The sequence below is a fragment of the Curtobacterium sp. MCSS17_007 genome, from assembly GCF_003234175.2.
In the GTDB taxonomy this organism is placed as follows: Bacteria; Actinomycetota; Actinomycetes; order Actinomycetales; family Microbacteriaceae; genus Curtobacterium.
In genome coordinates this window covers 2,501,532-2,957,846 of record NZ_CP126257.1, presented here as the reverse complement: position 1 = coordinate 2,957,846, position 456,315 = coordinate 2,501,532, and the positions used below count along the sequence as shown (strand labels likewise).

Here is a 456,315-nt window from a genome sequence, read left to right as displayed (position 1 = left end):
CTGGTACATCGGGTCCGAGGGCACGAAGGTGTCGCCGGCCGGCCTGGTCGACGGTGCGCGGAACGGTGTGCACACGGCGGTCCTCGAGGGCGATCTGACCCCGGGCGACTCCATCGGCATGACGGTCGAGCCCGAGGGCGGGTCCGACCAGCCGACCTCGACGCCGCTCATGGCCGTCCCCACGACCCAGGCGTAGCACCGGCCTCCCCGGCCATGGAGCAGGAAACGTCGAGTCACACATGGTGACTCGACGTTTCCTGCTCCATCGCTGTGGGGGAACGCAAGCACGGAGGCCCGGTGCCGTCCGTGGCGGACGTGCACCGGGCCTCCAGGCCGACCGTCAGGAGACGGACCGGGCGTCGATCAACCGAAGCGACCCGAGACGTAGTCCTCGGTCGCCTGCACGGACGGGTTCGAGAAGATCGTCGCGGTGTCGTCGAACTCGATGAGCTTGCCCGGCGCACCGGTGCCCGCGATGTTGAAGAACGCGGTCTTGTCGCTGACGCGCGACGCCTGCTGCATGTTGTGCGTCACGATGACGATCGTGAAGTCCTTCTTGAGCTCCTCGATGAGGTCCTCGATGGCGAGGGTCGAGATCGGGTCGAGCGCCGAGCAGGGCTCGTCCATGAGCAGCACGTCCGGCTGCACCGCGATCGCACGGGCGATGCAGAGTCGCTGCTGCTGACCACCGGACAGTCCCATGCCGGGCTTCTCGAGGCGGTCCTTGACCTCGTTCCACAGGTTCGCGCCCTGCAGCGACCGCTCGACGATGTCGTCGGCCTCGGACTTCGAGACGCGCTTGTTGTTGAGCTTCACGCCGGCGAGCACGTTGTCGCGGATGGACATCGTGGGGAACGGGTTCGGACGCTGGAACACCATGCCGACCTGGCGCCGGACGAGCACGGGGTCGACGCCCTGGCCGTAGAGGTCGTCACCGTCGATCTTGACGGAGCCCTCGACGTACGCGCCGGGGATGACCTCGTGCATGCGGTTGAGCGTGCGGAGGAAGGTGGACTTGCCGCAGCCCGACGGGCCGATGAAGGCGGTGACGGTGCGGGGCTCGATCGTCATGTCGACGCCCTCGACGGCCTTGAACTTCGAGTAGTAGACGTTGAGGCCGTCGACCTCGATGCGCTTGGACACGTGGTTTCCTTCGGGGTGGGTGGTCGTTGCCGCTTCGCTGGCGCGTTGCGCTGACGGGCTGGTCGGGTGATCGACGGGTTGCCGCTCCGCTGGCGCTCGACGCTAGCGGGGGAGCTTGGGGGCGAAGAGTCGGGTGATGAAGCGGGCGAGCAGGTTGAGCACCATCACGATGAGGATGAGGACGAGCGCCGCGGTCCAGGCCCGGTCGACGAACGGCACCGGGTTGGCGCCCTGCTGCGAGTACTGCGTGTACGCGAACACCGGCAGCGTCATCATCGGGTCCTTGAACAGGTCGTAGTTCATGCTCGCGGTGAAGCCGGCCGTGACGAGCAGCGGGGCGGTCTCACCGATGACGCGGGCGATCGAGAGCATGACGCCCGTCGTGATGCCCGCGAGGCTCGTCGGCAGGACGACCTTGAGGATCGTCAGGTACTTCGGCACACCGAGCGCGTACGAGGCCTCGCGGAGCTCCATCGGGACGATCTTCAGGACCTCCTCGGTGGAGCGGACGACCACGGGGATCATCAGCACGCTCAGGGCGATCGAACCGACCAGACCGAAGCGGGCGCCCGGGCCGAGGAACAGCGCGAACAGCGAGTAGGCGAAGAGACCGGCGACGATGGACGGGATGCCCGTCATGACGTCGACGAAGAACGTGATGCCCTTCGCGAGCGCGCCCTTGCCGTACTCCACCAGGTAGATCGAGGTGAGCAGACCGATCGGCACCGAGATGAGCGCCGCGAACAGCGTGATCTCGAGCGTGCCGACCAGGGCGTGCAGCGCGCCACCGCCCTCGGAGATGACACCGCGCATCGAGGAGTTGAAGTACTGGGCGTCGAAGCGGGCGAGACCGTCGGCGAGCACCGTCCAGAGGAGCGACACGAGCGGCAGGACCGCGATCACGAACGCCGTGACGACGAGCGAGGTGACCAGGCGATCGACCGCCTTGCGGCCGCCCTCGACGATGCGCGAGATGACGACGATGAGCACGTCGAACAGGACCGTGCCGAGGAACAGGGCGGCGACGACGTTGAAGTCCTTGACCGAGCCGCCGGCGTTGAGCAGGGCGAAGACGGCGATCAGGGCCACCCAGGAGCCGATGAGCAGCAGCCACGGGACGGACTTGTGCAGCTTGCCGTTGGCGTAGACGTTGCCGGTGACGCCGGTCTGTCGGAGCGCGAGGGACATCGGGTGTGACCTCTCAGGAGACCCGCTTGCGCACGATGTAGCGCGCCAGCATGTTGATGACCAGGGTGATGACGAAGAGGATCAGACCCGACGCGACCAGCGCGTTGAGGGCTGTACCCGAGGCCTCGGCGAACTGCAGGGCGATGTTCGCCGCGATCGTCGAGGGGTTCAGCGACGTCAGCATCTGGAAGGTGACGTTCGTCGAGACCGACAGCACGAGGGCGATCGCCATCGTCTCGCCGAGCGCACGACCGAGGCCGAGCATGATCGCCGAGACGATGCCCGACTTCGCGAACGGCAGGACCGACAGTCGGATCATCTCCCAGCGCGTCGCACCGAGGGCGAGCGCCGCCTCCTCGTTGAGGGTGGGGGCCTGCAGGAAGATCTCGCGCATGACCGCGGTCATGATCGGGATCGCCATCACCGCGAGCACGATCGACGCCGTCAGGATCGTGCGGCCGGTGCCGGAGACCTGACCGGAGAACAGCGGGAACCAGCCGAGGTACTCGTTGAGGAAGCCGTAGAAGGGCTTGAGGAACGGCGCCAGGACGACGATGCCCCAGAGGCCGTAGACGACCGACGGCACCGCGGCGAGCAGGTCGATGACGTACCCGAGCACCGGCGCGATGCGGCGCGGTGCGTAGTGCGAGATGAAGAGCGCGATGCCGAGCGAGAGCGGCACGGCGATGACCAGCGCGATGAGGGCCGAGTAGACGGTGCCGAAGACGAGCGGACCGACGTAGTCCCAGAAGCTCGTGGCGCTGTTCGGCAGCTCGCCGACCTTGGCCGAGAAGGCGGGGAGGCTCTGCCACACCAGGAAGGCGGCGACGAGCACGAGCACGAAGAGGATCAGGCTGCCCGCGACCACCGAAGCGGTGGAGAAGACCCGGTCGCCGACGCGGACGACGGCCTTCGGCTTGGTGGGGGAGACGGTGGCCCCTGGCTGGGCCGGTGCGGTCGTCATGGGACTCCTGTCGGAGGGGAGGCCGGGCTCCGTCGAGGAGCGGCCGGGGGAGGCGACGGGGGTGGTGCTGCGAGCTCGTCGTGGACGGTCCCGCGGATGCGGTGGGCTCGTCGTGGACGGGCCGTACGGGTGCTGTGGTGCGCGTGTCCGGGGTGCTGCGTGCCGGACGGGCGAGAACCCGGACGCCGGTCAGGGTGGGTGGGACCGGCGTCCGGGTGCTCAGTGGGCCTTACTTGATGGAGGCGACGGCCTTCGCGGCCTTCTCCGACAGGTCGGAGGAGAGGGCGGCCGACTTGGCCTCCTTCGCGGCGGCCTCCTGCGCGTCCTGCGAGACGACGTAGTCGAGGTAGCCCTTCACGAGCTCACCCTTGTCGGCGTCCTTGTACTCCTGGCAGGCGATCGCGTAGGAGACGAGGACCAGCGGCCACGCACCCTCGGCGGTGTCCTTGCGGTTGATGTCGATCGCGAGGTCGTTCTCCTCGCGACCCGAGACCGTCTCGGAGTCCGCGACGACCTTGGCAGCGCCCTCGGCCGAGATCTCGGTGGCCTTGTCGCCGACCATGAGCTTGGCCTTGTCGAGGTCACCGGCGCCCGAGTCGTCGATGTAGGTGATGGCGTTCGAGGCGCTGGCCATCGCCGAGGCGACGCCCGAGGTGCCCTTGGCCGAGTCGCCGACCTGGTACGGGAAGGTCTGGCTCGGCTCCTCGGTCCAGACGTCCGACGCGTTCGCCGAGACGTACTCGGAGAAGTTCTGCGTGGTGCCCGAGTCGTCGGAGCGGTGGATCACGGTGATGTTCGCGTCCGGCAGGTCGACACCCTTGTTCAGGTCGGCGATCTCGGAGGCGTTCCACTTGGTGATCTTGCCCGAGAAGATGCCCGCGATGGTCTTCGCGTCGAGCGTCAGGTCGGAGACGCCCTCGACCTTGTAGGCGATGGCGATCGGGGAGATGTAGACCGGGATGTCGATGGCCTTGTCCTGGCACAGGTCGAACGAGCCCGAGAGCTCCTCGTCCTTGAGCGCCGCGTCGGAGCCGGCGAAGTCCGCGGCACCCGAGATGAAGTTCTTGCGGCCGGCGCCGGAGCCGTCCGGCGAGTAGTTGACCGTCACGCCGGAGGCGACGTTCTGGAAGTTCGCAGCCCAGGTGGCCTCAGCGGTCTGCTGCGCCGACGAGCCGGAGCCGGTCAGCGTGCCCGAGAGCTTCGAGTAGTCGGTGCCCGAGCTCGAGGTCGGCGCTGCGGACTCGCCGCTGCCGCCCTCGTTCGCCGCGCAGGAGGACAGCACGACGGCGCCGGCGATCGCGATCGCTGCGATCGAACCGATTCGCTTGATGTTCACAGGGGTCCCTTCGGGAATGTCATTGCAGGCGGGACCGCTGCTGGTCCCTCGGGCCGGTGCTGACCCGGGAGCGACTGTAGGGACGCGAGGTGACGGGGATGACGCTCGCCGGTGAACGGAAGGTGAACGAGGGGTTGTCCCGGTTCCGGTGCCGGACGGTTGCACGGTGGAGGGTGCAGGATCGGGTCACCGTGCGTGGGCGGGGACGATGCGGATGCATCGGTTCGCCGGTGCCCTGCGCAGGTCCGGCTGATCAGGTCCGCCGGGCTGCCCCAGGCCCTGCTGGGTCGGGCGGGACGGCTTCGACCCTCGGTCTCCGGTCTCCCGTCTCCGGTCTCCGGTCTCCGGTCTTCCGCTTTCGACCTGGAGGCGCGCCCCACCCCCGCCGCGTCGCTCGCGGTCCGGTGGTCGGCAACGGACGAGCGCGGTGCGGCGCGGGCGGATCGGCGGAGGAGCACGGGGCACGGCGCACCCCGCTGCGGCCCGGTGGTGCCGGGCGCTCGGCTCAGGCTGGGATCGTGTTGCGGTGCGTCTCGACGGCGACGAGCTTCTCGCCCGCGATGTGGAGCACGGCGAAGTCGCCCACCGACAGCATCGCGGCCCGGCGCAGGTCGAAGCGGCGACGGTCGTCTGCGGTGGCCGAGGCGATGCGGGCGATGATGTCCGGCAGGACCGGGCCGTGGGAGCAGAGCACCGCGGACTTCGCCTTGGCGATGCGTTTCTGCACGACGCCCTTGACGTCCGCGGCACCGCGGTCGTGGGCGTCCTGGCTGATGTCCGCCGTGCTCGAGACACCGACCTTGGTGCGTGCGGAGAGCGGCTCGACGGTCGCGAGGCACCGCGCCGCCGTGCTGCTCACGATCTTCTTCGGACCGAAGGCCGCGACCGGTGCCGCGACAGCCTTGGCCTGCGACCGCCCGACGGGCAGGAGGGGCCGGGTGGCGTCGGGGCCGTCCCAGTCGGAGCCGGGCACGGTCTTCGCGTGCCGGAGGGCGATGAGGGCGAAGGTCCGGTGCTCTCCCGCTGCGACGCGGTCGGCGAACCGGTCGAGGATCGCGACGTCGCGCTCGTAGGTGAGTCGCGCGCGTGCCTGGTCGATGGTCACCCACTCGATCGCCGCGACCTCGTCGTTCGGGCGGAACTTGCCCGCTCGTTCGTACTCCTTCGAACCGACCCGCGCGGACCAGTAGTGGACCACCTTGTCGCGGCCGCTCGGCAGGACGTACTCCGCCGTTCCGAGCGGCGCACCGAGGTGGACGCGGTACCCGGTCTCCTCGGCGATCTCGCGCACGGCGGTGGTGGGCACGCTCTCACCAGGGTCGACCTTGCCCTTCGGCAGCGAGACGTCCTGGTGGTGGTCCCGGTGGACGAGCAGCACCAGCGGGACGCCGTCCCGTTCGCGCCAGACGACCGCGCCCGCCGCGACGACGGGCCCCGTGGGGCCGCCGCTCACCGAGCCGAGCGCTTCCGGGCCGAGATCTTCCGCATGAGCACATTCTGCACGTCGTCGAGCGGGCGGCCGTCCGGGTCCGTGGAGTGGCGCGTCCACTCGCCGTCGGACTCCAGGTGCCACGAGCTCGTCGACTCCGCCATCGCGAGGTCGAACATCTCCTCGACCTCGGCCACGTGGGCCGGATCGGCGAGCCGGACCAGCGCCTCGACCCGGCGGTCGAGGTTGCGGTGCATCATGTCCGCCGAGCCGATGAACACGACCGGGTCGCCGTCGTTGTGGAACGTGAAGGCCCGCGAGTGCTCGAGGTACCGGCCGACGACGCTCCGCACTCGGATCGTCTCGCTGACCCCTTCGATGCCGGGCTTCAGGGAGCAGATGCCACGGACCCAGACGTCGATCGGTACACCGGCCTGGCTCGCGAGGTAGAGCGCGTCGATGACCTGCTCGTCCACCATCGAGTTGACCTTGATCCGGATGCCGGACGGCTTGCCCGCCCGGGCGTTCGCAGCCTCGGCCTGGATCCGCTTCACGAGCCCCTTGCGGAGGTGCAGCGGTGCGACGAGCAGACGCTTGAACTTCTTCTCGATCGCGTAGCCCGACAGCTCGTTGAACAGACGGGTGAGGTCCTTGCCCACGGTGTCGTCCGCGGTGAACAGTCCCATGTCCTCGTAGATGCGCGAGGTCTTCGGGTTGTAGTTGCCCGTGCCGATGTGGCTGTAGTGCTTGAGCGTGCCGCCCTCCTGCCGGATGACCAGGACGAGCTTCGAGTGCGTCTTCAACCCGACCAGGCCGTAGACCACGTGCACGCCGGCCTTCTCGAGCTTGCGCGCCCAGGTGATGTTGTTCTGCTCGTCGAAGCGCGCCTTGATCTCGACGAGGGCCAGGACCTGCTTGCCCGCAGCGGCGGCGTCGATGAGGGCCTCGACGATCGGGCTGTCACCGGAAGTGCGGTACAGGGTCTGCTTGATCGCCAGGACGTTCGGGTCGGCGGCGGCCTGTTCCAGGAACGCCTGCACGCTCGTCGCGAAGGACTCGTACGGGTGGTGGACCAGCACGTCGCGCGAGGCGATGGCGCGGAACAGGTCGGGCTTGGTGTTCGGCTCGCCCGGCTGGAACTGCACCGGCGTCGTCGGGACGTGGCGCGGGTAGTGGAGGTCCGGGCGGGCGATCTTCGCGATCTCGAACAGTCCGCCCAGGTCGAGCGGCGACGGCAGTCGGTAGACCTCCTGCTCGGTGACGTCGAGCTCGCGCACGAGCAGGTCGAGGGTCACCGGGTCCATGTCCTCGGTGATCTCGAGGCGGATCGGCGGACCGAAGCGGCGACGCAGCAGTTCGCGCTCGAGGGCCTGGATGAGGTTCTCGGCCTCGTCCTCCTCGATCTCGACGTCCTCGTTGCGGGTCACGCGGAAGACGTGGTGCTCGAGGACCTCCATCCCCGGGAACAGGTCGTCGAGGTGGTTCGCGATGAGGTCCTCGAGCGGGATGAAGCGCATGCGACCCGACCCGTCGTCGGGCAACGCGATGAAGCGCGAGAAGTTCTGCGGCACCTTGAGGCGCGCGAACTCCTGCCGCTGCGACTTCGGGTTGCGGACCCGGACCGCCAGGTTCAACGACAGGCCCGAGATGTACGGGAACGGGTGCGCCGGGTCGACCGCGAGTGGCATGAGCACCGGGAAGATCTGGTCGTTGAAGTACTCGCGCATGCGGAGCCGGTCAGCCTCGTCGAGGTCGGACCAGTGCTCGATGTGGATCCCCGCGGCGTCGAGGTCCGGCTTCAGCGACTCGATGAAGGCAGCCGCGTGCCGGTCCTGCAGCTCGTGCGCCTTCCGCGCGATGTCCCGGAGGACGTCGCTCGGGGCCCGGCCGACGTTGGTCGGGACCGCGATGCCGGTGTCGATGCGACGCTTGAGGCCGGCGACCCGCACCATGAAGAACTCGTCGAGGTTGGACGCGAAGATCGCGAGGAAGTTTGCCCGCTCGAGCAGGGGCTGCGTTCGGTCCTCACCGAGCTCGAGCACGCGCTGGTTGAAGCGCAGCCAGCTCAGTTCGCGATCGAAGTAGCGGTCCGACGGGAGCGACTCGTGCTCGATCTCGACGACCTCGTCGAAGTCGTCGAGGTCGGGAGCGACGGAGTCGCCGTCGAGCTGCGGTTCGGTGTCCATGCCGACATCCTGCCACCCGCCCCTTCTCCCCGGAGGAGCACAGGTTGCCGCTGGGGAAACCGGGCGTGAACGACCGGCCTGTGCAGGAGCGTCAGCCTCGAGCGCCGGCGTGTCCCTCGGACTGGGGGAGGAAACGTCACGATATACGGACGGTGACATTGCCGGGCTTCGCGGGTATGGTGGGCGGCGTTCAGGCCTCCGGGGGGATTCCACTGCGCGGGGGTGCAGGTACCAAGAGAATGAGGTTGACCATGTCGCGTGTCCTTTCCACCGAGCAGGCGAAGACCGCCATCCGCCAGATCCAGTCCATCGTGAACGGCGGCTTCACGGACCAGATCTCGCAGCTCGACGCCCAGGGGCGCATCCTGTCCGACTCGAACGTGTGGGACGGCCCGCTCGCCTCGACCTTCCGTGGGTCGACCTGGCCCGAGACCAAGGCTGCGCTCGACAAGGCGAAGACCGAGCTCGAGCAGCTCCGCACCCAGCTCGACAAGATCTCGCAGGACATCTTCACCGCGGGTGGCGGCGCGTAAGCACCCACTCCACGCCCGGTCCACCGTCCCGGTGGGCCGGGCGTTCGCGGTCGGGGGCCGATCGCACCACAGCACGGCGACCGCGACCAGCACGACACAGGCGCCGAGCCGAGCCGGCAAGACCGGCTCGACCAGTACGACCTGCGCCACCAGTACGACCAGTACGTCCAGCACCAGCTCCGGGGGGAACGACCATGGCCCAGATCCACGCGAACATGGATCCGATCGAGTTCGACGACGCGACGGCCGATGCGTTGCAGAGCGCGATGAAGTCCGCGGCGGGGGCGATCAACGGCCAGCGCGGTTCCCGTCGCTCCTACGTGTCCACGGCGTCGCAGGAGTTCCGCGGCCGCTTCGCCCAGTTGTTCTCGTCGAACGCCGACGTGGCCGACTCCGACGCCGACCGCATCGCGGATGCGCTCGAGAAGGTCGCCGGATGGGTCGGCCAGATGAAGGAGGCTGCGGCGAAGGAGCGGGACAACCGCAGGCGTGCTCGCGAGTGGCAGGCGCGTGAGGACGAGCGGAACGGGTTCCAGGACTTCTGGAACGACACCTTCCACTACGACCCGATGCCGGACATCAAGAACGAGGCGCCGCCGTCCTACGAGCAGCCGGACGTGCGCGCGCGGCCCCGTGAGACGCCGAGCCCGGGTTCGGGTGGAGGCGGAGGCGGTGGGACGTCGTCGGCGCGACCGAGCGACCTCCGCTCCTTCGCGACCGGGTCGGTGTCGCTGAACAGCGCCCTCGAAGGACGACCCGCCGCGTTGCGGGGCAAGCTCTCGGACTTCGCCGCCAAGTGCTCGTGGGGTCACATCGACGCCGACGGGGTCGTCACCGCCTTCGAGCAGTGGCTCGACGCGAACGACCAGGACGCGAAGTGGGCCACCACGATCGCGGACGCCTTCACCGCGGCAGGCGGCGAGGGCAACGTCTCGACCGTCGCGGACTCTGCGCTCGCCGCGGCCCTCGCCGCCGCCGGTGTCTCCGAGACCCGCCAGGACCTGCAGTTCGAGCCGCCGACGGCGTACGGCGCGCAGCCCACGACGGGGTTCTCCATGGACCCGGTCAACACCACGACCGGCAACTTCCTCGAACCGGAGCTCGACCTCGGGTTCACCGGCGCCTCGGCCTCGCTCGAGGTCACCCGCATGTACAACTCCCTCGACGAGCACGTCGGGATCTTCGGCCCGGGGTGGTCGTCGATCCTCGAGACGCGCCTGCTCCTCGACGACGACGGGGCGACGTTCGTCGGTGCCGACGGCCGTCAGGTCCGCTTCCCGCGTTCCGGTGAGGGCTGGGACCGCGGTGTCGGCGAGAACCGCTGGCTCGCCGCCGAAGGCGACCTGCTCGTCGTGCGCGACAACGCCGGCGTCCGGATCGACTTCACCCGGTCCGGCCTCTGGACCGGGCAGCGCGGCGGCACCGGTACCGGGATCCGGGTGGTCCGCGGTGCCGACGACCTCGTCACCCGTCTCGAGCACGAACGCGGCCGCTGGGTCGAGATCGATCACGTGAACGGGCGCGTCGCGGTCCTCCGGGCGTCCGACGGCCGGCGGATCGAGTACGGCTACGACGACCGCGGACGCCTCGTCAGCGTGACCGACCCCGTCGGTACCCGCCGTTACGGGTGGAACGACGACGACCTCATCGCCACGGTGACGTCGGCCGCAGGCGTCGTCGAGGTCGACAACACGTACGACGACCAGCGTCGCGTGGTCGAACAGGTCAGTCCGCACGGCCGAGCGGTGCGCTTCGCCTACCTGCCCGGTCGTGTCACGGTCGTCTCCGACCACGACGGGTCGCGGGCGAACTCCTACATCGCCGACGCGAAGGGGCGGCTCGTCGGCGTCATCGACTCCGACGACCGACGGCAGTCGATGAGCTACGACCGGCACGGCAACCTGGTGTCGGCCATCGAACGCGACGGGTCCGTCACGGTCCACGCGTACGACGAGCGTGGTCGGAGGACCCGTACGGTGACCCCCTCGGGCGGTGACATCACCTACGGGTACGACGATCAGGACCGGGTGACCACCGTCGTCACCGAGGCCGGCGCGGTCGTGTCCTACGAGTACCGCGACGACGACCGCGACCCGTCCGTCATCGTCGACCCGGTCGGCGGACGCACCGAGCTCACGTGGACGAACGGGGTCCTCACCCACGTCGTCGACCCGACCGAGGTCGTCCTCGACCTCGAGCACGACGACTTCGGTGAGCTGGTCGCGACCACGAACGCAGTCGGTGACACCGCCCGCATCGAGCGTGACGCAGCTGGTCGTCCGGTCGCTGCGGTCAGCCCGTCCGGCGCCCGGACCGAGTACCGATGGGACGCAGCGGGGCTCCTCGTCGAGCGCCGCGACGCCGACGGTGCCGTCTGGCGGTACGAGCACACGGCCGGTGGTCGGGTGGCAGCGGTCACCGATCCGCTCGGTGCCCGCACCACCTTCGAGTACGCGGCGAGCGGCGAGCTCGCGACGACCGTCGACCCCCTGGGTCGGCGGGTCACGCGGACGCTCGACGACCAGGGGAACGTCGCCGCGCTCGCCCTGCCGGGTGACGCGGTCTGGACGTTCGCGCACGATGGGTTGTCGCGCCTCCAGGCCGTCACCGACCCGACGGGCGCGACGTGGCGGCACGAGTACGACGCGAACGGAGGCCTCGCGGCCACCGTCGACCCGACCGGCGTGCGACAGGAGGTCGCACACGACGTCGCGACCGGCGTCGCGACCCTGCGCGATGCGTTCTCCGCGACCACCGTCCGCTTCGACGAGTTCGGGCGGCCCGTCGAGCGGACGAGTGACGAGACTGGTTCCGAGCTCGTGACGTACGACGCAGCCGGCAGGCCCGTCGAACTCGTCGACGGCGAGGGCGGCCTGACGCACATCGAGCGCGACCTGGGTGGGCGGGTGACCGCGATCGTCAGCCCGTTCGGCGCCCGCGCCACCTACGAGTACGACGCCTGCGGGCGCCCGTCCGCAGCGGTCGACGCGACGGGAGCGCGGACGACGCTCACGTACGATGCGGACTCCCGCGTCGTCGCCCGCACGTTGCCCACCGGCGAGGTCGAGGAGACCACCTACGACGCGGTCGGCCGCGTAGTCGCGCAGACGACCGTGGGGTCCGGTACGAGCCGGTACCGCTACGACCGGGCCGGGAGGCTCGTCTCCGTCCACGACACACGCTTCGGTCAGCGGCGGTTCCGCTACGACGCCGCGGGGCAGCTGGTCGAGGCCGTCGACGGGCTCGGGGGCACCACCCGCTTCGCCTACGACGAGCGGGGTCGGCTCATCGAGGTCACGGACCCCTCCGGCGGTGTCACGCGGCGTCGGTACGACGCAGCAGACCGCCTCGTCGCGGCCGTCGACCCGCTCGGGCGTGAGACGACGGCACGGTACGACGCGGCCGGCCGCCAGGTGGAGCAGACCGACCCCGAAGGGCGGACCACCAGCTGGACCTTCGACGCCGCCGGCCGCGCGACCGAGGTCCTGGTCGACGGACAGCTGGTGAGCGAGACTCGACGCGACGCCGTCGACCGCACCATCGTCGTCACCGATCACACGCGTGGCGCGGGACGGACGGTTGACCACGAGCTCGAGTACGACCGCCGCGGGCTCCTCGTCCGACGGAGCCGCGGCGGACGTTCCGTGCGGTGGGAGTACGACGCCGACGGCAACCGGACCGCGCGGATCGACCCGACGGGCATGCGGACCGAGTGGCGCCGGGACGCAGCGGGTCGTGCTGTCGCTGTCGAGCGGCAAGGGCTCGCCGCGGTGACCTTCGCCTACGACGCAGCAGGCCGGATCGTCCAAGCGTCGACCGGTGACGTCGTCCAGTCGTGGTCGTACGAGCGCGGCGCACTGGTCGCGCACACGACGACGACGCCCGAGGGTGCGACGGTCACGCGCATCGAGCGCGACGACGAGGGCCGGATCACCGCGATCGACGGTCCGGACGGACGCGTGGAGTACGCGTACGACGAGGCCGGACAGCTCGTCCGTGCGAGTGACTCCGAGTGGGAGTACGGCGACGGCGGGCGGCTGCTCCGCGAAGTCGTTGACGGTTCGGAGACGATCTTCGAGTACGACGCTGCCGGGCAGCTCAACGCGTCCGTCCGTGATGGGGAGCGGACGGAGTACCTGTACGACGGACTCGGCCGACGGGTCCGGCGTAGCCGTGCCGATGGGTCGACCGAGGAGTACGCGTGGTCCGACCTCGGGTCCCTGACCGCCGTCGTCTCGCGGGACCGCTCGTACGACGAGAGCGGTCGGGTGGAGGTGTGGACCGATGTGCTCGGAGAAATCGCCGACGTGAGCGGTGCCGAGGTGTGGTGGGACTCCGCCGCGCCCCTGCCGGCGATGGTGTCGATCGGCGCGGAGAGCGTGCTCGACCTGCCGGGCGGTGCGGTCGCACTCGGGGAAGCATGGTCGACCGCTGGCTGGCGGAGCGCGCGTTCGACGGATCCATCGGACCCGTGGGCGGTGCTCGCATCCGTCGAGGGTTCGGCTCTGCCCACCGGTGTCTCGCTCACCGCTGACGGCGGGCTGTCGATCGCGGGGCTGGAGTGGCTCGGGGCGCGCGTGTACGACCCTGCGGCGCGCGGCTTCCTGTCGACGGACCCACTGGCGCCCGTGCTCGGTGCCGCGTGGTCGGGGAACCCGTACTCGTACGCCGGGAACGACCCGATGCACGCGATCGACCCTCTGGGGCTCCGACCGGCGACGGACGAGGACCTGGCGGCGTACCGGGATGCGAACCAGGGAATCTTCGGAGCAGTCAGGGACTGGGCCGATGAGAACTCCGAGCTGATCTCGAACATCGCCATCGGTGTCGGCGTCGTCCTGGCGGTCGGGGCTATGTTCACCCCTCTGGGACCCGTTGTTGCGCTCGCTGTCGCGGCGGGTTCTGGAGCAGCGTTGGCCGGAGGTTTCTCCATCAAGAAGAACCGAGGAGCAGACGGGCGCGTCGACTGGGGCAAGGTTGGTGAGGACACTCTCGTCGGTGCAGCGGCCGGTGCCGCCGGCGGCGGCGCGGCGATAGGGCTTGCGAAGGCCGCGCCGGCCGCTTCGCTCGCGCTCGGGTCAGGTGCCAGGGGTGTGGCCTCTCAAGCGTTCTCGTCCGCAGGCCGTGGCGCGATCGCGTCTGGAACCTCAGGCGCTGTCAACAATGTCGGGGACTACTACTTCAACGACGACATCAAGGATAAGGACCCGCTCGGTTACGCAACGGCAGCCGCGACGGGGTTCGGCACCGGAGCAGCCTCCAGCATCGCTACGGGGCGTCTCTCAGGATCGTTCGTCAACAGCTTCGGGATCACGTCCACGGTCGGAAGGGAGCTAGCAGGCAACGCCGTCTCGAGCGGGGTCGGCGTGGTGTCGTCCGAGGTCAACGAAGCGATTCGACCTGGCGGGGACCCCTCGCTTGGAAACATCATCCAGACCTTCACAACCGGCGCAGCGCAGGGCGGTGACGGCCCGACGGTCGGAGTCCGTCGGAGATGGTGAGAGGCGGGAGGTACCGTGTTCGCATGACTGGGAAGTCGTCTACTGCGAGAAAGAAGCGTCCTGTCGTCGGGATCGCCATCGTGTTGCTGCTGTTCGTCGTCCCCGGACTGCTCTTCTTCGTGATACCCGTCGGGATCACAGCCTACGACGACTCCCATCGGATACCGATTACGTGCACCATCCGTAGTGCCGTCACCGGAACGGAATCGAGCGGATCATTCAAGGGCGGCGGTGCGTCGGGGCCGCAGGTCGTTGTCGTGACCGAGCAGTGCGGCAAGATCCTGCTTCAGGACGGCATCAATTCCTCGAACGCTGGTGCCGTCGCGAAGGAAATAACGGACGCGGAACGCGTCCGCTTCAGTGTTGGTGAGGCGGCGTACCGACTTCGCGCTCAAATTGCGTTCTTTGGCGTGTCCCCGACTGCTTACGGCTTCACGGTCGTGGATGGCAGCTGATCGGCATGGGAAACTTGGCGGGCCATGACGAGCAAACGGAGCCGACCCAGACTTGACGAAGGAGTCGGAATTGGGGCGGAAAGAGCGCTCGATGCGGTCGAAGAGGATCATCTTCTTCTCATGGCTGCTCGGAATGCTGCTGATATTCACCACAATTTTCGTAGCGCCGGTGGCCCTGAAAGCATACGATGCCACTCATCCGCTCGTGGTGAAGTGCCGTATCGCTGAGGCGTCCGCCGGTGACGGGTCATCGCGATCTGTGCGTGGCATCGGTGCATCGTTCAATCAAGTGCGTCTCGATTCTCCCGATTGTGGAACTGTCTACATACGCAGAGGAGTGTCGGCCGACAATGCCGCGGATATCGCAGCTGAGTTCCAGAGTGGTCGTAGTCATGCTCTGAAGTTCGGAGCTGCGTCCTACCGGCTTCGGGAATTGCTCCGGTCTTTGCATCAAGCCGTTGAGGTTCAGCGGCTGAGTCAATGAAGCACCTCGGCTGTTTCTTGAGCGAATGTGGATGACTCATGTAAACAAAAATTCACTGAAGTGTGCTTGAGGTCAAAGGATGCTCAGTGACCCGGTCGAATCGAGGCTTTTGCAGGTCGTTCCATAGGGGGTGCTCAGAACCTTGCTGACTGGGCCGAAGACGTTACAGGACTCAAGGATCTACTGGGAGCAGAATGACGAGGAATAGAATGAGTTCCGAGCCTGAGAATTCGTCGCTCGATCGATCACTGCTCCTTGCCTACTTGGGATTTCTGATTCTTGCGCTCTTGGCGGGCGCAGTCTGGGCAACAATCGGTCTAGGGGGCGCCAGTGTGACTATCGCGGTTGGCGTGGGTGCTGTGGCCATCCTGATCGGGACTGCCACGGGCAGAGCCCGACACAAATGGGTGCGACGGGCTGGTCTGTTGTTGATTCTGGTGTTTCTCCTGGTGTTGTCAGCGGTGGCCGGGAGAGGGCACTCTTACCAGTTCGCTTGGCTTTTCCCGGCCATCAGTGGGCTGCTCCTTGCTCGAAGTGAATGGCCATGGTGGCGGGCGGTCGCCAGTCGGGATGGAGCGAGCGAGAGCCGCGCCGGGTAGAGGCGAGCCAGGACCAGTTGCATGTCGGCCGAAAGGCATCGCCGGAAACATCGCCCACTAGAGCGATGTGGGGGGGTGTAGGACGTGACGTGACGTGACGTGACGTGACGTGACGTGACTGTCCTGCATTGTATGGCCGTACGCAATGAGCTCGTATGACGAGGGCCACAAGCGCGCTCTGCAATGCCAGGTGGAAAGTGCGGAAAGATGCTCTGGTAGCACCGTGAGTAGGACGGGCCAAGGGGTGTCGTTCTCATACATCCGAGTCGATACGAAGAGTTGTGGAACGCTCGTCCTGCAGGGAGTGCCGACCGGTAGATAGCAGGCTGTTGCCGCGGAGCTGGAAGAAGGGGGAAGGTTTGAGTTCAGTGTGGGTCATCTTCTCATTGGTTCCGTAGCGCGCTCAAACCAATCAACGGATTCCCCACCGCTTTCGACTACACGAGCCCCGGGAAGTGAGAACTGACGGCTGATGTTCGCGCTGTCCGCGGGCTGCAATCAGAGCCGGCGCTCCGCGTTCGACGAGAGCGCCTCCCACTTGGCGAGAGAGCAAACTGCAAGATGCAGCGTGATCGTTAGCGTGGGCGGCTAGCTCGTGAACGTTCCTCGGACCTCAGGCACTGACGCGGGTTGAGAAGGGTGCGCGAGAGTGATCGACATGAGGAGTCGAGGCTCGGTACGTGAAGAAAGGTCAACGTGATCGACGAGGATCATCTTCCTCTCGTTGCTGCTCGGCATGGCGCTGATATTCACCACGATCTTTGTTGCGCCGGTGACGCTGAAGGCATATGACGCTGCTCACCCGCTCGTGGTGAGTTGTCGTATTACTCAGGCGACCGCGGGGGACGGTTCGTCACGATCGACGCGTGGCATCGGTGCGTCGTTCAACCAGGTGCGTCTCGACTCATCAAACTGCGGCGTCGTTTCCATGCGTAAGGTCAAAATGCGGCGAAGATCGCCGAGGAATTTCGGGAAGGACGTGATCACGAGTTGAGATTCGGTGCTGCGTCCTACCGGTTCCGAGACGTGCTTCGATCCCTGCGTCAGTCCGTCGAGGTTCAGCGGTTGAGTGATTGAATATTCTGAGGAGCGAAGGCTGGTCGCTACCGTGTCCGCATGATGGTGGCGCCCATCGCGCAGTGTCGCTCCCGACGCGGGAGGCGGAGGTTTGATGGGACCGACGGTGGCGTCAACGTAGGGAGCGGAGTGAGATTGGCTGCTGCGGCGAGGAAGAAGGTTCGGGTCTACGGTCCTCTGACGAGGGGTGCAGTGATCGGCAACATCCTGCTCGTTGCAATCGCGATCGGCGTCGCGATGGTGCTCGGTTCATCGCAGGTGACGCTCTCGAACGTCCTGCTCAACCTGGCGATCGCGATCGCGATGGCGGGAGTGCTTGCCTTCATCGGGTCGGGCTGGACCGTGGCGGGGGCCGTCTTGCTCTTCTTCCTCGGTCCGATCCTGACCCGCTTCGTCCTCGTCGGAGCGGTGCTCTCTGTTCGGGTCTGGTTCCTCGGGATCATGGCTGGTTGGGTACTTGGGGCATTGCTTCGTCGGCTCCACGATCGCGATCTGCCTCACAGCGGTGTCGGCCGATGACAGATCGGGGAATCGCTGAGGCGATGGCTGCCCCTGGGCCGCGGCTCGAGGAAGGCTGAGAACGATGGACATGCGCGTGCTGCGCGGGCGCGTCGTCGCCGCGCTGCTGCTCGTGGTGTTCCTGGTCGTCCCGGCCCTGTTCCTCTACGTCGGGCCGATCACGCTCAAGATGTACGACGCTGGGCATCAGATCAAGATCGTCTGCTCTGTCTCGTCGGCGGAGTCGAGCACCGACTCCTCGTACTCGTCGCGAGGCGTCGGAGCCTCGACGCTGGGGATCGCCATCAAGACGGAGGACTGCGGGCCGCTCGCGCTCCGCTGGGGCCTGACGGGCGCCAACGTCGAGGAGAAGACTCGACGTCTCGACGCTGGTGGAAAGTGGTGCTTCACGGTCGGTCGCGGTTCCTACGAGCTGCGCGACCTGCTCCATCGCGTGCGACAGGCGGTCTTCGTGCGCGATGCGACTCGATGCGGTTGTGCTGCAGCGCTCAACCGTGACGGAGCGGGAGCAGGGTCCGAGGAGCCCCGGCCTGATACGTTGGATGCAGGCGCTGGCACTGCCGGCACCTGACATCGAGTACCGCGCACAGGGGGCGCCGGCGCTCGAGGGGGCGTGTACGACCGGCCGCGGGGCGGGAGGAGCACGGAACTTCGGGGACGTCCGGCGCGCGAGTGCTGACCGCGAAGGACCATCATGACGACGCCGAACAATCGGCAGCCCGGCGACTGGCAGCCGAACAACGGGCAGCCGGACCAGCAGACGCCCGGCTTCGGGCAGCCGAACGAGCAGCAGATGCCCGGCTTCCAGCAGCCGGGCCAGCAAGCTCCCGGGTATCAGCAGCAGCCCTACACGGGCGCGGGCGTCCCCTCCTGGCAGCCGCCGGCCCCGGAGAAGAAGGGGAAGAACGTCGCACTCCGGATCCTCATCCCGGTCGTGTCCGTCCTCGCCGCGGTGGGTGCGTCCCTGGGCGTCCGCGCGTTCTTCAATGCCACCGCCGAGCCCTCGCCGTCAGCCCTCGCGACCGAGGCGGCGAAGCAGGTCAACGAGAACTACACCTTCCCGCTCGAGCTCGACGAGGTGACCCGGTGGGACGGCGTGACGGCTGACGGTGCGCAACTTGACTACGCCTACACGATCGACTCCTCGGTCGACCCGGCGAGCCTGACCGCGGCGGACCTCAAGTCGTCGGTCGTGTCGAACGTCTGCCAGAAGAAGGAGTCGCGTGACCTGCTGTCGAAAGCGATCGTGATGCGGTACTCGTACGTCTTCGAGGGCACCGACCGCACGATCGACTTCGCGGTCACCACCGCCGACTGCTGACACCCGAGCGGCAGGCCTGAGGAACGGTGACCCCAGCACGGCGGGTCTTCCACGCGCTGCTTGCGGCCGTTGCGGTGACCACCAGCGGACTGGTCGAGCTCGGGCACTTCGGCGTCCCGGGGTGGGGATTCGCCGTCGTCGCCGTCCTCGGCCTCAGCTACGGCGCTGCACTCGTGCGCGTCGGACCGGCGGGGTGCCTCATGCCCACGGTGCTGTTCCTCGGGAGCTTCGTGGTCCTGGGCATCCTCATCAGTCGTGCGTCGGATTGGGGGCCGCTGCAGTACGGGTGGCTGCCCGCGGTGCTCGCCGGTGCCTTCCTCGCTCGGATGCTGTTCCCGAACGTCGGGCCGCGGAGGCGCAAAGAGGCGGCGGGCCGCGGGTTGCGCACGGCAGGCGGGGAGTGGCTGCGTGAAGCCGGACCGGTCATGCTGTGCGTCGGTGCGTTCTGCGTCGCCGCGATGGGGGCGCTCCTGCACGGCGAGGGCGATGAAGCGCTGCGCTACGACGATGCGCTCCGGAGGACCGGTGTGGTCGTCACGGGTGAGGTGGTGCACGTCGAGCGTGTGCACTTCACGGGCTACAAGGGGCGCGGGCACACCGAGTACACGCCGGTGACGCGGCAACGGTTCGACGGCGTGGAGTACGAGACGACGCTCGACGAGTACACGGTGTCGAGTGATCCGGACTACTACCGCGTCGGGCAGCGTCTGCAGATCATGGTCGACCCGGATGATCCGACGATCGCCGGGGTCCGATCCGAGGAACTGCACGGGATGTTCGTGCGCAACGTCGACGACGGTCGCAACTACGCATTCACCGCGCTGCCGCTGCTGGCGGTGGGAGCGCCGCTCCTCGCGGTGCAGACGGTCGAGGGCATCACCCGGAAGATCCGCACCAGGCACACTCGGCGGTGGGCGAAGGCCCGGCGGCAGGTGCTCGCGGCCAGACGTCGCGCGCGCCGGCTGGCTGCCGGAGTCGCGTCAGCTCACCGCGTCGGATCTCCCCCGCCGAGCGTCGCGCGTCTGCCCCGGAAGCCGCGCTCGCCGGCCGAGTGATCACACGAGCGTCACCGGAGCAGCAGGCGACAGGGCGAGGCGACCGACCTGACAGAGCGGGCCGTCCGCAGGACCAGCACCGCGCCTCCAGTCCGGGTCGTGTGGATCAGCCGCGACGGTCAGCGCGGCAGGCCGCTGACCCACGCGCGGAACGTGACAGCATCGCTGTCACGGAGGACGACTGCCGGTGCGTCCTGCGCGTCGTACAGGAGCGCGAGGCTCTCCGGAGGCAGGCCGGCCAACTGCCGAGCCCCGAGCGACGTCGGGTCGACGAGCGCCGGACTGGCCAGGAACGCGAGTGGCTGCGACTCGGACTCGACGACTGCCGTCCGGCCGTCGATGAGGGCACGGACCTCGGCGGGGTGCAGCACGACGACGTCGCCACCGACGAACAGGCGGATCACCGGACGCACGCGACCGCCGGGGCCGAGCGGGACGCTGGTCCAGTCGGCGCTGCACGCGACACCGCGCCAGGGCGGCACCGAGACGCCGTTCGGTCCGAGCGCTGCGGGAGCCGTTGCGCGGGGACGGACGACGCGCTCCTGCAGGTACGCCTCGAGCTCCGCGTACCCGCGGGCAAGGCCCATCACGGAGAAGAGTCGCTTCCCGGTCGCGTCACGTGCCTGCAGGCCGCCGTACTGGTTCGTGATCGGCGCGATCGCCGCGATCTCCACCAGGTCGACGCGGCGCTCCTGGTGGAGGCCCTGACGGACCAGCAGGTGGTCCTCCATCGCGAGCACCCGTGTCCGGCGCATCGAGCGGGACAGCACGATGCCCCCGATGCCAGCCAGCAGGAGGACGATCGCCACGATGACCAGGCTGGGCTCCACACCGGTCGAGATCGTCGTGGCGGCGCCCAGTGCCAGCAGGGCTCCGCCCACGACGAAGACGACGCCGACGACCCGGATGAGGACCCACTGGAAGGTCCGCAGGCGCACGGCGACGAGCGCGCCGCCCTCGTTGGGCAGTGACTCTCCGCGCTCCCGACGGCGGCGATCGCTGTGCTTGGTCGCCGCCGTCACGGATGTCGTGATGACGAACGCCGCGACCATCGCGATGCCCACGGACGTGATCGTGATCCACATGTGTTGTCCCCCTCGTGCCGTGCGGTGAACCGAGCGGCCGACCGACACGTTCGGAACGGTCGGCCACTCGATCATGCATCCCCGATCGCCGACGGCGTTCGCGGACCCCCCACTTGCGTTGTGCAGAGTATCAATTCCAGCGGGGTCTGCAAGTTCGTGTGGCGCCCTGGTGTGGCTCGAACGGGGGTGGTCTCCTCCTGTGGAGGACGGAACCTCACGGTATTTCAGCGGTTAGGATCGATCACGCAGTCGATTCTTGAGGGGGACGATCGTGATGTTGACGCGCGCCGGGGGAACCGGGATCCAGCGGGGGAGCCGCATCGCGGGGGTGGTGGCGGTGACGGGTGCCGTCGCGCTCGTCCTCGCTGGTTGCACCGCCGACCAGGACCAGGTCACCGATCCGTCACGCGTGCTGCAGACCGTCGACACGACGCTCACCTCGAACGGCGCGGTGAACGCGATCTCGGACACCACGATCTCCGTCGCCGGCAAGCAGTCGTCCTCGAAGACCGTCGACCACGACGTGACGAAGGCAGCGAGGGACCTCCCGCTCCGGATCACCACGCAGTACACGACGGACAAGCGCTCCGGGACCGACCTCGCCGACCTCGACGGGTACTCCGGTCGCGTGGAGATCGACGTGACCGTCGAGAACCTCACGGTCCGGTCCCAGGACCTGTCCTACGACGTCGCGGGAGCAGCCCGGTCGACACCGGCGCTCGTCGGTGCGCCGTTCAGCATCGCCGCGTCGACCGTGCTCGACGGCGTCGCTCCCGACCGCATCGTCACCGAGTCCGTCGACGGCGGCGCCGCCACCGACGGCGTCGTGAGCTCGAACGCCTCCGGGGACGCCGTCGTCCAGTGGGGTCGTCTGCTCGCCCCGCCGACCTCCGGCGCCAGCAGCACGCTCCACCTCGTCGCCGACGTGCGCGACTTCGCGACGCCCGCCATCGACGTCGCCGCGCAGCCCGGCCTGACGACGGACCTGTCGACCAGCGGCGTGATGAACGGGGCGTTCGGGTCCGAGACGGACTCCGAGCTCGCCCTGCAGCGCCGGACGATCGACCTCATCGCGCAGGTGAACGAGGTGCTCGCCCGCGCGGGCGGCACCATCACCGAGGTCCGCACGAACCTCGAGTCGACGTCCGAGACCCTCGGTGTGCGGACGGCGGAGCGGCTGCAGGAGAGCAGTGCGTCGCTCGCGAGCACGATGCAGTCGCTGTCGGGGGAACTCGGTTCGCTCAACGGGGACCTCGGCTCGACCGTGCAGGCGACCCAGTCGACGGTGCTGCAGCAGCTGCAGCAGACGACGGGCAGCCTCGATGCGCTGCTCGGTGACACCTCGGCGACGGCTCCCGCGCCGGTCCTGGACGGCGAAGGGTGTGCCGCGGTCCCGCAGACCGGTGCAGCAGGCTCCAGCGTCTACGGGAACCTGCTGCGCGTGTCCGCGCAGCTCGAGGGCTACGCCGAGGCGAGCGAGGAGTGCAAGCAGCAGGTCAGCGCGCAGCTCGCGTCGTCCGTCGGACCGGCTTCGCCGTCCGCCGAGGCGTGCGCCGCCCTGGAGGCCCGTGGTTCGTTGACCTGCGCGCTCTGGGAGTCGTCGGCTGCGGTCAACACCTCGCTGATCGGCCTGGTCAGCAAGGGGCAGCAGCTCGCCGACGGGTTGAACCCGGACCTCGCGGACACCGCGATCGAGCAGTCCGACGCACTGAACGCGCAACTGCAGGAGATCGCCGGCAAGCTCGACGCCCTCGGCAGCGACCAGGACGGCTTCGTCGAGCAGGCCCTGACTGCGCTGGATGCCCTGGTCACGACCAGCGAGCAGTCGGTGCGCCCGGTGCAGGAAGCCGTCGCGAACGTCCGGGGCCGTGCCCAGGCTGCGCGCGGACAGCTCGGCGCCCTGGACTCCCGCTTCGACGGCTCGATGCAGGCGCAGAACCGAGCGCTCGCCGACCGCCTGTGCCAGCTCGCGCAGCCGGGTCTGCTCAGCGATCCCGAACTCGACCAGGACGAGGTGGACGCGCTCCGTGGGTACCTCACCGCGACGCCGTGCCCCGGGACCGACCAGCCGGAGGGGACGACCCTCCGCCCGGGATTCGGCTTCAACACCCCGATGGACCAGCGCCTCGACGCGCAGGTCACCGCGTGGGACGCGCTCATCGCCGAGACCGACCCGCAGGCGACGACCGGTGTCGGCGCTGCCGTGAACCAACTCGCCACCGCCGTGGCCGCGCTGCGACAGGGCGTCCGGGACGTGCGCACCGCGGTGCAGCGGGACGGCGGCTCCGTCGAGGGATCGGTGCAGCAGCTGAAGGGCCTCCTCGGGGAAGCCACGAAGTCCGGCGCGGTCGTCACCGGCCAGTTGCAGCAGGTGCGCGATCAGCAGACGACGCTGCAGGACGCTGTTCGCGAGGCCTTCCAGCAGGCGTCGGACGACTCGGGCAAGCAGGTCCAGGCCCTCATCGACGACCAGGTGCGCAAGGTCAGCGACACCGCCGGCACCAGCCGGAAGGCCGTCGTCGACGCGTTCGACAAGTCGATCGCCGGCCTCCGCACCACCTCGGGCGAGGTCACGAGCGATTCGAAGGGCACCATCGACGAGCAGAAGGGTGCGCTCCGGCAGCAGGGCAGCAGCCTCGCCTCCGCCGTGGACGAGCAGACCGCGGCGAGCCTGCAGCGCATCGACGCGAGCACCAGCGCCTCGGTCCGCGACGTCGAGGGCGCGAGCACGCTGCTCACCGGCGACCTCAACCGCGTGATGCTCGACCTCGGAGACCGCAAGGTCAACGGCTCCGGCATCCTCGGTGCGATGGCCACGAGCGCGGCGAAGTCCGACTCCGCCGACTACCAGCTCGCCCTCGCGTCGCAGAACGCCTCGGGCTACGCCAACGTCCGGGCCGAGGACGTCGCCGGCATCCTCCTGCAGCAGGAGCAGTTCCGCGCCTCGCTCGACCGGGCGGCGAAGCTCCCCGCCTTCCGTCTCGACGTGCCGTCCAGCGCGACGTCGACGACGCTCTACGCCTTCCGGATCGGAGCCGAGCGATGAGCCACGTGCAGGACCAGTCGACCGATTCGACTCCCGACGAGCAGGGCACTGACGAGACGACCGCGGCCGGAGCGGCCGACGCGACCCGGACCCGGAAGCGCCGCCGGACCGCGGTGATCGTCGCGATCGCCGTCCTCGTGGTCGCCGCCGTCGTCACCGCGGTGCTCGCGGTGCGCGTCTCGGCCTCGACCCCGGCCGAGGCGGTCTCCGCAACGGCCCCGGTGCCGATCAGCGTCGCCCACGTCCCCGACGGCACGAAGATCGGCGTCGTGGTCACGCTCGGCGACGGTGAGGGTGCGCAGTGGGACGACGCCGCACAGGGTGCCGTCGTCGCGCAGCGTCGCCTGGAACTCGGTGGTGCCGACGTGCAGCTCGTGACGAAGAACGACGGCGGGTCGACGGACGGCGCCCGGAAGGCCGTCGAGGCCCTCGCGGCCGACGGCGTCTCGGGCATCGTCGTGGCGTCGTCCGGCGACCACGTCGGCGGTGCCTTCACCGCAGCGGCGGATGTCGGCATCCCGGTCGTCGCGCCGTACGCGGCCGGTGCCGACGACGCCTGGTCGACCGCGCCGTCGACGGAGTCCGTCGCTGCGGCGCTGCAGGACGCGCTCGGCGACGCCGCCTCACCGCTGCTCGTCGACCTGGGCGGCGGAGCGCCGTCCGGTGTGCGGTTCGCCCACGTCCTCGACGCGACGAGCACGCCCGACCTCGGCGCACTCGCGACGACCATCGCGCAGCGCACCGGAGCGGCAGCGGGCTCCACCGACGCCACGACGACCGACGCCCCGACGGCCGACGACCAGAGCAGCGCCGGCACCGAGCAGGCGTCGCCCGACTCCGACGCCGTCGTCGTCAGCGGCCCGGCCGGTCGACAGGGTGCCCTCGTCGCCGCGCTCCAGGAGGCGAACGTCACCGCGCCCGTCGTCCTGACCCCCGAGGCCACCAGCCCCGCCTTCGCAGCGGCCCTCGCCCAGGCCGGCGGCAGCCTCAGCGGCACGTTCCGCACCGTCGGCGTCGAGACCGACGACGCCCGCGCCCTCTCGTCCGACGCCGAGGGCCGCGCGATGTCGGCGTTCCTCGGCGGCGTCCGGGTCCTCGCGGACGACGCCGACGCGAAGAACCTGTCCGGCGACCGGTCGTTCGCCTCGGTGGCCTCCGTCGCCGACGCGCGCAGTCACGACGCCGTCGTCGCCCTGGTCACGGCCGTCGGGTCGGCACGGAGCACGGACGCGTCCGAGGTGTCGGACGCGCTCGCCCGGCTCGACCTCGGTGCGGACGACGGCCTCGCCGGCCCCGGGCTCGACTTCAGCTCGCACCAGGCGCTCGCCGAGCCGGCCACGGTGCTGGCAGCGTCCGCGCAAGACCTCGGGCTGCGTCCCGCCGCTCCGTCCGGCGACGACGGTGCGACGCCCGCGCTCGTCTGGTTCTCCGACTCGGCGAACTAGGCCCGTCCCCGCCCGCACCACCGCGCCACCGCCGAGGGAGAACCGCCCATGCGCCTGCTGATCGAGCTCGACGACCGCCGGGAGACGATCGAGGCCGACGGGTGGGCGGAGTCCTCCACGCTGGGGGACCTCGTCGCGGTGTCGCTCGGCACCCCGCTCGACCCCGGGACGCCGCTGGCGGTCGACGGGCACCGCACGAGCTCGGACACCCCGCTGCGCGACCTGGTGCTCCTCGAGGGTTCTCGGGTGGCACGCACCACCGAGGAACCGCCGCGCACGGTGGACGGCTGGAGCGTGACCCTCGCGGGCGGCCTCGAGGCAGGGCTCGTCGTGCCGGTGCCGCGCAGTCGCCGGCTCGTCGTCGGGCGGGCTCCGCAGGCCGACGTCGTGCTCCCCACCGAGAGCGCGTCGTGGGAGCACTGCACCGTCGAACGCGAGGACGACGGAGTCCGGGTGCGTGACTCGGGGTCGACGAACGGCACCGTGATCGCGGGGGAGCGCATCGACGACGAGGGCGTCCTGCTCACCGGCACCACGAGCGTCATCGTCGGGGGCGCGGTCCTGCTGCTCCGGCCGGAGATCCCGGAGACGACGGTCCCGGCGGCGGGGACGCTCCCGAACCTCACCCCGGCCGCCACCGCACCCTTCAACCGCCCGCCCCGTCCGGGTCGGATCACCGACACCGAGCCGGTGTCCCCGCCGACGCGCAAGGACGTCGCCCCGGCGTCGAAGTTCAGCTGGATCACGGTCGCGGCACCGCTCGTGCTCGCCGGAGCGATGGTGCTCCTGCTCGGCGACGCCCGCTTCGCCCTGTTCGCGCTGCTCAGCCCCGTGACCGCGATCGGCATGTGGTTCGAACAGAAGCACCGCCGCGCGAAGAACCTCAAGGAGGAGGAGACGCGCTTCTCCGAGGCGGTCGAGGGCTTCCGCGGCGAGATCGCGGCTGCCGCGGCCATCGAGGCGGCCCGCCGACAGGACCTCGTACCCGACCCCGCGACGGTCGTGCGCCGTGCGCTCCTGCCGACCACCGACCTGTGGCAGCGCCGCTCGGCCGACGAGGACTTCCTCAGCCTGCACGCCGGCACCGGCGACGCGCCCTGGCGACCCGAGGTCGACCAGCGCGCGGCGTCGTCGAAGCTCGAGGACGAGGCGAAGGCAGCGATCGCGGACAGTCGCCTGACCGCCGCACCGGTGGTCGCCGACCTGTCCGACGCCGGTGTCGTCGGCATCGTCGGTGACCGCGACGGTGCGCTCGCGCTGGCCCGCAGCCTGCTGGCGCAGGCGACCGTGCACTGCGGGCCGGCCGACCTGACGGTCGGGGTGTTCTGCGACGCGGGCCGGCAGGACGACTGGTCCTGGGCCTCCTGGCTGCCGCACACGCGGGTGGCGGGCAGCAGCACGGGTGCCCGGTGGATGTCGGCGCAGCGCGACCAGAGCGCCGCGGTCCTGCGCGGGCTGCAGGAGTCGCTCGACGAGCTCCCCACGCCGAACCTGCTCGTCGTCGTGGACTCCGACGTGCTCACCGAGGGGCGCGACGCCCCGGCGCGGAGCCTGCTCGGCCAGGGCCGGACGGCCCCCGGGGTCTCGCTGCGCCCGGGGGAGCGGCGCCAGCGGGTGAGCGGCATCGTCATCGCCACGAACGAGCAGCAGCTGCCCGCCGCCTGCACGTCCATCGTCACCGTCGGGGTGGACGCGGCCGCGACGGTCTACCGCCCGGAGGACCGCACGCGGGTCGAGGACGTCGTGCTCGCCGGCCTCACCGCGGACACCGCGGAGCGGGCCGCCCGCGCCGTCGCGCACTTCGACGACCCGGAGCTCACGGTCCCCGGCGCTTCGCTGCCGTCGCTCGTCCGCCTGCCTGACCTGCTCACGCGGAGCGCCGCGGCCCACGGCGGCACCGCTCGGAGCGCCGCAGCGCACGGCAGCACCGCTCCGGTCGACACCACCACCGCCGACGGCATCCGCGCCCTGTGGCAGAGCAGCACCGGGACATCGACGCCGGTCGGTTCCTCGGAGTCCGGCGTCCTCGAGATCGACCTGGTCCGCGACGGCCCCCACGGCCTGGTCGGCGGGACCACGGGGTCCGGCAAGAGCGAGTTCCTCCGTTCGTTCGTCGCCGGCCTCGCGGCTCGGAACGACCCGACCCGGCTCAACTTCCTGCTCGTCGACTTCAAGGGCGGAGCCGCGTTCGCCGCCTGTGAACGGCTGCCGCACACGATCGGCACGATCAGCAACCTCGACGAGCAGCTCGCCGACCGGGCGATCCGTGCGCTCGAGGCCGAGCTCGAGCGTCGCCAGCGGGTCTTCGCGACCGCCGGCGCCGACATCGACAACCTCGACGCCTACCTCGCGACGCGGCCGACCGAGCCGATGCCGCGCCTGCTCTTCGTCGTCGACGAGTTCGCGATGCTCGCGAAGGAGTTCCCGGACGTCCTGACCTCGCTCGTCGCGATCGCCGCGGTGGGCCGCACCCTCGGGGTGCACATGGTGCTCGCGACGCAGCGCCCAGCCGGCGTCGTGAGCGAGGACATCCTGGCGAACACGAACCTCCGGGTGGCGCTCCGCGTGCAGAGCCGCGAGGACTCGACGAACGTCATCGGCGTCCCCGCCGCCGCCGGCATCGGCCGACAGCAGACCGGCCGCGCCTACGTGAAGCTCGGGCAGGACGACATCACCCCGGTGCAGACCGCGCTGGTCACCGGTCGTGCGCGCGACGAACGGGTCGAGCAGTCGGTCTCGGTCCGTCCGACGGACGTGTTCGGCGTCCCGGCACCGGCACCGGCACCCGGGCCGAGCGCGTCGGACGACACCGACCTCGACGTGCTCATCGAGGCGATCCGCGCCGCGAACGCCGCCGCCGGGTACGCCGCTCCCCGTCCGATCTGGCCCGAGGCGTTGGGGGACCGCGTCGACCTCGCGGACGTCCCCGAGCCGAGCGGCGACGGGGGCCGCCGCTTCGTGCCCGTCGCGCTCGCCGACGACCCGGACCACCAGCGCCAGGTCGCCGGCGGCTGGGACCTCGACGAGGGCAACCTCGTGCTCATGGGCATCCCGGGCAGCGGCACGAGCACCGCCCTGTCCGCGCTCGCCCTCCGCCTGGCGGGGACGACGAGCCCCGACGACCTCGACCTCCTCGTCCTCGACATGGGTCCGGGGGACCTGGCGCCACTCGCGCAGCTGCCGCACACCACGGCGTACGTCGGCTCGGGCGCCGGCGCGGGGGAACTGCAGGCGCGGTTCCTCCGACACCTGCGTGCGGACCTCGAGCGTCGGCGCGCGAGCCCCGGCGGACGTCGGGCCGTCGTGCTGATCGACGGCCTCGCTGCGCTCCGGGACGAGTACCAGGACTTCGAGGGCCAGCAGCTGCTCGACGCCCTGTACCGCGTGTACGCGGAGGGGCCCGCGCTCGGCATCTCGTTCGCCGTCTCCACGACCCGCGCGAAGGCCGTGCCGTCGGCGATGGACGAAGTCACGACGCAGAAGTGGATGTTCCGCCTGGCCGACCCGTACGACTACGCGTCGATCGGTGTGCGTCCCAAGGACGTTCCGCCGCCCGTGCCGGGACGGTACATCGACTCGATGACGAAGCTGCAGAGCCACGTCGCGACGCCGTCGGTGCCGCTCGCCGAGGCGGTCGGCGAGGTCGCCGCCGCGTGGCCGGACGCCGCTCCGAAGACGAGCGCCGTGGGCCGCCTGCCCGATGCGGTCCGGGTGCAGGACCTCGGTGCTCCGGCCCGCTTCGACACCGAGCCGTGGCGCCTGCCGGTCGGCATCGCGGAGGACGACCTGGGCACCGCTGCGCTCGAGGTCTTCGACGGTGAGCACGTGCTCGTCGCCGGCCCTGCCCGCTCCGGCAAGTCGACGGTGCTCCTCGCCATGGCGGACCTGGCGCGCTCCGCCGAGGGCGTCCGACCGTCGGTCTGGGCGATCTGCGACCGGCGGTCCCCGCTCGCCGACGCTGCGTTCGACCGCGTCGCCGTCGGCGCCGAGGAGGTCCCCGCGTTGCTCGCCGGGCTCCGCCTGGAGCGCGGGCCCGTCCTGCTGCTCGTCGACGACGCCGAGCGCTTCGACGACGCCGACCAGTCGATCGCCGCGCTGCTGTCGTCGGAGCGACCGGGGCTGTGCGTGGTCGCCGCCGGCCGGTCCGCCGACCTCCGCTCGCTCTACAGTCACTGGACGCGTGCCGTACGGAAGTCACGGTGCGGGGTGCTGCTCCAGCCGGACGTCGACTACGACGGCGAGCTGGTCGGGGTGACCCTGCCCCGCCGCGCGCCCGTCGCGCTGACGGTCGGTCGCGGCTACGCCGCATCGGGCGGGTCGGTCCGGCTCGTGCAGACGGCAGCGCCCAGCGCCTGAACCAGGACCCACCGGACGGGAGGCGCAGCACCCCGCCGCCACGCGCCTCCCGTCCGGTGGGTCCGCGGCCCGCATGCGCCTCCGACGGAGCAGGAGGCGTCGCCTCGCGCGCCGCGACCCGACGGTTCCTGCTCCACGAGGGGGGACGAGGGACGGACGTCGACGACGGAGCACGGGCGAGACCGTGGCTCCGAGAAGCCGCGGGTTCAGTCGCGCGTGGTGATGCCGAACGGTGAGCTCTCGAGGTTCGTGAAGTTCCCCACCGTCGCCCGGACCGTGCACGACGGTGCGACGGACAGGGCGGTCACCACGAGTCCGTCCGACGAGACCGCCAAGGCTCCCGAGCAGCCGTCGGCGAAGCGGACCCCGGACTCACCTCCGGCGACGTCGGTGAGCATCTCCGACGGCCTGCCGGTCGAGGGGCTGCGGTAGAGCGGATTCAGCTCGTCGGCCCCGCTCGGCCACACCGGCACGAGCGTCACGGGGAGCGTGGTCTGGCTGACGGTGCGGTCGGGGGTGCGGACCTCGACGCCCTGCAGTCGCTGGACCGGGTACGAGGTCCCGGTCACGGACGGGTCGGTGACGGCCGTCGTGGTCGCGGTGCCCGCGGCGTCGAGCCACTCCTGCAGCCCGGCCTGGTCGGGGAGGTCGCCGAGGCGCACGGTCGCCTGGACGGTCAGGTCCTCGCCCGCGGGCACCACGACGTCCGAGAGCGTCCACCCGCACCGGACGTCGACACCGGTCAGCGAGGGCTGGTTCCGCGCCCCGGTCACCTCGTCACCGGTCCACGTCACCGCGGGGCAGTCGTCACGCTCGCCGAGCCCGGGGACCACCTCGAGCAACGGCCCGCGGAGCGTCGCGGACTGCGCCGCGTAGGTGATCGACAGCTCGACGGTCCCGCCGTCCGGGTCGACGGTCGCCTTGCGCGTGGTCGACAACCCCGTCGGGAGCGGACGGTCCTGCTGGTACGCGCTCGCGGCCTGGGCGGTCCGGGCAGCGCTCGGGGCCCCGCGTCCGCCGAGCGCGTCCGGCAGCCACACCACGCCGCCGACGACGAGCGCGGCCACGAGGACGACGCCGAGCGCGCCGAGTCCGAGCATGCGGTTCGCGAGCCACTCGGGGCGCTGCCAGCGGCTGCGCGGCGGCGTCTCCGGTTCGCGGGCGGTCGGCAGCGGCTGGCGGGCGAGCGGACGGATGACGGTCTGCGACCCTGCGGGGCCGAGCTCGGGCGCCGGACCGACGTCGACGACGGGTGTGCTGTCCGGTTCGGCGGTCTCCTGCCGGACTCCGCGGACGACCGTCGCGGGGCGCTCGACCTCGGTGAACGAGTCCGGGTCGGACGACGGGCTCAGGGCCGGGGCGTCGGCGACCTGCCGCGCGAGGCGGCGGAGGGCCGCGGCGGCGTCGGCGGCGGCCGGGCGAGCCGACGGGTCCTTCGCGAGCATCGTCGCGAGCGCCGACCACAGCGACTCCGGGACGTCCAGGCGCGGCGGGTCCGACGTCACGTGCCGGTAGGCGACGGCGAAGTCGGTCCCGGGTCCGGCGAAGGGGGTGCGCCCGGCGAGCAGCTCGTAGAGCATCACCCCGGCGCCGTACACGTCGGCCGCGGGGCCGGAGCGCCCCTGGCTGATCGACTCGGGCGCCATGTACTGCGGCGTGCCGAGCAGCCCGGTCGTGGTGCGCTGCCGGTCGGCCATCACCGATGCGATGCCGAAGTCCGACACCCGCACCTCACCGGTCGCCGCGGGGGTCCACGGCGCCGCGAGCAGCACGTTGTCGGGCTTCACGTCGCGGTGGGTGACGTCCTGCGCGTGGGCGGCGGCCAGGGCGTCGAGCGTCTCGGCGGTGATCGTCAGGGCATCGCGCGGCGGCAGCGTTCCGGAGCCGGCGAGCAGGTCGCGCGCGGAGCCACCGCCGACCAGGTCCATGACGATCGCGAGCCGGTCGCCCTCGACGACCAGGTCGCGGACCCGGACGATCGAGGGGTGCTGCAGGCCGAGGAGCACCGTGCGCTCACGGACGAACCGTTCGACGATCGCGGGGTCCGCCGCGAGCTCGGCGCGGAGGAGCTTCGCGGCGACGTGCTCGCCGGTCGCGGTGTGCTCAGCACGCCAGACCTCGCCAGTGGCACCCGTGCCGAGCAGGTCGACGAGCCGGTACGACGCACCGAGCGGTTCGCCGCGGCCGTACTGCGCCCGACCCTGGTCCGTCACGTTGCCCCCGAGTGCCCCTGGCCGACCCCTCGTCGACCTCGCGTCATGTTACCGGCCGGGACCTGCGGCGTACTGCACGTCGATGGCGTGCTGGGTGAAGCCCGAGCGCCGGTAGAGCGCGAGCGCCGGCTCGTTGTCGCCCTCGACGTAGAGCGCCGCCGTGTCGAGACCGCGACCGGCGAGCCGCGCCGACCCCGCGCGCATGAGCACGCCGCCGAGCCCCTGCCCCTGCAGGTCCGGGCGCACGGCGACCGCGTAGAACTCGCCGACGCCGTCCTCGACCTTGAGCCAGCACGAGCCCGCGAGCGCGCCCTCGGCGTCCCGGAGGAGCAGGAGGTCGTCGCCGTCGAACCAGGGCTCGGCCTCGCGGGCCCGGAGGTCGTCGAGGGTCATCCGCCCCTGTTCCGGGTGGTGGGCGAAGGCGGCGGCGTTCAGGGCGAGCCAGGCGTCCTCGTCGTCGGTTTCGCCGGCGCGGAACGTCGACAGCGACATCCCGGCCGGCACGCGGGGGTCCTCGGCTGCACCGGCGACGGGTACCCGGAGCTGCAGGAGGGTGCGGACGGCAGTCCAGCCGTGCCGGTCCGCCAGTGCGCGGGCAGCGGGGTGGTCGCCGTGCGCCCAGGCGAGCCGGGGCCGCGCTGCTCCCGCATCGGCGGCCCCGCCGCCCGGGGCGAGCGCCTGCTCGACGAGGGCCGACCCGATGCCCTGCCCACGGGCCTCCCGGGCGACGACGAGCTCGAGCTCACCCTCGCGCACCACGGCGACACCGCGCTCGTCGCCGAGCACGGTCGCCCGCCCCGCGCGGACGTCGACCAGCGTCTGGTCGGAGAACGGCGGTGCCTCTCCGGCCGCGACGGACGCGGCGGCGAGCATCTCGACGACGGCGAGCACTACTGGCCCGCCAGGCGGTCGGCCTCGTCGTCGTGCACGTTGAAGCGGTAGCCGACGTTGCGGACCGTGCCGATGAGCGACTCGAGGTCGCCGAGCTTGGCGCGGAGGCGCCGCACGTGCACGTCGACCGTGCGGGTGCCGCCGAAGTAGTCGTAGCCCCAGACCTCGCTGAGGAGCTGCTCGCGGGTGAACACGCGCGAGGGGTGCGAGGCGAAGAAGCGCAGGAGTTCGAACTCCTTGAAGGTGAGGTCGAGCGGCCGGCCCCGCACCTTCGCCGAGTAGCTCGCCTCGTCGATGACGACGCCGGACGCCTGGATCTTCGAGCCCGTCGGGTTCTTCGCGGCGCGGCCGGTCGTCAGGCGGATGCGGGCGTCGACCTCGGCCGGGCCCGCGCTCTCGAGCACGACGTCGTCGACGTTCCACTCGCTGTTCACCGCGGTGAGGCCGCCCTCGGTGACGACCAGGATGACCGGCGTCGTCGACCCACTGGTCGCGAGGATCTTGCACAGGGCCTTGGCGCTCACCAGGTCGAGGCGGGCGTCGACGAACATCAGGTCGCTCTGCGGCGCGTTGACCAGCTGCGCGGCCTCGGCGGGGACGTGGCGGATCCGGTGGCTCAGCAGACCGAGACTCGGCAGGACGTCGCCGGGCGCGGCTGAGGTGAGTACCAGGAGCTGGGCCACAGGACCTCCAGAACGAGGGGACGTCGTGGAGCCATCCTAGTGATGCCCGCTCACGCTCCCGCCGACCGGCCGGTCGGTCGGGACGCCGACGGCGGTCGCGCGGCCCTGTCATGATGGACGGCGTGACCGAGCCCGTCCCGCCCCTCGACCAGCGCCGACTGCGGCTGACCTCCGTCCTGCCGGTCTGGGCGCTCGCCGTCGTCGGGGCCGTCCTCGTGCTCGTGCTCACGCAGAAGGACTCGTTCGCGTGGCTCCTGCTGGTGTTCGTGCTCTGCGTGCTCGTGAGCTTCGTGCTGCAGCTCATCACCGCGACGAAGGACGGGCTGGTCGAGCGCATCAGCATCGCGTCCTCCGGGGCGTTCGTGGTCGTGCTCGTCACGGCCGTGGTGCTGCTCGCGCGCTGAGCACGGCAGCGACCCGCGGCCTCCGGCCCTGGCGCCGTCAGGCGTGCCGCGTAGACTCGCCGCATGGATTCGCTGCTTGCGCTCGAGCTGTTCTACGTGGGCCTCCTCGGCCTGGCGTCGCTCGCGATCGCGTTCATCTCGGTCGTCGTCGTCGTGAAGCTGTTCAAGGGTCAGCGTTGATCGAACTGCCGGAGGGCCTGGCGCCCGAGCTCGTCCCGCTGTCCTGGCTCGTCGGTGTCTGGGAGGGCACGGGCGTGGTCGAGTACCCTGTGGGCGACGAGGACGAGCCCCGGAAGTACGAGTTCGGCCAGCGCGTGAGCTTCAGCCACGACGGACTGCCCTACCTCAACTACTCCTCGACGACGTGGCTGCTCGACGACGAGCGCACCCCCCTCGCCGCCGAGATGGGCTACTGGCGCATCGACCGGCCGAACGAGCCCGGCGACCGCGGTCCGGCGATGCTCCTGGGAGACGGACCGACCCCGTTCAGCACGGTGGAGAGCGTCGAGACGCTCCGCAACAACACCGACGGCTTCGACGTCGAGGCCGCGATCATCCACCCGACGGGCGTCAACGAGCTCTACGTGGGCCGCGTCAAGAAGGGTCGCATCGACCTCGCCACCGACGCGGTGATGCGCTCGCCGAACGCCAAGGACTACTCGGCGGCGACCCGCCTGTACGGCCTGGTCGAGGGCAAGCTGTTCTGGGCGTGGGACATCGCCGCGCTCGGGCAGCAGCTCACCTCGCACGCCTCGGGGCAGCTCGCGAAGGTCGACTGATGTCCGTCTTCGCCGGCCGCGACGGGTTCGTCGCGACCGAGGCCGGTCCCGCCGCCCACTTCGGCAACCCCGTCGGTGAGCAGCGGGCGCTCGCCTCCGGCCGCGCGGTCGTCGAGCTCGGCCTCGGTGTCGTCACGGTCAGCGGGCCCGACCGCCTGTCCTGGCTCAACTCGATCACGTCGCAGCTGCTCACCGGGCTCGAGCCCGGCGTCAGCACCGAGACGCTGGTCCTCGACCAGTCCGGCCGCGTCGAGCACGCCGCACGCGTGGTCGACGACGGCGACGTCACGTGGCTCCTCACCGAGGCCGTCGACGCGGTTCCGCTCGCGGCCTGGCTCGACTCGATGCGCTTCATGCTCCGGGTCGAGGTCGCCGATCGCTCGGCCGACCTCGTCACGCTCGGCCGGTTCGACGGTCCGGCAGCGCCCGACGACGCGGCCGCCGAGTGGGTCGACCCGTGGTCGTCGGTGACGCCCGGCGGGTGGGGCTACGCCGCCCTGGAGGCCCACCCCGCCTCCGACTGGACCCTCCGCATCGACGTGGTCACCCCGGACACCGCTGCCGCGATCGCCGCGTCGGACACGCCGGTCGCGGGGCTGCTCGCGTTCGAGGCGCTGCGGATCGCCGCATGGCGCCCCGCGCTGTCCGACGTCGACGAGCGCACCATCCCGCACGAGCTCGACTGGCTCCGCTCCGCCGTGCACCTGTCGAAGGGCTGCTACCGCGGGCAGGAGACCGTCGCCAAGGTGCACAACCTCGGCCACCCGCCCCGCCGCGTCGTGATGCTCCACCTGGACGGGTCGGACGGCGTGCTGCCCGCGCCCGGCACCCCGGTCGAGCTGGACGGCAAGGACGTCGGGCGTCTCACCGCGTCGGCGCTCCACCACGAGCTCGGGCCGATCGGGCTCGCGGTCGTGAAGCGGTCGCTCGACCCCGCTGCGACCCTGACCCTGAGCGTCGACCACGTCGTGGTCACCGCCGCGCAGGAGACGATCGTCCCGCCGGAGGCCGGAGCCACGGCGAACGTCCCGCGGCTGCCGCGGCTCGGGGCGGTCCGCCGCTCGTAGCCGTGCTCACGCGGGGGCGACGGCCGACCAGGGGACGCTGAGCTCGCCGAGGCGCCAGCGCGTCACCCCGTGCAGCACCGGCCACCCCCGGTCGCGCATGCCCTGCACCGTCGCGATCCACCGCTGACGAGGACCGTACGTGCCGAGGGGTGCGGCGACCGCCCACGCGCGGTCGAGGTCGAGCAGGAACGCGTGCACCCGTTCCCCGGGGACGTTCCGGTGGATCAACGCCTTCGGCAGCCGTTCCGCCACGATGCTCGGCAGCTCGAGGTCGGCGACGCGCAGGGAGACCGTGAACGTGTGCGGCTCGTGGTCGTCGAGGGTCACCCAGGACGCCACGCGGCCGACCTCGTTGCAGGTGCCCTCCACGAGTGCCCCGCCCGGCTGCAGGCGGTCCTGCATGATCCGCCACGAGTCGACCACGGCCGACTCGTCGTACTGCCGCAGGACGTTGAACGCGCGGATGACGACGGGCCGCCGGCCGCCCGGGGTCGGCGTCTCGAACCCGCCGAGGCGGAAGGTCACACCGTCGCGGGTGCCCGCGTTCGCCAGCGCCACGCGCGACGGCTCGATCTCGATGCCGGTGACCTCGACGTCGGGACGGACCCGGGCCAGACGGTCGCGGAGCTCCAGGGTCGTCGTCGGCCGGGCGCCGTACCCGACGTCGGCGACGAGCGGGTCGTCGGTGCGGCGGAGGGCGGGGAGCGCGGCGATCCACCGGTCGACGCGGCGGAGCCGGTTGTACCCGGTGGTCCCGCGCGTGACGTTCCCGATGGGCATGGCTCCCAGGGTACGGGTACCCGGAACGGTGGCGCGGCGCTCGGTAGACTCGGCCGCATGACCTCCACGCTCGTCCTGCTCCGTCACGGCAACAGTGACTGGAACCAGAAGAACCTGTTCACCGGTTGGGTCGACGTCCGGCTCAGCGAGCTGGGCGAGAAGGAGGCGAAGCGCGCCGGCGAGCTCATCGCCGAGTCGGGCATCGTGCCGGACGTCCTCTACACGTCGCTCCTGACCCGCGCGATCCAGACCGCCGACATCGCCCTGCTCGAGGCCGACCTGGCCTGGCTGCCGGTCAAGCGCGACTGGCGCCTCAACGAGCGCCACTACGGCGACCTGCAGGGCAAGGACAAGGCCCAGACGCTCGAGCAGTACGGCGAGCAGCAGTTCATGGAGTGGCGTCGCTCGTTCGACGTGCCGCCGCCCCCCATCGCCGACGACGCCGAGTGGTCGCAGGCCGGGGACCGCCGCTACGCCGACCTCGGCGACCAGCTGCCCCGTACCGAGTCGCTGAAGCTCGTCATCGACCGCCTCCTGCCGTACTGGGAGTCGGACATCACGAAGGACCTGGGCGCTGGCAAGACCGTCCTCGTCACGGCGCACGGCAACTCGCTCCGCGCGCTCGTGAAGCACCTCGACGGCATCTCGGACGACGACATCGCGGGCCTGAACATCCCGACGGGCATCCCGCTCGTGTACGAGCTCGACGACGACTTCCGTCCGACGAAGCCCTCGTACTACCTCGACCCCGAGGCCGCCGCCGCCGGTGCCGCGGCCGTGGCCGCCCAGGGCGCCAAGAAGTAGCACCAGCACGACGACGAACGCCCCGCCGGTCACCGGCGGGGCGTTCGTGTGCCGGGGGTGTCCGGACCGCGGGCTCCGGGCAGGGGGCAGCGGGGGCCGCGGTCCACGCCGCCGCGCCCCACGACCACTCTGCGAAAGCGACAGTCGTCCGGCGTCCGATCCGCGAGGACTGTCGCTTTCGCAGACCACTCGCGCTCTCGCGCCCCGGCGCCCCGGCTCCGGACGAGCTCAGACGAAGTGGTCGGCGATCTCCTGCACGAGCGCCCCGACGTCGTAGGGCCGTGCGGTGTCGACCCGCACGACGGGGACGCCGGGCAGCCCGACCGGTGCTGCAGCGTCCCCGTGCTCGTCCCAGAACGCCAGCACGTCCGCCAGGTCCCCGTGCACCTCGTGCCGGACGGGCAGCGTACCGGGCTCGTACCGGTCGCGCAGCCGGTCCGCGGCGGTGACCCGGTCGACCTGGCAGAACACCTCGACGGCGCGGGGCGACCCGGCGGAGGTGAGTCCGGCCTCCAGGCGGTCGCGGTCACGGGACGGCAGCCAGACGGCGTCGAGGACGACCCCGTTCTCGACGGCCCGCGCCATCGACCACATCGTGTCCATCGCGATGCCACCGAGCTCGCGCGAGCCGATCATCGGGCCGACCACGTCGGCCAGCGGTTCCTTGATGCGGTCCTTCGACAGGAAGGGGCAGCCGAGCACCTCGGCCAGGGCGGCGCCCACCGTGCTCTTGCCCGAACCGGGCATCCCGTTGACGACGATCGCGACCTGAGCCATGCCACGATCCTCCCGTCCCCGGCACCCCTTCGCAAAACGTGACGAGGGCGGTTGCCCGCAGCGGTACAGCGCTGCGAGCAACCGCCCAGGTCGCGTCCCGCGGAGGTCAGGCGGGGGAGGTCGTCACCGAGGACGCACCGGCCCAGTCACCCGTCGCCAGGTACTCGACCTTCTTGGCGATCGACACCGCGTGGTCGGCGAAGCGCTCGTGGTAGCGGGAAGCCAGGGTCGCGTCGACGGTGTCGATCGGGTTGCCCTTCCAGGTCTCACCGAGCACGAAGTCGAACACGCTCGCGTGGAGCTCGTCGACGGCGTCGTCCTCGTCGCGGATCTCGGCGGCCAGGGCGATGTCCTCGGAGGCGAGCAGGCGCGTGAGCTTCTGGGCCATCTGCACGTCGTGCGCGCCCATCTGCTTGAACGTGCCGCGCAGGCCCTTCGGCACGACCTTCTCGGGGAAGCGCTGCCGGGCGAGCTGGGCGATGTGCTCGGCCATGTCGCCCATGCGCTCGAGCGAGGAGCTGACGCGCAGGGCGGTCACGACGACGCGGAGGTCACGGGCGACCGGCGCCTGGCGGGCGAGGATGTCGATCGCGATCTCGTCGAGGCTGTTCGCGGCGGCGTCGATCTTGGCGTCGTCGGCGATCACCTCCTCGGCGAGGGCGACGTCGGACTCGCTGAACGCCTGGGTCGCACGGGTGATCGCGGACTCGACGAGCCCGGCGATCTCGGTCAGACGCTCCTGGACGTCCTGGAGCTCCTGCTGGAAGACTTCGCGCATGGGGGATGTGCCTCTCTGATGCGTACCGGACGAGTGTCGTCAGCCCAGGTGAACGAACGGTGACCTGGGGCTGAACACCTCGCGATCCGGACCCGGAAACCCGCCTCGGTGGGGTGAACGGCGTCGGAACCCCGCGTGACGATCCCTACACTGGCGGCATGGACAACGCGTGGCTCGTGCCACTGTCGATGCTCCTCGGCGGGGTCTTCGGCGCGGGGGTCGTGGTGCTGGTCATCACGGCGGAGCGCACGGCCCGGGCGGCCGACGTCGCGGAACGGACGCTGCCCGACGGTGTCGCCGCGGTCATCGCGACGATGCACAACCCGGCCGTGGTGGTCGACCCGTCGAACACGGTCGTCGCCGCCTCGCCGCAGGCGCTCACCGTCGGACTGGTCGTGCGCCGGAAGCTCGTGCACGACGAGCTCGTCGAGCTGGTCGACCGGGTGCGGAAGAGCGGCGAGATGGCATCGGACGACCTCGAACTGCCCCGGGGACGCAGCGGCGAGCTGGTGGGCTACCTGAGCTTCCGCGCGGCACAGCTCGGCAACCGGTACGTGCTCGTCACGGCCGACGACCTCACCGAGAGCCGACGCATCGACGAGGTCCGGCGCGACTTCGTGGCGAACATCTCGCACGAGCTGAAGACCCCCATCGGGGCGATCGGCCTGCTCGCCGAGACCCTCGTGCTCGCGGCGGACGACCCCGAGCACGTGAAGCGGTTCGCGACGCAGCTCATCACCGAGTCCGAACGGCTCGGCGCCCTGACGAAGGACATCATCGAGCTGTCCCGGCTGCAGTCGGTCGACACCCTCGAGAACAGCGAGGAGACCTCGGTCGACAAGATCGTGCAGGCGGCCGTCGACGCGAACGAGGTCGTCGCCCGCGCCCGCGAGATCGAGATCGTCCGGGCGAAGCGGTCCAAGCTGCGGGTCATGGGCGACCCGGGGCTGCTGCAGGTCGCGGTGTCGAACCTCATCGCGAACGCCGTCAAGTACTCCCCGGACCACACCCGCGTCGGCGTCGGCGTCCGGTCCACCAAGGGCTTCGTCGAGATCGCGGTGACCGACCAGGGCGTCGGCATCCCCGAGGCCGATCTCGACCGCGTGTTCGAGCGGTTCTACCGCGTCGACCCCGCACGCTCGCGTGCGACCGGCGGCACCGGCCTCGGGCTCGCGATCGTCAAGCACGTCGTCGGCAACCACGGCGGCGACGTGCGCGTCTGGTCCCAGCCCGGCAAGGGCTCGACCTTCACGATCCGTCTCCCGGAGGCGGATCCCGAACTCACCACCGCACTCGAAGAGCAACTGGAAGAGCAGCCATCGTGACCAAGATCCTCATCGTCGACGACGAGCCGGCCCTGAGCGAGCCCCTGGAGTTCCTCCTGCAGCGCGAGGGGTACGAGACCTCCGTCGCCGCGGACGGCGTGACCGCGCTGTCGAAGTTCGACGCCGAGAACCCCGACCTGATCCTGCTCGACCTCATGCTGCCGGGCCTCAGCGGCACCGAGGTGTGCCGGCAGGTCCGCACCCGGTCCAACGTGCCGATCATCATGCTCACCGCGAAGGACTCCGAGGTGGACATCGTCGTCGGGCTCGAGCTCGGGGCGGACGACTACGTCACGAAGCCGTACTCGACCAGGGAGCTCCTGGCCCGGCTGCGTGCCGTGCTGCGCCGCCGCACCGAGGAGGACCCCGGCGACAGCGGCATCCTGCAGGTCGGCGGGATCCGGATGGACGTCGAGCGCCACACGGTGTCGGTGGACGGCTCCGAGACGCCGATGCCGCTCAAGGAGTTCGAGCTGCTCGAGCTGCTCCTCCGCAACGCCGGCCGCGTGCTGACGCGCGGGCAGCTCATCGACCGGGTCTGGGGCTCCGACTACTTCGGCGACACCAAGACGCTCGACGTGCACATCAAGCGCATCCGGTCGAAGATCGAGCGCGTCCCGAGCACACCGGAGATCTTGGTCACGGTGCGCGGTCTGGGCTACCGGATCGAGGGCTGATCCCGCCAGCCGTCGTCGTCGGCGCCGACCGTCGGCGCCGACCGGCGGCGCCGACCGGTGGCGCTGGCCGGCGATGCTGGTCGGCAACGCACCGGAGGCCCGGTGCCGGTTCCGAGAACCGGCACCGGGCCTCCGGTGCGTTGCGTCCGTCCGTCGCGCCGGTCCGGCGCGCGGGATCAGTTCGTGCCGCTGTCGCCCTCGGACGAGTCGGTCTGCGAGTCGCCCGACTGCGTGCCCGGGGCGGTCGCGTCGCCGGTGGGCTGCGAGCCGCTCTCCGACGGCGAGGTCGCGGTGCTCGACGGGGTCGGCGTCGGCGCGAGCGTCTGGTACTCCTCCAGCGCGCTGGTCAGCACCGGGACGCTGGCCGAGACGCCCTCGGCGCCGGAGTACGAGAAGTAGACCTTGACCAGCGAGCCGGGGGTGGCGTCGGCCTGGTCGAAGAGGACCTCGCGCCCGGTGGCGACCTCGGAGCCCTGCTGCGACGTGCCCTGCTGGCTGCTGTCGTCGCTGGTCGGGTCGGTGGGGTTCGCCAGGTCGAGGCGGCTGTTGGCCGGCACCTCGACGGTCTGCGTGTCGCCGCCGACCTCGATGGACAGCGTGACGTCCTGGTCGGACGAGGTGTTCACGAGGGTCCCGAGGAAGCGGGCCGCGTCGCCGTCGTCCGAGATGAGCAGCGCGTTCCGGATGTCCACCGAGCCGGTCGTCACGTTCACGCCGTCGGTGATCTGCTTGATCTCCTTGGTGTGGGCGGGCGACATGAACTCGCAGCCGGTGGCGCCGAGCGCGATGGATGCCGCAACGGCGACGGACACGAGTACCCGAGCTCGCAAGAGATTCCTCCGGAAGATCACGATGTGGACCGGACGGTCCGACCCCATCCTAGCGAGCACCGCGGTGGTGGCGTGCCCAGGCCCCCTTACCCGAACAGCCCTTGTGGTAAACTGGGGGTCCTGGGAACGGAGCCTGATACATGCAATTCGAGGTCGGCGAGACCGTCGTCTACCCCCACCACGGGGCGGCAACCATCTCTGAAGTCAAGACGCGCGTCATCAAGGGCGAGGAAAAGGTCTACCTGAAGCTGCGTGTCACGCAGGGTGACCTGACGATCGAGGTGCCGGCGGACAACGTCGACCTGGTCGGCGTCCGTGACGTCATCGGCAAGGAAGGCCTCGACAAGGTCTTCGAGGTCCTGCGGGCACCCTTCACCGAGGAACCCACCAACTGGTCGCGCCGGTACAAGGCGAACCTGGAGAAGCTGGCGTCGGGCGACGTCATCAAGGTGTCCGAGGTCGTCCGCGACCTCTGGCGTCGCGACCAGGACCGCGGGCTCTCCGCGGGTGAGAAGCGGATGCTGGCCAAGGCCCGGCAGATCCTGATCTCCGAACTCGCGCTGGCCGAGAAGACCGACGAGGACAAGGCGTCGACCGTCCTCGACGAGGTCCTCGCCTCCTAGCGCGAACCGCAGCTGGACCACACGACGACGACCGCCCTGCTCCCCGATCGGGTGAGCAGGGCGGTCGTCGTCGTCGCGGCGGGTTCCGGCACCCGGCTCGGCATCGGGGACGCCAAGGCGTTCGTCCCGGTCGCCGGCGAGCTGATGCTCACCCGCGCGGTCCGGACGGTGTTCACCCTCGCGGAGCCGACCGCCGTCGTGGTCGTCGCACCCGCCGCCCGGCTGGACGAGTGTCGCGCGCTCGTGACCGCGGTCGCCGGCCCGGCGGCAAACCTCACCGTCGTCGTCGCGGGTGGCGCGGACCGGCACGCCTCGGTGCAGGCGGGCCTCGCCGCGCTCCCGGACGGTGTCGAGTGGGTGGGCGTGCACGACGCGGCCCGCTGCCTGACGCCGGCAGCGCAGTTCGACGCGGTGTTCGCCCGTGCGCGGGCGACCGGCGACGGCGTCGTGCCGGCACTGCCCGTCACCGACACGGTCAAGCGGGTCGAGGGGGACGTCGTGGTCGAGACCGTGGACCGCTCCGCGCTCGTCGGGGTGCAGACCCCGCAGGTCTTCCCGCTGGACGCCCTGCGGCGGGCGTACGCGGTCGCCGAGCGCTCGGAGACCGACGACGCCGGCGTCTTCCACGCCGCGGGCGGCATGGTCCGGACGGTGCCGGGCGACGCGGACGCGTTCAAGATCACCACGAGGTGGGACCTCGCGCGTGCCGAGGCGCTCGTGGCCTCCCGTGCCGGATCAGCGGCGCCGACCCCGGTGGTGCGCGTGGGCCTCGGCGTCGACGTGCACGCCTTCGACGCGGCGTCGCCGTGCCGGGTGGGCCTGCTCGACTTCCCGGGCGAGCCCGGTCTGTCCGGGCACAGCGACGGTGACGCCGTGGCCCACGCGGTCTGCGACGCCCTGCTGTCCGCGGGCGGCCTCGGTGACATCGGCGGGCGCTTCGGGACGTCCGACCCGCGGTACGCCGGAGCCGCCGGCGACGTCTTCGTCCGCGGGGCCGTCGAACTCCTGCGGCAGGCCGGACTCGTCCCGACCTCGGTCACGGTGCAGGTGATCGGGAACCGCCCGCGCATCGGCGCCCGGCGCGACGAGATGCAGGCGGCCCTGGGCGCGGTCGTCGGCGCTCCCGTCGCGGTGTCCGGCACCACCACGGACGGCCTCGGCATGACCGGGCGCGGTGAGGGGCTCGCCGCGATCGCGACGGCCGTCGTCCGACCGGCCTGACGTCCTAGGCTTGGGGCGTGACCGTTCGCCTGTACGACTCCCGCGCCGCAGCCGTCGTCGACCTCGTCCCCCTGGTCGACGGACAGGTGAGCATGTACGTGTGCGGGCCGACGGTGCAGTCGTCGCCGCACATCGGGCACCTGCGCTCCGCCCTGGTCTACGACATCTGGCGGCGCTGGCTGACGTACCGCGGGTACCGGGTGACCCTCGTGCGGAACGTCACCGACATCGACGACAAGGTGCTCGACCTCGCGGCGGGCACCGACGAGCAGTGGTTCGCCCGGGCGTACCGCGTCGAGCGCGAGTTCACCGCCGCGTACGACGCGCTCGGCATCCTCGCGCCGACGTACGAGCCCCGCGCGACGGCGAGCGTGCCGCAGATGCACGAGATCATCGAGCGGCTGATCGAGCGCGGCCACGCCTACGCGGCGGCCGACGGCTCGGGCGACGTCTACTTCGACACCGGCAGCTGGGAGCCGTACGGCGCCCTGACCCGGCAGCGCCGCGAGGACATGGTCGAGGCGGCCGACGCCGACCCACGGGGCAAGCGCGACCCCCGGGACTTCGCGCTCTGGAAGGGCGCGAAGCCGGGCGAGCCGACGACGGCCACGTGGGACTCCCCGTGGGGTCCCGGGCGCCCGGGGTGGCACATCGAGTGCTCGGCGATGTCGCGGCGGTACCTCGGCCCGGCCTTCGACATCCACGGCGGCGGACTCGACCTGCGCTTCCCGCACCACGAGAACGAGCTCGCGCAGTCGACCGCGGCCGGTGACGCGTTCGCGTCGTACTGGCTGCACAACGGGCTCGTCACGGTCGAGGGGCAGAAGATGTCGAAGTCGCTCGGCAACTCGATCTTCGCCGCCGACTTCCTCGGCTCGGCCCGTCCGGCGGTCGTCCGGTACTTCCTCGGTGCCGCACACTACCGGTCGTCGATCGACCACCACGACGGTTCGTTGACCGAGGCCGAGGCGGCGTACGACCGCATCGAGGGCTTCCTCGCACGGGCCGGAGGGCGACTCGAGGGCGTCGTCCTGCGCGACGCCCCGTCCGTGCCCGAGGCCTTCGCGGCGGCGATGGACGACGACCTCGCGGTGCCCCAGGCCCTCGCCGTGCTGCACGAGACGGTGCGCGCCGGGAACGCCGCGCTCGACGCCGACGATGCGGAAGCGCTCGGGACCGCGTACCATCAGGTGGCCGCGATGGTCGAGGTCCTCGGCATCGACCCGCGAGCGGCCCACTGGTCCGGTGGTGCGCAGGACGTCTCGGCCGCACCGCTCGCCGCGCTCGTCGACCGCCTCGTGCAGGAGCGCGCCGACGCCCGTGCGGCACGCGACTTCGCCACGGCGGACCGGGTGCGGGACGACCTCGCATCCGCGGGGATCACCATCGAGGACACCGCAGCAGGAACACGCTGGAGCATCGCCTGACAACGGCCGTGCCGGACAGGAGAGAGCAATGAAGAACGTCTCGGGGAGCAAGAAGGGTCGGCCCGGCGCCGTCCGCTCCGGCCGCAAGGGCAACAAGCAGGTCGGCTCCGGCGGTCAGGGCGCGCAGGCGCTCGAGGGTCGCAAGCCCACGCCGAAGGCCGAGGACCGCCCGTACCACCCCGCCGGCAAGCGCAAGGCGGCGAAGGAGCGGCTCGACGCCGCCCGCGGTCGCCACGGTGCCTCGAGCTCGCCGCAGCAGCGGTCGAGCCGACCGCCCCAGCGGAAGACCGACGACTCGGAGCTCGTGACCGGGCGCAACTCGGTGCTCGAGGCGCTCCGCACGAAGACCCCGTCGACGACGCTCTACGTCGCCGCACGCATCGAGGTCGACGACCGCGTCAAGGAGATCCTGGCGCTGGCGAACCACCGCGGCGTGCCGATCATGGAGATCATGCGGCCGGAGCTCGACCGCATCACGGGGCACGACAGCGTGCACCAGGGCGTCGCGCTCAAGGTGCCGGCGTACGAGTACGCCGTCGCCGAGGACATCGCCGAGCGGGCGTTCTCCCGCGACCAGGTGCCGCTCATGGTGGCACTCGACGGCATCACCGACCCGCGGAACCTCGGAGCGATCATCCGCTCGACCGCGGCCTTCGGTGGGCACGGCGTCATCGTGCCGCAGCGCCGCTCGGTGGGTGTGACCGCGTCGGCGTGGAAGACGAGCGCCGGTGCCGCTGCCCGGACGCCCGTCGCGATGGCACCGAACCTGACGCAGACCCTCAAGTCGCTGAAGTCCATGGGGCTGTTCGTGCTCGGCCTCGACGGGGACGGGGACGTCGAGCTCGACGCCCTCGAGCTCGCCGACCGTCCGATCGTGATCGTCGTCGGTTCCGAGGGGAAGGGCCTGTCGCGCCTGGTGACCGAGACCTGCGACGCGATCGTCTCGATCCCGATCTCGAGCGCGACCGAGTCCCTCAACGCCGGCATCGCCGCGAGCGTCACCCTGTGGGAGGTCGCCCGGCGCCGTCGCGCCGAGTAGCGGGGGCGCTGCGCGCGCCCGCTCGACCACCTGGAGGCCCGGTGCCGGTCCGTGAGACCGGCACCGGGCCTCCAGTCCGTCCGGCGGCCGCCCCGTGAGCGGGCAGGGCGCGCCGCGTGACCGACGCCGAGCGGGCGGAACCCGTCGTCCAGCGAGGCCGAGCGTGACGGATCTCGCCCGCTCGCCCAGGCACGGGCGCGGGCGACGGGACGGTCAGACCGAGGCGCGCCAGTCCTCGACGTCGTCCTCGTCCGCCTCATCGCCGTCGACCACCGGGATCGGCAGCGTCATCGACGACGTCGGCGGGTCGATGAGGAGGCGCTCGTCACGGCGGTGGCGGAGCACGTCGTTGATGTAGGCGGTCGTGGCCTCGGGCAGCGAGACGGAGCGCTCCTCCTCCTGGGACATGTACCAGCGGTGCTCGAGCAGCTCGTGGAAGACCTCTGCCGGCTCGAGGCGCCCACGCAGGTCGCGGGGGATCGAGCGGACGACGGGCTCGAAGACCCGCGACACCCACTCGTGCGCCACCATCTCCTCGTCGAGCTGGTCCCGCCCGTTGCGCGCCCGGTACGCGTCGAGGTCGTTGAGGAGCCGCCGGGCCTGGTTCTCGCCGGCGTCGAGCCCGGTCAGGCGCAGCAGCCGACGCTGGTGGTGACCGGCGTCGACGACCTTCGGTTGGATCCGCACCTGCGAACCGCCCTCGGTCGTGTGGATCGAGAGCTCCTCGATGTCGAACCCGAGCGCGTTGAGCCGCTCGACGCGGTCGTTGATGCGCCAGCGCTCCTTCACGTCGAACTGCTCGGTGCCGGTGAGTTCCTTCCAGAGCGTCCGGTACTGCGCGACGATCCGGTTCGACACGTCGACGGGGTCGGCGTTCTCGTCGAGGCGACCGCCCGCCTCGAGGTCCAGCAGCTCGCCCGCGATGTTCACCCGGGCGACCTCGAGGTCGTTCTCACGCTGCCCGTTCGACAGGCCGCCCGGGTAGAGCTTGCCGGTCTCGGCGTCGACGAGGTACGCAGCGAAGGCGCCCGCGTCGCGACGGAACAGCGTGTTCGACAGCGACACGTCTCCCCAGTAGAAGCCGATGACGTGCAGACGGACGAGCAGCAGCGCCAGGGCGTCGACGAGACGCGTGGCGGTGTCCGGGCGGAGCGTCTGCGAGTAGAGCGCGCGGTACGGCAGCGAGAACCGCAGGTGCCGGGTCACGAGCACCGGGTGGAGCGGCTCGCCGTCCGCGTCGACGCGGTTCGTGATGACGGCGACCGGGTCGACGCAGGGCACGTCCATGCGCTGCAGCGTGCGGAGCATCTCGTACTCGCTCCGCGCGACCTCCTCGCCGGTCTCCTTCACCGCGGCGACGTACCCGCTCAGGTGCACGAAGCGCACCAGGTGTCGCGAGATGCCCTTCGGCAGCGCGACGATGACGTCGTCCGGCCAGTCCTCGAGCGGCAGGTCCCATGGGAGGTCGAGCAGCCCCGGGTCGACGGTCGCGGCGGTGATGGAGAGGGAGTCGGGCACGGTTGGTTCCTGTCGGTGCGGTGGCCGGTGTCGGTGCGGCGGTCTGACAGACGGGAGGCGCGGTGCCAGCTGGCACCGCGCCTCCTGTCCGACTGTTCCGTCGTTACGCGCTGACGACGGCCTTGTCGTCGAGGCGCTCGCCCGACTCGGTGTCGAACGCGTGCACGTGGCCCTGCTTCGGTGCGATGACGATCGTGTCACCGATCGACGGGTGCGAACGGCCGTCGACACGGGCGACGATGTCGGCGCGCTGGCCGTTCACGTCGGCGTGACCGTACAGGTAGCCGTCGGCGCCGAGCTCCTCGACGACGTCGACCGTGACCGGCAGGCCCTCGCCCGAGGTCGAGACGATGACGTCCTCAGGGCGGATGCCGACCGTGATCGAGCCGGAGCGGGCGTTCGACAGGGTGTCGCGGTCGAGCGGGTGGTTCAGCGTGCCGAACTTGATCCCGCCCTCGACGACGTCCGCCGGCAGGAGGTTCATGGCAGGCGAGCCGATGAAGCCGGCGACGAACACGTTGTTCGGCTTCTCGTACAGGTCGCGCGGGGTGCCGACCTGCTGCAGGATGCCGTCCTTGAGCACCGCGATGCGGTCGCCCATGGTGAGCGCCTCGGTCTGGTCGTGCGTGACGTAGACCGTGGTGACGCCGAGGCGGCGCTGCAGCGAGGCGATCTGGGTGCGGGTCTGGACGCGGAGCTTGGCGTCGAGGTTCGACAGCGGCTCGTCCATGAGGAACACCTGCGGCTGACGGACGATCGCACGGCCCATCGCGACGCGCTGACGCTGACCACCGGAGAGCGCCTTCGGCTTTCGGCCGAGGTACTGCTCGAGGTCGAGGAGCTTCGCGGCCTCCTGCACGCGGGTGGCGCGCTCCTCCTTGCCGACACCGGCGATCTTGAGCGCGAAGCCCATGTTCTCGGCGACGGTCATGTGCGGGTAGAGCGCGTAGTTCTGGAACACCATCGCGATGTCGCGGTCCTTCGGCGGGACGTCGGTGACGTCACGCTCGCCGATGCGGATCGCACCCGAGTTGACCTCTTCGAGGCCGGCGAGCATGCGCAGGGAGGTGGACTTGCCGCAGCCCGAGGGGCCGACGAGGACGAGGAACTCGCCGTCGGCGATGTCCAGGTCGAGGGAGTCGACCGCGGGGCGGGTGCCTCCGGGGTAGAGACGGGTTGCCTTGTCGTAGGTGACGGACGCCATGAGCGTTCGGTCCTTCCTTCACCGGCAGGTACGTGCCGGACGATCCGTAGTGAAGCGGTTGCCCGTGGGGGCCCCGGATGGTCGCCGTCGACCATCGCTGCTCATACAACACGACTTCGCCGTCCGGCGCCAGTGCCCGGGGGACCTGGTTGGCTGGTCCCAGGAAGGACCACTACGATCGGCGGGTCCGTCCGGCGTCCGGGGGAGCCCGAGCGGACGGCAGGCAACTACGTGAGGACCATCGACGCATGACCAACCTCCCCGAGGGTGACGCCCGCGCCGCGCGGAACGAACGACGAGAGGCCGCACGCCAGCGGGCCCAACGTGCACGGGCCCAGCAGAAGCGTCGGCAGCGCGGGACGCGCCTGGGCCTGCAGATCGGTCTCGGTGTCGTGCTCCTGGCGGCCGTCGCGGTCGTGACGCTCGTGCTCGTCGACTCGGTGAAGCCCGCCGGTCCCGGCCCCGCCACGATGTCGCAGGGCGGCATCACCATCGGGCAGGACCTGAAGGCCGTCGACCCCTCGGGAACCCCGTCGCCGAGTGCGACCGACGGTTCCGGCGCGGTGCGCATCACGATGTACGTGGACTACCTCTGCGACACCTGCGCGCAGTTCGAGGAGGCCAACGGTGACTACATCGCCAGCCTGGTCGACTCCGGTGCCGCGACCGTCGACGTGCACCCGGTCGCCGTCCTGACGAACCGCTCGCAGGGCACCAAGTACTCGCTGCGCGCCGCGAACGCCGCCGCGTGCGTCGCCGACCGCTCGCCGGACCGGTTCTGGGCCGTGAACCAGGCGCTCTTCGCCCGGCAGCCGGAGCAGGGCACGTCCGGGCTCACCGACGCGCAGCTCCAGCAGCTCGTGACGGGCGTCGACGGCGTGCAGGACCGGTCGGCGATCCGCGACTGCATCGAGGACCAGACCTACGCCAAGTGGGTGGACGAGCAGACCACCGCGGTGACGGACGGGGACATCCCCGGATCGTCGCTGAGCGAGTTCCCCGGGCCGCCCCTCGTCCTGGTGAACGGCAAGCAGTACGAGCTGACCTCGCCGATCACGAACGACGACTTCCGCACGTTCGTGCTCTCGGCCGCCGGCACGACGGGCGCGACGCCGACGCCGACCCCGTCGTCGACGCGCTCGCCGAGCAGCACGCCGTCCGCGAGCGCGACGGACGACTGACCCGCGCGGTCACTCGGCCGCCGATGCACGGGAGGCTCCCCACCAGACCGGTGGGGAGCCTCCCGTGCATCGGGCCGTCGGTCAGAGCGACGAACCGGGCACGCTGAACGTGTCGCACGCGGTCGCGCCGCGCTCGTAGCCGCGGGTGAACCAGGCCTGCCGCTGCGCGCTCGACCCGTGCGTGAACGAGTCCGGGTCCACGCGCCCCGTCGCCCGCTCCTGGATGCTGTCGTCGCCGACGGCGCTCGCGGCGGACAGGGCGTCGGCGATCTGCGACCGGGTGACGGGCTCGAAGAACGTCTCGCCGTTCGCGTCCTCGGTCGTGGCGGCCGACCCGACCCAGGCGCCCGCGTAGCAGTCGGCCTGCAGCTCGACGCGGACACTGCCCGACGACGCGCCCGTCCCCGAGCGGTCGGTGTCCGCGAAGGTGCCCTGGAGCTGCTGCACGTGGTGGCCCCACTCGTGCGCGACGACGTACATCTGCGCGAGCGGACCGCCCGACGAGCCGTACTGCGACTGCAGGTCGTCGTAGAACGCGGTGTCGAGGAAGATCGAGCGGTCCGGCGGGCAGTAGAACGGGCCGGTCGCCGCCGAGGCCTGGCCGCAGCCGGTCCCGGTCGACCCGTCGAAGAGCACGAAGCCGGGTGTCGTGTACGAGATGCCGAGCGTGCGGGCCTCGTCGGTCCAGTAGTCGTCGAGCGACTCGGCGGCCCCCTCCATGCGGCACTCGACCCGCTGGTTCGCGTCGCGGCCGGTCCGGCACTCCTGGGCCGGCTGCACCGTCTCGTCCTGCTGCTGGATCTGGGTGGTGCCGCTGCCGTCACCGACGACACCGCTCAGGTCGAACCCGGTGAACTGCGCGATGAGGAACACCACGATCGCCGCGACGCCGACACCGCCGCCCCCGATCGCCGCGGTCCGCCCGCGGCGCTGCACCTTCCCGCCGCTGAGCTGCGAGTCCTCGTTGAACGTCATGCCGCAGACCGTACCCGGAGGCGCCCCGGGTAGCGTCGAGCCCATCGGCGAACGCCGACACCTGTCGTCCAACCGGAAGGAAGCAGCACATGGTCACTCCGATCAGCACCGTGATGAGCCCCGCTCGCTACGTGCAGGGCAAGGACGCGATCACCCGCGTCGGCGAGTTCGTCGCACCGATCGGGAAGCGCCCGCTGCTCGTCGCCGACGACGTGGTGTGGGGGATCGTCGAGGACGCCGTCCGCACGAGCTTCGACGCCGCCGGGCTCCCCGTCGAGCGGGTCGGCTTCGGACGCTTCGCGACCCCGCAGGCGATCGACGACCTCACCGCGACGATCCGCGAGACGGAGTCCGACGTGGTCGTCGGCCTCGGCGGCGGTTCGGCGATCGACGCCGCGAAGGCCGCCGGACACCTCGCCGGCGTGCGCTGGGCGAGCGTGCCGACCGCGGCGTCGACGGATGCGCCGACCTCGGCGCTCGCCGTCGTGTACTCCGAGGAGGGCGAGTTCATCGAGTACCGCTTCTTCCCGCACAACCCCGACCTCGTGCTCATCGACACGAAGCTCGTCGCGAACGCCCCCGTGCAGTTCCTCGTCGCGGGCATCGGCGACGCGCTCGCCACCTGGGTCGAGGCCCGTGCCGCGAAGCGCGCGAACGCCGACACCATGGCCGGCGGGCTCCAGACCGAGACCGGTGTCGCGCTCGCCGAGTTGTCGTGGCGCCTGCTGCACGACAACGCGCTGCAGGCGATCGAGTCCGTCAAGGCGAAGGTGGTCACGCCCGCGCTCGAGAAGGTCGTCGAGGCGAACACCCTGCTCTCCGGGCTCGGCTTCGAGTCCGGTGGCCTCGCCGCAGCGCACGCGATCCACAACGGACTGACCGCGGCACCGCAGGCGCACGGTCTCGCCCACGGGCAGAAGGTCAACGTCGGGACGATCGCACAGCTCGTGCTCGAGGGGGCGCCCGCCGAGGAGATCGAGGACTTCGTCGTCTTCACCACGAAGGTCGGGCTGCCGAACACCCTGACCGAGATCGGCCTCACCGTCGACGACCGCGACGTGCTGCAGGCCGTCGCCGAGGCCGCCACCGTGGAGAGCGAGACCATCCACAACATGCCGTTCCCCGTGACCGCCGAGGCCGTGGTCGACGCGCTCGTCGCGATCGAGGGCGTCTCGCGCAGCATCCGGGCCGCGCACGGCCTGCCGGAGCCGGAACCGTACCGCGCCCACTGAGCCCGCGCCGACTGAGTGCGGCCGGAGGGGGTGCGAGCAGCATGGCGGCATGGCCGACCTCGACGAACAGCACCCCCTCTTCCTCCTCGCGATGGACCAGCGGTCCTCGCTCCTGGAGCACACCTACGGCGACGCCTCCGGCGAGCCCGCGGACGAGGCCGACGCCGAGCGCGTCCGGGCCGGCAAGCATCTCGTGTACCGCGGGCTCCTGACGGCGCTCGCCGCAGGGGCGTCCCGTGAGCGCACCGGCGTCCTCGTCGACGAGCGCTACGGCGCCGACGTCGCCCGGCTCGTCCGCGAGGCCGGGCTGCAGCTCGCGATGCCGATCGAGCGCTCAGGTCGCGAGTGGTTCGAGCTCGAGTACGGCGACGACTGGCTCACGCACGTCGACGCGTTCGACCCCGACTTCGTGAAGGTCCTGGTCCGCGACAACCCCGCGTTCGACGCCGGTGACCGGCAGTCGCAGGCCGAGCGGCTGGCCGCGGTCTCCCGCGCCCTGCACGACGCGGACCGGGCGTTCCTCGTCGAGCTCCTGGTGCCGGGGACCGACGAGCAGCAGGCGCAGGCCGACGACTACGACCGCGACGTCCGGCCCGGCCTCGTCGTCGAGACGATCGGGTACCTGCAGGAGCACGGTGTCGAGCCGGACGTGTGGAAGCTCGAGGGCCTCGACCGCACCGAGGACGCCGAGCGCGTCGTCGCCGCGGCGCGGGCCGGAGGTCGTGACCGCGTGCAGTGCATCGTGCTCGGCCGCGACGCCCCCGAGGAGCAGCTCGACCACTGGCTGCGCGTGGCCGCACCCGTCGACGGCTTCGTCGGGTTCGCCATCGGACGGAGCAACTGGGAGGACGCCCTCGACGACGTGGTGCAGCGGGGGCTCGACCACGAGGCGGCCGAGCAGGTGATCGCCGCGAACTACCGGCACTTCGTGGACACCTGGCTCGAGGCGCGCCCCGACGTCGTGCACGGGGTGGACGCCGGGGCGGCCTGACACCAGCGGTCAGGTGCGGATCAGCGGCTCCATGGTCGCGAGGTCCGCGCCGATCCCCACGTCGACGAGCTCGATCCGTCCCGCGAGCGTCGCCCCGGGGCCGGTGAGCAGACCCGCTTTCACACCGCCGAACGTCACCGTGACGTCGGCGTGCAGCACGTGGTCGTCCGCCACCGCGCCGGTGTCGACGTCGATGCCGCTCGGCACGTCGACGGCGACGACGAACGGGGCGCGCTGGTCGCGGGCGAGCTCGCGGATCGCGTCGACGACCTGCCGAGCGGGGGAACGCAGGGGAGTGCCGCTGCCCGCCCCGATGCCGAGGATGCCGTCGAGCACGAGGTCGGCCTCCGCGGCGGCCTCGGCGGCGACCGCCGCCAGGTGCTCGGCGTCCGGGGTCGCGGCAGCCTGCAGGATGTCGGCCGCGCCGGTGGTGCCGGCGCCTGCGTCGGATGGGCCGTCCGGGGCCCACGCCGCCGGATCCGGAGCGACGCGCCAGCGGCGGTCCGGCCGTGCCGGTGGGGCGAGGCGTGCCCCGGCGTCCAGCGCCGCTGCCAGGCCCGCCTCGTGGACGCGTGAGCCGACGCGCAGCACCGCCACGTGCCTCCCGTCCGCCGCCAGCCGCGCTCCCGCGAACAGGGCGTCGCCGCCGTTGTCGCCGCTGCCCACGAGCAGCAGGACCGATCCCGGCCCGTCCTGCGGGCGGACCGCGGGGTCGTCGAGCAGCTCGCCGACGATCCGTGCCAACCCGTCCGCAGCTCGCTGCATGAGGGGTTCCCCCGCCTCGAGGTGCGGCCGCTCCGCCGCCCGGACCTGATCGCCGCCGTAGCCGTCCATGACGACCACCATGCCCCGGTAGCCTGGTCGCGCCATGTCACTCGTCCCCGAAGCGCCCCGTCCCCGTGCCGTGATGTCCCCGGACGGCCTGAAGCTCGCGACGTACGACTTCGGCGAGCCGGACGCCCCCGTCGTGGTGGCCGTGCACGGCTTCGCCTCCGGTGCCGTCCTCAACTGGCACGCCTCCGGGTGGACGCGGGACCTCGTCCGCGCCGGGTACCGCGTCGTCGCGCTCGACCAGCGCGGACACGGGGCCTCGTCGAAGCCGCACGACCCGTCCGCGTACTCGATGGACCTGCTCGTCGCCGACGTCACCACCGTCATCGACACCTACCTGCTCGACGACGTCGCGTTCCTCGGGTACTCGCTCGGCGCCCGCGTCGGCTGGCACACCGCCGAGCGGATCCCGGACCGCATCTCGCGGGCCGTGCTCGGCGGGATCCCCGACGCCGACCCCATGCGTCGCGTCGCGGTCGACCAGGCGAAGGCGTACATCGCCGACGGCACCCCGGTCGAGGACCGCGTGACGAACGGCTACCTGCAGATGGCGGCGAACGTCGAGGGGAACGACCTGCGGGCGCTCGTGGCGATGGTCGAGGGGATGCGGAACAGCGTCGAGCCGACGCCGGAGAACGCACCGGCGCAGCCGATCCTGATGGCCGCCGGCAGCGAGGACGGGATCCGGGACAGCGCCGTGCGGCTGGCCGAGGCGGCACCGGACGCGTCGTTCTTCGAGATCCCGCGGCGGAACCACTTCAATGCGCCGACCTCGCGCGACTTCCGGGACGCGGCGATCGCGCTCCTGAGCGGCGGAACCACGCAGTGACACCGTTCGGTGCGCCGACCTCGCGCGACTTCCGGGACGCGGCGATCGCGTTCCTGAGCGGCGGAACCACGCAGTGACACCGTTCGTTGCGCCGACCTCGCGCGACTTCCGAGAGCGCGCAATCACGTTCTTGACCAGCACTGCCCTGTCCGAGAGGCGCTGAGGGGGCAGGGCTGACCCCCTGACGGGTACTGGCGGGACCCCTCGGATCCGGGAGACCGGGCGTAGCGTCCGGACATGGACTACAGACTCCTCGGCAACAGCGGGACATCGGTGTCGACGCTGACCCTCGGCACCATGACGTTCGGCAGCGAGGCCGACGAACCCACCTCCCACCAGATCCTCGACACGTTCGTCGCCGCGGGCGGCACCCTCGTCGACACGGCGGACGTCTACTCCGGCAACGAGTCCGAGCGGATCATCGGCCGATGGCTCGCCGCACACCCCACCGAGGCGCAGCAGGTCGTCATCGCGACGAAGGGCCGGTTCCCGCAGGGCGACGGCCCGAACGACCTCGGTCTGTCCCGCCGCCACCTGCGCGTCGCCCTCGACGCCTCGCTCGAACGGCTCGGCGTCGAGCACATCGACCTCTACCAGATGCACGCGTGGGACGCCCTGACGCCGGTCGAGGAGACCCTCCGCTTCCTCGACGACGCCGTGTCGGCGGGGAAGATCGGCTCGTACGGGTTCTCGAACTACCTCGGCTACCAGGTCACCAAGGCCGTGTACGAGGCGAAGGCGCACCACTGGGCCCCGCCCGTGACGCTGCAGCCGCAGTACAACCTGCTCGTCCGCGACATCGAGCACGAGGTCGTGCCCGCCTGTCTCGACGCCGGCATCGGCCTGCTGCCGTGGTCGCCCCTGGCGGGCGGCTGGCTCTCCGGCAAGTACCAGCGGGACGAGGCCCCGACCGGCTCGACCCGGCTCGGTGAGGACCCGCAGCGGGGCATGGAAGCGTGGGAGGCCCGCAATGCGGACGAGCGCACGTGGAAGGTGCTCGACGCGGTGTCCGCCGTCGCCGACGCCCACGGCGCCTCGCGGTCGCAGGTCGCCCTCGCCTGGCTCCTCGCCCGGCCCGCGGTCACCAGCGTCATCCTCGGCGCGCGCACCGTCGCACAGCTCGAGGACAACCTGGGCGCGGCCGACCTCGTGCTCACCGACGACGAGCTGCAGACCCTGACCGAGGCGAGCGCGCCGCGCGTCGACGACTACCCCTACGGCACGGCGGGCGTCGCACAGCGCGAACGCCGGATCACGGGCGGGCGCTGACCGGGCGCCTCCCGGCGACCACCCGGCGGACGACCAGCGCGGACGCAGACGAGGCGGCCGGATCCTGCACATCCGTGCGGGTTCGCGCGGAAGCGGACAGAAGCATGGACACGTCACCCGGGCCGATGACACCATCGACGTACGACCGGCTGGTTACCGCGTCGAGCGCCCGGAACGCCCCCTGATCCGCGTTCCACGCGCCGAAGGGCCCGGACGGCCATCCGTCCGGGCCCTTCGTCTCCCGATGTCTGGGGCCGGCAGCGGGACTCGAACCCGCAACCCCCGTATTACAAGTACGGTGCGCTACCAATTGCGCCATGCCGGCTGACGCGCCCATCCTAGCGGCGGACGCGTCGGGGGCTCACTCGCTCTGCTCGGAGAAGTTCAGCGACAGCGAGTTCATGCAGTAGCGGTCACCCGTCGGGGTGCCGAAGCCGTCGGGGAACACGTGCCCGAGGTGCGAGCCGCAGTTCGCACAGCGGACCTCGGTGCGCACCATGCCGAGCGACTTGTCCTCGATGAGCTGCACCGCCTCGGGCCGGACGGACTCGTAGAACGAGGGCCACCCGCAACCGGAGTCGAACTTCGTGCCGCTCTGGAACAGCTCCGCGCCGCACGCCGCACACGTGTAGATGCCGGCGCGCTCCTCGTCGAGCAGCTCGCCCGTCCACGGCCGCTCGGTCCCGGCCTGCCGGAGCACGGCGTACTGGTCCGGGGAGAGCTCCTCGCGCCACTGGGCGTCCGACTTGTCGACGTTGTACGCCATTGCTTCCTCCTGCTTCCGGTCGGGGCTCGATGGTGATGCCCGACCCCTTCAGTAAACTCGCGACGATGTCCGAGCATTCCGTCCGCCACGCCCGCTGGACCCGCCTGACGACGGACGAACTGTACGGCATCGTGCGGCTGCGGAACCGCGTGTTCGCGCTCGAGCAGCGGGTCACCGCTGACGACTTCGACGGTCGCGACCGCGAGCCCGACACCGAGCACTGGTGGTTCGGAGCGGACGACGATCCGGTCGGGTACCTCCGCCTGGTCCGGCCCGCGCCCGACGAGGCGCACCCCGCCGGGTCCGTCGCCCCGGCCTGGGTCGTCGGCCGGGTCGCCACGCACCCCGAGCACCGCGGCCGCGGGATCGCCAGCAGCCTGGTCGCCGCCGTGCTCGGTGCGCACGGGCACGAGCCGTTCGTCCTGCACGCCCAGGAGTACGTCGCGGGCCTGTACGAACGCCACGGCTTCGTCCGGTTCGGCGAGCCGTACGACGAGGCCGGCATCCGCCACGTCGGCATGCACCGCCCGTGACCGGGACGCACGAGCGGTACGCCGCCTACGCCGAGCGCATCGCCCCGGTGTCGCCGTCGTACGCGGCCTGGGCGCGGTCCGTCGACGGCGATCTGGTCGCGCTCCTGGACGCGGTCCCCGAGCAGCAGCGGCAGCCGGAGCTCGTCTTCGCGGTCGCACGGCGACTCGGCGCGGACCCGTCGGACCCGGGGTCCCTGCGTGCGCTCGGCCGGGAGGCCCGTCCCGCCTTCACAGCGGCACTCGCCACCGCCACGGTGCAGGCCAACGACCCGCGGCGGCTCGGTCCCGTCGTCCCGGTGTTCGCGGCGCTCGCCGCGGCCGACGAGCGGCCGCTCGGGCTCGTCGACGCCGGGGCGGCGGCCGGACTCTGCTCGATCCCGGACCGCGTGACCCTCGACCACCGCACCCCGGACGGCGTCGTCCGGGTGCACGCCGCCGTCGCCGAGCCCTCGGTGCACCTGACGGTCGAGACCAGCGGGACGGCCCCCGCGCCGACGACGACCCCGATCCGCATCGGCGCGCGGGTCGCGCTCGACCCGAACCCGATCGACCTCGCCGAGCCCGGGGCGTTCGACCGCCTGGTCGAGGCCGTCCCGCCCGAGGCGACGGACCGCACCGCCCTGATGCGCGAGGCAGCGCGCGCGACGCTCGCCGTGCCTCCCGTCCGGATCCGGGGCACGTTGCCGGGTGACCTCGACCGCGCCCTGGACGCGCTGCCGGACGGCGTCCGACCGGTGGTGCTCACCACCGGGACCCTGGTCTACGTGCCCGGGGCGGACCGGCAGCGCGTGGTGGACCGGCTCCGCGAGCGCGGCGTCCACTGGGTCGCCCTCGAGCGGACCGGCATCCTCCGCGGGGTCGCCGAGACCCTGCCCGCCGACGTGGACCCGGCGGACCCGGACGCCTTCGCCACGGTCTCGCTCGACGGCGTCGCCCTCGCGGTCTGCGACCCGTTCGGCGTCCGCGTGCGCTGGTTCCGGCGGCCCGGAGCCTGAACCGGGCTTCGCGACAGTCCAGGTGCGTGCCAGGGTGCAGCTGCCTGCCACCCCTACGATGTGCGAGACCCGTGACCGAACCGTGACCGGAAGTGCCGTGACCGCCCTCCCCACCGACGAGCTCAGTGAGCTCGACAAGCGCGTGCTCGCGTTCGAGCACGACCGGGCGCAGCACGACCGCACGAAGGAAGCGGACATCCGGGTCGAGTTCGACATGTCGCCGGCGCGGTACTACCAGGTGCTCAACCGCGTGATCGACCAGCCCGCCGCGCTCGCGTTCGACCCGCAGCTGGTCGGTCGACTGCAGCGGCTCCGGCACGCACGCACCCGAGCACGAGCGGCGCGCTCCTTCGTCGCGCCCCCTGCCACGCCCGATCCCCGTGAAGAGGAACGATGACCGAGAGATTCCCGCGAGACCGGTTCGACGACGTCACCGACGGTCCGCGCGTCGGCGCGCACCGTGGTGCCCGGCGCCGTGGGCGCGGCTGGGCGGCGTTCGCCTGGGCCGCGCTCGCGACCGGGGTCCTCGTGCTCGTCGGCGTGCTCGTGCTCGCGCTCCTCAACGGCAGCTACTCGTTCCCGGGCGCGACGTCCTCGCCGTCGCGCTCCTCGAGCCCGTCCGCGACCGCGTCGGCCGGGCCCTCGGAGCCGTCGGAGACGGCGTCCCCGACCGAGGAGGCACCGGGGGCGGCATCACCAGCTGACCAGGGTGCGACGAGCGTCGTGGTGCTCAACGGCACCACCACGACCGGTCTCGCCGCCCGCGCGAGTGCGTCGCTCACCTCCGCGGGGTGGAAGGTGACCTCGACGGGGGACGCCGGCACGACGGGCGCGACGACCTCGACCGTCTACTACCAGCAGGCGGAGCAGCAGGCCGTGGCGCAGGGCGTCGCGGACGCCCTCGGCATCACGGCCGTCCAGCAGTCGGCGGCCTTCCCGAACGCCGACGTCAGCGTCGTCCTCGGCGCCGACTACGGCGGCTGACGCGCTCGGCGGACGACGTTTGTGACAGGCGTGTTTCCGGCACGTTGATTTCTGACGGAATCGTCGTGAAAGAACGTCACACCCCTTGCCCTGTCGCTCCCCGTGGGCAAGAGTCATCGCCAGACGACGACCGTGTCGTTCGCAACAGCAGCACCAGGGAGCAAGAGATCATGGCCAACGGAACCGTGAAGTGGTTCAACGCCGAGAAGGGCTTCGGCTTCATCACCGTGGATGGAGGGGGCCAGGACGTGTTCGTGCACTACTCGGCAATCGACATGTCGGGGTACAAGGTCCTCGAGGAGGGCCAGGCGGTGACGTTCGACGTCGGGACCGGGGCGAAGGGGCCGCAGGCCGAGTCCGTCCGACCCGCCTGAACCCGGGCAACACCACGCGACGCGCCGTCCCGTCTGGGGCGGCGCGTCCGTCGTGTCCGGGGTCGGGGCGGCCCGGACCGGTCAGGCGCGAGGCCCCCGGGCTCGCACCGCGACCAGGTCGACGCGCTCGTGCCGCAGCATGTCCTGGGAAGACGACCCGGGCCTCCCGGCTGTGTTGCACTCGCACCCGGCGAGTGCCAGAATCGGCGTTGGCACTCGCTCACGCTGAGTGCCAGCACGACCCCCATGACGACGTCCGGGAGGGACGAGAAACTCACATGGCTAAGATCATTGCTTTCGACGAGGAGGCCCGCCGTGGCCTCGAGCGCGGCCTGAACACCCTGGCCGACGCCGTGAAGGTGACGCTCGGCCCGCGCGGCCGCAACGTCGTCCTCGAGAAGAAGTGGGGCGCCCCCACGATCACGAACGACGGTGTCTCCATCGCCAAGGAGATCGAGCTCGACGACCCGTACGAGAAGATCGGTGCGGAGCTCGTCAAGGAGGTCGCCAAGAAGACCGACGACGTCGCCGGTGACGGTACGACCACCGCGACCGTGCTCGCCCAGGCGCTCGTCCGCGAGGGCCTCCGCAACGTCGCCGCCGGTGCCGACCCCGTGTCGCTCAAGCGCGGCATCGAGAAGGCCGTCGCCGCCGTCTCCGACCAGCTCCTCGCCAACGCGAAGGACATCGAGACGAAGGACCAGATCGCCGCGACCGCGTCGATCTCGGCCGCTGACTCCACCATCGGCGAGCTCATCGCCGAGGCGATCGACAAGGTCGGCAAGGAGGGCGTCGTCACCGTCGAGGAGTCGAACACCTTCGGCACCGAGCTCGAGCTCACCGAGGGCATGCGCTTCGACAAGGGCTACCTGTCGCAGTACTTCGTCACGGACCCGGAGCGCCAGGAGGCGGTCTTCGAGGACCCGTACATCCTGATCGTCAACTCGAAGATCTCGAACATCAAGGACCTGCTGCCGGTCGTCGACAAGGTGATCCAGGCGGGCAAGCAGCTCCTCATCATCGCCGAGGACGTCGACGGCGAAGCCCTCGCGACGCTCGTCGTGAACAAGATCCGCGGCATCTTCAAGTCCGTCGCCGTCAAGGCCCCGGGCTTCGGTGACCGTCGCAAGGCCATGCTGCAGGACATCGCGATCCTGACCGGCGGCCAGGTCATCTCGGAGGAGGTCGGCCTCAAGCTCGAGAACGCGACCCTCGACCTGCTGGGCAAGGCCCGCAAGGTGATCATCACCAAGGACGAGACCACGATCATCGAGGGTGCCGGCGACGACGAGCAGATCGCGGGCCGCGTCCGTCAGATCCGCTCCGAGATCGAGGCGACCGACTCCGACTACGACCGCGAGAAGCTCCAGGAGCGTCTCGCCAAGCTCGCCGGCGGCGTCGCCGTCATCAAGGCGGGTGCGGCGACCGAGGTCGAGCTCAAGGAGCGCAAGCACCGCATCGAGGACGCTGTCCGCAACGCGAAGGCCGCCGTCGAGGAGGGCATCGTCGCCGGTGGTGGCGTCGCGCTCATCCAGGCGTCCGTCGCGCTCGACTCGCTCACCCTCGAGGGTGACGAGGCGACCGGTGCGAACATCGTCCGCGTCGCGATCGACGCGCCGCTCAAGCAGATCGCGCTGAACGCCGGTCTCGAGCCGGGCGTCGTCGCCGCCAAGGTCCGCGAGCTCGAGTCGGGTCACGGCCTCAACGCCGCGACCGGCGAGTACGTCGACCTGGTGGCCGCGGGCATCATCGACCCGGCCAAGGTCACGCGCTCGGCGCTGCAGAACGCCGCGTCGATCGCCGGTCTGTTCCTGACCACCGAGGCCGTCGTCGCCGACAAGCCGGAGAAGACCCCGGCCATGCCGGCCGGCGACCCCACGGGTGGCATGGACTTCTAGTCCCGGTAGCCGGAAGGGCCCCGCACGCAGCGCGCGTGCGGGGCCCTTCCGCGTGCGGGGCGGGGCGGGGCTGGTGCGGGGGCTGGCGCCGGGGGAGTCCCGGTCGCACGACTTGCCGCTCAAGTTCCTCCGCGACGGCAAGTCGTGCGCCGGCAACGACCACGCGCGGCACGTCGTGCGACGGGAACGCAGGTGCTTTTCCCGCACAGGAGGCTCGGCGGGTGGCAGTCTCCACAGCTGCGCCCGCCTCGACCGGCGGTGACCCTCCGTGGGTCCAGCATGCACTCATGTCCACCCCGCGCGCATTACCTGAGGGCCTGGCGGATCGGGTCTTCACCGTCGCTGAAGCTCGTCGGTCCGGCGAGGGTACGAGCCGCATGCGCCGTGCTGATCTCCGGCGTCCCGTCCACGGCGTCCGCGTACCTCGTGATCGCGAGGCCAGCCTGGTCGAGTGCATCGCCCTGGTGCTCCGGCCCGACCAGCGCTTCAGCCATGCGACCGCCGCCAGCCTGTGGGGAGCGCCGGTGCCGAGGGAACACCCTGGAGGATCGCAGGTCCACGTGGCGACCGTCGGAGCAGCAGGCCTCATGCGTCGCCCGGGCGTCACTGCTCACCGTGTGCACGACGATGACACCGTCGAGCAGGACGGCGTCCCGGTCAGCGCGCCCGCCCGCGCCTGGGCGGAGTGTGCCACCCTCTTCGACCTCCGGGCGCTCGTCGTCCTCGGCGACCACCTCGTGGGACGCGCGGGGCTCGCCACGGTCGAGGACCTCGCGCGGGCCCTCCGTCCACGCGGGCGCGGAGTCGTCCTCGCACGGGCTGCGCTCGAAGCCGTGCGACCGGGGAGCGAGTCACCCATGGAGACGCTGGTCCGACTCGACGTCGTCGATGCTGGCTTCCCGGAGCCCGTGCTCAACCACGAGGTGTTCGACGAACGCGGGACCTTCCTCGGACGGGTGGACATGTGCTGGCCCGGGCTCCGTATCGCACTCGAGTACGACGGCGACCACCACCGCGAGCGCGACGTCTTCCGGCACGATCAACGCCGTGGGAACGGGTTCGCCGTCAACGGGTGGATCGTGGTGCACGCGACGGCTGCAGACGCGGCTCGACCCGCGGTGCTGTTCGAACGACTCCGCCAGGCCTTCGCCGCCCGGACGTGAACCGATCCGGTAGCTCGCAGGTCCCTCCGGGGGACTGGGCCCGTTCAGCCGAGTCGCACGACTTGCCGTCTGCGGCCGTTCGAGTCGCACGACTTGCCGCCTCGGGCGGAGATGAGCGGCAAGTCCTGCGACCGGAACGGCGGCCGGCGGCCGGCGGCCGGCTCGCCGGGCGGCCGGGCGGCCGGCTGCCGGGCGCCCGTCAGGCGGCGGGGGACTTCGGGGCCGGGGTGTAGTCGCGGGGGAGCAGGGGGAGCCAGACGCGGAAGGTGGCGCCACCGCCCTCGGTGTCGAACACCTCGACCGACCCGTTGTGTGCGTGCACGATGCCGGACACGATCGCGAGACCGAGGCCCGAGCCGCCGGTGTCACGCGCGCGCGAGGTGTCCGCACGCCAGAAGCGCTGGAAGATCTTCTCGCGGAGCTGCGGCGGGATGCCCTCGCCGTGGTCGATGACGTCGATGTGCGCCATGCCCCGCTCGTCGTCCACGCCGATGCCGATCTCGATCGGGTCGTCGTGCTCGGTGAACCGCATCGCGTTGCCCATCAGGTTCGTCACGACCTGACGGATCTTGTTCTCCTCCGCCAGCACGATCGGCGGCCGTGCGGGGAGCACGACGGTCGGCAGCGGGCTGGTCTCGTCGGTCGGGGCGACGCCCTCGACGCCCATCGCCCGGTTGCGACGTGCTCGGAGCCGCGCGATCGTCTGCCGTGAGAACGCGATCGGTCCGGTCGTGTTCGCCGAGGGCGGGGAGACCGGGGCCTCGCCGGTGTCGGTCTGCCCGGAGGCACCCGGGCGCACCGCCTGCGGCACGCTCACACCCGTGACGGAGTCCTCGACGAGCACCTGGATCTCGCGGTCGGGGTTGGACGCCATGGTGTCCAGCGCGGAGTCGCGGGCGATCGCGACGAGGTCGACCGGTCCGAGTTCGAGCGGCTTGGACTCGTCGATGCGTGCGAGCTGGAGCAGGTCCTGCACGAGCAGGCCCATGCGCTGGGCCTCCTTCTCGATGCGCTCCATCGCCTGGGCGACGTCCTCTTCCTTGCGCAGGGCACCCATCCGGTAGAGCTCGGCGTACCCGCGCAGCGACACCAGCGGGGTGCGGAGCTCGTGCGACGCGTCGCCGACGAAGCGCCGCATCTGGTCGATCGTCCGCTCGCGGTCCTCGAATGCCGAGTCGATGCGCTCGAGCATCGCGTTGAGCGAGCGGTTGAGCCGGCCCACCTCGGTGTTCGGGGTGTCCGCCTCGAGTCGTTGGTTGAAGTCGCCGGCGGCGAACCGGGCGGCCGTGTCCTCGACGTCGCGCAGCGGGTCGAACGTGGCGGTGACGAGGAGTCGGGTGAGCATCGCGCCGAGCAGGATCACCGAGATGCCGAAGCCCAGGAAGATGACCGTGAACCGCGCGATGGTCTGGTCGGTGTCGGCGCTCGAGACGGCCACGAGCACGAAGCCCGTCTCGGTGGTGCCGCTCGACTGGTTCTGCAGCGAGGCGGGGATCACCTGCGCCCGCCACTCGTGGGCGTGCTGGCTGTCGTACAGCGAGAAGCGCTGCGAGCTCTGCGCCGCACCGGCGAAGTCGAGGGAGCGGATGTCCGGTCGGCTCGATGCCCGTGTCTGGCAGATCTTGTCGCCACGGGCGTCGTAGGCAGCGACGTACGCGCTCTGCGAGAGGACGACCGACAGCGTGCAGTACTGCTGACCGTCGCTGATGTTCTGGCCCTCGAGCTGCTCGGTCGTCTGCTTGACCGTGTTGTCGAGCTGCTGCATGAGGTAGGTCGACAGCACCGTCATGGTGCCGAGGCCGGCGACGAGCAGACCGAGCGCGACGAGCAGCACCGTGATCCCGGTGATCTTGGTGCGGAGGGAGATCCCGTCCCACCAGCGGCTCATTCGCGTGTGCATGCTGCCCCAACGATAAGCGGCGACCGCCCGGTGAAACCGGACGGTCGCCGAGTGCTCGGCGTCAGGACGCCTTGGTCGCCTTCAGCATGTAGCCGAAGCCGCGCTTCGTCTGGATGATCGGCTCGGTCGAGTACTGGTCGAGCTTGCGGCGCAGGTAGGAGATGTACGACTCGACGATGCCCGCGTCGCCGTTGAAGTCGTACTCCCAGACGTGGTCGAGGATCTGCGCCTTCGACAGCACGCGGTTCGGGTTGAGCATGAGGTAGCGGAGGAGCTTGAACTCGGTGGGCGACAGCTCGATCTGTGCGTCGCCGATGGTGACCTCGTGCGTGTCCTGGTCCATCGTCAGTTCGCCGGCGCGGATGATGGCGTCCTCTTCGTCGTTCATCGTGCGACGCAGGATCGCCTTGATGCGCGCGACGATCTCGTCGAGGGAGAACGGCTTCGTGACGTAGTCGTCGCCGCCGACGGTGAGACCGGTGATCTTGTCCTCGGTGTCGTCCTTCGCGGTGAGGAACAGGATCGGCGAGGTGTAGCCCGACGAGCGGAGGCGCTTGGTGACGCCGAAGCCGTTCATGTCGGGGAGCATGACGTCGAGGATGATCAGGTCGGGCTCCTCCTCGAGCACCGCGGAGATCGCCTGGGCACCGTTGCCGACCGCGCGGACGGCGAACCCGGCGAAGCGCAACGAGGTCGTGAGGAGGTCGCGGATGTTCGGCTCGTCGTCGACGATCAGGATCTTGGGGCCATCGGTCATGCGCCCATCCTCTGACCGTTCCCTAGAGGTTTCCTGGGAGCGGGTCGTGTACTGGCTACGCGGCGGCCAGGACCTGGTCGGCGTCGAGGATCGTGTACGCGTACCCCTGCTCTGCGAGGAACCGCTGGCGGTTCTGTGCGAAGTCCTGGTCGACGGTGTCCCTCGTGACGAGCGTGTAGAACGACGCCGGCAGGCCGTCCTTGTTCGGGCGGAGCAGACGACCGAGGCGCTGCGCTTCCTCCTGCCGCGACCCGAACGAGCCGGACACCTGGATCGCGACGGTCGCGTCGGGCAGGTCGACCGAGAAGTTCGCGACCTTCGACACCACGAGCACGTCGATGGAGCCCTGTCGGAACGCCTGGAACAGCCGCTCACGCTCGTCGACGGGCGTCGAACCGGTGATCTCCGCCGCGTCGAGCGAGGCGGCCAGGTCGTCGAGCTGGTCGATGTACTGCCCGATGACGAGGATCTGCTCGCCGTGGTGCTTCCCGATGAGCTCCCGCACGACCGGGGTCTTCGCCGGTGACGTCGCGGCGAGCCGGTAGCGCTCGTCGTCGCCGGACGCCGCGTACTCCAGGCGGTCCTGGTGGGGCAGGTCGATCCGGACCTCGTAGCAGGCCGCGGGCGAGATGTAGCCCTGCGCTTCGATCTCCTTCCACGGGGCGTCGTACCGTTTCGGCCCGATGAGCGAGAAGACGTCGCTCTCGCGGCCGTCCTCGCGCACCAGGGTCGCCGTCAGTCCGAGCCGCCGGCGCGCCTGGAGGTCAGCGGTCAGCTTGAACACGGGCGCGGGCAGCAGGTGTACCTCGTCGTAGACGATGAGGCCCCAGTCGAGGGCGTCGAGGAGTGACAGGTGCGTGTACTCGCCCTTCCGTCGCGCGGTGAGGATCTGGTAGGTCGCGATCGTGACCGGGCGGATCTCCTTCGACGTGCCGGAGTACTCGCCGATGTCCTCCGGCGTGAGCGTGGTCCGGCGGAGCAGCTCGTCACGCCACTGGCGGGCGGACACGGTGTTCGTCACGAGGATGAGCGTCGTCGCCTTCACCGTGGCCATCGCACCGGCGCCGACGAGCGTCTTGCCGGCGCCGCAGGGGAGCACGACGACGCCGGAGCCCTGCGCGAAGAACGTGTCGACGGCCTGCTCCTGGTAGGGGCGCATGTGCCACGACGCCGTGTCGAGGTCGATCGGGTGCGGCTGCCCCGGCGTGTAGCCGGCCAGGTCCTCCGCCGGCCAGCCGAGCTTCACGAGCTCCTGCTTGACCTGCCCGCGTGCCCAGGGCTGCAGTTCGATCTCCGAGGACGAGCGCTGGTCGCCGAGCAGGGGCTTGATGCGCTTCGACCGGGTGACCTCGGCCAGGACGGACGGGTCCTCGGCGGTGAGCAGGAGGACCGGTTGCCGCTCGAGCTCCTCGGTCGGGGAGTTCGCGATCGCCGGAGCGTCCTCGCGCTCCTCTCGACGGATCACGAGCCGCCCGTAGCGCGAGACGGTGTCGCGGATGTCGACCGTCACGCTCTGCGGGACCGGGAACTTCGCGAAGCGCTCGAGCGTGCTGATCATCGATTCGGCGTCGTGCCCTGCGGCACGGGCGTTCCACAGTCCGAGCCGCGTGATGCGGTACGTGTGGACGTGCTCGGGCGCGCGCTCGAGCTCGGCGAAGGCCGCGAGTTCGTGCCGGGCGTCCTCTGCCTGGGGGTGCGCGACCTCGAGGAGCACGGTGCGGTCACTCTGCACGATCAGCGGTCCGTTCATGACGGATCAGCCTAGGCGGCGCGGCTGCGAGCCGCCGTCGGGACTGCGCTGCGGTGGGGAATCGGCCTGCCGGTCACGCCTGTGCAGGAACGGGATCCGTCAGGCGTCGCTCTCGACCGCGACGACGAGGGACAGCGGCAGCGTGCGTTCGACGTCGACGGACGTGTCCCGACCGCGCACCCGACCGGCGGCGACCGACGTCGGCACGATCGAGAACGGCCGCTCCGACCCGTCGGGCATCCGCACCGTGAGCCGGATCGGCGTCTTCCCGCGGACCGCCAGGTCGATCTGCCGCCCGAGCCACTCCTGCTCCGGCTCCGCCTCGCCCCGCTCGGTGGTCAGTCGCAGTCGCGCCACGAGCGCGTGGGCCGCCTGCTCCGGGGATCGTCCGCCGGCACGTCGACGGACGGGAGGCCCGTCCTGCGTCGCGGGGTGGGCCGCGGCCGTCAGCGCGGCCGGGTACCGCTGCTCCTCGAGCGCCGCGTGGACCACGTGCGGTGGGTGGGTGGTCGTCAGCGTGCCGAGGTCGGGCCGCTCCCACGACAGCTGCTGCAGCTCCGCGTCCACACCCACCAGGTCGAGCTGCTCGGGGGTGCCGTGCAGGACCGTGCCCCGACCGTCCGCGGCGAGGTCGACGACGATGCCGCCGTCCCGCGTCGCGACCTGGTCGACCAGGTACGTCAGGGGCTGCGGCACGTCGGTGGCCGACAACCGGTCGAGCAGTGCGAGCAGGTCGTCGCGGGTGCTGCCCGCACGGAGGGCCCGTCGGACGGACTCCTCGGAGACGCGGTACCGGGCGGCCAGACCGGGTGCCTCGAGGTCGGCCACGGTGCGGAGCGCCTCGTCGTCGGCCGGCGACAGCGGGCCCGGCGCGATGACGGTCAGGTCGTGCTGCAGGTAGACGTTCGCCACGGTCGGCGGCAGGTCCTCGACGGCCGCGGTGGCGTCCCCGCCTAGGACGGCACGGCCGGTCGGGGTCACGGTGCCGTCGACGGCCAGGCCGAGCACCTCGGCGGTGCCGGCGACGTCGAGCAGGACCGCGTCGAGCCAGCGTGCGCCCGCCGGGAACGCCCAGCGCCCGACGGCCACCAGGTCGTGCAGGTCGTCGTCGGCCGTCCGGAGCACCTCGTGCACGGCCGGGTCGAGGGACCGCCACCACCGTCCGGCCAGGTCGACCCACCGGTCCGGCCACGCGGCCACGAGCCAGGAGCGACCCTCGTCGGTGACGGCCCAGCGGCCCTCGCCGGGATCGGCGAGCCCGGTGTCGTCGAGCAGAGCGAGGCGGTCCGGCACGGAGTCCGGGTCGGCGCCGACGCGCTCACCGAGGGTGCGGGCGAGCGGGGTGCCGATGCCGCCCTTCACGAGCTCGCGGACCTCGCCCGCGTCGACCGCCCGCAGCAGCTCGGCGAGCACCGTCATCGTCGTGAACGCGTGCTCCGCGCCGGTCGCGCGGACGCGGTCCTGGTCGGCCACCTGGTCCTCGGGCGCAGCGGGGCGCACCGGGGCCGTGCCTCCCGGCCGGAGGTCGGCGAGCTCGGGGTGGGCGGCCAGTCGTGCGGCGACCGCGTCGTCGACGGCACCGTCGGCGTCGGCCAGGCCCAGCGCGACCGCCGGAGCGAGTGCCCCGACGTCCGTCGAGCCGTCTCGGAGCGCGAGCAGCGTCGCACGCGGCAGGTGCTCCAGGGCGGCGTCGACGGCATCGTCGGTGCGGAGCGCCTCGGCGAGGTCGAAGAAGTCCGCCGCGTGCTGCGGCCCGGAGTCCGCGAGGACTGCCGCGGGCAGCCGGCGGGCGACGACGAGCCGTTCCAGCTCGTCGTCGGGCATCGCCCGCAGTCGGGCGGCGAGGTCGGCGGTGGTCGTCATCGTCCGCCGCTCCCGGTCGGCGCCGGTCCTCAGCGTGCCGACCGGTTCTCGCGGGCGCGCTTCGACCAGGTGAGGCCGAGCAGGACAAAGACGAGCAGCATCCCGATCGGCAGGCCGACCAGCGGGACCGCCATGATCACGGGCCACGGCATCGAGCCCTGCGCGCTCGGCGCGGTGAGCCACATCACGATCATCGCGGCGATGCAGAGGAAGGCGGCGATGAAGATGCCGCCGATCATGAACCCGAGGACGCGTTCGGTACGATTGAACGTCACCGGGGGCTCCGCGGAATCGCGCGTGTTCCCGGTGGATCGGGTCGGCTTGGCCATCGGCCCAGGATATCCGACGCACCACGGCCGTTCCACGACCACGAGGAGTCCACGCATGCCCACCGGCAAGGTCAAGTTCTACGACGACCAGAAGGGGTTCGGGTTCATCACCGGCGACGACGGTGAGCCGGTCTTCCTGCACGCGTCCTCGCTGCCGGACGGCGTCACCTCGGTCAAGGCCGGCACGCGCCTCGAGTACGGCGTCGTCCAGGGCAAGAAGGGCTCGCAGGCGCTGTCCGTCCGGCTGCTCGAGCCCGCGCCCTCGCTCGCCAAGATGTCCCGCCGCTCCGCCGACGACATGGCCGTCATCGTCGAGGACCTCGTGAAGGAGCTCGACCGGATCAGCGGCGACCTCCGTCACGGTCGCTACCCGAAGAACGGCGAGCGCATCGCCGCGATCCTGCGCCACGTCGCAGACCAGCTGGACGCCTGATGGTCGACCACACCGAGCTCGCGCGGAAGGCGCTGCTCGAGGTCACGCCGGCGTCGACGGTCGGTCAGCCGGTCGGCACCGTGGACGAGGGCGACGGCGTCGTGTCGGTCCTGTTCTCGAACCGGATGCCCGGGTACCCCGGGTGGCGCTGGACGGTCTCGATCGCGCAGGTCGAGGGCGACGAGCCCACCGTGCTCGAGGTCGAGCTCATGCCGGGCGACGGCTCGCTGCTCGCACCGGACTGGGTGCCGTGGGCCGACCGGATGGCGGAGTACCGCGCCGGGCAGGACGCCGACGACGAGGACGCCGACGAGGACGACGAGGACGCCGACGCGGACGAGGACCTCGACGACGACGCCGAAGAAGCCGACTACGAGGACCCGGACGACGACGAGGCCGACGACGATGCCTCGGACGACGACGACGACGAGTTCGAGGACGACGAGGACGACCTCGAGGAGTCGGACGACGACGAGCTGGACGGTGTCGACGTCGACGCGGCCGGCGACGACACGGACGACGCCGACACCGACGACGAGGACGCAGGCGACGAGGACACTCCGGTCGAGGAACCCGCTCCGACGCGCTCCCGCGGCTCGCGTCGACGAGCGTCGCGCGTCCGTCCGACCGACCCCGACGAGGACCTCGAACTCGACCGGCTCGACCCGTCCGAGACGGACCCGGAGCGCCACGGCGCCTGACGCGCCCCGCAGACGCGACGGGAGGCGCGGTGCCAGCCGGCACCGCGCCTCCCGTCGCGTTCGTGGTCCGGTCAGCCGCGCAGTTCGCCCACCACGAAGTCGATCGCCCGCACGAGCGTGGCGACGTCGTCCGGGTCGATCGCGGTGAAGGTCGCGACGCGGAGCTGGTTGCGGCCGAGCTTCCGGTACGGCTCGGTGTCGACGATGCCGTTGGCGCGGAGCGTCGCGGCCACGGCCTTCGCGTCGACCGACTCGTCGAGGTCGATCGTCGCCACGACCTGCGACCGGTGCGCGGGGTCGGTGACGAACGGAGTGGCGTAGTCCGAGGCCTCGGCCCACTCGTAGAGCGTCGAGGACGAGGTCCGCGTGCGGGTGTCCGCCCAGGCCAGGCCACCCGACCCGTTGATCCAGCTGACCTGGTCGTCGAGCAGGAGCAGGGTCGCGAGCGCCGGGGTGTTCAACGTCTGGTCGAGGCGCGAGTTGTCCACGGCGTTCTTCAGGGAGAGGAACTCCGGGATGTACCGGTCCGAGGCGGCGATGCGCTCGACCCGCTCGATCGCGGCGGGGGAGAACAGCGCGAGCCAGAGCCCGCCGTCCGACGCGAAGTTCTTCTGCGGGGCGAAGTAGTAGACGTCCGTGGCCGACACGTCGAAGGCGGCACCGCCGGCGGCGCTCGTGGCGTCGACGACGGTCAGCGCGCCGTGGTCTCCCGCGGCGCGGACGACCGGGGCCATGACGCCCGTCGACGTCTCGTTGTGCGGGTAGGCGTAGACGTCGACGCCCTCGACCGGCTCGAGCGCCGCGAGGGACCCGCCCGGGGCCTCGACGACGTGCGGGGCCTCGAGCCACGGCGTCCTCGTGGCCTTCGCGAACTTCGAGCCGAACTCGCCGAAGGACAGGTTCTCGGCCCGTCGCTCGACCAGGCCGAAGGCGGCGGCGTCCCAGAACGCGGTCGAGCCGCCGTTGCCGAGGACGACCTCGTAGCCGTCGGGGAGCTGGAAGAGGTCGGCGAGACCACGGCGGACGCTGCCGACCAGGTCCTTGACGGGCTTCTGGCGGTGGGACGTGCCGAGGATCGTCGCCCCGCGGGTCACGAGGGACTCGAGCTGCGCGCCGCGGATCTTGGACGGTCCGCAGCCGAAGCGACCGTCGGTGGGGAGGAGTTCGGCGGGGATGACGATGTCTGCCATGCGCCGATCCTAGCGATCGGTATCCCAGCGCTCCCGACCCTGCACCGGCCGGACGGGGCGGACTCGAGCCGCTCCTCCAGGCCGTCGAGCGCGCCCGTCGTGCGGTGTTGTCGCACTGCTCAAGTAGGGTGGAGCGCGCTCGGCCCAGACATGAGAGGCGGACCGTGACCGATCTCGTCGACACCACGGAGATGTACCTGCGGACGATCCTCGACCTCGAGGAAGAGGGGATCGTGCCGCTGCGCGCGCGCATCTCGGAGCGGCTCGGCCACTCCGGCCCCACGGTCTCGCAGACCATCGCCCGCATGGAGCGCGACGGACTCGTCGTCGTGTCCGGGGACCGGCACCTCGAGCTCACGGGCGAGGGACGTTCGCGTGCCACCCACGTGATGCGGAAGCACCGGCTCGCCGAGCGGCTGCTCGCGGACGTCATCGGGCTCGACTGGGCCTTCGTGCACGACGAGGCCTGCCGCTGGGAGCACGTGATGAGCGAGCAGGTCGAGGTCCGGCTGCTCGAGATGCTCGGCAACCCGACGGAGTCGCCGTACGGCAACCCGATCCCCGGACTCGCCGAGATCGGTGGGCCGACCGCGGGGCAGTTCCTCGACGGTGTGCAGAACATCGTCGCCGCGACCGACGGCACCGACGCGGTGGCCACCGGCGTGGTGCGCCGCCTGGGCGAGCCCGTGCAGTTCGAGCCCGAGCTGCTGCACCAACTCCGGACCGCCGGTGTCATGCCCGGCCGGGTCGCGAGCGTGCAGCGTGCCGGCGCCTACGTCGCCGTCCGTGTCGAGGGCGAGGACGCCGGGATCGAGCTCCCGACCGAGGTCGCGCAGCACGTCTACATCGAGCGCTCCTGAGGCCCGGAGTGCCCTGTCGAGCCTGAGAATCGGCACATGATCACGGGCGGGAACCGCTGCTGATCAGGGGTTCGTGATCGTTCCGTTACTGAACGGCCGTTTCATCTCGACAAGGTAACGGCCCCCACGTACACTCGACGAGTCCCCGGGCCGCCCACGAGGCCCAGGACCCGTGGCAGGACGTCTCGAACCCGTCTCCTGCCTCGATCGGAAACGATGACGAACGGATGGGGTCCGCCCCTCCGCCCCACCCAGGCGGAGACGGTGACGAGACGCCGGAGACACCACCCTTGACGCAGACCGGTTCCGCCGCGGACGACCAGACGACCGCGAACCCGACGAACACCGCGAACGCCACACCGCTCACCCGGCGGGCCGCGCGCCAGAACGAAGCCCCCGCCCGTCGCATCACCCCCGTCCGCGACGCCCCGCTCCCCGGCGGCCGTCGTGCCGCGCAGGCCGCCCGTGCCGCCGAGAGCGCCAAGGCGAGCAGCTCGGCCCGCAAGCGCCGCTTCCTCGCCCCGGTCGTGCTCACGGTCGCCGCGGGCATGTTCGGCACGGTCGCCGTCGCACCCGCGTTCGCGGCGACGCAGCAGACCGGCTCCACCGCCGCCGAGGCCCAGCGTCAGGTCCGCGCGACCGAGGCCCAGCAGTTCTCGGTCTCCGACGCGGTCGCCCTCGCCGGCACCGCGCGCGACGGCTACGGCGCCACCGCGCAGTCGACGCTCGACGCCGAGGCCGCGCAGAAGGCCGCTGCCGAGCAGGCCGCCGCCCAGGCAGCAGCGACCCAGGCGGCTCGGGCGCAGACCGCGAAGCAGTACTCGTCCTACAGCGGCCCGAGCGCCGACCAGATCGCCACCACGGCGGCTGCCGCGAACACGCCGTTCTCACTGCCGGCCGTCGTCGCGACCGCGAAGCAGTACATCGGCACTCCGTACGTCTTCGGTGGCGCGGACCCGTCCGGCTTCGACTGCTCGGGCTACATCATGTACGTCTACGCGCAGTACGGCATCAGTCTCGCGCACTCCGTGCCGCTGCAGGACGCCGCGGGCACCACGATCCCCGAGTCCCAGGCGCAGCCGGGCGACGTCGTGATCTTCAACGACGGCTCGCACGACGGCTTCTACATGGGCAACGGGATGATCATGGACGCCCCGAAGCCCGGCGGCTCGGTCTCGATCCGCCCGATCTGGACGAGCAACTACCACATCGTGCGCTTCGGGATCTGACCCGAGCACCCGCGCAGCGGTGACGACCCGAGTGTCGTTCCCGTGAACACTCCCGGAAACCGGCCCGCACACCCTCGTGCCGGGCCGGTTCCTGACGTAGCCTGATGTCGCACCGGTGTCGAAGCCGGCCCGAACACGGGAGACCTCATGTCAGCGTTCCGCACGACCCGCACCACGGGTCGGCGCGCGCTCGTGGACATACGGTCGACCGCGCCCTGCGTGCACCATCACGCCCCTGTCTGACGAGAGCACCGCCCATCCGGGTGGTGCTCTTCGTGGTTCAGGGCGTGGTCGCAGACCGCGGCCCCCTGTCGGCGCCGTTCGGCCCGACGCACCCGCAGCGCCTGGAAGCCGTCCAGGCACCGTCGGAAGGGAACCCATGCGCACTCTCGTCCTCAACGCCGGATACGAGCCCCTCGCGGTGATCTCGGACCGGCGGGCCCTCGTGCTGGTCATGAACCAGAAGGCCGCCATCGTCGCCGCCGACGCCGACCACCCGGTCACCGGGTCGACGACGAGCTTCGACCGTCCGTCCGTCATCATCCTCACCCGGTACGTGCGCATCCCGCACGCGAGACTCGTCCCCGTCTCGCGTCGCGGTGTCCTGCGGCGCGACGCGAACCGCTGCGCCTACTGCGACCGGCACGCCACCACGATCGACCACGTGCAGCCGCGGTCGCGCGGTGGCCAGGACTCGTGGGAGAACCTCGTCGCCTGCTGCCTCGCCTGCAACAACACGAAGGGTGACCGCACCCCGCAGGAGATGGGGTGGCGGCTCCGCTTCCGGCCGAAGGCGCCGCACGGGGCGTCCTGGGTGGTGCGGGGGATCGAGCGCCCGCAGTCGGAGTGGGACGAGTACCTGGTGGCCGCGTAGCGCGGTCCCGCACCACGTCGGACGGGAGGCACGGGGCGGCGCCGCCACGCGCCTCCCGTCCGTCCCCGGTCGCGCCGGCCGCCGCGCGGCTGCTCGCGTGGACCGTCCCGCGCGTGGGAGACCGATCCGCTCGTAAGATGACGTTCCTCCGGGCCTCCGATGCGCGGAACGTCCTTCCATCGCGCGCGTGATGGGAAGGAACGGGCAGGCGTAGCGTGCGGGCCATGAGCGAGACGCCAGTGATCGACGACGCCACGATCGAGGACCTCCGTGCCCGGCTGCGTGCCACGCGTTGGCCGGACGCACCCGCCAGCACCGGATGGTCGCTCGGCGTCGACGTCGACGAGCTCCGCTCCCTGGCCGAGTACTGGGCCGACGGGTTCGACTTCGACGCACACCGGGAGCAGCTCGCCGCGCTGCCGTCCGAGCGACACGTCGTCGACGGCATCCGGGTGCACGTCCTGCGCGCACGAGCCGAGCAGCCGGATGCGCTCCCACTGCTGCTCGCCCACGGTTGGCCGGACTCCGGGTGGCGGTACCGCAAGGTCCTGCCGATGCTCGTCGACGCCGGCTTCGACGTCGTCGTGCCGGACATGCCCGGCTACGGGTTCTCGGACGCGCCACCGCGGGTGCTCGATGCTCGCGAGGTCGCCGGCATGTGGGCGACGCTGATGACCGACCTCGGGTACGAGCGGTTCGCGGCCTCCGGCGGGGACATCGGCACGCACGTCGTCCGCTACCTCGCGCTCGACCACCCCGACCGGGTCGTCGCGGCGCACCGGATCGACGGCGGGCTGGCCTGGCCGGGGATCGACACCACCGAGCTCTCGCCGGCCGAACGCTCCTTCGTGCAGGAGACCGAGCGCTGGCGGACCGCCGAGGGTGCCTACGCGATGATGCACCGCACGAAGCCACAGACCGCCGCGGTCGGGCTCACCGACTCGCCCGCGGGCCTCGCCGCGTGGATCGTCGAGAAGCTGCGGTCGTGGAGCGACTGCGGTGGGGACCTGTGGTCGGTGTACACGCGGGACGAGGTGCTGGCGCTGCTGACGGAGTACTGGGCGACGGCGACGATCGGGTCCTCGATGCGGATGTACCACGCGAACGCCGCGATCCCCGCCGCGCAGCTGAGCCGGCGGGTGGAGGTGCCGTCGGGGTTCTCGGTGTTCCCCGGCGACATCGTGCGTGCGCCGCGGGAGTGGCTCGAGCGGACGACGAACCTCGTGTACCACCACGAGCTCGACCGGGGCGGGCACTTCGCGCCGTTCGAGCAGCCGGAGCTGTTCGTGGACGAGGTCTGCGCGTTCCTGGAGCCGTACCGCCGCTAGAGTGGACGGGCCAGCCTCTGTAGCTCAACGGAAGAGCAGTTCCGTCCTAAGGAAACGGTTGGGGGTTCGAGTCCCTCCAGGGGCACCAGCCGGGCGTGGCCCGACGTCGTGCGGCGACCGCAGGGCACCCGGGACGGTCACCGGTTCTCCACAACCGTCGCCCTGGACGGTAGTGCGGCCCGCTCGCCCCGTACGATTGACCCCGTGTCCAAGGTCCTGAGCAGTCTCCCCGTCGGCGAACGAGTCGGCATCGCGTTCTCCGGAGGTCTCGACACCTCCTGCGCGGTCGCCTGGATGCGCGAGAAGGGAGCGGTGCCCTGCACGTACACGGCCGACATCGGCCAGTACGACGAGCCGGACATCGACGCCGTCCCCGGTCGCGCGAAGGAGTACGGAGCGGAGATCGCCCGCATCGTCGACGCGAAGAGCGCCCTGGTCGAAGAGGGCCTCGTCGCCCTGCAGACCGGCGCCTTCCACATCCGCTCCGGCGGCAAGACCTACTTCAACACGACGCCGCTCGGTCGCGCGGTCACGGGCACGATGCTCGTCCGTGCGATGCGCGAGGACGGCGTCGACATCTGGGGCGACGGCTCGACCTACAAGGGCAACGACATCGAGCGGTTCTACCGCTACGGCCTGATGGCCAACCCGCGCCTGCGCGTCTACAAGCCGTGGCTCGACACCGAGTTCGTCGAGGAGCTCGGCGGCCGCAAGGAGATGAGCGAGTGGCTCGTCGCCCGGGGCTTCCCGTACCGAGACTCCACCGAGAAGGCCTACTCGACCGACGCGAACATCTGGGGCGCGACGCACGAGGCGAAGAGCCTCGAGGAGCTCTCGAGCGGCCTGGACATCGTCGAGCCGATCATGGGGGTCGCCGCCTGGCGTGACGACGTCGAGGTCGCGACCGAAGAGGTCTCCGTGCGCTTCGAGGCGGGCCGGCCGGTCGCGATCAACGGCGTCGAGTACGCCGACGCCGTCGCGCTCGTCTACGAGGCGAACGCCATCGGTGGTCGCCACGGCCTCGGTGCGTCCGACCAGATCGAGAACCGCATCATCGAGGCGAAGAGCCGCGGCATCTACGAGGCGCCGGGCATGGCGCTGCTGCACATCGCCTACGAGCGCCTGCTCAACGCGATCCACAACGAGGACACCGTCGCGGCGTACCACAACGAGGGCCGTCGCCTCGGCCGTCTGATGTACGAGGGCCGCTGGCTCGACCCGCAGTCGCTCATGCTCCGCGAGTCGCTGCAGCGTTGGGTCGCCTCGGCGGTCACCGGCGAGGTCACGCTCCGCCTGCGTCGCGGTGACGACTACACGATCCTCGACACGACGGGTCCGGCGCTGTCGTACCACCCGGACAAGCTGTCGATGGAGCGAGTCGGCGACGCGGCCTTCGGTCCGGACGACCGGATCGGCCAGCTCACGATGCGGAACCTCGACATCGCCGACTCGCGCTCGCGCCTCGAGCAGTACGCGGCCGCCGGCCTCATCGGTGGCGCGACCGGCGAACTCGTCGGACAGCTGCAGTCGGGCGAGGCCGAGGAGATCCTCGGCGGCGCGCTCGTCTCCGACGCCGACGACGCACTCGGTCGGGCCACGGACGCCGCGTCCGAGGGTGCCGCGTTCGACTCCGGCACCGACTGACCGACACCCGACACCACGCAACGGGAGTCCCTGCCGACCGCAGGGGCTCCCGTTCGTGCGTTCGTGGGCGACGACGGCGACCGAGCGCACGGACGACGGACGGGAGGCGCGGTGCCAGCCGGCACCGCGCCTCCCGTCCGGTGGCGTGCCGGCGACTACCGCCGCTCGGCGGTCTCCGGACGCTTCTGCCGCCAGGGTTTGGCGGGAACGTCCGGCCCGTCCCAGACCTGCACCGCACCCCATGCGGCGGCGAGGAGCGGCACCGAGATGATGGCGCCGGTGATGCCGGCGAGCACGGTGCCCGCGGTCAGCCCGATGAGGATCACCAGGCCGTGCAGCTTGAGCGTCTTGCCCATGAGCACCGGCTGGAGCAGGTTGCCCTCGAGCTGGTTCACGAGGACCACGATGCCGACGACGATGAGCGCAGCGACCGGGCCGTTGGCGACCAGTGCGACCAGGGCTGCGAGGATGCCAGCAGCGGTGGCGCCGACGATCGGGATGAAGGCCGTGATGAACACGACGACGGCGAGGGGGAGTGCGAGCGGCACCCCGACGATCGCCAGGCCGACGCCGATGCCGACGGCGTCGACCGCGGCGACGCTGGCCGTGCCGCGGACGTACCCGCCGAGGGTGTGCACGACGCGGTCGCCGACCCGGCGGGCGCGCTCGTACCGGGCGCCCGTGAACGGGCGCAGGAGGAACTCCCAGATGGCGGGGCCGTCCTTGAGGAAGAAGAACAGCACCACGATCATCAGCACCAGGCCGGTGAGGAAGTTCGCGGTGGCCGAGGCGCCCGCGAGCGCTCCGGAGCCGAACTGCGAGCTCGTCAGGAAGTCCTGGACGCCCTTCACCGCCTGGTCGACCTGCCCGTCGGAGATCGAGATCGGCAGGTGCGCGGCGAAGTCCTGCAGCTGGTCGAACCCGCGCAGGGCCGACTTCTGCAGGTCGGGCCACTGGGCGATGACGGCGACCACGATGAGCCAGCCGACCAGCCCGAGGACGACGAGCACGCCGAGGAGCACGGCGAGGGTCGCGAGCACCGAGGGCACCTTGTGCCGCCGGAGCCAGGAGACGACAGGGTGCATCGCCGACGCGATGATGAGCGCGAGGAGCACCGGGATCGTGACGACGCTGAGGGTGGCGGCCGCGTAGACGACGCCGATGGCGATCACGAGCACGATGATCACCTGCAGGCACCGGGTCGCGAGGCTCCCGAATCCGTCGGTCCACTTGCGGACGAACGGCCCCGGCGTCGCGTCGGACGGGGTGGTGGTGTTGCCGAACAGGGGCATGAGGCTCCTCGTTGGTGGTGCGGGACCACCACGCTACCGACGCGGTCGTCCCGCGGACCGGTGCCGGCCACGCCCCACGGTGCCCACGGTGGGGGTCGGGTGCGCGCCGTGCATCGTGGGCGGTCGCCGGTAAGCGCATCGGCGTGGACGCAGTACTCCGCCACTCCTACGCTGGATCCGCCGGGTTCTTCCTCAGGGTCCCGTCGTCACGATGCCCTCGCGGTCTGCGAGGTCTGGCACAGCGGGACGGCCCGGTCGGATCCGGAGTGCGCACCACTCCGACGAAGGGCAGGTTGCCGTGACCGCCACGTACTACCCCTGCACCGCGCACCTCGACTTCTCGGCGGGCCAGACCCGCACCCCCGCCTCCTCGTTCGCGCAGACGATCCTGGCGGAGCTCTCGTGACGCCCCGGCCCACGGAGGACTGGCACCGGCACGGCATGCGCTCACCCGACGAGATCGCGGACATCATCGCCGATCGCGTCGGTGGCGCCTCCGACACCACGGCCCCGGCCGGAGCGGAGCACGACGAGCCGTCGTACGCGGACTTCCTCGGCGACCAGGTCTGACGCGTCGGGCCGACGGGCCTCCCGCCCCCTGAACAGGGGACTCGCGGCCCGTCCGGCTCGAATGAACAATGCTCGGACAGGGCTGCGAGCCCCCTCCGCCTCACCAGCGGAGTCCGGATCAGGGAGGACCCGACGTGCACGACCACGACACCCACCCGTTCGACCGCCACATCGGCCCGCCCCATGTCGAACGGTTCCGGCTCACCCGGACCGACGAGACACTGCAGGTCGTCTGCACGTGCGCGATCGGGGCGGACCACGACAACACGATCCGGCACCCGACCGCTCCCGCGATCGGCTGAGTCGCCGGGGTGAACGGCAGCCGGGTGCTGCCGGTGAATCCGGGCGTCGGCGCGGACGGAGCGCGATACTGGTCGCGTGCGTGAACTCCAAGCCGCCATCGCCGCGGACCTCGACGTCCAGCCGACCATCGACCCGGAGCAGGAGGTCGCCCGCCGCGTCGGGTTCCTCCGCGACTACCTGACCACGACCGGCGCGAAGGGCTACGTCCTCGCCGTCAGCGGCGGCCAGGACTCGACGCTCGCCGGGCGCCTGACCCAGCTGGCGGTGGAGTCACTGCGAGCCGAGGGGCGCGAGGTCGAGTTCGTCACCGTCCGCATGCCCTACCGGGTGCAGGCGGACGAGGACGACGCGCAGCTCGCGCTCCGCTTCATCGCGGCGGACCCGGGCATCGTCGTCAACATCGAGCACGGCGTCGACGGGGTCGTGCAGGACACGGCCGCCTCGGGGGTCGAGCTGAGCGACTTCGTGAAGGGCAACGTCAAGGCCCGCATGCGGATGGTCGCCCAGTACGCCGTCGCGGGTCAGCGCGGGCTGCTGGTCATCGGCACGGACCACGCGGCCGAGGCCGTGACCGGCTTCTTCACGAAGTACGGTGACGGTGGCGTCGACCTCACGCCCCTGACCGGCCTGACGAAGAGCCAGGGGCGCCAGCTGCTCGAGCACCTGGGCGCTCCGGCCCGGCTCTACGAGAAGGCCCCCACCGCCGACCTGCTCGACGACCTGCCCGGGCAGACGGACGAGGCGAACCTCGGTCTGACGTACGTCGAGATCGACGCCTACCTGCAGGGTCACGACGTGCCGGCCGAGGTCGCCGAGGCGATCGAGACCCGGTACCGCGCGACCGAGCACAAGCGTCGCGTGCCCGCAACGCCCTTCGACAGCTGGTGGCAGCAGGGCGCGTAGCCCCGACCACCGCAGGTCCGGACGGGAGGCGCGGTGCAGGTCCGACCTGCACCGCGCCTCCCGTCCGTCGACCCGGCGGTCCTCCACAGCCACGGACACGGGACTGCCGCAGCCGTGCCCGCGCTCCTGGGATGATCCCGACGGAACGACGGATGCGGAACCCCGGTCGCGACGGACGCGACGGGGGGGGGGGGGGGGGGGGGGGGGGGATCATGGAAGTCCTGCTCGCGCTCGGCGCGGTCCCGCTGATCATCGTGGGGCCGCCGCGGCGGGCCCGCTGGCGCAGGCCCGCGCATCGCAGGGCGTCGTCGAGCAGGAACAGATCACGGCCCAGAAGCGCGCCGAGCTCCGCCGCGCCGAGCTCGAGTCCGAGGTCACCGCCGTCGCCGAGGCGAACGCGCGGAAGACCCGGGTCGAGGCCGAGGCGGCCGCGGCTGCCCAGGTCGAGACCGCCCGCGCCCATGCCGAGGCCCGGCGCATCTCCGCAGAGGCCGTCGCCGCCGAAGCCCAGGCCGAGGCAGACGCCCGCAAGCTCGCGGCAGACGCGTCCCGTGCCGAGGGTGCGGCCGCGGCCGACGCCATCCGTGCGAAGGGTCACGCCGAGGCGGACGCGACCAAGGCGCAGGCAGACGCGCTGGCGCAGCACTCCGAGGCCGTGCTCCGGGTGAAGGCGATCGAGACTCGACGCGCTGCTCGGTACGACGGCCGGCTTCACGTTGAGCGACATCGTGAAGAGCACGACGACCGGTCAGGCAGCGGCTCGCGCGGTGGCGCGCGAGCAGGAAGCGTCCGCCGCGGACTGATCCGGCGCGAGAGCACGCCGCCGGGCGCGACGAGGTCAGGCCTCGTCGCGCCCGTCGCCGTCCCGGCGGCGCTGCTGGCCGCCCGCGTCCTCACGCTCGCCGTGGTCGGAGCGCTCGCTGCCGACCCCGTGCCCGCCCTCCGGCTGCACTGCGGCACGCTCGGCCGCGAGCCGCTGCTGCCACACGACGCTGCGGGCGGCACCCGCGAGCACGTCCTCGACCTTGCCGCCGGTCTTCGACGCCAGTGCGCCGCTCAGGCCGGCGGTGAGCGTGCCGCCCGCCGCAGCGAGCTGCTCCACCACTTCCTCCTGCCGAGGGGTGAGCGGTTCGTCGACCATGCTGTCGATGGTCTCGCGGATGTTCTCCTCGCTCGCGTCGAGCGCGCCGTCGTCCCCTGCGTGCAGGGCGGCGGCCTCGCCGACGACGACGAGTCCGAGCCGTGCGGCGTCGTCCTCCGGGGTGGGGCGTTCGTTCTCGTCGGTCATGACGCGGACGGTACGCCTCCGGTCATGTGCGGCCCGGGCGCCCTGTACCCCCGGACGCAGGTCACCCCGGGCCACGAGCGTGGTCCGGGGTGACGGGTGCCGACGCCCCCGACGTCGGTCGGCGGCGGTGTCCGCGCTGGGTCAGCGGCGAGCGCCGCGGCCCGCGAAACGGGTGTACAGGAACAGCACGATGACGGCACCGATGATCGAGCCGATGATGCCGGCCGGCTGGAAGAAGCCGTCCATCGGGTCGTGCTGGAAGATGAGGAAGCCCAGGAACCCGCCGACGAACGATCCGACGATGCCGAGCACGATCGTCATGAGGATCGACATGTGCTGCTTGCCGGGGATGATCAGCCGGGCGAGGGCGCCGGCGATGAGGCCGATGATGATGAGGCTGATGATGAGACCGAGCACGGTGTCCTCCTTGGTTCGGACCGTGCCGCGGTCAGGGGTGCCCGCGGTCGTGGTCGGGTCCCGATTGAACTCCGGGGTCCCTCAGCGTCCACCCAGCTTGTATGGAGGTACAGGAGCGGGTGGCGCAGCGCCGGTGCTCAGACCGCGCCGGTCGCCTCGAGCTCGGCCTGCAGCTCCGCGTCCGACGGCTCGACGAAGTGCCTGCCGTTCGGCAGCACCACGACGGGGATGTTCTTGCGGCCGCTGATCGCCTCGGCGCGGTCCGCGGCGGACAGGTCGGCCTCGACGTCCACGTAGTCGTAGTCGACCCCGAGGCGGTCGAGCAGCGCCTTCGAGCGTCGGCAGTCGCGGCACCAGTCCGCGCCGAACATCGTCACCTTGTCGAACGTCGCATCAGTCATGTCCGTACAGTACGTCCGGCACCGATCGGACATTCCCGCGACCCTCCGCCGGGCGGGGGAGCACGATGGCGCCATGACCGCGATGACGGACGGCTCCGTCCACCCGCACCACCGCCACGGCTGGTGGTGGAAGACCCTGCTCGCCGGGTTCGTGCTCTGGGTGGTGACGATCGTCGTCACGGTCGTGACGAGCAACACGAACCTCGTGCCGACGATCATCCTGCTGGGGAGCTTCCTCGTGCCCTTCACGGTCGTGCTGTTCGTGATCGAGCGGGTCACGGGCACGGTCAGCACGATGCAGCTCGTGACGGCGTTCTTCGTCGGCGGCGTCCTCGGCGTGCTCGGCGCGTCGCTGCTCGAGGCGGACCTCCGCCAGGGCGCGTTCGTCTTCGTCGTCGTCGGCTTCGTGGAGGAGTTCGTCAAGGCCGTCCTGCTCGTCGTCGTCGGGTGGCGGGTCCGTCCGAAGACCGCGCGGCAGGGGGCGTTGCTCGGGGCCACGATCGGTGCCGGGTTCGCCGCGTTCGAGTCCGCCGGGTACGCCTTCAACGCCGCGATCACCCAGCGCGGCATCGACCTGTACTCGCTGCTGCAGACCGAGGTGGTGCGGGCCGTGCTCGCACCCGTCGGCCACGTGCTGTGGACGGCGGTCGTCGGGGCGGTGCTGTTCGGTGCGGCCCGAGGGGGCGCGCGGTTCCGGTGGTCGTGGTCGATTCCGGCCGCCTACGTCGTCTCCTCGGTGCTGCACGGGCTCTGGGACAGCAACGCGACCCTGTCCACGGTCCTCGCGTTCGTGCTGACGGGCACCCCGTTCTCCGCGGCGGCTTCGGGGGCGGTGCCTCCGGGGCTCGTGGGCTTCGCGACGACGCTGTACGTGGTCGGGTTGCTCGTCGTGACGCTCGTCGGGGTCGTCGTCCTGGTCGGGGTGTTGCTGCACCACCGGCGCGTGGACCGCGCCCGCGCCGCTGCCCGGGACGCCGCGGCACCCGTGTGGCAGACCACGCCTCCGCCGCACGCGCCCTGACGCCGGGCGCGACGCGGACTCCCGCGCACCCTACGATTGCCCCATGCCGCAGCGACCCGACCCCGACCGGGCCGCGTGGGCCTCGGCGGCCGTCCGCCGCTTCGCAGCGGCGACCAACCTGCTCGTCGCCGCCCGTGGCTTCCGGGTCCTCGGCGGTGACCCCGGCGACGCCACGGTCCTGACCGCGTTGCTCGTCGGCCTCGGCGCGCGTGCCGCCGAGGAGCACGAGCCCGTCGACCAGCTCTGGTGCCTCGGCGAACCCGAGGAGTCCACCGCGGCCGTGGAACGCGAGGCCGACCGGCCCCGTGGGGCCACCCTCGTCGTCGTCGACGCCGGACGGTACGCTCCCGCGGTCGACGAGGACGCCTTCGGTCCGGTCGCGCCGGTCCGGCCCGGCGTGCTCACCGTCCCCGCGCTGTCGGACGACGTGTTCCTCGTCTCCACCGGCCGGGAGCCCGAGCAGGACCCCGCCGCCGCAGCCCGGATCCGCTGGGCCCGCCGTGCCATGCCGGTCTCCCGTGCCGTCGCGGCGGAACTCCGGGACGGCGGGCTGCTCCGTGGCACCCGCGTCGGGGTCTCGATGGTCCTCGAGCCGAAGACGGCGGTGCTCAGCCTGCTCCTCCGCGACGCCGGAGCCGACGTCGTCGTGTACGCGCACGCCGACGAGACGGACGACGCCGTCGCCGACGAGCTGCGCGCGGCCGGCCTGCCCGTCCACGCCAGCAGCACCGCCTCGCTCGCCGAGCAGCGGCGGCTCGCCCTGACGATGCTCGACTCCCGCCCGCACGTGCTGCTCGATGACGGTTCGCACCTGATCCGACTCGCGCACCAGGAACGTCCCGACCTGCTGCCGACGATGCTCGGCGCGGCGGAGGAGACGACGAGCGGCCTCCGTCCCCTGCGGCGCATGGCCGAGCGGGGCACGCTCGGCATCCCGGTGGTCGCGGTGAACGACGCCAGGACGAAGACGTTCCCCGACAACCGGCACGGCACGGGCCAGTCCACGGTGTTCGCGACGGTCGACCTGGTGGACGGCATCCCGTCCGTCGCGCACCGGGTCCGGGCGGGAGGCACTGCCGTCGTCGCCGGGTTCGGCCCCGTCGGCGAGGGGGTCGCCCAGGTGCTCGTCGCACTCGGCCTGCACGTGACGGTCGCCGAGGTCGACCCGGTCCGGGCGCTGCAGGCGCGCTTCGCCGGGCACGCCGTCGCGCCGCTCGTCGACGCCGTGCGCGAGGCCGACCTCGTGGTGAGCGCCACCGGGGTGGCGGGCACGATCGACCACGCCGTCCTGCGGGCCTGTGCTGCCGGCGCCGTCGTGTCGGTGGCGGGAGGCGTCGACCACGAGGTCGCGCTCGACGACGCGGCGGCGGCCGGTGCCGTCCGGACGACCGAGGCACCGCACGTGGAACGCGTCACCTGGCCGGACGACCACCACGTGGTGGTCCTCGCCGGCGGCGGCGGCGTGAACACGAGCGCGGCGGAGGGCAACCCGGTCGAGGTCATGGACCTGTCCTTCGCCGTGCAGCTCGGCGCCCTGCGCATGCTGCTCGAGCGCGGGGACGAGCTCGAGCGGGACGTCGTGCCGGTCGACGCCGCGGTGGACGAGGTGACCGCGCGTGCGGCGCTCGCCGCCTGGGGGAGCCGGGTCGCGCCTCCCGGCCCGCGCGCCGAGCAGCCCGTCGACCGCGAGCCGGACGTCCGCACGCACCGCTTCGGAGACCCGTCGTGAGCGCGGGGTCCGTCGTCGTGCACGCCGCACGCGTCGTCGTGCCGATGACCGCACCGCCGATCGCCGACGGCGCGGTCGCGGTCCGGGACGGTCGGATCCTGCACGTCGGCGACCGGTCGTGGGTGGTCGACCAGCTCGACGCGGCCGGACACGCCTGGACGGAGCGGCGGTGGCGCGGCGCGCTCCTGCCCGGTCTCGTCAACGCGCACTCCCACCTGCAGTACACCGGCATGTGCGGTGTCGGACAACGGCAGTACGCAGGGTTCGAGGACTGGGCAGCCGCCTTCAACGAGGACTACGCGCTGCCGCACGACTGGCGGGCCGAGGCCGCCGCCGGGGCCGTCGCCTCGATCGAGGCGGGGGTGACGAGCATCGCCGACATCGTGACGGACATCGAGGCGGCGGACGTCCTCGAGCAGCACGGCCTCGGTGGCATCGCCTACTGGGAGGTCATGGACTGGGAGAACGCGGCGTGGGAGTCCCACGGTCGCGACCAGGTCCTCGACGAGCTCGCGCGGATCCCGACCACGCCGGGCGCGGGCCTCTCGCCGCACGCGCCCTACTCGCTCGACGTCGCACCGTTGCTCGAGCTCCCCGACATCGTGCGCCAGCGCGGACTCCGGCTCCACCTGCACCTGGGCGAAGCGGCGTTCGAGGGTGAGCGGATCGCGCTCGGGCCGGTGCCCGGGCTCGACGGGGTCGACGGGGTCGGGCACACCGCCGACTGGCACCTGGCGAACGTGCCGTCCTTCCGGGCGATGCGCGCGCTCGGGTTCGGGGCGAGTGCGACGGCCTTCGTCGACCGCCTCGGCGTGCTCGGGCCGGACTGCCACATCGCCCACGGCGTCTACATGACCGCGTCCGACCGTGCGCTCCTCCGCGCCCGCGGCACGACGGTCGCCCTCTGCCCCCGGTCCAACGCGGTCATCGGGCTCGACCCGCCGCCGGTCGCCGACTACCTGCGCGAGGGCAGCCCGATCGCGATCGGCACCGACTCGCTGTCGTCGTCACCGTCCCTCGACCCGATGGCCGACGTCACCGCGCTGCACCGCATCGCCCGCTCGCAGGGCTACGCGCACCGTGACCTGCACGAGCGGCTGCTCGCCGCCGCGACGCTCGGCGGCGCCCACGCCATGGGGCTCGCCGTCGGACCGGACCGCACCGGCCACCTCGCCGTCGGGGCCCGGGCCGACCTGGCCGTGTTCGACGTCGACGCCCGGACCGTGCCCGACGCGCTCGCCGAACTCGTCGAGGACGGTGCCGGCCGGGCCGTCGCGACGATCGTCCGCGGCGACGTCCGGGCCAGCGACGGCACCGTCCACCCGTGGTCCCCCGCCCACGACCCCGCCCCCGCTCGTCCCCAGGAGGAACGATGACCGACACCGCACCCCGTCCCGGCATGGTCGCCCGCCGCACCGTCGGCGGCGACCTGATCGAGTGGCTCGACGTCCCGCAGCGCGCCGCGGCGCTCGGCATGGAACCGCACCCGGAGGGCGGTTGGTACGTCCGCACGTGGACCTCGCCGGCGACCGTCGAGACCGCGGCGGGGGATCGGCCCGCCGCGACCCTCATCCACTTCCTGCTGCCGCCGGGGGAGTCCTCGGCGTGGCACCGGGTGACGAGCGACGAGATCTGGATGTGGCACGGACCGGACACCGTCGTGCTCGAGCTCGGTGGGTCCGGGGACGCGCCGGAGCCCGGGGACCGCATCACCCTCGGCCCCGACGCCGGACGGCACCGGGTGCACGACGCGCAGGCGTTCGTGCGCGGGGGCGTCTGGCAGCGGACCCTGCCCGGCGACGGCGAGGTGCTCCTCAGCTGCCTGGTGTCCCCGGGCTTCTCGTTCGACGACTTCACGATGGCGTAGCGACCAGCGTCGCGGGCGGTCATCCGCTTCGCGCTGGTATCCCAGTCACCGGTACACTGCGACCTGCCCCCGCTCCCTGACGAAGGCCCGCCCGTGACCCGCACCCGCCGTCTCTCCCTCGCCGCTGCGACCGCCGCGGTCGCCGTCCTCGCCCTCTCCGCCTGCTCGGGCGGTGGCGACAGCAGTGGCGACGGCACCGTCACCGACGGCAAGCTCACCATCGCGACCGGTCAGCCCGCCTACTCCCCGTGGGTGGAGGACGACGACCCGCAGTCCGGCAAGGGCTTCGAGTCCGCCGTCGCGTACGCCGTGGCGAAGGAGATGGGCTACGACGAGGCGGACGTGGTCTGGAAGCGCAGCACCTTCGACAGCGCGATCGCCCCCGGGCCGAAGGACTGGGACCTCAACGTCCAGCAGTTCTCGATCGACGCGAAGCGCAAGAAGGCCGTCGACATGTCGACGCCGTACTACACGACCACGCAGGCGGTGGTGACGACGAAGGGGTCGAAGGCCGCCGACGACACCACGGTCGCAGCACTGGCGCAGGACACGATCGGGGTCGCCTCCGGCTCGACGAGCATCAGCTCCGTGAAGGACGTCCTCGGTGTCACCCCGCAGGTCTTCAACTCGAACGACGACGCCGTGCTGGCCCTGAAGTCGGGTCAGATCGACGCGATCGTGACCGACCTGCCGACCGCGTTCTACATGTCGGCCGCGCAGCTCGACGACGGCACCGTGTCGGCCCAGTTCCCCCAGGACGGCAAGGGCGACCAGTTCGGGTTCGTCCTGCCGAAGGACTCTGCACTGACGAGCAAGGTCGACGACGCGCTCACGTCGCTGCAGGAGGACGGCACGCTCGCCGACCTGCAGACGAAGTGGCTCTCCTCGGAGACGAACACCCCCGTCCTGCAGTAGACGCATGACCGCTCCCGCAGGCTCCGGTGCACCGGTGGCCGCCCCCGCACCGAGCCAGGTCGAACTGGAGCGACGGCTCTACCGCCGCCAGCGCGGCCGCCGCTCGGTCGTCGTGTCGGTCGTCTCGACGCTCGTCGTGATCGCGGTGGTCTGGCTCGGCGTCGTGAACACCCCCGGTTGGGCCGCGGTCCAGCAGTCGTTCTTCGACCCGCAGACCGCGATCGACACGTTCCCGGACGTGCTGCTCGGCCTGTGGTTGAACATCCGGATCCTGATCTTCAGTGTGATCGGCGTCGCGGTGCTCGGCACCCTGCTCGCCGTCGTGCGCGGGCTGCGGAACCCGGTGTTCTTCCCGCTGCGGATGCTCGCGACGGCGTACACCGACCTGTTCCGCGGGCTCCCGCTCATCATCGTGCTGTACCTGGTCGGCTTCGGCATCCCGGGGCTCGGGATCTTCCCGCGGCAGCCACCGGAGGTCTGGGGCACGATCGCGATCGTGCTGACGTACTCGTCCTACGTCGCCGAGGTGCTCCGCGCCGGCATGGAGGCCGTGCACCCGTCCCAGCGCCTGGCCGCCCGCTCGCTGGGCCTGTCCCACGCGAAGACGCTGCGGCTGGTCGTGCTGCCGCAGGCGGTCCGCAAGGTGACGCCGGCGCTCATGAACGACTTCGTGTCCATGCAGAAGGACGTCGGTCTGGTGTCGATCCTCGGCGCGGTCGACGCGGTGCGGAGCGCGCAGATCGCGCAGGCCGAGACCTACAACTTCACGCCGTACTTCGTCGCGGGCCTGCTGTTCGTCGTGATCAGCCTCCCGCTCATCCGCGTGACGGACGCGGTCGCACGCCGACAGCAGCGACGCGAGCAGATCGGGGGGACGGTGTGACCGGGACGTCGGAGCAGACGGTGCACGTGCTCGAGCTGCGCGGGCTGCGCAAGTCGTTCGGCGACCACGAGGTGCTGCGCGGGATCGACCTGACCGTGCACCGGCACGAGGTCATCTGCGTCATCGGGGCGTCCGGGTCCGGCAAGTCCACGCTCCTCAAGACCGTGAACCTGCTCGAGGGCATCGACGACGGTGAGATCCTGCTCCAGGGGACGGACATCGCGGACCCGCGGACGGACGTCGACGCGACGCGCGCACGGATCGGTGTCGTCTTCCAGCAGTTCAACCTCTTCCCGCACATGACCGTGCTCGACAACGTGACGCTCGCCTCGCGGCAGGTGCACGGGGTCGGCAGGGCCGAGGCGGAGGCCACCGCCCGCCGGCTGCTCGACCGCATCGGCCTGGCGGACTTCGCGGGCGCCTACCCGGACCGGCTCTCCGGCGGCCAGCAGCAGCGCGTCGCCATCGTCCGGGCGATCGCGACCACGCCAGAGCTGCTGCTGCTCGACGAGGTGACGAGCGCGCTCGACCCGCAACTCGTCGGCGAGGTGCTCGACCTGGTGCGCGAGCTCAAGGAGCAGGGCGCGACGATCCTCATGACCACGCACGAGATGTCGTTCGCCCGGAACGTCGCCGACCGGATCGTGTTCCTGCACCGCGGCGAGGTCGTCGAACAGGGCGCCCCGGCCGACGTGCTCGACCGCCCGCAGCACCCGGCGCTCGTCGAGTTCCTCTCGCGCGTCCACGCCTGACCCCGCCGACGTTGCGTCTCGCGGAAGGGGCGGAAGCAGCGCGGGACTACACCGCGAGCAGCACCTTGCCGATGACCTCGCCGTCCCGCACGCGCCGGTGCGCCTCGGCCGCCTCGGCCAGCGGCAGGACCGAGTCGACGACGGGGCGGATCCTGCCGTCCGCGACCATCGGCCAGACGTGCTCGCGCACCGCCGCGACGATGGCCGCCTTCTCGTCGGCTGGACGGGCACGCAGCGTGGTGGCGCTGATGGTCGCGCGCTTGCGCATCATCGCGCCGAAGTCGAGTTCGCCCTTCGCACCGCTCCCGGCAGCGATCACGGCGATGTGCCCGTTCGGTGCGAGCACCTCGAGGTGCTTCGCCAGGTAGTCCGCGCCGACGACGTCGAGGACCACGTCGACCCCGCGGCCGTCCGTGAACGCCAGTGCACGTTCCACGAAGTCCTCGGTGCGGTGGTCCACCACGAGGTCCGCGCCGAGCTCGCGGGACGCCCGGACCTTCCGCTCGCCGCCGCTCGTCGCGATCACCCGGGCTCCGAGGGCCTTCGCCCACACGACGGCGTGCGACCCCATGCCACCGGTGCCGCCGTGCACCAGGAGGGTCTGCCCGGGTCGGAGCCCCGCGATCATCCCGAGGTTCGAGTACACAGTGCACGCGGCCTCCGGCAGCCCGGCGGCCTCGACCAGGTCCACCCCGTCGGGCACCGGCAGCACCTGCGTCGCGGGCACCACCACGAGCGTGGCGTAGCCGCCGCCCGAGAGCAGCGCGCACACCCGGTCACCCACGGCGAACCCGTCCACGCCCTCGCCGAGCGCGCGGACGGTCCCCGAGACCTCGAGCCCGAGCACCTCGGAGGCGCCGGGCGGCGGCGGGTAGTTGCCGGCGACCTGCTGCAGGTCGGCGTTGTTCACGCCCGCGGCGATGACCTCGACCAGGACCTCGCCGGGGCCCGCGACCGGGTCCGGGTGCTCGTCGAGTCGGAGTCCGCCGTCGTGCGCTGTGATCGCCTGCATGCCTCGACGCTACGCCGGACCCGGCGACACCCTGGACGGTCGGCCTGTAGCGTCGGAGCGGATCCGCGCCCGTCCGGGAGCGCGGACGTGGACAGGGGGACACACATGCCCAGGAAGACCATCGCCGTCGCGACCGCCGCGCTCGCCGTCGCACTGCTCGCCGGCTGCTCGTCCGGAGGCTCGGGGGCCTCGGACGACGACGGCGCCGCGGCCGGTTCGTCGGCGAGCTCGGCGAGCGCCGCGCCGGAGTCTGCGACGCCGAAGGCCGCGTCGCAGAGCAAGGCCGAGGCGTGCAGCGCCTTCCAGTCGAAGGTCGAGGACGCCGCGAAGGACCTGCAGGAGCAGTCGAGCCAGTTGCAGGCCGACCCGGCCGCCGCCCTGGCGAAGCTGGACGAGCTCGACCAGTCGGTGTCCGAGGGGGTCTCGTCGGTGCAGAACGCCGAGGTCAAGCCCAAGGCGGAGGCCTTCCAGGCCGCGTACCGCGACCTGCTCACCCAGGTGAAGGCGATCTCCCAGGATCCGGCCTCTGCGGACATGACGGCGTTCGGAGCGTCCACGCAAGGGCTCGAGGCCGCGAGCAACGACTTCCGCACGGTCTGCCCGCTGTCCTAGCCGTACCTGCACCACGACACCCCGCCCACCGATCGGTGGGCGGGGCGTCGTCGTGCGGTGGTCGCGCGCGGATCAGACGGCCGGACGGGCCGCGTCCAGCCGCGCGACGTCCTCGTCGCGGAGCTTCACCGTCGCCGCGACGACCGAGTCGAGGATCGACTGCGGGCGCGACGCCCCGGGGATCGGGATGACGACGTCGCTCTTCTGCAGCTCCCACGCCAGCGCCACGACCTGCGGGGAGACGTCGCGCTCCCGGGCGATCACGGCGAAGTCCTCGTAGGCGGTCCCCAGGTCCGCGGCCTTGGCGATGCCGCCGAGCGGGCTCCACGGCAGGAACGCGATGCCGAGCTCGTCGCACAGCTCGAGTTCCGGTTCGCTCGACCGGAACGCGGGCGAGAACTGGTTCTGCACCGAGGCGAGGCGCCCGCCGAGGACCTCGTTCGCCAGGCGGATCTGGTCCGGGTCGGCGTTCGAGATGCCCGCCATCCGGATGACGCCCTCGTCGAGGAGCTCCGCGAGCGCACCGATCGAGTCGGCGTACGGGACGGCAGGGTCGGGTCGGTGGAACTGGTACAGGCCCACGGCGTCGACGCCGAGCCGCTTCGCCGAGGCCTTCGCGGCCTCCTTGAGGTACTCCGGCCGACCGTCCTTGGCCCACGGACCCGGTTCCGGTCGCAGGTGACCGCCCTTCGTGGCGACGAGCACGGCGTCCGTGTCGCCGTGGAACTCCCGGACCGCCTTCGCGATGAGCTCCTCGTTGTGCCCGACCTCGTCCTTCGCCGCCTGGTGGTACGCGTCGGCGGTGTCGATGAGCGTCACGCCCGCCTCGAGTGCCGCGTGGATGGTCGCGATCGCCTGCCGCTCGTCGGGGCGCCCCTCGATGGACATGGGCATGCCGCCCAGTCCGATCGCGCTGACCGACACGTCTCCGATGACTCGTTGCTTCATGCGCCCAGCATGCGCCGACGGGTCGGCGCGATGCCCAGCGTGTCCCCTCCGGACAGGACGGACGGGAGGCACGTGGCGACGCTGCCACGTGCCTCCCGTCCGACGGACGTGCGGCTAGGGGCGCTGCAGTGCGGTCACCTGGCCGGCACCCGTCGCCGAGTCGGTCGCCTCCGCGAACACGACCCCGCCCCAGGTGACGACCACGATCGCGAGGACGAAGCCGAGCGCCGCGATCCACCACGACGAGCGACGACGCACCCAGGCCCCGACGGCGAGCACGACGGTGGCGACCCCGATCACGAACGATCCGCCCGCCGCGATGGCCGCGCCGCCGAGGAACCGGCCCGGCGAGCAGCCCCTCGCGGCATCGCACCCTGCGGTGGCCGACGCCACCGCGATGATCCCGATGACCACGGCGAGGATCGTCAGCAGGGCTCCGGCCGCGAGCAGCAGCACCGTCGACACCCGGTCCGCGATCCGCCCGGCGGGGAACAGCGTGGTGCCGCCACGCACCCACTCGGCGCGTTCGGTGCTCCCCTGGCCGGACTGTGACGGACCGGACTGCGGACCGGACGGCGGGGACGGGTTCGACCAGGTCATGCGTCCGGTCTACCGCGCCTCGACGCCGAAGGCCCGGGCGAGCCGCTGGATCTTCTGCGCGCGGCCGAGTCGCGGCAGGTCCGAGCCGTCGCGGATGACCTGCCCGCGGGCCTCGAAGTCGTCGAGAAAGTCCTGCGCCCACGCGACGTCGGTCGGGGTGGGGGAGATGACTTCGTTGATGACGGGCAGCTGCTCGGTGTCCAGGCAGAGCTTGCCGGTCAGACCGAGCGACACCGCGACCTGGGACTGCTCGCGGAGGATCGCGTGCGCCGATCCGACCGTGGGGCCGTCGATCGGACCGGGCAGGTCGCCGACGCGGGAAGCGACGACGAGTCGTGAGCGCGGGTAGGCCATCGCGAGCGTGTCGGCCGAGGTCCCGGTGTCGCGGCGGTAGTCGCCCGAGCCGAACGCCAGGCGGAACGCGCCCTGGGCCTTCGCGATCGAGGTCGCTTCCTCGATCCCGAGCGCCGACTCGACCAGGGCGATCACCGGGGTGTGGCCGCCGAGCCGGTGCCAGGTGTCGGTGACCTGCGCGGGCGACTCCGTCTTCGCGAGCATCACGCCCTGCAGCCCGGGGAGCCCCCGGAGCTCCTCGACGTCGTCCGCCCAGAAGTCCGTCGTCACGTCGTTGATCCGCACCCATGCCTCGCCGCCGCCGGCCAGCCACGAAGCGACCGTGGCGCGGGCGCCGGGCTTGGCGGCGGGGTCGACCGCGTCCTCGACGTCGAGGATGATCTGGTCGGCGCGCGACCGCTGCGCCCGTTCGAAGCGGTCCGCCGCGGTGCCGGGCACGAGGAGCCAGGACCGGGAGATCTCGGCGGGGACCGAGCGCCGCCGGTCCGGCCGGGCCGACGAGGGAGCAGGGGCGGACGGGGCGGGACGGTCGTCGATGGCCATGCCCACGTTGCTACCACATCGCCCGCTCGGGGAGGGTGCCGGGCCCGCACGGAAACCCCGAAACCTCGGGTCATTGCCAGAGAGGCCGCCCGCTTCCGCCTACAGTGTCGGATGTGTGGCGAGACAGGGTGACCGACGGCGCGGACGACGGAAACGACGACGTCCCCGTCGAGGGCGCCGCTGCGCCCGTGGACGGACGGGAGCAGCAGGACGCCGTGACCGACGAACCGGACCGCACGCTGCGTCCCGAGCTGCAGCTCACGAGCCCGCAGGCGATCAGCCTGGGTGACCCGCGCCTCCAGGCCGGCAACGCCGCCGAGCCGACGTGGGACGCCTGGCGGAGCCAGCTGACCGGCGTCGGCGGCACGAGCCCGCTCACGCACTTCAGCGACCACCCGCGCGCACGGATCGAGCTGTCGACCACGCATCCCGGCGGTCTCGCGCAGTTCATCACCGGCAAGACCACCCTGCTCTCCAGCCTGATCCGCGACGAGGTCGCGCTGCGTGCCGCGCGTGTCGCCGCCGCCCAGGTCGAGGCGAAGGGCACCGAGCTCGCGACGGTGCGCGGCATCGACGCGGTCAAGCTCGGCATCGGCATGGCCGACTGGCAGCACGGCGACGAGCACTTCCGCGGCCCGGTCCTGCTCCGGCCGCTCGCGATCCGTCGGCACGGCCGCGACTTCGAGGTCCGGTTGCTCGGCGAGCCCGTGCTCAACCCGGGCCTGGCCGACGCACTGCACGAGCAGTACGGGGTCATCCTCGACGCGCAGTCCTTCGTGGCGCTCGCGCAGCAGGACGGCTCCTTCACGCCGAACCCCGTCATCGACCGACTGCGCGGGCTGACGGCGCACATCCCGGGGTTCTCGGTGCACGCACGCCTCGTCGTGTCGACCTTCGCCGAGGTCTCGAGCGGCATGGTCGAGGACACCGGCGACCTGTCGCACCCGGTGCTCGACGCCCTGGCCGGCAACCCGAGTGCGAAGTGGCAGGTCGAGCAGTCCTACCACCCGGTCGAGCAGACGCCGTCGGACGAGCGCAGCCCCGAGACCGACACGCTCCTGCTCGACGCCGACGACGAGCAGGAGAACGTGATCGCGCAGATCACGGCAGGCAACTCGATCGTCGTGAAGACGCTGCCCGGCACCGGCGGCACGCAGACGATCGTCAACGCGCTCGGCGGCCTGGTCGCCGCGAACAAGCGCGTCCTCGTCGTGAGCCCCCGCCGCGCGACCCTGCGCGGCATCGCGGCGCGCTTCACCGAGGTCCAGCTGCCCGGTGTCGCCGTCACCCCCGCGACGCTCCGCCGCGACGTCGTCCGCGCGATCGCCCGCAACGAGAAGGCGTCGCGACCGAACCTGCGCGAGGTCGACGACGCACTCGTCCGGCTCCGCAAGGTGCTCACCGACTACCGGGGCTCGCTCACCCGCGTCGACCCCGACTTCGGCGTCTCGGTCCTCGACTGCCTGGTCGAGCTGTCCCGCCTGTCGCTCCTGCCCGTGCCGCCGTCGACGACCGCGCGCCTGTCGAAGCGCTCGGTGACGAGCATGGTCGAGGGACGGTCCCGCGTCGCCGAGACGATGGTCAGCGCCGCGAACCTCGGCGAGTTCCGCTACGGCCCCGACGACTCGCCCTGGTACGGCGCGAAGTTCGGCTCGAGCGACGGCGCGCAGCGGGCGCACAAGACCGCGAAGGACCTCGACGCCGACGGATTGCCGACGCTGCTCCGTCGCGCGCACGATCTCGTGGCGACGACGCACATGCGGCAGTTCACCACGATCAACGAGCTCGGCATCTACCTCCGCCTGCTCACCGAGATCCGGGACACCCTCGACCGCTTCCTGCCGGTCGTGTTCGACCGATCGGTCTCCGAGCTCGTCGCCGCCACCGCCCCGCGCGGCGAGGGCGCGCCGATGTCCTCGACGAACCGACGCCGCCTGAAGAAGCTCGCCCGCGAGTACGTCCGCCCCGGCGTGCACGTCTCCGACCTGCACGAGGCGCTCACCCGCGTGCAGCAGCAGCGCGTGCTCTGGCAGCGGTACGTCGCCGCCGGCGTGAACCCCGAGGTGCCCACGGGCATCGGGGACGTCCAGGTGCTCTTCTCGAACGTGGTGCAGGACCTCGCCCGGCTCGACGAGCCCCTCGGTCGCACCGAGCGGGACCGTCAGCTCGCGAACCTGCCGATCGACGAGCTCGTGCCGACGATCGCCGAGCTCGCCGCGGAGTCCGACGTGCTGCACAACCTGCAGGAGCGCACCGAGCTCATGCAGACGCTCCGCGACCTGCAGCTCGAGCCGCTCATCACCGACCTGGCGAACCGCCACGTACCGGACACCCAGGTGCCGGCCGAGCTCGAGCTCGCCTGGTGGCAGTCGGCGCTCGAGACCATGCTCGAGTCCGACCGTGCGCTGCTCGGCGGCAACACCGACATGCTCGACCGGGTCGAGGCCGACTTCCGGCTCGTCGACGACGCCCACGCGGCCGGGGTCTCCCAGGGCCTCGCGTGGCAGCTCGCCGAGAACTGGAAGGTCGGGCTCGTCGACTGGCCGGACGAGGCCACCGCGCTGAAGACGCAGCTCAAGGAGGGCGCGATCACCTCGCGCCTGCTGCAGGACTCGGCCCCGCACCTGTCGCGATCGATCGCCCCGGTCTGGTTGGCGTCGCCGTACGAGGTCCCCGAGATCGCCGACACGATGCCCTTCGACACGGTGATCCTCGTCGACGCCGGAGCCGTCACGATCGCCGAGACCGTCGGCGCCGTCCGACGTGCCCGGCAGACCGTCGTGTTCGGCGACCCGGTGACGCAGACACCGTCGCCGTTCCGGATCGCGGTCGACCCCGACCACCGCGCACTGCAGGTGGACGAGGGCACGCTCGACGCCCTGCACGCCGACTCGGCGCTCGCGAAGCTGTCAACGCTCCTGCCGACCCTGTCGCTGACGCGCTCGTACCGCGCCGGCGGCGAGGACCTCGCCGAGCTCGTGAACCGTCGCTTCTACGGCGGTCGGATCGAGTCGCTGCCGTGGGCCGGGTCCTTCCTCGGCCACGGTTCGATCGCGATCGACTACGTCAGCGACGGCAAGGCCGTGCCGGACCCCGAGTCCGGTGCCGTCGAGAGCGTCGACGCCGAGGTGGACCGCGTCGTCCGGCTCGTGATGGAGCACGCCCGCACACGCCCGACCGAGTCGCTCATGGTCATCACGGCCTCGGCGAAGCACGCGGTGCGCGTCGAGCAGGCCGTGCTCACCGCGGCGCAGGGGCACAAGGACCTGACGGAGTTCGTGATCGGCGACCGCGCCGAGCCGTTCATCGTCGCCACGCTCGAGCAGTCGGTGGCGCAGAGCCGCGACCGCGTCGTGTTCTCGATCGGGTACGGCCGGACCCCCCACGGGCGGGTGCTGCGCGACTTCGGTCCGCTCGGCAAGCCCGGTGGTGAGCGTCTGCTCGCCGTCGCGATGACGCGTGCTCGTCGCTCGATGGTGATCGTCACGTGCTTCCAGCCCTCCGACATCGAGGCGGAGCGCATGGGACACGGCACGGTGGCCCTGGCGGAGATCCTCGCCGAGGTCCGCGCCCGCACCACCGCCGAGTACGTGCCGGACGACTCCGACCCGCTGCTCGTCGACCTCGCCCGGCGCCTCGAGATGCGCGGCATCCCGGTCGCGCTCGGACACCGCGGCAAGCTCGGCCTGGTGGCGGCGCACGGCGGCGTCTGCGTGACGATCGAGACCGACGCGTCGCTCGTCCGGGGTTCGCTGCGCGAGACCCTGCGGCTCCGCCCCGAGGTGCTCCGTCGACTCGGCTGGCACTACGTGCGCGTGCACGCCTTCCAGCTGTTCTCCGACCCGGACCGGGTGGCGGACACGGTGGCGTCGGTGCTCGGCGTCGACCGCGGTGCCACCCAGGAGATCTCCATCCCCCCGATCCCAGCCCGCCGGTGAGCCGGTCCCGGCGCGCATCCCGGGCGGCCGGCCCGGTGACGCCGGAGACGGACCAGCTGGTGGGCACGTGGACGCGGGCTGACGACGCAGCGCAGGTCGTGCCTCCCGTCCGTCCCACGACGCCGGCGGACGCGACGACCGACCGGACGGGAGGCGCGCCTCGCCGCAGCAGGCGCGTCACCACCCAGCCGGTGCCGGGCAGCGACCCGACCCCGGCCCCGGAACCGGCGCGCCACCGCGACGGGGAGAACGACGCCCAGCTCCTGCGCGACGTGCCCCCACACTGGTGACGGGTAGCCTGAGTGCGATGACTGACACCGCGCGGCAGCGACCCGACTGGCAGACGTGGCCGAACCTGATCACGGTGGTGCGCTTCCTGCTCATCCCGGTCTTCATCGGCTTCGTCGTCGCCGGGCACCCCGGCTGGGCACTCGTCACGCTCGTGGTCCTCGGCGTCAGCGACTGGGCGGACGGGTTCATCGCCCGGCGGTTCGACCAGGGCTCCAAGCTCGGCAAGGCCCTCGACCCCGTCGCCGACCGCCTCGCGATCATCGCGATCGTGCTGTCCCTGGTGCTCGTCGGGCTGCTGCCGTGGCCGAGCGTCGCGATCATCGTCCTCGTCGACGCCGTCCTCGCCCTGCTGTCCACGCTGTGGTTCCGCGGCGACCCCGACCTCGACGTCACGTGGACCGGCAAGATCCGCTCGGCACTGCTCTTCGTCGGGCTCCCGCTGCTGCTGTTCTCGTCGACCTCGTGGGCGTCGCAGCACGACTGGATCCGGGTGCTCGCGCTCGTCTTCGTGTGGGCGGGCACGATCGGCCACGTGATCGCGGGCGTGCAGTACGCCCGCGCCCTCGCCGCGAAGCACCGCGCCGTCGCGCGCACTGCCTGACGCAGACGCCCCGGCCGCTGCGGCGGCGCGCGGCTCGGCCCTTCCACGGAACGCAACGACGGCGGCTCCTCGCAGCGGGACACCACTGCGAGGAGCCGCCGTCACTGCGGGGTGCGGTGCGACCCCCGGCTAGAGCTTCGCCGAGCCGCCGATCCCCGGGCCCTCGGGTGCGGTCGACGGGGCGACGTGTGCGCCGCCGCCCGTGCTCGGCGCCGCACCGTCCTGGGCGCGGAGCAGGTCGCGGATCTCGAGCAGCACCTCGACGTCCGTCGGCGGGACGTCCTGCGGCGTCTGCTCCTGGTTCTTCTTCACCCGGTCGAACGCGACCTTCTTGAGGTGGTTCACCGGGAGCACCAGCGCGAAGTACACGACCGCCGCGACGATGAGGAAGTTGATCACGGCACCGATGACGGCACCGAAGTACATGGTCGCGTGCCCGTTCGACACGGTCGGGATCACGACCGGGAGCGCCTTGTCGAGGCTCTTCGCGTTGAAGACCGCACCGATCGCCGGGTTGATCACCGCGGTGACGATGGCGGTCACGATCGCGGTGAACGCCGCACCGATGACGACCGCGACGGCCAGGTCGATGACGTTCCCGCGCAGCAGGAACTCCTTGAAGCCCTTCACGCGGGCCTCCTTCCGTGTCGAGGAGACCCCACCGTACCGACGGGGACGAGCCCTCGTCAGGAGGCGCTGGGGGCGGCCGGCTTCGACTCGGTCTTCCCCGGCTCCGACTTCGCCGGCGCGCTCGACGACGACGACGACCCCTCGGCCTTCGGCGTGGACCGCGAGTCCGTGCGGTAGAAGCCGCCGCCGTTGAAGGTGACGCCGACCGGGGAGAAGACCTTGCGCAACGCTCCGCCGCAGACGGGGCACTCGGTGAGGGTGGCGTCGGAGAACGACTGCTTGATGTCGAAGGCGTTGTCGCACTCGGTGCAGCGGTACGAGTAGGTGGGCACCCTAGCTCCGGAAGGTGATGATGCGCGACGGCGTGATGATGCCGTCGACGGGTTCGTCGTGGGCCTCGCGCGGGACCTCGTCGAGGTACTCCGCGTCGAAGATCACAGCATAGACGGGCGGCCGGTTCGCCATGGACCCGAGCGTCTTGTCGTAGTAGCCGCGGCCCCACCCCATGCGGCAGCCGTCGTGCCCGACCGCGGCGGCCGGGGTGAGGATCGCGTCGACGTCGCCGAGCGCGAGCGGGGAGAGCACCTCGCCGACGACCTCGGGCATCCCGTGCAGGCCCTGCTGCTCGGTGGCCCCGTCGCCGACCGCCCAGTCGAGCAGGCCGTCCTCGCGGGTGATCGGCAGGAGGACCCGGACACCCTGTTCGTGCGCCCACCGCAGGAAGGGGCGGACGTCGGGCTCGTCCGGGGCGGACAGGTAGAGCGCGAGCGAGCGGACCTGCCGCTCCTGCACGAAGCGCTGCAGCGTGGCGGTCAGCGACGCGGTGTCGGTGTCGCGCTCCGTCGTGGTCCGGGTGCGCCGCCGCTGCCGGAGCTCGGCTCGCAGGGCGCGCTTCTCGTTCCCGAGATCGGCGGTCATGGCGGGGAGTCTACCGAGCGCGGGTTTGCGGCTTCCCGCTCCGGCACGCGGGATGCCGTGTCCCCCGAAAGGCCCATGGCCCGGCCCAGTGGTCGTCCGGTACGTTCGTCGGCATGGGCTTCCAGATTTCCAAGGCGGTGATCCCGGCTGCAGGGCTGGGCACGCGCTTCCTCCCCGCGACCAAGGCGATGCCGAAGGAGATGCTCCCGGTCGTCGACAAGCCGGCGATCCAGTACGTGGTCGAAGAGGCCGTCGGTGCCGGGCTCACTGACGTCCTGATGATCACCGGGCGCAACAAGAACGCGCTCGAGAACCACTTCGACCACGTGGCCGAGCTCGAGGAGACCCTCAAGAAGAAGGGCGACCACGAGAAGCTCCAGAAGGTCAACCAGTCGACCGACCTCGCCGACATGCACTACGTGCGCCAGGGTGACCCGCTCGGCCTCGGCCACGCGGTGCTCCGCGCGAAGATGCACGTCGGCCGCGAGCCGTTCGCCGTCCTGCTCGGCGACGACATCATCGACGCCCGGGACCCGCTGCTCCAGCGCATGATCGAGGTGCAGGGCCAGAAGAACGCGACGGTCGTCGCCCTGCTCGAGGTCCCCGAGTCGCAGACCCACATGTACGGCATCGCCACGGTCGAGGAGACCGACACCGACGACGTCGTGAAGATCACCGGCCTGGTCGAGAAGCCCCCGCAGGGCGAAGCCCCCTCGAACCTCGCCATCATCGGCCGCTACGTCATCCGCCCCGAGGTCTTCGACGTCCTCGAGAAGCAGGAGCCGGGCAAGGGCGGCGAGATCCAGCTCACCGACGCGCTCATGAAGATGGCCGGCGCCGAGGAGTGGACCGGCGGCGTGTACGGCGTCGTGTTCCGTGGACGCCGGTACGACACCGGTGACAAGCTGGACTACATCAAGGCGATCGTGCAGCTCGCCTCGGACCGCGACGACCTCGGCCCGGACCTCAAGGCCTGGCTGAAGGACTTCAACGCGGGAGAGTAGCCACCCCGTCACGAACGGGTCCGGGGGACACCCCCGGACCCGTTCGTGCATCCACCCGGTCGACCACCGGGCACCGGAGGAACCACAGCGATGACGACGATCCCGACCCTGTCCCACGGGCGGGTCACCATCCGGCCCCTCCGGCTCCGCGACACCCGTGACCTCGACGTCGCGCTCGCGACGAACCGCTCGTGGCTGCGCACGTGGGAGGCCACGAACCCCTCCGGGCACGTCTCCACCGACGTCCGCGGGAGCATCCGCGCGCTGCAGGCGAACGCCCGCGCCGGACTCGGCCTGCCGTTCGCCATGGAGCTGGACGGTCGCTTCGTCGGCCAGCTCAACGTGTCCGGCATCACGTACGGCTCGCTGGCGAGCGCGTCCATCGGCTACTGGGTCGTCGAGGGGGCCGCCGGCCACAACGTCACCCCGATCGCGGTCGCGCTGGCCGTCGACCACTGCTTCCGCGTCGTCGGCATCCACCGCATCGAGATCTGCATCCGCCCGGAGAACGCACCCTCGCTCCGGGTCGTCGAGAAGCTCGGCTTCCGCTACGAGGGGCTCCGGCGCCGCTACATCCACATCAACGGCGACTGGCGCGACCACTTCTGCTTCGCCCTCGTGGCCGAGGAGGTCCGTGAGGGCGTCCTCGACCGCTGGGTCGCCGGACGGGTCCCGCCCGGAGCCGGCAGCGTTCCGGCCGCCGCGCGGGACGAGGCGGCCATGCCACTCGACACGCGACCGCGCATCTGACGGTCCGCCCCGTCACGGCGGGCAGGCCGTACCGGTGGGGAGAGGCGCGACCCGCCCCGACGGATTCCGTCGCGACTCGCGCAACACGCGTCCGGCAATGGGCGGTCCGGGGAACGCGCACCCCTACCGTGTCCCCATGGCAGGTATCGGCTCCTGGGGCGGCGGCATCGTCCTGCTCATCGCGGCCGTGCTCTGGGTCGTCTACCTGATGCCGTCCTGGGCGGCCAGACGGCAGTACCTCGCCACCGAACGGAACGCCATCCGGCTGCAGCAGACCCTGCGCATCCTGGCCCAGACCGCCGAGCTCCCCGACGAGGTCCGGGTCGAGATGAACGCGAAGTCCCTGGCCGAGGCGCAGCGCGTCGCCCGGTCGGAAGAGGCCAAGCGCGCCGCGATCGTCCGCGCCCACGAGGCCGCACGGCAGCGCGAGATCACCAGGCGTCTGGCGGAGCAGCAGCCGAAGCTCGAGCGGGCGTCCTCGGTGCCCGCACTCACGGCCATGCGCATGCGACGGTCCCGGCTCGGCGCGACGCTGTTCGGCACGCTCGGTGTCGTCGTCGCGGCGGTGGTCTTCGTCGCCGCCCCCGGAGCCTGGCTCGTCGGTGTCGCCGGGCTCGTCGCGGCGGGTGGGTCCGCTGCGGTCCTCGCGCAGCTGCACCAGGTCGCGCAGGCGCGGAAGGCGCGTGCGGCGACGGGCGCTGCGGAGGCGACCCGTGCCTCCCGGCCGGCGACGACGTGGACGGACCCGGCACCGCCGCTGTCCACGGAGCAGCCCGCCGAGCCCGCGCGCGACCGGAGCTGGACGCCCGCCCGCGTGCCGAAGCCGCTGTACGTCGAACGTCCCCCCGCACCCGCGCCGACCCCGGAGTCGTCGGCAGCGCTGGCCGCGCGCCTGCGGGAGCGCGTCGCCGAGGCCAAGGCCGAGGCCGACGCAGAGGCCGCAGCGATCCGGGCGGGGGAGACCGACCCGTCGCTCGCGCGGGTGTCGCGCATGCGGTCCGATGTCGAGGACGCTGCGGCGTCGCTGTCCGCGCATGACCAGGGCCGTCTGGCAGAGCGTCTGGGCCTGCGTGCCCCCGCTGCTGCGTCGCACCCCGCGGCTCCGGCTCCGGCGCCTGCTGCTGCGACGGCCGACGCGTCGTCCGCGCCCGAGCCCGAGCAGCCGTCGGTGCCGAGCCGCTGGGCCGGCATGGGCGTCATCGACGACGAGGCCTACCAGCAGACCGACCTCGACGCGATCATGCGTCGGCGCCGCGCGGTCTGACGCGACCGTCCGGGTCCCCGGGGCGCGGCGCGCCCGGACGTGGCGAGCCGATTTCGGATCGCGCTCCCGGTGGTGCTAGTGTGGTCGAGCACTTGGGGCTATGGCGCAGTTGGTAGCGCGTCTCGTTCGCAATGAGAAGGTCAGGGGTTCGAATCCCCTTAGCTCCACCGAGAAGCACCGCTCCACCAAGAGCACGAAGGCCACCCGATCGGGTGGCCTTCGCTCGTTCCCAGCTGTGTCAGCGAGGGTCGGTCAGCGCGGGTCGGTCAGCGCGGGTCGATCAGCGCGGGTCGGTCAGCTCGGGACGCTGTCCGTCAGGACGCCGGCCTGCGCGAGGGCGGCATGGATCGCGTTCGCGGCCTGCTCGAACGCGCGGTTCCCGCGGGCCACGCCGAGCGCACCGCCCTTGAGTGCCGACTGCCCGGACCCGCGGAGCAGTCGCGCGACCGTCCGGCCGTCGGGCGCGACCATGAGCTGCACGTCGAGCCGGGTGTGGAACGTCCGGTCGTTGAGCAGCCCACCGGCGAGCAGGGTCAGGCCCAGGCTGCCGCGGGTGGCCAGCACCGTTCCCTGGTCGCCGTCGGTGACGGTGTAGCCCTCGCGGGCGAGGGCGCCGCGGACGGTGGCGCGGGTGGACTCGGGGTCGGCGGCGACGAAGAAGTCGTGGCTCTCGGGCATGTGCGGTCTGTTCCTCTCGATGAGTGGTGTGCTGCCAGCGATCCTGCCGTACCGTCGCCTACCCTGGTCGGGTCATGACTGCTTCGTTCACACGCCGTTCCCTGCTGTCGCTCGCCGGCGTCGCCGGCATCGGGGTCGCCGTGGCGGCCTGCTCGCGCGGTGACGACTCGTCGCCCGGTGCCTCGGGCAGCGCGGGGTCCGGCTCTGCAGGGTCCGGCTCCGCGGGTGCCGACCCGTCGACGGGTGCCCGTCCGGCGGCATCGTCGGTCGAGCCTGCGCGGGTACCGCTGGCCGGTGGCGTGACGGTGACGGTGACGGGAACCGGCCTCGCCGCGGTCCGGGGCGTCACGGTCGGTGGGGTCGTCGCGCGTGACGTGCGTGCGACCGCGACGACGGTGACCTTCACGGCGCCGCACCAGGCGATGTACACGCCCGGGTCGGCGGACGTCGCGCTCTTCACGACGGCGTCGGAGCCGAGCCCGTCCGCCAACCAGTCGTCGGACGGCAACGGCAGCGCCGCCAACGACGGGCAGGCCGGCGCCACGCAGGACCGTGCGACCGCCGCGCCGACCCCGACGGCAGCGCCCGTGCCGGACGCCTCGACCGCGGTCGCCACCACCTCGGTCGCGTACGCCGCGCTCACCGACGTCGACCGGCAGCTCGAGTACGCGATGCGGTACTGGAAGGACTACAACCTCGCCGAGTACGGCACGATGAACCCGATCGGCGGCGACTGCGCGAACTACGTCAGCCAGACGCTGATCGCCCGCGGGTGGGATCAGCGCGACGACTGGTACAGCCGGTCCGCCGGCGCGCAGCACAGCGCCACGTGGACGTACTGCCCGGCGATGGACCCGTGGATGACCGCGCACGCGAACGAGTTCGGGCTGACGCGGCGCTCGCTCGACGAGCGGAGCAAGGTCAAGGTCGGCGACATCGTGTTCTACGACTGGAACGACAACCAGTCGCCCGACCACGTGACGATCGTCTCCGAGGTCTTCACCGAACCGGACGGCACGATCCGCATCAAGTCCGCGAGCCACAACCAGGACGGGCCGTACCGCGACCTCGACGAGATGATCACCGTGCAGCACCCGGGCGGCACGGCCTGGTTCCACACCTTCGACGCGTAGCGCGCGCCGGCTCCGCCGGTCCTGCGCACGATGGTGTCGAACCACGGATCCGACATCGAACCAGCGCGACGCCCTGGTTCCGTGTCGGTTCCGTGGTTCCACGCGGTGGAGCCGCTCGGGCATGCGCCCGCGCCCGGCGCTCAGGGGTACCCGAGGAACCAGAGCAGCACGATCGCGACCGGCTGCAAGCACACGCCGACGACCAGCCACGCGATCGTCCGCCGCCAGGTCCCCGCGAAGACGTCCGCCCCGAGCAGCGGCGCCGTCGGCATGAGCAACCGCGGCAGGCTCTGCTGCGGCAGGAACACCGCGACCAGGTACAGCGCGTACGCGGCGGTGAACGACACGACGTCGACGCCGAGCGCCCGCACACCCCGGCGCGTCCAGAACCACAGACCGCCGGCGAGCACGACGACCACGAGCACGACCCCGAGCGCCCCGAGCCACGTCGACGCCATCGTGAACCACGGTGTCAGCGGCGCGAAGTGCTGCCGACCGACGAACCCGACCCACCACGACAGCTCGGTTGCGAGGTACGCGTCCGGCCGCCCGGTCACCGCCGAGGCCACGACCGGCCACGCCAGCCCCGCCGCCGCGATCCCGAGCCCCGCGACGACGATCGCCACGGCGTCCCGGACCGGCAGCGCCCGGCGCTCCTGCACGAACCGCACGACCAGGTGCACCGCGAGGGCCACCGCGAGCGCGAGCACCCCCGGCTTCGCGAACGCCGCGACGAGCCCGAGCGGCAGCACGACCCAGTACCGGTGACGCACCAGGGCCAGCAGTGCGCCGAAGAGCAGGAGCAGGAAGGTGCTCTCGGCGTAGGCGACCTGCAGCAGGAACCCGGTCGGTGCGAACGCGAACAACGCCGTCGCCCGCGTCGCCCGGCGGTCGTCGGACACCGCGCGCACCAGCCGCCAGAGCAGGACGCACGCACCCGCCCCGGCGAGCGTGGCGACGAGCACGCCGGCCGCCCAGAAGGACCCGCCCACGAGCGGCTGCACCACCCGGGCGAGCGCCGGGAACACCGGAAGGAACGCCCACGGGTTCGGCAGCACGTGCCCGTCGGCGTCCGTCGGCAGCGTGGTCGGGTAGCCGTGCTCGGCGATGGTCCGGTAGAACGAGGCATCCCACGACCCGAGGAAGGACCAGAACGTCCCCTCCTGTCGGTACGACGCGAACGGCCAGCCGTTCGCCCGGGCGAGCAGCCAGACCGTGAGCAGCACGACCGTGCTCACCACGCGGGATGCCAGCCACAGCACCAGGGGCGCGGTCCACCCGCTGTACCGTCCCTCCGGACCGTCCGTCAGCAGGTGACGGACGCGGGACGGCAGGGACGCCCGGGAGGCACGGCTCGGCTCCGCCACGTCGGTCACCGACCGATCCTCCCACCTCCGCCGCGCACGGCAGCTGTCCGGTCGCCGCACCCGTCAGGAGACGTCCGGGTGCCGGGCGTTGCATCGGGCACGTTCCCTGGAAACCAGCGACAGGAGGAATCATGCCCTTCATCACCGTCGGCGCCGAGAACGGCCACGACATCGACCTGCACTACGACGACCTCGGCACGGGCGACCCGGTCGTCCTGATCCACGGCTGGCCGCTCTCCGGCCGCTCGTGGGAGGGCCAGGTCCCCGCGCTCGTCGAGGCCGGCCACCGCGTCATCGCCTACGACCGCCGCGGGTTCGGCCAGTCGTCGCAGCCGTGGGGCGGCTACGACTACGACACCTTCGCCGCGGACCTCGACAAGCTCATCACCGAGCTCGACCTGACGAACGTCACCCTGATCGGGTTCTCGATGGGCGGCGGCGAGCTCGCGCGCTACGTCTCGACCTACGGCACGGCGAAGATCAAGAAGCTGGTGTTCGCCAGCGCGGTCCCGCCGTACCTGTGGAAGTCGGACGACAACCCCGACGGCGCGGTCGACCAGGACCTCGCCGACTGGTTCGCGAACGGCATCACGGGTGACCGCCCGGCGTTCCTGCACCGGTTCGTCGACATGTTCTACACGCCGGGCGGGGAGCCGGGCCTGCTCAAGAAGCCGCTCGTCAGCGAGGACCAGCGCGCCTACGACCTGGCGATCGCGGAGCTCGCGTCGCCGAAGGGCACGCTCGACTGCACTGCGGCGTTCGCGACGACCGACTTCCGCGACGACCTGACGAAGATCGACGTGCCGACGCTCGTCATCCACGGTGACGCGGACGGCATCGTGCCCTTCGAGGCGTCGGGCAAGCGCACCGCCGAGGCGATCCCGAACGCGCAGACGCACGTCATCGAGGGCGGCCCGCACGGCGTGCTGGCCTCGCACAAGGACGAGTGGAACGAGGCGGTCCTCCGCTTCCTGGCCTCCTGACCTCGGAGCGTCCCACCCGTCCCGTCGGTGGAGCAGAGGACGTCGGGCCCCGATCGGCTACCCGACGTCCCCTGCTCCACGGTGGTCGCGATCGGCTCGCCGCTCAGCGCCCGGTGACCGCGGCGCGGATGCGTTCGATCGGCACCTTCGGGGTGCGGTCGGCGTGCAGCAGCCCGTTCGTCTCCTGCATCGTGTCCGTCAGCTGCGTCCAGCACGACCCTGCCAGGAACGCACTCGCCCGGACCCCGTCGTAGAGCGCCGTGATCCGTGCCACCCAGTCGTCGCCGTCGACGGCCGAGGTGTAGCCCCACCCGTCCTCGCGCTTCGCACCCGGCTGGAAGTCGACACCGCCGAACTCGGTGAGCATGACCGGCTGGCCCTCGTCCACCGCACCGCCGACCAGGATCCGACGGTCGGCCGGCCCCCGCCCGCCGAGCAGCCGCGTGCGGGCGTCGTCGTCCGCGTAGGTGGCCGCCAGCCGCGCCCCGTCGCCCTCGTAGTCGTGCACCGTGACGATGTCCGAGTTCGTGTGCTCCCACCCGTCGTTCGAGATGACCGGACGGGTCGGGTCGAGCGCCCGGGTGACGTCCGCGAGCGCTCGAGCGTAGGCCTGCTGCGCCGGGTCGGTCGCGATGTGCTGCACGCCCCAGCTCTCGTTCGCGGGCACCCAGGTGACGATCGACGGGTGCGAGGCGTCGCGCTCGACGGCGTCCATCCACTCGCGCACGAGTCGCTGCACGGCCGTGGGGGAGAACGCGTAGGCGCCGGGCGCTTCGCCCCAGACGAGCAGGCCGAGCCGGTCCGCCCAGTACAGGAAGCGCGGGTCCTCGATCTTCTGGTGGTTCCGCGCCGCGGTGAAGCCGAGCTCCTTGATGAGCTCGACCTCGCGGCGGAGCGCCGCCCGCGACGGCGCCGCGAGGTGCGACTCGGGCCAGTAGCCCTGGTTGAGCACGCTGCGCACGTCGTACGCGCGACCGTTCAGCAGGAACGCCCCACCGTCGACGCCGACGGTGCGGAGCCCGAAGTACGTCGAGACGGCGTCCAGCGGCGCGCCGCCCTCCGCGGGGAGCAGCGTGACGACGGCGTCCACGAGCCGCGGGGTCTCCGGGCTCCAGGTGAGCTCGTCCTCGGCCTGGCCGTTCTGCTGCCGGGCGATCGGCACGACGACCTCGACCTCGTGTGCGTGCTCGGGGACGACGGTCTCGACGGACGCCAGGTCCTCGTCGCCCTCGTGCCACCGGGCCACGACCCGGAGTCGTGCGCCGGCGGGGCGCTCGCCGGAGAGCCGGACGGTCAGGCGCACGGTGGCGTGGTCGACGTTCGTCCAGCGCAGGCACGCGAACGACGCCGACGGCACGGCCTCGAGCCACACGGTCTGCCAGATGCCGGTCGTCCGGCGGTACCAGATGGCGTGCGGTTCCTCGTGCCAGTCCTGCTTGCCGCGCGGCTGCGTCACGTCGTGCGGGTCGTCCTCGGCACGCACGACCAGGGTGTGCGCGGCGTCGGGGTCGGTGCCGAGCGCCTCGGTCACGTCGAACGTGAACGGCGTGTGTCCGCCCTCGTGCTCGCCGATGAACCGCCCGTCGATCCAGACGCGTGCTCGGTGGTCGACCGCGCCGAAGTGCAGCAGGAGTCGGGATGCCTCGTCGCCGTGGCCGGCGGCGTCGAGGTCGGCCCGGGTGAGCGTGCGCGCGTACCAGACGACGGGGTGGAACCCCGGTTCGTCGATGCCCGATGCCGGGGACTCGGGCGGGAAGGGCACGGTGATGTCCCGAGCGCCGGGGAAGCCGTCCCGCCAGGCCGGGTCGTCCCCGGTGTTCCGGAACGACCACGTCCCGTCGAGGTCGGCCCAGGCACGTCGCAGCATCTGCGGTCGCGGGTGGGAACCGTCCTGGACGGACGCCACGGGGAGTGCATCGGGCAGTGGGGCGGCGACGGTGCCGTCGAGCGAGCTCATGCCCCCCATGCTGACCGTCCGGTACATCGTTGTAAAGCCCCTGAGCCGACCACGGTCCACATCATCGGCGCGCACCCCGGTGGCGACGCGTACCGTTCGCTGCATGAGCGCCGAGGCACCGGGACAGGTCAGTGACCGCACGTTGGAGGGCTGGATCGCAGCACAGCGGTGGTACGCGGCGAAGGGCGGGACACCGGCGCTCCGCACGATCGCCGAGACCGCGGGCACCCGACTGGTCCTCGACGACGCCGCGACGGGGCCGGTGCTGTACCAGGTGCCCGTGGTCACGGGTGCCGACGCGGGGGCCGACCCGGTGGACGGCACCACGGACCCCGACTGGGTGCAGGGTCTCGTCTCCCGCATCGACGCCGACCCGTCGAGCCTCCGCCCCATCGGCGAGCTCACCGCGTCGCGCGTGCTCTCGGGCGAGCAGTCGAACACCTCCGTGATCTGCGACACCGCGAGCGGGGCGCAGGTCATCGTCAAGGTGTTCCGCGTGCTCCACCACGGCGACAACCCCGACGTCACGACGCAGCTCGCGCTCTCCGCCGCCGGCAGCGACCGGGTGCCCGCCGTGTACGGGGCCCTCCACGCCACCTGGCCCGACACCGGGCGACCCGACGGCACCGCGTCCGGGCACCTCGCCTTCGCGCAGGAGTTCCTCCCCGGTCTCGAGGACGCCTGGCGCGTGGCCCTCCGTGACGCGAGGGCGGGGGCGTCGTGGGACGCGCAGGCCGCAGCACTGGGCGAAGCGCTCGCCGAGGTCCACCGGACGCTCGCCACCGCGCTGCCGACGCAGCCGGCGGACCAGGACCGCCGCGACGCCGCGATCGAGACCATGCACGCCCGCCTCGACGCCGCAGCCCGCGAGGCCCCCACCGTCGAGCCCCACGTCGATGCCGTCCGTGCCGTGTACGAACGCGCGGCCGTGTCGCAGTGGCCGGTCCTGCAGCGCATCCACGGCGACCTGCACCTCGGACAGGTCCTCGCCGCCCCCGCCCCGCGCGGCTGGGTGTTCCTCGACTTCGAGGGCGAACCCCTCCGGCCCCTCGCCGAGCGCACGCTGCCCGACGTCACCCTGCGCGACGTCGCGGGCATGCTGCGGTCCTTCGACTACGTCGCCGGTGCCCTCGCGCACGACGCGGAGTTCGTCGACGCGGGCGCCTGGGCGCAGGCCGCACGTGCCACGTTCCTCGACGGCTACCGGCGCGGGACCGGGGGCGACCTCGAGGAGCACCGTGCGTTGCTCGACGCCTTCGAACTCGACAAGGCCGTCTACGAGGTCGTCTACGAGACGCGGAACCGGCCGGACTGGACCGAGATCCCCCTGGCCGCGGTCGCGCGGCTCGCCGCCGCAAGCGCGGACGCCGACTGACACCGTGACGGACGGGAGGCGCGGGACCACCCGGTCCCGCGCCTCCCGTCCGTCATCCGGTGCCGTCCGTCAGTTGACGGGACCGGTGTACTTCTCGCCGGGGCCCTTGCCCGGCGCGTCCGGGATGGTCGACGCCTCGCGGAACGCGAGCTGCACCGATCGCAGCCCGTCGCGCAGCGGGCGGGCGTGGTGGTCCCCGATCTCGGTGGCGGCGGCCGTGACCAGACCGGCCAGTGCGGTGATGAGCTTGCGAGCCTCGTCGAGGTCCGTCTGCTCCTGCGGGTCGTCGGCGAGCCCGACCTTCACGGCCGCCGCGCTGAGCAGGTGGACGGCCACGGTGTTGATGAGCTCGACCGCGGGGACCTCGGCGATGTCGCGGGCTTCCTCGCTGGCAGCGTTCTGCGGGGTGTCGGTCACGGTGCTCCTCTGCTAGACTCGTCGGCGGCAGATGCTGCCCGTGCGCCCAGATCGTCTCCGACGGAGTCGAACCGAGCACCGGACGGCGTCGTAGAAGAGGAGTCTCTCCCACCCGCGGCCGTGCACCACAGGCTACCGGGTCCCAACCGCTCCGCCGGGGCAGCAGCGCGATCACCGATCGCGGTGCGACCGGCAGGCCGGCCCCGCGGGGCAGGCGTCGGGCGGCTGCCGAACGGGTTCCGATCCGTGCGTCAGATCTCCTCTCTCGTGCCGTCGTCCAGCGCAGCAGCGCCGGACGGCCACCACTTGATTGAAGGAGCTCCGCATCACCGATCCCCGCACCAACGACCGAATCCGCGTTCCCGAGGTCCGACTCGTCGGCCCCCAGGGTGAGCAGGTCGGCGTTGTCCCGATCGCCATGGCCCTGCGTCTCGCGCAGGAAGCCGAACTGGATCTGGTCGAGGTCGCCCCGAACTCGAAGCCGCCCGTGGCCAAGATCATGGACTACGGCAAGTTCAAGTACGAGGCAGCGCAGAAGGCCAAGGAAGCGCGTCGCAACCAGGTGAACACCGACCTCAAGGAGGTCCGGTTCCGTCTGAAGATCGACGTGCACGACTACGAGACCAAGCGCAAGCGCGCCGAGGGCTTCCTCCTCGGCGGCGACAAGGTGAAGGCGATGATCCTCTTCCGCGGCCGCGAGCAGTCGCGTCCGGAGCAGGGCGTCCGTCTCCTCCAGAAGTTCGCCGAGGAGATCGCCGAGTTCGGCGTCGTCGAGTCGCGTCCGACCCAGGACGGCCGCAACATGACGATGATCATCGCCCCCCTCAAGAACAAGTCCGACGTCAAGGGCGAGCAGAACGCGAAGCGTGCTGCGCAGAAGGCCGAGCGTCGTGCGTCGGAGCACGCGGCGAAGGGCAAGGAGGCCGACGAGGCCACCGGGTCCGCGCCGGCCGAGGCTCCCGCCGAATAGGTCCTCCCCGGACCACCCCGCGACGACGCGGCTCCCCACCCACCCCACGGAAAGGCACCACGATGCCCAAGCAGAAGACCCACTCCGGGTCGAAGAAGCGCTTCAAGGTCACCGGTAGCGGCAAGATCATGAAGCAGCAGGCCGGTATGCGTCACAACCTCGAGGTCAAGAGCGCCAAGCGCAAGGCCCGCCTCAACGAGGACCAGGTCCTCGCGAAGGCCGACGCGAAGAACGTCAAGAAGCTTCTCGGCCACTGAGCCGGCGGAACGTAAAGGAACAGATCAATGGCACGTGTCAAGAGAGCGGTCAACGCCGCCAAGAAGCGTCGCGTCATCCTCGAGCGCGCCGAGGGCTACCGCGGCCAGCGTTCGCGCCTGTACCGCAAGGCGAAGGAGCAGGTCACCCACTCCCTCGTCTACGCGTACCGTGACCGTCACGCGAAGAAGGGCGAGTTCCGTCGCCTGTGGATCCAGCGCATCAACGCCGCGTCGCGCGCGAACGGCCTGACCTATAACCGCCTCATCCAGGGTCTGAACCTGGCCGGCGTCGAGGTCGACCGTCGCATCCTCGCGGACCTCGCGGTGAACAACCCCGAGACGTTCGCGGCGCTCGTCGAGACCGCCAAGAAGGCCCTGCCGGCCGACACCTCGGCCCCGAAGGCCGCGTAGTCACGCCAGCTGCACACGAGACCCCCGTCGTCCGCGACGGGGGTCTCGTCGTTCCCGGGCCGTTGGCGGTGGTTCCTAGACTGGTCGCGTGAGCGATCTCCTCGAGAACCCGAAGTCCGGACGTGTCAGGGCCGTCGCGGCCCTCGCGAAGAAGGACGTCCGCGCCGACACCGGGCTGTTCCTGCTCGAGGGACCGCAGGCAGTGCGTGAGGCGATCGAGTACGGCCCGGAGCTCCTCCGCGAGCTGTACGTGACACCGACGGCGGCCGCTCGCTACGGGCTCGACGACGCACCGGTCGACACCTGGTTCGTCACCGAGCAGGTGCTCGAGACCATGGCGGACACCGTGACGCCGCAGGGCGTCGTCGCGGTGTGCCAGCAGTTCCCGACCTCGGTGCGCGAGGTCTTCCCCGACCCCGGGTCGGTCGGTGCGGAGGCCCGGGGTGCTTCGGCGACGGAGGGCTCGCTGCCCGGGTTGGTCGCGATCCTCGAACAGGTGCGTGACCCCGGCAACGCCGGCACGATCATCCGTGCCGCCGACGCGGCCGGTGCCGACGCCGTGGTGCTGACCGGGCGCTCGGTGGACCCGTACAACCCGAAGGTGGTCCGGTCCACCACGGGGTCGCTCTTCCACGTGCCGGTCTCGGTCGGCGTGACGCTCGCCGACGCCGTCGCCCGGGCGAAGGCCCTCGGGTACACGGTCCTGGCGGCCGACGTGTCCGGCGACGACCTGCCGGAGGTCCGGGCGGACGGCATGCTCGACGGGCCGACCGCCTGGGTCTTCGGGAACGAGGCCCGCGGGCTCACCTCCGAGGACCTCGAGCTGGTCGACCGTGCCGTCAAGGTCCCGATCTACGGCAGGGCCGAGTCGATGAACCTCGCGACCGCAGCATCGGTGTGCCTGTACGAGTCGGCCTTCGCGCAGCGGGTCGCCCGGTCCTCCACAGACCGCTGACGCTCGCGTCCCTGCACCGTCCGAGCGGTGCAGGGATGCGGTATCCCGGCGGCCGGTAGGCTTGGGCCTCGTGTCAGAACACCTCGAGATCAGCGAACCGGCCGTCGCCGCCGCCGTGGACGGGGCCCTCGCCGCCGTCCGTGCCGCGACGACCGTTGCCGAGCTGAAGCAGGCCAGGGCCGAGCACACCGGGGAGCAGTCTCCGCTCGCACGGATGAACGCCGCCATGCGCAGCGTGCCGAAGGACCAGAAAGCCGCGGCGGGCAAGCTGGTCGGGCAGGCCCGCGCCCAGGTCAACCAGGCGGTCGCCGCGCAGGAGTCCGTCCTGGCCGAGGCCGAGGAGCGCGCGCGTCTCGAGTCCGAGCGCGTCGACGTCACCGCGCTGCCCGTCCGCCGGACGCCCGGATCCCGCCACCCGCTCTCGGTCCTCAACGAGACCGTCGCCGACATCTTCGTCGGCATGGGGTGGGAAGTGGCAGAGGGCCCGGAGCTCGAGCACGAGTGGTTCAACTTCGACGCCCTCAACTTCGACCCCGACCACCCCGCGCGGGCGATGGCGGACACGATCTTCGTCGAGCCGGTCGACCGGCACCTGGTGATGCGCACCCACACCTCCCCGGTGCAGGTGCGTTCGCTCCTGTCACGCGAGCTGCCGCTCTACGTGATCGCGCCGGGGCGCGTCTACCGTGCCGACGAGCTCGACGCCACGCACCTGCCGGTCTTCACCCAGGTCGAGGGCATCGCGATCGACAAGGGCCTGACGATGGCGCACCTGCGCGGCACGCTCGAGCACTTCGCCCGTCAGGTGTTCGGCGCCGAGGCCCAGATCCGGCTCCGCCCGAACTACTTCCCGTTCACCGAGCCCAGCGCCGAGATGGACGTCTGGCAGCCGAACGCCAAGGGCGGCGCGCGGTGGGTCGAGTGGGGCGGCTGCGGCATGGTGAACCCCAACGTCCTGCGCTCCGCCGGCATCGACCCGGACGAGTACCAGGGCTTCGCGTTCGGCATGGGCATCGAGCGGACGCTGCAGTTCCGCAACGGGCTCAACGACATGCGTGACTTCCTCGAGGGCGACATCCGCTTCTCGCAGCAGTTCGGAACGGTGGTCTGATGCGCGTCCCACTCCGTTGGCTCGGCGAGTCCGTCGACCTGCCCGACGACGTCACGCTCGAGCACGTCCACGCGGCACTCGTGTCGGTGGGCTTCGAGGAAGAAGACGTCCACACCTACGACCTCACCGGCCCGATCGTCGTCGGCCGCGTGCTCGAGCGTGTGCCCGAGCCGCAGAAGAACGGCAAGACGATCAACTGGTGCCAGGTCGACGTCGGCGAGCCCGAGCCGCGTGGCATCGTCTGCGGCGCCCACAACTTCGACGTCGGTGACCTCGTCGTCGTGACGCTCCCCGGGGCCGTGCTGCCCGGGCCGTTCCCGATCGCGGCGCGCAAGACCTACGGGCACGTGTCCGACGGCATGATCGCCTCGGCCCGCGAGCTCGGCCTCGGCGACGAGCACGACGGCATCCTCCGGTTCGCCGACCTCGGCATGGAGCCCGAGGTCGGTGCCGACGCCATCGCCCTGCTCGGGCTCGACGACGCCGCCGTCGAGATCAACGTCACCCCGGACCGCGGGTACGTGATGAGCATGCGCGGGGTCGCCCGCGAGTACGCCCACGCCACGGGTGCGAGCTTCCACGACCCGGCGGAGCGCGTGGCGCCCCGGTCGGGCGAGGGCTTCCGCGTCACCGTGGACGACCGGGCCCCGATCCGCGGCCGTGTCGGTGCGCACACCTTCGTGACGCGTGTCGTCCGCGGCATCGACCCGACGGCGAAGACCCCGGCGTGGATGGTGTCCCGCCTGTCGCTGGCGGGCGTCCGCTCGATCTCGCTGCCGGTCGACATCACGAACTACGTCATGTTCGAGCTCGGCCAGCCCCTGCACGGCTACGACCTCGCCGAGGTGGTCGGTGGGCTCGGCGTGCGCCGAGCGGCGGCGGGGGAGACCCTCGTCACCCTCGACGACACCACCCGCACGCTCGACCCCGAGGACCTCGTCATCACCGACGACGACGGCCCCGTGGGCCTCGCCGGCGTGATGGGCGGCGCCCGGACGGAGATCTCCGACACCACGACCGACGTCCTCATCGAGGCAGCCGGCTTCGACCAGGTCTCGATCGCGCGGACCGCCCGTCGGCACAAGCTGCCGAGCGAGGCGTCGAAGCGCTTCGAGCGCGGGGTCGACCCGCTCGTGGCCGAGGCCGCTGCGAACCGCGCGGTCGAGCTCCTCGTCGAGCTCGCCGGCGGGACGGCCGACGCGCTCGGGTCGACGCTCGTCGACGCCGCGCCCCGCCCGACCATCGCGATGCGCGCCGCCCGTCCTGCGGAGCTCGTCGGCGTCGAGTACACCGACGCCGAGGTCATCGACACGCTGCGCGCGATCGGCGCGACGGTCGACGTCGACGGCGAGCTGCTCGTCGTCACGCCGCCGTCCTGGCGCCCGGACCTGACCGACGACACCACCCTCGTCGAGGAAGTGGCCCGCATCGTCGGGTACGACCGGATCCCCAGCGTCCTGCCGATCGCCCCGCCCGGGCGCGGTCTGACCCGACACCAGCAGGCCCGCCGACGCGTGTCCGCGGCCCTCGCAGCGCAGGGCCTCGTCGAGGTCGTCACCGCGCCGTTCGTCTCGCAGGCGACCCAGGACGCCTACCCGGGCATCGAGGGGGACGGCGGACCGAGCGTCCGGCTCGCGAACGCCCTCGACAGCGAGCAGTCCCTGCTCCGCCGCAGTGGTCTGCCCGCGCTCGTCGATGCCGCTCGGCGCAACGTCTCCCGCGGGCTCGTCGACGTCGCCCTCTACGAGACCTCGCGGGTCTTCCTGCCGGCCACGGGCGTGCAGCTCGGCACCGAGACGGTGCCGGCCGGCGCCGCGCTGCCGGACCGCGAGACCCTCGCCGCCCTCGACGCGTCGCTCCCGCCCCAGCCGTTCCACGTCTCGGCGCTCCTCACCGGGAACCGCGTGGTGAAGCAGCCGGGCGTGCAGCCGGAGCCCTCCGGCATCGCGGACGCGGTCGACGTCGCCCGCGAGGTCGCCTGGGCGGTCGGCGTCGAGCTCCGGGTCGTGCAGACGACGCACCCGTCGCTGCACCCGGGTCGCGCGGCCTCGCTGCTCGTCGGCGACACCGTGGTCGGGGTGGCGGGCGAACTGCTGCCCGCACTGACCGAGGCCGCGGTGCTGCCCCGGGTCGTCGCCGTCGTCGAGCTCGACCTCGACGCGCTGGTCGCGGCGGCTCCGGACCTCGTGTCGGTCGCACCGATCGTGTCCTACCCGGCAGCGACGCAGGACCTCTCCCTCGTGGTGGGCGTCGACGTCCCGGCGGGCGACGTCCTCGAGACGGTGCGCCTCGGCGCCGGCGAGCTGCTGGAGTATGCTCGGCTCGTGGACGACTACCGGGGCACGGGCGTGGACGAGGGACAGAAGTCCCTGACGTTCGCCCTGCGCTTCCGTGCCACGGACCGCACGCTGACCGCTGCCGAGGCCTCCGAGGCCCGTGACGGCGCCGTCCGACGTGCCGGCGAGCGATTCGGGGCGACCCTGCGCGACTGATCCACCGGATCAGCACCGCCCGGGGCCGCCGCCTCCGACTCTCTCGACGACCAGTCCGACCAAAGGTGGAACCCATGTCCGTATCCGTCGCCGTGGCGGGAGCCTCCGGCTACGCGGGCGGTGAGCTCCTGCGCGTGCTCTCCGCCCACCCCGAGTTCGACGTCAGGACGGTGACGGCGTTCTCGAACGCCGGACAGCCGCTCATCGCCACGCAGCCGCACCTGCGTTCGCTGGCCCACCTGACCCTGGTCGAGACGACGGCGGAGAACCTCCGTGGGCACGACGTGGTCTTCCTCGCACTGCCGCACGGGCAGTCCGGGGCGATCACGGCGGAACTCGACGACGACACCCTCGTCGTGGACTGCGGCGCGGACCACCGGCTGACCGACCCGGCCGCGTGGGACGCCTTCTACGGCGGCGAGTACCACGGTGCATGGACGTACGGTCTGCCGGAGCTGCTGCACGCGGCGCCCGCACCGGGCACGGCCGAGGAATGGCGCGACGTGGACGACATCACGGGCCTCGGCCGTCAGCGGACCGAACTCGCGTCGACGAAGCGGATCGCGGTCCCGGGGTGCAACGTCACGGCCGTGACGCTCGGCATCCAGCCCGGCGTGCAGGCAGGCCTCGTCGAGACGGACGACATCGTCGCCGTGCTGAGCGTCGGCCCGAGCGGCGCGGGCAAGAAGCTCGCCACCACCTACCTGGCCTCCGAGATCATGGGCTCCGCGAGCGCGTACGCCGTGGGCGGGACGCACCGGCACATCCCCGAGATCCAGCAGAACCTGGTCGCCGCGGGCGCGGGCGACGTCCGGATCTCCTTCACCCCCGTGCTGGTCCCGATGTCGCGGGGCATCCTCGCGACGACCACCGCGAAGCTCTCGCCCGGTGTGAGCGCCCGCGACGTGCGGCTCGCCTGGGAGCAGGCCTACACGGACGAGCCCTTCGTGCACCTGCTGCCCGAGGGCGAGTTCCCCCGGACCGCGGACACCGTCGGCGCGAACACCGCGCTCGTCGGCATCACCGTCGACGAGGCCGCCGGACGTGTCGTCGCCGTGAGCGCCCTCGACAACCTCGCCAAGGGCACCGCCGGCGCCGCGGTGCAGTCGGCCAACATCGCCCTGGGCTTCCCGGAGACCCTCGGCCTCAACGTGGACGGAGTCGCACCGTGACCGACGTGAGCTCGACCACCCCGGCCGCAGCGGAGCTCCAGGGCGTGACCGCAGCCGCGGGGTTCCGTGCAGCAGGCGTCACCGCCGGACTCAAGGCGAGCGGGAAGCCCGACGTCGCCCTCGTCGTGAACGACGGACCCGACGCCGCCGCCGCGGCGGTCTTCACGAGCAACCGCGCGCAGGCGCACCCGGTGATCTGGTCGCGCCAGGTCGTCGGCGACGGCGTCGCCCGGGCCGTGGTGCTCAACTCCGGTGGCGCGAACTGCTTCACCGGACCGTTCGGCTTCCAGACCACGCACATGACGGCCGAAGCGGTCGGTGACGCGCTCGGCATCGGAGCCGGCGACGTCGTCGTCTGCTCGACGGGGCTGATCGGCCGCGGGGACCAGGCCTTCCGCGACGGCGTGCTGCGCGGCGTCGACCTCGCAGCTGCGGCGCTCGACAGCGACGGCGGCCCGGACGCCGCGACCGCGATCATGACGACCGACACGAAGCCGAAGCAGTCCGTGGTCACGCAGGACGGCTGGACGGTCGGCGGCATGGCGAAGGGTGCCGGCATGCTGGCGCCCGGCCTCGCGACCATGCTCGTCGTCATCACGACCGACGCCGTGCAGACGCCGGAGCAGCTCGACCAGGCGCTCCGCGCGGCCACCCGCGTCACCTTCGACCGCGTCGACTCGGACGGCTGCATGTCGACGAACGACACCGTCGTGCTGCTGTCGTCCGGCGCGAGCGGCACCACGCCAGGGGTCGGTGACTTCCAGGAGGCCCTGACCGCTGTCTGCGCCGACCTGGCCCGCCAGCTCCAGCAGGACGCCGAGGGCGCGAGCCACGACATCACGATCGAGGTCACCGGCGCGGTGTCCGAGGACGACGCCGTCACGGTCGGGCGCAGCGTCGCCCGGAACAACTTGTTCAAGGCCGCCGTGTTCGGCAACGACCCGAACTGGGGCCGGGTGCTCGCGGCGATCGGCACGACCGACGCCGAGTTCGACCCCTACGCGGTCGACGTGAGCATGAACGGTGTGCGCGTCTGCCACGCCGGCGCTCCGGACCGTCCGATCGACGAGGTCGACCTGACCCCCCGCGACACCCACGTCCTGATCGAGCTCGGGGTCGGTGCGCACGCGGCGACGATCCTGACCAACGACCTGACGCACGACTACGTCCACGAGAACAGCGCGTACTCCAGCTGATGACGAACGACCTGACCAAGGAAGAAGAGCACGAGCTCGCCGCCGTCAAGGCCGCGACGCTCATCGAGTCCCTGCCGTGGTTGAAGCGGTTCTCGGGCAAGACCGTCGTCGTGAAGTTCGGCGGCAACGCGATGGTGAACGACGACCTCAAGCGCGCGTTCGCCGAGGACATGGTCTACCTGCGCTACGCCGGCCTGCATCCCGTGGTCGTCCACGGCGGCGGCCCGCAGATCTCCGCCGCCCTCAAGGAGCAGGGCATCGAGTCGGAGTTCCGCGGCGGCTACCGGGTGACGACGACCGAGGCGATCACGGTGGTCCGTGACGTCCTCGCCGGCGAGGTCAACCGCGAGATCGTCGACCTCGTGAACGAGCACGGCGACGGCCTGGCCGTCGGGGTCTTCGGTGACGGCGGGTCCCTGTTCACCGGCGAGAAGAAGGGCGTCGTCGTCGACGGCGAGCACTTCGACCTCGGCCATGTCGGCGACATCACCCACGTCGATCCGTCCGGGGTCCTCGCCGCGATCGAGGCCGGCCGGATCCCGGTCGTCTCCAGCATCGCGATCGACGACGCGCATCCCGACCAGGCGCTCAACGTCAACGCCGACGCCGCGGCCGGCGCACTGGCGATCGCCCTCGGCGCCGCGAAGCTCATGATGCTGACGGACGTGCCCGGGCTGTACCGCAACTGGCCCGACCGTGACTCGATCATCGACCTCATCGCTGTCGACGAGCTGCGGGAGCTCCTGCCGACGCTGGAGTCGGGGATGATCCCCAAGATGACGGCGTGCCTCGACGCCGTGGTGGGCGGGGTCGGCGGCGCGACCATCATCGACGGCCGCATCCCGCACTCCATCCTGCTCGAGGTGTTCACCCTGCGTGGCGCGGGCACCGAGGTGATCCCGGACCCGAGCCGACGCACCGAGAACCAGAACACCCACGCCGAGGTGGGCCGACGCGTGCCCGAGTCCGCAGCGGACCCGGGCCGGCACGAAGCGGTCCACACCACGAGCACCACGCAGAAGGGGAACGAGCAGTGAGCACCGAGACGCAGACCCAGACCTGGAACGACCGGTTCGGGGCGTCGCTCATGCGATCCCTGACCCCGCCGAAGATCATGCTCGAGCGCGGCCAGGGCTGCCGTGTGTGGGACGTCGACGGCAACGAGTACCTCGACTTCCTCGCCGGCATCGCCGTCAACTCCCTCGGCCACGCCCACCCGGCCCTGGTCGAGGCCGTGGCCGACCAGGCCGCGAAGCTCGTGCACGTCTCGAACTACTTCGCGACGCCGCCGCAGCTCGAGCTCGCCGAGCGCCTCAAGCGCATCACCGGCGCGGGGGACGCCGGTCGCGTGTACTTCGGCAACTCCGGTGCCGAGGCGAACGAGGCCGCGTTCAAGCTCGCACGGCTGAACAAGGGCGCGGACGGCCGCAAGACTCGCATCCTCGCGCTGAAGCAGGGCTTCCACGGCCGGACCATGGGGGCCCTGGCGCTCACCGGCAAGCCGGCACTGCAGGAGGACTTCCTGCCGATGGTCCCCGGCGTCGAGCACATCGACTCGACGGTCGAGGCGCTCGAGGCCGCGATCGACGACACCGTCGCCGCGCTCATCCTCGAGCCGATCAAGGGCGAGGCCGGCGTCGTCGACCTGCCCGAGGGCTTCCTGCAGGCCGCGCGGCGTCTGACCGAGGAGCACGGCGCCCTGTTCATCCTCGACGAGATCCAGACGGGTGTCGGCCGGACGGGCAACTGGTTCACCTTCCAGGGCCACGGCTTCACCCCGGACGCCGTCACGATCGCCAAGGGCATCGCGGGCGGTTTCCCGATCGGCGCACTCGTGACATTCGGGTGGGCGTCCGAGCTGTTCTCGGCCGGTCAGCACGGTTCCACCTTCGGCGGCAACCCGCTCGGCACGCGGGTCGCCAACGCGGTGCTGGCGGAGATCGAGCGCGCCGACCTCGTCGCCGGAGCGGTGACGAAGGGGGAGCGCATCCGTGCCGGCATCGCCGGCCTCGGTTCCCCGCTGGTGCAGGAGGTCCGCGGGACGGGCCTGCTCGTCGGTGTCGGTCTGACCGGCCCCGTCGGCCCGGCCGTCAACGCCGCTGCGCTCCAGCGCGGCCTCATCATCAACGCCCCGAACGAGTCGAGCCTGCGCATCGCACCGCCGCTCGTCGTGTCCGACGCCGAGATCGACGAGTTCGTGTCGATCCTCGGTGAGAGCCTCGCCGCCGTCGCCGCCGAGCACGCCGGCACCGACCAGGGCACCGCGACCCAGGAGACCTCCGCATGACCCGCCACTTCCTCCGGGACGACGACCTGACCCAGGCCGAGCAGTCCGCCATCCTCGACCTCGCGGCCCAGATGAAGGGTGACCGCTGGGGCGAGAAGCCCCTCGCCGGTCCGCAGACCGTCGCGGTCATCTTCGACAAGTCGTCGACCCGCACCCGGGTGTCGTTCCACGTCGGCATCTCGGACCTCGGCGGCAGCCCGCTCGTCATCACGACGGCGAACAGCCAGCTCGGTGGCAAGGAGACCCCCTCGGACACCGCCCGCGTGCTCGAGCGCATGGTCTCCGCCATCGTGTGGCGCACCTACGCGCAGTCCGGGCTCGAGGAGATGGCCGAGGGCACCCGCGTGCCCGTGGTGAACGCCCTGTCGGACGACTTCCACCCGTGCCAGCTCCTCGCCGACCTGCTGACGATCCGGGAGCACCGCGGCACCCTCGCCGGGCAGACCGTCGCCTTCATCGGGGACGGCGCCAGCAACATGGCGCAGTCGTACCTGCTCGCCGGCGCGACCGCGGGCATGCACGTCCGCGTGGCAGCGCCCTCGGCGTTCAGCCCGGAGCCGCAGGTCGTCACCGACGCCGAGCACCGCGCTGCCGAGACCGGCGGGTCCGTGCTCGTGGTCACCGATCCGGTCGCCGCGGTCGCCGGCGCGGACGTCGTGGTCACCGACACCTGGGTCTCGATGGGCAAGGAGGACGAGAAGCAGTCGCGCCTCGACACCTTCGCGGGCTACCGCGTCGACGACGAGCTGATGGCGCACGCCGCGGACGACGCCGTCTTCCTGCACTGCCTGCCGGCCGACCGCGGGTTCGAGGTCACGGCCGAGGTCATCGACGGGCCGCGCAGCATCATCTGGGACGAGGCGGAGAACCGGCTGCACGCGCAGAAGGCCCTGCTCGCCTGGCTGCTCGCCGCCAACGCCACGGGCGCCCCGGCGGCCGTCGCGTCGACGTCGGCCTGACGCGACGGGAGCCCCGGGTGACCGACCGCATCGTCGTGGCCTGCTCCGCCGGGGTCGACCCGGCGGCGGCGGTCGAGCAGTTCGGGGTCGACCACGAGGTCCTGGTGCTCGTCGTCGACGTCGGCGGCCGATCGCGCGAGGTCGACGCCGTCCGTGACCGTGCGCGGGCGGCAGGAGCGGTCGACGCGATCGTGGTGGACGCCCGGACCGAGTACGCCGAGCAGTTCGTCGTCGCGGCCGTCCGCGCGAACGCCGGCGGCCCCGGTCGTCCCCTCGTCCCGGCGCTCCGACGGCCGCTCGTGGCCGACCACCTCGTCCGGACCGCGCGGCAGCTCGGCGCCGTGGCGGTCGCACACCTGACCCTCGCACCGGACGACGTCGCGCTCGCGGCGGCGGTGGCCGGGGCCGACCCCGACCTGCCGGTCCTCGCGGTGCCGGCCGCCGTGGTGCCCGGCACGGGGACGGAGCACGACCTGTGGGGGCGGCTCGTCACCGAACCGGACCTCGACGACCCCTGGACGGCGGCGGACCCGGCGGACTGGGCCCGGACCCAGGACCCGGGCGACGCTCCTGCTGCGGACGAGGTCACCGTCACGTTCGAGCACGGCGTCCCGGTCGCCCTGGACGGCCAGCGCTTCACGGTGCTCCGCCTGCTCCAGGAGATCGACGCCCTCGCCGGCCGGCACGGCATCGGTCGGCACGACCTCGTCGAGGACCTGCTCGACGGTCGCAAGGTCCGCCGGGTCGTCGAGACCCCCGGCGCGACCGTGCTCGTCGCCGCGCACGAGGACCTCGAACGCCTGACCCTCGAGCGGGACGTCCTGCGCGTGAAGCAGGGTGTGGACCGCGAGTGGGCCGACCTCGTCGACGGCGGGCGGTGGGCGAGTGGCCTCCGCCGGGCAGTCGACGCCTTCGTCGAGGAGACGCAGCGGCACGTCTCCGGTGACGTCCGACTCCTGCTCCACGGGGGCGCCGCGACCGTGACCGGACGGCGGTCGGGGCAGAGCCTCTACGACTTCGAGCTCGCCGCGGCCGTGACGGACGCGCCGGTCGCGCTCGCCACCGCCTGGGCCCGCCCCGGGCGCACGGCCGCGCGCCGAGACCGGGCGAACTGACCGGGCTGGACCGGACCGGACCGGACTGACCGGGCGAGCCCACCGAGCACCAGCACCGCACGAGCACCAGCACGAGCACCAGCACCAGCACCAGCACCACGACCAGCACCTCGACCAGCACCGACGACCTCCCAGGCAGGACGACATGACCGACGCGACCCAGCCCGCCAAGACCGACGCCACGAACACCGGTGCACTCTGGGGCGGCCGCTTCGCCGACGGCCCGAGCGCCGAGCTCGCCGCGCTGTCCCGCTCGACGCAGTTCGACTGGCAGCTCGCGCCCTACGACATCGCGGGGTCGCGCGCCCACGCCCGGGCCCTCCACACGGCCGGCTACCTGACGGCGGACGAGCTCGAGCGGATGCTCGCCGGCCTCGACCGGCTCGAGGCCGCGCACGCCGACGGCTCCCTGCAGCCGGACGACGGCGACGAGGACGTCCACGGTGCCCTCGAGCGGCTGCTCATCGCCGATCTCGGCCCCGAGCTCGGCGGCAAGCTCCGCGCGGGCCGGAGCCGCAACGACCAGATCGCCACCCTCGGCCGCATGCACATGCTCGACCACGGGCGTCGGATCGGTCGGCTCGTGATCGACCTGGTGGACGCGATCTCGCAGCAGGCGAGCGAGCACCCGGGCGCGATCATGCCGGGCCGCACGCACCTGCAGCACGCGCAGCCGGTCCTCCTCGCGCACCACCTCCTCGCGCACGCGTGGCCGCTCGTCCGCGACCTCGAGCGCCTGCGCGACTGGGCGGACCGCGCGAGCGTGAGCCCCTACGGCGCCGGCGCCCTCGCGGGCAGCTCACTCGGGCTCGACCCTGCGGCGATCGCGCGCGAGCTCGGCTTCGCCCGGCCGGCCGACAACTCGATCGACGCCACCGCCGCCCGCGACGTGGTGGCCGAGTTCGCCTTCGTGCTGGCACAGATCGGCATCGACGTGTCCCGCCTGGCGGAGGAGGTGATCCTCTGGAACACGAAGGAGTTCGGTTTCGTCCGCCTCCACGACGCCTTCTCGACCGGGTCGAGCATCATGCCGCAGAAGAAGAACCCGGACATCGCCGAGCTGGCGCGCGGCAAGTCCGGACGCCTGGTCGGCAACCTCACGGGGCTCCTCACCACGCTGAAGGGCCTCCCGCTCGCGTACAACCGCGACCTGCAGGAGGACAAGGAGCCCGTGTTCGACTCGGTCGCCCAGCTCGAGGTCCTGCTGCCGGCCTTCACGGGGATGATCGCCACGCTGACGTTCGACACGGACCGCATGGCAGCGCTGGCGCCCCAGGGCTTCTCGCTCGCCACCGACGTCGCCGAGTGGCTCGTGCGGCAGGGCGTGCCCTTCCGCGACGCCCACGAGATCTCGGGTGCGCTGGTCCGCCACTGCGAGGAACGCGGCATCGAGCTCGACGATCCGACCGATGACGAGTACCGCGCGGTCTCCGAGCACCTCACCCCGGAGGTGCGCCAGGTCCTCACGATCGAGGGGAGCGTCGCCTCGCGTGCCGGTGCGGGTGGGACCGCTCCCGCGCGGGTCACCGAACAGCTCGCATCCCTGACCCGTCGCGTCCACGACCTGGCCGAGGGCGCCCCCTTCACCCGATGACGGCCGCGTCGCTCGCCCTGCTGTCGGAGCCTGCGCCGGTCTGCGCTCCGGCGCTGCTCGGGGCGACGATCTCCGGTCGCGGGGTCTCGCTGCGGATCACCGAGGTCGAGGCGTACTGGGGACCGACCGACCCCGGCTCGCACGGTCACCGCGGGCAGACTCCACGGAACCGCCACCTGTTCGGACCGCCGGGCACCCTCTACGCGTACCGCTCGTACGGCATCCACACGTGCGTCAACGTGGTGAGCGGGCCGGCCGGCACGTCGTCCGGCTCGCTCCTCCGGGGTGCGGCCGTGGTCGACGGACTCGAGCTGGCCCGCGAGCGGCGCGGGCCGTCGATCGCGGACGCCGCACTGGCCCGCGGCCCCGGGAACCTCGGGAGCGCGCTCGGCGCGGTCCTCGGCGAGGACGACGGCACGTCCCTGCTCGACGGGACGGGCCCGTTCACCCTGACGCTGGCACCCGGTCTGGAGGCACGGCTCGCCGCCGCCGACCCGGCCGACGTGGTCGGGGCCCTCCTCCGCGACACCGTCCCCGGCCCCGGCGGTCCGGTCCCGCGCATCTCGCGCGGTCCGCGCACCGGCGTCGCCGGTGTCGCGGGTGGCGCGTCGTTCCCGTGGCGCTTCTGGATCACCGGTGACCCGACGGTGTCGACGTACCGACGGCACCGACGCGCGGTCGACTGACGGAGCTGCGCCGCGCCTCCCGGCCGTCGCCCGGTGGCTACGATGGTCGGGTGTCCAGCGCAACCGATCCCGATGTCCTGACACGCCAGCAGAACGATCCCACCTTCGCCTCGGTGTGGGACGAACTGCGCTGGCGCGGTCTGGTGCACGTCTCCACCGACGAGACGGCACTCCAGGAGGCCCTCGACGGCGAGCCGGTCACGTACTACTGCGGCTTCGACCCGACCGCGCCCTCCCTGCACTGCGGCAACCTGCTGCAGCTGTTGACGATGCGCCGGCTGCAGCTCGCCGGGCACAAGCCGCTGGCGCTCGTCGGTGGGTCGACGGGGCTCATCGGCGACCCGCGCCCGACGGCGGAGCGGACCCTGAACACGCCGGAGACCGTCGCCGAGTGGGTGAGCCGACTGCAGGCGCAGGTGTCCCGGTTCCTCAGCCCGGACGGCGACAACGGGGTGCGACTCGTCAACAACCTCGACTGGACGGCGCCGCTGTCCGCCATCGACTTCCTGCGCGACATCGGCAAGTACTTCCGCGTGAACACCATGCTGAAGAAGGACGCCGTCGCCGCACGCCTGAACTCCGACGCCGGGATCAGCTACACCGAGTTCAGCTACCAGATCCTGCAGGGGCTGGACTACCGCGAGCTCTACCGTCAGTACGGCTGCACGCTGCAGACCGGTGGTTCCGACCAGTGGGGCAACCTGACCTCGGGGACCGAGCTGATCCGCCGGACCGAGGGGGTGTCGGTGCACGCTATGGGCACGCCGCTCATCACGAACTCGGACGGCACGAAGTTCGGCAAGAGCGAGGGCAACGCGATCTGGCTCGACGCCGAGATGACGTCGCCCTACGCCTTCTACCAGTTCTGGCTCAACACGGCGGACGCCGACGTGGTGGCGCGGTTGCGCGAGTTCACGTTCCTCGACCGCGCCGAGATCGAACGGCTCGAGCGGGCGGTGGCGGACGAGCCCTTCCGGCGGGAGGCACAGCGGACCCTCGCGTTCGAGGTGACGTCGCTGGTGCACGGAGTCGCCGCGACCGAGGCGGCGATCGACGCTTCGGCGGCGCTGTTCGGCAACGGCGACCTGGCCGCGCTCGATGCGGCGACCCTGGGTGCAGCCGTCGCGGAGCTGCCGGGGACGGTGGCGCTGTCCGGTGACGCGGACGTGGCGCGGGCCCTGGTCGAGACCGGGCTCGTGAAGTCCCTCGGCGAGGCGCGCCGCGCGGTCGACCAGGGCGGCGTGTACGTGAACAACACCCGCGCCGAGGACGCCGGCGTCCGGCTGTCGGGTCTCGCACTGCCCGGGGGAGTGGTCGTGCTCCGCCGTGGCAAGAAGACCCTGGCGGGCGTGACGCTCGCGTAGCTGGCACACTGCGGTGCACCCGGTGCCCGGTCTCCCGACGGAGGCCGGGCACCGCTGCGTCCGGGGAAGTTGCACAACGCGACACGCCCGGGAGTGGGGGCGGTTGGCGCTCTCGCCCGGTGCTGCGTAGAGTTCTTACTCGTCACCCCAAAGGTGCGGCGGAGCGGCTGGAGCGAGAGCCCAGAGCCTGCCGGCCTCAAGCGGGACCATCCTCCACCGAAGTTCAGATCGGGTCTTGCACTCGATCGCTTCGACGCTTAGGATGACTACTCCACCGGCCCTCTCCTACGGGATGAGCCACAGGACCTCGGTCCGACGAGTTGCCGGTGACAACCAAGAACACAAAGCCCCTCTGGCGGAGCTCCTTCTGGAGTCGAGTGGGGGGTGCGTCTGGTCCTTGAGAACTCAACAGCGTGCACATTGTCAATGCCAATTATTTTGACCCCGTGCCTGGCCTGCTTCGGTGGGTTGGGTCGGAGACAATTCCTTTTGGATTGAAGATTGTCCAGTGGACAGTCAACGGTCAGTATCAACTCGGCCTGCTGCTTCGGTGGTGGGTTGGTAATTTTTTTTACGGAGAGTTTGATCCTGGCTCAGGACGAACGCTGGCGGCGTGCTTAACACATGCAAGTCGAACGATGATCAGGAGCTTGCTCCTGTGATTAGTGGCGAACGGGTGAGTAACACGTGAGTAACCTGCCCCTGACTCTGGGATAAGCGTTGGAAACGACGTCTAATACTGGATATGATCACTGGCCGCATGGTCTGGTGGTGGAAAGATTTTTTGGTTGGGGATGGACTCGCGGCCTATCAGCTTGTTGGTGAGGTAATGGCTCACCAAGGCGACGACGGGTAGCCGGCCTGAGAGGGTGACCGGCCACACTGGGACTGAGACACGGCCCAGACTCCTACGGGAGGCAGCAGTGGGGAATATTGCACAATGGGCGAAAGCCTGATGCAGCAACGCCGCGTGAGGGATGACGGCCTTCGGGTTGTAAACCTCTTTTAGTAGGGAAGAAGCGAAAGTGACGGTACCTGCAGAAAAAGCACCGGCTAACTACGTGCCAGCAGCCGCGGTAATACGTAGGGTGCAAGCGTTGTCCGGAATTATTGGGCGTAAAGAGCTCGTAGGCGGTTTGTCGCGTCTGCTGTGAAATCCCGAGGCTCAACCTCGGGCTTGCAGTGGGTACGGGCAGACTAGAGTGCGGTAGGGGAGATTGGAATTCCTGGTGTAGCGGTGGAATGCGCAGATATCAGGAGGAACACCGATGGCGAAGGCAGATCTCTGGGCCGTAACTGACGCTGAGGAGCGAAAGCGTGGGGAGCGAACAGGATTAGATACCCTGGTAGTCCACGCCGTAAACGTTGGGCGCTAGATGTAGGGACCTTTCCACGGTTTCTGTGTCGTAGCTAACGCATTAAGCGCCCCGCCTGGGGAGTACGGCCGCAAGGCTAAAACTCAAAGGAATTGACGGGGGCCCGCACAAGCGGCGGAGCATGCGGATTAATTCGATGCAACGCGAAGAACCTTACCAAGGCTTGACATACACCGGAAACGGCCAGAGATGGTCGCCCCCTTGTGGTCGGTGTACAGGTGGTGCATGGTTGTCGTCAGCTCGTGTCGTGAGATGTTGGGTTAAGTCCCGCAACGAGCGCAACCCTCGTTCTATGTTGCCAGCGCGTTATGGCGGGGACTCATAGGAGACTGCCGGGGTCAACTCGGAGGAAGGTGGGGATGACGTCAAATCATCATGCCCCTTATGTCTTGGGCTTCACGCATGCTACAATGGCCGGTACAAAGGGCTGCGATACCGTAAGGTGGAGCGAATCCCAAAAAGCCGGTCTCAGTTCGGATTGAGGTCTGCAACTCGACCTCATGAAGTCGGAGTCGCTAGTAATCGCAGATCAGCAACGCTGCGGTGAATACGTTCCCGGGCCTTGTACACACCGCCCGTCAAGTCATGAAAGTCGGTAACACCCGAAGCCGGTGGCCTAACCCTTGTGGAAGGAGCCGTCGAAGGTGGGATCGGTGATTAGGACTAAGTCGTAACAAGGTAGCCGTACCGGAAGGTGCGGCTGGATCACCTCCTTTCTAAGGAGCATCTGGTTCCAGTTCGCTGGGATCCAGGCGCCGTTTCGGACCGAACGTGTCCGACGGTTAGCTCATGGGTGGAACATTGACAGTGCAGTCGGGAGCGCGTCTTCCGGTCTTAGTACGCCAGTTCGCTGGTTGGAAGGGGTCGGGGGTGAGCGGGTCGGCTGGTGCACGTTGTTGGGTCCTGAGGGACCAGGCTTCCTGCCGGTTGGTGTCTTCGGATGCTGGCGTTGGTAGGGGTTGGGCCGGAACGGTCCTTCGGTGGGCCACGTGAAGCGGACTGGTTTGGTTCGGGGAGTGTGGTGCCGATCGTATGTTGAGAACTACACAGTGGACGCGAGCATCTTAGATCGCTCGTGACGATGACGAAGCTTTCGGGCTTGGTTGTTGTTCGAGTCGATCGCAATTTTAATCTTTGTGGTCAAGTTTCTAAGAGCAAACGGTGGATGCCTTGGCATCTGGAGCCGAAGAAGGACGTAGAAATCTGCGATAAGCCTCGGGGAGCTGATAATCGAGCTGTGAGCCGAGGATTTCCGAATGGGGAAACCCCGCCAGGCGACTTGTCGACCTGGTGACTCCCGCCTGAATATATAGGGCGGGTAGAGGGAACGTGGGGAAGTGAAACATCTCAGTACCCACAGGAAGAGAAAACAACATGTGATTCCGTGAGTAGTGGCGAGCGAAAGCGGATGAGGCTAAACCGATCATGTGTGATAGCCGGCGGGCGTTGCATGGTCGGGGTTGTGGGACACGTCGCTCAGTTCTGCCGGACTGGGGCGGTTACAGCGCATCATAGTCGAACCGGTTTGAAAGCCGGGCCGTAGTGGGTGCCAGCCCCGTAGACGAAATGGTGTTATGGCCGGATGTGTATCCCAAGTAGCACGGGGCCCGAGAAATCCCGTGTGAATCTGTCAGGACCACCTGATAAGCCTAAATACTCCCAGATGACCGATAGCGGACAAGTACCGTGAGGGAAAGGTGAAAAGTACCCCGGGAGGGGAGTGAAATAGTACCTGAAACCGTTTGCTTACAAACCGTCGGAGCCTCCTTGTAGGGGTGACGGCGTGCCTTTTGAAGAATGAGCCTGCGAGTTAGCGATATGTGGCGAGGTTAACCCGTGTGGGGTAGCCGTAGCGAAAGCGAGTCTGAATAGGGCGGTTCAGTCGCATGTCCTAGACCCGAAGCGAAGTGATCTATCCATGGCCAGGTTGAAGCGACGGTAAGACGTCGTGGAGGACCGAACCCACTTCAGTTGAAAATGGAGGGGATGAGCTGTGGATAGGGGTGAAAGGCCAATCAAACTTCGTGATAGCTGGTTCTCTCCGAAATGCATTTAGGTGCAGCGTTGCGTGTTTCTCGCCGGAGGTAGAGCTACTGGATGGCCGATGGGCCTCAACAGGTTACTGACGTCAGCCAAACTCCGAATGCCGGTGAGTGAGAGCGCAGCAGTGAGACGGTGGGGGATAAGCTTCATCGTCGAGAGGGAAACAACCCAGACTACCAACTAAGGCCCCTAAGCGTGTGCTAAGTGGGAAAGGATGTGGAGTTGCACAGACAACCAGGAGGTTGGCTTAGAAGCAGCCACCCTTGAAAGAGTGCGTAATAGCTCACTGGTCAAGTGATTCCGCGCCGACAATGTAACGGGGCTCAAGCACACCGCCGAAGTTGTAGATTTCGCACACAGACAAGCCTTCGTGGTTCAGTCGTGCGGAGTGGTAGGAGAGCGTCGTGTGGCGAGTGAAGCGGCGGAGTAATCCAGCCGTGGACGCTACACGAGTGAGAATGCAGGCATGAGTAGCGAAAGACGGGTGAGAAACCCGTCCTCCGAAAGACCAAGGGTTCCAGGGCCAGGTTAATCCGCCCTGGGTAAGTCGGGACCTAAGGCGAGGCCGACAGGCGTAGTCGATGGACAACGGGTTGATATTCCCGTACCGGCGAACAACCGCCCAAGCTAATCCAGTGGTGCTAAGAGTCCTAACCCGGCTCACCGGATCCCTTCGGGGTGATGGTGTCCGGTCTAACGCTCGACCCCATGCTGGTGCGGCTAGCGTATGAACAGGTGTGACGCAGGAAGGTAGCTGAGCCAGGCGATGGTATCCGTAAGGTGAACCTGGTGTAAGGATGTAGGGCTGACGATAGGCAAATCCGTCGTCTGTGTGCCTGAGATCCGACGCGTACCCGTTAGGGGAAATCAGTGATCCTATGCTGCCGAGAAAAGCATCGACGCGAGGTTGCAGCCGCCCGTACCCGAAACCGACTCAGGTGGTCAGGTAGAGAATACCAAGGAGATCGAGAGAATCGTGGTTAAGGAACTCGGCAAAATGCCCCCGTAACTTCGGGAGAAGGGGGGCCGGACACGTGATACGACTTCTCGTTGTTGAGCGTTGAAGGCCGCAGAGACCAGTGGGAAGCGACTGTTTACTAAAAACACAGGTCCGTGCGAAGTCGCAAGACGATGTATACGGACTGACGCCTGCCCGGTGCTGGAAGGTTAAGAGGAAGGGTTAGCCCTCGGGCGAAGCTCTGAATTTAAGCCCCAGTAAACGGCGGTGGTAACTATAACCATCCTAAGGTAGCGAAATTCCTTGTCGGGTAAGTTCCGACCTGCACGAATGGCGTAACGACTTCCCAGCTGTCTCAACCGCGAACTCGGCGAAATTGCACTACGAGTAAAGATGCTCGTTACGCGCAGCAGGACGGAAAGACCCCGTGACCTTTACTACAGTTTGGTATTGGTGTTCGGAGTGGCTTGTGTAGGATAGGTGGGAGACTGTGAAGCGGGCACGCTAGTGTTCGTGGAGTCATTGTTGAAATACCACTCTGGTCACTTTGGATGTCTAACGTAGGACCCTGATCGGGTTCATGGACAGTGCCTGATGGGTAGTTTAACTGGGGCGGTTGCCTCCCAAAGAGTAACGGAGGCGCCCAAAGGTTCCCTCAACCTGGTTGGCAATCAGGTGGCGAGTGTAAGTGCACAAGGGAGCTTGACTGTGAGACTGACAGGTCGAGCAGGGACGAAAGTCGGGACTAGTGATCCGGCAGTGGCTTGTGGAAGCGCTGTCGCTCAACGGATAAAAGGTACCTCGGGGATAACAGGCTGATCTTGCCCAAGAGTCCATATCGACGGCATGGTTTGGCACCTCGATGTCGGCTCGTCGCATCCTGGGGCTGGAGTAGGTCCCAAGGGTTGGGCTGTTCGCCCATTAAAGCGGTACGCGAGCTGGGTTTAGAACGTCGTGAGACAGTTCGGTCCCTATCCGCTGCGCGCGTTGGAAATTTGAGAAGATCTATCCCTAGTACGAGAGGACCGGGATGGACGAACCTCTGGTGTGTCAGTTGTTCTGCCAAGGGCACCGCTGATTAGCTACGTTCGGACCGGATAACCGCTGAAAGCATCTAAGCGGGAAGCCGTCTTCGAGATGAGATTTCCATGCACCTTGAGTGTGAGAGGCTCCCAGCAGACTACTGGGTTGATAGGCCGGATGTGGAAGCGGGGACTAACGACCCGTGGAGCTGACCGGTACTAATAAGCCGAAGACTTGACAACACAACTTTTACCGTGGCGGTTCACCGCTGCGGGCTCGCGTCCACTTTGTGGTTCCCGACAGACGATCGGGAATCAAACTGAATACTTCAGCAATGAGCTTGAAGGAACGGTTTTGATCCAAAGATTGGGTCGAAGGTGTTCCGGTGGTCATAGCGAGAGGGAAACGCCCGGTCACATTCCGAACCCGGAAGCTAAGCCTCTCAGCGCCGATGGTACTGCAAGGGGGACCTTGTGGGAGAGTAGGACGCCGCCGGACTCAACGTTGCAACACCAGGAAACCCCTGACCAGCACTGGTCAGGGGTTTCCTGCGTTCACGGGCCGGGCGGTCTCGTGGCGTGCGGCGGGGGCGGCGAGGATCCGAGGGGCGTCGCCTGACCGCGGTACGGAGCGAAAGGATCGACACGTGGCGGGGATGATCGTCGATCCGTTCCGAGGCGAGCCGGAACAGCGGGTGGTCACTCGGCCGGGCGGAGCTCCGGCCTCACTTCGCCGAAGCTCCGAGCCCTCGCATGCAAGGCGAGCTCGAGGCGACGGTCTGCCCGAACCTCAGCTGGGTACTCGAACGGTCGCTCTGCTGAGCCGGCGCTCCGAAGGTCCTTGAACGCGCCGGTCTTCTTGGGCTGCAGTCTTCCGTCGCAGCAGACACCAGTCCGATCAGACGTCCGAGCTGGTCATCAAGCTGGTGAGGGCCCTTCATGATCCAGCGTCCTACCGCGCGGACCTGGTCACAGCGGAGTCGATGATCGAGGACGCCTGGTGCCTCCACGTGCCGATTTGCCGGCGTCGAGACGACGAGCGCGGTCGGGGTTGGCAAGGGAGACGGCTACCCCGGCACGATGTCGGCAGAGGCGGGTTCCGGTGGCAGCTCGCGAGCGGCTGTGACCGACCTTGTCGTCGTACTGGGGGCGCAAGGACGAGAGCACAGCGTCAGTGACCGGCTCTGGGAGGAGAAGTGCTCGCTCGGGTTGGCTCTCCCGCGTCGAACAGGCGGTGGGGGTGGACCAGGGGAGGGCGCTGGGTAGCGTGACGTTTCTCCGCGCCGCACGGGTTCCCATCCGCCGGAGCCGCGACCCCGGGCGGTAGGTCTCCGCGAGGACGACATCTTCACGGTGGTCAGAGCCGTCCGTTGGCAGAGCAGTGCGATGCCGGCGTCTCGCCGATCGAGCGCCGACGGAGGTCCGCTGGGCCCGTGCGCTCCTGGGTACCGGGTACCGGGTACCGGGTACCGGGTACCGGGTACTCGGTACTGGGTACTCGGGACCTCGGCCCTGCGTGCTGGCAGCACCTGCTGCTCGACTGCTGTGTGCCCGGCCTCGGTCACTGCGCGGGGCACCGGTGAACCATCGGCTGCGGCCGACGCCCGCGCCGACGTCAGGTGCGCACGGTCACGGTCACGGTCAGCACAACGCTGGCGCTGAGGCCTGGATGACTGCAGCTCGTGAACCGCCCTCGAGCTGACGCCGAGCGCGACACGCCCGGGATGCGGCTCCGCTTGGCAGGGCGTTCACCTGCGCGTAGGGTTGTACCTCGTTGCCGCTGAGGCGGAGAACGGAACGGCCGAGACGGTCACCGGGTTCACCTGGGGATCTTGTCCGCCACGGTTCTTCCCCGGCAACGAACTTCCAGCCCCTCTGGCGGAACTCCTTCTGGAGTCGAGTGGGGGGTGCGTCTGGTCCTTGAGAACTCAACAGCGTGCACATTGTCAATGCCAATTATTTTGACCCCGTGCCTGGCCTGCTTCGGCGGGTTGGGTCGGAGACAATTCCTTTTGGATTGAAGATTGTCCAGTGGACAGTCGACAGTCAGTATCAACTCGGCCTGCTGCTTCGGTGGTGGGTTGGTAATTTTTTTACGGAGAGTTTGATCCTGGCTCAGGACGAACGCTGGCGGCGTGCTTAACACATGCAAGTCGAACGATGATCAGGAGCTTGCTCCTGTGATTAGTGGCGAACGGGTGAGTAACACGTGAGTAACCTGCCCCTGACTCTGGGATAAGCGTTGGAAACGACGTCTAATACTGGATATGATCACTGGCCGCATGGTCTGGTGGTGGAAAGATTTTTTGGTTGGGGATGGACTCGCGGCCTATCAGCTTGTTGGTGAGGTAATGGCTCACCAAGGCGACGACGGGTAGCCGGCCTGAGAGGGTGACCGGCCACACTGGGACTGAGACACGGCCCAGACTCCTACGGGAGGCAGCAGTGGGGAATATTGCACAATGGGCGAAAGCCTGATGCAGCAACGCCGCGTGAGGGATGACGGCCTTCGGGTTGTAAACCTCTTTTAGTAGGGAAGAAGCGAAAGTGACGGTACCTGCAGAAAAAGCACCGGCTAACTACGTGCCAGCAGCCGCGGTAATACGTAGGGTGCAAGCGTTGTCCGGAATTATTGGGCGTAAAGAGCTCGTAGGCGGTTTGTCGCGTCTGCTGTGAAATCCCGAGGCTCAACCTCGGGCTTGCAGTGGGTACGGGCAGACTAGAGTGCGGTAGGGGAGATTGGAATTCCTGGTGTAGCGGTGGAATGCGCAGATATCAGGAGGAACACCGATGGCGAAGGCAGATCTCTGGGCCGTAACTGACGCTGAGGAGCGAAAGCGTGGGGAGCGAACAGGATTAGATACCCTGGTAGTCCACGCCGTAAACGTTGGGCGCTAGATGTAGGGACCTTTCCACGGTTTCTGTGTCGTAGCTAACGCATTAAGCGCCCCGCCTGGGGAGTACGGCCGCAAGGCTAAAACTCAAAGGAATTGACGGGGGCCCGCACAAGCGGCGGAGCATGCGGATTAATTCGATGCAACGCGAAGAACCTTACCAAGGCTTGACATACACCGGAAACGGCCAGAGATGGTCGCCCCCTTGTGGTCGGTGTACAGGTGGTGCATGGTTGTCGTCAGCTCGTGTCGTGAGATGTTGGGTTAAGTCCCGCAACGAGCGCAACCCTCGTTCTATGTTGCCAGCGCGTTATGGCGGGGACTCATAGGAGACTGCCGGGGTCAACTCGGAGGAAGGTGGGGATGACGTCAAATCATCATGCCCCTTATGTCTTGGGCTTCACGCATGCTACAATGGCCGGTACAAAGGGCTGCGATACCGTAAGGTGGAGCGAATCCCAAAAAGCCGGTCTCAGTTCGGATTGAGGTCTGCAACTCGACCTCATGAAGTCGGAGTCGCTAGTAATCGCAGATCAGCAACGCTGCGGTGAATACGTTCCCGGGCCTTGTACACACCGCCCGTCAAGTCATGAAAGTCGGTAACACCCGAAGCCGGTGGCCTAACCCTTGTGGAAGGAGCCGTCGAAGGTGGGATCGGTGATTAGGACTAAGTCGTAACAAGGTAGCCGTACCGGAAGGTGCGGCTGGATCACCTCCTTTCTAAGGAGCATCTGGTTCCAGTTCGCTGGGATCCAGGCGCCGTTTCGGACCGAACGTGTCCGACGGTTAGCTCATGGGTGGAACATTGACAGTGCAGTCGGGAGCGCGTCTTCCGGTCTTAGTACGCCAGTTCGCTGGTTGGAAGGGGTCGGGGGTGAGCGGGTCGGCTGGTGCACGTTGTTGGGTCCTGAGGGACCAGGCTTCCTGCCGGTTGGTGTCTTCGGATGCTGGCGTTGGTAGGGGTTGGGCCGGAACGGTCCTTCGGTGGGCCACGTGAAGCGGACTGGTTTGGTTCGGGGAGTGTGGTGCCGATCGTATGTTGAGAACTACACAGTGGACGCGAGCATCTTAGATCGCTCGTGACGATGACGAAGCTTTCGGGCTTGGTTGTTGTTCGAGTCGATCGCAATTTTAATCTTTGTGGTCAAGTTTCTAAGAGCAAACGGTGGATGCCTTGGCATCTGGAGCCGAAGAAGGACGTAGAAATCTGCGATAAGCCTCGGGGAGCTGATAATCGAGCTGTGAGCCGAGGATTTCCGAATGGGGAAACCCCGCCAGGCGACTTGTCGACCTGGTGACTCCCGCCTGAATATATAGGGCGGGTAGAGGGAACGTGGGGAAGTGAAACATCTCAGTACCCACAGGAAGAGAAAACAACATGTGATTCCGTGAGTAGTGGCGAGCGAAAGCGGATGAGGCTAAACCGATCATGTGTGATAGCCGGCGGGCGTTGCATGGTCGGGGTTGTGGGACACGTCGCTCAGTTCTGCCGGACTGGGGCGGTTACAGCGCATCATAGTCGAACCGGTTTGAAAGCCGGGCCGTAGTGGGTGCCAGCCCCGTAGACGAAATGGTGTTATGGCCGGATGTGTATCCCAAGTAGCACGGGGCCCGAGAAATCCCGTGTGAATCTGTCAGGACCACCTGATAAGCCTAAATACTCCCAGATGACCGATAGCGGACAAGTACCGTGAGGGAAAGGTGAAAAGTACCCCGGGAGGGGAGTGAAATAGTACCTGAAACCGTTTGCTTACAAACCGTCGGAGCCTCCTTGTAGGGGTGACGGCGTGCCTTTTGAAGAATGAGCCTGCGAGTTAGCGATATGTGGCGAGGTTAACCCGTGTGGGGTAGCCGTAGCGAAAGCGAGTCTGAATAGGGCGGTTCAGTCGCATGTCCTAGACCCGAAGCGAAGTGATCTATCCATGGCCAGGTTGAAGCGACGGTAAGACGTCGTGGAGGACCGAACCCACTTCAGTTGAAAATGGAGGGGATGAGCTGTGGATAGGGGTGAAAGGCCAATCAAACTTCGTGATAGCTGGTTCTCTCCGAAATGCATTTAGGTGCAGCGTTGCGTGTTTCTCGCCGGAGGTAGAGCTACTGGATGGCCGATGGGCCTCAACAGGTTACTGACGTCAGCCAAACTCCGAATGCCGGTGAGTGAGAGCGCAGCAGTGAGACGGTGGGGGATAAGCTTCATCGTCGAGAGGGAAACAACCCAGACTACCAACTAAGGCCCCTAAGCGTGTGCTAAGTGGGAAAGGATGTGGAGTTGCACAGACAACCAGGAGGTTGGCTTAGAAGCAGCCACCCTTGAAAGAGTGCGTAATAGCTCACTGGTCAAGTGATTCCGCGCCGACAATGTAACGGGGCTCAAGCACACCGCCGAAGTTGTAGATTTCGCACACAGACAAGCCTTCGTGGTTCAGTCGTGCGGAGTGGTAGGAGAGCGTCGTGTGGCGAGTGAAGCGGCGGAGTAATCCAGCCGTGGACGCTACACGAGTGAGAATGCAGGCATGAGTAGCGAAAGACGGGTGAGAAACCCGTCCTCCGAAAGACCAAGGGTTCCAGGGCCAGGTTAATCCGCCCTGGGTAAGTCGGGACCTAAGGCGAGGCCGACAGGCGTAGTCGATGGACAACGGGTTGATATTCCCGTACCGGCGAACAACCGCCCAAGCTAATCCAGTGGTGCTAAGAGTCCTAACCCGGCTCACCGGATCCCTTCGGGGTGATGGTGTCCGGTCTAACGCTCGACCCCATGCTGGTGCGGCTAGCGTATGAACAGGTGTGACGCAGGAAGGTAGCTGAGCCAGGCGATGGTATCCGTAAGGTGAACCTGGTGTAAGGATGTAGGGCTGACGATAGGCAAATCCGTCGTCTGTGTGCCTGAGATCCGACGCGTACCCGTTAGGGGAAATCAGTGATCCTATGCTGCCGAGAAAAGCATCGACGCGAGGTTGCAGCCGCCCGTACCCGAAACCGACTCAGGTGGTCAGGTAGAGAATACCAAGGAGATCGAGAGAATCGTGGTTAAGGAACTCGGCAAAATGCCCCCGTAACTTCGGGAGAAGGGGGGCCGGACACGTGATACGACTTCTCGTTGTTGAGCGTTGAAGGCCGCAGAGACCAGTGGGAAGCGACTGTTTACTAAAAACACAGGTCCGTGCGAAGTCGCAAGACGATGTATACGGACTGACGCCTGCCCGGTGCTGGAAGGTTAAGAGGAAGGGTTAGCCCTCGGGCGAAGCTCTGAATTTAAGCCCCAGTAAACGGCGGTGGTAACTATAACCATCCTAAGGTAGCGAAATTCCTTGTCGGGTAAGTTCCGACCTGCACGAATGGCGTAACGACTTCCCAGCTGTCTCAACCGCGAACTCGGCGAAATTGCACTACGAGTAAAGATGCTCGTTACGCGCAGCAGGACGGAAAGACCCCGTGACCTTTACTACAGTTTGGTATTGGTGTTCGGAGTGGCTTGTGTAGGATAGGTGGGAGACTGTGAAGCGGGCACGCTAGTGTTCGTGGAGTCATTGTTGAAATACCACTCTGGTCACTTTGGATGTCTAACGTAGGACCCTGATCGGGTTCATGGACAGTGCCTGATGGGTAGTTTAACTGGGGCGGTTGCCTCCCAAAGAGTAACGGAGGCGCCCAAAGGTTCCCTCAACCTGGTTGGCAATCAGGTGGCGAGTGTAAGTGCACAAGGGAGCTTGACTGTGAGACTGACAGGTCGAGCAGGGACGAAAGTCGGGACTAGTGATCCGGCAGTGGCTTGTGGAAGCGCTGTCGCTCAACGGATAAAAGGTACCTCGGGGATAACAGGCTGATCTTGCCCAAGAGTCCATATCGACGGCATGGTTTGGCACCTCGATGTCGGCTCGTCGCATCCTGGGGCTGGAGTAGGTCCCAAGGGTTGGGCTGTTCGCCCATTAAAGCGGTACGCGAGCTGGGTTTAGAACGTCGTGAGACAGTTCGGTCCCTATCCGCTGCGCGCGTTGGAAATTTGAGAAGATCTATCCCTAGTACGAGAGGACCGGGATGGACGAACCTCTGGTGTGTCAGTTGTTCTGCCAAGGGCACCGCTGATTAGCTACGTTCGGACCGGATAACCGCTGAAAGCATCTAAGCGGGAAGCCGTCTTCGAGATGAGATTTCCATGCACCTTGAGTGTGAGAGGCTCCCAGCAGACTACTGGGTTGATAGGCCGGATGTGGAAGCGGGGACTAACGACCCGTGGAGCTGACCGGTACTAATAAGCCGAAGACTTGACAACACAACTTTTACCGTGGCGGTTCACCGCTGCGGGCTCGCGTCCACTTTGTGGTTCCCGACAGACGATCGGGAATCAAACTGAATACTTCAGCAATGAGCTTGAAGGAACGGTTTTGATCCAAAGATTGGGTCGAAGGTGTTCCGGTGGTCATAGCGAGAGGGAAACGCCCGGTCACATTCCGAACCCGGAAGCTAAGCCTCTCAGCGCCGATGGTACTGCAAGGGGGACCTTGTGGGAGAGTAGGACGCCGCCGGACTCAACGTAAGTGATGTGGCCATCGGCCCTCCATCGAGAACTCGTAGGGGAGACCCTCGTTCTCGTGGTGGCCGGTGGCCACATCTGTTTTCGCTGCAGGTCGCTCGACTCGTTGTCTGGTTCGTGATGGACTGGACGGCGAGCACGGTGGATCGTGCAGCACCCCACAACGACACAGCGGACGACCGCCCGGCCTCTCGGCACGGGCACGCGATGAGGAGCAACGGTGGCGAACGACGACGAACAGCAGCGCAACGACCGAGATCGCGCAGGTCGTCCGGGGCGAGACGGAGATCGCGGCCCTCGCCGTGAAGGCAGCCGGTGGTCCTCCGGCCCGCGTGACTTCGAGCGTCGCGAGGGAGATCGGGGTCGTCGTGACGGCGATCGTCCGGCGCGTGACGGTGGTCGTTCCGGGCAGGGCGAGCGCCGTTCGTTCCGCGACGGTGACCGTTCGTTCGGTGACGGGAGCCGTCGGCCCGCGCGCCAAGGCGACCGGGACGCCGCCGGCCGGCCGCCGCGGGGCGACGGCCCGCGTGGCGCGGACCGTCCACGTCGGGACGGAGACCGCCCGTTCCGCAGTGGTGACGACCGGCGTCCCTTCCGCGGTGGGGAGGACCGTCGTCCACAGCGCGAGGGCGACCGTCGGCCCTTCCGTGGTGATCGCGACGAGCGATCCTTCCGTGGTCGTGACGACCGCGACGACCGACGGCCGTTCCGTGGTGGCGATGACCGTCGTCCGCCCCGTGACGGTGAGCGTCGTCCGTTCCGTGGTGGCGATGACCGTCGTCCGCAGCGTGACGGTGGCCGTCCGTTCCGTGGTGGCGATGACCGTCGTCCGCAGCGTGACGGTGGCCGTCCGTTCCGTGGTGGCGATGACCGTCGTCCGCAGCGTGACGGTGGCCGTCCGTTCAGTGGTGGCGACGACCGTCGTCCGCAGCGTGACGGTGACCGTCCGTTCCGTGGTGACGGCGACCGCCCCCGTCGCGACGACGACCGCGGCGACCGCCGTCGCTTCGGTGACGGCTCCCGGTCCGCCGGTTCCCGCTTCGGCGAGGGCGCCCGTGACGACTGGGAGGACCGCGACCCGTACGGCACGAAGTCGATCCGTCCGCGTCACGACGACCCTGAGATCGACGAGTCGGTCTCGGCCCGTGACCTCGACCCGGCCGCCCGCGCGGAGCTCAAGACGCTCAGCAAGGACAACGCGGACTGGGTCGCGAAGCACCTCGTCATGGCGGCGCTGCTCGTCGACGAGGACCCCGAGGCCGCGAACCAGCACGCGCTGAGTGCTGCCCGCCGTGCCGGGCGCGTGGCCGTGGTCCGCGAGACCGCTGCGATCACCGCGTACCGGACCGGTGACTTCGCCACCGCCCTGCGCGAGCTGCGGACCTACCGGCGGATCTCCGGCAAGAACGACCAGCTGCCGATGATGGTGGACTGCGAGCGCGGCCTCGGGCGTCCGGAGCGGGCGCTCGAGCTCGGCCGTTCGGTCGACCGTGCGGCGCTCGACACCGCCGTGCAGGTGGAGCTCGCGATCGCGATGTCGGGCGCGCGTCTCGACCTCGGCAACCCCAACGCAGCCCTCGGGGAACTCGAGATCCCACAGCTCGACCCGAGCACGGCGTACAGCTGGTCCCCGGCCCTCTACAGTGCTTACGCGGCCACGCTCGAGGAGCTCGGCCGCCAGGACGAAGCCGACGAGTGGTGGGCCCGGGTCGACCGTGCCGCCGCCGCGCTGGCCGAGATCGCTGACGAGAACGCATGGGAGACTGTTGATGTGGTCGAGGAAGAAGTCGAAGGACACGACGAGCACGACGTCGCAGGGGCCGACGCGGGCGGAGCGGAGCACGGAGCCGGCGCCCTCGACGACACCGACCAGCTCGGTGACGTCGACCCCGACGACGACCTCGGCGAGATCGACGACGACAACCCCCGCGACGTCGACGGCTCCGCAGCAGACTGACGTCCCGAGGGCGCCGACGGACGGTGTGGACGTGGTCCTCACCGACCTCGACGGCGTCGTCTACCGCGGCCGCAACGCGATCCCGCACGCGGTCGAGGCCCTGACGCGCGCGTCCTCGACGGCCCGCGTCGGGTACATCACCAACAACGCATCGCGGCGGCCGTCCGACGTCGCGGCACACCTCGAGGGCTACGGCCTCGAGGTGTCCGCCGACGACGTCGTGACCTCGTCGCAGGCGGGCGTCCGGTTGCTCGCGACCCTCGTCCCGGCGGGTTCGACGGTCCTCGTGACCGGCGGTCTCGGCCTCACGAGCATCGTCGAGGAGGCCGGGTTCACCGTGACCACGAGTGCGGAGGACGCGCCGGCAGCGGTGATCCAGGGCTTCTCGCCGGACCTCGGGTGGACGCACCTCGCCGAGGCGTCGTTCGCCCTGGCCGACCCGGACGTGCCGTGGGTCGCCACGAACATGGACTGGTCGATCCCCGTCGAGCGCGGGATCGCCCCGGGCAACGGCACCCTCGTGTCCGCCGTGCACCAGGCCGTCGGTCGGATGCCGGTCGTCGCGGGCAAGCCCGAACGGCCGATCTTCGACGCCGCGATCGCCCGGTTCGGCGGCGAGCACCCGCTGTTCATCGGTGACCGGCTCGACACCGACATCAAGGGCGCGAACGATGCCGGCATCCCGAGCGTGCTCGTGCTGACCGGCATCGACCAGGCGAAGCAGGTCCTCGCCGCGGACCAGCGTTCCCGGCCGACCTTCGTGCTCGAGGACCTGCGGGGCCTGTCCGAGCCGTACCCGGTGACGGTCCGACGCCAGGACGCGGACGGCACGCGGTACGTGACGGTGGGCGACGCCACGGTCGCGATGCACGGTCACGTCGTGCGCGTGCTCGACCAGGGGGCCTCGATCGACCTGCTCCGTGCAGGTGCGGCGCTCATCTGGGAGTCCGGGCTCGCGATCTACGGTCTCGACGTGGACCCGAAGCTGTACGGCGGCGAGTAGCCTGACCGACGTGCCAGAGGAGCAGCAGGGGACCGTCGACGCCGAGGTGACGGACGACGACTTCGCCGCCCGCACCGCGGCCGCCGAGGCACTCCCGCTGCCGGAGCGTGCGGACGCCTTCGCCGCGCTGCACGACGACCTGCGCGCGCGGCTCGAGAGCGGTCAGGGGCCCGTCACGGGGCACAGCTCCGGTCGCGCGGCCGGGGCCGGTCAGGTGTGGGGCAGCGGACGCGGGGACGGCGGTGCGCGTGCCTGACGCCGAGCGCACGAGCGACGACTCGTCGCCGGTCCGGCTCGACGCCCTGCTCGCCGCGCGGGGGCTCGTGAAGTCACGGACCGCCGCGGCCAAGCTCGTCCAGGCGGGCCGGGTCACGGTGGCCGGTGCCGCGGTCGTGAAGCCGTCGGCGCCGGTCGCACCCGACGCGGAGATCGTCGTCGACACCGAGGACGAGTGGGTCTCCCGGGCGGCGCGGAAGCTCGTCCGGGCGCTCGAGGTGTTCGACGTCGACCCGAGCGGGCGCGTGGTGCTCGACGTGGGTGCGAGCACGGGGGGATTCACCCAGGTGCTGCTGCACCGCGGCGCCGCGCGCGTGGTCGCGCTCGACGTCGGTCACGGGCAGCTCGACCCGGTGCTCGCCGTCGACGACCGCGTCCGCGTGGTCGAGGGCTGCAACGCGCGGAACCTCACCACCGAGGAGTACGCGTCGCTCGACCCGCGAGCGGCCGAGACGTCGTTGGTGGTCGGGGACCTCTCCTTCATCTCGCTGCGCATCGTCCTGCCCGTGCTCGCCGAGGCGGTGCCCGCCGACGAGTTCGTCCTGCTCGTCAAGCCACAGTTCGAGGTCGGCCGGAGCGGGGTACGCGAGGGCATCGTGCGGAACGCGGCCCTGCGGAACGACGCGCTCATGAACGTGCTCTGGGCAGCGTGGGACGCCGGTCTCGGGACGGTCGGGCTCGCGGCGTCGCCGATCGTCGGGACGCACGGCAACCACGAGTACCTCGCGCACTTCCAGCGTCGTGTCGGTGGCGATCCGACAGAATGGGGGAACCCGACAGCGTGGATCGGTCGGGCCACCGAACTCACCGAAGGGGCTGCATGAGCGCCGACGACCGGCACATCCTGCTCGTCTCCCACACGGGGCGACAGGACTCCATTGACGCCGCCGTCGAGGTCTGCGACCTCCTGCACGCCGCCGGGCTCACCCCGGTCATGCCGTTCGACGAGTACGCCGACGTCCGGCGGGCCGAGGCCTCGGTCGGCCAGGTCGACATCCTCGGTGTCGACGTGCAGGCCGACCAGCTCGAGATCGTGATCGTGCTCGGCGGGGACGGCACGATCCTCCGCGCCGCGGAACTCGTCCGCGGGACGGGCGCTCCGATCGTCGGGGTCAACCTCGGACACGTCGGCTTCCTGGCCGAGAGCGAGCGGGACGGTCTGCGCGCCACCGTCGAGCGTGCCCTGACCGGCGACTACAAGGTCGAGGAGCGCGTGACGCTCCAGGTCGACGTGGTCGTCGGGCACGAGGTCGTCTACACCTCGTGGGCGCTCAACGAGGCGACGATCGAGAAGGCGTCGCGTGAGCGCATGCTCGAGGTCGTCACCGAGGTCGACGGTCGTCCGCTGTCGTCCTTCGGCTGTGACGGGGTCGTCGTGTCCACCCCGACGGGGTCCACCGCGTACTCGTTCTCCGGCGGCGGTCCGATCGTCTGGCCGGACGTCGACGCCCTGCTCATGGTGCCGCTCAGCGCGCACGCACTGTTCTCACGTCCGATCGTCGTCGGGCCGGACTGCACGCTCGCGATCGAGGTCCTCCGCCGGACCAGCGGCGTCGGGGTCCTGTGGTGCGACGGACGGCGCACCCACGACCTGCCGCCCGGCGCCCGTGTCGAGGTGCGGCGTTCTCCGGACCCCGTCCGGGTCGCGCGCCTGAAGGACGCGCCGTTCGCCGATCGCCTGGTCGCCAAGTTCCAGCTGCCGGTGGCGGGGTGGCGAGGCCCGGCGAGCGAGGACGACGCATGATCGAGGAGATCGTCATCTCCGACCTGGGCGTCATCGGCGAGACCACCCTCGAGCTCGGCCCGGGGTTCACGGTGGTCACCGGCGAGACCGGTGCGGGCAAGACCATGATCGTCACGGCGCTCGGGTTGTTGCTCGGCGCCCGTGCGGACGCCGGATCCGTGCGCCGTGGTGCCTCGAGCGCCGTGGTCGAGGGCCGCTGGCACGTGCCGGAGCACGCCGCCGTCGCCGAGCGCGTGGAGGATGCGGGCGGCACGGTCGAGGACGGCGAACTCATCCTCACGCGCACCGTCTCTGCCGAGGGGCGCAGCCGCGCGACGGTCGGCGGCCGCAGCGCCCCGGTCGCGGTGCTCGGTGAACTGGCCGACCAACTGGTGACCGTGCACGGACAGTCGGACCAGATCCGCCTGACGTCGGCGTCGGCCCAGCGTGCGGCGCTCGACGGCTTCGGCGGCAAGGCCGTGCGGCGGGCGCTGGACGCCTACGTCGCCGCGTACGACACGTGGCAGGCGCACGCGGGGGAGCTCGAGACCCTCGTGCGCGACCGTGACGACCGCCTCGCCGAGGCGGAGCGCATCCGCGCCGCGTCCGACGAGATCGAGGCCGCCGACCCGCAGCCGGGCGAGGACGTCGAGCTCGCCGAGCGTGCCGAACGCCTCGGGAACCTCGAGGAGCTGCGCCTGGCCGCGGGCACGGCACACGAGGCACTGTCGAGCGAGTCGCTCGACGGCGTCGCGGACGTGATCGGTCTGGTCGAGGCGGCCCGTCGCGCCGTCGAACGTGTCGCCGGCTCGGATCCGGCCCTCCAGCCCGTGCTCGAGCAGCTCACCGAGCTCGGGATCCAGGCCTCGGACGCGTCGGCCGGTCTGTCCAGCTACCTCGGCTCGCTCGAGCCCGACGCCGGGCACGACCTCGAGCTCATCAACGAGCGCCGGGCGCTCCTCGCGAACCTGACCCGGAAGTACGGCGAGACCGTCGACGACGTCATCGCCTACGGACAGCGGGCGAGCGACCGCCTGCTGGAGCTCGACGGCGACGACGACCGCATCGCAGCACTGCAGCAGGCGGTGGAGCAGGACGAGCGGACGCTCGAGCAGGCCTCGGCCGCCCTGACCGCCGCCCGCACGAAGGCCGCCGGTGACCTCGCGAAGCGTGTCACCGCGGAGTTGCGGACGCTGGCGATGGCCGGTGCGACCCTGGTGGTCGAGGTCACCGACGGCGGCGAGTACCGCCGCCACGGACGCGACCAGGTCGCGATCCTGCTGCAGCCGCACTCCGGCACCGACCCGCGTCCGATCGGCAAGGGCGCGTCCGGCGGCGAGCTCTCGCGCGTGATGCTCGCGATCGAGGTCGTCATGGCCGGCAGCACGACCGTCCCGACCTTCGTCTTCGACGAGGTGGACGCGGGCGTCGGCGGCGCGGCGGCGATCGAGATCGGGCGACGGCTCGCGAAGCTCGCCGAGCGCACCCAGGTCATCGTCGTCACGCACCTCGCGCAGGTCGCGGCGTTCGCGAACAACCACCTCAACGTCGTCAAGGACGCGAGCGGCGCCGTGACCTCGTCGAGCGTGCGCCGGCTCGAGGGCGAGGACCGCCTGCAGGAGATGGCCCGCCTGTTGTCCGGTCTGGGTGACAGCGCGAGCGGCATGGAGCACGCCCGCGAACTCCTCGACGTCGCCGGCCAGCGCGCTTAGGCCACGAGGCCGGACGGGAAGCCCGAGCCACCCCCGGCCCTCCGCTCGCGCCCGCCTCGGGGTCGGCGCCAGACGCCGGCGTCACCGCGAGACTCCGCCTCCGACCCGTGCGGGAGCCACCGGCGAGACGCCGGCGTCTGCGCGAGACGCCGCCCGCGCTGTGAGACGCCGTCGGAACCGGCGGCGTCTCGCGCCGGCCGGCGCGCCTCGCGCGGGCCGAGGCGTCCGGGGCAGGCGCGGGCGTACGGTTGGGAGCGCCCGCCCGCCGGACGCAACGCCCACGGCGAACGGTGGTCGCGCCTCCCGGCAGTTCTGACGTACGATGGAACCCCGTGGCGGACACTCTCAGCGGCGGAACCAATTCTTCGACCTCGACCCCGAAGGTCACGAAGCAGATCTTCGTGACCGGCGGGGTCGTCTCGTCCCTCGGCAAGGGCCTGACGGCGGCCAGCCTCGGCAACCTGCTCACGGCGCGCGGCCTCAAGGTCGTCATGCAGAAGCTCGACCCGTACCTCAACGTGGACCCGGGCACCATGAACCCGTTCCAGCACGGCGAGGTCTTCGTGACCGACGACGGTGCCGAGACGGACCTCGACATCGGTCACTACGAGCGCTTCCTCGACATCAACCTGTCGCAGGCCGCGAACGTCACGACCGGCCAGGTGTACTCGAGCGTCATCGCCAAGGAGCGTCGTGGCGAGTACCTCGGCGACACCGTCCAGGTCATCCCGCACATCACCGACGAGATCAAGCGTCGGATGCGCGAGCAGGCCGAGAACGACCCGCAGCCCGACGTCATCATCACCGAGGTCGGCGGCACGGTCGGTGACATCGAGTCCCAGCCGTTCATCGAGTCGGCCCGCCAGGTGCGCCACGAGCTCGGTCGCAACAACGTGTTCTTCGTGCACGTGTCGCTCGTGCCGTTCATGAGCGCCTCCGGTGAGCAGAAGACCAAGCCGACACAGCACTCGGTCGCTGCGCTCCGCTCGATCGGCATCCAGCCGGACGCCCTCGTGCTCCGGTCGGACCGCCCCGTGTCGGAGTCGAACAAGCGCAAGATCGCCCTCATGTGCGACGTGGACGAGGACGCCGTCGTGAACGCGGTGGACGTGCCGTCGATCTACGACCTCCCGACGCTGCTGCACGACCAGGGCCTCGACCAGGTCATCATCGACGCGCTCCGGCTCGACGCGCACGACGTCGACTGGTCGGCGTGGAACCCGGTCCTGGACGCGGTGCACGAGCCGAAGAAGCACGTCACGATCGCGCTGGTCGGCAAGTACATCGACCTGCCGGACGCCTACCTGTCCGTCACCGAGGCCCTGCGCGCCGGCGGGTTCGCCCACAACGCCAAGGTCACGCTGAAGTGGGTCGTGTCCGACGACTGCACGACGCCCGAGGGTGCCGCGAAGCAGCTCGGCGACGTCGACGGCATCTGCGTGCCCGGCGGGTTCGGCGTGCGCGGCATCGAGGGGAAGCTCGGCGCGCTCCGTTTCGCCCGCGAGCAGGGCATCCCGACGCTCGGCCTGTGCCTCGGCCTGCAGTGCATGGTCATCGAGTACGCCCGCCACGAGGCCGGCCTGACCGACGCGTCGAGCACCGAGTTCGACCCGGAGACCTCGACGCCGGTCATCGCGACCATGGCGGAGCAGGTGGACATCATCGCCGGCGGCGACATGGGCGGCACGATGCGCCTCGGTCTGTACCCGGCGCACTTCACGGACGGGTCGCTCGCCGCGGAGCTCTACGGTGCATCCGAGGCGTCGGAGCGGCACCGTCACCGCTACGAGGTGAACAACGCCTACCGCCAGCAGATCGCGGACGCCGGCCTGGTGTTCTCGGGCACCTCGCCCGACGGCACCCTCGTCGAGTACGTCGAGCTGCCGCGCGACGTGCACCCGTTCTACATCGCCACGCAGGCGCACCCGGAGCTGCGGTCGCGTCCGACGAACGCGCACCCGCTGTTCGCCGGGCTGGTGGACGCGGCGATCGCGCGCCACGAGGCGTCCAGCCTGTTCGACCCGGCCGAGGAGTCGGCGGAGGTCGTCGCGTAACACGCGCTGACCAGCCGGTCTGGTCCGCCAAAGCGACAGTGTGCGCTGAACCGTCGGCGGAACACTGTCGCTTTCGCGGAACGGACCTGGTCGGGCTGGCCGTCACGTGACGCGCGCTGTCGCTGTCGCGGACGGGAGGCTCTCACCGGGCACGGCCCGGCAGCGCTGGCGCGTGTGCCGGGAACCGGCCGGCGTGGGCCCAGGTGCCACCCGGCACCGCGCCTCCCGTCCGTCCCGGGGAGGGCTGACGGGCCTGCGTGCCAGGATGGGCTGGTGACTGACGCTGCCGCACCCATCGCCGACGAACACGCCTCGTACGAGGTCACCGAGTCCACCGTCGTGTACGAGGGAGCGGTGTGGGACGTCCGCCGTGACCACGTCGACTACGACGGGCACGACATGGTCCGCGAGTACATCGACCACACCGGCGCCGTCGCCGTCTTCGCCGAGGACGACGAGGGCCGCGTGCTCGTCATCCAGCAGTACCGTCACCCGGTGCAGCTGCGCGACTGGGAGCTGCCGGCGGGGCTCCTCGACCACGAGGGTGAGGACCACCTGACCGCCGCGCAGCGGGAGCTCGGGGAAGAGGCCGACCTCGAGGCGGACCACTGGGAGCCCCTCGTCCGGTACAACACCTCGTCCGGCGGCAGCGACGAGTTCATCCAGGTCTACCGCGCCCGAGGCGTCCGTGCGACCGCGTCGGCGTTCGAGCGCGAGGCCGAGGAAGCCGACATCGTGACGCGTTGGGTGCCGCGCGCCGACCTCGTCGAGGGCATCCTCGCGGGTCGTCTGCACAACTCGGCGCTCATCGTGGCGACGCTCGCGGTCGACGCGATCGAGCGAGGCGTGACCGAGCGAGACGTGACCGAGCGGAGCGCGACCGAGCGGAGCGGTATCGAGCGGGACGCGAGGGCGTGACGGCCGACAGCGGGCTCGGCGCCCTGCTGCGGGACGGGACCTGGACGCACGAGCCGGTCGCCGTCGAACCCGTCGTCGACCGAGCCGCCCTGCTCGTGACCGCGGAGGAGGGCAGCGACGCTTGGCGGACGACCTCGTACGGGTTCGTGCACGACTCGGAGCACGCGCTCCTCCGCCCCACCGACAGGGCGTTCTCGGTCGAGGTCTCCTTCGTGCTCGACTTCACCGAGCAGTTCGACCAGGCCGGGGTGTTCCTCCGGGTGGACGAGCAGGAGTGGATCAAGGCCGGGGTCGAGTACGCGGACGGAACACCCCAGGTCGGCGCCGTCGTGACGCACGGGACGTCGGACTGGTCGGTCGCGCCGGTGGCCTCGTGGACGGGACGCGAGGTGACGGTCCGGGCCAGCCGCAGCGGTGCTGCCGTGACCGTCCGAGCGTGGGCACAGGGCGAGGACGCTCGGCTCGTACGGGTCGCCCACCTCGATGCCGATGCCGTCGTGTCGGCCGGGCTGTTCTGTGCGGCACCGACACGGGCCGGGCTGACCGTGACCTTCACGGGGTGCCGGTTCGGCGAGCCGGACGCCGCGCTGCACTGACCCCGCCTGCGGGGCGGTGCCGCACTAGTTTTGTGGCGTGATCCCGCTCGACCGCGCCACCGACACCTACCTGCGGCACGTCGCCGTGGAGCGGGGGCTGTCCCAGCACACGGTGGCTGCCTACCGACGGGACCTGGCCGTCTTCGCGGAGTGGCTCGCGTCGGCGCCGACGGTCGACTCGGACGGTGCCGGCCGAGCCGGGGGAGCGGCGGCGGTCGCCGACGTCGCACGGCTCGCGCGCGGGGACGTCGCCGGCTTCGTGATGCACCTGACCACCCGACCGGAGCAGCCGCTCGCACCCCGGTCCGTCGCCCGGATGCTCAGCTCGGTGCGTTCCTTCACCGCCTTCGCCGCGGCGGAGGGGTGGGTACCGCTCGACCCGGCGACGGCCGTCCGCCCGCCGAAGGCACCGGCCCGACTGCCGAAGGCGATCTCGGTCGACGACATGGAGCGGCTGCTCGGCGCGGCGGGCGCGGCGGACGACGACCCCGTGCAGCTGCGGGACCGGGCGCTCCTGGAGCTGCTCTACGCCACCGGTGCGCGCATCTCCGAGGCGGTCGGGCTGTCCGTGGACGACGTCACGACCCTGTCCGACCCCGAGGACGACGAGGGCGACGGGCTCGCGGTCGTGAAGGTCACCGGCAAGGGCAACAAGCAGCGCGTCGTGCCGCTCGGCAGCTTCGCACGCGCCGCGGTGGACGCCTACCTCGTGCGCGCGCGGCCGGTCTTCGCGGCGCGGGGAGCGTCGACCCCGGCGCTGTTCCTCGGGGCCCGCGGCGCCCGGTTGTCGCGGCAGAGCGCGTGGCTCGTGATCCAGGCGGCGGCGGAGCGGGCCGGACTCGCCGCGCACGTGTCGCCGCACACGTTCCGGCACTCGTTCGCGACGCACCTGCTCGAGGGCGGCGCGGACGTGCGCGTCGTGCAGGAGCTGCTCGGCCACGCGAGCGTCGCGACGACGCAGATCTACACGCTGGTGACGGCGGACATGCTGCGCGACGTGTACCAGACGGCGCACCCGCGGGCGCGGCGGTAGCTCCGGGCGCTGCACCCGTGGGCGTGGCGGTAGCGCCGGGCGCTGCGCTAGAAGAGGTGGAACTGCGCCGACGCGGCGACCACACCCGTGGCGACCGCGAGCACGAGGGCGCTCGCCGCAGCGCTGCGCCACAGCACCCGCCACCTGCCGGTCACTCCGGGGCGGACGATCGCGACGACGCCTGCGACGACGGCCAGCGTGCTCGCGATGGCGACCGGGTTCCAGACGACGGACACGACCGCGAGCAGGACCGCCACGAGCGCCGCCGCCCCGACCCGCTGCACCGAACCGTCGGAGGCCCAGGAGCCGACGCGGACCGCTCCTCCCTCGACGGAGAACGACGGCCCGGCCGGTGCGACGACGACCGGCGCGACGGGCTCCTGCCGTGCCGGCAGCACCCGCGTCGCCCCGCCCCACGCATGGCCGTCCCACCACCGCAGGCGGTGGGCGTCCTGGGGGTCCGGGAACCAGCCGGCGGCCGGCAGCGTCACGGGGTGCTCCTCGAGGGTGCGGTGGATGGTGCGCTCCGACGCTACGCAGCCTGGAGGCACGGCCACAGTCCCACAGCGGGTGTCGGCAACAAGGGGGACCGGCCGCACCTGCGCTACGGTCGGCAGGTGATCACCGCCGACGCAGAGACCCTGTCCGCCTTCTGGGCCGCCCGCCGCGACGAGGCGCCGGAGCTGCCGGAGGCCGTGCCGGAGGCGTGGGCGTTCGGCGCGACGCCCGGCCACGCGGACGGGCTGCTCGACCTGGTGCTCCGGGGCATCAAGGACGGCACGGCGTCGTCGATGTGGGACTACGAGGCCACCGGCGACCCGCTCCCCGAGGTCGGCGAGCTCTCAGTGATCCTCGACGGTCGGGGCGAGCCCCGCGCGGTGATCGAGACGACCGACCTGCAGGTCGTGCCGTTCGACCAGGTCGGCGCGGAGCACGCCCGCGCCGAGGGTGAGGGCGACCGCACGCTCGCGCACTGGCGCGCGGTGCACGAGCGGTACTGGCGCGAGCACTCGGAGAACCCCCGCGGGTACGAGCCGGACATGCCGGTGCTGTGCGAGCGCTTCCGGCTGCTCTGGCCGGAGGCGCCCACCGAGGCCTGAGCGGGGAGCCCTACGCGGGGACGGCCGCCGCGTCGACCTCGTCCATCACGGCCCTCGTCGCGGCGAGCAGTCGGGCGTTGAAGTCGACCCCGAGCTGGTTCGGCACCGTGACGAGCACGGTGTCGGCTGCCCGGACGGCGGCGTCGGCCGCGAGCTCGGCGACGAGCTGCTCCGGTTCCCCGATGTACGAGCGGCCGAAGCGGGCGAGCCCGCCGTCGAGGTGCCCGACCTGGTCCTGCCCCTCGACCTGCGCGCGGACACCGAAGTAGTGCCGCGACTCGTCGTCGGTGATGGGGATGATGCTGCGCGACACCGAGACCCGCGGCGTCCGCTCCCAGCCCATCTCGCGCCAGGTCGTGCGGAACCGTTCGATCTGCTCGGCCTGCAGCTGGTCGAAGGGCACGCCGGTGTCCTCGGTGAGCAGGGTCGACGACATGAGGTTCATGCCCTGCTCGGCCGTCCACTCGGCGGTGGCGCGGGTGCCGGCACCCCACCAGATGCGGTCGGGCAGCGTGTCCGACAGGGGGAACACCGGCAGCGACCCGGCCGACCCGGTCATCTGCGGGTTCGCGTGCGCCATCGGCTCGCCCGCGATCGCGCGCCGGAACACGTCCGTGTGCGCCCGGGCCATGTCGCCGCCGTTGGCGTCGTGCGCCTCGGGTACGTAGCCGAACTGCTGGTAGCCGGCGAGGGCGGTCTCGGGTGACCCCCGCGAGACGCCGAGCTGCAGTCGGCCGCCGGAGATGAGGTCGGTGGCCGCGGCTTCCTCGGCCATGTACAGCGGGTTCTCGTAGCGCATGTCGATCACACCGGTGCCGATCTCGATGCGGTTGGTCCGGGCGGCGATCGCGGAGAGCAGGGGGAACGGTGCGGCCTGCTGCGGGGCGAAGTGGTGCACGCGGAAGTAGGCGCCGTCGACGCCTGCTTCCTCGGCGGCGACGGCGAGGTCGATCGCCTGCACGAGAGCCTCGCGGCCGCTGCGGACGCGCGAGCCCGGTACGTCGCGCCAGTGCCCGAAGGACAGGAACCCGATCTTCGTCATGCCGATGCGAACGCATGCTGCTCCGACCGCATTCCGACACGACTACGGTCGTCGGCATGGACGACGCCCGTGCAGCCCTGACCGACGAACGGCGGCGCAACGAGCGGCTGCTCGCCGACGTCGAGCGCAGCATGCGGGACGTCAGCGACGCCCGGCAGGACGCCAACTCCGACGACGAGCACGACCCCGAGGGTGCGACGCTGGCCTGGGAGCGCGGCTCGCTCGGCGCGGTTCGCAACGCGGCCCGCGACCGGATCCGGATGGTCGACGCCGCGCTCGCGCGGCTCGACGCCGGGACGTACGGCCGGTGCGCGGTCGGCGGCGAGCCGATCCCGGAGGCCCGTCTGGCCGCGGTCCCGTGGGCCGCGACGTGCGTCGCGCACGCGTGACGCGCCTCCCGGCCCGGAGCCGACGGTGCGGCGGACGGGAGGCGGCGCTCGCCACCGTCGGAGCGCCCACGTCGCGTGGACCGGTTCCGCCGCCGTTTCCCAGCCGCGCGTCCTAGGTTGCCGCCATGGACGACACCCACGAGCGACCCGACGCGGTCGTGCGTGCCGACACCACGGCTCCCGAGACCGATGCCGACGACCGGCACCGCCGCTTCCGGTGGTTCCGTCGCCTGCGCGCGTGGATCCACGCACGGCCGGGGTGGCACCTCTTCTACAAGGTGCTGGTCGGGATCGTCGGCGGACTCGTCGTGGTGATCGGGCTCGTCCTCGTGCCGCTGCCCGGGCCGGGGTGGCTCGTGGTGTTCATCGGTCTGACGATCCTGGCGAGCGAGTTCCACTTCTTCCACCGGATCATCACGTGGCTGCGCGCGCAGCTGCACCGCTTCTGGGACTGGGCGAAGGCGCACGGCCCCCAGTGGCTGCGACGCGTCGCCGACCGGGGCAAGGCCGACGTCGACGCCGCGCACGCCGACGCGCACCGGAGCACCGGGGTCCGTGCCCGTCCCCGCCCGAAGCAGGCGCGTCCGGGGCACTGACCCGACGATGCGCGCCGCGTGCGGGGGCGTGCGGTCCTCGGGTGACTAGTCCGCGGGCGTCGCGCTGACGCGGACCGAGCCCGTCGCCGTGCGCTCGACCACCTCGGCGGCACGCTCCTCGCTCGACGCGGCCTCGCGCGAGGTCAGCTGCAGCACGAGGGCGACCGCGGCGGCGAGGACGATGAAGCCGCCGTACCCGGCGATCACCGGGACGAGGCCCACCCTCGGTTCGAGCAGTCCGCCCACGACCGCGGGGACGCCGAAGGCCAGGTAGCTCACGACGTACACCGTCGAGAGCAGTCCGGCGCGGTGCGTCGGAGCCGCCGTGGCGAGGAGCATGCGCAGGGGCGCCTGGAACCCGGCACCGAAGCCGACCCCGGCGACCGCGCTCCCGACGACGACGCCGGGCAGGGCGTGCGCGACGAGGAAACCGACCGTGACGACGGGGCCGAGCACGAGGGCGACGAGCCCGAGCAGCACCGCGCGGCGGGTGTCCATGCGCTGGATCGACAGGCCGGTCAGCGCGCCGACGCCCGTGACGACGGCGATGAGCGCGCCGGCGGCGAAGTGGTTGGTGATGCCGAAGACCTGGCCGAGGGCCGAGGGGACCAGCGACAGGAAGAGCCCGCCGAGCGCCCAGCTCGCGACGAGGGAGCCCGCGACGCTGCGGAAGAGCCGTCGCGAGGACCGCGGCACGCTCACCGTCGGGCGGAGGGAGCGGAGCGCACCGGGGCGCTTCGGTGCACGCTCGGGGACGACGACCAGCGCGAGGACGAGCAGCAGGAGCAGGGCGCCGAAGACGACGTACACGAGCTGCTCCGGTGCCGGGCCCCACTCGACGAGCGCGCCGCTCGCGACCGCTCCGGTGGCGAGGGCGATCGGCGGGACGGCGCCGTTGAGGACCCCGGCGAGCGAGGGGTGGCGGTCGAGCGAGTGGTCGAGCAGTGCTGCGCCGAGGGCACCCATGAGCAGGCCGACCGAGGCGCCCTGGACGATGCGGTCCACGATGAGCGCTCCGACGCCGTCGGCGATGGCGAACAGGCCGAGCGACAGGGTCACGCCGAGGCCGCCGACGACGAGCACGGGCTTCCGGCCGACGTGGTCCGACAGGCGGCCGGCGACGAGCAGGCTCGTCAGGAGGCCGGCGACGTACACGGCGAACACGCCCGTGAGGACGAGCGGGCTGAGGTGCCACTCGGCGGCGTACACGGGGTAGATCGGGGACGGGACCGCCGAGGACGCCACGGCGGCGAGCAGCATCGCTGCGAGGATCCAGAAGCCGGCGACGGAGCGGGCGGACTGCTGCACGGGGCACCCCTTCCTGGCGGACGGCATGCCCACCTGTTCGACTGCATTCGTACTGCACTTCGACTGTACGACGCAAGTCGTACTGCGAGTGCGACGGTGCTACCGTCGGTGCCATGCCCACTGCGCCCGTGGACCCCGTCGGTCCGGCCGAACGCCTGCCGCAGCCGACCGCCGCCGAGATGGAGCTGCCCGTCGTGCTCGACGCGCTGAGCGACCCGATCCGGTTGGCGATCCTGCACCGCTACCTGGTCGATGCCGCGGGCGGGGTGCGCAGCTGCGGGTGGGTCGGGGTCGACCGGCCGAAGTCCACGCTCACCCACCACTTCCGGGTCCTGCGCGAGGCGGGACTGCTCGAGCAGCACCAGGAGGGCCTGACCCGGTCGAGCCGCGTCCGCGTCGAGGACGTGCAGCAGCGGTTCCCCGGGCTGCTCGACCTGGTGGCCGGATGGCAGGTGCCGTCGGCGATCATGCGCGAGGAGGTCCCCGCGTGACCACGGCACCCCGCACGCCCGCGGCGCACGAGCTGCCGACGATCACGACCGATCCCGCGGTGACCACGGCGCTCGCCGCGGACCTCGACGCGGCCGGCTTCACCGTCGAGCGCATCGACGCGCTCTGGGGGGCCGAGGCCGCCGCGTCGCTGCACCGCGGCTCGCGGGTCGCCGCGCTGCGGGCGCTCGCCGCGCGGGAGACCACGCCGCTGACGACCCTCGCGACGCTCTTCGTGCTCGGGCTCCCGGTCGATCGCGCCGACGCCGAGCGGGCCCTCCCCGCCGCGGGACTCGACGGGGTGCTCGCCGCGGGGTTGCTGCGGATCGACGACGACACCGATGACGCCGGTGCTCCCGACGTCGACCACGTGCGGGTGCACCCCGCGGTCGACCTGCGCCCGTACGCCTTCGTCGACGACCTCGGTGCCGGCAGCTGGTGGATCGTCTCGGACCTCGGCGAGCTCGCGCTCGGGACCGCCCTCGGCGAGGAGCACGTGCTGGGCATCGGCGGTGCGACCACGACGCTGTCGGGTCTGCAGATCCCCGTGCCCGTCCGGCGGGTGCTCGACCTCGGCACGGGCTGCGGGATCCAGGCCATGCACGCCCGGCGCTTCGCCGAGCAGGTCGTCGCCACCGACATCTCGCGCCGCGCACTCGACATCGCCCGGTTCAACGCCCACCTGAACGGCATCGACGGCATCGAGTTCCGGCTCGGATCGCTGTACGAGCCGGTGGCGGGGGAGCGGTTCGACCGGATCGTCTCCAACCCGCCGTTCGTGATCACCCCGCGGCGCGACGACGTGCCCTCGTACGAGTACCGCGACGGCGGGATGGTCGGCGACGCGCTCGTCGAGACCGTGCTGCGCGGGTTGGCCGACCACCTCGAGCCCGGCGGGACCGCGCAGCTGCTCGGCAACTGGGAGTACCACTGGGGCGTCGACGGGCTGGACCGGGTCCGCTCGTGGTTCGCGGACGGCGCGCTGGACGCCTGGGTCGTCGAACGGGAGCGCGAGGACCCGCCGGCCTACGCCGAGACGTGGATCCGCGACGGCGGGACGAAGCCCGGCACGGCAGCGTTCGACACCCTGGTCGGCGCCTGGCTCGACGACTTCACCGCGCGTCGCGTGACCGGGGTCGGCTTCGGGTACGTCGTGGTGCGGCGGCCCGGTCGTGCCGGCCAGGGGCAGCCGGGAGGCGCGGCGCACCTCCGGCGCTTCGAACGCGTCCCCGAAGCGCTCGGCTCCAACCCCGCGGGGCTCGGTGCGACGGTCGCGCGGGTGCTCGACGCCGCCGAGTGGCTCGCGGCCCAGGACGACGCCGCCCTCGCGGCCGCGCACCTCCGGGTCGCGGGCGACGTCACCGAGGAGCGGCACTACTGGCCCGGGAACGACGACCCGACGGTGATCACCCTCGTGCAGGGCGGCGGCTTCGGTCGGCGCGTGGACGCGGACACGGCGCTCGCCGCGTTCGTGGGCGCGTGCGACGGGGAGCTCTCGGTCGCGGCGATCACGGGTGCCATCGCGCAGATCACCGGCGTCGACGAGGCCGCACTGTCAGCCGACCTGCTGCCCCGGGTGCGGGACCTGGTGCTGGACGGCCTGCTGCTCGCACCGACGTCCTGAGGCCGCCCCGCACCTCCCCTCCGGTCAGCTCGAGCGGTGGTTGCGCCACGTGTGCTCGGGGGCGTAGCCGAGGAGCTCGCGGGCCTTCTCGCTCGACAGGAGCGAGCTCGTGCCGTCGATGTCCGTGCGGCGCTCGATGTCCGGCACGAAGCGCTCGACGAGCTCGATGGTCGGGGTGTCCATCACGGTGTCGGGGCTCGCGATGACGAACGCCTCGAACCCGGTGAGCTCGGCCTCGAGTGACTTGCGCACCGCCTGCGCGCCGTCGCGGGAGTCGATGTAGGACCAGAGGTTGAACGTCTTGGCCTCGGGCGAGGCATCCCACGGGAACGACGGGTAGTCGGTCTCGTCCATCACGTTGGAGAAGCGCAGCCCGATCATCTTCAGCTCCGGGTCCCAGTGCGTGAAGTGGCGGGCCATCTCCTCCTCGACGGCCTTGCCCAGCGAGTACGACGACTGCGGGCGGACGGCGAACTCCTCGTCGACGGGCAGGTAGGGCGGGTGGTGCTCGCCCATCGGGATGCCGAGCAGGGTCTCGCTCGACGCCCACACGACGTTCTTGATCCGTGCGACGCGGGCGGCGTGGAACACGTTGATCGACGCGGTGACGTTGTTCGTGATGAGGGCGACGTCGGGCACCTGGCCGGGGGCGGGCACGGCGGCGAGGTGCACCACGGCGTCGACGCGGTCGTAGCGGTCGTCGATGCCGGTCAGCGCACCGAGCACCTGGCCGTAGTCGCTGAGGTCGATGCGGACGAAGGGCACCCGTTCCGGCTTGTCGGGGGAGGGCACCCGGTCGAGCAGGACCACGTCGTACCCGTGCTCGTCGAGGTCGCGGACGACCGCCCGTCCGAGCTTGCCGCTGCCTCCGGTCACCACAACACGCGTCATCGCGTCACTCCACATCGTCGTCGGACGGCCTGGTCGGCCCGGGTCCATCCTGCCGCGCGGCAGCGACGCGGGACCAGGCACTGGCGGTACCTGTCCGGGCGGCGCAGCCCGCCGTGGCGGGGATCAGGCCGAGGTGGGTGCGACGGACTGCGCGACCGCCAGGCGTGCCACGAGCTCGACGTGGTCGGCCATGTCGCGCGACGGGTCGTACAGCCACTGGATCTGCATGCCGTCCGAGATCGCGAGCAGGACGCTCGCGAGCTGCTCGGCGTCGACGTCCGACCGCAGTCGGCCGTCTTCCTGCATGGCGCGGAAGTCGCGGGCGAAGTCGCCGCGGCTGCGCTCGTAGCGCTCGCGGAAGTACTCGTGCGCCGGGTGCTCGGGGTCCGTCGCGGCGGCGGCGGACAGGTTGACGAACATCTGCACGAGCCCGGGGACCTCGGTGTTGTGCCGGACGATGGCCGCGAGGAACGCGCCGGGGTCGCCCGCTGCGATGCCCCAGTCCTGGGCGAGGTCGACCTCGTCGCGGCGACGGAGGACCTCGACCCAGAGGTCGTCCTTCGAGTCGAAGTAGTGCAGGAGCCCGGCCTGGGTGAGCCCGACCGCGTCCGCGATGTCCTTGATGCTCGTCCGGCGGAAGCCCTGCTGGGCGACGAGGTCGAGCGCGACCGTGAGGATCTCCTCGCGCTTCGCGATGCCCTTCGCGTACGAACCCCGTCGTGCCATGGCGCGAGCGTACCGCCCCTGCCGAGCCGCAAAAAACCTACTCCTGATAGGTTTTGGTGCTACGCTGGGCGCAGCCGCCGACGAAGGCGCGCGGAGGTCATGCCCCGGCGCCCGTCGCACAACGAAGGGACCGACCATCGTGACCACCGTGGACGAGACGACCCGCGCCTCCAGTCCGTCGCCGCTGACCGAGCGCATCGACGCGCTCCTCGGACAGCTGACGACCGAGGAGAAGGTCCAGCTGCTGACCGGGCGTGACTTCTGGACGACCTGGCCGATCGAGAAGATCGGGCTGCGCCGCATCCTGATGTCCGACGGGCCGTCCGGCGTCCGCGGCGAGGTGTGGGACGAGCGCGACCCGTCACTCAACCTGCCGTCCGCCACCGCCCTCTCGGCGAGCTGGGACCGGGCGATCGCGAAGCGCTACGGTGCCGCGGCTGCGGTCGAGGCCCGTCGCAAGGGAGTCGACGTCGTCCTCGGCCCGACCATCAACCTGCACCGTTCGCCCCTCGGCGGCCGCCACTTCGAGGCCTTCAGCGAGGACCCGCTGCTGACCGGCGACCTCGCCGCGTCGTACGTCGACGGCGTGCAGGAGAACGGTGTCGCCGCGACGCCGAAGCACTACATCGCGAACGACTACGAGACCGACCGCTTCACCGCGTCGACCGAGGTGTCGGACCGCGCCCTCCGCGAGCTGTACCTGCTCGCGTTCGAGAAGGCCGTCACCGAGGCGCACGCCTGGGCGGTCATGTCCTCCTACAACGCGATCAACGGCGTCACGGCGTCGGAGAACGATCTGCTCGAGACGCCCCTCAACTCGGAGTGGGGGTTCGACGGCATCGTCGTCTCCGACTGGACCGGTGTCCGCTCGGTGGACTCGGCGAAGGCGTCGCAGGACGTCGCGATGCCCGGACCGAACCCCTGGTGGAGTGAGGGACCGCTGCTGGCGGCCGTGCAGTCCGGCGACGTGCCGATGGACGCGATCGACCGCAAGGTCCGCCGCATCCTCACCCTGGCGGCGCGCGTCGGGGCGCTCGAGGGCTTCGAGCCCGTCGCCGCGCAGCCGGTGCACGTCGAGGACGGCGTCGCGTTCGTCCGCGAGGCCGAGGCAGAGGGCACCGTCCTCGTCCGCAACACCGGCGTGCTGCCGCTCGACGCCGCTGCGGTGTCGCGGATCGCGCTCGTCGGGCACAACGCCGACCAGGCCCGCACGCAGGGTGGCGGCTCGGCGACGGTGGTGCCCGAGCACGTCGTCACGCCGATCGAGGGCATCCGCGCCGCGTTCCCGGGTGCGACCGTGGAGTACGCCATCGGTGCTGTCGTGCAGGAGGGCATCGCCGAGTTCCCGCTGTCGACCATCACCAATCCGTCGACCGGGGAGCCCGGTGCCCGCGTCGCGTTCGTGAAGGACGGCGAGGAGCTGTACGTCGAGGACCGCCGTGCGACCGCGCTGTTCTGGTTCGGCGGTGACGCCCCGACGCGCGAGGCCGATCGGCTCGACATCACGACGACCTACACGGCGCAGGAGACGGGCACCGTCCGCATCGGCGTCGGTGCCGCCGGACACTCCCGCCTGTGGGTCGACGGCGAGCTCGTGCTCGACGAGACCGTGCGGGTCGAGGGCGACCAGCTCGGTGCCGCGTTCCTCAACCCGCCGGCTCGCTCGGTACCCGTCGAGGTGACCGAGGGCCAGCAGGTCGCGATCCGCATCGAGTACGACGTCGTGCAGGACGACGCGCTCGGCGGTGTGCTCGCCTACCAGTTCGGCACCGAGCCGAGCGACGCCGACCCGGCAGCGCTGATCGACGCCGCGGTCGCGACCGCACGCGACGCCGACGTGGCGATCGTCGTCGTCGGGACGAACAGCAAGGTGGAGTCCGAGGGGTACGACCGCTCGACGCTCGCGCTGCCGGGGCACCAGGACGACCTGGTCCGTGCCGTCGCCGCGGCGAACCCGAACACGGTCGTGGTGGTCAACTCCGGCTCGCCGGTCGAGATGCCGTGGCGGGAGGACGTCGCAGCGGTGCTGCTGACCTGGTTCGGCGGCCAGGAGTACGGCAACGCCCTGGCCGACGTGCTCACCGGTGCGGCGGAGCCGGGCGGGCGCCTGCCCACCACCTGGCCGGCCGCGCTCGAGGACGTGCCCGTCGCGAACGTCACCCCGGTCGACGGGCAGGTCGCGTACGACGAGGGCGTGCACGTCGGCTACCGGGCCTGGCTCCGCGCCGGCACCGAGCCCGCCTACCCGTTCGGGCACGGCCTGGGCTACACGACCTGGACGATCGACGGTGTCTCGGCATCGCCGACCGTCACCGAGGGGGACGCGGTGATCGTCACCGCGACCGTCGCGAACACCGGCGACCGCGCCGGCAAGCACGTCGTGCAGGTCTACGCCTCGCGCGCCGAGTCGGCCGTCGACCGTCCGGTGCGCTGGCTCGTGGGGTTCGCTCCCGTGCGCCTCGGGGCGGGGGAGTCGACCGAGGTCTCGATCGAGGTGCCGGCCCGTGCCTTCGCGCACTGGGACGGTGCCTGGCGCTACGAGCCCGGGACGTTCGAGCTGCACGTCGGTGCGTCGGTCGCCGACATCGCCGGTGCGGCGTCCCTCGAACTGGAGTGATCCGATTTCCGCGCTGGCGCAGGTCCATTCAGTAGCATGAACCCTGCGTCCGGCGGCTGGTTACCGTCGACGCGCGCACCGTCGAGGGATCGTCGTGCGAGTGAAGCGGCCTCCTGATCCGGTCGTGGATCCCCTTCGGTCCTGGTGCGTCCAGAATGCGTCCCCGCGTCCGCGCGGGGGCGCATTCGTCGTTCCGGGCCGTCGCCGCTCCCGGTCCTGAGCCGGATCGTTCCGCTGGCACGAGCGCCCCGGTACGTCGCTCATCCGGAACACGCACCTCAGTGAACATCGGTCACGTTCGGTGACGTGCCGGTGATGACAAACCGTTCAGGAAGTGAAAGAGTGAGCCGCGCCATCCCGTGCGGATCAGGGACGGGATGGTCATCCGGCCGGGGGCTCCGGGTCCTCACCACCCCTGCGGCCCCCGGCCGGGTGCCTGCTCCCCGGCGCCTGTTCCCGGGCGCCTGTTCCCAGGCGCCGGTTCCCGGGTGGCGGGAGCATCAGCGCAGGCGCGGCGCGATCTCCTCGGCCACGATCCGCAGGAGCCGCTCGTGCGCCGCGGCGTCCCCGTTCGCCGGCAGGGTGATCACCAGCTCGTCGGTCGCCTGCACCGCAGGGTCGGCCGCCAGCGCGTCGACGATCTCGTCGATGCCGCCCGACAGCACCTTGCTGAACCGGAAGGGCGGACCGCTCAGGGGACGCCCCTCGTCGTCCATCCCGCTCGCGTACCCCGTGAGGAACTCGTCGTGGACCTGCCGGTCGTGGTCGTCGAGCAGCGGGACGACGATCCGGCCGACCGCGACCCGGGCCACGCGGTGCGGGTGCAGCTCGGCGAACCGCTCCCGGTACGCCGCGATCTGGTCGGCCTGCGCCTCGGCGAACGGTGCGCCGGTGTCCTCGGTGTTCAACGTCGAGCAGTGGAGCAGCAGGCCCTTCTCGGCGGTGCGGACCGCCGTGCCCAGGCTGCCGCCGCCCCACCACACGCGGTCCCGCAGCCCCTGCGAGAGCGGTTGCAGCGCCAGGTCCGCGCCGGCCGGGATGCTCTCGTAGCCCTTCCCGGCGGTGCCGAGCGGTTCGCCCTGCAGGACCTCGAGCAGACGCGCCGCGCGGGCTTCGGCCTCGTCGCGGAAGCTGCGCTCGGAGGTGCCGAAGACCGGGTCGAGGATCGGGCCGTACCCGGCGATCCCGGTGCTGATCCCGAGCTGGACCCGTCCGCCGCTGAGCAGGTCGACCGTGCTGGCGTCCTCGGCGAGCCGCACCGGGTCCTCGTAGCGCATGCCGAGGACGGCGGTGCCGAAGCCGATGGTGCTCGTGCGCTGGGCGGCCGCCGCGAAGAACGTCATGGGGCTCGTGAGGAACGGTTCGAAGTGCCGGCCACGCACCCAGCCCGTCCCGTAGCCGAGCGACTCGGCCGTCTCGAAGAGCCGCAGCCCGTCCTCCAGGGCAGCCGCCGCACCTGCGGTGCCGCCGTGGTTGGGGACGAAGGAGAGGAAGCCGAGTTCGCGCACGGTGCAATTCTATGCGCGCGCATTGATTTCCGACAGGTGCCGGACGGGAGGCGCGGCTCGTCCCCGTCCTGTGACCTGCGGTCGGTGCGCGCGGACGCCGGGTGTGTGGCGGAGCGGCCCCGTGCCTCCCGTCCGTCGCTGGTCCGTCTGCCGGTCACCGGCCACCTGGGAGGATGGACCCATGACCGACGTCACCACCACCCCGCCGCTCCTCGCCGCCCTGCCCGCGGCGGTCGACGGCGTCGTCGACCCCGACGCGGTCTACCAGGCGTTCGCCGACTGGGCCGGAGCGGGCGGGCGGCCGCTCTACCCGGCGCAGGACGAAGCGCTCATCGAACTCGTCTCCGGCGCCAACGTCGTCCTCAGCACGCCGACGGGCACCGGCAAGTCGCTCGTCGCCGCCGGGGCGCACTTCGCGGCGCTCGCCGAGGGCAAGCGCAGCTACTACACGGCACCGATCAAGGCGCTCGTCTCCGAGAAGTTCTTCCAGCTCGTCGACCTGTTCGGCGCGCACAACGTCGGCATGGTGACCGGTGACTCGAGCGTCAACGCCGACGCCCCGATCATCTGCTGCACGGCGGAGATCCTCGCGAACACCGCGCTCCGCCAGGGTCCCGACGCCGAGGTCGACGTCGTCGTGATGGACGAGTTCCACTTCTACGGTGACCCCGACCGCGGGTGGGCGTGGCAGGTGCCGCTCCTCGTGCTCGAGCGTGCGCAGTTCCTGCTCATGTCGGCGACGCTCGGAGACGTCACCACCATCGCCGACGACCTGTCGCGCCGGACCGGTCGCCCGACCGCCCGCGTCACCGGCGTCTCGCGGCCCGTGCCGCTGTCGTACGAGTACGTGCTGACGCCCGTGCAGGAGACCGTCGAACGGCTGCTCGAGGAGGGCAAGGCACCGATCTACATCGTGCACTTCGCCCAGGCCGCGGCGCTCGAGCGGGCGCAGGCGCTCATGTCCGTGAAGGTGGCGTCGCGCGAACGCCGGGACGAGATCGCCGAGGCGATCGCCGGGTTCCGGTTCAGTGCCGGGTTCGGGCAGACCCTCTCGCGCCTGATCCGGGCCGGCATCGGCGTGCACCACGCCGGCATGCTCCCGAAGTACCGACGGCTCGTCGAACAGCTCGCGCAGCGCGGACTCCTGCCGGTGATCTGCGGTACCGACACCCTCGGCGTGGGCATCAACGTCCCCATCCGGTCCGTGCTGCTCACCGGCCTGACGAAGTTCGACGGCTCGCGCATGCGGCAGCTGTCCGCCCGCGAGTTCCACCAGATCGCCGGCCGCGCCGGCCGCGCCGGGTACGACACCGAGGGTGACGTCGTCGCCGAGGCGCCCGAGCACGAGATCGAGAACGCGCGCGCCGTCGCCAAGGCCGGAGACGACCCGAAGAAGAAGAACAAGGTCAAGAAGAAGAAGGCGCCCGAGGGCTTCGTGTCCTGGGGGCCGGCGTCGTTCGACCGGCTCATCGCCGCGGAGCCCGAACCGATGGTGTCGCGGATGCGGATCACGCACGCGATGGTGCTCGCGGTCGTCGCCCGCGGGGGAGACGCCTTCGCCGACGTCCGGTCGCTCGTGTTCGAGAACCACGAGCCGCGCTCCCGGCAGCTCGCGATGGCCCGGCGCGCACTGTCGATCGCCCGCACGCTGATCAACGCCCGGGTGATCGAGAAGGTCGACGGGCAGTACCGGATGACCGTCGACCTGCCCGTGAACTTCGCGCTCAACCAGCCGCTGTCGCCGTTCGCGCTCGCCGCGTTCGAGCTGCTCGACCCGGAGTCGTCGACGTACGCGCTCGACATGGTGTCGATCGTCGAGGCGACCCTGGACGACCCGCGCGCGATCCTCGCGCAGCAGCAGTTCAAGGAGCGCGGCGAAGAGGTCGCCCGCATGAAGCGTGAGGGCATCGAGTACGAGGAGCGGATGGAGCTCCTCGAAGCGGTGACCTGGCCCAAGCCGCTCGATGAACTGCTGACGGCCGCCTACGAGGCCTACGCGGCCGAGCAGCCGTGGGTGCTCGACTTCACGCTCTCGCCCAAGTCCGTGGTGCGCGACATGTACGAGCGGGCGATGACCTTCGGTGACTTCGTGCGGTTCTACCAGCTGACCCGGTCCGAGGGACTCGTGCTCCGCTACCTGTCCGACGCCTACCGGACCATGCGGCAGACCATCTCCGAGGAGCAGCGGACGCCCGAGCTCGACGACCTGATCGAGTGGCTCGGCGAGGTCGTACGGCAGACCGACTCGTCGCTCGTCGACGAGTGGGAGGCGCTGGTCAACGGTGACGTGGCGCTCGCCGAGGCCGAGCACCAGGAGATCGCACCGCCGCAGCCCGCGCGGCTCACCGGCAACCCGCGCGCGTTCCGGGTGCTCGTGCGGAACGCGCTGTTCCAGCGGGTGCTGCTCGCTGCGGCCGACGATCCCGAGGGCCTCGGGATGCTCGACGCGACGAGCGGGTTCGACCGGTCGGCCTGGGACAACGTGCTCGAGGAGTACTACGAGGAGCACGACGCGATCGGGACCGACGGCGACGCCCGGTCCATGGAGTACCTGGTGCTCGACGAGAACGGTGCCGGGCGGACCTGGCGGGCACGGCAGATCTTCGCCGACCCCGAGGGCGACAAGGACTTCGGCTTCTCGGCCACCGTCGACCTCGACGCGTCGGACGAGGCCGGCGAGGCCGTCGTGCGGGTCACGGAGATCGGCCGGTTCGACGGGTGGTCCGAGGTGGACGTGGACTAGACGGCCCGCGGTACGCGGTCACGCGGAACGCGTCCGCCGCGGTCCGGGTACGTTCGACGCCAGCCCCGGACACCCGGGCCGGGGCACCCACGGAAGGACCCGTCATGCGCATCGGATCGAGCATCGCCCTGATCGTCATCGGTGCGATCGTCGCGTTCGCGGTCGACTTCCAGGTCGCGGGCATCGACCTGCGCCTGATCGGCTACATCCTGATGGCGGCCGGCGTCGTCCTGCTCATCATCAGCCTGGCGGTCGGGTTCGGCGGCCGTCGGACCACGACCACCACCCGGTCGGGCGTCGACCCGGCATCGGGGGAGCAGATCACGCGGCAAGACCGCCGCGACGGCACGTACTGAGCGGACGACGACGGGCCCGGGCGGTGTCACCGCCCGGGCCCGTCGTCGTCCAGCCCCGTCGTCGTCCAGCCCCGTCGTCGTCCAGCCCGTCAGAACAGGGTCGCGGGCGGTTCGAACTGCACCGGCTCCGGAGCGGGCGGGACGTCCGTGTCCGGCCAGCCCGGGCCGGACGGCACCTCGGTGCGGTTCTGGTAGGCGGTCGCGGCCCCGCGGGCGCGCACGTCGGCGGCTTCGTTCATCTCGTGACCGACGTGCCCGCGGACCCACTCGAACGTGACCTTCCGGCCCTGCAGCTCGGCGTCGAGCTCCTTGATGATCTCGACGTTCAGGACCGGCTTGCCGTCGGCCTTCCGCCAGCCCTTCCGCTTCCACCCGGCGAGCCACTCGGTGCACGCCTTGATCGCGTACTGGCTGTCGCACAGGATGTGCAGCGGCTCACCGGTGTGCTTCGTCGCGCGGAGCAGCTGCAGCACGGCCGTCAGTTCACCGATGTTGTTCGTCGCCCGCGGCCACCCGCCGGCGGCCCAGCGGTCGTCGTCGACGTACCAGGCCCAGCCGGCCGGTCCGGGGTTGCCGAGGGCGGAGCCGTCTGCGGCGGCGACGATGGTCACGATGTGGCCTCCTGGGTGGTGCGGGGTGCTGGTCGAGCGTAACGGACGCGCAGTACCACCGGACCTCAGCGGGAGGCCGGGTCCAGGTTGATCCAGGAGCCGGCGAGCACCCACCCCTTGCCGTCCGTCTGCATGCTGGGGTTGAGCCACCGCAGTTGGGACACGGTGATGCCGAAGCGCTCGGCGATCGTCGTCTGGTCGTCACCCTCGTTGACCCGGTAGGCGACCGGGGTGCCGGTCGTCCCGCGGAGCGTCTCGTCGTCGGCGTCGAACGCGTACCCGTACGCGCCCGGGCGAGCCGTGCCGAGCGTCACGTGCAGGTCGGGTTCGGGGTTCGGGATCGACCACGACAACTCGCCGATGGCCAGCGCCTTGTGGACCCACGGTCGGTTGCTGTCGTCGCCGTCGGACTGGTCCGGCACCAGCACGACCGTGTGGAGCCAGTCCGGGTACGGTCCGGCGTCCGCCAGGCTGACGGTCGCGGGCGGCTGCCCGTCGGCCGCCCAGCGGGTGTCGGCCACCGCTCGGGCGTCCCCGCCGTCGCCGTACTGCGCCGTGCGGCGGAACTGCACCCCCATCGGCTGCGGGTTCGTCGTCCGGTAGCCGGAGAGCTGCGCGTCGAACGTCCCGTGGTCGTTCGCGACGACGCGGACGTGGATCGACGTGTCACCGGACTTCGACACGGCGTCGGTCTCCGCGACCACCGTGCCCGGCGGGACCGCCTGCGGAGCCGTGACGGGCTGCGCGGTGGCGTCCGCGGCACCCGAACCGTCGACGGGCCCCGGCGTCGCGGTGGCGCTCGGCGCAGCGTGCCCGGTCGGCTTCGGCAGCGGGGCGTCGTCCCCGAACAGCGAGCAGCCCGTCAGCAGCAGCGTGCTCATCCCCACCAGCGCGACGACCGTCGCTCCCCGTGCCCTCGTCCGACCCATCGACGGCCCCCTTCGTCGGGACGACGGTACCCGAGCGGGAACCGGCTCACGGCCGTCGTGACCGAACCGGTACCAGGGGCCGCGGCCTACTGTGCGGGACATGAGCGACAGCATCCCCGACGTGCCCGGCCCCGACGAGTCCGACGACCGTGCCCGCAACGACGAACTCCGCGACGCCGCGCACAGTGACGACGTCGCCGGCGTGAGCGACCGCGAGCAGCGCGCCGCCGACACGTCCTACAGCCCGTCGAGCGAGCGGGAGACGGTCGCGTCCCAGACGCAGCAGCGTGACGACGCGGACCTGGAGGCAGACGGCATCGACCCGTCCCGGGTGGTCGCGGCTCCCGGCACCGGCGGTGCGGACGACGCCGGCGACGTCGAGCCGGAGCCCGGTGATCTGCACCTGCCGTGGCAGTCCGAGGAGGACCGGCGGGGCTGACCCCGTCGGTCGGATCAGGACACCGCGTCCGGGTGCGACCCCGTGCGCTGCCCGTTCTCGAGCCCGTCGATCGCCGTCAGGTCCTCGTCGGTCAGCACGAAGCCGTCGACGTCGATGTTCGACCGGATGCGTGCCGGCGTCACCGACTTCGGCAGGACGACGACCCCCTGCTGCACGTTCCACCGCACGAGCACCTGCGCGACGCTCACCCGGTGCGCATCCGCTATCCGCGTGAGCACCGGTTCGTCGACGAGCCGCCCGCGTCCGAGCGGCGACCACGCCTCGGTGACGATGCCGTGCTCCTCGTGGAACGCCAGCAGCTCGCGCTGCGGCAACCACGGGTGCCGTTCCACCTGGTTGACAGCGGGGACCTCGCCCGCCTCGTCGATCACCCGCTGCAGGTGCGGCACCTGGAAGTTCGAGACGCCGACGCTCCGTGCCCGCCCCTGCTCCCGCAGCTCGACGAGGGTCCGCCAGGTCTCGACGTACCGGTCGTTCGCCGCGGCCGGCCAGTGGATCAGGTACAGGTCGACGGCGTCGAGACCGAGCCGCTCGAGGCTCGCATCGAACGCCCGCAGGGTCGCGTCGCGCCCCTGGTGGTCGTTCCACACCTTCGTCGTCACGAACACGTCGTCGCGGTCCAGACGGGAGGCGCGGATCGCCTTCCCGACGCCGCGTTCGTTGCCGTACATCTCGGCGGTGTCGACGTGGCGGTACCCCGCATCGAGCGCTGTGCCGACGGCGGTCTCCGCCTCGGCGTCGTCGACCTTGTAGACGCCGAAGCCGACGGCGGGGATCGTCCGGCCGTCACGGAGGGGGAAGGAGGTGACCATGCACCCATCCTGCCCATCGAGGCAGGGGTGCGCCGCGCCTCCCGGCCGTCAGCTCGGGATCGTCACCGGCTCGGTGTCCGGCAGAGGGCTCGCATCACGGCCGCGCAGGTCGGGCAGCCACCGTCGCGTGAAGAGGGGGAGCAGCACGCCTGCGGCGGCCATCACCGCGCCGACGGTCATGCCGCCGGTCGGCCCGTTGGCGTCGATGAGGAAGCCCGCGACGGCGGACCCGCCCGCGGCGCCGATGAGCTGCCCGGTGCCCATCCAGCCGTACGCCTCGGCGGTGTCCGAGAACTTCACGGTCGCGGACACGGAGCCGAACATGACCGCGAGGGCCGGGGCGATGCCCGCGCCCGCGATCACGAGGGCGAGGCAGAGCCACCAGAAGTCGGTGCCACCGACCGCCAGCGCGAGACCGACGAAGACGATCGACATGCGGGCCCAGAGCGTGTTCTTCGAGATCGGTCGGTGGCCGAGTGCGAGACCGCCGGCGAGCGACCCGATGGCGAACACCGCGAGGACGATGCCGGCGTTCGGGCTGCCCTCGCCGAAGACGCTGGTGACGCTCGCTTCGACCGCCGAGCACGCGCCGATGAGCAGCAGGCCGGTCAGGGTCGCGACGATCACCGACGGACGCTTCAGCACGACGCCGAACGCACGCTTCGACCGGGGGATGCGCACGCGGCCGAGCTCGGGGGAGGCGATGAACCACACGCCGCCCACGACCAGGAAGACCATCGCGACGACGATCGCCTGGACCGTGCCGACCTGCGTCGCGACGAACGTGGTGATGACCGGGCCGGCGACCCAGATCAGTTCCTGTGCGCTGGCGTCGAGCGAGAACAGCGGGGTGAGCTGCGACGAGGTCACCATCTTCGGGTAGATCGTGCGCACCGCCGGCTGCACGGGCGGCACCGCCAGGCCGCCGAGGAACCCGACGACGACGTACCCCCACAGCGGCATCGTGGTGAACGCGATCACGACCATGCTCGCCAGGGCGACCGCGGTCGTGAGGATCAGGACGGGCCGCATGCCCCAGCTGCCCATCCACCGGCTCGTCAGCGGGCCGGCGATCGCCTGGCCGATGCTCGTCGTCGCGAGGACGAGCCCCGCGGCGCCGTAGGAGTGGAACACGTGCTCGACGTGCAGCAGGTAAGCGAGCGACAGCATGCCGAACGGGAAGCGTGCGGTGAGCTGCGCTGCGATGACGCGACCGACTCCGGGGGTCTTCAGCAGGGGTCCGTAGGCGCTCACGTGACGAGCGTACCGACCGGACGGATCGTGCCGTCACCCGTCCGGGGGTGCTGGGGACAGACCTGGTCGGACCGGTGCTCGGGCGCGACCTCTGCGACACGCCGACGCGCCGATTCCACACATGTGGATCGAGGCTGTCCACGGGTGTGGGGAAGTGTCGGTGGTCGGCCGCAGACTGGCGGAATCACGGGCCTCCCCGAGGTGTTCACATTGTGGAGGGGCTTGTGGAGAACTACACGGCTGTAACACTTCCTCTTGTGGTCGGTGCCGCAGCCAGCCACTAGATGTAGTGTGGAGCCATCGCAGCGGCCCCTCCCGGACTCGTCTGCGCACAGGCATCAGCACCACCCTCCACAGCACGAAACACCCAGCAAGAACCAGGGGAGATCATGGCCGTCACCGTCTACACCAAGCCGTCCTGCGTCCAGTGCACCGCGACGTACCGCGCCCTCGACAACAAGGGCATCCAGTACGAGGTGCTCGACGTCTCCGCGGACGAAGCCGCGCTCGAGCACGTCAAGAGCCTCGGCTACATGCAGGCCCCCGTCGTCGTGACCGACGACGACCACTGGTCGGGCTTCCGTCCCGACAAGATCGCGACGCTCAGCGCCGAACTCGCGTGAGCCGTGCGGGTCCCGTCATCGGGACCCGCACCTCCGCCGGCCGGGAGGCGCGCAGCACCTCCGTCAGGCCACCCCCGATCTGCTGTCCGCACCTCTCACAAGGAGCGCGCACATGAGTCGCCTCGTCTACTTCTCGAGCGTGTCCGGCTACACGGCCCGCTTCATCGAGAAGCTCGGCCGTGACGCGGACCGCATCCCGCTCTTCCCGAACGACCCGTTCCTCCATGCGGACGAGCCGTACGTGCTGGTCCTGCCCACATACGGCGGCGGCAACGGGCAGGGCGCGGTGCCCAAGCAGGTCATCAAGTTCCTCAACGACGAACGCAACCGCTCGCTCATCCGCGGCGTGATCGTCGGGGGCAACACGAACTTCGGCGAGGCCTACGGCCTCGCCGGGGACGTCATCGCGCAGAAGTGCGGCGTCCCGCTCCTGTACCGCTTCGAACTCTTCGGCACGCCGGACGACGTGCTGGCTGTCAACACTGGATTGGATGCATTTTGGACGCAGCAGTTGCAGACGTCGATCTGACGTCGCCGCAGACGGGGATGGACTACCACTCCCTCAACGCGATGCTCAACCTCTACGACGCGAACGGGAACATCCAGTTCGACAAGGATCGTGAGGCTGCCAAGCAGTTCTTCCTGCAGCACGTCAACCAGAACACCGTCTTCTTCCACAACCTGAAGGAGCGGCTCGACTACCTGGTCGAGAACGAGTACTACGAGCGCGAGACGATCGACCAGTACTCGCTCGAGTTCATCCAGCAGCTCAACGACCTGGCGTACTCGAAGAAGTTCCGGTTCCAGACGTTCCTCGGTGCGTTCAAGTACTACACGAGCTACACGCTCAAGACGTTCGACGGCAAGCGCTACCTCGAGCGCTTCGAGGACCGCGTCGTGATGACCGCCCTCGGCCTGGCGCAGGGCAACGAGCAGCTCGCGATCGACCTCGTCGAGGAGATCATCGCCGGCCGCTTCCAGCCCGCGACCCCGACGTTCCTCAACACCGCGAAGGCCCAGCGCGGCGAGCTCGTCTCCTGCTTCCTCCTCCGCATCGAGGACAACATGGAGTCGATCTCGCGCGGCATCAACTCCTCGCTGCAGCTCTCGAAGCGCGGCGGCGGCGTGGCCCTGCTGCTCTCCAACATCCGCGAGGCCGGCGCCCCGATCAAGCAGATCGAGAACCAGTCCTCGGGCATCATCCCCGTCATGAAGCTGCTGGAAGACTCCTTCTCGTACGCGAACCAGCTCGGCGCGCGCCAGGGTGCCGGTGCCGTCTACCTGTCGGCGCACCACCCCGACATCATGAAGTTCCTCGACACCAAGCGCGAGAACGCGGACGAGAAGATCCGCATCAAGACGCTGTCGCTCGGTGTCGTCGTGCCGGACATCACGTTCGAGCTCGCGAAGAACAACGAGGACATGTACCTGTTCTCGCCGTACGACGTCGAGAAGGTCTACGGCGTCCCGTTCGGCGACGTCCCGATCTCCGAGAACTACCGCGCGATGGTCGACGACTCGCGCATCAAGAAGACGAAGATCAAGGCGCGTGACTTCTTCACGACCATCGCCGAGATCCAGTTCGAGTCGGGCTACCCGTACATCGTGTTCGAGGACACGGTGAACAAGGCCAACCCGATCAAGGGTCGGATCAACATGTCCAACCTGTGCTCGGAGATCCTGCAGGTCAACACCCCGACGACCTTCAACGAGGACCTGTCCTACAAGGAGATCGGCAAGGACATCTCCTGCAACCTCGGCTCGCTGAACATCGCGCTGACGATGGACTCGCCGGACTTCGGCAAGACCATCGAGACGGCGATCCGCGGTCTGACCTCGGTCTCGCAGATGTCGCACATCTCGTCGGTCCGCTCGGTCGAGGACGGCAACGACAAGTCGCACGCCATCGGCCTCGGCCAGATGAACCTGCACGGCTACCTCGCTCGTGAGCGCGTGTACTACGGCTCCGAAGAGGGCATCGACTTCACGAACATCTACTTCTACACGGTGCTGTTCCACGCCCTGCGCGCCTCGAACAACATCGCCATCGAGACGGGGGAGACCTTCGACGGCTTCCGTGACTCGAAGTACGCGTCGGGCGAGTTCTTCGACAAGTACACCGACCAGGCCTGGGTGCCGGCGACCGCCCGCGTCGCGCAGCTGTTCGCCGACGCGAACATCGCGATCCCGACGCAGGACGACTGGAAGGCGCTGAAGGCGTCCATCCAGGAGCACGGCATCTACAACCAGAACCTGCAGGCCGTCCCGCCGACCGGTTCGATCTCGTACATCAACCACTCGACGTCGTCGATCCACCCGATCGCGTCGAAGATCGAGATCCGCAAGGAAGGCAAGCTCGGTCGCGTCTACTACCCGGCGCCGTTCATGACGAACGACAACCTGGACTACTACCAGGACGCGTACGAGATCGGCCCCGAGAAGATCATCGACACCTACGCCGCTGCCACGCAGCACGTCGACCAGGGTCTGTCGCTCACGCTGTTCTTCAAGGACACGGCCACCACGCGCGACATCAACAAGGCCCAGATCTACGCATGGCGCAAGGGCATCAAGACGATCTACTACATCCGTCTCCGCCAGCTCGCCCTCGAGGGCACCGAGGTCGAGGGCTGCGTCAGCTGCATGCTCTGATCGCCCACGCGATCACCCTTCGGACTGGAGGCACGGTGCCAGACCGCACCGCGCCTCCAGTCCGTCACCAGATCACCATCTCGAATCCGGAAGACAATCCATGACCCTCACCGACCCGGTCCACGCCACGGGCAAGTCCATCCCGCTGATCAGCGCGGTCAGTGCCATCAACTGGAACCGCATCCAGGACGACAAGGACGTCGAGGTCTGGAACCGTCTGGTCAACAACTTCTGGCTGCCCGAGAAGGTGCCGCTGTCGAACGACGTGCAGTCGTGGAACACGCTCACGCCGGAGGAGCAGCAGCTCACCATGCGGGTCTTCACCGGCCTGACGCTGCTCGACACCATCCAGGGCACCGTCGGCGCGATCAGCCTGATCCCCGACGCGATCACCCCGCACGAAGAAGCCGTCTACACGAACATCGCGTTCATGGAGTCGGTGCACGCGAAGAGCTACTCGTCGATCTTCTCGACGCTCGCCTCGACGCCCGAGATCGACGACGCCTTCCGCTGGTCCACCGAGAACGTGAACCTGCAGAAGAAGGCCCAGATCGTCCTCGACTACTACACCGGTGACGACCCCCTGAAGCGCAAGGTCGCCTCGACGCTGCTCGAGTCGTTCCTGTTCTACTCCGGCTTCTACCTGCCGATGTACTGGTCCTCGCGCGCGAAGCTCACCAACACGGCCGACCTGATCCGTCTCATCATCCGCGACGAAGCCGTCCACGGGTACTACATCGGCTACAAGTTCCAGAAGGGCCTCGAGGGCGCTTCCGAGGAGCGCAAGCAGGAGATCAAGGACTACACGTTCTCGCTCCTCTTCGAGCTCTACGAGAACGAGGTGCAGTACACGCAGGACCTCTACGACGGCGTCGGGCTGACCGAGGACGTCAAGAAGTTCCTGCACTACAACGCCAACAAGGCGCTGATGAACCTGGGCTACGAGCCGATGTTCCCCAAGGAGACGACGGACGTGAACCCGGCCATCCTGTCGGCGCTGTCGCCGAACGCGGACGAGAACCACGACTTCTTCTCGGGGTCGGGTTCGTCGTACGTCATCGGCAAGGCCGTCGTGACGGAGGACGAGGACTGGGACTTCTGATCCTGGTCTGACTCGTGAGGGCGCCTCGCTGGCTTCGTGATGCGCGAGCCGGTACTTGGCCAAGCAGGAATGAGATGTGGTCAGCAGCGCGCGGTGGTTGGCCGAAAACGCATAGATCTGGCCAGTTTCGCCTGGTGTCCGGTCTTGTGTAGCGCCAGCCAGTTCTCGTATACGTGCACTGTTTGGCCGTAGGAGGTTGATGTGCCGCGCGTGAGCCGTCCGCGGCCTGTGGACCTATGTCCTAGTCCATGGCCTGAAGCGTCGAGCGAAAACTCGCTGGGCGAGTTCGGCCGGCAGTTTGTATTGCGGCTCAGGAGCGCGATCGGGTCCCGGTCCCTGCGGTCAGTTGCTCTGGCGGCGGAAGTCAATCCGCAGACGTTAGCGAACGTGTTGGCTGGACTGGCGTGGCCGGATCTCGCGACGGTGGCGCGATTGCAAATGTCTCTGCGGGTGACTCTGGTTCCGGAGTCGGCGACTGATCGTGGGGCTGCCAGTAGCAAGTAGCCGGTAGTTCATGAGCCACTAACCTTTTGGTTCGAGGTGCCCGAGCCGGACCAATGTGATGTGGCCGCACCACCAGGTGCCGATCTCTCCAGGCTCTGCCCACTTCACGGCTGCCATACCTTCCCCGACGTGGGATGTGTCGACGATCGGTTTGACGACACTGACGCCGAGCCGAGCCGAGCCGAGCCGAGCCGAGCCGAGCCGAGCCGAGCCGAGCGGAGCCGGCCTCAGGCGCCTGCGCCGATCGCGCATCAGACGGTCCGCGAGTTCCTTGGGATGAACGAGGCCATGACCAGCGCTAGGACCGCGGCTGCCAATCAGGATCGAGGCACCATGGACCGGGGGAGCCTCACCGAATAGTTTGACGTCATGGATAACGTGCTCCGAGCCAACGACGTCCGAACAGGCTTACTCAGCGACGGTAAGCACCCTGATCTCATCGCCGCATCGCTGACTTGGACGGAACTGGGTCCGGAAATCGCCGTGCCGGCATCACCTCGGCAACCGCAGTACGCGGTCATCGAGGAGTGGCTCAAGCCCGGGCGCGGCGGCGTCGACCTCCTATTCGTCGATGACCGCGGGCCGGTGACTCTTTCGGACGTTCGCTACACAGGCCGACATGGCAGCACGATTCTCGTTACGAGAGGGAGAGCGCGAAACGCGATCTGTCAGTACCCGGAAGCGCTTCCAACGGGAACGGCCGAAGAACGCATTACTCGCGCGCTCGAAACCCCCCTGGCTCCGTCCGTGCTCTCCGTGGAGGAGATGTACTCAACGATCGACGGGCTTGCCCGCTTCAGCGGTTTCGGTCGCATCGAAGTCGCAGACACCGACCAGGAGCACCCCGAGCAGATCGTGCTCACCCGGAGCGTCAAGGAGCATGTCTCGTGGACGGTCGACGCGGAAGACTTCGCTTCCGCCCTGCAGTACGACGTGCTGCGAACCACACCTTGGCGGGAGAACGACGAGGGAGTCACAGTCCACAACGAGGTCGTGATCGAAACCAAGTGGCTCGGCGGTGACGTGCAGCCAGAGATCCTGTTGTGGCAGCAGTACCCGATGCGAAGCCTCCTCGTTCTCGCATACGGCAAGCGCGTGGAGTGGCGAAGCCACCACGTGCGTGGCCTATCGTTCCCGACGAAATACATGCGAGGAGAACCGGACACGATCGACTGGGCGCCGGCCTTCATCGCTGACACCGCGTACAGCACCTTCCAGGATCCGGTAAAGCTCCCCGTCCCCCTGTTCGGTATGCCGGCGCTCGGTCCGGACGGCATGCAGGCCTGGTTTGAGCGGTGGCTCGACGACGACGCCTTCCGGAACCCGATGCAGTCAGCAATTGAAGCGCTTGCAGGATTCACCCGGTTCCTCGAGCCCCGGGCAATGCTGCTGATCAACACCCTGGAAGCACTCGGCGGCTGGGTCGTCGGTGCGCCTCACGAACAGATCAAGCTGGTGGACGCGATTGCCAACTGCGTACGCGCTAGCGGAGGAGACTGGTCGAATCTCGCACGGCCCCCGTTCGATGTCGAGATGCTCGTCGCGCAGTTCCTTGCGACACTGCAAAACGACTTGAAACACGGCCAGCGCGGGCAGCGCCGGACGGCTCGCGATCTCCGATTCGGTGAGAAGCTTGCCTCCGCCCTGATCCGGATGACCGCCCTGCATGACATCCCCATCGACCCAGATGCAATCCGATACATCCGTGCAAGCCTGATCGAAGAAGTCGAGAACGAACTCGGACAAGACGAGCTCACCACCGTCACGCGCCCTAACGGCACGGACAAACAAGGGAACCCAAAGACCCGGGTTGAAGGTGAACTTCTTCGGTTTTCCCGCTGACGCTGCAAGTCGTGTCGGTGCCGGCTAAGCGGACACTGCTTACGATCGCCGATCTACGGCACGTCGGCGTCCGTTCATCGATTGGCTACTGAGATCCGCTGTCTCGCCGCGCTCGCAGTTACGGCCTGAGGGTGAGAGGACGCCCCGAGCGGGTCACCTTGCAAAGGTCAATCCGAGGTGCTCCGGGGCATCGGACCGAGAACAGTGTAGGTCTGTGGTCCCTGCTCAGTTTCGAACAGGGCAGCAGTGACGTCCTCTGGGGTGGTATGAAGGAGTTCGGGCTGGGCGAAGACACCGACCGAGTCAAGAACCTCACTGACTTTCGAGTTGCGTCGCTCCACGTAGATTCTCGCAACTTCGCGATGCGCTGGGTTTGGCAGGTCAGAGTCGCTCGGCATTTTGAAATCGCGCGCTACCAGCATTTGCACAATGCGCATGCCTTCGAAGAAGGTCTGCATGAAACTGAAGTCGTGAGGCACAGGACACACCACGAGGTTCTTCTGTTCATCCATGCGAACGGCATCGGAGGCTCCCGCCGAAGATGGAACAATCGCTATCCGCAGTCCCGCGGCAGCTTCCAGCCTTGACGGGTTGATTTTCACTGTGGTGCCCACCCAGTGGTCACGCCCCGTTGACCCTAAGAAAAGGTCTGCCTTCCAGAGGCCCTGAATACTGCGGGGCAATTGTGGACGAGATGCAGGGCGATGGAATGCCGCCGCAAGCTGGTTCATGTACCCCTGCAGCTTCACCGGCTGGCCTCGTCCTCCTGAAAGCACTCGGGAATCAGGGGTGATTAGTTCGCGTTTGGTGTCTACGAGCTGCTTCGAACCCGACTTTTCGATCGCGAAGAGTATCGACTTCGGCTCTGTCTCGGTGATACGAAACCTGCCCCAGTGCAGTTGCGACGCGATCACTGATGATTGGCTCTTGCCTCATCACTGCGTCGTGCACTGCATACTCGAATGCGACGCCCAAATCACCATCGCTCGCCTTACGCACTCGACCAAGGTTTTTCAGGCGCAGGCCCTCTCGGCCACCGTGGGGCTCCAGATACTCCTCACCGATTGAGTGCAGCAGCCCCACAAGAATCGGGCGCGTGACAGCGACAAGGGCGCTAACGGGCTCCGAAACAGGGTTGAGCTGATGTTCCTGCCGGATCTGAATCATGGCTCGATCCTTGCAGAGCGAGGAAGATTCAACAACTGAAGCCTGGCTCGCGACTCAGCGCAGCTTCCCTGTCCCTCGACGCAGTTTGAACCGCGGGTCAGGATCTCGACCGGGGATCCATCACCGGGCAGAGTCAGTGCCAGACGCTCACTGCGACGTCGAGGACTTTGAGGACCGCTAGTACGAGCGGTCGAATCAGCTAGGCCCATAACCATCGCAAGGGCCGCGGTAGCCACATCGGCTGCTCGTACTGCCTTCGCTTTGCGGTGCGTTCGGCACGCGTGAGCGGCCGTGCACGCCGACGTTGGTTGCGCTCACCGTTCATCATTGTTCGGGCGTAGCGCCGGAGTAACGGCTGTCTCGCTGACCGATTAGCGGTTGAGACCTGCACGGCGGGCACTCCCTTTCGCTGCCCTCACCCGGAGGCGGCCCGTTCGTGGGAGCGCGGCACCTGCGCTGCTAACGATTCCAACGCCAGTCATCGAGGCGGGCGTGCACGTGAATTGCGTTGAGATAGGACCCACTCCACCCCTTTCCTTCGAAGGGCTCGAGGTGCGTTCTCGCTGACCCTCGGTCCGCGAAAACGTCTAGCCGTCCGGTAGATGGCGCTTAGGATCGTCTTTCTCGACGGCTACTGCTTCACACGGCGTGCGGTCACCGCGGTGACGATGAGGCCCTGTCCGATGATCCATCTGGCGTCGATGTGCGTACCCGGTGGCCCCGGTGTCGTAGAGTCGTGATCTTCAGGACTACGCAGATACGACCGAACCGGCAGACGGAGGCAGTCCGTTTGCCGATCGGCTAACGGACTAGTAGGACCCCTGTGATGGACGGGAGTGTGAGGCGGTGCTGGGAGTCGCCGTGGACCACGGCGTGTAGCGTCCCGTGAGCTACGCCGTGGCCCTAGCTGCGGCAACCCGATCTCCCTGTTTTCGGGCTGGCTTCGTTGTGACTTTCAGCGTCGAACCCGACGGCGTCGTAGCGCGGGGGCGGCTGCTCCGGACCCGAACTCCAGGCAGACGCCCCCGCATCCCACTTCTATCGGTCGGCGTCTGCAAGGGCGAGCACACAGCCATGCGAGGCCTGCGACGAAAGAGTTGTGCGCTGATTTCATCGTCGAATGGGCAGACTTCACGGCTCCGGTACGGGGGTGTTCGCACCGGCCAGAGAGCCACGATCCGCACGACTCGCGGCCTGTCCCGCGTATTCGACGTAGCGTGAGCACTCGGGTCACCACCAAGGTCACCGTCACGATGCTCCCGTTCTCCGCGGCCGCTTGACGCGTTGGCACGTCCCGACATCACGGGGCTCGCTGCCCCAGAGATGCAGGTCGTTATGACCGCCGAAACCCCCCGCCACCAGAGCACGAGGAACGAACGCCCACCCCGGTCAGGGCCGCCATCTCTTCCCGATCGCGTCCAACTCGACCGACGTCGCCTGCCACTCCCACGCACACGATCCGACTGCAGGCGTGCGAACACGGGGTCGGACGCGTGAGCACGGAACTTCCGGTAGCCGCAGAGGGGGCTCCGTCCGCTGCTACGGCCGCCGGTTCCCCGACGCTCCGGCCGATCGTGGCGGTCACCGGTGACGACACCGACGCCGCGATCCGGTCCCTCGCCGGCATGTACGCCGGGAAACGGTGGTACTCGCGGCCGACCGACCACGAGTACTGGTTCAAGTACGTCGGGATCGGTGACTCCGAGCTGAGCGTGCGCCGCTCGCAGATGCACGGCTACCTCCGCGGTGAGATCGCCACCGAGCAGGAGGTCGTGGTGCAGTGGCTCGATCAGGGCACCGCGCGCCTCGACGTCGGTCGGAACGAGATCCGCATGCGTCGCGGGACTCCGACCATGTTCCCGGTGGACCGGCGCTTCGAGGTGGAGTGTCAGGACTGGGACCAACGCCTCGTGCACGTCAGCAAGGCCCTGGTCCTCGACGTCGCCGCGGAGCGGTACCTCGTTGATCGCGCGGTCGTGTTCGATCACATGGCCGGCCCTGACATCGCGGCCGTCGGCCCCTGGCAGGCTTCCCTCTCCACGGCGGTCCAGGTGCTGCGCGAGACGGGCGCATCGTCGCTGGCGTGGCACGAAGCTCAGCGAGAGCTGACGCGCACGCTGCTTCGACTGTTCCCGCCGCAGGCGGAACGCCTGCCACCCCGCTACGGAGCGCGGCAGAACCGTCCGGTGCGTGCTGCCGTCGAGTTCATCCACGCGCACGCGCACACCCGATTGACCATTTCCGACGTCGCGGCCGCAGCCGAGATGAGCGTCCGCGGGCTGCAGGAATCGTTCCAACGAGTCCTCGGTCGGACCCCGATGGAGTACGTCCGGGATGTCCGGCTCGGCCGAGCGTACGAGGAACTTCGCACTGCGGACCCGGCAGAAACATCGGTCCGGGAAGCGGCGCAGAAGTGGGGCTTCACCCACATGGGGCGGTTCTCCGCCACGTTCCGCGCCCGGTACGGCGAGTACCCCAAGCAGACGCTCCGTCGATGACGGGACCGTGCGGGACCGGCTGTGGGCACGGCGGCCCGTGCCCACAGCCGGTCCCGGTTTCAGGTGCTGCGGACGTACTGGTAGCCGTTCCGGGCCATCGGACGGTGCAGCCGGACGTGGGTCGCCGTCCACATCTCTCCGCGGTATCGCAATGACTCAGGTGCAGAGCCTCTGACGGTGAGGTTGACGTCGTCGTGTTCGGGGTCCTGCAGCACGAGGGTGCGCAGCACCCCTGCGGGATCCAGCGTGACGTGGGTGGAGGGCTCGTCGGGGATGTTCTCCTCAGGCCGCAGCGGTTGGTCGTGCAGGCTGGACGCGTCCGAGGTGGTGTGCGGGTTCACAGCGCGCGGAGTTGCTCGTCGGGTACGAACCGGATGCGCTCGGCCGCGCGGGTGACATCCTGCGCCCGGGCCAGCTGCTCATCCCTCGCCAGCTGCGCATTGTCGCGGGACTGCCTCGCCTTCGCGAGGGCGTCGCCGCTGATCTGGTGCACCAGGTTCGCAAGCGCAGTCGCGAGCCCCCGCTCCAGCTGGTCGAGGTTGGTGTGTCCGATGACGAGGCGACGGTCGTGGACGGCGAGGGTGACCTCGGGGTACCCAGAGCGCTCGAGTGTCTTGTGGCTGGTCGAAGCTTCGAGAGCGGCGACCTCAGGTGGGCTGGGTCGCCGGTTGAACACGGCCGGGACGTCGTAGAAGTGCTCGGCGTGCTGGGTGCCGAGGGTGGTCGGGAGGCCCGATGTCACGACGCTCGTGAGGGCGAGGTGCTGGTCAGCGGAGATTGGTTGGCCGGTCATGATGACTGCTTCCGTCGGCGGTGGTGACCGCCGTGCCGCCTGCAGCACTGCCGACGTCACGGTCGGGACCGCCTCCCCACAGCATGACCCCCTCGGCCGTGAAACGGGTGTTCCCGGGCGAGATCCGCGCAACCCGCGCGATGGCGCTGCGATGCGCCACGAGCGTACGCATCGCCGCTCACCGGGCAGCAGGTGATCCTGTCGCGGAACGACTCGGGATGAGGATGCATGATGCATGACGCACGGAAGAAGCTTCAAGACTCGCGTATGAAGCCGCTGCCGCCCCGCGGCGATAGCTGATCGGCAAACAAAACACCCGAGGCCGCTCGCTCCCGCCATCCATTCCGGTTTACGGTGCGCGTGCAGATGGTCGGCTAGCGACCGGGACAGTTTTGACAGGAACGATCGCGCTCCGGCCGGAGCAGCAGAGAAGCACTCGACGGCCGGAGTGTCGATGCTCGACAAGCCTGCGGCGTAACGCCGATCGGGTGTGGCCTGCTACCGGCAACTCTACGTCTGTCCGCAGAAATGGGGACACGGACACTGTGACCCCAGAACAAGGGTGGGGGCTTGATGGGGCTTGGCGTTCAGGGCAGCGGGTGCCCGTACTTCGCAGCGATCTCAGCTCGCGCCTGGTCTCGGGAGAGCGTGCCCTGCAGCATCCGCTCCACCCGCTGCAGAGCGTCCGCGTCAACGTGCAGCCCCCGCGCCTGCAACACGCTTTCTATGAACGCGAAATCACTAGAGACGTTGATGTGTTCATCGTTTGCCCTCATCGGTTCATCGTGCCTGGCTTGTATGGGCGCCGACGCTGCGCAGCTGCATCGTCTCGGTAGGCGACGAGTGCCAGGGGAGGTGATGCGCCGGGTTCGTCGCGGCTGATGTTCAAAATCCTGCGCGGACCGCTGCTGTGCGCGCGTCGATGTCGTTCAGGTAGCTACGCGTGGCGGGAGGGATGGTGGTGAGGTTGTCGCCGAGCTCGTCGTCCTCGGCCGCGAGCGCCAGGAGGTAGAGCGCCGGGGCCAGAACGACGATCACGGTCTCAGCGATCCCGGACCGGTCGAAGGTTGGGATGCTGACGCGGTCGGCGAGCCCGCTCTGCGCGAGGGCGGCCGCGTAGTCGATGGTCGTGTAGGCCACTGCGTCGCAGACAAGCAGGGGTGTGTGTCCGTAGACGAGGCTCTTCAAGGGCGTGCTTCCTGATCGCGCGGTGCGACGCGATGAGGCGCTGCCGCAAGAGAGATCGTGGCTCATGCCCGCACCGCGGACGCTACGCCGGAAGGCTGCTCGGCCGCGGATGAGCAGTCCACGATGCGCGGCATGGTGCCGGCCATGACACCTCGGGGCCATACACGGACGACGCGATGACCCGCTCCGAGGAGCACTTCAACGTCGGCACGCAGAACGTGCACACCAGCCGCGCCCGGCTCCGGAAGCACATCGTCACGGAAGCGATTGCCGCTCCCGGAGGCGAGTACCTACCCCAGCCCTTTCCTGCTCCATCGTTTACGAGAAACCGGAAGCTAAGCCCCTCGTCGATACGTAACGGCACGCCCGGCGACGCGGCGATCCGCCAGACAATCTCCCGCTCTGCTCACCGAATCCGGGCCGCTGTCGGTCGGTCACCGCGACACGCAAGACGTCCGGTTAACGATCGTCTAGCGGACGCTGGCGCGCGCTCGGTCAGTGCGGGGATGTGCCCTACCTGGCTCCAGTTCGCAACGACCTGCCCCGCGGATCAACCCCTGGAGGGACGCGTCGGACAGACGAGATGGGCAGGATCGCTCACGTGTCTGACAACCCGTTCGGTGAAGTCCCCGCCCTGCCCGTTGCCCTCGTGGTCGGCGTCACCGCCTTCCTCACCCAACTGCTACTCCTGCTCCGCGGAGGACGATTCACCTGGCCTCGCGCAATCGTTGCGGGCGCACTCGCTGTCTACGCTGCCGGAATCTTCGCGAACACCGTGCTCCCGATCTACCTCAACCGGCACCCGCAGCTGCAGCCGTGGACGCCGAAGCTGGCAATGATCCCGTTCCACGACTACGAGGTGATGGATGCAATCACGAATGTGATCGTGTTCGCCCCGTTGGGCATCTTGATCCCGCTGCTGATGCGCCAACCGTCCTGGGTGAAGGTGGTCCTCGCCGCCGCGGCGGTCAGTCTTGCGATCGAACTCCTGCAGATCGTCACGGACGGGCTCTTCGGCGGTGGTCATGTCGCGGACGTCAACGACTTCCTTTGGAACACCGTCGGCGGGGCCGTCGGCTACGCGATCTTCCTCGTGGTGTCGCGCACTCCAGTCTTCTCGCGGCTCGTCGAGCTCTTCCGCTGGCACCCTGCCACGAGGACCACGCGCACCGCCTGAACCAGGCAAGAATCAATCGCAAGCGACCACGGAGAGTGAGTCTCCGCGGCCGCCCATGCTCTTGGTGAACGATCGGCTCTCGGACGCGTGCGTCCGAGAGCGGATCGGGCTGGTCAGCGGTCAGGGTGCACTTGGCGGTCGATGCAGCGGTAGACGGTCGCTCGTCCAACACTGAAGAGTTCCGCAAGCTCGGCGACCGAATGTGTGCCGGCCTCGTGCACTTCGAGGAGGTGCCGCTGCTGCGCGACGTTGAGCTTGGGCTGTCGCCCACGGAGGTGACCCTTCGCCTTCGCGATCTGCATTCCCTCGCGTGTCCTGGCTCGGATCAGGTCTGATTCGAACTCGGCCACCATCGCGAGGACGTTGAACAGCAGCCGACCCACGGGGTCGTTCGGATCGTGGACAGAGCCACCGATGTTGAGCTTCACGTTCTTCGCCGTGAGTTCGTCGACGATGTCCTTCGCATCGCGGAGGCGCCTGGCCAACCGGTCCAGCTTCGCGATCACCAGCGTGTCTCCGTCACGGCAGGAAGCGAGCGCTTCGCGGAGACCGGGTCGTGAACGATTCGTGCCGGTCAAGCCGTGGTCAGTGTGGATGTTGATCGGAAGGACTCCGAGCCGTTCAAGCGCGACGCGCTGCGCGGTGAGGTCTTGTTCGTGGGTTGAGACGCGGGCGTACCCGATGAGGAGAGCGTTCATGCTGCGAGGATCGGCTTGCTGCATCTGGCTCGCGTCGTTCCACATCCGGTCGGTCCTGCGCTACGGCAGCGCCCGAAGCCCATGACGTCGTCGGTACGTCAGACGATGCTGTTGCCCCCGTCGACGAGGAGCTCGCTCCCCGTCATCCCCGAGCTCTGGTCGGACACGAGGAAGAGCGCCGAGGCGGCGACCTCCTCCGGAAGCAGGAGCCGGCCGAACGGGAGCCCGCTCGCCATCTGCTCGAGCATCGCGTCCGGGTTGCGCGGAGCGAGACCTGCGAGCCCCGGCGTCTCCGTCGGACCAGGAACGATGGTGTTGATCCGGACCCCGAGCGGTGCGAGCTCGGCCGCCCATGTCCGGGTGAGGGCAGCGACCGCAGCCTTCGACGCCCCGTACAGCCCGAACGACGGCTCGGTGCCGGACGCCGCCGTCGATCCGGTCACGACGACGGCCGACTCCTCGCGCAGGAACGGCACCGCGCCCTGCAGGGTGAGCGTGGTGCCACGGACGTTGGTGCCGAACGTCGCCTCGAAGTCCTCCGCGGTGACCGCGTCGAGGGCCTCGAACTCCCCGCCGTCGGCGTTCGCGTGGACGGCGTCCAGGCCGCGACCCCTTTCGGCGACCGCGGCGAAGACCGTCGCGATGTCGGCCTGCTGAGCGGCGTCCGCGCGGATCGGCGTCACCGCGTCACCGAACTCGTCGCGCAGGGCGTCGTGACGCCGAGGCGGCCGCCACAGTGACCGAGGCGGCCGCCACAGTGACCGAGGCGTTCGACACCATCCGCGCTGGCTACACGGCCTGCATCGTGGATGCGCAGGCAGCCGGCGAGGTCGAGGCAGACGCCGACGCCGAGGCGCTCGGCACCTACTTCTGCGCGGTCATCGAGGGAATGGGGGCGATCGGACGCGGCGGGACCTCGCGAGCGGCACTCCTGCAGGTGGGGATCGCGAGCCTCGCGGCGCTGCCGATCACACCGCTGGGCGCAGAGCACCTCGGGACCGCGGACGGTCCCTGGGACTGAGCGTCGCCCTGTCCCAGGGTGATCCCGCGCTGACGCGAGCGGCGGGGCGGGCCGCCGCCACGCCTCCAGTCCGGGTCTGGAGGCGCGCATTCCGCGGGCGCGTCCGCGCCCGCCCGTCACGTGGGTGCGTGCTCGGCCGCCGATGCGAGCGACCCGTAGACCAGGAGTGCGGTCACGGCGCCGGGGACCATCGCGATGATCGCGACGGGGATGGCCCACAGCTGGTGCACCCAGGGGTGTCCGCCGGGCTTCGTGGCTGCCATCGCGGCGAACGAGGACGCGGACGCCAGCACCGCCCATGCCGCCGTCATGCTGACGATCGCCACGGCGTGGGCGCCGGCGCCGACCAGCGGGAGGACGAGTGGGAGGAGGAACATCGCCGCCGCGACGACGAACCCGGTCCGGGCAGTGACCCGGAACGCCTTCCGTGGGCTGTTCATCTCGGCGATGGTGCGCTGGTCGTCCACGGGGCGCCTTCGATCAGGACACTTGGCTGAGGAGGGCGACCAGGGAGCCGAAGCCGACGAGTTCCGCGGCGCTCAGGGCTGCCCCGACGACGCCGATCACAGCGCCGCGGGTGGCATCCCCTCCGCTGCCGCTGCCGCTGCCGCTGCCGCTTCCGGTCACGGACGCCGGTGACGACGGCGCAGATGCCGAAGACGACGGCGGCGAGGACCCAGAGCTGCAGCAACACCGCGAGGTAGCCCATGAAGACAGCGTGCAGCAGGACGTACAGGGCCACGCTGACGACGATCACGGCCGGTCCGGACACCGCGAGCCACCCCAGCTGCCATGCCGTCGATCGTTCCCGGACGTCGTCGCTCATCTGTTTCCCCCCTCGTGTTCCCCTGCAGGTCAGGGTACTGCCGTCGACCGGTTGAACCGTTGTCGGGTCCGGGCTGACCGACCCACGCGCCGCTTCAGCGGATGTGCTCCCACGGCGACAGTGCCGTCCAGTCGAGTGGGTCGAAGGTGAAGGAACTCCCCATCGCGGGCTGATCGAGTGCGCGGCTGATGCGCTCGCGTCGAAGGCTCGCCAGCAGGAGCGCGCCGACCCCGCCGTGGGCGATGAACGCGATGCCCCGCTCGGGCGTCTGTGCCGCGATGCGTCGGACCGCGCGCTCGACACGGCTCTGGGCGTCGATCGCGCGTTCCCAGCCGCGGACGGACCGCTGCGGTTCGGCGAAGAACGCGTCGACGGTCGGTTCGAACGCGCTCGGGTCGAGGTAGCCGGTTGCGCTCCGGTCCATCTCGCCGAGGTCCTCGTCGACCTCGAACCCCGTGCCCCACTGTCCGGCGATGATCTCCGCGGCGTCGAGGGCCTTCCGCTCGCTGCTGCTGACGATGCGGAGGGGCTGGGGGAACAGCGCCGCGACGCGTGCTGCACGGGCGCTTCCGGCCGGCGACAGGCCCCAGTCCTGGATCCGGACGGCTGGGTCGACGATCACCTCGGGATGGGACACCCACGTGCACAGCATCGTTCGACCGTACCGGCGTCGTCAGTGTCCCTCCCGTTCGAGACGGGCGACGGCCTCCGCAGCCTGCATGAGGGTGGTCCCCGGGTGGTCTTCGCGGTACCGGCGGACAGCTCGCGGGTCCAGGTCGGTGGCGCTCGATGACGACGGGGTCGCGGGGGAGCCATCGGAGTGAGAACCGTCGCCTCCAGCCTCGGGCAACGTTCGGCGTACGGCGCGGTGGGCGGCCGGGACGGACAGGAGTGCTCCACCGACGAGGAGACCAGCGGCGACGAGGACGGCGGCAGGTGTGTGGAGTGCTGGAACTCCGATGCTGATCGCGCACCACGCCGTCACGAGGAGGCCGGAGATGATCGTCGGGCGCAGCGCTGCACGATGGCCGATCCGCCAGGCCGCCTCGCTGGACATCGTGACCGACGTCCGGACGCCGGCGAGGCTGTTCCGTGGCAGGGAGCCGTTGGCGGCCCGCCACGTCAGCCACGTGACCAGAGCAGCGGCCCCGACCTCGAGGGCCATCGGGAACACCACCGCACCGTCCATGCCGACGACGCTAGCGCCCCCGGCGGAGAACGGCGAAGTATCAGTGCCACCTGCGCGCCGTCGAACCCGGCAACGGTCTCAGCCGGCCCCTGTCCGGATGTGGACCTGCGGGGCACCGTCGGTGTTCCAGCGGAACAACACGAGGTGCCAGAGGCCCGGGCGCTTCCTCGACGGGTCGATCAGTCCGTCGGCGCCGAGTGCGACGAGGCGATCCCGGACGAGCCACGAGGCCGGGGCGCCACCGTCAGCCACGACCTGCTGCCACGGGGCGGTCGCGTCCTCGAGGTCGACCCCGGCTGCGGAGCGAGCAACCGGTTCGCGGAGGTCGACGATCCGGGGCGCCGTCACGTCGACCTCGACGATCACCGGCGCCGTGGCACGCGTTCCCGGGTGGGCCATCAGCGCTGCTTCCACTCCCTCGACGGACGAGCTGAGGTACAGCGTGGGCTCGTCGGCACGGGAGTACCGGCCTGCGGACCGTGACCCCGCGAGGGCGGATGCGCGGAAGCGCGGGTCCACCGCGCGGAAGAAGGTGCCTCGCACCTCCGGTGCGAAGACGTCTCGGTCGTCGCTCATCCTGGTGCGGCTCACGCCGGCGGCGTCGCTCCCGCGCCCTCGGTGTCGTCAGCGCCCGCCGGACCGGTACCGGCCTGGTCGAGGTTCTCGCGCGGGTCGCCCATGTCGCCGGTCGCCTTGCCTGCCGGGGACAGCCCGAAGTGCTTGCGGACGGCATTCGCCTGGGTCTCGGTCAAGGTGTTCCCGGCTCCCGGGGAGGGTGCGTCCTTGATCGCGCTCTTCGAGTAGCCGACGTGCAGGTCGGTGCCGTCGAACGTGGCGTCCTCGACCGGGACGAGCACGGTGTGCCCGCCGAGGAGCCCCGTCGCGACGCTGACGAACGCGGCGCTGCCGTCCTCGGTGGAGGGGAACACCTGCGCGACCTTGCCGACGGATGCGCCGTCGCGGTCCTTGACGGGCGCGTTCTCGATCTCGTGGATCGTGCTCTTGGTGATCATGTGCGTAGTCAACGCCCTGTGCCTGACGCTCCGCGGGTCTGTCATTCGCCGTTGCGCTGGAGCTCCTCTGCATCGCCAGCGGTGCAGACGGAGACGGCGTCGAGGCTGTACCCGCGTTCGTCGGCGAGGAAGTCGATGCTCGTCGTCGGGCCGCCCGTTCCCCGGACGCCCAGCGTCGGGTCAGCGCCTCCGCTCTCGTAGCGTTCGGTCGTGAGGCCCTTGTCCTTCCACAGCCGTTCGACGATGGCGACGTCGTCCGATGGGTCTCCGGCGCGCGGCTCGCGCATCTTCGTGTAGAAGTATGCAGCGCCGTGTCCGCCGCCGTCGCGCTTGCAAGCCTGGACCGCTGGTCCACTCGCAACTGACCACGTGCCGTCGACCGCACTGGCTGTATCGTCGACCATCACGACGACTGCGTCCTTCGCCTTGTCGGGGGTCTGCTCGTTCTCCAGGGAGCTCCCTCCGGAGCAGCCCATCAGCGCGAGCGCCGCGGCAGCGACGGACATCACGGAGCCGGTGATCCTGTCGAGCGGCAGTCGGCATGCCGCCGTCATGTCTGATCTCATCCCCACGCCTCGACCCTAGTGAGACCGGATCCGAGCGCGAAGACCGTTGCTCCGGGCGTGCCACGACGCCAGTGCCGTGAGGGATGAAGGGCAGGGTTCTGGTTGGCCAGTGGCGCGAGCCTTCGAGTAGACGGTGTCGACGAGCGATCCGTGAGCCGGTCGGACCGCACGCTGAGGCACCGCTGCTGGAGTGGAGGAGCGTCACGAAGGGACTCCTCGGGGCGACACCTGCGGTCACTCTCGAGCTCGAACGGCCCGTCGTGTCGTACCACCCGGACGCTCGCGACTCCGAGACGACGGTCCCACGATCTCGTCCGTCCCACATCCGGCTTCCTGCGGGATGCGGCGGTGATCCGCGATGCCCTCCCAGGGCTCGGTCGAACAAGGGCGTCGGTCCTTCAGTAGTGTCGAGGACCAGATTGCGATCCACACGGGGGTGTGCGTGACGATCGTGTTCGATGACGGGGCGGCCGATGCCCTCATCGCTGCTGCCGACGGGGCTTCCGGGGACCTGCGATCACAGGCGATGGCAGACCGTGTGCGGGTCGAGGCAGCGGTTGAGGAGTTCCGCGGCCGCTACGCGACGCTCTTCACGACCGGCAGCACGGTCAGGTCGGAGGACGCGCAGCGCCTCGCCGGTCTCTTCGCTGACCTCCGGACATCGATCGATCGAGCGAAGAAGGAGGCCGACACCGAGCGGCGGCGGGTCCAGGACTCGCGTGCATGGGCGGCGAGGGAGGCGGAGCGTGAGGAGCGTCGCGCTTCCGGAGACCCGCTCGCAGCGGCGTCGGCCTACATCGACGGCGTGGTTGATCCGCGCCCGGACGACACCGCGGTGCTACCGACTCCGGTCACGGCGGCCTTTGCGCCGAGGGCGCGCCCGCGCACTGGTGGCGGAAGCTCAGGGAGCACTTCCTCCGCTGATCCCGACGCGCTGTTGACGTTCGCCGGGGCCAGCAGAGCAGCTGACGACAGTACTGCGCAGCACCTGATCCAGGTGAAGAACGCATGGGCCCGCTTCTGCTCGGCCTGCTCGTGGGTGCCGATCCAGGGTTCGACGATCGTGGCGGGGTTTGACCAGCTACTGGCTGAGAACGCGTTGGAGGCGAGCTGGATCGAAGGCATTGCGAACGCCTTCGACCGCGCTGGTGGCGGCGCACTTCCGGACTTGACGCTCGACGCTGTGGCAACGGTGAGCGGATCGCCAGCGCTGTCCACGCTGCTCCGGCCGGGCCTGACCCCTGCTGAGGTCGCCGCGGCCTACGCGCGGCTCCCGCAGACGGACGGACGCCTACATCGAGTCCTTGCCGCTGGCGACGCAGTACCTGTTCGCAAACCTCGACGGCATCCCTGCTGCGAAGCGGGACATCGCGTCTCGAGCCGTGCTGGCGGTGGCGGTGCGGGATCCGGAGCGGGTGTACATGCTCATGGGCTTCGGTGGGCAGCGCGTCGGTCGGTCGGACTTCGAGGAACAGGTCGATGCGCTGCAGAAGGCCGTCGACGCGGCCGACATCAGTGTGGAAACCCTCCCCGGGCCTGAGACGTCCAAGACGGCGCAGCTCGTGGGATTCGGGGTGCACGACGGTGCGCTGGTCGCCGCCCTGTCGCTGGGGGACCTCGACACGGCGAACAACGTGACGGTGAACGTGCCAGGGATGGAATCGGACGTGGCTGGAATGGGCGAACGTGTCCAGGCCGCCGAAGGACTGTTGCGCGAAGCGCACGCTGTTGATCGGAAACAGACCTACGCCGTCGTTTCCGGGGTCGGCTACCACGCGCCGAGCCCGCTGGAGGTGGGCGCACCCAACCGATCGGAGTCCGGCGCCGCGGAGCTGGCCTCCTTCGTGGACGGTGTCTTCGACAGCAGGCCAGGAGATGCCCCTGACACCTTCACAGTTGCTGCGCACTCGTACGGCTCTACCACTGCGGTGCAGGGGCTCCAGTTGACGGAGCATCAGGTCGACTCGTTCGTGTCTTACGGGTCGGTCGGCTTCCCGCACGGGACCGAGATCGGGGACGTGCATGCTGGCCACGTCTACGCGACGGCCGCGAAGGACGATCCGCTTGCGCCGGTCGGTCAGTGGGTGGGCTTCGCCAACCGAGCTGATCCGCTCGGCTTCGACGGCGTGCAGGAGTTCTCGTCGGAAGCAGTCGAGGGTGCGAGAGGAGTAACGGGTCACGACATGTGGCACGACTCCGATTCGGACGACGTCGGGTACCTGTCTCAGGACTCGACCACGCTCAGGACGCTGGCGCAGATCGTCGCAGGCGGGAAGATGGGGCCATGATCGTCGAGATTCGACCCCGACTGCGCCACGCGATCGTGACCATGCTCGCAGCCGTGGTGCTCGCGACGACCGGATGCGCCTCGGGCGGCGCAAGCAGAGGAGACGACGTGGCCGGACAGGACGCACGAGACGCAGCAGGCAAGACGCAGGCGCAGGTAGCCGATCTCTCGTTGCAGGAGGAGTTCGAGTTGGCCGGTGAGCGCTACGAGCACGGGCAGGAGGTCCTCGCCGCCGCGCAGGAGCAGATCTCGGGTGGCACGTGGTTCTGGAACGGTGGAGACGTCCGCCCGCTGCCTGCTGGCGACGCCGCGTTCGGCGAGGCGCCGAAGGGCGCGACCAAGGAGAACTCCTACTCCTTCCGCGCGGTCCGGATCATCGAGCCAGACGGAGCGACCGGCGCTGAGCAGGACCTCGAACCGATGCAGCGCTACTTCGACGAGAAGGGATGGCGCTCCAGCAGCGCGAAGGTCGGGACTGATCACGAGGTCAGGGCCGACACCGGCGACGGATGGTGGGTGACCTGGAGTGTGCGGCCGAACGGGCAGTACTCGCTCGGTGTGTACAGCGAGGCGTTCTGGGCGCGCGATGCGCCGGAGCTCATCGAGGCGATCGCACTGCGCGACCCCGCGGACTTCCCCGACGAGTCACAGCCCGGTGTTCACGAGCCGTTCCCGGAGTACGGCGACGCTGTCCGGCAACGCTGACCACTCGAGCAGGGTCGCCCATCGAGAGGTCGGGCCGACGCCGCGGGTGCAAGCTGCTCTGGAAGGAGTTCCCGCATGGATCTGAATCGGCGGAAGGTCGTCACCGTCTTGCGGTCGGCAGGAGCTGCGTTGTTCGCCGCCGCCGTTCTCGCTGGCTGCAGCGCCGGCATCGGGAAGAGCCCGGAGCAGGCGAAGCAGTCGATCGTCGGCTTCGTCGAGGGATCGACCGATGTGGTGGGGGACGGCTGGGAGATCGGTGAGGGCCCTCGGCTCGGGAAATGCGGCGTCGGCCTGGGGCAGGGGGGGCGTGCAGTACGTCTACGCCGAGGTCCGCTCAGCGAGCGCGGATCCGAGGGCCGACGTCGAGGCGGTGGAGCGGCACTGGAAGGAGCTCGGGGTCACGACCGAGCGGTACCAGACCGGCGGTGAGGACCCCATCCTCGGCGTCCGGGGTAGGGGTGGCCCGGTGGAGTCGTCCGACTTCCGCGCGGATCCTCGCGGGTACACGATCGACGGCAGCTCGCTGTGCGTCGCAGGCGACTTCGACAAGATGAGCCTCGACGGCCAGGACTGACGGACGTGACCTGCCTACCGGAATCGAGCCGTGCCTCCAGGCCGGTCCCGCACCGCTACAGCGCTGCCGGCACCGCGACGTTCGCGAGCTCGGCCCGCACGATGTCCGCGCCGGCGGAGAGCGCGCCGAGCTTCTGCAGGGCCGCCCCACGCGCCAGCGGCGCCATGCCGCAGTTCGTGCTCGGGATGAGCTTGTCGGCGTCGACGTGGTCGAGTGCACGGCGGAGGACCGCGGCGACCTCCTCCGGCGTCTCGACCTGCTCGGTGGCGACGTCGATCGCGCCGAGCATGACCTTCTTCCCGCGGATGAGCTCGACGAGTTCGAGGGGGACGTGGGAGTGGATGCACTCGAGGGAGACGATGTCGATCGACGACTGCTGCAGGAGCGGGAAGGACTGCTCGTACTGCCGCCACTCGGCGCCGAGGGTCTCCTTCCACTTGTTGTTCGCCTCGATGCCGTAGCCGTAGCAGATGTGCACGACGGTTTCGGCGCGCAGGCCCTCGGCAGCGCGCTCGAGCGCGGCGACGCCCCAGTCCTGCACCTCGTCGTGGAAGACGGTGAAGGCGGGCTCGTCGAACTGGATGACGTCGACGCCGGCCTCCTGCAGCTCGAGCGCCTCTTGGTTGAGGATCGTGGCGAACTCCCACGCCAGCTTCTCGCGGCTCTTGTAGTGCTGGTCGGACAGGGTGTCGATCATGGTCATCGGGCCGGGGAGCGCCCACTTGATCGGGCGGTCGGTCTGTGCGCGCAGGAACTTCGCGTCGTCCACGAAGACCGGCTTCGGGCGGCTGACGGCGCCGACGACGGTCGGCACCGCGGCGTCGTAGCGGTCGCGGATGCGGACGGTCTCCTTGCGCTCCTGGTCGATGCCGTCGAGGTGCTCGATGAACGTCGTGACGAAGTGCTGGCGGGTCTGCTCGCCGTCGCTGACGATGTCGATGCCGTTGCGCTCCTGCTCGTGGACGGCGGATCGCAGGGCGTCCTGCTTGCCCTCGACGAGGGTGTCTCCCTCGAGCAGCCAGGGGGACCAGAGGCGCTCGGGCTCGGCGAGCCAAGAGGGCTTCGGCAGGCTGCCGACGATCGAGGTGGGGAGGAGCGTGCTCATGCGCGTGGAGGTCCAGTCGGTCAGTGGGTGAGGGCAGCGCGGGTGGCCGGCTGCTCGGCGAGGGTGTTGTGGCCAGCCGGGGTGGTCTGGTCGGCGAGCCAGCGGTCCAGGAAGTCGCGGTGCGGCGTCACGAGGTGCTCCTCGGTCCATCGGCCCTGCGTGACGCCGAGGCGGCTGCGTTCCTCGCGGTCGTAGGCGATGCCGGTCGACGTCCAGTCGTCGTGCTCGAGCGTCGGGCGGAACACACTCGGCGCGACCTCGTTCGCGTTGTAGATCTCCGGGCGGTAGATCTTCTGGAACGTCTCCATGGTGGCGATCGTGCCGATGAGCTGGAGGTCCGAGTAGTCGCTGACGACGTCGCCCCTCGAGTAGAAGGCGAGCGGCGCCTTTGCCCCAGGCGGCATGAAGTACCGGACCTGCATCCCCATCCGACCGAAGTAGTCGTCGGTGAGCGACGAGTGCTCGTGCGCGTACTCCGCGCCGAGGACCGGGTGGACGAACCCGGTCTGCCGGTAGGTCTGGCTCGTCGAGACGCTGATGCAGACGACGGGCTCCGCGTCGAACTGCGACCGGAACGCGTCGGACCGCAGGAAGTGCTGGAAGAGCTGCCCGTGCAGCAGCCCGAAGTCCGCGGGGAGCGAGGATGCGGACGGCAGACGGACGGCGAAGTCGTGGTCGCGGAGGTACGACGAGAAGTTGTTGCCGACGATGCCGTGGTGGCGCTCGCCGGAGTGCTGGTCGACGATCGTGACGTCGAGGACCTCGATCAGCGGGAAGCGCTCGACCTGTCCGCCGTCCTCGAACTGCATCGTGACCGACACGATGTCGAGCTCGACCCGGTAGCGGTCACCGTCCGGGTCCCCGGCCAGGTCGTTGCAGCGCTCGTCGATCAGCGCGAGCGCGTTGCGGAGGTTCTGCTGGCGGTGCTCCCCGCGGGCCAGGTTGGCGAAGTTGGTGGTCAGACGGGAGTTCTCGGCGGGCGAGTAGTCCTCGTCGAAGCGTGTCCTGCTGATGCTGAAGGTGATGTCGTTCGCCATGGTCCGCAGTCCGGTCGTCGAGCGCCCGCGGGCACTGTGGGAAGAGTCCTGTCGATCATGACGGGAGGCGCGGGTCATCAGGTAATACCGAGACGCTATGCAGTCGCATAGCCTGTGCCTATGGCTCGCGTTGCGAACGACATCACCCTGCAGCAGCTGCGGTACTTCATCGAGGTTGCCTCCGAGGGCTCGATCAGCGCTGCGGCCGACCTGCTCTACGTCTCGCAGCCGACCATGTCGGCCGCGATGAAGGACCTGGAGGCACGCATCGGCCGGCCGCTCTTCACCCGCTCTGCGCGTGGGGTCGTGCTCACCGTCGACGGGGTCGAGTTCCTCGGGTACGCGCGGCAGGTCGTCGAGCAGGTCTCGTTGCTCGAGCAGCGGTACGTCGGCCGCCAGGCCTCGCGGCGGCTGCTCGGGGTGTCCGCGCAGCACTACTCGTTCGCGGTCGAGGCCTTCGTCCGGATGGTCGAGGGCGCCGACGCCGACCAGTACGAGTTCTCGCTGCGCGAGACCCGCACGTGGGACATCATCGAGGACGTCCGGACACTGCGCAGTGAGCTCGGGATCCTCTACCGCAACGACTTCAACCGGCAGGTCCTCGGCAAGCTGATGCGGGACGCCGGGGTCGTGTTCACACCGCTGTTCGTCGCGCAGCCGCACATCTTCGTCGCCCGGCGGAACCCGTTGGCGGCGCAGGAGCGGGCGACGCTCGACGACCTCGCCGAGCTGCCGCGGCTGACGTTCGACCAGGGCGCGAACAACTCCTTCTACCTGGCGGAGGAGATCCTGTCGACGATGTCGAGCAAGCGGGAGATCCGGGTGTCGGACCGGGCGACGATCTTCAACCTCATGATCGGGCTCGGTGGGTACACGATCTCGACGGGGTTGATCAGCGACGACCTCGACCCGGAGATCGTCGCGATCCCGCTCGACGTCGACGAGCGCATCGAGATCGGGTGGATCGCGCACTCCTCGGTGCCCCTGACGGAGCAGGCGCAGGCGTACCTGGAGGAGTTGCGGGCGGTCGTCGTCAGCTACGGGGTCGAGCTGCTCGGGCCGCATTGATCCGTCGAGGATCTCCGACGCTCGTCACTCCCCGTTGCTCTGCATCTCGACAGCGTCCCCATCAGCACATTCGGACGTTGCTGAGACCGTGTACCGACGGGTGTCCGCCAGGAAGCTGATGGACGTGGTCGGGCCACCTGCGCCGCGCAGACCGAGGATCGGGTCGTCGCCCCCACTCTTGTACGGTTGCGTGGTGATCCCGGCCTCCTCCCACAGCTTCTTGATCACGGCGATGTCCGCTTCGGGTTCACCGGTCGGCTTCGCGAGAGCCTTGATGTACCTGTAGGCAGCGCCGTCGCTGCCGTCGCTCTTGCTGCACTGTTCGACCGAGGGCCCGCTGTAGACCTCCCAGTCGCCCTCGAGTGAGGAGGCAGTCCGGTCGACGATGTCCTGCACGGACTGCCGGGCCTCGGCAGTGCTCACGGGCTTGTTGCTCTCCGAGTCCACGGGGCCTCCTCACCCCGCGGCTGCCGCGGCGGCCACGTGACGAGGAGCAGCAGGGCGAGCGGTCCCGCGATCAGCGTCAGGACGAACCAGGTCCATGCCGATCGGTTCCGCGTCCTGGCGTACCCGCCCGAGAGGAGCGCGACACTGATCCAGAGGGCACCCACGTACATCGCGGCGACGTTCTCGTCCATGTCGCTCATCCTGGCGGCTCGGCAGCGTTGGCCCGCTGCAGGCTCGCGCCACCCGTGAACCTGAACGACCCGTCATGTGCGGATGGTCCCGGACCGCTCGGCGTTGCTCTACCGTCGGTCGACCTCCGGGTACTTCCTGCTGCAGGGCTCCGGTGTGCTCCTGTACGCAGCCCAGGTCGTGCTCGTGGCCACTGTGGGTCGGCCTCGCGGTCCTGGTCGTCGGGCTCGTCGTCGGCACCGGTCGGACCGTGCTGACGTTCCAGCAGGTGCTCCCGTCGGCATCCCGACGGACGGGAGGAGCGGCACCAGCCGGCACCGCGCCTCCCGTCCGTCGCTAGCGGACGCTGCCCTCGCGGGCCGGCTGCGGCTCCGGCGCCTGGTCCGCCTGCACCGCGAACTGCGTCCGGTGCAGCTCCTCGTAGCGGCCCCCGGCCGCCAGGAGTTCGTCGTGCGTCCCGCGCTCGACGACGGAGCCGTCCTCGATGACCAGGATGAGGTCCGCGCTGCGGATGGTCGACAGTCGGTGCGCGATGACCATCGCCGTCCGCCCGTCGAGCGCCTCGCTCAGGGCGGCCTGCACGGCGGCCTCGGACGTCGAGTCGAGCGCGGCGGTCGCCTCGTCCAGGATCACGACGCGGGGCTGTGCGAGCAGGAGCCGGGCGATCGTCATGCGCTGGCGCTCGCCGCCGGACAGGCGGTAGCCGCGCTCGCCGACCATCGTGTCGAGCTGGTCGGGCAGCGACCGGATCAGTGGTTCGAGGCGCGCACGTCGCACGGCGTCCCAGACCTCGTCGTCGGTGGCCTCGGGCCGCGCCAGGCGCAGGTTGGCGCCGATGGTCTCGTGGAACAGGTGCCCGTCCTGCGTCACCATGCCCATCGTGTGGCGCAGCGACTCGAAGGTGACGTCGCGGACGTCCGTGTCGGCCAGACGGACCGCGCCGCTGTCGACGTCGTACAGGCGGGCGAGCAGCTGCGCGATGGTGGACTTGCCCGCGCCGGAGGACCCGACCAGGGCCACGGTCTGCCCGGGCTCGATCCGGAACGAGACGCCGTGCAGGACCTCGTCGCCGCCACGGGTGTCGAGCGTCGAGACCTCTTCCAACGAGGCGAGGGAGACCTTGTCGGCGGACGGGTAGGCGAACCGCACGTCGTCGAACTCGACCGCGACCGGCCCGTCCGGCAGGGTGACGGCATCGGGCTTCTCCTGGATGAGCGGCCGGAGGTCGAGCACCTCGAAGACGCGCTCGAAGCTGACGACGGCGCTCATGATCTCGACCCGGGCGTTCGCCAGGCTGGTGAGTGGGGCGTAGAGCCGGGTGAGCAGGAGCGCGAGGGTGACGACGTCGCCGGTGTTCAGCTGGCCGCCGAGCGCGAGCGCGCCGCCGAGCCCGTAGACGAGCGCGAGGGCGAGCGCCGAGACGAGCATGAGCGCGGTGACGAAGACGAACTGCAGCATCGCGGTGCGGACACCGATGTCCCGCACGCGGGCGGCGCGGACGCGGAACTCCTCCGCTTCTTCGTCGGGCCGGCCGAACAGCTTGACGAGCGTTGCACCGGGCGCGGAGAACCGCTCGGTCATCTGCGTGCTCATCGCGGAGTTGTGGTCGGCGGCTTCGCGGCGGAGTGCGGCGAGGCGGCTGCCCATCCGGCGTGCGGGGACGAGGAAGACCGGCAGCATGACCACGGCGATGACCGTCACCAGCCACGAGGTGCTGAGCATGACGACCAGGGTCAGCACGAGTGCCACGGAGTTCGTCACGACGCCGGAGAGCGTGCCGCTGAAGGCCTGCTGCGCGCCGATGACGTCGTTGTTGAGCCGGCTGACCAGTGCGCCGGTACGCGTGCGGGTGAAGAACGCGATCGGCATCTTCTGCACGTGGTCGAACACGGCGGTGCGGAGGTCGAGGATGACGCCCTCGCCGATGCGTGCGGAGTACCAGCGGGTGAGCAGCGACGACGCGGCGTCGGCGACAGCCACGAGCGCGATGACCAGGGCCAACCAGACGACCGTCGACACCGCGCCGCCGGCGGCGATGACGTCGACGACCTGGCCCGCGAGCACCGGCGTCGCGACTGCGAGGAAGGCGCCCACGACGGACAGTGCGATGAACACCACGAGCTGCACCTTGTACGGCACGGCGAACGTCATGATCCGGCGGAGGGACTCGCGCGAGAAGCCCCGACCGCCGTCCTTGGCGGTCGAGATCTTGTAGAGCGAGCTCCAGGCAGCGCCCTCCATGCTCATGGCGGTTCCTTCCGTGGCGACGACTCCGACGCAAGGGTCGGACGGCCGCGCTCAGGAGGCACCCCGGGCTGCGGCGAGCAGGCAGCCAGGATACGTCGCGACCACCGACGGACGGGCCATCACCTGGTCCCGCACGTCCAGCGTGCCAGCAGCGGGCCACTGGCAGGTTGGACCGGTGCACATCACCATGGACTCCGCCACCGAGGTCGTCTCCGGCATCCGGTTCCCCGAGGGCAACCGCTGGCACGACGGCCGGCTCTGGTACTCGGACATGCACACGGGCGAGGTCTTCTCGATCGACCCCGGTGCCGACGCCGGCCCGCGGCTCGAGACCACCATCGAGGGGCAGTCGTCCGGCCTCGGGTGGCTCGCCGACGGTCGGCTGATCGTCAGCGCCATGAACGCCCGGACGATCCAGGTCGTCCGCCCGGACGGCACGAACGAGCCGTTCGCCGACCTGTCCTCGATCGAGCCCTCGCTCCTCAACGACCTGGTCGTCGACGCGTCGACGGGTCGGACGTACGTGGGCGCGTTCGGCTACGACCTGTACGGCGGCGAGGAACTCCGCCCCGGCCCGCTCTACGTCGTCGACCAGGACGGCTCCGTCCGTCTCGCGGCCGACGGGCTGGTGTTCCCGAACAGCGCGAACGTGCTCCCCGGCACCCGCACCCTCGTCGTCAGCGAGACCTGGGGTGGCCGCCTGACCGCGTTCGACATCGAGCCCGACGGGTCGCTCACCGGTCGTCGCGAGTGGGCAGCGCTGCCCGAGGGCGTCACGCCCGACGGCAGCACGGTCGACGCCGAGGGAGCGATCTGGGTCTGCTCGGTCGACACGGGGGAGTTCCTCCGCGTCGTCGAGGGCGGTGCCGTGACGGACCGCATCGACGCCCCCGGCCTGTGCGCGATCGACTGCGCGCTCGGCGGCGAGGACGGCCGCACCCTCTACCTGGCCACCGCCGACAGCTACGACCCGGGCACCACGGCGGGCACGCGCGCCGGGCGGATCAGCGCGGTCCGCGTCACCGTCCCCGGGCCGTGACCAGGCGTCGGACGGGAGGCACGGCGCCGGCCGGCACCGCGCCTCCCGTCCGACGTGGGGTCGCGCTCACGGTTCGGTGAGGAGCGCGCGCAGTCGCGTCCGCAGGTCGGCGTCCGCGCCGACCGTCGCGAAGGCCGCGTCGACGTCCGCCGCGACGTCCTCGACGATCGGAGCGGTGACGGCGAGCCAGTCCGTCACCTCGTCCGCGTCCCACGACGCCTGCCGGTCACCCGGCGCGTGCGTCCCGGACCCCGCCATCGCGCGGACGGATGATGCGTAGTCCTCGGCGACCAGCGCGGGCGGGACGCCGGCGTTCGCGAGCAGGAGCGCACTGATCATGCCCGTCCGGTCCCGTCCGGCGCTGCAGTGCACGAGCACGCCGGAGGGGGCGTCGGCGACGGCGTGCAAGGCCGCGAGGACGAGGTCGGGCAGGATGCGCCAGTTGTGCCGCCAGTACTCGGGCGAGTCGAGGATCGGGAAGCAGACGGCGCGGAACTCGGGGTCGTCCTGGTCCTCCGTCGGGGCGTGGACGACGCGCACCTCGGCGACGGCGTCGGCGACCACCCGTCGCGGTCAGGAGATCCTGTCCGTTGAGCGCTAACCCCGGAAGGGGGGAAACCGAGTGCCGTCTGCATCTCTACTGTGAAGCGCACGGAGAGGGCCACCGGTCACCACCGTGACCGTCGCCAGTCCCCGGCGACCTCGCACCCAAGGAGAGAGCAACCATGACCAGCGCAGCAACCCCTCGCAACGGCTTCGCCGCGACCCTCGTCCAGAAGGGCGCACTGCTCTTCGGCGTCGTGTTCCTGATCGTCGGCATCGCCGGCTTCATCCCCGGCCTGACCATGGACATGGGCACGCTGTCCTTCGCCGGTGACAGCTCGATGGCCATGCTCCTCGGCCTGTTCCAGGTGTCGGTGCTCCACAACATCGTCCACCTGCTGTTCGGCATCGTCGGGCTGCTGGCCGCGCGTTCGGCCTCCGGCTCGCGCTCGTACCTGATCGTCGGCGGCATCATCTACGCCGTGCTGTTCGTGTTCGGCCTCTTCGTCGCCGGCATGGACGGTGCTGCGAACTTCGTCCCGCTGAACAGCGCCGACAACGTGCTCCACGCCTTCCTCGCCGTCGCGATGATCGTCCTCGGCGTCGTCCTCCCGCGTGCCGGGGCCCGCACGACCCGCTGACACCCGTCACCGCCAGAAGGGCGCCGGTCCTCGGACCGGCGCCCTTCTGCGCGCCCGGAGGCAGGGGCCCCGCGGTGATCCACGAGCCGGCGCCACGACGGGGCCCGTCGGTGCCCGCACCGCCTCGCCGGTCGCGGAGTGCGGTCGTCCGCGCGCGGTGCCATGATGCCGACAGCACCCGGTCCGAAGCGGACCGGGTCCGACGATCCACGACGGACGAGGGAGACGGCGATGGCCGGGGTGTTCAGCGACGCAGAGCGAGCCGCGATGCAGCAGGCAGCCGACGAGCGGAAGGCGACCCGGGGACTCAAGGGCGCCGCGAAGCGGGACGCCGAGCGCGAGGCCTGCACGGCGGCCATCGAAGCGCTCGAAGGCTTCGACCAGACCCTGGCGTCGCGCTACCACCTGCTCGTGACCGAGGTGGCACCGGACCTCGATCCGAAGACCTGGTACGGGTTCCCGTCCTACGCACGCGACGGCAAGGTCGTGACCTTCGTGCAGCCCGCGTCGAAGTTCGGCGCGCGCTACGCGACCGTCGGGTTCCAGGAGGACGCGGCGCTCGACGACGGACCGATGTGGGCGACCTCGTTCGCCGTCGTCGAGTGGACCGACGAGGTCGACCAGCGGCTGCGCGAACTGGTCCGCCGAGCCGCGGGCTGAGCCCCGCCGCCCGTCAGTGCATCGACGGCAGCTGCTCGCCCGCACCCTGCCCGAGCTGCACGTTGCGGATGAGCAGCAACGCCGTGACCGCGGCCAGTGCCATGACGACCGCGGCACCGACGAAGACCGCCGCGTACCCGTCGACGAGTGCGGCGGGGGACTGACCGCCACCCGAACCGGCGACGTACAGGTTGGTGAGGACCGCGAGGCCGACGGCTCCGCCGATCTGGTTGGTCGCGTTGGCGGCGGCCGCTGCGGCGCCCGCGTCCTCGGGACGGACCCGCGACAGCGCCATGTTCTGGGCGGGGACGAAGATCGCCGCCATGCCGGCACCCATCACGACGAGGCCCGGCAGGACCTCGCCCCAGTAGGAGCCCTGGACGGAGACGCGGGCGAGCAGGAGCACTCCGACGCCCGCGACCACCGGGCCGGCGACGAGCAGCGGCTTCGGGCCGACCCGCGGGATGAGACGGACCAGCACCGGGATGACCAGGCCGATCGTGAAGGCCAGCGGCAGCGTCGCGACGCCGGCGAGCAGCGGCGGGAGCCCGAGGACCTGCTGCAGGTGGAACGTGATGTAGAGCGTGACGGTCACCATCGCCGCTCCGGCGCAGGTCTGCACGACGAGCGCACCGCCGCGGTTGCGGTCGAGGACGACGCGGAGCGGGAGCAGCGGCGCCGAGACCCGGAGCTCGATGAGCACGAAGACCGCCAGGAAGACCAGACCGACGGCGATGAAGACCAGTGCACCGCCCTCGACCCAACCGCGCTCGGCGAGCGTGAAGCCGTACACGAGTGCCGCGAGCCCGATCGCGATGGTGACGGCCCCGCCGATGTCGAGTCGACCGTGCGACTCGGCGCGGCTCTCCCGGAGCACCAGTGACGCGGCGACGAGGGCGACCGCGACGACCGGCACGTTGACGAGCAGGCACCAGCGCCAGTCGACGAACTCGGTCAGCACGCCGCCGAGCAGCAGACCGACGGCGGCGCCGCTGGACGTGATGCCGCCGAGGACGCCGAACGCCAGGTTCCGCGCGCGACCGGAGGGGAAGGTCACGCTGACGAGCGAGAGCGCAGCCGGGGCCATGAGCGCGGCACCGGCGCCCTGCAGGACACGTCCGCCGATGAGCATCGTGACGTCGACCGCCAGGCCGGCGAGCAGCGAGGCCACGGCGAACACGACGAGCCCCAGGATGAACGTGCGCTTCCGGCCCCAGTAGTCGGCGATCCCTCCGCCGATGAGCAGCACGGCGCCGAACGTCAGCGCGTAGGCGGTGATGATCCACTGGCGGCCGTCGGCGCCGAGGGAGAGTGCCACGGCTGCCTGCGGGATCGCGATGTTCACGATCGTGGTGTCGAGGATGACGAGCAGCTGCGCGGCGGCGAGCGTCACGAGGACGGTCTTCTCGCGGGCGCCCAGACGGTCGTCGGGCGCCGACGTGGCCGGCGTCGGGACGGTCGGGTTCGACGCGGTCGGGGTGATGGGTGCGGTCACGGCAGAGCAGTCCTCAGCGATGGAAGGCGACGTGGGGTTTTCAGCCCGGATCGCCTTCCGCGACCACTCCGGCTCCGTGCCGGACACCCCTCGATGGTACCGGACGGCCCGCCCTGGACCGGACGGCCCGCCCTGGACCGGACGGCCGCGGGCCGTCCTCGGGACTACTCGTACCGGAGCGCCGCCACCGGGGCCGCCCGCACGGCCCGTGCGGCCGGACCGAGCGCCGCGGCGAGCCCGGTGCCCGCAGCGCCGAGCACGACGACGACCACGAGCCAGACCGGCACGACGGGTGCGATGAGCACTGCGCCCTTCGTCGCGCCGAGCAGCGTGTACGCCCCGGCCCAGCCGTACGCGGTACCGAGCAGACCGCCGAGCACGACCGCCACGGCGACGGTGATGGCCGTCTCCGCCAGGACGAGCGCGCGGACCTGCTGCCGGGTCGCGCCGACCACCCGGAGCAGACCGAGCTCGCGTCCGCGCTGCGCGATCGTCAGGGCCGTGACCGCGACGACCCCGGCGGCGGCGATGATCCCGGCGGCACCGACGAGGCCGGTGAACATCACCGCGAGCTGGTCGAACTGCTCCTGGATGCCGCGGTAGTACTCGGGGTCGTCCGCGGCCTGGCCCTGGAGCATGCTCGCGTAGGTCGAGAACCCCACCGAGAACGTCGCCATGAGCGTCACCGCGATGAGCAGCCCCACCGTCGCCCGGGCGGTGCGCTTCGGCGCGCGGAGCGAGTTCCGCGCAGCCATCGCCGGCACGACCGACCGGGCGGACACGGCTGCCGCGATCCGGAGGACGGCGGGCAGCAGCACCGGCGCAGCGACGACGACGCCCGTGAACGACAGTGCACCGCAGGCCACGGCGAGCAGCAGGGAGTCGACGCTCGTCGCACCGAGGACCACCGAGACGCCGAGCCCGGCCGTGCCGAGAAGGAAGAGGATGCTCGCCGTCACCGTGCGCCCGACGGAGCGTGAGGCGCCGGGAGGGGCCTCGACGCCGGCCTCGAGCGCGCGGAGCGGGGAGATGGTGAGGACGGCGCGGGAGCCGACGCGGAACGCGATCGTCGTGATGGCCGCGACCAGGAGCCCGATCGGCACCAGGGACGGCGGAGCGAGGACGCCGAGCGGCGGGAGCGCGTCCGCGGCGGCGGCGACGCCGAGTGCGGCATCGGCGACGACGGTGCCGGCCACCGTGCCGACCGCGGCACCCACCAGGCCGCAGGCCGTCCCGGTCCGCGTGACCTGCCACCGGAGCTGTTGGCCGGTCGCCCCGAGGACGCGCTGCAGCGCGAGCGAGCGGGTGCGGCCGGCGATGACCGTCGCGCAGGTGTTCGACGCGACGACGGCGCTCACGTACAGCGCGATGCCGATGAACACCCACGCCACGACGGGCAGGATGGCGGCCACCGTCGCGCTCGATCCGGTGCGCTCGCCGAGTTCGACGATCCGGTGCGCGGCCTCGGCGCCGGTGACGACCAGGGCGCCGAGACCGGCGGAGAGGGCGGCGACGGCGACGGTCGCCCGGTGCTCGCCGAGCGCGGGGACACGGCGGGTGCGCCGGGCGACCGGGATCCGGTGGGGCCCGCTGGCAGCGGTCACGCGATCGCGGACCCGGCCGGGCGTCCGGTGTCGACCGCGGGGACGGGGCACGTCAGGACCCGCCGTCGCCCGGGTTCGGCGTCCAGGCGACCCAGCGGTCGCCCTTCGACGTCATCGACCACGGTCCGCACCGCAGCACCGACGTCGCCTTGTACACGTTCGGAGCCCCTTCGACGTCCATCGTCGGTGCGGACTGTCGCGGGGTCGTGCTGCATGCGTCGTCCGTGACGCCGTCGGTGCTCGTGAACACGAGCGTCGTCGGGGTCGTGTCGGAGTCCTTGCCGCCGGTGCCCGAGACCGACGTGATGTCGCGGGCGTCCGACGGCAGCCAGTCCGGAGCGGCGTCGAGGTCGGCGCGGGTCGAGGCCTCGGCGGTCACGCGGTCGTGCGCGAGGTCACCGAGGGCGGAGCACCCGCTGAGCAGGAGGGCGCCGAGCGCGAGGGCGCCCACGGCGAGGGGAACGGTGGCGGTGCGGGGCATGTCGAGCCTTTCGTGTCGATCACGATCACAGCGCACGGCGGTACGCGTCGGGATCGGCACAGCGGAGGACCGGTGTGCTCCTCGGGGATGACATCTACTCGAACATCGCCGCCAGCTCGGCGTGCGGGTCTCCGTCGTGGACGTGCGCCGACGGCGGCTCCGGCCAGTGCGTCGTGCCGTCGTCCGCCCAGCAGGGCACCACGTGGAAGTGGAGGTGCGGCACGCTCTGTCCGGCGTCGCTGCCGGACGCCTGCAGCAGGACGGTCCCGGTCGCGCCGAGCGCCGCACGCATCGCGAGGGCGACCCGCCGCGCCAGCGCCGTGCAGGCCGCGAGCGAGGTCGGGTCGGCGCTGAGCAGGTCCGCGGTGTGCGCGACCGGCACGACCAGGGTGTGCCCGGGTGCGAGCGCAGACGCGGGGAGCGGGGCGAAGGCGACGGCGTGCTCCTCGCGCTCGACCCACGTGGCCGGGGCCTGGTCGGCGATGATGCGGCAGAACGTGCACGGCTCCATCGCCCCAGTCTCGTCGGTACGGGGGACAAGAACCGTACAGCCTGCGGATCGGCGATGAGGCCCGGCCTAGCGTGGGATCGTCATGGCAGCTGAACACCGCAGATCCGCCGAGCCCGATGCGGCTCCCACCGTCGCGCACCACCCCGCGCACCACGCCGCGACCGCCGAGCGACCGTCGGCGCCGCAGCCCGAGGACCACCCCGGCCAGCGCTCCGACGCGCAGCGCTCGGACGACCAGGAGGCCCAGCAGCACGAGGACGGTCAGGACCCGAACCGCTGGAAGGCGCTCGTCATCTGCCTGCTCGGCGGCGGCATCGTCCTGCTCGACGTGTCGATCGTCAACGTCGCCCTGCAGTCGATCTCGAGCGGCCTGACGGGCGCGACCCCCGAGGCCGTGCAGTGGATCCTCTCCGGGTACGCCCTGGCGTTCGGACTCCTGCTCGTGCCCGGCGGTCGGCTCGGTGACGCCGTCGGTCGTCGCCGCATGTTCGTCATCGGCGTCGCACTCTTCACCCTGGCGAGCGCACTGTGCGGCTTCGCCCCGAACGGCCTCGTCCTCGTCATCGCCCGCCTGGTGCAGGGCCTCGCGGGCGGTCTGCTCACCCCGCAGGTCACCGCGCTCATCCAGCAGCTGTTCCGCGGCAAGGAGCGCGGCACCGCGTTCGGGCTCTTCGGCGCCACCGTCGGCATCGCCACCGCGATCGGCCCGCTCGTCGGTGGCCTGCTCATCACCGCGTTCGGCACCGAGAACGGCTGGCGGTTCGTGTTCTTCGTGAACCTGCCCGTCGGACTCGTCACGATCCTCCTGGCCTTCCGCTACCTGCCCGCCGCCGCGAAGGCGGCGCGCGGTCGCAAGCACGACTTCGACCCCGTCGGCATCGTCCTGCTCGGTGCAGCGGTGGTGGCGCTGCTGCTGCCGTTCGTGCAGTCCGAGCAGTGGAAGAGCAACGCGAAGTGGTGGCTCGTCGTCGCCGCCGTGGTGTTCGCCGTCCTGTTCGTGCTCTGGGAGCGCCGGTACGGCCGGACGAAGGAGCCGGTCGTCGACCTGGGCCTGTTCCGCCGTCGGTCGTTCTCGCTCGGCGTCGGCCTGGCGACGGTGTACTTCGCCGGCTTCACGCCGCTGTTCTTCGTCCTGACCCTCGCGCTGCAGTCCGGGCTGGGGTACTCAGCCCTGCTCGCCGGACTGGCGTCGGTGCCGTTCGCGATCGGCTCCGGCATCGCGTCGACGGTCGGCGGACGGGTCGTCCACCGCTTCGGTCGCCAGCTCATCGTCGTCGGCACGGTGCTCGTGCTCCTCGGGCTCGGCGGGGTCGTGTGGGTGGTCGCGAACCACTACGGGCCGGACCTCGGCTGGTGGCTCGTGCTGCCGCTCCTGGTCGGTGGCATCGGTTCGGGGCTGACCATCTCGCCGAACCAGACGCTCACCCTGTCGGAGGTCCCCGTGGAGCAGGGCGGGTCGGCGGGAGGCCTCATCCAGGTGGGGGCGCGCGTGGGCTCTGCGATCGGCATCGCCGCGGTCGGCAGCGTGTTCTACTCGTCGCTCGCGAGCACGAAGGGCGACTACTCCCAGGGCCTCCCGCTCGGGCTCGCCGTGTCGCTGGTGTTCGTGGCCGTCGCCCTGGTCGCGGGCATCGTCGACGTGGTCGTGGGGAAGGTGCACCACACGGAGGCTTCCGTCTGACGTCGTGGCAGAGCCCCTGACGGACGGAAGGCACGGTGCCGGCTGGCGCTGTGCCTCCCGTCGGTCGCGGAGCGCGTCCGGTCCGGAGGGACGGGGCGGCGCGCCGGCCTTCCCGCGGTGTCCGGACGAACGGGCCGTGGAAGCTGTACCTCGTCCCGACCTCCGGCTATGTTCGGCGACACAACAAAACCGACGACGGCGGCGACGAGGCTGCCGGAGGAGCAGCCATGGTCGAGTACGGAGCCCAGCGCCCAGCGGTCGCGCACCGCACGGGAGAGACGGTCCTGACCGTCGTGGACCACCACGGCGAACCGCTGCCGGGCGTCGAGGTCGCCGTCGAGCAGACCCGGCACGCCTTCGGGTTCGGGAACATCGGCTTCGACTTCGTCGAGCTCGCGAACGGCGAGGTCGACGGCGCCGAGCGGGAGCGGCTTGAACGGCTCGCCGACCTGTACACCGACGTGTTCACCACCGCGACGCTCCCGTTCTACTGGGGGCGCTTCGAGCCCGAGCGCGGCCGACCCGACACCGTCCGGCTCCGTCGCACCGCCGAGTGGTTCCGCGACCGGGGCATCGCGCGCAAGGGGCACCCACTCGTCTGGCACACCGTGCAGCCGGACTGGCTCCTCGAGCTGCCCCTCGACGAGGTCGAACGGCTCCAGCGGGAGCGCGTCCGCCGCGAGGTCAGTGACTTCGCCGGACTCGTGGACACCTGGGACGCCATCAACGAGGTCGTCATCATGCCCGTGTTCGACAACGGTGACAACGCGATCACCCCGCTCGCCCGGGCGAAGGGGCGCATCCCGACGATCCGGATGGCGTTCGAGGAGGCCCGCACCGCGAACCCGCACGCGACCCTGCTGCTCAACGACTTCGACCTGTCGAGCGCGTACGAGTGCCTGATCGAGGGTGTGCTCGAGGCCGGCGTGCAGATCGACGCCATCGGGCTGCAGACCCACATGCACCAGGGGTACTGGGGCGAGGAGACGATGCTCGCGATGGTCGACCGGTTCGCCCGGTACGGCCTGCCGCTGCACCTGACCGAGACCTCGCTGGTGTCGGGTGACCTCATGCCCGCGCACATCGTCGACCTGAACGACCACCAGGTGGACTCGTGGCCGTCGACGCCCGAGGGCGAGGAGCGGCAGGCCGACGAGGTCGAGCGGCACTACCGGAGCCTGGTCGGACACCCGGCGGTCGAGGCGGTCACCTACTGGGGCATCACGGACGCGGGCGCATGGCTGGGAGCGCCGATCGGGCTGGTGCGGGAGGACGGGACGCCGAAGCCGTCGTACGAGGCGCTGCGCCGCCTCGTCAAGGACGAGTGGTGGACCGGGCCGGCCGTGCTGCGGACGGACGAGCGGGGCCAGGTGCGGGTCCGCGGGTTCCGGGGGGAGTACCGGGCGGACGTGCGGGGTGCGTCGACGGCGTTCACCGTCGGGCGCGTCGCCGCTTCGCTGCACGTGGTCGCATCCGCGACGTGACCGGAGACGGACGGGAGGCGCGGTGCGGGTTCCGCACGCGCCTCCCGTCCACCACGGAGCCTGTCGGTCGGCGACCCGGTCCACGGATGCGGGAGCGACCAGCGTGTGGACGGGTGAGCACGGTCGGGTCGAGGCGTGGAGGGGTCGCGCCTCGCTCCTCGGGCAGGGCACGCCGGGACCCCGGCGTGCCCTGACCGGTCAACCCAGGTCGAGCGTCCGACCGAACGTCCGGGTGATCGGCGGGGCGGCGACGACCGCGGCGAGGGCCGTCGGCGCCCCCTCGTCGGTCGCGCGCCACGCGACGTAGGCGTCGTGGTCGGCGGCGGTCGTCCACCGCTCGAGCACGACGAGGTGCAGCGGGTCGGTGTCGTCGACCAGGACCTCGAGCGACTCGTTGCCGGGGAACGCCGCGGTCTGGGCGAGGGTGTCGCGGATGGCGGACTCGATGGCGTCCTGCGCGACGTCGTCGCGGAGCTGGACCTCGAGGAAGACCGTCTGGGTCATGTGCGCGCCTTTCGTCAGGAGCGACCGGTGGTCGGCCGCAGGTGTGGTGCAACCCGCGCACGATCCCCGTTGTTCCGTGCTCCGCCGCGGAAGTGCAGAACGCAACGGCGGCAGATGCTCGCAGCGGTGCGGGGTTGCGGGGGAGTGCCGTCCTCGTGTCTTGCGGCACCGTGCCCGTCATGGAGAGAGAAAAAGCTTCCGGTGCAAGGTTTTCGGTGTTACTGTCCTCCTCACCTAGCAGCACTAGGTATTCAGAGGGCGTCCTGCCCCCGATGGCTCGAGGAGGAGTCATGTCGACACCGACGTCGAAGGAAGAACCGCAGTCCGGTCTCGCCGGGACCGCGTCCCCGCCGGTCACCGCGGCCGCCGGAGCGACGGGCTCCGACCCCGCAGCGGCATCGCGCGCGTTCTCGGTCGAGGGCCTCACGCAGAACGTCAGCACGGTCCGCGTCGGCCCGAAGTACCTGTGGGCGCTCAGCCTCGCCCAGTTCGGCCTCTTCGCCGCCCTGCTCACCCCCGTGTTCGTGAGCATGTCGATCAAGGCGCAGGAGCTGAACCCGTCCAGCCCCGAGACCATCGTCGGCTCGGTCCTGCCGTTCGGCGCCCTCGGCGCCCTGATCGCGAACCCGCTGTTCGGCGCCGTCTCCGACCGCACCCGCACCCGGTGGGGTCGTCGCCGCCCGTGGATGGTCGGCGGTGTCGTCGTCTTCCTCGGCGCACTCGCCTGGCTCGCGTTCTCGCCGGACGTGGTCCAGCTCACCATCGCGTGGGTGCTCGCGCAGGTCTCCGCCAACGCGGTCCTCGCCACCCTGACCGCGAGCTTCGCCGACAACGTCCCCGAGTTCCAGCGCGGCAAGGCGTCGAGCGTCATCGCCCTGGCGCAGAACATCGCGATCCTCGCCGGCCTCTACCTCGCCGTGTACCTGGTCGGGAACCTGCCGCTGCTGTTCATCGCCCCGGGCATCCTGGCGGTCGCCGTCATCCTCGTCTACTCGTTCGTCGCCCGTGACGAGCTGCCGACGACCCCGACGAAGCCGTTCAGCTGGACCACCCTGATCGCGTCGTTCTGGACGAACCCGATCAAGCACCCCGACTTCGGGCTCGCATGGTGGGGCCGGTTCCTCATCACCTTCGGCACGTTCATGTTCACGACGTACCGCCTGCTCTACATGCAGGACCAGATCGGCATCTCGGACGTCGCGGAGGCCACCGCGACCGTCGCGTTCGGCGTGCTCCTGTACACGGTCGCCCTGCTCGTCAGCGCCGCCGTCTCGGGCTGGGTGTCCGACCGCGTCCGCCGCCGCAAGGTGTTCGTCTGGGGCTCGACCGCCCTGACCGCGGTCGGCCTCGTGATCCTCGCCCACGTCGACAGCGTCGGCGGCTTCTACTTCGCCGAGATCGTCCTCGGGTTCGCGTTCGGCATCTACGCCGCGATCGACACCGCACTCGTCGTCGACGTGCTGCCCGACCCCGAGCGCCCGGGCAAGGACCTCGGCGTCATCAACATCGCGAACGCCCTGCCGCAGTCGCTCGCCCCGGCGGTCGGCCTGTTCCTGCTCGGCATCGGCGGCGGCCAGAACTACACGCTCATGCTCTGGGGTGCCGGCGTCGCCGTGCTCCTCGGTGCGCTCGTCATCCTGCCGATCAAGAAGGTCCGCTGATCCCCGCGGGGTCCGCCGGGTCGCGCTGACGGCGACCCGGCGACGGACGGGAGGGGCGGTGCCGGTCGGTGCCGACCCTCCCGTCCGTCAGGCGGTCCGGGACGGACGCAGGACGGCTCCGTAGACCGCCACCAGCTCGTCGACGCGTTGCTCGACGCGGCCACGCGCCGCGACGAGCGCGGCGCTCGCCCGCTCGAGCTGTTCCGGCTCGTCGTGCAGCCGCCGCACGACCGACGCGATGCCCGCCGCGTCCGGGGTGGGCGTGGTCCAGCCGCCGCCCTCGGGGACGACCTCGGCCAGGTCCGGGTCGCAGTGCACGACCGGCAGGCCGGTGGCGACGGCCTCGAGCATCACCATCGGCTGGTTGTCGAAGTCGAAGGAACTCGACACGAGCACGTGTGCCCGACGCATGGCGGCGAGGACCTGCTCGTGCGGCGTCGACCCGTGCAGGGTCACCGACGTGCCGGCCGCAGCACGGGTGACCCGCCCTCGCGCGACGCCGTCGCCGAGCACGTCGACCACCGTGCCCGGCGGGAAGGACCGGGCGGCCTCGACCAGGACCTCCGGCCGCTTCTCGGGCGAGAGCCGACCGACCCACAGCACCCGCAGCGGCTCGTCCGCCGACCGGGTCCGTCCGGCTGCGGAGCCGATCGCGTCGAGGACCGCGGGCTCGATGCCGTTCGAGACGACGGAGACCGGGGTCCGCACGCCCCGGTCGACGAGCTTGTCGGCGAAGTGCCGCGAGGGGACGACCACGTGGTCGCTCGCCCGCGACTGCGCGAGCATGACGCGCCACATCCGCCGCGCCGTCCGGCTGCGCGTGTACGGGGTGTCGGCGCCCACCCGGATGCCGCGGCGGGGGACCTGGGTCGCGTGCAGGAGGGCGAGCAGTGCCGTCGTCACGGCGGGCACGGGCAGGACGTTCCGCGTGTAGACGTCGATGCGACCGTGCATCGTGTGGACCACCGGGATCCCGAGGTCCTGCGCGGCGCGGAGGCCACCGAGCGCCGCGAACATCTCGGAGTGGGTGTGCACGACGTCGATGCGTCGGGCGGCGAACTCACGGCGGAGCAGGGCACGGACGCGGCGCGGGGGCCAGGCGAAGGGGTAGCCGTCGGGACGGAACACGGGGGAGACGGGCAGGCCGACGACGACCGGACCGGCCGCCGGACCGTCCGTGTGCGCGGGGCCCTCCGGATCGTCGGGGCAGAACACGGTGACGTCGTGCCCGGCGGTCGTGAGGGCCTCGGCGAGGGAGCGCACCGCCGTCTGGACGCCCCCGAGCGTCGGCAGGTAGTAGTCGGTGACCAGCGCGATCCGCACGCCCCGAGCCTAGGGGCGCCGGCAGCTGCCTGCCTGCTCCCGGTGTGCTCCTGCCGGCTCCCGTCCTCCCCGTAGGATCGGCGCCATGGGGGCAGCGGGCACCGGCGAACGGGCACTGGTCACGGGTGCGAGCGGGTTCGTCGGCGGCCACGTCGTGCGGACCCTGCGGGAGCACGGGTACCGCGTGACGGCGTCCGGCCGGCGGGCATCAGCGCTGCCCGCCGGTGACGTGCACGTCGGCGACCTCGACGACCTCGCCCGCGCCGACGTGCCCGCCGACGTCGTCGTGCACTGCGCGGCACGCAGCTCCCCGTGGGGGCCGTGGTCGGCCTTCGCGCACGCGAACGTCACCGGCACCGCCCGCGTGCTGGAGTACGCACGTCGCGTCGGGGCCCGGCGACTCGTGCACGTGTCGTCGCCCGGCATCTACGCCGCTCCTCGTGACCGGCTCGACATCCGCGAGGACCAGGTCGACCCCAGCCGCCCGATGAACCACTACATCCGCTCGAAGCTGCACGCCGAGGCGCTCCTCCGCGCTGCGACGGGCGACCCCGACGGCCCCGAGATCGTCGTCCTGCGTCCGCGCGGCGTCATCGGCGCGGGCGACACCGGACTCGTGCCGCGGCTGCTCCGCGTGCACGAGCGAGTCGGGGTGCCGCTCCTGCACGGCGGGCGCGGACTCGTCGACCTCACCGCGGTCGAGAACGTCGCGCACGCCGTCCGGCTCGCAGCCGAGGTGCCCGAGGCAGCCGGACTGGCGTTCAACATCACCAACGGCGACCCCCGGCCGTTCGTCGAGCTCCTCGACCAGCTGCTCACCGGGCTCGGGCTGCGACCGCGGCACCTGCGCCTGCCCGCGGGGCCGCTGTACGCGCTGGCCGGGGTGCTCGAGGCCGTGTGCACCGTGCTGCCGGGCCGTCCCGAGCCGCCGGTCACCCGCTACACGGTGACGACGATCACGCACTCGCAGACCCTCGACCTGACCCGTGCCCGGCGGGTGCTCGGCTACGAGCCGGTCGTCGGACTCGACGAGGCCCTGGCGAGCTACGCGACCGCCGGCCGGCGCGTCGGTGAGCAGCCGCGTGACTGAGCGCCCGGTCGGCGTCCTGCGCGCCGCCGCCTGCGGGTGGACGACCCACGACGTGCACGGTCTCCTCCGGAGCGCCCCGCGCGGCCGCCGGGTGTTCCCCGCGAACGTGTTCCACTGGTCCGGCCCCGACCGGTCCGTGCTGTTCGACACCGGGTACGCGCCCCTGCCGTGGCGCACGGGTGTCGCCGGGTGGCTGTACCGACGCCTGCTCCCGCCGGTCGTGCCACCGGGCGGCACACTCGCCGACGCCGTCGACACGGACGGTGTCACGCACGTCGTCCTGTCGCACCTGCACCCCGACCACGTCGGCGGACTGGCGGCCGTGCCGCACGCACGGGTGCTGGTCACCGAGGGCGTGGCCCGGAGCATCGCCCGCCCGCAGGTGCTCGCCGGTCAGCTGCGCGGACTGCTGCCCGCGGGGCTCGTCGACCGGCTGCTGGTGGTCCCGGACAGCGCCTTCGCCCCCGCTCCGTCCGGGCCGCTCGCGGCGGTCGGCCTGGCGACGGCCGACCCGTTCGAGGACGGTCGCACCCGGCTCGTCCGGCTGCCCGGGCACGCCGACGGACACATCGGCGTGCTGGTCGAGGACCGCGTGCTGCTCGCCGCCGACGCCGCGTGGAGCCGCGACCTCCTCGGACGGGAACGCGACCTGCGTCTCCTGCCGCGCACGGTCGCCCACGACGCCGGAGCACAGCGCGACACCGCCGAGCGCCTGCTCGCACTCGAGCGCGCGGGTGTCAGACTGCTGTTCAGCCACGACGAGCACCGGACCGGGGTGGACCTGCTCGCCGACGACGACGAGGACCGAGGGGGACCGTGAAGCACTGCGCCATCGCCGGGTGGGGGACGGCACTGCCCGACCGGACAGTCACCTACGGCAGCGGAGCACGCACCGTCACCCGGTACCGCATCGCCGACGACGTGTCGCACCTCGACATGCTCACCGAAGCCGCGTCCCGGGCGATCGAGCACGCCGGCATCGACGCGGCCGACCTCGACCTCGTGATCGCGGCCTGCGCCGCCGGCGTGCAGCCGATCCCGTGCACGGCAGCCCTCGTGATGGAGCGGGTGGCGCCCGATGCCCGGGCGGCCGCACTCGACGTCAACTCCACGTGCACGAGCTTCATCACGGCACTCGACATCGCCTCCCGCTACCTGGAGGACGGCGACCACGACCGGGTGCTCATCGTCTCCGGCGACGTCGGGTCGCGCTTCCTCGACCCGGCGCAGCGCGAGTCCGCCGAGCTGTTCTCGGACGCCGCGGCCGCGGTCGTGCTCACGCGGGGCGACGGGACGCAGGGGGTGCTGTCGGCGCTGCAGCAGACCTGGCCGGAGCACGCGCACGACACCGAGCTCCGAGGCGGCCTGTCGAGGTACCCCGCGCAGCAGTACGCCGACGGCGACCCGTCGGACTACCTGTTCGACATGCACGGCAGGCGTGCGCTGACCGGGATGCTCCGCGTGCTGCCCGGGTTCTTCGCGCGGTTCTGGGATCGCAGCGGACTCGGGCTCGACGACGTCGACCTGGTCGTCCCGCACCAGGCCAGCGGGGCGATCGGACTCGCGATGCGCCGGCTCGGGATCCCAACCGACAAGTACGTCGACGAGGTCGCGGCGTTCGGGAACTCGGTGTCGTCGTCGGTGCCGTTCATGCTCGCCCGGTGCCTCGACGACGGACGACTCGGACGGGGCGACACCGTGCTGCTCTGCGGGACGGCGGCGGGCCTGACCGCGAACGCCCTCGCGCTGCGGCTCTGACGGCAGCTCGCGCTGCGGCTCTGTCGGCCGCTCGCGCTGGTGCGGACGGGCGCCGGCCCTGCGGCTCGTCCGGTCGGGCGGTGACCCCGGACACGACGACGCCCCCGCCGCATCTGCGACGGGGGCGTCCGGTGGTCCCTGATCCCCTGGGCGACCACCGCTCCGGCGGTGGACCGCCCAGCACCGGGCGGTCCACCGAGGTCGGTCAGCGCGCGGCGCGAGCTCCGGCGCGGGGCAGGACGACGCCGAGGACGATCATCGCGACGGCGAGGAAGGCGTGGAGCACGTTGTCGGCGCTGTTCAGCGGGACGAAGTTCGCGGCCCCGGCCATGCCGGCGACGAAGAGGCCGAACACGAACAGCACGGCGTAGATGATGCCGCCGATGAGCAGGTACGAGCGCGAACCCGCGGCGGACCGGGCGGCGAGGATGCCGACGATGCCGAACAGCAGGTGGACGATGTTGTGCAGGGCCGAGACCTGGAACAGGCCGAGGAGCATGGCCATCGAGCTGTTGCCGGCGAAGGACATGGTGCCCATGTCCATGGTGAGACCGGGGACGAAGCCGGCGATGCCGACGATGAGGAACACGACGCCGAAGAGCAGTGCGCCCTTCTGGACGAGGGTCGACGCGAAACCGGTGCGAGGTGAGGCTGCGTTGCTGGTCATGGTGCTGTCCTTCCGAGTGCGTTCCACGACGGCGTCTCCAGGTCACCGCACAGGGGCAGCGTCGTCGTCGTACAGGAGTTTCGGAGCAGCTGCGCAGACGGATTGGTGCGGGGTGGTGGTGTGCTCCCAGTGCTTCCGGGCAAGCGTGGGTCCCCCTCCGGGATGACCCCGGGTCTCCACCCCAGGGGGGACGCGCCCGACGGGGCGGCGGAAATAGCGTGGACCCGTGATCGAGATCGAGCATCTGTCCAAGCGCTACGGCGCCAAGACCGCCGTGGACGACATCTCCTTCGTCGTCCGCCCGGGCATCGTCACCGGCTTCCTCGGGCCGAACGGTGCCGGCAAGTCCACGACCATGCGGATGATCATGGGCCTCGACACGCCCACGTCCGGGCAGGTGCGGGTGAACGGGCAGGAGTACCGCTCGTTCCGCGACCCGCTCCGGCAGGTCGGCGCGCTGCTCGAGGCGAAGGCCGTCCACTCCGGGCGCAGTGCCCACAACCACCTGCTCTCGCTCGCGGCGACGCACGGCATCCCGAAGTCCCGCGTGCACCACGTCATCGAGCTCACCGGACTCGAGTCGGTCGCGAAGAAGCGCGTCGGCGGGTTCTCCCTCGGCATGGGGCAGCGGCTCGGCATCGCGGCGGCACTGCTCGGCGACCCGAAGACCCTGATCCTGGACGAGCCGGTCAACGGTCTCGACCCGGACGGCGTCGTGTGGGTGCGTCAGCTCGCCCGACACCTGGCCTCCGAGGGTCGCACGGTCTTCCTCTCCAGCCACCTGATGAGCGAGATGGCGCAGACCGCTGACCGCGTGGTCGTGCTCGGCCGCGGCAAGGTGCTCGCCGACGCTCCGATCGCCGAGTTCGTCGCGGGCAGCGGGCAGGGTGGCGCAGCACGGACCCTCGTCCGGACTCCGCACCCCGACCAACTCTTCGGTGCCGTCGGGTCCGCCGCATCGTCGATCACCCCGCGCGAGGACGGCGCCTTCGTGGTCGTCGGCCCCGACGCACAGCAGATCGGCACCATCGCCGCCCGGACCGGCGCGGTGCTCCACGAACTCACCCCCATGGGTGCGAGCCTCGAGGAGGCGTACATGGCCCTCACGAAGGACGAGGTCGAGTACCAGGCGGAGGTCGCACGATGAGCGCCACGACGGCCACCGCGATGCCCGGACGCGTCGGACTCGGGTTCGGCCGACTCGTCCGCAGCGAGTGGATCAAGTTCCGCAGCATCCGGTCGACGTGGTGGTGCTACGCCATCATCGTCGCGCTGACGATCGGTCTCGGTGCGCTGCTCGGGCTCTACGCACCGATCGTCGGCCTGCCGGAGGGCGCCGAGGTGACCCAGGCGGTCGCGAACGCGCAGATCGTCAACCTCAGCATCTCGTCGGTCGGATTCACCGTGCTGGTCGCCGCGGTGCTGGGCGTCCTCATCATCACGGGTGAGTACGGCACCGGGCAGATCCGCTCGACCTTCACGGCCGACCCGGGGCGCACCGGCGCCGTCCTCGCCAAGGCCGTCGTCCTCGCCGTGGCCACCTTCGTGGTCAGTGCGGTGTCGACGTGGATCGGGGTCGCGCTCGTCACGGTGTTCCAGGCCGACAAGGGCGTGGAGGCCGACCTGGCCGACCCCGCGGTCTTCATGCCGATCCTCGGCTCGTCGGTCTACGTGACGGGGATCGCCCTGCTCGCCTTCGGCATCGGGCTGCTCGTGCGCTCCAGCGCCGGTGGCATCGCGATCGCGCTCGGGGTCCTGCTCGTGCTGCCGATCGTGCTGCAGCTCGTCGCCGGACTGGTGAACCAGCAGTGGCTCCTCGACGGGTCCCGCTTCCTGCCCGACCAGGCCGGCAGCCAGCTCTACACCTACGAGCGGTCCGCGGACCAGCCCGCACCCGAGGGTGTCGTGCTCAACGGCTGGGCGGGTGGCGGCATCCTGGCGGCATGGGTCGTGGCGATCGGCGTGATCGCGCTGGCCGCGGTCAAGAAGCGCGACGTCTGACGACGGGCGGTGCGGCTCGTGACCCGGGTCGTGACGGACGGGAGGCTCCCCACCGGGCACGGCCCACCAGCCGCTGGCGCGTCTGGTGGGAACCGGCCGGCGTGGGCCCAGGTGCCGGCTGGTACCGGGCCTCCCGTCCGTCTGCAGCTGGGTACCGGCGGGTCAGGCCGCGCGCGAGAACAGCCCGCGCAGGGCGCGCGTCAGCCACCACGAGCGTCGCGGCTGCTGGACGACCTCGACTGCACGCGTGGGCATGCGGAACGCGAGGTCGTGCAGCATGTTTCGCTTTGTGCCGTCCCAGTTCGCGAAGAGGTACGAGCCGCCGGTGAACGACATGCTCCGGACCGGCGTGCGCTTCCAGGAGTCGGCAGCGACGTAGTAGCCGGTGTGTCCGGCGCGGATGTGGTCGATGACGGTGTCCACGTCGAGGACACCGGTCGTGGTGACGACGGCGGTGATGCCCGTTCGGTCGCGGGCGACGTACTCGATGAGGTGTTCGGTCACGGCGTGCTCTGATCTGTGTCTGACTCGACCCGGCCCGTGAGGTCGGCGCTCGGGAGGTGTTCGGAACCGCCGTTGCTTCCGGTTGGATGGTACGCCGAAGCATGTGGAGGGTTCCAGACGTGGACGAGGTCGGGGGGACGAACGTCCGGGCAGCGCGGAGAGCAGGGTGGTCACATGCGCACCACACGTCCCACCGGCCTGTTCCTCACCGCTGCCGCGGCGTGCTTCGCCCTCGCCGGGTGTGCCGGCGGGGGCGAGGGCGGACCGGCCGCCACCGTGACGCGGACGGTCACCCCGTCCGCGTCGGCCGCGTCGGAGGGGGCGACGCCCGTGACGCCAGCGACGAGCCCTCCCGCGACACCCACGTGCGGACCGTCGGACGGTGCCACCGCTGCCGCGGGTCCGATCGCCGACCTGCCGCTGCCCGCCGGACTCGAGTCGGCCCGCTGGGACGCAACGACCGCGGACACGTCGCTCTACGACGGGTGTGCCGCGCTGTCCGCGGTGACCGTCAGCGTCGCCGAGGGCACCGCCAGCTCACCGGTCGCGATCCTGCTGTTCCACGACGGCACGTACGTCGGGACAGCGACGGAGGAGCAGTACCCGTTCGTCCCCGAGGTGACGCGCACCTCGGCCGACGCGATCCGCGTCGAGTACCGCTACCCACAGGGCACGGAGGGCAACGCCGACCCGTCCGGCCGAGCGACCGCGACGTACACGTGGGACGACACCAGCGAACGGGTGGGGATGTCCGGGGACGTCCCGCCTTCCCGGTGACTCACGGCCGCGACGAGCGCAACACGCTCCGGAGGACGTCGAGCTTCGCCGGACCCACCTCGAAGGGGCGGCCGAGGGCCGACCGTGGCTGCAGGACGACCGGCCCGTCCGTCGTGGTCAGCCAGATGCCGTAGGCGGTGCGCCGCCCGCGATCGTCCTTCGTCGCGAGGTCGATCCGCTCGATGCGATCCCACGGGATCGTCACGACCGGGTCCGTCGACCGCGGCGACCAGCCGAACAGACCCCTCCGGTCGACGGTGAAGAGCGCTGTCCGCGGATCCGACAGATCCTGTGGAGCGCTGATGCCACGTGCCGAGACGGGCAGGTGGAAGGACGGCCGCTCGTCGCGGGCCGCACGGGCGTTCGCGAGGGCGCGTCGGTCCCGTCGGCTGTCCCGCCAGGCACCGATCGGTACGATCACGCAGCAGACGGCTCCCAGCAGGGGCAGCAGGACGATGCCGGCTCCCCGGCCGCTCGACGGGACCTGGACGTACGCCGCCTCGAACACCAGGACGCCGACCGCGACGGCGAGCAGACCGACCGAGCCGAGCACGAACGGCCACAACGGCGGCACGATCCCGTCCCGCAGTCGGCGCACCCACGCCCCGGAGTCGTCCACCACCTCATCCTGCCCCCCGTCACCTGGGCGCCGCGGTGGGATGCTGGTCCGCATGCCCCTGTCCCGCCCGGCGGTCGCCGCCGCCCTGCCCGGTGTCGCGCTCGCGGTCGTGATCGGCATCGCCGCGACCCTGGTCGGGCGCGCCGTCCCCGTGGTCGGCGGTCCGGTGCCGGCCGTCGTGCTCGGTGCGCTGGTGGGGTGGCTCGTGCGGCGCCGCCGGCAGCAGGACCACGGGACGGCGGACCTCGGCGGCCTGCAGCCCGGGGTGAAGTTCGCGTCGAGCCGTGTGCTGCAGGCCGCCGTCGTGCTCCTCGGCGCGCAGCTCTCGATCGGCGAGGTCCTGCGCATCGGCGGCGAGACCCTCCCGGTGATGCTCACGACGCTCGTGGTGTGCCTCGTCGCGGCGTGGGGGATCGGGCGGCTGCTGCGGGTGTCGAGCACGCTCCGCACGCTCATCGGCGTCGGCACGGGCATCTGCGGCGCCTCGGCGATCGCCGCCGTCACGCCCGTCGTCGGTGCCGCCAGCGCCGAGGTCGCATACGCCCTCTCGACGATCTTCCTCTGCAACATCGCCGCGGTCTTCGTCTTCCCCCTCGTCGGCCACGCCCTCGGCCTGTCCCAGCACGCGTTCGGCGTCTTCGCGGGCACCGCGGTGAACGACACGTCCTCGGTCGTCGCGACGGCCACGGTCTACGGTCGCCAGGCGACCGACACCGCCGTCGTCGTCAAGCTGGTCCGGACGCTCATGATCATCCCGATCGTGATCGGGTTCGCCGGCCTGGAGGCCCGCCGCACCGCCCGCTCGCAGCCGGACCCCGCCGACGGGCCGCGTCGGGCCGGGGGCGTCCGCGTGCTGCGGTTGGTCCCGTGGTTCCTGGTCGGTTTCCTCGTCGTGGTGCTGCTCCGCACCACCGGCGTCCTGCCGGCCTCGGCGGCCCCGTGGTTCTCGACGGCGGCGACGTTCCTCATCACGGTGGCGCTCGCCGCGGTCGGGGTCTCGACGGACTTCGCGGCGCTGCGGCGTGCCGGGTTCCGGCCGATGCTGCTCGGGATCGCCCTGTGGGTGCTCGTCGCCGGGACGAGCCTGGGGGTGCAGGCGGCCTTCGGCCAGCTCTGACGGTCGGGAGCGGGCCGCCGCTCGGTCCGGGTCGTCGACGGTGGAGCAGGAGACGTCGCGTGGCGCAGGTCGAGCCGACGTCGTCTGCTCCATCGACGCGCGTTCCGCGCCCGGGGTGACGACTCGACGGACGGGAGGCGCGGTGCCAGCTGGCACCGCGCCTCCCGTCCGTCCGCTGCGAGGCTCAGCCGCGCAGCGCCTCCGTCAGCTTGACGCGACCACCCGTGCGGAGCAGCGCGTTCTCGTAGATGCGCGCGCCCACGGTGACGACCACGACGACCGACGCCGCGACCACGAGCAGCGACAGGATCGGCTCCCACCACTCGGCGGTCCCGAGGAAGATCCGCATCGGCATCCCGATCGGCGCGCTGAACGGGACGTACGACATGATCCCCACGATCGTCGGGTCGTCCGCCGCCACCACGATCAGGATGTACGGGATCATCACGAGCATCATCACCGGCATGGTGACGCTGCCGACGTCCTCCTGACGGGAGACGAGCACGGCGGACGCGGCGAACAGCGAGGCGATGAGCACGAAGCCGACCGCGAAGAAGCCGACGAACCACAGCACGCTGGGACCGAGCAACGTGAACAGGTTGTCCTGCCCGGTGACGGCGAGGGCCACCACCCCCGCGACCGCGATCGCGACGATCTGCGCGAACGCCATGATGCTGTTGCCGAGCACCTTGCCGGCCAACAGCGCGCGAGCCGGGATGGCCGCCATCAGGATCTCGACCACCCGCGTCGACTTCTCCTCGACGACGCTCTGCGCGATCGACGAGCCGAAGGTCACGGCCGAGGCGAAGAACACCACGCCGAACATGATGCCGATCGCGGACACGAGACCGGCGGACAGTGCACCCGGGTCGAGCAGCTCGACGGTCGGCGTGACACTCAGGGCGTTGACGACGTCGGTCGGGGTGTCCTCGAGTCCGACGACCGAGAACCCGAGGGCGTCGTCGGACGGGACGATCGCGGCGTCGACCTCGCCGTCGCGGACCAGTCGTTCGGCCTGTGCGGTCGTCGGCGTCTGCGTGACGTCGAACCCGTCGGTGGACCGGAGGCTGACACCGTCGACGACCGCGACGGGCGTCCGGTCGTCGGCCGTCGCCTTGCCGACGATCCCGCCGATCACGATGGAGGCGACGACCACCACCAGCAGGATCGCCGCGGAGACCACGAACGCCTTGCTGCGGAGGCGGGCCTGGATCTCGCGGGCGGTCACGAGCCGGACCGCGTGCACGAAGCTGTTGTTCATCGGACGACCTCCCGGAAGACCTCGCTGAGGCGGGGCACCCGCGGGGCGAACGACCCCACCGTGCCGTGCTGGACGGCGCGCTGCAGGACGCGCTGTGCCGTGGCCTCGTCGGCCTCGAACACCGCGTACCCGCCGTCGAACTCGCGGACGGCGACGCCGGGTTCGTCGCGGAGCCAGGCGACGTCGCCGTCGACGAGCAGCTCCCACGCGGCGGGGCCGGCGCTGCGGCGCAGGTCCTCCTGCGCCCCTGCGGCACGGATCGTGCCGTCGGCGATCACGACGACGTCGTCGCAGAGCCGTTCGACCACGTCGAGCTGGTGGCTCGAGAACAGTACCGGCACACCCTTCGCCGCCTGCTCGCGCAGCACACCGAGCACGGTGTCGACGGCCATCGGGTCCAGGCCCGAGAACGGCTCGTCGAGCACGAGGACCTCCGGGTCGTGGACGAGTGCCGCCGCGACCTGCACCCGCTGCTGGTTGCCGAGGGAGAGCTTCTCGACGGCGTCGCTCGCGTGCTGCGCGAGGTCGAGCCGTTCGAGCAGCGCGGCCGTCCGCTGCCCCGCGGTCCGCTTGTCGACCCCGTGCAGTCGCGCCAGGTAGGTGATCTGCTCGGCGACCGGCATCTTCGGGTAGAGCCCGCGTTCCTCGGGCATGTAGCCGAAGCGGCGGCGGTCCGTCGGGCCGACCTCGGCGCCGTCGATCGACACGCGCCCGGCGTCGGCCTGCAGGACGCCGAGCAGGATCCGCATGGTCGTCGTCTTGCCGGCGCCGTTGCCGCCGACGAACCCGGTCAGTCGGCCGCTGCCGACCGTGAACCCCACGTCGTCGAGCACGCGGCGGTCGCCGAAGTGCTTCGTCACGCCTTCGATGGTGAGCATCGCCCGTTCCCCTTCCGCCGGCGGTCCTCGCCGACGTCTCGACGCTACGGGCCGGGAGGCACGGTCCGCCTCCGGCAGGAGGCGGGACCTCCCGACGCCGCGGCTCCACCGCACGGGGGAGCGGGGCCGTCAGGTGGAGGAGGTGACGCCGTGCTCGAAGGCCCACACGACCGCCTGGATCCGGTCGCGCACACCGGTCTTCTGCAGGACGTTCGACACGTGGGTCTTCACGGTCGCCTCGCCGACGAAGAGCTCGCGGGCGATCTCGGCGTTGCTGAACCCCCGGGCGAGCAGTCGGAGGACCTCTGCCTCGCGTTCGGTGAGGCCGGCCGTCGCGATCGCGGTCGCACCGCCGTCTCCCCGCGGCGCGGCGTCGTCGCCGCCGTCGACGGCACCGGGGCAGTCCGGGCCGTGTCCGGCGGTCGCGCGGCTGATCACCCGGCGCGTGACGTCGGGTGCGAGCAGGGCGTCCCCGGCGGCGACGGTGCGCACGGCGTCGATCAGCCGTTCGGGGGAGGCGTTCTTCAGCAGGAAGCCGCTCGCACCGGCCTCGAGCGCCTGGAACAGGGCGGCGTCGTCGTCGAACGTGGTGAGCACGAGGACCGCCGGCGGGTCCGGCAGCGCACCGATGCGCCGTGCCGCCTCGAGCCCGTCGACGCCGGGCATCTGCACGTCGAGGCACACGACGTCGGGCCGGAGCGCCACGACCGCCTCGACCGCGGCGGCGCCGTCCGGGGCCTCACCGACCACGCGGAAGCCCGGCTCGGACTCCAGGATGACGCGGAAGCCCGCACGCACCAGGTCCTGGTCGTCCGCGAGCACGATCGTCAGGTCGTCGGCAGCCATGCCCGTACCAGGTACCCTCCCCGGGCCCGCGGCCCGATCTCGATGCGTCCGCCCACGGCGGCGACGCGCTCCCGCATGCCGACGTGACCCAGCCCGCTGCCGCTGGTGTCACGGACCGCGCCGGAGCCGTGGCCGTCGTCGGCCACCTCGACCTCGATGCCGTCGTCGAGGTACCGCAGGCGCAGGTCCGCGCGGGCTTTCGGGCCGGCGTGCTTGACGACGTTCGTCACGGCCTCCTGGGCGATGCGGAACGCCACGGCCCCGACGGTCGGCGGCACCGAGCGCTCGTCACCGACGACGACGTACCCGGCGTCGCGTCCTGCGGACCGCACGGCCTCGACCAGCTCCGGCATCCGTCCGAGGCCGGCCGTGCTCGGTGCGGTGTCGGTCGCGCTCGCGCCGCGGTCGTCCTCACGCAGGGTCCCCAGCATGCGGCGGAGTTCCTCGACCGCCGTCCGTGCGCTGTCCTCGACCACCGTCAGCGAGGCGGTCGCCTGCGCCGGGTCGCGATCGACCACGCGGCGCGCGGCTCCGGCCTGCACGCCCATCAGCGAGACGTGGTGGGCCACGACGTCGTGCAGCTCGCGGGCGATCCGTACGCGCTCGAGCGTCACGGCCTGGGCTGCCGTCCGCTCCCGCTCGGCGGCGAGTTCCGCGGTGCGTTCGGCGAGGTCGTGCTTCGCCACCGCGGCTGTCCATGCCCGGTTGCCGGCGTACCAGGCGCCGCCGAAGTACAGCACGTTGATGAGGATGTTGACGAGCGAGTACGCGATGTACGGCGGGATGAGCGCATCGTCGTCGTTCGGCAGCGCGTTCGGCACCGCCCATCCGAACGAGAGCGCGAGGAACACCCACGCGAACATCCCGCCGATGATCACCCAGCGGACCACCTCGGCACGGACCCGGTCGGAGCACCACGCCCCGACCGTGTACAACGCGATGAACAGGGTGAAGTTGACGAGGATGATCTCGGGCACGTGGAGCAGCTGTGTCGCGGCGAACGCCAGCGCGGACACGACGGCGACGGTCATCGGCCAGCGGCGGCGGAACGCGATCGGTACGGCGTTCGCGAGGATCATGAGGGCGGAGACCCACCACGCTGCCTGCTCGTCGCCGTAGATGCCCGCAGCGCCGTAGAGGGTCGTGGTGATGACCAGCCCGACGCCGAGCACCAGCGCGAGCAGGGCGTCCTGTCGCTGCTCGCGCGGCCCCACGGGAAGCCGTGACCACCCCTCCGTCGTCCACCCCATGCGGTCCACGCTACCGGGTGCGCACCGCCGACCGCAGGTTCCGCCGGGCTGCCAGGAGCGGGGTGCCCGCCGCGACCGCCACGACGGCGGCTGCCGCGGTGAAGGTCGTCGCCGTGCCCGCCGGTCCGACCAGTGCGCCCGCCGCCGCTGCCCCGAGCGCCTGGCCGGCGACGAGCACCACGAAGAGCAGTGCGGTGCCCGCAGCCGCGTGCTGCTGGTCGATCTCGGTCGTCCACGCGATGAGCGCGCCCGTCGCCGCGGTGTAGCCCCACCCGAACACCGCGCACGCCACCAGCGCGGCGCCGACGGCCTGGGACAGCAGCCCGAGCGTGAGCACCGCGACGGCGGCGAGCGTCGTCGTCAGCATCCACAGGCGAACAGCGGGCATCGGGCTCGTCCACCGCGCCGTCACCGCGACCGACGCCCCGCCGGCACCGAGCACGATCCACGCCACGACCGTCACCGGGCTCGGCACCCCTGCGCCGACGAGGGCCGAGCGGCCGTAGGTCCAGACCACCGCCGAGCCTGCGCCGAACAGCAGGGCCACCACGACCGGCACGACCTGTGCGCCGAACCACGAGCGGTCGGGCAGCACGGCGCGCGTCGGACCGCCGGCGTCGACCGTGCGCCCGGCGTCTCCCGGGCGTCCGGGGGCGACCGTGCGCCGGGCCGGCCCCGCCGCGAGGAACACGACGGCACCGACCAGCAGCGTCACGATCCCCGCGACGACCCACGCGGTGCGCCAGTCCGGCAGGAGCACGAGCGCGAGCACCCCGGCGGCGACGAGCCCCGGACCCGTCCCGGAGTTCACCACTGCCTGTGCCCGGTCCCGCGCTGCCCCGTCGACCCGACCGGCGACCAGCTGCACCATCGCCGGCGAGGCCAGTCCGGCGCCGGCCGACGCCACGACGGCGGACGCCCCGAACACGAGGCTCGTCGAGCTCGCCGCCATCACGATCGCGCCGACGCCGGCCGTGAGCGCCGCGCCGACGACGAGCCACTCGGCGGCGCGGCCCGCGAGGAGGAACCCCACGACGGCGCCGACGCAGTACAGGACCGAGGCGCCCGAGGACACCGCCCCGCCGACGTCCACCCCGAAGCCGAGGTCGCGCTGCACGTCCGGGAGGAACAGCCCGTACGCCAGACGCACCAGGCCGTAGGTCGCAGCGATGAGTCCGAGCCCGCCGACCACCAGGAGGCGATCCCGTAACGAAAACGATCGTTTCACTTCTGCGACCGTAGGCTCATGCGCATGGCGATGCGTCCAGGGACCGAGCAGCGGGTGCTCGACGCTGCCGAGGAGCTCTTCTTCACGCGCGGCATCGCGGCGACCCCGATCGACGCCGTGCTCGAGCGCGCGGGGGTGTCGTCGGCGACGCTCTACCGCGGGTACCCGAGCAAGGAGGCCCTGGTGGCGGCAACGCTCGACCGACGCCACGAGGACTGGCTCGCGACGTGGGACCGGGCACTCGAGCGGGCGACGGACGACCGCGGCCGCCTGCTCGCCGTCTTCGACGCCCTCGACGACTACCGGTCCACCCCGACCGGCTCCCGCTGGTGCGCGTTCCTCGGCACCGCCGCCGAGTACGTCGACGCCCCCGAGGACCTGCGCGCCGTCCTCGACCGCGAGACCGGCACGCTGCGTCGGCGTCTGACCGAGACGGCCCGGCCGCTCGTGGGTGACCGTGCCTCGGCGCTCGCCGAACAGCTGCTGCTCGTCGTCTCCGGGTCGCTGGCGATGCGCCTGCGCGACCCCGCTGCGGACGCGACGACCGCTCGCGCGGTCGCGACCGCCCTCCTGTCCTGACAGCCGGGCCACGACGCGGACGGGAGGCGCGGTGCGGGTGACGGACGTCCGTCACCCGCACCGCGCCTCCAGTCCGAACCGTGACGGCTGCGAGCCGGTCGCTCAGTGCGCGGGGACCACCAGCTCGTCGACCGCGGTCAGGACGTCCGCGACCTCGGTGCGGGTCGTGTAGTCGACGTGCACGTCCGCGAAGCGGACCACGCCGTCTGCGTCGATCACGAAGACCGACGGGAACGGGATCGCCGCGGTGTCGTCGGCGTTGCTGTCGGCGACGTCGAAGCCGAGCTGCGTGTGCGCCGCCCGCGCGGCCGCGCTCGGCTCCGTGACGATGCCGAAGCGTCCGGCGAGCACGTTCTCCGGGTCCGTGAGCACCGGGAAGGCGAGCTCGCCGTTCGCGATCGACTGCTCGGCGCCCTCCGGCGTCTGCGGCGACACGGCGACGAGCTGCACGCCGCGCTCCTGCAGGGCAGGCAGGAGCTCCTGCTGGTACGTGCGCAGCGTGATGTTGCAGTAGGGGCACCAGGCGCCGCGGTAGAAGACGACGACGGTCGGGGTGTCACCGCGGGTGTCCGCGAGCGAGGTCTCCTCGCCCGTCGGGGTGACCAGTCGGGCGTCCGGAGCGGTCTCGCCCGCGCCGACGACCCCGTCGGGCACACCCGAGGCGCGCAGGTCGGCCTGCTCGCCGTCGAAGACCGCAGACAGCTCCGGGCCGATCTGGGCGGTGAAGCCCTGGTTGAAGTCGTCCACCTGGCGGGCGATGGTCTGATCGGTCACGTCGGTCTCCTCGGGTCGGGTCGGGACGCCGGCGAACGGGCCGGTGCGTGGAGCGTAGGCACGTCTCCTCAGCGGGGGAACGGCCGTCGTCACGGAGCGTCATCCGGGCAACTGAGCGTGATGCGTACTCAGATCTTCGGCGGTCGGATGGTCGGGTCGCTCCACTTCGGGAACGGCGGGTACTCGCCGGGGAGTGACTCCTCGGGGTACTCCCCGTCGTTGCGGCCGCCGACGGCCTCCGTGAGCGCCAGACTGTCGTTCGTCCAGTACTGCCCGCTGTACACGGTGAGGCCGTAGTCCCCACTGGGCTGCACCTCGTACTCGACGTACCAACCGGTTCCCGTGTCCGCCAAGACCTCGTGGTACCGACCGATGGTTCGCTTGCGGTAGGACCAGTCCTGCTTCCCGAAGTAGTCGATCATCGGCTGCAGATCGCGCGAAGCCCCGGTCGCTCCCGGTGGCGACCAGAGACGGTCACTCTGCAGGAAGTAGCTGTTGACGGGACTGGCTCCACGGAGCGGAACGATGCCGTCGCCGCCGGTGTTCGGCACCCGGTCGCCGCCGATCCAGGACCACTCACCGACGTGCACGGCTCGCTGCGCCTCCGTGAGGACCACCTGCATCTGCGCGTAGCGCTCGCTGTACAGGTCGAACTCTCTCTTCGTCGACATCTGCGCTACCTCATCCTGGGTCAGACCTCCGGCATCGACGGCAGGGATGCCGCTTGCTGGGACGCAGCCGGTCAGGGCGAGTGAAGCGGAGGCGACGAGGGCTGCGAGGAGGCGTCGCATCAGATCTTCGGCGGTCGGATGATCGCGTCGCTCCACTTCGGAAAGGGCGGGTACTCGCCGGGGAGGGACTCTTCTGGGTACGCCGCGTCATTGCGGCCACCGATGGCCTCGGTCAGCGCAAGACTGTCGTTCGTCCAGTACTGCCCGCTGTAGACCGTGAGTGCGTGGTTGCCGTTGTTGATGACGAGGTACCGGATGCGCCAGCCGTCGTCGGTGACCGCCCACACGTCGTGGTCCTTGCCCAGCGTGCGCTCTCGCCACAGCCAGCCCTGGTCATCGAAGTAGCCGATCATCGGTTGTAGTGCACGACGATCGTTGCCAGCGACGGGTGACGACCAGACGCGTGAGGTGTCCAGGGCGTAGCTGTTGTCGATGGTGGAACCGGCCATCGGCACAACGCTGTTCTCGTTGCCCCCACCGGATGGCACGCGGTCGCCCATGGTCCATCGCCACTCGCTGTCGTGCACTTGGCGCTGCGCGGCTGCGAGCACCTGCTGCATCCGCTCGTAGTGCTGGTGGTACCGATCGAACTCCTCGTGGAGCGACATCCGAGACACGTCCTCTTGCGTCAGCCCTGCGGCGTCGATGGGCATACGGTCTCCTCCTGCCGCGCACCCGGACAGGACCCAGGTACAGGCGACGAATGCGAGGAGAGCGCGGAGCAGACGCATGATGTTCATCCTCGCCCTCCCGTTGCGATGATCTGCGAGATGGTGTGCTGGGCGGTCGAGCCGGGGGTCAGGTAGCCGACCTGGCCGGCGGACTCGGGGTACATGTCGTGGCCCGTGACGGCCGCGAAGCCGTCCGCCGCTTCGGAGCTGAAGACCTCGACGTCCGGCAGGTCACGTGGATCAGTCCGCCCGATCCTGCCCTTGATGGCGGTGTGGTCCGCCTGTCCTTCCGTCGCGTACACGTGGCCGACGTTGAGGTGTTCCGGCCTGGTCGCGTCGGTGAAGCCGACCGACCCGTACGTGACGAACGTGTCGACGCGGTGCCGGGTCTGGGCCAGCGCTTCGGCTGCCGTCGTGGAGCCGTACGAGTGGCCGAGTACCGTGAGTCGACGCGGTGCCCCGCCTCGACTGTCGTGGATGCCGTCGAGGAACGACGCCAGCTCTGCCCCGCCCGCGGCGGCTCGTCCCTGCGCCGGGACTTCGGGGATGGCGGGTGCGCGGGAGCCGAACCAGGACACGACCGCGTACGAAGTCGCGCTTCCGATGTCTGCGGCGGAGCCGAGGAGCCCTGCAGCGGCGAGTGCTTTCTGCCTGGTGCTGTCGAGCGTCGTCGTCGCGCCGGGGACGTTCACCGTGACGTTCTCCGCGGTGTCGAGGTTGCCCAACACGACCGCGGCGACGGGAGCGCCGTTCGCGACGCCGAAGCCGACGAGCTGTGCCACTGCGTCCGACGGGTTTCGCAGTTCGGCTGCGATCCGGTCGGCTCGCTGGATCCCCTGAGCGAGCGCGTGGACCTGTGCGGTGAACTCGTCGAGGCTCACCGCGCCGTACGTGGAGGCCAGGCCGAAGAGTCGGTACATCCGCTGCGGGTCCCGGACCGCTGCGGCGAGCACCCGCCGCGAGGCCACGTCACGAGCGACGGCTGGCACCCCGTCGAGGTTCGCCACCCGCACCTGGGTCCGCAGTGGGAGCGCCGCGATGTCCTCCGCGGTGAGCCCGAGTTCCTTCCATGCCGCCGCGACCTGCGCCGGGGTCGAGGACGGGTCCATCAGTCGCTGTGCGGCCGGGGACAGGGCCGCCGCCCCGGCGATGTCGAGCGCGACGTCGGCGACCGACCGTCCACCGGCAGCCTCGAACGCGTCCGCGATCCGCGCCGTCCACCGGGCGTCCTCGGCGTTCTCGTCGAGGTACGCACCGAAGCCGCCCGGCAGCGGGGGCGCATCGACGGGGACCCACCCGCACCGGTCGCGGAACCCCGCCCACGCGTTCCGGACACGGACGAGGTCCTGCTCCGTCACACCGTCCTGCGCCTGGGCCGTGGCGGCGAACTGTCGCAACCGTTCCGGGTCGGCGCTGCTCCGCCCGGTCGACCGTCCACCGGTCCGCCGTCGGTGCCGAGCGCGGAACGTCGCGGTGACGGGCGTCGGTCTGATCGGGCGGTCGGTCGGTTCCGGGTCGAAGACGGCCGCGCTCGCATCGAGCACGGGCTCCCACGCGGCACCCACGCCGACCAGCGCGTGCTGGCGGTCGGCCGCCCGTCTCCGCCACGCAGCGAGCTCCGACCGTCGGTGACGCTCCTGCACGGCCTGGTGCCGGGCGATCCGCACCTGGTCCGCGAGGTCGTCGAGCGCGTGTGCGAGTCGCGCCCGGTCTTCGGACTCGACCGTCCTGGCGGTCTCGAACAGGCGCGCGTGCCCGCCGTCGAAGTCCCGCAGCGCTGCTTCGGCAGCGCTCCGTCGCGGCCACGCGCTCCCGCGCAGCGCCAGCGCGGCCTGCGCAGCGCACGCGGCGAGCCGCGCAGCTGCGGCGTCGTCGAACTCGAACCCCACGTTTCCCCCATCACCAGATCGGCAAGGTGTAGAACGTAGCATTTCAGTACGAGCGGGACGAAGCTTGTGGAATACGGCCGTTCGGGGAGGGGAGGCGCGGATACAGCCCGCGCCGCGCCTCCCGTCCGCCTTCGTGCGGGACGCATGGTGGGAGACACGCCCAACGGAAAGCGCACCGCACCACGGAACGTCGCGGCGCAAACTGCCTGTCGTTGTGCGAGAGCAACGCGCGCCGCGCAGCGGCGCGCCCCGCGCCTCAGGCGCGCCCGCGGTTGCGCCGCCGGATCTCCTTCGGCGCCCGCCCCGCCATGAACGACCGCGCGGGATCGACGAGGAACCCCTGGCGCAGGGCCTCGCGGCCGACGAGCATGCGGAAGCCCATCTGGTCGCGGTTGCTCAGCGTGACCTCGGCGTCGATCGTGCGGCCCGCGAGCGTGATCGGCGTCAGCACGACGATGCGCTCCTGCGTGTGCCCCGTCGAGCTCCGGACGATCCGCCGGTCGTGCACGTCGCACTCGTGCGTGACGGCGTCGGCGTCGGTGTCCTGCCACGGGTGCACCGAGAAGCGCACCCGGTCACCGGGGAGCTCCTCGAGGTCGAACGCGTGCAGCGCCGAGCTCCGTGCCCCGGTGTCGAGCTTCACCTTGATCCAGGGCAGGTCCAGCCCGGGCAGGGCAGCCCACTCGCGCCATCCTGCGATCGTCGGGTTCCGGGCCATGTGCCCATCCTGTCGCATGCTTTGATTGAGCGTCGCCGTCGACGCCTCGACCCCGTGGAGCAACCCCGATGAAACTCGCCATCCTGTCGCGCGCCCCGCACGCGTACTCGACGCAGCGTCTGCGCGCGGCCGCGGTCGACCGTGGGCACGAGGTCAAGGTGCTCAACACGCTGCGGTTCGCCATCGACCTGTCCGGCGAGGAGCCCGACCTGCTCTACCGGGGCAAGCTCCTGAGCGACTACGACGCTGTCCTCCCGCGCATCGGCAACTCGATCACCTACTACGGCACCGCGGTCGTGCGGCAGTTCGAGCAGATGGACGTGTACACGCCGAACACCGCGACGGGCATCACGAACTCCCGCGACAAGCTCCGCGCGAACCAGATCCTGTCCCGGCACCACATCGGCATGCCGGCGACCACGTTCGTGAACAGCCGCGCCGACGTCCGCGGGGCGATCGACAGCGTCGGCGGCGCGCCGGTCGTGATCAAGCTGCTCGAGGGCACGCAGGGCATCGGCGTGATCCTCGCGCCCGAGGCCAAGGTCGCCGAGTCGATCGTGGAGACGCTCCACTCCACGAAGCAGAACGTGCTCATCCAGGCGTTCGTCTCGGAGAGCCGGGGCCGGGACATCCGGGCACTGGTCGTCGGGGACCGGGTCGTGGCCGCGATGCGACGCAGCGCGTCCGGCGACGAGTTCCGGTCGAACGTGCACCGCGGCGGCACCGTCGAGAAGGTCACCCTGACGCCCGAGTACGAGGAGGCGGCGGTCCGTTCGGCGCAGATCATGGGCCTCCGCGTCGCGGGCGTCGACATGCTCGAGGGCAACGACGGGCCGCTCGTCATGGAGGTCAACTCGTCGCCGGGCCTCGAGGGCATCGAACGCGCGACCGGCCTCGACGTCGCCGGAGCGATCATCGACTTCATCGGGAACCAGGTCGCGTTCCCGGAGATCGACGTCCGCCAGCGACTCAGCGTCTCGACCGGGTACGGCGTGGCCGAGCTCCTCGTCCACACGAACGCCGATCTCGTGGGCAAGACGATCAAGGAGTCCGGGCTCTGGGACCGGGACATCACCGTCCTGACCCTGCACCGCGGTGCCTCGGTCATCCCGAACCCGCGGAGCGGCGTCGAACTGCAGGCCAGCGACCGCCTGCTCTGCTTCGGGAAGCTCGAGGAGATGCGGTCGATGATCCCGGACCGCCGTCGCCGCCGGTCGAAGGTCCGCAAGCTCCCGAAGGACGCCTGACCGGTGCCGCCCAGCGCACCCGGATCGCGTACCCAGGTCAGATGCGGAAGTATGTGTCGGTGACGATCATGACGGAACGACCGGTCGACCAGTCGACGAGCAGCGAACCGGAGCGGCCCGGCAACGCCACGGCGAAGCACCAGAACGTGTCGCTCCTGTCGGTGGCGACGACCGTCGCGGACCGCGTGACGACCTCCGCGGACATCGAGGCGAGGCTCCGCGGGGCCCTGCGCCGACTGCGTCTGCCGACCGGCCTGCTCGAGCGCGTCGCAGGTGTCACCGAGCGCCGCAACTGGGGCGAGGGGCAGACCTTCCAGGACGCCGCGATCGACGCCGGCCGACGGGCCATGGCCGAGGCCGGCATCCGCCCGGAGGACGTCGGTCTGCTCATCAACACCTCCGTCACCCGACCGCACCTCGAGCCGAGCGTCGCCGTGCGCCTGCACCACGGCCTCGGGCTGCCGACGTCGGCGATCAACTTCGACATCGCGAACGCCTGCCTGGGGTTCGTCAACGCGATGAGCGTCGCCGCGGGCATGATCGACTCCGGCCAGATCAAGTACGCGCTCATCGTGGACGGCGAGGACGCCGACCAGGTGCAGCTCAACACGATCGACCGCCTGAACCAGGGCGGCCGGAACCGCAAGGACTTCATGAGCGAGTTCGCGAGCCTGACCCTCGGGTCCGGTGCCGCGGCCGCCGTGCTCGGCCCGTCCGACGTCCACCCCGAGGGGCACCGCATCATCGGTGGCGTCACCCGCGCGGCGACGCAGTGGTACGACCTGTGCGTCGGCAGCGTGGACGGCATGTTCACCGATGCGAAGATGCTGCTGAAGGGCGGCATGGAGCTCGTCGTGGCCGCCTGGAACGAGGCCCGCGCGCACTTCGACTGGCAGGACATGGACCGCTACGTGCTGCACCAGGTCTCCGACGTGCACACGAACGCCTTCGTCGAGGCGATCGGCATCTCCCGCACGAAGGTCCCCACCACGTACCAGCGGTACGGCAACGTCGGTCCGGCCTCGATCCCCATCACCCTGGCCGACGAGGTCGACCGCGGCGGCATCACCCGGGGCGACCGCGTCTTCCTCGGTGGGGTCGGCTCCGGCATCAACACGGCGATGATGGAACTGCGCTGGTGAGGTCCGGCCTCCCGCGCGTCGCCGCCAGCACGGCTCCGGCGACGCTCCCGCCGCCCCTGCCCGGACTCGACCCGGCCTGGTCGCGCCTGGTCACCGTCGGCGGTGGTGCGGCAGGACGGTCGGGAGGCGCGGCCCGCCCCCCGCGCACCTGGCACCTCCTCGACACGGCCGGTTCCCTCGAGGCGATCGGTGTCACGCCGGTCGGCACGATCCTCTGCGTGCACGGCAACCCGACCTGGTCGTACCTCTGGCGGTCCGTCGCGGCGCGCACGCTCGCCGTCGCGCAGGCCGGTGGCCCGGCGTGGCGCGTCGTCGCGGTCGACCAGCTCGACATGGGCTTCTCGGAGCGCACCGCGGACCAGCACCGGCTGGCCGACCGTGTCCGCGACCTCGGCGCCCTGACCGACGAACTCCGGCTCACCGGACCCGTCGTGACCCTCGGCCACGACTGGGGCGGCGTCGTCTCGCTCGGCTGGGCGGTCGACCACCCCGACCTCGTGGTGGCCGTGGCGACGTGCAACACCGCAGTGCACCAGCCCGACGAGGCCCCGATCCCCGCTCCGCTGCGGCTCGCGCTGCGGCCGGGCGTGCTCGGACGCGGCACGGTGCTGACACCGGCGTTCCTCGAGACGACGCTCGCCATCGCGCACCCGAAGCTCGACCGGTCCGTCGCCGACGGCTACCGGGCCCCGTACCGTGGCGCCGCCCGTCGTGGCGGGATCGGTGGCTTCGTCGCGGACATCCCCGTGGACGCCACCCACCCGAGCGCCGACGAGCTCGACCGCATCGCCACCGGTGTCGCGGCGCTCGAGGTGCCCGCGCTCGTCATGTGGGGACCGCGCGACCCGGTGTTCCTGGAGCGGTACCTCGACGACCTGGTCGAGCGGCTGCCGCACGCCGACGTCCACCGCTTCGAGGGGGCCGGGCACCTGCTGCCGGACGACGCCGACGTCGCGGGGACGGTGCTCGACTGGCTCGGTGACCACCTGCCGGACGGGCGGCCGACCGACGGCGCCGAGCCGAGCCTCCCGGCCGATGCCCGCCCCGGCACCGGAGCCCGCACCGACGCCCCGTACCGGCCCCTCTGGGCCGCGCTCGACGAACTCGCCGACGACCACGGCCCCGCCCTCGTCGAGATGGCCGCCGCCGGTGGCCCGCGCACGGTCTCGTGGCGGCTGCTCGCCCAGCGGGTCCACGAGATCGCGGCCGGGCTCGCCGACCTCGGCGTCCGCCCGGGCGACCGTGTGTCCCTCCTCGTCACCCCCGGGGCCGATCTCACCGCGGTGCTCTACGCCTGCGTCCGCATCGGCGCGGTCGTGGTGGTCGCGGATGCCGGACTCGGGCTGCGTGGCCTGACCCGAGCGGTCCGCGGTGCCCGTCCGGACTGGGTGATCGGCGCACTGCCGGGCCTCGGTGCGGCCAGGACGCTGGGTTGGCCGGGCCGGCGCATCGCCACGGTGTCGCTGCCCGGACCGGCCCGCAAGGCACTCGGCGTCGAGCACACCCTGGTCGAGGTCGCCCGTCGCGGCGCCGCACGACTCGCAGCGGGGGAGCAGCTGCCCGACGCCCCGACGCCGGACGCTCCCGCCGCCGTCCTCTTCACCTCCGGTTCGACCGGTCCTGCGAAGGGCGTCGTCTACACGCACGGGCAGCTGGCCGCGGTGCGCGACGTCCTGGCGGCGCAGTACGGGGTCGGCACCGGCACCGGTCTGGTCGCCGGGTTCGCCCCCTTCGCCCTGCTCGGACCGGCCCTCGGCGCACGCTCGGTCGCGCCCGACATGGACGTCACGGCGCCGCGCACCCTGACCGCACGCGCGGTGGCCGACGCGGTCGCGGCGGCGGACGCGACCGTGGTGTTCCTGTCACCGGCGGCCCTCGCGAACGTCGTGGCCACGGCCTCCGCGCTCACCGCGGCCGACCGGACGGCGCTCGGACGGGTGCGGCTGTTCCTCTCGGCCGGGGCCCCGGTGTCGGCGACGCTCCTCGCCGCGGCGACCGAGCTCATGCCGCACGCGGCCGCGCACACCCCCTACGGCATGACCGAGGGCCTGCTCATGACCGACGTGGACCTCGCCGGCGTGCGCGCGGCGTCGTCGGCGCCTGACGACGGCATCTGCGTCGGGCGCCCGGCCGGCGGTGTGCGCGTGCGGATCGCTCCGCTCGACGACGCCGGAGAGCCCACCGGCGACCTGACGGAGCGGGCGGGCGTCACGGGCGAGGTCGTCGTCGCGGCTCCGCACGTGCGCGACCACTACGACCGGCTCTGGCGCACCGACCGGGTGTCACGGCTCGGCGTCGATGACCCGCGTGGACACCGCACCGGCGACGTCGGGCACCTCGACGCCGACGGTCGGCTCTGGATCGAGGGTCGTCTGCAGCACGTCGTGACCACCCCCCACGGCGTCGTGACCCCGGTCGGACCCGAGCAGCGCATCGAGCGCGTCGAGGGCGTCGGACGCGCCGGCGTCGCGGGCACCGGGCCGTCCGGCACCCAGCAGGTCGTCGCCGTCGTCGAGACCGTCCCCGCGGCACGACGTCCGGGGCTCGCGTCGGCCGACCTCGCCGCCGCGGTCCGTGCGGCCGCAGAGGTCCCGCTCGCCGCGGTGCTCGTCGTCCCGGCCCTGCCGACGGACATCCGGCACAACTCGAAGGTCGATCGCGCGCGGCTGTCGCGGTGGGCGTCGACGGTGCTCGGCGGTGGCCGGATGGTCCGCCCGTGAGGGTCCTGGTCACCGGGGCCAGCGGGTTCCTCGGCCGGGCGACCGCCGCAGCCGTCCGTGATGCCGGGCACGACGTCCGGACGTTCCAGCGCCGCCCGTCCGGGGTCGACGGGGTGGAGGACGCCCTCGGCACGATGACCGACACCGCGGCGGTCGCGCAGGCGGTCGACGGTGTGGAGGCCGTGGTGCACCTGGCGGCGAAGGTGTCGCTGGCGGGTGACCCGGCCGACTTCGCCCGCGTCAACGTCGCCGGGACGAGCGCCCTGCTCGACGCCGCGCGCGCCGCAGGGGTCGGCCGCTTCGTCTTCGTGTCGTCGCCGTCCGTCGCGCACACGGGCTCGTCACTGGCGGGTGCCGCCGCCGACCCCGCCGAGCCGACGGCCGCGCGCGGCCACTACGCGCGCACGAAGGCAGCGGCCGAACTGCTGGCGCTCGCGGCGGACGAGCCGGGCTTCGCGGTCGTCGCGGTCCGTCCGCACCTGGTGTGGGGGCCGGGGGACACCCAGCTCGTCGGCCGCATCGTCGACCGCGCACGCACCGGACGGCTGCCGCTCCTCGACTCGGGCGCCGCGCTCATCGACACCCTCTACGTCGACAACGCCGCGTCGGCGATGGTCGCCGCGCTCGAGCACGCGGCCGACGACGCCGTGCACGGCAACGCCTACGTCGTGACGAACGGCGAACCCCGGCCCGTGGGGGAGCTCCTGGCGGGGATCTGCACGGCGTCCGGGGTCCCGGCGCCGCGGCTGCACGTGCCCGCGGCGCTGGCCCGGGCGGCGGGCTCGGTCGTCGAGGCCGTCTGGCGGGTGCGTCCCGGTGCGGACGAGCCGCCGATGACGCGGTTCCTCGCCGAGCAGCTGTCGACGGCGCACTGGTTCGACCAACGACGGACGCGCCACGACCTCGACTGGAACCCGACGGTCTCGATCGACGAGGGCCTGGCCCGCCTGGCGGCGACCGCGCGCTGACCGGACCGGGTGCGCCGCGACGGACCCGTGTTCGGGTGGCGGGTCCGTCGCACGTCTGATGTCGGGGTGCTGCATCGCAGCCCGACGGATTCGGCCCGGCCGGCCGGCCAGGGAGGAAGTGCAGCCGGTGGGGCGGTCGAGCCGTCAGCCGGTGAAGCGCTGCCAGAGCTCGGTGACGATCGGCCAGACATCACCGGCACGGTCCGCCGAGGCGATGGCGATCGTCACGACGGGGTAGGCGGTGACCACGAGGCTGACCAGGACAGCGAGGACGACCGCGAAGACCGACGTCACCGTGTGGCGCCGGGTCAGTGCCCAGAGCAGCAGGGCGAGGACGACCACCACGCCGAGCAGCGTGACGAGGGTGACCCGGATGAACGGGAACGGCACGAGTCCGGCGGTCGTGGCGGTCACTCCGCCGAGGAACCCGACCAGCGGGAGGTACGCGCCGAGGGCCACGGCGAGCACCAGCACGACGCCGATGCCCGACGTGATCCAGACGCCGCGCGGGCGCGGACGACGAGCGGTCGTGCCCCGGCGTCCCGCCCACGCGGTGATCATCGCTGCGCCTTGCCGTCGCCCTCACCGTCGTCGCTGCGGTGCGCGGCGGCCTCGTCGTGGCGTGTGTCGGCCTCGTCTCGGACGACGTCGGCGGCGTGCTCGATGCGGTCGGCCGCCGCGTCGAGGGCGTCGGCGACGCGCTCGTCCGCGTCGGCGGTGTCGGACGTGCCGCTGCGTGCCGACGAGTCAGCGGCGCTGCGCTCGTCGGCTGCGCCGTCCTTGGTCGCGCTCGCCGCCGCGTCGGCCGCGTCCGAGGCGGCGGCACCGGCGTCCGCTGCGGCGTCGGTCGCTGCTGCGGCGGCGCCGGATGCACGGGCACGGACCTCCTGCGAGGCGGCCTTCGCGGCGTCCTTCCCTGCGCTGACCGCTTCCTTCGCTGCGTCACCGGCGTCCGAGGACTTCTCCGCGGCACGCTCAGCCGCGTCGGACGCGGTCTCCCGGGCCCGGTCGACGGCGTCACCGGCAGCGTCACGTGCACGGCCGGCGGCCTCCCGCGTGGCGTCGGCGGCGTCCTGCGCGGCGTCGCGTGCCCGTTCGGCGACCTGGGCGGCGCCGTCGCGGACGGTCTCCGCGGCACCGGAGACGGCCTGCCTCGCGTGGTCGGCTGCGTCACCGACGGCCTCGCGGGCCTCGTCGACCGGCGTCGGCTCGTCGTCGAACGGCCCGTGGACGTCGAGCACGTGGACGTCCACGGTGGTGGGCTGCCCCGACCCGAGCTGCGAGACCGCGGCGGCGACCTGGCGGCGGACCTCCTCGGCGACCTCGGGCACCGGCCGGGGGTAGCTGACGACGACGGACACTGTCACGTCGAGCGTTCCGTCGTTGTCGTCGACCTGCACGCCGGGGGCACCGGCGGTGCGTCCGAGCTGCGATCGGACGCGATCGGCGGCGCGGGCGACGAGCCCGCCGAGGTGGTGGACGCCCGGCACGCCGAGCGCCGTCTCCGCCGCGGTGCGGGCGGCGACCACCAGGGGCCCGGCATCCTCGGGGAGCGGGGTGGTCAGCTCGGACGGCAGGTCGACCTCGGTGATCTGCATCCGGGCGTTCGGATCGTGCTGCATGGCTTCCTCCTCGTGAACAGGTCGGCCGTCGCTCCCGTCAGGGAGCGACGGCCGGGGTCCGCTAGTGCTTGAAGACGTCCTTGACGTCCTCGCCGGTCTGCTTGGCGCTCGCAGCGGCCTGGTCCTTCTTGCCCTCCGCGACCTTCTCGTCGTTGTCCGTCGCGTTGCCGAAGGCCTCCTTGGCCTTGCCGGCCAGGTCCTGTGCGGCGTTCTTGATCTTGTCCTCGAGTCCCATGGTGGGTCCCTTCTCTCTCGTGGGCTGGTGCCCGGTGGTGACGGCCGGGAGGCGCTGCTCGCCCCGTCCGGCCCGGTTGCGGTGGTGCTGGTGGTGCGTTCGCGTCCGGCGGAGTCCGCCGGGTCGTCCTACTGGACGCGGGTGGTGCGTGCCAGTGCGGTGCGGGTGCCGCCGGTGAGGTGGACCAGGACCGGGATCTGCCGGCCGAGGGTGTGGTCGAGGGTGGTCAGGGCGTGGTCGACGGCGTCGAGGACGGTGACCGCGTCACCACCCCGTCGGACGTGGACCCTGATGCGTGCGGCGCGGGTCTTCTTCACCAGGTACGTGTCGACCTTGGAGGTGACGATGTCGTGGACGCCGGCGAGTTCGTGGTCGATGACGTCCCGCACGAGCGCGACGTTCACGGTGACCTGGTCGGCGCCGGAGCGTTCCCGGACCGCGACGGACGTGCCGCCGCCACCGCGGGTGGACACCACCACCAACGCCAGCACGATCACCACGACGCAGATCGCGGCGATGATCCACAGTGCGGTGTCGGGGACGGTGACCTGCTCGGGCAGGGTGACGTACTGCTGCAGGGCGTCGCGGACGGGTTGCAGGACGCCGGCGCCGATGACGATGCCGACGATGATCGCGATCAGGCCGATCAGGAACAGCAGGACCCGGTTGAAGCCGCGGTTGGTGGTGGTCATGCCAGGGTTCCCTTCTGGTCCACGGTGACCGTCACGGCGGTGCCGTGCTTCCCGCCGAGCCGGCCGAGTCGTTCCTGGACGGCGTGCTCGACGACGTGGGTGTCGACGGGGATGCCGGACAGGGGCACCACGTGCACCTCGGTGCGGTGCCCGCGTGCGGACGCGGACGTGTTGGACTCGGGCACGCCGGCTGCGTGGGCGGCGGCGTTCGCGGCGGTGGAGGCCAGGATGCGGGTGTCGATCACGACCGCACCACGGTCACGATCCACTCCCGAGCGGGGCTGCCGACCAGGCTTCACCGCGAGGACGACCAGGATGATGCCGGCGATGACCAGGGCGGCGGCGATGACCTCGGCGATGGTCGTGAACGCCGCGTCGGGCTGCAGGGCGGTGTCGACCACGGTCTGCGGGTCCGCCAGCAGCGGCCCCTGCCCGGTGGCCTTCAGGACCGCTTCGGTGCCGATCCACGCCGCGACCAGGGCCACGACGACCAGGGTGATCGCGACCGCGGTGGACCGGGACCGGTGGATGCTGCGACGACGCAGCCGCTTCTCGAGCTGTTCGGTGCTCATCTGGTGCCTCCTACCGGACCCGGCCCTCGTGCTCACGCACGATCCCGGTCAGTTCGATGTGGGTCCGACCCACTCGGCGGCCGGAGAGGTCCCCGACACGGGAGCGGATCGTGTCAGCAGCCGCGGACGCCGCGGAGACGACGTCCCCGTCGGCGGCGATCGGACCGGTGACCTCGAGGGCGAGTGCGCCGTCGTGGTCCTCCAAGCCGACCCGGAGCCGCTTCGCCGGAGCGCCGAGGCGTTCCGCTGCGACGGCCCGGGCCAACGCCGTCAGCGCCCGGGCGGTGATCTCGACCCGGCCCGGGACCGCGCTCACCGGGAGGCTCCCCGGGCCGGCGCTCACCGGGAGCTCCGGCGTCCGGTCAGCACGTCGGTCAGGGCGCCGCGGTCGATCTTGCCGGACGTGATCGCGGCCACGAGGGCACCGATCAGGCCGAACACGATCACCAGGACGAAGCCCCAGAACCCGAACTGCAGTGCCACGACAGCCAGGATCGCGCCGATCAGCGCACCGACGAGTGTGTTACTCAACGCGCGACTCCTTCTTGTCCTCGTTGTCGTCGTCGTCACCCGGGATGAAGACGTCCTGGACGGTCACGTTGACCTCGGCGACCTCCATGCCCACGATCTGCTGCAGGGCACGAGCGACCGACGAACGGACACCGTCCGCGACCTCCTGCAACGACACCGGGTACTCCGCGACGATCACGACGTCGGCGGCGACCTGCTTCTCGCCGACCTCGACCTTGACGCCCTGGCCGTAGTCGCGCTGACCGATCTTGTCGCGCAGCGCGCCGATGGCACGGGCAGCGCCGTTGCCGAGCGAGTGCACGCCGTTCACCTCACGCGCGGCGATGCCGGCGACCTTCGACACGACGGTGTCATCGATCGTGGTCTTGCCCGCCGTACCCGACGCGTTCGCGCCGGAAGTGTGCGTGCCCGCCGAGCGGGTGGCGGCGGAGGTCAGGTTGGTGGTGTCAGCCATTGGATGCTCCCTTCGAGAACCCGCCAGGACACGTTCCCAGCGGTTGCTGTTCACGGATGAGACGGGCTGCGACCGACCTTCGTCACGCTGGTGTCCCGGGTTCCAGCGCTCTTCCAGGAAGAACGCCAGAACCGCGGTTCTCCGTGTACCCCGGGGCGGGAGGGGTCAGGCGCCGCCGCCGATACCGGCCCCGGTGTTGCGGGACGCAGCGGCCCGGACGGCGCGCAGGTAGGCCATCGGCGACTGCCCGCACTCCTGTCGGAACAGCTGCTGCAGGCGGCGGGGACGGACGCCGGCGGCGCCGGCGATCTCGTCGACCGTGAGGTCGCCGTCCGCGTGCTCGACGATGTGGGCGACGGCACGCCGGACCCGCCACGAGGTCCGACCCGATCCGGGGTCGGCGGCTCGCGAGGTCCGCAGGGTCGCCGCCGGGTCCTCGCCGAAGCGCTCCCGGTACGCGGCCGCGAACCGGCCCGGGTTCGTGAACCCCCAGCGCCGTGCGATCGGGGTGACGCCGTCCTCGCCAGGCGTCCGCAGGAGTTCTCGACGGACACAGTCCAGCCGGTGGTCGCGGAGGAACCGGTTGGGGGTGGTGGCGAGTGTCCGCGCGAACACGTCCTGCAACCCGCGCTGGCTCAGTCCGCAGGCCGCGGCGATGTCCGGCACCGACGGGCGGTCCGTCGCGTGCGCCTCGATGTAACGGATGGCGTCGCGGAGCCGGTTCGCGACGGGGACGTCCTGGCCGCGGTCACGGACGGGGAACGTGTCGAGCACGACGACGGCCAGTCGCCGGTTCAGCGCCGTCCGCATCGGTCCGACCACGCGGTCGTCGAGCAGCGCGGGTGCGAGGTCCTGGACGAGGCGGCGCAGCGGTTCACGTCGCGCCACGGCCTCGTCCTGCTGGTCGAACAGCAGCGGACCGCCCGGCAGCCGGTAGCCGAGCTCCTCGCCGACTGATCGCAGGAAGGAATCGGACAGGTGCAGGCCGTTGTAGACCGTGTCGGCGGATTCGAACCGGTACGCCTCGGACGCCGAGGCGATGTAGGGGCTGCCCGCCTCGAGGACCCGCGTCCGGTCGGCGAAGTGCATCTCCAGCCGACCCTTGGTCAGCCAGAAGACGACGTGGTCGTTGCGCGGTCCGATGACCCCGCCGCGACGGCCGCCTTCCGAGCGCATGGTCCGGAGGGTCACGTCGTCGTCGCCGACGATCGTGTACTCGTAGTGCGTGCCCTCGGTGAGGTAGGTGTCGCTGCCGAGGTCTCGTCCGTTGTACTCGGCCGAGAAGATGCGGGCGTAGTCGGTGCCGTCGCCGTCGGTGAACCGCAGCCGGCGGAATCCGTTCGTCGACGAGGTGCTCACCCGCGCATCATGCCAGCTGTGTCCGGTAAGCGCGCTCCCGCCGTCGGTATGGCCGACGCCGGACGGGAGGCGCGGTGCGGGTCGTGCCCCGCGCCTCCCGTCCGGCCGGTGCTCGCTCGATCCGCGGGGCCGCGGCGATCCAGCATTCGCGACGTGTGGTGGGACCGGCTCACGAGCGTCCGCGGCGTGCAGTGCAGGACTCTCAGGGAGGACCTGCTCCTTGCGCTGGTGCAAGGTACCCCCAGGGGGTACCTTGGTGGGAGGAGACGGAGGAACTCGTGGCGGACCACCAGCACGTCGGGTACATCGACGACAAGGACGACCTGCTCAAGCGGCTGCGCCGCGCGGAGGGGCAGGTGCGCGGGATCGCGCGCATGGTCGAGGACGAGACGTACTGCATCGACGTCCTCACGCAGATCTCCGCGGCGAACCGGGCGCTCGAACGGGTCGCCCTGTCGCTGCTCGAGGACCACCTGCGCCACTGCGTCGCCGAGGCCGTCGCCGAGGGCGGGGACGCCGCCGATGCGAAGGTCCGTGAGGCGAGCGACGCGATCGCCCGACTCGTCCGTTCCTGAAGCGCACACCACCACCACCGGGAGGACCCATGACCACCGAGACCGTCGCCGTGACCGGGATGACCTGCGAGCACTGCGTGGCCAGCGTGACCGAGGAGGTGTCCGAGCTCGCGGGTGTCACCGACGTCACCGTGGAGCTCGTGCCCGGGGGCTCGTCCACCGTCACCGTCACCTCGGACGCGCCGCTGGATGACGACGCCCTTCGTGGCGCGATCACGGAGGCGGGGTACGAGGTCGTGACCCGGTGAACGACGGCGTCGTCGAACTCGACATCACGGGCATGACCTGCGCCTCGTGCGCGAACCGCATCGAACGGAAGCTCGGCAAGCTGCCCGGCGTCAGTGCGACGGTCAACTACGCGACCGAGCAGGCGCAGGTCGAGGTCACCGACCCGACCAGTGTCGACACCGCGGCGCTCGTCGCGGCGGTCGAGGCCGCGGGATACGGCGCGAGCGTGCACGTCCGACGGCCGACCGCCGACGACGACGGCGGTGTCGATGCCCGATCGGACGACCCGACCGCACCCCTGCGGCAGCGGCTCGTCGTCTCCGCGGTGCTCGCGGTGCCGGTGGTCCTGCTCTCGATGGTGCCGGTGCTGCAGTTCCCGAACTGGCAGTGGGCGGCCCTGGCCCTGGCGGCGCCGGTCGCGGTCTGGGGTGCCCTGCCGTTCCACCGCGCCGCGTGGGTGAACGCTCGGCACGGTGCCGCGACGATGGACACGCTCGTCAGCGTCGGCGTCCTCGCCGCCTTCGGCTGGTCGCTGTACGCCCTCTTCCTCGGCGACGCCGGTCGACCGGGGATGCACATGGCGTTCTCGTGGTTCGCGACCGACCCCGAGGCGAGTGATCTCTACCTCGAGGTGGCCGCGGCCGTCACGGTGTTCATCCTGGCCGGCCGGTACATGGAGGCGCGGGCGAAGCAGCGCTCAGGGGCGGCCCTGCGCGCGCTGCTCGAGCTCGGGGCGAAGGACGCGTCGGTCCTGCGCGACGGGCCGTCCGGTCCGGTCGAGGTCCGTGTGCCCGCCGCGTCGCTCGTCGTCGGCGACGTCGTCGTGGTGCGTCCGGGGGAGCGGATCCCGAGCGACGGCATCGTGCGCGAGGGGTCCTCGGCCGTCGACCTCAGCATGCTCACCGGTGAGTCCGTGCCGGTCGAGGTCCGGCCCGGCGACCGCGTGACCGGGGCGACCATCGACGTGGGCGGTCGGCTCGTGGTCGAGGTCACCGCGGTCGGTGCCGACACCGAGCTCGCCCGGATGGGTCGGCTCGTCGAGGACGCGCAGACGGGCAAGGCCGATGTGCAGCGCCTCGCCGACCGGGTGTCCGCCGTGTTCGTGCCCGTCGTGATCGGGCTCGCCGTGCTCGCGTTCGCCGGGTGGCTCGTGGCCGGCGGCTCGCTCACCGCCGCCTTCACCGCAGCGGTCGCGACGCTCATCATCGCCTGCCCGTGCGCCCTCGGGCTCGCCACCCCGACCGCGCTGCTCGTCGGTACCGGCCGGGGCTCGCAGCTGGGCATCCTGATCGGGGGACCGCAGGCACTCGAGCGCACCCGGGGCGTCGACACGATCGTGCTCGACAAGACCGGGACCGTGACCACCGGCGAGATGCGGCTGACCGACGTGCTGCCTGCCGACGGGGCGGATGGGCTCGACGGGGCCGGCGCGGCCGTCGGGCCGAGTGGGTCCGGACCGCTGCTCGCCCTGGTGGCGGCGGCCGAGGACGGCTCCGAGCACCCCGTGGCCCGCGCGGTCGTCCGGGCGGCGCGCGAGCACGGCCTCGACGTGCCCGTCGCCGAGCAGTTCACCGCGACGCCGGGCGCGGGCGTGCAGGCCGTCGTCGACGGCGAGGTCGTCGTCGTCGGGACGTCCCGGTGGCTCGCAGAGGCATGGTCACTCGCCGTGCCCGAGGCACTGGCCGAGCGGGTGGCCGCGGCGGAGTCCGCGGGCGGCACCGCGGTCGTCGTCGCCCGGGGCGGGACCGTGCTCGGCGCGGTCGTCGTGGGGGACACCGTGAAGCCCGAGGCCGCCGAGGCCGTGCGGCGGTTCGTCGCGCTCGGTCTGCGGCCGGTGCTGCTGACCGGTGACAACGAGGGTGCCGCACGGGCGGTCGCCGCGCAGGTGGGCATCGACGAGGTGCACGCCAGGGCGACCCCCGCCTCGAAGCTCGACACGGTCCGTGCGCTGCAGGCCGCGGGAAGCAGCGTCGCGATGGTCGGTGACGGCGTGAACGACGCGGCAGCGTTGGCGGCGGCGGACCTCGGCATCGCCATGGGGTCGGGGACGGACGCGGCGATCGCGGCGAGCGACATCACGGTCGTGAGCGGTCGCCTGACGGTCGTGGCCGACGCGGTCCGGTTGTCGCGGGCGACGCTCGGGACCATCCGCGGCAACCTCTTCTGGGCCTTCGCGTACAACGTCGCGGCGATCCCGCTCGCGATGGCGGGGCTCCTCAACCCGGTGCTCGCGGGTGCGGCGATGGCGTTCTCGTCCGTGTTCGTCGTGACGAACAGCCTGCGCCTGCGTCGGTTCGCACCGACCGCCTGATCCCGCGCGCTCCGTCCACAGCGAACGCCGACTGTGCGCGGGCGGACCGTGACGGCACTACGCTCGGACGTGGTCCGCGACGCAGCGCTGCGGTGACCCGCGGTCCAGTACGTCTTGAAGGTACCCAGGAGGACCGAAGTGACCGAATCCGCTCTCGTCGACCCCACATCGACCGAAGGCTGGAAGAAGCTGGACGGCATCGCCGACGGCTTCACCCCGGACCTGCGAGGGTGGTTCGACAGCGACCCCGGTCGTGCCGAGCGCTACACGTTCCAGGCCGCCGACCTCACCGTCGACCTGTCGAAGGGCCTCGTCGACGACGAGATCCTCAGCGCCCTGCTCCAGGTCGCGAAGGACACGCACGTCGCCGAGCGCTTCCAGGCGATGCTCGCCGGTGAGCACATCAACGTGACCGAGGACCGCGCCGTCCTGCACACCGCGCTCCGCCGCCCGAGGGACATCGAGCCGGCGCTCGTCGTCGACGGTCAGGACGTCGACGCCGACGTGCACGCCACGCTCGACAAGGTCTACGCCTTCGCCGAGAAGGTCCGCTCCGGCGAGTGGACCGGCGTCTCGGGCAAGCGCATCGAGACCGTCGTCAACATCGGCATCGGCGGCTCCGACCTCGGCCCGGTCATGGTGTACGAGGCGCTCAAGCCGTACGTGCAGGCCGGTCTCGAAGCCCGCTTCGTCTCGAACATCGACCCGGCGGACATCTACGAGAAGACCGCGGACCTCGACCCCGAGACCACGCTCTTCATCGTCGCGTCGAAGACCTTCGGCACGCTCGAGACCCTGACGAACGCCCGGCTCGCGCGCCAGTGGCTCTGGGCCGAGCTCGGCCTCACCGACGCGAGCGACGACGAGAAGTCGAACGCCGTCGCGAAGCACTTCGTCGCCGTCTCGACCGCGCTCGACAAGGTCGCCGCGTTCGGCATCGACCCCGAGAACGCCTTCGGGTTCTGGGACTGGGTGGGCGGCCGCTACTCGGTCGACTCCGCGATCGGCACGAGCGTCGTCATCGCGATCGGCAAGGAGAACTGGGAGCAGTTCCTCGCGGGCTTCCACGCGATCGACGAGCACGTCCGCACCACGCCGCTCGAGCAGAACGTCCCCGTCCTCATGGGCCTGCTCAACGTCTGGTACACGAACTTCCTCGGGGCGCAGAGCCACGCGGTCCTGCCGTACACGCAGTACCTGCACCGCTTCGCCGCGTACCTGCAGCAGCTCACGATGGAGTCGAACGGCAAGCGCGTCCGCTGGGACGGCTCGCCCGTCACGACGGACACCGGCGAGGTCTTCTGGGGTGAGCCGGGCACGAACGGCCAGCACGCGTTCTACCAGCTGATCCACCAGGGCACCCGCCTGATCCCCGCGGACTTCATCACCGTCGCGAAGCCGGCCCGTCCGCTGAAGGACGAGTCCGGCGACGGGAAGGCCGTGCAGCCGGGGCAGGACGTCCACGCGCTGTTCCTCGCGAACTTCTTCGCGCAGACGAAGGCGCTCGCCTTCGGCAAGACCGCCGACGAGGTCCGTGCCGAGGGCACCACCGACGAGGGGATCGTCGCCGCCCGCACCTTCACGGGCAACAAGCCGTCGACGTCGATCCTCGCGCCGGAGCTCACCCCGAGCGTGCTCGGCCAGCTGATCGCCCTGTACGAGCACATCGTGTTCACCGAGGGCACCATCTGGGGCATCGACTCGTTCGACCAGTGGGGTGTGGAGCTCGGCAAGCAGCTCGCGCTGCAGATCGCCCCGGCGGTCGACGGCGACCAGGAGGCGCTCGCGTCGCAGGACTCCTCGACCAAGGCGCTCATCGCGAAGTACCTGGAGCTGCGCGGCGAGTAGTCACGCGCACACCTGACGGACGGGAGGCGCGGTGCCGGCTGGCACCGCGCCTCCCGTCCGTCCGCTGGTCCCGGACGCCCGCCCGGCCCGCCGGTCCGCGCGGCCGGTCGGTTCCCGCTGTGGACCGCGAAAGCGACAGATCACCGCGGACCGTCGGCGGCGATCTGTCGCTTTCGCGGAGGAGACTGCCCGCCGGCCGCGCGGCGCCCGCGCGTCAGCGCGCGAGCGGGTCGAGGTTGAGTGACGTGCCCTCGTACAGGTACTGGTCGTCGCCGAAGACCTGCACGTCGGCGTTCAGCCAGACGAGGGCCTTCACGCTGATGCCGAAGCGGGCGGCGACGTCGCCGATCAGGTCGTCGCGCGCGACCGTGTACGAGCGTGGTGCCCCTGACGTCGCCGTCGCGGTGACCGGTCCGGACGCGTTCGCCCGTGCGCCCCCGTCGACCGGGTGCACGTTCGTCTGCCGCGCGGGCACCGACCACCGGACCGGTGCGACCGCGAGCACCTTGCCAGCCGCGATCTCGACCGGCAGGTCCGCCTGCCCGGCATCGGCCGCCGAGGACACCACGAGCGTGACGAGCCCGGACGGGTCGACGCCGGATCCGTCCAGCGGCACGTCCTGCGACACCGGTGCCGAGGTCGGACCGCCGAGCACGGTGTCGCCAACGCCCGGGTAGGTCAGCCCGTCACCGACCTGGCGCTCGCGTTCGAAGAACCCCGCCCCGATCGGCACCGGCAACGACGAGGTCACACCGCTGTACTGCGCGGTGAAGGTGTCGTCGCCGTCCGCCACGACGCGGTAGTGGAAGTGGATGCTGCCCTTGGGGGACGCGACGTCGCCCTCCGTCAGGACGGTCCCGGCGGGGATCGGCGTCAGCACGGGGTCGGGGACCGTGGCCTCGGTCGCGGCCGGGATGGGTGCGCGCGGTGTCGCCGAGGCCTCCAGGCGGGCGGCGTCCGGGTCCTCGGTCGCGGTCGGCGACGGGGCGGGCGTGCGGCTCGCCGTCGGCGGGTCCGAGGGCGCTGGGAGCGCTCCGTCGGACCCGCCGAGCAGCGAGCAACCGGACAGTGCGACGGCGACGACCAGGGCGGTGGCGCCGGTCGCGACGGTTCGGTTCATGATTCCCCCTCGGTTCCCGATGCTACCGCCGGGCCCGGCGCCGGCGGGACCGGCGGCGAGCGGATGTGTCGAGGGACGTAGCTGTCGGTCCGAGCGGCTACCGTCGGAGCATGGACCGCCACGACATCCTCGCCGCAGCAGCTGCCGCCCATGCCGCACGGATCGCCGAGGCCGGTGGCGACGACACCGCCGCGCGGCAGCGTGCCGCCGCGGTCGAGGGGCGTGAGCACGGCACGGACGACGCTGCGGCCGTCGCCGCCCGCGCGGTCGAGCATCGGCGCGCGGGCGAGGTGGAGCGGGCTGCCGAGCGCACCGAGGGCGCACTGTCCGACTGGCACCGCATGGGCACCCGCCGCGGGGTCACACCGGACGAGCAGCTCCGCAGCGCCTGGACGGTCACCGGGGTGCCGGAGCCCGGCGCTGCACGGGCACTGGCGAACGTCCTGCTGTCGACCGCGGGCCACGCGGGCCGGGTGGCGGATGCCGCGCGGCGGAACCCGGCACTGGGCGGTGCCGCGAGCGCTGCCGCGCGCCGGACGGTCCGCCGGTACACCGACCACGGTGCCGGCATGGCGTCGCTGGGCGACGTGCTCGGCGACGGACCCGCTGCGTCCGATTGAGCCTCGGTGACTCCTCGGCCCTCCAGCCGTCGGCCAGAATGGTGCCGGGCCGTGACACCTTGGACCGCTCCCTCGCTCATCAGGCGTTTCTTGGATCGGTCCAAACGTCAGGTCGATAGAATGTCCAATTGACAGGACATGGAATCGGGATACGATCGCTGCACGCAATGCCGCGCAGTCACCCGACGAAGGAGTCATCGAATGGTCGACATCGAGCCGACAGCACCGAAGGTCACACTTCCACCGGTGGGGGAGGGTCCCCACCGTCGCCGTCTCGGCGTCCTGGCCCTCGTCGCGACCTTCGGCGGCTTGCTGTTCGGCTACGACACCGGCGTGATCAACGGTGCGCTGCTCCCGATGAAGGAGGAGCTCGGCCTGACGAACCTGACCGAGGGTGTCGTCACGAGCTCGCTCCTCTTCGGAGCGGCGATCGGGGCCATGCTCGGGGGTCGCATCGCCGACGGCTGGGGGCGTCGCAACACGATCATCCTGCTCGCCGTCACGTTCTTCGTCGGCACGCTCACGTGCGTCTTCGCCCCGGCGTTCGGGGTCATGGTCGTCGGCCGTGTGCTGCTCGGTCTGGCGGTCGGCGGCGCGTCCACCGTGGTCCCGGTGTTCCTCGCCGAGCTCGCCCCCTACGAGATCCGTGGGTCGCTCTCCGGGCGGAACGAGCTCATGATCGTCATCGGCCAGCTCGCGGCCTTCGTGGTGAACGCGATCATCGGCAACCTCTGGGGTGAGGGCAACGGAGTCTGGCGCGTCATGCTCGCCGTCTGCGCACTCCCCGCGATCGCGTTGTTCATCGGCATGCTCCGGGTGCCGGAGTCCCCGCGTTGGCTCGCCTCCAAGGGGCGGAACGACGATGCCCTCGAGGTGCTCGGACAGATCCGTTCGCAGGAGCGCGCGGCCGCGGAGCTCGAGGACATCAAGCGGACGAACGCCCTCGAGGCGAAGGCGGGGCGCGTGAGCGGCTGGCGCACCCTGCTCGGCAACAAGTGGCTCGTCCGCATCGTCCTGATCGGCGCGGGCATCGGTGTCGCCCAGCAGCTGACCGGCATCAACTCGATCATGTACTACGGCCAGACCGTGCTCATCGAGTCGGGCTTCCAGCAGTCCGCCGCCCTCATCGCGAACATCGCGCCGGGCGTCATCGCGGTCGTCGGCGGCGTGATCGCGCTCGCGAACATGGAGCGCATCAACCGACGGACCACGCTGATCCTCGGCTACTCGCTGACGACCGTCTGCCACTTCCTCATCGGCATCGCGTCGATGACGCTGGTCGAGGGCAACCCGGCACGCCCGTGGGTGATCCTGTTCCTCGTGGTCGCCTTCGTCGGCTCGATGCAGACGTTCCTCAACATCGCCACCTGGGTGATCCTGTCCGAGATCTTCCCGACGCAGATCCGTGCACTCGGGATGGGCATCGCGGTGTTCTGCCTCTGGATCGCGAACGCGTTCCTCGGGTTGACCTTCCCGACGATCGTGGCGGCGACCGGCATCACCGGCACCTTCTTCGGCTTCGCCGTCGTCGGGGTCCTGGCACTGCTCTTCATCTGGAGGTTCGTCCCGGAGAGCCGCGGCCGCACCCTGGAGGAGGTCGAGGAGGGCGTCACCACCGGGAACATCTTCACGGTGCCCCAGAAGGCGTCGCGCCGCTGACGCAGCGCGCGCCAGGCGGCGACGGGAGGCACGGTGTCAGCTGGGCACCGTGCCTCCCGTTGCGTCCCCCACAGGGGACGCGCGTCCGACGGACCGTCCGAGTGCCGTGTGTACGGTGCACCGTTGTCAGCGGACAACGATCATCGGGAGGCGCATGCGATGACAGAACTCCAGGTTGGTGACCTGCCGACGGCACTGACGGCCGTCTGCGCGGTGCTGTTGGCCGTCGCGGTCGGATGCGCGGTGTTCGTCGCGGTCGACGTCCTCCGACACCCGCCGCACATGCGCGTGATGGCGCTCGTCTGGCCGCTGACGATGCTGTTCGGCAGCGTGGTCTGGCTCGTCTTCTACCTGCGCCGGGGTCGGGCGACGGTCGACGGGCACGACCGGTGGGCGGGGACCGCGATCGACACGAGCCACTGCGGAGCCGGGTGTGCGCTCGGCGACCTCGTCGGGGAGTTCGGACTCGTGGCCTTCCCGGCGCTCGGCACCATCGTCGGGCTCGGCACGCTGTACCAGGACCGAATCTTCGCCGGGTGGATCATCGACTTCGTCATCGCGTTCGTCGTGGGCATCGCGTTCCAGTACGCGGCGATCGCGCCGATGCGGGGGCTCGGCTGGCGGGACGGACTCGTCGCCGCGCTGAAGGCCGACACGCTCAGCATCACCGCGTGGCAGGTCGGCATGTACGGCGCGATGGCGGTGCTGCAGTTCGCGCTGCTCCCGGCGCTGCTCGGCGGCCGGGTCGGCGTGCTCACGCCCGAGTTCTGGGTCGCGATGCAGGTCGCGATGGTCGCCGGCTTCGTCTGCTCGTACCCGATGAACGCGCTGCTGGTGCGGAAGGGGCTGAAGGAGGCGATGTGACGTCGCTCGTGCGCCCTGTGACGGACGGGAGGCCCGTGGCGGTGTCGCCACGGGCCTCCCGTCCGTCTGCTGGTCGTCTGTCGCGACCGGACCTGCGCTACGGGCGCAGGAGCACCTTGCCGACACGGCCGGCGGTGTCGCTGGCGCGCGCCGCATCACGGGCGTCCTCGAACACGAAGGTCTCGGAGACGGGGAGCGTCAGCGAGCCGTCGAGCACGCGGGTGATGAGCTCGCCGAAGAGCTGGCCCTTGGTCTCGGCCGGCATGGTCTTGCTGACGACCGCGCCCCAGAAGCCCTTGACCGTGAGCTGGCCGAAGATGACCTTGCCCGACGGGATCTCGAGCGTCGGCGACGCCATCGCGCCGAAGACGACCAGGGTCGCGTCCTCGCCGAGCACCGAGGCGATGTCCCCGGCGGCCTTGCCGCCGACGGACTCGACGCCCGCGACGATCGGGGCGCCGCCGGTGATGTCGCGGACCTGGTCCTGCCAGCCCTCGGCGTCGGTGGCGACGATGCGGTCGATGCCCTGCTCGCGGAGCTCCTCGACGCCCTCGGCGCGACGGACCAGGCCGATCACGTTGATGCCGCGGGCCTTGCCGAGCTGCGCGACCATGCGACCGACGGCGCCGTTCGCGGCGTTCTGGATGATCCAGTCACCCTCGTGCAGGTCGAGCGAGTGCAGCAGGCTGATCGCGCTGAACGGCATCGAGACGAGCTGCGCGGCGGACTCGTCGGGCATCGCGTCCGGCACGGGCACGAGCCCGGCTGCGTCGGCGACGTAGTACTCCGCCCAAACGCCGAACGTGCCGCCGGCGACGCGCTGGCCGACCTGCAGGCGGTCGACGCCCTCGCCGAGGGCCTCGACGACGCCGAGCGCCTCGGTGCCGCTGGCGGCGGGCAGCTCCGGCTTGAAGCCGTAGGTGCCGCGGATCGTCCACAGGTCGTGGTTGTGGATCGGGGAGAGCACGGTGCGGACGAGCACCTGGCCGGGGCCGGGCTGCGGGACGGGGCGCTCGGCCACGGTCAGGACGTCGGCCGGCTCACCGAAGGTCTCGTGCACGACGGCGCGCATGGTGGTGGGGGTGGTGTCGGTCATGGGTCAGTCCTCCGAGACGACGATGGTGACGTCGATGTTGCCGCGGGTCGCGTTCGAGTACGGGCAGACCTGGTGCGCGGCGTCCGCGAGGGCCTGGGCCTGCTCGTGCTCCATGCCGGGGATGACGACCTCGAGCATGACGGCGAGCTGGTAGCCGCCCTGGCCGTTCGGGCCGATGGAGACTCGGCCGCCGACGGTGGAGTCGGTGATCTTCACCTTCTGCGCGCGGGCGACGCCCTGCAGCGCGGAGTGGAAGCACGCGGCGTAGCCGGCGGCGAAGAGCTGCTCGGGGTTCGCACCGTTGCCCGAGCCGCCCATCTCCTTGGGGATGGCGAGGTCGTGCTCGACGCGACCGTCGCTGGTGGCGACGTGGCCGTTGCGGCCCTCGCCCGTGGCGAGGGCCTCGGCGGTGTAGAGGACGTCCATGTGGGTCCTTCCTTCCTTCGTGGGGTCAGTCGTCCGACGCCGCGGGGGCGTCGGGGGTCGTGGCGCCGGCATGGCGTCGCGGTGTGGCGGGTGCCGGGGTGTCGGCAGCGGGCGCGTCTGCGGCGGCGTGCATGGTCGCGGTCAGTCGCTGGAGCGTCGCGATGAGCTCGAGGGCGGCCTGCTCGTCGGACAGGCCCATCCCGGACGCGATCTGCGCGGGGACGTGGGCGAGCTCCGGCCGGATCGACCGGCCGCGGTCGCCGAGCGTGACGGTCACGACGCGCTCGTCGGTGCTGCGGCGCTCGCGGCGGACCAGATCGGCCTGCTCCATGCGCCGGAGGAGCGGCGACAGGGTGCCAGAGTCGAGCTGCAGGTGGTCGCCGAGCGTCGAGACGGTCTGGTCGCCCTCGATCCACAGGGTGACGAGGACGAGGTACTGGGGGTACGTCAGTCCCCAGGGCTCGAGCAGTGCGCGGTACGCCTGGGTCGTGGCCCGGGATGCCGCGTAGAGCGAGAAGCACACCATCTCGTCGGTCACCGGCATGCCATGAGTGTGGCACGCAACCCGGTTGTGCACAACTGAGTTGGCCGGATGCTCAGCCAGCGCTCGGGATCGACCTCGGCCCCGGTACCCGCGCGATCAGGCGCGGGCGGCTTCGCGCGGAGCGTGACCGGCTTCCGCGAGGGCGGTACGGGCGTCCTCGAACGACGAGTACGGCACGTGCACGCCGGCGACGTCCCGGTACGGGGTCAGGCCCGGGCCGGCCCAGTACACGACGCCGTCGTCGCCGACCGCCGCGAGTGCGCGTCGGATCGCGCGCGCGGGTTCGGGCTCCTCGAGCACCAGCGCCCCGGACCCGACCGCCCGGGCTCCCGCCAGGATCGCCGCCCGGATCGGACCCGGGTCCTCGAACCGCGGGTGGTGGTCCGCCACGACGACGACGTCCGCCCCGGTCGCCGCGACCATGCCCATCGCCCGTCGCTTGCTCGGGTCGCGGTCGCCGTCGGCCCCGAGGACGATCGCGACCCGGCCGGACGTCACGGCGCGGACCGCCGTCAGGCTCTTCGCGAAGGCGTCCGGCGTGTGCGCGAAGTCCACCCAGACGCGGGGGCCCGTCACCCCGGACGCGTCCGCCATCCGCCCGGGCACGACGACGTCCACCCCGCCGGCGGTCGCCGCCGCCAGATCGACGAGCGGGACCCCCGCGGTCGCGAGCATCGCCACCGCCAGCCCGGCGTCCGCCGCCGCGTGCACACCGAGCAGGGGGACCACGAGCGCCATCGACGTGCCGTCCGGTGCGGTGAGGACCGACCGCGTCCCGTCGACCTCCTGACCGACGACGTCGACGTGCCAGTCCGCGCGGGTCGACGGGTCCGTCGTGATCGTGGTCACCGGCACCCCGGCGCCGGCCGCGATCCGCCGCCCGGCCGGTGAGTCGAGCGAGACGACGCCGGCGCGGGACCGCTCGGGGGTGAAGAGCGAGGCCTTGGCGGCCAGGTACTCGTCCAGGTCGGCGTAGTCGTCGAGGTGGTCGTGGGACAGGTTCGTGAACCCGGCGACGTCCACCACCACCCCGTCCACCCGGTGCCGGGACAGGGCCTGGGCACTCACCTCGAGGGCGACGCCGCGGACGCCCTCCTCGGCGGCCCGTGCCAGGAAGGCGTGCAGTTCCGGGGCCTCCGGGGTGGTGAGGACGGACGGCACGGTCACCCCGGCGACGTGGCGCTCGACCGTCGACGTGGATGCGGTGCGCCAGCCGAGGGACCGCATCACGGCGTCGAGCAGGTGCACGGTCGTGGTCTTGCCGTTCGTCCCGGTCACCGCCAGCAGCGTGGCCTCGGGGGCGGCCGTGCCGTAGACGAGCGCTGCCACGTGACCGAGCGCGCCGCGCGGGTCGTCGACGACGAGCACGGGCAGGCCGCTCGCTGCAGCGTCCGCGGCTCCGGCGGTGTCCGTCAGGACGGCGGCCGCGCCGGCCCGGGCCGCCCGGCCGGCGTGCGCGGCGCCGTGGGCCCGCCGACCCGGCAGCGCGGCGAAGAGCACACCGGGTCGGACGTCGTCGGTCGAGACGGAGACGCCCGAGAGCAGGACGGGACCCGGCACCGGTGCTGCCCCGGTGCGCTGGTACCGGACGGCGACGCCGAGTGCGTCGGCGACCTCCCGGAGTGGGACGGTGACCGCGGTCTGCGGTCCGAGGGCATGCGGCATCACTGCTCCTTCCGGTCGACCGTCATGGTGCGCCGAGCGACCGTCACGTCCTGCCAGGCAGCCGGGCGTCCCGCTGTCCGCGGGGCCGGTTAGGCTGACCGGAGCCACGATGACCAGTAACGACACCGACAGCACCGCGACCCCGGGAGCAGGACCGAGCCTCCGCACCGGGTCAGCGTCGTCCCACGGCAAGACCATCCTGATCGGCGAGCACGCCGTGGTGTACGGCGCCCCCGCCCTCGTGCTCCCCGTGCTCGACGTCCGCGTGACCGCGACGGTGACCCCGGTGACGCCCGACGACGGCAGCCGACTCGAGTCGACCGTGCACACCGGGCCCCTCGACACCGCACCCGCGGCGGTGCTGCCGACGGTGACCGCCGTGACCGCGACGCTCCGCCACCTCGGCGCCGAGGAGCAGCACGTGCACGTCCGTGTCGACAGTGCCGTACCGACCGCCCGCGGCATGGGGTCGAGCGCCGCGGTGGCCGCCGCCGTCACCGCCGCCGTGGCCGACGTCTTCGGCCGCACCCTCGACCCTGAGGAGCACCACGAGCTCGTGCAGGAGTGCGAGCGCGTCGCCCACGGCCGACCCTCCGGACTCGACGCCCGGGGGGTCGTCGCCGAGGTACCGGTCTGGTTCGAGGACGGCGTGGTCGAGCCCGTCCCGCTCGGCGCGGTGTTCACCTTCGTCGTCGCGGACACCGGTGTCCCGGGCCACACGCGCGAGGCCGTGGCGGCGGTCCGCGAACGGCACGACGCCGACCCGGCGGCGGTCGACGGCGTCGTCGCGGCGATCGGCGACCTGGCGCGACGCGCACGGGGGACACTCGAGGATGGCGACGCCCAGGCCCTGGGTGCCACCATGGACGCCGCGCACGAACTGCTCACCGCCCTCGACGTGTCGAGCGCGGACCTCGACCGGCTCGTCGACGCCGCACGCCGTGCGGACGCCCTCGGCGCGAAGCTCACCGGCGGTGGGCGTGGTGGATGCGTCCTCGCGCTCGTCGCGGACGGAGAGCACGCCGACCGCGTGGCCGCCGCACTCCGCGCCGCCGGTGCGACGGAGACCTGGACCACCACGATCGGAGCCCGCGCTTGATGACCGCCACCGCCGTCGCGCACCCCAACATCGCGCTCGTGAAGTACTGGGGCAAGGCCGACGCCCAGCTCGCCCTGCCCGCGACCGGCAGCGTGTCGATGGGCCTCGACGTGTTCCCGACGACGACCACCGTGACGCTCGACACCGCGGCGGACGCGGACTCCCTCGTGCTCAACGGCGGCGCGGCCCCCGCCGGTGCGCTGCTCCGCGTGCAGCAGTTCCTCGACCTCGTCCGCGACCTGGCCGGATCCAGCGACCGGGCGGCCGTCGTCTCCGAGAACACCGTGCCGACCGGTGCCGGGCTGGCCTCGAGCGCGTCGGGCTTCGCCGCGCTCGCGACCGCGGCGGCGTCGGCGTACGGTCTCGACCTCTCCGAACGCGACCTGTCCCGGCTCGCGCGGCGCGGTTCGGGCTCGGCGACCCGGTCGATCCCCGGCGGTGTGTCGGTCTGGCACGCGGGGGACGACCAGGGTTCGTTCGCCGAGCGCGTCCCCGCGCCGCCGATGGCCATGGTCGTCGTGACGATCTCCGCCGGCGAGAAGGCGATCGGCTCGCGCGAGGCGATGCGCCGCACGATCGCGACCTCGCCGTTCTACCCGGCGTGGGTGACGTCGACGACCGAGACCGTGGGGGAGATGCTCGACGCCTGCGCCGCCGGCGACTTCACGCGCATCGGGGAGCTGACCGAGAGCAACGCGCTCCGCATGCACGCCACGATCGAGGGCGCCTTCCCGCCCATCCGGTACCTGAACGCCCGGAGCGTCGCCGTGTTCGATGCCGTCGCCGAGCTGCGTGCCGCCGGCACCGAGGCGTACGCCACCGCCGACGCCGGCCCGAACGTCGTCGTGCTCACCAAGCCGGAGGACCGCGGCGCCGTCGCGACCGCGCTCGCCGGCCTGGGAGACGTCATCGAGTCGGGCACCGGACCAGGCGCACGCGTCGTCCGCTCCGAAGGAACGGAGGCACCCGGAGTGGGTGCCGTCCGACCGGAGGAGACCGCCGAGTGATCGAGTTCCGCGCCCACGGCAAGCTGTTCGTCGCGGGCGAGTACGCCGTCGTCGAGCCCGGGCAGCCGTCCGTGCTCATCGCCCTCGACCGGGCCATCACCGCCCGGGTCACCGAGGGCCACGGCTCGGGCAGCGTGCACTCCGAGGAGTACGGACACCTCCCGCTCACCTGGACGCGCGACGAGGACGGGCTCGCGCTCGACCGCGAGCACCACCCGTACGACTACGTGATGGCGACGATCGACCTGGTCGAGAGGCTCCGTGCCGAACGCGGCATCGCCCCGCGCTTCCACGACCTGCGCATCGAGAGCCAGCTCGACGACGCCAGCGGCCGGAAGTTCGGGCTCGGCTCCTCGGCCGCGGTCACCGTGGCCACCGTCGGCGCACTCGACCGGTTCTACGGCATCGGCCTCTCCCAGCGTGACCGCTTCCGTGTCGCCTTGCTCGCCACCATCCGCGTCAACCCTCGGGCGTCCGGCGGCGACCTCGCCGCGAGCACGTTCGGCGGCTGGCTCCGCTACAGCGCCCCGGACCGGGAGCGTCTCGCCGGCATGCTCGACGACCGACCCGTGTCCGACGTCCTCGCCGACGCCGACGCGTGGGACGGGTTCGACGTGCAGCGCCTGCCGGCACCGAAGGGCCTCGAACTGCTCGTGGGCTGGACGGGTTCCCCGGCGTCCACGACGAAGCTCGTCGGCGTGGTCCGCAGGCACCGCAACGGCGGCTACCAGACGTTCCTCGACGACAGCCGCGCCTGCGTCGACGACCTGACCACGGGCCTCCAGACCGGTGACGCCACGATCACCCTCGACGCCCTGCGACGGGCGCGGACGCTCATGCAGCGGTTGGGGGAGTCGGTCGGGTCGCAGATCGAGACCGAGCGGCTCGCGACGCTGTGCGACGTCGTCGAGGCGGCCGGCGGGGCGGCGAAGCCGTCCGGTGCCGGCGGCGGCGACTGCGGCATCGCGCTCGTCCCGGCGGACACCGACCTCGCCGGCATCCACCGCGCCTGGGAGGCGCACGACATCAGACACCTCAGCGTCGCGGTGCAAGCGCCCGAAGGGAGCGTCGAATGACCGACCTGCTGACCCCGATCCCCACGAAGTGGGTGGGGCCGATCCGTGTGAGCGGCAACGCCGTCGAGGGCGAGCACGAGGTGCCGCTCGCCACGTACGAGTCGCCGCTGTGGCCGTCCGTCGGTCGCGGTGCCCGCATCTCGCGCATGGTCGAGGGCGGGATCGTCGCGACCGTGGTCGACGAGCGGATGACCCGATCCGTCGTCGTCAAGGCGGACAGCGCCGCCGCCGCGCACATCGCCGCCGGTCGGATCCTGGCACGCCAGGACGAGCTCGAGCAGATCGTCGCCGGGCAGAGCCGGTTCGCGAAGCTCATCGAGGTGCACCCCGAGATCGTCGGCGACCTGCTGTTCCTGCGCTTCGCCTTCACCACGGGTGACGCTTCCGGCCACAACATGGTGACGCAGGCGGCGGACCGGCTGCTGCCCGCGATCCTCGGCTGGGAGCCGGGCCTGCGGTACGTCAGCGTCTCGGGCAACTTCTGCACCGACAAGAAGGCGACGGCGGTGAACGGCATCCGTGGCCGCGGCCGGAACACGATCGCCGAGATCGTGATCCCCGGCGAGATCGTCGAGAAGCGACTGCGCTCGAGCGCCGAGCGGATCGCCGAGCTCAACGTCGCGAAGAACCTGGTCGGGTCGACCATCGCCGGGGCCCTGCGCTCCGCCAACGCGCACTACGCGAACATGCTCCTCGGCTTCTACCTGGCCACCGGGCAGGACGCTGCGAACATCGTCGAGGGCTCCCAGGGCATCACCTACGCCGAGGCCCGCGGCGACGACCTGTACTTCTCGACCGCGCTGCCGCACCTGATCGTCGGCACGGTCGGCAACGGCAAGGGCGGGGACCTGCCCGTCGTCGAGGACGCCCTCGTCCGCCTCGGCTGCCGCGAGGAGCGCGAGCCCGGTGCGAACGCTCGCCGCCTGGCCGCGCTGTGCGCCGCGACCGTCCTCTGCGGCGAGCTGTCGTTGCTCGCCGCGCAGACCAACCCGGGCGAGCTGATGGCGGCGCACGTCGCCATGGAACGGCGCGGGTCGAAGCCCGCAGGAGGTGCAGCATGACCGCCCAGCAGCAGGCCGCCCAGCAGCAGCCCGCCCAGCAGCAGCCCGCACCGCAGCAGACCCTGCGCGTCGGCATCCACGACATCGCCATCGCCACCGGGCACCACGTGCTCGAGCTCGACGACCTGGCCGAGCGCCTCGGCGTCGACCCGGCGAAGTACCACGTCGGCATCGGGCAGGACGCCTTCAGCGTGCCCGCCCCCGACGAGGACATCGTCACGATGGGTGCCGCGGCCGCGAAGGAGGTCATCGACCGCCACGGCGTCGAGGGCATCCGCACCGTGTTGTTCGCCACCGAGTCGGGCGTCGACCAGTCCAAGGCCGCCGGTGTCTTCGTGCACGGGCTGCTCGGCCTGCCGAAGAACGTCCGCGTCGTCGAGCTGAAGCAGGCCTGCTACGGCGGGACCGCCGCCGTGCAGCTCGCCCTCGGGATCATCGCTCGCGCCCCGCAGGAGCGTGTCCTCGTCATCGCGGCGGACGTCGCGCGCTACGACGTCGACACCGCGGCCGAGCCCACGCAGGGCGCCGGAGCCGCTGCGATCCTGGTGTCCGCGGACCCGGACCTCATCGACATCGAGCCGGCCGCGGGTGTGTTCACCGCAGACGTCGACGACTTCTGGCGGCCGAACGACCGCTCCACGGCACTCGTCGACGGCCGGCTGTCCGTCAGCGCCTACGTCGACGCGTTCGTCGGCGCCTGGGACGACCTGGCGTCGCAGGGCGGTCCGGCGTACGAGGACATCGTGCGCTTCGTGCACCACCAGCCGTTCACGAAGATGGCGCTCAAGGCGCACCGGAAGCTCACGCAGCACGTCGGTGTGCCGTTCGACGAGTCCGAGCTCGCGATCGGCTTCACCTACAACAAGCAGACCGGCAACACGTACACGGCCTCGCTCTGGATCGGGCTCGCGGCGCTGCTCGACCTCGACGACGACCTGGGTGGCGAGCGCATCGCGATGTTCAGCTACGGCTCGGGCAGCGTCGGCGAGCTCATGACCGGCATCGTCCGGCCCGCCTACCGGGAGCACCGCCGGCAGGGTCGCGTCCGCGCACTGCTCGAGGCGCGTGTGCCGTTGACGGTCGACGCGTACCGCGAGCTGCACGCCGCGGGCGCGGCGACGAGCGTGGACGTCGAGCGGCCCCGTGTCACGACGGCGCCCTACCGCTTCGTCGGCGTGCGCGGTGGCGCGCGGCACTACGAGGCGACCGCACAGGACTGAGCGGATCGCGGGGGCGTCGCCTCCGGCGCGTCCACACGACGGACGGGAGGCGCGGTGCCGGCTGGCGCCGCGCCTCCCGTCCTTCCGGCACGGGTGGGCAGGTCGTCGGGCGTAGAAGGGCGCATGGGACAGCTCATCTACGACGGCGAGGTGCTCGACCTCCGCGTCGACGATCGCGCGTTGACGCACCTGCAGATCGTCATCGTCAACCTGCTCCGACGCGACCACCGGTTCGTGTTCTCGTGGAAGGACGACGTGCTCCACGGCGACGGTCGGAGTTCGATCTGGTTGCACCCGAACGTCGCACTCCGGTTCTCCTTCTCGGGCAGTCGGGTGCCGTCGATCAACCGGAGCTGGCTCGAGGAGCTGTACGCCGCGGCGACGTCGGGGGCCGGTCTCGTACTCGTGCCGGAACCGCCGGACACGAGCACGGCGGCCGACTCGGCGTGGTCCCAGGCGGTGGCGCCGGGCGCCGCGGAGTCGTCGACGGCGGGCGACACGAAGTAGCACGGCGCCGGGGTCTCGTCAACGGGTACCGGCCGATCCGGGCGGTTCCGTAGGGTACCCGTGCCGCTGGACGCACAGCCCCCAACGGTCGGCGTCAGGGAGCCGGCCGGGTGCGACCGCGGACGGAGGGAACCGCTTGTCCGCGACGGAGGACACGCACGACGACCTGTTCGGGACGGTCGTCGATGCGGAGTGCCGGCACCCGGTCTGGATCCGAGGGCTCCTCGTCGAGCCGGACGGGTCGGCTCGGTACTCGGACTTCTTCGTCGTGCGGGACGCGGAGTCGGTCGCCGTCACCGGGTGACCGGTCCCTCGTGCGCCCCGGTCGTCAGTCCCCCGGCGGCCGGGGCGCATCTCGGTGTCGGTGCGTCGCGCGGGTGCACGTCCCGTCCCATAGCGGCCGACCTGGGATGACGTTCCGCGCGTAGGAGGCCAGAAGGAACGGCCTCCGACGCGCGGTACGGCCTCCCACCCGCGGTACGACCTCCGACGCGCGGTACGGCCTCCCACCCGCGGTACGGCCTCCGACGCGCGGTACGGCGTCCTCCGCGCGGTCCGGCCTCCTCCGCGCGGGAGCGCCCGCGCCTCAGTACACGTCGCGCACGTACCGCTTCGCCCGTCGGAGGTCCGCCAGGTACGCCTGCGCGTCGTCCTCGTCCCGCCCGCGGCCGGTGCGGATGACCTGCAGGAGCGCCGCCTCGACGTCCTTCGCCATGCGCGATGCGTCGCCGCACACGTACACGTGCGCCCCCTCCTCGAGCCAGGCGTACAGCTCCGCGGACCGTTCGAGCATCCGGGTCTGCACGTAGACCTTCTCGGCCTGGTCGCGCGAGAACGCCAGGTCGAGGCGGTCGAGCACGCCCTGCTCCTGCATGCCCGTCAGCTCGTCCTCGTACACGAAGTCCGTGTCGCGGTGCTGGTCGCCGAAGAACAGCCAGTTCCGGCCGGTCGCGCCGGAGGCCGCGCGCTCGTGCAGGAACCCACGGAACGGAGCGATGCCCGTCCCCGGCCCGATCATGACCATCGGGGCGTCCTGGTCGGCAGGCACCCCGAACGCCGCGTTCGGCTGCAGGTACACGTCGACCGTGCCGTCGGGCGCCACCCGGTCGGCGAGGAACGTCGACGCCACGCCCGCGTGCATCCGGTGCGGGTCGCCGTACCGGACGGACGCCACGGTCAGGTGGATCCGGGAGGGGTGCGCGAGCGGACTCGACGAGATCGAGTACTGCCGCGCCTGCAGCGGACGGAGGTTCGGCAGCAGCTCGTCGAGGCCCGGTGCGGCGGGGCCGGCGTCGCGCAGCAGGTCGATCACGTCACGACCCCAGAGCCAGCGGTCGAGCTCGTGCTTGTCGCCGTGCGCGACGACCGCGGCCAGCTCGCTCGACGGGGCGCGCTGCACGAGGTCGGCGACGAGGTCCTTCGACGGCGTGCGGATCTCGCGGTCGACCCGGAGCACCTCGGCCACCGGTCGCCCGTCGAACTCCTCGGATCCGTCGGCGCCCACCTGCTCGAGCAGCTCGGCGACGAAGACCTCGTCGTTCCGCGGCACGACGGCCAGTGCGTCACCGGCGGTGTACTCGATGCCGGAGTCGCCGAGGTCGAACTCGTAGTGCCGGATCTCCTTCGCGCTGCGCGGCGACGAGAGCAGTCGGTTCTCGACGAGGCGCGACGCGTACGGCGTGCGCTTGTTCCACTGCGCGCCCGGTCGGGAGGCACGGCCCGCGCCCGTCCCGCCGGCCCCGGCACCACCCGTGGTCGCGCTGGAACCGGTGGTCGCGCCGCCACCGCCGGTCGCGCCGGCCTCTGCCGCCAGCCGGTCGAGGACTGCATCGGTCCACAGGGCGGCAGGGTCCTCGAAGTCGACGTCGCAGTCGACGCGATCGTGGATCCTGGTCGCGCCGAGCTGCTCGAAGCGGGTGTCGAGCAGCTTGCCGGCCTGGCAGAACTCGTCGTAGCTCGTGTCCCCGAGCCCGAGGACCGCGTACTGCAGCCCCTCGAGCCGGGGGACCGTGGCCGCCTGGATGGCGTCCCAGAACAGGCCGGCGTTGTCGGGCATCTCGCCCTCGCCGTACGTCGAGGTGACCACGAGCACGTGCGACATCGCGGCCAGCTGCTCGGTTGTCACGGCGTCGAGCGGGGTGGCACGCCCACCGAGCCCGCGCGCCACCGCGCCGGCGACGAGCTCGTCGGCGAGGAACTCCGCGTTGCCCGTCTGCGTGCCGAAGAGCACGTCGATCGTCGTCGTCGGCGCGGGTGCCGCCGACCGCTTGCCGGCGGCCGCGATGCCCGCGATGAAGCCGGCGAGCCAGGACTCCTGCGCGGCGGAGAACGGGGCGTCGACCGGGATCAGCGAGCCCGTCGGGGGCAGGGTGCTCACGCGGTCACCGCCTCGGTCGGAGCCTGCGGTGCACGCATGGCGATGTCCTCGAGCGCGGCGGTCGCGAGCAGTTCGTCGAAGCGGGCTCGACGGACGCGGCCGTCGTTCTTGGCGTTCTGGTGCATGATCCACCCGGTGGTGCTCGGCGCGTCCATGCTGCGGTTGTTCCGCTGCGTGAGCGCGCGCTTGTGGTCGTCGAGGCGCTTGACGGCGACGAGGGTCGCGAGCTCGTCGTCGGCGAACCGGTCGAGCGTGCCCCGCAGGTACTTCACCACGCGCTGCTGCACCGCGAAGTCCTCGGTGAGCACGAGGTTCCGCACGGCCTCGCTGACCCGGGGGTCCTGCGGGCCGAGGGCGCCGGGGACCCGCTCGAGTGCGACGTCCTGCGCGACGCCGAGCACCGTGTACGACGACAGCAGCGAGAACATGTCCTCGCCCTGGTCGCCGAGTGCGGGCGCACGGCCGTCGAGCACGGTCCGCTGGTCGCGGTAGGCGACCTTGAACGACCGGATGCGGTCCGTGGCCGTCGAGGTCGCGAGCTCGTCGAGCAGCTCGTTCCTGGTCGCCGCGGCGAGGATCTCGTCGGCGTCCTGCGCCAGCAGGAGCGCACGTGGCATCCCGACGTACACGTGCTCGCGGGTGGTCTCCCACTCGGCGAGCAAGCGCTCGGCCAAGGCCGATCCGGTGGCCTCGAGGTGCCACTCGAGCAGCAGCCGGGCGGACGCCTCGTGGAAGGCGCCGCGCTCGGTGTCGGTCACGGGGAACACGAGCAGCGAGTCCGTACTCGCACGCTCGGTCACCGCACCGGACGGGTCGTACTGGTACAGGAAACCGCCGGACATGCCGTTGCCGAGCCCCTTGCCGAAGGCGCCGAGGTTGAGCACCGTGCCGCCGGTCATGTACTCGCAACCGAAGTCGCCGAGGCCCTCAACGACCGCGGTGGCCCCGGAGTTGCGGACGGCGAACCGGTCGCCGGCCTCGCCCTCGACGAACGTCCGCCCGCCGGTCGCACCGAACAGCGCGAAGTTGCCGACCAGGACGTTGCCGCCCCGCTCGCCGCTGCCGCCGCCGGGTGCCCGGACGACGATCCGCCCGCCGCTCTGGCTCTTGCCGACACCGTCGTTCGCGGTGCCGGTGTGCTCGAGCGTGATGCCGTCGTTCGTGAAGACGCCGTACGACTGCCCGGCCGACCCGTGGGTGCTGACCGTCACGGCGCCGTCGACGAGCCGCCGCCGACCACGGTCGTCGGTGGCGATCGCCGGGTGCGACGACAGGTCGACGTCCCGCAGCTCGTGGTTGAGCAGCCGCTCGACGTCGATGCCGAGCTGGCCGCCGACGGACTTGTCCGCGTTGCCGAGCAGCAGGCCGTCGACGTGCAGCGAGTGGTCGTGCCCGTCGACCAGGGCGGCGCGGACGAGCTCGATGAGGCTGTCGTCGGTGCGGTAGTCCTTCTCCAGGTACTCCGGGTCGGTGACGACCTTCTCGGGCACCTGCGCGAGCAGGTTCCGCACGTCGAGTCGACCGACGGACGCCGGGTGGTCGAGGAGCTGGAGCAGGTCGGTGCGCCCGCGGGCCTCGCGCAGCGAGTGGAGCCCGAGGCGCGCGAGGATCTGCCGGACGTCGTGCGCGATGTTGAGCAGGTACTGCGCGAGCGCACGGGGGTCGCCCTCGAACGCCTCGGCGTTCGTGGTGAGGCCGGCCGGGCACTTCACGTTGCAGTTCTTCGCCATGACGCAGCCGAGCATCATGAGGGCCGTCGTGCCGAACTCGAACGAGTCCCCGCCGAGCAGCGCACTCGTGACGACGTCCGAGCCGGTCTGGTGCGCGCCGGAGCAGCGCAGCGTGACCTTCTGGCGCAGGCCGTTCGCGACGAGGGCCTGGTGCACCTCGGCCACGCCGATCTCCGCCGAGCGGCCCGCGTACTTGAGGCTCGTGACCGCCGCGGCGCCCGTGCCGCCGGTGTTGCCCGCGACGTTGATGACGTCCGCGCCGGCCTTCGCGACGCCCACCGCGATCGTGCCGATGCCCTCGGAGGACACCAGCTTCACGACCACCCGGACGCGGGCGGCCTTGCAGTCGTGGATGAGCTGCGCGAGGTCTTCGATGGAGTACGTGTCGTGGTGGGGCGGCGGCGAGATGAGCTCGACGCCGGGCGTCCCACCGCGGGCCGCGGCGATGTCCACCGTGACCTTCGGGGCGGGGAGCTGCCCGCCCTCGCCGGGCTTGGCGCCCTGCCCGATCTTGATCTCGAGCTCTTCGAGCATGGGGTCGGCGAGGTAGCCCGCCCAGATGCCGAACCGGCCCGAGGCGAACTGCTTGATGCGCGAACCGCGGATGGTGCCGTAGCGGGAGTGGTGCTCGCCGCCCTCGCCCGAGTTCGACATGCCGCCCACCATGTTCGTGCCGTGTGCGACGGCCTCGTGCGCCGTGGCGACGAGGGCGCCGTGGCTCATGGCCCCGGACGCCAGCGTGCGCGTGATCTCGTGCGCGGGCTGGACGGTCGCGACGTCGACGCTGTCCGGAGCGCTCACGAGCAGTGCGAGCAGGTCCGCGGCGCGGCCGGTGGCGCGGAGCGTCACCCGGTCGTCGGCGACGGCGTCGACGTCGACCTGCCCGGGGTGCAGGAGCGCGACGCCGTCCGCGAGGGCGCGGTGGCGCAGTGCACCCGTGGACCCCGCCGAGGTGAGGCGCAGGTCGAACCGGACCGGGCCTCCCGGCTGCTCGTCGTCGCCCGTCGCCGGACGTGAGCCGGACAGCCCGCGCACCGTGATGCTCGCGTTGCCGGTGGTCGAGAAGCGGCCGAGCTCGCGGGCGAAGTCCTCAGCCGTGTCGATGCCGGTGACGTCGGCGGGCAGGGCGAGCACGTCGCGCAGGGCGGCGGGACGGCGGGAGCGCTCGTCGTGCGTGGTCTGCAGGAACGTGACGTAGCCCGGGGTGATCCGGTGGGCGTCGATCTCGGCGTCGCTGAGCCGGTCGTAGCCGGTGTTCCGGTACGCGGTGTCGGAGATGCCGAAGGCGTCGTCGAGCTGCCCGAGCGTGAGCAGGCGCAGGGCGTCCGAGTCGCCGGAACGCTCGAAGGCCGGGCGCTCCTCGGTCATGCCGCCGAAGCCGCGGACGCTGGCGACGCCGAACGAGTGCCCCGCGCCGTCGGACCGTTCCTTGAACAGGCCCAGCAGGGGGATCTGTCCCTCGGTCGCCACGGACCGGGCGCGCTCGTGCCACTCCGTCGCGGCCTGGGCGATGCGGGCGAAGCCCACGCCGCCGACCGGGGCGTCCATGTGCGGGAAGACCCGGGCGAACAGGTCGTCCCCGGTGTCGAGGTAGTTCGGCTCGAAGAACTCGCCGCCGATGTAGCTCTCCGCGGTGCACAGACCCACGCGGCCCATCGTCTTCGCCAGAGCCTTCTCGGCGGCCTTGCGGAAGCGCTCGAGCGCGGCGTCGGTCTCGGTGAGCTCGCCCGCGGGAGCGGGGGCGGCGGGGTACTTCTCCTCCGCACGGAGCCGGGCGGACAAGCTGTACACAGCCGAGGCGCCGAAGCCCAGGGCAGTGGCCACGTGGTGTGACGATGGCAGCTGACCGGACTCGGCGACCACGGACACCCGCAGGCGCAGACCGGTCTCGATGAGTCGCTGGTTGACGGCGGCGACGGCGAGGATCACGGGGAGGGGCGCGTGCGTCGACGACACCGAGCGGTCGGTCAGGACCGCGATCCCGCCCTGACGCTCGGCGAAGGCCACGACGGCCTCGGCGAGTCGCTCGGTCGCGGTGCGCACCGCCTCGGCGTTCGCCTGCTCGTCGCCGACGACCGGCACGTAGAGCATGTCGAAGCGCTCGAGCGGCACGATCGTCTGGTCACGCAGGCGGACCATGTCCAGGTGCCCGAGCACGGGGGAGTCCACGACGATCTGGCGGCTCGTGCTGCCGGTGCCGTCCGGCTTGGCCCCGAGGGCGACGCGCATCGACATGCCGTCGGCCTCGCGGATCGAGTCGAGCGGTGGGTTCGTCACCTGGGCGAAGCGTTGCGAGAAGTACTTCGCCATGCCGCCCTCGGTGTCGCTCAACGCGTTGACGGCGTTGCCGTAGCCCATCGCCGAGATCCGCTCGGACCCGTTGGCGAGCATCGGATCGAGCATGAACCGGAAGCTCTCCTGGTTCAGCGAGTACGCGACGTAGCGGCCCGCGAGCGACAGGTCGCCGTCGTAGCCGAGGGTGCTCGTGCCGCGGTCGTAGTCGGGCGCGGGCAGGTCGTCGAGGTGCACGCGGGCGGCGTCGAGCAGGGTCGCGTAGTCCCGACGAGCAGCGAGCATCCGGAGGACGTCGTCGGTGCGCATCACCGTGCCGGTGCGGTGGTCGACGACGAGCATGCCGCCGGCCTCGATGCGGCCGCGGTGCACGACCTCGTCGGCGGGGAACGTGACCTGACCGGCCTCGGACGCCACCATCAGGTACTCGGCGGTCTGCACGGTGCGCAGCGGGCGCAGGCCCAGGCGGTCGAGCCGGGCACCCACGACGTCGCCGTCGCTGAAGATCACCGCGGCGGGCCCGTCGTTCTTCTCCTCGTACAGCGAGAAGTACTCGAGCATGTCCCGGACGTCCGGGGTGAGCGTGCGGTCGTTCTCCCACGCCGGGGGCATGAGCGAGACCACGGCCTCGACGATCTCGAGCCCGTCGTCGAACACGCGGCTCTGCAGCGTCTGGTCGAGCCGGCTCGAGTCCGACTGCCCCGGGGGCCGCACGATGCTGCGGGTCCGGGCGGCCGCGAGCGCCTCGTCCGACAGCCGGTTCTTCCGGTCCGTGTTGAGCTCGCCGTTGTGCGCCATCAGGCGGAACGGCTGCGCCATCGTCGGGTGCGGCTCGGTGTTCGTCGAGAAGCGGGTGTGGAAGTAGAGCGTGCGGACGGAGTGCCGCGGGTCCCGCAGGTCGGTGAAGTAGCCGATCACCTCGCCCGAGTTCAGGCGGCCCTTGAGGATCTGCGTCCGTGCACTGAGCGACAGCGGGTACAGGGCGGCGTGCTCGGCGTGCTGCTCGGCGGCCTGCGCGTACGAGACGGCCTCGACGGCGAGCAGGGCACGGTTCGCGGCCGCGTCGACGTCCGTGCGGGACCAGTCCGAGGGCGCCCGGAAGACCCACTGCACGATCGGCAGCTGGTACTGCTCGGCCTCGGGGCGGGCGACGGAGTGGTCCACCGGCACGTCGCGCACGAGCAGGAGCTCGAAGCCCTCGTGCGCGATCGCCGCGGTCACGGTCTGTTCCGCGGCGGCGCGGTCGTCGGCGTCGGTCGGCACGAAGCAGTTCGCGACGCCGAAGTGGCCGGCGACCAGCGGCTCGCCGGTGATCGCGCTGAAGAACTCCACGGACAGGTCGATGCTCACGCCCGCGCCGTCGCCGACGCCCTCTGCCGACTTGCCGCCGCGGTGGGGGATCGCGCAGAGCGCTTCGTCACCGCGGACGATGACGTCGTGGCTCGGGGTGCCGTCGAGTCGGGTGATGAAGCCGACGCCGCAGTCGCTCGACTCGTGGGCAGGGTCGTACAGACCGAAGGGAGAGGTGTTCACGTGCGGGTCCAGTGGGGGCTCAGCCGGCAGCGGACGGCCAGGGCTGCATCGGTGGAGCGCTCGCCGCGGGCGGACCGGTGGTGGCGGTCGTGGCCCTGTGTGGGGGTGGTGCGGTGAGCCGATGCTACGGGTTGGTATACCGCCGGTGCAACAGACCGGCCGGACGGGAGGCGCGTGGCGGCCGGACCCCGCGCCTCCCGTCCGGTGCAGGGCCGGTTCCGGTGCCGATCGCGGCTCCGCTCCTGGTTCCGCGCGACGCAACGTCAGCGGCTGCTCGCAGCGGTCCTCCGATGCGAGCAGCCGCCCACGGTGCGTTTCGTGGAACGGGCAGGTCCGGACGGTCAGCCCGCCCGTTCCTCGAGCACCGGACGCTCGTCGGCGGTCGCGGGCGCGGCCGCGAGGGACGTCACCGGCCGGACGAGCACGGGACGCCGCCGGGTGCGGAACACCCACGCCTTGAAGAGGACGAAGCGCACCAGGGTCGCGACCAGGTTCGCGCCGGTGAGCACCAGGACCTCGGCGCCGTGCGACGCCCCGGGCGCGGTGGTGTGCAGCAGGACGAGCGACCCGGCGGTGATCGCCCAGGCCATGCCGAACACGACGAGTCCCTGCACGTGGTGGACGCCGGCCCCGGCACGTCCGCGGACCCCGAAGGTGAAGCGGCGGTTGAGTGCGGTGTTGCCGATCGCGGTGATCAGGAGCGCGAGGAAGTCCGCCGTCTGCGCACCGATCGCGGGCCGGAACAGCGCGTAGAGCAGTGCGAAGGCGACCGTGGACAGCACGCCGATGGCCCCGAACCGCAGGAGCTGTCCCACGATCCCCACGTGCGGTGTCGCGAAGGGCTGCCGGCCGATGGCGTCGTACACGGGGGCGATCGGGATGCGTCCGGTCGCCAGACCGCGGGAGACGCGCCACATGCCCTTGAGGTCCTCGGCCGCGGTCGACGCGATGTGCACGGAGGAGTCCACGTCGTCGACCCAGTCGACCGGGACCTCGTGGACGCGCAGCCCCGCGTGCTCGGCCAGCACCAGGAGCTCCGTGTCGAAGAACCAGGCGTCGTCCTCGCACAGGGGCAGCAGGTGGTCCGCAGCCTGCCGGGTGATCGCCTTGAACCCGCACTGGGCGTCGGAGAACGAGACGCCCATCGTGCTGCGGAGCAGCAGGTTGTACGAGCGGGAGATGAACTCGCGCTTGCCGCCGCGCACGACCCGGGAGGACCCCGCGAGCCGCGTGCCGATCGCCACGTCGGAGTGGCCGGAGAGCAGCGGGGCCACGAGCGGTTCGAGCGCCGCCAGGTCGGTCGACAGGTCCTCGTCCACGTAGACGAGCACGGCGGCCGGTGACGCTGCCCAGACCGCCTTGAGCGCACGCCCTCGGCCCTTGAGCGGCAGGTGGACGGCGTGCACCTCGGGCAGCATCGCAGCGAGGTCGTCCGCGATGCGCGCGGTGTCGTCGGTCGAGGCGTTGTCGGCGATCGTGATGCGCCAGCTGTGCTGCAAGGACGTCCGGCAGAAGTGGTGCAGACGCCGGACGTGGGCGGCGAGTGTGCCCTGCTCGTTGTGGCAGGGCACGACGATGTCGATGTCGAGCGCGGTGCTGCTGTCGGGGGAGTTGGCTGCTTCCGTCATGCCGCCCAGGCTCGGCAGCGCGCCGATGTGGACCGCAGCAGCACCCTGTGGCGCCCCTAAGAAGCGGTCGGACGACTCAGCCGGTGACGCCGAGCACGATCTGCACGATCGCGACGATGGCGAGCGCGGCGATCGGCACCCCGGCGATCCACAACCCCGCCCGCGTCTGCGTCCGCCGGATCGTCGGCACCGCGTGCGAGGTCTGCGCGAACCGCGTCGCCGCGACGAGCTCGGGGGCGGCGGCAGGCGGCTCGGGTTCGGGCTGGGGTCGGTCGTCCTCGAACGCCGGGACCTCGACGACCAGGTCCTCGGGTCGGGCGCGCTCCGGCAGACGTGCGAACCGCTGGTCCGTCCTCCGCGGGTCACCGTGTCGCACGTCGCTGTGTCGCTGGTCCATCGCGTTCCCCTTCCGCCGGTGCCCGCAGCGTACTCGTGTACCGGGAGCGTCAGGCGTCGGATCGGATGCCGACCTCCGGCAGGTCCACCGTGAACGCGGTCCGCCCCGGCTCCGACAAGACCCGGACCGTGCCGTCGTGCGCGGCCACGACCGCCCGGACGATCGCCAGTCCGAGGCCGCTCGTCCCGTGCTCCCGCGAGCGCGACGACGAGCCCCGGGTGAAGCGCTCGAACAGCACCGGCAGGACCTCGGCGTCGATCGGGGGTCCGTCGTTCGCCACGACCAGTCGTGCAGAGCCGCCGCCGACCCCGTCGCCCGGCACGTGCTGCAGCGACACGACGACGGTGGTCCCCGCCGGGGAGTGCGTCCGCGCGTTCACGAGCAGGTTCGTGACGGCACGTCGCAGCTGTCCCGGGTCACCGGACACGGTCAACGGGTGGTCGTCGGCGACCTGCAGCACCCACCGGTGGTCGGGTGCGGTGGCTCGTTGGTCCATCGCGGCCTCGACGACCGTGGCGGTCAGGTCCACCGGCTCGCGGACCGGCGCGGGGCCGGCGGCGAGGGCCACCGCGTCGAGCCGCGCGAGCAGCAGGAGCTCCTCGACCAGGTCGCCCATCCGCACCGCCTCACGCCCGATGCGCTCGGCGTTCCGGTGCAGCGCGGTGACGTCCTGCGAGGCGGAGGACAGCTCGGCGTACGCCCGGACGGTCGCGATCGGCGTGCGCAGCTCGTGCGAAGCGTCGGCGACGAACGTGCGCATCCCGCGTTCGGCGTCGCGTCGGACGGTCAACGCCCGGCCGACGTGGCCGAGCAGCCGGTTGAGCGCGGCGCCGACCTGTCCGACCTCGCGGCTGACCACGAGGTCGGACGGCGGCACCCGTGCGGCGATGTCGGCGTCACCGCGTTCGAGGTCGAGCGCGGTGACGCTCGACGCGACGGAGGCGACCCGCTCGAGCGGACGTAGCGACCGTCGGACCGCCAGGGTCAGCGCCCAGGCCGCGACGAGGAACGCGAGCAGCGTGGTGCTCCCGATGACGGCGACGAGCCGGACGACCGACGCGCGCAGGTCCCCGAGGGGCAACGCGGTCACGAAGACGTCGCCGTCGCGGGTGACCGCCTGCGCCCGGTACGCCCCGAGCGACCCCAGCGAGACCGTCGAGGGATCCGCGTCCGGTTCGACGTCCGCGAGCACGGACCGCTGCGCTCGGCTGAGACCGTGCTGCTCGCCCGCGCCGTCCGTGTACCCGGCGAGCACGGTGTCCCCGTCGCGCAGGATGGCCACGACGGTGTCGGCGGCCTGCCCGGGTGCTCCGATGAACCGGTTGTCCGGGTCCTGCTGGTCCCCGGTCGACCCCGGCGGCGGCCCGGACGGCGGCTGTCCACCCGGGGTCCGGCCGGCCGCGGTCGCCAGCTCCGCGTCGAGCCGTCCGACCAGGTACTCGCGGTACGCGATCACGGTCACCGCCCCGACGACGACGTTCGTCGCGACGAGCAGCAGTGCCACGGCCGCGACGATCCGCGCCCGCAGCGACGGGGTGCGGACCGGTCGGGAGGCGCGCCCCACCCGGTCAGGGCGGCTCACGTCGTCGGCCGCAGCACGTACCCGGCACCCCGGACCGTCTGCAGCATCGGCTCGCGTCCGGCGTCGAGCTTCCGCCGCAGGTACGACACGTACATGTCGACCAGGTTCGACGACGTGCCGAAGTCCATGCCCCACACGCTCGCCAGGATCTGCTCGCGGGACAGCACCCGGTTCGCGTTCCGGGCGAGGTGGCGGAGGAGTTCGTACTCGGTCGGGGTGAGCTCGATCGACTCGCCGTCGCGCAGCACCGAGCGGTCCTCCTCGTCGAGCCGGAGGTCGCCGACGACGACCGCGGACGACCCCGGTGCCGCGACCACCTGGCGTGCGGTCCGGGCCAGGATGCGGGCGCGGACGAGCAGCTCGTCGATGCCGAAGGGCTTCGTCAGGTAGTCGTCGCCACCGCCGGTGAGCCCGGCGAGCCGGTCCTCGGGGGCGTCCCGCGCGGTGAGGAACAGCACCCGCACCGGGTCGCGGGCGTCCCGGAGGCGCTCGAGCACCTCGAAGCCGTCGATGTCCGGCAGCATGACGTCGAGCACGACCACGTCCGGCAGGAAGTCCCGCGCCGCGAAGAGCACGTCCCGCCCCCGGTGCACCGCCCGCACGGCCCAGCCGTCGCCCTCGAACGCGAGGGCGACGGCATCGGCCAGGGCGTGCTCGTCGTCGACGACGAGGACACGGACGGGGCTGCCGTCGGTGCGCCGGAGTGGTCGGTCCGCCATGCTCCGGAGCCTAGCCATCGTCGCGTCCTCGTCGTCGGTCACGTCGAGGCCGTCACTTCGTCGCGCTCAGGTCGTAGACGGTCTGGCCGCCGACGGTCGTGGCCTCGTAGTTCGCGGCCACCCACTCCTGGATGGCGCTCGCGGTGGAGGACCCACCGCCCATCCCACCGCCGTCGGAGCCCGACGACACGTAGTACCCGACGTCGCCGGCCGCGACCCAGGCCTGGAACTCGGCCAGGGTCGGGGCGGGGTCGCTCGACCAACCGCCGATGGCCATCACGGCGGTGTCGGTGTCGAGCTCGAGCTGCGCGGCCGACTGCGAGCCGTTGACCGCGGCCGACCACTTCGCGTCCGACGCGGCGAGCAGCTTCGTCAGTGCGGACGACGTCGACACGCCGCCAGCGCCCATCCCCCCGCCGGTCGGGGCGCCGTCCTCGGAGGTCGCGTCGCCGGAGCCGGAGCCGGAACCGGAGCCGTCCGGCATCGTCGGCATCTCGCCCGTCACCCCCTCCGGAGCCGAGCCCGTCGGCGGCTGGCCGCCGCTGCCCGGGCCCTGCTGGGTCCCGTCGACCCCGTCCTGGGAACCGTCGGCCGACCCGCCGGGGCCTCCCGTGCCTCCCGGCCGTCCACCGCCGGGGAAGCCGGCACCGCCCGTCATGCCGGAGCTGCTGCCCGCCGGACCGACGCTCGGGATGGACCCGGAGTGCGCGACGGTCGTCGTGGCGAGCGCGTAGGCCGTGGTGCCGGTCAGCCCGAACAGGGCGCCGGCGAGGACGCCGACGGTGACGGCCTTCCGGAGGGTGGGGACGCTGCCGACGACGATCGCCGCGGCGGCCAGGAGCCCACCGGCGAGCACCACCCAGCGCAGCCACGGCAGCCACGTCGGGTTCTCGTTCAGCAGGCACCAGCTCCAGTACGCGGTTCCACCGACCATGGCCGCGAGGCCGAGGCGACCGGTGACCCGCTCCCGAGCGTGCCAGAGCAGCGCGCCGCCCGTGCCGACCAGGCCGGCGATCGCCGGGGCGAGGGCGACCGTGTAGTAGGGGTGGATCGTGCCGGACATGAACGAGAAGACGAGTCCGGTGACGATCAGCCAGCCGCCCCAGAGCACCAGGCCGGCGCGGGCGGGGTCCGCCAGGTGCCGACGGCCGACGACCACCAGACCGAGCACGAGTGCGATGAGCGCGGCGGGCAGGAGCCAGGAGATCTCGAGGCCCATCTCGGACGAGAACAGCCGGTCCAGGCCCGTGGCACCACCGAAGGAGCCGCCCGCAGTGCCACCGCCCATGCCGCCGCCGCCACCGTTGCCGGAGCCGCCGAAGATCCGGCCGAGACCGTTGTAGCCGAACACCAGGTCGAGGACCGTGTCGTCCGTCGACCCGCCGATGTAGGGGCGCGAGTCCGCGGGCCAGAGCCACACGGCGACGACCCACCACCCGGCGGAGACGACCAGTGCCACCGCGGCGATGCCGAGACCGATCGCGCGCCGGCCCCAGGTCGTGCGCGCCGCGAACAGGTACACGAGGCCGAACGCCGGCAGGACGAGCAGGCCCTGGAGCATCTTCGTCAGGAACGCGAAGCCGAGGGCGACACCGGCGAGGGCGATCCACCGCCAGCTGCCCCTCGGGAGCGCTCGGACGGTGCAGTACGCGCCCGCCGTCATGAGCAGGACGAGGAGCGCGTCCGGGTTGTCGAAGCGGAACATCAGCGCGGCTGCCGGGGTCGCCGCGACGACGAAGCCCGCGAGCAGTGCCCCGACGTTCGGGGTCGTCGTACCGAGCCGTCCGAGCGTGCGTCGGACCGTGCCCCACACGAGCGCGACCGAGGCCACGGCCATGAGCGCCTGGGGGAGCAGCAGGCTGAAGGACGAGAAACCGAGCAGTCGAGCCGAGAGGACCATCACCCACAACGAGGCCGGGGGCTTGTCGACGGTGATGAAGTTCGACGAGTCCAGCGAGCCGAAGAAGAACGCCTCCCAGGACTTCGTGCCGGCCTGCACTGCGGCGGCGTAGAAGCTGTTCGCGTACCCGGAGGTGGTGAGGTCCCACAGGTACACGACGGCGGTGACGACGAGGAGCGCCCAGAAGGCCGGGCGGAGCCAGCGGGCGTCCTCGCGCTCGCCGAGGAACAGACGGACGGGGGCCGGGCGGCGCATCGGCGCCCCCGGGTGCGCTCGGTCGTGACGGTCGGTCACGGGGATCGGGTACGTGGTCATGGCAGCGAGCATCGCCGTGCCGAGTCAGCCGTCCCGATGTGCTGCCTTGGGGCTTCCTAAGACCCCGCGACCTGGTGTCCCCGCCGCGGGTCAGGCGTAGCGACGGGCGGCGCGCAGGGCGTGGTCGGTGTACGAGCCGCCGAACAGGTACACGTGCAGCAGCAGCGGCGCGAGCTGGTGGAGTTCGACGCGCTCCTGCCATCCGTCGGCGAGCCGGGACTCGGCGTCGTACGCGTCGAGCACGGTCTCGAGCCGCGGGAGTCCGAAGAGTGCGAGGAGCGCCAGGTCCGTCTCCGCGTGCCCACCGTGCGGTGTTGCATCGATGAGCACCGCACCGGTCGGTTCCGAGGGGTCCGTCGGCCAGAGGACGTTCCCCGCCCACAGGTCACCGTGGATGCGCGCGGGGGCGTCCCCGACGAGGCGCGGCTGCGGCGAACCGAGCGTGCCGTCCTCGAGGCGGTCGGCCACGCGGTCGAACACGGCGGCCTCGGCGGCGTCGAACCCGCCCCGATCGACGATGCGGCGGACGAAGTCCCGGATGCGGTACTCCGCGAAGAAGGTACCCCAGCCGGCGGGAGCGTCGGCGGCGCTCGTGAAGGGCGTCCGCGAGCGGCCCATCCGCAGGCCGCCACTCGTGGGGAAGCCGGGGGACGGTGCACCCCAGTGCGACGCACCGGCAGCGTGGGTGTGCGCCAGGGAGCGGCCGAAGCGCTCCGCCTGCGGCCGGGACGGGCTGCCGTCGGTGATCCGCTCGAGGTGGAGGACGGTCGGCTGGGGGTGGTCGAGCACGCGGGCGATCCGGGTGCCGCCGGCGTCCTCGGCCTCGGCGAGCCAGGCGAGTCCGGCGGCCTCGGCCGTGGCCTCGTCGGGGTCGCGGAAGGTCTTCACGTGGATGTCGGGCACGTGCTCCATCCTGCCGACGGACCGGCGCGGGCGTTCAGGCTCCGCGACGGGCCGCGTGCACGACCAGGGCGAGCTGCACCCGGTTGTCCACGCCGAACTTCTCGTACACGTGGCCGACGTGGGTCTTGACGGTGGCGAGGCTGACGAACAGGGCGGTGGCGATCTGGGCGTTCGACGCCCCTGCGGCCACCGCGAGTGCGACCTCGGTCTCCCGTTCGGTCAGGGTCGCCAGGAGCGCACGCTCGGTGGCACCGTCGGCGACAGCGGTGGCGACGGGGGCCGTCCCGTGCTCCGCCCCGGTCGAAGCGCCCGCCGCGAAGGCGATGACGCGGTCGAGCACGGAGGGCGAGAGGATCGACCGTCCGGCGGCAACCGTGCGGATCGCCTCGACGAGCCGGTGCGGCGGGGTGTCCTTGAGCAGGAAGCCCCGGGCGCCGCGTTGCAGGGCCCCGAGCACCAGGTCGTCGTCCTGGAACGTGGTCAGCACGAGCACGGCGAGCTCCGGCTGCTTCCGGAGTTCCCGGTCGGTCGCCACCAGGCCGTCGCACCGGGGCATCCGGATGTCCATGAGCACGACGTCGGGCGTCGCCGATGCGATCACGCCCTCGGCCTCGAGTCCGTCGCCCGCCTCACCGACGACCTCGATGCCGTCGTCGCCGCTCAGGAGCAGTCGGAGTCCGGCGCGGACGAGGTGGTCGTCGTCGACGAGGACGACCCGGATCGGTGCGGTCACGCCGTCCACGGGAGCACCACCTCGACCACGTGGGAGCCGTCGGCGTCACGCCCGGCCGAGAAGGTCCCGCCGACCAGACGTGCGCGTTCGGCGAGGCCGCGGAGGCCGTGGCCGCCCGGCCGTGGGGCGTCCGGCCCGGGTGGTCCGGCCGTCGGGTTGCTGACCCGTACCCGGAGGGCAGGGCCGCCGAGGACGTCCACCGCGACGGTCACCGGCTGCCCGGGCGCGTGCCGGCGGGCGTTCGTCAGGGCCTCCTGCACCACCCGGTAGGCGTGGCGGCCCACGGCGTCCGGTGCTCCGGCGCTCGCGTCGTCGACCGTCGCCGTCACGAGGGCACCCGACGCGCGCGCCTCCTGCAGCAGCGCGGGCAGGTCGCGGAGGGTCGGCTGCGGGGGAGCGGTCCCGCCCACGGAGGCGGTGTCGCCGGGCTCTCGGAGCACCCCGAGGACGTCGCGGAGCTCGGTGAGTGCCGAGTGCGCCTCGGCACGGACCACCCCGGCGGCCTCGACGGTCTCGTCCGGGGACAGCGAGCGTCCGCGGTACTCGAGCGCCCCGGCGTGCAGCGCGACGAGGGACAGCCGGTGCCCGAGGACGTCGTGCATCTCGCGCGCGAGGTGCGCCCGCTCCTGCTCGCGGGCGCGGTCCTCGCGGAGCTGTTGGTCCCGCTCGAGCAGGGCGGCCCGTTCACGCAGGGACTGCACGAGGGCGCGCCGCTGGCCGATCGCGACGCCGACGACCACCACCAGCGCGAGGAAGATCACCGAGACGGCGACCGTCTGCCACATCGGCACGTCCCCGCCCGGGAACACGAGCGCGTCGCCGATGAGCCCCGTGACGAGCATCGCGACGGCGCCGACCGCGATCTCCACCGGCCGGCGTCGGGTCGCGAGGGAGACGAGGGCGAGCACCCCCGCCCCGGCCGCGATGGTCGACACCGTGCTCGTGGCGATCACCAGCAGGGTGACGAGCAGCGGGGCTCGGTGCCGGAAGCAGTACAGGACGAGCGCGAGCAGCCCCGCCCCGAGGTCGGCGAGGAGGCCCAGGCCGAGCCGTGCGTCCGACCAGCCGTCGGTGTCGAGCTCCGGCCAGACCACCCCGAACGCGATGAGACCGGCGAACGCCGCCACGACCAGCCGCCACCCCTCGGACCAGATGCGGCGTCCGAGCGACGGGCGGGGCTGGAGCATGGTCGCGGTCATGCCACCGAGCCTAGGAACACGACGGCCCGGCGCGGATCGGCCGAAGGTCGGAGAAGTCGGTGTGCGACGTCACACCGCGTCGACGAGGGCATGCGCCAGCGGGTGCCACGGCCGCGAGCTCGGCCCGCTCAGCACCAGCGTGCGCACGTACCGCGGCTCGACGGGCAGCATCACGAGGTCGTCCGGCAGCATCACCCGTCCGAGCGTCGGGACGATCGACACGCCCTCGCCCCGCTGGATCATCCCGAACATGGTGCTCATCTCCCGCACGCGGTGGGCCCACCGGAACGGCTGTCCGGCGAGCTCGTGCATCCGCTGGATCTGGTGCTCGCACCCGCCGCCGCCGGCGACCAGACCGTCCTCGTGCAGGTCGTCGAGCGTCAGCGCCGCGCTCGTGGCGAGCGGGTGGTCGCGGCGGACCACCGCGCCCATCTCGTCCCGGGCGACGACCACACCCCCGTCGGGTACCGGGGTCGGGTCGACGAGCACGGCGGCGTCCACCGTGCCGCCCTCGAGCCACTCGGGCATCTCGTCGTCGTCGCCCTCGTAGACCTGTACGTCGACGTCCGGGAGCGTCACCGCCCAGAGTTCGCGGAGCCGCGGCAGCAGGCCCTGGCAGACCGTCGGGACGGCCGCGAGACGGACGGTGCCGCGGATCGTGGCGGGCCGCACCACGGCCTCCAGGGCGTCGACCGAGGCGAGCACGCTGCGGGCGTGGGCGAGCATGCGGTCACCGAGCGGAGTGGGGACCGCGGGACCGCCGCGGCGCACGACGGGGCCGCCGACCTCGCGCTCGAGGCCGGCGACGGCGTGCGACACCGCGGACTGACCGACACCGAGGGCCGTCGCCGCCGACGTGAAGGAGCCGGCGTCCACGGTGGCGACGAAGGCGCGGAGCTGCGGGATCGAGAGCGTCATGCGTCTCCTTCATGCTGCCATGCAGTGCAGTCGTTCGACACATGGTCCGGACGTGCTCGATGCTAGCGCTCGTGAACGCCCTCCTCTACGTCCTGGTCGCCCTCACCTGGGGCTCGAGCTTCTTCTTCGCGAAGATCGGCCTCGAGGGCCTCGCCCCCCAGCAGGTGGCCACGGTCCGTACCGTGCTCGGTGCCGTGACGCTCGTCGTCGTGCTGCTCGTCACCCGTCGGCGCTGGCCGCGGGAGCCGCGGGTCTGGGGTCACCTGCTGGTCGTCGCGGTGTTCCTCAACGCCGTCCCCTCCTCGCTGATGGCGTGGGCCGAGCAGACCGTGCCGTCCGGCCTGGCGAGCATCTACAACGCGACGACGCCGATCATGACGCTGCTGGCGCTCGCCGTCCTCGTGCCGTCCGAGCGGCTCAGCCGGCGGCAGCTCGCCGGGATCGGTCTCGGCGTCGTCGGGGTCCTGGTGCTCGTCGGGCCGTGGGACCTGGTGGGCGACCCGGCCGTCGTCGCCACCGTCCCCGGGCAGCTCGCCCTGCTCGGCATGACCGCCTCGTACGGCATCGGGCTCGCGTGGCTCCGTCGCTTCGGTGTCGGCAGCGGGCAGGACCCGACCACCGTCGCGACCGTGCAGCTCACCCTGGCGGCGTTGCTCATGCTGCTGGTCGCGCCCGTCATCGCGACCGGCCCGGTGCAGCTGGACTGGAGGATCGTGGCTGCGATGGTCGCGCTCGGTGCCGTGGGCACGGGGCTGGCCTACGGGTGGAACACGCGGTTGGTCGGTGCGTGGGGAGCCGGGCGGGCATCCACCGTGACGTACCTGACGCCGGTCGTCGGTGTGGCGCTCGGGGTGCTCGTGCTCGGGGAACCGCTGCGGTGGAACGAGCCCGTCGGCGGGCTCGTGGTGCTGCTCGGCATCGCATTGGCGTCCGGGCTGCTCCGCGGCCGGCGACGGGAGGCCGTGCGGGCCGCTGCCGCCTGACACCCGCTCGGACTCGGGGCCGGGTCGCCGCCGTGTGACGACAGTGGGGCGGTCGTGGCTGGGCGATACCGGTGGTGCCGCCTGCGTGGGCTGCCCGTTCCTTCCCATCACAGTCCCGATGGAAGGCGGTTCCGGGCGTACCTGGTCGTCCCGGACGACCCGGAATGCCCGGAACCGCCGGGTAGGCCCGGAACGGTCCGGCATGCTCGCGGGGGCACGGAGCGGGCCGGTCCGCTCCCGCGCAGCAGCCGGTCCGTACGCTCGCGGTGTGAGCGACACCCGCACGCCCTCGATCGTCCGCCTGCTGGCGGCGTCCTCCCACCCGGGGCCGACCGTCACGGTGACGGTGCTCGCCGCGGTGCTCGCCGCGGCGGTCGGGCACCCCTGGTGGCTCGTCGTACTCGTGGCGCTCGCCGTGGTCGCCGGGCAGCTGTCGATCGGGCTCGCGAACGACTGGATCGACGCCGACCGCGACCGCGCCGTCGGGCGGAGCGACAAGCCCGTCGCCCGTGGCCTGATCGCCGTCACCACGGTCCGGACCGCGGCCTTCGTGACGGCCGGGGTCGCCGTCCTCCTGTCGATCGCCCTCGGGCCGGTCGCCGCGGTGGCGCACGTGGTGCTGGTCGCAGCGGGATGGGCGTACGACGTCGGGCTGAAGCGGACGGTGTGGTCCGTCGTGCCCTTCGTCGTGGCCTTCGGCCTGCTGCCGGTCGTCGCCGTCGCCGCCGGTGACGGTGCGTGGCCGACGTGGTGGGCGATCGCGACGGGTGCCGTCTTCGGCGTCGCGATCCACTGCACGAACGTGCTGCCGGACCTGCTCGACGACGAGGCGACCGGTGTACGGGGCTTCCCGCACCGACTGGGAATCCGCGGCGCGGGCACGCTCGCGTTCGGCGCGCTCGTCGTCGCAGCCGGACTCGTGCTCGGCGGGCAGCTCGGCGGCCCGTCGGGTGGCGGTGCGCCGACCGGCGGGCCGGTGGTGCTCGGCGTGGTGCTGGCGGTCGTCGGCGCGCTCGTGGTCGTCGTGCTCGCCGCGATCGGCGTCCGGTTGGTGTTCACGGGGCGTCCGACGCGTGCGCTCTTCCGGCTCGTGATCGCCTCGTCGCTGGTGCTCGTCGTCGAGCTCGGTGCGGCCGGCGCGCAGCTCGTCGCCTGAGCTGGTCTCCCGGACGCGGGCTGCCCCGGCTCAGGCCCACCGCATGGCGTACACGCCTGCCAGCCCGTCGGCGGTGGGCAGCGCGAGGACGGTCCGGAGCAGCGCCTCCCGGCCGACCGACCCGAGCGCACCCGTCGGCCGTCCGAGTGCCATGTTCAGCTCGGCCTGCCGGGCCGCTCGTCGTGCCGCGGCCTGCCGACCCGCGGCGTACCGCGGCCAGGGCCCGGGCGCGCCGGACACCACCGCGTCGGCGAGCAGCGGGGCGAGCGCCGCCGCGTCGAGCCACCCGAGGTTCATGCCCTGCCCGCCGATCGGGCTGATCTCGTGCGCGGCGTCCCCGACCAGCACGACCCGACCGATCCCGACACGCGCGGCCTCGCGGCGCCGCACGCGGAACCCGCTCGTCATGGTGCAGGTCGCGGGGTCCGGTCGTGCTCCGGTGCGCTCGGCGACGATCGCGGCGAGGCGCGCGGCAGACCGGGGATCCGGGGTGCCGCCGGCGGCCGCCGGGGCGACGTCGTCCGGCACCAGGGCGACGTAGCGCCGCCGGCCGTGGGGGAGCGGGAACGACTCCACGACACCGAAGGGACCGACGTCGACGAGCGCCGACGACCGGGCGTGCGCGGCCTCGGGATCGGCGAAGTCGCCCATCACGTACCGGTCGCGGTAGTCCCGGCCGGTGCTGCCGACGCCGAGCAGGTCGCGGACGGCGCTCCGTGCACCGTCCGCACCGACGACGAACCCGGCCCGGACCGCGACGGGCTCACCCGTCGGTCCCGTGCCGTGCGCCACCACGCGACCGGGACGGCGGTCGAGCCCGGTCAGCGTGGTCCCGGTCCGCAGCACTCCCGGGGCGAGCCGGTCGCGCAGCAGTGACTCGGTGCGGTGTTGGTCGAGCGTCGCGACGTACGGGTGCGAGCGCGAGGCGCGGTCGAACGACAACGACCCGAGCACCCGGCCGCGGCTCCGCGCGACACCGGTGCGCACGAGGACGGCCTCGGCGAGGACCGCCGTGTCGAGGTCGATCTCGGCGAAGGCGTCGAGCGACGGCGGGTGGATGCCGATCGCGCGGGAGCCGGCGGGAGCCGCGTCGCGGCGTTCCCAGACGGCGACGTCGATCCCTCGTGCCCCGAGGAGCGCGGCCGCGAACAGGCCGACGGGGCCACCGCCGACGACGAGGACGTCGACGCGCTCCGTGGTCACGCAGGCGAGCCTACGGACCCGTCACCGCGCACCGTTCAGGAGCACCGTCGGACGGGAGGCGCGGGGCGGGCCCGCCACGGGCCTCCCGTCCGTCAGGTGGTGACGTGGTCGCGCGCGGCCCGGTCCGCGGCGACCAGGCGGCGCGCCTCGCGGAAGCGCTTCTGCGCCTTCTCGACGGGGACCTCCACGGCGTACGCGGCACCGACCGCCACGATGACGGCGACCGCGATCATGAGCACCTTGCCCCACGGTCCGACGGCGAACGGATCGAGCAGCGCGATGACGAGCGGGTGCCAGAGGTACGCGGCGTACGACACACGACGGCCGAACCACGAGACGGGCGACCAAGCGAGCGCGACCGAGAGCGGCGAACGGACCGACACGAGGCCGCCGATGAGCACCGCGGAGACCACACCGGTCAGGGGCAGGACGACGCTGAAGGTCCAGGCGTGCTGTGCCCAGTCGTCGCCGATCCAGAGCATGATGCCGGCGAGCAGGACGATGCCGGCCCAGGTCGCCACGTGCCCGGCGACCCCGGCGGCCCAGCTGCGGACGCGCTCGTCGTCGAGCAGGAGTGCGAGCAGGCATCCGGTCGCGAGCGGGACGACACCGAGCACCGGCGAGAAGTACACGTCGGGCGTCGCACCGCTGTTCGGCTTCGCGTAGACCAGGCCGGCGACGACCGAGCACGCGACGATCACCGTGCCGAGCCCGGCGATCAACCAGCGGCGCCGCGAGCGGGCGACGAACAGGAGGACCAGGACGGGCGGCCAGACCAGGTAGAACTGCTCCTCCATCGAGAGCGACCAGGTGTGGGCGAACACGCCCTGGGTGGTGTCCCAGAAGGAGCGGAAGAGGTTGCCCGTGTAGGTCAGCGCGATGAACGCCGCCTCGCCGGGGCTGAACGAGGCCCCCTTGTAGTCGCCGACCCAGTTCCACAGGATCAGCCCGACCACGACGAGTGCGACGAGCGCGGGGTAGAGCCGCAGCAGACGCTTGAGCCAGAAGGTGCCGAGCCGGATCCGCCCGGTCTTCCGGTGCTCGCCGAGGAGCAGCGTCGTGATGAGGAAGCCGGACAGGGCGAAGAAGACCGTGACGCCGACGAAACCGCCCGTGAAGTGCGGCACGTGCAGGTGGTACAGGATCACCATGGAGATGGCGATCGTGCGCAGGCCGTCGAGGGCCGGTGCGCGGCGGCTCAGCGGCGGCGGCGGCGTCGCGCGGGCAGCACGGGTCCCGCGACCGACCGGTGCGCTCCGGTCGACCGCGAGGGCGTGCTCTGGCGCGAGGGTGTTCGTCGCCACGGTGCCTCCCTGCGAGGATCGTTCCAACGGATGACGACGAGCTTGCCCTGTCCGGGTAAGAGGACGCTCAACATCCAGGGTGCACGACCCGGGGCAGTGCGTCGAGTCGCTCGTGCACGATCGCCGCGGGATCGCGTCCCCAGGTGCCACGAGCCGCTGCGCGGACCCTCAGCAGTGCGGCGCTACTCGGCCTTCTGCATCTGCCACGGCTCGGGCTCGCGGTCGCCGTTCGGGCGCACGGGCCGGACGTCGCCGACGATCGGGATCGAGCGCTTCCGCATGAACCACATGTAGCGGACGAAGAAGTGCGACAGCGTCGACAGCCGGTTGCCGTTGCCGAGCAGCGACGCGATGTGCACCGCGACCCACGCCAGCCAGGCGACCGGTCCGACCATCGTGATGCCGCCGCGCAGCTGGGCGACCGCGGCGTTCGTGCCGATCGTCGCCATCGTGCCCTTGTCGAAGTACTTGAAGTGCTCGGTGGGCTTGCCGTCGAGCAGCCGCTCGATCTGCCGCGCGACGTGCTTGCCGCCCTGCAGCGCCGGCTGCGCGAGCTGGGCGAGGGCGTCGTCCTGCGCGGCGATGTCGCCGGCGGAGAAGATCCGCTCGACGCCCTTCACGCTGAGGTCGTCGTTCACCTGGATGCGACCGCCGTGCGTCTGCGGCAGCCCCCAGCCGGCGACTTCCTTGTGTGCGGCCACCCCGGTCGCCCAGATCACCTGCGATGCGGGGATGAACTCGCCGGACGCGGTGACGACGCCGTCGGGCTTGACCTCGGCGACGCCGGTGTTCAGCCGGAGCTCGACGCCGCGCTTCCGCAGGATCTTCGCCGCGTACCGGCGGAGTCGCGGGGCGAAGGGCTTGAGCAGCTCGCCGCTGCGGTGCACGAGCGTGATCGAGATGTTGCCGCGCTCGATCTCCGGGTAGGCGCCGACGAGTGCCTGGTCGCGCAGTTCGGCGAGGGCGCCGGCCATCTCGACACCGGTCGCACCGCCGCCGACGATGACCACGCGGATCTCGTCCGGGCCCTGCTGCGCCGCGGCCTGCTCGAGGCGGGTGAACAGCTCGTCGCGGATGCGGAGCGCCTGCGAGCGGGAGTACATCGAGTACGCGTACTCGTAGGCTCCGGGCGTGCCGAAGTAGCTGGTGTTGACGCCGTTGGCCAGGATCAGCCAGTCGTAGTGCAGGTGCTCACCGTCGGACATCTCGGCGATCCGGTGCTCGGTGTCGATGCCGGTGAGCAGTCCGTGCCGGAAGTCGGCGTTCGACTGCTTCGCCCGCAGGCTGCGCAGGAAGTACGTCACGTCGCCGGCGTTGAGACCACCGGTGGCGACCTGGTACATGAGCGGCTGGAACATGTTGTAGACGTGGCGGTCGACGAGCGTCACCCGGACCGGTGCGTCGGCGAGCTCGCGCATGGCCGCGATCCCCGCGAAGCCACCCCCGACGATGACGACGTGCGGGCGGGTGTCCTCGGACATGGTGTTCTCCAGGGTGGTGCGGTCGACGGCCACCCAGAAGGGTACGCCGCTCCGGACCCTGATCCGTCCACCTGCCCGTCCCGCTGCCGATGGAGCGGTCCCGCTGCCCCGGACAGGAGGCCCGTCCTGCCTCCGTCAGCCGGCGAACGGCGCGTAGGTGCTCAACACGTTGCCCTTGCTGGTCACCACGCTCTTCACCAGGCGCAGACGGGTGGGCGGGTCGGTCGGCTCGAACAGCTTCCGCCCGGCTCCGGCGATCGCCGGGTGCACCATGAGCTGCAGCTCGTCGAGGAGTCCGGCGAACAGCAGGTGGCGCACGAGCGTGACGCTGCCGGTGACCGCGATGTCACCGCCGTCGCCGGCCCTGAGGGCGCGCACGAAGTCGTCGACGTCGCCCTGGATCCGGTGGGCGTTCTGCCACGTCAGGTCGTCACCGAGGGTGGTCGAGGCGACGTGCTTCTCGATCGGGTTGATCCACTGCCCGAACGGGTCGTCCGGGTGGGCGGGCCACCACTCGGACCACTCCAGGTAGCTCTGCTTGCCGAGCAGCACCGTCTCGGTCCGCGCCATCCATGCCGTCATCGCGGTGCCGAGCTCGGCGTCGAACGAGTCGTACTGGTACTTGTACGGATCCTGCACGACGCCGTCGACCGACGCGAAGAGGCCCGAGGTCACCTTGCGCATGCTGCGGAGCATAGGGCCGCGTGCGTCCGGCGTCGAGGGGCAACCTGCGGCGCCGCCGCCCCGCGTGCCGGTGCGCGCGGCGCGGTCGACGCCCCAGGCTGACCCTGCGACGCGGACCGCCGGGTACGTTCGCAGTGTGGGTGTACGGACGGAGTCCTTCGAGGTCGGTGGGCTGCCCGTGCGGCTCCGGACGTTGGCCCCCGCGGGCAGACTGCGCGACGCGCTCGCCCCGACGGTCGTGCTCGTGCACGGCATCGGGATGTCCCACCGCTCGTTCGCCCGGTCGCAACGGCAGCTCGCGCGGACGTTCCGCACGGTCGCCGTCGACCTGCCGGGGTTCGGCGGGCTGCCGCCGGCCGGACGGTCACTCGACATCGAGGAACTCGGGGACCTCGTCGTCGCGGCCGTCCGTGCGCGCGGCGCCGGGGACCTCGTGCTCGTCGGCCAGTCGATGGGCACCCAGGTCGTCGTCGAGGCCGCTCGCCGCCACCCGGACGTCGTGACCGCCCTCGTCCTGGTCGGTCCGGTGGTGGACCCGGCACGGCGCACGCTCGTGCAGCAGGCGCTCGACCTCGGCCGCGACACGGTCGTGGAGGACGCACGCACGAACGGCGTGGTCGTCACCGACTACCTGCGGAGCACGCGGCAGTACGTGCGGCAGCTCCGTCCGATGCTGCGCCACCGGCTCGAGGACGCCGTCCCGACCCTCGACCAGCCGGTGCTCGTCGTCCGCGGTGACCGTGACCCGATCGGCCGTCGGGACTGGGCAGCGTCACTCGCCGGATCGGCACGTCGTGGTGCCCTCGTCGAGCTGCCGGGCGGGCACCACGTGCAGGAACGGCAGCCGACGGCGTTCGCGCGGTTGGTCGACGAGTTCCGCCGCGTGCAGACGACGGAGGACGCGCTGGACGGTCGACCGTCGTGACCGGACCGACCACGCCGGGGACGGGTGCGACGTCGGTGACGGGACCCGTGCCTCCCGACCGGGTGCCGCTGCTGCGCCGGGGCTGGTGGGCCGTGCTCGACTGGTGGTACGCGGCCCGTTGGCAGCTGCGCAGCGCCGGCCCGACGACCGCCGAGGACTACCGCACCGGTGACGGCCAACCCGTCGTGGTCGTGCCGGGCGTCTACGAGACCTGGCACTTCATGCGGCCGCTGATGGACGCGCTGCACGACGCCGGGCACCCGGTGCACGTGCTGCCCGTCCTCCGCCACAACCTGCGGCCCGTCCCGGAGTCGGCGCGCGAGGTCCTGGCCTACCTGGACGAGCACGACCTGCGCGACGTGCTCATCGTGGCGCACAGCAAGGGCGGTCTGATCGGCAAGTACGCGATGACGCTGCCCGAGGGGGCGCGGATCGACCGGATGGTCGCGGTCTCCACGCCGTTCGGCGGGTCGGTCTACGCCCGGTTGGCGCCCGTGCCGCACCTGCGGGCGTTCCGAGCGGCGGACCCCGTGCTCGCCGCGCTCGGGCGTGACCTGGCGGTGAACGCGCGGATCACCTCGGTCTACGGGGTGTTCGACACGCTCATCCCCGGGGGGAGCGAGCTCCCGGGAGCCACGAACGTGCGGGTACCCGTCGGCGGGCACTTCCGGATCCTCGGCGCCCAGCAGACCCGCGAGGCCGTGCTCGCCGCTGCGGGCGGCCCCACGGGACCCGCCGCCGGCTGAGCCCGCGGGTGGCCGTGCACTGGCGTGCGGCGCTGCGCTCGCGCGCGATCGCACGACCGGAAGCACGTCGCGCCGCCGGTGCCGGGCCGCGTCGCGGGTGTCGCACCGCCGGTGCCGCGCAGCGCGCTGCCGCGCTGCGCTCAGGCGCCGGGCAGGAACAGGCAGAACGGGTGACCGTCGGGGTCGAGGAGCACGCGCACGTCGTCCTGCGGCTGGAACTCCGCCTCGGTCGCGCCGAGCTCGAGCGCGCGGGCGGTCGCCGCGGCGAGGTCCTCCACCTGCAGGTCCAGGTGGAGCTGCATGCCCTGCGCACCCGGCGTCGTCGGCCAGGTGGGTGCGACGTAGGCGTCGTCGTACTGCACCGAGAGCCCGACACCACCGTCGGACGGCCGCACCCGCAACCAGGTCGGCCCGTCCTCGTGCACGGTCCACCCGGTGAGGGCGCCCCAGAAGCGCGCGAGCCGGACGGGGTCCGGGGACTGCAGGACGGTCGCCGTCAGGACGGGCATCGCGGGGTCGTCGGCGCTCATGCGGCGCACGGTACCCGGACGCGGTCACAGGACGGCTCAGCGGTCGGCGACGCTCGCGCGCTCGACGATCCGGTGCGGCACGACGACCGTCGTCGGGGGAGCGTCGCGCTCCGCGATCCGCCGGGTCAGGAGGTCGAGCGCCGCGGTCGCGAAGGCCCGCCGGTCGAAGGACACGGTCGTCAGCGCGGGGATCGCGAACGCCGCCGCGTCGACGTCGTCGAAGCCGACGACGCTGACGTGGTCCGGCACGCGGACACCACGCGCCGCCAGGACGTGCAGCACCCCGAACGCGATCGAGTCGGTGTACGCGAAGACCGCGTCCGGCAGCGGGTGCACGTCGAGCCAGTCGGCGAACGCCGTCGCGGCCGCACTCGTCGTCCACGCCGGCAACGGCACGCGGAGGGCCGGGTCGACCGGGAGCCCGACCGCCCGGAGCGCGTCGGCGTGGCCCTGGTCGCGCAGCTCGCTCGTCGCGGTGGCGTCGGTCGGCCGGGCGGCGCCCACCACGGCGATGCGTCGGTGCCCGCGGTCGAGCAGGTAGGTCGAGACCTCGCGAGCGGCGCGACGGCTGTCGACGTGCACCTGGTCGACGTGCTCCGGCTCGACCTCACCGATGACCACCGTCGGTGGCAGGCCCTCGGTCTCGGCGAGGACACTCGCGCTGAGCGACACCGGGTTGAGGACCAGTCCGTCCACCAGGTGCGCCCGTGCCCGCGAGACGAGGTCGCGCTCCCGCTCGGGGTCGCTGCCGGTCTGGTCGAGCTGGACGGTCCACCCGCGCTCGCGGGCGAGTTCGACGAACCACTGGGCGAGTTCGGCCGAGTAGGCGCTGCCGAGCTCCGGGAGCGTCAACGCGATCGCGCCCGACCTGCCGTTGCGCAGACCCCGCGCGGACAGGTTCGGGACGTAGCCGAGCTCGGCGACGGCACGTTCGACGCGCTCCCGTGTCGCGGGGCGCACGACCACGCCGCCGTTGATCACGTTGGAGACGGTCTTCGGTGAGACCCCGGCGAGGGCCGCGACGTCCCGCACGGTGGCGCGCACCGGACGAGCGTAGCGCGCCGCCCCGACGGGGCGGGAGGCGCGTGCGGACGCGCTGCGTGCCTCCTGGCCGGTGCGCCGGACGGGAGGCACCGCGCCGGGCCGCCACGTGCCTCCCGTCCGGCGTGGTGCCGGTCGGGTCGGGGCCAGCCACCGTTCATCGCGGCTACGCGTCGACCAGCTCGCGCCGTGCGGCCCGCCTCGCCCGGACACGACCGGTCACGGTGGCAGCGACGACGACCGCCAGCACGGCGTAGAGCACGATCGGGATCGGCCCCGCGACCAGCACCGAGAAGTCCCCGTCGGCGCTCAGTGCAGCGTCGCGCAGGCTCGTCTCGGCGAGCGGTCCGAGCACCATGCCGATGATGAGCGGCGCGAGCGGCACGTCGAGCGCCCGCATGAGGAACCCGACGAGCCCGATGCCGAGCAGCATGAGCAGGTCGAACACCGAACCGCTCGTCGCGTAGATCCCGAGTCCGCAGAAGACCGCGATGCCCGCGTACAGGTACGCCCGCGGGATGCGCAGCAGCTTCGCCCAGAGCATCGCGAACGGCAGGTTGATGACGAGCAGCACGACCATCGCGATGAAGAACGAGGCGAGCAGCGCCCACACCAGGTCGGGGGACCGGTCGAACAGCAGCGGCCCCGGCTGCAGGCCGTACTGGCGGAACGCGGCGAGCATGATCGCCGCGGTCGCCGACACGGGCAGGCCGAGGGAGAGCAGCGCGCCCATCGCCATGCCGGTCGTCGAGTTGCCCGCCGCCTCGGGCGCTGCGAGGCCGCGGATGGCCCCCTTGCCGAACTGCGGGTCCTTGCGGCGTGCGTCGAGTCGCTTCTCGAGCCCGAAGGCCAGGAAGGTCGGGATCTCCGACCCGCCGGCGGGGACGACGCCGAAGGGCAGCCCGATCGCCGTGCCGCGCAGCCACGCGGGCGTGGCCTCCCGGAGTTCCTTCTTCGACAGCCACGGGCGGCCGGTCGCCTGCACCATCCGGCCGTCCTTCAGGTGCCGGGCGAGGCAGGCGACGTAGATGACCTCGCCGAGCGCCAGGACCGCGACCGTCACCGTGACGAGCGAGATGCCGTCGAACAGCTCCGGGACGCCCATGGTGAAGCGCGGTGCGCCGGAGATGCCGTCGACCCCGATCACCGCGATGCCGAGCCCGAGGCAGAGCGATCCGAGGCCCTTCAGGGCGTCGTCGGTGACCACCGACGACGTCGTGACGAACGCGAAGAGCGCGAGGGCGAAGAACTCCGCCGGCCCGAAGCTCGACGAGAACGTCGCGAGGGCCGGCGCGAGGAAGACGACCAGGACCGACGCGATCATCCCGCCGACGAACGCCCCGATCGCGGCGGTCGCGAGCGCCTGGGCCGCTCGTCCGTTCAACGCCATCCTGTGGCCCTCGAACGTCGAGGCGATCGCCGAGGCCTGCCCCGGCGTGTTCATCAGGATGCCCATCGTCGAGTCGCCGAAGAGCCCGCCGAAGTAGACGCCGGCGAACATGATGAACGCCGCCGTCGGGTCGAGCGAGAACGTCACGGGCAGCAGCAGTGCCACGGCCATCGACGAGCCGAGGCCGGGGAGGACGCCGACCGCGGTACCGAGCAGGCACCCGACGACGACCCAGAGCAGGTTGGCGGGGGTCAGGGCGCCGGCGAAGCCGTCACCGAGGAGACCGAGGACGTCCACGTCAGAACTCCCATCCGACGATGCCCGAGGGCAGCGACAGGTCGAGCAGCATGTCGAAGGCGATGTAGCTGATCGCGCTCACGGTCAGCCCGACGACGAGCGGACGCAGCCAGCCCGGGGCGCCGAGCCCCTTCGCGACGCCGAGGAAGAGTAGCCCGGCACCGACGATCCACCCGAGCACGCCGAGCAGCAGCGCGAAGCCGGCGAAGGAGAGGACGACCCAGGCCAGGGAACGCCAGTCGACGCGGACGGCGCGCGGGGTCTCGGTGCCGGTGCCGGTGCCGGTGCCGTCGACGGTGTGGACGGCCTCCACGGTGTCGACGCCGGGCTCCGGCAGTGCACCGACCGCCGCGGCTCGCCGCCCGCGCGCGGTCCGGACGGACCGCACGACCAGCAGGGCGGCCAGCAGCAGGAGTGCCGCGGCGACGAGCCCGGGGAAGACCGCGGGCCCGGGGAACGCGGTACCGGCCGGGACCTCCATCGTCACGATGCCGACGACGAGGTAGACCGCGAAGGCGGTGAAGAGCGCCGGGGTGGTCAGCTCCTTCGCGACCGCGGCGACGCGACCGGGGTCGGCCCGCAGCGTGAGCCGCTGCCCGACGACCGCGGACGACGACGTGGGGTTGCTCGGACGGCTCATCGGCCCAGCTCCTCGTACAGTCCCTGGATCCGCTCGCGTTCCTCGTCGATGAACGCGTCGAGGTCCTCGCCGGTGATGATCCGCTCGGTCCAGTGGTACCGCTCCATGGCATCCGCCCACTCGGGGGTCTCGAGCGTGTCGAGCACGATGTCGGTGAGCTGTGTCCGCTGCTCGTCGTCGAGTTCTCCCGGCGCGGCGATCATGCGCCAGTTCGTCAGGGTGACGTCGTGGCCCTGCTCGACGGCCGTGGGGATGTCGATGCCCTCGACCGGTTCGGCTGCGACGAGCGCGAGGGCCCGCAGCCGGCCGGACTCGATCTGGTCGATGTTGTCCGGGTAGCCGCCCGACGCTGCGGCGGCCGTGCCGTTGAGCAGCGCCTGGATCGCCTCGCCGCCGCCGTCCGAGGGGATGTAGTTCGTCTCGGTGGGGTCGATGCCCGCCGAGACGGCGAGGTCGGTGACGACGAGCTGGTCGAACGACCCGCCACCCGTCCACGGCACCGAGCCGGGACGCTCACGCCACGCAGCGACCAGGTCGTCGAGCGTCTCGTAGGGCGAGTCCGCGGGCACGACGATGACGTCGTACTCCTCGACGGTGACCGCGAGCGGCGTGATGTCGTCGTGGGTGACCGCGGACCCGAACTGGATCTCCGCCGCGAGCAGTCCCGTCCCGCCGACGAGCAGTGTGTCGGTCTGCCCCGCGAGCCGGGCGACGTTGCCGAGCGCGATCGTGCCGCCGGCGCCGGGCATGTTGACGACCTGGACGGAGTTCACGATGCCGTTCGCGCGCTGCGCCTGCTGCATCGACCTCGCGACGCCGTCCCATCCGCCGCCGGCCGCTGCGGGGGCGACCAGGGTGACGGACCGGGTGGGGTCGCCGCCGGCTGCCGCCGAGGTGACGGACCCGAAGGCGGCGATCGCGATGGACACCGCGGCGACGGCCGCACCCACCACGCGCGCGACGGGGCGACGGGCACGCGGCTCCGTCGTCGACCGCACCGGCACGGACTGCCCCGGCACGGACTGCCCCGGCACGGACTGCCCGGGCACGGACTGCTCTGGCGCTGACTGCTCTGTCATCGTTGGCTCCCTCCTGCGCACGTCGTCGTGCCGCAGGTCGAGCAGTACGATGGCAGCCGCCGTCCGGACGAGCAGCCCGTGGCGGAGATGTGCTCATTGACGCTCACGGCGTCGCGGCCGAAGGGGGACGCCACGGTGACCAGGGCACGGCTCGGGCGGCTGCGACGGATCGCGGTCCTCGCGCTCCCGAGCGTCATCGTGCTCACGGCGACGGGCGTCACGACCGGGATCGCCGTCGCCGTGCAGGAGCGCAGCATCCGCACGTCCGTCGTCGACCAGGTGTCCGGTGTCGCCTCGAGCCTGGCCGACCTGCCCGAGGTCCGGGACGCGGTGTCGTCGGCCGTCGACCAGGGCGCTCCCGGGGCGCTCGCCGACACTGACGACCTCGCGTCGGCCACCGCGGCGCTGCAACCCATCGCGACGCTCGTCGAGCGTGCGTCCGGCGTCTCCTACGTCGTGGTGACCGACGACGAGGGCGTGCGCATCACCCACCCGGACCCCGCGGAGCGCGGCGAGCCGGTCGAGACGACGATCGCCCCCGTGCTCGGCGGCGACCGGTTCGTCGGCACCGAGACCGGCCCGTCCGGCACGACGCTGCGGGCGAAGGTACCGGTCCTCGACGCGGAGGGCGAGGTCGTCGGCGTCGTCGCGGTCGGTGTGCTCGAGTCGACCATCGCGGCCGACCGGGAGCGGGCGCTCGGCACCCTGCTGCCGTGGAGCACCGGTGCCCTCGTCGCCGCGACGCTCGCGAGCGTGCTCCTGTCGCTCGTGATCGCCCGCCGGTTGCGGCGGGCCGACGCGGTCGACGCCGAGAGCCGGCAGGTCCGGTGGACGACGGAGGCATTCCGCGAACAGGCGCACGAGTTCGGCACCCGGCTGCATGTGGTGCGCGGGCTCGTCGAGCAGGGGGACGACGAGGACGCGGTGGCCTACATCGACGCCGTCGCACCCGGACTGACGAGCGGCGGTGGCGCCGGGTCGCCGCGGCGGGGCGCGGTGGCGACGGCGTCCGTCGCGGCGGTGCGCGCCGAGCTCGCCGCGGCCGGTGCGGCGCTCGACCTCCGGGTCGCCGAGGACGTCGTGCTCGACGATGCGGTGCTGCTCGTCGTCGCGAACCTGTGCCGGAACGCCGCCGAGGCAGGAGCCACGACCGTCGCCTGCAGCGTCGACACCCGGGACGGACGCGTCACGGTCACGGTCGAGGACGACGGCCCCGGCATCGACCCCGCCGACGCCCACCGCGTGCTGACCCGCGGGTGGTCGTCGAAGTCCGACGAGACCGGCCTCGGGCGGGGCATCGGTCTGGCGGTCGTCCGGCGCACCGCCACCGAGCGTGGCGGATCGGTGGTCGTGGGGCGCTCGGCAGCGCTCGGCGGTGCCCGGCTCGACGTCGACCTGGCGGCGCAGTCGTGATCGCGTCCGCGCCGCTGCGCGTGCTCGTGGTCGACGACGACGCGGGCGCGCGTGCGCTCCACACCCGCTGGGTCGCCGCCACCGAGGGCTTCGCGGTCGTCGGGGCGGTCGCGTCCGGCGGCGCCGCGCTGGCCTCGGTCGAGCGCGGGGTCGACCTCGTGCTCCTCGACATGCGGCTGCCCGACATCAGCGGCATAGAGGTCCTGCACCGCATGCACGTCGCCGGCGTCGACCGGACCGACGTCCTCGTCGTCAGCTCCTCCCGCGACCAGGTCACCGTCCGGCAGGCGCTCGCCGCGCACCCGGTCGGGTACCTGCTCAAGCCGTTCGACCGCGAGGCGCTGCAGGACCGGCTGCGCGCCTACGCCGCCGAGCGACGGTCGCGCGACGACGCGCAGCGCGACGTGCCGATGGGGCAGGGCGACGTCGACCGTCTGCTCGCCACCGGGTCGGTGCGCGTGGTCGGTCCGACCCGTGCCTCGGCCGGCGCGTCCGAGGTCGCCCTGCCGAAGGGCGTGAGTGCCACCACGCTCGGTCGCGTCGTCGCTGCGCTCGACCCCGTGACCGCCCGCTCGGCCGACGAGGTCGCCGTGGCCACGGGCACCTCGCGCGCCACCGCGCGGCGCTACCTCGACCACCTCGTAGCGACGGGCGCCATCGACCTCGCCCACCGGTACGGCCGTCGCGGTCGCCCGCAGGTGCTCTACCGGCTGACGCCGGCGCCCTGACGCCAGCTCGCTGTGGCCGGCCGGGCCGCTCGGCCCGGCCACGCCCGAGGTCGCGACCCGTGTCGGACGGGAGGCCCGTGGCGGCGTCGCCACGAGCCTCCCGTCCGACGGCGGGACGTCCGTGTCGCGGACTCCCGTCCCCAGGTCGGCGCGCGTCCGTCGGGGCTTCGGGGGAGGGGGTCAGGACGGGTGGCGGGCGGTCCACTCGCGGAACGGGGCCGTCGGGTCCTCGACCGTGCCCTGCTCCGTGGGCAGGGCGCGCTCCTCGACCGGCTTGGCGTACTCGTCGTAGAAGGTCGCAAGCGTCATCAGGCGGTTGCCGTCCTCGTAGTGCTCGCCCTCCTGCTCCCGCGTCGCGGCGAAGACCACGCGGTCGGGCTGGGCGTAGTACAGCGCACCGAGGCACATCGGGCAGGGGTACGCGGTGACGAACACGTCGTAGCCGCTCAGGTCGGTGATGTCCTGCTCGGCGGCGGCGCGGATCGCGCGGATCTCGGCGTGCGCCGTCGGGTCGCCGGTCTGGGCGACGTGGTTGACGGCCTCGACCACGACCTCGCCGTCGCGGACGATCAGGCAGGCGAAGGGCTTACCGCCGTCGTGGACGTTGTCGAGGGCGCGGGAGACCGCGAGGGCGGTGAGTTCGTCGTCGTGCATGCCGGCCACGGTGCTCCGGGCCGGTGCCCGTGGGGTGTGCGTCCGGGGGACGGGGCCCCGGCGGCGCGGCGCGGTGTGTCGGCGGTCAGCCGAGCCAGGCCGGGTCGGCGAACAGCTCCTCGACCTCGGTGACGAAGCGCGAGGCGTGGAAGCCGTCCACCGCCGCGTGGTTGATGCGGAGCGCCATCGGCATCACGGTCCGCCCGTCCACCTGTCGGTACCGCCCGAGCGTGATCACCGGCGCCAGGTGGTCCTCGGCGCCGGTGAGGTGCAGCGCGAAGCCGGTGAAGGACGTCCGGGGGAGCGTCGAGACGTCGAACAGGTCGGTGCGCCCGGTGCCCTGCGGGAACATGCGGTGGTCGTCGCGGTACCGCTCGGTCGTCGCGACCACGGCGTCGTGGAACGCCCGGGCGTCGGGGTCGTACTCGACGACGAGCACCGAGAAGGTCTCGGTGTCGGGGTGGAAGACCGTGAAGGTCGGGTGGACCACGTCCCACACCGCGGGACGGCCGTCCTCGGTGAGCTGCATGCGGAACTCGTCGTGCCGGTTGACGACCGTCGCGAGCACCCAGATCTGCGACGGGTACGTCTTCGCGCCCGCGGCTCGTGCGGCGTCCACGAAGGCGGTGACGTCGACGTCGACGGTCATCTCCCACGCGCAGGGCTCCCGCCGGTAGTGCGCGAAGTGCTCCGCGCGCGGCCAGCGGTCGAGGTCGATCGGTCGGAGTCGGTCCACCCGGTCAGTCTCGTCCCCCGGACTGCCGACGCGCGTGCACCGGGCGGCGGTTCACTGGTGCATGCCTTCGACGCCGTTCTCACCAGCGCTCGCGACGTTCTTCCGCGGGCTCGCCGCGCACAACGAGAAGTCCTGGTTCGAGTAGCACCGGGACGACTGGGAACGCAACGTCCGCGACCCGATGGAGGCGCTCCTGCACGAGGCCGAGCGGCGGTACGGCCCGGGCCGGGTGCTGCGCCAGCACCGCGACCTGCGGTTCACACCGGACAAGCGGCCCTACCGCGAGGACACCGGGCTGACTGCGGGCGGCATGTACCTCAGCGCCGGAGCCGAGAGACTGCAGGTCGGGGGCGGGCTCTACGAACCGTCGCGCGCACAGCTGCAGGCGGGTCGCACGACGATCGACGAGCACCCGCAGGCGGCCGCGGCGCTGCAACGGGAGCTCGACGAGCTCACCGACGCCGGGTACGAGCTCGCCGGGCCGCCGCTGAAGACCGCTCCGCGCGGGTACGACGCCGACCACCCGCGGATCGACCTGCTCCGAATGCAGCACTACGCGGCGCTCGTGCACCTGCCGCTGGGGAGCTCGCTCGACGACATCACCGCCGCGTGGGACCGCGTGCAGCCGCTCGTCCGGTGGACCGTGAAGTGGGCGCGGGCGGACGACCCCGAGGCCTCGGACGACCCGGCGCCGCCCGTGCCGGGAGCGCGGTCGATCGACGAGCGCGCCTGAGCACTGCGGGCGCTCGCCTGTCAGGATGGGCCCGGGGTGAGGGGGACCACGTGGGGATCGACGATCCGGTCGTCGGGCGGGCGGGAGCCGTCGGGCTCGCCGTGGCGCTGCCGGTCCTGCTCGTCGTGAGCTGGCTGGTCCAGCTCGGCGTGCTGCTGCAGGCCTCCTTCGGGGCGGAGGACACCCGACCGGGGCCCGGCGGCGTCCTCGCGGGGTTGCTCGTCGGGACGTTGCTCGCGGTCGGGGTGCCGGTCGCGGTCATCGTCGTGTACGTCCTGAAGCGCCGGCGGGAGCCGCGGACCTCACTCGCCGCGGTGATCTCGGCGATCGTCGTGCTCGTCGTCGCGGTCCCGCTGAACACGCTCGGGATCGCCGGGCAGGTCGGGACGGTCGCCGAGGACGCCCGGGTCCGCGCGCAGCCGGCGACCGCGGCCGAGCGTCACTTCGCGCACAGCGAGGGCGGCGCCGAGGCCGCGCTGAACCGGATCGGCGACCGCACCGTCGAGCTGCTCGGCTCCCGGCGGTCCGAGGGCTTCCGGTCCGACGGCTCCCCGAAGGGCGGCGCGTACTCGGAACCGTGCCTGCTCGACAACCGGCACGAGGGCCTGGAGTGGGAGTACTGGTTCATCGCAGCCGAACTCCAGGACGCCTCGGGCGCCGACCTGCTGCCCGAGGGGGCCTCGACCGTGCCGGGCGGCGCGACCGACCTGGCGGCGGTCCGAGCAGCATGGCAGGCCGAGGGCATCGGTGCGGAGCGCAGTGCCGTCGGTTCGGAGGAGCAGTACGAGCCGCGGGCGGACTGGCTCGCGTCGTCGTCCTACGCGCGCCCGGGGCCGACGGTGGTGCTCAGCACGATCTGCCTCGAGCGCTGAGGCGCCGGACGGGATCGTCGCTCAGCGCTGCCGCCAGCGGTCCGACACCGGTGTCGTGCCCTCGAGGAACGCGGCCGCGGCACGACGGGCGTCCGGGACGTCGCGCTGGAGACCCTCGTCGAACTCGTCGTACTCCCAGTTCAGCTCGACGAAGTCGCTGAAGACCGCGGAGCGCACGCGCTCGTCCCAAGCGAGGTAGTCCTGCACCCACCGGGCGACCGAGCGCCCGTCCGTGTCGTGCACGAGCACCTGTGCGGCTCGGCCCCGGGTGACGTGGACAGCGGCTTCCGCGAACGACATCGAGGCGGTCCGCCAACCGAGCTCGGCGAGACACGCGACCAGGGCGGCCTCGAGGAGTACCGGGTCGTCCTCCGGGTAGTGCGCCGCCAACGCCACGGTCGCCGGTCCGCCGAGGTCGAGCGCGGCCGCCTGCGCCGCCAGGGTCGTCGTACGGACGGGGTCCCGGTGCCCGAGGACGGCGAGGGCACGCATCGTCAGCAGTGCGCGCACGACCTCCGGCGCACCGACCGGCTCCGGCCCCGGTGCCGAGAGCGGCGGGTCCGGTCGACGGTCCACGGCGAGGGCTGGCGACGGTCGGTCTCGGTGCGCCGGTCGCCGCCGGAAGAGTCGTCCGAACACGTCGGTGGCGCTCCGTTCTCGTCGGGGCAGCCGAGCGTCGTCTGCCGTGGCTCCATCTTCGTCGGGGGAGGACTCCCTACGGTGGGGGCATGCCGACGCTCGACCGTTCCCCCGCCCTCGTCGCCACCGGGTTCCTCGCGATCCCCGTCGCCCAGGCGCTCGTCGCACTGCCGAGCGACGTCCTGTCGACGATCCAGGCGGCGCCGATCGACCCGGACCTCGCCGACACCGCGGCGTTCTCCGAGGCCTACGGGTACCCGCTCGAGGGCGGCGCGAACTGCATCGTCGTCGCGGGGAAGCGCGGCGACGACGTCCGCTACGCCGCCTGCGTGGTGCTCGCGTCGACGAAGCTCGACGTCAACCGGGTCGTCAAGAAACTGCTCGACGTGCGCAAGGCCAGCTTCGCGCCCATGGACGACGCGGTCGCCCTGACCGGGATGGAGTACGGCGGGATCACACCGATCGGGCTCCCCGCGGACTGGCCGGTGTTCGTCGACGCGCGGGTGCTCGACGCCCCTGAGGTCGTGGTCGGCGCAGGGCTCCGCGGGGCGAAGGTGTTCCTGCCCGGTCGCACCCTGGCGGCGCTGCCGAACGTCACCGTCGTCGAGGGGCTGGCCACCGACGTCGACTGAGCCAGGTCAGCGGGCGGCGGCCAGGGTCTTCGTGATGCGCTGCAGCGACACCGTCTCGGCGGTCCCGAGTTCCTGGGCGAACAGGCTGAGGCGGAACTCCTCGAGCATCCACCGGGCGTGCACCAGCTCGGGGTGCGAGCCGGTGGACGGCGGGAAGGTCCCCCCGGCGTCGGTGTAGCGGTCGGTCGCGACGGTGACTTCGCGCATCCACGTCGCATCGCGCCCCGGGTTCTGCAGGAGCTTCTGCACGCGGGCCTCGACCCCCTGCAGGTACACCCGGATCCGCCGGAGTCGGTCGAGTCCGGCGACGGCGACGAAGCCCGGGAAGACCAGGCGCTCCACCTGCTGGCGCATGTCCGTGAGCGCGGGTAGCAGGGCCATCGAGTTGGCCTGCTTCATCGCCTTGTCGGCCGCGCGCTGCGCCGTCAGGACCGCGGCGACCTCGGACACCGCGGTGAACATGGTGTCGACGACGGTGGCCGACACGGCGTCCCGCACGGACTCGAACTCCGCTTTCGTGAACACGAGGCCGTCCGGGTGCGCGCGACGGATGCCGGCGTCCACGACGGCGGCCAGAACGTCGTCGAACAGCGCCGCGGTCGACGGGTAGGGGCTCGCCGCGAGCGCGAGCTTCTCCTGCGCGGTGAGGTGCGACTGCACGTACGACACCGGCGAGGGCACCGCGTGCATGACGAGCCGACGGACGCCGGCGGGCATGCTGACCGCTCGGTCACCGGGGGTCGCCAGGAGCCGGACGCCGACGGTCGCCTTCGGGCCGTCGCCCTCCTCGACCAGGGACGGGTATGCCCGGATCACGCCACCGGCCTGCTTCGTGTCGAGGACCTGCGGCAGGTCGTCGGACGGCCAGGCGGTGAGACCGGACCGTTCCACCTGCGTGCCGGAGGACGCCCCGGCGACGCGCGCCGCGCCTCCCGGCCGGGCCGCTGCCCTCGCCGTGGCGGAGGCGACGCTCCGCTGGGTCCGGTCCTTCAGCTTCGTCTGCAGGGCCGCGAGGTCCTTGCCGGACTCGACCCGGCGGCCGCGCTCGTCGACGACCGCCCAGGTGGGCAGCAGGTGCGCGGGCACCCGCGACAGGTCGAAGTCGCCCTCGGCCACCGGGACGTACGTCATCCGCTGGATCGCCGCCGCGAGGGTCGCGCGGAAGGACTCGGTCGGTTCGGTCGGCGCGTCGTCGGGCAGCTCGGCGACGATCTTCTCGGCCCAGTCGGCGGCCGGGACGACGTTCTTCCGGATCTGCTTCGGCAGCGACTTGATGAGGGCGGTGACGAGCTCCTTGCGCAGACCGCGGACCTGCCAGTCGAAGCCCTCCTCGCGCATGCGGGGGAGCAGTGCCAGCGGCACCTGCACGCTGACGCCGTCGTCCTGCGCGCCCGGCTCGAAGCGGTACTTGATCGCCAGGCGCTGGTCGCCGGAGCGCCACTGCGTCGGGTACTCCTGTTCGTCCTGCGCGGCCTCGGCTGCGTCCTCGTCCAGCAGGTCCTGCCGGCGCATCGTGAGCAGGTCGGGCTGCTCGCGACGGGTCGTGCGCCACCAACCCTCGAAGTCGCGCGTCGTGGCGACGTCGGCGGGGATCCTGGCGTCGTAGAACTCGTACACGCGCTCGTCGTCGAACAGGATGTCGCGGCGGCGGGTGCGCTCCTCGAGCTGCTCCAGCTCGCGGCGGAGCTTCCGGTTCGCCCGGTCGAAGGCCTGCTGTGCGTCCCACTCACCCTCGACCAGGGCGTGCCGGATGAACAGCTCACGCGAGTGCTCCGGGTCGACGCGCTTGTACTGCACGCGGCGGCGCTGGACGATCGGGACGCCGAACAGGGTGACGCGCTCGTAGGCCACGACCGCGCCCTGCTTCTTCTCCCAGTGGGGCTCGCCGTAGGTGCGCTTGAGCAGGTCCCCGGCGAGCGGCTCGACCCAGGCCGGATCGATCCGCCCGACGGTGCGGGCGAAGAGCCGGCTCGTCTCGACGAGCTCGGCGGCCATCACAGCGTCGGGCTGCTTCTTCGCCAGGACGCTGCCCGGGAACACCACGAAGCGCACGTTGCGTGCTCCGAGGTAGTCGCGCTTCTCCTTGTCGCGCAGCCCGATCTGGCTGAGGAGCCCTGCGAGCAGTGACCGGTGCACGGCATCGCCGTCCTCGGATCGGGACTGCCCGACCCGGACGTCGACCTGCTTCGCGGCGCGGGACAGCTGGCGGTACAGGTCCTGCCACTCGCGGATGCGCAGGTGGTTGAGGAACTCGGCCTTGCACAGACGCCGGAACGCGCTCGACGACAGCTCGTCCTGCTTGTCCTCGATGTGGTTCCAGAGGTTGAGCAGGGTGAGGAAGTCGCTCGTCGGGTCGGCGAAGCGGGCGTGCAGCTGGTCGGCGTGCGCGCGCTTCTCGAGCGGTCGCTCGCGTGGGTCCTGGATGCTCAGGGCGCTGACGATCGCGATGACCTCACGACCGACGCCCTGACGCCCGGCCTCGAGCACCATCCGGCCGAGCCGCGGGTCGATCGGCAGTCGGGTGAGCTGACGGCCGGCCTTCGTGATCCGACCGTCGCCGTCGACCGCACGGAGCTCGCGGAGCAGGTCGAGGCCGTCCTTCACGCCGCGGGAGTCCGGCGGCTGCAGGAACGGGAAGCGCTCGATGTCGCCGAAGCCGAGCGAGATCATCTGCAGGATCACCGCGGCGAGGTTCGTGCGGAGGATCTCCGGGTCCGTGAACTCGGGACGGCGGGCGAAGTCGTCCTCGGAGTAGAGCCGGATCGCGATGCCCGCGCTGGTGCGACCGGCACGGCCGGAGCGCTGGTTCGCGCTCGCCTGGCTGATCGCCTCGATCGGCAGCCGCTGGACCTTCGCCCGCGGGGAGTACCGGGAGATGCGGGCGGTGCCGGTGTCGATCACGTACTTGATGCCCGGCACGGTCAGGCTCGTCTCCGCCACGTTGGTCGCGAGGACGACGCGGCGACGGATGCCGGGTGTGGTCCGACGCTCGAACACCCGGTGTTGGTCGGCGGCCGACAGGCGCCCGTAGAGCGGCAGGACCTCGGTGCCCGGGGACCGCTTGCCCTCGATGGCCTCCTGCGCGTCGCGGATCTCGTTCTCGCCAGAAAGGAAGACGAGGACGTCGCCCGGGTCCTCGCGTGCGAGTTCGTCGAGCGCGTCGGTGATGCCCTGCAGCACGTCGCGGTCGTCGGCAGCACCGCCGGTCCGATCGCCGTGGTCGTCAGTTCGGGGGTCGGTGTCGTCGCTGTCGTCGGTGTCCGCCGCGTCGTCGGCGACGAGCGGCCGGTAGCGGATCTCGACCGGGTAGGTGCGACCGGACACCTCGATGATCGGTGCGTCGCCGAAGTGCTTCGAGAACGACTCCGGGTCGATCGTCGCACTCGTGATGATCACCTTGAGGTCCGGGCGCCGCGGGAGGAGTCGCTTCAGGTACCCGAGCAGGAAGTCGATCGTCAGCGAGCGCTCGTGCGCCTCGTCGATGATGATCGTGTCGTAGCGCTTCAGGTCGCGGTCGAAGTGGATCTCGTTGAGCAGGATCCCGTCGGTCATCAGCTTGATCCGGGTGTTCGCACTCACCTTGTCGGTGAAGCGCACCTGGTAGCCGACGAGGTCGCCGAGTTCGCCGCCGAGTTCCTCGGAGACGCGCTCGGCGATGGTCCGCGCCGCGATCCGGCGGGGCTGCGTGTGCCCGATCGACTCGCGGCCGAGCTCCAGGCAGATCTTCGGCAGCTGCGTCGTCTTGCCCGAGCCCGTGGCACCGGCGACGATGACCACCTGGTGGTCGCGGATCGCGGCAGCGATGTCGTCCCGCCGCTGCGACACCGGCAGTTCGGGCGGGTACGTGATGACGGGCGTGGCAGACATGAGCATTCCAGGATAGCGGTCCGGCGGATGGCGGTGCGCGCGGGACCGACGCGCACGCGGTCCCGCGCTCAGCGCAGCTGGTCGGCGAGTTCGTCGCCGGTGTGCGCCGGCAGGGCGCACACGTGGTCGTGGCAGACGTACGCGGCCGGGGCGGCACCGTCCCGTCCCGCGAAGAGCGAGAAGCCGGCATCGGCCCACGCTCGGGCCTGCGGCGGTGTCACGGAGGCGACCACCGTGCCGGGGCGACGAGCGCCGTGCGCGACGGCCCGCATCGGGTCGTCCGGGTCGGGCGACACCACGACGACCTCGCGCGACGACCGCTGCAGCGCGAGCGCCACGCCGAGCGCGTCCGCGTGCCCGAGCGGCCGTTCGGTGCCCGTGCGGGCTCGGTCGGCGACCATCGACGCCGCCGCGGTCCGCAAGGCCCCGTCACCCGTCAGCGCCGCCGTCGTCGCGGCCGCTGACGCCAGTGCGACGGTCCCCGACCGCAGTGCCGTCTGCGGCTGCTCGCCGGTCGCGGTCCCCGCCGCGTGCAGGACCGGGTCGACGGCGAAGCTCCCCGCGAGCCCGTCGTCGACCAGGGACCTGGCGGTCACGGCGTAGCGGACTTCGCCGGTGACGAGCGCCAGTTCGAGCAGCCCCTCGGCGAGCAGCCCGACGTCCTCGATGGTCGGCGGGGCGGACGACGTGCCGTGGGCGGTGCTCGACCGGACGGTGACGTGCCCGTCCTGCACGTGCGCGGCGAGCACGGCATCGGCCGCCCCGCGTGCGAGTGCGATCATCTCGTCGTCGCGGTGCCGGGCACCCGCGAGCGCGAGGCCCCGGATCGCGAGTCCGTTCCAGCCGGTCAGCACCTGGTCGTCGAGCGGCGGCGGGGCGAACCGAGCACGCTCGTCGAGCGGCAGTCGGTACCAGTCGCCCTCCACGCGTCGGCCGTCGATGGTCGACTCGCTGTCCTGCGCGGCGACGAAGGCACCGTCCGGTCGCCGCAGCGTGTCCCGGAGGAAGTCCGCGATCCCCCGTGCCTGCTCGGCGCCGGCGATCGCGAGCAGGCCCGCGTTGTCGTAGAGCATCCGCTCGTAGTGCGGCACGCTCCAGTCGCGCTTCGTCGCGTACCGGAACACACCCCCGTCGGCGTCCGTCAACTCGGTCGACCGGATCGCACGCAGGCTGCGGTCGCGCAGGGCACCCGCGATCTCGTCGCCGTCGGCTCCGACGTCGGCGAGGAACTCGAGGAGCGGCGCACTCGGGAACTTCGGGGCACCACCGAAGCCGCCGTACGTGGTGTCCTCGGCGGAGACGAGCTGAGCGGTCACTGCCCGGATCGCGTCGACGGACGGGAGGCGCGGGCCGACCCCGTCCCCCGTCCCGCCACCACGGGCGGCCGCGTCCGCCTCGGCACCCTGCCGGATCGCCGTCGCGATGGCGCCCGCGTTCGCGTCGACCTCGTGCCGGCGCTCCTGCCACGCGTCGAGCACGGCGGCCAGGACCTGGCGGAACGAGCCGACCTGCCCGACCTGCGTGGGCGGGTAGTAGGTACCCGCGAAGAAGACTCGTCCCTCGGGCGTCGTGAACGCCGTCAACGGCCACCCGAGCTGCTGCGTGAAGGCGCTCGCCGAGGCCATGAGGCTGGCGTCCACGTCCGGGCGCTCTTCTCGGTCGACCTTGACCGCGACGAAGTCCCGACGCAGCAGCTCGCCGATCTCCGGGTCGGAGAAGCTCTCACGCGCCATGACGTGGCACCAGTGGCACGTGGCGTACCCGACGGAGACGAGCACCGGCACGTCGCGCTCCCGTGCCTCGGCGAAGGCCGCCGGCCCCCACTCGCGCCAGTCGACGGGGTTGTCGGCGTGCAGTCGCAGGTACGGGCTGACCGCGGTCCCGAGCCGGTTGTCGTTCATGCGCCCAGCGTGCCCCGTCGGCGCTGGACGGCGCGCCCGGTGTGGCGATCGGTGGACAGACGCGATCGGTCCACAGGGGTCAGGTCGGCAGCCACCCGGCGACGGATGCGAGGGCTCTCGCGACCTCGGAGGGCGTCCGGCCGTCGGTGTCCACCCGGGTGACCGTGCCGGCGGTCGCGGTGTCGAGCCTCCTGGCCGTCTCCGTGCTGTGCGCGAGCTGCGCCGTCGGGACCGGACCGCCGGCCCGACGCGCCAGACGCGTCGCGGTCGTGGCGTCGGAGGCGCGCAGCAGCACTGCACGGACGACCGGGTCGTCGCCCATCGCGACGGAGAGCCGCTCGTGCTCGAGCACGGCGACGGTGTTCGTGAAGACGAGCCGGTGGTACCCGAGCTCGCGGTACGCCGCCCACATGGTCCGGAGGTTGCGCTCGGCGAGACGCACGTCCGGGTGGGCGAAGTGCGGCGCCGGGTGGGCGAGGTCGAGGAGGTCGCCCTCGATGACGGCGTGCGGCACGTCCGCTGCTCCCAGCAGGTCGTGGAGCGCCTCGGCCGCGGTGGTCTTGCCGACGCCCGACCGGCCTCCGACGAACAGGACCTCCGACCGGGGCACCGCGTCAGCTCCGGCCGAGGGAGAGCAGCGCCAGGGCGGCGTCCTCGGGCCCGTAGTCGAACATGCGGTCCCAGAACGGGTCGGCCGCCCAGGGGACGTCCCCGTCGGCGGGCACCGCGTGCGCGGTCTCGAGCAGCCAGTCGACCTCGGGGCGCACCGCATCGGCGTACCGGGGCGGCTGCCAACCGAGCGCCCGCGCCGCCGAGGTGTCGAGGACGAAGGGCGAGGGCGAGCTCCACGGCGTCGTCCCGACGAAGGCCGGGGCGTCCTGGTCGAGCAGGACCTCGTCGAACCGGTGGTCCACCAGCCCGGCCAGGGTCCGGACGATCTCGAGCACGTCCGGAGCGGTCTCGTCCGCCACGTTGAGGATCCGGCGGTCGGGAGCGTCGGCGACGAGCCGCACGAGCGACGCGATGCCGCTCGCCGCCGTGGTGTGGTCGACGCCACGGCCGTGGTCGGCGAGCAGGATGCGCTCCCGTCCGTCGAGCGCTCGGCGCACCACGAACCACTCCCGGGGACGACTGATGGCGACGCCGTACACCTTGGAGGGGCGGAGCACGGTGACCGGGGCGCCGTGGTCGAGCAGGACCTGCTCCGCGGCCACCTTCGCGGCACCGTAGCCGTCGCGCGAGGTCGGGTCGCCGTCGCCGGCCACGACGGTCGGCTGCAGCTCGGACACGGGCCCGCCGAACACCGGCTTGTCGAGCGCGTTGGCGTGTCGACCCCGGTCGTCGACGTACACCGCCTTCGACGACACGAAGACGGTCGAGCCGACGTCGTCGAGGAACGGCCGGAGCTGCAGGGCGTCGTCGCGGGTGAGCCCGACGGTGTCCACGAGCAGGTCCGCGCCCGGGCGCAGGAGTCCGCGGAGCACGGTCGTGTCGCGGCGGTCCCCGGGGACGAACGTGGCGCCGGCTGCGGTCAGGGTGTCGGCGGTCGGACCGCCGCGCCGCGCGACGAACTCGACCTGCCAGTCGTCCCCGCCACGGCCCGACAGGTCGAGCAGGTCGCGGACCACGGCCGAACCGATGCCGCCGGTACCGCCGAGGACGACGGCGCGTCTGGTGCTCATGCGGCCACGCTAGTGCCGCCGGGGCAGCACGGACGACGGTGCCCGGTCAGGACGCGACGAGCTCCGGTTCGAGGCGCCACCACTCGGCGAGGGAACCGTCGTACACCTTCACCTGGTCGTGCCCGAGCACGGTCAGGGCCAGGGCGTCGACGCACGCCGCGCTGCCGACGCCGCAGTAGGTGACGATCTCGTCCGCGTCGAGGACGGGCGCGAACACCTCGGCCAGGGCGGCGCGGCGGCGGAGGGTGTTCGTCTCGGGGTCGATCACGTCGTCGGTGGTGATCGCGGTGCTGCCCGGCACGACTCCCGGGTGGTCCGTGCCGAGCACCGACGGGGGAGCCGCCAGCACGACGGCGGCGGGCTCCTCACCGCGGACGGCGCGCAGGACGCGGTCGCGGTCCGCCCAGTACGGACGTTCCACACCGGCGAGGAAGGGCTCGGCGGACGTCGGTGCGCCACCGTTGCGGAGCGGCCCGACACGGACCGGGCGTCCTTCGTCCCGCCACTTCGAGAACCCGCCGTCGAGCACCGCGACGTCGTCGAAGCCGAACGCGCGGAAGATCCACCACAGGCGTGCCGCCCACTCGCCGACGCTGTCGTCGTAGACCACGACGGTGGAGTCGTTGGTGACCCCGAGGGCCCGCGCCGCGGCCTCGAAGCGCTCGGCGCTCGGTCGTGTGAACGGCAGGGCGGCGTCGGGGGCCGAGAAGTCGTCGACCAGGTCGGCGTAGCGCGCGCCCGGGACGTGCCCGTGCTGCTCGTAGGCGTCACGCGCGCCCTGCCACTGCATCGCCGTGCCGACCCCGGCGGTCATCACCGAGGCATCGAGGACGACGAGTTCGTCGGCTCCGATGTGGTCGGCGAGCCACTGCGTCGACACGAGCGGCGAGGTCAGGACGGGGGCCATGGCGCTCAGGGTAACCGGGTCCTCCGACGAGGCGCCGGGAGTCCGACACAGTGCGCAACGCCGGTGTCCGGACCGCGAGGACCGCCGAATCCGCGGCGACGAGGAGGGCCGCTCGTCGACCAGATGTTCGGCGATCGCACCGCGGACCGCGACATCCCACGCATCGATCGATGCGTGGGATGTCGTAGCGCCAGTGCCGACGGCGTGGCGCCGGGGACGGCTAGTGCGCCGCGGCCGGGATGCTGCCCGTCGTGGCTGCCGACGCGTGCTCGAGCTTCGCGAGCCGCACCGACTGCCGGTTGATGAGCAGGCCGCCGGCGAGGGCGACGAGCACGAGCACCCCGGCAGAGATCCCGAAGGCCACGTGGTACCCGTCGATCACCGCCTGCGCCTGCTGGAGCTTCGTCGGTGCCGCCGAGAGGCCCGACAGGCTGTCCTCGACGACGTCGGCGAAGATCGTCGAGAGCAGCGCCGTACCGATCGAGCCGCCGATCTGCTGCATCGTGTTCACCGTCGCCGAGGCCACACCGGCATCCGCACGGGCGACACCGGTCGTCGCGGTGTTCATCGCCGACGAGAAGATGGTGCCCATGCCGAGACCGATCACGATCAGCGCCGGCAGGACGGTCCCCGCGTAGGTGCTGTCGACCTCGGTGCGGAGCAGGAGCAGCAACCCGGTCGCCGCGACGAGACCGCCGGCGAAGATCAGGACCTTCGGACCGACACGGGGGAGCAGTCGTCCACCGATCTGCGTCGCCGAGACCATGATCGACAGCGGCATCGGCAGGAACGCCAGGCCGGTCTGCAGCGAGCTGAAGCCGAGGGTCTGCTCGAGGTAGTAGGTCAGGAACAGGAAGATGCCGAACATGCCGATCGCCACGAGGCCGATCGCGATGAAGGCACCACCGCGGTCGCGGTCGAGGACGACGCGCAACGGCAGGAGCGGGTGCGCGACCCGCGTCTCGACCACGACGAAGGCAGCGACGAGCAGGACGCCCGCGGCGAGCATGACGATGGTGAGCGGGGCGTCCCAGCCGTTCGACTCGGCGTTCGAGAACCCGTAGACGATGCCGACCAGGCCCGCGGTGATCGTCAGGACGCCGGCGACGTCGATGCGGGGACGCTCGACCTTCGGCGGCTTCGCCATGAAGACGAGCGCGCCGATGACGCCGAGCACCGCGAACACGACGTTGACGTAGAGGCACCAGCGCCAGGACGCGTACTCGGTCAGCACGCCGCCGAGCAGCAGGCCGATCGCCGCACCCGAGCCGGCGATCGACCCGAAGATGCCGAACGCCCGGCCGCGTTCCTTCGGGTCACGGAAGGTCGTGGTGAGCATGCCGAGCGCCGAGGGGGCGAGCAGCGCTCCGAAGATGCCCTGCAGTGCACGGGCGGCGACGAGCAGACCGAACGAGTCGGCGAGGCCACCGAGCACCGAGGCGACAGCGAACCCGACCAGGCCGACGATGAAGGTGGTCTTCCGGCCGAACAGGTCACCGAGGCGACCGCCGAGCAGGAGCAGGGAGCCGAACGCCAGCGAGTACGCGGTGACGATCCACTGCCGCTGGTCGGTGCCGAAGCCGAGGTCGGCCTGCGCCGACGGGAGGGCGATGTTCACGATGGTCGCGTCGAGCACGACCATGAGCTGGGCCAGGGCGATGACCGCCAGCGCGATCCAGCGGTGGTTGGCCCGGTCGGAGCCGGGCGTGGTCCCGGTAGCACGGCCGGTCGTCGTGGGTGCCGACCCGGTCGGGGTCGGCACGGTCTGTTCTGCCGTCACGGCAGCCTCCTTCGGAGAAGGGTGGGAGTGGCGGAGCACGCGCCGTCGAGCGCTTCGCGAGGAGGTGGAACCGGATGTGGTGCATCCGTTTGTGTCGAGTGTAGACCGAAACGGAGTGACCGCATCCGTTTGTTCCCAGATTCTTCAACTACGGTCGACACCGTGAGCACCACCGACAGCGCGCACGAGCTCGAGCGCCCCCTGCGCGCCGACGCCGCGCGCAACCGCGAGCTGATCCTGCAGACCGCGCGCAGGTGCTTCGCGGAGCGCGGGCTCTCGGTCACGCTCAACGACATCGCGCACGAGGCCGGGGTCGGCGTCGGGACGGTCTACCGCCGGTTCGCCGACAAGGACGCCCTGATCGAGGCGCTGCTCGCCACCAAGTTCGAGGCGATGAACGCTGCCGCCTCCCGCGCAGCGCAGGAGACCGATCCGCGTGAGGCCCTCCGCGTCTACCTGATGGGCGTGTTCGAGTTCCGCGCACGCGACCGTGCCCTGGCCGATGCCATCGTCCGCGCGGGGAAGGCGCGGCCGTCGATCGTCAACGAGCGGGACCGGCTCGAGCGCCAGGTCGCGACGATCATCGAGCGTGCAGCGGCGGCCGGGGTGGTGCGCGCCGGGTTCAGCTACGCCGACCTCCCGATGCTCACGACGATGGTCGGCGCCGTCGCGGACACCACTCGTGCCCACGACCCCGACGCGTGGCGCCGCTACGCCGAGGTGGTGCTCGAGGGCGTGCTGCCCGGCGGCACCACCGACCCGATGGTCGGCGCGCCGCTCGACCGCGCCGCCATCGAGCGCGCCCTGCACGGCCAGCCCTGACGGTCACCGGACGCGACACCGCACCGGACGGGAGGCACGTGGCGGTCCCGCACCGCGCCTCCAGGCCGACAGCGCGCACCGCCAGCGCGGACCGACAGCGGCGTACCGGCGCGGCTGCGCCGTCAGCACCCGGCCGCTACAGCCAGCTCGGCAGCCAGTAGTGGGACCGGATGAAGTCCCACGGCATCTGCAGGCCGGTCCACATCGGGTACCAGTACGCGGAGGCGAGCACGACGACGCCGAGGTACACACCGATCCACACCAACGCCCGCGTCCGTCGCGGCCGCGGATCGGTCCGTGACCCCGCGACGAGCCCGATCGCTGCGGCCAGGCCCATGACGAGGAACGGCTCGAACGCCACCGTGTAGAACTGGAACACCGTGCGGTCGGTGTACAGCAGCCACGGCAGGTACCCGCCAGCGACGCCGATCAGCACGAAGCCGTACTCCCAGCGACGGCGCAGCACGAAGAGCACGAGCAGCGCGATCGCCGCGATCACCGAGGCGTACCAGATGAACGGGTTCGCGATGCCGGTGATCGCCTCGCCGCAGCGGCTCGCCCAGCACCCGTCCTGTCCCGCGTTCGTGCCCTCGTAGTACATGGACGTCGGCCGCTGCATGACGAGCCAGAGCAGCGGGTTCGCCTGGTACGAGTGCGGTGTGTGCAGGCCGATGTTGAAGCCGTAGATCTCCGACTGGTAGTGCCACCAGTTCTGGAACGACTCCGGCACCCAAGCGAGCAGCCCCGTCCAACGCTCCCCGCCGCTTGCGATCCAGTTCCGGTCCCACCCGCCCGAGGTGCGGAACCACCCTGTCCACGAGGCCAGGTAGGTCACGGCGGCGATCGGGACGGTGAGCAGGAACGTCACCGGTGCCTGCTGCAGGAACGCGCTCGACGACCAGAACGTCACGCCCGCCCGGCGGCGCATCATCATGTCGCTCAGCACGGAGTACAGCGCGAAGAACGCCAGGAAGTACAGCCCGGACCACTTCGTCGCGGACGCGAGGCCGAGCGCGACGCCCATCGCGAGGAGCCACGGCCGCCAGACCAGCACCGGTCCCCAGAGCGTGTCCCGTCCGGCGTCCGCCCGGCGTCGGACCCAGTCGTCGAGCCGCCGCTTCGCCCACCGCCGGTCGAGCAACAGCGCCCCCGCGCCGAGGACGACGAAGAAGGTCAGGATGCCGTCGAGCAGCGTGACGCGCGACAGCACGATCGCCTGCCCGTCGATCGCGAGCAGGAAGCCGGCGAGCGTCCCGATCGCCGTCGACCGGAACAGCGAGCGGGCGATGACCGCGGTCAGGAACACGGTCGCAGTGCCGAACACGGCGACGGTGAACCGCCACCCGAACGAGCTGTCGGCACCGAACAGCAGCATCCCGAGGCCGATCAGGTACTTGCCGAGCGGGGGGTGGGCGATGAACTCCGCCGCCCGCGAGTACAGGTCGGTCTCACCGTCCGCGAAGCGCTGGTCGGTCGTCGGGGCGCCGTCGTCCGAGGAGTTCGCCGGCCAGGTGCCCTCGTACCCGAGGTGCACGATCGACCAGCCGTCCTTGACGTAGTACGTCTCGTCGAACACGAGCGAGTGCGGGTGTCCGAGTCCCACGAGCCGGAGCACGGCCGCCAGCAGGGTGACCGCGATCGGGCCCGTCCACCGCCAGAGCGCGACGCGCCGCGACGTCGACAGGGCGCGACCCCACCAGTCGTCGAGACGGGAGCCGACCGGTCCGTCGACGAGGGCGGTGCGGTCGTCGGTCAGCTCGCTGGTCATCGCCTGCATCCTACGGATCGTCGCCACCGCGGACCTGGCACCAGAATGGGGAGGTGATCGTCCTCGCAGCAACGCCCATCGGCAACCTCGGCGACGCGTCGCGCCGGCTCGTCGAGACCCTGTCGAACGCGAGCGTGGTGGCCGCCGAGGACACCCGGACCGCGATCCACCTGATGCGCGCGCTCGGCATCGAGAACCGCCCGCGCCTCATCGCCCTCCACGAGCACAACGAGCGCGCGAAGGCCTCCGAGGTGGTCGAGCTCGCCCGCGACGAGGACGTGGTGGTCCTCACCGACGCGGGCATGCCGGCGATCAGCGACCCGGGGTTCCCCCTGGTCGAGGCAGCCGCGGCCGCCGGTGTGACCGTCACCGCCCTGCCCGGTCCGTCCGCGGTGCTCATGGCGCTCGCCGTGTCCGGCCTGCCGACCGACCGCTTCAGCTTCGAGGGCTTCCCGACCCGCAAGGCCGGGGAGCGCCGTCGCCTGTTCGCGTCGCTGGCGGGCGAGCAGCGGACGATGGTCTTCTTCGAGTCCCCGCACCGGCTCGCCGACACGCTCACCGACATGGCCGCCGGGTTCGGCGACGACCGCCGCGCGGTCGTGTGCCGTGAGCTCACGAAGCTGCACGAGGAGGTCCGCCGCGACACGCTGGCCGGGCTGGCAGCGTGGGCGGCCGACGGCGTGCGCGGGGAGATCTGCGTCGTCGTCGAGGGCTCGACCGGCGCCCTCGACGTGACGAGCATCGAGGACGGTGTGCGGCTGGTGCTCGAGCGGGTCGCCGCCGGCTCGCGCATGAAGGAGGCCGCCGCGGCGGTCGCGGACGCGACCGGCCTGTCGAAGCGCGACCTGTACGAGGGCGCGCTGGCGGCGCGGTAGCCGCGACCACGACCGGACCGGGCCCACGCCGCCGGTCCAGCATCGACGCGCCAGCGGCGGTGCGGCCGTGCCGGACGGGAGGCGCGGCGCGGGTCCGCCACGCGCCTCCCGTCCGGCTTCTCCACAGCTGGCGCGGGGCGCGTCATGCGGTTCCCGGCCGCCCGTAGGATGGTCCGCATGTCCGACGGGTCCTCGTTCAGCATCACCACGCCGATCTTCTACGTGAACGACGTGCCCCACATCGGGCACGCCTACACCGAGGTCGCCGCGGACTTCATGGCGCGCTGGCACCGGCAGCGGGGCGACGACACCTGGCTGCTCACGGGGACCGACGAGCACGGCCAGAAGATCCTCCGGACCGCCAGCGCGAACGACGTCTCCCCGAAGGAGTGGGCCGACCGGCTCGTCACCGACGCGTGGAAGCCGCTCCTCGACACCGTCGACGTCGCGAACGACGACTTCATCCGCACGACCGACGAGCGCCACGAGCGCGGCGTGACCGCGTTCCTGCAGAAGCTGTACGACGACGGCTTCATCTACGCCGGCGAGTTCGAGGGCTTCTACTGCGTCGGGTGCGAGGAGTACAAGCAGCCGAGCGACCTCGTGCCCGGCACCGGCCCGTACGAGGGCCAGCAGGTCTGCGCGATCCACTCGATCCCGGTCGAGGTCCTGGCCGAGCGCAACTACTTCTTCCGCATGAGCGACTTCGAGCAGCGCCTGCTCCACCTGTACGAGTCGAACCCGCAGTTCATCCAGCCCGAGAGCGTGCGCAACGAGATCGTCTCGTTCGTGAAGCAGGGCCTCCGGGACCTGTCGATCTCGCGGTCGAGCTTCGACTGGGGCATCCAGATCCCCTGGGACCACGACCACGTGCTCTACGTGTGGTTCGACGCCCTGCTCAACTACGTCACCGCCCTCGGCTACGGGTCGGACGACGACGAGGCCTTCCAGCGTCTCTGGCCGAGCGTGCACATCGTCGGCAAGGACATCGCCCGGTTCCACGCCGTGATCTGGCCCGCCATGCTCATGGCTGCCGGGCTGCCCGTGCCGGAGCGCGTGTTCGGCCACGGCTGGCTGCTCGTCGGCGGCGAGAAGATGTCCAAGTCGAAGCTCACCGGCATCGCGCCGTCGGAGATCACGGACACCTTCGGCTCCGACGCCTTCCGCTACTACTTCCTCCGCGCGATCACGTTCGGGCAGGACGGCAACTTCAGTTGGGAGGACATCTCCGCCCGCTACTCGGCCGACCTCGCGAACGGCTTCGGCAACCTCGCGTCGCGTCTCGTCGCGATGCTGCAGAAGTACTTCGACGGTGCGGTCCCCGAGCGCGGCGAGCTGACCGACTCCGACCGGGCGGTCGACGACCTGGCGGTGTCCGTCACCGAGCGGGCCGACGCCGCGGTCGACGGCTTCGCCCCGCACGACGCGATCGCCGCCGTGTGGGAGCTCGTCGACGCACTGAACGGCTACATCACCGAGCAGGAGCCCTGGGCCCTGGCGAAGGACGAGGCGAACCGCGAGCGACTCGGCACCGTCCTGACGACCGCGCTCCGGGGCCTCGGGACCGTGAACGTCCTGGTCTCCCCGGTGATGCCGAAGGCGACCGAGAAGCTCTGGGCGTCGATCGGGGCCGGCGGGTCCGTGACCGAGCAGCGGGTCGACCGCGCGTACGAGTGGCAGGGCGCCGCGACCGTCGTGCCGCTCGAGAGTGGGCTGTTCCCGCGCATCGAGCAGCAGCCCGAGCAGGGCGCAGCGTGACCGACGCGGCCGACGCCTCGCACGTCCGGGCCCGGGGCGAGGGATCGTCCGGCGGCTCGAAGCGCGACCTGAGCTACCCACCGCTGCCGCAGGCGCTCGTCGTGCCCGTGTACGACAACCACACGCACATGGAGATCGCCGACGGCGTCGGCGAGGGCGGCGACGGACCGCTCGACTACCGCGAGCACCTCGACCGCGCATCGAGCGTCGGCGTCCGCGGCGTCGTGCAGGTCGGCACCGACCTGGCGACGTCGGAGTGGTCCGCGCAGATCGCCGCGCGCGAGCCCCGCGTGCTCGCCGCGGTCGCGCTGCACCCGAACGAAGCACCCGTGCTCGACGAGCAGGGGCTGCTCGACGAGCACCTCGCCGGCATCGAGCGGCTCGCGGCACTGCCCCGCGTCCGGGCGATCGGTGAGACCGGCCTCGACTTCTTCCGCACCGGCGAGGACGGGCGGGCGGCACAGGTCCGCTCGTTCGAGGAGCACATCCGCATCGCCAAGGAGCACGACCTCGCGCTGACGATCCACGACCGCGACGCGCACGACGCCGTGGTCGAGGTCCTCGACCGCGTCGGCGCTCCCGAGAAGACCGTGTTCCACTGCTTCTCCGGCGGCCCCGACCTCGCCCGGCTCTGCGCGGAGCGCGGCTGGTACATGTCCTTCGCCGGCACCGTCACGTTCAAGAACGCGCAGTCGCTCCGTGACGCCCTGCAGGTCGCACCGCGCCACCTGGTCATGATCGAGACCGACGCCCCGTTCCTCACGCCGACGCCGTACCGCGGCCGGCCGAACGCGCCGTACCTCATCCCGCTCACGCTCCGGTCGATGGCCGAGACCCTCGGCACCGACGCGTCGATGCTCGCGGCGCAGATCGCCTCGACCACCGAGCTGGTCTACGGCGCATGGGACGCCGAGCCCGTCACGGTGGACCAGTAGCCGTGGGCGCACTGCTCGGCCCGGCGGAGATCCGGGACCTCGCCGCCAAGCTCGACGTCACCCCGACGAAGAAGCTCGGTCAGAACTTCGTGCACGACGCGAACACCGTGCGCCGCATCGTCGCGGCCGGTGGGGTGTCGGCAGACGCCCGCGTGCTCGAGATCGGACCGGGGCTGGGGTCGCTGACGCTCGGACTGACCGAGACCGGGGCGTCGGTGACGGCGGTGGAGATCGACGGACGGCTCGCGGCGCAGCTGCCGACCACCGTGTCGCGCATGCAGCCCGACGCCCGGCTGCAGGTCGTCCACCAGGACGCCCTCGCCGTGACCGCGGACGAACTGCCCGAGGCGCCGACCCACGTCGTGGCGAACCTGCCGTACAACGTCTCCGTCCCCGTGCTCCTGCACCTGCTCGCGACCTTCCCGACCATCGAGCGGGTGCTCGTCATGGTGCAGGCCGAGGTCGGCTACCGCATCGCCGCGGGCCCCGGCAGCAAGGTCTACGGTGCTCCGAGCGTCAAGGCCGCCTGGTACGGGTCGTGGTCGACTGCCGGACAGATCAGCCGCCAGGTCTTCTGGCCGGTGCCGAACGTCGACAGCGTGCTCGTCGGGTTCGACCGTCGTGAGCGCCCCGGGGACGAGGCGCTGCGGGCGCAGGTCTTCGAGCTCGTCGACGGGGCCTTCCAGCAGCGTCGGAAGATGCTCCGGCAGAGCCTGTCCGGTGTCCTCGGCTCGAGCGCCCGCGCATCGGAGCTGCTGACCGCCGCCGGCCTCGATCCGACCGCCCGGGGCGAGGCACTGTCGCCGGACGACTTCGTGCAGCTCGGGCGGACGGTCCTCGCCGCCCGCTGACAGGACCCGGCCGAAGGACGAAGTGATCAGCAGGTGCCGCGCCTGGGGAGCGGTCGGCCGACGATGGAGCCCTCGCTCGTCCGTGGGCGCCGGAGCGGCGGACCGCCGTACGCTGTCGCCATGACGACCGGCCCCGTACGGACCCACTCGCAGGGCATGGCAGCCGATCGGGTGACCGCCGCGACCGGCAGATCGCCCGACGACTGGTACGTCCTGCTCGACGCGGCGGACGGCCGCTCGATCGGACACACCGCCATCGCCGCGCACCTCGTCGCGCTCGGCGTGGACCCGTGGTGGGCGCAGGGCGTGACCATCGGCTACGAGCAGTCCCGGGGCCTCCGGATCCCCGGGCAGCGGTCCGACGGCACCTTCGCCGTGTCCGCGTCGCGCCAGGTACCGGGCGAGCGTGGAACCGTCCTCGACCGGATCGTGCCGCTGTGCGTGGAGGCGTTCGGCTTCGCGCCCACCTCGGAACGTCGTGGTGGCAAGCGCCCCTCCGCGCGGTGGACCTTCCCGGACCGCGAGTCCGTCCTCGTGAACACCGAGGACGGCCCACGCCCCGGGACGGTCCGGATCGCGGCGCAGCGGGAACGCCTGACCGGTCCGGAGCGCATACCCGAGGCGAAGGCTGACCTGCGGGAGCTCCTCAGCCGGTTCTAGTGTCCGCGGCCGGCCATCGCCTCGAGGATCTGCTGGTGCGTGCCGTCGCGCTCTGCCCAGCGCAGCGGCTGCACGTTCTGCACGAGGATCTCCGGGGCGGCGCCGGACGCGAGCAGACCCATCACCTCGTCGGTGAACTCGTCGAGCGGCATGCCGCCGAAGTCGGCTCCTCCCATCAGGTCCGTCTGCACCGCCGGCGGAGCGAGCTCGAGCACGTCGACCGGGCTGCCGACGAGCTGCTGCCGGAGTGCCTGCGTGTAGGAGTGCACGGCGGCCTTCGTGGCGTTGTAGGTCGGGGTCGCCGTGAGCGGGACGAAGGCCAGACCGGACGACACGGTGATGAGCGTCGCTGCCGGTCGGGAGAGCAGGTGGGGCAGGAAGGCGTCGATCAGGCGGATCGTGCCGACCAGGTTCGTCTGGACGGTCTCGAGTGCGTCGTCGATGTGCCCCGGGTCGCGGAGGTCCTCGTTCCGCATGATGCCCGACATGGTGACGACGGTGTCGAGCTCCGGCCAGCGAGCGATGACGTCCGCGGCGGCGCTGGCGATCGAAGCGCCGTCGGCGACGTCGATCGCCACGGTGCCGAAGCCGTGCTCGGCGGCGAGGGCGTCCAGGCGGTCCTGACGGCGGCCGCCGATGACGACGGTGCTGCCGGCGTCCTGCAGCCGCTGTGCGAGGGCGAGCCCGAGGCCCGAGGTCGCGCCGGAGATGAAGACGGTGCTGTTCGTGGTGTCCATGTCGACCACGATGCCCCTGCGGACGGGACGGCTCCAGGGCGCGGGCATCGGGGGACCGCCGGTCCCTGGTTCCGCCGCTGCCGAGACGGCACGATGGGGACATGGACCGACCCGCGCTCGCCGACTTCCTGCGCCGCCGCCGCGAGCTGCTGCGCCCCGAGGACGTCGGGCTCGGCAGCGGTTCGCGCCGACGGACGCCCGGTCTCCGCCGTGAGGAGGTCGCCGCGCTCGCCGGGATGAGCGTCGACTACTACACGCGGCTCGAGCAGCAGCGCGGCCCGCAACCGTCCGAGCAGATGGTGGCGGCGATCGCCCGGGCGCTCCGGTGCAGCCTCGACGAGCGCGACCACCTGTTCCACCTCGCCGGGCACACGGCGCCGGTCCGGATGCACCGAGCGGACCACGTGGACCCGGCGATCCTGCGCGTGCTCGACCGGCTCGAGGACACCCCGGCGATCGTGGTGAGCCACCTGGGGGAGACCCTCGTCGAGAACCGGCTCGCACGGGCGCTGCTCGGCGGATCCGTCGACCTGCCGGGCAACGAGCGGTACCAGGCGTGGCGCTGGTTCGTCACGGGGACCGAGCAGGCGAAGTACGCGCCCGAGCAGCACGACCGCCTCGGCCGGGTGGTGGTCGCGTCGCTCCGTGCTGCCGTCGGGCTCGCGGGACCGACCGACCGGCGGGCGACGGAGCTCGTCGCGGAGTTGCAGCGCCGCAGCCCGGCCTTCCGCGAGCTCTGGGAACGGCACGAGGTAGCGACCCGGTGGTCGGACAACAAGACCATCGTGCAGCCCGAGCTCGGACGGATCACCGTCGACTGCCAGGTGCTGCACACGGACGACCAGGCGCAGGCGCTCCTGCTCTTCACCGCGCCGCCCGGGAGCGAGGACGCGCAGAAGCTCGAGCTCCTCGGCGTCGTCGGCACGCAGCAGTTCGGCGCGGACAGCGTCGCGCGCTGATCCTCGGTCGGCCGGCGGACCCCGACCAGGACCATCGACCGTCAGTCGGCTGCAGCGCCCCGGGCCCGCAGCGCCGCGACGACGGCCTCCGGGTCGTTGCACCGGAACCGCAGCGACCGTGCGCCGCGGATCGTGACCTGGACGCCGGGTCCGCCGTCGAGCAACACCGCCGTGCCGCCGGGGACGAGTCGGATGCCGAGCCCGCCGGAGTTGCCGCCCGTCATGTGCACGACCTCGGCGGAGGTGATCTGCTCGGGGGCGACGCGCCGCCGGTACCACCACGGCCGGACCCGGACCTCGAGGACCTCGTCGACCCGAACCGTCATCCGCATCAGCACCGAGCCGATGCCGAGCGCGACCGTGACGGCGAGCGTGACCACCAGGACGCCCACGTCCGACGCCGTCGGCGGCTGGTCCTGCCACCCTGCCGGCACCGCGAGCACGAGCGTCGCGATCCCGACGGCGGTCGCGATCACGGCCCAACCGATGACGGTCATCACGCGGCCGGAACGGACGGTCTCCTCGTACGCGGGGTGGGACATGCGTTCCACCCTCGCACACCCGGCGCGGACGCACGTCGCAATCCCACGTCACACACCTGGCACCCCCAGGCTCGCCGTGCCTAGGGTGGCCCGGTGACAACTCCGCGCGTGTACGTCATCCACGAGAACCCCGAGTGGTTCCCGCCGTTCGCCGCTGCCTTCGAGGCGGAGGGCGTCCCGGTCGAGGAACTCCTGCTCACCGACGGCGGTGCCCTCTGCAGCATCGACCTGACCGCCGAGCCGGCCCCGGGCGTCTACTGGTCCCGCATGTCGGCCAGCTCCCACACCCGCGGGAACGAGCACAGCAAGGAGTACGCCCGCGCGCTGCTCGGCTGGCTCGAGCGCGCCGGTGCGACGGTCGTGAACGGCAGCCACGTGCTGGAGCTCGAGGTGTCGAAGGTCGCCCAGCACGGCCTGCTCCGCGACGCCGGGTTCGACGTGCCCCGCACGACCGCGGTGTTCGGCTCGTCCGCCCTGAAGGACGCCGCCCGCACGTTCACCGGCGGCGCGGACGTGCCCTTCATCACGAAGCACAACCAGGGCGGCAAGGGCCTCGGCGTCCGCCGCTTCGACACCCTCGCCGAGTTCGACGCGTACGTCGACGGCCCCGAGTTCGAGGCTCCCGTCGACGGCATCACGCTGCTCCAGGAGCTCCTGACCGCGCGCGAGCCGTTCATCACCCGCGCCGAGTTCGTCGGTGGCGAGTTCGTCTACGCCGTCCGGGTCGACACGAGCGCCGGCAGCTTCGAGCTCTGCCCGGCCGACGCGTGCGAGGTCCCGCAGGTCATCGCGGGAGCCGTGTGCGAGGTTCCGGGTACCGAGGCGTCCGGCGCCCCGGCCGCCTTCAGCATCCGCGACGAGGTGACGGCCGGTCACCCGCTCGTGCAGCAGCTCCGGACGTTCCTCGCCGAGCAGCGCATCCAGGTCGCGGGCGTCGAGTTCATGGAGACCACGGACGGCCGCACGGTCGTCTACGACGTGAACACGAACACGAACTACAACCCCGCCGTCGAGGCGGTCGCGCCGGTCTCCGGTCCGCGCGCGATCGCGCGCTTCACCGGCGCGCTCCTCGAGCAGGCCTACGCCGCGTCGGCGACCACCGTCTGAGACGACACCACCCACCGGCCGGGAGGCACGGTGCGGGCCCGCCCCGCGCCTCCCGGCCGTCACGACCCACCTGAGGAACCACACGTGCGATTCGGATACTGGACCCCGCTCTTCGGCGGCTGGCTGCGCAACGTCGAGGACGAGGACATGCCCGTCACCTTCGACTACGTGAAGCGGCTCGCGCAGCGCGCCGAGCGGATCGGCTTCGACCTGACGCTCGTCCCGGAGCTCAACCTCAACGACATCAAGGGCACGGCGGCGCCGAGCCTCGAGGCGTGGGCGCTCGCGGCCGCGTTGGCGGCGACGACCGAGCGGCTCGAGATCATGGCCGCGATGCGTCCGGGCTACCACCTGCCGGCCGTGACGGCCAAGCAGGCGGCGACCATCGACGAGATCTCCTGTGGTCGCTTCACCTTCAACGTGGTGAGCGCCTGGTGGGCCGAGGAGGCCCGCCAGTACGGCGGCATCTTCTCCGAGCACGACGACCGGTACGCACGGACCGAGGAGTTCGTCGCGATCCTCAAGGGCCTGTGGGCCGAGACGCCGTTCTCCTTCTCGGGCGAGTACTACGACGTGCAGAACACGCACCTCGAGCCGAAGCCGCGCGTCACCCCGCGCATCTACGCCGGCGGCGAGAGCGAGGCGGGCAAGAGCTCGATCACGCGCTTCGCCGACGCGTACCTGACGCACGGCGGCACCGTCGACGAGCTCCGGACGAAGATCGCCGAGATGCGGCGCCGCCGCGAGGACGCCGGCGCTGCGCCGTTCGAGGCGTTCGGCATGGCCGCGTACGTGATCGTCCGCGAGACCGAGGAGGAGGCGCAGGCCGAGCTGGCCCGCATCACCGACGTCCGTCACGGGAAGGCCTACGAGTCGTACCAGGACTTCATCTCCAAGTCGCAGCTCGAGCACGTCCCGTCGCTCGAGGACTACTCGGTGTCGAACCGCGGCCTGCGCCCCGGCTTCGTCGGCACGCCACAGCAGGTCGCCGACCGGATCCGCGAGTTCGAGGACGCCGGCGTCGACACGCTCCTGCTGCAGTTCTCCCCGCAGGCCGAGGAGATGGAGCGCTTCGGCGAGCAGGTCATCCCGCTGGTGCGCTCGTCCGTCCCCGCCGAGCCGGTCGCCTGATGGCGGCCGAGGACGACTGGGCGTTCGAGACGCGGCAGATCAGGGCGGGCTTCAGGGCAGACCCGGGCTTCGGGGCGAACGTGCCCCCGATCGCGCAGAGTGCGGCCTTCGTCTACCCGTCGGGCGAGGACGCCGCGGCACGGTTCATGCTCGACGCCCCCGGGCACACGTACACGCGGGTCAACAACCCGTCGGCAGCCGCCCTGGAGCGACGCGTCGCTGACCTCGAGGGCGGGGTCGGAGCGCTGGCGCTCGCGTCGGGCCAGGCCGCGACCTCGCTGGCCGTGCTCGGTGTGGCTCGTGCCGGTGCGCACGTCGTGTCCAGCGCGTCGCTCTACGGCGCGACCTACACGCTCTTCCACTCGACCCTGAGCGACCTCGGGATCTCGTTCACGTTCGTGCAGGACCCGACGGACCTCGACGAGTGGCGTGCCGCGGTGCGTCCGGAGACGCGGGCGTTCTTCGGCGAGAGCATCCCGAACCCGCGCGGTGACGTGCTCGACTTCGCCGGGGTCGCCGGTGTCGCCCACGAGGCCGGTGTGCCGCTCATCGTCGACAACACCATCGCGACGCCGTACCTCGTCCGACCGATCGAGCACGGTGCCGACATCGTCGTGCACTCGGCGACGAAGTACCTCGCCGGGCACGGCAGCGCCGTCGCCGGGATCATCGTCGACAGCGGGAACTTCGACTGGGCAGCGCAGGCGGAGAAGTACCCGCAGCTCACGACGGTCGAGCAGTCCGGGTTCGCCGGGACGGCCTTCGCCGAGAAGTTCGGACGGCGCGCGTTCATCCAGCGCACCCGGTCGAAGCTCTCCGCGGACCTCGGTCCGGCGATCGCACCGTTCAACGCCTTCCTGGTGCTCCAGGGCATCCAGACCCTGTCGCTCCGCATGGACCGGCACGTGTCGAACGCGTCCGCGGTGGCGTCGTGGCTGGACGACCACGCCCAGGTCGAGCACGTGCACTACTCGGGACTGCCCTCGTCACCGTGGCACCACCTGCAGCAGCGCTACGTCCCGAAGGGGCCGTCGGCCGTGCTGGCGTTCGACCTCGCCGGTGGGGTCGAGGCCGGCCGACGGTTCGTGGCCGCACTCGAGCTGTTCGACCACGTGTCGAACCTGGGCGACGTGCGGTCGCTCGTGGTGCACCCGGCGTCGACGACCCACGTGCAGATGACCCCGGAGCAGCGTGCGGCCGCGGGCGTCGGTGACGGGCTCATCCGGCTGTCGATCGGGCTCGAGCACGTCGACGACATCCTCGCCGACCTGGCACGCGGGTTCGCGGCGGCGGAGCCCTCGGCGTAGACCGCCGCCCGGCGCCGGGAGGATAGGTTGGACGCATGACCTCGCTGGCCGCTCCGACCCGCGTGCGGGTGCGCGCCCCCGGCAAGATCAACGTGTTCCTGTCCGTCGGCGCGCTGCAGGACGACGGGTACCACGACGTCGCGACCGCGTACCAGGCGGTCTCGCTCTACGAGGACGTGACGGCCGAGGCGGCCGACGACTTCTCGGTCCGGTTCACGGGGCCGATCGACACCAGCGCGGTCCCGACGGACGAGTCGAACCTGGCCGTCCGTGCCGCACGACTGGTGGCCGAGGCCGCTGGGCACCGTGGCGGCGTCCGGCTCACGATCGACAAGCAGGTCCCGGTCGCCGGTGGGATGGGCGGGGGATCCGCGGACGCGGCCGCGACGCTGCTCGCGTGCGACACGCTCTGGGGGACCGGTCTGGGACGCGACGAACTCCTGCGCCTCGCAGCCCGACTCGGAGCGGACGTGCCGTTCGCGTTCGCGGGCGGCACCGCCGTCGGGACCGGCCGGGGCGACGAGCTCAGCCCGGCGCTGGCCAAGGGGGAGTTCCACTGGGTCCTGGCGTTGAGCGACGACGGCCTCTCGACCCCGGCGGTCTACCGTGCGCTCGACGAGCACCGGGAACGCTACCGCGCTGACATCCGTCCCGCTCCGACGACCCCGGTGGTCGAGACGAACGTGCTGCAGGCGCTGCGTGCCGGTGACCCGGACCTGCTCGCCGACTGCCTGCACAACGACCTGCAGGCCCCGGCCATGCGGCTGCAGCCGGCACTCGCGACGACGCTCGAGGTCGGGGAGAAGGCGGGGGCGCTCGCGGGCATCGTGTCCGGCAGCGGTCCGACCGTCGCGTTCCTCGTGGCCGACCGTGACGCGGCGCTCGAGGTCCAGGTGGAGCTCAGCGCGGCCGGGCTCGTGGCGCTCCGGGCGAGCGGACCGGTGCACGGGGCACGGGTGGTGCACTGAGGCCGAGTCGAGTCCGCGCAGCGGCGCGCTGTCGGTACGGACGCCTCCACAGCACGGATGCGTCCTCGGACGGCGGGTGTCAGTCGCGCACGTACTCGGTGATGACGACCCGACCGGTCTTCCACTTCTGCTCCACGTGGAAGCCCCGCTCGGCCAGGACCGACGCGGTCTCGGGTTGGATGTTCCGGGCCTTCGGGGTCCCGCCGACGAACCAGACGGTGTCGATGTCGCCGAGGCGTGCCGGGATGGTGGTCGACAGGTCGCCGTTCTGGTTCCACAGCACGCCCGATTCGGCGCCGTTCTTGCGCATACCGAGGTCGGTGAGGCCCGTGAACGCCCAGGGGTAGGAGACGCGGATGATCTCGGCGGTCGTGCCCGGGTGGCCGTAGACACTGCCGAAGACGACGCCCTCGTTCGCGCCGGCGTTCTGCCCGCGCTCAGCGGCGATGATCGACGCGGCGTTCGCCCAGGTCGACTCCTGCTTCGACCTGGGGGTCTTGACGTCGATGGCACTCGGCACGCTGATGACGAGGAACAGCGCGAGGACGGCGGCGATCACGGCGCGCGGCCGGACCAGGGTGATCGCGAGGGCGATGAGGAGCGCGACGAACGGCAGGCTCAGCGACGCGTACTTCGGCGAGTAGAGGTGCTTGCCGAGGGCGGTGGCGGTGAGCAGCGCTCCCGTCGGCAGCACCGCCAGCGGGAGCGCGACGCGCACGGCCTGGGCGCGGAGGAGCGAGCGGACCGTGGCGGACCGGCGGTGCGCGGCGACCAGGGCGCTGACCACGCCGACGACCAGGAGCGTCCAGGCGACCGCGGCGTACGCGTCGACGCCGCCGAACCAGGCGGTGGCGAAGACCTGGGAGAAGGTGCGGTCCCCGATGCCGGAGATCCAGGCGACCTGCTTCGACTGCGCCGCCACCTCGACCACGAGCGGTGAGACGACCACGGCGGCCGCGACGGCGGCGACGGCCCAGCGGACGAGCACGGCACGCGTGACGAGCGGGGAACGCCCGTCCGCCCCACGATCGGACAGCGCCGAGCGCGTGACCGGCCGCTGGACGAGGAACGTCCACGCGAGGGTCACGGCGTGCGCGGCGACGGCCAGGGAGAGGTAGACGTTGAACGCGACCGAGACGAGTGCGAGCACCCCGTACGCGACCCACCAGCGGCGCCCCGTGCCGGAGCGTGTACGGCGTACGGCGGTGGTGCCGACGAGCGTCAGGGCGACGGCCAGGGCGGTGATGGTGGCGTAGGGGCGACCCTCGGACCCCGCCCACTGCACGCGCGGCAGCGCGAGGAAGACGAGACCGGCGGCGATGCCGAGGCGTCGACCGCCGAGTCGCCGCCCGAGGGCGACGACGAGGCCGGCGGCGACACCGATCGCGAGTGCGCTCGGGAACCGCAGGGTGAACGGCGTGTACCCGACGAGCCAGAACCAGACGTGGATGAGCGCGTAGTACAGCCCGTGCACCGCGTCCACGTTGTGGAGTTCGGCCCACAGCTGCGGCCAGCTCCGCTGCGCGCTCGTGACGGTCGCGGCCTCGTCGTACCAGACGGACGGCACCCAGGCGAAGAGGGCGCCGCTGACCACGCCGAGCGCGCCGACGGTGAGTTCGGGGGTACGCACGGCGGCGACCCGGATCGCCGTCGATGCCGACCGGAGTCGGGTACGGACCGGCGCGACCCCGGCGGAGGCGGGGACGTGGATGGTGCCGGTCTGCGGTGCGTTCACGGTGGCGACGGTAGCGGCCACGGCTGGACGGGTGCCCGGTGCCACCCGGTCCGTCCGTGAGAGTTCGCGATGCCGTAGGGTCACGGACACCATGACGACACTCCGCATCCGAGACGCCGCGCGGTACCTGGGCGTCAGCGACGACACCGTCCGGCGTCTGGTGGATGCCGGCACCCTGCCCCGGTCCGCCGACGCCGCCGGACGGACCGTGGTCGAGGGGCGCGACCTGGCGGCGTACGTCCGCGGTCGGGATGCCGGGCTCGAGGACCCCTCGGGGGTCAGGAGCTCCGCGCGGAACCGCTTCGTCGGGATCGTCACCGAGCTGGTGGTCGAGGGCGTCGTCGCACAGGTCGAGCTGCAGGCCGGACCGAACCGTGTGGTGTCCCTCATGACGGCAGAGGCGGTCCGTGACCTCGGGCTCGAGGTCGGGTCGGTCGCGGTCGCGTCCGTGAAGGCCACGATGGTCACCGTCGAGGTGCCCGAGGACCCGGAGCGCGCCCGGTGACCGGCAGCGTCCCCGACCCGTCGGACCTCGAGGCGCGGCGCCGCACCACCTCGCGCACCGCTGCACTGCAGGGAGCCGGGCAGCCCGCCCTCGACGCCCTCGCCGCGGCCCGGGTGCTCGTCGTCGGAGCCGGCGGCCTCGGCGCGCCGGTGCTGACCTACCTGGCCGGGTCCGGCCTCGGACGCGTCACGGTCGTCGACCACGACGTCGTCGACACCTCGAACCTGGCGCGGCAGACCCTCTTCGCCGCGGCGGACGTGGGCCGGCCGAAGGCCGAGTGCGCCGCCGAGCGCGTCCGGGCAGTCGACCCGGTCGTCGAGGTCGTCGCGCTGGCCGAACGGTTCCGCCCCGAGCACGTGGACGGGCACGACGTGGTGGTCGACGCCGCGGACAGCGTCGAGGTGACCCGCGCCGTCTCGGACGCCTGTGCGGCGGCCGGTGTGCCGTTCGTGTGGGGGACCGCACTCGGCTACGACGGCCAGGTGTCGGTGTTCCACGACGCCGCGCCGGAGCCGGTCGACTTCCACGACCTGCACCCGGAGCCGTTGCCGGACGAGGGCTCCTGCGCTGCCGACGGGGTCCTGCCGGCGCTCTGCGGGGCGGTCGGCGCGGTGATGGCCGCGCAGGTCGGCGCCCTCGTGGCCGGACTCGGCGAGCCCCTGACCGGTCGGGTGCTCACGGTCGACGCGCGGCGGTGGCGGTGGACCGAGAGCCCGCTCCGCCGCGGCCCGGGTTCGGTCCGTCCGGCGGCGCCCGCGGGGGAACCGCCCCGGGTCGCCCCGGCCGAGCTGGCACGGTGGCTCGGCGACGACGGCCGCCCGGTGGTCCTGGTCGACGTCCGGACCGAGGAGGAACAGGCGACCGGTGTCATCCCGGGTTCCCGCGCGCCCGGGCAGGCGACCGACGACGCCGAGCTCGTCGTCGTCTGCGCCTCGGGTGGGCGGGCCACGGCGTGGGCGCGGCGAGCGATCGCGGACCGTCCGGACGACGCGCCCCCGGTGACCGTGTTGGACGGCGGCATCACCGCGTGGCGGCGGGAAGGGCTCCCGACCACTGCTTGACCGCACCTGCGGCTAGGATCGCGGCGTGAAGACGCTCCTGCGCTCCATCGCTGTCGCTGCGGTCCTCGTCGCCACCCTGGCGACGTCCGCCTGCTCGACTCCTGGCGCGGGCAGCAGCACGGGTACGGCCTCCGGGTCCTCCGCGCCTTCCGGTTCGATCACGGTGTTCGCAGCAGCGTCACTCCAGCGCACGTTCACCGAACTCGGCGGACGGTACGAGCAGGAGCACCCCGGCACGACGGTCACGTTCTCGTTCGCGGGGTCGAGCGACCTCGTCTCGCAGATCCGCAACGGCGCCCCGGCCGACGTGTTCGCCTCGGCCGACGAGGCGAACATGGCGAAGCTCAGCGCCAGCGCCAGCGCCAGCGAGGACGACGGCGACGGCGAGGACGACGGCGACGGCGACGGCGACGGCGACGGCGACCTCGCCGCCGGCTGGCCCCGCGCCTTCGCGACCAACACGCTCGAGATCGCGGTCGCGCCCGGCAACCCGCAGCACGTCACCGGACTCCGGAGCCTCACCTCGTCGGACGTGCAGCTCGTCACCTGCGCCGCCCCCGTCCCCTGCGGTGCCGCAACGGCGGCCGTCGAGCGTGCCGCCGGCGTGACGCTGCACCCCGTGAGCGAGGAGCAGTCGGTCACCGACGTCCTCGGCAAGGTCGAGTCGGGCCAGGCGGACGCCGGGCTGGTCTACGTCACCGACGTCCGGGCGTCCGACGGCGGCGTCGACGGGGTGCCCTTCGCCGAGTCGGCGGAGGCCGTGAACACCTACCCGATCGGCGTCCTGCGGGAGTCGACGAACCCGGTGCTCGCCGCGTCCTTCGCCACGTTCGTTCGGTCCGACGCGGGCCGGAAGGTGCTCGCGGACGCGGGCTTCGGAGCTCCCTGACGTGCCGGCCGGACGCAGGATGCCCCCACGGCGGACCCCGGTGCCGTGGTGGCTCCCGGCCCCCGCGGTGGTCGGCGGTCTGTTCGTCGTCGTACCGGTGCTCGCGATGGTCGGTCGCGTCGACTGGTCGTCCTTCGTCGCCCTCGTCACCGCGCCGGCGTCGACGACCGCCCTCGGGCTGAGCCTCGGGACCGCGGCCGCCGCGACCGGGGTCTCCTTCGTGCTCGGGTACCCGCTCGCCGTGCTCTTCGCCCGGTCGACGTCGCGCTGGGTGGGGGTGCTCCGCGCGCTCGTCCTGCTCCCGCTCGTCCTGCCGCCGGTCGTCGGCGGTCTCGCACTGCTGGCGGCGTTCGGCCGGCTCGGCGTGCTCGGGGCGTTCCTCGACGCGCACGGACTCCGCATCGCGTTCACCACGACCGCGGTGGTCGTGGCCCAGGTCTTCGTGTCGATGCCGTTCCTGGTGTCGTCGATCGAGGGGGCGCTGCGCATCGGCGGCGACCGTGCGGAACGCGTCGCCGCGACGCTCGGGGCCGGGCCGACGCGCACCTTCCTCACCGTGACGACCCCGCGTGTGCTGCCGGGGATCACCGCGGGACTCGTGCTGTGCGGCGCCCGGGCGCTCGGTGAGTTCGGCGCGACGCTGACCTTCGCCGGCAGCCTGCAGGGCGTGACACGGACGCTGCCGCTCGAGGTCTACCTGCAGCGCGAGGTCGACCCCGACACGGCCGTCGCCCTGGCACTCGTGCTGGTGGTCGTCGCCCTCGTCGTCATCGGCACGACGACCCTGCGGACGCGGTCGGTGGTCGCGTGAGTGCCCCGGACCGCGGGCTCCGGGCCCACGTCGTCGTGCCCGACCGCGGCGTCGACGTCCGTCTGGAGGTCGGCCCGGACGAGTGCGTCGCCCTCGTCGGCCCGAACGGCGCCGGCAAGTCCACCGTGGTCGAGGCCCTGGCCGGTCTCCTCCGGACCCGCGGCGGCAGCGTGGTGCTCGCCGGCCGCGAACTCACGGCCGTGCCGACGCACCGACGCCGGGTCGGCCTGGTCGCGCAGCGACCGGACCTCTTCGCGCACCGGTCGGTCGCCGGCAACGTCGCCTTCGGTCCGCGGGCCACGGGCGCGAGCGGTCGGGAGGCACGGCACCGGTCCGCCACGGCCCTCGCGGCGGTCGGTGCCGCCGGTCTCGCCGACCGGTCGCCCGCCACGCTCTCCGGCGGGCAGGCGCAGCGGGTCGCCGTCGCCCGTGCGCTCGCCACCGATCCGGCACTGCTGCTCCTCGACGAGCCGACCACGGCCCTCGACGTCGACGCCCGTGCCGAGGTCCGCGACGCGCTCCGGACGGCGCGGAGTGGCCGGCCCACGCTGCTCGTCACGCACGACCCGCTCGAGGCCGTCGCCCTGGCGGACCGGGTGGTCGTGCTGCAGGACGGCCGGGTGGTCGAGGCGGGGACGACGGACGCGGTGCTGCGGCGCCCGCGAACGCCCTTCTCGGCGTCCTTCTCCGGGCTCGTGCTCGTGCCGGGGACCGCCACCGCGACCGGGATCGCTCCCGACGGCGGCGGCGAGCTGGCGTCCGGGACGCACACCGTGCCTCCCGGCCGGCCCGCCGTGGCGGCACTGCACCCGACCGCCGTGCGCGTGCGGCCGGACGGTTCCGGGGTGGTGCGCACGGTCACCGCGGTCGAGCCGCGCGACGGGCTGGTCCGGGTGCGCGCTGGTGACCTGGTGGCCGACGTCACCGTGGCGACGGCCGCGGCGCTCGGGCTGGCACCGGGGGCGACGATCGGGCTCGCCGTCGACCCGGACGAGGTCAGCGTCTACGACCCCGCAGGGGCCTGACCTAGCCGCCCGCGAAGGGCGGCATGACGTCGACCGTGCCGACGCCGACGAGCGTCGTCGACCGGTCGCGGGTCGTCACGCCGTCGACCAGGTACGAGCACCGCTCCTGCAGCGCCGTCCACCGCTCCGGGTCCGCGGCGGCGACGCCGCGCAGGGCCTCGTCGAGCGTCGCCGCGTCCACCGGGGTCTCGTCCTGTCCGACGGCCGCCCGGGCTGCCGCGAAGAACCGCATCATCGTCATCGCTCATCCTCCGATCGCGCTCATGCCGCGGGCGGGGTGCACGATCCCGTCCGCGTCGTCGCCGTGGTCGCGGGGCTTCGCCCACATCGCCCGGCGCCAGGTGTCGAGCAGGACGTCGTCGTCGGCGCCGGCACGCAGGGGACCGAGCAGGTCGACCTCGTCGTCCGAGAACAGGCAGGAGCGCACGTGCCCCTCGGCGGTCAGGCGCGTGCGGGTGCAGTCGGCGCAGAACGACTCGGTGATGCTCGCGATGACCCCGACGGTGCCGAGCGGCTCGCCGTCGAGCGTCGACACGCGGTACCGCTCGGCGGGGGCGCCGTCGCGCGGGGCCTCGTCCGGCACGAGTCGGTGGTGCTCGCCGAGCAGCGCACGGGTCTCCTCGGCGGTGACCATCGTCGCGCCGTCCCACGCGTGCCCGGGGTCGAGCGGCATCTGCTCGATGAAGCGCAGCTCGTGGCCGCGCTCCAGGCACCAGGCGAGCAGGTCGACGGCGAGGTGGTCGTTCACGCCGCGGAGCAGCACGGCGTTCACCTTCACCCCGAGCCCCGCGTCGGCCGCGGCCGCGATGCCCTCGAGCACCCGGTCGAGGAACGGCCGCCGGGTGACCTCGGCGAAGACGTCCGGGTCGACGGTGTCGAGCGAGACGTTGACGCGCCGGAGTCCGGCGTCGGCCAGGGCCTGCGCGCGGTTCGCCAACCCGATCGCGTTCGTGGTGATCGAGAGCTCGACGTCGTGCGCGGAGCAGCGGCGGACGATGTCGACCAGGTCGGCGCGCAGGAGCGGTTCGCCGCCCGTGAAGCGGACCTTCCGGACGCCGAGCGTGCCCGCGGCGAGCCCGACCAGCCGGTCGATCTCGGCTGCCGTCATGAGGGCGTCCGACGGGATCACGGGCAGGCCCTCCGCGGGCATGCAGTACGTGCAGCGGAGGTTGCACCGCTCGGTCAGCGACACCCGCAGGTCGACCGCGCGCCGGGCGAACCGGTCGACCAGCCCGGGGTCGTCGCCGGGGCGCGGGGGGAGGGCCGGCGACGCGCTGCGCACCCGGCGCAGCAGGCCGGTCGAGGGCAGGATCCGGGCCGTCACCCGGCCGATGCTACCTGGCGTCGACGGGACGTCGCGGCTCGGGGTCGACGCTCGGTCGCCGCGGGTCGAGCCGCCGCCCCCAGCGCTGCCAGTCCTCGCGCCGCGTGCGCACGAGGGTGACGACCAGGATGACGAGGACCGCGGCGAGGAGCCACCAGCGGAACGCCGGTGCCGACGGCCACACCCCGCGCAGGGCGATGGCGAGGTTGAGGGCCATCCACTCCCACCGGCCGGAGAGCACCACGAACGGGATGAGGAGCAACGCGTACCACGGGTAGCGCGGGGTCACGGCGAGGAACGTCACGCCGATCATCAACACCTCGGCCGACCACGGTCGTGCCGGGTCCGCGAGTCGCCAGGACACGACGGCGGCGAGCAGGACGACCAGCCCGACCACGACGGTCGCCGCATCGCCGGGGAACACCGTCGAGACGAGGGCGAAGCGGGAGCCGTCCTCGTAGCCCTCCTCGGACAGGTAGCCCGGCAGGTAGCCGAGCACCTTCACCCCGGTCGTGAGCACGTACGGGACGTAGAGCAGCGCGAACGTCGCGATGCCGACGGGGATCGCCCACCAGTACCGCCACCGACCGAGCACGGGCGGGTAGACGATCGCCGGGATGAGCTTCGTCGCCGTCGCCGCTCCGAGCGCGATCCCGCCCCAGATCGGCCGGCCGAACGCCACGAGCACGACGCCCGCGGTGGCCAGGGCCGCGCCGACGACGTCGACGTGCGAGTTCGTGACCGCCTCGGAGGCGACGAGCGGCGACCACGCCCAGAGCGCGGCCCACCAGGTGGGACGGCCGGTCCGGCGGAGCACCATGACCAGGCCGACGGTGACGCCCAGGGAGACGAGGAGGCCGGCGACCTGGAACGGCATGTACTGCGCGGTCGCGGGGACGAACGCCCGCACCCCGGCGAACCACAGCTGCGCCATCGGCGGGTAGATCGTGGTGACGTCCGGCCGGTTGATCGCGACGCAGTGCCCGTCGGCGCCGTCACCGAGGCCGCGCATCCGCGGCTCGAGGGGCTTGCAGGTGCCGTCGATCTTGTCCGGGAAGAGCCAGTCGGGGCGCAGGTCGGCCAGCGCGTTGGACTGCGGCGTGTGGGCGTACGGTGAGACACCGGCGTGCTGGACGATCCCGTCCCAGGCGTACCGGGCAGAGTCGGTGCTGGTGTTCGGCGGACCGACGAGCGCCGCGATCCCGACCACGACCGCACCGCCGAGGACGATCCGGGTCATCCACTCGCGGGGCACGGAGCGCAACGCGAGGGCCGCTCCGGCGAAGACCGCCCAAGCGATGAGCGTCCACGCAACGAATGGTGCACGATGACCGGCACGGAGGAACCCCAGATGCGTGATGCCGAAGGCGATGACACCCGCCAGCGCCAGCACGCCGACGACGGACAGGACGGTCGACACGACCGCGGTCGTCGGGACGGAGGCGGCGCGCGGTCGTCTGCTCATGGTGCCCCGAGGCTACCGATCGTGCGACGGATCCTGCTGGACGCGCGGGCGGTCACGGCGTCCCCGAACCGGAACGCCCGCTCGGCCGTCGTCTGGGGTCGCCTGCTCGGCATCGCGTTCGTCGTCTGCTTCGGTACCGGCGTCTACAGCCACCTGCTGCAGGACCCGCTGCCCTGGATGCGCTTCCCGACCCGACCGACGCAGCTCTACCAGTTCACGCAGGGCCTGCACATCACGGCGGGCATCGCGATCATCCCGCTGCTGCTCGCCAAGCTGAACGTGGTCATGCCCGCGTTGGCGCAGGTACCGCCGGTGCGCGGGGTCCTGCACCTGCTCGAGCGACTGTCGATCGCCGTGCTCGTGTCGGCGTCGATCGTGCAGGTCGGCACCGGTCTGCTCAACACGTACCAGTGGTACCCGTTCCCGTTCCCGTTCCGTCAGACGCACAACGCGATGGCGTACGTGATCATCGGCTCGCTCATCGTGCACATCGCGTCGAAGCTCCCCGTGATCGCGCGCTACTGGCGGGCGCGGGACGCCTACGACGCGGACGGCCGGTTCGTCGCGGACCCGACGGTCGGCAGCGAGCTGCTGCCGGACGGCCGGGAGGCCCGCCCCGCGGTGGGCGAGCGCCCCGCGGTCGAGCAGACGGTCGGCTCGTACCCCCGTGGCCTGACCGGCCGCCTGCTGCGGTGGGTGGACGGCCCGGCCGCGCCGGCCCGCGCTCCCGAGTCTCTGGCTGAGCGACCGGACTCGGCGTCCGCGGCCCGAGGGTCGTCGCTGGAGCCGAGTCTCGAGGACGCTGCCGGCGGGGCGGGAGCGGGGCGCGCCTCCCGGCAGGAGTCGATCGAGCGCCCGGCGGACGGTGGTCGCCAGCGGATCGCCCGACGTGGCTTCGTCGCGGGCGTCACGGCGGCGACCGTCGGCGTCGTCGCGCTCACGGCGGGGCAGTCGAACCGCCTGCTCGAGCCGCTCAACGTCTTCGGTGCCCGGCGACGGGACGTCGGGCCCCAGGAGCTGCCGGTGAACCGCACGGCACGCGCCGCCGGAGTGCTCGCGACCGCGACGGCGGCCGACTGGACCCTCACGGTCGTGGGACCGGACGTCACGCGGACCTTCTCGCGCGCCGAACTCGTCGCGCTCGGCACCGCGACCGCCGAGCTGCCGATCTCGTGCGTCGAGGGGTGGAGCCAGATGGCCTCGTGGCGGGGCGTGCGGATGCGGGACCTGCTCGCGTCGGTGCAGGCGGACCCGGCGTCACCACTGCGGATCACGAGCCTCGAGAAGCGCGGCGGCTACCGCGTCACCGAGATGGGCCCGGAGTACGCGTCCGACCCGACGACGCTCCTGGCGCTCGAGGTGAACGGGGGGACGCTCGACCTCGACCACGGGTTCCCTGCGCGGGTGATCGCACCGGGGCGCCCCGGCGTGCTGCAGACCAAGTGGGTCGGGAAGATCGAGGTGATCCGATGAGGGCTGCGAGGATCGTGCTCGTCGTCGTGGGCGTGCTCGTCATGGCGTTCGGTGCGTACGTGCTCGTCACGACCGTCCGACCGAACCGGATCTGGGGACTGGCGACGTGGCTGCTCGCCGCCGTCGTGCTCCACGACGTGGTGCTCTCGCCGTTCGTGGTGGGCGCCGGGCTCCTGCTCCGCCGGACCGGCCGGACGCTCGGTGCGGGGGTGCTCGTCGTCGTGCAGACCGCGGTGGTGCTCGGGAGCGTGCTCGCCCTCGTGGTGCTGCCCGAGATCGCCGCGAAGCAGCACGGCCAGAAGAACCCGACCGTGCTGCCGTTCGACTACACGACACGGTTGCTCGTGGTCGAGGGGCTGCTGCTCGCCGTGGTGGTCGCGGCACTCGTCGTCGGCGTCGTGCGGGCGCGCCGGGCCCAGGCCGCACTGGTTGCATCGACAACCAATCGGTAGCATGGCGGCATGACGGACGACACGCCCTGGCTCACGCGCGACCAGCTGCGGGCGTGGATGAAGCTCGTCGCCGTCATGGAGCTCCTGCCCGCGGCGCTCGACCAGCAGCTGCAGCGCGACGCCGACCTGACGCACTTCGACTACATGGTCGTCGCGATGCTGTCCGAGACCGACTCGCGGACGCTCCGGATGTCGGCGCTCGCCGCGGCGACGAACGCGTCGCTGCCGCGGTTGTCGCACGTCGTCTCGCGGCTCGAGAAGCGCGGGCTCGTGACCCGCTGCCCCTCCGTCGACGACCGCCGTGCCACCGACGTCCGGCTCACGGGCGAGGGGTACGCCGCGATCGTCGCCGCGGCACCCGACCACGTGCGGACCGCCCGCCGGTTCGTCATCGACGCCCTGACCGACGAGCAGGTCGAGCAGCTCGACGGCATCACCCGCGCACTGCTCGGGCGGCTCGACCCCGAGGGACGGTTCGCCGCGCTCACGTACCCGCGCGACGAGGACGACCAGGTGCTGTGCGAGGACCGCCTGACCGGCGCCGAGGCCGGGGCTGCCGCTCCCGCCGGGGTGCTCTTCCGGGACGTCACCGCGGACGACACGGCGCTGCTCCGGCACGCGACGCTCGCGGCGATGAACTGGCGGACCGACGCCTTCTCGGACGCCGACCTCGACCGCCCCGACTTCGCGCACTACTTCGTGGGCTTCGACGGCTCGCGCGACCGCGGCGTCGTCGCGGTGGACGGCGAGGGACCGGTCGGCGTCGCATGGGTGCGGTTCCTGCCGGCCGACGACCCGGGCTACGGGTTCGTGTCCGAGGACGTCCCCGAACTGACGCTCGCCGTCGAGCCCCGCGGCCGCGGCCGGGGGATCGGTACGGCGCTCCTCACGCGGCTGCTCGCTGCCGGTCGTGCGGCCGGGTGGCGTGGCGTGAGCCTCAGCGTCGAGGACGGCAACACCGGGGCGCGCATCCTCTACGAGCGGGTCGGGTTCCGGACGGTCGGGCGCAACGGCGACTCGGACACCATGCTCGTCCGGCTCTGACGCCGGTCGCCGGCATCGCCACGGGCGACTGGTACACCAGTAGGCTCGGCGCATGACCGACCGTGCCACGCCGTCCGACACGTACTCCTACCTCGGACCCGCCGGCACGTTCACCGAGGCAGCGCTGAAGCTCGTCGAGGCCGCGGCCGGCAAGCCGTGGCGGAGCGTGAACAACGTCGGCGAGGCGCTCGACGACGTCGTGAGCGGGCGCTCGGTGGGAGCCGTCATCGCCATCGAGAACAGCGTCGACGGCGGGGTCAGCGCCACGCAGGACGCCCTCGCGCGGATCCCCGGCGTGCGGATCGTGGGGGAGTACCTCGTGCCCGTCGACTTCGTGCTCGTCGCCCGTCACGGCACGACGCTGGCGGACGTGCGGACCGTCAACGCCCACCCCGTCGCGTACGCCCAGACGCACCGGTGGCTCGAGACCAACCTGCGCGGGCACGGGCACATCCCGGCGTCGTCGAACGTCGCCGCCGCGACCGCGCTGCTCGACACGCACCCCGTGGCCGACGCCGCGGTGGCCCCGCCGGGGATCACCGACCACCACGACCTGGCGGTGCTCGCGTCGTCGATCGGGGACAACGCCTCGGCGGTCACCCGGTTCGTGCTCGTCTCCCGCACGCTCGCGATCCCGGAGCGCACGGGCGCGGACAAGACGAGCGTCATCGTCGAGTTGCCCGCCGACCACCCCGGGGCGCTGGTCGACATGCTCGAGCAGTTCGCGACGCGGGGCATCAACATGGGGCTGCTGTCGTCGCGGCCGATCGGCGACGAGCTCGGGCGGTACCGGTTCGTCATCGACCTCGACGGGCACGTGCACGACGAGCGCGTGGCGGACGCCCTGCTCGGTTTGCGGCGGTTCAGCCCGCGCGTGACGTTCCTCGGGTCGTACCCGCGGGCGGACGGCTACCGCCCCGAGGTGCCGGCGCGCTACTCGGACGAGGCGTTCGTCGAGGCGCGGGACTGGCTCCGCGCGATCGTCTCCGGCGAGCCCGACGCCGACTGAGCCGGGGCGCCACCGCACGATCGCAGGACGCAACGTCAGCGACTCCTCGCAGCGGTACTGCGCTGCGCACCGCCGCCGACGTTGTGTCCTGCGGGAGAAGGCTCCCGGGTCAGCTGTGGGCGTTCTCGACCCGGCGCGTGTTCCGGGTCTGGTCCTGCGGACCGGCCACACGGACGCGCAGGCCGCCGGCGTCGATCTTCGCCTTGAACGCGACGACCTCGCCGACCGGGTCGCCGTCGATCTCGAACTCGTCCGGACGCTCGAGCCGCGCGACGAACTCCTGCCCGCGGATGTACCGCAGCGGCCGCTCCTCGCGGGCCTTCGTCGTGATGCGCTTGCCGACCTCGGTCTGCCCCACCTTCGACCGGCGGAACGACCGCAGGATCGCGTTCTCCCAGAACACCCGCGCCCCGATCCGGACCCACCCGAAGAAGCCGCGCGGTCGCATCACGACGACGTCGAAGACCCCGTCGTCGATCTCGGCGTCGGGCAGCAACGTCGCGCCGGCCTGCAGCATGCCGCAGTTCCCGACGATCAACGAGTGCGCGCGGGCCGAGCGGTTGCCGTCGCCGTCGAGCCGGTACCGGAACTCGAACGCGTCGGCGTCACGGACCGAGCGGAACAGGGAGTCGACGTAGGCGAGCCAGCCCACCTTCTTCTTCAGGTCGTCGTTCGTGTTGACCAGCATCCGGGCGTCCAGCCCGAGACCGGCCATGACGACGAAACCGAACTCCTCGCGCTCGCCGCCGGGGCGCTCGACCTCGAGCTGCCCGAAGTCGATCGGGCGGTCCTCGCCGCGGAAGATCGTCCGGACGCTCGCACCGAGGTCGTCGATGGGTGCGGGGATGTTGCGGGCGAGCAGGTTGCCGGTGCCGCTCGGCAGCAGGGCCAGTGCGGCGTCCGACCCGTGCACGACCTCGGCCACGGCACGGACGGTGCCGTCGCCGCCGGCCGCGGCCACGACGTCGGCGCCGGCCTCGAGGGCGGCCTTGGCCATGCCGCCGCCCGGGTCCTCCTCCGAGGTCTCGAACCACAGGGTCTCGGCCCAGCCGGCCTCCTGCTGGTGCTGTGCGACGGTGCTCTTGAGCGTCTCCAGGTGCACCTTGACCGGGTTGTAGACGACCGCGGCCGTCCTCTGCTCGGTCGGGAGGGCGTCCTGGTCCGCGGGCGCGGTCTCCGATGGGGTCGACATGCCACAGACGTTACCGACCGGACCCTCCGAGCGGACGGGCTCAGCGTCGGTCGTGCAGCGTCACCGGGTAGCCGTCCGGGTCGGCGAACGTGAACGTCCGTCCGAACGGCCCGTCGAACGGCGCGGTGACGATGGTGTGCCCGTCGGCGACGAGTGCGTCGTGGACTGCCTGGACGTCGGTCGCGTGGAACCACAGCGCGACGCCGAGGGCGGGCTGACCGCCGGACAGGTCCGTCCCCTCGACGAGGTCGCGCAGGGCGAACGCGATCGGCTCTGTCCGGAACACCACGGCGTGCGGTGGCCCCGCGGGCGAGCGGACGAGTCCGAGGTACCGCTCGTAGAACGCCTGCGAGGCGTCGAGGTCGCGGACCTGCAGCGAGGTGAAGTCGATCCCGGTGGCGGGCATGGTGTGCTCCTTCGTTCGTGTCAGATGCCTGACACACGAAGTATGTGTCAGAATCCTGACATGCGTCAAGCGCGGATCGAACTCGACAGCTCGGTCGGCTACGTCCTCAAGGAGGCAGCGAGCGCGCTGCGCGTCGCCATGGAGGAGGCCCTGCGGCCGCTCGGCATGACGGTCACGCACTACTCGTGCCTCGAACTGCTCGCCCAGCGCCCCGGCATGTCGAACTCCGAGCTCGCGCGCGGCACCTTCGTCACGAGGCAGTCGATGAACACGCTCCTGCAGCAGCTCGAACGCGACGGCATCGTCACCCGGCCGTCCGCCCCGACCACGGGGAAGGTGCTCCCCACCACGCTCACCGCGGCCGGGCGGCGGCAGCGCGAGGCGGCCAGCGCGGCGGTCCGGCAGGTCGAGCTCCGGATGACCAGTGGCCTCGACGACGAGGGCCGCGCAGCGGCCTTCCGCTTGCTGCGCGGGATGGTCGCCGCCCTGCGCGAACCGACGGCGGACGCGACCGACTGACGGACGGGAGGCGCGTGGCGGTCCCGCACCGCGCCTCCCGTCCGTCCGGCGGCGGCCCCGCACCGGCCGCTGGCTAGGATGACCGGGTGATCGATCTCCAGCTCCTGCGCGACCACCCGGACGTCATCAAGGCCTCGCAGGAGGCGCGCGGCGCCTCCGTCTCCGTCGTCGACGACGCGGTCGCCGCGGACGCCGCCCGCCGGTCCGCGATCACGTCGTTCGAGGCCCTGCGCGCCGAGCAGAACGCGTTCGGCAAGACCGTCGCGAAGGCCCCGAAGGACGAGAAGCCGGCCCTCGTGCAGCAGGCACAGGCGCTCGCCGCGAAGGTGAAGGACGCCCAGGCCGAGGTGACGGCGGCCGAGGAGACCTTCGACCGGGTCGTCCGTGCGATCCCGAACGTGGTGCTGCCGGACGTGCCGAAGGGCGGCGAGGACGACTTCGTCACGCTCCGCACGGTCGGCACGAAGCCCGAGTTCGACTTCGAGCCGAAGGACCACGCCGACCTCGGCGAGCACCTCGGCATCATCGACATCCCGCGCGGCGTGAAGGTGTCCGGCTCGCGGTTCTACTTCCTCCGCGGCCTCGGGGCCCGGCTCGAGATCGCACTCATGAACCTCGGCCTCGACCGTGCCGTGGAGCACGGGTTCGAGCCGCTGATCACCCCGACCCTCGTGCGTCCGGAGACGATGGCGGGCACCGGCTTCCTGGGCGAGCACGCGGCCGAGGTCTACCGCCTCGAGGCCGACGACCTCTACCTGACCGGCACGAGCGAGGTCGCCCTCGCCGGCTTCCACGCCGACGAGATCCTGTCGTTCCCCGAGTCGGGCGACCCGATCCGCTACGCCGGCTGGTCGACCTGCTACCGGCGCGAGGCCGGGTCCGCGGGCAAGGACAACCGCGGCATCCTCCGTGTGCACCAGTTCAACAAGCTCGAGATGTTCTCCTACGTGCTCCCGGAGCAGGCCGAGGCGGAGCACCAGCGCCTGGTCGCGATGCAGGAGTCGATGATGCAGGACCTCGGGCTGCACTACCGCGTCATCGACGTCGCCGGTGGTGACCTCGGCACGAGCGCCGCGCGCAAGTACGACATCGAGGCGTGGGTCCCGACGCAGGGCACCTTCCGCGAGCTGACGTCGACCTCGAACTGCACGACGTTCCAGGCCCGTCGCCTCGACACCCGGTACCGCACCGAGAGCGGCAAGACCGCGCCCGTCGCGACGCTCAACGGCACGCTGGCGACCACCCGGTGGATCGTGGCGATCCTCGAGACCCACCAGCAGGCAGACGGGTCCGTGGTCGTACCCGAGGTGCTGCGGCCCCACCTGGGTGGCGTCGAGGTCATCGAACCGCGATGAGCACCCAGGAGCGGTTCGTCGACGGATCGGCGCAGGGCGGGGCGTCCTCGTCACAGGACACGGGTGCCGCGCCCGCGCGCACGAAGCGGTGGCTCGTCGCGCTCGACGTGGACGGCACGACGATGCGCGAGGACGGCGTCATCACCGACACCGTGATCAACGCCGTGCGCGACGCCGAGGCCGCCGGGCACGAGGTCATGCTCTCCACCGGGCGCAGCGAGGGCATGACGATCCCGCTGCTCGAACGCCTCGGACTGCACTCGAAGTACGTCGTCTGCGCCAACGGTGCCCTCACCCTCGCCCGTCAGGACGACGGCTCCTACGAGCGCGTGCACGTCGAGCGCTTCGACCCGACCGAGGTCCTGCAGACCATCCACGGCGCGCTCGTCAACGCGGCGTTCGGGGTCGAGGACGAGACCGGGCACTTCCTGCTCTCGGGCAACTTCCCCGACGACACGATGACGGTCGCCGGCGAGCACGTGCCGTTCGAGCGGCTGCTCGGCGTCGAGGCGACCCGTGTCGTCGTCATCTCTCCCGGGCACGACACCGAGGACTTCCTGCAGGTCGTCGAGCGGATGGGCCTGCACAAGGTCTCGTACTCGGTCGGATGGACGTCGTGGCTCGACATCGCGCCCGAGGGCGTCACGAAGGCGACCGCGATGGAGCGCGTGCGCGAGTGGCTCGACATCCCGCGGTCGCGCGTGCTCGCCGCCGGCGACGGTCGCAACGACATCGACATGCTCCGGTGGGCGTCGACCTCCGGTCGCGGTGTCGTGATGGGGCAGGCGCCGGACGACGTCGTCGAGGCCGGTAACGAGCTCACCGGCGGGGTCACCGACGACGGCTTGGCGGCGGCGCTCGACACGCTCCCGCGCTGACGGCCGGGAGGCCCGGTAGACTTCCCGGGACGCGGTCACGTCTCGCCACGTGGTCGCGTCATGGAGGGTTGTCCGAGCGGCCGATGGAGCCTGTCTTGAAAACAGGTGGGCAGTGATGTCTCGTGGGTTCGAATCCCACACCCTCCGCACCATGAGCGCCGGCACCCGCATCCGACCGATCGAGCTGTCCGACGCCGCCGAGCTCGCCGCGCTCGTCCGCGCGAGCGCCGATCACCTGCGACCGTTCGAGCCGACGCGGCCGGACAGCTACTTCACCGAGGCCGGGCAGCGCGCGACCATCGGTGTCCTGCTCGCCGGCGCGCAGAACGGCGGCTCGGTGCCCTTCGTGATCGTGGGAGACGACGACGAGTTGCTCGGCCGGATCACCCTGAGCGGGGTGACCCGTGGCGCCCTGCAGTCGTGTGCGCTCGGGTACTGGATCCGTGCCGACCGCACGCGGCAGGGGCACGCGACCCGCGCGGTCGGTCTCGCGGTCGACCACGCGTTCCGGGAGCTCGGGCTGCACCGAGTGCAGGCGGAAACCCTGCCGGAGAACACCGCGTCGCAGCGGGCGCTCGAGCGGAACGGCTTCGAACGGTACGGCTTCGCACCGCAGTACATCCGCATCGCCGGCGCTTGGCGCGACCACGTCATGTTCCAGGTGCTCACCCCGGACGCCTGAGTCGGGCCGCGGTCGCGCGCGACGCCGTGTGCGCGAGCACGTCGAACCACGAATGCGACATCGAACCACGCCGCTCGGCTGGTTCGATGTCGGGGACGCGGTTCGACGAGGGCGCGGGCGGGGCGTCGTGTGCGCCGGGCTCAGGGGCGGGCGCCGAGGGCGGCGAGCTCCGCGCGGGTGCGAGCCCCGTGCTTCCGGAGCAGGTTCGCCACGTGGTACTTCACCGTGTTCGGGCTGATGCCGAGGCCCTCCGCGATCTCCCGGTTGCCGACGCCGGTCACCACGAGCCGCAGCACGTCGCGCTCCCGCTCGGTCAGGTCGGTGTCCTCCGGAAGGTCGACCGCTCCCGGTGCCGGGTCGAGGGGGAGCGAGATGTCGAGCGTCGAGCCCCATCCCGGGGTGGAGTCGACGTGCATCGTCCCGTCGAGGGCGACGACCCGCTCGGCGATCGGCCGGACGGCGTCGTCGTGGGTGTCGAGCGTGCCGGCGCCGTCGTCCCGCAGCTGCATGAGCAGGTTCCGCCCGTCGCAGTCCCACTGGATGCGCACGCGTCGGGCGACCCCGTCGTCGACCAGGGCGAGCACGGCCGTGCGGACGATCGCCCGGGCGCTGTGCGCGACGTCCCCGGGCAGGGCCCTGCCGGTCGCCGGTGGTTCGACGAACTGCACGTCGAGGTCGCCGAACCGGACGAGCGGGCGGAGGTCGGCCCGCAGCCGTGAGAACGCGCCGGTGACGGGCTCGAGCAGGGTGCTCCGCTGCCGGTCGGTCACGGTCCGCAACTCGACGAGCGCAGCCGAGGCGATCTCGACCGCCTCGGCACGGGCGGCGGCGTCCGACAGTCGGTTCGAGCGCAGGGCAGCAAGGACCGACTCGAGGGTCAGCGCATGGCGGTCGGCCTGCTCCGCGACGGTCCGGGCGTGCTCGGACGCGGCGATCCGGCTGGCGGGTGCGTCCGGTTCCGTCTCCACGAGGACCGAACCTACCCGTCCCACCCGGACGGACAGCCCTACCCGATCGGGTGGGAGGACCGCCTGCGTGGGCAGCGGCGCGCGCATCGATGCACGAGGAGCATCGAAGCATGGCCACCACGACGACCGCCGCCGCCCTCGGGCTGATCGGTGACGAGCTCCAGGACCTGATCGCCGCGGTCCGCGGCGCCGACCCGGCGCCGTTCGAGCGTGCCCTCGACCTGCTGTCGAGCGCCGAGCGCGTCTTCGTGCACGGCGCCGGCCGGTCGGGCCTCGCCCTCCGGATGACCGCCATGCGCCTCATGCACCTCGGGCTCGACGTGCACGTCGTCGGCGAGGTCACGACGCCCGCGATCCGGCAGGGCGACCTGCTCCTCGTCGCGAGCGGCTCGGGCACGACGGGTGGCATCGTGCAGGCTGCCCGGACCGCGTCCGAGGTCGGTGCGCACGTGCTCGCCGTGAGCACGACGGACGACTCGCCGCTGTCCGAGGTCGCCGCCGCCACGCTCGTGCTCCCCGCAGCGACGAAGACCGACCGCTCGGGCACGGCCTCGGCGCAGTACGCCGGCAGCTTGTTCGAGCAGGGCGTCGCGCTGCTCGGGGACGCCCTGTTCCAGGCGCTCTGGCAGCGCAGCGGGCACTCCGCCGACGACCTGTGGCCGCGGCACGCGAACCTCGAGTGACGCCGAGCGCCGACCAGACCACCACGATCCACCACCGGAAGGACACCACCATGCAGCTCCAGTTCGCCATGGACACCCTCACCACCGAGGACGCCCTCGACCTCGCCGGCAAGGCCGCGCCGTACGTCGACGTCATCGAGCTCGGTACGCCGCTGATCAAGAGCGCGGGCCTCTCCGCGATCACCGCGATCAAGGAGGCGCACCCCGACAAGGTCGTGTTCGCCGACCTCAAGACGATGGACGCCGGCGAGCTCGAGGCCGACATCGCCTTCTCGGCCGGTGCCGACCTGGTGACCGTGCTCGGCGTCGCCGGTGACTCCACCATCGCCGGTGCCGTCAAGGCCGCCAAGGCGCACGGCAAGGGCATCGTCGTCGACCTGATCGGCGTGCCGGACAAGGCTGCCCGTGCCAAGGAGGTCGTCGCGCTCGGCGCCGAGTTCGTCGAGATGCACGCCGGCCTCGACGAGCAGGCGGAGGAGGGCTTCACCTTCGAGACACTCCTGCGTGACGGTGAGGCCTCCGGCGTCCCGTTCTCGGTCGCCGGCGGCATCACCACCGACACGATCGAGGCCGTGCAGGCCTCCGGCGCCCGCATCGCGGTCGCCGGCAGCGCGATCTACAGCGCCGACGACGTGGCCGCCGCCGCGTCCGCACTGCGCGACGCGATCTCGGAGCCCGCCTCCGCCTGATCCGCGCCACGTGTCAGGACGGGAGGCACGGTGCCAGCTGGCACCGTGCCTCCCGTCCGTCGGTGCGGCGCCCGGTCAGCGCACCTGTGTACCGTCGGTCCCATGACGATGCCCTCCGGTCGCGGTGGCTGGGCCCCGAAGTCCCCGCGCGCCAGGCGGATCCTGGCGATCTGCGTCTGGACCGCGGCACCGATCGTCGCCGCGTTCATCGTCTGGACCGCCGTCGTCGGCGGGCTCCGCTGACCGCCAGCAGTCTGCGCCCGGGCCCGCCGCGACTCAGGTCCGCGGCCGACGGAACGTCGTGACCAGCGCGTCCACCAGCAGGAACCCGAGCAGGGTCACCCCGACGACCGGCAGCAGCAGTGCGAGGCCGACCGCCACGACGACCACCGCCGCTGTGCCCCACCAAGGGGCACGCGCGAGTGCACCCGCAGCGGGGGTACGGCCGACGCGCGCACCGGCGGGGCGTCGCTGCCACCACATGACGTACCCGAACACGACCATCGCCGCGATCCCGAGCGCCGCCAGGAACAGCACGAGCTGGTTCGCCAGCCCGAACAGCGCCCCCATGTGCGTGTTGATGCCGAGCTTGGCGGCCTCCGCCATCGGCGGGTAGTCGGCCCACGTGACCTGCGACACCGCCGTCATCGTGCTCGGGTCGACCGCGACCGCGTTCATCGCGACCGGCCAGCTGAGCTTGATCTCCTCGACGGTCCACGCGGTGTCGGCCGTCGCCGGCGGGCGGATCCGGATCTCGGCGGCGCGCACGCCGGAGTCGCGGGCGACTGCGAGCACCTCGTCGAACTGCTCCGGCGTCGTCGTCGCAGCGGCGCCCATCGACATGGGACCGCCGCCGTGGTGCCCCGCGTGCTCACCGCCCGACATCGACGCCGACCCGTCGAGCGCGGTGTCGACCGTCGGCGCCTGCCAGCTGAGCGCCGACCGGAGCGCCGTCACGTTGTCGCCCGCGAAGTGCGACCACGTGATGCCCGTCGCCGACAGGAACAGCGCGCCGAGGAGCACCCACGCGCCTGTCGCCGCGTGCCACGAGAAGGTCCGCCGGTAGCCGGTCACCCGGTTGTCCGGCAGCACCAGGTCGCGCTTCCGACGGGCACGGCGGATGCGGAACGCCCAGAGCGCGATGCCGGCGAGGGACACGATGCCGAGCCACGAGGCCGCGGTCTCGCTGTAGAGCCGCCCGACGTCGCCGAGGAACAGGCTGCGGTGCACGGTGCTGATCCAGGTGCGGAAGGGCAGCGACCCGGAGGTGCCGTAGACGGGCAGGTCCCCGCGCACCGCGGCGTCACCGGGGTCGACGAACACCGCGCGGGTCTGGGACTCGAGCAGGCCCTCCTCGGTGAACATCACGCGCGTCGTCGTCCCGGGTGCGGGGGCCGGGCGGACCTCGGCGACGGTGTCGTCCGGGTGGTGCTCCGCGACGTACCGCTCGGCGGCGGCGACCTGGTCGGCGAGGGGGAGCGCGGGCGCGGACGACGGCGCCGTCAGCTCGTGCCGGTACAGGCCTTGCTCGATCGTCGGCGCGAGCGCGTACAGGGCCCCGGAGAGTGCGGCCACCAGGATGAACGGCCCCACGAAGAGCCCGGCGGTGAAGTGCAGGCGGAGGAGGAGCTGGGCGAACCAGCCCCGTGACGGCGGCGTGGCGGTGCTGGGCATCGGAGCGCGGGTCCTGTCGACGGTCGGGCGCGACACCGTGCCGCACGACCGTTGACTCTACAAGATGTAGAGACTGCCGTCCGACGGCGTGTCCGTCCGCACACCGCACTCCACTGCGGTGTGCGGACGACCGCGTTGACCCTGCACCGGAGCAGGACACAGACTGGCGCCGATGACGCAACTCACCTCACTCGTGTACATGTCCGTCGCCGTCGACGAGATGACCGACGACCAGCTGGTCGCCATGCTCCGTGAAGCCCGCCTGCGCAACGACGCGCTCGGCGTCTCCGGACTCCTGCTCGCCAAGGGCGGCCGCTTCATGCAGGTGCTCGAGGGCCCGGCCTGGAGCGTCGAGGACCGTTTCGCCGCGATCGAGCGGGACACCCGGCACCACGGCGTGAAGTCGCTCTCCCGCGAGGACATCGACACCCGCCGCTTCGACGGCTGGTCCATGGCGTTCGGCAACCCCTCGGACCTCGAGGTCCGCGAGGAGCCCGGTTTCAGCACCTTCCTCACCGAGCGTTCGGGACTGCCGGCCGACCTGGCCGGCTCGCCGGCCGACTGGCTGCTCCGCTGGTTCCGCGGTCGTGACCTGCAGGACGTCCCCGAGGAGCGGATGACCCTGGCTCGTCACGCCGCGTAGCGACGAGGCGGGACCACCCTCGGACTGGAGGCACGGTGCAGGCCCGCACCGTGCCTCCCGTCCGTGACACTGGTCACGTGGGGAAACGTGAGCAGATCCTGGTGGCCGCGGCGGAGGAGTTCGACCGGGTCGGCTTCGCCGCCACGTCGATCGCCGCCGTCGCGCGGCGCGCCCACGTGGCGCAGGGGACGCTGCACTTCCACTTCCCGACGAAGCTGGCGCTCGCCCTCGGCGTGATCGACGAGCAGAACGCGCGGACGTTCGCCGAGGTGAGCCACGACGCCACGTCGCCGGTGGCCGCGCTGATCGGAGCGTCGAAGCAGATCGCGGACCTGCTCCGCACCGACCCGATCGTCCGTGCCGGCATCCGGCTGTCGCTCGAGCGCGGCGAGTTCTCCGGAGCGACGTCGTCGTTCTACGAGCAGTGGATCGGCGGGATCGTGGACGTGTTCCGGCTCGCCCTCGGCAGCGGGGAACTCCGCACCGACTTGACGGCCGAGGAGCTCGGCGGGTCGGTCGTGCCGTACTTCACGGGCGTGCAGCTCGTCGCCGAGGTCCGGAGCGGACGGGCAGACCTCGACCCCGCCGTGGCGGTGATGTGGCGGATGGTCGTGCACGCGACCGCGGCCCCGGCCCACCGGGCGCGCCTGCTCGGGGTGGTCGCGGACACCTTCGGCACGACACACTGAGCGGCTCGCGCGTCAGCGGTCGGTGAGCTCCCGGTCGCGGAACCACTTGAGCAGCCATGCGGCGCTCGTGCCGTCGAACTCCGGCGTGAAGTCCATCGTGCCGGACAGGAACGGGCTGAAGCCCTCCTCGGTCGCCACGTCGGCGTCGTCGAGCGACCGGTAGGCCATCGACCACCCGTCGAACCGTCGTCGCTCGATGTCCTCGCGGATCAGCGACTTGACCTCGCCGTGCCGGGGGTCCCGAGCGATCGCGCCGAAGCGGTCGTCGACGCTCCACACCGGGCCCTCGAGCAGCTGCATGAACCGGCCGCCCTTCGCGACGAGCAGGCCGGAGACGCCGAGCGCTTCGTTGCGGAGCCGGGCCTCGCGGAGGAGTTCGGCCAGCGCAGCGTCGTCGAAGGGGACGGCGGACCGGCTCATGTAGACGATGGAGACGAGCACCGCTCCATCTTCGTGCATGTCGCGGACGGGCCCGGCCACTGTCCGCCATCCGCTCCGCGCGGCTCGGGGACACTGCCTAGGATCGAGCACATGGCGACCGTCCTCCTCGTCCGGCACGGACGCACCACCGCGAACGCGACCGGGGTCCTGGCGGGCCGCACCGCCGGGGTGGCCCTCGACCGGGTCGGCCGGGAGCAGGCGGACCGCGCAGCCGAGCGCATCGCCCCGATCCCGCTCGCCGCGCTCGTGACGAGCCCGCTCGAGCGGTGCCGGCAGACCGCGCGGGCACTCCTCGCTCGCCAGCAGGGCACCCCCGACGTGCGGGTCGAGCGGGCGATCACCGAGGCCGACTACGGGGACTGGCAGGGCCGGAAGCTCGCGGACCTGGCGAAGGAGCCGCTGTGGCGCACCGTGCAGGCGAACCCGAGCGCCGTGGTGTTCCCGGGCGGTGAGTCCATGCAGACGATGCAGTCCCGCGCCGTCGCCGCGGTCCGCCGCATCGATGCCGAGGTCGAGGCGGCGCACGGTCCGAGGGCGGTCTGGGTCGCGGTGAGCCACGGCGACATCGTCAAGTCCGTGCTCGCCGACGCGCTCGGAATGCACCTCGACCTGTTCCAGCGGATCGCCGTCGGGCCGGCGTCGGTGTCCGTCGTCCGGTACGGGGAGCACCGGCCGGAGGTCGTCGCGACGAACACGGACTCCGGGGACCTGTCGTGGCTCGCAGCTGCACCCGCACCGAGTGGTGACGCCGCGGTCGGCGGGGGTGCGGGCCACGCGACCGAGGCGACCGCGGACGGGTCCGGTACGGGGAACGAACGACCCTGAACGGACGGAGCCGACCGCTCCTACAATCGGGTCATGCCCACCATCGTGCACGGCTTCGACTGGCCGGAACGTCTCGTCGTCGGGACGGTCGGCCGCCCGGGCGAGCGCGCCTTCTACCTGCAGGCGCGCGACGGCAAGCGGGTGACCAGCGTCGCGCTCGAGAAGGAGCAGTCAGCGGTCCTCGCCGACAAGGTCGCCGAACTCCTCGACGAGGTCGCGACCGTCGACGACAACCGGTTCAGCGTCCCGCCCACGGTGCCGTCCGAGCTCCGCGACGCGGCTCCGCTCGACCAGCCGGTGGAGCCGGAGTTCCGTGCCGGAGCGCTCAGCCTCGGGTTCGACCCGGCGACGGCGCAGGTGGTCATCGAGGCGTACCCGATCGAGGACGAGCTCGAGATCGTCACCGAGACGAACGAGGACGGTGACGAGGTCGAGGCCGTCGTCGAGATCCCCGAGCCCGCCGAGGTCTTCCAGGTGAAGATCCCGGTCGGCAGCGCGCGGGCCTTCGTCGAACGCACGCGCGAGGTCGTCGCAGCGGGTCGGCGCCCCGGCGACGCATGAGCGACGGCGCACCACAGCACGACGGCTCCCTCACCATCCGGGCGCGGATCCGCGAGGCGTCGAACGCCACCTTCCTGGCCGACCTCGACGGCGCGTCCGTCGTGTACAAGCCCATCGAGGGGGAGCGCCCGCTGTGGGACTTCCCCGAGGGCACGCTGGCCGGGCGGGAGGTCGCCGCCCACCTGGTCTCCGAGGCCTTCGGGTGGGGCATCGTGCCGCCCACGTGGCTCGGCGACGGGCCCTTCGGCCCCGGCATGGTCCAGCGCTGGCAGGACGTCGACGCGGAGCAGGACGCCGTCGACCTGGTCCCGACCGACGAGGCCGACGCCGAGGGCTCCCCGTGGCTGCCCGTGCTCGAGGCGATCGACGAGCACGACCAGCCCGTCACGCTCGTGCACGAGGACACCGCGGCGCTCCGCCGGATGGCCGTGTTCGACGTCGTCGTGAACAACGCCGACCGGAAGGGCGGGCACGTGCTCGCGATGCCGGACGGGCACCGGTACGGCGTCGACCACGGGCTGACCTTCCACGTCGAGCACAAGCTCCGCACGGTCCTGTGGGGCTGGATCGGGGAGCCGCTCGACCCCGACGAGCTCGAGGGGCTCGACCGCGTGTCCGAGGCGCTCCGCGGGGACCTCGGCGTCGCGCTCGCCGAGCACCTGACCCGCGGCGAGGTCGACAACCTCCGCGCACGATGCGCCGCGCTCCGGGCGGTCGGGATGTTCCCCCCGCCGCCCGGCAACGGCCCCGCCGTGCCCTGGCCGCTCTTCTGACGGACGGGAGGCGCGGTGCCGGACGGCGCCGCGCCTCCCGGCCGTCAGCTGGTCGGGCTCAGCCCGCCCAGTCGTCGCCGAACGGGGACGTGCCGCCCCGACGTGCACCCAGGTACGAGCCGACCACGGCGACGCCGAGGTCGTCGTTCTCGGGCGCGACGACCGACCCGTCCACGCGTCGAGCCATCGCGTCGATGAAGCGCGCGAGCCCGGGGTCGTCACCGAGCCGGAAGAACGTCGTCTGCGCGCCCAGCCGCCCGGCGTTCTCGAGCTCCCGCACCGTCAGTGCGATCGTCACCGGGTCGGGCGGGTACCCGAACCACACCTGACCGTTCGGCTCGAGGTGCGACGTCGGCTCGCCGTCGGTCACGATCAGGAGCACGGGCTGCACCGTCGGGTGCTTCCGGAAGTGCCGGTTCGCCAGGAGCAGGGCGTGGTGCAGGTTCGTGCCCTTGTCCCACTGCGCGTCGAGGCCGACGAGCTGGTCGACGTCCATGACCTCGGCCTCGCGCCCGAACGCGATGAGCTGCAGGTCGTCGCCGCGGAACCGTGTGCTGACGAGGGTGTGCAGCGCGAGGGCGGTTCGCTTCATCGGGACCCAGCGGTCCTCCATCGCCATCGAGAACGAGGTGTCGACGAGCAACGCGACACAGGCCTGCGTCCGCGCCTCGGTCTCCTGCACCTCGACGTCGTCGATCGTCAGGCGCACGCCGGGCCCGGACCTGCCGTCCGCGGCGGTGCGCACGAGGGCGTTCGTGATCGACCGGGGGAGGTCCCACGGCTCGGTGTCGCCGAACGCCCACGGGCGGGTCGCACCGGAGGGCTCGCCGGAGGCACCCGACCGGCGGAGGTCGCGGGCACCCTGCCGCCCGGACATCCGCTCGGCGACGTCCTTGAGCAGGCTCTTGCCGAGTTGCCGCATCGCCTTCGGGGTCAGGCGGAGCTGTCCGTCCGAGCCGCGCTTGACCGCGCCTGAGTTGCGGAGTGCCTGCTCCAACCGCTGCAGGGTGCGGGCGTCGACCGTTGCCTCGTCCCCGAGCTGACGCTGCAGGGCGTCGAGGTCGAGGTCGGCCAGGTCGGACCCCGGCCCGGACTGCGCGAGCTGCTCGGCCAGGGCGTCGAGGTCGGCGATGTCCTGGAACACCCCGGTGCCGTCGCCGAGGCCGAGGCCCTGCTCGCCGTCCATGCGCTCCGAACCGCCCCAGTCCTCGCCGGGACGGAGCGCGCGCAGGTTGTCGTCGAGCTGCCCGAGCTGGCCCATCAGGTCCGGCGAGCCGAACGCCTGCTGCGCCAGGGCGTCGAGTTCGTCCCGCTGCTCCTGGGTCATCGAGTTCCGCATGCGCTGGGCGGCCGCGGCCCGGGCGGCGAGGTCGTCGAGCAGCTCCTCGACGTTCTTCGGCTCCGACGGGAAGTGCTGCCCGTGCTGCGCCGTGAAGGCGTCGAACTGCTCCTGCGTGTCGGTGCCGCGTCGGTGGTCCTCGAGCAGCTGGTTGAGGTCGCGCATCATCTCGGACACGGCCGCGCGGTCCTCGTCGGAGGCGTTCTCGAGCGCCTGCTTCACACCGGCGAAGCGCTGGTCGAGGACCTCGCGCCCGAGCAGGTCCTTGATCTCGTCGTACTTCTGCCGGGCCGTCGGGCTCTTCCAGTCGTACCCGTTCAGCTCCTGCACGGCGCTCGCGGGCGACGGCGGCAGGCTGTCGAGCTGCATCTCGGCCAGTGCGCGGTCGCCGTCGTCGAGGTCGACGTTCCGGGCGAGCTCGCCGCGTTCGGCGAGCAGGGCCTCGTCGAGGAGCTCCTTGACCTGCTGCAGGGTGCCGTCGAGGTTGTTCCGGCTGGTGAGCTCGCGGCGACGCTCGGCGACCCGACGCATCAGGTCGTCGAGTCCGCGCTGGGTCTGTCCGCCGCGTCGGAGGAACTCGCGGAGGGCGCGCTCCGGCGACGTGCCGCCCATGACGTCCTCGCCGATGGCGTCGAGCGCCTCGGACAGGTCGACCGGGGGAGCGAGCGGATCCGGCCCGCCCCCGTACTTCCCGTAGGAGGCAGTCTTCCCGTACCGGGCGTTGCGGGTCAGACGGCGGTTCTGCCGACTAGCCATAGACGGCCTCGCCGCCCCCCGACTCCTTGCTGATGCGCCGCGCGAGGAAGAGCCCCTCGAGCGCCAGTTCGATCGCGCCGGCCCGCTCGCCGTCGTCGGTCGCGCCGAGGCGCTCGCACACCTGGTCGTAGACGTCCGACTCACCGATCGAGGGCAGCCCCTCGAGGAAGGTCCGGGCGCTGACCTGCTCGCCGGTGGTCACCATCGTGCCGCCGTCGAGCGCCTCGACGAGGACGCCGAAGTCGATCCCGCGGAAGCGCGACCGCACGGTCTCGGCCGTCGCGGTCCGGAGCAGGTGCTCGAGGACCTCGTCCGCCCGGTCCTCTTCCCCGTTCTCGAACTCGATCTTGCCGCCGAGGACGTCGACCGCGGTCTCGAGGTCGATCGGCCGGGCCACCGGGTGCTCCTCGCCCTGCCGCGCGGCGCGGTGCACGGCCGCGGCGGAGATCGTCTCGGCGCCGGCGATGGCGAAGCGTGCGCTGACGCCGCTCCGCTGGTCCACCGCGCTGGACTGGCGCAGGGCGCGCGTGAACCGGGCGAGGATCTCGATGAGCGCGTCCGGGACCTCGGCGGTGAGCTGGGCCTCCTGCCGGATGACGGCGACCTCGTCCGCGAGCTCGATCGGGTAGTGCGTGCGGATCTCGGCGCCGAAGCGGTCCTTCAGCGGCGTGATGATCCGGCCGCGGTTCGTGTAGTCCTCGGGGTTGGCGCTCGCGACGACGAGCACGTCGAGCGGCAGGCGCAGCACGTAGCCACGGATCTGCACGTCGCGTTCCTCCATCACGTTGAGCATCGCGACCTGGATGCGCTCCGCGAGGTCGGGGAGCTCGTTGATCGCGACGATGCCGCGGTGGCCGCGGGGGATCAGGCCGAAGTGGATGGTCTCCGGGTCGCCGAGGCTGCGCCCCTCTGCCACCTTCATCGGGTCGACGTCGCCGATCAGGTCGGCCACGCTGGTGTCGGGGGTCGCGAGCTTCTCGACGTAGCGCTCGTCGCGGTGCACCCACGCGATCGGCAGGGCGTCACCGAGGTCCTCGGCCCGCCGCTGGCTCGCGGTGGTGATCGGCTCGAACGGGTGCTCGCCGAGCTCCGAGCCGGTGATCACCGGGGTCCACTCGTCGAGCAGTCCCTGAAGGGTCCGCAGCAGGCGGGTCTTGCCCTGCCCGCGCTCACCGAGCAGGACGACGTCGTGTCCGGCGATGAGCGCGCGTTCGAGCTGGGGGATGACGGTGGTCTCGAAGCCGTGCAGGCCGGGCCACGGGTCACGGCCCTCGCGCAGGGCCTGGAGGAGGTTGTCGCGGATCTCGGCGCGGACCGACTTCTGGACGTGCCCAGCAGCGCGGAGCTCGCCGACCGTTTGGATGTCAGGTCGGGTCACGGGCGCCACGGTACGCCTGCCCGCCGACGCTGGCGACCACTCCGGCCGACGGACGCCCCCTCTGCACGAGACGCTCTGCCGGAGGCGTCTCGGGCGGCCGGGGCCGTCTCGCGCGGCCCGAGGCGTCCCGCGTCAGCCGAACAGGCGACGCGACGCGATCTCCGCGCCCTCGACGAGCGCGCGGAGCTTCGCCCACGCGACGTCCGACGCGACGAACTCGTAGCTCGCGAAGGTCGCCAGCCCGCAGTCGGTCCCCGCGATCACGCGCGTGGGGTCGCCGACCGCCTCGGCTGCCTCGACGATGCGGTTCGCGACGAGCTGCGGGTGCTCCAGGTAGTTCGTCGTCACGTCGATCACACCCGGCACGAGCACTGCGTCCTCGGGCAGCGGCAGGTCACGGAACGCCGGGAACTCGTGCGCGTGCCGCGGATTGCCGAACGGGATGCTGAAGGAGCCGACCTCGGCGCGGTAGAGGTGGGGGAGCAGCACGTCGACCGGGACGTCGTCCTGGTGCGGCCCCTGCCAGTTGCCGTAGCAGACGTGCAGCCGGGTCTGCTCCTTCGGGATGTTGCGCAGCGCGTGGTTGAGGGCATCGACGTGCAGGTCGACCGCGTCGAGGAACACCTCGAGCGGTGCGTCCCCGAAGTGGATCACGCGCTCCATCGCGAGGTCGGGGGCGTCGAGCTGGAGCACGTGCCCGCGGGCGACGATCTCCTCGTACTCGACCCGGAGCTGCTCAGCCAGCGCGAAGACGTACTCGCGGTGATCGCGGTAGTGCGGGTTCTGCTCGTCGAGGAGCAGCGTCGTCGCGACGATGCCCGGCGTCGCCGCGGAGAGGAAGGTGCCGGCAGGCGCGCGCCCGGCGGCGGCGTTCCGGGCGAGTTCGCGCTCGAACCCGTCCAGGTCCTCGCGGATGCCGGCGCGCTCCTGGTCGTACTCGAGCAGGCCCTGGGCGACGGGGGTGTCCCAGACCCGGGCGAACTCGGCGCCCTCGTCGATCTGCCGGGCCTGGAACGCCGCGTACTCCGGGAACTTCACGCTGTCGAGCGTCGGCTTGCGGTGCCCCGACCCGCCGAAGCCGGAGAGGCGCTCGCGGATGTAGGTGGAGAACCCGACACGGGGGACCTCGCCGTCGTTGACGACGTCGATCCCGGCATCGAGCTGCGCATCGACCGTGCGGGCGAGCACGGCAGCGGTCTCCTCGCGGAGCGCCTGCGCGTCGTACGGCTTGCCCTGGTCGCGAGCGACCAGCAGCGCGGTCAGCTCGGGCGTGCGGGGGAGGGACCCGGTGTGCGTGGTGAGGATGCGGTCGGTCGAGTTCTGCAGGGGCACCCCGCCACGGTACCGACGCCGTCGCGACCGGCGTCGTGGCCGGTCATGGTGCGTCACGCTCGGCACGACCGTGCACCGGACGGGAGGCGCGGGACCGGTGGGCGACGCGCCTCCCGTCCACCTTGCACGGGTTCCTGAATCTGTGAGGATGTAAAGCTGCGCTGCCACTGGGAACCAGCCTGGAATCCCCGGAGTACGGTCCGCTCTCGTGAGCAGTACGACGAACGGGGCGATCAAGAGCCTGGTCCCCGCCAGGATGGACAGACTGCCGTGGACAAGGTTCCACTGGAGCGTGGTGGTGGGCCTCGGCGTCTCCTGGATCCTCGACGGGCTCGAGATCCAGATCGTCTCGAACGCCGGGTTCCAGGCGGACCTCGACCTGTCCACGCAGCAGGTGACGACGCTCGGCACCATCTACCTGTTCGGGCAGGTGATCGGCGCGCTCGTGTTCGGACGCATGTCCGACCGGCTGGGCCGGCGCAAGCTGTTCATCCTGACGCTCGCGATCTACCTGATCGGCTCGGGCATCGCCGGCCTCGCGCAGGACTTCTGGTTCCTGGCGGCCTTCCGGTTCATCGCCGGACTCGGCATCGGCGGTGAGTACGCCGCGATCAACTCCGCGATCGACGAGCTGATCCCGTCGAAGTACCGCGGACACGTCGACATCGCGATCAACGGCACGTACTGGGGTGGTGCCGCCCTCGGCGCCTTCGCCAACATCTACCTGCTCGACACGTCGATCTTCGCCGAGAACATCGGCTGGCGCATCGGGTTCTTCCTCGGCCCGGTGCTCGGCATCGTCATCATCTTCCTGCGTCGGCACATCCCCGAGAGCCCGCGGTGGCTCATGACGCACGGGCGCGAGGAAGAGGCCGAGCGGACCGTCTCGGCGATCGAGGAGTCGGTCGAGAAGTCGACGGGACACCGGCTGCCGGACGTCGACGAGTCCAAGGCGATGACGGTCACGCCGCTCGACAAGGTCGGGTTCCTGACGATCGCGAGGGTCCTGCTCAAGCAGTACCCGTCGCGCACGCTCGTCGGCGCGACGATGATGATCACCCAGGCGTTCCTCTACAACGCGATCTTCTTCACGTACGCCCTCGTGCTCACCAACTTCTTCGGGTTGAAGACCTCGGAGACGGCGGTGTACTTCTTCCCCTTCGCCATCGGCAACCTGCTCGGCCCGATCCTGCTCGGTCGCTTCTTCGACACCTGGGGCCGGCGGCAGATGATCTTCCTGACGTACCTGGTGTCCGGGCTCGTGCTCGCGACCTCGGCGTTCCTGTTCCGCGCGGACGCGATCAGCGCCACCGTGCAGGTCGTGTTCTGGTGCGTGTCGTTCTTCTTCGCCTCTGCCGGCGCCTCGAGCGCCTACCTGACCGTGAGCGAGATCTTCCCGCTCGAGCTGCGGTCGCAGGCGATCTCGTACTTCTTCGCGCTCGCGCAGGTCTTCGGTGCGATCGCCCCGACGATCTACGGGGCGTTCATCGGCGACGGGTCGTCGCGCGAACCGCTGTTCTGGGGGTACCTGCTCGGGTCCGGGGTGATGATCGTCGGCGGCATCGTGGCCCTGGTGTTCGGCGTCGACGCAGCACGCAAGGGCCTCGAGGACATCACGCAACCGCTGTCCGTCCTCACCGGTGGCGCCAAGAAGTAAGATTTCGTATACGTGATGTTTCGTGACGAGACCCTCCCGCTGGGAGGGTCTCGTCATGGCACTCCTCCACATCCCGACACCGACCGGAACGGTCCACCGGTCGCCCGCTCCCGGAACCCTCGGCGGCCACCGTGCGTGACGCTGGGTGGATGGATCGGTCATCGTCCTCGGGGAGCGACCGGGTCCCCGACCCGAGCGGCATCCGACGCGGCCTGCTGCGTGACGCCGTCTTCCTGAAGCTGCTCGAGAACGTCCTGCGCGGTGTCTACCGCCGCGGGCAGCGACTGCGACTCGACGACATCGCCGAGGACATGCGGGTGTCCCGAACGCCCGTACGTGAAGCCCTCGTCCCGCTCGAGTCACTGCGGCTCGTGAGCGTGCAGCGGTACGTCGGGGTCGTGGTGGCCCAGTGGTCCGTGGTGCAGATGGTCGAGCGGCTGCGGGTGGCGCGGGCCATGATCGCCGACCCGGCGGCTGCCGGCCAGGGCACCGGGGAACCCTTCGACGCCCAGGTGCTGACGACGTGCCTGACCGAGGCCGGGGCACTCGTCGAGCTCGGGGCGTGGTACCTGCGTCGCCGTGGTGCGATCGTGAGCGCTGACTGGCTCGTCGCGCAGCGGGCGGTGCTCGACACCTTCTTCACGGACGACGTCGCGGCGGCGAACGGCATCGACGCGGTCGTGGGGCGGCGTGCTCGGGTGGCGCAGGTCGAACGGGCGGTGGCCGCTGCCGAGCACGAGCGGCTCGAGGTGTGTGCGAGCGAACTCGTCGGGCTCGCCGAGGACCTCATCGCGCTACCGGACCGGTTCCGCGCGGCGGCGTGACCGCGGGTGGGTGCCGGGCGAGCGGTGTCGGGTGGGCGGTGCCCGCTCGCGGTTCGCGTGTGCGGTGCGCGGTGCGCGTGGCCGTGCCCGCGCGCGTGGCCGTGTGCAATGCCCGACGGACGCGCTCGGTGCCTGTCGGCTGGTGCCCGCGTCCTCTTCGCGCGACTCCTCTGCGAGAGCGACAGTGCGCCGGTGAACTGCGGCGGGGCACTGTCGCTCTCGCGGACCAGTCGGGCGTTGCCCGGGTGCCGGGCGCGGGCGTGCGCAGTGGGCTGTCGCGCTCGCAGTCCTGCCGCGCGACGGCCGGCCCGAGGTCGGTCGAGCACCCAGGGCGGGGGCGCGGATCGGGTCCGCGCCCCCTGGCCGTCCCCGTCAGGGCTCCGCGCGACCGGGCGCGACGGGCTCTGCAGAAGGGGGGACGACGTCTGGTGCTGTGTCGCGACTACGGAGGACGTGCTCCGGAACGTGATCGCCGCGTCCCGATGATGCTAGGCGTCGGGGTACGCGTCGACAACCCCTCGGCGTCCCCACTTCAGGGGACCGTCTGTCCGGACGGTCCGTCTGCCGCGTTCCGGGGACGTGCGAGCGCTCAGCGTGTCTGCTCGGCGCCGAGGTCGAGACGGGGCTCGTCCTCCTGTATGGTGGGGTCTGCGTTCGCGAGAGCGCACGGAGACGTCGCATAGTCAGGCCGAGTGCACCACCCTGCTAAGGTGGAGTCCCCTTTGAGGGGACCGAGGGTTCAAATCCCTCCGTCTCCGCACCGAACGAAACCCCCGCCGAAGCGGGGGTTTCGTCGTTCCGGGGTGATGTCCGTCCGGGCGATCTCCGTCCGGGCGGTGGTGCCGGTTCAGACGCTGGCGGTGCTGTCCGTGCTCACGCCGGCCTCGGAGGCAGCGGTCGGGATCGACGCGCCGGCAGAACGGGCCGACCGACGAGCGGCGCCCGCGGCACCGAGCGTCAGCAGCACGGCGCCGAGGGTGATCGCGGCACCGGCCCAGAGCGGTGACGTGTACCCGAGCCCGGCGGCGATGGTGAGCCCGCCGATCCAGGCGCCGAGCGCGTTGCCGAGGTTGAACGCCGCGATGTTCGCCCCGCTGGCAAGGGTCGGGGCGTGGTCCGCGTACTGCATGACCCGCGTCTGCAGGGCGGGGACGGTCGCGAACCCGAACGCGCCCATCAGCACGAGGGCGACGACCGTGAGCACGGCCGAGGTCGCCACCAGGGCGAACCCGACGAGCACGAGCGTGAGCACCGCGAGCACGACGAGCAGGGTCCCGTCGATCGAGCGTGCCGCTGCCCGGCCCCCGACGATGTTGCCGACGAAGAGCCCGACACCGAACACGACGAGGAGCCAGGGCACGGTGCTGGCGGCGAAGCCCGACACCGAGGTCAGCGTGTAGGCGATGTACGTGAACGCCCCGAACATCCCGCCGAAGCCGAGGACGGTGATCCCGAGCGACAGCCAGACCTGCCCGGACCGGAACGCCCCGAGCTCCCGGACGAGCGAGGGGGTCCCGGCGGTGCGCACCGCGGGGACGAGCAGGAGCACGCCGACCAGTGCGACGACACCGATCGCGGCGATGGCCCAGAACGTGCTGCGCCACCCGAACGTCTGGCCGAGGAAGGTACCGAACGGCACCCCGAGCACGTTGGACGCCGTCAGGCCGGTGAACATGAGCGCGACGGCGGACGCCTGCCGACCACGCTCGACCATGTTCGCCGCGACGACCGACCCGATGCCGAAGAACGCTCCGTGGCAGAGCGCCGCGACGACCCGTCCGGTCATCATCACGCCGTAGGTCGGTGCGAGTGCGGAGAGGGTGTTGCCGACGATGAAGAGGACCAGCAGGCCGACGAGCACCGGCTTCCGTGGCAGACGGGTGGTCGCCGCGGTCAGGGCGAGGGCGCCGACCACGACGGACAGCGCGTAGCCAGTGACGAGCCACCCGGCGGTGGTCTCGCTGACCGCGAAATCGGCCGCGACTTCGGGCAGGAGTCCGGTGATGACGAACTCGGTCAGTCCGATGCCGAAGCCCCCGAGGGCGAGGGCGATGAGTCCGGCGGGCATGGGTGTCCCTTTCGTTGTGCGGGGGAGTGGTCCCGCGTACGCTGGTAGTTGCACACGCGGCACATCGATGGTTGCACGCGCGGTGTATCCGCGCAAGCAAGCAACGGTTCACCCACACCAGGAGGCACCATGTCCGTCGACGACACGTCCGTCGCCGTCCGCGCCCACGGCTGGCGCACCCTCGCCGCCCTGCACGCCGCGATCGAGACCCGGCTCGAACGTGCGCTCCGCGCCGTCGACCTGTCGGTCGTCGAGTTCACCGTGCTCGACGCCCTCCGCCGACAGGACGGCTTCCACATGCGGATGCAGCAGCTCGCCCGGGCGGCGGCGCTCAGCCCGAGTGCCACCACCCGCCTCGTCAACCGGCTCGAGGAGCGCGCCCTGCTCACCCGGGTGCTCTGCGCGGACGACCGGCGGGGCCTGTACACCGAGCTGACGCACGCCGGTCAGGCGCTGCTCGACGAGGCCGCCCCGATCCATGCGGCGGCGCTCGAAGCCGCGCTCGCCGACGCACGCGGGGTCCCCGAGCTCGAGGCGCTCGCCGAGGCCGTCGAACGGCTCGAGCACGCCCGGGCCTGAGGGGCCGGTCGTCAGCCGTGGAGCACGTCCCTCCCTCGGCTACCGTTGGCGGGTGATCCGCTGGCCCGCACTCGCCGTCGCCGTCGTCCTCGCGACGACCGCGCTCAGCGGGTGTGCCGTGACACCCCGGACGTCCGGTCCGGTGGTCGAGGCGTACGTCGAACCCGGCACCGCCGCGGCCCGGGTCCGCGCCGCGACCGAGCACGCCGCCACCATCGGGATCGACGGTGTCACCCTGACCGAGGACGGTGCCGGCCTGGCAGCCCTGCCCGACGAGGTCCGCTCGCTCGTCCGCACCGCGCACCGTGGAGGTGCCGAGGCGGAGCTGCTCGTCAGCAACTTCTCCGAGTCCCTCGGCGACTTCTCGCCCGACACCGGCACGGCGCTGCTGGCCGACCCGGCGACCCGACGCCACGTCGCACGCGAGCTCGCGGTACTCGCCGCGCGGAACGACCTGGACGGCGTGCAGATCGACCTCGAGTCGCTCCGCGCGCGCGACCGGGCCGGACTCGTCGCGTTCGCGGCCGCACTCGAGTCGGCCGTGCACGACGAGCTCGGGGCGGGGTCGACCGTCACGATGGCGGTCATGGCCTCCACGTCGGCCGCCGGGTTCCGCGACACCGGGTACGACCTCCCGGCGCTCGCCGAGCACGTCGACCGCTTCGTGCTCATGACCTACGACCAGCACGGTCCGTGGAGCGAGCCGGGCACGGTCGGAGCACTGCCCTGGGCGGAGCGGGTCGTCGAGACCGCGGAGCACCTCGGCGTCCCCGCCGAGCGCATCGACCTCGGCATCGCCGGGTACGGGTACCTCTGGGGCGGACGCGACGCCGGTCAGGTGTCCCCTGCACGGGCGCGTCGCCTCGCCGGTGGCGCCGCGCGGTGGTCCGAGCGGACGGGGGAGTGGAGCGCGACGCTCGCCGACGGCCGGGAGCTGCACTGGTCCGACGCCCGCTCCTACCGGGTGCGCGTCGCCCTGGCGCAGCGCCTCGGCCTGCACGGCGTCGCGCTCTGGTCGCTGACGACGGAGGCGCTCCCCGGCTGACGACGGAGGCGCGGCCCGGTCGACGACCGGCACGAGCGTGACGCGACGATCCGCGGACGGGAGGCGCGGTGCGAGTCCGCACCGCGCCTCCCGTCCGGCCGTACCGGGCCCGGTGTGTGTCCCGCGGATGATCGGTGCCGCATCCCCGGAGCCTGTCACCGCGCCGATGTAGCATGCACGACACCTGTCCCGAGACGAGGAGGCCTGCGTGCCGGACCCGACCGACCAAGCCTTCCCGATCGAACACGTGCGAGCGGTCGGCGACGACGTCGTCGCGGCCGTCTCCACGGTCGTCGACGGCAAGGTCGACGCGATCCGCACCGCCTTCACCGTCATGCTCGCCGAGGGGCACCTGCTCGTCGAGGACGTCCCCGGGGTCGGCAAGACCGTGCTCGCCAAGGCGCTCGGGGCCTCGGTCGGCGGCTCGGTGAACCGCATCCAGTTCACCTCGGACATGCTGCCGTCGGACGTGACCGGCGTGAACATCTACGACCAGTCCTCCGGCACGTTCCGGTTCTCGCCCGGACCGGTGTTCGCGAACGTCGTCATCGGCGACGAGATCAACCGCACCAGCCCGAAGACCCAGTCGGCCCTGCTCGAGGCGATGGCGGAGTCGCAGGTCACGGTCGACGGCGTCACACGCCCCCTCGAGTCGCCCTTCATGATCGTCGCGACGCAGAACCCGATCGACATGGAGGGGACGTACCCGCTGCCCGAGGCCCAGCGCGACCGCTTCATGGCGCGCATCGCCATGGGGTACCCGAGCGCCGACGCCGAGCGGCAGATGCTCGCGACACGCGGGACGCACGACCCGCTGTCCTCGCTCCGTCCGATCGTCGACGTCCCGACGCTGCGCGCCATCGTGCACACGGTGCGCGGGGTGCACGTCGCACCGGACGTCGAGGCGTACATCGTCGCCATCGTCCGCGCCACGCGCTCGCATCCCGACCTGGTCCTCGGCGCGAGCCCCCGTGCGACCCTGCACCTGGCCCAGGCCGCGCGCGCCCACGCCGCACTGCTCGGCCGTCCGTTCGTCACGCCGGACGACGTGGCGCAGCTCGCCCCGCTGATCCTCGCCCACCGACTGGTCCCGGTCGCCCGCGGCCTCGGCGGCGCTGCCGAGGACACGGCCCGCGACGTGGTGGTCCGGATCGTGTCCGACACCGCCGTGCCCTTCGCCTCCGCCGCCGTCCGGTCCTGATGTCCGACGGCGGGGGACCCTCGACGCTCGCGCTGCGCGCCGGCGCGGTGCGGTCCTGGGCGCTCCGGTACGGCCGACGCGGCGCGGGGCTGCTGCGGCGGACGCCCTTCCCGCGCCCCACCGCCCGTGGGTGGACCGTGCTCGGCTCGGGGATCGCCCTGGTCGGCGGGGGCCTCGTCGCGGCGACGAGCATCGCGGTGTCCGCCGGGCTGCTGCTCGTCGTGCTCCTCGTGCTCGGCGTGGTGATGGCGCTCGTGGTCGCCGCCCCGCTCCGGGCCACGCGCACGACGTCCAGGGCGGTGGTCCAGGTCGGGGAGGTGTACCGCGAGCGGATCACCCTGCGGGGGACGTCGTTGCCGATCGGACCACGGACGACGCTCCTCGTACGCGAGCAGCTCGAGGACGCCTTCGCGAGCGTGTCCGACGCCGAGACCTACGCACTCGTCGGACCGCACGAGCCGCCCGCCGTCCTCGACGTCGAGGCGCTGGCGGTGCACCGCGGCCGCACGCTCGTGGGGCCGGTGACGATCCGTGTCGAGGACCCGTTCGGCCTGCTGCGCATCGACCGTCCGGTCGTCGCCGCCGAGGAGGTCGTGGTGGTCCCCGCGTCGACCCCCCTGGCCGCGATCGACACCGGGGCGCTCGCCGGCGCGGTGTCCGCCGACGAGGGCCGCGTCGGACAGGGCGGTTCCGCCGACGACAGCGAGCTCCGACCGTACCGGCAGGGTGACCCGATCCGGCGCGTGCACTGGGCACAGAGCGCGCGCCGCGGTGAGCTGCACGTCCGACAGACCACGCAGGCCCAGCCGCCCGAGGCGGTGATCGCCATCGACGTCCGCCGCGAGTCGTACCAGGCGCTGGGTCGCGACGACCTCGCCGAGCTGAGTGACCTCGGCGGCGACGCCGCGTTCGAGCACGCGGTCGTCGTGGCGGCGAGCGTCGCGCGGGCACTCAGTGCACGGACCTCCCGCGTCGTGCTCGTCAGCGACGCCGTCGCGACGAGCTCCCGGCACGCCGGCGACGCCGGGAGCCTGACGGACGTGCTCGTCGGGCTCGCCGACGTCCGCGTGCGGTCCGACGCCCGATCGGTGACCGACGTGCTGCCGGAGGTCCACGGGCGTGACGTGCACGGGATGACCGCCGTCGTCACCGGCCGCTGCACCGCCGAGCAGGCCGCCGAGCTCGTCTCCGCCACGAGCGGGTCGAGCCGGGGGATCCTGGCGACCATCGTGCCGCCCGACCCGGTCGTGCGCGGGATCCTCGACCGCGCCGGCTGGCGCACCCTCGTGGTGCCCGTGCCGGGCGCGCAGAACCAGGGGAGCGTCCGGTGAGCGGCACCTCGACCACCGACCGTGCCCGCATCGGCGCAGGAACCCCGCCCGCTGGGTCCGCCCGGCCCACGGAGCGCTCGGACGTCCCGAGCCCGTGGGTCGTCGCGCTCGCACCGCTCCCCGTCCTGGTCGCCGCACTGGCGATGCGACCGCTCGTGCAGGGCTCCGCCTGGTGGCTCTCCGGCGTGGTCTTCACGGCCGTGCTCGTCGCCGTCGTCCTGGCCGTCCGTCGTCGCGCACCCGGGGTGCGGTTCATCGCCCTCGTCGCGACCCTCGTGGTCGGCTCGTGCGTGGCCGCGGTCGTGAACGACGTGCACCCGCTCGGGTGGCTCGACCGCGAGGGCGCGCTCGGCGAGGCCCTGGCGGCGATCCGCCTCAACCCGGCCCCGCTGCCGCAGACCGACGCGATCCGGCTCGTCGTCACGATCGCCATCGCCTGGGTCGCCGGGGTGTCCCTGTTCCTGGCGGCGATCGCGCCGACCGTGGCACTCGCCGCCGTGCCGGCGCTCGTGGTGCTCATCGTGCCCGGTGTGGTGACCGGCGAGCCCGCGTCCCCGGTGCTCGTCGTCCTGGTCGGCGCAGCCTTCCTCGGGTTGCTGTGGCTGTCCGTGCGCCCGGTGCAACGCGCGTTCCCGGCGGCGGTGGTCGGGGCGATCGGCCTCGTGGTCGCCGTGGGCCTGCCCGCGCTCGTGCCCCTCAACGCGAGCTGGTTGTCCGGCGTCACCGGGGCGCTGCAGTCCCCGATCCAGCCCGGTCGCCCGGGAACGCTGCTCGAACTGGGCCGCGACCTCCGGCAGCCGAACGAGATCGAGGTGCTGCGGTACCGGACCGCCGACGGGCAGCCCGAGTACCTGAAGCTCGCCGACCTCGACGAGTTCGGCAGCGGCGACTGGGTGCCGACGGTGACCGACGCGAGCACCTCCGACACCGCGGACCAGCAGCAGTGGGCCGTCGGTGTGAACCCGCGCCTGGCGAGCCGCGGCGACCTGACGGTGCGGATCACGGGCCTGTCGAGCAACTACCTGCCGGTGCCGGCCGGTGCCGTGTCGCTCGAGTCGCAGTCGACGAACCTCGACCTGTCGCAGTGGCGGTGGATGGGCGACTCGAGCACCGTTCGCTCGACCGGTCCGTCGACGCAGCGCGGCTCCACCTACCAGGCCTTCGGTGCGTCGACGTCGTCGGGGGAGTACCTCGACGCCATCGCGGCGAGCGGCATCCTCGGACGCACCGACGGTCGCGGGTTCTCCGCGCCGAGCGACGCGCAGCTCCGCACCGACCTGTCGCTGCCGGAGGACCTGCCGCGCGACATCCGTGCGGCGGCGCAGCGGGTCGCGGGCGGTCTGCCGAACGACTACGCCAGGGCCCGCGCACTCGAGCAGTGGTTCCGGAGCGACCTGTTCACGTACTCCGAGACGGCCCCCGTCGAGCAGGGCTACGACGGCGACAGCATGGACGTCATCGACACGTTCCTGCGCGTCCGTCAGGGGTACTGCGTGCACTTCGCGTCGTCGATGGCGGTGATGGCGCGCACGCTCGGCATCCCGTCGCGCATCGCCGTCGGCTACCGGGCGAGCAGCGACCAGACCGAGGACGGCGAGTACACGGTCTCGAACCGACAGCTGCACTCGTGGCCGGAGCTGTACATCAGGGGTGCGGGATGGGTCTCCTTCGAACCGACGCCCGCCTCGGACGCGGCAGCGCAGGCCGGCACCGAGTCGTCGGCGACCCCGGCTCCGGCGCCGTCCGAGACGCCGCTGCCCGCGCCGGGCGAGGACACGTCCGACGAGGCGACGCCCACCCCGACCCCGACGTCCTCGGCGTCGCCGGAAGCCGGAGCCGCTGCATCGACCACGGCCTCCGGGCCCGGAGTCGCCGGGCTCGCGGTCGGACTGTTGCTCCTGCTGGCGGTGCTGATCGCGCCGGGAGCGGTCCGGGCACTGCGGCGGCGACGGCGTCTCACCGCGATCCGTGCCGGACGGTCACCGGCCCTGCACGCCTGGCGCGAGGTGCTCGACGACGTCGCCGACCACGGGTACGCCCCGGGCCTGGCACCGCCCGGTGATGCCGCCGCCGTGGCACGGACCGCCCGTGCGGTGCTCGGCCGGCTCGCCGGGACCGTGCCCGCGTCGGTGCTGCCGCACCTGAGCGCGGTGGTCGACGCGGTCGACGTGGAGCGGTTCGCGGTGGACGGCACGGCAGCGGTGGACGCGGAGTCGCTGCGGCGGTCGGTCCTGGAGGCCCGTGCCGCCCTGGACGCATCGGTCCGCCGTGGGCGCGTGGTGCGGTCGCGCGTGTTCCCGCCGAGCCTGCTGCCGTCGTCCGCCTGGTCCCACGAGGGCGCGCGGCGGCGCCGGCGGCCGGCGTGACCTCGCGCCCGCTGCGCTTCAGCGCCGCGGGCGCACGACCGCGTCGACCAGCGCGGCGATGACGTCGCCCGGGTCCACCCCGGGCAGCGCGGGGCCGTCGAACACGATCCCGACGTTCGCGCCGATGAGCAGCGTCGCGAAGTCCTCGAGCGGCATGCCGGGTTCGACCTCGGGGTGCGCACCGAACCACAGCCGCACGAGGTCGAGCACCCCGTCCTGCAGCTCCCGGCGCTGCCGTACGAACTCGGGCATGAACTCGGGGTGCCGGAGTGCGTAGCCGCGGAGCTCGCTGACGAGGGCGAACTGCCGACCCTGGTCGTGGCGACCGAACGCCGTGCGTACGACGTCGGCGATGCTCGACGCGGCGACGTCCTCGCGCACGACCTCCTGCAGCGCGGCCAGCACCCGGTTCGTCGACCGCTGCATGACCTGGGCGACGAGGTCCTGCTTCGACGAGAAGTTCGAGTAGACGGCGCCCTTGCTGAACCCGGCCCGCGCGGCGACGTCGTCGAGGCGGGCACCGTGCACGCCGGACTCGGCGAAGACGTCGGCGCCGGCGGCCAGCAGCCGTTCGCGGACCTCGGCTCGAGGCGTCCGTGGTGTGGGTGCTGCGGCGTCGTCGCTCATCTGGTCCTGGTCCGTGCTCGTCGATGTCGTGCGGTGGTGCGCCGTACTGTCGATGCCGGCACGGTGGTGGCGTGCAGGCTGCGTCGCACCCGGTCGTGCAACGGTCGGGGACCTGCCGCGCCGCGCGCTGCGACCACGCGCGGCACCAGCGAAGCCCCCTGCTCCGTCCGTCCCGGTGGACCGGCACGTTCGGGTCGTGTCGGTGCGTCGGTGGACGGTGCTCACCAGGTCGATACCCGGCGGTAGCGATGGTATCGCTCGGCTGTGACGCTGCACAGTCCGTGACCTCCACCCGTCCGCAGGACGCGGGTGCAGGAGCGGGAGTCGAGCAGGGCGCCTCAGGCGTCGCCGGGCGTCTCCCGGTCGCTGTGCACGCTGCCGCTACCGGTGCGCCGCCCGGGCCGTCGGAGCAGTCGGATCGCGTCGGGGCGCAGGCGTCGTCCCCGCTGCAGGAGGGCGCCGAGCGTCGACTTCGGCTGCCACTCGCGCCCGTTCGGCAGGCCCCAGCCACGCTTCACGGCACCGTACCGGAGCCCGAGCGAGAGCACGATCGCCGCGATGATGCCGATGGACGGCGACCCGAGGTAGGACGCGACGACCATGACGGCGGACGCGGCGACGGCGACCGTGGCGTACAGCGCGTTCCCGCCGAACACCGCGGGCACGCGCCGCAGCAGCAGGTCGCGCATCGCCCCGCCGCCCACGGCGGTGATCGTGCCCATGATGATCGCGGTCGGCCACCCGAGCCCGGCGTCGAAGGTGCGCTGCACCCCGACCACCGACCAGAAGCCGATGACGGCGGCGTCGAGGACGGTGAACAGCCGGTCCCAGGTCAGCTCGGAGAACGACACGAAGAAGGCGACCAGGGCGCCGGCGATCGCGACGGGCAGGTAGAGCGGGTCGACGAGCGCGACCGGCGGGCCGTTCTGCAACAGGGTGTCCCGGAGGATGCCGCCGCCGAGCCCGGAGACGAACCCGACGACGAGGAACCCGAACAGGTCGAAGTCCATGGTGCGGGCGAGTGAACCGCCGAGCAGTGCCGAGGCGAACACGCCGGCCAGGTCGAGCACGTTCGTGACCGACGCCAGGCCCTCGGTGGTCAGCAGGTTCATGAGAACAATCAAACCCCACGCCGCAGGAGTGGCGGGTCGTGGCGCGGTTAGGTTAGCCTCACCTTCGCCATGATCGCCACCCTCGTCATCGGCCTCCGCGAAGGCCTCGAAGCGACGCTCATCGTCGGCATCATCGCCGCGTTCCTCCGTCGCAACCGCGCGCCCCTCGCCCCGATGTGGGCCGGCGTCGGGCTCGCGGTCGCCCTGAGCATCGCCGTCGGCTTCGGCCTGCAACTCGTCGAACAGGCGCTGCCGCAGGCCCAGCAGGAGGGCATGGAGACCGTCATCGGTGTCGTCGCCGTGGTCTTCGTCACCGGGATGATCGTGTGGATGCGCACGCACGCGCGGACGCTGTCGCGGGACCTGCAGGCGAGCGCGTCGACCGCGCTCGGGCGGGGCACGTCGTGGGCGCTCGCCGGCATGGCGCTCCTCGCGGTCCTCAAGGAGGGCTTCGAGACCTCGGTCTTCCTCCTCGCGACCTTCCAGGCGTCGACGGACACCGGGTCGGCCGCCCTCGGAGCGGTGATCGGCATCGCCGTCGCGGTGGCGATCGGGTACGGCATCTACACGGGCGGCGTCCGCCTCGACCTCGGCCGGTTCTTCACCGGCACCGGCGTCTTCCTCGTCTTCGTCGCGGGCGGCCTCGTGCTGACCGCGCTGCGGCACGCCCACGAGGCCGGCTGGATCGTCATCGGTCAGCAGCGCACGGTCGACCTCGGCTGGCTCGCGCCGAACGGATCGCTCCGTGGCGCCCTGGTCACCGGCGTGCTCGGCATCCCCGCCGACCCGCGCGTGATCGAGGTGCTCGGCTGGCTGCTCTACGTCGTGCCCGTCCTGGCGATCGCGGTCTGGCCGCCCCGCTGGCGTCCGTCGACGGCCCGCGTCCCACTGGTCCGTGCTGCGGTCGCTGCCGGCCTCGCGGCAACGGCGGTCGTCCTGGCCCTGGCCGTCCCGAGCACGGGCGCCGACCTGCCGCGCACGGCCGCGGTCACCGGCGACGCACGCTCCGTCACGGCCGACGTCGACGGTGCGGCTGCGGTCCTGCGCGTCGCCGGCACCGGCCGGGAGGCACGACGCACCCTCCCCGCGTCGGCCCACCGCCGCGTGACCCGCTCCGGCGTCGCCGCCGACCGCTGGCAGGTCACCGAGGACGTCCCCGCGACCGACCGTCCGACCTCGCTGACGCTCGACGACCTCGTCGGCCTGTTCGGTCGGGTCCCCGTCGGCATCTCGCCGAGCACGGACCCCGGGCCGTTCACGGCCCGGTGGGCCGTCCGCGACACCGTGTCCCTGACCACCGTCGGTGGGGGCGTCCTGGACGCGACCCGCTCGGAACGCGACGTGCTCACGCTGAGCGGTGGGGGCCTCCCGGCCGCTCGGACGACGACGCTCGAGCGCACGGTGTGGGCGGTCCCGACCGACCGTGTGGACCGCGCCGCGGCCGACCTGACCGCTGCACGGACCCGCGCTGCCGAGCTGCGGCTCTGGGACACCTGGCTGCCGATCGCGCTCCTCGTCGCCGCGGCCGCCCAGACGCTGCTCGCCCTCCGCGACCGCCGTCGTGCCGTCACGCCACCGACCACCACCCCCGGAACCGACCCGTCGCGCGGACCGCCCGCCGACGTCCCTGCAAGGAGCCTCGACCATGCCGTTCGGTAGGACCGCCCGCCCCCGCGCCGCCCACCCCTTGGCCGCCCGCCCCCTGATCGCCCTCGGAGCCCTCGGCGCCGTCACCGCCCTCGCCCTGACCGGCTGCTCGACCGGCACCCCCTCAGACGACGCCTCGGGCGGCACCGGGAAGGTCTCCCGCGTCACCATCACCCTGACGAACGACGGATCCGACGCCTGCGCCGTGTCGACCACGACGGTCCCCGCGGGCCCCGTCACGTTCACGGTGCACAACGAGTCGTCCACCGCCATCACCGAGGTGGAGCTCCTGCAGGACCAGCGCATCCTGGGCGAGAAGGAGAACCTGGCCCCCGGGCTCGACGCCGTCCGCTTCACCGCCACGCTGGGCGGGGGGAAGTACCAGGTGTACTGCCCCGGCGCGGAGCGCGAGCTCACCGACTTCACCGTCACGGGCAAGGCCGCCTCGAGCGCGAACAGCAGCGCCGCCACCCTGCTGGCCGACGGTGCGAAGGGCTACGCGACCTACGTCGACGGGCAGGTCACCGACATGGTGGCGGCCGTGCAGCAGCTGCAGCACGACGTGGACGCGGGTGACCTCGAGGCCGCGAAGCGCGACTACGCCGCCGCCCGCCCGTTCTACGAGCACGTCGAGAGCGACGTCGACGGTTTCGTCAAGAAGGGGTTCTCGGCCACCGACAACGCCGGCAACCTGGACTACCTGATCGACATGCGTGCGTCGAACCTCGACGACGCGGTCGGCTGGAGCGGCTTCCACGCCGTCGAGAAGGACCTCTTCGAGGCTGGCGCGATCACCGCGTCGACGAAGCAGACGGCTGCGGCACTGACCGCCGACGTCGAACTCCTGGCGAAGCGCGTGCCGTCGCTCGAGTACAAGCCCGAGGACCTGGCGAACGGCGCCGCCGGGCTGCTCGAGGAGGTCCAGTCGAACAAGATCACCGGGGAGGAGGAGGCGTACAGCCACATCGACCTCGTCGACCTCGCCGCGAACGTCGAGGGCGCCCGACAGGCCTTCGCGTACCTCAAGCCGGGCCTGGCGAAGGTCGACCCGGCGCTGACGAAGCAGATCGCCGCGCAGTTCGACGCGACGAACACGATGATGGACGGCTTCCGCGACGCGAACGCCCTGGGCGGCTTCAGCACGTGGGACGACGCCGCGAAGGCCGAGGACGCCAACCGCATCTCGCAGCAGGTCCAGGCGCTGCAGGACCCGCTGTCCCGCCTCGCCGAGAAGGTCGCGACGGCGTGAGCGACTCCCGATTCTCCCGCCGCGGCCTGATCGGCGCCGGACTCGCCGCCGCCGGAGCCGGGGTCGGCGCGGTCGCCGGGGTCGCCGGTTCCGCGGTGGCCACCGGGGTGGACCCGTTCACCGCGGCGGCGAACGGCGACGAGTCGATCGACCTGTCCCAGGCGGTCCCGTTCTACGCGACCGGTGCCCGACAGCCCCAGGGCGGCATCCGCACGACGCCGCAGCGGCACTGCGTCTTCATGGTGTTCGACCTGACGGCGTCGACCGCGACGGAGCTGCAGGTGCTGCTCGCGCGCTGGTCGGCCGCGATCGCGCAGCTGCAGGCGGGGCGGACCATCGGCAGCGTCGAGCCCGCCCACGGTGACGGGGTCGGCGCGGACACCGGCGAGGCGCTCGACCTCGGCCCGGCGTCGCTCACCGTCACGGTCGGGCTCGGTCCCGGTGTCTTCGACGAGCGCTTCGGCCTCGCGGCGAGGCGCCCGGCGCACCTCGCCGCGATCCCGACGCTGCCGAGCGACAACCTCGACGCACAGCTCACGGGCGGCGACCTCTCGCTGCAGGCGTGCGCCGACGACCCGCAGGTCGCCTACCACGCGGTGCGCGACCTGGCACGGATGGCTCGGGGCACCGCGACCGTGCGGTGGACGGTCATCGGGTTCGGCCGGGCCTCGGCAGGTCCGACGCAGTCGACGCCCCGCAACCTGATGGGGTTCAAGGACGGCACGCGGAACGTGTCCACCGACGACGAGTACGAGCGGTTCGTCTGGCTCGACCGCGGGGCCGACTGGATGGCCGGCGGCACGTACCAGGTGGTGCGGAAGATCCGGATGAACCTGGAGACCTGGGACGCCGACGTCGTCAGCGACCAGCAGCGGGTGTTCGGCCGGACGAAGGTCGAGGGTGCGCCGCTCTCCGGAGGGTCCGAGCACACGACCCCCGACTTCCACGCCCGGGCACCGCACGGCGGGGCCGGGGACACGGCGATCGACCCGCGCTCGCACGTCGCCCTCGCCGCGCACGAGAACAACGGCGGCGTGAAGATCCTGCGCCGCGGGTACAACTACACCGACGGGCTGAACCAGTACGGCCAGCTCGACGCCGGCCTGCTCTTCGCGGCGTACACGAACGACCCGGAGCACTTCACCCGGCTGCAGCGCAAGCTCGGTGCGTCCGACCGGCTGAACGAGTACGTGTCGCACATCGGGTCCGGGGTGTTCGCCGTGCCGCCGGCACCGCGGAAGGGCTCGTACGTCGGGGAGCAGCTGTTCCACTGACCGCAGGGCGGTGAGACGGGTGCCCTCCGTCGTTTCCCTGGAGACGGAGAGCACCCGCGCCGCGGGGTCCGACGGGCGGAACCACCGCCCGGCCCTGGGGGCGACCCGGCGCGACGCATCGCGATGCGACAGGGGGAGCGTACCTCGCGCGGGCGCTGCGCAGCAGGGGACTGCTGCCATCGGACGACGGAACGGGCCGCCACACGTCCGTGGGGCGGCCCGTCGTCGGCCGGGAGGCGCGGCGTCAGTCCGTCAGGACCGTCTCGTCGTGCGCGGCGCGCTTCCGACGTGCGAGGACGAGCGCCAGGGTGCCGGCGAGCAGCAGGACCCCCGCGGCGATGCCCGGGACCACCAGGTCCGCGCCCGTCCAGGCGAGGTCCCCGGCGGCCCTGGTCGGCTGCTGGTCGGCGGCACCGGTGCCGTCGGGACCGGTGACGCCGCCGTCCGTGCCGCCGCCGGGCAGGTCCGCGCCCGGAGTGGTCGGGTCGGTCGGCCCACCGGTGCCCGGGTCGGTCGGGTCCGTCGGCTCGACAGCGGTCTCGATCGGCACCGTCACCGCGAGGGTGATCGTCTGGCCGTTCGGCAGGGTGAGGACGAGGGGCTCGTCGGTCGTCTCGGTCGGGGCGGCCGCGGCGGTGGCACGGAGCGCGGTGGCGCGGACCGTGTCGCCCGCCGTGTCGACCTGGCTCGCGTCATCGGCACCGGGGACGGTGAACGTCAGGGTCGCGCGGCCCTGCTCGTCGCGCTTGTCGACGATCGTCGGGTCGATGGCGGACTCGGCGAGGACGACGTCGCCGGCGCTGACCGAGACGGAGCCCGCGGTGGCGGGGTCGTCACTGCTGAAGACGAGCGACGACAGCGACACCGAGACCTCGTCGCCCGGCTGGAAGCCCTCTGCGGGGACCGGCGTCGTCACGACACCCACGGCACGCTGGTCGGTCGGCGGGGTGACGACCGGGTTCGCGATGAAGTAGTCCACCTGCGCCTGGAGGTCGACGGTGCCCGAGTCGGCCTTGTTCGTGCCGCCGGCGAAGGCGGCGAAGTTGTCGCCACCGGTCGAGAGGAAGGAGTTGACCGTCACCTTCAGCGTGTCGTCCAACGCGATCGGGGCGCCGCCGAGCGTCATGGCGGTGATCCGCGAGCCGCGTTCGGCGTTCGGGTCGTAGGTGTAGGCGAATCCGTCGGAGACACCGAGCTTGAGGAACGGACGCTCGAGGCCGTCCGGCTGCCACTGCTGCTCGAGGGCGTCCTTGATCTGCTGACCGGTCATGTCCTGCGTGACCAGGGTGTTGGCGAAGGGCTGGACGAGGGCGGCCTCCTTGTAGGTCACCTGCCCGTCCGGGTCGTTCGCGCCGCTCGAGGCGAACAGCATGTCCGTGCGGAGACCGCCGGGGTTCATGAAGGCGACCTGCGAGCCCTGCCGGGTCGTCGCGGCGCGCTGCACCTCGGCGATGTAGTTGCCCAGGACGGACTCGCCGCCGCGGTTCTCGCTCGTGCGGTCCGACTGCACGGCGCGACGCAGGTCCGCGGTGATGTCACCGAGCTTCTTCGCGCCCTCGACGTCCGCCTTGGCCTTCGCCGCGGTGACGATGCCGGTCACGGCCTGGACCGAGGACTGGTCCGCCGGGACACCGGTGTACCCGTTCACGGACCTGACCTCCGAGGTGATGCTCCTCAGCTTCTTGTCGGCGCCCACGGTGAGCTGGAGGTGGCCGAAGTTCACACCGTACGAGCCGGTCTGGATCACCGGTCGGGGCTTCCCGTCGGGCCCTGCGATCGAGTGGTTGTACGTGGCGTGCGTGTGGGCCGACACGATCGCCGACACCTTGGACGAGACGCCCGCGGTGATCTTGCCGAACGCGCCGCTGCCGGTGGCGTCCGACAGCGCGCTCGTGGTCGCGCCCTCGTGGACGAGCAGCACGAGCACGTCGGCCTCACCGTTGTCGGCCTTGCCGTCGGTGAGCTCCTCGGCGTAGCGGTTGACCTGGCTGACGATCGGCGCCATCGCGAGGCCCTGCACCCCTCCGGGGCTGACGAGTCCGGGGATGAGGTCCTCGGTCGTCGCCCCGATGAAGCCGACCTTCACGCCGCCGCGCTCGACGATCGACCACGGCGTGAACGCCGGGTCCGTCGTGCCGGCCTTCACGATGTTCGACGAGACGTAGGGCCACTCGGCCCGGTCCTCGATGCGCCCCGTCAGGTCGTCCTGGCCCTTGTCGAGTTCGTGGTTGCCGATCGCGCTGACGTCGAGGTCCATCGCGTTCAGCGCGTCGATCGTCGGCGCGTCCTGCTGGATGAGGGAGGTGAAGGTCGACGCGCCCACGTTGTCGCCGACGCTGGCGAAGATCGTGTTCGGGTTGGCCTCGCGGTAGGACTGCACGACGCCGGCGAGCTTCGCTGCACCGGCCGCCTTGTCGGTGGCGGTGCCCTCGGACTCGATGCGGCCGTGGAAGTCGTTGACGTCGAGGATGTCGATGGTGGTGTCACCCTCGGCGGCGAGGGCGGCGGACGGGACGGTGAGGGCGGTGAGGACGCCGGCGGCGACCAGGGCGGATGCCCCGGCCAGGCGCCGGCGGCGCGGAGCGGTGTGAGCGTTCATCAACGCAAGAACCTAGGAACTCCCACAGCCGACCCGCCAGGGGGTGCCGCAACACGTCACGTGGTGTTCACACCACGGGGGACGTTCCTCCCGTTCGGGGGACAACCACGGCGGCCGCGGCGTCAGTCGCGGCCGAGGACGCCCTTCACCCGTTCGACCGCCTCGGCGGCCATCGCCTTCGCCGAGTCCTTGACGACCCCGAGCTCCGCCGGGTCGCCCTTCAGCAGGCTCTTGGCGGTGTTGACGGCGTACTCGGCGGTGATGTGCGGCGGCAGCGGCGGCACGTTGCGGCTGACGTGGGCGTCGATGAGCGTCACACCCGGGTTGGCGAAGGCCCGCTCGACCGCTGCCTCGACCTCGTCGTCGCTGTGGACGGCGATGCCCTCGAAGCCGAGCAGCCGCGCGTACCCGGCGTAGTCCATCGACTCGACGTCCTGCGACCCGGACCACATCGGGTTGCCGTCCTCGGTCCGCATCTCCCACGAGACCTGGCCGAGGTCGTCGTTGTGCATGACCACGATGACGAGCTGCTGGTTCGGCCAGTCCGCCATGTACTTCTTCACCGTGATGAGCTCGTTCATGCCGAGCATCTGGAACGCCCCGTCGCCGATCGTGCAGACCGCCGGTGCGTCCGGGAAGGCGAACTTCGCGGTCACGGCGTACGGCATCGCCGCGAGCATCGTCGCCAGTCGGCCGGACATGTCGCCGTGCATGCCGCGGCGCAGCCGGATGTGGTGGCCGTACCAGTCGGCCGTGGTCCCCGCGTCGCAGGTGACCGTGACGCCCTCGGGGAGCCGCTCGTTCACGGCGCGGATGACGCGGCGTGGGTTGACGCCGTCGTCGTAGGCGACCTCGGCCTGGCGGTGCATCTCCGCCTCCCACTCGCGCATCTCACCGGCGAGCTTGTCCTGCCACGCGGTGTCCTGCTTGTCACGGAGCAGCGGCATGACCGCCTCCAGCGTCGCGCCGACGTCGCCCCACAGGTTGAGCTCCGTCGGGTACCGCAGGCCCATCTGCTCCGGCTTGATGTCGACCTGCACGCCACGTGCCTGGCCGGAGGCGGGCAGGTACTCGCCGTAGGGGTAGTTCGAGCCGAGGAGCACGATCGTGTCGCACTCCTTGATCTGGGTGAGGCTCGGGCGCGAGCCGAGGAGCCCGACCTGCTGCGTGTGGTACGGCACGTCGGAGGGCACGACGTCCTTGCCCCGCAGTGCGGTGATGATGCCGGCGCCGGTCTTCTCGGCGGCCTCGAGCACCAGGTCCGTGGCACCGCGAGCACCGGCGCCCACCAGGAACGTCACGCGCTCCCCGGCGTTCAGGATCTCGGCGAAGCGCGCGATCTGGTCCTGCGGCGGCACGATCCGGGTCGACGGGGCGACGTCGCTCGACCGGGACACCCAGTGCTCGGCGGCCGGGGCCTGGTACTTCATGGCCTGCACGTCGTGGGGGAGCACGACGACGGCGGGCTGCTTGCGGAGCATCGCCGTGCGGAAGGCCGTGTCGACGACGACGCCGACCGCGTCCGGCGTGGCGACGGTCTCCACGTAGCAGGCGACGTCGGCGAACACGCGCTCGAGGTTCGACTCCTGCTGCGTGAACGTGCCGATCGAGGCGAGTCCCTGCTGCCCGACGATCGCGACGACCGGCTGGTTGTCCATCTGGGCGTCGTACAGGCCGTTGAGCAGGTGGAAGGCGCCGGGGCTCGACGTCGCGACGCAGACCCCGACCTCGCCGGTGAACTTGGCGTGTGCGGTCGCCATGAGCGCGGCGATCTCCTCGTGCGTCGGGCGGACGTACTCGAGCTCGCGCTCGCTGCCGTCGGCCTTGCCGAGGGCCCCGTCGAACGCACCGATCCCGTCCCCGGGGTACCCGAACACCCGGGAGACCCCCCATGCCTTGATGCGGTCGATGACGAAGTCGCTCACGGTCGTGCTCATGCACCCACCGTGCTCGGTGGTTCCTGTACGCGCTCAGGTCCAGGTGACGGTCAGGGGATCGGGCGCCAGGTGCCGTCGGCAGCGCTGGCGACGACGGACTCGATGACGGCGGCCGCGCGGGCGCCGTCGTCGAACGTGGGCAGACCCTCGGGCCACGCCGACCGGTCGCCCTCCGCCCGGACCGCCGCGTACGTGTCGGCGACGAACGCCGCGAAGGCGTCGAGGTAGCCCTGCGGATGTCCGGCCGGCACGACCGCCAGCCGACGCTGGTCCGGGAACCCGAGCGAGGGGTCGCGGACGACGATCTGCGCCCCGCGCTCGTTGCCGAACCACGCCGACTCGGGCTGCTCCTGGTCGAAGGCCGCGGAGCCCAGGGTCCCGTCGACCTCGAACCACAGCCGGTTCTTGCGGCCGGCGGCGACCTGCGAGACGACGACGTTGCCGATGCGCCCGGTGCCCGTGCGGAAGGTCGCGACGGCGGTGTCCTCCGTGGTGACCTCCGCACGCTGCCCGGCGTCCGCCACCGGGTCGGGGTCGGGGGAGCCGGAGAACGACGGTCCCGACGCCGCCGGACGGGTCGGGTAGACGATGTCGGTCGCGGCGCTCACGGACGCGAAGGGCTCGCCGGTGACGAACTCGACGAGGTCGCACCAGTGTGAACCGATGTCCGCGAAGGCGCGGGAGACGCCGCCCGCACCGGCATCGACCCGCCAGCTCGAGGCGTCCTCGTCGAGCATCCAGTCCTGCAGGTAGTGGCCGTGCACCGCGAGCAGCCGGCCGAGCTCGCCGGCAGCGATCCGCGCGCGGATCTCGCGGACGACCGGGTGGTACCGGTAGACGAACGGCACGGTCGCCACCACGCCGGCCTCGGCAGCGGCGGACGCCAGCTCGGCGGCCTGGGCGGCGCTGATCGCGAGCGGCTTCTCGCACACGACGTTGATCCCGGCGCGGATGACGGCCATCGACTGCGGGTGGTGCTGGTCGTTCGGCGTGCAGACGTGCACGACGTCGGGCGCGTCCGCGAGCACCTCGTCGAGCGAGGCGTACCCGCGGGGCACGTCGAGCTGCGCGGCGACCTGTTCCGAGCGCGACGGCGTCCGACCGAGCACCCCGACGACCTCGGCACCGGCGGCGCGGGCGGCCCGCGCGTGGACGCCCGCGATCATGCCCGTCCCGACCACGGCGACGCGGATGCGTCGCCCTCCGTACCCACTGCTCATGGTGCTCCCTCGCGCCGGACTGGACCCACCGTACCGACGCAACCCCGGCCACGCGCCGGAACGGATGAGTACGGTCTGGGGCATGTCGAGCCTCCAGACCAGCCTGCTCATCCTCGGTGCCAGCGGTGACCTGTCCAAGCGGCTGCTGCTGCCCGGTCTCGCCACCCTCCTCGACGTCAAGGACGACTGGGAGGTCCAGCTGGTCGGGGCCGGCGTCGAGGACATCTCCGACGAGGACTGGAAGGCGCAGGTCCGCGAGTCCTTCGAGAACGCGCAGGCGTCGAAGAACGAGGAGGACGAGGGCGCGCACGACGGCGACGAGAAGCTCAGCCGGAGGCTCGTCGAGGTCATCGAGGCCTCGACCTACCGCAAGGCCGACGTCACCGACGCGGACGACCTGAAGGCCCTCCTCGCGGCGTGCGACCACGACCCGGCGATCTACTTCGCGCTGCCGCCGGCCGTGACCGAGAAGAGCTGCGCGGTGCTCCAGGACCTCGAGCTGCCGAAGGGGACGCGGCTGGCGCTCGAGAAGCCCTTCGGCACCGACGCCGAGAGCGCCGAGCACCTCAACGACCTGCTGCACTCGTTCCTCCCCGAGGAGCGCATCCACCGCGTCGACCACTTCCTGGGCCGCTCGACCGTGCTCAACCTGCTCGGGCTGCGCTTCGCGAACCGCATCATCGAGCCGCTGCTGTCCTCGGCGCACGTCGCCCGCGTCGACATCGTCTACGACGAGACCCTCGGCCTCGAGGGCCGAGCCCGCTACTACGACAAGGCCGGCGCCCTGGTCGACATGATCCAGAGCCACCTGCTGCAGGTGATGGCCGTCGTCGCGATGGAGGCCCCGGCCTCGATCGACGCCGACGACCTGCGCACCCAGAAGGAGCTCGTGCTCCGCGCGGTGCGGCCGTGGGGCGGTGACGTCGTGTCGGCCGGTAAGCGCGCCCGCTACACGGCGGGGACGGTCGGAGACCGGTCGCTGCCGTCCTACGTCGACGAGGACGGCGTGGATCCGTCGCTCGGTACCGAGACGCTGGCACAGCTCACCCTCGAGGTCGCCAACTGGCGCTGGGCGGGCGTGCCCTTCACCCTCCGCTCGGGCAAGGCGCTCGAGCAGCAGCGCCGCGAGATCGTCATCACCTTCAAGGACTCGCCGCACGTGCCGAACGGGCTGACCGGAGCGGAGCGGCCGGACAAGCTGCGCATCTGGATCGCTCCGGACGAGATGCAGCTCGAGCTCAACGTGAACGGCCCCGGCGACCCGTACACGATCGACCACACGGCCCTGTCGGTGAACTTCAACCCGGGGCGCCTCAGCGCCTACGGCGAGGTCCTCGCCGGCGTGCTCGAGGGTGACGCGACCCTGTCGGTGCGCGGCGACAGCGCGGTGCAGGGGTGGAAGGTCGTCGAGCCCTTCCTGCAGGCGTGGCGTGACGGCAAGGCCCCGCTCGACGAGTACGCGGCCGGGTCGGCCGGTCCCGAGAGCTGGGACAACATCGACTGCTGACGCCGTGTCGGACGGGAGGCGCGTGGCGGGCTCGCCACGCGCCTCCCGTCCGCCCGCTGGTCGCGCGCGGGACACCGGCGCGGCCGCGAGACGCCGGCGTCTCGCTCCGCGCGCGGTGTCACGGCGGGTGCGGAGCCTCTCCACGAGTGGACGGCGTCTCGACGACGCCGGAGCCCGGCGGCGTAGCGTCCGGTGACGTGAAGACCACCGACGACGTCCTGTCCACCGTCCCCGAACCCGCAGGCTCCGACGTCCGCGTCGAGCCCGTCCGCTACGACCACGAGGGCACGGCGCTCCTCGGTGTCCTCGCGAAGGACCACGCCGTGTCTGGCCCCCGCCCGGCCGTCCTGGTGGTGCACGACTGGCACGGCGTGAACGAGCACGTCGAGGCACGTGTCACCATGCTCGCGCGGCTGGGCTACGTGGCGTTCGGTGCCGACGTCTACGGTGAGGGCGTCCGCCCCGGCGACGACACCGCGGCCCAGGTCGCCGGCTCGTACTACCAGGACCTCCCGCTGTTCCGCGCCCGCCTGACCGCCGGGCTCGACCGGCTCCGTGAGGACCCCGACGTCGACCACTCCCGCATCGTCGTGATGGGGTACTGCTTCGGCGGCTCCGGGGCGATCGAGCTCGCCCGCACCGGTGCCGACCTCGCCGGTGCGGTCTCGTTCCACGGCGGCCTGATCGTGCACGAGCCGTCCGACGCGTCCGCGATCCGGGCGAAGCTCCTGGTGCTCACGGGGGGAGCGGACCCGATGGTGCCGGACACGACGGTCGCCGAGTGGCAGGACGAGATGCGCGCGGAGCCGTCGGTCGACTGGCAGGTCGTGACCTACGCGGGCGCGATGCACGCCTTCGCGGTGCCGGGCACCGATGCGCCCGACCACGGGGCGCAGTACCAGGAGCGCGCGGACCGTCGCTCGTGGCAGGCGCTGCAGGTGTTCCTCGCCGAGGTGTTCGACGAGGAGCCGACCGTCGCCTGAGCCCGCGACACGCCGAAGGCTCCGTGCGGAGCGGCTCGATTCGCGTTCCGCGCCGCACCTGTTGTAGAGTCTTCCACGGCCGCAAGGCCGGTTCGGTCGGAAGACCGGATGCGCTCGTAGCTCAATGGATAGAGCATCTGACTACGGATCAGAAGGTTGGGGGTTCGAGTCCCTTCGAGCGCACATCTGAGAAGGCCCCGTCGCACTGCGGCGGGGCCTTCGTCGTTCCCGGGGGCTCCTCTACGCCGGTCGCGTCCGCGTGCTCCTCCATCGATGGAGCAGTTCCCGTCGGGTCGGTCGCGTGGACCCGACGTCTTCTGCTCCACCGTTGCTGTCGCCGAGTGTCCCGGGGCTCCGTTCGGAGCTCCGGCGGGGTGCTGGGGAGCGGGGAGCGCGGCGCTCACAGGCGCGGTGGTGTGCATGGTGCACGGATTCACGTGCCCGTAACGACACCCTGCACGTGTCCCTGCTCCGGACGCGTCACTACGGTTGCCGCAACCCGGTCGCCCCGACCGGCACCCCTTCCCCCAGGAGCATCCGATGGCCAGTGCAGCGTCAGCACCACCAGCCCCGTCCGTCGTCGTCGACGACCACTCCCTGTCCCGCGTCCCCGTCTCCGCCCGCTACGGCTGGTTCCAGGTGGCGGTGCAGCGGTTCGGGCAGATCTCCGCCCTGTCCCAGTTCCTGCTCGGTGCCACGCTCGGCTTCGGCATGGGCTTCTGGGAGGCCTTCTGGGCCATCACCCTCGGAGCCGTGATCCTCGAGATCGTGTCGGTCTTCGTCGGGGTCATCGGGATGCGCGAGGGCCTCAACACGTCGGTCATCGCGCGGTGGACGGGCTTCGGGAAGGCCGGTTCGGCGCTCGTCGGTCTGGCGATCGGCCTGAGCCTGATCGGGTGGTTCGGCATCCAGTCCGGCGTCTCCGCCGCAGGGCTCGTCGCGATCCTGCCGATCCTGCCGGCGTGGGCGTGGTCGCTCGTGTTCGGCCTGCTCGTCACCGCGATCGTGCTCCGCGGCTTCCACTCGATGCAGTGGCTCGCGAACATCACGGTGCCGCTGTTCCTCGTCCTGGTCGGCTGGGCGGTCACGGTCGAGCTGAGCCAGCACTCCCTGGCCGAGCTCGCCGCGAAGGCTCCCGCGGGCCCGGAGCTGAGCTTCGTCGCGGGCACGACGCTCGTCGCGGGCGGCTTCATCGTGGGCGCCGTCATCACGCCGGACATGACCCGGTTCAACCGGTCGGTCGGCGACGTGGTGAAGCAGACCGCGCTCGGCGTCACCCTGGGGGAGTACGTCATCGGGCTCGCGGGTGTCCTGCTCGCCCACGCCGTCGGGTCGTCCGACATCACCCGCGTCATCACGTCGAGCGTCGGCTGGGTCGGCATCCTCGTGATCCTGCTCGGCACGTTCAAGATCAACGACTGGAACATCTACAGCTCGAGCCTCGGCGTCACGAACTTCATCGACGTCGTGTTCGGTCGCAAGGTGAACCGCGGCGTCGTCACGCTCGTGCTCGGTGTCGTCGGGTCGGTGCTCGCCGCGGTCGGGTTCCTCGACGCGTTCACCCCGTTCCTCATCGTGCTGGGCGTCGTGTTCCCGCCGATCGCCGGGATCATGGTGGCGGAGTACTTCGTCGTGCAGCGCTGGCGCCGCGAGCTCAGCGCGAGCGAGGGCCTGCCCGCGACCAGCCCGACCTGGGTCCCCGCCACCCTGGTGATCTGGGCCGTCGCGGCGCTCGTGGGCTACTTCGTCACCGTGGGCATCCCGTCGATCAACTCGGTCGTCATCGCCTTCGTCCTCTACGTCGTCGCCGGCAAGGCCGGCTGGGTCCGCGGTGTCGGCGTGAGCCGCACCGAGGACGCCCCGGCAGCGTCCGCCGATGCCCCGGCCTCGGCACCCGCGCCGGCACCGGCGCCCTGAAGCCGGCGGTCGGCGCCCCCCCTGCCGACCGCCACCTCGTCGCCGACCGTGCCGTGACCCCTGATCCGGACACGGCGCGGTCGGCCCGACACCTCGTCAGCACCACCACCGGCACCACGACAGCACCACCCCGAAGGGAACCCCATGCGCATCGGCATCGACGTCGGCGGCACGAACACGGACGCCGTCCTGATGGACGGCAGCACGGTCGCCGCGGCCGTGAAGCGGTCGACCAGCCAGGACGTCACGTCCGGCATCGTGGCCGCGCTCGCCGGCCTGCGCGAGCAGCGCGACTTCACCTCGGCGGACATCGACGGCGTGATGATCGGCACCACGCACTTCATCAACGCGCTCATCGAGGCGCGCGGGCTCGCCCCGACCGCGGCGGTCCGCCTCGGCCTGCCGGCGACCGCGTCCCTGCCGCCCTTCACCGACTGGCCCGAGCAGCTGGTCGGTGCCGTGCAGGGCCGTGCGTTCCTGGCACACGGGGGCCACGAGTTCGACGGGCGGGTCATCTCCGAGCTGGACCCGGACGAGCTGAAGCGGCACGCCGAGGCGATCGGCGCCGCCGGGATCCGCTCGGTGGCGATCTCGTCGGTGTTCTCGCCGATCAACGACGAGTTCGAGCAGCGCGCGCAGGCGATCATGGCCGCCGAGCTCGGACCGGACGTCGCGTTCTCGCTGTCGAGCGACATCGGTCGGATCGGACTGCTCGAGCGCGAGAACGCCACGATCATCAACGCGGCGCTCCGCGAGCTCGCCGACCGCATCGTCGACGGGCTGTCCGGGTCCGTCGCGGGCAGCGGCATCGACGCCCCGCTGTTCCTCAGCCAGAACGACGGCACGCTCATGGACGTCGAGTACGCCCGGCGGTACCCGGTCGCGACGTTCGCCTCCGGCCCGACGAACTCGATGCGCGGTGCTGCGGTGCTGTCCGGCTTCGACACCTGCGCCGTCGTCGACGTCGGCGGCACCACGAGCGACGTCGGCGTGCTGACCGGCGGCTTCCCCCGCGAGGCCACCGGCGAGGTCGCGGTCGCGGGCATCCGCACGAACTTCCGCATGCCGGACGTCCTGTCGATCGGGATCGGCGGCGGGTCACGCATCCGCGAGGACGGCGCGCTCGTCGGTCCGGACTCGGTCGGCTACCGGCTCACCGAGGAGGGACTCGTCTTCGGCGGCGACACGCTCACCGCCACCGACGTCGCGGTCCGCGGCGAGCGCGGCAGCATCGGGGACGCATCCCGTGTCGCCGGCGTGCCGACCGAGGTCGCCGAGCGGGCGCTCGCCGTGATCGCCGAGCGCGTCGCCGACGTCGTGGAGCGCATGCGCACCTCGTCGGACCCGCTGCCCGTCGTCGCGGTCGGCGGTGGCTCCGTCCTGCTGCCCGACACGCTGCCCGGGCTCGGCACGGTGCACCGGCCCGAGCACTACTCGGTCGCCAACGCCATCGGCGCCGCCATCGCCCAGGTCTCGGGCGAGGTCGACAAGGTCTACGCGATCAGCGACGGCAAGCGGTCTGCCGTGGTCGACGAGGCGCGACAGGAGGCGGTCGACCGGGCCGTCGCCGCGGGCGCCGACCCGTCCAGCGTCGCGGTCGTCGACTTCGACGAGGTCCCGATCCCGTACCTGCCCGGCAACGCCACGCGCATCCGCGCGAAGGCCGTCGGCGACCTGGCACTCGGGGCGCTGGTCCGATGACGACGACGGCCCCCAGCGCGGACACGCGTCCGACGACGACCACCGTCCGTCCGCTCACCGAGATCTGCGAGGACTGCGCCGCCCTCGCCCGCGGCGCCGCGGTCCTCGGCACGGGCGGTGGCGGTGACCCCTACGTCGGCCGTCTGCTGGCCGAGGCCGCGGTCCGCGAGCACGGCCCCGTGCCGGTCGTCCAGGTGGAGGACCTGCCCGACGACGCCGTCGTGCTCAACGTCGCCATGATCGGCGCACCGACCGTCATGGTCGAGAAGCTGCCGTCCGGAGCCCAGTTCGCCGAGGCGATCCGCAGCCTGGCGACCCACCTCGGCGTCACCCCGACGCACGTGGCGTGCATCGAGGTCGGAGGCGTCAACTCGACGAGCCCGATCGTCGCCGCCGCAGAGCTGGGCCTGCCGCTCGTCGACGGCGACGCCATGGGCCGCGCCTTCCCGGAGGTGCAGATGGTCCTGCCGACCCTGTCCGGCGTCAGTGCGACCCCCATGGCGCTCGCCGACGAGAAGGGCAACACCGCTGTCTTCGACACCGTCGACAACCGCTGGGCCGAACGGCTCGCGCGCACCGCCACCGTCGAGATGGGCTGCTCGGCGATCACCGCCCAGTACGCGATGTCCGGTGCGCAGGTCAAGGAGTCGTACGTCCGCGGCAGCCTGTCGCTGAGCGTCGCACTGGGCGAGGCGCTCGTCGCCGCCCGGGCCGCCAACGAGGACCCGGTCGCCGCCGTCACCGCGGTGCTCGGCGGGACCGTCGTGTTCGAGGGCAAGGTCGCCGACGTCGAGCGGAAGACGGTCACCGGTTTCGCCCGCGGGACCGCCCGCATCACGGGCTCCGGCAGCGACACCGGCCTGGAGGCACTGCTCCGGTTCCAGAACGAGCACCTGCTGGTCGAGGTGGCCGGGTCGGTCCGCACCACGACGCCCGACCTGATCGTCACGCTGGACGCCGAGACCGGCGAACCGATCACCACCGAGGGGCTGCGGTTCGGCGCGCGCATCCGCGTCGTCACCGCCCCGGCCGACCCGCGCTGGCACACCCCCGCGGGCCTCGCGCTCGCCGGGCCGCGGTACTTCGGCTACGACACCCGAGCGGTCCGCCACGACGGCACCGTGAGCGAGGGAGAACACGCATGAGCTGGACCATCGACGTCGACGATCTGCCCGACCTCGCCCGGGGAGCCGCCGTGCTCGGCACCGGCGGCGGCGGCGACCCGCTCATCGGGATGCTGCTCGTCAAGGCCGCGATCGAGGAGCACGGGCCGGTCACGATCCTCGACCCGTCCGAGGTGCCGGACGACGCCCTCGTCATCCCCACCGCGCAGATGGGCGCCCCGACCGTGGTGCTCGAGCGTCTGCCCGCAGGTCCGGAACCACTCGGCGCCCTCCGGCGGCTCGAGGAGCACCTCGGGCGGACCGCGATCGCGACGATGCCCATCGAGTGCGGCGGCATCAACTCGATGATCCCGCTGCTCGTCGGCGCGACGGGCGGCCTGCCCGTGGTCGACGCGGACGGCATGGGCCGCGCGTTCCCCGAGCTCCAGATGGAGACCTTCTCGGTGTACGGCGTGCCGGGGTCCCCGCTCGCCATCAGTGACGAGAACGGCCACGGCGTCGTCATCGACACCGGGCACGACAACCGGCAGATGGAGTGGCTCGCCCGCGGTGTCACGATCCGGCTCGGCGGGGTCGCGTACATCGCCGAGTACGCGATGACCGGCAGCCAGGTGCGTGCGACCGCCGTGCCCCGCACGCTGTCGTTGGCACTCTCGGTGGGCCGGGCGATCCGTCGTGCCCGCGAGGAACACCGCGACCCGGTGGCCGGGCTCGCCGAGGCCTTCGGGCAGACGATCTACACGCACCTGCGCGAGCTGTTCGACGGCAAGGTCGTCGACGTCGAGCGCCGGACGGTCGACGGGTTCGCGAAGGGCCGCGCCGTCGTGCGAGGTGCCGACGGATCGGAGCTCGAGGTCGTCTTCCAGAACGAGAACCTCGTCGCCCGACGCGACGGCCGCCTGGTCGCGGTGGTGCCGGACCTGATCTGCGTGCTCGACGCGGAGACGGCGGAGCCGATCACGACCGAACGGCTGCGCTACGGCCAGCGCGTCCGGGTGATCGGGGTCTCCACGCCCGATCTGATGCGCACGCCCGAGGCCCTCGCCGTCTTCGGACCGTCGTGCTTCGGCCTGCACGACGACTTCGTCCCCGTCGAGCAGCTGCACGAGCGCACTCCGGTGGGGGCGCGCTGAACGGCGCCGATGCGCGAGGATCGCTGGTGTGCACCAGGGCGAGCAGCGTGACGGGGTCGTGACGGGCCTCCGGGCCGACGACGTCGACGACTTCGCACGCGGCACCGCGCTCCTCGGGTGCGGCGGTGGCGGTCAGGTGGACCACATGGCGCACGCCCTCCGGCGGGCGCTCGGCGGTGGACGGGTGCCGGTCGTGCCGGTCGACGGCGGGGTCCGTTCGGTCGTGGCGGTCGGGCTCGTCGGGTCGACCACCGTGCTCGAGGAGAAGACGCCGAGCGGCCGGGAGCTCCCCGACGCGCTCGCCGCCGTCGAGCGCTGGACCGGACGGCGGGCCGACGCCGTGGTCGCCGCGCAGATCGGCGGGGTCACCGGGCCCGCCGCCGCGCTCACGGCGCTCGCCGCGGGGCTGCCGCTGGTGGACGCCGACCTGGTCGGACGGGCGACGCCGCGCCTCGACCAGCTGTCCCTGTTCGTCGACCGGATGCCGGCGGTCACCGCCGCTGCCGTGACGTCGAGCGGTCTGCGGATCGTGGTCGACGCTCCGGACCCGCGGGACCTCGAGACCGTCTGGCGCGAGGCGGTCTCGCACAGCGGCGGGTGGGCCGCCTTCGCGGTCGGGCCGGTCGACGCCGACGTGCTCGCCGACCGGTGCATCACGGGCAGCGTCGACCGTGCCCTGCGCGCCGGCCGTGCCGTCGCCGCCGCCACCGACGTCCACGCCCTCGCGTCGGCGGTGGCCGGTGCCCGCGTGGTCACCACGGGGCGGGTGCTCGACGTCCAACGCGGGGGCGACGCCGTCGCCTTCGTGCACGGATCGATGGCGATCCGCGACGCGGTGTCCGGGGCTGTCGTGCGCATCGAGGCGGGCAGCGAGTGGGTGCACTGCCTGGTGGACGGCGAGCCCGTCGCCAGCACGCCGAGCTGCATCGTCGTGGTCGACGCGCGGTCCCTCCGTCCCGTCGCCACCGACCGCGCCCGGGTCGGCGACGAGCTCGCCGTGCTCGTGCTGCCCGGCGCGCCGTGGTGGTGGGCGTCGCCGCACCGGACCACACGGGTGTCCCCGCGGGCGTTCGGGATCGACGCAGCGGTCGTGCCGGAGGTCGCCGCGTGATCCCGGTCGCGGAGTTCCTGCCGCTGCTGCCCGCAGGTACGGCGCTGCTCGTCGGACCGCCGACGGGCACGGTCGGCAGCGTGCGCGGGGTCGTGGGACCGCCGGAGCACGTCGGTCGGTCACTCGGTCCCGGTGAAGGCGCGGTCGTCCTGCTCACACCCGTCGAGCGGTTCGACGCGCGGTTCGACGTGCTGCTCCGCCGCGCCGCCACCGCCCGGGTTCCGGTGCTCGTGGTCGGGCTCGCGGCCGGCGCGCCACTGCCCGGGCCGGGCACGTCCGCGCTCGCCGACCGACTCGGCGTCGCCGTCGTCGCGACGCCGGACCCCTGGGTGGCGTCCGTGCGTGTCCACGAGCTCATCGGGTCGGGCGATGCGCCCGCTGCGCGTGCCGCCGTCACCGCGGCACGTGTCGGGCTCGACGCCGGACCCGCGCTCGAGGAGCTGTTCACGCGGCTCGAGAGCGAGCTCGGACACGCGATCCGGTTCCTCGACGCGTCGGGGCGCCCCCTCCGCGGGGCCGGCGTCGCGCCGGCGACCGCGGCGCTGCTCGCCCGCACGGTCGGGACGAGCGAACCGGTCTGGGCGACCGACGACCGGGAGACCGTCGTTGCCGTGCCCGTCCCCACCGGCATCGGCCCGCGGGCGTGGCTCGCGGTCGGCACCACCACGCCGCTGCAGGCCGAACGGGCGGTGCTCGCGACCGCGCTGCGCGTGGCGGCGGTCGCGGCCGGACACCGGCTCGTCCTCACCCGGCTCGACGACGAGCGCGACGCCCGCTACCGCATGGCGATGCTCGACGACCTCCGTGCCGCCGACGGCGCCCCGGCGCCCCCGCTGGTGCAGCGGACGATCGCGGCCGGGTGGGAGCTCGACGCGTGGCACGTGGGCGTCCGGCTCGTCGCCCGCGGGACGGTCGACGCGGTGGCGCTGCGGCGAGAGGTCGAGGTCGCCTTCGACGCCGAGGGACTCGACGTGGTCGTGGTGGAGCAGACCGACGGGTGGGCGCTCTGGTCCTCGTCGCCCGACGAACCCGACCGTGCAGCGGTCGCCCGGGTCGCCGCCTCGGTGCGGGCGGCGCAGAACGCCCTGCGCTCCGCCGTCGACACGAACGCCGGCGTCGGCAGCGTCCACGCCGGGCCCGCGGGACTCGTGCGGACGTTGGGCGAGGCAGGTGACGCCGTCCGCCTGGCCGCCGCGCGGCCGGAGTCCGGCTTCTTCGTACACGTCGACCGGCTCGGGCTCGCGCAGCTGCTGCTCGCGTGGACCCAGACCGACACGTTCCTGCCGGCGGCGGAGCAGATCCTCGCACCGCTGGAGCGCGGGGGAGGTGCGCTGCGCTCGACCCTGGCGGCGTACCTCGACGCGGAGTCGTCGGTGGCGGAGACGGCCGCGGTGCTCGGGGTGCACCGGAACACCGTGGCGGACCGCATCGACCGGGTGGAGCGGTTGCTCGGCGTGGACCTGGGCGACCCGGAGACCCGGCTCGCGCTGCACCTGGCGACGCGGGCGCTCGGCGGGGCGTGACGGGGCAGACCTTCCGCCGGACGCCGCGCTCTTGCCGAGACACCGCCGTCCTCCCGAGACGCCGACACTTCCGACGGCGTCTCGCGCGGGGAGGGGTGTCTCGCCCTGGTCACGGTGTCCCGGCGGTCGGATCAGCCCGGCCACGACTCCTCTGACCACGAGCCGTCGGCGCGGCGCTCGTAGAAGAGCCGGTTGCTCGCCGCATCGGTCGCACCGCGCCAGAACAGCATGCGCACCGGTGTGAGGGCGAAGCCCGCCCAGGTGTCGGGTGGCTCGAGGTCGGCGCCGCCACGGTCGTGCTCGAACGCGGCCCAGAGCTCCCGACGACGGTCGGCGGTGTCGCCGGCGGCCGCGTGGTCGTTCACCCACGCCAACACCTGCAGGTACCGGGTCCGGGCGGCGTAGGCGGCGCGGGCCTCGGCGTCGGTGACGGGTACGACGTCACCGACGACCACGAGCTGCCGTGCCGCCTCCGGCCAGACGACGGTGACCGCGGCGCGGGGGAGTGCGGCGAGCTCGGCGGCCTTGCGGCTCCGGCTGTCGGTGTGGAAGTGCAGGCGCTCTCCGTCGAAGCGCGAGAGCAGCACGGTCCGGGCGGACGGGTAGCCGTCGACGCCGAGCGTGGACAGGGTCATGGTGGGGCCGGGTCCTTCCTCGGCGGTCGGGAGCCACGCGGCGGCCAGCTCGAGCGGGTCGGCCGGGGCGGCGGCAGTGTCGTCCGTGACGGCCGTCGCCTGCCCCGGCAGCACGGTCACGGGACCGCCACCACGTCCGCCACGAGCGGCCCCGCCGCTCCGGTACCGGCAGTGCCCGTTCCCGATCCGGCAGCGCCCACGGCCGGCTTCGCGACCGCCGGGTCGAACCGGGCGATCTCGTGCAGGGACGCCACGGCCTCGTCCAGCGACAGGTCCCACAGCGCCCGCCCGTACGCCGCGGTCGCCCGGCTCGCGTCCCCGACGACTCCCGGCGTGCCGAAGTCGTTCGACAGCCACCCGAAGGACACCGGCCCACCGTTGAACCGGATCTTCTCGAACTCCGCCAGGTGGTCGGGCACCCACCGCTCCGCGAGCGACATGTCGACCAGGTCGGGCCGCAGGTGCAGGATCATCGACGTCTCGGCCGCCCCGCCGTGGATCCCGAGCCCGCGCTCGTCGGCGTCCTCGCCGTCGGGACCGGGCATCCGCGCGAGCGTCGGCATGAGGAACGTCTTCAGTCCGTACCGCTTCCGGATCTCGCGCAGCGCGACCTGGAGCAGGGCGACGTTCCCGCCGTGCCCGTTCGCGAAGACGAGCGACCCGGCCCCCGTCAGCGCCACGGCCCGGCCGATCTGCACGGCGGTGTCGAACATCGTCGACTCGTCGAGCCACACGGTGCCCGGCGCCCAGCTGTGCTCGTCGGACTTCGTGAACGCCAGCGTCGGCAGCTGCCAGACGTCGAGTCCCTCGGACGCCGCCCGCTCGACGGCCGCGCCGCCGATGTGGTCGGCGAGCAGGAAGTCGGTGACGAGCGGCAGGTGCGGCCCGTGGTGCTCGACGGCCCCGGTCGGCTGCACGACGATCGTCTCCGGTCCGAAGCCGGCGGCGACCGCCGGCCCCGACAGCTCCGCCAGGCGGCGCGAGCGCACGGCGCCGCTCACTTGCCGAACCCCGGCACGACGGGCTGCGCCGACGCGGTCGAACCACCGCTGACCACGAGCGACGGGTCGATGACGTGCCCCGGGTTGAGCAGCCCCTCGGGGTCGGTGCGCTGCTTCAGCGCCACGAGTTCCTCGACCCCGTGGTCGACGTAGTACTGGTGCGGGCTGTGCACCCGGACACCCAGCTCACGGAGCACCGGGTAGCCGGCGTAGACGTCCTCGGCCCCGGTGTACGGCGCGGTGAGCATGCCGATCGGGCCGACGTGTGCCGCCTCGATGTGCAGCATCCCGCCCGGGTAGACGGCCTCGACCTCGGCGATCCGGTCGATGAGCGCCTCGCCGCCGACCTCGACGTGGAAGTACTCGGTGTCGGGGGTGTTCCGCTTGAGCCACCAGATCGGGTGGTTGTACGACAGCATCGACACCTTGGTCGTCTGCTGGAGCCCCTCGCGGACGTCCGAGACGGTCCCGCCGGCCTGCTCGATCAGCGTGCGCGCCTCGTCGAGGACGACGTCGTCGATGATCGCGCGGAGGCTTGCCCGGTCGTCGGGGATCGCGGTGTCGGACGGCAGCGTGGCCGCGACTGCGGGCCGGTCGGCGCTGACGAGCCGTGGCACCGGGTCGAGCCCGCGCAGGGTCCGGACGGCGACGAGCGCGTCCTCGAAGGTCGGGAACGACGCGTACACCGCACGCCACTCCTGCAGCGGCTCGAGCCGGACCGTCGCCCGGGCGATGACGCCGGCGGTGCCGTACGTGTGCACGAACGGCTGTGCGTCGTCGCCCTCGACGTGCAGCAGTTCGTCCGAGCCGGGCAGTGCGACGTCGAGCGCGGTGACGAAGCCCTGCCAGTTCGAGCCGTGGGCGATGGAGCCGGTGCCACCGGAGCCGCCGGACAGGAAGCCGCCGATGGTGGACTGCGCGGTCGACGGGTACATCCAGAGCTGCTGCCCGGCGGCGGCCGCGGCCTGCTCGAGGGCCACCATCGAGGTGCCGGCTTCTGCGGTGATCCACCCGTCGCCGACCTCGACGACGGCGCGTGCCCGCGAGGTGTCGAGGACGAGCCCGCCGTGCAGCGGGATGCCCTGGCCGTAGTTGCCGGTGCCCTTGCCGCGCGTGGTGACCGGGACGCCGTGCCGGACGGCCGCTGCGAGCGTCGCGGCGACGTGCTCCGCGGACGCCGGGTAGGCGACGAGGTCGGCGAGGCCGAGCGGCAGCTGTTCGCTGAGGATGGGGCTCATGGTCGCCTCGTCGACGGAGGCGCGGGCGCGGGTGCGCTCGTCGGCGCTGACGCCGCGTTCGCCGAGCAGGTCGACCAGCTCGGCGCGGAGCGACGCGAGCGCCTCGGCCGGGACGGTGGGGGAGGCGGGGGTGACGGTGGTCATGCTCACTCCTGTGGGGTGGGTGGTGCGGGAGACGACGGACGGGAGGGACGACACACGACGTGTGCCGTGCCTCCCGTCCGGAACTGGTCGGCTCTGCGTGGTCGGCTCGGCCGACCCGGTGTCAGTTGCCCAGACCGATGGACTTGTCGAGGAACTCGTTCGTGTACAGGTCGGACGGCTGCAGGTCGCTCTTCACGTCACCGGTCCCGGCGAACACCGGGGTGGCCTTCTCGATGAAGTCCTGCATGCGCTGCTCGTCCATGGAGCCGATGTAGCCGTCGGTGTCCTTCGCCAGGCCGAGCTTCACCATCTGCGACGCGGCGAACGCGCCGACCTTCGAGTCGTAGGTCCAGCCGTTGTTGTACTGCTGCACGAGCTGCGTGATGAGGTCGTTCGTCGCCTCGGGGGCCGTGAGGTAGTCCACGTCGGCCTGCTGCATGACGGGCACGAGCTTCTGCAGGCACGGCTCGAGCTTCGACAGGTCGCCGGTGCGGACGGACATTGCCTCGGGGTAGGGGTTCCACCCGGTGCTCGAGATGGTCTTGTACGCGACCTTCTTGCCCCAGGCCGCGACCTGGTTCTGGTAGATGTACGGCTCGGCGGTGGCGAAGCCCTGCTGTGCGTCCTTGCCGCCGGCGGAGACGAACTTCGACGGGGTGCCGTCGTAGCTGCCGTCGAGGACCTTCCCCGGCAGGATGCCGGACTGCTCGAGGTACGTCATGTACGCGGCACCGTTGAAGTAGCGGACGACACCCCCGTTCTTCTCGAGCTCCTTGCCGAGGTCCTCGATGCTGTCCACGTCGGGGTAGGTCTTCGGGTCCCACATGATCGACATCGGGGAGGAGTCGTTCTCGGCGAAGACGGCCGTCGTGGGCAGGTTGCCGGAGAACTGCACCTGCTCGTCGGTGGACATGTAGCCGAGGGTGATGTCCTTGTCCTGGTACATCTGCGACGCGACCTTCGTGTAGCCGATCGCGGGGCCGCCGGCGCGGATCTCGAGCTTGACGCCGGTGCTCTTCCCGTTGGCGTACAGGTCGCCTGTGACGGTCTTGCCCGAGGCATCGATCGACGGGTTCGGGCCGAGCATCTCGTACAGGTGGCCGTGCTCGCCCTCGGGGTTCCAGTCGGTCTGGACGACGACCGTCGCCGGGCAGACGCTCGACAGGTCGATCGCGGGGCCGGTCGCGGTCTTCGCGTTGGCGCTCGACGCCGCAGGGCCGGCGGACGAGCCGGCGGCGCATCCGGTCAGGGCGAGGGCGGTCGCCGCGAGGGCTGCGGTGGCGACGCCGAATCGGGTGGTGGTGCGCATGGAGGCTCCGTTCGTGGTGCGGGTCTCGTGGTGCTGTGGGTCGGGGAGGGGGAAGGGAAGCGAAGGGGAGTCGGGGCGACCCGCGCCGCGGCGGTCGGGGGAGACCGCCGCGACACGGGTCAGCTGAAGTCGTGCCAGCGACCGACGGCCAGACGGCCGATCAGTCCGAACACGAGGAAGACGGCGACGCCGTAGAGCGAGGCGATGATGATGGTCGCGTAGAGCTCCGGCCCCATGAGGCGCGAGGCGGTCACCTGGATGAGGACGCCGAGCCCGGGGTTGCCGCGCTGGAAGAACTGGTCGCCGACGATCGCGCCGATGACGCTCAGGCCGGCCGAGGTCCGCAGACCGACGAAGATCGACGGCAGCGCGGCGGGGAACTGCAGCTTCACCAGCTGGGCGAACCGGCTCGCCCGCTGCAGCCGGAAGAGCTCGCGCTGCCCACGGTCGGCGGACTGCAGGCCGAACAGGGTGTTCGACACCATCGGGAACAGGGCGATCATCACGGTGACGATGACCCGGCTGGCGAACTCGTAGCCGAACAGGGCGCCGATGAGCGGCACGAGCGCCAGGATCGGCACGCACTGCAGCACCACCGCGTAGGGGTAGAGCGAGCGCTCGAGCCACTTCGCCTGCGCCATCGCCATCGCCCAGGCGACACCGATGACGATCGCGACGCCGAGGCCGACGAGGGACACCACGGTGGTGCGACCGAGCGCGGCCCACAGGTCGGTGCCGAAGGTCGAGGGCGAGCCGTCGGGCATCGTGGGGGCGACGATCGCCTTCGCCACGAGGTGCGGGTACGGCACCAGGAACGCGAGGCCGCGGACGTGGTCGTAGTACGCGGCCGCGGCGTACCAGATGCCGACGAGCACGGCGAGGACGACGACGGGCTGCCACCACGACACGCGCCGGCGGGAGCGCGGTGCGGTGCGACGTGCGGCCGCTCGGACGGCGCGGGTCTCGGCGACCTCCTGCAGGGTGACCATCAGCGGTGTCCTTCCCGGAGCGCGTGCGAGACCTCGCCGACCAGTTCGGCGAACTCGGGGGTGAAGCGGATGTCGGGGTCGCGGGGCATCGGGAACGGCACCTCGAACCGGCCGACGATGCTGCCCGGACGGCCGGACATGACGACGACCTCGGTGGACAGGTACACGGCCTCGGACACCGAGTGGGTGATGAACAGTCCGGCGAACTGCTGCTCCACGAAGAGCCGGAGGAGCTCGTCGTTGAGGCGCTCGCGGGTGATCTCGTCGAGGGCGCCGAACGGTTCGTCGAACAGGAACAGCTCGGGGTCGAGCGTCAGCGACCGGGCGAGGGAGACGCGCATCCGCATGCCGCCGGACAGCTGCTTCGGCAGGTTCGTCTCGAAGCCGTTCAGCCCGACCAGGTCGATGGCACGAGCGGCCTTGGCGGCCCGCTCGGCCTTCGACACGCGCCCGAGCTCGGCGAGCAGCTCGACGTTGCCCTGCACGGTGCGCCACGGCAGCAGGGTCGCGTCCTGGAACACGTACCCGATGCGGTCGGCGGCGACGTCGGCGGACCCGTCGGACGCCGACTCGAGTCCGGAGGCGATGCGCAGCAGGGTCGACTTGCCGCAGCCGGAGGGGCCGACGACGGAGACGAACTGCCCGCGGTCGACGGTGAGGTCGACGCCCTGCAGGGCGATCGTGCCGTTCGGGAAGGTCATCTCGACGTTCCGGAAGTCGAGCAGCGTGTCCGTCGTGGTGACGGGCGGCGGGGCGGTGGTGGTCACGGGCACCTCGGGTTCTCGGGTCACGGGTTCGCGGTGGTGGGGCGAGGGGGTCAGGCGGGGACGGGTGCGGTCGCGCGGACGGGCACCGGGAGGGCGACGGTCGTGCGGACCTCGGTGCGCGCGACGAGCCGCCCGCGGGACAGGACGATGCGGTCGGCCGGAGCGTTCGCCACCGCGTCGGTGATGCTCGTCGCGGCGATCGCGAGCAGGTCGGCCCGCCGTCCGGGGACGGGGCCGGCGGCCGGGAGGCCCATCACGCTCCTGGCGGTGTCGCTCACCATCGCGTACGCCTGGTCGGGTGTGACGTGGCCGGCCGACACGAGCAGGCTCGCCGTCTCGAGGGCGTCGCTCCGCCCGACCGGGTTGAACGGGTCGCGGACGTTGTCCGCGCCCGCGGCGACCCGCACGCCGGCCTCGGTCAGGGCGCGGATCGCGGTGAGTCCCCGCGGGGTCGACACCGGATGCTGCCACCCCTGCAGGTACAGGTTCGTGATCGGCAGGGCGATGACGCCGAGGTCCGCGGCGGCGACGTCGGCGACGACCTCGGCCAGGCGCTCCGGGCCGAGCGTGCCGAGCCGGACGCAGTGCCCGGCGGAGTACTGCCGGCCGGTGTGCTCGTCGCGCGGCATCTGCAGCACGGCGCGGGCGTAGTGGTCGAGGGTGACGGGCCCGTCCAGGCTCTCGTCGGTGTGCAGGTCGACCCCGACCCCGTACCGTTCGGCGATCGCGAGCAATCGGTCGACGTCGGCGAGCGGGTTCTCGGCGAGGTGCGGGGCACCGCCGACCAGGTCGACGCCGCAATCGAGGACGGCCTCGACGTGGTGGTCCGGGGCGAGCGGGCCGGCGAGTGCGACGAGCTCGATGTCCATCAGGCCGGCGAGCTCGTCGCGGACCTGCACGAGGGCCCGGGCGCCGCGGGTGGCCGACTCGACCGAGGCGGGGGCGTCCTCGGCGGTGCGTCGGCCGCTCAGCACGTCGACGTGGGTGCGGACGGACGTCGTGCCGGCGGCGAGCAGGGCCAGCGCGGCGGTCCGTGCCCGGTCGGCGACGTCCTCGACGGTCATCGTGGTGGCGTGCGCGGACCACGAGGCGATCGCGGCACCGAGGTCGCCGAGCGGCGGGCGGATGGCATCGGCGCTCAGGGCCTTGTCGAGGTGCGCGTGCGGTTCGGCCGGGGCGGTGAGCAGCAGGCGTCCGTCGAGGTCGAGCACGGCGTCGGCGGGAGCCGAGAGCGTGCCGGCGGGGGCGACGTCGGTCACCGTCTCGCCGTCGATCGCGACGTCGACCAGGCGCCCGTCCGGCAGCAGCGCCGACCGCAGGAGCCCGACCTGGTGGGGTGCTGTCGCGTCCATCCGGAGCCTCCCGATCGTGTGTGAGAATGTTGATCGCATCAACATCTCCGATGCTAGGGCGGCAGTGTTTCCCTCTCGTTTCGAGACGGTTGCCGTGTGTGACACCCGTCCCGGCCGGACCGGGCGGCCGGAACGACGGTTCCGGCCGGGGACTCGTCCGACCCGCCCACCACCGCACCGGAGCGCCGCCACCAGGCCGAGAGGAGTGCGCGTGAGCACCGGCACCACCACCGAGACCGACCGCGTCGTCGACGACCAGACCCAGCGGATCGGGGAGCACATCCGCGCCCGCAGACGCGCTGCACGACTGACCCTCGTGCAGGTCGCCGAGCTGACCGGGTTGTCGCACCCGTTCCTCAGCCAGGTCGAACGCGGGCACTCCCGCGCGAGCATGGTGTCCCTCGAGAAGATCGCCGCCGCGCTGGGGACCACCCAGGTCGAGCTGCTCGCCGCCGGCGCCCCGGAACGGTCGGACCGGGACGACCGGGGCCCCGAGGTCATCCGTGCGGGCGAGGGCGCACGCGGCCCGTTCTCGAGCGGTGAGGCGCGACTCCTCGTGCACGCCGGCCCGCACGCCTTCGAGCCGCTCGAGTGGACCGGGGAGAACACCGACCTCGGCGACTACTTCGAGCACCGCGAGGACGAGTTCCTCACCGTGCTCGCCGGCGACGTCCTGCTCGACCTCCGTGGCCAGGAGCCCCTGCGCCTCGGGCCGGGTGACTCCGCGTACTACCGCGGCGGGACCGGGCACCGCTGGTGCAGCGCGGACGGCAGCCGCTTCCACATGATCGTGGTCAAGGAGACCCCGCGCGCCGGGGCGGCCCGGAGCACCGGAGTCGTCGCGTGACCGCGGCACCGGAACGTCGCCGCGTGCGGGTCGCCGCTCGCCGGGTCGTCGCGACCGACGTCGTCGCGCTGGACCTCGCACCGGTCGACGGCATGCCGCTGCCGGACTGGGAGCCCGGGGCGCACGTCGACCTCGAGGTCGCGCCGGGCACCGAGCGGCAGTACTCGCTCGTGACGACCACGACCGAGGGCCACTGGCGCATCGCGGTGCTCCGGGAACCGGACGGCCGCGGGGGATCGCTCGCCGTGCACGACGGGTTCGTTGTCGGAGTCGAGGTCGTGGTCGCCGGACCGCGCAACCACTTCGGCTTCGACCCGACCAGGCCCGCGGTGTTCGTCGCCGGCGGCATCGGGATCACGCCGCTCGTGGCGATGATCGATGCAGCGGAACGCGCCGGCACGCCCTGGGAGCTCCACTACGCGGGTCGCAGCCGGAGCCGGATGGCCTTCGTCGACGAGCTCGTCGCGGCACACCCCGACCGGGTCGTCCTCGCCGCGGCGGACGAACACCCGCGGGTGAACGTGATCGGCCTCCTCGCCGAACCGCGCGACGCCGTCGTGTACTGCTGCGGTCCACGCGGACTCATGGACGCGGTCGAGTCGGCCGCCGCGCACTGGCCCGCCGGGAGCGTCCGCGTCGAGCGGTTCGAACCGGCCGCCGACGTCGACGCCCCCGGTGAACCGTTCGAGGTCGAGCTCGCGGTGACGGGTGTCACCGTGTCCGTGCCGGCCGACCGGACGCTGCTCGAGGTCGCGGAGGAGGCCGGCGCCTTCGTCCTGTCCTCGTGCCGCGAGGGCACGTGCGGCACCTGCGAGACCCCCGTCCTCGAGGGTTCGGTGGAGCACCGGGACACCGTGCTCAGCCCCGAGGAGCAGGCCGACGACCGCACGATGATGGTGTGCGTCTCGCGCGCCCGGCGCGGCTGCCCGCGCCTGGTCCTGGAACTGTGACGGGCCGTCCAACTGTGGTGTGACGGACGGGAGGCGGTGCACACGACGTGCGCACCGCCTCCCGTCCGGTCCGTCCCCGACCCGGCCCGTGTGCGCCGCTACGGACGTTCGGTGTCGTCGAGCGCGCCCCCGGTGAGCGCCGACAGGCGCTCCAGGCCCGCCTCGGTGACCAGCTGACGCGCCAAGGGTCGTGCTCGGTCCACCGCCTCGCGGACGTCGACCTTCGTGACGTCGCCGTCGGCGAGGCTCAGCTCGCCGTCGACCCAGACGTCGCGGACCTCACGGCTGCCCGCCACGAAGACGACCGCCTGGTAGGGGTCGTGCACGTTCGCCAGGGTGGGGGAGTCACCGTCGAAGACCACCAGGTCCGCGCGCTTGCCGGGCTCGAGCGATCCGATCTCGCCCTCCATGCGCAGGGCGCGGGCGCCACCGATCGTGCCCGTCTCGAACGCCTCGCGGGCGCTCATCGCCGTGGCCTGCAGGTCGCGGACGCGGGCGAGCAGCGCGGCGGTCTTCATCGCCTGCAGGAAGTCCTGCGAGTCGTTCGAGGCCGGGCCGTCGACGCCGATGCCGACCGGCACGCCGAGGGCGCGGAGCTCCGCGATCGGGGCGATGCCGCTGGCGAGGATGCCGTTCGCGACCGGGTTGTGCGCGACGCCGACACCGTTGGCGGCGTAGCGCTCACGGTCCTCGCGGTCGACCCAGACGCTGTGCGCGGCGATCACCGGGACCTGGAACATGCCCGTCGCCTCGGCGTGGCCGATCGCCGTCCGTCCGGTCCGCTGGCGGGCGGCCGTGACCTCCTCGCGCACCTCGTGGAAGTGCACGTGCACCCCGTGGCCGCCCGCGACCGCGTAGTCGACGTGCTCCTGCCAGGTGTCGTCGGTGTACCGGCCGATCGACGAGACGCCGACGCGGAACGTGCTGTAGCGGCTGGCGGCGGCGGCTTCGCGCAGGGCCTCGAACTCCTCGAGGATCGGCGTCGCGCCGAAGTCGCGGTCGATGTCCCCCGAACCGAACGACACGACACCGCGCAGGCCCAGGTCCTCGAGCGCCTGCACGACACCGGGCGTGGCCGGCTCGTCGGGCATCGGGTCCGCGCAGAACATGTCGTTCGCGGTCGTCACGCCGCTCCGGAGCAGCTGGATCCCCTGCAGCACCGTGCCGGCGTACGCCTTCTCGCGGGTCATCACCGGGTTGACGCGACCGATCAGCGCCGTCAGCCACTCCCACAGCGTGTACTGCGAGCCGATGCCCGTGATCAGTCCCTCGCTGAAGTGTCCGTGCGTGTTCACGAAGCCCGGGGTGACGATGTCGTACGCGCCCCCGCGGACCGGTGCGTCGGGGTGCGCGGCGGACAGCTCGGCGAAGGTGCCGACGGCGGCGATGCGGTCCCCGTCGAGCAGCACGGCGCCGTCGCGGATCGCTGCGGGCGTGGTGGAGTCGTCCGGTGCGGCGGTGAGCACCCAGCCGGCGCGGATCAGGGTCTGCGTCATGGGGCGAACCTAGGATGCGCGTGTTTCGCGGGTGTCACCGCGTGGTTTCCTCGGACCCCGGGTGACCGTGGTCGGAACGCTGCGGCACGCGGCTCGTCCCGACCGGCTGCCGACGCGTCTGGCCGCTTTCGGACGCGGATCGCGTCCGTTCCTGTCCAGGTTTCGCCGTCTTCCCCGGATCGTTCACGTCGTGAACGGTTTCCTTCCTATGGTCATCTCGTCCGGAGACGCCGGACGACACCGGGTCGCTGACGGCCCAGAGAGGGAGGGCCCCGTGACCACGTTCACCGCCCCCGACACCCTGATGGTTCCCTCGACCGCGCACGCCGCACGCTCCGGTCGGAGCCGCCGGGTCGCATCGCGCAGCCCGTTCTCCGAGGTCCGCGAGCAGGCCCGTCAGCGCACGCTCATGCTCGCCGCGACCGCCACCGGCATCGTCTCGGTCACCGTCGCCGCGTCCGCCGCGGTCGTCCTGGGGCTCTCCGCGTGAGCGCTCCCGCCGCCCCGGCGCTCGAGTTCGCACCGGAGCTCGCACTGACGCAGCCCATCGACATCCTCCACCTCATCGCCGAACAGGACCGCACCGATGCATGACACGATCTCCCTCGACGTCCTCCGCCGCCACCCGACCGAGTGGCGCCGTCGTGGCCTGACCCCGCCGACCGAGCTCGCGCAGATGGTGGCCGCCCGTGTGGGTCAGGTCGAGCACGTGTTCGTCCCGGCGGAACCGTCCTACGCCGACTTCTTCGCCGCGTGAACGCGTCCGTGCCCGGGGCGTCCCGGGTGCTCCCCGGACGGGCCGACGAGTCGGCTCCGGTCGGCACCTGTTCCTGGATCCTGTGACCTCCTCCGTCCTGACCAGCGCTCCTCCCGCCCGCTCCGCGGGTGCGGAGCCGATCGTGGCGGCCGCGGACGCCCTGTTCGGGTCCGAGGGTGTCGGGCCGGTGTCCTTGGCGCGCATCGCGGCGGGCGCCCGGGTGAGCCGTCCCGCGTTGCGGGCGGCCTTCCCGACGAAGCGGGAACTCGTGGTGGCGGCACTGCAGCACCGCCACCAGCACTGGATGGGCGGCCTCGCTGCGGCGGAGCAGGGGGCGGAGGACCCCCGGGACCGTCTCCTCATGGTGTTCACCTACCTGGAACAGTGCTTCGCGGACGACTCCTACCGAGGGTGTGCGTTCATCAACGGGTACGGGGAACTCGGCCGACGGGACCCCGTGATCCGGCAGCTCGCCGACGACCACCTCCGGCAGGTCGAGCAGCACGTCGCCGTGCTCTGCGGACTCGCGGGACTCCCCGCCCACGTCGCACCGGCGCTGACGCTGCTCCTGCAGGGCGCACAGGTCGAGGCCGCGATCCACGGCTCCGTGCAGCCGGCCCGCACTGCGAGGACGGCAGCGGCCGTGCTCATCGCGGTGTACGACGTCGACTCGAGCGCCCTGTCCTGATGACGTGTTCCGGACACCTCGACCGATGAGGTGTGTCGGGATGTGACACTTCTGCTCGAGCACGATGACTGAGCAGACTCCCGCCCCGATCCGCGTCGACGAACGCGGCGCCGACATCACCGACGCGCGTCGGACCCTGGCCACCGCCTACGCGGGCGTGGCCTGGGAAGCGGACACCACCGACACCGCGTTCTCCTACCGGTACGCCGCCGCGGGGGACGCTGCGATGACCCTCCGGGCCGTGCAGTTCGACGGCCGCCTGACGGGCGAGATGCCCGCCGGTGACGACTTCGTCATGCAGTGGATCACCCGGGGGACCGGGGTCCTCGACGTCGGTCCGCGCGCGATCCGCCTCGAGCCGGGCCGCCCGCAGCTGTGGCCGGGGCACTCCTTCGAGTTCGCGTTCGCGGACTACGAGCAACGCCTCGTGCAGGTCAACCGTGCGACGGTCGTCGAGATCGCGACGGAGCGGGGCGTCTCGGTCTCGCGTGCGGGCTTCGACCACACCGTCCGTCCGGACGACGACGCGCTGCGACGGTGGCGGCAGACCGTGCACCTCATCTCCGCGACCACGATGGACCGGGCCGCATCACCGCTCCTCCAGGCCGAGATGGGCCGGCTCGCGGCGGTGTCGCTGCTGGAGCTCTACCCGCAGGCGACCGCCGACCTCCCGCCCGAGCTCCTGCTGCCGGCGAACGCCCGGCTGAAGCGCGTCGCCGAGTACGTCCACGAGCACGCGCACCTCCCGATCACGAGCACCGATCTCGCCACCCTGGCGAACCTCAGCCTCCGCGCCCTGCAGACGGCGTTCGGTCGCGTCCTCGGGATGTCCCCGAACGCCTACATCCGCCAGGTGCGCCTCGAGCGCATCCGTACCGAGCTGCTGCGGGCGGATCCCGCGACGACCAACGTGGCCGACGTGGCGAGGGAGTGGGGCTTCGCGCACCCCGGGCGGTTCTCCGCCACGTACGCCGCACGGTACGGCGAGTACCCGAGCGAGACCCTCCGGCGCAGCTGAACCGGACCGCTGTCGGCCACCCGGATCGGTCGGGTCGTGACCGATGACCGGGGGGGGGGGGGGGGGGGCTCGGGACAGCTGTGCCGCTGCCGGCCGCGCGGACGGTCAGTGGGCTGCGGGCGGAGACGGAGCGCCGTCGTCGAGAGCGGTGGTGACACGTTCGATGACGTGGACGAACCGGGCGCGATCGTCGTCGGAGAAGGAGGACAGCAGCTCGTGGAGTTGCCCGTTGGTGTGGTCCAGTGCCGCGGTGAAGGCCGCGCGGGTGCTCGCGGTGAGGCGGATGAGGCGGCTGCGCCGGTCCTCCGGGTGCGGCGACCGCTCGAGGTGCCCGGCACGCTCGAGTCGTTGGGTCGTCGCGGTCACGGCCGGGCTGCTCAGCCCGAGGTGGCGCACCAGGTCCGCGACGCGCACCGTCCGGCCACCGGCCTCGGCCCGGCCCACGAACTGGAGCAGCACGACGTCGCTCCCCGACACGTGCAGGTGGTCGCGGAGGCGGTGCCGCAGTGCGGCGTCCGCCGCTTCCATCCGCGTGAGCGCGCCGATCACGTCGAGGGGCGAGCCGCTGTCCCCACCACTGTCACCCATGTCCACCACCGTGCTTCCTCCGGACGTGCACGTCCATCACAGCATGCTTCCGACGGCGAACGGACCACGACGGCCCGTCCGGCGCGGCACCCGGTCGTCCCGGAGGACGCGCCCGCCGTGCCGGTGAGCGATCCCGACGACGGCCCCGACCGGCTCCACCGCCGCGACCGTCGGACGCCGGACGTCGTCCGGTTGCAGATCGACGGCGCGGGGCCCCTCCGAGCGGTCGTCCGCGTGCCTGGTAGGACCGGAGCATGGTGATCTACGACGCCCGACCCGTCCGGACCGCGGCGCAGGTGCTCCTCGACCTCGTCGTGGTCGCCGGCATCGTGGGCGCCGTGCTGCTCGGGCGCGCGGTGTCTGCCTCGATCAGTTCCCTCGCCGCGATCGGCGGCCGCGTCCAGGAGCAGGGGTCGGCGTTCGAGGACCAACTGCGGCAGACCGCCGGCGCCCTCGGAGACGTCCCGCTCGTCGGGCGGTCGGTGAGTGGCCCGCTCGAGGACGCGAGTCGGAGCGCGGGCCGGATCGCCGCGGCCGGCGCGCAGCAGCAGGAGGAGACGCTGCACCTCGCACACCTGCTCGGCACGTCGCTGGCGGTGGTGCTCGTCGTCGTCCTGGTGGTGGTCTGGTGCCGGTACCGCGGCGGCTTCATCCGGCGGGCGTCCGCGACACAGCGGTTGGCGGGCCGTCCGGACGGCACGGAACTGCTCGCGGTCCGGGCGTTGACGACGCGCGACGCGGCCGGTCGGCTCGGCGTCGACGTCGTGGACCGGTGGCGGCGGCGCGACCCGGAGACGATCCTCGCGCTGGCCGACCTCGAACGGCGCGGCAGCGGGCTCCGCACGACCGCGCCGGCCCGCCGTCCGTAGCGTGCCGACCGTTGCCACGTGGCGCCGAGCAGTCCCGCCGTCACCGCGTGAGGCCGAGCACCCCGCCCTCGTTGCGGATCTCGCCGTCCTCGGGCGCGTACACCCGCAGCCCGTCGAGGTCGGTCGTCCGGAGTGACCCCCGGTCCTGCTGCAGGAACGTCGCCACGGCGCCGGGCGCGGGGAAGCGGACGTCGTTGCCGACGACCACGGCGACGAACGGGCCGGCGTCGGGGTCCATCGTGCCCCGGCCGAGGAAGTACGGATCGTAGAGCGTCGGTGTCGCCGAGACGAAGAGGACCTGGCCGCCGTCGATGCCCTGCGACCGGAGCCAGCCGTCGACCCGAGCGATCCCCGTCGGTCGTTCGGTCCAGGCGACGAGGCTGACCCGCGCGGCGGGCACGACGCTCAGGAGGACGAGCACCGTGGCGAGGGACGACCACCAGACACGGGGCCGCAGCGACGCCAGCCGCGCGTAGCCGATCGCGGTGAGGAGCAGGGTGAGCGGCATCCACGCCTCGTAGTACGTCGGCAGTGCGATCCGCGCGACGACCACGTAGAAGACGACGAGCAGCCCGAGCGCGGTACCGAGGTACGCGACCAGCCGGTCCGGCCGGACGACGAAGGCCGCGACGAGTCCGACGACGATCACCACGACCATGACCGCGCCGACCCCGTCCCCGAAGAAGCGCAGGTCGGCCCACCAGGGTGCGAACGTGAAGACGTGCCCGTCGATGCTGATCGGGTGGCCGTTCGTGTTCTGCCCGTCCTGGAAGTCGATCATGTAGGTGATGGCCGAGCGGATGCCCATCGGCAGGTAGAGCAGGACGAACACGAGGCCGAACGTGCCTGCCCACACGAGCCCACCGACGACGAGCCGGCGCACGTCGCGGTGCAGGAGCGGGAGCACCAGGAACGCGGGCAGCAGGACGACGGTCGACACCTTCGAGGTGACCGACATCGCCATCAGCGTCGCGGACACCGGGACGAGCCACCACCGCCCCGAGCGGACCCACGCCCACCCGGCCCCGAGGGCCAGGAGCGCGAACACCGCCATCACGGGGTCGAGCAGGGCCAGGCGGTCGAGGCGTGCTCCGGAACCGGCGCCGTCGCGGGGCGTCAGCAGCCAGAGGGCCGCCGCGGTCAGCCCGGCCCAGAAGCCGATGTGCACGCGGAGCCAGAGGAACACGGCCGCACCGGCGGCGAGCACGAGGACGGCGACGACGATGCGTGGCCCGAGGACGCCCTGCCCGAAGACGAGCTGAGCGGCGCCGAACAGGTACTTGGCGAACGGCGGGTGCTCACGGTTCGTGCTGAGGTCGCCGTGCACGTAGGCCCAGCCCGAGCGCACGTAGATCGCCTCGTCACCGGTGACGTTCGCGCCGAGCAGGTTCCAGGTGCACTGGTACACGCCCCAGACAGCGAGGATCAGGAAGGCGACGGCCCGGACCCGCGGATCCGCCGTGAGGGACCAGGGTCTGCGCGGCACCAGAGCAGCGTACCCACCCGCTCCCGCGTCGACCACGTGGGGCAGCGCCGACACGTCCTCGTCACGCCCCGGAAACAGCGGCCTGTTAGAACTCGGGCATGCTGACCGTCACCGGTGCCCTGCGCGTCCTCGTCGACCCTCGCACCGAGCGGGAGGGCGACGTCGTCCTCGACGACGGCAGCGACCTCGTGACCACGCTCGACGCGTCGGGCTGCGTGGTCACGCCCGGCCTCGTGAACGCGCACCACCACCTGCTGCAGACCGCGTTCCGCACCCTGCCGGGCACGCGTGGCGTGCCCATGGCCGAGTGGTTGCCGACGATGGCGACGGCGTACGGCCGCGCGGGGCACGATGCCGAGCTGTACGGACTCGCGGCGGCTGCCGGAGCGGCGGAGGGCCTCCTGTCCGGCGTCACGACGATCGCCGACCACCACCTGAACTGGCCGTCCGACGCGAGCGCGGAGGACACCGTGGCGCTCGCCGCAGCGACGGTCGACGCGGTGCGCGGACTCGGCGGACGGCTCGTGTTCGTCCGCGGGTCGGCCCGGGACGACCCGGGCCGTGCCGCGGCGTCGGCGGACGCGATCGCGACCGGCCTGCTGCACGAGCGGGCGGTCGGCGGGGTGGACCCGGACGGCGGCCTCCAGCTGGCGGTGGGGCCGGCGGGGGTCCACTCCGACGGCGAGGCGACCTTCCGCGCGCTGGGCGAGGTCGCCGCGCGGTACGGACTCCGGCGACGCACGCAGGCGAACGAGCAGGTGGACACCGCGATCGCGCTCGAACGGTACGGCCGGCGACCGCTGGACCTGCTCGAGGAGTGGGGGTGGCTCGCACCGGACGTCACGATCGCCCACCTGTGCGACGTCACCGACGACGAGGTCGCCCGCCTCGCTGCGGCCGGCGTGACCGCCACCCACGCTCCGGGCTGCGACGTGCCGATGGGGTGGGGGATCGCCCCGGTCGCGGAGCTCACGGCGGCGGGCATCCCGGTCGGGCTCGGGACGAGTGGCGGAGGCAGCAACGACGCCGGGCACCTGCTCGCGGACGGACGGCTGGCGATGCAGGTGTCGGCGCTCGTCGGGCCGCAGCTCCCGGCTCGCCAGGTGCTCGGCATGATGACGGAGGGGTCGGCGGCGGGCCTCGGTCGCCCGGAGCTCGGGCACCTCGGCGAGGGCACCGCCGGTGACCTCTGCGTCTGGGACGTGTCCGGGGTGGCCGATGCGGGCGTGGCCGACCCGGTCGCGGGGCTGCTCTGGGCATCGCCCGGGCGACGACCCCGGCACGTGGTCGTCGGCGGACGCGTGGTGGTCCGGGACTTCCGGCTCGTCACCGGTGACGAGCGCGAGATCGCGGCGCGGCTGACGGAGCGCCTCGCACGCACCCCGGTGTGACGGGGGCGCGCGCGGTGCGGACGGCGGGTCAGCGCGCGGCCGCCGCGCTCCGGTGGATCGGACCGGCCCCGCCCGTCAGGGCGCCGCCGGGGGCACCCCGACGCACGGCGACCACCTCGGCCATGACCGCGACGGCCATCTCGGCCGGGGTCTCCGCACCGATGTCGAGCCCGATCGGGGAGCGGAGCCGGTCGAGGTCCGGCGTGCCCATCGCCCGCAGCGCCCCGTCCCGCCGTTCGTGTGTCACCCGTGATCCCATCGCGCCGACGTACCCGGCCCCGCGACGCAGCGCCAGGTCGATGACGTCGGCGTCGAACCGGTCGTCGTGGGACAGCACCACCACGACCGTCGTGCCGTCGATCGGGAGGTCCCGGAGCACCCGGGTCGGCCACCCGACGATCCGCTCCTCGGCCGCAGGGAACCGCTCGTCGGTCAGGAACACCGGCCGTGGGTCGACCACCGTGACCGCGTAGCCGAGCACCGCGGCAGCGTTGGTCAGCGCGACCGCGGTCTCGACGGCGCCCACGACGACGCAACGGGGCCGGTGGTCCGCCCGCTCGACGAAGACGCGCCCGCGACAGCCGTCCGGCGCGGTCACGACCACCCCGAGGGTCGCCGCCTCGAGCGAGAGCGACACCGAGGTCGGCACGCCCCGCGCCGCATCGCGCAGGGCCCCGACGAGCAGGGTGTCGTCGGGAGCGATCCGCCGGACCAGCACCTCGACCCGACCGCCGCACCGGAGTGCCGGTGCCCACAGGGCGTCCGGGTCGTCCGGGGCGGCGTCGAACCCGAACCGCTCGAGCACCGGGTCGCCGGTCTCGAGCACCTGCTCCGCGGTCACGAACAGCGATCCCTCGACGCAGCCGCCCGAGATCGTGCCGACGACCTGGCCGCCGGGCAGCACCGCCATCGACGTCCCGACGCCGCTCGGTGCGCTCCCGGTCATCGACACGGCCGTCGCGACGACGACCGGCTCGTCGGCGTCGAGGACGGCCAGGAGGCGCGGTGCCAGTTCGAACATCACGCACCTCCGGCGTCGGTCGGGTCCGACGCGCCCGCCGTCGCGCCCTGCAGCAGGGCCCACACCCGGTCCCGGGTCATCGGCAGTCGGTACGGCCGCACCCCGATCGCGTCGCGGACGGCGTTCGCCACGGCGGGCGCGACGGGGTTGTACGGCGCCTCGCTCATCGACTTCGCGCCGAGCGGCCCGAGCGGGTCGTGGGTCTCGGCGAAGCGGACCTCGGTGCGCGGCACGTCGGAGATCTTCGGCACCCGGTACGACCGGAACGCGTCGGTCGTGACACGGCCGGTGTCGTCGAGCACGACCTCCTCGTAGAGCGTCGAGCCGATCGCCTGTGCGGCGCCGCCCTCGACCTGCCCGCGCAGCTGCTCGGGGTTCAGGACCGTCCCGGCGTCGACCGCCTGCACGCTGTGGAGCACGCGGACCTCACCGGTCGGGCGGTGCACGGCGACGCGGGCGCCGTGCACCGTGAACGCGAGGGACCGCGGGGTGCCGTCGTGGCTCGCGTGTGCGACGAGCGGTCCCTCCGCCAGGAGCTCGGCGTGTCCGACGACCTCGTCGCCGATGCGGACGCCGTCCGGCAGGACCTCGACGGCGGGGCCGAGCACCCCGGACGCGGTGCGCGGTGTCCGGGCCGCCACGAGGGTCAGCGCACGCGCGGTGAGCTGCTCGCGGAGGTCCTGCGCTGCGGCGTACAGGGCCCTGCCCGCGACCACGACGCCGGCCGAGCCGAAGGCACCGGTGTCGTGCCGGGCGGCGTCGGTGTCCGACTGGTGCACGTCGACGCGGTCCGGGGTGGTGCCGAGCGCGGTCGCGACGAGCTGGGTGTGCACGGTGGTCGTACCGTTGCCGAACTCGGCCGTCCCGACGCCGATGCGGTAGCGGCCGTCCGTGGTCGCCTCGACGGAGACGTGCGCGTGGTGCCCGCGCGGGGGCATGGTCGCGATCGCCGCGAGCGCGATGCCGGTGCCGTGCGCCCAGTCACCCGACCCGTCCGGAGCCGGATCGTCGAGGGCGGGGCCGTCCATCGCGGGCACCTCGGGGAGCGGTGCGCGCAGGGCGTCCTCGACCAGGTCGAGGCACTGGTCGAGACCGTAGCTGCCCTCCCACCGCAGGTCGTCCTGTTCGTCGGGGTCGGTGACGACGAGCGGGTCGCCGGGCACGACGACGTTCCGGCGTCGGAACTCGAACGGGTCGAGGTCGAGCCGCCGCGCGAGGTCGTCCATCGCCGACTCGATCGCGAAGACCACCTGGCCCAGGCCGTACCCGCGGAACGCCCCGGACGGCAGGTTGTTCGTGTACACGGACTCGGCGTCGACCCGCTTCGACGGGCACCGGTAGACCGCGACCGACTCGCTGACCGAGTGGAACATGACGCCGACACCGTGGTTGCCGTAGGCGCCGGTGTCCATGGTCTGGTCGACGTGCAGGGCGGTGAGGCGCCCCTCGGCGTCCGCTCCCAGCCGGACCCGCACGCGCATCGGGTGGCGCGTCGGGGCGATGGTGAACTCGTCGCGGCGGCTGTACTCGTACTGCACGGTGCGACCCGTCCGCAGCACGGCCAGGGTCACGAGGTCCTCGGTCAGCAGCTCCTGCTTGCCGCCGAACCCGCCGCCGACGCGCTTCGCCACCACGCGCACCCGTGCCGGGTCGAGGCCGAAGACGTGGGCGATCTCGTCGCGGACCAGGAACGGGACCTGCGTGGCGGTCCGCAGCACGAGCCTCCCGTCCCGGTCCAGCGACCCGCGGGTCGCGTGCGTCTCGAGGGCGGCGTGCGAGACCCGGCCCGTCGACCAGGTGCCCTCGACCGTCGCCGCGGCGGCGGCCAGCGCCGCCTCGACGTCCCCCGTCCCGCCGTGCAGCGCCGCGACGACGTTGCGCGCCGGTTCGGCGATGCGGCGCTCCGCGGTGGTCTTGTCACCGTGCAGCAGCGGGGCGCCGGGGCGCCGGGCGGCGTCGACGTCGTGCACGCTCGGCAGGACCTCGTAGTCGACCCGCAGGAGCGCACACGCCTGCTCCGCGATCCGGACGCTGTCCGCGACGACCGCAGCGACGCGCTGACCCCGGAACCGGAGGACCCGGTCGAACACCCGGGTGTCGTCCGGGTCGTCGAGCCGTGACTCGTGCCGGCCCGTGGAGAACAGCACCCCGGGGTCGTCGTGGTGGGTGAGCACCGCGTGCACGCCGGGGAGCGCCTCGGCCGCGCTCGTGTCGATCGCCGTGATCCGGGCGTGCGGGTGCGGGCTGCCGAGGACCGCGACGTGCAACAGGGCCTCGGTGGGCCGGGCGTCGAGCGTGTACTCTTCCCGGCCGGTGACGATCCGCATCGCGGCTGGCGCGGCGACCGACGTCCCGACGGCGGCTCCGGCGCTCGCGCACGCGGTGTTGCGCACGCCGTCGAGTGCGTCCTCGATCGCGCGGTACCCGGTGCAGCGGCAGAGGTTCCCCTTGAGTGCGCGGTGCCGGTCGCCGAGCTGGTCGTCGTCGAGCGCCGACGCCGTGACCACGTACCCGGCCGTGCAGAAGCCGCACTGGAACCCGGGGGCCTCGGCGAAGGCGCGCTGCACGGGGTGCGGGTCCTCCGGGGTGCCGAGCCCGGCCGCGGTGGTCACGGTCCGGCCCGTGACGCGGTGCGCCGGTGTGATGCAGGCGTGCACGGGCACGCCGTCGACGAGGACTGAGCAGGCGCCGCAGTCTCCGGCGTCGCAGCCCTTCTTGACGCTCGTCACGCCGTGCTCGCGGAGCAGGGTCCGGAGCACCTGACCGGGCTGCGGCTCGGCGTCCACCGCCAGGCCGTCCACCACGAACCTCACGCCGCACCTCCTGCACGGACGACGGCGGACCGCTCGGCCACCAGCTCGGCTGCGAACCGACGACTCACCGCTCGGCGCCAGGCGGGGGAGCCGTGCGGGTCGTCGTACCAGTCATCGTGGGCGGCCAACCGGGCGTCGAGCTCGGCGGGGTCGGGGACGGCGGGCGACCGGAGGACGAGCGGGCGCGGCGTCGCCCCCGTCACGACGAGCACCGACCCCGTGTCGGACCACCGGGCGGTGACGAGCGCGCCGGTGCGGCCGTGCGGGCTGAGCGAGACGCGCCGGTACCCGGTGGGGGCGGCGAGCGCGGACTCCGGGACGTCGAGTGCCCGGATCACCTCGCCCGGGGCGAGCGCCGTCGCCCGGGGCCCGGTGACCAGGTCGGCGACCGGGAGTCGGCGCTCCCCGCCGTCCGGCGTCCAGACGAGGGCCGAGGCGTCGAGGGTCACGAGCAGCGCCGTGATCGCACCGGCGGGCAGTGCGGTCGCGACGTTGCCGCCGACCGTGGCCGCGTTCCAGACCTTGAACGACGCCAACAGGGCGTTCGCGCACCGGCCGACGAGCGGCCAGGCACGCCACCCGGCGTCCGGTGCGGTGCCGAGCAGCGCGGCGATCGTGCACGTCGCCGCGATGCGCAGCGTGCCCGGCGGCCGTTCGGTGTCGGGCCACCCCAGCGTCGTCAGGTCGACGAGACCGGTGAGGCCGGGCTGCTCCTCGGAGTACAGCCACGTGCCGCCGGCGAGCGGCTGCTCACCGGGTGCGAGGGCGAGGTCGTCGCGGTGCGACGGTGTCCGCACGGTGCGGACGGTGACGAGGTCCATGCAGGGGTCCGATCGGGGTGGCGGGACGGGACGGGGGTGCCGTCGGACCGTCGGCCGTGCGCGATCATCCCGCGGTTCCATGCCGAGGGCCGCCGGGGTGCGGTGGGGTGCGCCACGGGGACCTCCTTCGTGCCGGTGCGGGGGACGACGCGACGGGGCGCCGTGCGGCAACGCTAGGGAACGGGTGTTTCCGCGTCGTTACGGGCGGTCGACGGCCGGGTCACGACCGGGACGTCGGTCGGGACGCAGCTCGTGACCTGTTCGACCCACCACCGAAACACACGGATGTCATCGTCGGCCCATGGAGATCACCGAGGCCACGCCCGCCCCCACCACCACGACCGTCCGCCTCGGAGCGAACCAGTACGGCAAGGCCGAGGTCCGGCTCGTGCGCGTCACCCGCGACACCGACCGGCACGAGATCGAGGACCTCACGATCACCACGCAGCTGCGGGGCGCGGCGCTCGCCGAGTCGTACACCGACGGCGACAACGCGAAGGTCGTCGCGACCGACACCCAGAAGAACACCGTCTACGCGTTCGCGAAGGAGCACGGGGTCGGCACCCCCGAGGAGTTCCTGCTGCGCCTCGGCCGTCACTTCGCCACCGCCTTCGACTGGTACGACGGGTCGACGCTCTCCGCCGAGCAGCACGCCTGGGAGCGCATCGCGGTCGACGGGCACGAGCACGACCACTCGTTCGTCCGGGCCGGTCGCGGGACCCGCACCGCGGTGGTGCAGGTCGACGGCGACGACGTGCACGTGCTCGCGGGCGTGACCGACCTGACCGTGCTGAAGTCCACCGGGAGCGAGTTCCACGGCTTCCCCCGCGACGGGTACACGACGCTCGCCGAGACCGACGACCGGATCCTGGCGACCTCCGTCACCGCACGCTGGCGGTACACGCCGGAGGCCGTCGCCGCGGGGATCGACTACGACGCGGTGTACACCGGCGTGCTCGACCGGATGCTCGCGACCTTCGCCGACCTGCACTCGCTCGCGCTGCAGCAGACCCTGTTCGCGATGGGGCGTGCCGCGATCGAGGCGTTCCCCGAGATCGCCGAGGTCCGCTTCTCGATGCCGAACAAGCACCACTTCCTGGTCGACCTCGCCCCGTTCGGGCTCGAGAACCCGGGCGAGGTGTTCTTCGCCGCAGACCGTCCCTACGGGCTGATCTCGGGCACGGTCGTGCGCGACGGGGTCGAGGACGCCCCGGCGGCGTGGACGTCGGTGCCGGCGTTCGTCTGATCGCGGGCCCACTCGTGCCGCTCCCGGTGACCGGCGTCCTGCTGGCCGCGGGTGCCGGCCAGCGGATGGGGATGCCGAAGGCGCTGGTGCGCGATCCCGACGGGACCCCGTGGGTCGAGCTGGGCGTCCGAGCGCTGCTCGACGGTGGGTGTCGCGAGGTCGTGGTGGTCCTCGGCGCCGCCGCGACGGGTGCACGGGAGCTCGTGCCGGACGGCGGGGGTGTGCGGAGCATCGTCGCCGCGGACTGGTCAGCCGGCCCCGGTGCCTCGCTCGCGGCCGGGCTCCGGGCGCTCGACGGGGACACCGTGGCGTGCGTCTCGCTCGTCGATCTGCCGACGCTGCCGTCCGCGGTGGTCCGGCGGATCGTCGGGACGGTCGACGATCCGGACGTGCTGCGCCGGGCGGTGTTCGGGGAGCGTCCGGGCCACCCGGTGCTCGTCGGACCCACCCGCCGCGACGCGCTCGTCGAGGCGGTCACGGCCGACCCGTCGGACCGGGTCGCCGGCGCCTGGCTCCGGCGCGCCGGCGTCGTGGGTGTCGACTGCGCCGACCTGTGGGACGGTGCCGATCGCGACCGTCCGTCCGACGAGGCGCCTCGCTGACGGTGAGACGCCTGGGCTGCGACGAGACGCCTCGGCTCGTCGAGACGCCCCCGTCGTGGTGAGACGCCGCGTTCACCGCGAGGCGGTGCGGGATCCGACGGTGTCTCGCGGACGGAACCGCGTTTCGCGTCGGGGCCCCGGGACGGACGGGAGGCGCGGTGCCGGCCGGCACCGCTCCTCCCGTCCGCAGGTGGTGCGTCGGCTACGCGACCCGCTCGCGCACCTCGTCGAGCGTCGGGTAGTCGGTGTAGCCCTCGGCGCTCGCGCCGTAGAACAGCTCCGGCCGGGGCTCGTTGAGCTCCGCGTCCTGCTCCCAGCGCTCCGCGAGGTCCGGGTTCGCGATGGCCGCACGACCCACGGCGACGGCGTCCGCCAGGTCACCGTCGAGGAGCGTGATCGCCTCGTCACGGGTCGTCATCGCCGAGAAGCCCGAGTTCGCGATGAAGGGGGCGCCGGCGGTGCGACGGACGTGCTGCACGAGCTCGCTGCCCGGCTCCGCGTGCAGGACGTCCACGAAGGCCAGCCCGAGCGGTGCGAGCCCCTCGGCCACGGCGGTGTACGTCGCACGGACGTCGGCGTCGTCCTCCTCGAGCACGCCCTGGATGTTGTGCTGCGGCGACAGGCGGATGCCCACGCGGTCGGCGCCGATCGCGTCGGCGACGGCCGTGGTGACCTCGACCGCGAAGCGAGCGCGGCCCTCGGGGGAGCCGCCGTACTCGTCGGTGCGGGTGTTCGACACCGGCGAGAGGAACTCGTGCACCAGGTAGCCGTTCGCGCCGTGCACCTCGACCCCGTCGAGTCCGGCCGCGATCGCGTTGCGGGCGGCCTGCGCGAAGCCCTGGACAGCCTCGCGCACCTCGTCCGTGGTGAGCTCGTGCGGCACGGGCATGTCGGCCTTCGAGCCGTCGGCCAGGTGCGTCTGGCCCGGCGCGGCGATCGCCGAGGGGCCGACGATGCGCGGGGTCTGCGAGATGTCGGTGTGCGAGACGCGGCCGCCGTGCATGAGCTGCATGACGATCGTGCCGCCGCGCTCGTGCACCGCGTCGGCGACGCGACGCCAGCCGGCGATCTGCTCGTCGGTCTCGATGCCGGGCTGGCCCGGGTACGAGCGGCCCTCCTGCACCGGCCAGGTGCCCTCGGTGATGATCATGCCGAGGCCAGCGCGCTGCGCGTAGTGCTCGACGAGGAGGTCGTTCGGGATGCCCTGCTCACCGGCGCGCGTCCGGGTGAGGGGCGCCATGACGATGCGGTTGCGGAGGTGGAGTGCGCCGAGGTCGGCGGTTTCGAAGAGCTTCACGCCTCCGTTGAACCACGTGTTGTGTGGCGCAATTCCGACTCCGCGGCGGATGCTCAGCGACCGGGGCACACCAGGGTGCTCGACCGGACCTGGCCCTCGGGGCGGATCACGGTGTGCTGTGAGAGCGGTTGCCGGCAGATCGGGCAGGGCCGGTCGACGGTGCGGTCGTCGACGTCCTCCGCGTGACCGGCGCCGATCTGCGAGGGGCCCATCTTCTCGATGAGCGTGCGGTTCCAGCGGTCGTACCAGCTGCCGAAGCGACCCACGGCCCGTCCTTTCGTTCGTGCACGAACCATTGTGCCATGAAGGAGTTGCTCAGTCGAGGGCGTCGACCCGGACGAGCAGCTCGGTCAGCTCGTCCTTGAGTCGCTCGAGTCGGTCGAGCGGCCAGCCGAGCCGGTCGGCGACGGCGAGGGGGACGGCTCGTGCCCGGTCGCGCAGTGCCCGGCCGGCGGTGGTGAGCGACACCTCGAGCTGCCGTTCGTCCGCGGTGCTGCGTTGGCGGCGGACGTAGCCCGAGGCCTCGAGTCGCTTGAGCAAGGGGCTCAGGGTGGCGGAGTCGAGCCGGAGCTCGTGGGCGATCCCACGGACCGAGCGGGGGGACTGCTCCCACAGCGCGAGCATGACGAGGTACTGCGGGTGGGTCAGTCCCATCGGGTCGAGCAGGTCGCGGTAGAGCCCGATGACGCTGCGGCTCGTCGCGGCCAGGGCGAAGCAGAGCTGCCGGTCGAGGGCCAGGGGGTCGACATCGGTCGCGGTCATGCGTCCACGGTACTTCGTCCACGAATGGATCGGGAGTGCGGTGCGGTGCGGTGCGGGTGCGGTGCGCTCGCCCAGTTCTTCCCATGACGACCGCGATGGAAGGTGAGATCGGGCGTACCTGGTGATCTGTGACGACCAGGTACGCCCGTTTCCGCCGGGTACGCCCGGTTCCGCCGGGCGCACGCACGGGAGGCCCGGTGCCGGTCTCGTCGACCGGCACCGGGCCTCCAGGCGGTGCGGTGGGGCTGGCGCCCCGCGCGGCTGCGGCGGCCGTGCGCCTACGCGCGGTGCGTCGGCGTGTGCCCCTCGTGCGGGTTGGCGTCGGGCTCGACGTCCGCCGCGTGCGACCCGCGGTGGGAACCGGCACCAGCGTCGGCACCGACGGCAGCGGGCTCGGTGCCGTGGCCGCGTGCGTCACCGGGGTGCGACCGCTCGAGCTTCGCGCCCTCGACGTCGACGTCCGGCAGGATCCGGTCGAGCCACTTCGGGATCCACCACGCGCTCGTGCCCAGCAGGTGCATGACCGCGGGGATGAGCAGCATCCGGACCACGAAGGCGTCGACCAGGACACCGAACGCCAGGCCGAAGCCGATCGGCTTGATGGTCGACGACTCCGAGAAGATGAAGCCCGCGAACACCGAGATCATGATGATCGCGGCCGCCGTGACCACCGCGCGACCGGCGTGCAGGCCGCGCTGCACCGCCACCTTCGCCGAGGCGCCGTGGGCGTACGCCTCGCGCATGCCCGACACCAGGAACAGCTGGTAGTCCATCGCCAGGCCGAACAGGATGCCGATCTCGATGATGGGCAGGAAGCTCAGGATCGGTGCGGGGTCGTGCACGCCGAACACCGAACCGAGCCAGCCGAACTGGTAGATGGCGGTCAGGCCACCGAAGGACGCCAGCACCGACAGGATGAAGCCGGCCGTCGCGGTGATCGGCACGAGGAACGACCGGAACACGACGATGAGGATGATGAGCGACAGGCCGACGACCACGACGAGGTAGAGCGGCAGCACGTTCGCGAGCTTCTCGGAGACGTCGATGTTCGCGCTCGCGTTGCCCGCGACCCCGAGGGTGACCGTGCCGTCGTCGGTCGCGACCGTCTGCTCACGCAGGTCCTTGACGAGGGTCTCGGTCGAGACGCTGTCGGGACCACCCGCGGGCTTGACCTGGAACGCGATGATGTCGCGGTCGGACGAGGCGCCGATCGGCAGCACGGCCTCGACGTCGTCGTTCTTCGCGAGGGCCTGGCCGATCGTGACCTCGGTCGCCGTGACGTCGTCCTTCGCCACCGCCTTCGGCAGGTCGGCGACGACGAGCAGCGGGCCGTTCTGACCGGCACCGAACTCGTCCTCGAGCGCCTTGTACGCCTTGTACTGCGACGAGTCGGTGGCCTCGGACGCGCCGGTCGGCAGACCGAGGCGCATCTGGGTCGCGGGCAGGGCGATCGTGCCGAGCACCGCGACACCGGCGACGAGCGTGATCACCGCGCGCCAGGTCGACATCGGCTTGTTCGGCACCCGCACCGAACCGGTGTGCCCGATCTGCTCGCGTTCCTTGCGACGCAGGATCCGCATGCCGAGCAGGGAGAGCAGCGCCGGGGTGAACGACGTCGCGATGAGGATCGCGAAGAGCACCGCGACGGCGCCGACCGTGCCCATCAGGCCGAGGAAGGGGATGCCGGTGATGTTCAGCGCGAGCAGGGCGACGATGACCGTCGTGCCCGCGAACACGACGGCGTTGCCGGACGTGCCGTTCGCGAGCCCGATCGACTCGTGCACGCCCATGCCGGCCTTCAGCTGGGTGCGGTGGCGGTTGAGGATGAAGAGCGAGTAGTCGATGCCGACCGCCAGGCCGAGCATCACCCCCAGCACCGGCGTGACCGAGATGAACTCGACCAGGCTCGAGAACGACAGCGAGGCGAGGGTCGCGACGCCGACGCCGAGCACGGCGGAGAGGAGCGGGATCGCGGCGCCGATGATCGTGCGGAGCATGAGGAACAGCACGAGCGCGGCGATGATGACGCCGACGATCTCACCGGGGCCGAGGATCGACGGGACGCCCTGCGCGATGTCGTTCGAGACGTACACTTCGACACCGTCGATCTCCGCGCTCTCGGCCTTGTCGGAGATCGCCTGCTTGGTCTCCTGCGGCACCTCGTACGTCGACTTCGTGAACTGCACGGTGCCGATCGCGGCCGAGTCGTTCGACGACACGAACCGGATGTCCTTCGACAGGTCGAGCAGGTCGGATCCCTGCTCGAGCTCGCGCTCGTTGTCCTCGAGCTTCTTCGTGTTGTCGTCGATCTCCTGCTGGGCGTCGGCGATCTGCTGCTCGCCCGACGTGATCTGCTGCTGCTGGGCGTTGATCTGGGCCTGGGCCTGCGCGAGCTGCTGCTGACCCGCCTGCGCCTGTGCCTGCGCCGCTGCGGTGGTGGCGGCGGCCCCGGCGGCCTGCGCCTGTGCCTCGGCCTGCGCCTTCTTCGCGTCGAGCTGTGCCTGGGCCTGCTGGAGCTGCTGCTTGCCGGACTCGAGCTTCGCCTTCTGCTCGTCGAGCTGCGCCTGGCCGTCCTCGATCTGCTTGCGGCCGTCCTCGATCTGCTTGCGCCCGTCGACGATCTTCTGGCGCTGCTCGTCGAGCTGCGCCTGCGTGGTGAAGCCGTCGCGGACCTCCTTCACCCCGTCGAGGTCGGCGATGCCGTCGAGGAACTCCTTGACGTCGGTCTTCTGCGCCGCGGTGAACGCCTTGCCGTCCGTCGTCTCGAAGACCAGCGTGCCGTTGCCGCCGTTCGCCGACGGGAACTTGTCGGCCAGTTCGTCCTGCACCTGGCTCGTCTTGGTGTTCGGGATCGTGATCGACGACGAGATCGTGCCCGCGAACAGGCTGTAGGTCAGGCCCGCGATGCCCATGATGACGACCCAGGCGATGATCACCAGCCAGTGGCGTCGTGCGGAGAACCGTCCGAGACGGTAGAGGAGACCGGCCATGCGGTGCCCCGTCCTTTCGTGTCAGGTGCTGTGGAGGTGCGGGGTGCGCCGGTGGACCCCGGTGGGAGTGGTCAGGGGGTCGGCATGTAGCCCGACCGGACGCTGTGGACGAGTCTGCTCAGCAGTGCGTCCCAGGCCTCCAGGGTGTCCGGCGTCAGCTCCGGGCCCTCGTGGGTGAGCCAGTGGTCGGCGATGACGACGATGCCGCTCATGAGCGAGTCGACGAGCAGTGCGGTGTCGAGGGGGTCGGCGCCCGGGTGACGACGGGCGACCTCGGCACGGAGCCGCTCGGTGACCCGCGAGAAGGCCGTCTGCGTGAGGACGGCCGCCTTGGGGTCCTCCTTCCCGGGCTCCCCGATGATCCGGTACATGCCGGAGATCGCCGGGGCGAGGTCGGCTCCGCGTGCCGCGGACTCGAGTTCGTCGAACATCGACGCCCGGCTGCCGTCGCCGACCGGGGTGCTCGCCATGTCGGCCAGGAACCGGTCGATGATCACCGACAGCTCCTGCTCGCAGACCGCGAGCAGGACCTCGTCGAGCGAGGCGAAGTGGTTGAAGACCGTGCGCCGTGCGACGTCCGCTCGCGATGCCAGGTCGTCGACGCTGAAGTCGCGTCCACCGCGCTCGTCGATCAGGTCGCGAGCGGCCTGCAGGATCGCCGCGCGGTGCTTCGCCTTGAGCGCGGCCCGGCGGTCGGTCGTGGTGGTCACGACTGACAACACTAGGTGCATCGATGCACTCGGTGCACCATCTGTCGGTGCATCTTCAGGTTCGAGCGAGCTGACCCGAAGACGGGAACAGGTGTGCTGCACACTGGTTCCACCGGCCACTCCCGCCTGAGAGACTGGAGGCCCGAGACCGCCGTACGAAGGAGTACCGATGTCCGTCCGACTCACCCCGGAGACCCTCGACCAGATCGCCGCGACCGGCGTCGCCGTCCCGACCTACGACCGCGACGGCATCACCACGGGCATCGTGCACTTCGGCGTCGGCGGCTTCCACCGCGCGCACCAGGCGATGGTGGTGGACCGGCTCCTGCAGCAGGGCGAGGCACGCGAGTACGGCATCTGCGGGGTCGGCGTGCTCGAGCAGGACCGCCGCATGGCCGCCGCGATGGACGAGCAAGGGGGCCTGTACACGCTCGTGCTCAAGCACCCGGACGGCACCCGCGAGTCGCGGGTGGTCGGCAGCATCGTCGAGTACCTGCTCGCCGTGGACGACCCGGACGCCGTCGTCGAGAAGATGGCGCACCCGGACACCAGGATCGTCAGCCTCACCATCACCGAGGGCGGCTACAACTTCGACCACGTCACCGGGGAGTTCGTCGCGGACGAGCCGGGCGTCGCGGCGGACCTCCGCGGGGACGCTCCGCCCCGCACGGTGTTCGGCCTCGTGGTCGAGGCGCTCCGCCGACGCCGTGATCGCGGACTCGCGCCGTTCACCGTGATGTCGTGCGACAACATCCAGGGCAACGGGCACGTCGCGCGCCAGATGTTCACGGCGTACGCGAGGCTGCAGGACCCGTCGTTCGCGGACTGGATGGACGAGCACGTGTCCTTCCCGAACTCGATGGTCGACCGCATCACGCCCGTGACCGCCGACGAGGACCGGGCCTGGGTCCGTGACGAGCTCGGCATCGAGGACGCCTGGCCGGTCGTCGCCGAACCGTTCTTCCAGTGGGTGCTCGAGGACGACCACCCCGCCGGTCGTCCCCGGTACGAGGACGCCGAGGTGCAGCTCGTCGACGACGTCGAACCGTACGAGCTGATGAAGCTCCGGCTGCTCAACGCCAGCCACCAGGGGCTCTGCTACTTCGGGTACCTGTCCGGGTACCGGTACGCCCACGAGGCCACGCAGGACGAGGCGATCGCGACCTTCCTGCGCCGCTACATGGACGAGGAGGCGTCGCCCACGCTGCACCCCGTGCCCGGCATCGACCTCGATGACTACGAGGCGACGCTCATCGAGCGGTTCCGGAACCCCGAGGTCCGCGACACGCTCGCGCGGCTCTGCGCCGAGTCGAGCGACCGCATCCCGAAGTGGCTCCTGCCCGTGGTGCGCGAGAACCTCGCCTCCGGTGGGCCGGTGGCGCTGTCCGCGGGCATCGTCGCCTCGTGGGCGCGCTACGCCGAGGGCACCGACGAGGACGGGCAGCTGATCCGGGTCGTCGACCGTCTCGCCGACCGCCTGACAGCTGCGGCACAGCGGCAGCGCGAGGACCGGCTCGCCTTCCTGCGGGACCGCCAGGTCTTCGGTGACCTGGTCGACGACGAGCGGTTCGTCGCGGCGTACCGCGACGCGCTCGACGGCCTCCTCGACGACGGAGCGCACGCCACGGTGGCGCGCCTGTCGCGGTCCTGACGCACCGACCCCGGATCCGGGAGGCGCGTGCGGACCCGGCGGGACGTCCCGGCTCCGTCACCACCGGACGGGAGGCGCGCGGTGGCGCCGACCCGTGCCTCCCGTCCGGCCGTGGCCGCGACGTGCAGGTGGATCGCGGGCGGCGTCGGCATGCTCGTCCAGGTGTGGATGACGAGGACGGCCCTGACCACGATCGCGACGCTGGCCGCGGTGACGCTCGTGGCGTGCACCGGCACCGGCCGGTCCGTGGAGGGGACGGTGCCGACGAGCGGGACCGCGGGCCCGGCCCCGAGCTCGACCCCCTCGTCAGCGGTGGCGCCCACTGCCGACGTTGCCACCGCGCGTGCGTTCGCCGCGCTCGAGGAGCAGTACGACGCCCGGGTCGGCGTCGTCGCGATCGACACGGCGGACGGCACCGGCGTCGGGTACCGCTCCGACGAGCGGTTCGCGTTCGCCTCGACGAACAAGGCGTTCATCGCCGCGGCGGTCCTCGACGCGTCGAGCGGGGAGGACCTCGACGAGGTCGTGCACTACGGACGGGGCGATCTGCTCGCGTACGCACCCGTGACGAGCAGGTACGTCGACGAGGGCATGACGGTCCGGGCGCTCGTCGACGCGGCGCTGCGGGAGAGCGACAACACGGCTGCGAACCTGCTCGTGGAGCGGCTCGGCGGTGTGGACGGTGTGACCCGGTGGCTGCGGGGGATCGGGGACGACGTGACCCGGGTGGACCGCGTCGAGCCCGACCTCAACACGGCGACGCCGGGGGACCCGCGGGACACGACGACCCCGGCGCAGTCGGCGGCCGACCTTCGCGCGGTGCTCCTCGGTGACGCGCTGGACGCCGGGCACCGGGAACTGCTGCGGTCGTCGATGGCGGGGACGACCACGGGCGACGGCACGATCCGCGCTGGCGTTCCGGACGGCTGGTCGGTCGCGGACAAGACCGGCACGGCGTCGTACGGGGTGCGCAACGACATCGCGGTCGTGCAGCCTCCTGGTCGGGACCCGATCGTGCTCGTGGTGTTCACGGCGCACGACCGGGCGGGCGCCGAGCCGTCGGACGCGCTGGTGGCCGCGGCGACCCGCGTGGCGGTGCAGCGCACGGACTGACCCGCGACCCGGGGCGAGCGTCAACGCGGGAGCGTCGTGGCCCAGCGCCCCATCACGTCGTAGGCCTCCTCGCGCACCTCGGGTGCGGAGAGCACGACGTCGTGCAGGGCACCCTGCAACCGCCGGACGGTCACCTCGGCGCCGAGCGAGAGCGCGCGGTGCGCGACCACGTCGACGTTCAGTGCCACGTCCGCCCGGGTCATGCCGTCGTCCCACCGCGGCTGCAGCATGCTCTTGTCGCTGAGCATCACGAGCGTCGGGACCGTGATGCCGAGCCCCTGCTCGACCCGCTCCTGCCCGGCGAACACCGCAGCGAGCCACCCCGGGTGGAGCGGGAAGCCGCGGTCCGGACGCCACCGCTGGTCGTAGGTCCACGACCCCTCGCCCGCCGCGGACACCGTGCGGGTGTAGAAGCCCGGGTCGACCGCCGGCATCGGCGCGAGGGGGTTCCGCCTGGCGCCGAGCTTGATGACCGGTGCGACGATCGCCCGACCGAGCGCGGTCGCCTGGAACTCGAGCCACGGGCTGTTCAGCACCAGGCCGTCGACGAGCTCGGGGTGGCGCGCCGCCCAGAGCGACAGGGTGAGCCCACCCGTCGAGTGGCCCATCGGGACGAGCCGTCGGCGGGGCCCGCCGCGGTGCTCGGCGGCGACGGCGTCGAGGGCGGCGCCGATGTCCTCGTCGTAGACGGCCAGGTCGTCGACGAACCCGGGGGTCTGGTGGGGTCGGAGGCTCCGGCCGTACTTCCGCAGGTCGAGGGCGTGGAAGCGTGCACCGAGCCGTTCGACCCGCTCGGCGAGCTCCACCTGGAAGAAGTAGTCGGACCAGCCGTGCACGTACAGCACGTCCACGCCGTGCAGCGGTCCACGGGCGTGCAGCAACAGGTCGTTCGGCGATCGCCGCCGTCGGACGAGCGTCGCGACCACCGGACCCTCGCGGTCCGCTCCGAGCGGGAGCTCGAGGCGCTCGAAGGGCGGACCGAGCACGTCCTCGTGCCACTGTCCTGCTCCCATCACCCGACCCTATCCACGACCTCCCGATCACGGCCCGGTCACGGTGCGGTCACGGGGAGGTGACGGCCCGACCTGCTCCGGTAACGATCCGTACCGGCTCGGTCCTTTCCCAGCGGTCGTGCCGGTTCTCCCCGGGGAACCCCGGGCAGACGCCCGATCAGCGCTGGGAGGGTCACCCGACGCCACCGGAGGACGGAGGCGGGACACGAGGGGGAGACATGACGATGCGACGTGCGACCGGGGCGGCCCTGGGCTTCGTCGGCGGCAGCGTGCTGGCCGGGCTGCTGGTCGGGGTCGGCGTGACGCCGGTGCTCGCGGTGGCCGGGGTGGGGACGACCTCGGCGATCGACCTCTTCGACTCGATGCCGGAGTACATCGAGATCGGTGACCTGCCCGAGCGCAACGAGATCTGGGCGTACCAGGGCGGACAGCCCGTGCACCTGGTCGACGTGTGGGACCAGAACCGGCAGGAGCTGTCGCTCGACCAGATCAGTGACACGCTCGAGCACGCCGCGATCGACGGCGAGGACAAGCGTTTCCGGGAGACCGGGGGCGTCGACGCGACGAGCCTGGTGCGGTCGGTCGCGAGCGTGATCGCCTCGGGTGGGAAGGGCGGTTCCGGCGGCTCGACGATCACGATGCAGCTCGTGCGGAACATCAAGATCCAGCAGGCGAGCGAACTACCGACGGCCGAGGAGCGCGAGGCCGGCTACCGCGAGGCCACGCGCAAGAGCCCGGAGCGCAAGCTCGCGGAGGTCAAGCTGGCGATCGGGCTCGCGAAGGAGTACTCGAAGGACGAGATCCTCGCCGCCTACCTGAACATCGCGTACTTCGGCGACCAGACCTACGGCGTGCAGGCGGCCTCGCAGCGGTACTACGGCAAGGACGCCTCCGATCTCACCGCGGCCGAGGCCGCGTCGCTCATCGCGATCGTGCAGTGGCCCGAGCGTCGCGACCTGTCGACGCCGGCACACCACGCCGACAACCAGGCCCGCCGGGACGTCATCCTCCGCTCGATGCACGAGCAGGGACACCTGAGCGACGCGGACCTCGCCACGGCACTCGCGTCGCGTCCGGCCGACTACGTCCGCCTGACCGCGCCGCAGCAGGGATGCGGATCGGCGGTCCGTGGCGCGGAGTTCTTCTGCGCGTACGCCGAGCAGGTCGCGCGGGACCTGCCGCAGCTCGGCGCCGACCCCGACGACCGCGCCGCCGCCTGGCGCACGGGCGGGTACCGGGTGCAGACCACGCTCGACCTCGACCTCAACACGCAGCAGAAGGACCTGCTCGCCCGGCACGACCCCGCGACCGAGAGCCGACTCGCCCTCGGTGCGACGCTCGACACGGTCGAGGCGGGCACCGGACGGGTGCTGACGATGGCGCAGAACAAGGACTTCGACCGGTCGGCGGACGCACCGGCGACGGCGACGTCGCTCAACTACGCCACCGACGAGTCGAACGGCGGCTCGAAGGGGTTCCAGGTCGGCTCGACCTACAAGATGTTCACGCTGCTGCAGTGGCTCGAGTCCGGCCGGAGCCCCGACACGGTGGTGGACGGGACGCGCAAGGCCCGGAGCACGTGGATGCAGTGCGGGCAGCGGGTCACGCTCGACGAGCCGTACGACCCGAAGAACGACTCACCGGGGCAGACCGGGCCGTACTCCGTCCGTGCGGCGACCGCGCAGTCGGTGAACGCGGCCTACGCCGACATGGCATCTCGGCTCGACCTCTGCGACATCCGCGACACCGCGGCACGACTGGGCGTCCACCCCGCGACGGGCGGGGACCTGCCCGCGAACCCGGCGGCGATCCTGGGCACCACGAGCATCGCGCCGTTGACGATGGCGGCCGCCTACGCCGGGATCGCGAACGGGGGCGTGTACTGCGCTCCGGTCGTCGTCGACCAGGTGACCGGCCGCGACGGCACCGCCCTCGGGGGACAGCAGCGATCGTGCACGCGGGCGGTTTCGGGCCAGGTCGCCGCCCAGGCGGTCGCGGTCATGCAGGGGGCGTTCCGGGGCGGCACGGCGGCCGGCGGACAGACGCTCGACGGAGCGACGTTGTTCGGCAAGACCGGCACGACGGACGCGGCGGACCAGATCTGGCTGGTCGGTGGGACCTCGCGTGCGGTGACCGCTTACTGGCAGGGCAACACCGACGGCGGGAAGACGAACCTGCGGTACGTCGGGAGCGGGCAGGGCGGCACCTACGCCGGGTCACGGGCGGACGTGTGGCGGCAGGCGCAGACGGCGGTCAACGCGGCGCTGCCCGCCGGCTGAGGCGACGCTGTCCGCGTCCTGTTCCTCATCGGTGGCGCGGAAGACGTCGGCTCCGCGACGGTGACACGACGTCTTCTGCTCCACCGGTGCGCTGACCCGAGGCCGAGACGGACGGGAGGCGCGGTGCCAGCCGGCACCGCGCCTCCCGTCCGTCGTGTGCGGCTACGAGACCTTCTTGCTGTCCTCGAGCCAGCCCGCGAGCTTCGTCATGTAGTCCGCCTGCGACGCGTAGTCGAGCGCCGGGAAGGTCCAGCTGTGCACCTGGCCGGCCTCGAGCGCCGGGTTGTCGGCGAAGGTCGGCTGCTTCTCGAGGTCCGCGACCTGGTAGCCCTGCTGCGAGAGCAGGATCACGTCACCGGTGATCTGCCCCGCGTTCTCCCACGAGTAGATGCCCCAGTAGAACCCCTTCGGCTCCGGCTGCACGAAGTCGACGCCGAACGACGAGTACATCTGCAGGGTCGGTTCGTCGGACGGGCGGGTCACGTAGGCGCCGTCGCCGTCCGCGTACATCGAGACGACGGAGACGTCGCTCTGCTTCGCAGCCTGTTCGAGGGTGTCCTCGGCCGCGTCGAAGCGGTCCTCGGCGGCCTCGACCTTCGACTCGGGCGCGCCGAGCGACTCGGCCAGGCCGGCGATCTCCTCGATGACGTCCTCGCCCTTGCCGCCCCACTCGACCTGGACGACCGGCGCGATCGCCTCGATCTGCTGCTCCTGCTCCTTGTCCTTGAAGCCGTACCCGGGCTGGGTCGTGTCGAGGGTGCCCTTCTCGTCCTTCGGGTACACCGACGTGACGACGAGGTCGGGCTTCAGGGCCGCGAGCTGCTCGAGGTCGATGTCGCCGTACGCCTCGCCGAGCTGGGTGATGCCGTCCTTGTCGAGGTCGTCGAAGCGGGCGTCCTTCGCCATGGTCAGCTGCCCGAAGGTGCCGACCGGCCGCAGGCCGTACTCGATGAACGAGATGGCGATGTCGTTGAGGACGACGACGCGCTTCGGGGTGTTGTCGGTCTTGACGGTGGCGCCGGTGGCGTCCTTGTACGACCAGGGGCCGGAGGCGGCCGAGCCCGTGCCCGCGGTGTCAGCGGAGCCGGCTCCGTCGTTCGCACCGGAGCAGCCGGTGAGGAGGAGGGCCGAGACGGCCACGGAGGTCACGAGAGCGGCGCGCAGGGAGCCGCGGCGGGGGATCTTCACGTTAGGAGAGCCTAACCTAACTCTGAGAGACCCGCCAGCTTGTGACCCGGGTCCGCGACGCTCAGACGGGTGGGGCCTCGTGCTCGTCCGCCTCGGGCACGATCATCGGCGCTCCCGTGACCGGGTCCGGCACGACGCGGGCGTGCAGCCCGAATGCGGTCTCGAGCACCGCGGGCGTCAGGACGTCCTGCGGCGTGCCGTCGGCGACGACACCGCCGTCGTGCAGGACGACCAGCCGGTCCGAGTACCGCGCGGCGAGCGTGAGGTCGTGCAGCACCATCACGACCGTCGACCCCTGCTCGCGGTTCAGGCGCCGCACGAGGCGGAGCACGTCGAGCTGGTGCGCGAGGTCGAGGTACGTCGTCGGTTCGTCGAGCAGCAGGGTCTCCGCCTGCTGCGCCACCACGAGCGCGATCCACGCGCGCTGTCGCTGGCCGCCGGACAGGCTCGCGACGTCGCGGTGGGCGACCTCGGTCAGACCGGTCGCGGCGATGGCCTGCTCGGCGACGTCGGCGTCGTCCGCGGTCCACGGCCTCGCCCACGACTGGTGCGGGTTCCGCCCGCGCATCACCAGGTCGAGGACGCTCGTGCCGGCCGGTGCGACCGGGCTCTGGGGCAGGATCGCGAGCCGCCGCGCGACGGCCCGGTTCGGCTCCTTGCGGATCGGGGAGCCGTCGAGCAGGACCTCGCCCGACTGCGGCTTCAGCACGCGGCCGAACGCCTTGAGGAGCGTCGACTTCCCGCACCCGTTCGCGCCGAGGAACGTCGTCACGGTGCCGCGTTCGATCCGCAGGTCCAGGTCGCGGAGGACGGGATCGCGGTCGTAGCCGACGGACAGTCCCCGTGCTTCGAGGACGGGAAGCACGGTGCCGGGCGATGCGCTGCCCGCGCTCCGGTGGGTGGTCCCGTCCGGCGCGCCCGCGGTCCGGGTCTGGGTCGTGATGGCGGTCATCGGGACATCTCCTTGCGGTGGCGGACGAGGAGCCAGATCAGGTACGGGGCGCCCACGACGGTGGTCACGATGCCGACGGGCACCTGCCACGGGAAGGCGGAGCGGGCGAGCAGGTCGGCGCCGAGGACGAGCACCGCCCCGAGCGCCCCCGCGAGCAGCAGCGGCGGGCGGTTCGTGCCGGCCAGGCGCAGGGCGACCTGGGGCACGACGAACGCGACGAAGCCGATCGGGCCGGCGGCGGCGACGGCGGCAGCGGTGAGGACGACCGCGAGGGCGAGGACGAGCAGCCGGTGCCGCTGCACGCCGAGTCCGACGCCGGTCGCGACCTCGTCGCCGAGCTGCCCGATGCCGAGCGCAGCGCTGGTGGCGAGGGCGATCGGCACGCAGACCGCGGCGACGACGAGGAGCGGCCACACGGTCGACCACGAGGTGCTCGACAGGCTGCCGACGAGCCACTGCGACGCTGCGGTGGCGACGGTGATCTTCGCGCGGACGAGCAGGTAGCTGGTCACGGCGTCGAGCGTGGCGCTCACTCCGATGCCGACGAGCACGAGCCGGTAGCTCTGCACGCCGCCCCGCCAGCCGAGGCCGTACACGGCAGCCGCGGCGACGAGCGCTCCGATCGTCGCCGCGACCGGGATGCCGCCGCTCAGGACGACCGAGGAGACCGAGTAGGTGCCGCCACCGAGCACGATCGCGGCGACCGCGCCGACGCTCGCGCCGGAGGTCACGCCGATGATGTCCGGCGTGCCGAGGGGGTTCCTGGTGACCGTCTGCGTCAGCGCACCGGCGGTCCCGAGCACCAGGCCGACGAGCGCGCCGGTGAGGACGCGGGGGAGCCGGAGGGTCGTGACGATGAAGCCGTCCGGGCCGTCCTCGGCACCGAACAGCGCACGGACGACGGTGCCCGGGGCGATGAACGTGCTGCCGACGGCGACGCCGAGCACCACGAGCACCAGCGCCACTGCGATCGCGCCGACGGTCCAGCCGAGCACCCGCGGACGCCAGGCGAGCCCGACCGGGCCGACGCGGACGCCGCGACGACCGGCGGGTGCACGGCCCGCGTGCGCGTCGGTCGCGGCGCTCACAGGGACACCAGCGATCGACGACGGGCGACGGCCACGAAGACGGGGCCGCCGAGCACGGCGAGGACGATGCCGACCTCGACCTCGGAGAACCCGCCGACGAGCCGCCCGACCACGTCGGCGGCGAGCACGAGCGCTGCGCCGACCAGGGCCGAGACGGGCAGTGTCCACCGGTGGCCGGTACCGACCAGGGCGCGTGCGACGTGGGGGACCGTCAGGCCGACGAACCCGACGGGTCCGGCGGCCGCGGTGGCCCCGGCGGCGAGCAGCGTGATGCCGCCGAGCCCGACGAGCCGTGCGACGAGCACGTTCTCCCCGAGGCCACGGGCGAGCTCCGCGCCGAGGCCCAGTGCGTCGAGCGCCCGGGTGTTCCAGACCGCGAGCGCGGCGCCCACGAGCAGGAACGGTGCCGCGGCGGCGAGCACGTCGAGCTGCCGCGCGGCGAGCGAGCCGACGACCCAGAGCCGGTACGCGTCGAGGGAGTCCTGGTCGGTGAGGACGATGAACGACGTCACGGCGCCGAGCAGGGCGGACACGGCCGCACCGGCGAGCGCGAGGGGGACGGGACTCGCGGTCCCGCTCCCCGCGACGGTCACGGAGAAGACCACGACGCTGGCGACGACCGCGCCGGCGAGCGCGAACCACACCGTCGCGCCGGTGCTCGTCACCCCGAACACGTACACGCCGAGCACGACGGCGAGGCCCGCGCCCGATGACACCCCGAACAGGCCGGGGTCGGCGAGCGGGTTCCGCGTGTGCCCCTGCATGAGCAGGCCCGCGATGCCGAGGGCCGCCCCGACCGCGGCGCCGATGAGGGTGCGGGGGATGCGCGATCCCCAGACGACCGCCTCTGCCGTGCTCGACCCCGTCCGGGTGAGCCCGGCGAGCACCTGGTCGACGCCGAGCCGGTTGCTCCCGAAGAGCATGCTGGCCACCGCGGCCGCGACCAGCACGACCACCAGGGCCGCGACCACGAGCAGGCGTCGGCGGACCGTCGCGCGGTGCACGCTGCCGGCAAGCGGGGAGCCGTCGGTCCGGTCGGCCCGGGCAGGCATCAGGACGGTTTCGGGGGATGGCACGCGGACCAGCTTAGGGTAGCCTTCCCTTCATGGCGAAGATCCCGCGGCTCATGCCCGAGGCACCCCGGCTCTTCCGTGCCCGTGTGCTCCGCTCCGTCCGGTACTCCCCGTCGGTGCAGCGGGTCACGGTCACCGGTGACGACCTGCACGAGTTCCCCTTCGCCGGGTACGACCACTGGTTCCGCTTGTTCCTGCAGCTCCCGCACCAGGCGACCTTCACGCTGCCCGAGATCGACGGCACCCGCTGGTACCCGCAGTACCTCGCCATCCCGCAGGACGAGCGCCCGCACCTGGCGAACTACACGGTCGCCGGCTACCGGCACCTGCCCGACGGCGCCGCCGAGATGGACGTCGACTTCGTCGTGCACACCGACGCCGACGGCGTGCTCGAGGGGGGAGCCGCCATCTGGGCCTGCGCGGCGCGACCGGGCGACCAGCTCGCGGTGCTCGACCAGGGACGCATCTTCGACTGCCCGGACGACGTCAGCGAGGTCGTCGTCGCGGCCGAGGAGACCGGGCTGCCCGCCGTCGTCGGCATCGCGGCCTCGCTGCCCCGCGACACCGTGGGCCGCATCATCCAGGAGGTCCCGACCGCCGCCGACGTCCGCGTGCTCGACGCTCCCCTCGGCGTCGAGGTCACCTGGATCGTCCGCGAGCACGTCGACCCGCACGAGGTCCCCGGACGGGCGGCGCTCGCCGAGCTCGAGCGGCACGTGCCGTGCGACGACCGGGTCTACGCCTTCGTCGTGGGGGAGTCGCGGCTCGCCACCGCCGGCCGTCGCCACCTGCACCGGGCCGGGGTCCCGAAGTCGCGGATCACGTTCTCGGGCTTCTGGAAGCACGAGGCTCGGCAGGCCGTCCCCGCCTGACACCGTCCGGGTAGCGTGCGGGCATGAGCGTCCGACTGAGCGAACTCGTGCTGAACTGCCGCGACCCCGAGGCGCTGTCGCGCTTCTGGTGCGCGGTGCTGGACTACGTCGAACTCGGCAAGGACGAGGACGGCGTCGAGATCGGTCCCGCGTCGGGCTTCGGCGGTGCCACCCCGACGATCATCCTGAACCGGGTCGACCACGCGCCGGCCCAGACCCTGCGGTTGCACATCGACCTGTCCCCGGTCGACCAGGACCAGGACGCCGAGCTCGAACGACTGCTCGCCCTGGGCGCACGTCCCGCCGACGTCGGGCAGACCGGCGAGGAGTCCTGGCACGTGCTCCAGGACCCCGAGGGCAACGAGTTCTGCCTGCTGCGGACGCGGCTCGACCCGCTCTGACCCAGCTCCCCGCCGCCCGTTCCTTCCCACGACGGACGCGATGGCTGGTGATCCCGGGCGTACCGGGTCGCTCAGACCCACCAGGTACGCCCGGTTCGATCAGGTGCGCCCGTTCCGACCAGGGAGGTTCGGCAGGCGGGAGACGGGCCCTGCCACACGACGGACGGGAGGCACGGTGCCAGCTGGCACCGTGCGTCCCGTCCGCACGCGTTCCGTCGTCTAGCCCTTCAGGCCCGAGCCCGTCACGCCCTCCACGATCTGCCGCTGGAAGACCAGGTAGAGGATGATGAGCGGCAGCGCCGCGAGGATCGCACCGGCCTGGATGTCGGCGTAGCGCTGCCCGAAGCTGCCCTGCACCGTGGCGAGCCCGACCGGGATCGTCATGAGGTCCGGGTTCGACAGCACGAACAGCGGCAGGAGCAGGTTGTTCCAAACGCCGACGAAGGTCAGGATCGTCACCGCCGCGATCACGGGGCGCGAGAGCGGCAGGATGACCGACCAGTAGATCTTCCACATGCCCGCGCCGTCGATGCGCGCCGCCTCCTCGAGCTCCTTCGGGATGCCGTCGAAGAACTGCTTGAAGATGAACACGGCGATCACGGCGGGCACCTGCGGGAAGATCACCGACCAGTAGGTGTTGAGCAGGCCGACCGCGTTGAGCTCCTGGAAGATCGGGATGATCAGGACCTGCGTCGGGATCATGATGCCGAGGATGATCAGCAGGAACGCGATGTTCCGGCCGCGGAACACGAGCCGCGACAGCGCGAACGCCGCCATCGACGCGAACAGCACCGTCAGCACGGCGGTCACGACGCTCGTGATGCCGCTGGCCAGGTACCAGTTCCAGATGTCGCCCGACCGGAACAGGGTCGAGTAGGAGTGCAGCGTCGGGTTCCAGTTCGACAGGATCGCGTTCGCGCCGAGCGCCGCGACGCCGTTGTCGGACAACGACGTCTTCAGGGCGAACAGGCTCGGGATGAGCCAGATGATCGCGAACACGGTCAGGATGACCGCGGCGACGATGTTGAAGCCCCTGCCGGAGACGCCGATCTTCGCGGCGTTGGCGGGCGCTGCCGCCGAGACGCCGGAGCGCAGCTTGCGGGGACGGGAGGTCGTGATGCTCTCGGTGGCGGTCATGTCAGGCCCCGATCTCTCGCTTGGCGGCAGCGCGCTCGACGAGCTGCCGGATGACCGCGATCGCGACGATCACGATGAACAGGAGCACCGACGCGGCGGACGCGGCGCCGAGGCGGTTGTCGGTGAAGCCGACGCCCGTGATGAGCTGCAGCGAGACCTGGGTCGAGATGCCCGGACCGCCGTTCGTCATCAGGTACACCTGGTCGAAGATCTTCAGCGACGCGATGATCTGCAGCAGGATCACGAGGGTGGTGGTGCGGCCGAGCAGCGGGAGCGTGATCGACTTGATCTGCTGCCAGTTCGAGGCGCCGTCGACGGCAGCGGCCTCGTACAGCTCGCGCGGGATCTCCTGCAGGCCGGCCAGGTAGAGCACGAAGTTGAAGCCGAGCGTCCACCAGACCGTGGCGATCGCGACGCCGATCATCGCGGTGTTCGGGCTCGACAGCATCCCCGAGCCGGGCGTCATGCCGAGGGCGGACTGCAGGCTCGCCCAGAGACCGGTCGACGGCGTGAAGATGAACACCCAGATGAGCGAGATCGTCGCCGACGGCAGGATGAACGGCAGGAAGAACGCCAGGCGGAAGAACCACTGGCCGCGGTTCATCCGGTTCGTGAGCACCGCGAAGACGAACGCCAGGACCACCAGTGGCGGCGTCGTGTAGAGCGTGAACTGGAGCGTGTGCCACAGCGACGACCAGAAGTCGCTCCGTCCGAGCATCTCGGCGTAGTTCGCGAAGCCCGCGAAGCTGCCGAGTCCGGTGCGGACGGTCGAGGTGTTGAAGAAGCTCGTGACGAGCATCCACACGGTGGGGCCGAGCAGGAAGGCCACGTAGAACAGGCCGAACGGCGCGAGGAAGAGCCAGCCGGAACGGCCCTGGCCCCGGTTGGTCGCGTTCGTGCGGGGACGTGCGCGCTGGGTGACGGTGGCGGCGTCCGTGGGTCGGGTGAGAACTGGTGCAGCGGTCACGTCATCGTGCCTTTCGCGCGGTGTCCACTCGGACGAGGGGGATCACGTGCCCGGTCACAGCGGGCTCGGGGTGTTGAGGTAGGTCGCGAGCTGGCCCTTGATCGCCGAGAGTGCCTGGGCGGGGGAGCTGCTGCCCTGCTGGACGAGCGCGAGCTGGGCGCCCACGATGCCCTCGAAGGTGGAGCCGGACCCGCCGTACCAGGCCGGGTCGTCGAAGACCGCGGACTCGGCGGCCGACGCGTAGTTCGACTGCGGCCGGAGGTCCTTGTACTGCGCACTGTCGAACGTGGGCATGTAGGCCGGCACGTGTCCGCCCTCGGCCCAGGTGAGGCTCTGCTCGAGCATCTGCTTGATGAAGAGCATGTGCGCCTTGCGCTGCTCGGGCGTGCGGTCCTTCTTCGGCAGGATGAAGGTGTGCGAGTCGGCCTGCGTCGCCGGCTTGTCGAACAGCTGCGGGATCGGCACCATGCCGAACTCCAGCCCCTTGATCGACTGCGCGGTGCTGATCTCCCACTCGCCCTGCATGAAGAAGCCGGCCTTGCCGTCGAACATGAGCGACTGCGCCGTCGCGTAGTCGAGCGCTTTGTTGAGCCAGCCCTCCCCGACCCACCTCTGGGTCATCTCCGTGACCGTGTTGTAGGCGTCCTCGTTGACGGTGAGCTTCGCGCCGCCGTCGCTGATGAACGGCGTCGCGCCCTCGATCTGGTTGTACATCGTCCAGAAGAAGCGCCACGGGGTCGCGGTCTCCGGTACGACGTTCGCGACGTTGAGCGCCGTCCCGCCGGTGACCTTCGCGACGGCGGCCAGTGCCGCTTCGAAGTTCTCGAGACCGTCGAGGTCCTTGAGCGTGCCGTCGCCGTCGATCAGGCCGGCCTTCCTGCACACCTCGACGTTGTAGAACAGCACGAAGGGATGCGTGTCCAGCGGGATGCAGATGTTCTTGCCGTCGGTCTTCTGCGCGGTCCAGGCCTTCTGGTTGAAGTCGCTCGCGCTGAGGCCGACGCTCGCCAGGTCGTCGTCCGTGATCGGGTCGAGCAGGTCGCCGTCCCACAGCGGCTTCGCGCGCGTGAGGTGGGCGATCGCGACGTCCGGCGGCTTGTTCCCGACGGTGGCGAGTGTGACCTTCGAGTAGTACGGGTTGCCCCAGGCGAACGTCGTCGCCTGCAGCGAGGACGAACCGCCGTGCTGCTTCGCGTACCCGTCCTCCATCGTCTGCATGCGGACGCCGTCGCCGCCGCCGAACAGGTTCCAGAAGACGAGCGTCTCCGGGTTGAGCGGGGCGCCGGCGATGCCGGCGGCGATCGGGCTCGAACAGGCGGCGAGCGGCAGGACGGCGGCACCGGCGGCTGCGCCGGCGAGCAGTGTCCGCCGGGTGAAGGCACCGCCGCGGGACTGCGGGGTGGGTACGGCTGGTCGGATCGGCATGGCATCACTCCATCGGGACGGGCCGAGCGGAGCGGTCGTTGCTCCGTGAGCGCTCACATTAGCGATCCACCCGAGGGTCCGCCACCCCTTTCGTGAACGTCACGACGAGGACGCGGACCGGCTTCCCCACGGGGGCGAAACCCGCTAGCGTTCTTGCAGACGTGAGCGCTCACTTTCGTACCGGGCCGATCACGTCGGCGCACTTGCCCCAGCAGATCGAAGGAGATCCATGCCCCGCACACACCTCGTCCTCGACGCCGCGTTCACCGTGGGGCCGGTGCGCCGTCGCCTGTTCGGCGGGTTCGTCGAGCACCTCGGACGCCACGTCTACGACGGCATCCACGAGCCCGCGCACGAGACCGCCGACGAGCACGGCTTCCGCAGGGACGTCATCGACCTCGTCAAGGAGCTGAACGTCTCCGCGATCCGCTACCCCGGCGGCAACTTCGTGTCCGGCTACAAGTGGGAGGACGGGGTCGGCCCCGTCGAGCAGCGTCCCCGCCGCCTCGACCTCGCCTGGCACTCGACCGAGACGAACGAGGTCGGCCTGCACGAGTTCCAGCACTGGCTCGACCGCGTCGGCTCGGAGCTCATGCTCGCCGTCAACCTCGGCACCCGCGGCACGCAGGAGGCGATCGAGCTCCTCGAGTACGCGAACATCGACGCCGGTACCGCGCTGAGCGAGTACCGCCGCTCGAACGGCCGCCAGGAGCCCTTCGCCGTCAAGATGTGGTGCCTCGGCAACGAGATGGACGGGCCGTGGCAGCTCGGTCACAAGAACGCCGAGGACTACGGCAAGCTCGCCGCGATGACGGCGAAGGCCATGCGCCAGATCCAGCCCGACCTCGAGCTCGTCGCGTGCGGCTCGTCCGGTGCCTCGATGCCGACGTTCGGCGAGTGGGAGCGCACCGTCCTCGAGCACACCTACGACGACGTCGACTACATCTCGGCGCACGCGTACTACGAGGAGGACGACGACATGCCGTCGTTCCTGGCCTCGGGCGTCAACATGGACCACTTCATCGACACGGTCACGACCGCTGCCGACCACGTCAAGGCGCACAAGAAGTCGGACAAGCGCATCGACATCTCGTTCGACGAGTGGAACGTCTGGTCGATCAAGCGCTGGGAGGCGCAGGCCAAGACCTTCACGCTCGACGAGTGGCCGGTCGCACCCCGTCTGCTCGAGGACGTCTACACGGTCGCCGATGCGGTCGTCGTCGGCGGGCTCCTCATCTCGCTGCTCCGGCACGCCGACCGTGTGGCGTCGGCGAGCCTCGCGCAGCTCGTCAACGTCATCGGCCCGATCATGACCGAACCGGGCGGCCCGGCCTGGCGCCAGACGACGTTCTTCCCGTTCTCCGTCACGTCGCGGCTCGCGAACGGGACCTCGCTGCAGGTGAAGGCCTCGGGCGACACCGTCGACGGCGGCAAGTACGGCGAGGTGCCGGTCGTCGACTCGGCCGCCACGGTCGAGGACGGCAAGGCGGCGGTGTTCCTCGTCAACCGCCACCAGACCGAGTCGACCACGGTCACGATCGACCTCGCCGGCCTGTCGGTCGAGGGCGACGTCCACGCCGAGGGCCTCTGGGACGACGACGTGCACGCCGTCAACGACCTCGCGGACCGCGAGCGCGTCGGCCTCCGCACGAACGAGACCGTCCGCCGCGAGGGCGACACGATCACGATCGAACTGCCGCCGGTCTCCTGGACCGCGGTGTCGATCGGCTGACCCGACCGCCGACCACGGTCGGCGCACGAACGCCTCGGCGAGCGCTCCGGTGAGCGTCGAGTGAGCACGGAGGGCACCGGCCCGCGCGAGCGGACCGGTGCCCTCCGCTCGTGGTGCGACGTTCCGGACGGGAGGCGCGGTGCGGCCCCGCCACGGGCCTGGCGACCCGGGACGTGCCCGACGGGAGGCGCGACGCGGTCCTGCGCCGTACCTCCCGTCCGGCGGTCAGTCCGCGGGAGGCCGCATGTCGTACGTGACCCAGGGGGTCGCGGTGGCGACGCGGTCGTACACGGCGCGGGCAGTGGCGTTGTCCTCGGCGGTGATCCACCGGACGACGCTGGCCCCCTCGGCGGCGGCGACGGCGGCGGCCTCCCGCAGGAGCGCGGTCGCGACGCCGCGATGGCGTGCCTCCGGCGCCGTGAAGAGGTCGTCGAGGTACAGCCCGGTCGTGGCCGACGACGGGCGGGCGAAGCGGCGCAGGTCGGCGAGCCCGACGAGCCGGCCGTCCGCGTCCTCGGCGACCAGACCGAGGATGCCGTGCGCACTCTCCGAGACCCAGCTCCACGTGGTGCGGACGGCCGCCGGGTCGTCCGGCAGGTGGTAGGAGGCGCGGTACCCGGCGTACAGCTGCTGCCACGCGGCGGCGTCATCGGGGGTGACCGGACGGACGGAGGTGCTCATGTGGGCAGCCTAGGGCGACGGCGCTGTCCCATCTCCGCGCAGATGCTCGATCCGGCGGGGCTCGTGCCTACAGTGCTCGCGTGGACCGGGGACAGCAGCACGAGGCCGAGACGCAGACCGAGCTCGGGCGGTTCCTCGACGACTTCGTGCGGTCGATGGAGACGTGGTCGTCGCGAGATGCCCGGTCGTCGCAGGACGCGAGGTCGTCGCGTGCGGGGACCGTGCCGGACACCCGTGACGGTGACCTGCGGGACTGAGCCCCCGCCCGGTCAGCGTCGCAGGGTGCGTCGCGGGTACTCGCCGTACGCCTGCGCGTAGGTGCCGGAGAACCGCCCGAGGTGGGCGAACCCCCAGCGGCGGGCGACCTCCTGCACCGTCGTGGTTCCCGGGTCCGAGCGGAGCAGCTCGATCCGGACGCGCTCGAGGCGGACCCGGAGCAGGTACGTCATCGGCGTGCAGTCCAGGTGCCGTTGGAACGCCTCCTGCACCGAGCGGACACTGAGGTCCGCGGCGCGCGCGATGGCGCCCACCGTGAGCGGTTCGTGGACGTGCTCGTGGATGAACTCCACCGCAGCCCGGAGCCGCGACAACCGCGGCAGGAGGACGACCTCGGGGATCTCCGGGAGCGCCGGCGGGTAGAGCGCGAGGAAGGCCGCCGCGGCGTCGCGGGTGAGCGTCTGCCACAGCAGCGTGCCCACCCCGTTCCGCAGCTCCCGTGCGAGCAGGGTCATCTGGCCGCGCCACCGGGCGACGGCAGCCGGGTCGAGCGTCCGCAGGTGGTCGAGTGCGAGGTCCTCCACCGGACCGGTGCGGTAGCGCTCCTCGGCGACGTCGTGGACGAGGGACCGGGACAGGTGCACGAGGCGCTGGTCGTAGTCCTGGTACTCGAAGACGAACTCGCGGTCGGTCGGGAAGAGCATCGGGACGCCGATGGTGAGCGGCACCCGGTCGCGCCGCACGTCGGGGACGCCGGCTCCCTCGGTGAGCCACTGCACGATGTAGTCGTCGGTGCGGGGGATCGCGCCGCGGATGGCGCCGGCGATCTTCGAACGACGGAGCGTGACCGCGTCGTCGCCGACGGCCGTGTACCGGTACGCGAAGGGCCGGTCGGTCGCGTGCGCCGCCCACCCACGGCCGTCGTACAGGCCACCGACCTCCGCGACGACGCCGTCGGGGCTGGTGCCGAGCGCCTCGAGCCGGACGGCGTGCCGCGACGGGATCGGAGCCGTGTCCTCGTGGCGCTCGGACTCCGCCGTCGACAGCGTGTGGGGCCGCGGGATCGTCGCCGTGCTCACGGTCGGAAGAAGGCGTCGTACGACGCGTCGGGGCCGAAGCCGGCGGTCCGGAGGCGGACCTGCGCGGCGAGGACGGCCGGGTCGGTCGGGCCCACGCGGGTGCGCCACCCCACGCTCGATGCCGGGTGGTCCTCGGCGCGGACGGGAGGCGCGTAGGTCGTCCGCGTACGCGGCCCGGTCTCGGGATCACTGCTGATCATCGTGCTCACCCCTGAACGGCTCGGATGTCGTGGTCCGGAAGCGGCCGGGGTCTGGGGCAGCTGCCCCCACCGTAGGACAGCGGCGTCCCCACGCAAAGCGCAGCCGGGGAGACGATCCGAAGTGCGCGGGTGAGCCGGACCAGGCGTGCCGTTCGCGATGAGGTCCGCGGCCGCTCAGTACGGTGGGATCGCCCCCGAGCGGCGACACGGGCGACGGGAACGACAGGGAGGACCTCGGTGACGGACGGACACCAGGCCACCCCCGGGTCGTCCCGAGCACTGATCGAGGTGCAGCCGTGACCGGGACCGCACCGGGGGCCCCGACGAGCGCCGGGGACGACGACGACGCCCTGGTCGCACCGTTCCTGGGCCTGCCGGTCGACGGCGTCGCGATCTCGACCCTCGGGGACCTGCTCGGGTCCGAGACGGTCAGCGCGACGAACCCCTTCGCAGCGCGCGGCGACGAGATCCAGATCGACCTCGGGGAGGGGCCGGTCTGGGAGGCGGTGCGGACCGGTGAGCCCGAACTCCACGACGACCTCGATCGAGCGCCGATCGCCGCGTGGCCCGCTGCGCGGGAGGCGTTGCTCGGAGCGGGCGCGACCGCCGTCTTCGCCTTCCCGATGCGCGTCGGCGGTCTCGACGTCGGCGCGGTGACGCTGTACGCGCGGTCGGGCACCGGACTCCGGCACGACGAGGTCCCACGACTCGTCCGGCTCACGGGGGTCACCGCGAGCCGTGTCCTCGCCCGCGGGCTGCGCCTCGCCGAGGACGACCTGCCGGGCGCAACGCGCGCGGGGGCGTACTCTCGCCGACAGGTCCACCAGGCGGTGGGCATGGTCGCGGCGCAGACCGGCACCACCACGTCGGACGCCGCACTGCTGCTCCGGGCGGCCGCCTTCTCCTCGGGGCGCTCGGTGGTGGAGACGGCGGAGGCCGTGCTCGCACGGATGCTCGACCTCAGTGGTGCGCCGTCCGACGAACCAGGAGGGACCACGCCATGACCGATGACCGAGAGCGACGGCTGCTCGACGCCTTCCTCGCCGCCACGGACACGCTCGTGGCCGAGTACGACGTCGTGGAGATGCTCCAGAGCCTGGTCGAGGACGTCGCCGACCTCTTCGGCGTGGACGCCGCGGGCATCATGCTCGCGAACCAGCGCGGTGACCTCGAGGTGGTCGCCGCGACGAGCGAGGAGACCGCCCTGCTCGGGCTGTTGCAGCTGGAATCGGGCGAGGGCCCGTGCGTCGAGGCGTACGCGAACGGCGCGACGGTCGTCGTCGACGGTCCCGAGGACATGCGCAGCCGGTGGCCGCTCTTCGCGGCCGAGGCCGAGCGAGCCGGCTACGTCGCCGTGCACTCGATCCCGCTGCGCGTCCGCGACAGCGTCCTCGGGTCCATGAACCTCTTCCGCACCGAGCGCGGGTTCCTCGACGAGGGTGACGCCCTCGCCGCGCGGGCGCTGACGGACGTCGCCACCATCAGCATCCTGCAGCAGCGCAGCGCCGACCAGGCGCTCCGGACCCAGCAGCAGCTGCAGCAGGCGCTCGACAGCCGCGTGGTCGTCGAGCAGGCCAAGGGCTTCCTGGCGCACACCCACCGCGTCGGTGTCGAGGACGCCTTCGCCCTGCTGCGCGAGTACGCCCGGACCAGCCAGCGCCGGCTCCACGACATCGCCCAGGACGTGGTCGAGCGCCGGCTCGTGATCCCGGGTGGCAGCGACGTCTCGGCGATCGGCTCGGCGCCGTCAGGACGGTGACGTCCGCGAGCGGGACGACGCGCGAGCCCGGCCCTTGATCTCCTCGATGACGGCGGTCTTCGCGTCGGAGTACGCGTTCATGTCGTCCCACGTGCGCTCCATCAGCGCCCGCTTCGTGTCCTCGTAGCGCCGGCGGTCGGCCTCGTCGGCCCGGAGGTGGTCGCGGAGGAGCAGGTACTCGTCGACCGCCCGCGCGCCGTGCTCGTACACGTGCACGTGCGCGTCGCGCTCCGGCGTCCGCACGAGGCGGTGCCCGGGTTCGCGGACGCGGAGCTCGTAGCCCGCGGCGAGCAGCGGGTCGAGCCAGGCAGCCTCTTCGGTGATGTCGGGCACCGAGACCACGACGTCGACGATGGGCTTCGCCGCCAGCCCCGGCACCGAGGTCGACCCGATGTGCTCGATCGTGACGTGCTGCCCGCCGAGGGCGTCGTCGATCCGCGAGCGGTGCTCCTCGTAGCGCACGGCCCATCCGGGGTCGTACTCGTGCAGGCCAACCGCGAGCGGTTCGGGGCCGCCGACGATCGCCACGTCCGTGACGTCGGGTCGTGCGTGGGCGCCCGTGCGGATCCAGTGGTGCAGCAACGTGTGCCCGTCCGGGTCGACCACGCTGCGCTCGTACCGTCCGCCGGCGTGCTCGATGACCCGGCGGGACGCGGGGTTCGTCACGTCGCAGGTCAGCATGACCTCGGGCATCCCACGCTGGCCGGCCAGGTGGACGACCCGGGCGAGCGCCGCGGACGCCAGGCCCCTGCCCCGTGCCGACGGGCGGACGCCGTACCCGACGTGGCCGCCGTACGACCGGAGGAAGCCGTTGGGTTCGTGGCGGAGTGCGATGCTGCCGAGGTACTCGTCACCCTCGACGATCCAGCGGTAGGTGCACGTCACGTGGTCGGGGCTGGCGGGGACGGTCTCCTCGGCGAGGAGCTGGTCGACCCACCGTTCGAAGCCGGCCCGGTCGGCGATCGCCGCGGCGTCGCGGACGCCGGCGCCGTCCTGGTGAGCGCCGTCCCACTCCTGCAGGGAGCGCGCGAACGACGGGAAGTAGCTGCGGGCGGGCGCGACGAGTTCCATCCGGTGAGCCTAGGACGGACGCCAGGCGCGTGGCGGGGTCGCCACGCGCCTCCCATCCGGCGAGGTCGGCGTCCCGGGCGGGACAGCGGCGTCAGCGGTACCGGTAGAAGCCCTCGCCCGACTCCATGCCGTACTTGCCCTGGTCGAGGTACTCGGTGCGCAGGTGCTCCGCCCATGCCCGGGCGCCCGGATCGGGCGAGGCGCTCGCGATCGCGTGTGCGGTGCGGAGCCCGACGATGTCGTAGATCTGGAACGGCCCCACCGGTGCCCCGGTGCCGATGCGCCAGGTGGTGTCGACCGTCTCGGGATCGGCCACACCGCGGAGCACCAGGCCCGCGGCGGCGTCGAGGAACGGCACGAGCAGTGCGTTGAGGACGTAGCCCGGCTGCTCCTTGTGCAGGCGGATCGGGACCATGCCGATCTCCTCGGCGAACGACGCCACGCGGTCGGCCACCGCGGGGTCCGTCTGCTCGGTGCCCATCACCTCGGCGGTGTTCTGCCGCCACACGTGGTTCGCGAAGTGCAGGGCGAGGAAGCGGTCGGGTCGTCCGGTCGCGTCGGCGATGGCACTCGGCAGCAGCGTCGAGGAGTTCGTCGCGAAGACCGTGTGCTCCGGCGCGACCTCGGCCAACCGGGCGTAGACCTCGCGCTTGGTCGCGAGGCGTTCGGGTACGGCCTCGACGACGAGGTCCGCGTCGGCCACGGCGTGTGCGAGGTCGGTCTCGAAGGCGATGCGCGCAACGGCGGCGTCGGCGTCCTGTCGGGCGTCCTGCCCGACGTCGCCGAGGTACTGCTCGACGATGCCGGCGAGCCGCTCGCGGCCGGCGGCGACCGCGTCGTCACTGATGTCGTACACGACGACGGGGATGCCGTGGCGGGCGGTCTGGAGCGCGATCTGGGTGCCGAGCACGCCCGCGCCGAGCACGGTGACGGAGCTGAAGGTGGTCATGCGGCCAGTCTGCTCCCGTCGGGCGCCCGCACCGGTCTCGGTCCTGTCCGGGCCACCCCGGGCCCGTTTCCCGACCCTTCGGGGACATCCGGCGTGGCTCGTGGTCGTGTGCGCCTATGGTGGCACCAGGTCCTCCGGTCACCTCGACTGCCGGGCGGGAAGGCGGCGGGGTATGGAACAGGACCGAGAACGGCGGCTCATCGACGCGTTCCTCGTCGCGACGAGCACGCTCGTCGGCGAGTACGACGTCGTGGAGATGCTGCAGACGCTGGTCGACGAGGTCGTCGAGCTGTTCGCGCTCGACGCCGTCGGCATCACCCTGGCCAACGAGCGCCAGGAGCTCGAGGTCGTCGCGGGGAACGGAGCGCGAGCCCGGCTGCTCGAGCTGCTGCAGCTCGAGACCGGCGCCGGCCCTTGCGTCGAGGCCTGGAGCACGGGGACCCCGCGCTCGGCAGACGACCTCGACGAGATGACACGCAGCTGGCCGCTCTTCGCCGAGGCGACCGCGTCCGCTGGCTTCGTGTCCGTGTACTCGCTGCCCCTGCGGTCGCGGGACACCGTGCTCGGCTCGATGAACCTGTTCCGCTCGCGCCCGGGGCCCCTCGACGAGCGAGACCTCGCCGCGATCCGCGCGCTCACCGACGTCGCGTCGCTCAGCATCCTGCAGCAGCGGAGCGCGGACCAGGCAGTCCGGACGCAGGACCAGCTCCAGCGCGCGCTCGACAGCCGCGTGGCGATCGAGCAGGCGAAGGGGTTCCTGGCGCAGACGCACGAGGTCGACCTCGACGAGGCCTTCGCGCTCCTCCGACGGTGGGCGCGCTCGAACAACGTGCTCCTGCAGGAGGCCGCCCTCGGCGTGACCGCCCGACGGATCGTCATCCCGCCGCGCGCGTCCGAGGAGGGTGTCCGCCCCTCGGTCCGGTGACGTCCGGCTCGCTCAGGGATGCGGCGGAGCGGCGGTGCTCGACCGCTCGACCAGGCGCACCGGGACGAGGTCCGTCGCGGGGTGGACCGGTGCGCCCTCGATCTGGTCGAGCAGGGTGGCCACCGCACGGCGGCCGACCTCGTCGAAGGACTGGTGCACGGTCGTCAGCGGCGGCCAGAACGAGTCGGACTCGGGGGAGTCGTCGAACCCCACCACGCTGAGCGACGACGGCACCGGCCGGCCCGACTCGTGCGCGGCCCGGAGCACGCCGAGCGCGGTCTGGTCGTTCGCGGCGAACACCGCCGTGATCTCCGACCGGGCGGCGATCTCGAGCCCCGCGGCGTAGCCGTGCTCCGTGGTCCACCCGCCGTGGAACACCGGCGGGACCGCCCGGCCGGCGCGCTCGAGGGTGTCCTGCCACGCGGCCAGGCGCCGGGCCGCGGAGTACGACGACTCGGGACCGGCGACGTGCCACACCGTCTCGTGGCCGAGGTCGAGCAGGTGCTGCGTCGCCTGGCGCGCGCCGTCGGCCTGGTCGGTGTCGATCGCCGGGTGCTCGGTGGTGCCGGTCGAGTCGACGACGACCATCGGGACGCCGTCGGGCAGGGCGACCTCGGCCGTGTCGATGATGTGTGACTCGATGATGATCACCACGCCGTCGACGGCCTGTTCGTGCAGCCGTGAGAAGGCCGAGCGGACCCCCTCCTCGGTGCGCGAGGCCATCGGCAGCAGGGTGATCGTGAAGTCGGCTGCCCCGGCAGCGTCGGCGATCGCCTCGAGCGTGCGCATGTTGCCGAACGACGCGAGCGTGAACATGATGACGCCGATCGTGCGGAAGCGGCCCGAGCGCAGGGCGCGGGCGGCGCGGTTCGGCCGGTAGCCGAGTGCGTCCATCGCCCGCTGCACGCGGTCACGGGTGACCGGGCTGACGTTGTCGAACCCGCGTGCGACGCGCGAGACCGTCTGCATCGACACACCGGCGGCTTCGGCCACCGCGGCCATCGACGGCGCCCGGCGGCTGGCGGTCAGATCGGTCGACAACGTGGTTCCCTCCCGTTCGACTTCCCCGAACGCTAGTGCATGTTGACGTTGCCATGCTACGGTGACGTCGTTCGATGTTGACGTCAACATCGACGTCCTCCGGATCGGTGCCAGCGCAGGCAGCGTACGTCCCGAACGCACCTGCGGGTGCGGGGTCCGGAACACGAACGCAGCAGACAAGGGAGTCACATGAGCACGCTCGCAGCGCGCCCGGCCGAGGCGGCCTCCGCCCCGCGGCCGACCGCTCGCCGCCCGAAGCCCCGGGGGCGGTACACCGGCTGGCTGTTCGTCGGCCCCTTCGTCGTCGTCCTCGTGGCGATGCTCATCGTGCCGATCGGCTACGCCCTCTGGCTCAGCCTGTTCCGCGACCAGCTCATCGGCGGCAACCAGTTCGTCTGGTTCGCCAACTACGTGCAGCTGTTCCAGGACGCCGCGTTCTGGGAGGGCCTCGGCCGCGTCGCCCTGTTCCTCGTCGTGCAGGTGCCGATCATGCTCGGCCTCGCCCTCGTCGCCGCCCTCGCCCTCGACAGCGCCCGCCTCTGGGGCACCGGGTTCTTCCGCATCGCGGTGTTCCTGCCCTACGCGGTGCCCGGCGTCGTGGCCGCCCTCATCTGGGGCTTCATCTACGGCAACCAGTTCGGCCTGACCGGTGCCGCGAACGACGCGCTCGGCATCGACCTGCTCCAGCCCTTCAGCCCGACCTGGGTCCTCACGTCCATCGGCAACGTCGTCACGTGGGAGTTCCTCGGCTACAACATGCTGATCTTCTACGCGGCACTCCGCGTCGTCCCCGGCGAGCTCTACGAGGCGGCCGAGCTCGACGGCGCCGGCCCGCTGCGCACCGTCTTCTCGATCAAGCTGCCCGCCCTCCGCGGCCCGATGGTGATCGCCACGATCTTCTCGATCATCGGCAGCTTCCAGCTCTTCAACGAGCCGAACCTGCTGAAGACCCTCGCCCCGAACGTCATCGGCAGCGCCTTCACCCCGAACATGTACGCCTACTCGCTGTCCTTCAGCGGCCAGCAGTTCAACTACTCCGCCACCGTCGCCATCGTCATGGGCGTCATCACCGCCGTGATCGCCTACGTCGTCCAGGTCCGCGGAACCCGCCAGGAGAACCGATGAGCACCCTGCAGCAGCCCGCCGCCGGCGCGACCACCCCGGCCACGGTCACCGAGGCGACCACGACCCAGCGCGACCCGCGCGACGGAGCGGCCCGCGCCTCCCGGTCGGGCCGATCACGCAACCGCCGCCCCGTCGACGGACGCAAGGTGAAGCGCTCCGGTCTGCTGACCGCCGTGATGGTCGTCTTCGTCGTCTACTCGTTCGCGCCGCTGTTCTACCTGCTCGTGAACAGCACGAAGACGCAGGCGTCGCTGCTGTCGACGTTCGGCCTGTGGTTCGGCGGCGACTTCAACCTCTGGCAGAACATCGTCGACACCGTCACCTACAACGACGGCATCTTCATGCAGTGGCTCGGCAACACGCTGCTGTACGTGGTGGTCGGCGCCGGCGGCGCGACACTGCTCGCCACCGTCGCCGGCTACGGCATGGCGAAGTTCCAGTTCCCCGGCCGCCGGGCGGTGTTCGCCGTCGTCCTCGGCGCGATCGCCGTCCCCGGCACCGCCCTCGCCGTCCCGACCTTCCTGCTCTTCTCGCAGTTCGGCCTGACGAACACCCCGTGGGCGATCATCCTGCCGTCGCTCATCAGCCCCTTCGGCATGTACCTCATCTGGACCTACGCGATCGACGCGATCCCGACCGAGCTCATCGAGGCCGCCCGCATGGACGGCGCCGGCGAGTTCCGGATCTTCTTCACCATCGCGCTCAAGCTCCTCACCCCGGGCGTCGTGACGGTCCTGCTCTTCGCGGTCGTCGCCACCTGGAACAACTACTTCCTGCCGCTCATCATGCTGAGCGACCCGAAGTGGTACCCCCTGACGGTCGGCCTCAACCAGTGGAACGCGCAGGCCACCGGCTCCGGCGCGCAGCCGATCTACAACCTCGTCGTCACCGGATCGCTCCTCACGATCATCCCGATCGTCGTCGCGTTCCTCTTCCTCCAGCGCTTCTGGCAGTCCGGCCTCGCCGCCGGGTCCGTCAAGGCCTGACCCACCGGACGGGAGGTACGTCGGCAGCCCGCCACGCGCCTCCCGACCGGCACACTGCAGCACCACCCCATGCCCCCGAAACACGAAGAAGTGGAAGGCAACCCATGAACAAGCGACTCCGGCGCGGGCTCAGCGCCCTCGCCATCGGCGTCACCGCCGCCATCGCGATGACGGCCTGCGCCTCCGGCAGCTCCGCCGGCGGCTCGGCGGACGACATCGACAAGGCCCTGAAGGACGGCGGCACGCTGACCTACTGGTCCTGGACCCCGTCCGCGAAGGACCAGGTCGCCGCGTTCGAGAAGCAGTACCCGAAGGTCAAGGTCAAGCTCGTCAACGCCGGCACCGGTGCCGACCAGTACACGAAGCTGCAGAACACGATCAAGGCCGGCTCGGGCGCCCCCGACGTCGCGCAGGTCGAGTACTACGCGCTGCCGCAGTTCGCCCTGTCGGATTCGCTCGTCGACCTGTCCTCGTACGGCTTCGACGACCTCGAGAGCAAGTTCTCGAAGGGCACCTGGAGCAACGTCTCGATGGACGGCAAGGTCTACGGGCTCCCGCAGGACTCGGGCCCCATGGCGCTGTTCTACAACAAGAAGGTCTTCGACGAGTACGGCATCGAGGTGCCGAAGACGTGGGACGAGTACGTCGCCGCCGCGAAGAAGCTGCACGAAGCCGACCCGACGAAGTACATCGCCGCCGACTCCGGCGACGCCGGCTTCACCACGAGCATGATCGCCCAGGCGGGCGGCACGCCGTTCACCACCGACGGTGACAAGGTCACGATCGACCTGCACGACGCCGGCACCGAGAAGTGGACGAAGACCTGGGACCAGCTCGTCGAGCAGGGCCTGCTGTCGAAGACCACCGGCTGGACCGACGACTGGTACAAGCAGCTCGGCAACGGCGAGATCGCCACGATGGTCACCGGCGCCTGGATGCCCGGCAACCTGATGGCGAGCGTCCCGGGCGCGAAGGGCGACTGGCGCGTCGCGCCGATGCCGACCTACGACGGCGGCACGGCCCAGACCGCGAGCAACGGCGGGAGCGCCGAGGCGGTCATGAAGCAGACGAAGAACCCGGCCCTGGCCGCCGGCTTCCTCAAGTGGCTGAACTCCTCCGAGGAGTCCACGAAGGTCTTCATGGAGTCCGGCGGCTTCCCGTCGACCACCGCCGACCTCGAGTCGAGCGCGTTCCTGAACGAGAAGCCGGAGTACTTCGGCGGGCAGGAGATCAACAAGGTCCTCGTCGACGCCTCGAAGACGTCCGCGAACGACTTCACCTACCTGCCGTACCAGGTGTACGCGAACAGCGTGTACGCCGACACCGTCGGGCAGTCCTACCAGAACGGCACCTCGCTCGAGAGCGGTCTCGAGGCGTGGCAGAAGGCTCTCGTCAAGTACGGCAAGGACCAGGGCTTCACGGTCGAGAGCAAGTAACACCCGCGTTCCCCACACCCCGGGGCCGTGCGGACGCGACGTCCGCGCGGCCCCGTCGCACGAGAGAGACACACCATGCGCTTCGCCATCGGCGACACCGACTTCCTGCTCGACGGCGAGCCGCACCGGGTCCTGTCCGGCGCGATCCACTACTTCCGCGTCCACCCGGACCTCTGGCAGGACCGGATCCGCAAGGCGAAGCTGATGGGCCTCAACACCATCGAGACCTACGTCGCCTGGAACGCCCACGCGCCGCGTCCCGGCACCTTCAGCTTCGAGGGCGGCCTCGACCTCGGCCGGTTCCTCGACCTCGTCGCCGACGAGGGCATGCACGCCATCGTCCGCCCGGGCCCCTACATCTGTGCCGAGTGGTCGAACGGCGGCCTGCCGTACTGGCTCTTCGCCGACGGCACCGTCGGGGTGCGCCGGAACGAGCCGGGGTTCCTGGCAGCCGTGCAGGAGTACCTCGACCAGCTGGCGCCGGTCCTCGTGCCGCGCCAGATCGACCAGGGCGGCCCGATCGTGCTCGTGCAGGTCGAGAACGAGTACGGCGCGTACGGGTCGGACGCCGCGTACCTGCGCTCGCTCGAGCAGATGCACCGGGACATCGGCCTGACCGTGCCCTTCACGAGCGTCGACCAGCCGATGGGATCGATGCTCGAGGACGGCTCGCTGCCCTCGCTGCACAAGACCGGGTCCTTCGGCTCCCGCTCGACGGAACGGCTCGCCCGGCTACGCCAGGCGCAGCCGACCGGACCGCTCATGTGCTCGGAGTTCTGGGACGGCTGGTTCGACAGCTGGGGTGAGCACCACCACACCACCCCGGCCTCGGCATCGGCGGCGGACCTCGACGACCTGCTCGCCGCCGGCGGCTCGGTGAACATCTACATGTTCCACGGGGGCACGAACTTCGGGTTCACGAACGGTGCGAACGACAAGGGCGTGTACCGCCCCATCGCGACGTCGTACGACTACGACGCACCCCTCGACGAGGCCGGTCGGCCGACGGAGAAGTTCCACGCGTTCCGGTCGGTGATCGAGCGGTACGCGCCGGTCCCGCCGCTGCCGGCGTCGATGCAGCCCGGTGGGTCGGGTGTGCTGTCCGATGCCGGTGCGTCCGACGCGTCCGCTGTGTCCGCTGGTGCCGCTGCGTCCGTCGCCGGCCGGGAGGCTCGCCCCGCGCCCGCCGCGGACGTCGCCGTCCGGCTCGACCGGGTCGCGCCCCTGCGCACCCTGCTGCCCGCACTCACGGACTGGTCGACGCACGACGAGCCGCCGACCTTCGACGCACTCGGTGCCGCCAGCGGCTTCGTGCTGTACCGGACCGAGGTCGACCTGCCGGACGGCGGTGTCCTGACCGTCAGCACCGAGGTCCGCGACCGGGCCGTCGTCTCCGTCGACGGGGTCGTCGTCGGCGTCCTCGAGCGCGAGCACCACGACCGGGCGATCACGCTCCCGCCGGTCACCGGCACCCTCGAGCTGCTCGTCGAGGACCAGGGCCGCGTCGACTACGGGCCGCGCATCGGCGAGCCGAAGGGCCTCATCGGGGGAGTGGCGGTCGACGGTGTGCCCCTCGCCCGGTGGTCGTCGTCGCCGCTCGCCCTCGACCCGATCGCGCCGGCCGCGGTCGACCAGCTCGCGGCGCTGTCGCCCAGCGCCGGTGACGTGCTGGCCGGACCGGTGCTCGCCGCCGGGTCGTTCGACCTGACGTCCACCGAGGACCGCTCCCTGTCGCTCGACGGCTTCCGCAAGGGCGTCGCCTGGGTGAACGGCTTCTGCCTCGGGCGGTACTGGTCCCGGGGGCCGCAGAAGACCCTGGCCGTGCCGGGCCCGGTGCTGCGTGCCGGTCGGAACGAGGTCGTCGTGTTCGAGCTGCACGCCTCGGCGTCCCGCACGGTCTGCATGCTCCTCGAGCCGGACCTGGGGCACACCGAGGCGTAGCGCGCGGCACCGTGCCCGCGCGCTCGCAGGCAGCTGGCGCTTCCGGGCGTACCCGGTGGGAACGGGCGTACCTGATCAAGTGGATCGATCAGGTACGCCCGTTCCCACTTCCCAGCGCAAGCGTTCTGGGAAGGATCAGACGGCGCGGGCGGCGGCCCAGTCGCGGACGCGGAGCAGGCCCTCGCGTCGCCAGCGCCAGAGCTGAGCGAACCTCGTGCCGTCGTCCTCCCACGCCTGGGTCAGCAGCCAGATCTGTCGCCGCTGGCCGGCGCCGCGGTCGTCCCGCCACTCGACGGAACCGTCGTCGAGCACGGTCGTGATCCCGTCCCGCGGTGCCCGCCACGAGACCAGGAACCCGTCGTAGCGCAGCTCGTCGTCGGACAGACGGACACCGACGCGTGATGCCCGGACGGACAGGACGCTCCCCGTGATGACGAGGAGTGCGCCGAGGGCCCCGACGGTTGCCCGCGCGGACGAGCCAGGGATGAACACGACGCTGAGGAGTGCGATGCCCGTGCAGATCACGAGCGGCCCGAGCACGACGACGGTGAGGATGCGCTCCCACCGAGGCGCGCGGACGAGGGTCACGAGGTCTCGTCGAGGGCGTCGAGGTCGGCCAGGGCACGCTCGGCATCGGCGATGCGGTGGGCCTCGGGGCGGGTCCACCACTCGGGCCCCCGCTCGCCGAGCCCGTGCTTCGCCAGGCCGTTCCGGCGTCGGGCGGCGGCGAGGGCCTCCTCGTCACCGGCCCGCTTCGCCTGCTTGACCGCGTTCCGCCCGCGGCCGAGGTGCGAGCGCAGCGCAGCGGCGACGTCCTCGGGCAGCGCGGGGTCGGTGCGGCGCCACCGTCGGCCGTCGACGACGAAGAAGTGGTCGTCGGGTTCGGCGGGCATGCTCCCGAGTCTGCACCGTCGGTGGTCGGCGGTAGGCAGGTGTCGATGACGGAACCACCCGTGCGACCCATGCTCGACATCAGGCGCATCTACGCCGAGGACGCCGCCCTCGAGCTCCCGCGGGGGCAGGAGGTCCTCGGGCGCTGGCCGGACGCCGAGATCGTGCCCGTCGCGTCCCACTGGAACATCCCCGAGGTCCACGGCGACGAGCGCAACGTGCAGCGCTGGGTCCGGATCAAGACCGAGGCACTCGTGCTCGGCGTCAAGAAGTCGCTCGTCACCCGGCCGAACGGGCGTTCCGCCGACTTCATCGCCCCCTCGACCGCGAACGGCTGCGCGATGGCGTGCGCCTACTGCTACGTGCCGCGACGCAAGGGGTACTCGAACCCGGTGACGGTGTTCGCGAACATCGAGCAGATCACGAAGCACGTGGCGAGGAACATCGCGAAGCAGGGCCCGAAGACCGAGCCGAACCAGTGCGACCCGGATGCCTGGGTCTACGACATCGGCGAGAACAGCGACTGCTCGGTCGACGCGATGATCAGCGACAACGTGCGCGACCTCTGCGACCTGTTCCGCATGACGCCCACCGCGAAGGCGTCGTTCGCGACGAAGTACGTCAACCGCGACCTGCTCGACTGGGATCCGATGGGCCGCACGCGCATCCGCTTCTCGCTCATGCCGCACGAGACGGCGAAGGTGACCGACATCCGCACGAGCCCGATCGCCGAGCGGGTCGCAGCGGTGAACGACTTCGTCGACGCCGGGTACGAGGTGCACCTCAACTTCTCGCCGGTGATCCTCACGCCGACGTGGGAGTCCGACTGGGCCGAGCTGCTGCGTCAGGTCGACGACGTGCTGTCCCCGGCGGCGAAGGCGCAGCTCGCGGCCGAGGTCATCTTCCTCACGCACAACCAGCCCCTGCACGAGGTCAACCTCGGCTGGCACCCGAAGGCCGAGGACCTGCTCTGGCGCCCGGACCTGCAGGAGCAGAAGGTGTCGCAGAACGGCGCGGTCAACGTGCGCTACCGGTCGGGGATGAAGGGGCAGCTCGTCGAGCGGTTCCGCGAGCTGGTGGCCGAGCACCTGCCGTCCTGCCGCATCCGCTACGCGTTCTGACCCGGTCGCGGTCGGCGGAGCCGACCCCCGGGGACGGCGAACGCCCGCACCGACGAGCGGTGCGGGCGTCAGGGGTGGTCGACGATCACTTGCCGTCGAACGCGTCCTTGGCCTTCTCCTTGTCGAGGCGACCCTCGCCCATGACCTGGTCCTTCTGGCCCTGGTGCGTGAGCTCGGCGTCGTCGGTCTTCTTGCCGACGGCCTCCTCGACCTTGCCGGCGACCTTCTGCGTGACGTCCTTGGCCTTGTCTGCGAGCGACATGGTGTCTTCCTTCCTCCGGGAACCGCCGAGGGCCCCCGGCGTCTGTGCCACCGAGACAACCAGGGCCGTCACCGCGCTTCGCGGCTCGATCCGAGGTTGATGTACCCCGACCGCGTCGCGCGGGGTACGACTACGGGACGAGACGTTCGGCGCGGTACCGGTCGAACAGGTCCGTGAAGGCCCGCTCGGTGCGGCGGAACGCGGTGAAGCCCGCCTCGCGGCTCTTGCCCATGTCGGTGACGACCTCCATCGCCCGACCGAGATCGGCGTCGGTGTGCCACCACGACGCCAGACGCGTGATGTCGGACTCGGCGAGGCCGTACCGCTCGGCGATGCCGGCCCACGCCCCCTCGTGCGGGGCCATCTGCTCCTCGAGCGGCCGAGGACGGTCCCGGTACCCGACCACCCGCGCCGGGTCCACACCGAGGTGCGCGGCGAGCCGCGGCCACATCCACCGCCACCGGAAGACGTCGCCGTTCACCACGTTGAACGGCTCGTCGGCGCCCTCGGGGCTGGTGGCTGCCCAGACCATGTGCTCGGCGAGGATGCCGGCGTCGGTCATGTCGGTGAGCCCGTTCCACTGCGCCTCGCTGCCGGGGAACACGAAGTCCAGGCCGAGCTCCTTCGCGAGCGTGGCCTGCACGGCGATGGTCAGGCCCATGTTCATGGCGTTGCCGACGGCGTACCCGATGACGGTGTGCGAGCGGTGCACCGACCACGTGAACCCCTGGCGCTCGGCGGCCGCGAAGAGCTCGTCCTCCTGCGCGTAGTAGAAGTTCGGGGTGTCGAGGCGTGGCTCCTCCTCGTGGAAGGGCGTGTCCGGCATCTCGCCCGCTGCGTACGCCTCGAACGGGCCGAGGTAGTGCTTGAGCCCGGTCACGAGCGCGACGTGGGCGAGCGGCGCGTGTGCCAACGCGGCGAGCAGGTCACGGACCATGCCGCCGTTCACGCGGATGTTCTCGGCCTCGGTGTCCTGTCGCTGCCAGGCGGTGAAGAACACGTGCGTCGGCCGCTCGTCCGCGATGGCCGACGTCAGGGAGTCCGGATCACGGAGGTCTGCAGCGACCGTGCGGACACCGTCGCGAGCGAGCGGACGCCGGGAGAGCGCGGTCACGTCCCACCCGAGTGCGAGCAGGTGGTCGACGAGGGCGGAGCCGGTGATGCCGCTGGCACCCACGACGAGGGCTCCGGGACGGGCGGGGGTCGGTTCGGTCGTGTTCGTCATCGTGGTGGTGCAACGTCCACGGGCGACAGGTGTTCCCTACCGGGGGCGTCGGATCCGGATCGGGCCCTTCGCGGTCGACGGGTCGACGACGCTGCCGTGCTGGGTGATCTCCACCTCGCCCCGGGCCACCATGCGACGCGCTGCACGTCGAGCCGGTTCCATGAGCGGTCGCCAGTCGTCGGGCTCGAGGGAGCGGGCGACCTCCGACGGGCAGATGCTCGACGTCCGCGCGCGGGCGGCCAGCAGCTCGTCGATCCGCTGCTCGAGGGCGTGGTCGAGGTCGTCGACACCGTGCTTCCGGCAGGCGGCCGAGCACCACTTCGCGTCGGGGGACGCGGACGACGGCATCCGCCGGCCGCAGGACGCGCAGGTCCGCTCGGCGTGTGCGGCCTCCGACGCCGAGGCGTCCGCCGCGGTCCTGATCGCTCGTCCCATGCCGTCCATCCTGGTCCCGCTGTCCGCTCCCGCGCACAGCCCAGGCACGGCTGGCAGCATCGGAGCGGTGAACCCGGAGCCGAACGCACCCCGTCCTGACGAGCCCGCCTGGGTCGAGCACGCGATGTTATGGCACGTGTACCCGCTCGGTGCGGTCGGTGCCGACGTCCGCCCGGCGGCTCCTGTCGACGAACGGCCGGTCGAGCACCGCCTCGGGCGGCTCGTGCCGTGGCTCGACCACGTCGTCGACCTCGGCCTGAACGGACTGCTGCTCGGCCCGGTGTTCGCGAGCTCGACGCACGGCTACGACACCGTCGACCACTTCCGGGTCGACCCGCGGCTCGGCGACGAGTCCGACCTCGACGCGCTCGTCGCCGCCGCGCACGAGCGTGGCGTCCGTGTGGTGCTCGACGGCGTCTTCAACCACGTCGGACGCGAGCACCCGGCGTTCCGGGCACTCGCAGAGCAGGGTCCGGACGCACCGACTGCCGAGCTGTTCGCGGTCGAGCGGTCGGGGTGGCGGGCCGGTGACGCCGTGCCGGTGCGCGACTTCGAGGGGCACGACATCCTCGTCGCCCTCGACCACGACGGTCGGGCAGCGGAGGACCTGGTGGTCGAGGTGATGACGTACTGGCTCGACCGCGGGATCGACGGGTGGCGGCTCGACGCGGCCTACGCGGTGCCCCCGTCGTTCTGGGCGCGGGTGCTGCCACGGGTGCGCGAGCGCTTCCCGGATGCCTGGTTCAGCGGCGAGGTGATCCACGGCGACGCGGCCGCGATCGTGCGGGAGTCCACGATGGACTCGACCACGCAGTACGAGCTCTGGCAGGCGGTGTGGCACGGGATCGCCGACCGGAACTGCTTCGAGCTCGCGCACGCGGTCGAGCGCCACGACGCCCTGCTCGCCACGTTCGTGCCCACGACGTTCGTCGGCAACCACGACGTCACCCGGATCGCCAGCGCCGTGGGGGAGCGGTTCGCCGGGCACGCGGCGGCGGTGTTGTTCACCGTCGCGGGCACGCCCGTGCTCTACGCAGGCGACGAGTACGGCTGGACCGGGGTGAAGGAGGAGCGCGAGGGCGGCGACGACGCCGTCCGGCCGGAGCTGCCGGGGACGCCACCCGAGCCCACCGAGCTGACCCACGCGGTCGAGGCGCTCGTCGCCCTGCGCCGGCGGAACCCGTGGCTGCACCGCGCGCACACCGACGTCGTGCACCTGACCAACACCGCGGTCGTGCTGCGGACGGCGACCGCGGACGCGGCGGTGGTGACCGCTCTGAACCTTGCGGACGACCCGGTCGAGGTGCCCGCCGCCGACGCGACGCGGGTCGAGGCGGGCGGGGGCGACCTGGGTGACGGGACCCTGCGCCTCCCGGCCGCGGGCTGGGCCGTCCTGACCGCCTGAGCCCGCCCAGACCAGTCTGCGAAAGCGACAGACCTCCACGGAACTTCCGTGGAGGTCTGTCGCTTTCGCGGAGTACTCGCGCAGCGCGCGCAGCTCGGGAGTGACCGCGGGCGGTCTCTACTTGCGCGCGGACGCAGCCCGACGCTTGTTGAACACGTCGAACGCGACGGCGGCGAGCAGCACCAGGCCCTTGATGAGCGACTGGAACTCCGTGCCGACACCGAGGATCGACATGCCGTTGTTCAGGATGCCGATGATGAGACCACCGACGATCGCTCCCGGCACCGTGCCGATGCCGCCGGTGACGGCAGCGCCACCGATGAACACGGCCGCGATGGCGTCGAGCTCGAAGCCGTTGCCGGCACCCGGAGCGGCCAGGTTGAGCTGGCCGGTGAAGACCACGCCCGCCAGGGCCGCGATGACGCCCATGTTCACGAAGAGCAGGAAGGTGACGCGCTTCGTCTTGACGCCGGACAGCTGC

At 71.6% G+C, this 456,315-nt stretch carries 416 protein-coding genes, 6 tRNA genes, 6 rRNA genes and 1 pseudogene (2 of these 429 running past the window's edge); 234 read left to right on the top strand and 195 right to left on the bottom strand.

Annotation, left to right across the window (positions count from 1 at the left end; genetic code table 11):
- On the top strand, positions 1 to 196 hold the 3' portion of the coding sequence (locus DEJ22_RS14000) for an anti-sigma factor (RefSeq protein WP_111228242.1). Its footprint begins 698 nt before the window's first position; only the last 196 of its 894 coding nucleotides appear in the window; its start codon lies off the left edge, out of view; the stop codon is at positions 194 to 196.
- Between the two features lie 167 nt (positions 197 to 363).
- On the opposite strand, the gene pstB is transcribed toward DEJ22_RS14000, so the two are convergent.
- The 6 genes from pstB to DEJ22_RS13970 form a co-directional block, all read right to left on the bottom strand.
- Entirely contained in the window at positions 364 to 1,143 is a 780-nt protein-coding gene (gene pstB / locus DEJ22_RS13995) for a phosphate ABC transporter ATP-binding protein PstB (RefSeq protein WP_111228243.1), read from the bottom strand.
- A gap of 102 nt (positions 1,144 to 1,245) precedes the next feature.
- The gene (gene pstA, locus DEJ22_RS13990; RefSeq protein WP_111228244.1) at positions 1,246 to 2,331 is read right to left on the bottom strand and encodes a phosphate ABC transporter permease PstA; all 1,086 of its coding nucleotides are present in this window, start codon (positions 2,329 to 2,331) and stop codon (positions 1,246 to 1,248) included.
- A 13-nt stretch (positions 2,332 to 2,344) separates the two neighbouring features.
- Complete coding sequence (gene pstC / locus DEJ22_RS13985; RefSeq protein ID WP_111228245.1) at positions 2,345 to 3,295, bottom strand: phosphate ABC transporter permease subunit PstC; 951 nt, start codon at positions 3,293 to 3,295, stop codon at positions 2,345 to 2,347.
- Positions 3,296 to 3,524: 229 nt separating this feature from the next.
- Positions 3,525 to 4,631 (bottom strand): phosphate ABC transporter substrate-binding protein PstS, encoded by a 1,107-nt coding sequence (locus DEJ22_RS13980; RefSeq protein WP_111228246.1) that lies wholly within the window; start codon positions 4,629 to 4,631, stop codon positions 3,525 to 3,527.
- Between the two features lie 505 nt (positions 4,632 to 5,136).
- Positions 5,137 to 6,084, bottom strand: a complete 948-nt coding sequence (locus DEJ22_RS13975; protein ID WP_111228247.1) for an NUDIX hydrolase — start codon at positions 6,082 to 6,084, stop codon at positions 5,137 to 5,139.
- Positions 6,081 to 8,246, bottom strand: coding sequence for an RNA degradosome polyphosphate kinase (locus DEJ22_RS13970; protein ID WP_111228248.1), 2,166 nt, complete (start codon positions 8,244 to 8,246; stop codon positions 6,081 to 6,083). The genes DEJ22_RS13975 and DEJ22_RS13970 overlap by 4 nt, the downstream gene beginning before the upstream one ends.
- A 251-nt stretch (positions 8,247 to 8,497) precedes the next feature.
- Here DEJ22_RS13970 and DEJ22_RS13965 point away from each other — a divergent pair, with 251 nt between their 5' ends.
- From DEJ22_RS13965 to DEJ22_RS13930, 8 genes are all read left to right on the top strand, one after another.
- Positions 8,498 to 8,779 carry a hypothetical protein gene (locus tag DEJ22_RS13965; RefSeq protein ID WP_058729289.1) on the top strand — a complete coding sequence of 94 codons (282 nt, stop codon included), beginning with the start codon at positions 8,498 to 8,500 and terminating at the stop codon, positions 8,777 to 8,779.
- 194 nt (positions 8,780 to 8,973) lie between these two features.
- A complete protein-coding gene (locus DEJ22_RS13960) occupies positions 8,974 to 14,280 on the top strand; it encodes a DUF6531 domain-containing protein (protein ID WP_146241815.1) in 5,307 nt (1,768 codons plus the stop codon).
- Between the two features lie 23 nt (positions 14,281 to 14,303).
- Positions 14,304 to 14,735, top strand: a complete 432-nt coding sequence (locus DEJ22_RS13955; RefSeq protein WP_111228251.1) for a hypothetical protein — start codon at positions 14,304 to 14,306, stop codon at positions 14,733 to 14,735.
- 1,807 nt (positions 14,736 to 16,542) lie between these two features.
- Positions 16,543 to 16,812, top strand: coding sequence for a hypothetical protein (locus tag DEJ22_RS13950; RefSeq protein WP_146241816.1), 270 nt, complete (start codon positions 16,543 to 16,545; stop codon positions 16,810 to 16,812).
- A 275-nt stretch (positions 16,813 to 17,087) separates the two neighbouring features.
- Positions 17,088 to 17,414 (top strand): hypothetical protein, encoded by a 327-nt coding sequence (locus DEJ22_RS13945; protein ID WP_111228252.1) that lies wholly within the window; start codon positions 17,088 to 17,090, stop codon positions 17,412 to 17,414.
- Between the two features lie 64 nt (positions 17,415 to 17,478).
- The gene (locus tag DEJ22_RS13940; protein WP_111228253.1) at positions 17,479 to 17,985 is read left to right on the top strand and encodes a hypothetical protein; all 507 of its coding nucleotides are present in this window, start codon (positions 17,479 to 17,481) and stop codon (positions 17,983 to 17,985) included.
- Between the two features lie 123 nt (positions 17,986 to 18,108).
- On the top strand, positions 18,109 to 18,735 hold the full coding sequence (locus DEJ22_RS13935; RefSeq protein ID WP_111228254.1) for a hypothetical protein: 627 nt from the start codon (positions 18,109 to 18,111) through the stop codon (positions 18,733 to 18,735).
- Positions 18,736 to 18,809: 74 nt separating this feature from the next.
- Positions 18,810 to 19,790, top strand: coding sequence for a DUF3592 domain-containing protein (locus DEJ22_RS13930; RefSeq protein WP_111228255.1), 981 nt, complete (start codon positions 18,810 to 18,812; stop codon positions 19,788 to 19,790).
- Between the two features lie 119 nt (positions 19,791 to 19,909).
- Here the strand turns inward: DEJ22_RS13930 and DEJ22_RS13925 are convergent, their stop codons facing one another.
- A complete protein-coding gene (locus DEJ22_RS13925; RefSeq protein WP_111228256.1) occupies positions 19,910 to 20,875 on the bottom strand; it encodes a hypothetical protein in 966 nt (321 codons plus the stop codon).
- Between the two features lie 271 nt (positions 20,876 to 21,146).
- On the opposite strand from DEJ22_RS13925, the gene DEJ22_RS13920 reads away from it, so the two are divergent.
- The 3 genes from DEJ22_RS13920 to DEJ22_RS13910 are packed head-to-tail and all read left to right on the top strand — an operon-like array spanning position 21,147 to position 29,722.
- Positions 21,147 to 23,921, top strand: coding sequence for a hypothetical protein (locus tag DEJ22_RS13920; protein ID WP_146241817.1), 2,775 nt, complete (start codon positions 21,147 to 21,149; stop codon positions 23,919 to 23,921).
- A complete protein-coding gene (locus DEJ22_RS13915) occupies positions 23,918 to 25,366 on the top strand; it encodes a type 1 periplasmic-binding domain-containing protein (RefSeq protein ID WP_111228258.1) in 1,449 nt (482 codons plus the stop codon). The genes DEJ22_RS13920 and DEJ22_RS13915 overlap by 4 nt, the downstream gene beginning before the upstream one ends.
- A gap of 48 nt (positions 25,367 to 25,414) precedes the next feature.
- Positions 25,415 to 29,722, top strand: coding sequence for a type VII secretion EssC family protein (locus DEJ22_RS13910; RefSeq protein WP_111228259.1), 4,308 nt, complete (start codon positions 25,415 to 25,417; stop codon positions 29,720 to 29,722).
- Positions 29,723 to 29,928: 206 nt separating this feature from the next.
- On the opposite strand, the gene DEJ22_RS13905 is transcribed toward DEJ22_RS13910, so the two are convergent.
- Genes DEJ22_RS13905 through DEJ22_RS13895 form a run of 3 tightly spaced genes read right to left on the bottom strand, consistent with a single transcriptional unit; the run spans position 29,929 to position 33,509 of the window.
- Entirely contained in the window at positions 29,929 to 31,935 is a 2,007-nt protein-coding gene (locus DEJ22_RS13905) for a serine/threonine-protein kinase (RefSeq protein ID WP_111228260.1), read from the bottom strand.
- A 48-nt stretch (positions 31,936 to 31,983) separates the two neighbouring features.
- Positions 31,984 to 32,826 carry a mycothiol synthase gene (gene mshD, locus DEJ22_RS13900; RefSeq protein ID WP_258379727.1) on the bottom strand — a complete coding sequence of 281 codons (843 nt, stop codon included), beginning with the start codon at positions 32,824 to 32,826 and terminating at the stop codon, positions 31,984 to 31,986.
- Positions 32,826 to 33,509, bottom strand: a complete 684-nt coding sequence (locus tag DEJ22_RS13895) for a response regulator transcription factor (RefSeq protein WP_111228261.1) — start codon at positions 33,507 to 33,509, stop codon at positions 32,826 to 32,828. Before DEJ22_RS13895 ends, mshD begins: the two co-directional genes overlap by 1 nt.
- A 122-nt stretch (positions 33,510 to 33,631) precedes the next feature.
- On the opposite strand from DEJ22_RS13895, the gene DEJ22_RS13890 reads away from it, so the two are divergent.
- The 3 genes from DEJ22_RS13890 to ygfZ all read left to right on the top strand — a co-directional run bounded on the left by DEJ22_RS13890 (position 33,632) and on the right by ygfZ (position 35,759).
- Entirely contained in the window at positions 33,632 to 33,913 is a 282-nt protein-coding gene (locus DEJ22_RS13890; protein WP_146241818.1) for a hypothetical protein, read from the top strand.
- Between the two features lie 176 nt (positions 33,914 to 34,089).
- The gene (locus tag DEJ22_RS13885) at positions 34,090 to 34,692 is read left to right on the top strand and encodes a heme-binding beta-barrel domain-containing protein (protein ID WP_111228263.1); all 603 of its coding nucleotides are present in this window, start codon (positions 34,090 to 34,092) and stop codon (positions 34,690 to 34,692) included.
- Positions 34,692 to 35,759, top strand: a complete 1,068-nt coding sequence (ygfZ, locus tag DEJ22_RS13880) for a CAF17-like 4Fe-4S cluster assembly/insertion protein YgfZ (protein ID WP_111228264.1) — start codon at positions 34,692 to 34,694, stop codon at positions 35,757 to 35,759. The genes DEJ22_RS13885 and ygfZ overlap by 1 nt, the downstream gene beginning before the upstream one ends.
- A 6-nt stretch (positions 35,760 to 35,765) precedes the next feature.
- Here the strand turns inward: ygfZ and DEJ22_RS13875 are convergent, their stop codons facing one another.
- Positions 35,766 to 36,539, bottom strand: a complete 774-nt coding sequence (locus tag DEJ22_RS13875; RefSeq protein WP_181430977.1) for a class I SAM-dependent methyltransferase — start codon at positions 36,537 to 36,539, stop codon at positions 35,766 to 35,768.
- 57 nt (positions 36,540 to 36,596) lie between these two features.
- On the opposite strand from DEJ22_RS13875, the gene DEJ22_RS13870 reads away from it, so the two are divergent.
- A complete protein-coding gene (locus tag DEJ22_RS13870; RefSeq protein WP_111228265.1) occupies positions 36,597 to 37,343 on the top strand; it encodes a phosphoglyceromutase in 747 nt (248 codons plus the stop codon).
- Positions 37,344 to 37,571: 228 nt separating this feature from the next.
- Here the strand turns inward: DEJ22_RS13870 and DEJ22_RS13865 are convergent, their stop codons facing one another.
- Positions 37,572 to 38,120, bottom strand: a complete 549-nt coding sequence (locus DEJ22_RS13865; RefSeq protein WP_111228266.1) for a P-loop nucleotide/nucleoside kinase family protein — start codon at positions 38,118 to 38,120, stop codon at positions 37,572 to 37,574.
- Positions 38,121 to 38,226: 106 nt separating this feature from the next.
- A complete protein-coding gene (gene phoU, locus DEJ22_RS13860; RefSeq protein WP_111228267.1) occupies positions 38,227 to 38,898 on the bottom strand; it encodes a phosphate signaling complex protein PhoU in 672 nt (223 codons plus the stop codon).
- A gap of 158 nt (positions 38,899 to 39,056) precedes the next feature.
- Here phoU and DEJ22_RS13855 point away from each other — a divergent pair, with 158 nt between their 5' ends.
- Together DEJ22_RS13855 and DEJ22_RS13850 are read left to right on the top strand one after the other, a co-directional pair.
- Complete coding sequence (locus DEJ22_RS13855; protein ID WP_111228268.1) at positions 39,057 to 40,223, top strand: sensor histidine kinase; 1,167 nt, start codon at positions 39,057 to 39,059, stop codon at positions 40,221 to 40,223.
- On the top strand, positions 40,220 to 40,900 hold the full coding sequence (locus tag DEJ22_RS13850; RefSeq protein WP_111228269.1) for a response regulator: 681 nt from the start codon (positions 40,220 to 40,222) through the stop codon (positions 40,898 to 40,900). The genes DEJ22_RS13855 and DEJ22_RS13850 overlap by 4 nt, the downstream gene beginning before the upstream one ends.
- Positions 40,901 to 41,076: 176 nt before the next feature.
- Here the strand turns inward: DEJ22_RS13850 and DEJ22_RS13845 are convergent, their stop codons facing one another.
- Positions 41,077 to 41,712, bottom strand: a complete 636-nt coding sequence (locus DEJ22_RS13845; protein WP_111228270.1) for a hypothetical protein — start codon at positions 41,710 to 41,712, stop codon at positions 41,077 to 41,079.
- A 158-nt stretch (positions 41,713 to 41,870) separates the two neighbouring features.
- On the opposite strand from DEJ22_RS13845, the gene DEJ22_RS13840 reads away from it, so the two are divergent.
- Genes DEJ22_RS13840 through rlmB form a run of 4 tightly spaced genes read left to right on the top strand, consistent with a single transcriptional unit; the run spans position 41,871 to position 46,040 of the window.
- Positions 41,871 to 42,353 (top strand): CarD family transcriptional regulator, encoded by a 483-nt coding sequence (locus DEJ22_RS13840; protein ID WP_017888066.1) that lies wholly within the window; start codon positions 41,871 to 41,873, stop codon positions 42,351 to 42,353.
- Between the two features lie 51 nt (positions 42,354 to 42,404).
- Positions 42,405 to 43,574: a 2-C-methyl-D-erythritol 4-phosphate cytidylyltransferase gene (ispD, locus tag DEJ22_RS13835; RefSeq protein WP_111228271.1), complete on the top strand. Its 1,170-nt coding sequence runs from the start codon at positions 42,405 to 42,407 to the stop codon at positions 43,572 to 43,574.
- A 17-nt stretch (positions 43,575 to 43,591) separates the two neighbouring features.
- The gene (cysS, locus tag DEJ22_RS13830; RefSeq protein WP_111228272.1) at positions 43,592 to 45,001 is read left to right on the top strand and encodes a cysteine--tRNA ligase; all 1,410 of its coding nucleotides are present in this window, start codon (positions 43,592 to 43,594) and stop codon (positions 44,999 to 45,001) included.
- 28 nt (positions 45,002 to 45,029) lie between these two features.
- Positions 45,030 to 46,040 (top strand): 23S rRNA (guanosine(2251)-2'-O)-methyltransferase RlmB, encoded by a 1,011-nt coding sequence (gene rlmB, locus DEJ22_RS13825; RefSeq protein ID WP_111228273.1) that lies wholly within the window; start codon positions 45,030 to 45,032, stop codon positions 46,038 to 46,040.
- A 213-nt stretch (positions 46,041 to 46,253) separates the two neighbouring features.
- On the opposite strand, the gene DEJ22_RS13820 is transcribed toward rlmB, so the two are convergent.
- Both DEJ22_RS13820 and DEJ22_RS13815 read right to left on the bottom strand, forming a co-directional pair.
- Positions 46,254 to 47,558, bottom strand: a complete 1,305-nt coding sequence (locus DEJ22_RS13820; protein WP_111228274.1) for a DUF4032 domain-containing protein — start codon at positions 47,556 to 47,558, stop codon at positions 46,254 to 46,256.
- 103 nt (positions 47,559 to 47,661) lie between these two features.
- Positions 47,662 to 48,762 carry an ABC transporter ATP-binding protein gene (locus tag DEJ22_RS13815; protein WP_111228275.1) on the bottom strand — a complete coding sequence of 367 codons (1,101 nt, stop codon included), beginning with the start codon at positions 48,760 to 48,762 and terminating at the stop codon, positions 47,662 to 47,664.
- Between the two features lie 248 nt (positions 48,763 to 49,010).
- Here DEJ22_RS13815 and DEJ22_RS13810 point away from each other — a divergent pair, with 248 nt between their 5' ends.
- Complete coding sequence (locus DEJ22_RS13810; RefSeq protein WP_181430978.1) at positions 49,011 to 49,943, top strand: DsbA family protein; 933 nt, start codon at positions 49,011 to 49,013, stop codon at positions 49,941 to 49,943.
- An 81-nt stretch (positions 49,944 to 50,024) separates the two neighbouring features.
- Here the strand turns inward: DEJ22_RS13810 and ypfJ are convergent, their stop codons facing one another.
- On the bottom strand, positions 50,025 to 50,918 hold the full coding sequence (gene ypfJ, locus DEJ22_RS13805; protein ID WP_111228277.1) for a KPN_02809 family neutral zinc metallopeptidase: 894 nt from the start codon (positions 50,916 to 50,918) through the stop codon (positions 50,025 to 50,027).
- 89 nt (positions 50,919 to 51,007) lie between these two features.
- Here ypfJ and DEJ22_RS13800 point away from each other — a divergent pair, with 89 nt between their 5' ends.
- Both DEJ22_RS13800 and DEJ22_RS13795 read left to right on the top strand, forming a co-directional pair.
- The gene (locus DEJ22_RS13800) at positions 51,008 to 52,150 is read left to right on the top strand and encodes a glycerol dehydrogenase (protein WP_111228278.1); all 1,143 of its coding nucleotides are present in this window, start codon (positions 51,008 to 51,010) and stop codon (positions 52,148 to 52,150) included.
- A gap of 49 nt (positions 52,151 to 52,199) precedes the next feature.
- Positions 52,200 to 53,141: a 2-deoxy-5-keto-D-gluconate 6-phosphate aldolase domain-containing protein gene (locus tag DEJ22_RS13795; protein WP_111228279.1), complete on the top strand. Its 942-nt coding sequence runs from the start codon at positions 52,200 to 52,202 to the stop codon at positions 53,139 to 53,141.
- A gap of 9 nt (positions 53,142 to 53,150) precedes the next feature.
- Here DEJ22_RS13795 and DEJ22_RS13790 read toward each other — a convergent pair whose 3' ends face one another.
- On the bottom strand, positions 53,151 to 54,011 hold the full coding sequence (locus tag DEJ22_RS13790; protein WP_258379728.1) for an NAD(P)H-hydrate epimerase: 861 nt from the start codon (positions 54,009 to 54,011) through the stop codon (positions 53,151 to 53,153).
- Here DEJ22_RS13790 and DEJ22_RS13785 point away from each other — a divergent pair.
- Positions 54,010 to 54,801 carry an alpha/beta fold hydrolase gene (locus DEJ22_RS13785; protein WP_111228280.1) on the top strand — a complete coding sequence of 264 codons (792 nt, stop codon included), beginning with the start codon at positions 54,010 to 54,012 and terminating at the stop codon, positions 54,799 to 54,801. The genes DEJ22_RS13790 and DEJ22_RS13785 overlap by 2 nt on opposite strands.
- A 237-nt stretch (positions 54,802 to 55,038) precedes the next feature.
- Positions 55,039 to 56,070 carry an aldo/keto reductase gene (locus DEJ22_RS13780; RefSeq protein WP_111228281.1) on the top strand — a complete coding sequence of 344 codons (1,032 nt, stop codon included), beginning with the start codon at positions 55,039 to 55,041 and terminating at the stop codon, positions 56,068 to 56,070.
- Positions 56,071 to 56,319: 249 nt separating this feature from the next.
- On the opposite strand, the gene DEJ22_RS13775 is transcribed toward DEJ22_RS13780, so the two are convergent.
- Positions 56,320 to 56,395, bottom strand: a tRNA-Thr gene (locus tag DEJ22_RS13775).
- A 36-nt stretch (positions 56,396 to 56,431) separates the two neighbouring features.
- A complete protein-coding gene (gene msrB, locus DEJ22_RS13770; RefSeq protein WP_111228282.1) occupies positions 56,432 to 56,836 on the bottom strand; it encodes a peptide-methionine (R)-S-oxide reductase MsrB in 405 nt (134 codons plus the stop codon).
- A 65-nt stretch (positions 56,837 to 56,901) separates the two neighbouring features.
- On the opposite strand from msrB, the gene DEJ22_RS13765 reads away from it, so the two are divergent.
- The 6 genes from DEJ22_RS13765 to groL all read left to right on the top strand — a co-directional run bounded on the left by DEJ22_RS13765 (position 56,902) and on the right by groL (position 61,620).
- Positions 56,902 to 57,369: a GNAT family N-acetyltransferase gene (locus DEJ22_RS13765; protein WP_181430979.1), complete on the top strand. Its 468-nt coding sequence runs from the start codon at positions 56,902 to 56,904 to the stop codon at positions 57,367 to 57,369.
- A complete protein-coding gene (locus tag DEJ22_RS13760; protein ID WP_111228284.1) occupies positions 57,366 to 58,364 on the top strand; it encodes a DUF2332 family protein in 999 nt (332 codons plus the stop codon). Before DEJ22_RS13765 ends, DEJ22_RS13760 begins: the two co-directional genes overlap by 4 nt.
- Positions 58,365 to 58,461: 97 nt before the next feature.
- The gene (locus DEJ22_RS13755) at positions 58,462 to 58,761 is read left to right on the top strand and encodes a DUF3263 domain-containing protein (RefSeq protein ID WP_258379729.1); all 300 of its coding nucleotides are present in this window, start codon (positions 58,462 to 58,464) and stop codon (positions 58,759 to 58,761) included.
- Entirely contained in the window at positions 58,758 to 59,348 is a 591-nt protein-coding gene (locus tag DEJ22_RS13750; RefSeq protein ID WP_111228286.1) for a LytR C-terminal domain-containing protein, read from the top strand. Before DEJ22_RS13755 ends, DEJ22_RS13750 begins: the two co-directional genes overlap by 4 nt.
- A 170-nt stretch (positions 59,349 to 59,518) precedes the next feature.
- Positions 59,519 to 59,722, top strand: coding sequence for a cold-shock protein (locus tag DEJ22_RS13745; RefSeq protein ID WP_058740472.1), 204 nt, complete (start codon positions 59,519 to 59,521; stop codon positions 59,720 to 59,722).
- Between the two features lie 278 nt (positions 59,723 to 60,000).
- A complete protein-coding gene (gene groL, locus DEJ22_RS13740) occupies positions 60,001 to 61,620 on the top strand; it encodes a chaperonin GroEL (RefSeq protein ID WP_111228287.1) in 1,620 nt (539 codons plus the stop codon).
- A gap of 305 nt (positions 61,621 to 61,925) precedes the next feature.
- Here groL and DEJ22_RS13735 read toward each other — a convergent pair whose 3' ends face one another.
- Positions 61,926 to 62,114 (bottom strand): hypothetical protein, encoded by a 189-nt coding sequence (locus DEJ22_RS13735; protein ID WP_111228558.1) that lies wholly within the window; start codon positions 62,112 to 62,114, stop codon positions 61,926 to 61,928.
- 123 nt (positions 62,115 to 62,237) lie between these two features.
- On the opposite strand from DEJ22_RS13735, the gene DEJ22_RS13730 reads away from it, so the two are divergent.
- Complete coding sequence (locus DEJ22_RS13730; RefSeq protein ID WP_284174737.1) at positions 62,238 to 62,783, top strand: hypothetical protein; 546 nt, start codon at positions 62,238 to 62,240, stop codon at positions 62,781 to 62,783.
- Positions 62,784 to 62,982: 199 nt separating this feature from the next.
- On the opposite strand, the gene DEJ22_RS13725 is transcribed toward DEJ22_RS13730, so the two are convergent.
- From DEJ22_RS13725 to DEJ22_RS13705, 5 genes are all read right to left on the bottom strand, one after another.
- Complete coding sequence (locus DEJ22_RS13725) at positions 62,983 to 64,683, bottom strand: sensor histidine kinase (protein ID WP_284174736.1); 1,701 nt, start codon at positions 64,681 to 64,683, stop codon at positions 62,983 to 62,985.
- A 61-nt stretch (positions 64,684 to 64,744) separates the two neighbouring features.
- Positions 64,745 to 65,440, bottom strand: coding sequence for a response regulator transcription factor (locus DEJ22_RS13720; protein WP_069713320.1), 696 nt, complete (start codon positions 65,438 to 65,440; stop codon positions 64,745 to 64,747).
- A 55-nt stretch (positions 65,441 to 65,495) separates the two neighbouring features.
- On the bottom strand, positions 65,496 to 67,190 hold the full coding sequence (locus DEJ22_RS13715; protein WP_111228523.1) for a DNA repair helicase XPB: 1,695 nt from the start codon (positions 67,188 to 67,190) through the stop codon (positions 65,496 to 65,498).
- A gap of 99 nt (positions 67,191 to 67,289) precedes the next feature.
- Positions 67,290 to 69,053 carry a helicase-associated domain-containing protein gene (locus tag DEJ22_RS13710; RefSeq protein WP_111228522.1) on the bottom strand — a complete coding sequence of 588 codons (1,764 nt, stop codon included), beginning with the start codon at positions 69,051 to 69,053 and terminating at the stop codon, positions 67,290 to 67,292.
- 29 nt (positions 69,054 to 69,082) lie between these two features.
- Positions 69,083 to 69,328 (bottom strand): hypothetical protein, encoded by a 246-nt coding sequence (locus tag DEJ22_RS13705; RefSeq protein ID WP_146241831.1) that lies wholly within the window; start codon positions 69,326 to 69,328, stop codon positions 69,083 to 69,085.
- 109 nt (positions 69,329 to 69,437) lie between these two features.
- Here DEJ22_RS13705 and DEJ22_RS13700 point away from each other — a divergent pair, with 109 nt between their 5' ends.
- Entirely contained in the window at positions 69,438 to 69,815 is a 378-nt protein-coding gene (locus DEJ22_RS13700; RefSeq protein WP_058729979.1) for a cold-shock protein, read from the top strand.
- On the top strand, positions 69,815 to 70,516 hold the full coding sequence (locus tag DEJ22_RS13695) for a DUF3027 domain-containing protein (RefSeq protein ID WP_111228520.1): 702 nt from the start codon (positions 69,815 to 69,817) through the stop codon (positions 70,514 to 70,516). The genes DEJ22_RS13700 and DEJ22_RS13695 overlap by 1 nt, the downstream gene beginning before the upstream one ends.
- 71 nt (positions 70,517 to 70,587) lie before the next feature.
- On the opposite strand, the gene serC is transcribed toward DEJ22_RS13695, so the two are convergent.
- Complete coding sequence (gene serC / locus DEJ22_RS13690; RefSeq protein ID WP_111228519.1) at positions 70,588 to 71,706, bottom strand: phosphoserine transaminase; 1,119 nt, start codon at positions 71,704 to 71,706, stop codon at positions 70,588 to 70,590.
- Positions 71,707 to 71,870: 164 nt separating this feature from the next.
- Between serC and DEJ22_RS13685 the strand changes: the two genes are divergently transcribed.
- The 6 genes from DEJ22_RS13685 to argG all read left to right on the top strand — a co-directional run bounded on the left by DEJ22_RS13685 (position 71,871) and on the right by argG (position 77,641).
- The gene (locus DEJ22_RS13685) at positions 71,871 to 72,566 is read left to right on the top strand and encodes an iron-dependent transcriptional repressor DtxR (RefSeq protein ID WP_111228518.1); all 696 of its coding nucleotides are present in this window, start codon (positions 71,871 to 71,873) and stop codon (positions 72,564 to 72,566) included.
- Between the two features lie 290 nt (positions 72,567 to 72,856).
- Positions 72,857 to 73,795: a C40 family peptidase gene (locus DEJ22_RS13680; protein ID WP_111228517.1), complete on the top strand. Its 939-nt coding sequence runs from the start codon at positions 72,857 to 72,859 to the stop codon at positions 73,793 to 73,795.
- Positions 73,796 to 74,174: 379 nt separating this feature from the next.
- Positions 74,175 to 74,669, top strand: coding sequence for an HNH endonuclease (locus DEJ22_RS13675; protein WP_111228516.1), 495 nt, complete (start codon positions 74,175 to 74,177; stop codon positions 74,667 to 74,669).
- A gap of 224 nt (positions 74,670 to 74,893) precedes the next feature.
- Positions 74,894 to 75,997 (top strand): epoxide hydrolase family protein, encoded by a 1,104-nt coding sequence (locus tag DEJ22_RS13670; protein ID WP_111228515.1) that lies wholly within the window; start codon positions 74,894 to 74,896, stop codon positions 75,995 to 75,997.
- Between the two features lie 13 nt (positions 75,998 to 76,010).
- Positions 76,011 to 76,085: transfer RNA gene (locus DEJ22_RS13665), tRNA-Arg, on the top strand.
- A 116-nt stretch (positions 76,086 to 76,201) separates the two neighbouring features.
- Positions 76,202 to 77,641, top strand: coding sequence for an argininosuccinate synthase (argG, locus tag DEJ22_RS13660; protein ID WP_111228514.1), 1,440 nt, complete (start codon positions 76,202 to 76,204; stop codon positions 77,639 to 77,641).
- Between the two features lie 155 nt (positions 77,642 to 77,796).
- On the opposite strand, the gene DEJ22_RS13655 is transcribed toward argG, so the two are convergent.
- Positions 77,797 to 78,933: an AI-2E family transporter gene (locus DEJ22_RS13655; RefSeq protein WP_111228513.1), complete on the bottom strand. Its 1,137-nt coding sequence runs from the start codon at positions 78,931 to 78,933 to the stop codon at positions 77,797 to 77,799.
- 441 nt (positions 78,934 to 79,374) lie between these two features.
- On the opposite strand from DEJ22_RS13655, the gene DEJ22_RS13650 reads away from it, so the two are divergent.
- From DEJ22_RS13650 to nadE, 3 genes are all read left to right on the top strand, one after another.
- The gene (locus DEJ22_RS13650) at positions 79,375 to 79,503 is read left to right on the top strand and encodes a hypothetical protein (protein WP_258379750.1); all 129 of its coding nucleotides are present in this window, start codon (positions 79,375 to 79,377) and stop codon (positions 79,501 to 79,503) included.
- A 134-nt stretch (positions 79,504 to 79,637) separates the two neighbouring features.
- On the top strand, positions 79,638 to 79,805 hold the full coding sequence (locus DEJ22_RS13645) for a hypothetical protein (protein WP_181430996.1): 168 nt from the start codon (positions 79,638 to 79,640) through the stop codon (positions 79,803 to 79,805).
- A 76-nt stretch (positions 79,806 to 79,881) separates the two neighbouring features.
- Entirely contained in the window at positions 79,882 to 80,709 is an 828-nt protein-coding gene (gene nadE / locus DEJ22_RS13640; protein ID WP_111228512.1) for an NAD(+) synthase, read from the top strand.
- A gap of 838 nt (positions 80,710 to 81,547) precedes the next feature.
- Here nadE and DEJ22_RS13635 read toward each other — a convergent pair.
- From DEJ22_RS13635 to DEJ22_RS13625, 3 genes are all read right to left on the bottom strand, one after another.
- Positions 81,548 to 81,997 carry a hypothetical protein gene (locus tag DEJ22_RS13635; RefSeq protein WP_111228404.1) on the bottom strand — a complete coding sequence of 150 codons (450 nt, stop codon included), beginning with the start codon at positions 81,995 to 81,997 and terminating at the stop codon, positions 81,548 to 81,550.
- Between the two features lie 141 nt (positions 81,998 to 82,138).
- A complete protein-coding gene (locus tag DEJ22_RS13630) occupies positions 82,139 to 82,414 on the bottom strand; it encodes a GlsB/YeaQ/YmgE family stress response membrane protein (RefSeq protein ID WP_111228405.1) in 276 nt (91 codons plus the stop codon).
- Positions 82,415 to 82,551: 137 nt separating this feature from the next.
- Complete coding sequence (locus DEJ22_RS13625; RefSeq protein WP_111228406.1) at positions 82,552 to 82,815, bottom strand: glutaredoxin family protein; 264 nt, start codon at positions 82,813 to 82,815, stop codon at positions 82,552 to 82,554.
- Between the two features lie 73 nt (positions 82,816 to 82,888).
- On the opposite strand from DEJ22_RS13625, the gene DEJ22_RS13620 reads away from it, so the two are divergent.
- The 7 genes from DEJ22_RS13620 (at position 82,889) to DEJ22_RS13590 (ending at position 89,982) form a co-directional block, all read left to right on the top strand.
- Entirely contained in the window at positions 82,889 to 83,836 is a 948-nt protein-coding gene (locus DEJ22_RS13620; RefSeq protein WP_111228407.1) for a PrsW family intramembrane metalloprotease, read from the top strand.
- A gap of 43 nt (positions 83,837 to 83,879) precedes the next feature.
- The gene (locus DEJ22_RS13615; protein ID WP_111228408.1) at positions 83,880 to 85,565 is read left to right on the top strand and encodes an adenosylhomocysteinase; all 1,686 of its coding nucleotides are present in this window, start codon (positions 83,880 to 83,882) and stop codon (positions 85,563 to 85,565) included.
- Complete coding sequence (locus DEJ22_RS13610; RefSeq protein ID WP_349775147.1) at positions 85,562 to 86,941, top strand: amidohydrolase family protein; 1,380 nt, start codon at positions 85,562 to 85,564, stop codon at positions 86,939 to 86,941. The genes DEJ22_RS13615 and DEJ22_RS13610 overlap by 4 nt, the downstream gene beginning before the upstream one ends.
- Positions 86,938 to 87,432 carry a cupin domain-containing protein gene (locus DEJ22_RS13605; protein WP_258379738.1) on the top strand — a complete coding sequence of 165 codons (495 nt, stop codon included), beginning with the start codon at positions 86,938 to 86,940 and terminating at the stop codon, positions 87,430 to 87,432. The genes DEJ22_RS13610 and DEJ22_RS13605 overlap by 4 nt, the downstream gene beginning before the upstream one ends.
- 93 nt (positions 87,433 to 87,525) lie before the next feature.
- A complete protein-coding gene (locus DEJ22_RS13600) occupies positions 87,526 to 88,347 on the top strand; it encodes an ABC transporter substrate-binding protein (protein WP_111228409.1) in 822 nt (273 codons plus the stop codon).
- A gap of 4 nt (positions 88,348 to 88,351) precedes the next feature.
- On the top strand, positions 88,352 to 89,230 hold the full coding sequence (locus DEJ22_RS13595; RefSeq protein ID WP_111228410.1) for an amino acid ABC transporter permease: 879 nt from the start codon (positions 88,352 to 88,354) through the stop codon (positions 89,228 to 89,230).
- A complete protein-coding gene (locus DEJ22_RS13590; RefSeq protein ID WP_111228411.1) occupies positions 89,227 to 89,982 on the top strand; it encodes an amino acid ABC transporter ATP-binding protein in 756 nt (251 codons plus the stop codon). Before DEJ22_RS13595 ends, DEJ22_RS13590 begins: the two co-directional genes overlap by 4 nt.
- A gap of 46 nt (positions 89,983 to 90,028) precedes the next feature.
- Here the strand turns inward: DEJ22_RS13590 and DEJ22_RS13585 are convergent, their stop codons facing one another.
- Positions 90,029 to 90,994, bottom strand: coding sequence for an NAD(P)H-quinone oxidoreductase (locus tag DEJ22_RS13585; RefSeq protein WP_111228412.1), 966 nt, complete (start codon positions 90,992 to 90,994; stop codon positions 90,029 to 90,031).
- Between the two features lie 105 nt (positions 90,995 to 91,099).
- On the opposite strand from DEJ22_RS13585, the gene DEJ22_RS13580 reads away from it, so the two are divergent.
- A complete protein-coding gene (locus DEJ22_RS13580) occupies positions 91,100 to 91,606 on the top strand; it encodes a hypothetical protein (protein ID WP_111228413.1) in 507 nt (168 codons plus the stop codon).
- 72 nt (positions 91,607 to 91,678) lie between these two features.
- On the opposite strand, the gene DEJ22_RS13575 is transcribed toward DEJ22_RS13580, so the two are convergent.
- From DEJ22_RS13575 to DEJ22_RS13565, 3 genes are all read right to left on the bottom strand, one after another.
- Positions 91,679 to 92,554, bottom strand: coding sequence for an aldo/keto reductase (locus tag DEJ22_RS13575; RefSeq protein WP_111228414.1), 876 nt, complete (start codon positions 92,552 to 92,554; stop codon positions 91,679 to 91,681).
- Between the two features lie 114 nt (positions 92,555 to 92,668).
- Positions 92,669 to 93,154 (bottom strand): DUF6264 family protein, encoded by a 486-nt coding sequence (locus DEJ22_RS13570; protein WP_111228415.1) that lies wholly within the window; start codon positions 93,152 to 93,154, stop codon positions 92,669 to 92,671.
- 9 nt (positions 93,155 to 93,163) lie between these two features.
- On the bottom strand, positions 93,164 to 94,051 hold the full coding sequence (locus tag DEJ22_RS13565) for an HpcH/HpaI aldolase/citrate lyase family protein (protein WP_220033816.1): 888 nt from the start codon (positions 94,049 to 94,051) through the stop codon (positions 93,164 to 93,166).
- Positions 94,052 to 94,179: 128 nt separating this feature from the next.
- Between DEJ22_RS13565 and DEJ22_RS13560 the strand changes: the two genes are divergently transcribed.
- Entirely contained in the window at positions 94,180 to 97,989 is a 3,810-nt protein-coding gene (locus tag DEJ22_RS13560; RefSeq protein WP_111228416.1) for an ATP-binding protein, read from the top strand.
- 307 nt (positions 97,990 to 98,296) lie between these two features.
- Complete coding sequence (locus DEJ22_RS13555) at positions 98,297 to 98,881, top strand: CDP-alcohol phosphatidyltransferase family protein (protein ID WP_111228418.1); 585 nt, start codon at positions 98,297 to 98,299, stop codon at positions 98,879 to 98,881.
- Between the two features lie 129 nt (positions 98,882 to 99,010).
- Here the strand turns inward: DEJ22_RS13555 and mscL are convergent, their stop codons facing one another.
- The 3 genes from mscL to DEJ22_RS13540 are packed head-to-tail and all read right to left on the bottom strand — an operon-like array spanning position 99,011 to position 100,429.
- The gene (mscL, locus tag DEJ22_RS13550) at positions 99,011 to 99,511 is read right to left on the bottom strand and encodes a large conductance mechanosensitive channel protein MscL (RefSeq protein ID WP_111228419.1); all 501 of its coding nucleotides are present in this window, start codon (positions 99,509 to 99,511) and stop codon (positions 99,011 to 99,013) included.
- Between the two features lie 56 nt (positions 99,512 to 99,567).
- Positions 99,568 to 99,843, bottom strand: coding sequence for an FmdB family zinc ribbon protein (locus tag DEJ22_RS13545; RefSeq protein ID WP_111228420.1), 276 nt, complete (start codon positions 99,841 to 99,843; stop codon positions 99,568 to 99,570).
- A 1-nt stretch (position 99,844) separates the two neighbouring features.
- On the bottom strand, positions 99,845 to 100,429 hold the full coding sequence (locus DEJ22_RS13540; RefSeq protein WP_111228421.1) for a 5-formyltetrahydrofolate cyclo-ligase: 585 nt from the start codon (positions 100,427 to 100,429) through the stop codon (positions 99,845 to 99,847).
- Positions 100,430 to 100,542: 113 nt separating this feature from the next.
- On the opposite strand from DEJ22_RS13540, the gene galU reads away from it, so the two are divergent.
- The 4 genes from galU to DEJ22_RS13520 all read left to right on the top strand — a co-directional run bounded on the left by galU (position 100,543) and on the right by DEJ22_RS13520 (position 103,614).
- Entirely contained in the window at positions 100,543 to 101,433 is an 891-nt protein-coding gene (galU, locus tag DEJ22_RS13535; protein WP_111228422.1) for a UTP--glucose-1-phosphate uridylyltransferase GalU, read from the top strand.
- Positions 101,434 to 101,523: 90 nt separating this feature from the next.
- The gene (locus tag DEJ22_RS13530; RefSeq protein ID WP_111228423.1) at positions 101,524 to 102,183 is read left to right on the top strand and encodes a GNAT family N-acetyltransferase; all 660 of its coding nucleotides are present in this window, start codon (positions 101,524 to 101,526) and stop codon (positions 102,181 to 102,183) included.
- Between the two features lie 136 nt (positions 102,184 to 102,319).
- Positions 102,320 to 103,447, top strand: coding sequence for a hypothetical protein (locus DEJ22_RS13525; RefSeq protein ID WP_111228445.1), 1,128 nt, complete (start codon positions 102,320 to 102,322; stop codon positions 103,445 to 103,447).
- 94 nt (positions 103,448 to 103,541) lie between these two features.
- Positions 103,542 to 103,614 (top strand) — tRNA-Ala (locus DEJ22_RS13520).
- Between the two features lie 127 nt (positions 103,615 to 103,741).
- Here DEJ22_RS13520 and DEJ22_RS13515 read toward each other — a convergent pair.
- Positions 103,742 to 104,125 carry a hypothetical protein gene (locus tag DEJ22_RS13515; RefSeq protein ID WP_111228424.1) on the bottom strand — a complete coding sequence of 128 codons (384 nt, stop codon included), beginning with the start codon at positions 104,123 to 104,125 and terminating at the stop codon, positions 103,742 to 103,744.
- Positions 104,126 to 104,199: 74 nt separating this feature from the next.
- Here DEJ22_RS13515 and DEJ22_RS13510 point away from each other — a divergent pair, with 74 nt between their 5' ends.
- On the top strand, positions 104,200 to 105,258 hold the full coding sequence (locus DEJ22_RS13510) for an amidase domain-containing protein (protein WP_111228425.1): 1,059 nt from the start codon (positions 104,200 to 104,202) through the stop codon (positions 105,256 to 105,258).
- Between the two features lie 140 nt (positions 105,259 to 105,398).
- On the opposite strand, the gene DEJ22_RS13505 is transcribed toward DEJ22_RS13510, so the two are convergent.
- Positions 105,399 to 106,634, bottom strand: a complete 1,236-nt coding sequence (locus DEJ22_RS13505; RefSeq protein WP_111228426.1) for a mannosyltransferase family protein — start codon at positions 106,632 to 106,634, stop codon at positions 105,399 to 105,401.
- A gap of 122 nt (positions 106,635 to 106,756) precedes the next feature.
- Between DEJ22_RS13505 and DEJ22_RS13500 the strand changes: the two genes are divergently transcribed.
- Positions 106,757 to 107,608, top strand: a complete 852-nt coding sequence (locus DEJ22_RS13500) for an alpha/beta fold hydrolase (protein WP_111228427.1) — start codon at positions 106,757 to 106,759, stop codon at positions 107,606 to 107,608.
- A 103-nt stretch (positions 107,609 to 107,711) separates the two neighbouring features.
- Here the strand turns inward: DEJ22_RS13500 and DEJ22_RS13495 are convergent, their stop codons facing one another.
- Positions 107,712 to 109,565, bottom strand: coding sequence for a glycoside hydrolase family 2 protein (locus tag DEJ22_RS13495; protein WP_111228428.1), 1,854 nt, complete (start codon positions 109,563 to 109,565; stop codon positions 107,712 to 107,714).
- 103 nt (positions 109,566 to 109,668) lie between these two features.
- On the opposite strand from DEJ22_RS13495, the gene DEJ22_RS13490 reads away from it, so the two are divergent.
- A complete protein-coding gene (locus DEJ22_RS13490; protein WP_111228429.1) occupies positions 109,669 to 110,940 on the top strand; it encodes a phosphotransferase in 1,272 nt (423 codons plus the stop codon).
- Positions 110,941 to 111,009: 69 nt separating this feature from the next.
- On the opposite strand, the gene DEJ22_RS13485 is transcribed toward DEJ22_RS13490, so the two are convergent.
- Entirely contained in the window at positions 111,010 to 111,357 is a 348-nt protein-coding gene (locus tag DEJ22_RS13485) for a DUF1844 domain-containing protein (RefSeq protein ID WP_111228430.1), read from the bottom strand.
- Positions 111,358 to 111,667: 310 nt separating this feature from the next.
- Between DEJ22_RS13485 and infC the strand changes: the two genes are divergently transcribed.
- The 21 genes from infC (at position 111,668) to rrf (DEJ22_RS13380) (ending at position 140,745) form a co-directional block, all read left to right on the top strand.
- A complete protein-coding gene (gene infC, locus DEJ22_RS13480) occupies positions 111,668 to 112,327 on the top strand; it encodes a translation initiation factor IF-3 (protein ID WP_111228431.1) in 660 nt (219 codons plus the stop codon).
- Between the two features lie 62 nt (positions 112,328 to 112,389).
- Positions 112,390 to 112,584: a 50S ribosomal protein L35 gene (rpmI, locus tag DEJ22_RS13475; RefSeq protein ID WP_022903519.1), complete on the top strand. Its 195-nt coding sequence runs from the start codon at positions 112,390 to 112,392 to the stop codon at positions 112,582 to 112,584.
- Between the two features lie 27 nt (positions 112,585 to 112,611).
- Entirely contained in the window at positions 112,612 to 112,995 is a 384-nt protein-coding gene (gene rplT / locus DEJ22_RS13470; protein WP_111228432.1) for a 50S ribosomal protein L20, read from the top strand.
- Positions 112,996 to 113,083: 88 nt separating this feature from the next.
- Positions 113,084 to 113,950 (top strand): TrmH family RNA methyltransferase, encoded by an 867-nt coding sequence (locus tag DEJ22_RS13465; RefSeq protein WP_111228433.1) that lies wholly within the window; start codon positions 113,084 to 113,086, stop codon positions 113,948 to 113,950.
- 70 nt (positions 113,951 to 114,020) lie between these two features.
- The gene (gene pheS, locus DEJ22_RS13460; protein ID WP_111228446.1) at positions 114,021 to 115,061 is read left to right on the top strand and encodes a phenylalanine--tRNA ligase subunit alpha; all 1,041 of its coding nucleotides are present in this window, start codon (positions 114,021 to 114,023) and stop codon (positions 115,059 to 115,061) included.
- A complete protein-coding gene (gene pheT / locus DEJ22_RS13455) occupies positions 115,061 to 117,553 on the top strand; it encodes a phenylalanine--tRNA ligase subunit beta (protein ID WP_111228434.1) in 2,493 nt (830 codons plus the stop codon). The genes pheS and pheT overlap by 1 nt, the downstream gene beginning before the upstream one ends.
- A gap of 74 nt (positions 117,554 to 117,627) precedes the next feature.
- Positions 117,628 to 118,725 carry an N-acetyl-gamma-glutamyl-phosphate reductase gene (locus tag DEJ22_RS13450; RefSeq protein ID WP_111228435.1) on the top strand — a complete coding sequence of 366 codons (1,098 nt, stop codon included), beginning with the start codon at positions 117,628 to 117,630 and terminating at the stop codon, positions 118,723 to 118,725.
- A gap of 5 nt (positions 118,726 to 118,730) precedes the next feature.
- Positions 118,731 to 119,921, top strand: a complete 1,191-nt coding sequence (gene argJ / locus DEJ22_RS13445) for a bifunctional glutamate N-acetyltransferase/amino-acid acetyltransferase ArgJ (RefSeq protein WP_284174735.1) — start codon at positions 118,731 to 118,733, stop codon at positions 119,919 to 119,921.
- Positions 119,921 to 120,958: an acetylglutamate kinase gene (gene argB / locus DEJ22_RS13440; protein WP_258379741.1), complete on the top strand. Its 1,038-nt coding sequence runs from the start codon at positions 119,921 to 119,923 to the stop codon at positions 120,956 to 120,958. Before argJ ends, argB begins: the two co-directional genes overlap by 1 nt.
- Positions 120,955 to 122,208 carry an acetylornithine transaminase gene (locus tag DEJ22_RS13435; protein ID WP_111228436.1) on the top strand — a complete coding sequence of 418 codons (1,254 nt, stop codon included), beginning with the start codon at positions 120,955 to 120,957 and terminating at the stop codon, positions 122,206 to 122,208. The genes argB and DEJ22_RS13435 overlap by 4 nt, the downstream gene beginning before the upstream one ends.
- Positions 122,205 to 123,167, top strand: coding sequence for an ornithine carbamoyltransferase (gene argF, locus DEJ22_RS13430; protein WP_111228437.1), 963 nt, complete (start codon positions 122,205 to 122,207; stop codon positions 123,165 to 123,167). The genes DEJ22_RS13435 and argF overlap by 4 nt, the downstream gene beginning before the upstream one ends.
- A 17-nt stretch (positions 123,168 to 123,184) precedes the next feature.
- A complete protein-coding gene (locus DEJ22_RS13425) occupies positions 123,185 to 124,282 on the top strand; it encodes an argininosuccinate synthase domain-containing protein (protein ID WP_111228438.1) in 1,098 nt (365 codons plus the stop codon).
- 145 nt (positions 124,283 to 124,427) lie between these two features.
- On the top strand, positions 124,428 to 125,876 hold the full coding sequence (gene argH / locus DEJ22_RS13420; RefSeq protein WP_111228439.1) for an argininosuccinate lyase: 1,449 nt from the start codon (positions 124,428 to 124,430) through the stop codon (positions 125,874 to 125,876).
- Positions 125,873 to 126,562: a DNA-3-methyladenine glycosylase gene (locus DEJ22_RS13415; RefSeq protein WP_111228440.1), complete on the top strand. Its 690-nt coding sequence runs from the start codon at positions 125,873 to 125,875 to the stop codon at positions 126,560 to 126,562. Before argH ends, DEJ22_RS13415 begins: the two co-directional genes overlap by 4 nt.
- A 50-nt stretch (positions 126,563 to 126,612) precedes the next feature.
- A complete protein-coding gene (tyrS, locus tag DEJ22_RS13410; RefSeq protein ID WP_111228441.1) occupies positions 126,613 to 127,926 on the top strand; it encodes a tyrosine--tRNA ligase in 1,314 nt (437 codons plus the stop codon).
- Between the two features lie 570 nt (positions 127,927 to 128,496).
- Positions 128,497 to 130,018 (top strand): 16S ribosomal RNA (locus DEJ22_RS13405).
- Between the two features lie 422 nt (positions 130,019 to 130,440).
- Positions 130,441 to 133,568, top strand: a 23S ribosomal RNA gene (locus tag DEJ22_RS13400).
- A gap of 139 nt (positions 133,569 to 133,707) precedes the next feature.
- Positions 133,708 to 133,824 (top strand): 5S ribosomal RNA (gene rrf, locus DEJ22_RS13395).
- 1,593 nt (positions 133,825 to 135,417) lie between these two features.
- Positions 135,418 to 136,939 (top strand): 16S ribosomal RNA (locus DEJ22_RS13390).
- Positions 136,940 to 137,361: 422 nt separating this feature from the next.
- Positions 137,362 to 140,489, top strand: a 23S ribosomal RNA gene (locus DEJ22_RS13385).
- Positions 140,490 to 140,628: 139 nt separating this feature from the next.
- Positions 140,629 to 140,745 (top strand): 5S ribosomal RNA (rrf, locus tag DEJ22_RS13380).
- Together the 16S, 23S and 5S rRNA genes form the textbook arrangement of a ribosomal RNA operon.
- Here the strand turns inward: rrf (DEJ22_RS13380) and DEJ22_RS13375 are convergent.
- Complete coding sequence (locus tag DEJ22_RS13375; RefSeq protein WP_284174734.1) at positions 140,746 to 141,861, bottom strand: hypothetical protein; 1,116 nt, start codon at positions 141,859 to 141,861, stop codon at positions 140,746 to 140,748.
- Positions 141,862 to 141,975: 114 nt separating this feature from the next.
- Between DEJ22_RS13375 and DEJ22_RS13370 the strand changes: the two genes are divergently transcribed.
- From DEJ22_RS13370 to DEJ22_RS13325, 10 genes are all read left to right on the top strand, one after another.
- Positions 141,976 to 142,707, top strand: a complete 732-nt coding sequence (locus tag DEJ22_RS13370) for a tetratricopeptide repeat protein (RefSeq protein WP_111228305.1) — start codon at positions 141,976 to 141,978, stop codon at positions 142,705 to 142,707.
- A gap of 31 nt (positions 142,708 to 142,738) precedes the next feature.
- Complete coding sequence (locus tag DEJ22_RS13365) at positions 142,739 to 143,710, top strand: HAD-IIA family hydrolase (protein ID WP_258379732.1); 972 nt, start codon at positions 142,739 to 142,741, stop codon at positions 143,708 to 143,710.
- 10 nt (positions 143,711 to 143,720) lie between these two features.
- Positions 143,721 to 143,966 (top strand): hypothetical protein, encoded by a 246-nt coding sequence (locus tag DEJ22_RS13360; RefSeq protein ID WP_111228307.1) that lies wholly within the window; start codon positions 143,721 to 143,723, stop codon positions 143,964 to 143,966.
- Complete coding sequence (locus DEJ22_RS13355) at positions 143,959 to 144,810, top strand: TlyA family RNA methyltransferase (RefSeq protein ID WP_111228391.1); 852 nt, start codon at positions 143,959 to 143,961, stop codon at positions 144,808 to 144,810. Before DEJ22_RS13360 ends, DEJ22_RS13355 begins: the two co-directional genes overlap by 8 nt.
- The gene (locus DEJ22_RS13350; protein ID WP_111228308.1) at positions 144,807 to 145,730 is read left to right on the top strand and encodes an NAD kinase; all 924 of its coding nucleotides are present in this window, start codon (positions 144,807 to 144,809) and stop codon (positions 145,728 to 145,730) included. Before DEJ22_RS13355 ends, DEJ22_RS13350 begins: the two co-directional genes overlap by 4 nt.
- On the top strand, positions 145,727 to 147,421 hold the full coding sequence (recN, locus tag DEJ22_RS13345; protein ID WP_111228309.1) for a DNA repair protein RecN: 1,695 nt from the start codon (positions 145,727 to 145,729) through the stop codon (positions 147,419 to 147,421). The genes DEJ22_RS13350 and recN overlap by 4 nt, the downstream gene beginning before the upstream one ends.
- 332 nt (positions 147,422 to 147,753) lie before the next feature.
- Complete coding sequence (gene pyrG / locus DEJ22_RS13340) at positions 147,754 to 149,475, top strand: CTP synthase (RefSeq protein WP_111228310.1); 1,722 nt, start codon at positions 147,754 to 147,756, stop codon at positions 149,473 to 149,475.
- Positions 149,476 to 149,748: 273 nt separating this feature from the next.
- Complete coding sequence (locus tag DEJ22_RS13335) at positions 149,749 to 150,393, top strand: NUDIX domain-containing protein (protein WP_181430981.1); 645 nt, start codon at positions 149,749 to 149,751, stop codon at positions 150,391 to 150,393.
- A complete protein-coding gene (locus tag DEJ22_RS13330; protein ID WP_220033810.1) occupies positions 150,390 to 150,989 on the top strand; it encodes a DUF1349 domain-containing protein in 600 nt (199 codons plus the stop codon). The genes DEJ22_RS13335 and DEJ22_RS13330 overlap by 4 nt, the downstream gene beginning before the upstream one ends.
- Before the next feature lie 40 nt (positions 150,990 to 151,029).
- The gene (locus tag DEJ22_RS13325; RefSeq protein ID WP_111228394.1) at positions 151,030 to 152,022 is read left to right on the top strand and encodes a site-specific tyrosine recombinase XerD; all 993 of its coding nucleotides are present in this window, start codon (positions 151,030 to 151,032) and stop codon (positions 152,020 to 152,022) included.
- A gap of 47 nt (positions 152,023 to 152,069) precedes the next feature.
- On the opposite strand, the gene DEJ22_RS13320 is transcribed toward DEJ22_RS13325, so the two are convergent.
- A complete protein-coding gene (locus DEJ22_RS13320; RefSeq protein WP_181430982.1) occupies positions 152,070 to 152,513 on the bottom strand; it encodes a DUF2510 domain-containing protein in 444 nt (147 codons plus the stop codon).
- Positions 152,514 to 152,642: 129 nt separating this feature from the next.
- On the opposite strand from DEJ22_RS13320, the gene DEJ22_RS13315 reads away from it, so the two are divergent.
- Positions 152,643 to 153,122 (top strand): ASCH domain-containing protein, encoded by a 480-nt coding sequence (locus DEJ22_RS13315; RefSeq protein WP_258379735.1) that lies wholly within the window; start codon positions 152,643 to 152,645, stop codon positions 153,120 to 153,122.
- 10 nt (positions 153,123 to 153,132) lie between these two features.
- Here DEJ22_RS13315 and DEJ22_RS13310 read toward each other — a convergent pair whose 3' ends face one another.
- Positions 153,133 to 154,164: an LLM class flavin-dependent oxidoreductase gene (locus DEJ22_RS13310; RefSeq protein WP_502861868.1), complete on the bottom strand. Its 1,032-nt coding sequence runs from the start codon at positions 154,162 to 154,164 to the stop codon at positions 153,133 to 153,135.
- Positions 154,165 to 154,220: 56 nt separating this feature from the next.
- Here DEJ22_RS13310 and DEJ22_RS13305 point away from each other — a divergent pair, with 56 nt between their 5' ends.
- Both DEJ22_RS13305 and DEJ22_RS13300 read left to right on the top strand, forming a co-directional pair.
- A complete protein-coding gene (locus DEJ22_RS13305) occupies positions 154,221 to 154,553 on the top strand; it encodes a TraR/DksA family transcriptional regulator (protein ID WP_111228313.1) in 333 nt (110 codons plus the stop codon).
- Between the two features lie 125 nt (positions 154,554 to 154,678).
- Positions 154,679 to 155,149 (top strand): TIGR02611 family protein, encoded by a 471-nt coding sequence (locus tag DEJ22_RS13300; RefSeq protein WP_111228314.1) that lies wholly within the window; start codon positions 154,679 to 154,681, stop codon positions 155,147 to 155,149.
- 45 nt (positions 155,150 to 155,194) lie between these two features.
- On the opposite strand, the gene DEJ22_RS13295 is transcribed toward DEJ22_RS13300, so the two are convergent.
- On the bottom strand, positions 155,195 to 156,457 hold the full coding sequence (locus DEJ22_RS13295) for an MFS transporter (RefSeq protein WP_111228315.1): 1,263 nt from the start codon (positions 156,455 to 156,457) through the stop codon (positions 155,195 to 155,197).
- Positions 156,458 to 156,570: 113 nt separating this feature from the next.
- Here DEJ22_RS13295 and DEJ22_RS13290 point away from each other — a divergent pair, with 113 nt between their 5' ends.
- Both DEJ22_RS13290 and DEJ22_RS13285 read left to right on the top strand, forming a co-directional pair.
- Positions 156,571 to 156,948, top strand: a complete 378-nt coding sequence (locus DEJ22_RS13290; protein WP_111228316.1) for an ArsR/SmtB family transcription factor — start codon at positions 156,571 to 156,573, stop codon at positions 156,946 to 156,948.
- On the top strand, positions 156,945 to 158,570 hold the full coding sequence (locus DEJ22_RS13285; protein WP_502861864.1) for a DUF7059 domain-containing protein: 1,626 nt from the start codon (positions 156,945 to 156,947) through the stop codon (positions 158,568 to 158,570). Before DEJ22_RS13290 ends, DEJ22_RS13285 begins: the two co-directional genes overlap by 4 nt.
- A gap of 24 nt (positions 158,571 to 158,594) precedes the next feature.
- On the opposite strand, the gene DEJ22_RS13280 is transcribed toward DEJ22_RS13285, so the two are convergent.
- Together DEJ22_RS13280 and DEJ22_RS13275 are read right to left on the bottom strand one after the other, a co-directional pair.
- Positions 158,595 to 159,461: an NAD-dependent epimerase/dehydratase family protein gene (locus DEJ22_RS13280; protein WP_181430983.1), complete on the bottom strand. Its 867-nt coding sequence runs from the start codon at positions 159,459 to 159,461 to the stop codon at positions 158,595 to 158,597.
- A gap of 123 nt (positions 159,462 to 159,584) precedes the next feature.
- Entirely contained in the window at positions 159,585 to 160,187 is a 603-nt protein-coding gene (locus DEJ22_RS13275; protein ID WP_111228319.1) for a TetR/AcrR family transcriptional regulator, read from the bottom strand.
- Positions 160,188 to 160,326: 139 nt separating this feature from the next.
- Between DEJ22_RS13275 and DEJ22_RS13270 the strand changes: the two genes are divergently transcribed.
- On the top strand, positions 160,327 to 162,804 hold the full coding sequence (locus DEJ22_RS13270) for a beta-glucosidase (protein ID WP_111228320.1): 2,478 nt from the start codon (positions 160,327 to 160,329) through the stop codon (positions 162,802 to 162,804).
- A 500-nt stretch (positions 162,805 to 163,304) separates the two neighbouring features.
- Here the strand turns inward: DEJ22_RS13270 and DEJ22_RS13265 are convergent, their stop codons facing one another.
- Positions 163,305 to 164,312, bottom strand: a complete 1,008-nt coding sequence (locus DEJ22_RS13265) for an LLM class flavin-dependent oxidoreductase (RefSeq protein WP_111228321.1) — start codon at positions 164,310 to 164,312, stop codon at positions 163,305 to 163,307.
- Positions 164,313 to 164,493: 181 nt separating this feature from the next.
- Between DEJ22_RS13265 and DEJ22_RS13260 the strand changes: the two genes are divergently transcribed.
- Together DEJ22_RS13260 and DEJ22_RS13255 are read left to right on the top strand one after the other, a co-directional pair.
- Positions 164,494 to 167,055, top strand: a complete 2,562-nt coding sequence (locus tag DEJ22_RS13260; protein ID WP_111228322.1) for a DEAD/DEAH box helicase — start codon at positions 164,494 to 164,496, stop codon at positions 167,053 to 167,055.
- Positions 167,056 to 167,159: 104 nt separating this feature from the next.
- Positions 167,160 to 167,411: a DUF6458 family protein gene (locus DEJ22_RS13255; protein WP_111228323.1), complete on the top strand. Its 252-nt coding sequence runs from the start codon at positions 167,160 to 167,162 to the stop codon at positions 167,409 to 167,411.
- Positions 167,412 to 167,500: 89 nt separating this feature from the next.
- Here DEJ22_RS13255 and DEJ22_RS13250 read toward each other — a convergent pair whose 3' ends face one another.
- A complete protein-coding gene (locus tag DEJ22_RS13250; protein ID WP_111228324.1) occupies positions 167,501 to 168,022 on the bottom strand; it encodes a ribonuclease H family protein in 522 nt (173 codons plus the stop codon).
- Positions 168,023 to 168,087: 65 nt separating this feature from the next.
- On the bottom strand, positions 168,088 to 168,951 hold the full coding sequence (locus tag DEJ22_RS13245; protein WP_111228325.1) for a LysM peptidoglycan-binding domain-containing protein: 864 nt from the start codon (positions 168,949 to 168,951) through the stop codon (positions 168,088 to 168,090).
- Positions 168,952 to 169,051: 100 nt separating this feature from the next.
- Between DEJ22_RS13245 and DEJ22_RS13240 the strand changes: the two genes are divergently transcribed.
- Positions 169,052 to 169,390: a hypothetical protein gene (locus DEJ22_RS13240; RefSeq protein ID WP_111228326.1), complete on the top strand. Its 339-nt coding sequence runs from the start codon at positions 169,052 to 169,054 to the stop codon at positions 169,388 to 169,390.
- A gap of 14 nt (positions 169,391 to 169,404) precedes the next feature.
- On the opposite strand, the gene DEJ22_RS13235 is transcribed toward DEJ22_RS13240, so the two are convergent.
- Complete coding sequence (locus tag DEJ22_RS13235; protein ID WP_111228327.1) at positions 169,405 to 170,223, bottom strand: aldo/keto reductase; 819 nt, start codon at positions 170,221 to 170,223, stop codon at positions 169,405 to 169,407.
- 48 nt (positions 170,224 to 170,271) lie between these two features.
- A complete protein-coding gene (locus DEJ22_RS13230) occupies positions 170,272 to 171,477 on the bottom strand; it encodes an MFS transporter (RefSeq protein WP_111228328.1) in 1,206 nt (401 codons plus the stop codon).
- Positions 171,478 to 171,866: 389 nt separating this feature from the next.
- On the opposite strand from DEJ22_RS13230, the gene nrdH reads away from it, so the two are divergent.
- The 5 genes from nrdH to DEJ22_RS13205 all read left to right on the top strand — a co-directional run bounded on the left by nrdH (position 171,867) and on the right by DEJ22_RS13205 (position 178,200).
- The gene (gene nrdH / locus DEJ22_RS13225) at positions 171,867 to 172,100 is read left to right on the top strand and encodes a glutaredoxin-like protein NrdH (protein ID WP_058727719.1); all 234 of its coding nucleotides are present in this window, start codon (positions 171,867 to 171,869) and stop codon (positions 172,098 to 172,100) included.
- Between the two features lie 112 nt (positions 172,101 to 172,212).
- On the top strand, positions 172,213 to 172,629 hold the full coding sequence (gene nrdI, locus DEJ22_RS13220; protein ID WP_111228329.1) for a class Ib ribonucleoside-diphosphate reductase assembly flavoprotein NrdI: 417 nt from the start codon (positions 172,213 to 172,215) through the stop codon (positions 172,627 to 172,629).
- A 17-nt stretch (positions 172,630 to 172,646) separates the two neighbouring features.
- A complete protein-coding gene (gene nrdE / locus DEJ22_RS13215; RefSeq protein ID WP_111228330.1) occupies positions 172,647 to 174,752 on the top strand; it encodes a class 1b ribonucleoside-diphosphate reductase subunit alpha in 2,106 nt (701 codons plus the stop codon).
- Between the two features lie 100 nt (positions 174,753 to 174,852).
- Positions 174,853 to 175,854 carry a class 1b ribonucleoside-diphosphate reductase subunit beta gene (nrdF, locus tag DEJ22_RS13210; protein WP_111228331.1) on the top strand — a complete coding sequence of 334 codons (1,002 nt, stop codon included), beginning with the start codon at positions 174,853 to 174,855 and terminating at the stop codon, positions 175,852 to 175,854.
- Between the two features lie 873 nt (positions 175,855 to 176,727).
- Positions 176,728 to 178,200, top strand: a complete 1,473-nt coding sequence (locus DEJ22_RS13205; RefSeq protein ID WP_146241820.1) for a hypothetical protein — start codon at positions 176,728 to 176,730, stop codon at positions 178,198 to 178,200.
- Positions 178,201 to 178,367: 167 nt separating this feature from the next.
- On the opposite strand, the gene DEJ22_RS13200 is transcribed toward DEJ22_RS13205, so the two are convergent.
- Positions 178,368 to 178,949 (bottom strand): hypothetical protein, encoded by a 582-nt coding sequence (locus tag DEJ22_RS13200; RefSeq protein WP_146241821.1) that lies wholly within the window; start codon positions 178,947 to 178,949, stop codon positions 178,368 to 178,370.
- A 34-nt stretch (positions 178,950 to 178,983) separates the two neighbouring features.
- Positions 178,984 to 179,367: a hypothetical protein gene (locus DEJ22_RS13195; RefSeq protein WP_146241822.1), complete on the bottom strand. Its 384-nt coding sequence runs from the start codon at positions 179,365 to 179,367 to the stop codon at positions 178,984 to 178,986.
- Positions 179,368 to 180,941: 1,574 nt separating this feature from the next.
- Here DEJ22_RS13195 and DEJ22_RS13190 point away from each other — a divergent pair.
- Positions 180,942 to 181,865, top strand: a complete 924-nt coding sequence (locus DEJ22_RS13190) for a helix-turn-helix transcriptional regulator (protein ID WP_111228336.1) — start codon at positions 180,942 to 180,944, stop codon at positions 181,863 to 181,865.
- A 59-nt stretch (positions 181,866 to 181,924) separates the two neighbouring features.
- Here DEJ22_RS13190 and DEJ22_RS13185 read toward each other — a convergent pair whose 3' ends face one another.
- The 4 genes from DEJ22_RS13185 to DEJ22_RS13170 all read right to left on the bottom strand — a co-directional run bounded on the left by DEJ22_RS13185 (position 181,925) and on the right by DEJ22_RS13170 (position 183,846).
- Complete coding sequence (locus tag DEJ22_RS13185; protein WP_111228337.1) at positions 181,925 to 182,206, bottom strand: hypothetical protein; 282 nt, start codon at positions 182,204 to 182,206, stop codon at positions 181,925 to 181,927.
- Positions 182,203 to 182,658 carry a hypothetical protein gene (locus tag DEJ22_RS13180; RefSeq protein ID WP_111228338.1) on the bottom strand — a complete coding sequence of 152 codons (456 nt, stop codon included), beginning with the start codon at positions 182,656 to 182,658 and terminating at the stop codon, positions 182,203 to 182,205. Before DEJ22_RS13180 ends, DEJ22_RS13185 begins: the two co-directional genes overlap by 4 nt.
- A 587-nt stretch (positions 182,659 to 183,245) precedes the next feature.
- Entirely contained in the window at positions 183,246 to 183,434 is a 189-nt protein-coding gene (locus DEJ22_RS13175) for a hypothetical protein (protein WP_111228339.1), read from the bottom strand.
- Positions 183,435 to 183,543: 109 nt separating this feature from the next.
- Positions 183,544 to 183,846, bottom strand: a complete 303-nt coding sequence (locus DEJ22_RS13170) for a hypothetical protein (RefSeq protein ID WP_146241823.1) — start codon at positions 183,844 to 183,846, stop codon at positions 183,544 to 183,546.
- 601 nt (positions 183,847 to 184,447) lie between these two features.
- Between DEJ22_RS13170 and DEJ22_RS13160 the strand changes: the two genes are divergently transcribed.
- The gene (locus tag DEJ22_RS13160) at positions 184,448 to 185,023 is read left to right on the top strand and encodes a VanZ family protein (RefSeq protein ID WP_258379733.1); all 576 of its coding nucleotides are present in this window, start codon (positions 184,448 to 184,450) and stop codon (positions 185,021 to 185,023) included.
- Positions 185,024 to 185,136: 113 nt separating this feature from the next.
- Here the strand turns inward: DEJ22_RS13160 and DEJ22_RS13155 are convergent, their stop codons facing one another.
- Together DEJ22_RS13155 and DEJ22_RS13150 are read right to left on the bottom strand one after the other, a co-directional pair.
- Positions 185,137 to 185,721, bottom strand: a complete 585-nt coding sequence (locus tag DEJ22_RS13155; RefSeq protein WP_111228397.1) for a recombinase family protein — start codon at positions 185,719 to 185,721, stop codon at positions 185,137 to 185,139.
- Positions 185,722 to 185,819: 98 nt separating this feature from the next.
- Entirely contained in the window at positions 185,820 to 186,428 is a 609-nt protein-coding gene (locus DEJ22_RS13150; RefSeq protein WP_258379737.1) for an SDR family NAD(P)-dependent oxidoreductase, read from the bottom strand.
- Between the two features lie 50 nt (positions 186,429 to 186,478).
- On the opposite strand from DEJ22_RS13150, the gene DEJ22_RS13145 reads away from it, so the two are divergent.
- The gene (locus DEJ22_RS13145; protein WP_111228343.1) at positions 186,479 to 186,742 is read left to right on the top strand and encodes a hypothetical protein; all 264 of its coding nucleotides are present in this window, start codon (positions 186,479 to 186,481) and stop codon (positions 186,740 to 186,742) included.
- 116 nt (positions 186,743 to 186,858) lie between these two features.
- Here DEJ22_RS13145 and DEJ22_RS13140 read toward each other — a convergent pair whose 3' ends face one another.
- The 7 genes from DEJ22_RS13140 to DEJ22_RS13110 all read right to left on the bottom strand — a co-directional run bounded on the left by DEJ22_RS13140 (position 186,859) and on the right by DEJ22_RS13110 (position 191,461).
- Positions 186,859 to 187,209, bottom strand: a complete 351-nt coding sequence (locus DEJ22_RS13140) for a hypothetical protein (protein ID WP_111228344.1) — start codon at positions 187,207 to 187,209, stop codon at positions 186,859 to 186,861.
- A 453-nt stretch (positions 187,210 to 187,662) separates the two neighbouring features.
- On the bottom strand, positions 187,663 to 188,190 hold the full coding sequence (locus DEJ22_RS13135; protein ID WP_220033812.1) for a histidine phosphatase family protein: 528 nt from the start codon (positions 188,188 to 188,190) through the stop codon (positions 187,663 to 187,665).
- A gap of 51 nt (positions 188,191 to 188,241) precedes the next feature.
- A complete protein-coding gene (locus DEJ22_RS13130) occupies positions 188,242 to 188,757 on the bottom strand; it encodes an SdpI family protein (RefSeq protein WP_111228346.1) in 516 nt (171 codons plus the stop codon).
- Between the two features lie 78 nt (positions 188,758 to 188,835).
- Positions 188,836 to 189,333, bottom strand: a complete 498-nt coding sequence (locus tag DEJ22_RS13125; protein ID WP_111228347.1) for an RES family NAD+ phosphorylase — start codon at positions 189,331 to 189,333, stop codon at positions 188,836 to 188,838.
- An 11-nt stretch (positions 189,334 to 189,344) separates the two neighbouring features.
- Positions 189,345 to 189,770, bottom strand: coding sequence for a PRC-barrel domain-containing protein (locus tag DEJ22_RS13120; protein ID WP_181430985.1), 426 nt, complete (start codon positions 189,768 to 189,770; stop codon positions 189,345 to 189,347).
- Positions 189,771 to 189,811: 41 nt separating this feature from the next.
- The gene (locus DEJ22_RS13115; protein WP_146241824.1) at positions 189,812 to 190,276 is read right to left on the bottom strand and encodes a hypothetical protein; all 465 of its coding nucleotides are present in this window, start codon (positions 190,274 to 190,276) and stop codon (positions 189,812 to 189,814) included.
- An 852-nt stretch (positions 190,277 to 191,128) separates the two neighbouring features.
- Positions 191,129 to 191,461, bottom strand: coding sequence for a hypothetical protein (locus DEJ22_RS13110; RefSeq protein ID WP_146241825.1), 333 nt, complete (start codon positions 191,459 to 191,461; stop codon positions 191,129 to 191,131).
- Between the two features lie 179 nt (positions 191,462 to 191,640).
- Between DEJ22_RS13110 and DEJ22_RS13105 the strand changes: the two genes are divergently transcribed.
- From DEJ22_RS13105 to DEJ22_RS13095, 3 genes are all read left to right on the top strand, one after another.
- Positions 191,641 to 192,624: an alpha/beta hydrolase gene (locus DEJ22_RS13105; protein WP_111228350.1), complete on the top strand. Its 984-nt coding sequence runs from the start codon at positions 191,641 to 191,643 to the stop codon at positions 192,622 to 192,624.
- Complete coding sequence (locus tag DEJ22_RS13100) at positions 192,621 to 193,328, top strand: hypothetical protein (protein WP_111228351.1); 708 nt, start codon at positions 192,621 to 192,623, stop codon at positions 193,326 to 193,328. Before DEJ22_RS13105 ends, DEJ22_RS13100 begins: the two co-directional genes overlap by 4 nt.
- Positions 193,329 to 193,635: 307 nt before the next feature.
- Complete coding sequence (locus tag DEJ22_RS13095) at positions 193,636 to 193,902, top strand: hypothetical protein (RefSeq protein ID WP_146241826.1); 267 nt, start codon at positions 193,636 to 193,638, stop codon at positions 193,900 to 193,902.
- Positions 193,903 to 193,957: 55 nt separating this feature from the next.
- On the opposite strand, the gene DEJ22_RS13090 is transcribed toward DEJ22_RS13095, so the two are convergent.
- Entirely contained in the window at positions 193,958 to 195,007 is a 1,050-nt protein-coding gene (locus DEJ22_RS13090) for a methionine synthase (protein ID WP_058749236.1), read from the bottom strand.
- Positions 195,008 to 195,027: 20 nt separating this feature from the next.
- Positions 195,028 to 196,044, bottom strand: coding sequence for a putative oxygenase MesX (locus DEJ22_RS13085; protein WP_111228353.1), 1,017 nt, complete (start codon positions 196,042 to 196,044; stop codon positions 195,028 to 195,030).
- A 120-nt stretch (positions 196,045 to 196,164) separates the two neighbouring features.
- Here DEJ22_RS13085 and DEJ22_RS13080 point away from each other — a divergent pair, with 120 nt between their 5' ends.
- Positions 196,165 to 197,112 (top strand): LysR family transcriptional regulator, encoded by a 948-nt coding sequence (locus DEJ22_RS13080; protein WP_111228354.1) that lies wholly within the window; start codon positions 196,165 to 196,167, stop codon positions 197,110 to 197,112.
- A 24-nt stretch (positions 197,113 to 197,136) separates the two neighbouring features.
- Here DEJ22_RS13080 and DEJ22_RS13075 read toward each other — a convergent pair whose 3' ends face one another.
- The 3 genes from DEJ22_RS13075 to DEJ22_RS13065 form a co-directional block, all read right to left on the bottom strand.
- Positions 197,137 to 197,535 (bottom strand): hypothetical protein, encoded by a 399-nt coding sequence (locus tag DEJ22_RS13075; protein ID WP_146241827.1) that lies wholly within the window; start codon positions 197,533 to 197,535, stop codon positions 197,137 to 197,139.
- A complete protein-coding gene (locus DEJ22_RS13070) occupies positions 197,532 to 197,750 on the bottom strand; it encodes a hypothetical protein (protein ID WP_111228356.1) in 219 nt (72 codons plus the stop codon). Before DEJ22_RS13070 ends, DEJ22_RS13075 begins: the two co-directional genes overlap by 4 nt.
- Before the next feature lie 334 nt (positions 197,751 to 198,084).
- A complete protein-coding gene (locus DEJ22_RS13065) occupies positions 198,085 to 199,995 on the bottom strand; it encodes an ABC transporter ATP-binding protein (RefSeq protein ID WP_111228357.1) in 1,911 nt (636 codons plus the stop codon).
- Positions 199,996 to 200,170: 175 nt separating this feature from the next.
- Here DEJ22_RS13065 and DEJ22_RS13060 point away from each other — a divergent pair, with 175 nt between their 5' ends.
- Positions 200,171 to 201,034, top strand: a complete 864-nt coding sequence (locus tag DEJ22_RS13060) for an SMP-30/gluconolactonase/LRE family protein (protein WP_181430986.1) — start codon at positions 200,171 to 200,173, stop codon at positions 201,032 to 201,034.
- 66 nt (positions 201,035 to 201,100) lie between these two features.
- Here the strand turns inward: DEJ22_RS13060 and DEJ22_RS13055 are convergent, their stop codons facing one another.
- Positions 201,101 to 201,598, bottom strand: a complete 498-nt coding sequence (locus DEJ22_RS13055) for a tyrosine-protein phosphatase (protein WP_111228359.1) — start codon at positions 201,596 to 201,598, stop codon at positions 201,101 to 201,103.
- A gap of 161 nt (positions 201,599 to 201,759) precedes the next feature.
- Between DEJ22_RS13055 and DEJ22_RS13050 the strand changes: the two genes are divergently transcribed.
- Together DEJ22_RS13050 and DEJ22_RS13045 are read left to right on the top strand one after the other, a co-directional pair.
- Complete coding sequence (locus tag DEJ22_RS13050) at positions 201,760 to 202,218, top strand: DUF4383 domain-containing protein (protein ID WP_111228360.1); 459 nt, start codon at positions 201,760 to 201,762, stop codon at positions 202,216 to 202,218.
- A gap of 231 nt (positions 202,219 to 202,449) precedes the next feature.
- The gene (locus tag DEJ22_RS13045) at positions 202,450 to 202,878 is read left to right on the top strand and encodes a hypothetical protein (RefSeq protein WP_111228361.1); all 429 of its coding nucleotides are present in this window, start codon (positions 202,450 to 202,452) and stop codon (positions 202,876 to 202,878) included.
- Positions 202,879 to 202,891: 13 nt separating this feature from the next.
- On the opposite strand, the gene DEJ22_RS13040 is transcribed toward DEJ22_RS13045, so the two are convergent.
- The 4 genes from DEJ22_RS13040 to DEJ22_RS13025 form a co-directional block, all read right to left on the bottom strand.
- Positions 202,892 to 204,373, bottom strand: coding sequence for an MFS transporter (locus DEJ22_RS13040; RefSeq protein ID WP_220033813.1), 1,482 nt, complete (start codon positions 204,371 to 204,373; stop codon positions 202,892 to 202,894).
- Between the two features lie 164 nt (positions 204,374 to 204,537).
- Complete coding sequence (locus DEJ22_RS13035) at positions 204,538 to 205,977, bottom strand: FtsX-like permease family protein (protein WP_181430987.1); 1,440 nt, start codon at positions 205,975 to 205,977, stop codon at positions 204,538 to 204,540.
- 52 nt (positions 205,978 to 206,029) lie between these two features.
- Entirely contained in the window at positions 206,030 to 206,458 is a 429-nt protein-coding gene (locus tag DEJ22_RS13030; RefSeq protein WP_111228363.1) for a hypothetical protein, read from the bottom strand.
- A 94-nt stretch (positions 206,459 to 206,552) separates the two neighbouring features.
- Complete coding sequence (locus DEJ22_RS13025; protein ID WP_111228364.1) at positions 206,553 to 206,969, bottom strand: HIT family protein; 417 nt, start codon at positions 206,967 to 206,969, stop codon at positions 206,553 to 206,555.
- A gap of 82 nt (positions 206,970 to 207,051) precedes the next feature.
- On the opposite strand from DEJ22_RS13025, the gene DEJ22_RS13020 reads away from it, so the two are divergent.
- Together DEJ22_RS13020 and DEJ22_RS13015 are read left to right on the top strand one after the other, a co-directional pair.
- A complete protein-coding gene (locus tag DEJ22_RS13020; RefSeq protein ID WP_111228365.1) occupies positions 207,052 to 208,650 on the top strand; it encodes an MFS transporter in 1,599 nt (532 codons plus the stop codon).
- Positions 208,651 to 208,877: 227 nt separating this feature from the next.
- Positions 208,878 to 210,134, top strand: coding sequence for an endo-1,4-beta-xylanase (locus tag DEJ22_RS13015; protein ID WP_111228366.1), 1,257 nt, complete (start codon positions 208,878 to 208,880; stop codon positions 210,132 to 210,134).
- Between the two features lie 198 nt (positions 210,135 to 210,332).
- Here the strand turns inward: DEJ22_RS13015 and DEJ22_RS13010 are convergent, their stop codons facing one another.
- A complete protein-coding gene (locus tag DEJ22_RS13010; protein WP_111228367.1) occupies positions 210,333 to 210,638 on the bottom strand; it encodes a putative quinol monooxygenase in 306 nt (101 codons plus the stop codon).
- A gap of 290 nt (positions 210,639 to 210,928) precedes the next feature.
- Here DEJ22_RS13010 and DEJ22_RS13005 point away from each other — a divergent pair, with 290 nt between their 5' ends.
- Positions 210,929 to 212,299 (top strand): MFS transporter, encoded by a 1,371-nt coding sequence (locus tag DEJ22_RS13005; protein WP_111228368.1) that lies wholly within the window; start codon positions 210,929 to 210,931, stop codon positions 212,297 to 212,299.
- Between the two features lie 87 nt (positions 212,300 to 212,386).
- Here the strand turns inward: DEJ22_RS13005 and DEJ22_RS13000 are convergent, their stop codons facing one another.
- Positions 212,387 to 213,622 (bottom strand): glycosyltransferase, encoded by a 1,236-nt coding sequence (locus DEJ22_RS13000; protein ID WP_111228369.1) that lies wholly within the window; start codon positions 213,620 to 213,622, stop codon positions 212,387 to 212,389.
- Positions 213,623 to 213,707: 85 nt separating this feature from the next.
- On the opposite strand from DEJ22_RS13000, the gene DEJ22_RS12995 reads away from it, so the two are divergent.
- The 3 genes from DEJ22_RS12995 to DEJ22_RS12985 are packed head-to-tail and all read left to right on the top strand — an operon-like array spanning position 213,708 to position 216,470.
- Positions 213,708 to 214,712, top strand: a complete 1,005-nt coding sequence (locus DEJ22_RS12995; protein ID WP_111228370.1) for an NAD-dependent epimerase/dehydratase family protein — start codon at positions 213,708 to 213,710, stop codon at positions 214,710 to 214,712.
- Positions 214,705 to 215,532, top strand: coding sequence for an MBL fold metallo-hydrolase (locus DEJ22_RS12990; RefSeq protein WP_181430988.1), 828 nt, complete (start codon positions 214,705 to 214,707; stop codon positions 215,530 to 215,532). The genes DEJ22_RS12995 and DEJ22_RS12990 overlap by 8 nt, the downstream gene beginning before the upstream one ends.
- Positions 215,529 to 216,470, top strand: coding sequence for a 3-oxoacyl-[acyl-carrier-protein] synthase III C-terminal domain-containing protein (locus DEJ22_RS12985; RefSeq protein ID WP_111228371.1), 942 nt, complete (start codon positions 215,529 to 215,531; stop codon positions 216,468 to 216,470). The genes DEJ22_RS12990 and DEJ22_RS12985 overlap by 4 nt, the downstream gene beginning before the upstream one ends.
- 205 nt (positions 216,471 to 216,675) lie before the next feature.
- Here the strand turns inward: DEJ22_RS12985 and DEJ22_RS12980 are convergent, their stop codons facing one another.
- Positions 216,676 to 217,137: a DUF4383 domain-containing protein gene (locus tag DEJ22_RS12980; RefSeq protein WP_111228372.1), complete on the bottom strand. Its 462-nt coding sequence runs from the start codon at positions 217,135 to 217,137 to the stop codon at positions 216,676 to 216,678.
- Between the two features lie 226 nt (positions 217,138 to 217,363).
- Between DEJ22_RS12980 and DEJ22_RS12975 the strand changes: the two genes are divergently transcribed.
- A complete protein-coding gene (locus tag DEJ22_RS12975) occupies positions 217,364 to 218,284 on the top strand; it encodes an ABC transporter ATP-binding protein (RefSeq protein ID WP_111228373.1) in 921 nt (306 codons plus the stop codon).
- Positions 218,281 to 219,138: an ABC transporter permease gene (locus DEJ22_RS12970; RefSeq protein WP_111228374.1), complete on the top strand. Its 858-nt coding sequence runs from the start codon at positions 218,281 to 218,283 to the stop codon at positions 219,136 to 219,138. The genes DEJ22_RS12975 and DEJ22_RS12970 overlap by 4 nt, the downstream gene beginning before the upstream one ends.
- Positions 219,139 to 219,300: 162 nt before the next feature.
- On the opposite strand, the gene DEJ22_RS12965 is transcribed toward DEJ22_RS12970, so the two are convergent.
- Positions 219,301 to 219,642, bottom strand: a complete 342-nt coding sequence (locus tag DEJ22_RS12965; RefSeq protein WP_111228375.1) for a hypothetical protein — start codon at positions 219,640 to 219,642, stop codon at positions 219,301 to 219,303.
- 174 nt (positions 219,643 to 219,816) lie between these two features.
- On the opposite strand from DEJ22_RS12965, the gene DEJ22_RS12960 reads away from it, so the two are divergent.
- Positions 219,817 to 220,419: an LppP/LprE family lipoprotein gene (locus tag DEJ22_RS12960; RefSeq protein WP_111228376.1), complete on the top strand. Its 603-nt coding sequence runs from the start codon at positions 219,817 to 219,819 to the stop codon at positions 220,417 to 220,419.
- A gap of 1 nt (position 220,420) precedes the next feature.
- Here DEJ22_RS12960 and DEJ22_RS12955 read toward each other — a convergent pair whose 3' ends face one another.
- Positions 220,421 to 221,038, bottom strand: coding sequence for a hypothetical protein (locus DEJ22_RS12955; protein WP_111228377.1), 618 nt, complete (start codon positions 221,036 to 221,038; stop codon positions 220,421 to 220,423).
- A 52-nt stretch (positions 221,039 to 221,090) separates the two neighbouring features.
- Between DEJ22_RS12955 and DEJ22_RS12950 the strand changes: the two genes are divergently transcribed.
- Positions 221,091 to 222,155, top strand: a complete 1,065-nt coding sequence (locus tag DEJ22_RS12950; protein WP_258379734.1) for a YeiH family protein — start codon at positions 221,091 to 221,093, stop codon at positions 222,153 to 222,155.
- Positions 222,156 to 222,339: 184 nt separating this feature from the next.
- Here DEJ22_RS12950 and DEJ22_RS12945 read toward each other — a convergent pair whose 3' ends face one another.
- The 5 genes from DEJ22_RS12945 to DEJ22_RS12925 form a co-directional block, all read right to left on the bottom strand.
- Positions 222,340 to 223,416 (bottom strand): ABC transporter permease, encoded by a 1,077-nt coding sequence (locus tag DEJ22_RS12945; protein WP_111228379.1) that lies wholly within the window; start codon positions 223,414 to 223,416, stop codon positions 222,340 to 222,342.
- Positions 223,413 to 224,294: an ABC transporter ATP-binding protein gene (locus DEJ22_RS12940; RefSeq protein WP_111228380.1), complete on the bottom strand. Its 882-nt coding sequence runs from the start codon at positions 224,292 to 224,294 to the stop codon at positions 223,413 to 223,415. Before DEJ22_RS12940 ends, DEJ22_RS12945 begins: the two co-directional genes overlap by 4 nt.
- Before the next feature lie 129 nt (positions 224,295 to 224,423).
- Positions 224,424 to 225,140: a response regulator gene (locus DEJ22_RS12935; RefSeq protein ID WP_111228381.1), complete on the bottom strand. Its 717-nt coding sequence runs from the start codon at positions 225,138 to 225,140 to the stop codon at positions 224,424 to 224,426.
- Positions 225,122 to 226,390, bottom strand: a complete 1,269-nt coding sequence (locus tag DEJ22_RS12930) for a sensor histidine kinase (protein ID WP_111228400.1) — start codon at positions 226,388 to 226,390, stop codon at positions 225,122 to 225,124. The genes DEJ22_RS12935 and DEJ22_RS12930 overlap by 19 nt, the downstream gene beginning before the upstream one ends.
- 10 nt (positions 226,391 to 226,400) lie before the next feature.
- Positions 226,401 to 227,582 carry an MFS transporter gene (locus tag DEJ22_RS12925; RefSeq protein ID WP_284174733.1) on the bottom strand — a complete coding sequence of 394 codons (1,182 nt, stop codon included), beginning with the start codon at positions 227,580 to 227,582 and terminating at the stop codon, positions 226,401 to 226,403.
- 60 nt (positions 227,583 to 227,642) lie between these two features.
- Here DEJ22_RS12925 and DEJ22_RS12920 point away from each other — a divergent pair, with 60 nt between their 5' ends.
- Positions 227,643 to 228,197, top strand: a complete 555-nt coding sequence (locus DEJ22_RS12920; protein ID WP_146241829.1) for a TetR/AcrR family transcriptional regulator — start codon at positions 227,643 to 227,645, stop codon at positions 228,195 to 228,197.
- A 102-nt stretch (positions 228,198 to 228,299) separates the two neighbouring features.
- Here DEJ22_RS12920 and DEJ22_RS12915 read toward each other — a convergent pair whose 3' ends face one another.
- The 5 genes from DEJ22_RS12915 to DEJ22_RS12895 all read right to left on the bottom strand — a co-directional run bounded on the left by DEJ22_RS12915 (position 228,300) and on the right by DEJ22_RS12895 (position 232,980).
- Positions 228,300 to 228,971, bottom strand: a complete 672-nt coding sequence (locus DEJ22_RS12915; protein ID WP_111228401.1) for a peroxiredoxin-like family protein — start codon at positions 228,969 to 228,971, stop codon at positions 228,300 to 228,302.
- A gap of 128 nt (positions 228,972 to 229,099) precedes the next feature.
- Positions 229,100 to 229,642, bottom strand: coding sequence for a hypothetical protein (locus DEJ22_RS12910; protein ID WP_111228383.1), 543 nt, complete (start codon positions 229,640 to 229,642; stop codon positions 229,100 to 229,102).
- 119 nt (positions 229,643 to 229,761) lie between these two features.
- Positions 229,762 to 230,355 carry a hypothetical protein gene (locus DEJ22_RS12905; protein WP_146241830.1) on the bottom strand — a complete coding sequence of 198 codons (594 nt, stop codon included), beginning with the start codon at positions 230,353 to 230,355 and terminating at the stop codon, positions 229,762 to 229,764.
- 83 nt (positions 230,356 to 230,438) lie between these two features.
- Entirely contained in the window at positions 230,439 to 232,262 is a 1,824-nt protein-coding gene (locus tag DEJ22_RS12900) for an alpha/beta hydrolase (RefSeq protein ID WP_181430990.1), read from the bottom strand.
- A 256-nt stretch (positions 232,263 to 232,518) separates the two neighbouring features.
- Positions 232,519 to 232,980, bottom strand: a complete 462-nt coding sequence (locus DEJ22_RS12895; protein ID WP_066656091.1) for an ATP-dependent zinc protease family protein — start codon at positions 232,978 to 232,980, stop codon at positions 232,519 to 232,521.
- Positions 232,981 to 233,048: 68 nt separating this feature from the next.
- Here DEJ22_RS12895 and rimK point away from each other — a divergent pair, with 68 nt between their 5' ends.
- The 4 genes from rimK to DEJ22_RS12875 all read left to right on the top strand — a co-directional run bounded on the left by rimK (position 233,049) and on the right by DEJ22_RS12875 (position 239,057).
- Positions 233,049 to 234,227: a 30S ribosomal protein S6--L-glutamate ligase gene (rimK, locus tag DEJ22_RS12890; protein ID WP_111228386.1), complete on the top strand. Its 1,179-nt coding sequence runs from the start codon at positions 233,049 to 233,051 to the stop codon at positions 234,225 to 234,227.
- A 68-nt stretch (positions 234,228 to 234,295) separates the two neighbouring features.
- The gene (locus DEJ22_RS12885) at positions 234,296 to 235,369 is read left to right on the top strand and encodes a 3-oxoacyl-ACP synthase III (protein ID WP_111228402.1); all 1,074 of its coding nucleotides are present in this window, start codon (positions 234,296 to 234,298) and stop codon (positions 235,367 to 235,369) included.
- The gene (locus DEJ22_RS12880; protein WP_111228387.1) at positions 235,366 to 238,089 is read left to right on the top strand and encodes an alpha/beta fold hydrolase; all 2,724 of its coding nucleotides are present in this window, start codon (positions 235,366 to 235,368) and stop codon (positions 238,087 to 238,089) included. The genes DEJ22_RS12885 and DEJ22_RS12880 overlap by 4 nt, the downstream gene beginning before the upstream one ends.
- Positions 238,086 to 239,057, top strand: coding sequence for an NAD-dependent epimerase/dehydratase family protein (locus tag DEJ22_RS12875; protein WP_111228403.1), 972 nt, complete (start codon positions 238,086 to 238,088; stop codon positions 239,055 to 239,057). The genes DEJ22_RS12880 and DEJ22_RS12875 overlap by 4 nt, the downstream gene beginning before the upstream one ends.
- Positions 239,058 to 239,201: 144 nt before the next feature.
- On the opposite strand, the gene DEJ22_RS12870 is transcribed toward DEJ22_RS12875, so the two are convergent.
- From DEJ22_RS12870 to DEJ22_RS12830, 9 genes are all read right to left on the bottom strand, one after another.
- Positions 239,202 to 239,618 (bottom strand): MFS transporter permease, encoded by a 417-nt coding sequence (locus DEJ22_RS12870; protein WP_111228388.1) that lies wholly within the window; start codon positions 239,616 to 239,618, stop codon positions 239,202 to 239,204.
- Complete coding sequence (locus tag DEJ22_RS12865; protein ID WP_111228389.1) at positions 239,615 to 240,679, bottom strand: Asp23/Gls24 family envelope stress response protein; 1,065 nt, start codon at positions 240,677 to 240,679, stop codon at positions 239,615 to 239,617. The genes DEJ22_RS12870 and DEJ22_RS12865 overlap by 4 nt, the downstream gene beginning before the upstream one ends.
- 61 nt (positions 240,680 to 240,740) lie before the next feature.
- Positions 240,741 to 240,914 (bottom strand): CsbD family protein, encoded by a 174-nt coding sequence (locus tag DEJ22_RS12860; protein WP_111228390.1) that lies wholly within the window; start codon positions 240,912 to 240,914, stop codon positions 240,741 to 240,743.
- 128 nt (positions 240,915 to 241,042) lie between these two features.
- On the bottom strand, positions 241,043 to 241,606 hold the full coding sequence (locus DEJ22_RS12855; protein ID WP_284174732.1) for a hypothetical protein: 564 nt from the start codon (positions 241,604 to 241,606) through the stop codon (positions 241,043 to 241,045).
- Positions 241,603 to 242,178: an Asp23/Gls24 family envelope stress response protein gene (locus tag DEJ22_RS12850; protein WP_284174731.1), complete on the bottom strand. Its 576-nt coding sequence runs from the start codon at positions 242,176 to 242,178 to the stop codon at positions 241,603 to 241,605. The genes DEJ22_RS12855 and DEJ22_RS12850 overlap by 4 nt, the downstream gene beginning before the upstream one ends.
- Before the next feature lie 10 nt (positions 242,179 to 242,188).
- On the bottom strand, positions 242,189 to 242,494 hold the full coding sequence (locus DEJ22_RS12845; protein ID WP_181430894.1) for a hypothetical protein: 306 nt from the start codon (positions 242,492 to 242,494) through the stop codon (positions 242,189 to 242,191).
- A 23-nt stretch (positions 242,495 to 242,517) separates the two neighbouring features.
- Positions 242,518 to 242,709, bottom strand: a complete 192-nt coding sequence (locus DEJ22_RS12840) for a DUF2273 domain-containing protein (protein ID WP_058727293.1) — start codon at positions 242,707 to 242,709, stop codon at positions 242,518 to 242,520.
- Positions 242,702 to 243,163 (bottom strand): Asp23/Gls24 family envelope stress response protein, encoded by a 462-nt coding sequence (locus DEJ22_RS12835; RefSeq protein WP_111227649.1) that lies wholly within the window; start codon positions 243,161 to 243,163, stop codon positions 242,702 to 242,704. The genes DEJ22_RS12840 and DEJ22_RS12835 overlap by 8 nt, the downstream gene beginning before the upstream one ends.
- A gap of 165 nt (positions 243,164 to 243,328) precedes the next feature.
- Positions 243,329 to 244,522, bottom strand: a complete 1,194-nt coding sequence (locus DEJ22_RS12830) for a helix-turn-helix transcriptional regulator (protein WP_111227650.1) — start codon at positions 244,520 to 244,522, stop codon at positions 243,329 to 243,331.
- Positions 244,523 to 244,800: 278 nt separating this feature from the next.
- On the opposite strand from DEJ22_RS12830, the gene DEJ22_RS12825 reads away from it, so the two are divergent.
- The 4 genes from DEJ22_RS12825 (at position 244,801) to pgi (ending at position 249,484) form a co-directional block, all read left to right on the top strand.
- Entirely contained in the window at positions 244,801 to 245,097 is a 297-nt protein-coding gene (locus tag DEJ22_RS12825; protein ID WP_111227651.1) for a metal-sensitive transcriptional regulator, read from the top strand.
- Between the two features lie 29 nt (positions 245,098 to 245,126).
- Complete coding sequence (locus DEJ22_RS12820) at positions 245,127 to 245,345, top strand: heavy-metal-associated domain-containing protein (RefSeq protein WP_111227652.1); 219 nt, start codon at positions 245,127 to 245,129, stop codon at positions 245,343 to 245,345.
- Positions 245,342 to 247,636: a heavy metal translocating P-type ATPase gene (locus DEJ22_RS12815; protein WP_111227653.1), complete on the top strand. Its 2,295-nt coding sequence runs from the start codon at positions 245,342 to 245,344 to the stop codon at positions 247,634 to 247,636. Before DEJ22_RS12820 ends, DEJ22_RS12815 begins: the two co-directional genes overlap by 4 nt.
- 138 nt (positions 247,637 to 247,774) lie before the next feature.
- The gene (gene pgi / locus DEJ22_RS12810) at positions 247,775 to 249,484 is read left to right on the top strand and encodes a glucose-6-phosphate isomerase (protein ID WP_111227654.1); all 1,710 of its coding nucleotides are present in this window, start codon (positions 247,775 to 247,777) and stop codon (positions 249,482 to 249,484) included.
- 214 nt (positions 249,485 to 249,698) lie between these two features.
- Here pgi and DEJ22_RS12805 read toward each other — a convergent pair whose 3' ends face one another.
- Entirely contained in the window at positions 249,699 to 250,604 is a 906-nt protein-coding gene (locus tag DEJ22_RS12805) for a LysM domain-containing protein (RefSeq protein WP_111227655.1), read from the bottom strand.
- 110 nt (positions 250,605 to 250,714) lie between these two features.
- Here DEJ22_RS12805 and DEJ22_RS12800 point away from each other — a divergent pair, with 110 nt between their 5' ends.
- The 3 genes from DEJ22_RS12800 (at position 250,715) to DEJ22_RS12790 (ending at position 253,747) form a co-directional block, all read left to right on the top strand.
- Positions 250,715 to 251,224, top strand: a complete 510-nt coding sequence (locus DEJ22_RS12800) for a hypothetical protein (protein ID WP_111227656.1) — start codon at positions 250,715 to 250,717, stop codon at positions 251,222 to 251,224.
- Between the two features lie 201 nt (positions 251,225 to 251,425).
- Positions 251,426 to 252,883: a sugar porter family MFS transporter gene (locus DEJ22_RS12795; protein WP_111227657.1), complete on the top strand. Its 1,458-nt coding sequence runs from the start codon at positions 251,426 to 251,428 to the stop codon at positions 252,881 to 252,883.
- A gap of 159 nt (positions 252,884 to 253,042) precedes the next feature.
- Positions 253,043 to 253,747: a DUF4396 domain-containing protein gene (locus DEJ22_RS12790; RefSeq protein WP_111227658.1), complete on the top strand. Its 705-nt coding sequence runs from the start codon at positions 253,043 to 253,045 to the stop codon at positions 253,745 to 253,747.
- Between the two features lie 97 nt (positions 253,748 to 253,844).
- Here DEJ22_RS12790 and DEJ22_RS12785 read toward each other — a convergent pair whose 3' ends face one another.
- The 4 genes from DEJ22_RS12785 to DEJ22_RS12770 form a co-directional block, all read right to left on the bottom strand.
- Positions 253,845 to 254,819: a zinc-binding dehydrogenase gene (locus tag DEJ22_RS12785; RefSeq protein WP_181430925.1), complete on the bottom strand. Its 975-nt coding sequence runs from the start codon at positions 254,817 to 254,819 to the stop codon at positions 253,845 to 253,847.
- Positions 254,820 to 254,846: 27 nt separating this feature from the next.
- The gene (locus DEJ22_RS12780) at positions 254,847 to 255,269 is read right to left on the bottom strand and encodes an organic hydroperoxide resistance protein (protein WP_111227660.1); all 423 of its coding nucleotides are present in this window, start codon (positions 255,267 to 255,269) and stop codon (positions 254,847 to 254,849) included.
- A gap of 25 nt (positions 255,270 to 255,294) precedes the next feature.
- Positions 255,295 to 255,813, bottom strand: coding sequence for a MarR family winged helix-turn-helix transcriptional regulator (locus DEJ22_RS12775; RefSeq protein WP_181430896.1), 519 nt, complete (start codon positions 255,811 to 255,813; stop codon positions 255,295 to 255,297).
- A gap of 96 nt (positions 255,814 to 255,909) precedes the next feature.
- A complete protein-coding gene (locus tag DEJ22_RS12770) occupies positions 255,910 to 257,478 on the bottom strand; it encodes a Mur ligase family protein (RefSeq protein WP_111227661.1) in 1,569 nt (522 codons plus the stop codon).
- Between the two features lie 109 nt (positions 257,479 to 257,587).
- Here DEJ22_RS12770 and mvk point away from each other — a divergent pair, with 109 nt between their 5' ends.
- From mvk to DEJ22_RS12735, 7 genes are all read left to right on the top strand, one after another.
- A complete protein-coding gene (gene mvk, locus DEJ22_RS12765) occupies positions 257,588 to 258,577 on the top strand; it encodes a mevalonate kinase (RefSeq protein ID WP_111227662.1) in 990 nt (329 codons plus the stop codon).
- A complete protein-coding gene (gene mvaD / locus DEJ22_RS12760) occupies positions 258,577 to 259,584 on the top strand; it encodes a diphosphomevalonate decarboxylase (RefSeq protein WP_258379662.1) in 1,008 nt (335 codons plus the stop codon). The genes mvk and mvaD overlap by 1 nt, the downstream gene beginning before the upstream one ends.
- On the top strand, positions 259,581 to 260,660 hold the full coding sequence (locus DEJ22_RS12755; RefSeq protein ID WP_111227664.1) for a phosphomevalonate kinase: 1,080 nt from the start codon (positions 259,581 to 259,583) through the stop codon (positions 260,658 to 260,660). Before mvaD ends, DEJ22_RS12755 begins: the two co-directional genes overlap by 4 nt.
- A complete protein-coding gene (locus DEJ22_RS12750; protein ID WP_111227665.1) occupies positions 260,657 to 261,721 on the top strand; it encodes a hydroxymethylglutaryl-coenzyme A reductase family protein in 1,065 nt (354 codons plus the stop codon). The genes DEJ22_RS12755 and DEJ22_RS12750 overlap by 4 nt, the downstream gene beginning before the upstream one ends.
- The gene (locus tag DEJ22_RS12745) at positions 261,718 to 262,941 is read left to right on the top strand and encodes a hydroxymethylglutaryl-CoA synthase (RefSeq protein WP_258379663.1); all 1,224 of its coding nucleotides are present in this window, start codon (positions 261,718 to 261,720) and stop codon (positions 262,939 to 262,941) included. The genes DEJ22_RS12750 and DEJ22_RS12745 overlap by 4 nt, the downstream gene beginning before the upstream one ends.
- A gap of 123 nt (positions 262,942 to 263,064) precedes the next feature.
- Positions 263,065 to 263,448, top strand: a complete 384-nt coding sequence (locus DEJ22_RS12740; protein WP_111227666.1) for a DUF7882 family protein — start codon at positions 263,065 to 263,067, stop codon at positions 263,446 to 263,448.
- A gap of 136 nt (positions 263,449 to 263,584) precedes the next feature.
- Positions 263,585 to 263,752, top strand: coding sequence for a hypothetical protein (locus DEJ22_RS12735; protein ID WP_181430898.1), 168 nt, complete (start codon positions 263,585 to 263,587; stop codon positions 263,750 to 263,752).
- 282 nt (positions 263,753 to 264,034) lie between these two features.
- On the opposite strand, the gene DEJ22_RS12730 is transcribed toward DEJ22_RS12735, so the two are convergent.
- From DEJ22_RS12730 to DEJ22_RS12680, 11 genes are all read right to left on the bottom strand, one after another.
- A complete protein-coding gene (locus tag DEJ22_RS12730; protein ID WP_181430900.1) occupies positions 264,035 to 265,825 on the bottom strand; it encodes a sulfite reductase subunit alpha in 1,791 nt (596 codons plus the stop codon).
- Positions 265,822 to 271,380: a glutamate synthase-related protein gene (locus DEJ22_RS12725; RefSeq protein WP_111227667.1), complete on the bottom strand. Its 5,559-nt coding sequence runs from the start codon at positions 271,378 to 271,380 to the stop codon at positions 265,822 to 265,824. Before DEJ22_RS12725 ends, DEJ22_RS12730 begins: the two co-directional genes overlap by 4 nt.
- A 341-nt stretch (positions 271,381 to 271,721) precedes the next feature.
- Positions 271,722 to 273,008, bottom strand: coding sequence for a glycosyltransferase (locus DEJ22_RS12720; RefSeq protein ID WP_111227668.1), 1,287 nt, complete (start codon positions 273,006 to 273,008; stop codon positions 271,722 to 271,724).
- A gap of 76 nt (positions 273,009 to 273,084) precedes the next feature.
- Positions 273,085 to 273,405 carry a hypothetical protein gene (locus tag DEJ22_RS12715; RefSeq protein ID WP_111227669.1) on the bottom strand — a complete coding sequence of 107 codons (321 nt, stop codon included), beginning with the start codon at positions 273,403 to 273,405 and terminating at the stop codon, positions 273,085 to 273,087.
- Between the two features lie 49 nt (positions 273,406 to 273,454).
- Positions 273,455 to 274,987 carry a sensor histidine kinase gene (locus tag DEJ22_RS12710; protein WP_111227670.1) on the bottom strand — a complete coding sequence of 511 codons (1,533 nt, stop codon included), beginning with the start codon at positions 274,985 to 274,987 and terminating at the stop codon, positions 273,455 to 273,457.
- Positions 274,984 to 275,706, bottom strand: coding sequence for a response regulator transcription factor (locus DEJ22_RS12705; RefSeq protein WP_111227757.1), 723 nt, complete (start codon positions 275,704 to 275,706; stop codon positions 274,984 to 274,986). Before DEJ22_RS12705 ends, DEJ22_RS12710 begins: the two co-directional genes overlap by 4 nt.
- Positions 275,707 to 275,758: 52 nt before the next feature.
- Positions 275,759 to 277,921: an ArnT family glycosyltransferase gene (locus DEJ22_RS12700; RefSeq protein ID WP_258379664.1), complete on the bottom strand. Its 2,163-nt coding sequence runs from the start codon at positions 277,919 to 277,921 to the stop codon at positions 275,759 to 275,761.
- Between the two features lie 90 nt (positions 277,922 to 278,011).
- Positions 278,012 to 278,824: a fructosamine kinase family protein gene (locus DEJ22_RS12695; protein WP_258379665.1), complete on the bottom strand. Its 813-nt coding sequence runs from the start codon at positions 278,822 to 278,824 to the stop codon at positions 278,012 to 278,014.
- Between the two features lie 34 nt (positions 278,825 to 278,858).
- On the bottom strand, positions 278,859 to 279,566 hold the full coding sequence (locus DEJ22_RS12690) for a response regulator transcription factor (RefSeq protein WP_111227673.1): 708 nt from the start codon (positions 279,564 to 279,566) through the stop codon (positions 278,859 to 278,861).
- The gene (locus tag DEJ22_RS12685; protein ID WP_258379666.1) at positions 279,554 to 280,756 is read right to left on the bottom strand and encodes a sensor histidine kinase; all 1,203 of its coding nucleotides are present in this window, start codon (positions 280,754 to 280,756) and stop codon (positions 279,554 to 279,556) included. The genes DEJ22_RS12690 and DEJ22_RS12685 overlap by 13 nt, the downstream gene beginning before the upstream one ends.
- 69 nt (positions 280,757 to 280,825) lie before the next feature.
- On the bottom strand, positions 280,826 to 281,674 hold the full coding sequence (locus tag DEJ22_RS12680) for a LysR family transcriptional regulator (protein ID WP_111227674.1): 849 nt from the start codon (positions 281,672 to 281,674) through the stop codon (positions 280,826 to 280,828).
- A gap of 71 nt (positions 281,675 to 281,745) precedes the next feature.
- Between DEJ22_RS12680 and DEJ22_RS12675 the strand changes: the two genes are divergently transcribed.
- Together DEJ22_RS12675 and DEJ22_RS12670 are read left to right on the top strand one after the other, a co-directional pair.
- Positions 281,746 to 282,657, top strand: coding sequence for a DMT family transporter (locus tag DEJ22_RS12675; protein WP_111227675.1), 912 nt, complete (start codon positions 281,746 to 281,748; stop codon positions 282,655 to 282,657).
- 268 nt (positions 282,658 to 282,925) lie between these two features.
- Entirely contained in the window at positions 282,926 to 283,813 is an 888-nt protein-coding gene (locus DEJ22_RS12670) for a UbiA family prenyltransferase (protein WP_258379667.1), read from the top strand.
- Positions 283,814 to 283,843: 30 nt separating this feature from the next.
- On the opposite strand, the gene DEJ22_RS12665 is transcribed toward DEJ22_RS12670, so the two are convergent.
- The 4 genes from DEJ22_RS12665 to DEJ22_RS12650 all read right to left on the bottom strand — a co-directional run bounded on the left by DEJ22_RS12665 (position 283,844) and on the right by DEJ22_RS12650 (position 288,485).
- On the bottom strand, positions 283,844 to 285,016 hold the full coding sequence (locus DEJ22_RS12665; protein WP_111227677.1) for an FAD-dependent oxidoreductase: 1,173 nt from the start codon (positions 285,014 to 285,016) through the stop codon (positions 283,844 to 283,846).
- 92 nt (positions 285,017 to 285,108) lie between these two features.
- Complete coding sequence (locus DEJ22_RS12660; protein WP_111227678.1) at positions 285,109 to 286,320, bottom strand: acyltransferase family protein; 1,212 nt, start codon at positions 286,318 to 286,320, stop codon at positions 285,109 to 285,111.
- Positions 286,321 to 286,502: 182 nt separating this feature from the next.
- The gene (locus DEJ22_RS12655) at positions 286,503 to 287,801 is read right to left on the bottom strand and encodes an NAD(P)/FAD-dependent oxidoreductase (protein ID WP_111227759.1); all 1,299 of its coding nucleotides are present in this window, start codon (positions 287,799 to 287,801) and stop codon (positions 286,503 to 286,505) included.
- Between the two features lie 135 nt (positions 287,802 to 287,936).
- Entirely contained in the window at positions 287,937 to 288,485 is a 549-nt protein-coding gene (locus tag DEJ22_RS12650) for a dihydrofolate reductase family protein (RefSeq protein ID WP_111227679.1), read from the bottom strand.
- Between the two features lie 136 nt (positions 288,486 to 288,621).
- On the opposite strand from DEJ22_RS12650, the gene DEJ22_RS12645 reads away from it, so the two are divergent.
- Both DEJ22_RS12645 and DEJ22_RS12640 read left to right on the top strand, forming a co-directional pair.
- Positions 288,622 to 289,410 (top strand): alpha/beta fold hydrolase, encoded by a 789-nt coding sequence (locus DEJ22_RS12645; protein WP_181430904.1) that lies wholly within the window; start codon positions 288,622 to 288,624, stop codon positions 289,408 to 289,410.
- Positions 289,407 to 290,156 carry an esterase/lipase family protein gene (locus tag DEJ22_RS12640; RefSeq protein ID WP_349775146.1) on the top strand — a complete coding sequence of 250 codons (750 nt, stop codon included), beginning with the start codon at positions 289,407 to 289,409 and terminating at the stop codon, positions 290,154 to 290,156. Before DEJ22_RS12645 ends, DEJ22_RS12640 begins: the two co-directional genes overlap by 4 nt.
- Before the next feature lie 140 nt (positions 290,157 to 290,296).
- Here the strand turns inward: DEJ22_RS12640 and DEJ22_RS12635 are convergent, their stop codons facing one another.
- The 5 genes from DEJ22_RS12635 to DEJ22_RS12615 all read right to left on the bottom strand — a co-directional run bounded on the left by DEJ22_RS12635 (position 290,297) and on the right by DEJ22_RS12615 (position 295,133).
- A complete protein-coding gene (locus DEJ22_RS12635; RefSeq protein WP_258379668.1) occupies positions 290,297 to 290,686 on the bottom strand; it encodes a VOC family protein in 390 nt (129 codons plus the stop codon).
- Between the two features lie 36 nt (positions 290,687 to 290,722).
- On the bottom strand, positions 290,723 to 291,730 hold the full coding sequence (locus tag DEJ22_RS12630; RefSeq protein ID WP_111227762.1) for a LacI family DNA-binding transcriptional regulator: 1,008 nt from the start codon (positions 291,728 to 291,730) through the stop codon (positions 290,723 to 290,725).
- Between the two features lie 163 nt (positions 291,731 to 291,893).
- Entirely contained in the window at positions 291,894 to 293,414 is a 1,521-nt protein-coding gene (locus DEJ22_RS12625; protein ID WP_058749623.1) for a tripartite tricarboxylate transporter permease, read from the bottom strand.
- A 1-nt stretch (position 293,415) separates the two neighbouring features.
- Positions 293,416 to 294,054 (bottom strand): tripartite tricarboxylate transporter TctB family protein, encoded by a 639-nt coding sequence (locus tag DEJ22_RS12620; protein ID WP_111227681.1) that lies wholly within the window; start codon positions 294,052 to 294,054, stop codon positions 293,416 to 293,418.
- Complete coding sequence (locus DEJ22_RS12615; protein ID WP_111227682.1) at positions 294,051 to 295,133, bottom strand: tripartite tricarboxylate transporter substrate binding protein; 1,083 nt, start codon at positions 295,131 to 295,133, stop codon at positions 294,051 to 294,053. Before DEJ22_RS12615 ends, DEJ22_RS12620 begins: the two co-directional genes overlap by 4 nt.
- An 87-nt stretch (positions 295,134 to 295,220) precedes the next feature.
- On the opposite strand from DEJ22_RS12615, the gene DEJ22_RS12610 reads away from it, so the two are divergent.
- Together DEJ22_RS12610 and DEJ22_RS12605 are read left to right on the top strand one after the other, a co-directional pair.
- The gene (locus DEJ22_RS12610) at positions 295,221 to 296,546 is read left to right on the top strand and encodes an ATP-binding protein (RefSeq protein ID WP_111227763.1); all 1,326 of its coding nucleotides are present in this window, start codon (positions 295,221 to 295,223) and stop codon (positions 296,544 to 296,546) included.
- Positions 296,543 to 297,274, top strand: a complete 732-nt coding sequence (locus DEJ22_RS12605; protein ID WP_258379669.1) for a response regulator — start codon at positions 296,543 to 296,545, stop codon at positions 297,272 to 297,274. The genes DEJ22_RS12610 and DEJ22_RS12605 overlap by 4 nt, the downstream gene beginning before the upstream one ends.
- A 180-nt stretch (positions 297,275 to 297,454) precedes the next feature.
- Here the strand turns inward: DEJ22_RS12605 and DEJ22_RS12600 are convergent, their stop codons facing one another.
- Positions 297,455 to 297,928, bottom strand: coding sequence for a nucleoside deaminase (locus tag DEJ22_RS12600; protein WP_111227765.1), 474 nt, complete (start codon positions 297,926 to 297,928; stop codon positions 297,455 to 297,457).
- Between the two features lie 85 nt (positions 297,929 to 298,013).
- Positions 298,014 to 298,664, bottom strand: a complete 651-nt coding sequence (locus tag DEJ22_RS12595) for a CatA-like O-acetyltransferase (protein WP_111227683.1) — start codon at positions 298,662 to 298,664, stop codon at positions 298,014 to 298,016.
- A gap of 157 nt (positions 298,665 to 298,821) precedes the next feature.
- Between DEJ22_RS12595 and DEJ22_RS12590 the strand changes: the two are divergent.
- A pseudogene (locus DEJ22_RS12590) lies at positions 298,822 to 299,397 on the top strand (DUF2461 family protein); the annotation flags it as partial.
- 50 nt (positions 299,398 to 299,447) lie between these two features.
- Complete coding sequence (locus DEJ22_RS12585) at positions 299,448 to 300,269, top strand: hypothetical protein (RefSeq protein WP_111227685.1); 822 nt, start codon at positions 299,448 to 299,450, stop codon at positions 300,267 to 300,269.
- 21 nt (positions 300,270 to 300,290) lie between these two features.
- Here the strand turns inward: DEJ22_RS12585 and DEJ22_RS12580 are convergent, their stop codons facing one another.
- Positions 300,291 to 300,845, bottom strand: coding sequence for a hypothetical protein (locus DEJ22_RS12580; RefSeq protein ID WP_111227686.1), 555 nt, complete (start codon positions 300,843 to 300,845; stop codon positions 300,291 to 300,293).
- 152 nt (positions 300,846 to 300,997) lie between these two features.
- Between DEJ22_RS12580 and DEJ22_RS12575 the strand changes: the two genes are divergently transcribed.
- On the top strand, positions 300,998 to 301,540 hold the full coding sequence (locus DEJ22_RS12575; RefSeq protein ID WP_111227687.1) for a YbaK/EbsC family protein: 543 nt from the start codon (positions 300,998 to 301,000) through the stop codon (positions 301,538 to 301,540).
- A gap of 6 nt (positions 301,541 to 301,546) precedes the next feature.
- Here the strand turns inward: DEJ22_RS12575 and hrpA are convergent, their stop codons facing one another.
- From hrpA to DEJ22_RS12545, 6 genes are all read right to left on the bottom strand, one after another.
- Positions 301,547 to 305,407: an ATP-dependent RNA helicase HrpA gene (gene hrpA, locus DEJ22_RS12570; protein WP_111227766.1), complete on the bottom strand. Its 3,861-nt coding sequence runs from the start codon at positions 305,405 to 305,407 to the stop codon at positions 301,547 to 301,549.
- 68 nt (positions 305,408 to 305,475) lie between these two features.
- Positions 305,476 to 307,308: a thioredoxin domain-containing protein gene (locus DEJ22_RS12565; RefSeq protein ID WP_111227688.1), complete on the bottom strand. Its 1,833-nt coding sequence runs from the start codon at positions 307,306 to 307,308 to the stop codon at positions 305,476 to 305,478.
- A gap of 79 nt (positions 307,309 to 307,387) precedes the next feature.
- Positions 307,388 to 307,918 carry a DEAD/DEAH box helicase family protein gene (locus DEJ22_RS12560; protein WP_111227689.1) on the bottom strand — a complete coding sequence of 177 codons (531 nt, stop codon included), beginning with the start codon at positions 307,916 to 307,918 and terminating at the stop codon, positions 307,388 to 307,390.
- A 4-nt stretch (positions 307,919 to 307,922) separates the two neighbouring features.
- A complete protein-coding gene (locus DEJ22_RS12555) occupies positions 307,923 to 308,990 on the bottom strand; it encodes an NAD-dependent epimerase/dehydratase family protein (RefSeq protein ID WP_111227690.1) in 1,068 nt (355 codons plus the stop codon).
- Between the two features lie 46 nt (positions 308,991 to 309,036).
- On the bottom strand, positions 309,037 to 309,897 hold the full coding sequence (locus tag DEJ22_RS12550; RefSeq protein ID WP_111227691.1) for a sulfurtransferase: 861 nt from the start codon (positions 309,895 to 309,897) through the stop codon (positions 309,037 to 309,039).
- Positions 309,898 to 310,117: 220 nt separating this feature from the next.
- Entirely contained in the window at positions 310,118 to 311,677 is a 1,560-nt protein-coding gene (locus tag DEJ22_RS12545; RefSeq protein ID WP_111227692.1) for an MFS transporter, read from the bottom strand.
- Between the two features lie 162 nt (positions 311,678 to 311,839).
- Here DEJ22_RS12545 and DEJ22_RS12540 point away from each other — a divergent pair, with 162 nt between their 5' ends.
- The gene (locus DEJ22_RS12540) at positions 311,840 to 312,499 is read left to right on the top strand and encodes a TetR/AcrR family transcriptional regulator (RefSeq protein ID WP_181430906.1); all 660 of its coding nucleotides are present in this window, start codon (positions 311,840 to 311,842) and stop codon (positions 312,497 to 312,499) included.
- A 136-nt stretch (positions 312,500 to 312,635) separates the two neighbouring features.
- Here the strand turns inward: DEJ22_RS12540 and DEJ22_RS12535 are convergent, their stop codons facing one another.
- Entirely contained in the window at positions 312,636 to 314,267 is a 1,632-nt protein-coding gene (locus tag DEJ22_RS12535; protein WP_111227768.1) for a dolichyl-phosphate-mannose--protein mannosyltransferase, read from the bottom strand.
- 53 nt (positions 314,268 to 314,320) lie between these two features.
- Between DEJ22_RS12535 and rsmI the strand changes: the two genes are divergently transcribed.
- From rsmI to DEJ22_RS12510, 5 genes are all read left to right on the top strand, one after another.
- Positions 314,321 to 315,142, top strand: coding sequence for a 16S rRNA (cytidine(1402)-2'-O)-methyltransferase (gene rsmI / locus DEJ22_RS12530; RefSeq protein ID WP_111227693.1), 822 nt, complete (start codon positions 314,321 to 314,323; stop codon positions 315,140 to 315,142).
- 177 nt (positions 315,143 to 315,319) lie between these two features.
- Entirely contained in the window at positions 315,320 to 316,900 is a 1,581-nt protein-coding gene (gene metG / locus DEJ22_RS12525) for a methionine--tRNA ligase (protein ID WP_111227694.1), read from the top strand.
- Positions 316,897 to 317,835, top strand: coding sequence for a TatD family hydrolase (locus DEJ22_RS12520; protein WP_181430908.1), 939 nt, complete (start codon positions 316,897 to 316,899; stop codon positions 317,833 to 317,835). Before metG ends, DEJ22_RS12520 begins: the two co-directional genes overlap by 4 nt.
- Positions 317,802 to 318,686 (top strand): 16S rRNA (adenine(1518)-N(6)/adenine(1519)-N(6))-dimethyltransferase RsmA, encoded by an 885-nt coding sequence (rsmA, locus tag DEJ22_RS12515; RefSeq protein ID WP_181430910.1) that lies wholly within the window; start codon positions 317,802 to 317,804, stop codon positions 318,684 to 318,686. The genes DEJ22_RS12520 and rsmA overlap by 34 nt, the downstream gene beginning before the upstream one ends.
- A 120-nt stretch (positions 318,687 to 318,806) precedes the next feature.
- The gene (locus DEJ22_RS12510) at positions 318,807 to 319,346 is read left to right on the top strand and encodes a hypothetical protein (protein ID WP_146241778.1); all 540 of its coding nucleotides are present in this window, start codon (positions 318,807 to 318,809) and stop codon (positions 319,344 to 319,346) included.
- On the opposite strand, the gene DEJ22_RS12505 is transcribed toward DEJ22_RS12510, so the two are convergent.
- Positions 319,343 to 320,083, bottom strand: a complete 741-nt coding sequence (locus tag DEJ22_RS12505) for an SDR family oxidoreductase (protein WP_111227770.1) — start codon at positions 320,081 to 320,083, stop codon at positions 319,343 to 319,345. The genes DEJ22_RS12510 and DEJ22_RS12505 overlap by 4 nt on opposite strands.
- Before the next feature lie 101 nt (positions 320,084 to 320,184).
- On the opposite strand from DEJ22_RS12505, the gene DEJ22_RS12500 reads away from it, so the two are divergent.
- Positions 320,185 to 321,042: a helix-turn-helix transcriptional regulator gene (locus tag DEJ22_RS12500; protein ID WP_111227697.1), complete on the top strand. Its 858-nt coding sequence runs from the start codon at positions 320,185 to 320,187 to the stop codon at positions 321,040 to 321,042.
- A 41-nt stretch (positions 321,043 to 321,083) separates the two neighbouring features.
- On the opposite strand, the gene DEJ22_RS12495 is transcribed toward DEJ22_RS12500, so the two are convergent.
- Positions 321,084 to 321,584, bottom strand: coding sequence for a hypothetical protein (locus tag DEJ22_RS12495; protein ID WP_111227698.1), 501 nt, complete (start codon positions 321,582 to 321,584; stop codon positions 321,084 to 321,086).
- A 93-nt stretch (positions 321,585 to 321,677) separates the two neighbouring features.
- Here DEJ22_RS12495 and DEJ22_RS12490 point away from each other — a divergent pair, with 93 nt between their 5' ends.
- The 4 genes from DEJ22_RS12490 to DEJ22_RS12475 all read left to right on the top strand — a co-directional run bounded on the left by DEJ22_RS12490 (position 321,678) and on the right by DEJ22_RS12475 (position 326,097).
- Positions 321,678 to 322,691, top strand: coding sequence for an ATP-grasp domain-containing protein (locus DEJ22_RS12490; protein WP_111227699.1), 1,014 nt, complete (start codon positions 321,678 to 321,680; stop codon positions 322,689 to 322,691).
- 84 nt (positions 322,692 to 322,775) lie between these two features.
- Positions 322,776 to 323,822, top strand: coding sequence for an LLM class flavin-dependent oxidoreductase (locus tag DEJ22_RS12485; RefSeq protein ID WP_111227700.1), 1,047 nt, complete (start codon positions 322,776 to 322,778; stop codon positions 323,820 to 323,822).
- Positions 323,822 to 325,129, top strand: a complete 1,308-nt coding sequence (locus DEJ22_RS12480) for an O-acetylhomoserine aminocarboxypropyltransferase/cysteine synthase family protein (RefSeq protein ID WP_111227701.1) — start codon at positions 323,822 to 323,824, stop codon at positions 325,127 to 325,129. Before DEJ22_RS12485 ends, DEJ22_RS12480 begins: the two co-directional genes overlap by 1 nt.
- A 35-nt stretch (positions 325,130 to 325,164) precedes the next feature.
- Positions 325,165 to 326,097 (top strand): 4-(cytidine 5'-diphospho)-2-C-methyl-D-erythritol kinase, encoded by a 933-nt coding sequence (locus DEJ22_RS12475; protein ID WP_111227702.1) that lies wholly within the window; start codon positions 325,165 to 325,167, stop codon positions 326,095 to 326,097.
- Between the two features lie 79 nt (positions 326,098 to 326,176).
- Here the strand turns inward: DEJ22_RS12475 and DEJ22_RS12470 are convergent, their stop codons facing one another.
- A complete protein-coding gene (locus DEJ22_RS12470; RefSeq protein ID WP_181430912.1) occupies positions 326,177 to 327,832 on the bottom strand; it encodes a glycosyltransferase family protein in 1,656 nt (551 codons plus the stop codon).
- A 91-nt stretch (positions 327,833 to 327,923) separates the two neighbouring features.
- On the opposite strand from DEJ22_RS12470, the gene DEJ22_RS12465 reads away from it, so the two are divergent.
- The 5 genes from DEJ22_RS12465 to DEJ22_RS12445 are packed head-to-tail and all read left to right on the top strand — an operon-like array spanning position 327,924 to position 332,123.
- The gene (locus DEJ22_RS12465; RefSeq protein WP_111227704.1) at positions 327,924 to 328,337 is read left to right on the top strand and encodes a TOBE domain-containing protein; all 414 of its coding nucleotides are present in this window, start codon (positions 327,924 to 327,926) and stop codon (positions 328,335 to 328,337) included.
- A complete protein-coding gene (locus DEJ22_RS12460) occupies positions 328,334 to 329,398 on the top strand; it encodes a ThiF family adenylyltransferase (protein WP_111227705.1) in 1,065 nt (354 codons plus the stop codon). Before DEJ22_RS12465 ends, DEJ22_RS12460 begins: the two co-directional genes overlap by 4 nt.
- A gap of 25 nt (positions 329,399 to 329,423) precedes the next feature.
- Positions 329,424 to 330,287, top strand: a complete 864-nt coding sequence (modA, locus tag DEJ22_RS12455; protein ID WP_111227706.1) for a molybdate ABC transporter substrate-binding protein — start codon at positions 329,424 to 329,426, stop codon at positions 330,285 to 330,287.
- 19 nt (positions 330,288 to 330,306) lie between these two features.
- A complete protein-coding gene (locus DEJ22_RS12450) occupies positions 330,307 to 331,098 on the top strand; it encodes an ABC transporter permease (protein WP_111227707.1) in 792 nt (263 codons plus the stop codon).
- Positions 331,095 to 332,123, top strand: coding sequence for an ABC transporter ATP-binding protein (locus tag DEJ22_RS12445; protein WP_181430914.1), 1,029 nt, complete (start codon positions 331,095 to 331,097; stop codon positions 332,121 to 332,123). Before DEJ22_RS12450 ends, DEJ22_RS12445 begins: the two co-directional genes overlap by 4 nt.
- Before the next feature lies 1 nt (position 332,124).
- Here DEJ22_RS12445 and DEJ22_RS12440 read toward each other — a convergent pair whose 3' ends face one another.
- Genes DEJ22_RS12440 through DEJ22_RS12430 form a run of 3 tightly spaced genes read right to left on the bottom strand, consistent with a single transcriptional unit; the run spans position 332,125 to position 334,912 of the window.
- On the bottom strand, positions 332,125 to 332,364 hold the full coding sequence (locus DEJ22_RS12440; RefSeq protein ID WP_111227708.1) for a MoaD/ThiS family protein: 240 nt from the start codon (positions 332,362 to 332,364) through the stop codon (positions 332,125 to 332,127).
- Between the two features lie 3 nt (positions 332,365 to 332,367).
- Complete coding sequence (gene moaA, locus DEJ22_RS12435) at positions 332,368 to 333,447, bottom strand: GTP 3',8-cyclase MoaA (RefSeq protein WP_502861851.1); 1,080 nt, start codon at positions 333,445 to 333,447, stop codon at positions 332,368 to 332,370.
- Positions 333,448 to 333,457: 10 nt separating this feature from the next.
- Positions 333,458 to 334,912, bottom strand: a complete 1,455-nt coding sequence (locus DEJ22_RS12430; protein ID WP_111227709.1) for a glycosyltransferase 87 family protein — start codon at positions 334,910 to 334,912, stop codon at positions 333,458 to 333,460.
- A gap of 21 nt (positions 334,913 to 334,933) precedes the next feature.
- Between DEJ22_RS12430 and DEJ22_RS12425 the strand changes: the two genes are divergently transcribed.
- The 4 genes from DEJ22_RS12425 to pheA are packed head-to-tail and all read left to right on the top strand — an operon-like array spanning position 334,934 to position 338,890.
- Positions 334,934 to 336,385, top strand: coding sequence for a molybdopterin-dependent oxidoreductase (locus tag DEJ22_RS12425; RefSeq protein ID WP_258379670.1), 1,452 nt, complete (start codon positions 334,934 to 334,936; stop codon positions 336,383 to 336,385).
- Complete coding sequence (locus DEJ22_RS12420; protein WP_146241779.1) at positions 336,382 to 336,837, top strand: hypothetical protein; 456 nt, start codon at positions 336,382 to 336,384, stop codon at positions 336,835 to 336,837. Before DEJ22_RS12425 ends, DEJ22_RS12420 begins: the two co-directional genes overlap by 4 nt.
- 9 nt (positions 336,838 to 336,846) lie before the next feature.
- The gene (locus DEJ22_RS15800; RefSeq protein WP_349775145.1) at positions 336,847 to 337,881 is read left to right on the top strand and encodes a GNAT family N-acetyltransferase; all 1,035 of its coding nucleotides are present in this window, start codon (positions 336,847 to 336,849) and stop codon (positions 337,879 to 337,881) included.
- A 52-nt stretch (positions 337,882 to 337,933) separates the two neighbouring features.
- Positions 337,934 to 338,890 (top strand): prephenate dehydratase, encoded by a 957-nt coding sequence (pheA, locus tag DEJ22_RS12405; RefSeq protein ID WP_111227711.1) that lies wholly within the window; start codon positions 337,934 to 337,936, stop codon positions 338,888 to 338,890.
- A 109-nt stretch (positions 338,891 to 338,999) separates the two neighbouring features.
- Here the strand turns inward: pheA and DEJ22_RS12400 are convergent, their stop codons facing one another.
- Both DEJ22_RS12400 and DEJ22_RS12395 read right to left on the bottom strand, forming a co-directional pair.
- Positions 339,000 to 340,082: a diacylglycerol/lipid kinase family protein gene (locus DEJ22_RS12400; protein ID WP_111227712.1), complete on the bottom strand. Its 1,083-nt coding sequence runs from the start codon at positions 340,080 to 340,082 to the stop codon at positions 339,000 to 339,002.
- Between the two features lie 40 nt (positions 340,083 to 340,122).
- Positions 340,123 to 340,488 carry a VOC family protein gene (locus DEJ22_RS12395; protein ID WP_111227713.1) on the bottom strand — a complete coding sequence of 122 codons (366 nt, stop codon included), beginning with the start codon at positions 340,486 to 340,488 and terminating at the stop codon, positions 340,123 to 340,125.
- A gap of 60 nt (positions 340,489 to 340,548) precedes the next feature.
- Here DEJ22_RS12395 and DEJ22_RS12390 point away from each other — a divergent pair, with 60 nt between their 5' ends.
- The 5 genes from DEJ22_RS12390 to DEJ22_RS12370 all read left to right on the top strand — a co-directional run bounded on the left by DEJ22_RS12390 (position 340,549) and on the right by DEJ22_RS12370 (position 343,922).
- Complete coding sequence (locus DEJ22_RS12390; protein WP_111227714.1) at positions 340,549 to 341,007, top strand: MarR family winged helix-turn-helix transcriptional regulator; 459 nt, start codon at positions 340,549 to 340,551, stop codon at positions 341,005 to 341,007.
- An 86-nt stretch (positions 341,008 to 341,093) separates the two neighbouring features.
- Complete coding sequence (serS, locus tag DEJ22_RS12385) at positions 341,094 to 342,362, top strand: serine--tRNA ligase (RefSeq protein WP_111227715.1); 1,269 nt, start codon at positions 341,094 to 341,096, stop codon at positions 342,360 to 342,362.
- Positions 342,359 to 343,240: an HAD family hydrolase gene (locus DEJ22_RS12380; RefSeq protein WP_111227716.1), complete on the top strand. Its 882-nt coding sequence runs from the start codon at positions 342,359 to 342,361 to the stop codon at positions 343,238 to 343,240. The genes serS and DEJ22_RS12380 overlap by 4 nt, the downstream gene beginning before the upstream one ends.
- Before the next feature lie 62 nt (positions 343,241 to 343,302).
- Positions 343,303 to 343,387 (top strand) — tRNA-Ser (locus DEJ22_RS12375).
- Between the two features lie 4 nt (positions 343,388 to 343,391).
- Positions 343,392 to 343,922, top strand: a complete 531-nt coding sequence (locus tag DEJ22_RS12370; protein ID WP_111227717.1) for a GNAT family N-acetyltransferase — start codon at positions 343,392 to 343,394, stop codon at positions 343,920 to 343,922.
- A gap of 140 nt (positions 343,923 to 344,062) precedes the next feature.
- Here the strand turns inward: DEJ22_RS12370 and DEJ22_RS12365 are convergent, their stop codons facing one another.
- Positions 344,063 to 344,890 carry a helix-turn-helix transcriptional regulator gene (locus DEJ22_RS12365; protein ID WP_258379671.1) on the bottom strand — a complete coding sequence of 276 codons (828 nt, stop codon included), beginning with the start codon at positions 344,888 to 344,890 and terminating at the stop codon, positions 344,063 to 344,065.
- 110 nt (positions 344,891 to 345,000) lie between these two features.
- Here DEJ22_RS12365 and hxlB point away from each other — a divergent pair, with 110 nt between their 5' ends.
- The 3 genes from hxlB to DEJ22_RS12350 all read left to right on the top strand — a co-directional run bounded on the left by hxlB (position 345,001) and on the right by DEJ22_RS12350 (position 346,505).
- A complete protein-coding gene (hxlB, locus tag DEJ22_RS12360; protein ID WP_111227719.1) occupies positions 345,001 to 345,573 on the top strand; it encodes a 6-phospho-3-hexuloisomerase in 573 nt (190 codons plus the stop codon).
- 50 nt (positions 345,574 to 345,623) lie between these two features.
- Positions 345,624 to 346,262, top strand: coding sequence for a 3-hexulose-6-phosphate synthase (gene hxlA, locus DEJ22_RS12355; protein ID WP_111227775.1), 639 nt, complete (start codon positions 345,624 to 345,626; stop codon positions 346,260 to 346,262).
- Positions 346,263 to 346,364: 102 nt separating this feature from the next.
- Entirely contained in the window at positions 346,365 to 346,505 is a 141-nt protein-coding gene (locus DEJ22_RS12350) for a hypothetical protein (RefSeq protein ID WP_181430916.1), read from the top strand.
- 33 nt (positions 346,506 to 346,538) lie between these two features.
- Here DEJ22_RS12350 and DEJ22_RS12345 read toward each other — a convergent pair whose 3' ends face one another.
- Entirely contained in the window at positions 346,539 to 347,936 is a 1,398-nt protein-coding gene (locus DEJ22_RS12345) for a PepSY-associated TM helix domain-containing protein (RefSeq protein ID WP_111227720.1), read from the bottom strand.
- A gap of 172 nt (positions 347,937 to 348,108) precedes the next feature.
- On the opposite strand from DEJ22_RS12345, the gene DEJ22_RS12340 reads away from it, so the two are divergent.
- Both DEJ22_RS12340 and DEJ22_RS12335 read left to right on the top strand, forming a co-directional pair.
- The gene (locus tag DEJ22_RS12340) at positions 348,109 to 348,579 is read left to right on the top strand and encodes a BLUF domain-containing protein (RefSeq protein WP_111227721.1); all 471 of its coding nucleotides are present in this window, start codon (positions 348,109 to 348,111) and stop codon (positions 348,577 to 348,579) included.
- A 77-nt stretch (positions 348,580 to 348,656) separates the two neighbouring features.
- Entirely contained in the window at positions 348,657 to 349,268 is a 612-nt protein-coding gene (locus DEJ22_RS12335; RefSeq protein WP_181430918.1) for a ScbR family autoregulator-binding transcription factor, read from the top strand.
- A gap of 12 nt (positions 349,269 to 349,280) precedes the next feature.
- Here DEJ22_RS12335 and DEJ22_RS12330 read toward each other — a convergent pair whose 3' ends face one another.
- Positions 349,281 to 349,709: a BLUF domain-containing protein gene (locus DEJ22_RS12330; RefSeq protein WP_181430919.1), complete on the bottom strand. Its 429-nt coding sequence runs from the start codon at positions 349,707 to 349,709 to the stop codon at positions 349,281 to 349,283.
- A gap of 90 nt (positions 349,710 to 349,799) precedes the next feature.
- On the opposite strand from DEJ22_RS12330, the gene DEJ22_RS12325 reads away from it, so the two are divergent.
- From DEJ22_RS12325 to DEJ22_RS12315, 3 genes are read left to right on the top strand one after another with little or no spacing between them, the layout of a single operon-like run.
- Entirely contained in the window at positions 349,800 to 350,534 is a 735-nt protein-coding gene (locus DEJ22_RS12325; RefSeq protein WP_111227724.1) for an MSMEG_4193 family putative phosphomutase, read from the top strand.
- Positions 350,535 to 350,567: 33 nt separating this feature from the next.
- Positions 350,568 to 351,095 carry a DUF3090 domain-containing protein gene (locus DEJ22_RS12320; protein WP_111227725.1) on the top strand — a complete coding sequence of 176 codons (528 nt, stop codon included), beginning with the start codon at positions 350,568 to 350,570 and terminating at the stop codon, positions 351,093 to 351,095.
- Positions 351,092 to 351,868 (top strand): SCO1664 family protein, encoded by a 777-nt coding sequence (locus DEJ22_RS12315; protein WP_111227726.1) that lies wholly within the window; start codon positions 351,092 to 351,094, stop codon positions 351,866 to 351,868. The genes DEJ22_RS12320 and DEJ22_RS12315 overlap by 4 nt, the downstream gene beginning before the upstream one ends.
- 58 nt (positions 351,869 to 351,926) lie before the next feature.
- On the opposite strand, the gene DEJ22_RS12310 is transcribed toward DEJ22_RS12315, so the two are convergent.
- From DEJ22_RS12310 to DEJ22_RS12300, 3 genes are all read right to left on the bottom strand, one after another.
- Positions 351,927 to 353,963 (bottom strand): vWA domain-containing protein, encoded by a 2,037-nt coding sequence (locus DEJ22_RS12310; RefSeq protein ID WP_111227727.1) that lies wholly within the window; start codon positions 353,961 to 353,963, stop codon positions 351,927 to 351,929.
- The gene (locus DEJ22_RS12305; RefSeq protein WP_111227728.1) at positions 353,956 to 355,341 is read right to left on the bottom strand and encodes a MoxR family ATPase; all 1,386 of its coding nucleotides are present in this window, start codon (positions 355,339 to 355,341) and stop codon (positions 353,956 to 353,958) included. The genes DEJ22_RS12310 and DEJ22_RS12305 overlap by 8 nt, the downstream gene beginning before the upstream one ends.
- Positions 355,342 to 355,473: 132 nt before the next feature.
- Entirely contained in the window at positions 355,474 to 356,673 is a 1,200-nt protein-coding gene (locus DEJ22_RS12300; protein ID WP_258379672.1) for a cobalamin-independent methionine synthase II family protein, read from the bottom strand.
- A gap of 208 nt (positions 356,674 to 356,881) precedes the next feature.
- Here DEJ22_RS12300 and DEJ22_RS12295 point away from each other — a divergent pair, with 208 nt between their 5' ends.
- The 3 genes from DEJ22_RS12295 to DEJ22_RS12285 all read left to right on the top strand — a co-directional run bounded on the left by DEJ22_RS12295 (position 356,882) and on the right by DEJ22_RS12285 (position 359,912).
- Positions 356,882 to 358,330, top strand: coding sequence for an MFS transporter (locus tag DEJ22_RS12295; RefSeq protein WP_502861850.1), 1,449 nt, complete (start codon positions 356,882 to 356,884; stop codon positions 358,328 to 358,330).
- A gap of 149 nt (positions 358,331 to 358,479) precedes the next feature.
- Complete coding sequence (locus DEJ22_RS12290; protein ID WP_111227729.1) at positions 358,480 to 359,154, top strand: GntR family transcriptional regulator; 675 nt, start codon at positions 358,480 to 358,482, stop codon at positions 359,152 to 359,154.
- A gap of 668 nt (positions 359,155 to 359,822) precedes the next feature.
- Positions 359,823 to 359,912 (top strand) — tRNA-Ser (locus DEJ22_RS12285).
- Between the two features lie 89 nt (positions 359,913 to 360,001).
- Here DEJ22_RS12285 and DEJ22_RS12280 read toward each other — a convergent pair.
- Entirely contained in the window at positions 360,002 to 361,222 is a 1,221-nt protein-coding gene (locus DEJ22_RS12280) for an MFS transporter (RefSeq protein WP_111227730.1), read from the bottom strand.
- 129 nt (positions 361,223 to 361,351) lie between these two features.
- Here DEJ22_RS12280 and DEJ22_RS12275 point away from each other — a divergent pair, with 129 nt between their 5' ends.
- The 5 genes from DEJ22_RS12275 to DEJ22_RS12255 all read left to right on the top strand — a co-directional run bounded on the left by DEJ22_RS12275 (position 361,352) and on the right by DEJ22_RS12255 (position 367,744).
- The gene (locus DEJ22_RS12275; RefSeq protein ID WP_111227731.1) at positions 361,352 to 361,801 is read left to right on the top strand and encodes a MarR family winged helix-turn-helix transcriptional regulator; all 450 of its coding nucleotides are present in this window, start codon (positions 361,352 to 361,354) and stop codon (positions 361,799 to 361,801) included.
- A 52-nt stretch (positions 361,802 to 361,853) separates the two neighbouring features.
- Positions 361,854 to 362,846: a glycosyl hydrolase family 18 protein gene (locus DEJ22_RS12270; RefSeq protein WP_181430921.1), complete on the top strand. Its 993-nt coding sequence runs from the start codon at positions 361,854 to 361,856 to the stop codon at positions 362,844 to 362,846.
- Between the two features lie 208 nt (positions 362,847 to 363,054).
- Entirely contained in the window at positions 363,055 to 364,047 is a 993-nt protein-coding gene (locus DEJ22_RS12265; RefSeq protein WP_111227733.1) for an AAA family ATPase, read from the top strand.
- On the top strand, positions 364,047 to 365,378 hold the full coding sequence (locus DEJ22_RS12260) for a DUF58 domain-containing protein (protein WP_111227734.1): 1,332 nt from the start codon (positions 364,047 to 364,049) through the stop codon (positions 365,376 to 365,378). The genes DEJ22_RS12265 and DEJ22_RS12260 overlap by 1 nt, the downstream gene beginning before the upstream one ends.
- Complete coding sequence (locus DEJ22_RS12255; protein ID WP_111227735.1) at positions 365,375 to 367,744, top strand: transglutaminase TgpA family protein; 2,370 nt, start codon at positions 365,375 to 365,377, stop codon at positions 367,742 to 367,744. Before DEJ22_RS12260 ends, DEJ22_RS12255 begins: the two co-directional genes overlap by 4 nt.
- A gap of 18 nt (positions 367,745 to 367,762) precedes the next feature.
- Here DEJ22_RS12255 and DEJ22_RS12250 read toward each other — a convergent pair whose 3' ends face one another.
- Both DEJ22_RS12250 and DEJ22_RS12245 read right to left on the bottom strand, forming a co-directional pair.
- Positions 367,763 to 368,371, bottom strand: coding sequence for a TetR/AcrR family transcriptional regulator (locus tag DEJ22_RS12250; protein WP_111227736.1), 609 nt, complete (start codon positions 368,369 to 368,371; stop codon positions 367,763 to 367,765).
- A gap of 338 nt (positions 368,372 to 368,709) precedes the next feature.
- Positions 368,710 to 369,483 carry a trimeric intracellular cation channel family protein gene (locus DEJ22_RS12245; RefSeq protein WP_111227737.1) on the bottom strand — a complete coding sequence of 258 codons (774 nt, stop codon included), beginning with the start codon at positions 369,481 to 369,483 and terminating at the stop codon, positions 368,710 to 368,712.
- A gap of 69 nt (positions 369,484 to 369,552) precedes the next feature.
- Between DEJ22_RS12245 and efeU the strand changes: the two genes are divergently transcribed.
- The 3 genes from efeU to DEJ22_RS12230 are packed head-to-tail and all read left to right on the top strand — an operon-like array spanning position 369,553 to position 373,653.
- Entirely contained in the window at positions 369,553 to 371,142 is a 1,590-nt protein-coding gene (gene efeU, locus DEJ22_RS12240; RefSeq protein ID WP_111227738.1) for an iron uptake transporter permease EfeU, read from the top strand.
- Positions 371,129 to 372,379 carry an iron uptake system protein EfeO gene (gene efeO / locus DEJ22_RS12235; RefSeq protein WP_284174730.1) on the top strand — a complete coding sequence of 417 codons (1,251 nt, stop codon included), beginning with the start codon at positions 371,129 to 371,131 and terminating at the stop codon, positions 372,377 to 372,379. Before efeU ends, efeO begins: the two co-directional genes overlap by 14 nt.
- Positions 372,376 to 373,653, top strand: coding sequence for a Dyp-type peroxidase (locus DEJ22_RS12230; RefSeq protein ID WP_111227740.1), 1,278 nt, complete (start codon positions 372,376 to 372,378; stop codon positions 373,651 to 373,653). The genes efeO and DEJ22_RS12230 overlap by 4 nt, the downstream gene beginning before the upstream one ends.
- Positions 373,654 to 373,897: 244 nt before the next feature.
- Here DEJ22_RS12230 and DEJ22_RS12225 read toward each other — a convergent pair whose 3' ends face one another.
- The 3 genes from DEJ22_RS12225 to DEJ22_RS12215 form a co-directional block, all read right to left on the bottom strand.
- Entirely contained in the window at positions 373,898 to 376,252 is a 2,355-nt protein-coding gene (locus DEJ22_RS12225; protein ID WP_111227741.1) for a bifunctional metallophosphatase/5'-nucleotidase, read from the bottom strand.
- Between the two features lie 122 nt (positions 376,253 to 376,374).
- Positions 376,375 to 378,189: a thiamine pyrophosphate-requiring protein gene (locus DEJ22_RS12220; RefSeq protein ID WP_111227742.1), complete on the bottom strand. Its 1,815-nt coding sequence runs from the start codon at positions 378,187 to 378,189 to the stop codon at positions 376,375 to 376,377.
- A 50-nt stretch (positions 378,190 to 378,239) separates the two neighbouring features.
- Entirely contained in the window at positions 378,240 to 379,409 is a 1,170-nt protein-coding gene (locus DEJ22_RS12215) for a Gfo/Idh/MocA family protein (protein ID WP_111227743.1), read from the bottom strand.
- Between the two features lie 82 nt (positions 379,410 to 379,491).
- Between DEJ22_RS12215 and DEJ22_RS12210 the strand changes: the two genes are divergently transcribed.
- The 9 genes from DEJ22_RS12210 (at position 379,492) to DEJ22_RS12170 (ending at position 390,408) form a co-directional block, all read left to right on the top strand.
- Positions 379,492 to 380,916 (top strand): glucose-6-phosphate dehydrogenase, encoded by a 1,425-nt coding sequence (locus DEJ22_RS12210; RefSeq protein ID WP_111227744.1) that lies wholly within the window; start codon positions 379,492 to 379,494, stop codon positions 380,914 to 380,916.
- Between the two features lie 197 nt (positions 380,917 to 381,113).
- On the top strand, positions 381,114 to 381,899 hold the full coding sequence (locus DEJ22_RS12205) for a dienelactone hydrolase family protein (protein WP_111227778.1): 786 nt from the start codon (positions 381,114 to 381,116) through the stop codon (positions 381,897 to 381,899).
- Between the two features lie 110 nt (positions 381,900 to 382,009).
- Positions 382,010 to 382,082, top strand: a tRNA-Arg gene (locus DEJ22_RS12200).
- Between the two features lie 357 nt (positions 382,083 to 382,439).
- Positions 382,440 to 383,816, top strand: a complete 1,377-nt coding sequence (locus DEJ22_RS12195; protein ID WP_111227745.1) for a purine-cytosine permease family protein — start codon at positions 382,440 to 382,442, stop codon at positions 383,814 to 383,816.
- A 144-nt stretch (positions 383,817 to 383,960) separates the two neighbouring features.
- Entirely contained in the window at positions 383,961 to 385,517 is a 1,557-nt protein-coding gene (locus tag DEJ22_RS12190; protein WP_111227746.1) for a hydantoinase/oxoprolinase N-terminal domain-containing protein, read from the top strand.
- On the top strand, positions 385,514 to 386,662 hold the full coding sequence (locus tag DEJ22_RS12185; RefSeq protein ID WP_111227747.1) for an S-methyl thiohydantoin desulfurase family protein: 1,149 nt from the start codon (positions 385,514 to 385,516) through the stop codon (positions 386,660 to 386,662). Before DEJ22_RS12190 ends, DEJ22_RS12185 begins: the two co-directional genes overlap by 4 nt.
- Positions 386,659 to 387,774 carry an S-methyl thiohydantoin desulfurase family protein gene (locus DEJ22_RS12180; protein ID WP_111227748.1) on the top strand — a complete coding sequence of 372 codons (1,116 nt, stop codon included), beginning with the start codon at positions 386,659 to 386,661 and terminating at the stop codon, positions 387,772 to 387,774. The genes DEJ22_RS12185 and DEJ22_RS12180 overlap by 4 nt, the downstream gene beginning before the upstream one ends.
- 28 nt (positions 387,775 to 387,802) lie before the next feature.
- Positions 387,803 to 388,885 (top strand): DUF917 domain-containing protein, encoded by a 1,083-nt coding sequence (locus tag DEJ22_RS12175; protein WP_181430923.1) that lies wholly within the window; start codon positions 387,803 to 387,805, stop codon positions 388,883 to 388,885.
- On the top strand, positions 388,882 to 390,408 hold the full coding sequence (locus DEJ22_RS12170; RefSeq protein ID WP_111227750.1) for a PucR family transcriptional regulator: 1,527 nt from the start codon (positions 388,882 to 388,884) through the stop codon (positions 390,406 to 390,408). Before DEJ22_RS12175 ends, DEJ22_RS12170 begins: the two co-directional genes overlap by 4 nt.
- Positions 390,409 to 390,539: 131 nt before the next feature.
- Here the strand turns inward: DEJ22_RS12170 and DEJ22_RS12165 are convergent, their stop codons facing one another.
- The 7 genes from DEJ22_RS12165 to DEJ22_RS12135 form a co-directional block, all read right to left on the bottom strand.
- Entirely contained in the window at positions 390,540 to 391,163 is a 624-nt protein-coding gene (locus DEJ22_RS12165) for a pyridoxamine 5'-phosphate oxidase family protein (protein ID WP_146241781.1), read from the bottom strand.
- Positions 391,160 to 392,044, bottom strand: a complete 885-nt coding sequence (locus tag DEJ22_RS12160; protein WP_220033782.1) for a creatininase family protein — start codon at positions 392,042 to 392,044, stop codon at positions 391,160 to 391,162. Before DEJ22_RS12160 ends, DEJ22_RS12165 begins: the two co-directional genes overlap by 4 nt.
- On the bottom strand, positions 392,041 to 393,426 hold the full coding sequence (locus DEJ22_RS12155; RefSeq protein WP_111227751.1) for an FAD-binding oxidoreductase: 1,386 nt from the start codon (positions 393,424 to 393,426) through the stop codon (positions 392,041 to 392,043). Before DEJ22_RS12155 ends, DEJ22_RS12160 begins: the two co-directional genes overlap by 4 nt.
- Positions 393,427 to 393,547: 121 nt before the next feature.
- Positions 393,548 to 394,735 (bottom strand): ABC transporter substrate-binding protein, encoded by a 1,188-nt coding sequence (locus DEJ22_RS12150; protein ID WP_111227752.1) that lies wholly within the window; start codon positions 394,733 to 394,735, stop codon positions 393,548 to 393,550.
- 119 nt (positions 394,736 to 394,854) lie between these two features.
- Positions 394,855 to 395,724, bottom strand: a complete 870-nt coding sequence (locus DEJ22_RS12145) for an ABC transporter permease (RefSeq protein ID WP_111227753.1) — start codon at positions 395,722 to 395,724, stop codon at positions 394,855 to 394,857.
- Positions 395,724 to 396,515 carry an ABC transporter ATP-binding protein gene (locus tag DEJ22_RS12140; RefSeq protein WP_284174729.1) on the bottom strand — a complete coding sequence of 264 codons (792 nt, stop codon included), beginning with the start codon at positions 396,513 to 396,515 and terminating at the stop codon, positions 395,724 to 395,726. Before DEJ22_RS12140 ends, DEJ22_RS12145 begins: the two co-directional genes overlap by 1 nt.
- A gap of 26 nt (positions 396,516 to 396,541) precedes the next feature.
- Positions 396,542 to 397,843: an amidohydrolase family protein gene (locus DEJ22_RS12135; protein ID WP_111228547.1), complete on the bottom strand. Its 1,302-nt coding sequence runs from the start codon at positions 397,841 to 397,843 to the stop codon at positions 396,542 to 396,544.
- A gap of 211 nt (positions 397,844 to 398,054) precedes the next feature.
- On the opposite strand from DEJ22_RS12135, the gene DEJ22_RS12130 reads away from it, so the two are divergent.
- A complete protein-coding gene (locus DEJ22_RS12130) occupies positions 398,055 to 398,690 on the top strand; it encodes a helix-turn-helix domain-containing protein (RefSeq protein WP_181431001.1) in 636 nt (211 codons plus the stop codon).
- Entirely contained in the window at positions 398,687 to 399,640 is a 954-nt protein-coding gene (locus DEJ22_RS12125; protein ID WP_258379752.1) for a PDR/VanB family oxidoreductase, read from the top strand. The genes DEJ22_RS12130 and DEJ22_RS12125 overlap by 4 nt, the downstream gene beginning before the upstream one ends.
- Before the next feature lie 98 nt (positions 399,641 to 399,738).
- On the opposite strand, the gene DEJ22_RS12120 is transcribed toward DEJ22_RS12125, so the two are convergent.
- On the bottom strand, positions 399,739 to 401,136 hold the full coding sequence (locus DEJ22_RS12120; protein ID WP_111228549.1) for an amidohydrolase family protein: 1,398 nt from the start codon (positions 401,134 to 401,136) through the stop codon (positions 399,739 to 399,741).
- Positions 401,137 to 401,410: 274 nt separating this feature from the next.
- Here DEJ22_RS12120 and DEJ22_RS12115 point away from each other — a divergent pair, with 274 nt between their 5' ends.
- The 4 genes from DEJ22_RS12115 (at position 401,411) to DEJ22_RS12100 (ending at position 403,599) form a co-directional block, all read left to right on the top strand.
- Complete coding sequence (locus tag DEJ22_RS12115) at positions 401,411 to 401,626, top strand: hypothetical protein (protein ID WP_111228550.1); 216 nt, start codon at positions 401,411 to 401,413, stop codon at positions 401,624 to 401,626.
- 96 nt (positions 401,627 to 401,722) lie between these two features.
- Positions 401,723 to 401,893 (top strand): hypothetical protein, encoded by a 171-nt coding sequence (locus tag DEJ22_RS12110; RefSeq protein WP_181431002.1) that lies wholly within the window; start codon positions 401,723 to 401,725, stop codon positions 401,891 to 401,893.
- An 82-nt stretch (positions 401,894 to 401,975) separates the two neighbouring features.
- On the top strand, positions 401,976 to 402,581 hold the full coding sequence (locus DEJ22_RS12105) for a TetR/AcrR family transcriptional regulator (RefSeq protein ID WP_181431003.1): 606 nt from the start codon (positions 401,976 to 401,978) through the stop codon (positions 402,579 to 402,581).
- A gap of 64 nt (positions 402,582 to 402,645) precedes the next feature.
- Positions 402,646 to 403,599, top strand: coding sequence for a helix-turn-helix transcriptional regulator (locus DEJ22_RS12100; RefSeq protein ID WP_111228552.1), 954 nt, complete (start codon positions 402,646 to 402,648; stop codon positions 403,597 to 403,599).
- A gap of 105 nt (positions 403,600 to 403,704) precedes the next feature.
- On the opposite strand, the gene DEJ22_RS12095 is transcribed toward DEJ22_RS12100, so the two are convergent.
- Positions 403,705 to 404,187 (bottom strand): MarR family winged helix-turn-helix transcriptional regulator, encoded by a 483-nt coding sequence (locus DEJ22_RS12095; protein ID WP_146241782.1) that lies wholly within the window; start codon positions 404,185 to 404,187, stop codon positions 403,705 to 403,707.
- 254 nt (positions 404,188 to 404,441) lie between these two features.
- Between DEJ22_RS12095 and DEJ22_RS12090 the strand changes: the two genes are divergently transcribed.
- Positions 404,442 to 405,056, top strand: a complete 615-nt coding sequence (locus DEJ22_RS12090; protein WP_111227783.1) for a hypothetical protein — start codon at positions 404,442 to 404,444, stop codon at positions 405,054 to 405,056.
- A 40-nt stretch (positions 405,057 to 405,096) separates the two neighbouring features.
- On the opposite strand, the gene DEJ22_RS12085 is transcribed toward DEJ22_RS12090, so the two are convergent.
- Positions 405,097 to 406,542, bottom strand: coding sequence for an ArnT family glycosyltransferase (locus DEJ22_RS12085; RefSeq protein ID WP_146241783.1), 1,446 nt, complete (start codon positions 406,540 to 406,542; stop codon positions 405,097 to 405,099).
- Between the two features lie 98 nt (positions 406,543 to 406,640).
- Here DEJ22_RS12085 and DEJ22_RS12080 point away from each other — a divergent pair, with 98 nt between their 5' ends.
- Positions 406,641 to 407,933: an amidohydrolase family protein gene (locus DEJ22_RS12080; RefSeq protein WP_111227785.1), complete on the top strand. Its 1,293-nt coding sequence runs from the start codon at positions 406,641 to 406,643 to the stop codon at positions 407,931 to 407,933.
- Between the two features lie 28 nt (positions 407,934 to 407,961).
- On the opposite strand, the gene DEJ22_RS12075 is transcribed toward DEJ22_RS12080, so the two are convergent.
- Genes DEJ22_RS12075 through DEJ22_RS12065 form a run of 3 tightly spaced genes read right to left on the bottom strand, consistent with a single transcriptional unit; the run spans position 407,962 to position 412,588 of the window.
- A complete protein-coding gene (locus DEJ22_RS12075) occupies positions 407,962 to 408,954 on the bottom strand; it encodes an XdhC family protein (RefSeq protein WP_111227893.1) in 993 nt (330 codons plus the stop codon).
- The gene (locus tag DEJ22_RS12070; protein WP_111227786.1) at positions 408,954 to 411,767 is read right to left on the bottom strand and encodes a molybdopterin-dependent oxidoreductase; all 2,814 of its coding nucleotides are present in this window, start codon (positions 411,765 to 411,767) and stop codon (positions 408,954 to 408,956) included. The genes DEJ22_RS12075 and DEJ22_RS12070 overlap by 1 nt, the downstream gene beginning before the upstream one ends.
- On the bottom strand, positions 411,764 to 412,588 hold the full coding sequence (locus tag DEJ22_RS12065) for an FAD binding domain-containing protein (protein ID WP_111227787.1): 825 nt from the start codon (positions 412,586 to 412,588) through the stop codon (positions 411,764 to 411,766). Before DEJ22_RS12065 ends, DEJ22_RS12070 begins: the two co-directional genes overlap by 4 nt.
- Before the next feature lie 301 nt (positions 412,589 to 412,889).
- On the opposite strand from DEJ22_RS12065, the gene pucL reads away from it, so the two are divergent.
- The gene (gene pucL, locus DEJ22_RS12060; protein WP_111227788.1) at positions 412,890 to 413,834 is read left to right on the top strand and encodes a factor-independent urate hydroxylase; all 945 of its coding nucleotides are present in this window, start codon (positions 412,890 to 412,892) and stop codon (positions 413,832 to 413,834) included.
- On the top strand, positions 413,807 to 414,436 hold the full coding sequence (locus DEJ22_RS12055) for a nucleotidyltransferase family protein (protein WP_258379675.1): 630 nt from the start codon (positions 413,807 to 413,809) through the stop codon (positions 414,434 to 414,436). Before pucL ends, DEJ22_RS12055 begins: the two co-directional genes overlap by 28 nt.
- Before the next feature lie 202 nt (positions 414,437 to 414,638).
- Here the strand turns inward: DEJ22_RS12055 and DEJ22_RS12050 are convergent, their stop codons facing one another.
- The 5 genes from DEJ22_RS12050 to DEJ22_RS12030 form a co-directional block, all read right to left on the bottom strand.
- A complete protein-coding gene (locus tag DEJ22_RS12050) occupies positions 414,639 to 415,733 on the bottom strand; it encodes an alkene reductase (RefSeq protein ID WP_111227789.1) in 1,095 nt (364 codons plus the stop codon).
- 53 nt (positions 415,734 to 415,786) lie between these two features.
- Complete coding sequence (locus DEJ22_RS12045; RefSeq protein WP_181430933.1) at positions 415,787 to 415,999, bottom strand: hypothetical protein; 213 nt, start codon at positions 415,997 to 415,999, stop codon at positions 415,787 to 415,789.
- A gap of 49 nt (positions 416,000 to 416,048) precedes the next feature.
- Positions 416,049 to 416,495 carry a MarR family winged helix-turn-helix transcriptional regulator gene (locus tag DEJ22_RS12040; protein WP_111227791.1) on the bottom strand — a complete coding sequence of 149 codons (447 nt, stop codon included), beginning with the start codon at positions 416,493 to 416,495 and terminating at the stop codon, positions 416,049 to 416,051.
- Between the two features lie 278 nt (positions 416,496 to 416,773).
- Positions 416,774 to 419,485, bottom strand: coding sequence for an MMPL family transporter (locus DEJ22_RS12035; RefSeq protein WP_111227792.1), 2,712 nt, complete (start codon positions 419,483 to 419,485; stop codon positions 416,774 to 416,776).
- 71 nt (positions 419,486 to 419,556) lie between these two features.
- Complete coding sequence (locus DEJ22_RS12030; protein WP_181430934.1) at positions 419,557 to 420,195, bottom strand: TetR/AcrR family transcriptional regulator; 639 nt, start codon at positions 420,193 to 420,195, stop codon at positions 419,557 to 419,559.
- Between the two features lie 169 nt (positions 420,196 to 420,364).
- Between DEJ22_RS12030 and DEJ22_RS12025 the strand changes: the two genes are divergently transcribed.
- Positions 420,365 to 421,846: a mannitol dehydrogenase family protein gene (locus tag DEJ22_RS12025; RefSeq protein WP_111227794.1), complete on the top strand. Its 1,482-nt coding sequence runs from the start codon at positions 420,365 to 420,367 to the stop codon at positions 421,844 to 421,846.
- 111 nt (positions 421,847 to 421,957) lie between these two features.
- Positions 421,958 to 422,959, top strand: a complete 1,002-nt coding sequence (gene bla / locus DEJ22_RS12020) for a class A beta-lactamase (protein ID WP_258379676.1) — start codon at positions 421,958 to 421,960, stop codon at positions 422,957 to 422,959.
- A 20-nt stretch (positions 422,960 to 422,979) separates the two neighbouring features.
- Here the strand turns inward: bla and DEJ22_RS12015 are convergent, their stop codons facing one another.
- A complete protein-coding gene (locus tag DEJ22_RS12015) occupies positions 422,980 to 423,972 on the bottom strand; it encodes an alpha/beta hydrolase (protein ID WP_181430936.1) in 993 nt (330 codons plus the stop codon).
- A gap of 218 nt (positions 423,973 to 424,190) precedes the next feature.
- On the opposite strand from DEJ22_RS12015, the gene DEJ22_RS12010 reads away from it, so the two are divergent.
- Positions 424,191 to 426,251, top strand: coding sequence for a transglycosylase domain-containing protein (locus DEJ22_RS12010; RefSeq protein WP_258379677.1), 2,061 nt, complete (start codon positions 424,191 to 424,193; stop codon positions 426,249 to 426,251).
- 162 nt (positions 426,252 to 426,413) lie between these two features.
- Here DEJ22_RS12010 and DEJ22_RS12005 read toward each other — a convergent pair whose 3' ends face one another.
- The 4 genes from DEJ22_RS12005 to DEJ22_RS11990 all read right to left on the bottom strand — a co-directional run bounded on the left by DEJ22_RS12005 (position 426,414) and on the right by DEJ22_RS11990 (position 430,555).
- The gene (locus DEJ22_RS12005) at positions 426,414 to 427,439 is read right to left on the bottom strand and encodes an ABC transporter substrate-binding protein (protein WP_111227796.1); all 1,026 of its coding nucleotides are present in this window, start codon (positions 427,437 to 427,439) and stop codon (positions 426,414 to 426,416) included.
- Between the two features lie 61 nt (positions 427,440 to 427,500).
- On the bottom strand, positions 427,501 to 428,391 hold the full coding sequence (locus DEJ22_RS12000; protein WP_258379678.1) for an ABC transporter ATP-binding protein: 891 nt from the start codon (positions 428,389 to 428,391) through the stop codon (positions 427,501 to 427,503).
- On the bottom strand, positions 428,388 to 429,479 hold the full coding sequence (locus DEJ22_RS11995; protein WP_258379679.1) for a FecCD family ABC transporter permease: 1,092 nt from the start codon (positions 429,477 to 429,479) through the stop codon (positions 428,388 to 428,390). The genes DEJ22_RS12000 and DEJ22_RS11995 overlap by 4 nt, the downstream gene beginning before the upstream one ends.
- Positions 429,476 to 430,555, bottom strand: a complete 1,080-nt coding sequence (locus DEJ22_RS11990; RefSeq protein WP_258379680.1) for a FecCD family ABC transporter permease — start codon at positions 430,553 to 430,555, stop codon at positions 429,476 to 429,478. Before DEJ22_RS11990 ends, DEJ22_RS11995 begins: the two co-directional genes overlap by 4 nt.
- 29 nt (positions 430,556 to 430,584) lie before the next feature.
- Between DEJ22_RS11990 and DEJ22_RS11985 the strand changes: the two genes are divergently transcribed.
- Positions 430,585 to 431,424, top strand: coding sequence for a siderophore-interacting protein (locus DEJ22_RS11985; protein WP_111227798.1), 840 nt, complete (start codon positions 430,585 to 430,587; stop codon positions 431,422 to 431,424).
- A 23-nt stretch (positions 431,425 to 431,447) separates the two neighbouring features.
- Positions 431,448 to 431,825, top strand: a complete 378-nt coding sequence (locus tag DEJ22_RS11980; protein WP_111227799.1) for a VOC family protein — start codon at positions 431,448 to 431,450, stop codon at positions 431,823 to 431,825.
- Between the two features lie 219 nt (positions 431,826 to 432,044).
- Here the strand turns inward: DEJ22_RS11980 and DEJ22_RS11975 are convergent, their stop codons facing one another.
- From DEJ22_RS11975 to DEJ22_RS11965, 3 genes are read right to left on the bottom strand one after another with little or no spacing between them, the layout of a single operon-like run.
- Positions 432,045 to 432,962 carry a carbohydrate ABC transporter permease gene (locus tag DEJ22_RS11975; RefSeq protein ID WP_111227800.1) on the bottom strand — a complete coding sequence of 306 codons (918 nt, stop codon included), beginning with the start codon at positions 432,960 to 432,962 and terminating at the stop codon, positions 432,045 to 432,047.
- A gap of 1 nt (position 432,963) precedes the next feature.
- Positions 432,964 to 433,929: a carbohydrate ABC transporter permease gene (locus DEJ22_RS11970; RefSeq protein WP_111227801.1), complete on the bottom strand. Its 966-nt coding sequence runs from the start codon at positions 433,927 to 433,929 to the stop codon at positions 432,964 to 432,966.
- A 54-nt stretch (positions 433,930 to 433,983) separates the two neighbouring features.
- A complete protein-coding gene (locus DEJ22_RS11965; protein ID WP_111227802.1) occupies positions 433,984 to 435,354 on the bottom strand; it encodes an extracellular solute-binding protein in 1,371 nt (456 codons plus the stop codon).
- Between the two features lie 229 nt (positions 435,355 to 435,583).
- Here DEJ22_RS11965 and arfA point away from each other — a divergent pair, with 229 nt between their 5' ends.
- Positions 435,584 to 437,086: an arabinosylfuranosidase ArfA gene (gene arfA, locus DEJ22_RS11960; protein WP_111227803.1), complete on the top strand. Its 1,503-nt coding sequence runs from the start codon at positions 435,584 to 435,586 to the stop codon at positions 437,084 to 437,086.
- 225 nt (positions 437,087 to 437,311) lie between these two features.
- Here arfA and DEJ22_RS11955 read toward each other — a convergent pair whose 3' ends face one another.
- Positions 437,312 to 437,767, bottom strand: coding sequence for a GNAT family N-acetyltransferase (locus tag DEJ22_RS11955; protein ID WP_111227804.1), 456 nt, complete (start codon positions 437,765 to 437,767; stop codon positions 437,312 to 437,314).
- A gap of 80 nt (positions 437,768 to 437,847) precedes the next feature.
- Between DEJ22_RS11955 and DEJ22_RS11950 the strand changes: the two genes are divergently transcribed.
- Complete coding sequence (locus DEJ22_RS11950; RefSeq protein WP_181430938.1) at positions 437,848 to 438,024, top strand: hypothetical protein; 177 nt, start codon at positions 437,848 to 437,850, stop codon at positions 438,022 to 438,024.
- A gap of 12 nt (positions 438,025 to 438,036) precedes the next feature.
- Here the strand turns inward: DEJ22_RS11950 and DEJ22_RS11945 are convergent, their stop codons facing one another.
- A complete protein-coding gene (locus DEJ22_RS11945; protein WP_111227805.1) occupies positions 438,037 to 439,062 on the bottom strand; it encodes a helix-turn-helix transcriptional regulator in 1,026 nt (341 codons plus the stop codon).
- Positions 439,059 to 439,262, bottom strand: a complete 204-nt coding sequence (locus DEJ22_RS11940) for a hypothetical protein (protein ID WP_146241784.1) — start codon at positions 439,260 to 439,262, stop codon at positions 439,059 to 439,061. Before DEJ22_RS11940 ends, DEJ22_RS11945 begins: the two co-directional genes overlap by 4 nt.
- A gap of 296 nt (positions 439,263 to 439,558) precedes the next feature.
- Here DEJ22_RS11940 and DEJ22_RS11935 point away from each other — a divergent pair, with 296 nt between their 5' ends.
- On the top strand, positions 439,559 to 440,266 hold the full coding sequence (locus DEJ22_RS11935) for a GAF domain-containing protein (RefSeq protein ID WP_181430939.1): 708 nt from the start codon (positions 439,559 to 439,561) through the stop codon (positions 440,264 to 440,266).
- The gene (locus DEJ22_RS11930) at positions 440,263 to 441,021 is read left to right on the top strand and encodes a GAF and ANTAR domain-containing protein (RefSeq protein ID WP_111227808.1); all 759 of its coding nucleotides are present in this window, start codon (positions 440,263 to 440,265) and stop codon (positions 441,019 to 441,021) included. Before DEJ22_RS11935 ends, DEJ22_RS11930 begins: the two co-directional genes overlap by 4 nt.
- On the opposite strand, the gene DEJ22_RS11925 is transcribed toward DEJ22_RS11930, so the two are convergent.
- Positions 441,010 to 442,092: a GNAT family N-acetyltransferase gene (locus tag DEJ22_RS11925; protein WP_258379681.1), complete on the bottom strand. Its 1,083-nt coding sequence runs from the start codon at positions 442,090 to 442,092 to the stop codon at positions 441,010 to 441,012. The genes DEJ22_RS11930 and DEJ22_RS11925 overlap by 12 nt on opposite strands.
- 91 nt (positions 442,093 to 442,183) lie before the next feature.
- Positions 442,184 to 443,041, bottom strand: coding sequence for a 3-hydroxyacyl-CoA dehydrogenase (locus DEJ22_RS11920; RefSeq protein ID WP_111227809.1), 858 nt, complete (start codon positions 443,039 to 443,041; stop codon positions 442,184 to 442,186).
- Positions 443,042 to 443,213: 172 nt separating this feature from the next.
- Here DEJ22_RS11920 and DEJ22_RS11915 point away from each other — a divergent pair, with 172 nt between their 5' ends.
- Positions 443,214 to 443,966, top strand: coding sequence for a GAF and ANTAR domain-containing protein (locus DEJ22_RS11915; RefSeq protein WP_181430941.1), 753 nt, complete (start codon positions 443,214 to 443,216; stop codon positions 443,964 to 443,966).
- A gap of 12 nt (positions 443,967 to 443,978) precedes the next feature.
- Here the strand turns inward: DEJ22_RS11915 and DEJ22_RS11910 are convergent, their stop codons facing one another.
- Positions 443,979 to 444,968: a LacI family DNA-binding transcriptional regulator gene (locus DEJ22_RS11910; RefSeq protein WP_111227811.1), complete on the bottom strand. Its 990-nt coding sequence runs from the start codon at positions 444,966 to 444,968 to the stop codon at positions 443,979 to 443,981.
- Positions 444,969 to 445,196: 228 nt separating this feature from the next.
- Between DEJ22_RS11910 and DEJ22_RS11905 the strand changes: the two genes are divergently transcribed.
- The 4 genes from DEJ22_RS11905 to DEJ22_RS11890 all read left to right on the top strand — a co-directional run bounded on the left by DEJ22_RS11905 (position 445,197) and on the right by DEJ22_RS11890 (position 450,495).
- Positions 445,197 to 446,132 carry a carbohydrate ABC transporter permease gene (locus DEJ22_RS11905; RefSeq protein WP_111227812.1) on the top strand — a complete coding sequence of 312 codons (936 nt, stop codon included), beginning with the start codon at positions 445,197 to 445,199 and terminating at the stop codon, positions 446,130 to 446,132.
- Positions 446,129 to 447,118, top strand: coding sequence for a carbohydrate ABC transporter permease (locus DEJ22_RS11900; RefSeq protein ID WP_111227813.1), 990 nt, complete (start codon positions 446,129 to 446,131; stop codon positions 447,116 to 447,118). Before DEJ22_RS11905 ends, DEJ22_RS11900 begins: the two co-directional genes overlap by 4 nt.
- A 104-nt stretch (positions 447,119 to 447,222) precedes the next feature.
- Complete coding sequence (locus tag DEJ22_RS11895) at positions 447,223 to 448,554, top strand: ABC transporter substrate-binding protein (RefSeq protein WP_111227814.1); 1,332 nt, start codon at positions 447,223 to 447,225, stop codon at positions 448,552 to 448,554.
- Positions 448,555 to 448,629: 75 nt separating this feature from the next.
- Positions 448,630 to 450,495, top strand: coding sequence for a glycoside hydrolase family 35 protein (locus tag DEJ22_RS11890; RefSeq protein ID WP_111227815.1), 1,866 nt, complete (start codon positions 448,630 to 448,632; stop codon positions 450,493 to 450,495).
- Between the two features lie 135 nt (positions 450,496 to 450,630).
- Here the strand turns inward: DEJ22_RS11890 and DEJ22_RS11885 are convergent, their stop codons facing one another.
- Both DEJ22_RS11885 and DEJ22_RS11880 read right to left on the bottom strand, forming a co-directional pair.
- Positions 450,631 to 451,083, bottom strand: coding sequence for a hypothetical protein (locus tag DEJ22_RS11885; protein ID WP_111227816.1), 453 nt, complete (start codon positions 451,081 to 451,083; stop codon positions 450,631 to 450,633).
- Complete coding sequence (locus DEJ22_RS11880) at positions 451,080 to 451,388, bottom strand: biopolymer transporter Tol (RefSeq protein WP_111227817.1); 309 nt, start codon at positions 451,386 to 451,388, stop codon at positions 451,080 to 451,082. Before DEJ22_RS11880 ends, DEJ22_RS11885 begins: the two co-directional genes overlap by 4 nt.
- A gap of 45 nt (positions 451,389 to 451,433) precedes the next feature.
- Between DEJ22_RS11880 and DEJ22_RS11875 the strand changes: the two genes are divergently transcribed.
- Entirely contained in the window at positions 451,434 to 452,507 is a 1,074-nt protein-coding gene (locus DEJ22_RS11875; protein WP_111227900.1) for a spore photoproduct lyase family protein, read from the top strand.
- A gap of 85 nt (positions 452,508 to 452,592) precedes the next feature.
- Here DEJ22_RS11875 and DEJ22_RS11870 read toward each other — a convergent pair whose 3' ends face one another.
- The 3 genes from DEJ22_RS11870 to DEJ22_RS11860 all read right to left on the bottom strand — a co-directional run bounded on the left by DEJ22_RS11870 (position 452,593) and on the right by DEJ22_RS11860 (position 454,429).
- A complete protein-coding gene (locus DEJ22_RS11870; RefSeq protein ID WP_111227818.1) occupies positions 452,593 to 452,769 on the bottom strand; it encodes a CsbD family protein in 177 nt (58 codons plus the stop codon).
- Positions 452,770 to 452,899: 130 nt separating this feature from the next.
- Positions 452,900 to 453,994, bottom strand: coding sequence for an SDR family oxidoreductase (locus DEJ22_RS11865; protein WP_111227819.1), 1,095 nt, complete (start codon positions 453,992 to 453,994; stop codon positions 452,900 to 452,902).
- 36 nt (positions 453,995 to 454,030) lie between these two features.
- Positions 454,031 to 454,429 (bottom strand): DUF3253 domain-containing protein, encoded by a 399-nt coding sequence (locus DEJ22_RS11860; protein WP_111227820.1) that lies wholly within the window; start codon positions 454,427 to 454,429, stop codon positions 454,031 to 454,033.
- 124 nt (positions 454,430 to 454,553) lie between these two features.
- Between DEJ22_RS11860 and DEJ22_RS11855 the strand changes: the two genes are divergently transcribed.
- Entirely contained in the window at positions 454,554 to 455,834 is a 1,281-nt protein-coding gene (locus DEJ22_RS11855) for an alpha-amylase family glycosyl hydrolase (RefSeq protein WP_220033789.1), read from the top strand.
- Positions 455,835 to 455,951: 117 nt separating this feature from the next.
- Here the strand turns inward: DEJ22_RS11855 and mmsB are convergent, their stop codons facing one another.
- Positions 455,952 to 456,315, bottom strand: the final stretch of a protein-coding gene (gene mmsB, locus DEJ22_RS11850; RefSeq protein ID WP_111227822.1) for a multiple monosaccharide ABC transporter permease. 818 nt of this gene lie beyond the right edge of the window; the window shows 364 of its 1,182 coding nt (coding positions 819-1,182); the start codon falls outside the window, past its right edge; the stop codon is at positions 455,952 to 455,954.

Bases quoted from the DNA above. Each gene is read 5' to 3' on its own strand.
- pstA (WP_111228244.1), bottom strand. From the start codon at position 2,331: ATGTCCCTCGCGCTCCGACAGACCGGCGTCACCGGCAACGTCTACGCC.
- pstC (WP_111228245.1), bottom strand. From the start codon at position 3,295: ATGACGACCGCACCGGCCCAGCCAGGGGCCACCGTCTCCCCCACCAAG.
- DEJ22_RS13970 (WP_111228248.1), bottom strand. From the start codon at position 8,246: ATGGACACCGAACCGCAGCTCGACGGCGACTCCGTCGCTCCCGACCTC.
- DEJ22_RS13965 (WP_058729289.1), top strand. From the start codon at position 8,498: ATGTCGCGTGTCCTTTCCACCGAGCAGGCGAAGACCGCCATCCGCCAG.
- DEJ22_RS13960 (WP_146241815.1), top strand. From the start codon at position 8,974: ATGGCCCAGATCCACGCGAACATGGATCCGATCGAGTTCGACGACGCG.
- DEJ22_RS13955 (WP_111228251.1), top strand. From the start codon at position 14,304: ATGACTGGGAAGTCGTCTACTGCGAGAAAGAAGCGTCCTGTCGTCGGG.
- DEJ22_RS13940 (WP_111228253.1), top strand. From the start codon at position 17,479: ATGGACATGCGCGTGCTGCGCGGGCGCGTCGTCGCCGCGCTGCTGCTC.
- DEJ22_RS13935 (WP_111228254.1), top strand. From the start codon at position 18,109: ATGACGACGCCGAACAATCGGCAGCCCGGCGACTGGCAGCCGAACAAC.
- DEJ22_RS13925 (WP_111228256.1), bottom strand. From the start codon at position 20,875: ATGTGGATCACGATCACGTCCGTGGGCATCGCGATGGTCGCGGCGTTC.
- DEJ22_RS13915 (WP_111228258.1), top strand. From the start codon at position 23,918: ATGAGCCACGTGCAGGACCAGTCGACCGATTCGACTCCCGACGAGCAG.
- DEJ22_RS13910 (WP_111228259.1), top strand. From the start codon at position 25,415: ATGCGCCTGCTGATCGAGCTCGACGACCGCCGGGAGACGATCGAGGCC.
- ygfZ (WP_111228264.1), top strand. From the start codon at position 34,692: ATGTCCGTCTTCGCCGGCCGCGACGGGTTCGTCGCGACCGAGGCCGGT.
- DEJ22_RS13875 (WP_181430977.1), bottom strand. From the start codon at position 36,539: ATGCCCATCGGGAACGTCACGCGCGGGACCACCGGGTACAACCGGCTC.
- DEJ22_RS13870 (WP_111228265.1), top strand. From the start codon at position 36,597: ATGACCTCCACGCTCGTCCTGCTCCGTCACGGCAACAGTGACTGGAAC.
- DEJ22_RS13865 (WP_111228266.1), bottom strand. From the start codon at position 38,120: ATGGCTCAGGTCGCGATCGTCGTCAACGGGATGCCCGGTTCGGGCAAG.
- phoU (WP_111228267.1), bottom strand. From the start codon at position 38,898: ATGCGCGAAGTCTTCCAGCAGGAGCTCCAGGACGTCCAGGAGCGTCTG.
- DEJ22_RS13855 (WP_111228268.1), top strand. From the start codon at position 39,057: ATGGACAACGCGTGGCTCGTGCCACTGTCGATGCTCCTCGGCGGGGTC.
- DEJ22_RS13840 (WP_017888066.1), top strand. From the start codon at position 41,871: ATGCAATTCGAGGTCGGCGAGACCGTCGTCTACCCCCACCACGGGGCG.
- rlmB (WP_111228273.1), top strand. From the start codon at position 45,030: ATGAAGAACGTCTCGGGGAGCAAGAAGGGTCGGCCCGGCGCCGTCCGC.
- DEJ22_RS13815 (WP_111228275.1), bottom strand. From the start codon at position 48,762: ATGGCGTCCGTCACCTACGACAAGGCAACCCGTCTCTACCCCGGAGGC.
- DEJ22_RS13810 (WP_181430978.1), top strand. From the start codon at position 49,011: ATGACCAACCTCCCCGAGGGTGACGCCCGCGCCGCGCGGAACGAACGA.
- ypfJ (WP_111228277.1), bottom strand. From the start codon at position 50,918: ATGACGTTCAACGAGGACTCGCAGCTCAGCGGCGGGAAGGTGCAGCGC.
- DEJ22_RS13800 (WP_111228278.1), top strand. From the start codon at position 51,008: ATGGTCACTCCGATCAGCACCGTGATGAGCCCCGCTCGCTACGTGCAG.
- DEJ22_RS13795 (WP_111228279.1), top strand. From the start codon at position 52,200: ATGGCCGACCTCGACGAACAGCACCCCCTCTTCCTCCTCGCGATGGAC.
- DEJ22_RS13785 (WP_111228280.1), top strand. From the start codon at position 54,010: ATGTCACTCGTCCCCGAAGCGCCCCGTCCCCGTGCCGTGATGTCCCCG.
- DEJ22_RS13790 (WP_258379728.1), bottom strand. From the start codon at position 54,011: ATGGCGCGACCAGGCTACCGGGGCATGGTGGTCGTCATGGACGGCTAC.
- DEJ22_RS13780 (WP_111228281.1), top strand. From the start codon at position 55,039: ATGGACTACAGACTCCTCGGCAACAGCGGGACATCGGTGTCGACGCTG.
- msrB (WP_111228282.1), bottom strand. From the start codon at position 56,836: ATGGCGTACAACGTCGACAAGTCGGACGCCCAGTGGCGCGAGGAGCTC.
- DEJ22_RS13765 (WP_181430979.1), top strand. From the start codon at position 56,902: ATGTCCGAGCATTCCGTCCGCCACGCCCGCTGGACCCGCCTGACGACG.
- DEJ22_RS13750 (WP_111228286.1), top strand. From the start codon at position 58,758: ATGACCGAGAGATTCCCGCGAGACCGGTTCGACGACGTCACCGACGGT.
- DEJ22_RS13745 (WP_058740472.1), top strand. From the start codon at position 59,519: ATGGCCAACGGAACCGTGAAGTGGTTCAACGCCGAGAAGGGCTTCGGC.
- groL (WP_111228287.1), top strand. From the start codon at position 60,001: ATGGCTAAGATCATTGCTTTCGACGAGGAGGCCCGCCGTGGCCTCGAG.
- DEJ22_RS13735 (WP_111228558.1), bottom strand. From the start codon at position 62,114: ATGGCTGAAGCGCTGGTCGGGCCGGAGCACCAGGGCGATGCACTCGAC.
- DEJ22_RS13725 (WP_284174736.1), bottom strand. From the start codon at position 64,683: ATGCACACGCGAATGAGCCGCTGGTGGGACGGGATCTCCCTCCGCACC.
- DEJ22_RS13720 (WP_069713320.1), bottom strand. From the start codon at position 65,440: ATGACCGATGGCCCCAAGATCCTGATCGTCGACGACGAGCCGAACATC.
- DEJ22_RS13715 (WP_111228523.1), bottom strand. From the start codon at position 67,190: ATGAACGGACCGCTGATCGTGCAGAGTGACCGCACCGTGCTCCTCGAG.
- DEJ22_RS13710 (WP_111228522.1), bottom strand. From the start codon at position 69,053: ATGACGACCACCGCCGACCTCGCCGCCCGACTGCGGGCGATGCCCGAC.
- DEJ22_RS13700 (WP_058729979.1), top strand. From the start codon at position 69,438: ATGCCCACCGGCAAGGTCAAGTTCTACGACGACCAGAAGGGGTTCGGG.
- DEJ22_RS13695 (WP_111228520.1), top strand. From the start codon at position 69,815: ATGGTCGACCACACCGAGCTCGCGCGGAAGGCGCTGCTCGAGGTCACG.
- serC (WP_111228519.1), bottom strand. From the start codon at position 71,706: ATGGCAGACATCGTCATCCCCGCCGAACTCCTCCCCACCGACGGTCGC.
- DEJ22_RS13675 (WP_111228516.1), top strand. From the start codon at position 74,175: ATGCGCACTCTCGTCCTCAACGCCGGATACGAGCCCCTCGCGGTGATC.
- DEJ22_RS13670 (WP_111228515.1), top strand. From the start codon at position 74,894: ATGAGCGAGACGCCAGTGATCGACGACGCCACGATCGAGGACCTCCGT.
- DEJ22_RS13655 (WP_111228513.1), bottom strand. From the start codon at position 78,933: ATGCCCCTGTTCGGCAACACCACCACCCCGTCCGACGCGACGCCGGGG.
- DEJ22_RS13650 (WP_258379750.1), top strand. From the start codon at position 79,375: ATGCGCTCACCCGACGAGATCGCGGACATCATCGCCGATCGCGTCGGT.
- DEJ22_RS13635 (WP_111228404.1), bottom strand. From the start codon at position 81,997: ATGACCGACGAGAACGAACGCCCCACCCCGGAGGACGACGCCGCACGG.
- DEJ22_RS13625 (WP_111228406.1), bottom strand. From the start codon at position 82,815: ATGACTGATGCGACGTTCGACAAGGTGACGATGTTCGGCGCGGACTGG.
- DEJ22_RS13620 (WP_111228407.1), top strand. From the start codon at position 82,889: ATGACCGCGATGACGGACGGCTCCGTCCACCCGCACCACCGCCACGGC.
- DEJ22_RS13615 (WP_111228408.1), top strand. From the start codon at position 83,880: ATGCCGCAGCGACCCGACCCCGACCGGGCCGCGTGGGCCTCGGCGGCC.
- DEJ22_RS13605 (WP_258379738.1), top strand. From the start codon at position 86,938: ATGACCGACACCGCACCCCGTCCCGGCATGGTCGCCCGCCGCACCGTC.
- DEJ22_RS13595 (WP_111228410.1), top strand. From the start codon at position 88,352: ATGACCGCTCCCGCAGGCTCCGGTGCACCGGTGGCCGCCCCCGCACCG.
- DEJ22_RS13585 (WP_111228412.1), bottom strand. From the start codon at position 90,994: ATGCAGGCGATCACAGCGCACGACGGCGGACTCCGACTCGACGAGCAC.
- DEJ22_RS13580 (WP_111228413.1), top strand. From the start codon at position 91,100: ATGCCCAGGAAGACCATCGCCGTCGCGACCGCCGCGCTCGCCGTCGCA.
- DEJ22_RS13575 (WP_111228414.1), bottom strand. From the start codon at position 92,554: ATGAAGCAACGAGTCATCGGAGACGTGTCGGTCAGCGCGATCGGACTG.
- DEJ22_RS13570 (WP_111228415.1), bottom strand. From the start codon at position 93,154: ATGACCTGGTCGAACCCGTCCCCGCCGTCCGGTCCGCAGTCCGGTCCG.
- DEJ22_RS13565 (WP_220033816.1), bottom strand. From the start codon at position 94,051: ATGGCCATCGACGACCGTCCCGCCCCGTCCGCCCCTGCTCCCTCGTCG.
- DEJ22_RS13555 (WP_111228418.1), top strand. From the start codon at position 98,297: ATGACTGACACCGCGCGGCAGCGACCCGACTGGCAGACGTGGCCGAAC.
- DEJ22_RS13540 (WP_111228421.1), bottom strand. From the start codon at position 100,429: ATGACCGCCGATCTCGGGAACGAGAAGCGCGCCCTGCGAGCCGAGCTC.
- galU (WP_111228422.1), top strand. From the start codon at position 100,543: ATGGGCTTCCAGATTTCCAAGGCGGTGATCCCGGCTGCAGGGCTGGGC.
- DEJ22_RS13530 (WP_111228423.1), top strand. From the start codon at position 101,524: ATGACGACGATCCCGACCCTGTCCCACGGGCGGGTCACCATCCGGCCC.
- DEJ22_RS13525 (WP_111228445.1), top strand. From the start codon at position 102,320: ATGGCAGGTATCGGCTCCTGGGGCGGCGGCATCGTCCTGCTCATCGCG.
- DEJ22_RS13515 (WP_111228424.1), bottom strand. From the start codon at position 104,125: ATGCCCGAGAGCCACGACTTCTTCGTCGCCGCCGACCCCGAGTCCACC.
- DEJ22_RS13510 (WP_111228425.1), top strand. From the start codon at position 104,200: ATGACTGCTTCGTTCACACGCCGTTCCCTGCTGTCGCTCGCCGGCGTC.
- DEJ22_RS13500 (WP_111228427.1), top strand. From the start codon at position 106,757: ATGCCCTTCATCACCGTCGGCGCCGAGAACGGCCACGACATCGACCTG.
- DEJ22_RS13495 (WP_111228428.1), bottom strand. From the start codon at position 109,565: ATGAGCTCGCTCGACGGCACCGTCGCCGCCCCACTGCCCGATGCACTC.
- DEJ22_RS13490 (WP_111228429.1), top strand. From the start codon at position 109,669: ATGAGCGCCGAGGCACCGGGACAGGTCAGTGACCGCACGTTGGAGGGC.
- rpmI (WP_022903519.1), top strand. From the start codon at position 112,390: ATGCCCAAGCAGAAGACCCACTCCGGGTCGAAGAAGCGCTTCAAGGTC.
- rplT (WP_111228432.1), top strand. From the start codon at position 112,612: ATGGCACGTGTCAAGAGAGCGGTCAACGCCGCCAAGAAGCGTCGCGTC.
- pheT (WP_111228434.1), top strand. From the start codon at position 115,061: ATGCGCGTCCCACTCCGTTGGCTCGGCGAGTCCGTCGACCTGCCCGAC.
- DEJ22_RS13450 (WP_111228435.1), top strand. From the start codon at position 117,628: ATGTCCGTATCCGTCGCCGTGGCGGGAGCCTCCGGCTACGCGGGCGGT.
- argB (WP_258379741.1), top strand. From the start codon at position 119,921: ATGACGAACGACCTGACCAAGGAAGAAGAGCACGAGCTCGCCGCCGTC.
- argF (WP_111228437.1), top strand. From the start codon at position 122,205: ATGACCCGCCACTTCCTCCGGGACGACGACCTGACCCAGGCCGAGCAG.
- argH (WP_111228439.1), top strand. From the start codon at position 124,428: ATGACCGACGCGACCCAGCCCGCCAAGACCGACGCCACGAACACCGGT.
- DEJ22_RS13415 (WP_111228440.1), top strand. From the start codon at position 125,873: ATGACGGCCGCGTCGCTCGCCCTGCTGTCGGAGCCTGCGCCGGTCTGC.
- DEJ22_RS13370 (WP_111228305.1), top strand. From the start codon at position 141,976: ATGGCGGCGCTGCTCGTCGACGAGGACCCCGAGGCCGCGAACCAGCAC.
- DEJ22_RS13350 (WP_111228308.1), top strand. From the start codon at position 144,807: ATGAGCGCCGACGACCGGCACATCCTGCTCGTCTCCCACACGGGGCGA.
- recN (WP_111228309.1), top strand. From the start codon at position 145,727: ATGATCGAGGAGATCGTCATCTCCGACCTGGGCGTCATCGGCGAGACC.
- DEJ22_RS13310 (WP_502861868.1), bottom strand. From the start codon at position 154,164: ATGACGAAGATCGGGTTCCTGTCCTTCGGGCACTGGCGCGACGTACCG.
- DEJ22_RS13305 (WP_111228313.1), top strand. From the start codon at position 154,221: ATGGACGACGCCCGTGCAGCCCTGACCGACGAACGGCGGCGCAACGAG.
- DEJ22_RS13300 (WP_111228314.1), top strand. From the start codon at position 154,679: ATGGACGACACCCACGAGCGACCCGACGCGGTCGTGCGTGCCGACACC.
- DEJ22_RS13290 (WP_111228316.1), top strand. From the start codon at position 156,571: ATGCCCACTGCGCCCGTGGACCCCGTCGGTCCGGCCGAACGCCTGCCG.
- DEJ22_RS13280 (WP_181430983.1), bottom strand. From the start codon at position 159,461: ATGACGCGTGTTGTGGTGACCGGAGGCAGCGGCAAGCTCGGACGGGCG.
- DEJ22_RS13275 (WP_111228319.1), bottom strand. From the start codon at position 160,187: ATGGCACGACGGGGTTCGTACGCGAAGGGCATCGCGAAGCGCGAGGAG.
- DEJ22_RS13260 (WP_111228322.1), top strand. From the start codon at position 164,494: ATGACCGACGTCACCACCACCCCGCCGCTCCTCGCCGCCCTGCCCGCG.
- DEJ22_RS13255 (WP_111228323.1), top strand. From the start codon at position 167,160: ATGCGCATCGGATCGAGCATCGCCCTGATCGTCATCGGTGCGATCGTC.
- DEJ22_RS13245 (WP_111228325.1), bottom strand. From the start codon at position 168,951: ATGGGTCGGACGAGGGCACGGGGAGCGACGGTCGTCGCGCTGGTGGGG.
- DEJ22_RS13240 (WP_111228326.1), top strand. From the start codon at position 169,052: ATGAGCGACAGCATCCCCGACGTGCCCGGCCCCGACGAGTCCGACGAC.
- DEJ22_RS13235 (WP_111228327.1), bottom strand. From the start codon at position 170,223: ATGGTCACCTCCTTCCCCCTCCGTGACGGCCGGACGATCCCCGCCGTC.
- nrdH (WP_058727719.1), top strand. From the start codon at position 171,867: ATGGCCGTCACCGTCTACACCAAGCCGTCCTGCGTCCAGTGCACCGCG.
- nrdI (WP_111228329.1), top strand. From the start codon at position 172,213: ATGAGTCGCCTCGTCTACTTCTCGAGCGTGTCCGGCTACACGGCCCGC.
- nrdE (WP_111228330.1), top strand. From the start codon at position 172,647: ATGGACTACCACTCCCTCAACGCGATGCTCAACCTCTACGACGCGAAC.
- nrdF (WP_111228331.1), top strand. From the start codon at position 174,853: ATGACCCTCACCGACCCGGTCCACGCCACGGGCAAGTCCATCCCGCTG.
- DEJ22_RS13205 (WP_146241820.1), top strand. From the start codon at position 176,728: ATGGATAACGTGCTCCGAGCCAACGACGTCCGAACAGGCTTACTCAGC.
- DEJ22_RS13195 (WP_146241822.1), bottom strand. From the start codon at position 179,367: ATGATTCAGATCCGGCAGGAACATCAGCTCAACCCTGTTTCGGAGCCC.
- DEJ22_RS13180 (WP_111228338.1), bottom strand. From the start codon at position 182,658: ATGACCGGCCAACCAATCTCCGCTGACCAGCACCTCGCCCTCACGAGC.
- DEJ22_RS13175 (WP_111228339.1), bottom strand. From the start codon at position 183,434: ATGAGGGCAAACGATGAACACATCAACGTCTCTAGTGATTTCGCGTTC.
- DEJ22_RS13155 (WP_111228397.1), bottom strand. From the start codon at position 185,721: ATGAACGCTCTCCTCATCGGGTACGCCCGCGTCTCAACCCACGAACAA.
- DEJ22_RS13130 (WP_111228346.1), bottom strand. From the start codon at position 188,757: ATGGACGGTGCGGTGGTGTTCCCGATGGCCCTCGAGGTCGGGGCCGCT.
- DEJ22_RS13125 (WP_111228347.1), bottom strand. From the start codon at position 189,333: ATGAGCGACGACCGAGACGTCTTCGCACCGGAGGTGCGAGGCACCTTC.
- DEJ22_RS13120 (WP_181430985.1), bottom strand. From the start codon at position 189,770: ATGATCACCAAGAGCACGATCCACGAGATCGAGAACGCGCCCGTCAAG.
- DEJ22_RS13115 (WP_146241824.1), bottom strand. From the start codon at position 190,276: ATGTCCGTCGCTGCCGCGGCGCTCGCGCTGATGGGCTGCTCCGGAGGG.
- DEJ22_RS13110 (WP_146241825.1), bottom strand. From the start codon at position 191,461: ATGCCTTCGATCCAGCTCGCCTCCAACGCGTTCTCAGCCAGTAGCTGG.
- DEJ22_RS13100 (WP_111228351.1), top strand. From the start codon at position 192,621: ATGATCGTCGAGATTCGACCCCGACTGCGCCACGCGATCGTGACCATG.
- DEJ22_RS13090 (WP_058749236.1), bottom strand. From the start codon at position 195,007: ATGAGCACGCTCCTCCCCACCTCGATCGTCGGCAGCCTGCCGAAGCCC.
- DEJ22_RS13085 (WP_111228353.1), bottom strand. From the start codon at position 196,044: ATGGCGAACGACATCACCTTCAGCATCAGCAGGACACGCTTCGACGAG.
- DEJ22_RS13080 (WP_111228354.1), top strand. From the start codon at position 196,165: ATGGCTCGCGTTGCGAACGACATCACCCTGCAGCAGCTGCGGTACTTC.
- DEJ22_RS13070 (WP_111228356.1), bottom strand. From the start codon at position 197,750: ATGGACGAGAACGTCGCCGCGATGTACGTGGGTGCCCTCTGGATCAGT.
- DEJ22_RS13065 (WP_111228357.1), bottom strand. From the start codon at position 199,995: ATGAGCATGGAGGGCGCTGCCTGGAGCTCGCTCTACAAGATCTCGACC.
- DEJ22_RS13050 (WP_111228360.1), top strand. From the start codon at position 201,760: ATGACCAGCGCAGCAACCCCTCGCAACGGCTTCGCCGCGACCCTCGTC.
- DEJ22_RS13045 (WP_111228361.1), top strand. From the start codon at position 202,450: ATGGCCGGGGTGTTCAGCGACGCAGAGCGAGCCGCGATGCAGCAGGCA.
- DEJ22_RS13030 (WP_111228363.1), bottom strand. From the start codon at position 206,458: ATGCCCCGCACCGCCACCGTTCCCCTCGCCGTGGGCGCCCTCGCGCTC.
- DEJ22_RS13025 (WP_111228364.1), bottom strand. From the start codon at position 206,969: ATGGAGCCGTGCACGTTCTGCCGCATCATCGCCGACCAGGCCCCGGCC.
- DEJ22_RS13020 (WP_111228365.1), top strand. From the start codon at position 207,052: ATGGCAGCTGAACACCGCAGATCCGCCGAGCCCGATGCGGCTCCCACC.
- DEJ22_RS13015 (WP_111228366.1), top strand. From the start codon at position 208,878: ATGGTCGAGTACGGAGCCCAGCGCCCAGCGGTCGCGCACCGCACGGGA.
- DEJ22_RS13010 (WP_111228367.1), bottom strand. From the start codon at position 210,638: ATGACCCAGACGGTCTTCCTCGAGGTCCAGCTCCGCGACGACGTCGCG.
- DEJ22_RS13005 (WP_111228368.1), top strand. From the start codon at position 210,929: ATGTCGACACCGACGTCGAAGGAAGAACCGCAGTCCGGTCTCGCCGGG.
- DEJ22_RS12995 (WP_111228370.1), top strand. From the start codon at position 213,708: ATGGGGGCAGCGGGCACCGGCGAACGGGCACTGGTCACGGGTGCGAGC.
- DEJ22_RS12980 (WP_111228372.1), bottom strand. From the start codon at position 217,137: ATGACCAGCAACGCAGCCTCACCTCGCACCGGTTTCGCGTCGACCCTC.
- DEJ22_RS12970 (WP_111228374.1), top strand. From the start codon at position 218,281: ATGAGCGCCACGACGGCCACCGCGATGCCCGGACGCGTCGGACTCGGG.
- DEJ22_RS12960 (WP_111228376.1), top strand. From the start codon at position 219,817: ATGCGCACCACACGTCCCACCGGCCTGTTCCTCACCGCTGCCGCGGCG.
- DEJ22_RS12950 (WP_258379734.1), top strand. From the start codon at position 221,091: ATGCCCCTGTCCCGCCCGGCGGTCGCCGCCGCCCTGCCCGGTGTCGCG.
- DEJ22_RS12945 (WP_111228379.1), bottom strand. From the start codon at position 223,416: ATGAACAACAGCTTCGTGCACGCGGTCCGGCTCGTGACCGCCCGCGAG.
- DEJ22_RS12940 (WP_111228380.1), bottom strand. From the start codon at position 224,294: ATGCTCACCATCGAAGGCGTGACGAAGCACTTCGGCGACCGCCGCGTG.
- DEJ22_RS12935 (WP_111228381.1), bottom strand. From the start codon at position 225,140: ATGGCTGCCGACGACCTGACGATCGTGCTCGCGGACGACCAGGACCTG.
- DEJ22_RS12930 (WP_111228400.1), bottom strand. From the start codon at position 226,390: ATGGGGTGGACGACGGAGGGGTGGTCACGGCTTCCCGTGGGGCCGCGC.
- DEJ22_RS12920 (WP_146241829.1), top strand. From the start codon at position 227,643: ATGGCGATGCGTCCAGGGACCGAGCAGCGGGTGCTCGACGCTGCCGAG.
- DEJ22_RS12910 (WP_111228383.1), bottom strand. From the start codon at position 229,642: ATGTCGACGAAGAGAGAGTTCGACCTGTACAGCGAGCGCTACGCGCAG.
- DEJ22_RS12905 (WP_146241830.1), bottom strand. From the start codon at position 230,355: ATGCCCATCGACGCCGCAGGGCTGACGCAAGAGGACGTGTCTCGGATG.
- DEJ22_RS12895 (WP_066656091.1), bottom strand. From the start codon at position 232,980: ATGGCCCGGAACCCGACGATCGCAGGATGGCGCGAGTGGGCTGCCCTG.
- rimK (WP_111228386.1), top strand. From the start codon at position 233,049: ATGAAACTCGCCATCCTGTCGCGCGCCCCGCACGCGTACTCGACGCAG.
- DEJ22_RS12885 (WP_111228402.1), top strand. From the start codon at position 234,296: ATGACGGAACGACCGGTCGACCAGTCGACGAGCAGCGAACCGGAGCGG.
- DEJ22_RS12870 (WP_111228388.1), bottom strand. From the start codon at position 239,618: ATGATCACCGCGTGGGCGGGACGCCGGGGCACGACCGCTCGTCGTCCG.
- DEJ22_RS12865 (WP_111228389.1), bottom strand. From the start codon at position 240,679: ATGCAGCACGATCCGAACGCCCGGATGCAGATCACCGAGGTCGACCTG.
- DEJ22_RS12860 (WP_111228390.1), bottom strand. From the start codon at position 240,914: ATGGGACTCGAGGACAAGATCAAGAACGCCGCACAGGACCTGGCCGGC.
- DEJ22_RS12855 (WP_284174732.1), bottom strand. From the start codon at position 241,606: ATGACCACCACCAACCGCGGCTTCAACCGGGTCCTGCTGTTCCTGATC.
- DEJ22_RS12850 (WP_284174731.1), bottom strand. From the start codon at position 242,178: ATGAGCACCGAACAGCTCGAGAAGCGGCTGCGTCGTCGCAGCATCCAC.
- DEJ22_RS12835 (WP_111227649.1), bottom strand. From the start codon at position 243,163: ATGGCTGACACCACCAACCTGACCTCCGCCGCCACCCGCTCGGCGGGC.
- DEJ22_RS12820 (WP_111227652.1), top strand. From the start codon at position 245,127: ATGACCACCGAGACCGTCGCCGTGACCGGGATGACCTGCGAGCACTGC.
- DEJ22_RS12805 (WP_111227655.1), bottom strand. From the start codon at position 250,604: ATGAACCGAACCGTCGCGACCGGCGCCACCGCCCTGGTCGTCGCCGTC.
- DEJ22_RS12800 (WP_111227656.1), top strand. From the start codon at position 250,715: ATGGACCGCCACGACATCCTCGCCGCAGCAGCTGCCGCCCATGCCGCA.
- DEJ22_RS12795 (WP_111227657.1), top strand. From the start codon at position 251,426: ATGGTCGACATCGAGCCGACAGCACCGAAGGTCACACTTCCACCGGTG.
- DEJ22_RS12790 (WP_111227658.1), top strand. From the start codon at position 253,043: ATGACAGAACTCCAGGTTGGTGACCTGCCGACGGCACTGACGGCCGTC.
- DEJ22_RS12785 (WP_181430925.1), bottom strand. From the start codon at position 254,819: ATGCGCGCCGTCGTGCACGAGACCTTCGGTGAGCCGGCCGACGTCCTG.
- DEJ22_RS12780 (WP_111227660.1), bottom strand. From the start codon at position 255,269: ATGGACGTCCTCTACACCGCCGAGGCCCTCGCCACGGGCGAGGGCCGC.
- DEJ22_RS12775 (WP_181430896.1), bottom strand. From the start codon at position 255,813: ATGCCGGTGACCGACGAGATGGTGTGCTTCTCGCTCTACGCGGCATCC.
- DEJ22_RS12770 (WP_111227661.1), bottom strand. From the start codon at position 257,478: ATGCCGCATGCCCTCGGACCGCAGACCGCGGTCACCGTCCCACTCCGG.
- mvk (WP_111227662.1), top strand. From the start codon at position 257,588: ATGACCAGTAACGACACCGACAGCACCGCGACCCCGGGAGCAGGACCG.
- mvaD (WP_258379662.1), top strand. From the start codon at position 258,577: ATGACCGCCACCGCCGTCGCGCACCCCAACATCGCGCTCGTGAAGTAC.
- DEJ22_RS12750 (WP_111227665.1), top strand. From the start codon at position 260,657: ATGACCGACCTGCTGACCCCGATCCCCACGAAGTGGGTGGGGCCGATC.
- DEJ22_RS12745 (WP_258379663.1), top strand. From the start codon at position 261,718: ATGACCGCCCAGCAGCAGGCCGCCCAGCAGCAGCCCGCCCAGCAGCAG.
- DEJ22_RS12740 (WP_111227666.1), top strand. From the start codon at position 263,065: ATGGGACAGCTCATCTACGACGGCGAGGTGCTCGACCTCCGCGTCGAC.
- DEJ22_RS12720 (WP_111227668.1), bottom strand. From the start codon at position 273,008: ATGACGGAAGCAGCCAACTCCCCCGACAGCAGCACCGCGCTCGACATC.
- DEJ22_RS12715 (WP_111227669.1), bottom strand. From the start codon at position 273,405: ATGGACCAGCGACACAGCGACGTGCGACACGGTGACCCGCGGAGGACG.
- DEJ22_RS12705 (WP_111227757.1), bottom strand. From the start codon at position 275,706: ATGGCGGACCGACCACTCCGGCGCACCGACGGCAGCCCCGTCCGTGTC.
- DEJ22_RS12700 (WP_258379664.1), bottom strand. From the start codon at position 277,921: ATGACCACGTACCCGATCCCCGTGACCGACCGTCACGACCGAGCGCAC.
- DEJ22_RS12685 (WP_258379666.1), bottom strand. From the start codon at position 280,756: ATGACCGCGACCATGCTCCAGCCCCGCCCGTCGCTCGGACGCCGCATC.
- DEJ22_RS12680 (WP_111227674.1), bottom strand. From the start codon at position 281,674: ATGACGCTCTCGATCCCGCAGCTCCGCGCCTTCGTCGCCACCGTGGAC.
- DEJ22_RS12655 (WP_111227759.1), bottom strand. From the start codon at position 287,801: ATGTCCGAGGACACCCGCCCGCACGTCGTCATCGTCGGGGGTGGCTTC.
- DEJ22_RS12650 (WP_111227679.1), bottom strand. From the start codon at position 288,485: ATGCGCAAGGTGACCTCGGGCCTCTTCGCGTCGGTCGACGGCGTCGTG.
- DEJ22_RS12635 (WP_258379668.1), bottom strand. From the start codon at position 290,686: ATGAGCGCCGACGACCCCGCGATGCCCGTCCTGACGGCGACCGTCCTG.
- DEJ22_RS12620 (WP_111227681.1), bottom strand. From the start codon at position 294,054: ATGAGCCGTCCGAGCAACCCCACGTCGTCGTCCGCGGTCGTCGGGCAG.
- DEJ22_RS12615 (WP_111227682.1), bottom strand. From the start codon at position 295,133: ATGACAGAGCAGTCAGCGCCAGAGCAGTCCGTGCCCGGGCAGTCCGTG.
- DEJ22_RS12610 (WP_111227763.1), top strand. From the start codon at position 295,221: ATGTGCTCATTGACGCTCACGGCGTCGCGGCCGAAGGGGGACGCCACG.
- DEJ22_RS12600 (WP_111227765.1), bottom strand. From the start codon at position 297,928: ATGCACGACGACGAACTCACCGCCCTCGCGGTCTCCCGCGCCCTCGAC.
- DEJ22_RS12575 (WP_111227687.1), top strand. From the start codon at position 300,998: ATGCCGACGCTCGACCGTTCCCCCGCCCTCGTCGCCACCGGGTTCCTC.
- hrpA (WP_111227766.1), bottom strand. From the start codon at position 305,407: ATGTCTGCCACGCCCGTCATCACGTACCCGCCCGAACTGCCGGTGTCG.
- DEJ22_RS12565 (WP_111227688.1), bottom strand. From the start codon at position 307,308: ATGAACGACAACCGGCTCGGGACCGCGGTCAGCCCGTACCTGCGACTG.
- DEJ22_RS12555 (WP_111227690.1), bottom strand. From the start codon at position 308,990: ATGAGCACCAGACGCGCCGTCGTCCTCGGCGGTACCGGCGGCATCGGT.
- DEJ22_RS12550 (WP_111227691.1), bottom strand. From the start codon at position 309,897: ATGGCCCCCGTCCTGACCTCGCCGCTCGTGTCGACGCAGTGGCTCGCC.
- DEJ22_RS12535 (WP_111227768.1), bottom strand. From the start codon at position 314,267: ATGACCAGCGAGCTGACCGACGACCGCACCGCCCTCGTCGACGGACCG.
- metG (WP_111227694.1), top strand. From the start codon at position 315,320: ATGTCCGACGGGTCCTCGTTCAGCATCACCACGCCGATCTTCTACGTG.
- rsmA (WP_181430910.1), top strand. From the start codon at position 317,802: ATGGGACGCCGAGCCCGTCACGGTGGACCAGTAGCCGTGGGCGCACTG.
- DEJ22_RS12510 (WP_146241778.1), top strand. From the start codon at position 318,807: ATGACGACCGGCCCCGTACGGACCCACTCGCAGGGCATGGCAGCCGAT.
- DEJ22_RS12505 (WP_111227770.1), bottom strand. From the start codon at position 320,083: ATGGACACCACGAACAGCACCGTCTTCATCTCCGGCGCGACCTCGGGC.
- DEJ22_RS12500 (WP_111227697.1), top strand. From the start codon at position 320,185: ATGGACCGACCCGCGCTCGCCGACTTCCTGCGCCGCCGCCGCGAGCTG.
- DEJ22_RS12495 (WP_111227698.1), bottom strand. From the start codon at position 321,584: ATGTCCCACCCCGCGTACGAGGAGACCGTCCGTTCCGGCCGCGTGATG.
- DEJ22_RS12480 (WP_111227701.1), top strand. From the start codon at position 323,822: ATGGCGGCCGAGGACGACTGGGCGTTCGAGACGCGGCAGATCAGGGCG.
- DEJ22_RS12475 (WP_111227702.1), top strand. From the start codon at position 325,165: ATGACCTCGCTGGCCGCTCCGACCCGCGTGCGGGTGCGCGCCCCCGGC.
- DEJ22_RS12465 (WP_111227704.1), top strand. From the start codon at position 327,924: ATGACGACACTCCGCATCCGAGACGCCGCGCGGTACCTGGGCGTCAGC.
- DEJ22_RS12450 (WP_111227707.1), top strand. From the start codon at position 330,307: ATGCCCCCACGGCGGACCCCGGTGCCGTGGTGGCTCCCGGCCCCCGCG.
- DEJ22_RS12440 (WP_111227708.1), bottom strand. From the start codon at position 332,364: ATGACGATGATGCGGTTCTTCGCGGCAGCCCGGGCGGCCGTCGGACAG.
- DEJ22_RS12430 (WP_111227709.1), bottom strand. From the start codon at position 334,912: ATGAGCAGACGACCGCGCGCCGCCTCCGTCCCGACGACCGCGGTCGTG.
- DEJ22_RS12420 (WP_146241779.1), top strand. From the start codon at position 336,382: ATGAGGGCTGCGAGGATCGTGCTCGTCGTCGTGGGCGTGCTCGTCATG.
- DEJ22_RS15800 (WP_349775145.1), top strand. From the start codon at position 336,847: ATGACGGACGACACGCCCTGGCTCACGCGCGACCAGCTGCGGGCGTGG.
- pheA (WP_111227711.1), top strand. From the start codon at position 337,934: ATGACCGACCGTGCCACGCCGTCCGACACGTACTCCTACCTCGGACCC.
- DEJ22_RS12400 (WP_111227712.1), bottom strand. From the start codon at position 340,082: ATGTCGACCCCATCGGAGACCGCGCCCGCGGACCAGGACGCCCTCCCG.
- DEJ22_RS12395 (WP_111227713.1), bottom strand. From the start codon at position 340,488: ATGCCCGCCACCGGGATCGACTTCACCTCGCTGCAGGTCCGCGACCTC.
- DEJ22_RS12390 (WP_111227714.1), top strand. From the start codon at position 340,549: ATGCGTCAAGCGCGGATCGAACTCGACAGCTCGGTCGGCTACGTCCTC.
- DEJ22_RS12380 (WP_111227716.1), top strand. From the start codon at position 342,359: ATGAGCACCCAGGAGCGGTTCGTCGACGGATCGGCGCAGGGCGGGGCG.
- DEJ22_RS12370 (WP_111227717.1), top strand. From the start codon at position 343,392: ATGAGCGCCGGCACCCGCATCCGACCGATCGAGCTGTCCGACGCCGCC.
- hxlB (WP_111227719.1), top strand. From the start codon at position 345,001: ATGGCCACCACGACGACCGCCGCCGCCCTCGGGCTGATCGGTGACGAG.
- hxlA (WP_111227775.1), top strand. From the start codon at position 345,624: ATGCAGCTCCAGTTCGCCATGGACACCCTCACCACCGAGGACGCCCTC.
- DEJ22_RS12350 (WP_181430916.1), top strand. From the start codon at position 346,365: ATGACGATGCCCTCCGGTCGCGGTGGCTGGGCCCCGAAGTCCCCGCGC.
- DEJ22_RS12345 (WP_111227720.1), bottom strand. From the start codon at position 347,936: ATGCCCAGCACCGCCACGCCGCCGTCACGGGGCTGGTTCGCCCAGCTC.
- DEJ22_RS12340 (WP_111227721.1), top strand. From the start codon at position 348,109: ATGACGCAACTCACCTCACTCGTGTACATGTCCGTCGCCGTCGACGAG.
- DEJ22_RS12325 (WP_111227724.1), top strand. From the start codon at position 349,800: ATGGCGACCGTCCTCCTCGTCCGGCACGGACGCACCACCGCGAACGCG.
- DEJ22_RS12320 (WP_111227725.1), top strand. From the start codon at position 350,568: ATGCCCACCATCGTGCACGGCTTCGACTGGCCGGAACGTCTCGTCGTC.
- DEJ22_RS12315 (WP_111227726.1), top strand. From the start codon at position 351,092: ATGAGCGACGGCGCACCACAGCACGACGGCTCCCTCACCATCCGGGCG.
- DEJ22_RS12310 (WP_111227727.1), bottom strand. From the start codon at position 353,963: ATGGCTAGTCGGCAGAACCGCCGTCTGACCCGCAACGCCCGGTACGGG.
- DEJ22_RS12290 (WP_111227729.1), top strand. From the start codon at position 358,480: ATGGATCGGTCATCGTCCTCGGGGAGCGACCGGGTCCCCGACCCGAGC.
- DEJ22_RS12280 (WP_111227730.1), bottom strand. From the start codon at position 361,222: ATGCCCGCCGGACTCATCGCCCTCGCCCTCGGGGGCTTCGGCATCGGA.
- DEJ22_RS12275 (WP_111227731.1), top strand. From the start codon at position 361,352: ATGTCCGTCGACGACACGTCCGTCGCCGTCCGCGCCCACGGCTGGCGC.
- DEJ22_RS12260 (WP_111227734.1), top strand. From the start codon at position 364,047: ATGTCCGACGGCGGGGGACCCTCGACGCTCGCGCTGCGCGCCGGCGCG.
- DEJ22_RS12250 (WP_111227736.1), bottom strand. From the start codon at position 368,371: ATGAGCGACGACGCCGCAGCACCCACACCACGGACGCCTCGAGCCGAG.
- DEJ22_RS12245 (WP_111227737.1), bottom strand. From the start codon at position 369,483: ATGAACCTGCTGACCACCGAGGGCCTGGCGTCGGTCACGAACGTGCTC.
- efeU (WP_111227738.1), top strand. From the start codon at position 369,553: ATGATCGCCACCCTCGTCATCGGCCTCCGCGAAGGCCTCGAAGCGACG.
- efeO (WP_284174730.1), top strand. From the start codon at position 371,129: ATGCCGTTCGGTAGGACCGCCCGCCCCCGCGCCGCCCACCCCTTGGCC.
- DEJ22_RS12225 (WP_111227741.1), bottom strand. From the start codon at position 376,252: ATGAACGCTCACACCGCTCCGCGCCGCCGGCGCCTGGCCGGGGCATCC.
- DEJ22_RS12220 (WP_111227742.1), bottom strand. From the start codon at position 378,189: ATGAGCACGACCGTGAGCGACTTCGTCATCGACCGCATCAAGGCATGG.
- DEJ22_RS12215 (WP_111227743.1), bottom strand. From the start codon at position 379,409: ATGAGCAGTGGGTACGGAGGGCGACGCATCCGCGTCGCCGTGGTCGGG.
- DEJ22_RS12210 (WP_111227744.1), top strand. From the start codon at position 379,492: ATGTCGAGCCTCCAGACCAGCCTGCTCATCCTCGGTGCCAGCGGTGAC.
- DEJ22_RS12195 (WP_111227745.1), top strand. From the start codon at position 382,440: ATGGCCAGTGCAGCGTCAGCACCACCAGCCCCGTCCGTCGTCGTCGAC.
- DEJ22_RS12190 (WP_111227746.1), top strand. From the start codon at position 383,961: ATGCGCATCGGCATCGACGTCGGCGGCACGAACACGGACGCCGTCCTG.
- DEJ22_RS12185 (WP_111227747.1), top strand. From the start codon at position 385,514: ATGACGACGACGGCCCCCAGCGCGGACACGCGTCCGACGACGACCACC.
- DEJ22_RS12180 (WP_111227748.1), top strand. From the start codon at position 386,659: ATGAGCTGGACCATCGACGTCGACGATCTGCCCGACCTCGCCCGGGGA.
- DEJ22_RS12155 (WP_111227751.1), bottom strand. From the start codon at position 393,426: ATGACCACCGTCACCCCCGCCTCCCCCACCGTCCCGGCCGAGGCGCTC.
- DEJ22_RS12150 (WP_111227752.1), bottom strand. From the start codon at position 394,735: ATGCGCACCACCACCCGATTCGGCGTCGCCACCGCAGCCCTCGCGGCG.
- DEJ22_RS12145 (WP_111227753.1), bottom strand. From the start codon at position 395,724: ATGGTCACCCTGCAGGAGGTCGCCGAGACCCGCGCCGTCCGAGCGGCC.
- DEJ22_RS12135 (WP_111228547.1), bottom strand. From the start codon at position 397,843: ATGGACGCGACAGCACCCCACCAGGTCGGGCTCCTGCGGTCGGCGCTG.
- DEJ22_RS12120 (WP_111228549.1), bottom strand. From the start codon at position 401,136: ATGACGCAGACCCTGATCCGCGCCGGCTGGGTGCTCACCGCCGCACCG.
- DEJ22_RS12110 (WP_181431002.1), top strand. From the start codon at position 401,723: ATGCATGACACGATCTCCCTCGACGTCCTCCGCCGCCACCCGACCGAG.
- DEJ22_RS12100 (WP_111228552.1), top strand. From the start codon at position 402,646: ATGACTGAGCAGACTCCCGCCCCGATCCGCGTCGACGAACGCGGCGCC.
- DEJ22_RS12095 (WP_146241782.1), bottom strand. From the start codon at position 404,187: ATGGGTGACAGTGGTGGGGACAGCGGCTCGCCCCTCGACGTGATCGGC.
- DEJ22_RS12090 (WP_111227783.1), top strand. From the start codon at position 404,442: ATGGTGATCTACGACGCCCGACCCGTCCGGACCGCGGCGCAGGTGCTC.
- DEJ22_RS12080 (WP_111227785.1), top strand. From the start codon at position 406,641: ATGCTGACCGTCACCGGTGCCCTGCGCGTCCTCGTCGACCCTCGCACC.
- DEJ22_RS12075 (WP_111227893.1), bottom strand. From the start codon at position 408,954: ATGTTCGAACTGGCACCGCGCCTCCTGGCCGTCCTCGACGCCGACGAG.
- DEJ22_RS12065 (WP_111227787.1), bottom strand. From the start codon at position 412,588: ATGGACCTCGTCACCGTCCGCACCGTGCGGACACCGTCGCACCGCGAC.
- pucL (WP_111227788.1), top strand. From the start codon at position 412,890: ATGGAGATCACCGAGGCCACGCCCGCCCCCACCACCACGACCGTCCGC.
- DEJ22_RS12040 (WP_111227791.1), bottom strand. From the start codon at position 416,495: ATGACCGCGACCGATGTCGACCCCCTGGCCCTCGACCGGCAGCTCTGC.
- DEJ22_RS12035 (WP_111227792.1), bottom strand. From the start codon at position 419,485: ATGGCCGGTCTCCTCTACCGTCTCGGACGGTTCTCCGCACGACGCCAC.
- DEJ22_RS12025 (WP_111227794.1), top strand. From the start codon at position 420,365: ATGTCCGTCCGACTCACCCCGGAGACCCTCGACCAGATCGCCGCGACC.
- DEJ22_RS12015 (WP_181430936.1), bottom strand. From the start codon at position 423,972: ATGGGAGCAGGACAGTGGCACGAGGACGTGCTCGGTCCGCCCTTCGAG.
- DEJ22_RS12010 (WP_258379677.1), top strand. From the start codon at position 424,191: ATGACGATGCGACGTGCGACCGGGGCGGCCCTGGGCTTCGTCGGCGGC.
- DEJ22_RS12000 (WP_258379678.1), bottom strand. From the start codon at position 428,391: ATGACCGCCATCACGACCCAGACCCGGACCGCGGGCGCGCCGGACGGG.
- DEJ22_RS11985 (WP_111227798.1), top strand. From the start codon at position 430,585: ATGGCGAAGATCCCGCGGCTCATGCCCGAGGCACCCCGGCTCTTCCGT.
- DEJ22_RS11980 (WP_111227799.1), top strand. From the start codon at position 431,448: ATGAGCGTCCGACTGAGCGAACTCGTGCTGAACTGCCGCGACCCCGAG.
- DEJ22_RS11975 (WP_111227800.1), bottom strand. From the start codon at position 432,962: ATGACCGCCACCGAGAGCATCACGACCTCCCGTCCCCGCAAGCTGCGC.
- DEJ22_RS11965 (WP_111227802.1), bottom strand. From the start codon at position 435,354: ATGCCGATCCGACCAGCCGTACCCACCCCGCAGTCCCGCGGCGGTGCC.
- arfA (WP_111227803.1), top strand. From the start codon at position 435,584: ATGCCCCGCACACACCTCGTCCTCGACGCCGCGTTCACCGTGGGGCCG.
- DEJ22_RS11955 (WP_111227804.1), bottom strand. From the start codon at position 437,767: ATGAGCACCTCCGTCCGTCCGGTCACCCCCGATGACGCCGCCGCGTGG.
- DEJ22_RS11940 (WP_146241784.1), bottom strand. From the start codon at position 439,262: ATGATCAGCAGTGATCCCGAGACCGGGCCGCGTACGCGGACGACCTAC.
- DEJ22_RS11930 (WP_111227808.1), top strand. From the start codon at position 440,263: ATGACCGATGACCGAGAGCGACGGCTGCTCGACGCCTTCCTCGCCGCC.
- DEJ22_RS11925 (WP_258379681.1), bottom strand. From the start codon at position 442,092: ATGGAACTCGTCGCGCCCGCCCGCAGCTACTTCCCGTCGTTCGCGCGC.
- DEJ22_RS11920 (WP_111227809.1), bottom strand. From the start codon at position 443,041: ATGACCACCTTCAGCTCCGTCACCGTGCTCGGCGCGGGCGTGCTCGGC.
- DEJ22_RS11915 (WP_181430941.1), top strand. From the start codon at position 443,214: ATGGAACAGGACCGAGAACGGCGGCTCATCGACGCGTTCCTCGTCGCG.
- DEJ22_RS11910 (WP_111227811.1), bottom strand. From the start codon at position 444,968: ATGGCCGCGGTGGCCGAAGCCGCCGGTGTGTCGATGCAGACGGTCTCG.
- DEJ22_RS11905 (WP_111227812.1), top strand. From the start codon at position 445,197: ATGAGCACGCTCGCAGCGCGCCCGGCCGAGGCGGCCTCCGCCCCGCGG.
- DEJ22_RS11900 (WP_111227813.1), top strand. From the start codon at position 446,129: ATGAGCACCCTGCAGCAGCCCGCCGCCGGCGCGACCACCCCGGCCACG.
- DEJ22_RS11895 (WP_111227814.1), top strand. From the start codon at position 447,223: ATGAACAAGCGACTCCGGCGCGGGCTCAGCGCCCTCGCCATCGGCGTC.
- DEJ22_RS11890 (WP_111227815.1), top strand. From the start codon at position 448,630: ATGCGCTTCGCCATCGGCGACACCGACTTCCTGCTCGACGGCGAGCCG.
- DEJ22_RS11880 (WP_111227817.1), bottom strand. From the start codon at position 451,388: ATGCCCGCCGAACCCGACGACCACTTCTTCGTCGTCGACGGCCGACGG.
- DEJ22_RS11875 (WP_111227900.1), top strand. From the start codon at position 451,434: ATGACGGAACCACCCGTGCGACCCATGCTCGACATCAGGCGCATCTAC.
- DEJ22_RS11870 (WP_111227818.1), bottom strand. From the start codon at position 452,769: ATGTCGCTCGCAGACAAGGCCAAGGACGTCACGCAGAAGGTCGCCGGC.
- DEJ22_RS11865 (WP_111227819.1), bottom strand. From the start codon at position 453,994: ATGACGAACACGACCGAACCGACCCCCGCCCGTCCCGGAGCCCTCGTC.
- DEJ22_RS11860 (WP_111227820.1), bottom strand. From the start codon at position 454,429: ATGGGACGAGCGATCAGGACCGCGGCGGACGCCTCGGCGTCGGAGGCC.
- DEJ22_RS11855 (WP_220033789.1), top strand. From the start codon at position 454,554: ATGTTATGGCACGTGTACCCGCTCGGTGCGGTCGGTGCCGACGTCCGC.